The organism is Streptomyces sp. NBC_00158 (assembly GCF_045160885.1).
Taxonomy (GTDB): domain Bacteria; phylum Actinomycetota; class Actinomycetes; order Streptomycetales; family Streptomycetaceae; genus Streptomyces.
On the sequence record NZ_CP108161.1, the window covers coordinates 7191190 to 7638282 of the forward strand.

A 447093-nucleotide genomic window follows, 5' to 3' on the forward strand; every position below is an offset into this window, starting at 1 on the left:
CGCCGGAGCGCAGGTGCAGGCCGCGCAGCACGCCCCGGACCGAACGGGACACGCTGTCCTGGATGAAGACGTCCGGGTCGAGGCCCACCGAGCGGACCACGTCGGCGTCGAAGGTGCGGCAGAAGAAGCCGCGCTCGTCGGCGTACGGCGTCGGCTCGAACAGGTACGCGCCGGCGATCGCCGGGACTTCGGTCGTTTTCATCGGGTCTCCCGCGTGGCGTGTGCGTGGGCGTGGGCGCGGCCCCGGCCCCGGGCGGCGCGGCCGGCCGCCGGGAACAGGGCCGCGGTCAGGGCGGCGAACTGGTCCTTCAGGAGCCGGGACGCGACCAGGTTCCGTTCGGCGAGGGTCTCCCGCAGCTCCTTCGACCGCTCCTCCAGCTGCCGGAACTGCCCGAGCAGCCGGTCGGCGTCGACCTCGCGGGCCGGGTGGCGGAACGCGTCCAGCCCCATCCGGGCCATCAGCGCGTCGCTCTTCGCCGCGTAGCTGAGCGCGAGCGTCGGCGTACCGGCCTTCAGCGCGCAGACCAGGTTGTGGTAGCGGGTCGCCACCACGGCGTCGGCGGCCGCCGCCTCCCTCATCAGGCCGTCCAGCGAGGCCGCCCCGGCGGCGGTGACCAGCGGCGAGTCCACCGCTTCGAGGACCGCCTCGACCACCGGGGCGTCGCACGCGTCGCCGGTGAGCAGCCGGACCGGCCTGCCCTCCTCGGCCAGCGCGCGGACGAACCGGATCGTCCCGTCCAGGTAGCGCCGGTGGATCTCCTCGGCCCGCGCCCGGTCGTCGTTGCCGCCGTGGAAGTCCATGACGCCCACGCACACCACCCCCGGCGCCCCGGAAGGCGTACCCGAGGGCGGCGTCGGCAGGGCGAACGCGAGGTCCGGGTAGACCTCGTCGCGCGAGGTGTCCACGCCCATCGCCCGCATCGCGTCGCGGGACAGGTCGTCGCGGTAGGACCGGTATGCGGCGAGCCGGGCCGACCAGCGCACCAGCGCCCGCGTCGGACGGTCGGCGATCGGGGCCGCGCCCACGCCGACCAGCGCGACCCGGGTGCCGAGCAGCCGCCCGCTCGCGCAGAGCAGCAGCAGCGAGTACGGGAAGCCCCACGGCCGCAGCGGCAGCGTGGCCTCCAGGACGCCCATCCCGGGCACGATCACCACCTCGTGCCGGCGCACCCAGGCGGCGGTGCGGAAGACGTCGACCAGCTTGCCCAGGCCCTTGCCGGCGACCGCGCCCGCACGGGACGCCGTCCGGTACTCCCCGCGGTACCAGTGCAGCCGCGTCGCGGGGATCCCGTACCGGCCCGCGACGACCTCGGGGCCGCCGCACAGGGCGTCCACGGCCGCCTCGGGGTGTGCTTCGCGCAGGTACGCGAGCACCGCCTCCAGCGACCCGTCGTTGCCGAGGTTCCCCGAGCCGAGCAGCCCGAACACCCCGACCCGCACCGGGGCCCCGCCCGTGCGGCTCACGCCCCCCTCTCCTCACGGCCGGCCACGAGCTCGTCCACGGAGACCGCGAGCCGGGCCGGGACCACCGGGGCCCGGTCCTCGACCCGCTCCCCGGCGCCCGGCCGGGCCCGGCTGGCCATCCACACCGCCAGGTGGCGGTAGCAGGCGCGCCGGTCGGCCGCCGACAGCGGCGCCCGCCCGATCGCCCCGAGGAACCCGAGGACGTACTCGGCCAGCAGCCGGGGAGTCGGGTGCAGCGCACCCGCCCGGCGCGGGTCCAGGTTGACGCACCGGGAGCGCTTGCCCGGGTTCGCCCGCTCGGCCCGCGTGGGGTGGTCGCGGCGGAAGTACAGCAGCTCCGGCACCTGGTGGAAGGGGCCGTTCAGGACGATCTCGGCGACGAACGTGCGGTCCGCGTGGTGGTAGCTGTCGTGCGGCTTCACCCGGCGCAGCACGTCGGCCCGCATCACCCCGTAGAAGTCGTCGCCGCCGGGCTCGAACAGGAAGCTGCGGAAGCGCTCCGGCGCGCTCGGCGAGTCGGTGGCGATCCCGTACTCGTACGGGACCTTCACCCGGCCCTCGCCGTCGATGACGGCCTGGCCGCTGTGCGCGAGGATCACGTCCGGCCGCTCGTCCAGCGCCTCCACGCAGCGCTTCAGCAGGTCCCGGGCGTACAGGTCGTCGTGCGAGGCCCACTTGAACAGCTCGCCGCGGCACTCGGTGAACACGTGGTTGTGATTGGGCGCGGCGCCTATGTTGCGCGGCAGCCGCAGGTAGCGGATGCGCGAGTCCCGCGCCGCGTACTTGAGACAGATGTCCCGGGTCCCGTCGGTCGAGGCGTTGTCCGAGATGACCAGCTCGAAGTCCTCGTAGGTCTGGCCGAGGAGGGCTTCGAGCGACTCGGCGAGGTACTCCTCGCCGTTGTAGACGGGCAGGCCGATGCTCAGCCTGGGACGGTCGTTCATGGGGTCCTCACTTCGCGGATCGAATTCGTGCGCTCGCGCAGGGCGGACCGCAGGTGCAGCCACCACACGGCCGAGCCGCAGGCGGTCGCGGCGGCGACGCCCCAGGCCGAGCCGACCGTGCCGGCCAGGGCGGCACCGCCCAGCCCGCCCGCGGCGTAACAGGCGGAGGCGATCAACTGGCTGCGCAGGCTGCGCCGGGCCGCGCCGAGCGCGCGCAGCCCGGCCGCCGCGCCGGTGCCGAGGCCGGCGCCCGCGACGCCGAGCGTGGCCGGCACGATCAGCTGCGAGGCCGCCTCCCAGACGTCACCGAGCACCAGCCCCCCGAGCCGGTCCGGCACCAGCAGCAGGGCCGCGCCCCAGAGCAGCGCGGCGACGGCCTGCACGCCGCCGAGCAGGAAACAGAACGCGCCGAGGCGGTGCGGGGCCCGCCGCAGGACCCGGGCCGCCTCCGCGACCGTGACCAGCGACAGGCCCATCAGCACGGCGAGGAACGGCCCGAGCAGCAGCTCGGCGCCCCGCACCACGCCGACCGCGCCGACCCCGACGATCACGCCGAGCCCGTACGCCCGCAGCTGGCTCGCGCCGCTGACGCAGGTGTTCTCGACCAGGTACCGGTAGCCGAGGTCGCGGTGCTCGCGGACCCACTCGCGGGAACCGGCCAGGCGCGGCCGGATCCCGGACTGGAAGCAGCCGTACGCCGCGGCCACCGCCGCGGACGCGCCCCAGGCGAGCACGAAGGCGGCCACGCTGCCCACGCGGGCGGCGACCACCATGGCCGGGACGAGCGCGACGCCCCACACCACGTCGTTGACGAAGGCCTTGCGCCCGGTCCCGGCGGCGAAGAACGCGTACCGCCAGGCGTCCTGGAGCAGCAGCCCCGGCAGCGCCAGGCCGAGGCAGGCGAACGCGGTCCCCACCTGCCCGCCTAGCACCGTCCCGGCCACCAGGCAGACGGCGCCGATGGCGACGCCGACGCCGAGCGCGGTACCCGACGACCGGGCCACCGCCCCGCGCCAGGACGCCTCCGGCACACCGCTGAAGCGCACCACGAGCGGGTCGGTGGCCAGCCCGCGGGAGACGCTGAGCACCACCCCGTACGTCACCCAGGCCAGGCTGAACACGCCGAACGCGGTCAGCCCCAGCGAGCGCGCCACGTAGATGCCCACCGCGAAGTTGGACACGCTGGAGGCCGCCTGGTCGGCCAGGCCCCAGGACAGCCGGCCGAGGACGGCCCGCTTCGCGGTCCGCGGCGCGGTGTCCGCTTCCGGGGCCGCCGGTGCCTTCGTCGTCTCTTCCCCCTCGGTGGGCACCGCCGTCATTCCTTGATCAGCCCGGCGCCGTGCAGCGCCTCGGCCGCCGCGGCCACGGTGCCGAACGCCAGCCCGGACCGCTCGGCCACGTCCAGCAGGCCGTGCTCCCCGTCGGAGAGGCTGAGCACCCACAGCATGGCCATCTGGGCCTCCTTCGCGTCGCTGCGGCCCCCGAGCGAGTCGTACAGCCCGCGCCGGCCCAGCTGCGGCTCGCCGTACGGGCTGAGGTTCCGGTACCGCCGGTCGCGGTCCAGCACGGAGAACGCCTCCCGGCAGAGGGCGAGCGTGTCCTCCATCGCCTCCGGGGTGACGAAGTCCGGGTTGTCCGCCGAGGTGTGGTACTCGGGGTACCCGGCGTACGGGGTACGGCTGAGCGAGCCCACGCCGAGGTCGAACCCCGGCGAGCAGAACTGCCGCTCGTCATAGCCGTACGGGGTGAACTCCTTGACGCCGTGCGGGCGTCCGGAGGCGGCCAGCACGTGCCGCATCACCCGGTCGATGTCCGCGTCACCGCGCCGGCTCCGCTTGTACGTCAGCTGCCCCCGGTCGCCGGCGCAGGCCAGCACCAGGCCGTGCTTGACCCTGTCGATCCGCTCCGCGTTGCGGGCCAGCCAGGTGATCGCCCCGATGGTGCCGGGGGCGAACAGGAACCGGTAGGTGTAGTAAGGCTTCCGCTCCGCCAGAGCCCGGGCCAGGAAGACCGCCACCGCGATGCCGGCCAGGTTGTCGTTGGCCAGCGACGGGTGGCAGACGTGGCAGGAGACGATCACCTCGTCGGAAACCTGCCCGGGGACCACGTGCTCGGCGTAGGTGAGGTGGCCGTCCGCGAGCGTGGAGTCGACGCGCACCTCGTACTCCCCGTCCGGCAGCGCGTCCAGAGTCTCCTGGGCCAGGCAGAAGCCCCACTCCGGCTTGTAGTAGCTGGTGCGGTACGGCACCCAGGACGGGTGGTCGGGCAGGGTGTGCAGGTGCGGGCGCAGCTCCGACAGCGGCATGGTCGCCGACACCGGCACGCTGTAGCCGAGCACGTGCAGGCTGGACGCGGCGAAGTCGACGACCCGCTTCCCGGACGCGTCGGCGACGTACGCGTCCCGGATGTTCCACTCCTGCGGCACCGTCCAGTCCAGGACCTGCGTCCCGGTCGGCACCTCGTGCACCTCCAGCGGAACGTACTCGCCGACGACGTCCAGGGTCGCGCGCACACCGTCTCCGGTGATGCTCCGGCACAGCGGGTAGAGCCGCTCCACCAGCGCGTGCATCTCCCGGCCGGGCGCGGTCACCGGCGCCACCGCAGGGTGTCGTCGACCGTGCCGGCCTCGGACGCCGCACGCAGCACCGCGAGCCGGGTGAAGCGCTGCTCGAAGGACTCCCGGGTCAGCCCGTGCTCGCGGTACGCGTCGGCGAGTTCGAGCGCGCCCTGCTTCACCGTCCACTCGCACTCGAAGCCGGGCACCGCGGCGCGGAACCGGGAGAAGTCCACCCGGTAGGAGCGCGGATCGGCACCGGTCTCCCCGGTGATCACCACCTTCGAGCCGGCGACCGCGTCGGCGACCTGCCCGGCGATCTCGGCGACGGTGACGTTGTTGCCCTCGCTGCCGATGTTGAACGCCTCGTCGTGCACCGCCTCGCGCGGCGCCTCCAGCGCGGCCGTGAAGGCCCGCGCGATGTCGGCGGCGTGCACCAGCGGCCGCCACGGGGTGCCGTCGGACATCACCAGCACCTCGCCCGACAGCAGGGCGTGGCCCACCAGGTTGTTCACCACGATGTCGGCGCGCAGCCTGGGGGAGTAGCCGAAGGCGGTGGCGTTGCGCATGTACACCGGGCTGAAGTCCCCGTCGGCCAGCTCGTGCAGGTCGTCCTCCACCCGCACCTTGGACTCCGCGTACGGGGTCACCGGGCGCAGCGGGGCGTCCTCGGCCACCAGGGCGCCACCGCCCGCGGCGCCGTAGACCGAGCACGTCGAGGCGTACAGGAAGCGCCGCACCCCGGCGTCCCGGGCCAGCCGGGCCAGGTGCACGGACGCGTGGTGGTTGATGTCGTACGTGAGCTGCGGCGCCAGCGAGCCCAGCGGGTCGTTGGACAGCGCGGCCAGGTGGATCACCGCGTCCACCCCCGCCACGTCCTCGGCCGTGACGTCGCGCAGGTCCACCCGCCGCCCCGGCGGGTCGGCGGGCCGCGGGCCCAGCAGGCAGTCGGCGAACAGGCCGGAGTCCAGGCCGGTGACCTCGTGGCCGGCGGCGGCGAGCACCGGGGCCATCACGGTGCCCAGGTAGCCCTGGTGTCCGGTCAGCAGTACGCGCAAGGTTCAATCCCCCAGGTTCAGAGTGAGTTTGGTGACGGCGAACGCCTCGGCGTAGCGCGCGTGGCATTCGATGCCGCGGATCCGGGCCAGCCCGAGGAAGGCCTCCCGGTCGTACCAGGGGCGGTGCCGCTGCGAGGGGTAGTGCTCCTGCAGCAGCCGCACCTTCCGCTCGGCGGTCTCCGGCGACAGCGGCTGGTACGCCGACGGACGGCCGAGGTCGCCGTCCCACTTGACGATCTCGTAGCCGAGGACGAGGTGGTCGCGGAACGCGGTGGGCACCAGTTGCGCGAGGCCCCGGTGGTCCTGGTGCGCGTCGTCGGTGCGCGGGGCGAGGATCAGGTCGGGATCGGTCCGCCCGCGCAGTTCCTCGACCGCGGCCTTGGCCTCGTCCCAGTGGGTGGGCAGCCGGCCGTCGGGCAGCTTGAGCACGGTCAGCCGCAGGTCGGCACCCGGACAGAACGCGGCGAGCGCGGCCCGCTCCTCCTGCTCCCGGTCGCCGCCGCCCCCGGAGAGCACCAGCACGTCCACGCGGACGCCCGGCCGGGCGTCGCACAGGGTCAGCAGGGTGCCGCCGGCGCCGATGGCGATGTCGTCGCAGTGCGCGCCGACCGCGACGACCCGGTCCACGCGCCCCGCACTGAGCTTGATCACGCGGTCCCCGCCCCCGCGCCGTCGCGCTCCCACACGGCCCACGGGCGGTCGCCGCGGGCGTAGGCCTCGTCGAGCGCGGCCCGCTCCTTCACCGTGTCCGTCGGCTTCCAGAAGCCCCGGTGCTGGTGCGCCACCAGCCGGCCGCTCTTGGCCAGCCCGGCGCACCCGTCGGCGACCAGGTCCCCGCCCTCCGGAATGTGGTCGAAGACCTCCTGGCGGAGCACGAAGTAGCCGCCGTTCTCCCACAGCGGCAGCTCGCTCACCGGGGTGATGCCCCCGACCAGACCGTCCTCGCCCAGCTCCACGCAGTGGAACGAGGACTGGGGCGGCACCACCGTCATCGAGGCGCCGGCGTCGCGCTGCGAGAACCGCTCGATCATCTCCGGCAGCGGGGCGTCGGTGAGCACGTCGGCGTAGTTGGCGAGGAACATCTCGTCCCCGTCCAGGTGGTGGCGGACCCGGCGCAGCCGCTCCCCGATGGGGGACTCGACGCCGGTCTGCGCGAAGGTGATCGTCCAGTCGGATATGTCGGTGGACAGCAGCTCGGTCCGCCCGCCGCGCAGGACGAAGTCGTTGGACGTCGTCTCCTCGTAGTTGAGGAAGAAGTCCTTGATGTGGTGGGCGCCGTAGCCCAGGCACAGGATGAACTCCTTGTGCCCGTAGTGCGCGTAGTAGCGCATGACGTGCCAGATCAGCGGCCGCGGACCGACCATCGCCATCGGCTTGGGCACGTCGTCGGCGGCCCCGCTGCGCATCCGCATCCCGTAACCGCCGCAGAACAGTACGACCTTCACGACTTCACCTCGACGATGCTCAGTTCCGGGATGGGGAAGACCAGGCGGCCGCCCCACTCGTGCACGAAGGACAGCTGCTCGACCAGCTCCGCCCGCAGGTTCCACGGGAGGACGAGGACGTAGTCCGGCCGGTCGGCGGCGATCTGCTCGGGCGCCAGGATCGGGATGCGGGTGCCCGGGGTGAACCTGCCGTGCTTGTAGGGGTTGCGGTCGACCGTGTACGCGAGCAGGTCGGGCCGGACTCCGCAGTGGTTGAGCAGGGTGTTGCCCTTGCCGGGGGCGCCGTAGCCGACCACCGTCTCGCCGCGCTCGGCCGCCTCGATGAGGAACCGCAGCAGGTCCCGGCGCACCTTGGCGACCCGGGCGGAGAACTCGGCGTACCCGGACAGCTCCTGGAGCCCGGCCGCCTTCTCCCGGTCCAGCACCTCGGCCACCCGCCGGGTCGGCTCGCCGGCCGCCTCGGCCGGCCGGGCCCACAGCCGGATGGAACCGCCGTGCGTGGGCAGCAGCTCGACGTCCACCAGCGAGAGTCCACCGCTCGCCAGTGCCCGGGCCGCCGACGCGACGGTGTAGTACTGGAAGTGCTCGTGGTAGATCGTGTCGTACTGGTTCTCCTCGATCAGGGTCAGCAGGTGCTGCACCTCGATCGAGACCCAGCCGTCGTCGGCGACCAGGGAGCGCAGCCCCTGGGTGAAGCCGACCACGTCGGGGATGTGCGCGTACACGTTGTTGGCCACGACCAGGTCCGCCGGCCCGTGCTCGGCGCGGACCCCCGCGCCGGTCGCCGGGTCCAGGAACTCGGTGAGCGTGGGCACGCCGGCCTCGCGGGCCGCGGCGCCGACGTTCACCGACGGCTCGATGCCCAGGCAGCGGATCCCCCGGTCCACCACGTGCCGCAGCAGGTACCCGTCGTTGCTCGCGACCTCGACCACGAAGGAGTCCGGGCCCAGCCCCACCCGGTCCACGGCACCGGCGACGAAGGTCCGCGCGTGCTCCACCCAGGAGGTCGAGAAGGAGGAGAAGTACGCGTACTCCTTGAACGTCTCCTCCGGCGTGATCAGCGGCGGGATCTGCGCCAGCCAGCAGTCCGTGCAGACCCGCAGGTGCAGCGGGTACGCGGGCTCCGGCAGGTCCAGCTGGTCCGCGGCGAGGAAGCTCTCGCACGGCGGGGTCGCCCCCAGGTCGACGACGCTCGCCAGCGCCGCCGAACCGCACAGTCGGCATCGTGTCATCTACTGCCCCCATCCCGCCCGCGGCGGATCGCCCCGCCGCGAGCCAGTCCCTTGTTCCCCAACCGGTGGCGGGACCTCCCCGCCACCGGACCGGCCCGCGATCGCGGCCCGGTACTCGTCCAGCAGGCGCTCCAGCCCGACCCGCGGGCTGAACCCCTGCTCGTAACGGCGCCGGCCCGCCCGCCCCATCTCCTGGTTCCGGGCCGGATCAGCCGTGATCCGTCGTATGCACGACGCGAGCGAGGAGGGATCGCCCGGCCGGTGCAGCAGGCCGGTCACCCCGTCCTCGACGAGTTCCACGAAGGCGCCGTGACCGGCGGCGACGGTCGGGACCCCCGCCGCCATCGCCTCCACGACCACCAGTCCGAACGCCTCCAGCCAGGTCGAGGGGGCCACCACGGCCACCGACCGGGCGATGGCCCCGCGGCACTGCTCCGGGTCGTACAGGCCGGCGTAGCGCACGTCCTCCCGGCCCGCCGCCCAGGCGGTCACCTCCGCCTCCAGCGGCCCGGTGCCGGCGATCACGAGCGGTACGCCCGCACCGCCGGCCGCGGCCAGCTCGTCCCACGCGGCCATCAGCAGCCGGACGCCCTTGGCCTCCGCCAGCCGGCCCAGGTAGAGGACCTGCTCGCCGGCGCCCTCCCGGCGGGCGTCGGGGTCCGGCACGAAGTTGTGCTTCACCGACAGCCGCCCGGCCGGCATGCCGGCCCGCACCAGGACGTCGCGCTGGGCGGCGGAGATGCACAGGAACCGCTCCACCCCCGACCACCAGCGCCGCCGGTTGGCCGACAGGCTGACCGCCAGCGGCACCGTGGCCGCCCGGGACCCCCGGTAGCAGCCGTGCCGGACCGCGGGCAGCGGCGTCCCCCCGACGCACGCGGAGCACGGCCGCCCGTCCCGCTGGAGCGTGCCGGGCGGGCACACCTGGGTGTAGTTGTGCAGCGTGGCGACGGCGGGCACACCGGCGTCGGCGCAGGCGGCCAGCACCGCGGGCGACAGGAGCGGGAAGACGTTGTGGACGTGCACCACGTCCGGCCGGTCGGCACGCAGCCGGGCCGCCAGCTCCTTGCGGACCCCCGGGTTCCACGGCACCAGCAGCGGCAGCGCCGCCTTGGCCGGCAGGGACATGGAGCCGATGTCGTCGCTGCGCCGCTCGAACAGCCCGACCCGGTGGCCGGCCCCGCGCAGCAGCTCCACCTCCTGGTCGACGACGTTGTTCTCCCCGCTCGGCTGCGCCGAGGCGTAGCGGTTGTGCACCACGAGCACGTGCATGGTCAGGTCACCTCCCGGTTCGGGGTCCATCGGGGGACACGTCGTACGGGGCCTTCGGCCGCCGGCGGCGGCGCGGCCCCGGCGGGCGCGGCCAGCAGCGAGGCGGCCACGGCCAGGTGCAGCAGGTACGGGGAGGCGTCCCCCAGCCCCGCCTCGGTGTACGAGGCGATCGCGCAGTAGCTGATCAGGAAGATCGCGCAGGCCCGCTGCAGCGACGGCGGCCGCAGCAGCGCGACGCCGCCCAGCACGACGAAGACCGCCGCCACGACCGCGGTGCCGGTCAGGCCCTGCTCGTTGTAGACGGCCAGCCAGCTGTTGTCGATCGGCAGCCCGCCGAAGGACTTGTCGCCCAGACCCATCCCGAACAGCTCCTCCGAGACCGTCCGGGGGGCCGCCAGCAGGGCGTCCCACACCTTGGCCCGGCCGGTGAGGTTGGAGAAGTTCTCCTGGCTCTGCCCGCGCAGGAACCACGACTGCAGCGCGGAGGCGAACCCCACCGCCGCCACCGCGGCGATCAGCACCGCCCAGGCGAAGAACCGGCGGGCGGCGGAGCTGGTCAGCATCAGCGAGCCGATCGCCAGCGTCAGCCCGGCGAACAAGCCGAGCGTCGCCGTCCGGGTGTGGGTCAGGGCGAGCAGCACCAGGGAGGGCACGATGACCACCGCGGCGCTGCGCCGGTCGGTGCTGCGGCCCAGCAGGAGCAGCACCGTGAGCCCGATGATCACCGCGGCGTACTGTCCGATCTGCGGCGGGGTCAGCGGCCACAGCGCGCCGACCAGCCGCCCGCCGTAGAGGTCGGGCATGGCCGCGCCCGGCGAGACGAGCAGCCCCGCGGCCACCGACCCGAGCACCGCCAGGTACATCCGGACGTGGTGCCGGACGAACGTCAGGCCGCCGTCCCACCAGCGGGTGAGCAGCCACAACGTGCAGACGAAGAGGGCCAGCCGGGTGCAGCGGAACAGCGCGCCGAACCCGGACTCCAGATGTGCGCTGGAGATCACGCTCGGCACCAGCAGCAGGGTGAGCAGGAAGACGTAGGCGCTCGGCCGCACCCGCAGCCGGAGGTTGACGGAGAGCGCCAGCACGAAGGCGGCGACCAGGGCGCCCATGGTGGCCATCTGGATGAGGGACCGGGGGAGGGGGATGATGGTCTGCGCGCCGGCCGAGCCGAGGGTGTTGAGGATCAGGAGTCCCCAGGCGATCCCGACGATCCGCTTCTCGCCCATCTCAACCACCGGCCCGCGGGCCGAAGGTGCTGCCCTGGTCCTGCTGGTACGGCGGCGCCTGCCACTGCCCGGAGTCCAGCACCTTGCTCGGGTCGTGGGCGACGAACTTCCACGGTCCGACGTAGACGTTGTCGTGCCAGCGGTTCTGCTGCTTGAGGGAGATCTGCTCGGCCACGCCCTCGCCCTGGTACGGCGACCAGTCCGGGTAGGTTCCGTAGTTGGCCAGCACCGCCATGCGGTCGCACTTCGCGGTGCAGTCGACCACGGAGGTGTCCAGTACGAAGCGGTTGTCGTGGATGTCCACCCGCTGGGTCTTCCACCGGCAGTCGGCGTACAGCGGCGGGCCGGAGATCCCCGGCGCGGCGCAGCGGTCGGCGCGGTCCACCAGCAGGGTGCAGACACCGGACGAGGTGTTCGCCGGGCTGTTGCAGAACCGGTCGGCGTTCTCCCACAGGGTGATCCCGTTCCAGTTGTTCTCCAGTACGTTCCGGTCGACCTCGATCTTGTCCGTACGGGCGCGGACCCGGGGCTCGCCGCCGGACTCGGACAGGTAGACGGTCGCGAACGGGAAGTCGTCGCCGCGCTCGGCGGACCTGCGGCCCTCGACCCAGTTGTTCTTCCGGATCACGTTGTTCCGGATGACCGCGTTGTAACTGATCTCGTAGATCAGCGCCGCGCCGTCGTTGGCCTCCAGCACGTTGTCCTCGATGCGGAAGTCGTTGTTGTTGGTGTCGGCCCACAACCCGGCGCCGCGGTTGTCGTGCACCCAGTTGCCGCGCACGTCGGCACCGTTGACCGCCCAGAACTTGACGCCCCCGGTACAGCCGCAGCCCGGCTTGCGCCGCTCCCAGTCGTCCTTGTTGTTGCCCGTGATCTCGTTGCCCTCGATCACCAGGCCGCCGATGGGACCGCCGCCCTTGTACGCGTTCATCCCGTACTGGCCGTTGCCGCGCAGGCAGCTCGCCCGGACCTGCTGGCGGGCGCCGGCCATCAGCCCCGCCCCGGAGTTGTCCTGGACGGTCGCGTGCTCGATCACCCACCCGTCGGCCGACTCGTGGTTCACCACGCCCTCGTCCTGCGGCGCGACGAAGTTCTGCACGGTCAGGTAGCGGATGGAGACGTCCGGGGCCGCGCCGCCGAACGCGTACTGGTTGGTCTTCCCGCCGTCCAGCACCGCGCCCGGCGCCCCGAGATAGCTGTTCCCCTCCTTCGGGAGCACCTGGGCGAAGCGGTCCGGATCCAGCCGGTGCGTGCCCGGCAGGAGCCAGAACGTGGTCTTCGGGGGGCTGCTCTTGGTCTTCGCCGCGAGATCGCCCGCCACCGCGGGGTCGACCGTCACCGCACCCGCGGGCGCCTGCGCCGGCCCGGCCGCCGGGGCCGCGCACACCCGGGCGGCCGCGGCAGCGGCGGCCGGCGCCCCCGCCGACGCGGACGGCCCGGCGCCCGGCTTGTCCTCGGGGGCGCCCGGCTCACCGTCACAGCCGGCCGCCGCCAGCACGACCAACGCCCAGTTCCGCCACTTCGCCACCGGAACCACCCCCCTTCCCCCTAGACCTCGAACCCGAGCACGGTGGTGAAGGCCTCGCCGCCGTCGGCGAAGCCCGTGCCGACCAGCGTCGTGGCCGGCTCCTTGCGCCCGAAACCTGCCGAGTACCAGCCCAGCGGCGGGCCCGACTCGCCCCGGTGGGCCCGCCAGGAGAGCCGGCCGGGCAGGTCGAGCACCGCGGAGCGGTCCTCGCCGTCCCGGCTCCACGTCAGCACCGCCCGGTCGCCCTCCAGCTCCGCCGTGACCGCCGGCCCGAGGTGGAACGCCAGCCGCACGGCCCGGCGCGGCCCGCTGACCTCGTCGACCACCCGCAGCCCCCGGCCCGCGGTCAGCAGCTCCACCCGGCGCCGGTGCACGGACGGCCGGTAGCCGTCGTGCTCGGCGCACCAGCGCAGCACCCCCGCGTCGGAGGTGTCCGCGACCAGGACGCGGGTCTGGGCGTGCCGGGTCCACAGGAACGGCCCGCCGGAAACGGACTGGTCACCGCCGTCCAGCTGCAGCGTGTTGTGCCCCAGGGTCGACCGGAAGTACTGCCGCCACTCGGGCTGCCCGTGGTAGCAGAACGTCCCCGGGTCGGCGAGCACGTCGACCCCGTCGTGCCGCACCTCCACGGACAGCGCGTCCGCGTGGGCGTGCGCGGCGATCGACAGGAAGCCGTGCGGACCGCCGTCGCAGCGGACCCACAGCTCGCCGGAACCCCCGGGGGCCCGCAGCACCGTCATCCCGGCGTCCGGGAAGTGGACCGGGCGGCTCGCCGGACGGGCCACCGCCGGCGCGCCGGGCCGGACGAGCGCGGCCAGCAGCGTGGTGCGCACGTCGGTGCCGGTCACCTCGGGCCACCAGTCGAGCCGGCCGAACACGGCCTCCCCGGTGGCCAGCAGCGACCCCCAGCGGTCGGTGCCCGCACCGTCCACGACCAGACCGTGCCCGTCGTCCGAGTCCCCCTGGCGAGGCGGCCGCAGCCGGCCGTCCACGACCGCCGCGAGCGCGTCGGTCATCCGCAGCAGGACCAGCCGCACCGGCGCGGGGACCGGCACGCCGGCCGCGTCCGCCTCGGCCAGCGCGGCCAGGCCCAGCTCCAGCACCAGCCCGTGGTACTCGGAGGCCAGCTCGCGGTTGAGGCCGGAGCCGAAGGTGTTGCCGCGCAGGTGCCGGTCCAGCGACCGCAGCGCGTCGTCGCGCCACCGCTCCGAGGAGGGGAACCAGCCGAACGCGCAGGCCGCGGCGAACTGCCCGGCGGCCTCCGCGATGACGTGGTTGTTCGCCGAGGACCCCCGGCTGGGGAACGCGGCCAGCCAGCGCTGGTGGTGCCAGACCTGGTTCCGCGCCACCGGGTTCTCCTCGAACAGCCCGGCCGCCCCCGGCCAGCCGTCGAGCAGCCGGCGCACCCACACCCAGGACAGCAGCCGGATGCCCAGCTCGATGCCGCTGGTCCAGTGCACCCCGCTCAGCGGCGGATTGGCCGCCCACCACGACCGCAGGTGCGCGGCCACCCGCTCGGCGTACCGCTCGTCCCCGGTGACCGCGTACGCGGCGGCGAGGACGGTCAGGTACTGGTGCCGGGACGGCTCCCAGATCTGCTTGACGTCCCCGGAAGCCTCCTCGTCCCGGTACGGCACGTCGAAGGCGTAGCCCTGCGGGGCCCGCCGCCCCGTCTTCGGGTCGAAGAACCAGTCCGGGTCGACCAGGTCGTCGCGGTCCACCCCGAAGAACGTGGCGTGCCCGGCCAGCAGCCGGTCCGCCTCGGCGACCAGCCGCTTGGCCGCGTCCGGCGCCACCGCGTCGACCGTCCCCGCGGGCAGCACCGCGGTGAACCGGGCGCCGCCCGCCTCCGGGGCGTCCGGCGGCGCCGCCCGCCACCGCCGCCTGCGCACCGTGTCGCCGACCCGGCCGCCGACCTCCTGCGGCCCCATCCGGGACAGCCGCCGCAGGTACCAGCCCGCGCTCATGCTCATCGGCCGTCCGCCAGCGTCACGGGCACACCGCCGGCCAGGCCGGCCTGCACGGCGAGGGTGGCCGCGGTGGTGGCGACCAGCGACTCCAGCGGCACCGGCATCGGCCCGCCCGTCCGCACGGCCCGCACGAACGCGGCCAGTTCCGCGAGCTGGCCCTTGTCCCGGGCCTGGGGCAGCCGGGAGCTGACCCACTTCTTGCGCCCGTACACCGAAGCCCGGACGAAGTCGTCCAGGCGCAGCACCTTGCCGTCCGCCACCAGGTCGAGGGTCTCCTTGGGGAAGCCGGCCGCGCCCGTGGTGACGTAGCTGATGGTGGCGGTGGAGCCGTCCGGGTAGCGCAGCAGGACCTGGAGGTCCTCGTTGCCGGAGGTGGCGGTCGCGTACACCGAGACCGGGTCGGCCCCGAGCAGCCAGCTCGCCGTGTCGATGAAGTGCCCGCCCTCGCCCTCGAACCGGGAGCCCTCGGTGCCCTGCTGGAGGTACCAGCTGCCGTGCTGGAGCCGGCCCGCGTTGACCAGGTAGCGCAGGCTCGCCGGACCGGTCCGGGCGCCGAACCGCTTGCGGGCCTCCTGGAGCAGCGGCGAGAACCGGCGGTTGAATCCCACCTGGAGCCGGTCGTTGCCGGACTCCTCCACCGCCGCGAGGACACCGGCCAGTTCGTCCTCGGTGAGGGCGAGGGGCTTCTCCACGAACACCGTCTTGCCGGCCAGCAGCGCCTGCCGGGTCAGTTTGGCGTGGGAACTGTGCCGGGTGACCACGAACACCGCGTCGATCGACTTGTCGCCCAGCACGGCGTCCAGGTCGGTGGTCGCCTCGGCGAAGCCGAACTTCCGCTGGGCGTTGGCCGCGGACAGGGCCGTCGTGGTGACGACCGTCGCGAGCTCGACGCCCTCGCGCTGCACCAGGTGCGGCAGCAGCATCGACGTGGCGTAGTTCCCCGCCCCGACGAACGCCAGGCGCACCGGCGTCCCGGCGGCCCGGGACGGCGCGGACACCCCCTCGCCGGAACGCCTGACCGCGGGCACGGACAGCACCGGCGGCTCCGCCTCCGGCGTCTGTCCGGGGTAGCGGAACAGCACGGCCACGGCCTTCAGGTCGCCGTCCTTCAGGCTCCGGTACGTCTCGACGGCGTCGTCGAAGTCGGCGACGTGGGAGACCAGCGGCTCCACGTCGACCTTGCCGCGGGCGACGAGGTCGAGGAAGCAGGCCAGGTTGCGGCGCTCGGTCCAGCGGACGTAGCCGATCGGGTAGTCCCGCCCGTCGAGTTCGTACTCCGGGTCGTAGCGCCCGGGGCCGTAACTGCGGGAGAACCGGACGTCGAGCTCCTTCTCGTAGTACGCGTTCCACGGCAGGTCCAGACGGCACTTGCCGATGTCGACGACCCGGCCGCGGTCCCGGCAGAGCCGGGCGGCCAGCTCGACGGGCTGGTTGCTGCCGCCGCCGGCGGCCAGGTACACCTGGTCCACGCCGTGCCCGTCCGTGAGCTCGGCGACGGCGGCCTCAACGGCCGCGGACTCCGGGTCCCCGCAGGCCGCGGCGCCCACGCTCTCGGCGAGTTCGCAGCGCGCCGGGTCCGGGTCGACGCCGACCACGCGGACCCCCGAAGCGGTCAGCAGCTGCACCACCAGCTGCCCGATCAGGCCGAGGCCGATGACCAGCGCCACCTCGCCGAGCTGCGGCTCGCCCTGGCGCACGCCCTGCATCGCGATCGACCCGACCGTGCCGAAGGCCGCGTGCCGCGGCGCGAGACCGTCCGGCACCCGGGCGTACAGGTTCTTCGGCACCCAGTTCAACTCGGCGTGCAGCGCGTGCTCGTTGCCCGCGCAGGCCACCACGTCACCCACCGACACGTCGTCGATGCCGGCGCCGACCTGCTCGACCACCCCGCACAGCGAATAGCCCAGCGGCGTGTAGGAGTCCAGCTTGCCCATCACCTTGCGGTACGTGGCGGGCACCCCGTTCACGGCCACGCTCTGCATGACCTTGGCGACCTGGTCCGGCCGCGAACGGGCCTTGCCCAGCATCGACATGCCGGCCTCGGACACCTTCATCATCTCGGTCCCGGTGGAGATCAGCGAGTACGCGGTACGGACCAGCACACCGCCCGGCTTGCACCCCGGCACCGGCACGTCCAGCACCGCCAGCTCGCCGCTCTTGTAGTTCTGTACGACCTGCTTCACCCGAACTCCTCTGAAATTCCTAAGCCGTGAACCGAGCGCTCTGACCGGACCCAGAGGTCGCGCCGCGATACCAGTACTCGAGGGTCAGCACGTGCCATAGATGCTTGGAGAAATCCCGCTGCCCGGCCGCGTCCTCGGCGGCGAGCCGCGCCAGGGCGTCGCGGCGCAGGAACCCGGAACGGACGAGCTCCCCGTCGTTGATGACCTCGCGGACCAGCGGTGCCAGGTCCCGGCTCATCCAGGCCCGCAGCGGGGCGCTGAACAGGCCCTTGGGCCGGTAGACGATCTCCCGGGGCAGGATGGAGGTCGCCGCCTCCTTGAGGACCGCCTTGCCCTGCCGTCCGACGATCTTGCGGTCCCCGGGGAACGTGAACGCGGCCTTGACCACCTCGACGTCCACGTACGGAACGCGCACCTCGGTCGACGCGGCCATGCTGGAACGGTCCGTGTAGGCCAGGTTCAGGCCCGGCAGGAACATCCGGGAGTCGCCCAGGCACATCCGGTTGACGAAGTCGTCGAGGTCGTTGTCCTCGTACACGTCCGCGTGCTCGGTCAGTACGTCGTCGACCGTCCCCGCCAGGTCCGGATCGATCAGGCCGAGCAGCTCGCCGCGATCGTACATCGTGTAGCTGCGCCGGAACGCGGTCTCCTCGGGAAGGTCGGCGAAGGACAGGAACCGCTTCGCGAAGCGCACCGACCGGTACCCCCGGCGGGCCGAGGCGACCGGCAGCCGGTCCACGGCTCCCGACAGACCGCGCCGCACGGGCCCCGGGACGCGCTGGTAGCGCAGCGCGAGCACGTTCGCCAGGTGCTTGCGGTAGCCGGCGAACAGCTCGTCGGCACCCATCCCCGACAGCATCACCTTGACCCCGGCCTCCCGGGCGGCCGAACAGATCAGGAAGGTGTTGATCGCGGCGGGGTCGCCGATCGGCTCGTCCAGGTGGTACGTCATCCGCGGCAGCAGGTCGAGCACGTCCGGGGCGATCTCGATCTCGTGCAGGTCGACGCCGAACCGCTCGGCCACCGTACGGGCGTAGCGCAGGTCGTCCGGCATCGCCTCGAACTTGGCGTCCTCGGCGCGGAACCCGATCGTGTAGGCGGACATCCCGGGCTGGTGGCGGGCCGCCAGCGCGGTCAGGTAGCTGGAGTCGAGGCCGCCCGACAGGAAGGTCGCCACCGGCACGTCGGACAGCAGGTGCCGCCGGGTCGACTCCTCGACGATCGCGGCCAGGTCGGGCAGCTCGCCGGCGCGGGCCCGTTCCCGGCCCTCGGCGGCGACGTCCCTGAGGTTCCAGTACGTGCCGCGCTCCACACTGCCGTCGGGCCGGCACCGCAGCCAGCTCCCCGGCGGCAGCTTCTCCGCCTCGCGGTACGCGCACCGCGAGTCCGGCACCCAGTAGTACAGCAGCGAGGCCACCAGCGCCGCGTGGTCCACCTCCAGCGAACCCCCGGTCGCCGCGGCTAGCGCCTTCAGCTCCGAGGCGAACACCAGGCCCCCGCCGCGCCGGAGCAGGAACAGCGGCTTGACGCCGAGCTGGTCGCGGGCCAGCACCAGCTCGCCGGTCCGCTCGTCGAAGACCCCGAACGCGAACATGCCGCGCAGTCGGGGCAGGCAGTCCGTGCCCCAGCGCCGCCAGGCCTCCAGCAGCACCTCCGTGTCGGAGGTCCCGCGGAAGCGCACCCCGGCGGCGGCCAGCTCGGCCCGCAGCTCGGGCGCGTTGTACAGCTCGCCGTTGTACGTGAGGACGAGCCCGTCCGACACCATCGGCTGGGCGCCGGTCTCCGAAAGGTCGATGATGGCCAGCCGACGGTGCCCCAGCTGCACCTCGCCGTCACCGACGGGGTGGCCGTATCTGCCCGCCCCGTCCGGACCGCGGTGGGCCAGGGTCTCCGTGAGCCGGTCGGTCACGGCCTTCCCGTCCGGCCACCGGTACGTGCCTGCGATGCCACACATGTCCTACCGTGCCTCCTGGTCGCTGTCCGGAACGCGCGCCGCCCACAGGGGCAGCCGTTCCGTCTGCGGTCCGCCCGTGCCGCCTGGCCTGGCGGGCCGCTCGTTCTGGGCGCGCAGCGCGGCGTGCGGCCCGTCCCACAAGGTGCCGTCGGTCCGGTCGCGCGGATCGGGGTCGATCAGCACCACCCCGAGCACCGTGATCCGCTGCTCGGCGAGCTGCCGCGCCACCGTGTGCAGCCACGCCGCGCTGCCCTGTCCGGCGCGCACGACCAGCACGGTCCGGGTGCCGAGGTGCGGCAGTCCGGTCCACGCCGTGCCGGGCGAGACCGATCCGACGCCGAACCGGCGCTCCCCGGGGGCGGCCTCCGGTGCGCCGTCGCCGACCACCGTCAGGTCCGCGGGCTTGCGGCGGTGGTGGGTGAGCCGCAGGCCCGGCAGTCCGTCGACGACGGACACCGGCCCGTCGGCCGCCAGTTCCCCGGCGAGGTCCAGGGCGATCAGCGCCGCCGGCCGGTCGCAGCCCAGCTCCAGCAGCGACACCGGTTCCGCGGAGCCGCGTACCGCGCGGGCCAGGAACGTGGTGAGCCGCTCGCGCGCGCCCCGGGTGCCCTTCCGCTGCAGCCGCCCGGCCGACCGGCGGGGGAGCTCCGCGATGACGGAGGCCCCCAGGTGCGCCGCGATCTCCCGGCGCAGCACGGGACGGTCGGCGACCACCGCTCCGACGGCCGCCACCGCGAGCCCGAGGACCAGTCCGAGGACCAGCCCGACCGCGGCGTTGGTGGCGGCGGTCTTCGGCAGGGAGTGCCGCACCGCGCGCGGCGCGTCCACGACCTGCGTGCCGGCGACGAGCTGGGGCGTGCCGACGCGCGCCTCCGCGGCACGCTGGCCGAAGTCGGTGATCCGGGCGGTGAGTTCGGCCCGTCGGGCGAAGAGCGACTCGGTGTTCGCCGAAGCCTTCGGACCGCTCTCCGGGGTCCCGTTCCCGATCGCCTTGTTGACCTGGTCGAGTTCCTCCCGCAACCGGTCGCGCTGGTCGAGCAGGGTCTTGGACTCGGCCTCCGCGGCCTCCTGGATCCGCCGCACGTGGTCCGCCACGAACGCGTCGGCCAGCGCCTTGGCACGGGCCACGGCCTGCGCGTCGCTCGCACCCGTCACGTCGATCTGGAGCAGGTTGTTGGTCAGGCCGACACCCGCGTAGTCCTTCATGAAGTCCTCCGGCTTGTCCCGGGACTTCAGGGTCTTCAGCGCCTGCTCGGCGATCCGCGTGGTCTGCAGCAGCGCGACGTCGGTGCGGATCAGCGTTCCGGGGTCGTTCGGCTGGTCCTGCTGGTGAGCGACCAGCACCTTGGCCGTCGCCGTCGGCGGTGGCGGCAGCAGCACCGCCACGGCCGCGCCGATGAACAGCCCCAGCAGCGCCAGCGAGCACCAGAGGCGGCGCCGCCTGCGCACCGACACCACGAGCGTCTGCAGGTCCAGCAGCGGAGCGGCCTGCGACGGCTCCGTAGTCGTACTCATGGTCACCCTGAACTTCCCGTCGCGTCGGCGCCGGCCGCGAGTGCCGGTGCGGCGGCCTTGCGGCGACGGCCGTCGGACCCCGCCGGAGCGGCCTGGACCGTGCCGACGAGGACGACGCCGACGATCTCGTGCCCGGCGTCCGCACACGCCTCGGCGATCCCGGAGAGTTCCCCGGCGGTCCGGCTGCCGGGGCTGAGGACGACGACGGCACCGGATTCGCCGTCGCGGTCGGCGACCATCGGCCGGGACACGGAGACCCCGGCCGTCCGCAGCTCGGGACCGCCCTCGGTGAAGGCGGCGAACCGACCGGCGGCCCGCAGGGCGTTCCCGTCGCCCTCCGGTACGAGCAGCAGCAGCCGCCGCGCGCCGGGCAGCCCGTCCCGCAGCCGGGCGTGCACCCGCCGGTAGCGGATCCGTCCGTCGGCCTCGTCACCGGACGGGCGCGGCTCCGGTGCGTCCCACCGGACGTCGAGGCCGAGCAGCCGGCGGATCCCGGCCTTCGGGCCACGCCCGTCCGGCCGGTCCGCGGGCCGTTCGGCGGGCACGTCGACGGTGCCCAGCACCGCCGACCGCAGCGCCGCGGCGACCTCCTCCTCGGTACGCGGCCTGCGGCTCATCCGCGTGGCGGCGAGGTGGCCGACGACCCCGAGCAGGGAGAACAGCCCGGCTCCGGCGACGATGAGCTGCGTCCGCGTGGGCGGTGCCTCACCGGTGGGCCGGGCCGCCGGGCCCATGACGACCATGTTGGCCTTGATGGCCTTGTTCGCGGCGGGGTCGGCCTGGTCCAGCTTGTCGACGGCCTCCTGGAGGGTGGTGCGCAGCTTCGCCAGTTCGGTACGGGTCTGCACGCTCTCCACGGTCTGCCCCCGGCCCGCCGCGTCGGCCAGCTCGGTGATCCGGCGGCTGGTCTGCGTCACCAGCTGCCGCAGCGCCTCGGGCCGCGCCGTCGCCTCGGGATCGGTGCCGGCGCCCGAGATCCGCGCGGCGAACGCGACGAACTGCTGTGCCACCTGGTCGGAGAGCCGCTGCGCGCGCTCCGGGGTGTCGGCCGTGCCCGAGATCTTGATGATGTTGCCGTCCGCGGCCTGGGCGGTCACCCGTTCCCGCAGCTCGACGCGGCTGACCTTGGTCCAGCCGAGCGCGGAGGCCGCGCGGTCGACCACCACCGAACTGGCCGCGATCTCCGCCTGGGTCAGCAGCTCCCGCTCCTCCCACGCCCCCGGCAGCAGCACCGAGGCCGAGGCCGTGTAGCGCGGCGGAAGCAGCAGGGAGGTGCCGTATCCGACGAGCGCGCCCATCACGGCGAGGACGACCAGCAGTCGCCAGCGCCGGCGGAAGATCCGCCCGATGGTGACCAGGCGTATCGTGTCGTCGCTCAACGGCGCGGCCTCTTCCCCGTACCGTCGATGGAGCCCGCCGACGCCGGACGGCGGTCGCGGCAGGCGGCGGCGTAGGCGGCGAGCAGCGCGGCCTGCGAGTTGCGCCAGGAGAGCGGCCCGCCGATCCGCTCCTGGCCGGTCTTGCCCATCAGGGCCCGCTTCTCCGGATCGTCCAGCAGCTGCGCGATGAGCCGGGCGAACTCGCCCTCGTCGTTGGCGGGGGCGTAGACGGCGGCGTCGCCGGCGGAGACCCGCGCCTCCTTGAGGTCGAACGAGACGATGGGCCGGCCCATCACCATGTACTCCAGGACCTTGTTCATGGTCGACACGTCGTTGAGCGGGTTTCGCGGATCGGGGGAGAGGCACACGTCCGCGGTGGACAGGTACCGCGCCAGGTCGGCGTCCGGAACCCGCCCGGTGAACTGCACCCGGTCGGAGAGCCCGAGCTGCCGGGACAGCTCCACCATCGCGTCGAAGGTGTCGCCGCCGCCGACGAACACCGCGTGCCAGTCGTCGCGCCCGACCTCGTCGCGCAGCTTCGCCAGGGCCCGCAGGGCGTAGTCGACGCCGTCCTGCGGCCCCATCACCCCGAGGTAGCAGAGCAGATGGGGCTTGCCGCGCTTCAGCTCGGGTTCGGCCGGCACGGGGTGGAAGCGGTCGGTGTCCGGCGCGCTGCGCACCACGAAGACGTCCGACGGCCGCCGGCGGCCGCGGCGCACCGCGACGTCCCGGTAGCTCTCGTTCGTGGCGATCACGACGTCCGCGGCCCGGTAGGTGAGCCGTTCCAGCCCGCACACGGCCCGGTAGAGCAGGTCCTTGCCGCGGTCGAAGCGGGACAGGTACAGCTCGGGGACCAGGTCGTGCTGGTCGAAGACGAACCGCGCTCCGTGCCGCTTGAGCCACAGGGCGGGCAGGAACAGCAGGTCGGGCGGGTTGCAGGCGTGGACCACGTGGACCGGCCCGACCTTGCGGGCCAGCCGCATGGTGTGCCACAGCGCCGTTCCGTACTCCTTCAGGTAGCCGGCAGGCCCTCCGGTGGCCGCGCGCAACGGGTAGCGGTGGATCCGCACCCCGTCGATCTCGGCCTCCGGCTCCGTGTCCCGCTTGCTGCCCTGGGGGCAGATGACGTCCACCCGCCAGCCGGCGTCGCGCAGGGTCGTGCACTCCTGCCACACGCGCCGGTCGAACGGCACCGACAGGTTCTCCACCAGGACCAGCGCACGCCGGCCGGTGGTGCGGCCGTCGCCGGCCGCACCACGCGTCGTCTCACCAAGCAAGGCCCACGTACCCCGGTTCGGTCCGGCGCTCGTCGGCGTCGGGAAGGTGGATGAGGTCGATGATCACCGGGCCGTCGCCGTGGGGCAGGGCCGACAGCACGTCGGGGTCCCTGGTCCCGGCCAGGCAGACCTCGGCGTGTTCGAGCACCTCGTCGACGGAGTCCGCCAGCAGGTGCGCGAGGTGCGGCAGCCGGTTCTCGATGTACTCGCGGTTCGCGCCGAGGAGCCGGGAGAGGCTCACGTTGGCGTCGTAGATCTTGAGGTCGTACCCCTTGCCGAAGAGCCGCTCCGCCAGCTCGACGAGCGGGCTCTCGCGCAGGTCGTCGGTGCCGGGCTTGAAGGACAGTCCGAACAGGCCGACCCGGCGCTTTCCGGTGCGTTCCACCAGCTCCACCGCGCGTTGCAGGTGGTCGGAGTTGGAGGGCAGCACGTGGGAGAGGATGGGGACCGACACGTCGGCCCGCTGGGCCGCGTGGACCAGGCTGCGCAGGTCCTTGGGCAGGCAGGACCCGCCGAAGGCGAAGCCGGGCCGAAGGTAGGCCGGGCTGATGTTGAGCTTGCGGTCGGCCAGGAACACGTCGATCACCTGGTGGGAGTCCACCCCGAGTGCCCGGCACACCGCGCCCAGCTCGTTCGCGAAGCCGATCTTGAGGCCGTGGAACGCGTTGTCCGCGTACTTGATGGCCTCGGCCACCGGGACCGGGACCCGGAACACCTCGCCGGGCAGGCCCTCGTACAGTGCGGCCACCACGTCGCCACTGGCCTGGTCCAGCTGGCCGATGACGGTCTTCGGCGGGTCGAAGAAGTCCCGCACGCTCGTGCCCTCGCGCAGGAACTCCGGGTTGACCGCGACCCCGACCTCGACCCCGGCCGTGCCGCCGACGGCCTTCTCCAGGATCGGCAGCAGCAGGTTCAGGCAGGTGCCGGGGAGCATGGTGCTGCGGAACACCACGGTGTGCCGCCCGCCCCGTTCGGCCAGCACCGCGCCGATCTGCTCGGTCACCCGCTCCAAGTAGGTGGTGCACAGGCTGCCGTTGGGCTCCGAGGGCGTACCCACGCAGACCAGCGACACCTCACTTTCCATGATCGCTTCACGGACGTCACCGGTGGCGCGTAAGGCCCCCGTCCGCACGACCCCGGCGATGAGCTCGCCGATGCGCTCCTCGACCACCGGCGCCTTGCCGTCGTTGACCAGGTCCACCTTCACCTGGCTGACGTCCACCCCGATGACCTCGTGGCCCATGCTGGCCAGGCACGCGGCCGAGACGCAGCCCACGTAGCCGAGCCCGAAAACGCTGACCCTCATGACTCGTTCCTCCCCCCACGCAGGCCCCCACGGCCTGCGGTCCGCGCGTCTGCCCGACGACGGTTCCCGCGCATCAATAGGCCCCCTGCCCGTAGACCACCGCACGCAGCGTCTTCCACAAGATCACTGTGTCCAGGGCGAGCGACCAGTCCTCCACGTACCGCAGGTCCAGCCGGACCGCCTCCTCCCACGACAGGTCACTGCGTCCGCTGATCTGCCACAGGCCGGTGAGTCCGGGCTTGACCAGCAGCCGCCGCCGGATGTCCGGACCGTACGCTGCGGACTCCTCCGGCAGCGGGGGCCGCGGTCCGACGAGCGACATCGATCCCGTCAACACGTTGAACAGCTGCGGGAGTTCATCGATCGAATACCGCCGCAGCACCGCTCCCACCCGGGTGACCCGCGGGTCCCGACGGAGCTTGAAGAGCAGGCCGGCGCCCTCGTTGCGGTCGGCCAGCTCGGCACGCACCCGGTCGGCGTCGGCGACCATGGTGCGGAACTTGAGGATGGTGAACTCGCGCCCGTCCTTGCCGACCCTGCGCTGCCGGTACACCGCCCCGCCCCGGCTGTCCGCGAGCACGAGCAGCCCGACGAGCACCATCAGCGGAGCGAACAGCATCAGCAGGACCGCCGCGCCCACCCGGTCGACGACCTCTTTGACCGCCCGGCGGCCGCCGGTGAAGATCGGCATGCTGACCCGCAGCAGCGGGATGCCCAGCACCGCGTCCACGTGCAGCCGCGGTCCGGCCACCTCCATCAGTACGGGGGCCACGACCATCTCGGCGTCGCTGCCCTCCAGGTTCCAGGCCAGCCGCTGGAGCCGGTCCGGCGACCAGTGCGGGTCCGGGGTGACCGCGACGACCCGGTAGCCGTCCCGGCGGACGTGGTTGGCGACGTCGGCCAGCCGGCCGACGACCGGTACGCCGTCGAGCTGGTCACCGTCCCCGCCGAGCCCGGTGCCGTCCGTCGTGCAGACCGCTTCCACCCGCCAGCCGAGGTGCGGGAACTTGCGGGTGCGGGTGATCAGGTCCCGCAGGGTGGCGGGGCTCCCGGCGGCCAGCACCGGCCGCAGGCACTGCCCCTCCTTGCGCTGTTTGTGCAGCCAGAGGCGGAGCAGATAACGCGTCGTCATGGTGACGAGCGCGATCGCGGGTATTGCTACGAAGATCCAGAGTTTGATGTTTCGCGAGGCGAGTGCGATCCCGCCCAGCGCCAGTAGGACGGTCGCCGTGAACAACGAGCGGCCGAGCCGGCGGAATTCCTCGGCACCCTGGCCGAGAACCGCCGGAACCCACGACCGGTTGACGGCCAGTGCGGCCAATACCAGAAGTTCGGTGCCGAATGCGAGAATTCCCCATTTCTCGTGCCAGTTGGCCGCGTCCCGAGCCCCGAAGAAGTTGCCGATGGACGCCACCACGAGAGCGGTGGCCACCGTATCGCTGGTGATCACGGTACGTCGGTACCGCTGCTCCCAGTCACTTGCGGGCCGACTGATCGCCCCGTTCGCCAGACGCCCGCGCGCCGACGGGAACGGGCTGACTAATCCCCCTTGCCGCACAGAACCCCCCAAGGTCCCCAGTGGTACGACGTGTTCGCCAATCACTGTGCTCCGCCGGGAGACCCCCGCCTCCCGACCGCGCCGTTCCTCCCCGGGATCCCCCCCCGGCCGTCTGGAACCGCTCGGACAACCACCCCGGCGGCAGCCAACAGCATGCCCCGCCGGTTTTCGGACGTGCGCGAGAACCCGCCTAAACCCCCGGGTGCTCCCCCGCACCCAAGGGCCCGTCCCCGGGCCCCGCCAATTGATCATCCCCCACGCCTCGTACCGGGGGGACGTGATTGCTCGCTTTCCGTAGCGCCTGGCCTTTAGATCGTCTGTAGATCGTTTACTGGTTGCTCGTGTACGAACAGCTGAAGCACGGTCAATCTAGACCATGGCGAGCCGGTATGAAGAGCAGATGTGTGAAATTCGTGTTCAAGCCTTCGGAAGGGTTCCACGGATCGGTGGGCGCCCGGGACTTCGCCCCCGTGCAGCACGCCCTTTCGCCCCAGGTCAAGGCCGCCGAACCGGCCATCCGGGCCGTGCCGCGCAACCGTGCGCCCCCTGCTTCCGGTTTGGCCGGAGCCCCGCGTTCCGCCCCTCGGCGGGCGCGGAGACGGGTCCGCCGCGCTCCCTCCGCCGGCGTGCGGCGGCCGGGCGGGTGTCGAACGGCTCCCCGGCCCGGCGCACACCCGGTGCGCGGGGGCGGGCACATGCGCCCCGCGTGACCCCGGGCCGGGGGCGGCCCGACCCGGAACGGCCCGCTCCGCCTCCCCGCGCGTGCTCTCAGGGCTCGATCAGGCCGGACCGGATGGCGTAGCGGGTGAGTTCGAGGCGGTCGCGCAGCCCCAGCTTCTGCAGCAGGTTGGCGCGGTGGCGCTCGACGGTCTTGGGACTGATGACGAGCAGGTCGCCGATCTCCTTGGAACTGTGGCCCTCGGCGACGAGTTTGAGGATCTCCTCCTCGCGTTCCGTGATGGGCCGGTCCGGCAGCGGTCCCCCGGAGCGGGCGCGGTCGAGGTACGTGCGGATGAGGGTGGTCTCCGCGCCGGGGTAGATGAACGGTTCGTCCCGCAGCGCCGAGCGGCAGGCTTCCACGAGGTCGCGGTCGGCGACCGATTTGAGGACGTAGCCGGAGGCCCCCGCCCGCAGGGCTTCGAAGAAGTACTGCTCGTTGTCGTACATCGTGAGCATCAGGATCCGCAGGTCCGGCCGGACGCGCGCGAGTTCACGGGCCGCCTGCAGACCGGTCCGGCGGGGCATGGCGATGTCGAGGACGGCGAGGTCGACGTCGAGGCCGCGGGCCAGGGCGACGGCCTCGGCCCCGTCGGCCGCCTCCGCGACCACGGTCAGGTCCGGTTCGGAATCCAGGATGAGGCGTACGCCGCGCCGCACGAGGGTGTGGTCGTCGGCGAGCAGGATCCGGGCCGGCCGGGGGAGGGGCCGGGGCGCCCGGGTCATCGCGGCGCCCCCGCGCCGCCGGTGATGTCGAGGCGGACCCGGGTGCCGCCGTGCGGGCCGTCCCCGACCCGGAGTTCGGCTCCGATGAGCAGCGCGCGTTCGCGCATCCCCCGGATGCCGGCCCCCTCGGGCGCCCCGCCGGGCCCGTGGCCGTCGTCGTCCACCAGCAGGCAGACCCCGCCGCGGGGGAGCGGGCGCAGGTGCACCTCGGCGCGGCCGGCACCGGAGTGGCGGGCGGCGTTCGTCAGGCCTTCCTGGGCCACGCGGTAGAGGACGAGTTCGGCGGCCGGGTCGAGGCCGGGCAGGCCCGGCGTGATGTGGGCGGTGACGCCCAGGCGCGCGGTGGTGAACTCGGAGGCCAGGGAACGCAGCGCGCTGTGCAGGCCGAGCTCCTCCAGCACGCCCGGGCGCAGCCGGCGGGCGATGCGCCGGATCTCGTCGAGACTGGCCCGGGTGGTCTCCTGCGCCTGGTGCAGGTCGGAGCGCACCGGTTCGGGAGCGCGGTCGGCCGCGTGCTTGATCTGCAGGAGGACCGCGGTCAGGGTCTGGCCGATCTCGTCGTGGAGCTCCCGGGCGATGCGCTTGCGCTCGGCCTCCAGCGCGGTGAGGACCCGCCCGCTGCTCGTGGCCCGCTCGGCCTCCAGCCGGTCCAGCATCGCGTTGAAGGTCCGGGTGAGCGCGGCGATCTCCCCGTCCCCGGCCACCGCCGGCCGGGCTCCGGGCTGGAGGAGGTCGGCCGTGGCCATGGCCCGGTTCAGCCGGGCGAGCGGGGCCAGGCCGACCCTGAGCAGGACCGCGTTGACGACCAGCATCGCCGCCAACCCGCCGAGCAGGACCAGCGCCTCGCCGAACAGCACCGGCGTGGAGACCGTCACCGGGCCGAGCAGCAGGGCCACCGCGACGGCCAGGACGCCCGCGTTCAGGAGGAAGATCCGCCAGTACAACGACACGGCCACATACCCTTTCCAGCCGGTCCCCCAGCATCAGTCACAGCCCTGCGGCCGCCTCCCGACCACCCCGCTGACCTGCGGCGAAGCCTACTTCCCCGGCCCCATCCTCAGGGGGCGGCAGGCCGCTGTCCATCCGTGCCGGCACCCATATTGCGGGCGCCCGGAAAGTGGCAGGATGTGCGCGCCGACCGGCCCTCCCCCGCCGGGGACCGAGCCCGCAGCGAGTCGGCACCACGTACGGAACGAACACGAGGGGGGACAGCCGTGCCTGCTCCACGGATGAGCACAACGCCGCTGCCCGGCATCGGGGTCCAGTACGACCTCACCACCCGCGAACGCCGGCACCTGTCGGTGATCGCGCACCGGGACGGAACACGGACGGTGAACCTGTACCGGGCCGACGACCCCGACGCGTGCGCGCACTCGCTGCGCCTGACGGGCCCGGAGACCGCCTCGCTGATCGACGCGCTCATGCCCGCCCACCACAGCCCGAACCTCCTGCACACCACCGACCTCGGTCTGGTCGCCGAACGGATCGAGCTGTCGGCCCACTCCCACTGGAACGGCCGCCTCCTGGGGGAGACCCGGATGCGCACCGAGACCGGCGTGTCCATCGTGGCCGTGCTGCGCCGCGCCGAGGCCCGCCCCGCGCCCGCGCCCGACTTCCGCCTCGCCGGCGGGGACACGCTCATCGTCATCGGCACCCGCGAGGGCGTGGACGCCGCCGCGGCCATACTCGGACGGGAGTGAGCGACCCGTGCACTCCGCCGTCTTCCTGATCGAGTTCGGTGCGATCATCCTGGGCCTCGGCCTGCTGGGCAGACTCGCCGGCCGCTTCAGCTTCTCCCCGATACCCCTCTACCTGCTGGCCGGTCTCGCCTTCGGCACCGGCGGACTCCTGCCCATGGGCGCGAGCGAGGAGTTCGTCGCGATCGGCGCCGAGATCGGAGTGATACTGCTCCTGCTGATGCTGGGCCTGGAGTACACCGCCTCCGACCTGGTCTCCAACCTCAAGACCCAGTACCCGGCCGGACTGGTCGACTTCGCCCTGAACGCCGTACCCGGAGCCGTCGCCGCCCTGCTCATGGGCTGGGGCCCGGTCGCCGCCGTGGTCCTGGCCGGGGTCACCTGGATCTCCTCCTCCGGGGTGATCGCCAAGGTCATGGGAGACCTGGGCCGCGTCGGCAACCGCGAGACCCCGGTCATCCTCAGCATCCTGGTCCTCGAAGACCTCGCGATGGCCGTCTACCTGCCGATCATCACCGCCCTCCTCGCCGGCGTCAGCCTGGCCGCGGGCAGCGCCACGCTGGCCATCGCCCTCGGCGTCGCCGGGGCGGTCCTGTTCGTGGCCGTCCGCTACGGACGCCACATCTCCCGCTTCGTCTCCAGCGACGACCCGGAGAAGCTCCTCCTCGTGGTCCTCGGCCTGACCCTGCTCGTGGCGGGCATCGCCCAGCAGCTCCAGGTCTCCGCGGCCGTCGGCGCGTTCCTCGTCGGCATCGCCCTCTCCGGGGAGGTCGCGGAGGGCACGCACAGCCTGCTGAGCCCGCTGCGCGACCTGTTCGCCGCCGTGTTCTTCGTCTTCTTCGGCCTGCACACCGACCCCGCGAGCATCCCGCCCGTCCTGCTGCCCGCGCTGGCCCTCGCCGTGGTCACGGCAGGCACGAAGATCGCGACCGGGTACTGGGCGGCCCGGCGCGCCGGCGTCGGGGTCAAGGGACGCTGGCGGGCCGGCGGCACGCTCGTGGCGCGCGGCGAGTTCTCCATCGTCATCGCCGGCCTCGCCGTCACCGCGGGCGTCGAACCCGCCCTGGGACCGCTCGCCACCGCCTACGTGCTGATCCTCGTGGTCATCGGCCCGCTCACCGCCCGCTACACCGAACCCGCCGCGGCCTGGATCGCCGGACGCCGCACCCGGCCGCGGGGGCCCCGCCCGGCACAACGCCCGCACTCCGGGGCGCCGGAGGGCGCGCGGGAGCCGGCGCAGGACCCGGTCCGTCTCGTCCGCCCGTCCGAATGACGGAATCCGCTCGCCGCTGACGGGACGCTCCGCCTAGGGTGGCGGGTGCAGCTGGTTCGCCCCCGTCCGCCAGGCGGGATGCGTCGTAAGAGGGAACCCGGTGGGAATCCGGGACTGCCCCGCAGCGGTGAGCGGGAACGACCGCCGTCATACGCACTGGGACCGGACGACGGTCCCGGGAAGCGACGGCCAGTAGGAGCCCGCCGGGAGAACCCGGCAGACGTGCCCGCGAGTCCGAAGACCTGCCCGCTGCCCGTACGCGGACCCAACCGCGTACGGACATCCCGGTGACCTCGTGGGCGGGTCGGCGGCAGCGGGCGCCCCGCGCGACCCGCCGCTCCTTCGCGTCCCCGCGTCCCCTCACCGGGACGTTCCCGGACACGTCTCGCGAAGGAGAGACCAGTGACAGCGAAGCCCACAGCCGCGGCGGCGAGCGCCACCGTGTACGGCTACCCCCGCCAGGGCCAGGACCGTGAACTGAAGAAGGCCGTCGAGGGCTACTGGAAGGGCCGCGTCTGTGCCGCCGCCCTCCGGGAGACCGCGGCCGGCCTGCGCCGGTCGAACTGGCGGCAGCTGGCCGAGGCCGGCGTCCACGAGGTCCCGACCGGCGACTTCTCGTACTACGACCACGTCCTCGACACCAGCGTCATGGTCGGCGCCGTCCCCGCACGCCACCGCGCGGCGGTCGACGAGGACCCCCTCGACGGCTACTTCGCGATGGCCCGCGGCAGCGACACCGCCGCCCCGCTGGAGATGACCAAGTGGTTCGACACCAACTACCACTACCTGGTCCCCGAGCTCGGCCCCGACACCGTCTTCACCGCGGACCCCGCCCGGCAGGTCGCCGAGCTGGAGGAGGCACTGGCCCTCGGGCACACCGCCCGCCCGGTCCTCGTCGGCCCGGTCACCTACCTGCTGCTGGCCAAGCCCGCCCCGGGAGTCCCCGCCGGCTTCGACCCGCTGGCCCTGCTCGACCGGCTGCTCCCCGTCTACGCCGAGGTCCTCGCCCGGCTGCGCTCCGCCGGAGCCGAGTGGGTACAGCTCGACGAGCCGGCCCTCGTGCAGGACCGCACCCCCGCGGAACTGAACGCCGCCGCCCGCGCCTACCGCCACCTCGGCGGCGCCGCCGAACGCCCCCGGCTGCTGGTCGCCTCCTACTTCGGCCGGCTCGGCGAGGCGCTCCCGGTCCTCGCCAAGGCCCCGGTGGACGGCCTCGCCCTCGACTTCACCGGACCGGGCGCCGCCAACCTGGCGGACCTCGCGGCGATCGGCGGACTGCCCGGCAAGCGGCTCGTCGCGGGTGTCGTCGACGGCCGCAACGTCTGGATCAACGACTTCGAGAAGTCCCTCACCACCCTGGGAACCCTCCTCGGCCTCGCCGGGCGGGTGGACGTCTCCGCCTCCTGCTCCCTGCTGCACGTACCGCTGGACGCCGACGCCGAGCGTGACGTCGACCCGCAGGTCCGCCGCTGGCTCGCGTTCGCCCGGCAGAAGACCCGGGAGGTCTCCGTCCTGGCCCGCGGACTCGCCCGGGGCACGGACGTCATCGCGGCCGAACTCGCCGCGAACCGGGCCGGCCTGGCCTCCCGCGCCGGATCCGCCCTCACCCGGGACCCGGCCGTCCGGGCCCGCACCGCGGCCGTCACCGACGCGGACGGACGGCGCTCGCAGCCGTACGCGGTGCGCACCGCCGCCCAGCGGACGCGACTGGACCTGCCGCTGCTGCCCACGACCACGATCGGCTCCTTCCCGCAGACCGGCGAACTGCGGGCCGCCCGCGCCGACCTGAGGGCCGGCCGGATCGACGCGGCCGGCTACGAGGCCCGCATCGAGGCGGAGATCGGCGAGGTCATCGCCTTCCAGGAGAAGACCGGCATCGACGTCCTCGTCCACGGCGAACCCGAACGCAACGACATGGTGCAGTACTTCGCCGAGCAGCTCACCGGCTACCTCGCGACCCAGCACGGCTGGGTCCAGTCCTACGGCACCCGCTACGTCCGCCCGCCGGTGCTCGCCGGGGACGTCTCCCGCCCCGGGCCGATGACCGTCCGCTGGACCTCCTACGCCCAGTCCCTGACCTCGAAGCCCGTCAAGGGCATGCTCACCGGCCCGGTCACCATGCTCGCCTGGTCCTTCGTACGCGACGACCAGCCCCTCGGCGAGACCGCCCGCCAGGTCGCCCTCGCCCTGCGCGACGAGGTCGGCGACCTGGAGGCGGCCGGGACGTCCGTGATCCAGGTCGACGAGCCCGCCCTGCGCGAAACCCTCCCGCTGCGCGCAGCCGACCACGCCGCCTACCTCGCCTGGGCCACCGAGTCCTTCCGGCTCACCACCGGCGGCGTCCGGCCGGACACCCAGATCCACACCCACATGTGCTACGCCGAGTTCGGTGACGTCGTCCAGGCCATCGACGAACTCGACGCCGACGTCATCAGCCTGGAAGCCGCCCGCTCCCACATGCAGGTCGCCCGCGAACTCGCCGCCCACGGCTACCCGCGCGAGGCCGGCCCCGGCGTCTGGGACATCCACTCCCCGCGCGTCCCCGGCACCGGGGAAGCGGCAGGCCTGCTGCGCACCGGCCTGGAGGCCATCCCGGCCGAGCGGCTGTGGGTCAACCCCGACTGCGGGCTGAAGACCCGTGGCTGGCCCGAGACCCGGGCGTCCCTGGAGAACCTGGTGGCCGCCGCCCGCGAGGTCCGCGCCGGCCTCGGCGGCGACGACCGCGACTGACCCGCACGAACAGGGCCCTGCCGCTCCGGAAGTCCGGGGCGGCAGGGCCCTGAAGGCGTGCGCGGGGTGCGCGGCGTGCGGTCAGACGAGGGCCGACGCCGGACGCGCGGCCGACGCCTGCGCACCGGCGGCATCGGTGCGGTGGGCCAACAGCCGCTGGGCGAGGACCCCGAAGACGATCCCGAACACGGCCCACAGCACGAGCTGGACCGCGATGGACGCGACCCGGAACTCCCACAGCAGGGCAGCCGGGAACTCCGCCTTGACGGCGTCGGTGTTGTCCGGGAGGACCAGGAAAGCCAGCCCGGTGGCGACGACGAAGCCCGCCCCCGCCGCCAGCGTCGCGTTCCAGTTGCCCAGGCGCGGCGCCAGGCGCCGTCCCAGGACGATCGCGCCCACGCCCAGCAGGACGCTGAGCAGGATCATCAGGAAGAACAGCGTGGTGCGCTGGCCGATGGTGTCCGGGTTCCCGACGGCCGGCGGGGTCGCCGGGTACTTCAGGAACGGCACCAGGTAGACCAGTGCGAACGCGCCGGCGGCGGTGAGGGCGGCGGTGGCCCGGGGGCTGAACCCGCCCACGCGGCCCAGGGCGAAGGAGAACGCGAGGGAGGCGATGCCGCCCAGCGCGACCCCGTAGACCAGCACGCCGGTGGCGAGACCGACGGTGGACTGCACGGGCCGGCTGACGAGTTCCTCTTCTTCCTCCCCGGCGGCGGCCGGTGCGGCGTCGCCACCGTGGGCGTGGCCGGCGGGGGCGGCTTCCTTGGCCGCCGCGGCCTCCTCGACGGCGATGGACCCCCGCACCGGGGGCTCACCGACCACGTAGGCGACGGCGAAGGCGAAGAGTCCGGCGATCAGGCCCGCGAGCATGCCGCGGACCAGCAGACCTCTGACAGTGGAGGCGTACACGGTGCGCGCGCCTCTCAGTGGCAGGGGAAGCCGAGCAGGTGACGGCCGTCGTGCACCCATTCGTGGACGCCCTCGCCGGAGAACACGGCGGTGGCGCCCTGCTCCGCGCCGACGAAGTACAGGGCCACGAGCATCAGCAGGCCGACGAACAGCGCCCAGGGCAGGACCGCCTTGACGGGCAGCGGAGCCGACGGGGAAAGCGCGGGGGTGGGTATGGCAGCGGAAGCGACGGCCTCGGCCATGATGGAACCTCCTCGGGGAACAACGCGTCCCATGTGGTGGTGCAGGACGACGGTCCTCGGGTCTGACTCGCCGTGGCGGCCCCAGGGGGAGTCACCGCAGCACACAGTGGCGCGACCATGCCGGATTCACACCGGACTTCCGTCTCGCCGTCGTCGCTATGTCTTTATGTCGCGCTGACGCTACAACCCCGCGGGCTTCCCCACCAAGCGGATGAGTCGCTGATCACACAGCGCGTCCGGTGGTGTCCGCCGCGCCCCCGCCGTGCTGCCCGGCCGGGGCGGTGCCGGCCGTGGGGCGCGCACGGGTCGTCCTCGTGCCGCGGAGGGCGCCCCCGTGCGCCCTTGGCCGAAACCGTGCGGGCCGTTACGTTCTCCCCGTTCGCATGACAGCGTGCGGAAGTCCGGTGGAACTCCGGCACGGTCGCGCCACTGTGTACCGGGACGGCACCCCTGCGGGGGCGCGGTCGTCGGTGAGTCAGACCCTGCGCTGTCGCAGCAGCTCCACCGAAGGGGACGCGTGTTCCCCAGGGAGGTCTCCGCCGTGCCACCGCCCACCGCAGCCAGCGCTCCCGGTCCCACGGTGCCGGCGGACGAGGCGGCGTTCACCGAACCGGTGTGAGGAACGGGCCGCCGGTCGTGCCCGTCCCGTTGCCGACGGCCGCCGGCTGTTCCGGTCCCGCTGAATGGCGCCCGGCCCCCGTCAGGGGTGCCGCAGGCATGTCCGCAGAACACGGAAGGAAGCCCGATGGAGCACCGCCATGCCCTCGCACTGGCCGGTTCCGTGGTGGCCGTCGGCGTTTCGGCGTCATCGCCCTGACGGCTCTCACCACGCAACCGCCGCCACGCGCGGCGACCGAGGGACCGCCCGGCCCCAGGATCGGGGCCCCCGCCACCCCCGCTCCCGTTCCGGCTCCCGTTCGTCTTCCCGCCCCGCCCGCCGCCCGCGCGCCGTACACGGGACCCCGCCCGCCGAGGCCCGCCCCGCCACCCGGCCGCACCCCACCGGCCACGAGCGCGACGACGTCCGCGGCAGGCCGAAGGAGGACGGACACGAGCGAGCCCGGAAGGCGCCGCACCGTCCGGCCGCAGACGGCAACGGCGGTGTCGCGGACAGCGGTGTGCGGGGCGAGCGTGACGGTGACTCTGCTCCTGATCGCGGCCTTCGCCGGGGCGGAGCGCGCCGAGGAAGCCGAACGGCAGCGGGTGGAGGACGCCTCCCGGCACGGGGGCCGGCAGCGGCCGGGGCGTTCACCCACCCGCACCTCACGAAGGGGAGGACGATGGATCCGCAGCTGTGGTGGTACGTGGCCCGGGCCAGCGGACTGACCGCCTGGTGGCTCCTCTCCGCGGCGGTGCTGTGGGGGCTGCTGCTCTCCACCCGGGTCATGGGCGGACGGCCCGCGCCCGGCCGGCTGCTGGTCCTGCACCGATGGCTGGCCGGTCTGGCGGTGTCCTTCACCGCCCTCCACCTCGCCGCGCTCGTGCTCGAACCCCGCTACGCCTTCGGCCGGACGGAGCTGCTCGTGCCGTTCGCCCGCGCGGCCAACCCGCTGGCGCAGGGCTGTGGTGTGGTCGCGGTCCACCTCCTGGTGGCCGTGCAGGTCACCTCGCTGCTCAGGGCCCGGCTGCCGGACCGGCTGTGGCGCTACCTGCACCGCACCGCCTGCGCGGTGTTCTGCCTGGCCGGGGTCCACACCTTCACCGCGGGCAGTGACGCCGGCGGTCCCCTCGTACGGGTGAGCGGCGGGCTGCTCGCGGCCGCCTTCGTGTTCCTCCTCGTCTACCGGCTCGTGGCCGGCCGCCGGACCGCCCGGACGGGCCCGGCGCCCGCCGCACCACGGACGGCCGCGGAGCAGCCCGCCGTGCCGCCCGGGCGGGGCGGCCCGTACGCGCTCACCATCGTCGAGGTCCGAAGGGAGACGCCCGACGCCGTCTCCGTGCTCTTCCGGGTCCCCGACGAACTCGTCGAGGCTTTCCGCTTCCGGCCCGGCCGGCACCTCACCCTCCACACCGTCCTCGACGGGTCGGAGGTCCGCCGCCCGTACTCGATCTGCAGCGGCCTCACCGACGGCGAACTGCGCGTGGCCGTCAAGGCGCAGCCGGGCGGACGGATGTCCCACTGGGTCAACACCCGCCTCAGGGCCGGTGACCGGGTCACGGCCGGCGTCCCGAACGGGCGGTTCGCCGTCGACCCGAACCCGCTGCGCGAGCGGCACGTGCTGGGCGTCGCCGCCGGCAGCGGCATCACCCCGATCCTCTCGATCGTCAAGAGCGTGCTGGCGGTCGAGCGGCGCAGCCGGTGCACGCTCGTCTACGGCAACCGCGACGCGGCCGGCTCACCGGGAGCACGTTCCGCCGGCCCGCGACGGCCCGCGGCATCACCGACGGCGTGGAATCGGCCTACCTGTGCGGCCCGGCGGACCTGGTCGACGGGATACGCGGGGCCCTCACCGACCTCGGCCTGCCGCCGGAACGCATCCACGGCGAACGCTTCGCGGCCGCCGCCGGAGCCCCGCCGGCGGACGCGGCCGGCCCGGCCGGCACCGGCCGGGTGCAGGCCCCGGCCGGCACCGCCCGGTCGGTCACCGTGATCGTCCGGGGCAGCGAGAGCACCGTCCCCCTCCGGCCCGCCGAAACCGTGCTCGACGCGGGGCTCCGCGCGGGGCTCGACCTCCCCACTCCTGCCGCGCGGGGTTCTGCGGCACCTGCCGGGCCCGCCGCAGCGGGGGCGGGGTCCGGCTCGACGACTGCGAGCTGACCGGGGAGGAGATCACGGAGGGCTTCGTCCTCGCCTGCCGGGCCCGCCCCCTCGCCGACGGGGTCACCATCGACTTCGACCAGGGCCGACGCCCGAGGAGCCGCGCGCCGTCAGTCCTCCAGCAGGCCCGGGACCGGGCGCGGGCGCCCTTCGGCGTCGACGGCGACGAAGCTCAGGCGGGCGTCGGCGACTTCGGTGGCGGGGGTGTTCGCGTTCCAGCGCTCCGCGGTGACCCGTACGGCGACCGTCATGGAGGTCCGCCCGGCGCGGTCCAGGGTGGCGTGGACGGTGAGGAGGTCGCCGGCGCGGGCGGGGGAGCGGAAGGTCATCCGGTCGACCGAGACCGTGACGGCGGGACCGTCGGCATGGCGGCCCGCTGCCGCGGCGGCCGCGTCGTCGATCAGCTTCATGACGACGCCGCCGTGAATGGTCCCGTAGAGGTTGGTGTCGTGGTCGCTCATGATGTGGGCGAGGGTCACACGGGAATCGGCCGGCGCCTTGTGGGCCCGGGTACCTGCGGTGATGTCCGTGGTCACGGATCTCTCCTTCGCGAGTCGTGTCGGGGCGGTCCCGGCGGACGGGTCGCGGACGCGGAGGAGCGGCGGGTCGCGCGGGGCGCCCGCTGCCGCCGACCCGCCCACGAGGTCACCGGGATGTCCGTACGCGGTTGGGTCCGCGTACGGGCAGCGGGCAGGTCTTCGGACTCGCGGGCACGCGGGCCACATGGGGCCGGCTCCTACTGGCCGTCGCTTCCCGGGACCGTCGTCCGGTCCCAGTGCGTATGACGGCGGTCGTTCCCGCTCACCGCTGCGGGGCAGTCCCGGATTCCCACCGGGTTCCCTCTTACGACGCATCCCGCCTGGCGGACGGGGGCGAACCAGCTGCACCCGCCACCCTAGGCCACGGCCCGGCCCGCTCGGGCGGGGCCCGGCCGTGACCCGCACCTCACCTCGCCGGTACCTTGTTGCACATCTATTGCAAGAGCGATTGTTGTGCGAAAGAGGTTGGCGTGGGCGCTCCGGTGGTGCTGGGCATCGAGTCCTCGTGTGATGAGACCGGGGTCGGGATCGTGTCCGGCGGGCGGCTGCTCGCGCACGTCGTCGCGTCCAGCATGGACGAGCACGCCCGGTTCGGCGGGGTCGTGCCGGAGATCGCCGCCCGGGCGCACCTCCAGGCGTTCAACCCGGTCGTCCGCGAGGCCCTGGACCGGGCGGGGCTGCGGGTGCGCGACCTCGATGCCGTCGCCGTCACCACCGGACCCGGGCTGGCGGGCGCGCTCCAGGTGGGGCTCGCCGGGGCCAAGACCCTCGCCTACGCGGCGGGGGTGCCGCTGTACGGGGTGCACCACCTTGCCGGGCACGTCGCCGCCGACACCCTGGAGCACGGGCCGCTGCCCGACCCCTGCGTGGTGCTGATCGTGTCGGGCGGCCACACCTCGCTGCTGCTCGTACGGGACCTCGTGCGCGACCCGATCCTGCACCTCGGGGACACCGTCGACGACGCGGCCGGCGAGTGCTTCGACAAGGTGGCCCGGGTGTTCGGGCTGCCCTACCCCGGCGGGCCCGCGATCGACCGCGCCGCCCGCGCCGGCGACCCGGGGGCGGTGGCCCTCCCGCGCCCGCTGACCGGGCCGCGCGACGACCCGTACGCCTTCTCCTTCTCCGGCCTGAAGACCGCCGCCGCGCGCTGGGCCGAACGCCACCGGCAGAGCGGCGAGGAGATCCCGCTCGCCGACGGGGCCGCCTCGCTCCAGGAGGCCGTCGCGGACGTCCTGACCCGCAAGGCGCTGGCCGCCTGCCGGGAGTACGGCGTAAACACCCTCGTGGTCGTGGGCGGCGTCGCGGCCAACTCGCGGGTACGGGCCCTCGCCGAGGAGCGCTGCGCGGCGGCCGGGATCGAACTGCGGGTGCCGCCGCTCACGCTGTGCACCGACAACGGGGCGATGATCGCCGCCGTCGGCGACCTGCTGGTGCGGGCCGGTGCCGACCCGGCGGGGCTGGACGTGTCCGTCGACCCGTCCGCCCCCCTGGAGTACGCGGCCCTGCACCCCGCGGACCGCCGGGCACCCGCTACGGCGCCCGCGGGTCGAGCCGCTCCGTGAGCGTGCCGTACAGCTCCGGGCGGCGGGTGCTACCCGGGGCGCGACCCCACCCCGGCCGCGGCGGTGGTCTGCGACAACGCCGCCTCCCTCACCGCGCTCCTCGACCACGTGCACGGCCGCGGCGCCCGTGCGCCCGCCCTCCTCGCTCCCGAGGCCACCTCCGCCCGGGCCCGGGCGCTGCGGACCGCCGCCGCCTCCTGGAGCACGGCCCACGGGATCCCCGTCACCGTCCACACGGTGCCCTTCGCCGACCTCGGCCGGACCGTCGGCCGCGACTTCCAGCTCGCCTCCTGCGTGGACGGCGTCGCCGCCCGCAGCTGCGACCCGCCCGTCACCGCCATCGACCTCCGCCCCACCGCGTACGGCAGGACCTGCGCCGACCTGCTGTGCGACGTCCTCGCCGGGCGGACCCCGCCCGACACCGTCCGGCGGCACGACTGGGCGCTCGAATCCCGGGCCTCCACCCGGCTCGGCACCTGACCCCGGCGGTGCGGGAACCCGGGGGCCGCGGCGTCCGACTGCCTTCCCGGACACCACACACACGGGCTGGAGCACCCCATGAACCGAAGGAACCTCCTCAGGGCGACGACCGCGATCGGCGCCACCGGCGCCGTCACGGGACTCACGGGAACAGCGGCCGGAGCCGCGGCGGCGGCCGCCCCGGCCGGACGGCCCGCCAGAACCGACGGCCCCCTGCGCGTGCACGTCGTCATGTTCGACGGGGTGGAGGAGCTCGACTTCGCCGCCCCCTACGAGGTCTTCTCCGCGGCCCGCTTCTTCACCGGCCGGCCCGTCGAGGTCCGCTACGTCACCGCCTCCCGCCCCGGAACCGTCCAGGCCTCGTACGGCACCCGGATCCGCGTCGACCACGGCTGGGCCCCGGACGAGGCGGACCTCATCGTCGTACCGGGCGGCGGCTACGCGCGCCGCGAGGACCCCGGCGTCTGGTCCGAGATCCGGCGGGGCATCCTCCCGCGCGCGCTGGCGGCCGCGCCCCGCCCCGGACTCACGGTCGGCGCACTGTGCACGGGCGTGATGCTGCTGTCCGCCGCGGGACTGACCCGCGGACGGCCCTGCACCACCCACCACAAGGCCCGGCCGGACCTCGAACAGCAGGGCGGCGTACTGAAGAACGCCCGCGTCGTCGACGACGGGGACCTCGTCACCGCCGGGGGCATCACCTCGGGGCTGGAACTCGCCCTGTGGCTCGTACGCCGTGAACTCGGCCCGGACACCGCGAACGCCGTCGAGGCCATGCTCGAATACGAGGCCCGCGGCACGGTCTGGTCCCGCTAGGCCGCCCGGTCCCGCTAGACCACGGCGCCGCGGCACGCGGACACGGGACAGCGCGGACCGTCGGCTCGGCGGTCCGCGCAGCCCCGCGGACGGTCACCCGTCAGCAGTCGTCGCCGTACCCTCCGCCCCAGTCGTCATCGTCGTCGTACCAGCCGTGGCCGTGGTCGTCGTCGTCCCAACCGCCGCCACCGTGGCTCACGTAGGCGACCGTCTGGGTGGGCACCGCCGCGGTGGCCGTACCCGCCGCTCCGATGGCGGCGCCGCCGGCCATCAGGACTCCGATCGCGGACGCCGCGAAGAGCCGCTTCACTCTCAGTGCACGCATGGTTCAAAACCCTTCTCGTGACTGCGCCGCGCATACGGCGCGAAGTGCCTTCGACCTCCTTCCGTCCACAGCACGGAGATCTGTCTTTGCCCGATAAACGTGTGGAGGGCGCATCCGCCGTCAACGCGGCTGTTCGAGCCGCGGACCCATGGGGGCTGGATCGCGCTTTCTCTGGGCCGTTCGAATCACCGCGGGCGAAAGGCCCGTTCCCGCGATGGCGGCCGTCTCCTGACCATGCTAGTCACCTATGTGTGGGTCGTCACCTCGGGACGTCTCCCGGGGCCGCCGGATTTCCCGCGAAGGGCGAAGGGCGAAGGGGTGTGCTGCCGTGGCCGCTGATGTGGAACGCACGACCTGCTGTGTGGTGGGGGGCGGGCCGGCCGGCATGGTGCTCGGGCTGCTGCTCGCCCGGGCCGGGGTCGAGGTGACGGTGCTGGAGAAGCACGGGGACTTCCTGCGCGACTTCCGCGGCGACACCGTGCACCCCTCGACCCTCTCGCTCCTGGACGACATCGGCCTCGCCGAACGCTTCGCCCTGCTGCCGCAGCGCCGGGTGTCCTCGGTCCAACTGCCCCTCGGGCCGGACCGGTCCCTGGTCACCGTCGGGAACATCGCCGCCCTGCCCGGCAAGTACAACTACATCGCGATGGTGCCCCAGTGGGACCTGCTCGACCTGCTCGCCGACGAAGCCGGCAAGGAACCCTCCTTCCGGCTGCGCATGGACACCGGGGCCACCTCCTTCCTGATGGAACGCGGACGGGTCACGGGCGTCCGCTACCGCACCGCCGACGGCCGCACCGGCGAACTGCGGGCCACCCTGACCGTCGCCTGCGACGGCCGCGGCTCGCTGGCCCGGGCCCTGCCCGAACTCGGCCTGGAGGGCTTCCCCTGCCCCATGGACGCCTGGTGGTTCCGCCTGCCGCGCCACGAGGACGACCCCAGCGGGCTCGTCGGCGCCCTGGGCGACCGGTTCTTCACCGCCCTCATCGACCGCGGCGACTACTGGCAGTGCGCGGCGCTCATCCCCAAGGGCACGGACACCGAACGCCGCGCCGAGGGCCTCGAACGCTTCATGACCCGCTTCACCGACGCCGCGCCGTGGCTGGCCGACAGGGCCGGCGCCGTCACCTCCTGGGACGAGGTCAAGCTGCTCGACGTACGGCTCGACCGGCTGCGCCGCTGGCACCGCCCGGGCCTGCTGTGCATCGGCGACGCCGCCCACGCCATGTCGCCCGTCTTCGGCATCGGCATCAACCTGGCCGTCCAGGACGCCGTGGCCGCGGCCCGCCACCTGGTACGGCCACTGCGCGCGGGGACCGTCGGGCTGCACGACGTCCGCCGCGTACAACTGCGCCGCTGGCCCACCACGGTGATGACCCAGGGCCTCCAGCGCCTCGCCCACGCCCAGGTCATCGAACCCCTGCTGGCGGGCGAGACCGCCTTCGGCGACCCCCGCCGCGCCAAGCGCATGACGGAACTGATCACGGAGTCGCGCTGGCTGAACCGCGTCCCGGCCTACTTCATCGGCTACGGAGCCCTGCGCGAGCGGCCCCCGCGGGAATCCCTGCGCTGACCTCTTCCGTAGGAAGCGGAGCTCGCCCCCGGCGAACTCGATGACAACGGCCGGGCCCTCGGACGCGTACGAACCTCTTCCCGTACCTTCTGCACCGTCAAATAGCCCTCGGAACAAGGGCTTCCACGGTGAACGGGCGAGGCGGCCGTTTGATCACGAGGGCCGGCCGGATCCGGCGATCGGCACTTCCTTCGGACCTTCCCCCGGATGCCGGGGCGCCCCCGCCGTCAGGCGGTGCGCAGGCGGGTGGCGGCCGCCTCGGCCTCCCGCACGACGCGCTGGGTGTCGACGTCGACCAGCCGGCCGCCGAGCTTGAGGGCGCGCCCGTCCACGAACACGGCGTCGACGTTCTCGGGCCGCCCGTTGAAGACGATCTGCCCGACCCAGTCGAAGCGCGGGGCGAAGTTCAGCGCGGCCGGGTCGACGACCACCACGTCGGCGCGTTTGCCGGGGGTCAGGGAGCCCACCCGGTCCGAGACGCCGAGGGCCTCGGCGCCGCCCAGCGTGGCCATCCGCAGCACGTCGGGCACCTGGGGGAAGACCTCGGCCCGCGTCGCGCGGACGCGTTGCAGGCCGACGGCCGCCTTCATCAGCGCGTGGAAGTCCGAGCTGTCGTTGGTCCCGCCGTCCAGGCCGAGCCCGACCTTGACGCCCCTGCCCGCCAGGTCGGAGAGCCGCATGATGCCGGAGGCCAGCCGCATGTTGCTGAGCGGGCAGTGTGCGGCGCGCACGTCGTGCTCGGCGACGGCGGCGATCTCCGCGTCCGTCAGGTGGATCGCGTGGTTGATCAGCAGCCGCGGGCCCATGGCACCGATGTCGGTGAGGACCCCGACGGGGTCGTCGCCGCGCTGCTCGGGCCGCTCCAGGACGTGGGAGTTGAGCATCACCCCCAGCTCCTGGGCGGCCTCCCAGTGGGCGCGGTTGTGGGACTCGACGGCCCGCGCCGCGTGCGTGGCGACGTGGAAGGAGCCGAGCGGCGCCGGGTCGACGAGCTCCCGCTTCACCTTGGTGAGCAGTACCGCGTCCGGGGCCGGCGGGTACATGGCGTACGTGAACCGCAGGCCGGTGCCCGCCAGGGCCCGGACGTAGCTCTCGATCAGGTCGTACGAGAAGATGTCCACCCAGTCCACCAGAGTCGTCACGCCCGACTGGACGGCGTCCAGGGCGGCGAGCCGCACGATGCTGTGGAGGGCCGCCGGCGTCAGGCGGCCGCGCTGGGGGTCGGTACACCTCCGGAACCAGCCGAACAAGTCCCGGTCGGTACAGCCGCCCCGGATCGCCGCCTGCCAGAGGTGGTTGTGGGTGTCGACGAACCCGGGCATCACCAGCTTGCCCGCGGCCTCCACCACCCAGGTGCCGGGGGGTGTCCGCAGGGCCGGGCCGACGGCGGCGATGGCGCCGTCCCGCATCAGCACGTCGGCGTTCCCGACGGCGCCGAGCGGGCCGCTGCCGAGGGAGGGGTCCATGGTGAGGACCAGGGAGGCGCCGCGGAGCAGGACCGTCCGGCCGCCCTGGACGGCGGTCCGCGATGTCTGGTCGCGGGGTGCGGGGCGGGGTGCGGCGCCGAGGAAGAGCGGGGCCGCGGCGGCCAGGCCGAGGCCTGCGAGGAGATCGCGGCGGCTGGGGACGGGGGTGTTCGTGGGGGCCGAGTGCATGGAGTGTTGCCTCCCGAGGTCTCAGAACGGAAGGCCCGCCGGGGCGGGACGCCTGGACGGGGGCGCCGGGCCGGGGCGGGAGATTACCGGCAGCATTCCCACCGCACGGCCATTCGATAGACGCCCGTGGAAAACTTTTTCCACCGCCCGGACCTCAGGCGAGTCCCTCCGGCGAGTCCCCCCGGCCCGGACCCCCGGCCCGGACCCCCGGCCCAGGCCCTCGACCCGACCCCCGGCCCGGCCGCGCCTCAGCCCCCGCGGCGGGCCCGGTCACTAGCCTGACCCCATGACTCCCGCCGCCCGCCCCGCCCCCGACCGGTACACCGTCGTCCTCCGCCCCGGCCCGCCCGGCGCCGCACAGGACGCCAAGGGCCACGGCGCGGTCCTGCGCACCGCCCGGGTCGAGGCCACTGGCGCCACCGGCGTCTCCGGCTACCCCCGCTACGAGGGCGAAGGGGTACAGGCGGAGATCGACCCCGAGAGCCGGGCCGTCGAGGCCGTCACCGTGGACGGCGAGGAACTCCCGTACGGCTGGATCGCCCAACTGGCCGACTGAGCCCCGGGGCGGACCCTTGCGGAACCGCTCCACGGGGTCCGTATACGGCGGCTTGACCGATGGACCTGCGGCAACGTAGCTTCTGCCGGACCGGCTCGTGAGTTGACGGAAGGAGGCGAAGTCGGATGTCGACCCCCTCCGCAGTGCTTCGCCTCGCTCACCAGGTCGCCTGGGCCCCGGGCCGTGTAGCACACGGCTGCTGAACGGCCCCTCCTTCCGGCGTGCCCGATTGCGGCCCCGGCTCCCTTTTCGATTTTCTGTCACCGCCTGAGGCACGCCGTCGCGTGCCCATGTGCGCTCTCCGGGTTCTCCGGCCGCGCCACCGAAAACAGAAGGCTCCTGAAATGGCGACTAGGACAAACAGCTCCACCTCGCACCGGAACGGGGACCGGCCGTGGTAGCGGCACGGATCACCGTCAACGGGAAAGAAACCCCGATCGCGCCCGCCACGCCCCACACCACGGTGCTCGACTTCCTCCGCGAGCGAGGCCTCACCGGCACCAAGGAGGGCTGCGCCGAGGGCGAATGCGGCGCCTGCTCCGTCCTCGTGGCCCGCCCCGGCGTCGACAAGCCCACCGACTGGGTGGCGGTCAACGCCTGCCTGGTCCCGGTCGCTGCGCTCGACGGACAGGAGGTCGTCACCTCCGAAGGCCTCGCCACCTCCGGCGCCCCCGGCACCCCGCCCACGCTGCACCCCGTCCAGGAGGAGATGGCCGTCCGCGGCGGCTCCCAATGCGGCTACTGCACACCGGGGTTCGTCTGCAGCATGGCCGCCGAGTACTACCGGCCCGGCCGCTGCGCGCACCCGGAACCGGCCGCGGGGGCCGAGGCCGCAGCCGACGCCGAGCACGGCCCGAACGGCTTCGACCTGCACTCGCTCAGCGGCAACCTGTGCCGCTGCACCGGCTACCGGCCCATCCGCGACGCCGCGTACGCCGTCGGCGCCCCCGCCGAGGACGACCCGCTGGCCCTGCGCCGCGAACAGTCCCCGCCCGACCCGGCCGTCACCGAATACACCCTGGACGACAGCACGTTCCTGCGCCCCGGCACCCTCGCCGAAACCCTCCGGCTGCTGCGCGACCGGCCCGACGCCGTCGTCGTCGCCGGCAGCACCGACTGGGGCGTCGAGGTCAACATCCGCTCCCGCCGCGCCGATTGCGTCGTCGCCGTCGACCGGCTGCCCGAACTGTGGGAACTGCGCGTCGAACCCGACTCCATCGTGATCGGCGCGGCCCGGACCCTCACCGAGATCGAACGCCGCCTGGACGGCACCGTCCCGCTGCTCGCGGAACTCTTCCCGCAGTTCGCGTCCCGGCTCATCCGCAACAGCGCCACCCTCGGCGGCAACCTGGGCACCGGCTCTCCCATCGGCGACAGCCCGCCGGTGCTGCTCGCGCTGGAGGCGTCGGTGCTCCTCGCCGACGCCGACGGCGAACGCGAGATCCCCCTCGCCGACTACTTCACCGGCTACCGGCAGAGCGTCCGCCGGCCCGGCGAGCTGATCCGCGCGGTCCGCGTCCCGCTGCCCCTGTCACCCGTCACCGCCTTCCACAAGATCGCCAAACGGCGCTTCGACGACATCTCCAGCGTCGCCGTCGCCTTCGCCATCGACATCGAGGACGGCGTGGTCCGCAAGGCCCGGATCGGCCTGGGCGGCGTGGCCGCCACCCCGATCCGGGCCCTCGCCACCGAGGCCGCCCTGGAAGGCCGGCCCTGGTCGGAGGAGACCGCCCGGGCCGCCGCCGGCATCCTGCGGGCCCAGGGCACCCCGATGGACGACCACCGCGCCAGCGCCGAGTACCGCTCCGCGATGCTCGGCCAGAGCCTGCTGAAGCTGTACGCACAGACCACCGAGGCGGTGTCGTCATGAGCCAACTGTCCGAACGCCCCCAGAAGCCCGCGGTCGGCCTCCCGCTGCCGCACGAGAGCGCCAGCCTGCACGTCACCGGCGCCGCCCTCTACACCGACGACCTGGTCCACCGCACCAAGGACGTCCTGCACGCCCACCCCGTCCAGGTCATGAAGGCCCGCGGCCGGATCACCGCCCTGCGCACCGGCGCCGCCCTCTCCGTCCCCGGCGTGGTACGCGTACTGACCGGCGCCGACGTACCCGGCGTCAACGACGCCGGCATGAAGCACGACGAGCCCCTCTTCCCCGACGAGGTCATGTTCCACGGCCACGCCGTGGCCTGGGTCCTCGGCGAAACCCTGGAAGCCGCCCGGCTCGGCGCGGCGGCCGTCGAGGTGGAACTCGACGAACAGCCCTCCGTCGTCACCCTGGAGGAGGCCATCGCGGCCGGCAGCTTCCACGGCGCCCGCCCCGAGATGCTGACCGGCGACGTCGAAGCGGGCTTCGCCGACTCCGCACACGTCTTCACCGGCGAGTTCCGCTTCTCCGACCAGGAACACTTCTACCTGGAGACCCACGCGGCACTCGCCCACATCGACGAGGCCGAGCAGGTGTTCGTCCAGAGCAGCACCCAGCACCCCTCCGAGACGCAGGAGATCGTCGCTCACGTCCTCGGCCTGCACAGCCACGAAGTGACCGTGCAGTGCCTGCGCATGGGCGGAGGCTTCGGCGGCAAGGAGATGCAGCCCCACGGGTTCGCGGCCATCGCCGCGCTCGGCGCCAAGCTGACCGGCCGGCCGGTGCGCCTGCGCCTCACCCGGACCCAGGACCTGACCATGTCCGGCAAGCGCCACGGCTTCCACGCCGAATGGAAGATCGGCTTCGACGCCGAGGGCCGCATCCAGGCCCTGGACGCCACCCTCACCGCCGACGGCGGCTGGAGCCTGGACCTCTCCGAACCGGTCGTGGCCCGCGCCCTGTGCCACATCGACAACACCTACTGGATCCCCAACGCGCACGTCCGCGGCCGCATCGCGAAGACCAACAAGGTCTCCAACACCGCCTTCCGCGGCTTCGGCGGCCCCCAGGGCATGCTCGTGATCGAGGACATCATGGGCCGCTGCGCCCCGCTCCTCGGACTCGACCCCAGGGAACTGCGCGAACGGAACTTCTACCGGCCGGGCCAGGCCACCCCCTACGGGCAGCAGGTCATGCAGCCCGAACGGATCTCCGCCGTCTGGGAGCAGGTCAAGGAGAACGGCCGCCTCGCCGACCGCGAACGCGAGATCGCCGCCTTCAACGCCGCGCACCCGCACACCAAGCGGGCCCTCGCCCTCACCGGCGTCAAGTTCGGCATCTCGTTCAACCTCACCGCTTTCAACCAGGGCGGCGCACTGGTGCTGATCTACAAGGACGGCTCGGTCCTGATCAACCACGGCGGCACCGAGATGGGCCAGGGCCTGCACACCAAGATGCTCCAGGTGGCGGCGACCTCCCTCGGCATCCCGCTGCACAAGGTGCGCCTCGCGCCGACGCGGACCGACAAGGTGCCCAACAGCTCCGCCACGGCGGCCAGCGCCGGGGCCGACCTCAACGGCGCGGCCGTGAAGAACGCCTGCGAGCAGCTGCGCGGACGGCTCCTCCAGGTCGCCGCCACCCAGCTGGGCGCCAACGCCTCCGACGTGCGCATCGTCGACGGGGTCGCGCGCGTGGTCGGCGGTGACCAGGAGTTGGCCTGGGACGACCTGGTGCGCACCGCGTACTTCCAGCGGGTCCAGCTGTCGGCGGCCGGCTTCTACCGGACCGAGGGCCTGCACTGGGACGCGAAGTCGTTCCGGGGATCTCCGTTCAAGTACTTCTCCCACGGCGCCGCCGCGGCCGAGGTCGAGGTCGACGGCTTCACCGGCGCGTACCGGATCCGGCGGGTGGACATCGTGCACGACGTCGGCGACAGCCTGTCCCCGATGATCGACATCGGCCAGGTCGAGGGCGGCTTCGTCCAAGGCGCGGGCTGGCTGACGCTGGAGGACATGCGCTGGGACACCGGTGAAGGCCCGAACCGGGGGCGGCTGCTGACCCAGGCCGCCAGCACCTACAAGCTGCCGAGCTTCTCGGAGATGCCCGAGGAGTTCAACGTCACCCTGCTGGAGAACGCGACCGAGGAAGGCGCGGTCTACGGCTCCAAGGCGGTCGGCGAGCCCCCGCTGATGCTGGCCTTCTGCGTACGGGAGGCCCTGCGGCAGGCCGCCGCGGCGTTCGGGCCCGCGGGAGCGAGCGTGGAACTCGCCTCGCCCGCGACGCCGGAGGCGGTGTACTGGGCGGTCGAGTCCGCCCGCCGCGGGGACGCGCGCGGCGGCAGCGGGGTCCCCGCCGACACGAGCGTCTTGAGCAATGTCTGACATGACCTGGGTGGCCGCGGTCGCGCGGTTGCGGGCCCGCCGGGAACCCGGCGCGCTCGTCACCGTCGCGGCCGTGCGCGGCCACGCACCGCGCCGGGCCGGCGCCAAACTCGTCGTGGGACGGACCGCCACCTGGGGCTCGATCGGCGGCGGCAACATCGAGGCCGTCGCGATCGACCGGGCCCGCGAGGTGATCGGCACCCCGGATCCGGAGCCCGAACTGATGGACTTCGCCCTCAACGACAAGGTGACCGGCCCGCACGGGGTCCAGTGCTGCGGCGGGGCGGTCAGCGTACTGCTCGAACCGCTGCCGGTGGTCCCGGCGGTGGCGGTCTTCGGCGTCGGGCACGTCGGCATGGAACTGGCCCGCATCCTGGCCCGCCACGACCTGGACCTGCACCTGATCGACACCCGCCCGGACCAGCTCACCGACGAACGGCTCGCGGTGCTCTCGGACGCCGTGGCGCAGGTCCACGTGCACCACGTCCCGCTGCTGCCGGAGGAGGTGCTCGGGGAGCTGGCGCCCGGCACGCACGTCCTGATCATGACGCACGACCACGCGGAGGACGCCGCCCTGTGCGACGCCGCCCTGCGCACCCCGGGTCTCGGCTCGATCGGGCTGATCGGCTCGGCCGCCAAGTGGGCGCGGTTCCGCAGCCGCCTGGCGACCGAGGGCGGCCACGACGCGGCCGCCATCGACCGGATCAAGACCCCGATCGGCCTGACCGAGATCACCGGCAAGGAACCCGCCGTCATCGCGGTCGGCGTCGCCGCGGACCTGCTCCGGACCTTCGAACGGGACGGCGGGTGAGGATCACCCCCGCGCGAAGTGGTTCCGCAGCCAGCCGAGCAGGGCCGCGAAGGCGGGGGACATGGCGCCGTCCGACTGTTCGAGCACCGTCGAACGGCTGCCGTCCTCCACCGTGATCGAGTAGCCCTTCGCGTCCCTGGCCCGACCCGTGTCCTGCGGCGGGGGCGCCGCCGCGGCCGCGGCCACCAGCCGTTCCAGCTCGGCGGCGGCGTCCTCGGGCAGGGCGGCAGAGTCCAGCACGTCGGGCGGGCGGCGCAGGCCTGCCGCCGCCAGCCCGCCGTACGACTCAAGGATCACCTTCATGGTCACCTGGAGCCCTTCACCTTGAGGGTGGCCACTTCCTTGGCCAGCCCCGTCACTTTGTCGCCGAGCGTGGCGATCTGCCTGGTCAGGGCCGCCAGGTCGGCATCACGGCCCGCGCCGCCGTGCCCGTTGACCGCGAACGACCGCGGCTGGGCGAGCCCCGGCGGGACCCCGGTGATCTGGACCTCCACCTCGTGCCAGCCCGCCACCACGGCCGCCTGCTCGGGGCTGCCGACGCCGAACAGCCTGCCGGCCTGCTGGAAGGTCATGTCCGCGAAGTCCTGGAACTTGTCCCGGGGGCGGGAGGCCCGCAGCGCCTCGTACCACAGCCTGCCGCTGTGCTCCCAGCCGAAGCCCCCGATCCCCATGGCCGTCGCGTAGAACGCCTTGTTCGGAATGCCGGAGTTGTAGTGCACTCCGCCGTTGTCCCCTCTCGGGGTGTCGGGCAGGTGGACGAACCTGCTCATCCGGTCCGGCTGCGGGTCCTTCCCGACCAGCGGGTTGTCGTACGCCGTTCCCGGGGCCTTCATGGACCGCAGGGCGTCGCCCGCGATACCGGGGGTCCACACGTCGGCGCCGATCAGCCAGTCGGCCTCCTCCACCGTCTGCTTCATCGACCACTGCTTGACCAGCGAGCCGAAGACGTCGGAGAGCGACTCGTTCAGGGCCCCGGACTGGTTGTGGTACTCGAAGTTGGAGGTGTGCTCGGTGACCCCGTGCGTCAGCTCGTGGCCGACCACGTCGAGGGACCCGGTCAGGTTGCTGAACTCGACCCCGTCGCCGTCGCCGAAGAGCATCTCACCGCCGTCCCAGAACGCGTTGTTGATCCTCACACCGAAGTGGACGAATCCGTTCAGGCGCATTCCCTGATCGTCGATCGAATTGCGCTGGTAGATCTCCTTGTAGAAGTCCCGGGTCAGGCCGAGCGCGTCGAACGCCCGGTTCACGGCCTCGTCCGAGGACTCCGGTCCGTCCTCCGACCTGGCCATGACCGCGTCGGAGAGGTCTTCGCTGTGCTCGCAGTCGAAGACGGTGCGCCGGGCGTTGCCGGGCGCGGCGGCAAGGCCGGTGAGACCCCGGCGGACGGACCGCTCGCCCCGCAGGCGAGCGGTGGTCAGCAGGGTGTCCAACGCCGCCTGGCGGACCTCGCCGTCCCCGTTCTCCATGAGCTTTTCGAGGATGTACGGAGGGATGATGCAGTTGATCGGTCGGGTCCTACTCATGGGGTACCTCCTGAGTGAGAGGACCAACGGTTGACGGTTCATCGTCTTCGCCGCAGGATTTGAGGTAACGGTAGCCACAGGGGCCCTTGACAGTTCAACTGACCAGGGGAGGGCGAAGCGTTGGCGCCGGCCAGCCCTGATTCCCGCGGCGGGGCCACGCTGGTACCACCAGTCTCCTGCCGCCCGCAACCGCTGGCAAACGCTCCGGCCCGCCGGCCCTCACCCGAATTCCGGAACGGGACATGCCGGCGGTCCCGGCCACAGGCTGCGGCTACCCGGGTTCCCCGGGCGGAACCCCGGCCGGCGGCGTCACCCGCCGGGGCCGGTGAGGAGCAGGTCCGGGGGGCCCGGGAGGCGCCGGCCGAGCAGGGTGCGCAGCGTCGCGTACGCGGCGGTGTCGCCGGCCAGGACCCCGCCGAGCAGGGTTCCCGCGGTGCCGTCCAGGACGAGCTTCGCGTAGCGGGCCCCGTCCCGGTCGGTGCGGATGAACTCCAGCGCCCCGGCGGTGCGGGCGTGGGCGTCGCCGAAACTGGCGACGTCCACCCCGAGCAGCTTGAGCTTGGCCGACAGGTCGGGGTCGGTGAACTCGGGGCCGGGGTCGCCGGTCAGGTCCCGGGCCACCAGCTCGGCCATGCGGTAGCCGGGCCCGACCAGCCCGTGGCAGCGGCCGTGCACGGCGGCGCAGTCGCCCACGGCCCGGATCCGCGGGTCCGAGGTCCGGCAGCGGCCGTCGACGAGGAAGCCCCCGCGCTCGCCGGTGGCCAGGTCCGCCCCGGCCGCGAGCTCGTCGCGCGGCCGCACCCCGGTGGAGAACACCACGAGGGAGGCGTCGAGGACCTCGCCGTCGGCGAGGGTGACCGAGCGCACGGCGCCGTCCGGTCCCGCGTCGACGGACCGCAGCCCGACCCCGCACCGGGGCCGTACGCCGAGCCCGCCGAGGAGCCGGGCCAGCACCTCTCCGCCGCCCTCGTCCAGTTGCACCGCCATCAGCCACGGAGCGGCCTCCACGACCTGGACCCGCATGCCCAGCGCCGCCAGCGCGCCCGCCGCCTCCAGCCCGAGCAGCCCGCCGCCGACGACCACCGCGGGGCCCCCGGGGCGGGCGGCCGCACGGATGCCGGCCACGTCGTCGAGGGTGCGGTAGACGTGGCAGCCCGCCAGGCCGTGCCCCGGGACCGGCGGCACGAACGGGCGGGCGCCGGTGGCGAGTACGAGGGCGTCGTAGGCGACCCGGGAACCATCGGCGCAGTACACGGCGCCCGCCGCCCGGTCGATCCGCACGGCCGGCTGCGACAGCCTCGCCCCGACGTGCTCGTCCCCGTCGAACGAGGCCCCCTCCAGGGCGAGTTCCCCCGGATCGGCGCCCCGCGCGTACGCGGACAGCGAGATCCGGTCGTACGCGGGCCGGGGCTCCTCCGCGAGGACCACGACCCGCCAGGCGCCGGCCGCGTCGCGTTCGCGGACCTCGCGCACCAGCCGGTGCCCGACCATTCCGTGGCCGACCACCACGAGCACCCGCCTCATCCCGCCTCCTCCTCTCGCGCCCAGGCCTCGCAGCGGGCCCGGAGCTCCTCGCCGCAGCCACCGCAGCCCGTGCCCGCCCGGGTGGCGGACGCCAGCGCCGCGGCCGTACGGGCCCCGGCCCGCCAGGCGGCGGCCAGTGCGTCACCGGTGACGTTGTTGCAGTGGCAGACCAGTGCCGTGCCGGGCGGCGGACCCGCCTCGTAGCAGGGCGGTTCGCCGAGCAGCAGGGCCAGCCGGTCCACCGGCACGGGCTCGCCCCGCTGGTGGAGCCGGACCACCCCGGCGGCCGCCCGGTGGAGCCCGACCAGCACCGCGCCGGTCAGCCTTCCGGAGCGCAGCGACAGGCGGGCGTACCGGCCCGCCGCGGCGTCCCCGAGGACGACGGTCTCGTCGGCGCCGGCCGTCGTGCCGACCCGCAGCAGGTCCAGCTCCGGCGCCTTCAGCCGCAGGACGCCGTGCCCGCCGCGGTGCCGGACCCGGCCGCCCTTGAGCAGCACCGCCAGGGCCTCCGCCTGGTCCCAGGCCGAGCTGAACCCGCCCGAGGGCACCCGCCCGGTGGGCCCCGGCCCGGTACCGGGACCGTGCGCGCCGCCGTCCAGCGGCTCGGCGCAGTCGCCGATCGCGTACACCCGGGCGGCACTGGTGCGCAGCAGGTGGTCGACGAGGACGCCGGTTCGGACCGCGAGCCCGGCGGCGCGGGCCAGCCCGACCCGGGGGCGGGCCCCGATGCACAGCAGCACCTCGCCGGCCTCCACCCGGCTCCCGTCGTCCAGCGTCAGCCCCGCACCGCCGTCGTCGCGGGCGGCGACCGTCCGGCCGAGCCGCAGGTCCACGGCGAGGTTCCGCAGCCGGCCCGCCACGGCCTCGCCCGCCCGCGGGTCCACGTGCCGGTCCAGCGGGTACGGCCCCCGGTGCACCAGTGCCACCGGGCGGCCGCTCCGGCGCAGGGCCAGCGCGGCCTCCACCCCGAGCACCCCGCCGCCCACGACGGCCACCGGGCCGCGCGCCCCCGCGATCCGCTCCCCGTCCGCCAGGGTCCGCAGCGCCCGTACCCCCGGCGCGAGCCGGCCGTCCGGGCCGCGCGTCCACTGCGGCCCGGGCGGCACCGGGGCGGCGCCGGTGGCCAGGACGAGCCTGTCGTACGGGTGGGCGTCCCCGTCGGCGGTGCGCACCAGCCGCCGGCGGGGGTCGAACGAGACGGCCCGCACCCCGAGCCCGAGCACCGTCCCCGGGGGCGGTTCCGGCAGCCGCAGCGCCCCCGCGGACAGGGTGCCGTCCAGAACGGCCGTCAGCAGGGGGCGGTTGTACGCGGGTTCGGGCTCGGCGCCCAGGACGGTGACCCGGCCGTGCGGGCCGTACCGGTACAGTCCCTCGACCAGGCGGTGCGCGGCGGGCCCGTACCCGATGACGACGATCCGCTCCGCCGGCGCGGGACCGGGGGCGCGGCCGGTCGCGCGGCCGGTCACTGGGCCGCCTCGATCCGTACGGCGCACACCTTGAACTCGGGCATCCGGCTGCGCGGGTCGAGCGCCGCACTGGTGAACAGGTTGGCCCGGCCGGAGCCCGGGAAGTGGAACGGGACGAAGACGGTGTCGGTCCGCATCGAGGGGTCGTACCGCACCTCGGCCAGCATGCCGCCCCGCGCCGAGACCACCCGGGCGGACTGACCGTCAGCGAGTCCGGCGCGCGCCGCCGTGTCCGGGTGGACCTGCACGAAGGGCGCGGGGGCGGCCGCCAGCAGCTCGGGGACCCGGCGGGTCTGCGCGCCGGTCTGGTAGTGGGCCAGGATCCGCCCGGTGGTGGCGTACAGCGGGAAGGCCCGCCCGGGCCGTTCGGCGGCGTCCCGGTGTTCGACGGGGGTGAAGCGGGCCCGGCCGTCGGGGTGCGCGAACCGGTCCAGGAACATCCGCGGCGTGCCGTCCCCGCCCTCGGGGCACGGCCAGTGCAGGGCCTCGCCCGCGTCGAGCCGGTCGTAGTCGACGCCGGAGTAGTCGGCGGGCGCGCCCCGGGTCGCGGCGCGCAGCTCCTCGAAGATCTCGCGCGGGCCGTCGGGGTAGCGCTCCGGGGGCTCGCCGAGCCGGACGGCAAGCTCCCGCAGGACGGCCGGATCGGTCCGTACGCCCGGCGGCGGGTCGAGCAGCCGGTGCCGGCGCAGCACCCGGCCCTCCAGGTTCGTCAGGGTGCCCTCCTCCTCCGCCCATTGGGCGACGGGGAGCACGACGTCGGCGGCGAGTGCGGTCTCGGAGGGGACGAAGTCGGCGACGACGAGCAGGTCGAGGGCGGCCAGCCGCTCGGCCGTCCGGGCGGCGTCGGGCGCCGAGACCAGCGGGTTGCAGCCGAACACCAGCAGGGCCTTCGGCCCGCCGGGACTCCCGATGGCGTCGAGCAGTTCGTACGCGCTGATCCCCGCTCCGGGCAGCCGCTCCGGCGGGACCCCCACACGGCGGCGACGTGGGCCCGGGCGACCGGGTCGCCGATCGGGCGGTAGCCGGGCAGCTGGTCGGCCTTCTGGCCGAGTTCGCGGCCGCCCTGGCCGTTGCCCTGCCCGGTGAGGGTGCCGAAGCCGCGCCCCGGGCGGCCCGGCAGGCCCAGGGCGAGCGCCAGGTTGGCGAAGGCGGCGACGGTGTCCGTGCCCTTGCTGTGCTGCTCGGCGCCGCGCCCGGTCAGCACGTAGGCGCTGCGGGCACCGGCCAGCATCCGTACGGCGGTGCGCAGGTCGGCGGCGGACACCCCGGTCACCGTTTCGACGCGCTCGGGCCACCAGGCCGAGGCCCGCGCCCAGGTCTCGTCGAAGCCGGTGGTGCGCCCGTCCACGTACGCCTTGTCGACCAGCCCCTCGGTGACGGCCAGGTGGAGCAGGCCGAGGGCGAGCGCGAGGTCCGTTCCGGGTGCGGGGCGCAGGTGCAGGGCGGCGGCGGCCGCGGTGCGGGTGCGGCGCGGGTCCACGACGACCAGGTCGGCCCCGTCGAGGTGGCGCATGAGGGGCGGCATGGTCTCGGCGGGGTTCGCCCCCGCGAGCAGGATCGTTTCGGCACCGTCGAGGTCGGTCACGGGGAACGGCAGGCCCCGGTCCACCCCGAAGGCGGCGGTCTGGGCGACGGCGGCCGAGGCCATGCAGAAGCGGCCGTTGTAGTCGATGCGGCTGGTGCCGAGGGCGAGCCGGGCGAACTTGCCGAGGAGGTAGGCCTTCTCGTTGGTGAGCGCGCCGCCGCCGAGGACCGCGACGGAGTCCGGTCCGTGGGCCGCGAGCAGGGCGCGCAGCCGGCCGGCGACGAGGTCGAGCGCGGAGTCCCAGCCGGCCGGGGCGAGCGCGCCCGTGGCGTCGCGGACGAGCGGGGTGGTGAGGCGGTCGGCGGCGCCGAGCACGGCGGCGGCGGTCCAGCCCTTGTGGCACAGGCTGCCCCGGTTGGCGGGGAAGGCGGGGTCGGGCCGGGCGACGACCGTGCCGCGCGTCCCGGTGAGCAGGGTCCCGCACTGGAGGGCGCAGTACGGGCAGTGGGTGGCGGTGGCCGGTTCGGGCGAGGGGGGAGGGAGCTCGGGATCGGTCATGGGGGAGGCGCACGTCCGTCCAGGGGTCGCGTAACGGACAAAATATGGACGGAATCGGCATTTCCCCAGGCTGGGTTTGGATACGCCATAGAAAATCCCAAATCGCTGCCAACCGCCTTCCTCAGGCGGGCTGCCAGAGCTCGATCCGGTTGCCCTCGGGGTCGGTGACCCAGCCGAACCGGCCCACGCCGTCCATGTCCTGGGTCTCCTGCGCCACGTCCGCCCCCTTGGCGCGCAACTGGGCGAGCATCGCGTCCAGGTCGCGTACGCGGAAGTTCAGCATGGTCTGCTGGGTGGGGGAGCCGAAGTGGTCGGTCCCGGAATCGAAGGCCGCGAACACGGTCGGCCCCGCCTCCTGGCGCCACAGGCCGTGCTCGTCGGCGTCCAGCCCCAGGCAGTCGCGGTACCACGCGCCGAGCGCCGCCGGATCGCTAGCGCGCAGGAAGTATCCACCGATGCCGAGTGCGCGTTCCATCCGGCCATCCTGCCAGGGCGGCGGCCTGACGGACCGCCACCACGCACGCGGGCCCGGCCCTCCGGATCCGGGAGCCGGCCCTGCCGGGCGGGGCGGGCCCTCGCGCGTGGGCGCCGCCGGCGCTCCGGCGAGCGGGGCGGAGCCGGCCTGAAGCCTGTCTTCCGCCCCGCCCCGCTGCGACGATGGCGCGCATGCAGCTCACGAAGCCCCTCCGCGCCCGCGCGGCCGCAGTCCTGGTGGCCGCCGTCGCGGCCGTGGCCGCCCCCGCGGTCACGGCCCCCAACTTCGCCTCGTGCCCGGCCCCCGCTGCGGCCCCGGCCCCCGACTGGCCCAGCGGCTTCGCGACCTGGCTGCCCGACTGGCCGGGCGGCAGCTCCACGGTCCGGTCGGGCTGGGGGCAGGACTTCCCGGACGCGGTCGGGGGCGACGGCGTGCGGATCTGAGGACCGGTGTGCACCGGCTCGTCCGTACGCCCCGGCATGGAACGGCGGCCTCGGGGCGGGCGCCGGGTGGAGAACGCCCGGGTGTGGCCGGCGACGCCCGGCCTGCGACGTGGCGCCGGTGACGCGGGCCCGGTCGTCACGGTGCGCGTCTTCGCGCTGACCGTGCCGGAGGCCGCCGGCGAGGGCGACGGCGAATGCCCTTGCCGACTGGGCCTGCCGTGACGGCGGCGGGGCCGGTCAGCCCGCCGGTGCGGTGACGTCGGGATGGGGGAGCGTGGCCTCGCCCCCGGCGCGCACGGCCAGCAGCACGGCGTCGTGCAGGGTGCGGCTGGCCTCCTCGCTCGGACAGGGGGCGGGGCTCCCCGCGAGGGTGAGCCACTCCGTCGCGCCGCTGTGCTGGACGGCGACGTGGGCGAGGCCGTCGGCCTCGGTCCAGGTCGTGTGGACGTCGAGCTCGCCGGTCAGGAGGACCGACTCCGCGGTCCTCACCCCGCCGCGTCCTGCGAAGACGCCGCGGGTGGTCCATGATGCCCAGGTCATCGGGCCTCCAGGTGGCCGTCCCGTACCGCTACGGGACCTAGGTGGGTGCGGGCTGGCGTGATACCCGGTCTGAGGGTGATATATGCATGCATATCACCCCATTTTTACTCCGGGGGCTGTTCCGCCGGCCGCTCCACCACCCGGCGGGCCGCCTCGTGCTCGGCGGCGGGCGGGGACAGCTCGTCGAGGGTGTCGAGGTCGGTGTCCCGCTCCAGCTCCGTCTCCCACTCCGCGGCGAGCCGCTCCTGCTCCGCGCGCGGCAGCCCGCCCACGGCCTCCCGGTGGGCCGGGTCGAGAGCGGCCAGGAAGCGTTCCACCACGTCCGAGGACATCCCGTACTCCTTGTCGCTGGGGGGGGAAGGGCCGACTGCACCCCCAGCATGCGCACCCCCGCCCGCCACACCCCGCCGACACGACCCGCCACTGCCCCGAACGGCGCCGAGCCCACCGGCCCGCTACGGCAGACCCACCAGGCCCCAGCCGCGGCGGGCCGCCTCGGCGGTCACGCCGCCCCACTCGCCCAGCAGCGCCGCGGACTCCTCGAAGACCTGCGGACGGCGCGCCCAGCCGACGCACTCGGCGGCGAAGGCCTCCCGCAAGGCCTCCAGCCGCGGCCCGGCCCGCCCCCACGCGGCGGACCGTTCCGCCACCGCGCCGGGCGGGCTGACGAGCAGGACCCCCGAGCGGGCGCCGGCGACCTGCGGGGACACCCCGTCGCCGCCCAGCACAGGGTCCCGCGCCTCGTCCGCACCCCAGAGGAGACCGCCGAGGAAGACGTCCACGTCCTCACGCACGGACGTGTCGACCAGGGGACGCATGTCGCCCCACCCCCGGCCCGCGTCCGAGTGGAAGCTCTCTGCGCCCGTGGTACCGAAGAAGCGGTACTCCGCGTACCACGCCGGCTCCGGACCCGGCGGCCAGTTCCAGCCGTCGACGAGCCGACGCCACTCCGGGTGGTCGTCCTCGGCATCCAGTGGCCACACCGCCTCCCCGAGCGCGTCGGCCTGCTCCCCGACGGGGAAGGCGCCCAGCCGTGCCCAGTCCGCCATGTACAGCGTGAGGTCCAGTCCCATGAGCGGGAGGACAGGCGCGGCAGTGCCCGCGCCCCGCACGGTTCTCCGGTCGCTCAGGCCTCGGCGGCGGCCGGGGTGAGGACCACGAAGTCGGCGTTCCAGGGGTCCAGGCAGACCGCGAGGCGGCCGATGCCGTCCACGTCCTCCGGGCCCGTCTGGATGTTGCCGCCGTGTCCGGTGACCGACGACACCGTCGCGTCGCAGTCGGCGACCGCGAACACGGGGTGCCAGTACGGCCGGCCCCGGGTGAGGCCGAGGTGCTCCGCGTCGAGGCGCAGCAGACCGCCGTGCATGCGCTCCTCCGGGAGGCCCGCCGGGGTGATGAGCGAGTACGTGCCCCCGCCGCCCGGCAGCTCCATGTCGGTGAACCGCCAGCCGAGGACGCCGCCGTAGAACTCCCGCGCGGCCGCGGCGTCGCTCGTGAACAGCTCGGTCCAGCACAGCGAGCCCGGCGCGTCCACCAGCTCGGCGCCCTTGTCCGCACCAGGCTCCCAGACGGCGAACTGGCCGCCCTGGGGGTCGCTGTACTGCGCCATCCGGCCCGCGTCGTCCAGCGTCATCGGGGCCACCCGCACCGTCCCGCCCGCACCCTCCACGGCCCGGGTGGCGGCGTCCGCGTCGGCGACGCTGTAGTAGACCATCCAGGCCGAGCGCGCGCCCTGCTCGGTGAGCCTGCCGAGCCCGGCGACGACCTTCCCGTCCTTGCGGAACATCCCGCCCTCCATGCCGCCCATGGACTCGTACGACCACCCGAACACGGCCCCGTAGAAGGCGGCGGCGGACGGGACGTCGGGGGTGCCGAGGTCGAGCCAGCAGGGGGAGCCGGGGACGTAGTCGGTGGTGATCATGGGGCCGGCCTTTCACGGGTCCGATGGCCCCAGCCTGGCACGGCCGTCAGGCCCCCGCGCGGGCGGCGTACGCGCGGACGTCCGCGTCGGGGTCGGCCGTGGCGGCGGCCAGCGCGGTACGGGCTCCGGGGGCGTCCCGGTGGCGGAGCAGGGACAGCACGGCCGCCTTGCGGACGTCCGCGTTGGCATCGGCCAGGACCTTCGCCAGCGCCGGTACGGCCCGCCCCGGCGCGGCCGCCCGCAAGGCCGTCGCCGCCCCGGCCCGCACCTGCCACGCCGGGTCCCCGAGCCCCGCCCCGGCCAGCGAGGCGTACCCGGGCGGGCAGCCGGTGGCGGCCAGCGCCGCCAGGGCCGCGCCCCGCACCAGCGGGTCGGCGTCGTCGAGCAGCGGGTCCAGCGGGCCCGGCGCGGGGTCGCGGACGGCCGCGAGGCCCCGGGCCACCGCGACCCGGACCTCGCGGGCGGGGTCGGCGGCGGCCGCCGCCAGTTCCACGGCGGCGTCCACCGAGACCAGCGCCCGGACGGCGGTGACGCGGACCTCGATGTCGGACTCCGCGAGGGCGGCCCCGTACGCCGCCGCGTACACCCCGGCGTCGCCCAGCCGCAGCGCCCGCAGCACCTCCAGCGCGGCGGCCCGCACCGCCGGGTCGGCGACCTCCAGCGCCGCCCGCAGCCCGGCCCCGAGCTCCGGCCCGGCGGGCAGCACCTCCACGAGCTCGCGCAGCGCGCCCGCGGCGGCGCTCCGGACCTCCGGGGCGGGGTCCCGCAGGCACCCGGCCAGCGCGGGCCCGGCGCCGTCCGGCACGGTCTCCCCGAGGACGGCCACGGCGGCCGCCCGCACCCCGGGATCGGGATCCGCCAGGAAGGGGCGCAGGACCTCCAGGTCCGGGGACTCCTCGGCCAGGGCGAGCAGCCGCAGCAGCGCGGGGCCGGGCCCGGCCGGAGCCGGAGCCGTCGCCGGAGCCGGCCCTGCGGCCGGGGCCGCCGGACGCGCCGCCGGAGCGGCCTCCCGCGGCCCCGCCGTCGCCACCGGGACCAGCTCGACCTCGCCGAGCCACCGCTCCGGCCCCGCCACCGGCGTGAACTCCGGCACCGCCACCGTGTACGGCTCGACCGGCCGCGCCGTGAACTCCATCGCCCCGGACGCCGACTTGCGCAGGTCCAGGTGGTGCAGCCAGCCCGCGTCGTCCTGCTCCGGGTGGTCCGTCCGCTCGTGGTAGAGGCCCCACCGGGATTCGGTGCGGGCCAGCGAGGCCCGTGCGGCCATCTCCGCGCAGTCCCGGATGAAGGACACCTCGGCGCACCGCATCAGCTCGTGCGCGGTCCGCGCCCCCATCCCGGCGATCTCCCCCGACATCCGGGTGAAGGCCTCCACGGCCAGGGACAGCCTCGCCCCCGACTTCGGCGGTGCCACGTAGTCGTTGACGAACCGCCGCAGCTTGTACTCCACCTGCGGCTGCGGCGGCCCGTCCGGGTTGCGCAGCGGCCGGTAGACCAGCTCGTGGGCGGCGGCGACCTGGTCCCGCGGCAGCTCGCCCCCGTACGCCCGGTACCGCGCCGCGTCCGCGCCGGCCAGGTCCCCGTACACGAACGCGCCGATCATGTAGTTGTGCGGTACGCAGGCCAGGTCGCCTGCCGCGTACAGCCGGGGCACCGTGGTCCGCGCGTGGTCGTCCACCCGTACCCCGGAAGCGGAGTGGCCGCCGCACAGGCCGATCTCCGAGATGTGCATCTCGATGTCGTGCGTGCGGTAGTCGTGGCCGCGGCCCTCGTGGAAGGTGCCGCGGGTGGGCCGCTCCGTGCTGTGCAGGATCGATTCGACGGCGGAGACGGTCTCCTCCGGCAGATGGCTGAGCTTGAGGTACACCGGGCCCCGGTCGGAGGCCAGTTCGGCCGCGAACTCGGACATCATCCGCCCCGACCAGTAGTCCGACTCCACGAACCGCTCGCCGTGCCGGTTGACCTGGTAGCCGCCGAACGGGTTCGCCACGTACGCGCAGGCCGGCCCGTTGTAGTCCTTGATCAGCGGGTTGATCTGGAAGCACTCGATCCCGGTCAGGGCGGCCCCCGCGTGGTACGCCATGGCGTAGCCGTCGCCCGCGTTCGTCGGGTTCTCGTACGTCCCGTACAGGTAGCCGGAGGCCGGCAGGCCGAGCCTGCCGCAGGCCCCGGTGGCGAGGATCACCGCGCCCGCCCGCACGGTGACGAACGCCCCGGTGCGGGTGTCGAACCCGGCCGCCCCGACGGCCCGGCCGTCCTCCGGGTGGGTGAGCACCCGTACCGGCATCACCCGGTTCTCGATCCGGATCCGCTCCCGCATCTCCCGCCGCCGCAGCTGCCGGTAGAGGACCTTCTTGACGTCCTTGCCCTCCGGCATCGGCAGCACGTAGGAGCCGGACCGGTGGACCTGGCGGACCGCGTACTCGCCGTGCTCGTCCTTCTCGAACTTCACCCCGTACGACTCCAGGCGCCTGACCATGTCGAAGCCGCGGGTCGCGGTCTGCCGCACCGTGGACTGGTCGACGATCCCGTCGTTGGCGCGGGTGATCTCGGCGACGTAGTCGTCGGGCTCCGCCCGGCCTGGGATCACCGCGTTGTTGACCCCGTCCATGCCCATGGCGAGGGCGCCGGAGTGCCGTACGTGCGCCTTCTCCAGCAGCAGTACGTCCGCACCGCGTCCGGCGGCGGTCAGCGCCGCCATCGTGCCGGCGGTGCCGCCGCCGATCACGAGGACGTCGCAGGACAGCTCGGTCGCGTCGGCGGGGGCGGGGATGGCCAGGGTGTCCACGGGGGTGCCTTTCAGAGGAATTCGAGGATGCGGCGGCGCAGTTCGGCCGTACCCGGCGCGTGCTGCGCGTCGCGCCGGCGCGGATGCGGGACGTCCAGGACCCGCCCGGAGCCGAGCAGGGCGACCCGGTCGCCGAGGTGCAGCGCCTCGTCCACGTCGTGGGTGACGAAGACGACGGTCGCGCCGGTGCCCGCGAGGATGTCCACCAGGAGGTCCTGCATCCCGGCGCGGGTGCGGGCGTCGAGGGCGCCGAAGGGTTCGTCCATCAGGACCGCGCGGGGCCTCCCGGCCAGCGCGCGGGCCAGCTGGACGCGCTGGCGCTGCCCGCCGGACAACTGGTGCGGCAGCTTGTGGGCGTGCTCGGCCAGCCCGACCCGCTCCAGCCAGTCGGCCGCCGACCGGCGCCGCTCGGCGCGCGGGACCCGCCGGATGGCCAGGGGCAGTTCCACGTTGGCGCGCACGCTGCGCCAGGGCAGCAGCGCGTCGTGCTGGAAGACCAGCGCCCGGTCCGAGGCGGGCCGGGTCACGGGCTCCCCGCCCTGGGTGACCCGCCCGCCGAGCGCGGGCAGCAGCCCGGCGAGGGTGCGCAGCAGCGTGGACTTCCCGCAGCCGGAGGGCCCGACCACGGTCAGCAGCTCGCCCGGGGCGATCCGCAGGCTGACGGTGCCCGGCAGGACCGCGCCGCCGGGATGGCCGAGCCGTACGTCCTCCAGGGCGAGTTCGGTGCCCGCGGGGGCGGGCGGGGCGGCGGGCAGGGTGGTGGTGCTCATGCGGCCGGCTCCTTCCGGGGAACGGCGGTACGGGGTGCCGCCCGGCCGGCGCCGGTGCGTACGGCCGGGCGGGGCAGCCAGGCGGTGGCGCGGCGGCCGAGCAGCTCCACGGCGGTGGAGGTGAGCCAGCCGAGGGCGCCGATGGTGGCCATGCCGACGAACACGCCGGGGTAGTCGACGACCGTGTAGTCCTGCCAGGTGCGGTAGCCCACCCCGTACTCGCCGGAGATCATCTCCGCGGAGATCACACAGATCCACGAGACGCCGATGCCCACCGACAGTCCGCCGAAGATGCCCGGCAGGGCGCCGGGCAGGACCACCGAGAACAGCACCCGAGCCCGTCCGCCGCCCATGGTCAGGACGGCCTCCTCCCAGACGGGGGTGAGGGCGCGGACCGCGTGCCGGGTCGAGACGGCCACCGGGAAGAAGGCGGCGGCGAAGGTGATGAACACGATGCCCTGCTCGTTGGTCGGCAGCAGCAGGATGGCGACCGGCACCAGGGCGATGGCGGGCACCGGCCGCACCACCTCGACCAGCGGGCCCAGCAGGTCGGCCGCCCACCGGGAGCGGGCGACGGCCGTGCCGACCGCCACCCCCAGCACCGCGGCGAGCACGAAGCCCACCCCGATCCGGCGCAGGCTGTGGCCCAGGTCCTGCCAGTACGCTCCGGTGCCGGCCCGCCCGGCGAAGGCGGAGGCCACCTCGCCGACCGTCGGGAACTGCTCGAAGCGCAGCCACAGGTTCACGTCGAGGGAGGTCAGCAGCTGCCACAGCCCGAGGGCCGCGGCCGGCGAGGCGGCCCGCAGCAGCCGGCGGCCCGCGCTCATGAGGCCAGGCCCACGGCGTCCTCGTAGCCGATGACGCGGGCGCCCGGGTGCTGTCCGACGTACCCCTTCGCGCCGGCCGGGGTGACGAAGGCGCGCAGCTCGGCGCCGTCCGCGACCCACACCGCCCTGTCGGCGAACCACAGGGTGCCGGTCACCGCGTCCGGGACGTACGCGGCCCGTACGTCGGCCCCCTTGGCCGCCTTCAGCAGCTCCTTCGGGCTGTCGTAGGACGTGGTGGCGGCCGCGCCCTTCAGCCACAGCTCGGACCTGGCGGCGGCCGCCTTCGGGTACCCCGGCCCCGGTACGGCCCGCTTCAGCGGCGCCGGGTCGACGAAGGCGTCGACGTCGACGTCGCCCACCAGTCCGGCGCCCTTCAGCACCGGCACGTCCTCCTTCAGGGCGGCGATCAGCTCGGGGCGCAGCTCCGGGTCGAAGGTGGCGATGCCGTTCGCACCGTTATAGAGGTAGACCACCTCGGCGGGCAGCCCGGTCTCCTTGCCCACCGCCTCTGCGGACGCCACCGGACGCTCGCGCAGGTGGTCGGTGGCGCGCCGCTGCGCTTTGAGGAAGTCGTCGATCACGCCCGGCCGTTCACCGGCGAACTTCTGCCGGACGGTGACCCCGTGGAAGGTCGGCAGGTTCAGCTCGGCCCCGTCGTACAGGGCCTTCGCCCGGCCCTCGAAGGCCAGCTGGCCGGGCCAGGCCACGAACTGCGAGAGCGCGTCCGCACTGCCGGCCTGGAGGGCCGAAGCGCCCACGCTGGGCTGCTGGTTGAGCTTCTGGATGCCCTTGTCGGGGTCGATTCCGGCGCGCTTGAGGGCCCGGACGAGGGTCCCGTCGGCGGCCGAGCCCACGCTCGTGGACACCTTCTTGCCGCGCAGGTCGGCCAGCGACTCCAGTGTGGAACCGGGCGCGGTCACCACGGTGTTGAGGCCGCCGCGCAGGTTGTAGCCGGTGACGGAGACCAGTGAGGTCGGCTGCTTCAGCTCCTTGCCCCGGGCGGCGTTGAGCAGCAGCGGGAAGTCGCCCATCGAACCGATGTCGATCTTGCCGGCCGTCATCTGCGCGGTGATGGGGGCGCCGGTCGCGTAGTCCTGCCAGTCGACCCGGTACGTCACCCCCTCCGCCCGGCCGCGCGCCGCGAGTTCCTCCTCGAAGTAACCGAGGGAGCGCAGCAGCGTGCCGGCGGTGACCGTGTTGATGGTCTTGGACTGGTAGCCGACGGTCACGGTGACCGTCTTCGACGGGCTGCCGCCCGCCTTGCCGCCGCCCCCGTCGGCGCTGCCGCAGGCGGTGGCCAGGGGGAGGAGCAGGGCGAGCGGGACGGCGGGACTGACGAATCTGCGGCTCATCGGGGCGGGGCCTCTCATCGGAGCAGGTAGGGCATGTTGACGGTCACCGCACCGGTGGGACAGCGCGCGGCGCACGGGCCGCAGTACCAGCACTCGTCCACGTGCATGTACGCCTTGCCGTCGTCCTCGCGGATCGCGAGCGAGTCGAGCGGACACATGTCGACGCAGAGCGTGCAGCCGTCGATGCACTTGGACCCGTCGATGGTCACGGGCACGTCGCCGCGCTGGGGGACGAGGGGCATGGCTTCTCCAAGGAACCGCGAGGGAGCGGGGGAACAGAGGGAGCGGGGGAACAGAGGGAACAGGGGGATACGGGGGACGGGACTCAGAGGGAGCGGCGCAGCACGCCGCTCATGGTGATGCGGTCACCGCGGAAGCGGATGAACTCCAGGTCCACCGGCCGGCCGTCGGGCAGACACGTCAGCCTCTCCAGCATCAGCACGGCGGCCCCGCGCGGGGCCTGGAGCACGGCGGCGGAGTGCGCGTCGGCGTTGACGGCCTCCAGCGTGATCTCCGCGTGGCCCAGCGGGCCGCCGGTGAGCGACTCCAGGAGCCGGAACACGTCCGTGTTCTCCAGGTCGCAGCCGAGCAGTTCACCGCCCACGTCCATGGGCAGGTAGGACAGGTCCAGGGACAGCGGCAGCCCGCCCAGCCGGCGCAGCCGCTCGATGCAGAGCACGTCGGTGTGCTCGGGCAGGCCCAGCCGGTGGGCCACCGGCCCGGGGGCGGTCACGGGCCCGACGGTACGGACCTCGTTGGTGACCCTGCCGTGCTCGTGCAGGGTCTCGGCCAGTCCCTGGAGGCGGTCCAGCCCGTGCGGGTACTTCTCGCACACCACCACCGTGCCGACACCGGGCTGCCGGGCGACGAGCTGCTCGCCGCGCAGCAGGTCCAGGGCCTGCCGGACGGTGTTGCGGCTGGCCCGGTAGTCGGCGGCGATGACGTCCTCCAGGGGCAGCACGCCGGCCGGGAAGCCGCCCGCGAGGATCTGGTGGCGCAGCAGATCGGCGAGCTGCCGGGCCTGGTCCGCACGCAGCCGTCGGCGGCGCGCGGCGGCGACCGGGCGGGCGGCGGGGGCGGGTTCGGCTGGCATGGGGAGGAACGTACCGGGAGAGCCCTCCAGGTGGTGTTGCCGCAGTATTGCGCCACCTGACGCCCCATGCGCAGGGCTCTGACCTGGTGTTTCCTCGGGGCAGTGGCAAGATCCGCCACTACGGCGCCCACCATGTGGACCACACGGCGGCCGCGATGCGAACGGCGGCCCGCCGCCCCTCCCGGCGGGTGCGGGAGGCGGCGGGCGGCGGCTCACCCGCCGGCCGGCACCCGGCCCGCACCGGACTGCGTGAACTCGTGCGCGCACCGCGCGCGTTCCGCGAGCAGCCGGCGGAACCCCGCGGTGGCGTACCGGTCGGCGGTGGCCGACGCGGGGCCGGGCAGGCCCGCGATCCGGGCCATCAGCTCCCGGGGCTGCGCCTGCCAGCCGACGACCAGGACCCGCAGGCCCCGGTCCTCCGCTCGCCGGTGCAGGTCCAGCAGGTGGAGCAGGCCGCACGCGGTCATGAGCGGGACTCCGTGCAGATCGACCATGAGGACCCGCTCGCCGGCCGTGACGTGCTCCAGCGCATGCCGCAGGACCGCACCCGACTCCTCGTCGAGCTCTCCGCCCGCGCTGACGAGGACGGTGGTGCCGCGGTACTGGACGTCCGTGGTGATCAATACGTTCCCCTTTCCATCACCCGCGCGGGCGAGGGGCCCGCGGGGCCCCATCCTGGCGCGGCGCCGGGTGGCGGGGGTAAGAGGCTCGCTGACGTTGCTGCCGCGTTTTGTCAGGTTTCGCTCAGGACGGCCCGGGCGGCGACGCGGCCGCGGACCCGGCCGGTGTCCGCGCGGGGCCTACCGGCCCCCAGGACCGTGGTGCCGGTGCCGGGGCCGCGGACCGAGTCCAGGGCGGAGTCGCGCAGGCGCCTGCTGGCGTACCCGTTCGGGCAGGGGACGGGACTCCCCGCCACCGGCTGCCAGGGTGAGTCGCCGCCCTGGCGTACGGTCACGTACGCCAGGCCGTCGGACCGGTCGGTGCGGACCTCCAGCTCCCCCGTCAGCACACCCGCCTGACCGCGCCGGCGAACGGGGCGTCTGCCGGACCGGTCAGAACCGGTCGCGGTGGGCGGCCAGCCAGGTGGCGAAGTCCTGTAGGGCCGGGTTGATGCGGCGGACGGCGTCCAGGTCCCGGGCGCCGGTGAAGGAGGCCTCGCAGTCCGCGTAGAACTGGAACATGTTGCCCGCCTCGTCGGCGCCGGGGAAGCCGAGCCCCCGGAAGGCGTCCGGGGTCAGGGGCCGGTAGTGGACCGGCCGTCCAAGGGCCCCGGTCATGGCCGCTGCCATGTCGGCGAGCCGCAGGTGTTCGCCGGCGATGCTGATGGTGGCGGCGACGAAGTCCGCACCGCCCTTGAAGACGGCGTGCGCGGTCTTGCCGATGTCGTCGACGGCGATGCCCGAGAGCCTCTTCTCACCCATGGGGAAGATCAGCTCCAGGCCGCCGTCCTCCGCCTCCTGCGGCGCGAAGGCGCCCAGCAGGTTCTCCCAGTAGAAGGTGGTCCGCAGGAAGGTGACGGGCACGCCCGCGTCGAGGAAGTACTGGTCCGCCTCCGCCTTGCCGTCGAAGTGCGGCACCTTGAACCGGCCCTGGAGCGTCGGCATCCGGCCGTCGTCGACCGGAATGCAGTGGCGGGTGTCCTCCAGGGTGGACCAGATCGCGTGCTGCACGCCCGCGTGCCCGGCCGCCCGGGCGAGGGCCGCCGCCTGCCGCTGCTCGTGCGCGGCGTCCATGTCCTCCCAGAAGTTGGTCACCAGGTACGCCCCGTACGCCCCTTCGAGCGCGGGACCCAGGCTGTCCTCGTCGTCCAGGTCGGCCGCCACCACCTCCGCCCCGAGCCGCTCCAGTTCCCGCGCCCGGTCCGAACCGGGGTCGCGCGTCACGGCGCGCACGGCGAACTCGCCGTCCCGGTCCGCCAGGACCGAACGGGCCAGGGAGCCCCCCTGCTGCCCGGTCGCGCCGAACACCGTGATCGTCCGCTTCCCGGTCATCGCCGGTCACCCACTCCCGCACGCGTTCCGCGCCCCCGCGGGGGCGTTTCCGCTGCGAAACCTACGGGTGGCGGGCCGGAGCCGCCGACGCCACACGCCGGGCCCGCCCGTATGGCCGCAGGGGCGGGGTCAGCCGGTGAAGGAGCCGTGCCGGCCCGCCCCGGAGGCGAAGCGCGCCGCCCCGGCGCCGGTCTCGCCCGCCCGCAGCGGCACCATGCCGTGCCGCAGCTCGGCGGCCAGCGCCTCCGGCTCGGCCAGGCCGTGCTGCTCACGTACGGAGAGCCGGTCGTGCCGCAGGCACAGCTGGGGGAACGCGGCGATCTCCCGGGCCAGTTCCTCCGCCGCCTCCCGGGCCCGGCCCGGCGGTACGAGGCGGTTGGCGAGCCCCATCGCGTAAGCCTCGGCGGCGGGCACCGGGCGGCCCGTCAGGATCAGGTCCATCGCCCGGCTCTCGCCGATCAGCCGCGGCAGCCGCACCGTGCCGCCGTCGATCAGCGGCACCCCCCAGCGGCGGCAGAACACCCCGAAGACGGCGTCCTCCTCGGCCACGCGCAGGTCGCACCAGAGCGCCAGCTCCAGCCCGCCGGCCACGGCGTGCCCGGCGACGGCCGCGACGACCGGCTTCGTCAGCCGCAGCCGCGTCGGCCCCATAGGACCGTCCCCGTCGGGCTCCACCCGGTTCCCGCGCTCCGTGCCGACGGCCTTCAGATCGGCGCCCGCGCAGAAGGTGCCGCCCTCGCCCCACAGCACCGCGACGCGGGCCTCCTCATCGGCCTCGAACGCCCGGAACGCGTCGGCCAGCAGGGCCGCGGTCGGCCCGTCGACGGCGTTGCGGGCGGCGGGCCGGGACAGCACCACGGTGGTCACGGGCCCGGCGCGTTCGACGCGGACGGCGGGGGCGGGAGGCGGATTCGTCATGGCGGCATTCTCACGCGCCCGCAGGCGGGCCGACCAGAGCCGATGACGCCAATGAGGACGATGACGCCAATGGTGCTAGTCTCATTGGCACCATGCTGCTGAGACTGAACACCGCCGACGGCCGCCCGCTGCACGAGCAGGTGGCCGGCGCGGTCCGGCGCGCCATCGCCGACGGCGAGTGCGGCCCGGGGGACCGCCTGCCCTCCGCGCGGGAGCTGTCGCTGGCGCTGGGCGTCAACACCAACACGGTCCTGCGCGGCCTGCGCGGCCTGCGCGACGAGGGGGTGCTGGAGTTCCGGCGGGGGCGGGGCGTGACCGTGGCCGCGGGGGCGGACCGGCGGTCGGCGCTGCTCGACCGGGTGCGCGAACTCGTGGGCGACGCGGCGCACCTGGGGTACAGCAGGTCCGATCTCATCGAAATCATCAGGGGGTTGCCGTGAAGGGCGTGCAGAGCGGGAAGGGCGGGAAGGGCGGGAACGGTGTCAACGGGATGAGGGGCCGCCCGCGCTCCGCCGCGATGTGGGTGGCGGGGCCGTCCGCGGTACTCCTCGCAATGCCCTGGGCCGCGAGCGGCCGGCTGCCGGACCGGCTCGCGACCCACTGGAGCCTGGACTCCGCCGCGCCCGACGGCTCGATGCCGCTGTGGGCCGCAGCCGTGTTCCCGGCGCTCGTCTGGGCGGCCCTCGCACTGCTCACCGTCGGCATCGCCCGCTCGCGCGGGGGCGCGGCGCCCTACGCGACCCTGCCGGCCGGGGCCGTCTTCCTCGTCGGCGCGCAGGCCGGCGTCGTCCGGGCGAACCTGGACCTCGCCGACTGGCACCAGGCGCGGTCGGTGAACCTCGCCGTCGCCGTGGCGCTCGCGGTGGCGGCCGCCGCGGGACTCGTCGGCCTGCTGGCGGCCCGGAACGGCTCCGCCCCGGCCCGCCGGCCGGCGGGAGCCGCGCCGGGCATGGAGATACCGGACGGCGAGACCCTCGTATGGCTCTCCCGCACGGCGAACCCCTGGCTGCTCGCCCTCGCGGCCCTGACCGGAGCCGGCGCGGCCGCCGCCGCACTGGCCGCCGCGGCGGGCCTGGTCGCGCCGCCGTGGGCCCTCATCGCACCCCTGGCGATCGCGTCCGTCGCGGTCCTGGCCTGCTCCTCCGTACGGGCCCGCGTCAGCGGGCGCGGCCTCGAAGTGGCCTTCGGCCCGCTGGGCCTGCCGGTGCGCCGCTGGCGCGCCGAGGACATCGAGTCGGCTTACGCGGAGCACCGGACCCCCGCGCAGGTCGGCGGCTGGGGGTACCGGCTCAGCGGCAAGGGGACGACGGTGATGCTCCGGGCCGGCGAATGCCTGGTCGTCCACCCCCGCCGGGGCGCCGACTTCGCCGTCAGCGTCCCGGACGCGGAACGCGGCGCCGCCCTCCTGAACTCCCTGATCGCCCGCACCACCCCGGCCTAGCTCACTGCCCCACCCGCCCGTCCACGCACTCGCGCAGCAGGTCGGCGTGCCCGCAGTGGCGCGCGTACTCCTCGATGCGGTGCACCATCAGCTCCCGGACCGAGATGCCGTCCTTCCCCACGCGCAGCCCCAGGTCCGGGAACGCGGCCAGCGCGGCGTCCATCGCCGTCTGCTCCCGCTCCAGATCGGCGTACGAGGCGTCCACGACGGCCTGATCGGCGACGGCCCCGTGGAAGTCCGCGTCCCGCACGCCGTACAGCTTCGGCAGCGGTTCGCCCTCGACGATCCAGTTCCGCCAGTCCCGCTCCACCTCGGCGAGGTGCCGCACCAGGCCGAGCAGCGACATCGTCGACGGCGGCACCGACCGCCGGGCCAGCTGCCCGGGGTCCAGGCCCTCGCACTTCATCCGCAGGGTCAGGCGGTAGTCCGCCAGGAAGGCCAGCAGCGTGGCGAGTTCCCCGTCCGGGCCGCCCCCTTCCTTGTTCCGGGGGTCGTCGGCCGGGTCCGCCCACATGTCGGGGTAGACGCTCGCCTGGGTCCATCGCGCGGGTCGATCACTCATGTGACCCATGATCACGAACTCCGCCCACCGCCCGCCACCGGGTTACCGGGGCGGGTGAGCCGCGTCTCACCGGAGGGCCCGCACTTGTCTATGCAACGAGTTGCATAAGAGGATCGGGGCATGGCGCTCGACCACGCGATCCTCGTCTCACTCCTGGAGATGCCCGGTTCCGGATACGAACTCGCCCGGCGGTTCGACCGGTCCATCGGGTACTTCTGGACCGCCACCCACCAGCAGATCTACCGCGTACTGGGCCGCATGGAGCGCGACGGGCTGCTCACCGTGCGGGCGGTGGCGCAGCAGGGGCGGCCGGACAAGAAGGAGTACTCCGTCGCCGGTCCCGGCCGGGCGGCGCTCTCGCGGTGGCTGCACGAGCCGATCGAACCCGAGAGCATGCGCCACGACCTCGCCGTCAAGATCCGCGGCGCCGCCTTCGACGACCCGGCCGCGCTGATCCGCGAGGTCGAACGGCACCACCGGGTCCACGGCGAACGCCTCGCGCACTACCTCGCCGGCGAAGCCCGCGACTTCACCGGCCCCGACGCCCCCGCACCGCTCGACGCCGGACAGGAGCTCCAGCACGCCGTGCTGCGCGGCGGCATCGCGTACGAGCGGATGACGATCGCCTGGCTGGACGACGTCCTCGCCACCCTCCACCGCATCGGTGCGACACCGCCACCGACACCGCCACGGGCACAGGCACAGATGCCGGCATCGGAATCGATACCGACCCCGTCCGCGTGAAACACCCACCATCCACTCCCGGAAGGCGACCCCTCATGGCCGACTCCCTGCTCTTCAACCCGCGCACCTACGACCCCGCGCACTTCGACCCCGAGACCCGCCGCCTGCTGCGCGCCACCGTCGACTGGTTCGAGGAGCGCGGCAAGCGCAAGCTGATCGAGGACTACCGCTCCCGCGCCTGGCTCGGGGAGTTCCTCGCCTTCGCCGCCAAGGAGGGCCTGTTCGCCACCTTCCTGACCCCGGCCTCCGCCGCCGGACGGGAGGACCAGCGCTGGGACACCGCCCGGATCGCCGCCCTCAACGAGATCCTCGGCTTCTACGGCCTCGACTACTGGTACGCCTGGCAGGTCACCATCCTCGGCCTCGGCCCCGTCTGGCAGAGCGGGAACGCCGACGCCCGCGCCCGCGCCGCCGAACTCCTCACCCAGGGCGAGGTCTTCGCGTTCGGCCTGTCCGAGCGGACCCACGGCGCCGACATCTACTCCACGGACATGCTGCTGGAGCCCGACGGCGACGGCGGCTTCCGCGCGAGCGGCTCCAAGTACTACATCGGCAACGGCAACGCGGCAGGCCTCGTCTCCGTCTTCGGCCGCCGCACCGACGTCGAGGGCCCCGACGGCTACGTCTTCTTCGCTGCCGACAGCCGGCACCCGGCCTACCACCTGGTGCAGAACGTCGTCGACTCCTCCAAGTACGTCAGCGAGTTCCGCCTGGAGGACTACCCGGTCGCCTCCGAGGACGTCCTGCACACCGGCCGCGCCGCCTTCGACGCCGCCCTCAACACCGTCAACGTCGGCAAGTTCAACCTCTGCACCGCCTCCATCGGCATCTGCGAGCACGCGATGTACGAGGCCGTCACCCACGCGCAGAACCGCATCCTCTACGGCCGCCCCGTCACCGCCTTCCCGCACGTCCGCCGCGAACTGGCCGACGCCTACGTCCGCCTCGTCGGCATGAAGCTCTTCAGCGACCGAGCCGTCGACTACTTCCGCTCCGCCGGCCCCGACGACCGCCGCTACCTCCTCTTCAACCCGATGACGAAGATGAAGGTGACCACCGAGGGCGAGAAGGTCATCGACCTCATGTGGGACGTCATCGCCGCCAAGGGCTTCGAGAAGGACACCTACTTCGCCGAGGCGGCCGTCGAGATCCGCAGCCTGCCCAAGCTGGAGGGCACCGTCCACGTCAACCTCGCGCTGATCCTCAAGTTCATGCGCAACCACCTGCTGGAGCCGGTGGACTACCCGGCCGTGCCCACCCGCCTCGACGCGGCCGACGACGACTTCCTCTTCCGGCAGGGCCCGGCCCGGGGCCTGGGCTCCGTACGCTTCCACGACTGGCGGCCCGCGTTCGACGCGTACGCCGAGGTCGCGAACGTGGCCCGGTTCCGCGAGCAGGCCGACGCCCTGTGCGAGTTCGTCGCCACCATCGCCCCCGACGAGGCGCAGAGCCGCGACCTCGACTTCCTCCTCTCCGTCGGCCAGCTCTTCGCCCTGGTCGTGCACGCCCAGCTGATCCTGGAGCAGGCCCGCCTGACGGACCTGGACCCGGACGTCATCGACGAGCTGTTCTCCGTCCTCGTCCGCGACTTCTCCGGCCACGCCGTCGAACTGCACGGCAAGGACTCCGCCACCGCGGCGCAGCAGGCCTGGGCCCTGGGCGCCGTCCGCCGTCCGGTCGTCGACGAGGACCGCGCGGCCCGGATCTGGCAGCGCGTCGAGGCGCTGTCCGGCGCGTACGAGATGGCGCCGTAGCAGCCGCGCCCCGTACGGGGCCGACCCGCGGCCGGCCGTGCCGGCCGCGGGTCCGGCAGTGGGGAGGCCTGGGGCGGTGGCGGGCCGGGGCGGCGGCCGCGCCCGCCGCCCGCGCGGCCGGTCACACCGTCCAGCGCAGCACCGCCCCCAGCCCGCCCGCCGGACCCGGCATGCCCGCCGGTACGACGAGCACCTCGCAGCCGGCGGCGGCCGCGGAGCGCAGCAGCGCGTCGTCCGCGCGGGCCCTTACGGGCTTCCCGACGCCCATCGCCTGCGCCTGGCCGCGCTGCACCGCGACCTCGTCCACACCGGGACCGATCCACACGTCGCGCCCCGCGTCCGAGCCCTCCGCCCCGAGCAGCAGCGTCGCCACCTGGTGGCTGCGCACGGCGTCCAGCACCGCCGGCATGCCCTCGGCGGCCTGGCCCGGGCCGGTGTCCACGGTGGACTCCCGGTGCTCGCCGGGGCGGCCCCGGCCGGTGCGGAACCGTTCCAGCACGGCTTCCAGCCGCTCCCGGGCGAAGGCCTCGCGCATCCGCGCGACCTCCCGGTCGAGTCCGTCTCCGGAGGCCCCCGGGGAGTGGCCGCCGCCGGCCTCGACGGCGGCCGCCCGGATCCGCTCGGGCAGCCGGCCGAGGACGGCCCGGCGCTCCCGGGCGTCCCCGGCCAGCACCAGCAGGCCGGCGCCGCTGCCGGGCCACTGCCGGGACAGCTCGGCGGCGACGGCATCGGCGACCCCGTTCCAGGCGTTCTCGGTGCGGTTCCGGTAGTGCCACTCCTGCCGGTCGGCCGGTACGCCCCGGTGCCCGTGCTCCGGCTCCCGGCCGCCCCGCACCCGGCCCAGGGACTGGCGGCGGGTGCCGTCGCGCAGCTCCAGATCGGCGCCGCCCCGGTCCACGTACGCCACCAGGCAGGCAGGCTCCTCGCCGCGCAGCCCGGCCAGCGGGGCGATGTGCGGCAGCACCGACCAGGTCGCCTCGGTGGCCGCAGGGGCCTTCGCGAGCGGGACGTCCAGCAGGACCTCGGCGCCCGAGGCGAACAGCGCCCGGCCCGGCGGCGCCCCGCTGACCGGCTCCCCGAGGAGCCGGTTCACCACGGCGCGCACGGTGTAGGCGTCGGCGCCCGCGTCTATCAGCTGTGCGGCGACGGCCCGCTCGCGCAGCGCCCGGATCCGCTGCGCGTCCTCGGTCGCGCGGGTGCCCTCGACGTACACCGAGGCCCAGGGGCCGGGGCGGGAGAAGAGCGGCTTGAGGAAACCCAGTTCCATGACGTCCCCCAAGGGGTTCAGGAAAGCGCGAGGGGTCCTCTTCCAGGATGCGCCGCCCGCCCCTCCCGCGCCCACCGGCCGGCCGGCGGGGTCACGGGAGGGGCGGCCCGGCGTACGGCCCGGCACACGGCCGGGCCGCCGGTCACGCGAGGTCGAACCGGTCGAGGGTCATCACCTTGTCCCACGCCGCCACGAAGTCGCGTACGAACTTCTCGCCCGCGTCCTGCGAGGCGTACACCTCGCACAGGGCCCGCAGCTGGGAGTGCGAGCCGAAGACGAGGTCGACCGCGGTCGCGGTCCACCGGACCTTTCCCGTGGCGCGGTCCCGGCCCTCGAACACGTTCTCGTCCGTGGCCGAAGCCGTCCACTCCGTCCCCATGTCCAGCAGGTTCACGAAGAAGTCGGTGGTCAGCGTCTGCGGCCGGCCGGTGAGGACCCCGTGCGGGGAGCCCTGGAAACCGGCGTCCAGCGCCCGCATGCCGCCCGCCAGCACCGTCATCTCCGGCGCGGTCAGGTTCAGCATGTAGGCCCGGTCCAGCAGGAGGGTCTCCGGCGAGAGCTTCTCGCCCGCCCGGAGGTAGTTGCGGAACCCGTCCGCCCTGGGTTCGAGCACGGAGAACGACTCCACGTCGGTCTGCTCCTGCGAGGCGTCCGTGCGCCCCGGCGCGAACGGGACCGCGACCGGGTGCCCGGCGTCCTTGGCCGCCTTCTCGACGGCCGCGCAGCCGCCCAGGACGATCAGGTCGGCGAGGGACACCTTCTTCCCGCCGGTCTGCGCGGCGTTGAAGTCCTGCCGGATCCGGTCCAGGGCCGCCACCGTCCCCGCCACCTCGGCCCCGGCGTTGACCTCCCAGTCCTTCTGCGGCGCCAGCCGGATCCGGCCGCCGTTGGCACCGCCCCGCATGTCCGTGCCGCGGAAGGACGCGGCCGCGGACCAGGCGGTCGCGGCCAGCTGGGAGACGGACAGCCCCGAGCCGAGGACCCTGGCCTTGAGGTCGGCGATCTCCGCGTCCCCGACCGGCTCGTGACCGGCGGCGGGGACCGGGTCCTGCCACAGCTGCGGCTCGGGGATCCACGGGCCGAGGTAGCGCGAGACCGGCCCCATGTCACGGTGCAGCAGCTTGTACCAGGCGCGGGCGAAGGCGTCCGCGAGCTTGGCCGGGTCCTCGTGGAAGCTCCTCGCGATCGGCCCGTAGACCGGGTCCACCTTCAGCGAGAGGTCCGTCGTCAGCATCATCGGCGCGTGCCGCTTCGACGGGTCGTGGGCGTCGGGCACCGTGCCCTGGGCCGAGGCGTCCGTCGGCGTCCACTGCTGCGCGCCGGCCGGGCTGCGGGTCAGCTCCCAGTCGTACCGGAACAGGTTGTCCAGGTAGCCGTTGTCCCACTTGGTCGGCTCGGTCGTCCAGGCGCCCTCCAGCCCGCTGGTGATCGTGTCGACGCCCACGCCGGTGCCGGACGAGTTCGTCCAGCCGAGGCCCTGCTGCTCGATCGGTCCGGCCTCGGGCTCCGGCCCGACGTACTCGGGGTCGACCGCCCCGTGGCACTTGCCGAAGGTGTGCCCGCCCACGATCAGGGCGACCGTCTCCTCGTCGTTCATCGCCATCCGCCCGAAGGTCTCGCGGATGTCCCTGGCGGCGGCCACGGGGTCCGGGTTCCCGTTCGGCCCCTCCGGATTGACGTAGATGAGCCCCATCTGCACGGCGCCGAACGGGCCGGTCAGCTCCCGGTCGCCGCTGTAGCGCTCGTCCCCGAGCCAGGTGTCCTCGGGACCCCAGAAGATCTCCTCGGGCTCCCAGATGTCCTCCCGGCCGAACCCGAACCCGAACGTCTTGAAGCCCATGGACTCCATCGCGCAGTTCCCGGCGAAGACGAGCAGGTCGGCCCAGGAGACCTTCCGCCCGTACTTCTGCTTGACCGGCCACAGCAGGCGGCGCGCCTTGTCGAGGCTCGCGTTGTCCGGCCAGCTGTTGAGGGGGGCGAAGCGCTGCGCGCCGGAACCGCCGCCGCCGCGGCCGTCGGCGATCCGGTACGTCCCCGCCGCGTGCCAGCTCATCCGGATGAAGAGCGGCCCGTAGTGGCCGTAGTCGGCCGGCCACCAGTCCTGCGAGGCCGTCATGACCTCGAAGACGTCCCGCTTCAGGGCCTCGACGTCCAGGCCCGCGAACTCCTTCGCGTAGTCGAAGTCCTCGCCCATCGGGCTGGACCCGGGCGAGTGCTGGTGGAGAACCTGGAGGTCCAGCTGGTTCGGCCACCAGTCCCGGTTCGTCATCGGGCGGGTCGGCGTGGCGGCCGGGGAGGGGATTGCGGGGTTCTCGCTTTCGCTGCCGGACACGTCCGTCCTTCTTCCTGTCTCGGTGTCTCCACCATGCGGGTGCTTGCTCTCGGCGTCCGTATGGTCGCGCACTGTGACCCGTGTGGCCGACAGAACACGCAGGGCACCTCCCGGAGCCAGGAATACGGGAATCCGGACCCGGACCCGCCAGGGCCGAACGGGTGAGGCCCCGGCCGGGCCGGGCCCGCCCGCCGGTTTGCGGCCGGCCCCACCGGGCAGAAGCTGACCGCCGCCCCGAGGTCTCGAACCCGGGGCGGACCAGCGCCCCGGCCCCGGGCGGAACGGAACCACCGGCGGGGTGCCGGCAGGGCCGCACCTCGTGCATCGGCTCCAGCCACAGCCAGTCGGCGCGCCGGGCCCCTCGGATCCGTGTCCGTGACGGCCATGTCCGCCACCTCCCGGCGGCCTGACGGCGTGCGTGCCCCCCGGCCGGAACCGGCCGGGGGGCACGCCGTAGGGGCGGGGCGGGTCAGGTGCCGTGGCGGCGGCCGCGCAGCGAGTCGCCGACGCCGCGCAGGGTCTGGTCGGCCTTGCCCGCGGCTTCCTCGGCCTTGCCCTTGACCTGGTCCATCTTGCCCTCGGCCTTCATCCGGTCGCTGCCGGACACCTTGCCGATGGCTTCCTTCGCCTTGCCCTTGGCCTGGTCCATCTTGCCCTTGGCCTTCTCAGCCATGGCGCACTCCTTTCGAGAGCCTCGCCCGGCGCCTGCCCAGGTTCCGCCGTCCGAATCCGTCCGGATCCGATCGGGTGGAACCGGGCGGCGACGGGTTGGGAGAAGCCTCCGGCCGGTTAGACGGGAAAGGGGGCGGGTGCGGGGGAGAACCGCGAGGAGAGGCAGGCGCTTCGTCATGGACGGCCAGGAGGCCACGCACTCGCAGGTCACGCTCCACGTCAACGGCGTACGGCACGCACTCGACCTGGACCACCGCACGACCCTGCTCGACGCACTGCGCGAGCGGCTGGACCTCACCGGCGCGAAGAAGGGCTGCGACCACGGCCAGTGCGGGGCCTGCACGGTCCTCGTCGACGGCCGGCGCCTCAACAGCTGCCTGCTGCTCGCCGTCGCCCAGGACGGGACGCGGATCACCACCGTCGAGGGCCTCGCCGGGGAGGACGGGAGCCCGCACCCGCTCCAGGAGGCCTTCGTCGCCCGGGACGCCCTCCAGTGCGGCTTCTGCACGCCCGGCCAGCTCTGCTCCGCCGTCGGGATGCTCGCCGAGCTCGCCGCCGAGGGCGCCGAACCCACCCGGGAGACCGTCGCCGAGCGCCTCAGCGGCAACCTGTGCCGCTGCGGCGCCTACCCGCGGATCGTCGACGCCGTACGGGACGTGATCACGTGAAGCCCTTCCGCTACCTCCGCCCCGCGAGCCTCGCCGAGGCGGCCGAGGCCCACGGCGGCCGGCCAGGCTCCGCCTACCTGGCCGGGGGCACCAACCTCGTCGACCTGATGAAGCTCGGCGTCGAACGGCCCGACACCCTCGTGGACGTCGCCCGCCTGCTCCCCGCCGGCGTCGAGGCCACCGCCGGGGGCGGCGTGCGCGTCGGCGCCGGGGTCCGCGGCACCGACCTCGCCGCCCACCCCCTCGCCGGGGCCCGCTGCCCGGCCCTCGCCCAGGCCCTGCTGTCCGGCGCCTCGGGACAGCTGCGCAACGCCGCGACGACCGGGGGCAACCTGCTCCAGCGCACCCGCTGCGGCTACTTCCAGGACCTGTCCAAGCCCTGCAACAAGCGCGACCCCGGCAGCGGCTGCGCGGCCCTCGAAGGCGCCAACCGCGAACACGCCGTGCTCGGGCACTCCCCGCTCTGCGTGGCCACCCACCCCTCCGACCTCGCGGTGGCGCTGAGCGCGCTGGACGCCGAGGTGGAGATCACCGGCGCCGACGGCGCACGCACCGAGCCCCTCGACGGATTCCTGCGACTGCCCGGGGACCGGCCCGAACGGGACACGACGCTGCGGCACGGCGACCTCGTCACCGCGGTCCTGCTGCCGCCCGGGGCCTTCGCCGCGCCCTCCGCGTACCGCAAGGCCCGCGACCGGGCCTCGTACGCCTTCGCGCTCGCCTCCGTGGCGGCCCTCCTGGAGACCCGCGACGGCCTGGTGTCCCGGATCGCCCTCGCCTTCGGCGGACTGGCGCACCGGCCGTGGCGCGCCCGGACCGCCGAGGAACGCCTGCTGGGCGAGCGCCCCACCCCCGAAGCCGTCCGCGCCGCCGTCGACGCCGAACTCGAAGCGGCCCGCCCGCTGCGCGACAACGCCTTCAAGGTGCTCCTCGCCGGCAACCTGGCCCGCGACGTCCTGGCCGGCCTCGCCCGGCCTGCCGGCCCCGCGCGGGACTGAGCCCCGCCCCCCGGGGCGGGGGAGAAGAGAAAGAGGGAACGCACCATGGAAGGCACCCCCGCGCTCGGCTCGCCCGCCACCCGGAGGGAAGGCCCGCAGAAGGTCACCGGCACCGCCCGCTACGCCGCGGACCACACGCCGCCCGGCTGCCTCTACGCCTGGCCGGTACCCGCCACCGTGGCCGTCGGCCGGGTGGCCGGCGTGGACACCGCCGGGGCCGCGGCGCTGCCCGGCGTCACGGCCGTCATCACCGCCGCCGACGCGCCCCGTCTGGGGCCCACCGAGGACGCCGAGCTGCGGCTGCTCCAGGACGACCTGGTGCCCCACCACGGCTGGTACGTGGCCCTCGCCGTCGCCGACTCCCCCGAGCGCGCCCGCGAGGCCGCCGACGCCGTGTCCGTCACGTACGACACCGGGGGCGCGGCCCCCGACGTCCGGCTGCACGAAGAGCACCCCGGCGGCTACGAGCCCGAGCAGGTCAACGGCGGCTACCCGGCGCGCCGCGAGCGCGGCGACGCCCTCGCCGCGTACGCCGCGGCGCCGGTCCGCCTCGACTGCCGGTACGCGGTGCCCCCGCTGCACAACCACCCCATGGAGCCGCACGCCGCCACCGCCGACTGGGACGCCGCCGCGCAACGGCTGACGGTGTACGACTCCAGTCAGGGCTCCGGGTACGTGCGCACCGTGCTGGCCACCCTGTTCGGGCTGGACGAGGAACGGATCACCGTGCACTCGGAGCACGTGGGCGGCGGCTTCGGCTGCAAGGGCACGCCCCGCCCGCACGTGGTGCTCGCCGTGATGGCGGCCCTGCACACCGGCCGGCCCGTCAAACTCGCCCTGCCCCGCGCCCACCTGCCCGCAGTGGTGGGCCACCGCGCCCCCACCCTGCACCGGGTGCGCCTCGGGGCGCGGCCCGACGGCACCCTCACGGCCCTCGCCCACGAGATCACCACCCACACCTCGCGCATCCGCGAGTTCGTCGAACAGGCGGCCGTCCCCGCGCGGGTCATGTACGCGGCCCCCGGCCTGCTCACCGCACACCGGGTCGTCCCGCTCGACGTCCCCACCCCCTCGTGGATGCGGGCCCCGGGCGAGACACCGGGCATGTACGCGCTGGAGTCCGCGATGGACGAGCTGGCCGACGCCGTGCGCGTGGACCCCGTGGAGCTGCGCGTGCGCAACGAGCCCGCCGCCGAACCGGACAGCGGGCGCCCGTACAGCAGCCGCAACCTGGTCGCCTGCCTGCGCGAGGGCGCGCGGCGCTTCGGCTGGCCGGGAGCCCGCGGACCCCGGATCCGGGACGGCCTGCTGACCGGCGCCGGCGTGGCCGCGTCCACGTACCCGGTGTACCTGGCCCCCTGCCAGGCGCTTGCGCACGCCCTGCCGGACGGCACCTACCGGGTGGAGGTGGCCGCCACCGACATCGGGACCGGGGCGCGGACCGTCCTGGCCCAGGTGGCGGCCGACGCGCTGGGCGTGCCCGCGGACCGGGTGACGACCGTGGTCGGACACTCCGGCCTGCCCCCGGCATCGGTGGCGGGCGGCTCCTCCGGCACCGGCTCCTGGGGCTGGGCGGTGCACGAGGCCTGCCGCGCGCTCGCGCTGAAACTCGCGCGGCGCGACGGACAGGTGCCCGAGGGCGGCCTGTGCGCCTCCGCCGACACCACGGCAGCCGCCAAACAGCGCTCGCCGTACGCCCGGCACGCCTTCGGCGCCCAGTTCGCCGAGGTGTCGGTCGACCCGGTGTCCGGCGAGGTGCGGGTGCTGCGCATGCTGGGCGTCTTCGCGGCCGGCCGGATCCTCAACCCGCTGACGGCCCGCTCCCAGTTCGTCGGCGGCATGGTGATGGGCCTGGGCATGGCGCTCACCGAGCACTCCCCGCTGGACCCGGCGTACGGCGACTTCACCGCCCGGGACCTGGCCTCCTACCACGTGCCGGTGCACGCCGACGTGCCCGACATCGAGGCCCACTGGGTCGAGGAGCACGACAAGCACCTCTCCCCGATCGGCAGCAAGGGGATCGGCGAGATCGGCACGGTGGGCGCGGCCGCCGCCATCGGCAACGCCTTCGCCCGCGCGACCGGCCGCCGGATCCGCGAACTCCCCCTCACCCCCGACCGGGTCCTCACCGCCCTGGCGGCCGCCGGCGGCCCCGGCGGCACCTGACCGGCCGGCGACGGTTGTCCCCGCCCAGCGGGGGTAGCCGCCGGTAAGGAGTCGTCCGGGAGGAAGTCCCATGATCCAGGTTTCGATACCGCTGTTTCCCGCGGACGACGGCGGTCTGCTGATCCCGGCGGACCACGTCACCGCGCTGCTGCGGCAGCTGGCCGAGGACTGGCTGCACGCCACGGAGACGGGCGAGATGCCGGCCGACGAGGAGACGGTGTCCGAACTGGCCGACGTACTGACCGAGCTCGCCGATCAGATCGACGTCGAGTGCATCGGCTGCGCCTCGGAGTAGCCCGTACCCGTACGCACTGGTGCGGGGCGGAGAGGACCAAGGCCTCTCCGCCCCGCACCAGCGCGTACGGGCTCAGGTCTTCAGCAGCCGGTTGAAGAACGACCGGTAGTGCTGGAGCGCCATCCGCAGCTCCTCCGTGGGCACCCGGTCCCCGCGCCGCCACTGGCCCTCCAGGTCCTGCTTGTGCTCGGCGAACGTCCCGGCGAGGTCCTGCATGACCTCGGCCACCAGGCCGTCCGCCGAGGTGACCGCGTCCTTGGGGTCGTCGACGAAGCGGCCCTGGATCTCGGCCCATTGGGTCCGGTACCGCTCGGCGTCCCCGGCGGCGAGCAGCGGCTGTCCGTCGCCGGTGTCCGGCTCCGCGGGCACGGCGGACCCGTCCGGGCCCTCCGCGAGGGCACCGTCCTCCGCACCGACGGGGGTGGTCCCCGCGGCGTCGCCGGACGCCTCGCCCGGGTAGACCGGCGGGCCGAGCCCGCCCGCCCCGCCCGGACGTGCCAGGTCCTCCGTGGTCAGCGGGGTGCGTTCGCCCGCCGTGTTCTCGTCGTGGGTCTCCATGTCACCGGCTCCTCTGGTCCGTGAGCAGTTCGTCGAACAGGGCGCGGTAGTGGACCATCGCGCCGCGCAGTTCCTCCGTCGTCGCCCGGCCGCTCACGCTGCGCGCCTTGACGTCGTGCGCCGCCCGGTAGTGGTCGAGCGTGCGGCCGTGTTCGACCGACAGGTCGCGCACCGCTCCCCGGTACCCCTCGGTGGGGTACCCACGCTCTCGCATCAGCCGCGACACGAGGTCGTCGGCCTCGTCGACGGCGCCCGCGGGGCGGTCGACGAAGTGCTCCTGGACGCCGGTCCACTGCTCCGAGTACTGGCGCCGCCGGTCGGCGGGCAGTTCCTTGATGTCGAGCTTGTCGTGGCGCGCCTCGCGGGCGCGCAGCTCGCGCTCGGCGGCCAGTGCGCCGCCCTTCTCCTCCACGGTGCGTTCGTACTCCGGGCCGAACCGGTCGCGCAGGTGGCGCCGCCGCGCCAGCAGCCACATGATGGCTGCGAGGGCGAGCACGACGACCACGCCTACGGCGATGACGGCGATGAGTGTGCTTGTGGACATCCTGGGCCTCCGTCCTGGGGCCTTTCGCCTGTATGGGCGCGGCTGCCCACCCTCGTGCCCGACAAACCCGGCACGTCATGACACGTGCCGTGGCGAACGGCCGCCGTCGCCCCCGCGTGCGATGCTCGACGTATGGAGGGCGAGTCCGTGCTACCCGGTGCCGGTGACGCCGCGGCCCCCGAGGTGCTGGCTCTGGCCAAGGTCGTGGCCAGACTGCGTGCCGAGGTCGTGGACCTCGAGGGCGTCGCCTCGGTGACGGCCGTCCTCGAACGTGCCAAGGGCATGGTGATGGCCCGGGCCGGAGTCTCGGCGGACGCGGCCTACCAGCTGTTGGTCGACCGCGCCGCAGAGCACCGGCGCAGTGTCCTGGAGGAGTGCTGGATCACCCTGGGCCGCACGGGCCGCAGCCCCGCCCCGGCGCCGTCGGCGCGGCCGGACGGGGCGGGGCCGTCCCCGGTGGCGCCGGGGCATGACGTCGCGGCCTTCCGTACGGGCCGCTTCGTCATCGACGCGGGACGTCCTGCCGGCAACCGGCAGCTCCTCGCCCACCTGGCACGGGAGCTGGCCGGTGTCCGGACCCCGGACGAGATCGCGGAACTGCTCCGCGCGGAGCTCGGCGAGCCGGAGGAGGTGGACGCGGTGATGATCTACACCGTGGCCTCCGCGGGCAGCCTGGAGCTGGTGGGCCACGCGGGTGCCGGAGAGGCGACGGCCGAGCAGTGGAGCCACATCCCGCCGCTCAGCGGGGTCGCCGCGCTGGAGGCCATCGCGGCCGGGGAGGCCGTGTGGCTGGAGGACCCGGAACGGGACGCCCGGCAGTACCTGCTGATCGGGGATCCGCCCGGGCGGTGGCCCTCGCGCGCCTGGCTCCCGGTGCCCTGCACCGGACCTGTGACGACGGTCGTCGGGTTCTTCCGCACCCGGCCGGGCCCCTTCGACGCCCGTACCCGGACCCTGCTGCGGAGGGCCGTCCGGCTCTGTGGGGTGCCCCTGCGCGAGGGCCTGGGTCCGCACGGGCTCGACCCGGCGCCGCACGAGGACGTGGCCTCCGTCCAGGCGGTACTGGACGCCGTCTCCGGACCGGCGGTCCTGCTGACACCGCTGCGGTCCCCGTCGGGGGAGGTCGATGACTACCGGATCGATGCGGCCGCCCCCGGGTCGCTGGACGTGGCGGGACGGCGCGGCAAGGAGTTGGTCGGGCGGCGGATCCTGGAGACCTACCCGACCGTCGCGGCCGGCGCCCTCTGGGAGGGGTACCTGGAAACGCTGGCCACGGGGGCGGTGTACGAGGGCGAGCCCTTCGTCTACGAGGAGGTCACCGCCGGTGTGCCGCAGCAGTCGGTGTACTCCGTCCGGGCGGCCCGCCTGGGGGAGCGGCTGGTGGTGTCGTGGATCCGGCACGACACGAGCGAGCGGGAGACCCGCCGGCTGGCCGACATGCAGCGACTGGGGAACCTGGGCTGGGCGAGCTGGAACCTGGTGACGGACAGCGTCACGTGGTCCGACCAGGTCTACGCGATCTTCGACCGGGATCCGCTGCTGGGCCCGTTGCGGCTGGAGGAGCTTCCCGCGCACCTCCTGGCGGAGGACCTGCCCCGGCTGGCCGCGGCGGTGCGGCGGCTGCTGGGCGACGGCCGGGCGATCGACCAGCCCTTCCGGATCAGCACCGGCCACGGCGTACGGCACCTGCGGATCGTCGCGGAGGGCCAGACGGACGCGGACGGCAACCCGATCGAGGTGCACGGCTTCTTCCAGGACCTGACGGAGCAGCGGGCCACGGAGCAGGCGCTGCTGGACAGCGAACGCGCCAACCTCGTCCAGCGCGGCATGCTGACGGCCGAACGGGCCCTCGCCGCCCGCCTCCAGGACACCCTCCTGCCGATCGCCCAGCAGTCGTTGGAGCTGGCCGGCCTGTGCGTGGACATCGCCTACGTTCCCGCCGACAGCGGGATCAACGTCGGGGGCGACTGGTACTCGGCTATCGAACTCCCCGACAGGAGTGCCCTGTTCGTCGTCGGTGACGTCGCAGGACACGGCCTGGGCGCCGTCGGCACCATGGCCCAGCTGCGGTTCACCACCAAGGGCATGGTGATCACCGGCTCACCCCTCCCGGACGTCCTGCGCCTGCTGAACACCCTTCTGCTGCACACGGCGACGGAGCAGTACGGGCCGACGGCCACGATGGTGATGGGCCGGTACCAGCCCTGGGACCACCGGCTGACCTGGGTGCGCGCCGGCCACCTGCCACCCCTGCTGATCCGGGGCGGCGAGGCCGGCTTCCTGCCACAGCCCGAGGGCAGCCTGCTGGGGGCCGGCTTCGACGCCGCGTACGGTCAGGACACGGTCGACCTGCTGCCGGGGGACCACCTCCTGTTCTACACGGACGGTCTGGTCGAGGACCCCGGCGAGGACATCGAAGAGGGCCTCGGCCGGCTGGCGGAGACGGCACTGCGGCTGCTGAGGGAGGGCCGCGGCGAGACCCTCGCCCGCTCCCTGGCCGAGCTGAGGCCGGGGAACCGCGACGACATCTGCGTCCTCGACATCGGCGTCCCCGACCCGCTCTGACCCGCGCCGCGCGGCCCCGCCGTCGATACCGGGGTGCGGGGCGGCCGAGCGTCCCTCTAGCCTGCACGTCCATGGACACGGAACGCACCGGCCGCCAGCTCCGGCTGATCGCCGAGACGACCGGGATCGCCGCCGCCCTCGGGGTGGAGGTCCGGCTCCGCGGCGGCTGGGCGATGGACTTCCACCTCGGCGGGCCCACGAGGGACCACGAGGACGTCGACTGGTTCGCCTGGAGCGAGGACGCCCCCGCCCTCACCCGTGCGCTGCTCGACTCCGGGTACGAGCCGCTGCCCGGGCCGCCCGCCGGACAGCAGCTCGACTTCGTGAAGGACGGCGAGGAGAGCAGCTTCGCGCTGCTGGCCCGCGGCCCCGGGGGCCGTCCCGTGGTCGCGGGCGGTCCATGGGCCGGGGAACCGTGGCCGCCGGGCATGCTGGACTGCCCGGCGGGCCGCATCGGGGACCTGGTGTGCCCGATCGTCAGCCCCTCGGCCCAGATCGAGATCAAGCGGATGATGCCCGTCTGGGTCCCGGGACGGCCGCGCCGGGAGAAGGACGCGCGGGACATCGCCCGCCTGGAGGAGGCCCTGCGGAGCGGGGGCCCCGGTGATCATGAAATCCGGGTGATGGGGGAGAATTCCGTCCACCGGACATGACCACCGAAGTAGGACAGGAGCACGCCCGTTGAACGAGGAGAGGCGCCAACAGGCCCGGCAGTTCCTCCAGCCGGGAGAGCACCTCATAGCGGCCTGCGCCCACGAACTCGGGCCGGGTGTGCCCACCCCGCCCGAGTCGATGCTGGCGCCCCCGGACCCCTCCGACCTCCAGCGGAGGATCGAGGCGCGGCTGCCCCGCCAGCTGCGCCAGATCGCCAAGTCCCGGGTGCTCGACCCGCGCCGGTCGCGGCCGGCCGCCGTGGCGGACGCGATCGACCGCATGCCCGACGCGCTGGACCAGCTCGGCACGCGCCTGATGCACGGCAAGAACATGGAGGGCGGCTGGCAGAGCGCGGCCGGACACTTCGTCATCGGCCGGGCCAACGTGCGCCGTTCCAACGCCTGCGTACTGGTCCTCACCGACCGGCGCTGGTTCGGGCTCAGCGACGTCTCGCCGCTGTGGCAGTCGACGCCGGTGATGAAGCACTACTGGGAGGTGCCCCGCTCGGCGGTGGCCGCCGTACGCGCCAACCCGTCGGGGGTCCTGCAGAAGGGCCGGATGGACATCGAGTTCACCGACGGCTCCTGGGTCGCCCTCCTCGCCACGGCCCCCCAGCACGCCACCCCCTTCGCCGCCGCCTCCGCCCGCTACCGCTGAACCGGTCCGCCGGGACCCGTCCGGGGCCGGCGCCCCCGCAGGGCCCCGGACGGAAACGGTGGGATAATCCTGTGGGGGGCAGGTGCGGTGCACCCGGTACGCGAAGCTCGGGCGACTCGAAGGAGGCGCGTCGTGGTGAGCACCCCCACCGTTCGCATCGAGGACCTGCTGGAAGGCGTGACCACACCCGCCAACCGGCGGCCCGTACGCAGTCCGACTCCGGCTCCCGCTCCGCAGCCCCGGCCGGATGGTCCAACCGTCAACATCACCGTGGTCTGGGGCGACCTCGTGGAGGTCGCCGCCGATCTGCACGTCACCGGGCACTACCAGTCGGTCGTGCCCTCCGCGGCGGAACTCATGCTGGACCGAGCCATCTCCGACGGCCCCCGCCCGCTGATCACGGAGCACACCCGGCTCGGCTGGATCGACGCCCAGCTCGGCGAGGTCACCTACTTCCCGTGCAAGGAGGGCCCGATCCGGGTGGCCGCCGTCATCGGCATGGGGCCGATGGGCACCCTCAATGAACACCGGGCCGGGCAGATGTACGCCTCCTTGCTGGGCGAAGCCATCGGCATCGGCCACGTGGAGACGATGGCGACCGTCCTCATCGGCGCGGGCGTGGGCAACCTCAGCGTCAACGGAGCGGCCCGCGCCCTCGTCCGCGGCTTCACCACCGCCCTCGCGGCCGTGAGCCCGCTGGCGCCCGTGCCACGGCTCACCGAGGTGCTCGTGGTGGAGGTCGACCGGCTGCGAGCCGAACAGCTCCTGCTGGCGCTGGCCAATGCCGTCGCGAGCCAGTCGCAGCCGCAGCCGCAGTTGCGGATCGGTGCGGAGCTGCGGGAAGAGAGGGGCGGCCGGCTCTTCGCGTCCTCGGCCGCCGTCTACGCGCTGAAGGCCCTGTCCGGACTCGCCCGCCCGGCCCCCGAAGACGGAGCCGACCCCATGGGCGACCCGGAGGCGGCCGCCCGGGAAGAGGCCCTGCGCACGGTGCTGGCCGACTTCGATCCCGGCATTCGCGAGCAGGTCCACGAACAGCTGAGGCACCTCGCCGGGGTGGAACGCACCGACCTGACCCTGAAGTTCAGCGGCCCCGCAGAGTCCCAGGACGACTCCCTTCCCCTGCGTATGTCCGTCCAGTCGCGCGCCGGCGGCGGCCTCAGCTGGGCGGCGCTGACCGGACGGGCGACCGTACCGGAACGGACTGTCCCGGTGGACAGGGACCTGCTGCGCGAGCTCGTGAACCGGCTGATGGAACCCACAGTGGACGACGCACACCGGCTGTCCGGCCTCCTCTCCAGCTTCGTGCCGGGGGAGTTCCAGCGGCTGATCTCCGACGACGCCACGGTGCTGCTGGAACTGGACCGGGACACGGCCTCCGTGCCATGGGAGTTCCTCACCGACGGTCCGTCGGCCGACGACGACCGCAACGATCCCCTGGCGATCCGCACCCAGCTGTCCCGGCAGCTGAGGACCCCGTACTCGCGGGTGATGGCCGAGGTACCCGCCGACGGGCCGCTGCACGCCCTGGTGATCGGCGACCCCGGCGACCCGGAGAAGGGCTTCCACCTGCCGGGCGCCCGCGAGGAGGCCATCGCCGTGGCCACCCAGCTCAAGGAACTGGGGGTCGTCGTCAGCCTCTTCATCGGCGCACCGAACTCCATCCGCCAGCCGGGCGCGGAGCCCGCGCGGCGGCTCGACGTGTGGCGGGCCCTGCTGTGCGGGCGCAACGACATCGTCCACTACTGCGGCCACAGCGCCTACGACCCCTCCGGCACGGGCCGGCGCTCGGGCTGGGTCTTCGCCGACGGCCTGCTGACCGCGCAGGAACTGACCCTGCTGGAGCGGCCCCCGCTGATCGTCGTGGCCAACGCCTGCTACACGGCCCGGCTCGGCGCCGCCGAAGTGCCGGCCGGGGCCGACCAGACCCCCTGGGGGAACCCGCAGGCCGCGCTCGTACCCAGCCTCGCCGACGAGTTCCTGCACATCGGCGTCGGCCACTACATCGGGGCGGCCTGGCGGATCCCCGACGACCACGGGGTCACCTTCGCCAAGGAGCTCTACCGGCACCTGTTCGAGATCGGGTCCGCCGAGGACCCCTCGACGGTGGGGGCAGCCGTCCGCTCCGCGCGCAAGAAGCTCTATGAGGAGGAGCGCGACAAGAACAAGATGCAGGACGGCGGGCAGGACCAACAGCGGTGGAGCTCCTGGGCGGCCTACCAGCACTACGGGAACGCGGCTCAACCCTTCGTCCGTCCCGAGAACCCGTCCGACAGCCCGCCAGACCCCCAAGGGGGCTAGGAGGTCAGCTCATGGCCAAGGAGCCGATGCCCGACGTCGTCGTACTGCTCCCCGGCATCACCGGCAGCGTACTGGCGCGGAACGGGAAGGACGTGTGGGCCCCCTCGGCCTCGGCGGTCGTGGGCGCCCTGATGAGCCTGGGCCGTTCCCTGCAGGAGCTGGAGCTGCGCGACGGCCAGGACGACTGGAAGGCGGACGACCTCGGCGACGGCATCGTCGCCACCCGGCTGGTGCCCGACCTCCACACCCTGCCCGGCCTGTGGAAGATCGACGGCTACACGGCCATCGAGAGGTTCCTGCTGGACCGGTTCGATCTGACACCCGGCGAGAACTACTTCCCCTTCCCGTACGACTGGCGGCGCGACAACCGGGCCGCCGCGCGGCAACTGGCCGAGCGGAGCGGGAACTGGCTGGCCGCCTGGCGCGAGAAGAGCGGCAACTCGGCGGCCCAGCTCGTGCTGGTCGGGCACTCGATGGGCGGCCTCGTGTCCCGCTACTTCGTCGAGGTGCTCGGTGGCTGGAAGGACACCAGGGCCGTCGTGACCTTCGGCACCCCGTACTACGGCTCCCTCAACGCGGTCGATTTCCTCTGCAACGGCTTCCACAAGCGCATCGGCCCCTTCGAACACGACCTCACCAGGCTCCTGCGCTCCTTCACCGGCCTGCACCAGCTCGCCCCCGTCTACCGGTGCGTGTACGGGCCGGACGGGACGGCGGCCATCCCCGCCAAGGCCGGGCTCCCCGGCTGGCAGCCGCAGTGGAGCAGCCACCTCACCGACTTCCACAAGGAGATGGAGGACGCGGCCGACGCCAACCGGAAGGACCCGGCGTGGGAGTCCAGCCAGGTCGTCTACTACCCGATCGTCGGCACCGACCAGCCCACCCGGCAGTCGGCCAGGATCATCGGCGACAAGGTCGAGACGCTGATGCTCCGCGGCGACGCGGACGAAGGCGGCGACGGCACGGTGCCCCAGCTCTCCGCCGCCCTCTCCGGCTCCGAGGACGCCCGCACCTTCGTCCCGCAGAAGCACGGCAGCCTGCAGAACCACGAGGCCATGCTCGACCACGTGAAGGGCATCCTCCAGTCCCTGCACGACACCCGCATCGCCGACCTCCGCTCCCTGGTGACCTGCTGGTTCACCTACCTCGGCGACGACCTCTACCTCGACGGGGAACCGGTGGTCTGTGAGATCGGCGCCGGCAGTTCACAGAGCGAGAGCGCCCTGCCCGAGGTCCCCGCCCGGATCTCGGTGACCAGCCGGACCACCGGCCTCCCGGTCGTCGACCGCGCCGTCACGGTCCCGCGCGAACGGCAGCGGTTCGACCTCGGTCCGCTGCCCCCCGGCACCTACGACCTGCTGATCAGCGCCAGCGCGGACACCTCGCCGCTGTCCGACGTCTTCGTCGTCGCACCCCCGGAGACCACCGTGGCAGAATGACGGAACGTGACCGAACCCCTCACCTCCGTCCTCATCGTCGACGCGGCGAACGTCGTCGGCTCCGTGCCCGACGGATGGTGGCGCGACCGCAAGGGCGCCGCCGAGCGGCTGCGCGACCGGCTCGCGGAGCGGGACGCCGGCGAGGAGGTCATCCTCGTCGTCGAGGGCGCCGCCCGCGGCATCGCCTCCGTCCCCGGAGTCCGGGTCGACTCCGCTCCCGGCAGCGGCGACGACCGCATCGTGGAACTCGCCGCCGCCCACGCCGGCCGCCCCTGCACGGTGGTCACCGCCGACCGCGCCCTGCGCGAACGGGTGAAGGCGTACGGAGCCCACTGCGCGGGCCCCCGCACCGTGCGACCGTCCTGACAGGACACCGCTTCCGGCCACGCCCGGGCCTTCCCCGGGAAATGCCCCGGCGGCGGACTAGGCTGGTGGGTTGTTCTCCGCCGGACCGGAACAACCCGGGCAGACCCGGGCTCCACCGGCACCCCGGACGTGTCCGGGAGCGAGACGCGAGGGCCTATGGCAGCCACACCCGAACGCGGTGAACTCACCCTGACGGCCGACGGGGCCCTGCCCGACGAGCCGGTGCCCGACGAGGGGGAGCCACCCGGCGATCCCGGCAAGTCCGCCCGGTTCTCCGCCGGGCCCGCCGCCCCCGCCCGTACCCTCCTCGACGTCTTCGAGGCCACCGCACGGGCCCACCCCGACGAACCCGCCCTGGACGACGGCACCTCCCGGCTCACCTACCGGGCCCTGGCCGCCCGGGTCGAACGCCGCCGGCGCGCCCTCGCGGCCGCCGGAGTGGGCCGCGGCGACCGGGTCGGCGTACGCGTCCCCTCCGGCACCAACGAGCTGTACGTGGCCGTCCTCGCCGTCCTCGCCGCGGGCGCCGCCTACGTACCGGTCGACGCCGAGGACCCCGACGAGCGGGCCCGGCTGGTCTTCGGCGAAGCGGGCGTACGGGCGGTCCTGGGCCCCGGCCGGCGCATCGACCACACCGGCCCCGCCGCGAGCCCCGCCCCCGTCCCCGCCGCCCGGCCGGGGCCCGGCGACGACGCCTGGATCATCTTCACCTCCGGCTCCACCGGCCGCCCCAAGGGCGTCGCCGTCAGCCACCGCAGTGCCGCCGCCTTCGTCGACGCCGAGGCCGCCCTGTTCCTCCCCGACGAGCCCATCGGCCCCGGCGACCGGGTCATGGCCGGGCTCTCCGTCGCCTTCGACGCCTCCTGCGAGGAGATGTGGCTCGCCTGGCGCCACGGCGCCTGCCTCGTCCCCGTACCCCGCCACCGCGTCCGCAGCGGCGCGGACCTCGGCCCCTGGCTGGTGGAACAGGAGATCACCGTGGTCTCCACCGTGCCCACCCTGGCCGCCCTCTGGGAACCGGCCGCCCTCGACGAGGTCCGGCTGCTGATCTTCGGCGGCGAGGCCTGCCCGCCCGAACTGGCGGCACGCCTGGTCACCGAGGGCCGCGAGGTCTGGAACACGTACGGCCCCACCGAGGCCACCGTCGTGGCATGCGCCTGCCCGCTGACCGGCGCTGAGCCCATCAGGATCGGCCTCCCGCTCGCCGGCTGGGAACTGGCGGTGGTCGACACCGCCGGCGAACCCGTGCCCATGGGCGGCAGCGGCGAACTCGTCATCGGCGGCGTCGGCCTCGCCCGCTACCTCGACCCCGCCAAGGACGCCGAGAAGTACGCGCCGCTGGACAGCCTCGGCTGGCCGCGCGCCTACCGCAGCGGCGACCTGGTCCGCGCCGAACCGGAAGGCCTCGTCTTCCTCGGCCGCGCAGACGAACAGGTCAAACTCGGCGGCCGGCGCATCGAACTCGGCGAGGTCGACGCCGCGCTCCAGGCCCTGCCCGGCGTCGCCGGCGCGGCCGCCGCCGTACGCACCGCCCGCGGCGGGAACCAGCTCCTCGTCGGCTACCTCGTCACCCAGGACGGCTGGGACCGTACCGCCGCCGTCGAACGGCTGCGCGCCGCACTGCCCGCCGCCCTCGTGCCGCTCCTCGCGCAGGTCGACGCACTGCCCACCCGCACCTCCGGCAAGGTCGACCGCGACGCTCTGCCCTGGCCCCTGCCCGGCCTGGAGACCGCCGGCCCCGCCGAGCCGCTCCAGGGCACCGAGGCCTGGCTCGCCGAACAGTGGAGCGAGACCCTGGGCGTGCCCGTGACCGGCGCCGGCGACGACTTCTTCGCCACCGGCGGCAACAGCCTCGCCGCCGCACAGCTCACCACCCGGCTGCGCACCCGCTACCCCGGCGTGGCCGTCCTCGACGTCTACCAGAACCCGACGCTGCGGAAACTGGCCCGGCTGCTGGAGCGCTCCGTGCGCGAGGACGGCGCCGCCCGCACCGTCGCGCCGGTCCCGGCCCGCGCCAAGGCCGCCCAGTGCCTCCTGCTGCTGCCGCTGTTCACCCTCGTGGGCCTGCGCTGGACCGTCGCCCTGCTGGCCCTCGGCAACCTGCTGCACCACCTCGGACCGTACCCGTGGGCGCCCACCGCCTCCTGGTGGTACGTGGCCGCCGGCGCGGCCCTGCTGTTCAGCCCGCCCGGCCGCCTCGCCGTCGCCGCCGGCGGCGCCCGCCTGCTGCTGCGCGGGGTACGGGCCGGCCGCCACCCGCGCGGCGGCGGCGTGCACCTGCGGCTGTGGACGGCCGAGCGGCTCGCCGAGTGCTCCGGCGCCACCTCCCTCACCGGCCCCTGGCTCCAGCGCTACGCCCGCGCCCTCGGCGCCCGCGTGGGCCCCGACGTCGACCTGCACTCGCTGCCCCCCGTCACCGGCATGCTCAGGCTCGGCCGCGGCTGCGCCGTGGAATCGGAGGTGGACCTAAGCGGCCACTGGCTGGACGGCGACCGCCTGGAGATCGGCCCCGTCCGGATCGGCGCGGGCGCCGTCGTCGGCACCCGCAGCATGCTCTTCCCCGGCGCCCGCGTCGGCAAGCGGGCCGAGGTCGCGCCCGGCTCCGCCGTCGCCGGACAGGTCCCCAGCGGCCAGCGCTGGGGCGGCGCCCCCGCCGTCAGGATCGGCCGGGCCAAGCACAACTGGCCCGGGGAACGCCCGCCCCGCGCCCTCCACTGGCGGGCCATGTACGGGGCCACCGGCTTCTGCCTCACCGCCCTGCCCCTGCTCGCAACCCTCCCCGCGCTGCTCGTCGCGGCCCGGTTCGTACCCGCCGGCGCGGGCCCCGCCGGGGCGCTGCGCGGGGCGCTGCTCGCCGTCGTGCCCGGAGCGCTCGCCTTCGCCCTGGCGTACGCGCTGCTCGTGCTGGCCGCCGTACGCCTGCTCAGCCTCGGACTGCGCACCGGGAACCACCCCACCCACAGCCGCGTCGGCTGGCAGGCCTGGGCGGTCGTCCAGCTGATGGACCTGGCCCGCGGGACGCTCTTCCCGCTGTACGCCGGACTGGTCACCCCCGTGTGGCTGCGGCTGCTGGGCATGCGCGTCGGCCGGGGCGCCGAGGTGTCCACCGTGCTCGCCCTGCCCAGCCTGACCACCGTCGGAGACGGCGCCTTCCTCGCCGACGACACCCTCACCGCCCCCTGCGAACGCGGCGGCGGATGGATGCGCATCGGCCGCTCCGAGATCGGCCGCCGGGCCTTCCTCGGCAACTCCGGGATGACCGCGCCCGGCCGCAGCGTGCCGGACGGCGGTCTGGTCGGCGTCCTGTCCGCCACCCCGAAGAAGGCCAAGAAGGGCAGCTCGTACCTGGGCCTGCCACCGGTGCGGCTGCCCCGGTCCGCGGAGGCCGCCGACGGCAGCCGCACCTACGACCCGCCCGCCCGGCTGCTGTGGGCGCGCGGCCTGGTCGAGGCGTGCCGGCTCGTGCCCGTCTTCTGCTCGGCCGCCGTCGCCGTCCTCGTCCTGGCGGCCCTGTGCGCGCTGGCCGGGACGGACGCGCTGGGCGTCCCGGGCGCCGCCGTGCTGTCCGGGGCGGTCCTGCTCACCGCGGGCGCGGCCGCCTGCGCCGTCACCGTGGCGGCCAAATGGCTGCTGGTCGGCCGGCACCGGCGGGCGGAGCACCCGCTGTGGAGCGGCTTCGTCTGGCGCAACGAGCTGGCCGACACCTTCGTGGAGGTCCTGGCCGTGCCCTGGCTCGCCGGGGCCGTCCCCGGCACCCCGCTGCTCTCCCTGTTCCTGCGCGGGCTCGGGGCCCGCATCGGCCGGGGCGTGTGGTGCGAGAGCTACTGGCTGCCCGAGACGGACCTGGTGACCCTCGGCGACGCGGTCAGCGTCAACCGGGGCTGCGTGTTGCAGACGCACCTCTTCCACGACCGGATCTTGCGGACGGATACTGTGGTCCTCCGCGAGGGCGCCACCCTGGGCCCCGGCGGAATCGTCCTGCCCGGGAGCACGGTCGGGGCACGCAGCACCCTGGGTCCCGCCTCACTCGTGATGGCCGGGGAGTCCGTCCCCGCCGACACCCGCTGGCTGGGCAATCCGATCGAGGCGTGGCGGTCCTGAGCGGACCGGAGCGGGGAGCGGAACCGGCGATGACTGGCCAGAGCACGACGGCGGACCCGTACTTCCCGGACAACGGCGACCCCCGCTACCGGGTGCACCGCTACGAACTCGCCCTGGAGTACCGGCCCGGACCCAACCGCCTGGCCGGCACCGCCCGCCTCAGCGCCATCGCCGGGCCGGCCCCGCTGGCCGAGTTCCACCTGAACCTGGCCGCCTTCCGGATCGGCCGGGTCCTGGTGGACGGCCGGGCCCCGCACTACACCCACCGGGCCGGCCGGCTCCGCGTCCGGCCGGCCAAGGCCCTGCGGGCCGGCGCCGCGTTCACCGTCGAGGTCCACTGGGCGGGCAACCCGAAACCCGTGCGCAGCCCCTGGGGCGGCATCGGCTGGGAGGAGCTGACCGACGGGGCGCTCGTGGCCAGCCAGCCCGTCGGGGCGCCCTCCTGGTACCCGTGCAACGACCGGCCGGCCGACAAAGCCGCCTACCACATCTCGCTGAACACCCCGTCGGCCTACACGGTGGCCGCCGTCGGCCGCCTCCTCACCCGGACCACCCGGGCCAGCACCACCACCTGGGTGTACGAGCAGTCCGCCCCCACCGCCAGCTACCTGGTCGGCCTGGCCATCGGCCAGTACCAGACGGTGCTGCTCGGCGACCCGGGCCTCGGCGGGGTGCCGCAGACCGCCCACGTGCCCGCGCACGTGCTGCCGCGGTTCTCCCGGGACTTCGCCAGGCAGCCCGCCATGATGCGGCTGTTCGAGGAGCTCTTCGGCCCCTACCCCTTCGGCGAGTACGCGGTGGTCGTCGCGGACGAGGAGCTCGACGTCCCCGTGGAGGCCCAGGGGCTGTCGCTGTTCGGCACGAACCACGTGGACGGGGCGCGCGGCTCCGAGCGGCTGGTCGCGCACGAGCTGGCCCACCAGTGGTTCGGCAACAGCGTGGGCATCGCCGACTGGCGCCACATCTGGCTGAACGAGGGCTTCGCCAAGTACGCCGAATGGCTCTGGTCGGAGCGCTCGGGCGGGCGCACCGCGCACGAGCACGCGACCGCCGCGCACCGGCTGCTGGCCGGGCTGCCGCAGGACCTGCGACTGGCCGACCCCGGCCGCAGGCTGATGTTCGACGACCGGCTCTACCAGCGCGGCGGCCTGGCCGTGCACGCCGTCCGCTGCGCCCTGGGCGACCGGGCGTTCTTCCGGATGCTCCGCGACTGGGCGGCCCTGCACCGGCACGGGGTGGTCACCACGGCCGCCTTCACCGCCCACGCGGCGCTGTACGCCGCCGGGCCGCTGGACGGCCTGTTCGCGGCCTGGCTGCACGGCCCGACCCTGCCGCCGCTGCCCCCGCCGCCGGGCGCGGAACCGGCCGCCTGACCGGAACCCGCCGCCCGGCCGGCCCGCCCCGCGGGGCGGGCCGGCCGGGCGGGCCGGGTCACAGTCCGGCGCGGCCGCTCGCCAGGGGCCATTCGCGGTGCAGGGCGCCCAGCGGGACGCGCCGCTCGACGACCGGGGTACCGAACACGGACAGCTGGAGCTGGAGCTGCCCGCTCAGGTCGAAGCCGCCGTACAGCGCCCAGGAGCCGTTCGCCGAGGTCTTCCCGTCACTGGACGCGCTCGCCGAGGCGTCGGCCTCGCCGCGCAGGTAGGGCGCGAAGCCGGCGGTGACGCCGACGGCCCCGTACAGGCCGACGGAGGCCTCGGCGCCGAGGGCGCCCTTGACCCGGCCGGCGGCGGTGACGGCCGCCTTCACCGGGGTGCTGTGCACGGCCGAGGTGCTGACCGGGGTCCAGCCCTTGCCCGTCGCGTAGCCGCCGCCGACGCGGAAGTCGCCCTTGACGTCCTGCCGGACGTCGAGGGTGACCTTGCCGTCTGCCTCCACCTGTACGTAGCAGGTCAGTTCGAGGTTGACGACGACGGGGACCGGGCCGACCTGGAGGACGGGGTTGCTGCGCAGCTTGGCGAACGGGATCCGCTTGGGCGCGCCGGTGCTCGCGGCGGCCCGGCCCTTCAGGGCCCACTGGGAGGACCAGTCGCCGCTCATGCCGAGGAACGCCGCGTCCGGGCCGCGGCCCGCGCCGCCCTTGCCGCCGTCGTAGGAGAACTCGACCTGCGGGGCGAGCTGGACGAAGCCGGTCACCGAGGCGCCGGCCGAGGCGGGGGCGTCCTTGGCGGTGTCCACGGCGGCGTCCACGTCGAGCCGCAGGTTGCCCAGGGGCAGCTTGGCGCCCTGGGGGCCGAACGTGACGCCGGAGCCCTTGGCCCAGGAGAAGGTGACGCCCTTCATCAGGGGTTCGACGACCACCGAGGCCGGGTCGACGGGGACCTTGCCGTCGGCCTTGTCGTCGCCGAGCGCGGCGGCCAGGGTGGTGGGCGCGGTCTTCACCTCGGTGCCGCGGTCGGTCTTGCCGACGACCTCGGTGACCTTGGCGAGGAGGCCGTCGGGGGCGCCGGGCGCCGGGGCGCTGGCGATGACGTCGCCCACCGCGACGGGCCCGGCGGCCGCGGCGGAGGAGCCGGCGGACGGGCCGGCTGAGGGTGCGGCGGACCGCTTCGGCGAGGGGCCGCCGCCCTGCGGGGCCGCGGATATGACGGCGCGTCCGCTGGCCTTGTCGTAGGAGGCGACCTTCAGCGGGGCCTTCTCGGGACCCTGGGCGCCGCGCGTGCGGGCGATGGCCGAGGGCGTGCCCGCTCCCTGCGGCGCGGCGTCCACGTCCAGCCGCTGGGTGCCGTCGGAGGCGGAGGGGAGGGCTGCCGGGCTGCCCGGTCCGGCCGTGTTCACGGGGGCCGGGGAGGAGCAGCCGGCGGTGGTGAGCGCGAGGGCGGTCAGTCCGGGCAGCAGGAGGCGTCTGGCGAGCGTACGCACGTGGGTGTGACCTTCGAATTGGGGGGAAGTCCCGTTACTGGTAGGTAACGTGAAGGTTGATCATGCCACGCGCGCAGGGCGCCGGTCATATCGGGCGGCGGTCAACTCTCCTGCGGAGAAGGGTGGTTGAAGCTTCACTCATGAGGCTCCCCGGCCTGCCAGATCCTCCGGTACGCCTCGCGGTAGCCCGGCGGGTCCCAGGAGTCGGCGCCCCGGCTGTTGCCCGCCGTGGCGATGTGGACGGGTGCCACGTAGCCGCTGGCGGGCTGCCCGGCGAAGGCGCGGTTGAACTCGTCGACGATCTGCCAGCCCTGCTGCGACAGCGGCTCGGGGACGGTGGCCGCCTGGAACTGCCCGCTGTTGACGCGCTGGAAGGCGGACGGGTCGCCGTCGCCCGCGCCGATGTTCAGCGGCGGCCCCCCGCCCGGGCGTCCGGCCGCCCGCAGCGCCGGGGCGGCGTCGGCGAAGTACAGGTCGTTGATGGCCACCGAGTGCGTCCAGTCCTTCCCGAAACGGGCGAGCAGCGAGGAGACCGCCTGCGGGGTGCGGCTGCTCGCGTCCGGGATCGGGATGTTCTCGTACGTCAGGAGCCGTACACCGGAACAGGTGGCCAGCTCCCGTTCGATCAGGTCGGCCTTGTTCCGGGCGAAGGGGATCGAGTCGTCGGTGAACAGGACGACCCCGGCGTCACCCCCGGACCGGGCGATGATCCAGTCCGCGCTGATCCGCGCCACGTCCTCCACCCTGGTGGTGACGTTGGTGAACAGTGCCGGGTCCCCGCTGGGGCCGGGGGAGTCCACCGCGTGCCAGCCGACCACCGGGATGCCCGCGGCGCGGGCCGCCGCCATCTGCCGCGAGGCCGGGCGGGGGTCGAAACCGCCGATGACGATGCCCGAGGGCTTCAGGGTGACCGCCTGGCTGAGCGCCGCCTGGATGCCGGCCGGGGTGCCGTCCCCGTCGATCACCCGGACCGTCCAGCCGATGGCCTTCGCCGCTCCCTCCACGCCCCGGGCCACTCCCGCGACGCCCGGGTTGGTCATCGTCTGCGCGACGTACACGATGCTCTTGCCGGGCACGGCCGCCGGACCGGAGGCGGGCCCGTTCCAGGAGGCGTCCGCGGTCTCGGCCCGCCGGACGGCGGCCTCGGCCCGGGGCAGCGCCTCCGGACAGCCGGCCCCCTTCGACGGCCCGTTGCCGGACGGCGGACCGCCGCCGCAGCCGGCCAGGAGGGCGGCGGCCGCCGCGAGCAGGCACGCGGCCGCGACGGGCGTTCTCGGGGGGATGTGCTTCGGGAACACGGTGCTCCTGGCAGGGGGTGTGGGGCTACGGAGGGCCGTCATGGCCCGCCGTGGGCGGCCGGCGGGAGGCGGCGGTGCCGGCGCGCAGGCGGCGGCGGGCCGCGTAGCCGGCCAGGCCGACGGCGATGAGCAGGGTCCCGCCGTTGAACAGCGGCGTGGCCCAGAACTGGGCGCCGAGCTGGCCGATCCCGGCGAGCCCGACGGCGAGGACGGCCACGGCCACGACCGTGCCGAGGGCGTTGGCGCGGCCGGGCCTGATCGTGGTGGACCCGAGCAGGGCGCCCACGAAGGCCGGAAGCAGGTAGTCCAGCCCGGTGCTCGGGTTGCCGGTCTGCTGCTGCGCGGCGAGCAGCACCCCGGCGAAACCGGTGACCAGGCCCGACCCGGCGAACGCGGCCACGCAGTACGCGCGGGTGGGGACGCCGATCAGGGCGGCGGCGCGCGGGTTCGAGCCGATGACGTACAGGTACCGGCCGGCCGGCAGCCGCTCCAGCACCACCCACAGGACGGCCGCCACGGCCAGCACGTAGAACGCCGGCAGCGGCAGCCCGAGGAACCGGGCGTCGTACAGGGCGGTGAAGCCGGCCGGCAGGCCCTCCGGGCCGGGCACGATCCGGGCGCCGCCGGTCACCCAGCCGGTGACCGCGTACATCATGCTGCCGGTGCCCAGGGTGGCGATGAAGGAGTCGATCTGCCCGAACTCGACGACCACCCCGGTCAGCGCCCCCACCAGCAGGCCCCCGCACACCACCACCAGGCAGGCCAGGGGCCAGGGCCAGCCGTCCGTGACGAGCCGCATCACCATCACGTGCGCGAGCCCCAGTCCGTAGCCGATGGACAGGTCGAACCTGCCCGTGGCGATCGGGACCGTCGCCCCCAGCGCGAGGACGGCCGGGACCGCCTGGTTCGACAGGATCGCGGAGACGTTCTCCCGGGTGGGGAAGGTCTGCGGCAGGAGCAGCGAGAAGACCAGGAAGAGCACGGCGGCCAGGACCGGCAGGCCGAGGCTGCCGATGTGGTGCCCGCGCAGCCGCTCCAGCGGGGACGGGGTCGGCGGGGGAGGGGTCATGGGGCCGTCGCGGGTCCGGTGACGGCCGGCACGGCCGAGGCCGTCCGGGTCAGCCCGGTGACGGTCAGCTCCGGGCCCGCGAGTTCGGCGCCCACCGTCCCGCGGACGAAGACCAGCGCCCGGTGGCAGAGGTCCGCGACCTCCTCGAAGTCGGAGGAGACCAGCAGCACCCCCCCGCCGGCCGCGGCGGCCCCGTCCAGCAGCCGGTGCACCACCGCCTTGGCCCCCACGTCCACACTGGCCGTCGGCTCCTCCAGGACGAGCAGCCGCAGCCCGCCCCGCAGCCACCGGCCGACCATCACCTTCTGCTGGTTGCCGCCGGACAGGGTGGCGATGGGCACCTCACCGTCCGGGGGCCGTACGGAGAACCGGCCGATCAGCTCGGCCGCCTCGGCGCGCTCCCGCCGGGGCGGGGTCCAGCGCCAGGCCGGGACCCCGGCGGCGCCCGGGTTCGCCAGGAAGTTCTCCCGTACCGTCAGTTCCGGGGCGCAGCCCTCCGCCTGACGGTCCCCGGCCACGAAGCCGACCCCGGCCCGGACGGCGTCCCGGACCGTACGAGGCCGGTACGGGCGGCCCCCCAGCAGTACCCGCCCGCCGCGCACCGGCAGGACGCCGGCCAGCGCACGGCCCAGCTCCCGGTGCCCGGCGCCGGTCAGGCCGACCATGCCGAGGATCTCCCCGGCCCGCAGCTCCAGGCCGACCGGTCCGGCGTGCCCGGTCCGCACGCCGTCCAGGCGCAGCAGCGGCGGTCCGGCCGCCGGGGCCGGCGGTACGGCGGGGCGGCGGGTGGCCGGCTCGTGGCCGACCACGGCGCGCACCAGCCGGCCGGGGTCGTACCCGGAGAGCGGGCCGTGCTCCACCACGCGGCCGTCGCGCAGGACGGCGAACGCGTCGGCGACCCGGTACACCTCGTCCAGCCGGTGGCTGACGTAGAGGATGCCGTGCCCCCGGTCGCGCAGGGCGTGCAGTACGCCGAACAGCCGGGCGCAGTCGGCGGCGGGCAGGGTGGCGGTCGGCTCGTCCAGGACGATGACCTCGGCCCGCGCGGCCAGGGCGCGGGCGAGGGCGACCAGCGAGCGCTCGGCGGGGGCGAGGTCGGCGATCCGGGCGTCGGCGTCGAGGTGCCCGGCGACTGTCCCGAGGGCCTCCTCGCACTGCCGGCGGGTCCGCCGCCAGGAGATCAGGCCGGCGCGGCGCGGGTAGCCCGTGCCCAGGGCGATGTTCTCGGCCACCGTCATCCACTCGACGAGTCCGAGGTCCTGGTGGATGAAGGACAGGTGCCGGGCGGTGCCGTGGGAGCCGAGCGGCCGGCCGGCCACCGTCACCTCGCCCGCGTCGGCGTGGTGCACCCCGGCGAGCACCTTGATGAGGGTGGACTTGCCGGCGCCGTTGGCGCCGAGCAGGGCCAGGACGCTGCCGCGGTACAGGTCGAGGTCGACCGAGTCCAGCGCGAGGGTGCCGCCGAAGCGCTTGCGCAGACCGCGCACGCGGACGAGGGGTTCTCCACCGGAACGCGGAGGTGGGCTCATTCCTCGACTCTAGATGACCTTGCCGCCGGGACCGGGTCACGCCGCGTCCAGGGCGCATTCCGCCCATATGACCTTTCCGTCGGGCGTGTAGCGGGTGCCCCAGGCCTGGGCGAGCTGCGCCACGAGGAACAGGCCCCGGCCGCCCTCGTCGGTGTTGGCCGCCTGGCGCATCCGGGGGGCGGTGTTGCTGGAGTCGTACACCTCGCAGATCAGGGTGCGGTCGTGGATCAGGCGCACCCGCACGGGCGCGCCGCCGCCGTACCGGATCCCGTTGGTGACCAGCTCGCTGAGCAGCAGCTCCGCGGCGAAGGAGGACTCCTCCAGGCCCCACCGGCCGAGCTGCTCCATGGCCGCGGCACGGACGTCGCAGACGCGGGCCGGGTCGGCGGGCAGCTCCCAGGCGGCGATCCGGTCCGGGGGAGTGGCGCGGGTGCGGGCGACCAGGAGCGCGATGTCGTCGGCGGGGTGCTCGGGGGCCAGGGCGTCCAGGACGGCCTGGCAGGTGTCCTCGGGGGACCGGCCGGGGTCGGTGGCCAGGGTGTGGTGCAGCTGTTCGAGGGCGAGGTCGATGTCGCGGTGGCGGTCCTCGATGAGCCCGTCGGTGTAGAGGATCAGCCGGCTGTTCTCGGGGAGGTGGACCTCGGCGGACTCGAACGGCAGGCCGCCCAGGCCCAGCGGCGGCCCGGCCGGCAGGTCGGGGAAGGTCACGGTGCCGTCGGGCAGCAGCAGGGCGGGCGGCGGATGGCCGGCGCGGGCCATGGTGCACAGCTGGGTGGTCGGGTCGTAGACCGCGTACAGGCAGGTGGCGCCGACGATCGCGGTGCTGCCGAGGGCCGGGTCGTCCCCGCCCTCCTCGCGGTCCAGGCGCACCATGAGGTTGTCCAGGTGGGTGAGCAGTTCGTCGGGGGCCAGTTCCAGTTCGGCGAAGTTCCGGGCGGCGGTGCGCAGCCTGCCCATGGTCGCCGCCGCGTGCAGTCCGTGGCCGACGACGTCGCCGACGAGGAGGGCGACGCGGGTCCCGGACAGCGGGATGACGTCGAACCAGTCGCCGCCCACCCCGGATTCGGCGGGCAGGTAGCGGTGGGCGACCTCGACGGCGCTCTGCTCCGGCATGCCGTGCGGGAGCAGGCTGCGCTGGAGGCTCAGGGCGAGGGTGTGCTCGCGGGTGTAGCGGCGGGCGTTGTCGACGCACAGGGAGGCGCGGGCGGCGAGTTCCTGGGCGAGGGAGCGGTCGTCGTCCCCGTACGGGGCGGGGTTGCGGGAGCGGTAGAAGCAGGCGACGCCGAGGACGACGCCCCGCGCGAGCAGCGGCACGGTGATCAGCGAGTGGACGCTGTGGGCGAGGAGCAGCTCGGCGTGCTCCGGGTCCTGGGCGATCCAGCCGAACGCCGACTTCAGTTCGGGTTCCAGCACCGGCTGCCCGGTGGCCAGGGAGCGCATGTGGGGCGTGGTCGGGCGGAGCACCAGCCGCTCGCCGACCGGGTAGAAGGGGCAGTCGTCGCGGATGCCGTGCACCACCGTGCGCAGCAGTTCCCCGGTCGGGTCGCCGGACTCCTCGCCGCGCAGCACCGACTCCGGCATGTCCACGGTGACGAAGTCCGCCAGCCGGGGCACCGCGGTCTCGGCCAGCTCCCGGGCGGTGCGGCCCACGTCGAGGGTGGTGCCGATGCGGGTGCTGGCCTCGGCCAGCAGCTCCAGGCGACGGCGTGCGGCGACGGCGTACTTGCCCACCTCCGGCTCGCCGACCAGCACCAGCCCCCGGACCGCGCCGGTGCCCGGGGCGGCAGCGGCGGGCGCGCTCCCGGACGGGGGCGGGGCGGCGTGGGAGTGCAGGGGCGCGTGGGCGGGGGCGGGGGCGGGGGCGTGGTGCTCCTCCTCGTCGGGCAGCAGCGCCTCGACGACGATCCCCTCCACCCCGGCCGGGCTGGTCACGGGCCTGCTGACGAGGGTGACCCGCCGGCCGTGGGACAGGGACACCTCCGCGGCGGCCCGGCGCGCGCCCGACAGCAGCTCGGTGGCCTTCTCCTTGAGGGTCGTGTGGTCGCTCTGCTCCAGTTCGCTCAGCAGCAGCTCGGCCAGGCTCACCGGATGCCCGTCGAGGGCGTCCCCGTGGGCCCGGACGAGGTTCCCGGCCTCCAGGTAGGCCTGGAGCAGCCCGCGTTCGCGTGCCGAACTCTGTTCCATCAGCCGCCGTTCGATGGCCTCGGCGGCCCGGCGGACGACCGCGGCCAGTGCCGGGTCCGCGTCCGTGTAGGGGTAGCCCAGGCACAGGACGCCCTCGATGTGCCCGCTGAGCTGGTCGCGGATGGGCGCGGCGGTGCAGGCGCTCGCCTGGGAGCGTTCGGCGAAGTGTTCGGCGCCGTTGACCTGGACGAGCTGCCGCTCCGCGAGGGTAAGGCCGATCCCGTTCGTGCCCGCGACCCGTTCGGAGAACACGAAGCCGGGCTGGGTCTGGATGGCCGGCAGCCGGCCGGGCAGCGACTTGTCGCCGAAGCGGCGTTCGAGCACGGTGCCGTGGCCGTCGGCGAGGCAGATGTTCATCCGGCTGCCCGCGAAGAGCGAGGCCAGCCGGTCGAGCACGGGTGCGGCGGCGCGGACGACGGGGCCTTCCGCGTCGAAGTCCTCGGTGAACGGGAGCTCGGTCTGGTCCGGCGACAGCCCCAGCAGCACGCTGCGCTGCCACGAACTCAGGATCGGACTGCGCACGCTCCGCACGACCGACTCGGCCGAGCCGCCGTGCAGGAACCGGTCACGGGACTGCACGGGGCCGGTGCGGTCGTCGACGACCCCCATGTGCACCACTTCCCTCGTCGGAGCAGTCTCGATGGCCCGGTTTGAGTATATTCCTCAACATTTATCGGGGCGTGGGGGCGGGACGGCCCTGCCGGGACGGGTCACAGCACCGCGACCGGGTTGACGGGCGAGCCCGTCCCGCCCGGCACGTTCAGCGGGGACACCACGAGCATGAACGCGTGGCGGCCGGCCCCGGCGCAGGCGGCGGCGAGCGCCTCCAGGTCGAGGTTGTCCAGCAGGGGCACCCCCATCGCCGTGATGGCGAGGGTGTGGACGGGGGAGTGCAGCCCCTCCACCGGCGAGGGGCGTACGTCGCTGTCCCCGTCGGCACCGAGCAGGACCACGGCCCGCTCCGCCAGCAGCGGTACGGCGTCCACGTGCCAGCCCGCGCTGCCTGTCGCCGGGTCCCAGGGCCCCAGCTCCCGGCGGCGGCGGAACCGTCCGGAACGCAGCAGGACCGCGTCGCCCTCCCCGATCCGCACGCCGAGCGCCTCCTCGGCGGCCAGGACGTCCCGGGCCCGTACCGCGTGCCCCGGCTCCAGCCAGGGCACCCCCAGCACCGCGGGCAGGTCCAGCAGCACGCCCCGCGTCACCAGCGGGCCGAGGGCCGCCACCGAGCCGAACCGGACGCCCCCGGCGCCGGCCTCCTCGCGCGCCGAGCGGCCGTCGTAGAGTCGCCCCCGGTAGCCGATGTGCGACAGCGCGTCGAGGTGGCTGACCGACTTGCCGTGGTAGTCGGCGCCGAGGAAGTCCTTGTACGCGGACGGCTCCGGTTCCTCCACGTCCCCGAGGTCGGTCATGTGGTGCAGGGCCGGCCGCGCGTTGTCCGGCCCCGGGGCCGTGTCCCAGGGGCGCCCCAGGGGCACGGACGTGCCCGAGCGGACCAGCGCGGCGGCCGCGCGCACGTGGTCCGCCGTCACCGCGTTCCACGCGCCGCGCCCGGCCGTCCCCGCCTCCCACCGTCCCCAGGTGCGGACCGCATCGAACAGGGCGTCGAACTCCCGGCGGGAGACTTCGGCTCCCCCGCCGGAGGCATCGGCGGCGCTGGGGCTCGTGGGGCTCATGGGGCACTCCGGGATCCGTACGTCCGTGGCCCGACCTCTATGCCCGCCGGGGCGGGCCGTCTACCAGGCCCGCATCGGCTCGCCCTCCACCAGCTGCGAGACGAAGCCGCGCGGCCCCCGGGCGGGCTCGCCCAGGACCGTCACGCGGTGCATCACCCGGTCGACGTCCAGGTGGGCGAAGTCGGTGGGCGCGAAGTGGCAGGTGCTGCGGTTGTCCCACAGTGCGATGCTGTTCGGCTCCCAGCGGAACCGGACCGTGTACTCGGCGCTGGTGAGGTGCTGGAACAGCAGCTCCAGCAGGTGGCGGCTCTCCAGCTCGGTGAACCCGGTGATCCGGGTGGTCGAGCCGGGGCTGACGAACAGGGCCTTCTCACCGGTCTCGGGGTGGACCCGGACCACCGGGTGGACGGCCACCTGCGGGTCCTCGCAGTAGATCCCCAGGATCTCGCGGTCGCGCTCGTCGGAGTGGCGCAGGTGCACGGCCGTGAAGAAGGCGTGCTCGGCGGTCAGCCCGTCCACGAACTCGCGCAGCGGTGCCGACAGGCCCTCGTACGCGGCGACCGTGTTGGTCCACTGGGTGTCACCGCCGAAGGCCGGGGTCCGCTCGGCCCGCAGGATGGAGAGGCTGGGCGGGTTGACGGCCTGGGTGAGGTCGCTGTGCCAGCCGGCCAGCGGGGAGGTCCACTTGCGGCGGTAGTGCTCCTCGAAGTCGGACCCGTAGCGCTCGGTGTCCGCCTTCGGGTCGACGGTGAGGATCTCCGGGTGGCCCTCGGGGTGCACGCCGTGCTTCTTGCCCGGCCTGCGGGTCAGCGCGCCGAAGCGGCGGCCGAAGGCTATGTGCTGGGCGTGGGTGATGTCCTGGCCGCGGAAGAAGACGACCCGGTGGGCGAGGACGGCCCGGCGGATCTCGCCCACCACCGCCTCGTCGAGCTCCCGGGTCAGGTCGACCCCGGAGATCTCGGCCCCGATGCGGCCGGCCACCTGCTCGACGGAGATCCTGGTGGACTGCGCGGTCTGCGTCACGGTTGTGCCTTTCCGGAAGATGGGTACGGCTCGGGCCGCCTCAGGACGGACGGGCCACCAGCTGGGTCCACAGCGGGAGCAGCAGCAGGGCGACGACCGAGCTCTTGACGACGAGGGAGGCCGACATGTCGACCCCGACGTCGTAGCGCTGGGCGAAGATGAAGAGGTTCTGGGGCGCGGGCATCGCCGCGATCAGGACGAGGTAGCTCAGCCACTCGCCCTCCACCCCGAAGACGAACCGGCACACGGCGTAGGTGATCAGCGGCAGCGCCACGCACTTGAAGCCGGTGATCCAGACCTCCTCCGCGGTGGTGCCGCGGATCTTGATCCCGCTGCCGCCCAGGTGCAGGCCGAGGGCGAACAGCGCGACGGGCGAGGCGCTGTCGCCGACGAAGGTGAAGCTGTCGAGCACGACCCCGGGCACCGTGACGGGCAGCAGGTTGAGGACGATGCCCGCGTTGCAGGCGATGACGACCGGGGTCATCAGCGAGGCGGCGACGGCCGATCCGAGCCGCCGGAACGGACTCCCGACCCGGTCCGGCCGACCCAGTTCCATGATCGAGATGATGATCAGGGACAGCACGCACACCTGGAACAGCAGCACCGGGAAGATCGGCGCCGCGTTCCCGAACAGCATGATGAACACCGGCACGGCGAAGTAGGCCGTGTTCACCTGGACGGCGGCCATGATGCGCAGCGCCACGCCGCGCGGATCGCGTACGCCCAGGAACCAGGCCAGTACGCCGATCAGCGCGGCCGCGGCGCACGCGGCGGCCGCGTAACCGCCGATGGCCCGCCAGTTGAACAGGGCCCCCAGGTCGCTGCGGTAGATGTTCGCGAAGAGGAAGCAGGGCACGGCGAAGAGGAACGCGTAGTCCGCGAACACCTTGGAACTCTCGGCCGGCACCACCTTCCGCCGTGCCAGGACGACCCCGCAACCGAAGGCCAGCACCACCGGTGCGAGTTTTTCCAGAGCATCCACCGCTCCCATGCACGTGCCCTTGCTCCCGAGGCCCCTCGCAAGGGGCCTGTTTCCCTGTGGTGACGGCTTCCTACCGGACCGGGCCGACGGGGACGCGCAGCTGCGCGCGCCCCTGGACCAGCTCCCGGTAGGCCGCCACGACCTTGCGCGTCACCGTGTTCCCGGCGACGTCGTAGTGATGATCATCCAGGCGGCCGACGGGGAGGATCTCACACGCGGTCCCGCACAGGAACGCGCCGTCGGCCTCCCCCGCGAACGCCGGGGCCAGGTCCGTGACCACGCACTCGATCCCGTCCCGCTCGGCGATGGCCAGCACGCACGCCCGGGTGATCCCGTCGATGGTGCAGCGGGTCGTCGGCGTGTACAGCGCCCCGTCCTTGGTGAAGAACAGGTGCGCCCCGGTCGCCTCGACGAAGTTCCCGCGGTCGTCGAGGAGCAGGGCGTCGTCGAAGCCCGCCCGCAGCGCCTCGTTCTTGCTGACCGTGCCGATCATGTAGTTGCCGGCCGCCTTGCTCTTGACCGGCGCGTACTCCGGCGAGGGCCTGCGGTAGCGGCCCGTGACCAGGGAGATCCCCTGGTCCACGGCGTCCTCCGCCGCGTAGTAGCCCGCCGGGAGCTCCCACGCGGCCACCGAGGTGTGCACGGACGTCTTCAGCGCCGCCGTCTGGATGATCTCCGAGCCCCGCCATGCGTTCATCCGTACGTAGCCCTCGGTGATGCCCGCCTCCGCGACCACCGCGCGGGTGGCCCCGTACAGCACCTCCTCGGTGTGCTCCAGCTCGAAGTCCAGGATCCGGGCCGAGGCGCCGAGCCGAGCGATGTGCTCCCGCAGCATGAACGCCTCGCCGCCGTAGACGCGGACGCCCTCGAAGATGCTGGAGGCGTAGTGCAGTCCGTGGCTGAGCACGTGCAGCCGGGCGTCGCCCCAGTCCACGAGGGCGCCGTCGTACCAGATCTTCCCGCTGCGCTGATCGAAGGGGATCACAGTCGTCCCCCCTCAGAGAGCGAGGTCGAAGAGCTGCCGCGGCAGGTCCCCGACGAGGGCGATGAAACGGCGCTGGTGCTCGGTCAGGCTGCGCACCGACACCCCGTGCAGGGCGAGCGGGTTGATCGGGTAGAGCACCAGGGTGTTGCTCCGGTACGGGACGGTCGTGACCTCCTCGACGTACTGCGGGTCGATGTCGAAGCGGTTGTCACCGTACTCGGAGGCACTGGTGTGGAACTTGTGCGCTCCCGGCCGGTACTTGTAGAGCACCAGGTCGCCGCCGGTCGCGTCGTCCTCGGGCAGGCGCATGTAGAACAGCCCGCCGAACAGCTTGTGCGGCTTGTCCACGTGCGGCCCGCGGTAGGCCGAGGGGCGGCCGGTGACCGCCGAGTTGATGACGGCCGTGCAGTCCAGCAGGATGTCGTGCGTATCGAAGCCGTCCCGGTTGCGGCGGCCGACGCGCAGCTCGCGCAGCGGTCCCACCAGCCGCTCGGCCTCCGGGAGGTTGGCGAGCAGGTCCTCCTGGAAGAGGTCGAGGAACTCCTCGTAGAAGGCCGGGGAGGAGTGGTAGGTCACGAAGTCCTTCCACACCCGCGCCATCGTGTCGTCGGCCAGGACCATCTCGGACATGTAGTTGTAGCGCTCGTTCGAGGTGATCGGCTTTCCGATCCGCTCGCCGATGTACTCCGCGGTCGGCATCGACTTCGCCAGGGCGTCGTACAGCTCCTGCGGCAGCGCGTCGCGGATCACGACGTGCGGGAACGGGTCGCGGCGGATGTCGGCCTCGGTGACGCCGGCCAGCAGCGAGGTGATCGCGGGGCGGGACTCGGGCGTGTCGGTCATGTCCTGTCTCGATTCTCGGGGTGGGAGGAGGGGGAGAGGGGCCTAGAGGGGCGCGGGGGCCGGGCCGCGGGCGGAGAGCCAGGTCTCCAGGACCAGGAGGGACCAGAGCAGTTCGGCGGCGTGCGCCCCCGGGCTCTCGGTCTGGGAGCGGAACAGCTCGCGGACGGCGTCCCGGCGGACGTAGTCGCCGCAGCGGGCGCCGGGGCCGAGGAGGAGGTCGCCGACCATGTCGTACAGCGCCTCGCCCGGCCGGATCATCGCGGCCACCGGCAGGGTGAACGGCTGCTTGGGCCGTTCGATGACGCTGCGCGGCACCCACGGCCGGGCCGCCCGCGCCACCGGCGCCTTCACCGTGTCCCCGGCCACCTTCACCGAGGCCGGCAGCGCGTGCGCCAGCCGCACCACCGACGGCTGGAGGAACGGGATCCTCGCCTCCACCGAGTGGGCCATGCTCAGGTGGTCCACGCGGCGCAGGATGTAGTACGGGAACCGCTCCGCCTGGTCGTAGCGCAGCAGCGTCTCCAGCTTCCCGTGCGGCCCCGAGCGCACCCGGCGCGCCAGTTCGTCGCCGCTGAGGTCGCCGAAGTGCCCGCCGGCCGCCCGTACCCGCTCCAGATGGGCCGGCGTGTACAGCCGGCCCAGCGCCGCCGGGCCGGCGACGGCCATGGTGTCCTGGTAGGCCCGGTGCCAGGCGGAGTCGCCGTCCCGGTCCGCCTTGGTGAACCGCGCGTACCCGGCGAACAGCTCGTCCGCCCCGTCACCCGTCAGCGCCACCTTGAACCCGGCCTCGTGCACGGCCTCGAACAGGGCGAAGGTGCTCAGGCTGTGCGGGGCGTTGTTCGGCTGGTCGAGGTGCCGGGTGAAACGCTCCACCAGCTCCGGGAAGCCCGCCGGGTCCAGGAGCACCTGGTGGTGCTCCGTACCGCAGTGGCGGGCCACCTCGGCCGCCCAGTGGCGCTCGTCCGCCGGCCAGTCACCCCGGTAGGCGATGTTGAACGAGGCCACGTCGGACACCAGGTGGGCGGCCAGGGCGGTGGTGTAGCTGGAGTCGAGCCCGCCGCTGGTGATCACGCACACCGGCACGTCCGCGTCGAGCATGCGGCCCATCTCCGTGCGCAGCAGCCCGTCCAGCAGCTCCGCCGCCGCCTCCACGGTCGGCCCGCCGCCGCCCCAGTCGACCTCGGCGGGCTCCAGGGCCGTGCGGGTCAGGGTCTCGCGGCCGTCCGCGAAGCGCAGCACCGAGCCGGGCTCCAGGGTACGGACCCGGGTGTACACGGTCCCCGGCCCCCAGACCGCCTTGCCGCCGAGGTAGCGGTCGACCGCGAGCGGGTCCAGCTCGTCGGGGAAGTCCGGGAACCGGGACAGCGCCCGCAGCTCGGAGGCGAAGCACAGCCGGCGGCCGTCGGCGGACACGTAGTAGTACAGCGACTTCATGCCCGCGTGGTCGGTGAACAGCTTCAGGCAGGGCTCCTCCCGCTCGTCGACCACCGCGATCGCGAACATGCCCTCCAGCCGGCTGGTGAAGGCGTCGCCGTACAGCTCGTACAGCGGCAGCAGCACGTCGCCGTCGCAGTCGCCCTCGAAGGAGTAGCCGTGCGCGGCCAGCTCGGCGCGCAGCTGCCGGTGGTTGTAGATCTCGCCGTTGAACACGCAGCACAGCGCGCCGCGTACGAAGGGCTGGTCGCCGGAGGCGACGCCCTGGATGGCGAGCCGGTTGTTGCCGAGCGCCCAGCCGGCACCGCGCCGGACGGTCTGCGCGTCCGGCCCGCCCTCGAACATCGCCGCCGCGACGGCGTCGAGCACCTCGCGCCCGGCGGGCTCCCCGCCGAAGCAGCCGTGGATGCGGCACATCGCTCACACCTCCGTCCGGCGGCCGGGGGCGGGGACGCTCCCGGCGGCTTCGAGGGCGGGGGCGGCGGAGCCGGCACGGCTCTGCCTGGCCCCGGGGTGGTGCCGGCCGACGAACTCGGTGACCAGCTCGACCTGGCGCAGGATGTCGTCCAGCTGCGCGGGCGACGGGCTGACGCCGTGGCCGTCCAGGGCGCTGTTGCCCGTCTTCAGGTAGACCGGCGCCGCCACCCGGACGATGTCCGGGGCCTCGTAGGTGCGGATGAACCCGCCCGAGCTCCGCGGGTTGTCCACGTGCAGGTCCAGCGGGACCGTCACCGCCTGCCGCAGCGCCGCGATCATCGGCAGCGTCAGGTCCCGCACCGGGTTGAAGCTGTCCGCGCCGAGCATCTCCAGCATCTGCGCCGACGCCGGATTGCCCTGCCCGCAGTGCGCCGACACCTTCAGGTGGATCCCGGCCGGCAGCTCACCGGCGGTGCGCAGCCGCCCCAGCACCCACAGCAGGCCCTCGTCGTAGACGACGAACCCGCGCACGCCCAGACCGATCCCGCGCTTGACGTCCTCGACGGCGCGCACGATCTGCTCCTGGCCGCGCAGCCGGTAGCCGATCCGGGCCCCCTCGGGCGTCTGCGCCCCGGCCCCGATGTCGTTGGTGGCGCGCGGGCCGACCGACATCAGGACCTCGGCGCCGAACTCCTCGCCGAGCGCCACGTACTCGCCGATCTCCCGGGCCGTGTGCCGGTACATCCCGCGGGTCTCGGTGATGCGGTTGACCGTGAAGCCCCGGCGCCGGCTCTCGCGCAGCAGCCGCTCGGCGGCCTCCACCGAGTTCACCGTCGGCACCTCGATGCGGAAGTGCCCGCCGTCGGCGAAGACGGCGTCCGAGTCGGGCGCGAGCTGCGGGTCCCCGTCCGGCAGGCCCAGTCGGGCGAGCTGCCGGCGGGTCTGGTCGAAGAACGCGGTCGTGGTCGTCGTCCTCACCTCGTCACCTCGAAACCGAGCCGCTCGGCCGTGCCGGCGACGACGTCCTCCGCGATGCGTATCGACGTCGCCCGGTCGGGGTGCACCACCTGGACCTCGCCGAAGTTCCCGAGGTTGCCCCGGCAGGGCAGCAGGGTGTCGCCCTCGGGGAAGCGGACCGTGAACGAGTGCAGGGCGTCGCCGTACCGCTCGGCGGCCCAGCCGGAGTCGGGCACCCGCTCCGGGGTGGGCACGGGGTCGGCGGCACCGAACCAGCGGACCGTGGCGTACCCGTCGAACTCCGTCGGACCGCGCTCGACCGTCTCGTCCAGGTGGATCCGGACGAGCAGCTCGAAGATGTCCCCGCCGCCCGCGAGACGGAACAGGTTCGGCAGGCAGGAGCCCATGATGCGGGGGTTGAGCTCGATCAGCCGGGGCGTGCCGTCCGCGCCCAGCATCACCTCCACGTGGAAGACGCCGAGCCGCAGCCCGACCGCGCCGACCACCTCCTCCGCGAACCGCATCACCCGGTCGTGCTCCTCGGCGGAGATGCCCGCCGGGATCGTCGTACCGGTCTCCAGGGCCTCGTGCCGGTGCCAGGTGGAGCGCTCGCTGACCGCCAGCCGCAGGAACCGCCCGCGCGCCAGGCCGATCTCGGCGGAGACGAACCGCCCGCTCAGGTACTCCTCGACGAGGATGCCCGCCGCGTACGCGCCCTCCGGGGCCCCGGCGAGGACACCGGCCAGCTGCTCCTCGTCCGCGACGACGTGGGCGCCCTCGCTCCCGGAGCCCCGGGCCGGTTTGACGACGACGGGGTACCCGCCGGCCGCCGCGAAGGCCGCGGCCTCCTCGAAGCCGCCGACGACCGCGTACCGGGTGCCGTCCACCCCGGCCGCCGCCAGGACCTCCCGGCAGCGGTCCTTCTGCTTGGCGGTCTCGGCCGCGGCGGCGTCGGTGAACGGCACCCCGAGCTCCTCGGCGATCCGCGCGACCGGGACCACCAGCGCGTCGACGGTGGCGACGAAGCCGTCGACCGGGCGCTCCCGGTGGACCTCCCGTACGCACGAGCGCAGCGCCACGGGGTCGGTGGCGTCCTTCAGGACGTGGACCCGGTCGACGAAACGCGCGTACGGGGAGGTGCCGAAGTCGATGTTCTGCGCCTGCTCCATGAGCAGGGAGCGGATGAGCGTCACGTGGTGCCCGAGCCGCTTGGCGGCCTCGAACGCGGGGGCGTTGCCCGCCTTCCAGGTCACGAAGACCACGTGCCGGGCCTCGGGTGCGCAAGGGCGCGGGGGGTGCAGCGGGTGCTGCGGGTGCAGTGGGTCGGTCATCGTGTCTTCCTCGCGAAGCGCTGGCCGATGCGGACGAACCCCGGGACGGCGGTACCGGGGGTGGGGATGAAGGAGATCGAACCGGCGAGGACGTTCTTCTCGGACATCGAGCTGAACCCGCCCGCGCCGGACAGCACCAGGTCGCCCTCGTCGAGGCACAGCCACGCGCCGCCGGGCTGCCGCTCCGAGTACGCGTAGCGCAGGTGCTCCGCGCCGCGCAGCACCTCCAGCCGGTAGCCGTCGGAGGCGTACAGGCCCGCGCAGTCGTCGGGTTCCATCTCGAACGGGCGGCCGGTGCGTATGAGCCCCTCGCCGGTGAGGGACCTCAGCAGGTCCTCGTAGAGGCCGAAGGCCGGGTAGGCGTTGGCGAGCAGCAGCAGGAACGAGCGCTGCCCGGGGAAGATCTGGATGAAGTTGTGGTGGCCGCTGCCGTTGGAGTTGAAGCCGAAGGCGGACGGCCCGAACATCAGCCAGCCCAGGCCCCAGGCGTGCATGAAGTGGTGGCCGGGGACGGGGATCTGGGGCGTGCGCATCTCGCGTGCCAGACCGGCCGAGAGCAGGCGCTCCCCGCCGGGGGCGACGCCGTCGTCGACGGCCAGCATCGCGATCCTCGCCAGTTCGTCCAGGGTGAGGCAGACGGAGAACGAGCCGGCGGCGTCGTCGGCGATGGTCTGCGGCGGCGGGTCGTGGCGCACGTAGCCCTTGACCCGCTCGGTCCACACGTAGCCGGCCGAGACCGTCCCCCCGTAGTGGCCGCCCTCCGTGAGGGTCCCGGGAACCTCCCGTATCCCGAGCGGGGCGAGCAGCAGCTCGTTGACCGCGCGCCGCCACGGGACGCCGAGCAGCTTCTCGATCAGCGCGGCGACGATCGAGGTCCCCACCGCCGAGTACGCGAACACCTCGCCCGGCTCGAACAGCTGGCCGTAGCCGGGCAGGGTGGCGATGTAGGAGTCCAGGTCGGGCAGGCCGGTGTCGTGCCACACCTCGTACGAGTCGTCGACCCCGCTGGTGTGCGACAGGAGGTGCCGCAGCGTCACCTTCACGGTGCCCCCGTCGCGGCGCCGGAACGCCTGCGGCAGCAGCCCGTCCAGCGGCTCGTCCAGCCCCAGCAGGCCCCGGTCCACCAGGCGCAGCGCGACGAAGGCCAGCATCGGCTTGGTGACGCAGGTGACGCGCTGGCGGGTGTCCGGCCCGTACGCGGCACCGGAGACGGTGTCGGTGACGCCGTGGTAGGTCAGCTCCAGCTCCCCGTCCAGGAACACGGCTGCGCCGGCCCCCGGTACGCCGTGGCCGCGCGCGGACTCGCGCAGGGTGTCGGCGACGGCCCGCCGCCGCTGCGCCGGCCGCGCCGCCGCCTGGACGGCGGCCGCCCGCGCGGCTTCCCCGCGGGTGCGGCGCAGCAGGGCGGCCTGCTCGGCGAGGGTCCGGTTCCGGTAGATCTCCGCCACCCGGACGGACCGGCCGGCCGCGTCGGACAGGCGTGCCGCCAGCAGGGTGGCGAGCAGAGAATGGCCGCCCACGGAGAAGAAGTCCACACCGGGGGAGACCCGGGACAAGCCCAGCAGATCCGACCAGACCCCGGCGACCTCGGCCTCGTCGGGGTCGTCGAAGGCCCCGCCGTCGACGGCCCGCTGCCCCCAGTCGACGTCCCGGGCGGCCAGGGCCTTGCGGTCGACCTTGCCGTTGGGCAGCCGCGGCAGCCGCTCTTCGACGACGATCCGCGCGGGCTGCATGTAGTGGGGCAGCTTGGCCCGCAGGTGCGCGCCCATGGCCTCGACGCCGACCTCTCCCCCAGAATCCGTCCGGGGGGACCCCCAGCCCTCCAGGCCGACGTAGCAGACCAGCCGGGTGTCGCCGTCGCCGGCGCGCACCGCCAGGGCGGCGACGTCCTTGAGGCCCACGACCCCGCGCAGCGCCGCCTCCAGCTCGCCGAGCTCGATGCGGAAGCCGCGCACCTTCACCTGGTTGTCGCGCCGGCCCAGGAAGCGGAGCTCGCCCTCCTCCGTCCACCGGGCCAGGTCGCCGGTCCGGTACAGCCGCCCGCCGGGCACCTCGCCGAGGTGCGCGGGCGCGGCGGTGAACGAGGCCGCGGTGCGCTCGGGGTCGTTGATGTAGCCGGCGGCCAGACCGTCGCCGCCCAGGTGGAGTTCGCCGGTGGCGCCGAGAGGCACGGGCCGGCCGAGCGGGTCCAGGAGGTGGGCGGTGGTGTTGTGGACGGGCACGCCGATGGTGGGCGCGCCGTCGGTGGGGCCGGTGAAGCACTTCCAGGTGGAGTAGGTGGTGTCCTCGGAGGGCCCGTACAGGTTGTAGAGCCGTTCGACGCCGGTGGACGCGAAGGCCTCGTTCACCAGTTCCCGGGACAGCGGTTCGCCGGCCACGTTCAGGACGCGGGTGGAGGAGGGGACCGCGCCGCGCTGGAGCAGCACGTTCAGGGCGCTGGGCACGGTGTTGACGAGGCTCGGGCGCAGCCCCTCGTCCTCGGTGAGCGCGAGGACGTTGTCCACGACGACGACGCAGCCGCCCCGGGTGAGCGGGGCCCACAGCTCGTACACGGACAGGTCGAAGTTGAGGGAGGTGGAGAAGAGCACCCGGCGCAGGTCGGCGTCCGCGTACGTGTCCCGCGCCCAGGCGAGGAGGGCGGTCACGTTGCGGTGGCCGATCACCACGCCTTTGGGCAGGCCGGTGGAGCCGGAGGTGTGGATGAGGTGGGTGGTGTCCTGCGGGCCGACGGTGACGGCCGGGGGCCGCTCGTCCTCCGTCTGCGCCTTCTCCCACAGCTCGCGCCACGGCAGTGCCCGTACGGGCCCGTCGCCGAGCCACCCCGGTGCTCCGTCGCCCTCGTGGACGACGGCGGCCAGATCCGCGGTGGAGGCGATGGCGGCCAGCCGGTCCGCGGGGTAGGCGGGGTCGAGCGGTACGTACGCGCAGCCCGCCTTGTGGACGGCGAGGAGGAGGGCGACGGTGTGGTGCGTGCGGCCCAGGGAGAGGCCGATCCGCGAGCCCGGGGCGATCCCGTGGGAGGCCAGGGCACGGGCCAGCCGGTTGGCCTCCCGGTCGAGCGCCCGGTACGTGAGGACCCTGTCCCGCCATTCGACGGCGGGGGCGTCGGGGGTGCGGGCGGCCTGGGCCTCCACGAGGGCGTGCAGCGGGGTGTCGCGGTCGTAGGGGCGGGCGGTGTCGTTGAAGGCGCGCAGCAGGCGGTGCTCCTCGGGGGACAGCAGGGCCAGTTCGGCCGCGGGCGTCCCGGGGCGGGCGGCCGCGTCGGACAGCAGGGTGTCCAGGTTCGCGGCCATCCGGGCGATCAGCGTCGCGGGGAACAGGGCCCGGTCGTGGTGCAGGGTGAACCGCGGGCCGTCCGGTGCGGGCCGGGCCTCCAGCAGCAGCGCGAAGCCCTCCGGCGCCGGGGTGGTGCCGTCCGACTCCAGGAAGCCCACCCGCAGCCCGCCGCCGAGGTCGGCCTCCGCGCCGGGCACGGAGTCCCGTACGGCCTCCCGGTGGGCGGCGGCGAGTGTCCGCGCGAGGGCGGGGAGGGCCGGCTCCGGCCCGAGCGCGGAGCGGACGGCGACCGGCGTACCGTGCGCGCCGCAGGCGCGGGCCAGCACGATGTCCTCCTGGCCGCTGTAGCGGTGCACGAGCACGGCGAACGCGGCGTGCCACAGGTCGGCGGCGGCGGCGCCGTCCGGCACCGGCGCCGGGCCGGTCCAGGAGTGCGTACCGCTGCCGGCGCCGTCCGGGACGCCGTGCCCGGCGTCCCGGACGGGCAGTTGCAGGGCCTGCGGTGAGTCGGCGGAAATGTCGCCCACAGTGATGGTCCCCTCGTTTGCATTTCGTTCATCTGCCGTGCGGCGGGCATGCCGAATACGCGCACGGCGCACATGTACGGACCCCGCGCGATCGAATTGTGTTGTGGCAGGGAATTCACCACACGGAAAAGGTGCGGCGGCGCGGAAAAACACCGGAACGGGAACAGGGAAATGAATGGCGGAGAATTCGGACGGAAAGGAGGTGCGGGGCGGGGCCCGTCACGCCGCGACGGCGTCCGGGGCGGCTTCCCGGCCCCGCCGGGCCCAGTCGGAGATGCGCGGCATGGCGGCTCCGGCCAGCGCGAACCCGAGGGCCATGACCAGCCAGCCGAGGCTGCCGTGGTCGACGGCGAGCCAGGTCAGCAGCGCCGGGGCGATCATCTTGCCCAGGTCCGAACCCATCGCGTACGTGCCCTGGTACTGCCCCTGGGCGTGCTCGGGCGCCAGCGCGAACGACATCCCCCAGCTGCCCGCGGACTGTCGGATCTCGCCCAGGACGTGGGCCAGGGCCCCGAGCAGCAGCAGTGCCCCGGCGACCGTGGCGGAGACCCCGCCGCTGAAGGAGAAGACCACGCAGGCGACCGCCAGGCACAGCGCCCCGGACCGCGAGGCCCTGGCCGCCGCGCCCGGCTCGTCGGTCCCGCGCGCGGCCCTGACCTGGAGCAGGACCACGGCGACCGTGTTGGTCAGCAGGATCGCCGCGATCATCCAGCGCGGTGCGTTCGTCCGGTGCAGCACCCACAGCGGCAGGACGACGTCGAGCAGCAGGTTGTGCATGGACAGCAGGCCGTCCAGCACCGTGAACGTCAGGTAGGGGCGGTCCCGCAGTACCGTCAGGGCCGGTCCCGGCCGGGCCGGCTGCGCCGCCACCGCGGGCAGCAGCAGGGTGAGCAGCCCCGCGGCCAGGTAGGTGGAGGCGTTGAAGACGACGGCCGCCTCGTAGGCCCGTACCGAGTCGGCGGCGAGCAGCAGGCCGGCCAGGGCCGCGCCCACCGAGACGCTGACGTTGCCGGTGGCCCGCAGGTAGGCGCGGACCGGGACCCGGTCCTGCGGCGGCACGAGCCCTGCGACCATGGCCATGCGGGCGCTGCGGCTGGCGCTGTAGGCGACCGCCTGCGCGCTCACCACCAGCAGGTACGAGGTGAAGCCCTGCACCGCGAGCAGGGCCGCGGTGAGCGGGCCGAGGGCGATGAAGGACCAGATCTGCACGGAGCGCGGGCCGACGCGGTCGGCCAGGTGTCCGGTCGGGGTGCTGACCAGGAGCGCGATACCGGCGGCGACGCCGACGCCGATGGCGAACCGGCCGGGCGAGAGCCCGAGCACGGCCGTCGCGAAGATGGCGTTCAGCGCCATCCAGAGGCCCTGCCCCAGGGTGTGCACCAGGGTGATGCCGGTGAGGACGCGTGCCGGTCCGGCGGGCGGGAGCAGTCGGCTCAGCATCGGCCTGCCGCAACGCGGTCCGGGTGGACGCGAACGTGCTCCGTGATTCTTCCTCTTGCGCACGCCAGGGTCACTGACACGCCCCCACTCCTCGTCAAGCGCCGTTGCCGACGACAGGATTCGGGAAATTCCCCGTGGTCGCGGGCCGAGATCGTCGGCCGCGCAGGCCATATCGAAACTTGATCCACATCGGGCTGTCCAGGAAATGCCCCTGTGACCCCGATCACATGGTCGGAATCCATGGTTCGGGTAAAGGGCGGAGAAAAAGAATGTGCAGGAATGGTCGACGGGCTGAACTTACCGGCCGGTAGGGCATAGAGGGCGTCCGGTTTGTTTCCGGGGCCGGCGCCCCCTCCGGGCGGCCCCGGAGGGGCGGCCGGCCGGGGGAGGGTTGGCCGGCCGTCCCCCGGGCAGGCGCCGGGGTGGACGGAGGAGGGTCGTATGCCGCGACAGAGGTCCGAAGGACGCGACGAGAGCGCGGACGAACGGGCGGACCGGCAGTGGCAGGAGCTGATCCAGGAGATCCGGGTCGCACAGACCGGGGTGCAGATCCTCTTCGGATTCCTGCTCACGGTCGCCTTCACCCCGCACTTCCAGGGACTGGCCGAAACCGACAAGGCGATCTACACCGCCACGGTCGTCCTCGGCTCCCTGGCCACCGGCGCCCTCATCGGCCCCGTCTCCTTCCACCGGATCGTCTCCGGGCGCCGGATCAAGCCGGAGGCGGTGCTCTGGGCCTCGCGCCTCACCTTCACCGGCATCCTCCTGCTGCTGGCCACCTGTACCTCGGCGCTCTTCCTCGTCCTGCGGGTCGCGGCCCCCCACACCCTCGTGCCGTGGCTGGTTTCCGCCGTCGTCGCCTGGTACCTGCTCTGCTGGTACGCGCTGCCCCTGTGGGCCCGGATCCGCTACACCTCCGAGGAGGACGAGGACGCCGGGGACGCCGAAGACACCGAGGAGGCCGCGCAGCCCCGCAAGACGAGGAGCACGACATGAGCGAGCACAGGCAGCACCGCTGGTCACGGACCCCGCCCGCTAGGACGGCGGACGAGGACCCGGACCGCGCGGCCCACCGTCCCGGGGACACCACCCCGGACGCCGATGCCGACGGCCACACCGCGAAGCGGCAGCGCCCCGGCATCGGGCGCGAGGAACAGGTCCGCCCGCACGTGCCCCCGTACCGCCCCCGCCCGGAGCGCGAGAGCGACGGCCGCTGAGCGGAACCGCCGATCCACCAGGTGGCGGGCCCCGGGACCCCCTTACGGGTGACACCACTGCCGGGCTTCGGCCCGCGACGCCGGGCGCGGGCCCACGATCGCCAGCGGCCGTACCCGCACCGCCCGCCGGTCGCGGGGCTCCGGACGCCTGGGAGATCACGTGCACGTCCTGCTCGTCGCGAGCGCCTTCAACAGCCTCACCCAACGGGTCCACGCCGAACTGCGGGACCACGGCCACAGCGTGACGTTCGAACTCGCCCTGCCCGGCACGGACCTCGCCGCCACCGTCCGCCGCCACCACCCGGACCTCGTCGTCGCGCCGATGCTGAAGACCGCCGTACCCCGCGAGGTCTGGTCCGCGTACACCTGCCTGATCGTGCACCCCGGACCCGTCGGCGACCGCGGCCCCTCCTCGCTGGACTGGGCCGTCACCGAGGACCGGACCCGGTGGGGCGTCACCGTCCTGCAGGCCGACGAGGAGATGGACGCCGGCGACGTGTGGGCGAGCGCCGAATGCGCGCTCCCGCCCGTCGGCAAGAGCGACGCCTACCGCGGAGAGGTCTCCGACGCGGCCCTCGCCGCCGTCCTCCTCGCCGTCGAGCGCTTCGCCTCCGGCACCCACGTCCCCACCCCGCAGGGCCCCGCCACCGCCCGCCCCTACCTGCGCCAGCCGCACCGCCGGATCGACTGGGACCACGACACCACCGACACCGTCGTACGCGCCCTGCGCGCCGCCGACTCCCGGCCCGGCGTCCTCGACGACCTCCTCGGCGGCCAGTGGTTCCTGCACGGCGGCCACCCCGAGGACACCCTCCGCGGCGCCCCCGGCCGGCTGCTCGCCACCCGGGCCGGAGCCGTCTGCCGCGCCACCCGCGACGGCGCCGTGTGGATCCCCGAACTGCGCGCCAAACGCGCCCCCGGCGAACCCGCCCCCGTCAAGCTGCCCGCCGTCCTCGCCCTCGGGGACCGGCTGCCCGCCCTCCCCGAGGTCCCCGCCCCGCTCGGCGGCCCCCCGGCGGGCACCCGCACCTGGACCGACATCGGCTACCGGGAACGGGGCGGCGCCGGCTTCCTGACCTTCTCCTTCCCCGGCGGCGCCATGAGCACCGGCCACTGCCGCCGCCTGCTCGCCGCCTACCGCGAGGCCTGCTCCCGCCCCACCTCCGTCCTCGTCCTCGGCGGCACCCGCGACTTCTTCTCCAACGGCATCCACCTCGGCGTCATCGAGGCGGCCCCCGACCCCGCCGCCGAGTCCTGGGCCAACATCACCGCCATGGACGACCTGGTGGAGGCGGTCCTGACCACCACCGACCGGCTCGTCGTCGCCGCCGTCGCGGGCAACGCCGCCGCCGGCGGGGCCATGCTCGCCCTCGCCGCCGACGAGGTCTGGTGCAGGTCCGGCGCCGTCCTGAACCCGCACTACCGCCTCATGGGGCTGTACGGATCCGAGTACTGGACCTACACCCTGCCCCGCCGGACCGGCACCGGCGTGGCCGAACGGCTGATGGCCGACGCCCTGCCGCTCAGCGCCGCCGCCGCCCGCCGCCTCGGCCTGACCGACCGTACCCTCACCTGCGGCCCGCGGGAGTTCGCCGAGGAGACCGCCCGCCTCGCGGTCCGCCTCGCGGCCTCGCCCGCCACCCAGGCCGCCATCGCCCGCAAGAAGGCCCGCCGCGACCGGGACGAGGCCGCCACCCCGCTCGCCGCCCACCGGGAGGCCGAGCTGGCCCGGATGCGGGAGACCTTCCAGGACCCGGCGGCGCCCTACCACGCGCTGCGCCGCGCCTTCGTGCGCAAGGAGCCCGCCGACCGGACCCCGCCGCACCTGGCACGCCCCGTACCCGGCCGGCACACCGCGCCCCTGCCCTCGCGCAGGCCCCCCGTCACTGGACCGGCCCCCTCCGACAGGGCGGCGGGACCGCGGCCCTGCTAGCAAGAAGGGTGGGGCACCTCCCCGGGCCCCGAGCCCATCCCTCCCGCATCCCTCCCCAAGGAGCACTCCCATGGATGCAGCAACGCCCAGCGCGGTAGAGGACCCCCCGATCCACATCCTCTGGATCAACGCCGGCCTCAGCTGCGACGGCGACTCGGTGTCCCTGACCGCCGCGATGCAGCCCAGCATCGAGGAGATCGTCACGGGAGTGCTCCCCGGCCTGCCGAAGATCGCCGTGCACTGGCCGCTGATCGACTTCGAGTGCGGGCCGGTCGGCGGCGCCGACACCTTCATCGAATGGTTCTTCAAGGGCGAGCGCGGGGAGATCGACCCCTTCGTCCTGGTCGTCGAAGGATCGATCCCCAACGAGAAGATCAAGCCCGAGGGCTACTGGTGCGGGTTCGGCGACGACCCGGCGACCGGACAGCCCATCACCACCAGCGAGTGGATCGACCGGCTCGCCCCCAAGGCCCTGGCCGTCGTCGCCATCGGCACCTGCGCCACGTACGGCGGCATCCACGCCATGGAGGGCAACCCCACCGGCGCCATGGGCGTCCCCGACTACCTGGGCTGGGACTGGAAGTCCAAGGCCGGCATCCCGATCGTGTGCGTCCCGGGCTGCCCCATCCAGCCGGACAACTTCTCCGAGACCCTCACCTACCTGCTCTACCAGGCGGCCGGATCCGCCCCGATGATCCCGCTGGACGACAAGCTGCGCCCGACGTGGCTGTTCGGCGCGACCGTCCACGAGGGCTGCGACCGGGCCGGCTACTACGAGCAGGGCGACTTCGCCCACACCTACGACTCGCCCAAGTGCCTGGTCAAGCTCGGCTGCTGGGGCCCGGTCGTCAAGTGCAACGTCCCCAAGCGCGGCTGGATGAACGGCATCGGCGGCTGCCCGAACGTCGGCGGCATCTGCATCGCCTGCACCATGCCCGGCTTCCCCGACAAGTTCATGCCGTTCATGGACCAGCCGCCCGGCGCGACCCTCTCCACCAAGGCCAGCGGCGCCTACGGAGCCGTGATCCGCAGGCTCCGGGCGGTCACCACCCACACCGTGGACAAGGAGCCCAAGTGGCGCCAGAAGGGCCGGCAGCTCACCACCGGCTACCGCCCGCCCTGGTGACGGCCGCCCTGGTGACGGCCGCCCCGGTGACGGCCGCCCCACGCCCGCTCCCCTCCGCTCCGCCGCGACGAACACCCCGCTCCCGCTCACACGAAGGGCCACGGCAGACACGATGACACCGAAGACGAAGGCGGCCGGCGACGGCAGCGGGCTGGTCGAGATGGCCTGGGACCCGATCACCCGGATCGTGGGCAGCCTCGGCATCCACACGAAGATCGACTTCAAGCAGAAGCGGGTCGCGGAGTGCTACAGCACCTCGTCGGTCTTCCGCGGGTACAGCGTCTTCATGCGCGGCAAGGACCCCCGCGACGCGCACTTCATCACCAGCCGCATCTGCGGGATCTGCGGTGACAACCACGCCACCTGCTCCGTGTACGCGCAGAACATGGCCTACGGCGTGAAGCCGCCGCACCTCGGCGAGTGGATCATCAACCTCGGCGAATCCGCCGAGTACATGTTCGACCACAACATCTTCCAGGAGAACCTGGTCGGGGTCGACTACTGCGAGAAGATGGTCCGCGAGACCAACCCCGGCGTCCTCGAACTCGCCGAACGCACCGAGTCCCCGCACGCCGCCGAGCACGGCTACCGCACCATCGCCGACATCATGCGCTCCCTCAACCCCATCGAGGGCGAGTTCTACCGCGAGGCCCTCCAGGTCAGCCGCTACACCCGGGAGATGTTCTGCCTGATGGAGGGCCGCCACGTGCACCCCTCCACCCTCTACCCGGGCGGCGTCGGCACCGTCGCCTCGGTCCAGCTCTTCACGGACTACATGAGCCGCCTCATGCGGTACGTCGAGTTCATGAAGAAGGTCGTCCCCCTCCACGACGACCTCTTCGACTTCTTCTACGAGGCCCTGCCCGGCTACGAGGAGGTCGGCCGCCGCCGCGTCCTCCTCGGCTGCTGGGGCGCCCTCAACGACCCCGAGTACTGCGACTTCACCTACGCCAACATGACCGACTGGGGACGGAAGATGTTCGTCACCCCGGGCGTGGTCGTCGACGGCAAGCTGGTCACCAACGACCTCACGCAGATCAACCTCGGCATCCGCATCCTCCTCGGCAGCTCCTACTACGACGACTGGGAGGGCCAGGAGCAGTTCGTCACCCACGACCCCCTCGGCAATCCCGTCGACCCCCGCCACCCCTGGAACCAGCACACCATCCCCGCCCCGCAGAAGCGCGCCTTCGACGACAAGTACAGCTGGGTGATGTCCCCCCGCTGGTTCGACGGCAAGGACCACCTCGCCCTCGACACCGGCGGCGGCCCCATCGCCCGCCTCTGGTCCACCGCCCTGTCCGGACTGGTCGACGTCGGCTACGTCAAGGCCACCGGGCACAGCGTGGTCATCAACCTGCCCCGCACCATGACCAAGCCGGAGACCACCTTCGAGTGGCGGATCCCCAAGTGGAGCAACGCCCTCGAACGCAACCGGGCCCGCACCTACTTCCAGGCGTACGCCGCCGGAATCGCCCTGCACTGCGCCGAGAAGGGCCTGGCCGAGGTCCGCGCAGGACGCAGCCAGACCTGGGAGAAGTTCGAGGTCCCGGACGAGTCCATCGGCTGCGGCTTCACCGAGGCGGTGCGCGGGGTCCTCTCCCACCACATGGTCATCCGCGACGGGAAGATCGCCAACTACCACCCCTACCCGCCGACCCCCTGGAACGCCAGCGTCCGCGACAGCTACGGCACACCCGGCCCCTACGAGGACGCCGTCCAGAACACCCCCATCTTCGAGGAGAACCCCCCGGAGAACTTCAAGGGCATCGACATCATGCGCGCCGTCCGCAGCTTCGACCCCTGTCTGCCCTGCGGCGTCCACATGTACGTCGGCGGCGGCAAGACCGTGAAGTCCATGCACGTCCCCACCGGCCTGAGCGGACTGGGCGGATGAGCGCCGCCGCCGCCGACGGGCTCCGGGCCGGCCGCCGGATCGAAGAGGTGCTCGACCGGCTCGCCGCCACCGGCGACCGGCAGACCCACGAGGCCGCCGAGGAACTGGTCCGCGTACTCATGGACTTCTACGGAGCCGGCCTCGGCCGCATCGTGGAACGGCTCACCGCACTCGCACCCGGCGCCGACCCCCTCGCCGCGCTCCTGGAGGACGAGCACACCGCGAGCCTGCTGACCCTCCACGACCTCCACCCCGAGGACGTCCACACCCGCATCGCCCGCGCCCTGGACTCCCTGCCCGAAGCCGAACTCGCCGGCTACGACCAGGACGACGGCACCCTGCGCCTGCGCACCGCCCCCGATACGGGCTGCGGCTGCGGCAGCGGCGCCGAGGACACCCTGCGGCGCATCGAGGACGTCGTGGCCGCCTTCGCCCCCGAGGTCACCTCCGTGGAACTGGCCCCCGCCGCACCGGCGCCCCCGCTGCTCCAGATCACCACCCGGCCCCACGCCCCGGCGCGCGTCCCGTGAGCCCCGACCCGCGGCGGCCCGCCCCCGCACAGGGGCTGCGCCGCTTCACCCGCCCCCGCGCCCCCCGCCCCGAGACCTGCGAACTGTGCGGCACGGCGGTGGCCCCGGACCACCGCCACCTCGTGGAGACCGACCGGCGCGCCCTCGTCTGCGCCTGCACCCCCTGCTCCCTGCTCTTCGACCGGCCCGGCGCGGGCGCGGGCCGCTTCCGCACCGTCCCCGACCGCTACCTGACCGACCCCGGCCACCGCTGGGACGACGAGGCCTGGGACCTCCTCCAGATCCCCGTCGGCGTCGCCTTCTTCTTCCGCAACGCCGCCCTCGACCGGCTCGTCGCCCTCTACCCCAGCCCGGCCGGAGCCACCGAGAGCGAACTCGACCCCGCCACCTGGCAGCGCGTCCTCGACGCCGGACCGCTCGCCGCCCTCCTCCTGCCCGACGTCGAAGCACTGCTGCTGCGCCGCACCCACGGCCGCACCGCCTGCTATCTCGTCCCCATCGACATCTGCTACGAACTGGTGGGCCGCATGAGACTGCTGTGGCAGGGCTTCGACGGCGGGGCGGAAGCCCGCGCCGCCCTCGACGCCTTCTTCGCCGAGGTCGAACGCCGCGCCGTACCCGCCGGCCGGCAGCCCGCCACCGCACCGGCAGGGGAGCCGCGGCCATGACCGACCTCACCTTCACCTGCACCGGGGTGCGCGCCGACCCGTACGCGGCCGGACCCACCCTCCTGCTGCGGCTGCGCGTCTGCGCCCCCGGCGCCACCCGCGTCCACGCCCTCGCCCTGCGCTGCCAGCTGCGCATCGAACCGGCCCGGCGCGGCTACGGCCCCGGCGAGGCCGCCGCGCTCCAGGACCTGTTCGGCGAACGCTCCCGCTGGGGCACCACCCTCCAGCCCGTCCAGTTCGCCCAGGTCGCCGTCATGGTCCCGAGCTTCACCGGGGAGACCGAGACCGAGGTGCCCGTGCCCTGCACCTACGACATGGACATCGCCGCCACCCGCTACTTCGACGCCCTGGAGGACGGCGACGTACCGCTGCTCATGCTGTTCTCCGGCACGGCCTTCACCGGCTCCGGCGGCTTCCGCGTCGAACCCGTCCCCTGGGACCGGGAGGCCACGTACCGGATGCCCGTCTCCGTGTGGCGGGAGATGATCGAACAGCACTTCCCCGGCTGCGGATGGCTGCGGCTGCCCCGCGACACCATGGACGAGCTCCTCGCCTTCCGCTCGCGGCACGCCCTCGCCTCCTGGGAGTCGACCGTACGCACCCTCCTGGACGCCGCCGCGACCCCGCCGTCCCCCACCGACGGGCCGGAACCCCTCCGGGCCGCCGGACTGCTCGACCGGCTGGCCGGGAGGACCGCCCCGTGACCACCACCTCCCCGCCGGACACCCGCTTCGCGGCCGCCCGGCAGCTGGCCGACGCCGTCCTCTTCGAGGGGTACGTGCTGTACCCCTACCGGGCCTCCGCCGCCAAGAACCGGATGCGCTGGCAGTTCGGCGTCCTCGTGCCGCCCGCCTGGGGCCCCGCGCACGGCGAACACTCCTTCCAGCGCACCGAGCTGGTGATGGAACCCAGGGGCGAGGCCGTCCTCCACCTCGAACTCCGCTTCCTGCGGGCCTGGCGGCGCACCGTCGAACAGGCCCTCGCCGACGGCTCGTTCGCGCCCGTACCCGAACTGCACCTGCCCGACCGGGTCCTCGTCCCCTGGGACGAGGGCACCGAGGAACAGGCCGAGCTGGCCGTGCCCGTCGCCCAGCTGGCGGCCGGCGAGGTGACCCTGCCCCTGGTCCGCCCCGCCCAGGAGGAGACCGAACCCGTCCTCGACGCCGACGGCCGCGAAGCCGGCCGCCTCGTCCGGCGCGCCGAACGGATCGACGCCGAGGTCCGGCTGCGGGCCGAGGAACTCGACGTGCCCTACCGGGCCTTGAGGCTCACCGCCGTGGTCGAGAACACCGGTACGTGGACCCCCGCGCCCGGCGCCGGCCGCGACAGCGCCCTGCCCCGGTCCCTGGTCGCCGCCCACCTCCTGCTGGGGCTCAGCGCCGGCTCCTTCCTCTCCATGACCGACCCGCCCGAATGGGCCCGGCCCGCCGTCCGCGGCTGCGACAACCGCCACACCTGGCCCGTCCTCGCCGGGGAGGAGGGCCGCGCCGACGTGGTCCTGTCCTCCCCGATCATCCTGGAGGACCACGCCGCGATCGCCCCCGAGAGCGCCGGCGCCATGTACGACGCCCTGGAGATCGACGAGATCCTCGCCCTGCGCACCGCCGCCCTCACCGACCAGGAGAAGCGCGAGGCCCGCGGCACCGACCCGCGCGCCGCCGCCGTCGTCGACCTCGCCGACTCCATGCCCCCCGAGGTACTGGAACGCCTGCACGGAGCCGTCCGGGCCCTGCGCGAGATCACCCACCCGGAGCCGGACCGCGCCGGCGTCCCCGAGGACGTGTTCACCCCGGACACCCCCTGGTGGGACCCGGCCCACGGGGCAGCCGCCGAACCCGCACCGGAACGGATCACCGTCGACGGCCGCTCCGTCGGCCCCGGCAGCCGCGTCCTGCTGCGGCCGGGCCTGCGCCGCACCGACGCCCAGGACCTGTTCCTGCGCGGCCGCGCCGCACGCGTCGAAGCCGTCCTGCACGACGTCGACGGCGGAGTGCACCTCGCCGTCACCGTCGACGGGGACCCCGGCGCGGACATCCGCCGCGAACAGGGCCGGTTCCTGTACTTCCAGCCCGACGAGGTCAGCCCGCTGGAGGACGAGTGAACGGCCGGACCCTGGTCGCCGGCATCGGCAACGTCTTCCTCGGCGACGACGGCTTCGGCGTCGAGACCGTCCGCGCCCTGGCCGCGCAGCCGCTGCCCGAGGGGGTGGAGGCCGTCGACTTCGGCGTCCGCGGCGTCCACCTCGCCTACCGGCTCCTCGACGGCTACGACACCCTCGTCCTCGTCGACGCGACCGCCCGGGGCTCCGCACCCGGCACCCTCCACCTCATCGAGGCCGACGGCACCGGCCCCCTCGACCCCGGCGACGCGGTGCTCGACGGCCACGACATGTCCCCCGACACCGTCCTCGCCCTCCTCGACACCCTCTGCGCGGGCACCGGCGCCACCCCGCCCCGGCGCACCCTCGTCGTCGGCTGCGAACCCGCCACCGTCGAGGAGGGCATCGGCCTCAGCCCGCCCGTGGCCGCCGCCGTACCGCACGCCGTACGCATGGTCCAGGAACTGCTCCCGAGGAGAACCCCATGAAGAAGGCCATCGCGTTCACCATGGCCGCCGTACTGGGCGCCGTACTGGTGACCGTCCTCCCCGACCTCAAGCGCTACCTGCGCATCCGGCGCATGTGACCGCCGGGTCCGCGCCGCCCGAACGGCGTACGGGTCCCCGGTGCGTCGGCGCGCCCGTCCGCCGGGCACCCGGCCCGCCGGTCTAATGAGGCGCGGCAGGACGGAGTCCGATGCACGAGATGTCGATCGCCATGGCCGTCGTGGACCAGGTGGCGGAGGCGGCCCAGGCCGGAGCGGCACGCTCCGTGAGCCGCGTGGAGCTGGAGATCGGGGAACTGGCCGGTGTCGTCCCCGACGCGCTGGCCTTCTCCTTCGGCCTCGCCTGCACCGCGACGCCCCTCGAAGGCGCCGAGCTCGTCACCCGCACCGTGACGGCCCGCGCCCGATGCGCGTCCTGCACGGGGGAGTGGGCCGTCGGCATGCCCCCCGACCTGCGCTGCCCCGACTGCGGGAAGGCCACCGCCGTGGAGCTCCTGACGGGGCGCGAACTGCGGATCCTCCGCGTGGTCTGGGAGGACGCCCCCGTACCGATCCCCGAGGAGGCCTGAGCCGTGTGCCGAGTGGTCGACCTGCGACAGGCGGTGCTCGCCAAGAACGACGGGGCCGCCCAGGCCCTGCGTGACGAACTCACCGCCCGCGGAACGGCGGTGGTCAACCTGCTCTCCAGCCCGGGCAGCGGGAAGACGGCCCTGCTGGAACGCGAACTGACCCTCGCCCGGGAGCGGGGCGTGCCGGTGGCCGCGCTGACGGCCGACCTGGCGACGGAGAACGACGCGGTACGGCTGGCCCGTTCGGGCGTGCCGGTCAAGCAGGTCCTCACCGACGGCCTCTGCCACCTGGAGGCCCACATGCTGGGCCGCCACCTCGACGGCTGGCTCCCCGAGGACACCCGGCTGCTCTTCGTCGAGAACGTCGGCAACCTGGTGTGCCCCGCCTCGTACGACCTCGGGGAGTCCCTCCGCGTGGTGCTCGCCTCGGTGACCGAGGGCGAGGACAAGCCGCTGAAGTACCCGACCGCCTTCGGGCTCGCGCAGCTGGTGGTCATCACCAAGACGGACATCGCGGAGGCGGTGGAGTTCGACGAGGCGGCCTTCCGCGCCAACGTCCAGCGGGTCAACCCCGGGGTGGAGGTCCTCCGCACCTCGTCCCGCTCGGCCGAGGGCCTGGGCCTCCTCCTCTCCCATGGCCTCCGCACCGCCGAAGGCACTCCACCCCACACCCCGGTGATGTCCCGCCAACCGCACACCCACGGCGGTCACACCCACACCCACGGCCCGGGGCACGAGCACGGCCCGGCCCACACCCACGCCCCTGGGCAGGCCCACGCTCACGGGCCGGGCCACACCCACCCCGGCCCCGGCCACAGCCCCGCGCACACCCACGGCCCCGGGCACGTCCACGGTCCGGGCGCCGGGTACGTCCACGACCACACGGGGTCCGGGGCAGAGCCCCTGGGGGCACCCCCAGCGGTAGCTGGGGGAGGAACGGTGGAAGGGAGGGTAGGGGACAGCCCCGCAGGGCCCCCCACCCCGGCCACCGCCTCGCCGCACGCGTCCCCGGAACCCCGCTGATGGACGCGGCCGCGGAACGCCGCCGCGTCACCGTGCGCGGCGTCGTACAGGGCGTCGGCTTCCGCCCCTACGTGTACACCCGCGCCACCGGACTCGGCCTGGCCGGCCACGTCACCAACACCCCCGACGGGGTGGTCGCCGAGGTCGAGGGCGCCCCCGCCGCCGTCGCCGCGTTCTGCGAACGCCTCGCCGCCGAGGCCCCTCCGCTCGCCGTCGTGGACACCGTCGACCACCACGCACTGCCCCCGGCCGGGGGAGCCGGCTTCAGCATCATCCCCTCCCGCTCCGGCGGCCCGGCCCGCACCCTCGTCTCCCCGGACGTCGCCACCTGCGCCGACTGCCTCGCCGAACTCGCGGACCCGGCCGACCGCCGCCACCGCCACCCGTTCGTCAACTGCACCCACTGCGGGCCCCGCTTCACCATCGTCACCGGGCTCCCGTACGACCGGGCCCACACCACCATGGCCCGCTTCCCGATGTGCCCCGACTGCGCCCGCGAGTACGCCGACCCCGCCGACCGGCGCTTCCACGCCCAGCCCGTGGCCTGCCCGGCCTGCGGGCCCCGGCTGCGCCTGCTCACCGGCGCGCCGCCCCGCGCGGACGACACCGCCGACCCCGTCGCCGGGGCCCGCCGGCTCCTCGCCGCGGGAGCGGTACTCGCCGTGAAGGGCCTCGGCGGCTACCACCTCGCCTGCGACGCCGCCCGGCCCACGGCCGTCGCCGAACTGCGCCGCCGCAAGGACCGAGGGGACAAGCCCTTCGCCCTGATGGCCCGCTCCCTCGCGGACGTCGAACACCTCGCCGTGATCGGCCCCGCCGAACGGGCCCTGCTCACCGGCCCCGAGCGGCCCATCGTGCTGCTCCGCCGCCGCCCCGCGGCGGCCTCGGCACTCGCCGCCGAAGTCGCCCCGCGCAGCCCCGACCTGGGCGTGATGCTCCCGTACACCCCGATCCACCACCTGCTGCTGGGCCTGCCGGGCGACCCGCCCGGGCCGCGGCTGCTCGTGATGACCAGCGGCAACCTCTCCGGCGAGCCCATCGTCACCGACGACGCCGAGGCCCTGGAGCGCCTCGGCCACCTCGCCGACGCCTGGCTCACCCACGACCGCCCCATCCACGTGCCCTGCGACGACTCGGTGGTGCGCGTCTGCGACGGCGAGCCGCTGACCGTACGCCGCTCCCGGGGCCACGCCCCCCTGCCGGTCGCACTGCCGCTGCCCGTGCCGCCCACGCTCGCCGCCGGGGGAGACCTGAAGAACGCCTTCTGCCTCGGCGAGGGCCGCAGGGCCTGGCTGTCCGCGCACATCGGCGACATGGACGACCTGGCCACCCAGGCGGCCTTCGAACGCGCCGAGCGGCAGCTGGAGTCCATCACCGGAGTGGCACCCGTCCTGTTCGCCGCAGACCGCCACCCCGGCTACCGCTCCACCGCCTGGACGGGCCGCCACGCAGGCGCCCGCCCCCTGGTCCGCGTCCAGCACCACCACGCGCACGTCGCCTCCGCCATGGCCGAACACGGACTGGACGGCGCGCGCCGCGTCATCGGCATCGCCTTCGACGGCACCGGCTACGGGGACGACGGCGCGGTCTGGGGCGGCGAGGTGCTGCTCGCCGACTACACCGGCGCCACCCGCTTCGCGCACCTCGCGTACGTCCCGCTCCCCGGCGGCGACGCCGCCGTGCGGCGCCCCTACCGGATGGCCGTGGCCCACCTGTGGTCCGCCGGCCTCGCCCGCACCCCGGACCTGCCCGCGGTGGCCGCCTGCCCGCCCGCCGAACTGCCCGTACTGGAACGCCAGCTGGAGCGCGGCCTGAACTGCGCGCCGACCTCCAGCATGGGACGCCTGTTCGACGCCGTCTCCTCCCTGGCCGGCGTCTGCCACCTCGCCGGGTACGAGGCGCAGGCCGCCGTCGAGCTGGAGGCGGCCGCCCTCGCCGCCCCCGCCGCGGACCCGCACCCCGGCTACCGGTTCGCCCTGCACCCCCCGCCGCCCGGCACCCCGGGCCCGTACACCGCCGACCCGGCGCCCGTCCTGGCCGCCGTCGTCGCCGACGTACGGGCGGGCACCGCGCCGGGAACGGTCGCGGCCCGCTTCCACGCCTCGGTCGCCGCCCTCGTCGCGGACACCTGCCTCGCCGCCCGCGCGGCGCACGGCCTCGACACCGTCGCCCTGACCGGCGGTGTCATGGCCAACACCCTGCTCTCCGCCGCCTGTTCACGGCGGCTGAGGGAACACGGCTTCACCGTACTGCGCCAGCACCGGGTCCCCCCGAACGACGGGGGACTGGCCCTCGGCCAGCTCATGGTGGCGGCGGCCAGGGCCGGCCGCGCCACGGAACAACCACAGCAAGGAGGGGCCCATGTGCCTGGCGGTACCCGGCAGAGTGATTGACATCGGAGAGCGGGACGGCACCCGCATGGCCACCGTCGACTTCGGCGGCGTCGTCAAGGACGTGTGCCTGGAATACCTGCCGGACCTGAGGGTCGGCGAGTACGCCATCGTCCACGTCGGCTTCGCCCTCCAGCGCCTGGACGAGGAGTCCGCGCTCAAGACCCTGGAGCTCTTCGCCGAACTCGGCATGCTCCAGGAGGAGTTCGGCGACCCCTGGGAGCAGGCCGCAGACTTCGGCGGCGCCCCGGATACGGGCACCCCCGACCACGGAGACGTCCCGCGGGAGGCGGCGCAGCAGTGAAGTACATCGACGAGTTCCAGGACCCGGCCCTCGCCCGCCGGCTGCTCGACGACATCCACGCCACCGTCACCCGCCCCTGGGCGCTGATGGAGGTCTGCGGCGGCCAGACCCACACCATCATCCGGCACGGCATCGACCAGCTCCTCCCCGAACAGGTCGAACTGATCCACGGGCCCGGCTGCCCGGTCTGCGTGACCCCGCTCGACGTCATCGACAAGGCCCTGGAGATCGCCTCCCGCCCCGGCGTGATCTTCTGCTCCTTCGGCGACATGCTCCGCGTCCCCGGGACCGGCCGCGACCTCTTCCAGGTGCGCGGCGAGGGCGGCGACGTACGCGTCGTCTACTCCCCGCTCGACGCCCTGCGCATCGCCCGGGAGAACCCGGACCGCCAGGTGGTCTTCTTCGGCATCGGCTTCGAGACCACCGCACCGCCCAACGCCATGACGGTGTACCAGGCGAAGAAGCACGGCATCAACAACTTCAGCCTGCTCGTCTCCCACGTCCGGGTCCCCCCGGCCATCGAGGCGATCATGGACTCGCCGAGCTGCCGGGTGCAGGCCTTCCTCGCCGCCGGGCACGTGTGCAGCGTCATGGGCACCGCCGAGTACCCGGAGCTGGCCGCCCGCCACCGCGTGCCCATCGTGGTCACCGGATTCGAACCGCTCGACATCCTGGAGGGCGTACGCCGGGCCGTGCGCCAGCTGGAGCGCGGCGAGCACACCGTCGACAACGCCTACGCGCGCGCCGTCCGCCCCGAGGGCAACCCGGCCGCCCTCGCCATGCTGGAGGACGTCTTCGAGGTCACCGACCGGGCCTGGCGCGGCATCGGCACCATCCCCGCCAGCGGCTGGCGGCTGTCGCCCCGCTACCGGGACTTCGACGCCGAACACCGCTTCTCGGTGACCGGGATCGACACCCGGGAGCCGGCCGCCTGCCGCAGCGGCGAGGTCCTCCAGGGCCTGATCAAACCGCACCAGTGCGAGGCCTTCGGCAAGACCTGCACCCCGCGCACCCCGCTCGGCGCCACCATGGTCTCCAGCGAGGGCGCGTGCGCCGCGTACTACCTCTACCGGCGCCTGGAGATCCCGACCGCCAAGACGGCACCGCTGGAGGCGACCCCCGTTGTCTGACACCGCACTGGACGTCTCGGGCTGGACCTGTCCGGCCCCCCTGCGCGACCACCCCCGCGTGGTGATGGGCCACGGCGGCGGCGGAGCGCTCTCCGCCGAACTCGTCCGGCACGTCTTCGCCCCCGCCTACGGCGGCGAGGTCCTCGGACAGCTCGGCGACTCCGCGACCCTGACCCTGGGCGGGGCCCGCCTCGCCTTCTCCACCGACTCCTACGTGGTGCGCCCGCTGTTCTTCCCCGGCGGCAGCATCGGCGACCTCGCCGTCAACGGCACCGTCAACGACCTCGCCATGAGCGGGGCCGTGGCCGCGTACCTGTCCTGCGGGTTCATCCTGGAGGAGGGCGTCGAGACCGCAACCGTGGCCCGCGTCGCCGAAGCCCTCGGCGCGGCCGCCCGCGCGGCGGGCGTGGAAGTGGCCACCGGGGACACCAAGGTCGTCGAAGTGGGCCACGGCGACGGCGTGTACATCAACACCTCCGGCATCGGCCTCGTCCCCGAAGGCGTGGACCTGCGCCCGCAACGGGTCGTGCCGGGCGACGTGGTCATCGTCAGCGGGGACATCGGGCTGCACGGGGTGGCCATCATGAGCGTCCGCGAGGGCCTCGGCTTCGAAGCGGACATCGTCAGCGACTGCGCGGCCCTGGGCGGCCTCGTGCGGTCCATGCTCGCCGTCACCCCCGACCTGCACGTCCTGCGCGACCCCACCCGAGGGGGGCTCGCCGCCGCCCTCAACGAGATCGCGGCCGCCTCCGGCACCGGCGTGGTCCTCCAGGAGGGCCGGGTGCCGGTCCCCGAGGCCGTGCGCAACGCCTGCGCGATCCTCGGGCTCGACCCGTTCTACGTGGCCAACGAGGGCAAGCTCGTCGCGTTCGTCCCCCGCGAGCACGCCGACGCCGTCCTCGACGCCATGCGGGCCCACCCGCTGGGCCGGCGGGCGGCGGTGATCGGCGAGGCGGTCGAGGACCACCCCGGCCTGGTCGTCGCCCGTACCGGCCTCGGCGGCACGCGCGTGGTCGACCTGCCGATCGGGGAGCAGCTGCCGAGGATCTGCTGACCCGGACCGCCCGGGGCGGGCGCGGCGGGGTCAGGGCAGCTCGGGGATGAAGGGCAGGTAGTCCTCCGGGCCGTCCCACGGCACCACCGCGTAACTCGCCTCGGGCAGTTCGTTCCACACGCCGGCGAGGTCTCCGAGCGGCTCGGAGACCACCAGCCGCGTCTCGTCGGACACGGCGCGCAGGTACGGCAGCTCCGGGTACAGCTGGCGCACCGTGTCGGCCCGGCTGCTGTAGTACAGCGAACGGGACCTGCCCTGGCTGGAGTAGCGGAAGGCCCACACCCGCTCGCCCTCGCTGACGGCCACCGTCATCTGGAGCGGGTCGGCGACCCCGTGCTCCTTGCCGAGCCGCTCCACCAGGCCCGCCATCCGGGCGACCGCCCCGGGCGGGTCCTGGTCCAGGCCGAAGGTGACGGCGAGGTAGAACATCACCTCGGAGTCCGTCGAACCCTCGATGCAGGGGAACAGCGCCGGGTCCACGGCCATGCACAGGTCGCGTTGGAGCCGGTGGAAGTCGGTGATCGAACCGTTGTGCATCCACAGCCAGCGGCCGTGCCGGAAGGGATGGCAGTTGGTCTGCTGGATCGCCGAACCCGTGGAGGCGCGGACGTGCGCGAAGAACAGCGGCGACCGGACGTGCGAGGCCAGCTCCCGCAGGTTCCGGTTGTTCCAGGCCGGTCCGATGTCACGGAACACGGCGGGCGTACCGTCACCGTCGGTGCTGTACCAGCCGATGCCGAAGCCGTCGCCGTTGGTGGACTCCACGCCCATCCGCGCGTGCAGGCTCTGGTCGATCAGCGAGTGTTCCGGCTGGTACAGGACGGCGTCGAGGAGCATCGGCGAGCCGGAGTAGGCGAGCCATCGACACATGTGCACCATCCCTCTCGTGCGCCACTCCGTCCGAGCCTAACGCGCCATGCGATCGCACCGCCTGCCGTTGCGCCGCGCGGGTGGCACCGCCCGAGTCGGCCGCCGCACCGCCCGCCGGGGCCGCCGGGTGCCGCCAACCTGTCCCCGTCCCGGGAAGGGAGAGGCGGGTGAGGGGCAGGCTGCTGGAGTTCCTCCTGTGGTGGGCGGCGCTGACCGGCGTCACCCTCCTCGCGGTCACCACCCCGGACCCCGCCGAAGTGCTCGTGGCGGTCGTCGGCGCGGCCGGAGCCGGCTGGGTCGCCGGCCGGCTGCGCCGCGCCGCCGGCGTACGGGTGCACGGCACGGCCGGAGCCGCCCGCGCGGTCCTGGCACTGCCTCGCGCCGCCCTCGGGGGCCTCGGGACCCTCCTGCGGCTCCCCGCCTCCCCGCCCGGGGCCCGGCGCGGCCGGATCCGCACCGTACGGCTGCGCGAGGGGGCCGACCCGGGATGGGCCGGGGTGCTGCTGGGCTGGTCCGCCGACACCTGCGTGGTCGACCTGCCCGAGGGCAGCGCACCCGAAGGGGACCGGCCCGGGGGAGACCGGCCCGAGGGAGACCGGCCCGAGGGAGACCGGCCCGAGGGAGACCGGCCCGGGGGAGACCGGCCCGAGGAGCGGCCGAGCGCCGTCGTGCACACCCTCGCACCCACCCCCGGCGGCCCGGAGCGGGCGCTCGGCCGCCGACGGGGCGCGCGGTGAGCCCCGTACCGGCCGCCGGCTGGTCGGCGGCCGCCCTGGTGCTGCTCGCCGCCGTCTGGCCGGCCTGCCTGTGGGCGGCGGCCCGGGGCAGCGCGGTACGCCGCCTGGCCGGACTGTGCCTGGCGGGCACGGCCACCGGAGCCCTCCTCCTGCTGCTGCCCATGGCCTACGGCCGCCCCTCGTACCAGGACCTCGCCCTCGTCTTCGCCGTGCTCTCCCCGGCCGGGGTGCTCGTCTTCACCCGGATCGCCGGCTCCAGCCCGCCCGACGGGGAGGGCTGACATGACCGGGGCCGGGACCGCGCACCTCGCCGCCCACCTCCTGCTCTGGGCCGGAGTGGGCTGCTTCCTCGTCTCCGCGGCCGCCCTGCCCTTCCTGCCCGGGGGCCTCGCCCGGCTGCACGCCCTGGCCCCCGCGGGAGGCCTCGGCACCCCGCTGATCGCCTGCGCCGTCGCCCTGGAACAGGGCGCCGGCCGGGCCGCCGGCAAAACCCTCCTCATCGGCCTGCTCCTCGCCGCCGGATCCACCGTGACCACCATCGCCGTCGCCAAGGCCACCGCCGACGAGGACCGCCACCAGGACCAGGAGCACCCCCCCGGCATGGATGACGCCCTGACCCTGACCTCCCTCCTCCTCGTGGTCGCCGCCGCCACCCTCGCCGTGCTCTGCCGCGAACCCGTACGCCAGGCCGTCGCCCTCGCCGCCCTGGGCCTCGCGCTGACCCTGCTGTTCCTCGTGCTCCAGGCCCCCGACGTGGCACTGTCACAGCTCGCCGTCGGCACCGCGCTCACCCCGCTGCTGATCCTGCTCACCGCCCGCAAGGTCCGCCGCCCGCCCGCGCGGCCCGGCGAACGGGAGGACCGGCCGTGAAGGCGCGCGCCCGGGGCGCCCTCCTCGGCGCGGCCGGCACCGTGCTCGCCGCGTTCTTCACCGCCGCCTGCCTCGACCTCCCCGCCTTCGGCACCGACCACCACCCCTACGGCGACCGCGCCGTCGCCGCCGCCCTCGCCCACCGCACGGCCAACACCGTCTCCGCCGTCAACTTCGACCTCCGGGCCCTCGACACCCTCGGTGAGCAGTCGATCCTCTTCGTCACCGTCCTCGGCTCCACCCTGCTGCTGCGGCTCGCCCGCGACGAACACCGCGAACCGCCCCGCACCGAACGCGCCCTGCCCACCACCCGGCTCTTCGGCGCCGTCCTGCTGCCCGTCGCCCTCGTCACCGGCGTGTACGTGGTGGCACACGGCCAGCTCACCCCCGGCGGCGGCTTCCAGGGCGGAGTGGTCCTCGCCACCGCCCTCCACCTCGCCTACCTCGCCGCCGACTACCGGGTCCTCGAACGGGTCCGGCCGCTCGCCGCCCTCGACACCGCGGACGCCCTCGCCGCGCTCTCCTTCACCGCGCTCGGCCTGGCCGCCCTCGCGGCGGGCGGGGCCTTCCTGGAGAACGTGCTCCCCCTCGGCACCTTCAACACCATCACCTCCGGCGGGACGGTCCCCCTGCTCAACCTCGCCGTGGGCATCGAGGTCGGCTCCGGGCTGATCGTGCTGCTCGCCCACTTCCTCGACCAGGCCGTCGAGATCACCCGACCGGGCGACGGACGGCCCCGCCGCCCGCCCGCCCGCCCCCGACCCTCAGGAGGAACCGCGCTGATGGGTGCCCTGCCGTTCCTGGCCGCCGGATGGGTGCTCCTGACCGCCCTGTACGGCCTGGTCACCAGCCGCGACCTCATCCACGCCGTCGGCTGCCTCGCCGTCGCCCAGACCTCCACCTACCTGATGCTGCTCGGCGTCGGCTACCGGCGCGGCGCCACCGCTCCCGTCTTCGGGGACCTCCCGCCCGGCAGCCGGCCCGTCGTCGACCCCGTCGTCCAAGCCCTGACCCTCACCGACATCGTCGTCGGCGCGACCGTCACCGCCCTGCTCCTCGCCCTCACCATCCAGCTGCGCAAACGCCACGGCACCGTCGACCCCCAGGCGCTCACCGCCCTCCGGGGCTGACCGGTGCCCTCGCCCCAGACCCTCCTGCCGCTCGCCGTCGCCGTCCCGCTGGCCGGTGCCGCCGTCCTCGCCGTGGCCGGACGCCGGCTGCCCACGCTCGGCTGCGACCTGCTCGCCACCACGACCGCCGCCGCCTGCCTCGGCGTACTCGCCCTGCTCTGGCCGCACACCGGACACCGGCCGGGCGGCCGCGGCGGCGGGGGAGGCCGTCGCCACGGCGTGGACCCCGGCCGGCACCGCGCTCGGCCTGGCCTCCGCGGCCCTCGCCTGCCTGCTCGCCGCCACCGCCGTACGCGGCCCCGGCGGGGCCCCGCGCAGGGCCGCGGCCGCACTGCTGCTGCCGCTGCGCCGACTGCACTCGGGGCTGCTCGGCGACTACCTGGCCTGGCTGGCGGTGGGCATGGCCGCGCTCCTGGTCGCCGTCGCCGCCCAGCTGTGAGAACGGAACACCGGACAAATTCCCGGCCGGACAATTCCTAGAGGCGCTCCTCCATCCGGATGGCCGACTCCAGGTCCTCGTGGGCCCTGCCCTCCTTGCCCTCCCGCTCCTCCAGCAGGGCCGCGGCGATCGCGTCGAGCTTGCGCTGGACGGCGCGCTCGGCGCGCCGCTCGGAGTTCTTCAGCAGGGCCAGCATCAGCAGGGACACCGCGCCGATCGAGTCGCCCGCCAGGTGCTGCCACTCCATGGGCAGACCCAGCACGTGCACGACGACCAGACCGGCCACCAGGGCCGCGCACAGCGCGGAGAAGACGGCGGAACTGGTGAAATTGGAGGCGAGCTCGGCCAGCCGCTCGAAGCGGCCGGCCCGCCCGCCGTCCTCGCCCTTCTCCGCCGGATGACGCAAGACCATGGCGTGCGCCTGCCCGCGACGGCCCGCCGCACACCTCCCCGGGGCCGCCCGCCGCCCTGCTACCGGCCGCCGCCGGAGTCGTCCGGCCAGCCGTACCCGGTGCGCGGCGCCTGCGGTACGGCGCCCAGCGCGGCCAGGTCCTTGTCCGCGGCCCGGCCCAGCTGACCGGCCAGGTCCCGCATCGCCCGGCTCGCCGCCAGCTCGTCACCGATCGCGGGGACCTCCACGTCCTGCGGGTTGCACCGCGCCCGGCCCCGCCCGACCAGTGTGTCCCTGCCGGTCTCCAGCACCGCCCGGGCCTTGGTCGTACCGTCCTCCTCGATGAGGTAGACGCCTACCTTCCATTCCTCGGCATGTGACATGGCGTGCCTCCTGAGCTCCCGGAGCCTCCTGCCTCCAGGATCTCACCAGGACACGTACAGCTCCTCCGGCGACCGGTGGATCAGCGTGGGGCGCATGCGCGGCGGCCGCTGCCCGTCCAGCCGCAGCCCCGGCAGCCGGTGCGCGAACAGGTCGAGCGTCAGCCGCAGTTGCTCGCGGGCCAGCCGGGAGCCCGGGCAGCCGTGCGGCCCGTACCCGAAGGCCAGGTGGGGCCGGGCGGCGGCCCCGCGGCCGATGTCGAACACCCCGGCGCGCTCGTGGCGCCGCTCGTCGCGGTTGGCCGACCCGTACGCCACCAGCACCGTCGCCCCGGCCGGCAGCCTGGTCCCGGCCAGCGTCACCGGACGGGTGGTCCTGCGCCGGAAGGCCTGCACCGCCGCGTCGTGGCGGGCGGCCTCCTCCACCGCCGCCGGGACCAGGGACGGGTCCTCGCGGAGCATCCGCCACTGCCGCCGGTCGGAGAGCAGGTGCATCAGGGCGGTGGCGATGAGCGCGCTGGTCGTGAGGAAGCCCGCGATCAGCAGGTTCTGCAGGTTCGCCACCAGCTCGTGGCGCTGCTCGGCGGTCAGCTCGCCGGTCCCCGGGGCCAGGGCCGAGACCATGGCCGAACAGAGGTCGTCCCGGGGCCGCTCGCGCCGGGCGCGCACGTACCCGTCCAGCAGCCGTTGCAGGGCGACCACGTCCTCGGCGGCCGCGACCTGCTCCTGCGGCGACAGCGGCCGGAACAGCAGCTCCTCCGCCCGGTAGCCGCCGCGCACCGCGGCCGGCACGTCCGCCGGGTCCAGTCCGATCAGCCGCCCGATCACCTGCCCCGGCAGCTGCCGGGCGTAGGCCCCGACCAGCTCGACGGGCCCGTGCGCGGGCAGGCCGTCGACCAGCTCCCGCGCGCAGGCGCGGGCGTGCGGGAGCAGCGCCGCCACCCGGGCGGAGGACAGCCCCCGGTTCAGCGGGGCCCGGTGCCGGCGGTGGGCGGCGCCGTCCGAGGAGACGACGGTGGGCCGGGGCCCGAAACCGCCCGCCAGGACCCCGAGGACGGCGTCCGGCAGCGCCACGTCGGGGGTCAGCGAGTTCACCGAGGAGAAGTCCTCCGCGCGCAGCAGCACCTCCCGCACGTCCCGGTCGCGGGCCACCAGCCAGGCGTCGAACGCGGGCAGGTACGTCAGCCCCTCGGTCCGGCGGGCGCGGGCGTACAGCGGGTACGGGTCGCGGTACAGGTCGTCGCGCCGGGCGTGCCGCGGCGTCCGCTCGGGCGGGGTCACACGGGCCTCCCGTGGGGTGCGTGCGCCAGGCGCGCCGGGGCCGGGCCGTCCGGCCGGACGGTGATGCTGTACGCGGCCCCCGCGGGGACGGATTCGAACGCCGGCGCGTGTCGGGGGAGCAGCAGTTCCAGCAGGGCGGTCGACTCGCGCAGGGCGAACTGCGTGCCGAGGCAGGCCCGGGGGCCCATGCCGAAGGGCAGGTAGGCGCCCTGCCGGGAGGGCCGCCCGCCGGGTGTGGTGAACCGGCCCGGGTCGAAGCGCTCGGGGTCCGGCCACAGCTCCGGATCGCGGTGGGTGAGGTACGGGCAGACCAGCAGGTCCGTTCCGGCCGGGACGGCATGGCCGGCGACGGTGTCGGCGACGGCCGCGTGCCGGGGCAGGATCCACGCCGACGGGTAGAGCCGCAGCGTCTCGCTGACCAGCGCCTGCACCGCCTCCCGGCGCCCCGGTGAGCCCTCGGGGCCGGCGGCGAGGGCCTCCTCGCGGGCCGAGGGATGGCGGTCGAGGAGCAGGTACAGCCAGGTCAGGGTGGTGGCGGTGGTCTCGTGCCCGGCGACCAGCAGCGTGACGAGCTCGTCGCGCAGCAGCCGGTCCGTGTACTGCGGGTAGGTGTCCGAGGCCTCCACCAGCACCTGGAGCAGCCCCGGCCCTTCCGGCCCGGGCTCCCGGTTCCGGGCGGCGGCCACGGCCCGCCGGGCGACGGCGTCGATCCGGGCGAGGTCGGCGGCCACCGAGCCCCGGGCCCCGACCTCGTCGGCGGGCAGGCTCGGCAGCGCCGCCACCACGGACGCCACCGCGGTGAGTTCCCCCGCGGTGGCGTCGTCCAGGGCGTGTCCGGTGAGTGCCCGCCAGATGGTGTCCAGGGCGAAGCGGCGCATCTCCTCGCCCACGTCGAAGACCTCCCCGGTGCGCGCGTACCCGGCCCAGCGCTCCGCCGTGGTACGGGCCGCCGCGGCGATCCGCCGTTCGTAGCGGCGCATGCCCGTACCGGTGAACTGCGACTGGAGCAGCCTCCGTTGCCGCTTCCACGCGTCGCCCGTCGCGGCCAGCAGCCCGTCACCGATCAGCAGCCGGGCCCGGTGGGAGCGCTTGACGTACGCGTCGGGGTTGCGGGCGAGGACGTGCTGCACGGCCTCCGGCCCGGTCACCAGCACGGTGGGATCCGGCCCGATCCGCACGGCGGCGAGACCACCGAGCCGCTCCCGCGCGAGGCCCAGCAGCTCGATCAGCTCTCCCCCTCCGGCCCGCCACCGCTCCACGTCGGCGGCGTCGAGCTCGGGCACCGGCAGGGCGGACCGCCCGGTAACGGCGTGTGTGGCCAAGGCTGTTCTCCTGTCCGGCGGACGTCGGGCAGCACGGACTGTACGCGGGCGCGCGCCTGCGTACGAGGGCGCCTTGAGCCGACCTGGCGTGGCCAACACGCCGTGACCGGAACAGAGTTGACCGCGATGAGCGTTTGAGATCATTTCCGGATGAAATCGAGGCCGTCCATGAGACCGCGTGTCCTGGCGTGCGCCGTCGCCGTGCTGTGCGGTGTGGCCCTGGGGATCCTCCCGCCGCTCCTCGCCACCGGCGGCGGGACGGCCGGGCACGCCGTGCACGTCGTACTGTCGGGCGGCTGGACGTGGGCGGCGTTCGCCTTCGCCGTCGGCGCCGCCCGGGGATCGAGGGCGGAGTCCGTGGTCCTCGCCACGGTGTCGCTCTTCGCGGGCGTGGTGGCCTACTACCTCACCAAGTCGGTGCACAACGAGCTGCGGGCCGTCGACCTGGGCGGGGCGGACCCCCGCCTCCTCCAGGAGTCCGTCAACTCCACGGGCGTGCTGATGTGGGGCCTCGCGGCCGCGCTGCTCGGACCGCTGCTGGGGCTGGCGGGCAGCCTGGCCCGGGAGAACGGACCGCGAGGACTCCCCTTCCGCCTGCTGGTACCGGCGATGGCCTTCGCGGAGACCAGCATGCGGCTGCGGGTCGAGGCCTCGTCGCAGGAGCCCGTGGTCGCGCTGACGTGGAGCGCGGTGCGCTGGGCGGCGGTGGCCGCGGCCGTGGTCCTGGCCGGGCTGGCCGCGACCGCCGGGCGGCGGTCGCGGCGCCGGCTCTCCGGCTGAGGCTATTGGGGCGACCAGCGCTGGGAGGCTTTGCCGTCGCAGGAGTTCGTGACCAGGCCGCTGTTCATGCCCAGGTCGAGGCAGCCGCCGTTCCAGTCGTTGCGCAGGGTGCCGCCCGCGCCCGTGCGCCAGGTCCGGGCGATGTCCTGGCCGCAGTCGCCCACGAAGACGGCCTGGCCGAGCATGTTGCCGTAGAGGCAGCCGCCCGTCTGCTGGTTGACCAGCTTGAAGCCGCCGTCGCCCTGGCTGCGCACCGTCCAGCGGGCCGTGGCGTCCGAGCAGCTCCCGTAGTCGGAGGCGCCGAACACCTGGGTGATGCACTGGCCGTTGTCGCCGTTGCTGTAGCGGTGGGTGCCGGAGGTCGGGGGAGGGATGGGTTTCGGCGGGGTGCCGCCACCGCCGGGCGTGCCCGTGGAACCGCCGCCGGAGCCGTTCGGCGTACCGGCCGTGGGCGCCGTGCCCGTACCGGGGGCCGGGCCCGGGCCCGCACCGGTGTTCGCGGCGGGCGGGGCCGGCTGCGCCCCCGGCCCCTGGCCCGGGACGGGGGACTGGGCCCCCGGAGGCGCGGAGGCCGGACCGGACGGGGATCCGCCCGACGCGGACGGCTGCGGTCCCGACGGCGCCGACGACGGGGCCGGGGCCGGGCCCTGTGCCGCGCCCGGAACCGGGGAGGAGACCGAGGGCTGCGCCCCCGCCCGGGACGGCGCGGTCACGTGCGGCAGGTACTGGACGGCGAGGGTGGTCCCGCCGGCCACCACGACGACCGGCAGCACCGCGAGCAGGACCCGGGTCCGGCGTCTGCGCTCGGGCCGGGCCGCGGCGCCGGTCCCGGCCGGGGCCTGCGCCCCCGGGGCGGGCTCTCCGCCGCCCAGCGGGAGCGTCGGCACGTCGATCTCCTGCACCCGGGCCGCGAACGCCGCCCGCTCGGCCAGCCGCTCGGCGACCGCCCCGGGCCACGGCGGGCCCTCGAACGGCCCGTGCCCCGCAGCCCGTTCGAGCAGCTCGGCGGCGGTCGGCCGGTCCCCGGGGTCCTTGGCGAGGCAAGCGGCGACGAGGTCCGCGAGAGCGGCGTCGAGCTCCCGCAGCGGCTCCAGGTCGGGCTCCTCGTGCACGATGCGGTAGAGCACCCCGTGGCCGGACTCCTCGCCGAACGGCGGCCGGCCGCAGGCCGCGTACGCCAGTACCGAGCCCAGCGCGAACACATCGGTGGCACCGCTCAACGCCCGGGCGCCCGAAGCCTGTTCGGGCGCCATGTACGCGGGGGTTCCGACGACCATCCCGGTCCGGGTCAGCTGGCTCTGCTCGGCGGCCCGGGCGACGCCGAAGTCGATGAGGGTGAGCCCGTCGAGGGTCAGCATGACGTTGGACGGCTTCAGGTCCCGGTGCACCATGTCCAGCGCGTGCACCGCCGCCAGACCCTCCGCGGCCTCCCGCAGCAGCAGCCACAGCGCCCGCGCGGGCAGTGGCCCGCCGTGCAGCGCGAGGGCCTCGCGCAGGGTGAGCCCGGGTATGTAGGCCGTGGCGAACCACGGGGGGTTCGCGGTCCGGTCGCTGTCGAGCAGCGGGGCGGTGGCCTCCTCCGGGAGCCGGGCGAGGTTGTCGAGCTCGTGCCCGAAGCGGCGCCGGAAGTCCTCGTCCTCGCCGACGACCGAGGCGAGGAGCTGCTTGACGGCCACGTACCGCCCGTCCAGGACCCCGAGGTACACCCGCCCCATGCCGCCGGCGCCCAGCCGTCCCGCCAGTGCCGTGCGCCCGATCAGCCGCGGGTCGTCCGCCTCCAGCGGCTCGGCCCCGCTTCCCCTCAGCTCTAACACGTGTGCCCCGTAGCCCCGTTGGAAGATTCGAATGAGTCTGCCGGCAAGCTACCCGAAGCGGCCGCATACTTCAGCGGTGATCCCCGACGACTTCCGGCCCATCGGCCGCGACCATCCGGACTTCCCGCCCCTGCCCGAGCCCGTCGACCTGGCCGCGGCCCACCGGCTCGGACCGGCCGCCGCCGTCGAGGCGAAGTGGGAGTGGATGGCCCGCTCCTGGAAGTGGAAGGCCGAGTACGCCGTACTCTGCAGCCCGAGCAGGGTGTACCCGCGCATCGTCGAGCTCATCGCGGCCGCTCGCGCCGTCCCCGGGCTGCGGCGGCTGTACCCGTACACCAGCCACATGATGCTGAAGTTCAGCTCGACGACCACGATCCCCTACGAGGTGCGGCTGCCGTCGGCCGAGCCGCTGGCCGACGGGCGGTTCCGCGTCCGCCACGGCGAAGTGCTCGGCGAGTTCGACAGCACCGGGGAGGCGCTGGCCCTCGTCCTGGCCCGCGCCCCGGCCGGCCTCGGCCCGGCCGTCCGGGGAGAAGACGGCCAGGGGCGCTGAGCAGGGCGCGAGCCCCGGACCGGCCGGCCCGGGGCTCGCGCCGTCATACCGCTGCGCGCTCTCAGACCAGGTCGAACCGGTCCAGGTCCATGACCTTGCTCCACGCGGCGGCGAAGTCCTGCACGAACTTGTGCTCCGCGTCGTCGCTCGCGTACACCTCGGCCACCGCCCGCAGCTCGGAGTTCGAGCCGAAGACCAGGTCGGCACGGGTGCCGGTCCACTTCAGGGCGCCCGTCGAGGCGTCGCGGCCCTCGAAGGTGTTCCGGTCCTCGGAGGCCGGCTTCCACGTCGTGCCCAGGTCGAGCAGGTTGACGAAGAAGTCGTTGGTCAGCGTGCCGGGGGCGTCGGTGAGCACGCCCAGCTTGGACTGCTGGTGGTTCGCGCCGAGGACGCGCAGGCCGCCGACGAGGACGGTCAGCTCGGGGGCGGACAGGTTCAGCAGGTTCGCCCGGTCGACCAGCAGGTACTCGGCCGGCAGGCGGTTGCCCTTGCCGAGGTAGTTGCGGAAGCCGTCGGCGGCCGGTTCCAGCGCCGCGAAGGACTCGACGTCGGTCTGCTCCTGGGAGGCGTCCACGCGGCCCGGGGTGAAGGCCACCTCGACCTCGTGCCCGGCGTCCTTGGCGGCCTGCTCGACGGCGGCGGTGCCGGCGAGGACCACCAGGTCCGCGAGGGAGACCCGCTTGCCGCCGGTCTGGGCGGAGTTGAAGGACTCCTGGACGCCCTCCAGGACGCGCAGCACGGCGGCGAGCTGGTCGGGCTCGTTGACCTCCCACCCGGCCTGCGGCTGGAGGCGGACGCGGGCGCCGTTGGCGCCGCCGCGCTTGTCGCTGCCGCGGAAGGACGAGGCCGACGCCCAGGCCACGGAGACCAGCTGGGACACCGTCAGGTCCGAGCCGAGGATCCGCTCCTTCAGGGAGGCGATGTCCGCGGCGTCGATCACCTCGTGGTCGAGGGCCGGCAGCGGGTCCTGCCACAGCAGGGTCTCGGACGGGACCTCGGGGCCGAGGTAGCGCACGACGGGGCCCAGGTCGCGGTGGGTCAGCTTGAACCAGGCGCGGGCGAAGGCGTCCGCGAACTGGTCCGGGTTCTCCAGGAACCGGCGCGAGATCTGCTCGTACGCCGGGTCGAAGCGCAGCGAGAGGTCCGTCGTCAGCATCGTCGGCGCGTGGCTCTTGGACGGGTCGTGCGCGTCCGGGATGGTGCCGGCGCCCGCGCCGTCCTTCGCGACCCACTGCTGGGCGCCGGCCGGGCTGGTGGTCAGCTCGTACTCGTAGCCGAAGAGGTTCTCGAAGAAGTTGTTGCTCCACCGCGTCGGCGTCGTGGTCCAGGTGACCTCGAGGCCGCTGGTGATGGTGTCGGCGCCCTTGCCGGAGCCGTACGTGCTCAGCCAGCCGAGGCCCTGGGCCTCCAGCGGGGCGGCCTCGGGGTCGGCGCCCACGTGGTCGGCGGGGCCGGCGCCGTGCGCCTTGCCGAAGGTGTGGCCGCCGGCTATCAGCGCGACCGTCTCCTCGTCGTTCATCGCCATCCGGCGGAACGTCTCGCGGATGTCGCGGGCAGCGGCGAGCGGGTCCGGGTTCCCGTTCGGGCCCTCGGGGTTGACGTAGATCAGGCCCATCTGGACGGCGCCGAGCGGGCTTTCGAGCTCGCGGTCACCGGTGTAGCGCTGGTCGTCGAGCCAGGTGGTCTCGGGACCCCAGTAGACGTCCTCGTCGGGCTCCCACACGTCGGCGCGGCCGCCGGCGAAGCCGAAGGTCTCGAAGCCCATCGACTCCAGGGCGACGTTGCCCGTGAGGACGAGGAGGTCGGCCCAGGACAGGCTCTGCCCGTACTTCTTCTTCACGGGCCACAGCAGCCGGCGGGCCTTGTCGAGGTTGGCGTTGTCCGGCCAGCTGTTGAGCGGCGCGAAGCGCTGCTGGCCGGCGCCGGCGCCGCCGCGGCCGTCGCTGATCCGGTAGGTGCCGGCGCTGTGCCAGGCCATGCGGATCATGAACGGGCCGTAGTGGCCGAAGTCGGCCGGCCACCAGTCCTGCGAGGTGGTCAGCACCTCCTCGATGTCCCGCTTCACGGCCGGGAGGTCGAGGGTCTTGAACGCCTCGGCGTAGTCGAACCCCTCGCCGAGCGGGTTCGCCACGGCGGGGTTCTTGGCGAGGATCTTCAGATTGAGGCGCTCGGGCCACCACTGGCGGTTCCCGCCGCCCTGGGTCGGGTGGGGGGCGCGCTCGTGCGCGACCGGGCAGCCGCCCGCACCCTGTGCCTCAACTGCTGCGTCATGGTTCTCAGACATGCAAATCCTTCCGGACCAGGCGGGTCACGCTGTTCAGGAACGGTCGTTCTCAACCCTTGGCTATCAACGCGTCAGATCCTACGATTGACACAGTCCAAGTCAAGAAGCAGACCAAGCCCGGATTTCATCGGATCCCGCCGGAACCTCCCCGTTCCGGGAGGGCCTTCGGGGCCCGGGCGGCCGGTCGAACCTGAGAGGGTGAGCCGACATGAGCGACCTGCTGGAACGGCTGCGCAGGCGCGGCTGGCGGATGACGTCCCAGAGGCGTGTCGTCGCGGAGGTCCTGGACGGCGACCACGTGCACCTCACCGCCGACGAGGTCCACGCCCGCGCCGTGGACCGGCTCCCCGAGATCTCCCGTGCCACCGTATACAACGCCCTGGGCGAACTGGTCGCGCTCGGGGAGGTCGCGGAGGTCTCCACCGACGGCCGGGCCAAGCGCTACGACCCCAACGCGCACCACCCGCACCACCACCTCGTCTGCTCCGGCTGCGGCCTCATCCGCGACGTCCACCCCGCCGGGAACCCCCTGGCCGACCTCCCGGCGGGCGAGCGGTTCGGCTTCTCGGTGTCCGGGGCCGAGATCACCTACCGGGGGCTGTGCCCGTCCTGCGCCGCCTGATCCGGAAGACGCGGCCCGGCCCTCCGGCGGTCCTCCACCAGCACTCCGGCGGAGGACCGCCGGTTCCCTAGCGGTAGGCGGCGAACGCCTTCGTGAAGGCCAGAGGTTCCTGGAGGACGGAGCTGCAGGTGGCGTCGGCGTGGCCCAGGGCGCCCGCGGCGCACTGGCGGTCGCGCGCCGACGACCACATCGCCAGCCGCCCGATCCCCTTCGCCTGGGCGAAGCGCACGAGTTCCGTCGCGTCCGCCACGCCGAAGACCTCGCTCGCCACGTCGTTGACCCCGATCATCGGGGTGACGGACAGGGCCTTCCAGGCCGCCGTGTCGGAGAGCCCGAGCACCCCCTTGAGCTGGGCCTGCGTCGCGGTCGCCGCCTGGACCGCGTACTGGCCCATGTCCCCGGAGTACGCCGGTCCGTAGTCCATCGCCATGATGTTCACCGCGCCGATCCGCACCCCGTTCTTCGCCGCGTCCGCCAGCAGGGCCACGCCCGGCTGGGTCAGCCCCTCCGGCATCACCGGCAGGGTGAACGCCACGTCGAGGCCCGGGTGGGACTTCTGCAGCCGGGCTATCGCCTGGGCGCGGCGGGTGTTGGCGGCGGTGTCCGGCAGGGCGGCGCCCTCGATGTCGAAGTCGACCTTGGTCAGCCGGTGGGCGTCGACCACCTTCCCGTACGCGGCGGCCAGCTCGTCGACGGTGGCGCAGTTCAGGGCCAGCTCCCGCCCCGCGGCGCCGCCGAACGAGACGCGCACGTCGCCGCCCGCCTTGCGCAGCGCCCCGATCTGCGCCGCGACCTTGTCGTCCGCGAGCTGCGTGACCCCGCCCCACTGCGGCGAGCAGCCGCCGCCGGCGGTGACGAAGGCGAGGTGGAACTCCTTGACCCCGGTCCTGGCCGCGGTGTCGAGGAGGTCGTACGCGGGGTAGAGCGAGGTGTCCACGTACGGGGCGAAGCGCGCCCCGCCGACGGGGGCGCCGGTCGGCGCGGCCGTCGGGGCGGGGGAGGGCGGGACCACCGGGGTCGCGGATGCGGTCGGCCCGGCGGTCGCGGTGGCCGTCGGCGCGGCGGTGGGCGTCGCGGTCGGGGCCGTCGTCGGACGGCCGCTCGGCAGCGGCGTGGCGCCCTGGTCCACCGAGCACTTGACGGCGTTGATCAGGCAGTGGGTGGGGTCGCCCGGCGTCCCGCCGCCCGCGCCGCTCGCCACGAACCCGACGGTCACGGACGCGCCCGGGGCCAGCACCCCGTTCCAGGCAGCGGGCTTCACGGTGACGCGCTGCCCCTCGACCGTGTGCGTCCCGTTCCACAGCGAGCCGATCCGCACGCCGGCCGGCAGGTCGAACTGAAGGGTCCAGCCGCCGAGTTCTCGCCCGGTGCCGTTGGTGATGACGTACTGGGCGGTGTAACCACCGCTCCAGGAGCTGGACTTGGTGTACACGGCCCCGACGGACGTGGCCTGCGCCGTCCCGGTGAACGCGAACGCCGCGCCCCCCAGCACCGCCGCCACCACGACCGCCCCCGCCGCCTTCGCCCTGCCGCTCGCCCTGTGCCGGTGTCCGCCCGTGCTGCTGCCCATGGAGTGCCTGCCTTCGTGTGACCGGGAGTTGGGTACGGGGCAGCACGCTAGCCGCCCCGAAACGGACATTCGTTCGCTTCGGGACGCCCTCGGCGAACCTTAGGTTCCGCTTAAGGTGCCGGAAAGGACGACCTCAGGAAAGCCCCCGGAGAGCCTCTTTGACCTGCGCTTCCCCGGTGCGCTACTCCACTGGTCAACTCGCGGGCCCTGGTCGGGGCCCGGGGGACGTGCCGGCTCTCGGGAGGCCCAGGCCATGACCAGAAGGCGATTGCGCACCAGGCTGCTCACCGCGGCGACCACGACGGCCATACTCCTCACCCTCGCCCCGGCGACCGCCGCCGCGCGGCCCGGCGCCGACGGGCCCGCGGACGCCACCGTGCGCCGCGACCCGGCCACGGGGCACGCCCGGATGGTCTTCAAGTCCGGCGGGTACCTCACGGAACCCGCCGCCACCCCGGCCGAGGAGGTCGCACTCGGCTACGTACGCGAACACCGCGACCTCTTCGGCCTGTCGGACGGACAGGCCGGGCAGCTCGTCATCGCCTCCTCCTACCCGACGAAGCACAACGGCGCCCGCCAGGTCACCATCGGCCAGAGCATCGACGGCATGCGCGTCCACGGCGGCCTGCTCACCGCAACCGTCGACGAGCGCGGCCGCCTGGTGATCATCGGCGGTGCCGCGGCCACCGGCGAACCGGCCGGCAGCGTCGAACTGACCGCGCAGGACGCGCTCGACGCGGCGGCCGACGCCCAGGGCGTACGCGCCCGACGGCTGCTGGGGGGCTCCGACAACCGGGACAAGGGCCGGCAGAAGTTCGCCAACCCCTACGCCCGGAATCTGACGAAGCCGAGCGACGTCACCGCCGAACTGGTCTGGTACCCGAGCGGGCCCGGCCGCGAGCTGCGCCCGGCCTGGCTCACCGACATCGAGGCCTCCGGCACCTCCTGGTACCAGACGCTGGTGGACGCCGAGGACGGCGACATCCTCACCCGGGAGAGCCGCTACCACCACGACGGGCCCGAGGGCCGGGTGTTCACCACCCAGCATCCGGACGTCACGGGGGCCACCCGCACGGTCACCCCCTTCACGGGGCGAGACGGATCCTGGGTGGCCGGCCGGCTGACCCGGGGCAACAACGTCAACGCCTACCGGGACGAGGACGGGGACAACGCCGTGCCCGACACCGGCGACGACGGTCTGCGGCCGCAGTCCCCGCCCAGCGGCGACCCCGCGTACCAGCACTTCGACTACGCGTTCGGCGACGTCTGGCGCACCAACGCCGCCGCCACCCAGGCCAACCTCGACGCCGACGCCAACCCCGTCATCACGCAGCTCTTCTACTACAACAACGTGATGCACGAATACCTCTACGGCCTGGGATTCGACGAGGCCTCCCGCAACTTCCAGGCCTCCAACTCCGGCCGCGGCGGCGCGCAGGGCGACCCCGTGCTCGCCGAGGCGCAGGACGGCTGGGACTTGGGCTGCGAGGACGACGCCACACCGCCGAGCCGGATGCGCTGCCTGAACAACGCCAACTTCGGCACGCCCCCGGACGGCGCCAGCCCGCGCATGCAGATGTTCATGTGGCAGCCCGGCTACCCGTGGCGCGACGGCTCCCTCGACGGCGACGTCATCGCCCACGAGTACGGCCACGGCGTGTCCAACCGCCTGGTCGGCGGCGGCAACCTCGGCGGCGGCCCGCAGACCGGGGCGCTCGGCGAGGGCTGGAGCGACACGATCTCCTTCCTCAAGTGGGGCGACGCGGTCGTCGGCGAGTACGTCACCGGCAACACCCGCACCGGCATCCGCTCACAGCGCTACGACACCTCCACCGAGGGCTGGGGCAGCTTCGACCCGGGGCGCGGCGTGCACCGCAACGGCGAGGTCTGGGCCGCCACCGTCTACGACATCCGCGAGGCCAAGGGCATCGCCCACACCCAGCAGCTCGTCATCGACGGCATGAAGAACACCGTCCACCGGCCGAGCTACCTCGACGCCCGCGACGGCATCCTGGCCGCCGACATGACCAACACCGGCGGCGCCGACCAGTGCCTGCTGTGGCGGGTCTTCGCCGGCCGGGGGATGGGAGCGAACGCCGCCTCCAGCACCGACCAGAAGACCGTCACCGCGGACGGCACCGTCCCGGCCGCCTGCCTGCCCACCGCCGACGCGGGCGGGCCGTACACCACCGACGAGGGCACGGACGTCACGCTCGACGCCGCCGCCTCGACCGGGGGGACCGCCCCCTCGGCCGGCGCCCTGACCGCGTACGCCTGGGACCTCGACAACGACGGGCGGTACGACGACGCCACCGGCGTGCGGGTCCCGTTCGCCGGCGTCGGCCGCGACGGGGTCTTCACCGTCGGCCTGCGGGTCACCGACGCCGCCGGCAACACCGACACCGGCTCCACCACGGTCACCGTCCGCAACGTCGAACCGTCGGTCGTCCTCCAGGCCGTCCCCCCGGCCGCGGAGAACACCGGGATCACCCTGACCGGGAAGATCACCGACCCGGGCCGGCTCGACCCGCTCACCTCCACCGTCGACTGGGGTGACGGCAACGGGCCCCAGCCCCTGGAGGGCACGCTGGAGAACACCCGGCCCGACGCGACGCTGACCCTCTCGGCCCCGCACACGTACGGGGACGACGGCACCTTCGGCATCGAGGTGTGCGGCACCGACGACGACACCCGGAGCTGTGCCGTCACCGACGTGGCGATCGGCAACACCGCCCCGACCGCAGTCATCGCCCCCGACGGCCAGACCACCTACAACGGCCAGAAGGCCTACATCGCCCACGCCGGAGGCCCGGTCGAGGTCACCGGCTCCTCCGCCGACCCCGGCAGCGACGACCTGACCCTGACCTGGGACTGGGGCGACGGCTCCGCTGAGGACCTGGTCTCCCTGGTGAACCCTCCGGCCGCCGACCCGGACCCGAGCCCCTCCGTCCAGCCGCGCGCCCTGACCGCGGAGAAGTCGCACGCGTACGCGGCCGCGTGCCTGTCCACCCTCACCTTCACCGGCCGGGACGACGACGGCGGCAGCGGCTCCGACACCGCCGCCGTCATCACCACCGGCAACACCCGGCAGGCCCACGACCAGGCCTACTGGATGAAGCAGTACGACGGCCGCGCACCCGACGACCTCACCCCCGCCCACCAGCAGTGCCTGCTGGACGTGGCCTCGTTCATGAGCACGGTCCACGGCCCGCTCACCCGCGCCCAGGCCTACGCGGTCCTCGCCAACGGCTCGCCCGAGCCGAGGAAGCTGCTGTCCCAGCAACTGCTGGCGGCCTGGCTGAACTTCGCCAACGGGTCGTACGACCTGACCACACGGGTGGACACCGACGGCGACCGGCTCCCGGACTCGGCCTTCGGGCCCGCCGTCGCCGCGGCCGAGGCGGTCTACAACAACCCGGCTGCCACCCGGCTCCAGCTGCGGAAGCAGGTGGACACCCTGCTGCGGTTCAACGTCCGTGACGGCGGTTGACCGCCGCCTGGCCTGCCTCGCCGCCCTGATCCTTGTGGTCGTCTGAGCGGGCAACGGGACGCGGCACGGCGGATCTTGCGCCGTGCCGCGTCCCGTCCCCCTCGCGGTCAGCCGTGCTCAGCCGATCTGGTCGTAGTCGTACTGGCCCTTGTACTGCGGGGCCCACACCTCCGGCCAGGGGGTCGTGGTGCTGCCGCAGGCACCCAGCACCACGGGGGAGCGCCGGCCGGTGTCCCGGATGCACTGCCCGGTGCTCGCCTCGACGATCTCCCAGCGGTTCGGGTAGGCCTCCGTGCCCCGGTACCTCCAGGTGAAGGTGGAGCATCCCCACCCGGTGGCCAGGACCATCGCCGTGCCGGGCGCGGTGCCGCCGCCCTGCGTGCCCAGGCAGTAGACGCCGAACGCGCCGATGGTGAAGTTGCCGTTGCCCGCGTTCTGGAAGTGGAAGCGCTGGTGCAGCGCCTCCTTGCAGTCGAAGGTCTGCATGATCGTCCCTTCCTGGGGACGCCCGCCGCCGCGTATGTCCAGGCACTTCCAGCTGACGGCGGCGTGCAGCTCGTACGTGGCCGCGTCGCGGAAACTCGTCGTGTACCGGATGCCCGGGTTCTCGTCCGCCCGCGCGGCGGACGCCGGCAGCAGCAGGACCAGCAGGCCCACCAGGGCGGCCACCGCACCGTGCCCGCCCAGCCTGCCCAACTTTCGCACCACTCGCTCTCTCCTGTCGTCAGAACGTCCTTGACGCGGAGAACGTAGCGAGATCCGCCGAACCGCCGGTACCCGCCCATTCGGGGGGGTGCCGGGCCCGGGCTCCCGGTCAGGCGGCGGTCCAGCCGCCGTCCATGGGCACCGAGGTACCGGTGACGTGCCCCGTGTGCGGGCCGCAGAGCCACAGGGCGACCGCCGCCACCTCCTCCGGCTCGATCAGCCGCTTGATCGCGGAGCCCCGCAGCAGGACGTCGGAGACCACCCGGGAGGCGGGGATGCCGTGAGCCTGGGCCTGGGCGGCGATCTGCCGCTCCACCAGCGGGGTGCGCACGTAGCCCGGGCTCACGCAGTTGCTCGTCACCCCGTGCGGGGCGCCCTCCAGGGCGGTGACCTTGCTCAGCCCCTCCAGGGCGTGCTTGGCGGTCACGTACGCGGATTTGAAGGCGCTGGCGCGCAGCCCGTGGACGCTGGAGATGTTGACGACGCGGCCCCAGCCGCGCCCGTACATGTACGGCAGGGTCCGCCGCAGCAGCAGGAACGGGGCGGTGACCATGACCCGCTGGATCAGCTCGAACCGCTCGGGCGGGAAGTCCTCGATGGCCGCCACGTGCTGGAGCCCGGCGCTGTTGACGAGGACGTCGGCCTCGGCGGGCAGCCTTCCGACCGCGTCCGGGTCGGCGAGGTCGGCGGCATGGGCCCGCCCGCCGACGAGCGACGCCACCGCCCCGGCGGCCTCCGCGTCCACGTCCACGACGTGCACGAAGGCACCCGCGCCGGCGAGCGCCACCGCGCAGGCCCGCCCGATGCCGCTGCCGCCGCCGGTCACCAGGGCCACGCGTCCCGCCAGGACGGGTGCCGTTCCACCGGATGAGGTGCTGTTCTCGCTGGTCATGCCCCGAACGTTAGGGACGTGCGCGACCCCGTGCCGATGTGCGCCACCGCCACACTCGGCGGCCGCGCTGTGGCGGCGGGCACCACCCGAGGCCGGCCCGGGGCGCGGATGGCGCGCCCCGGGCCGCCCGTCCTACTGGTGGGGGCGCCAGTTCGGCAGGCCGGCCGAGGAAGGCCGCCAGGCCATCACCTGTGCCAGATGGCGCAGGATCTCCTCCGCCTCCCGCCGGACCTGACCGGGTACGTCGCCGCGCTCGCGTACGAGCTGGGCGTAGATCGGCGCATCACTGCTGGTGCTGCTCACTTAGGATTCACTCCCCTGAAGCCGGCACCGCGGGCCGGGCGGCACAAGTGTAGGCGGCGGCCTGGCGGCAGCCGAACAGAGGTCGGTACGGGCGGAGATGGGCGGTCACGAGCACTGGGTCCCGTCCGCCGGAGCGGTGCCGTCGACGAGGAACGCGTCGACTGCCTTGGTGGCGCAGGAGTTCTTCCCGTAGGTGCCGTGCCCCTCGCCCTTCACGGTGAGGCTGACGCCGACGCCCCGGCCGAGCGAGTCCGCCATGCGCTTGGCGCCCTCCACGGGGGTGGCCGGGTCACCGGTGTTGCCGATCACCACGATCGGGGCCGCGCCCTCGGCGGAGACCTGCGGCTTGTCGCTCGTGCCGCGGACCGGCCACTGCGAGCAGCCGAGCAGACCCTCGACCATCTCCGGCCCGAACACCGGGGAGGCCGCGCGGTAGGCGGCTTCCTGCGCCTTCGTCTCCTCGACGGTGTACCGGCGGCTGGTGTCGACGCAGCTGATCGCCGCCTGCGCGGCGTTCGAGTTGTCGTAGTGCCCGTCCTCGCCGCGCCCGGAGTAGGAGTCCGCGAGCGCCAGCAGGAGGTTCCCCGTGCCCAGCTGGCGCAGCTCGCCGAGGCCCTGGACGAGGTACTCCCAGGTCTCCTTGTCGTAGAGGCTGGCGGCGATGCCGGTGAGCGCGAGGTCGGAGGTCAGCTTGCGGCCGCCCTCCGTGGCGGCGGGCTTCGTCTTCAGCTTCTCCAGCAGTTCGCCGATCCGCTTGTTGCCCTCGGCGTCGCTCGGCCCGGTCGGACAGTTGGCGGTGTACTTGTCACGGCAGTACTTCATGGCGTGCTCCAGCGCCAGCTGGAAGCCCTTGGCCTGGCCGAGACCGGACTGGACCTCGTCGGCCGTGGGGTCGACGACGGCGTCGAACACGGTGCGGCCGACGTTCTTCGGGAACAGGTGGGCGTAGACGCCGCCCAGCTGGGTGCCGTACGAGATGCCGAAGTAGTTCAGCTTCTGGTCGCCGAGGACCTGGCGCATCAGGTCCATGTCGCGGGCCGTGTCCGCCGTGCCGACGTGGGGGAGCACCTTCGCGGACTTCTGCTTGCAGGCGTCGGTGAACCTCTTGACGTCCTCCAGGGTGTTGCCCGAGCCCGGGTCCTCGTCGAGGGTCTTGTCGTCCAGGCAGAGTACCGGGGCGCTGTTGCCCACGCCGCGCGGGTCGAAGCTGACCAGGTCGTAGACCGCGCCCAGCTTCTTGTACTCGGACGCCGCCTGCGGGAGCGTGGCGACGCCGGAGCCGCCGGGGCCGCCGAAGTTGTAGACCAGGGAGCCGATCCGCTTGCCCGCGTCAGTGGCCTTCTTGCGGATCAGGGCCACGTCGATGGTCTCGCCGGCCGGCTTGGCGTAGTCCAGCGGGGCCTTCATGCTCGCGCACTCCCAGGCCGCGCCCGGGGCCTTGCCGCCGCCCTGGGCCGCCGACGGCGCCGGGCAGGTCCGCCACTCGGGCTTCTGGCCGGTCAGGGCGGCGGGCAGCGCGGGCAGCGGGGCGGGCGCCGTGCCGGTGGCCGCCCCCGAGGGCTTCGCCTGCGCCGGAGCCTTCGCATCGCTGCCGCAGGCCGCCAGGGCGGGGACCGCCAGCAGGGAGGCGGCGGCCAGGACCGCCGCCCGGACGGGGCGGCGTATGAGGTGGGGCATGCGTGGGCTCCTGCGCGGTTCGGAGGGCATGGGTAAACGAAGGACAAAGTGTAGGGGCGGATTCCGGCCAGCCTTCCCCGGGGTCCGCCGCTCTACCCGGAGGCCGCCCCGCGGGCCCGGTAGCGGCCCGGGGTGGTGCCGAACTCGCGGCTGAAGGCGTGCGACAGGGCGTACGGCGTGCCGTACCCGACCCGGCGCGCCACGGCGGCCAGCGGATCCTCGGTATCGCGCAGCAGGGCGGCGGCGAGGTTCAGCCGCCACCAGGTGAGGTACGCCATCGGGGGCCGCCCCACCAGGGCCGTGAACCGCCGCGCCAGCGTCGCGCGGGACACGCCCGCCTCGGCGGCCAGCAGCTCGTTGGTCCACGCGGCGGCCGGCTCGGCGTGCAGCGCCCGCAGCGCGGCGGCCGCCACCGGGTCCCCCAGCACGGCGGGCCAGCTCCCGGCCGTCCCCGCGGCCGTCAGCCAGGAGCGGACCATGTAGACGAGGAGCAGGTCCAGCAGGCTGGGCACCGCGACACCGGCACCCGGCCGCTGGCCGCCCAGCTCGCTGCCCAGCAGGTCGATCGCGGAGCGCAGCTCGGGATGGCTGCCCACCCGGTTCGGCAGGTGCACCACCGGCGGCAGCTCCGCCATCAGCGGATGCGCCCGGCTGCGGTCGAGCCGGTACTTGCCGCACAGCATCTCCACCACGCCGCCCGCGGCGCCGCCGTCCCGGGGCCCGGTCCCGCGCCACGCCGCCCCGACGGACTCGAAGGGCACCGCCCGCGCCACGGCCCGGGCGTCGGCCGGGGCGTCCGCGATCACGTGGCCCGTGCCGTGCGGGAGCAGCACCGCGTCACCCGCCCCCAGCGACACGGGCGGGCCGCCGTCGGGCAGCAGCCAGCAGCCGCCCTCCAGGACCACGTGGAAGCCGGCGCCGTCGTACGGGGCGAACCGCACGCACCAGCTGCCGTCCACCCGCATCCGGTCGGACGAAGGCCTGCCGACCCTCACGGCCGAGATCGCGTCGCTCACCACATCCACCGCGCCAGCCTACCGAGCAGCCGCTGGTGAGCCGTTCGCGTATTCCGTAGAGCATTCTGCGCATTGAGCCGCTCAGGCGCCCTCCGTACAGTGACGATCATGGAAAACACGAACACGAACACGAACGCGAACACGAACGCCAGCGGGAACATGCTGCTCGGCGACGTCGAGGTCATCCGGGTGATCGAGTGGCAGGGGCCCTTCGCCCCCGTGACGGACCTGGTCCCCGGGGCGGGGGAGCGGATGTGGAAGGACAACGAGCACTGGCTCGCCCCCGACCACATGCGGGCGGACGACGGCCGCGCCGTGATGGCCATGCAGACCTGGGTCCTGCGCAGCGCCGGCACCACCGTCGTGGTCGACACCGGGGTGGGCAACGGGCGCGAACGCCCCAGCGCCCCCCTGTTCCACCACCGGGAGGGCGACTTCCTCGGGGCCATGGCCCGGGCGGGCGTCGACCCCCGGGACGTCGACTACGTCGTCAACACGCACCTGCACGCCGACCACGTCGGCTGGAACACCGTCGACGCCGACGGGGAGTGGACACCCGCCTTCCCCAACGCCCGCTACCTCATCCCCGCCGCCGACGACCACCACTTCGGTCCGCGCGGCGGCTACGCCAAGGGGGCACGGGAGGACGACCGGCTGATCTACGAGGACAGCGTCGCGCCCGTGCACCGGGCCGGCCAGGCCGTGCTCTGGGAGGGGTCCCACCGCATCGACGAGCACCTCACCCTGGAGGCCGCCCCGGGCCACACCCCCGGCTCCTCGGTGCTGCGGCTGGCTTCCGGCACCGACCGGGCCGTCTTCGTCGGCGACCTCCTGCACAGCCCGGTCCAGATCCTCGCCCCCTCCTGCAACAGCTGCTTCTGCGCGGACCCCCGGCAGGCCGCCGCCACACGCCGGCAGGTCCTCGGCCGGGCCGCGGAGCTGCGGGAGCTGGTGGTGCCCGCCCACTTCGGCGGCGGGGGAGCCGTCGAGGTCCACCGGGAGGGGGAGGGCTTCGGCATCAGCAGGTGGGCGTGATCCGAGCCGGATCGCGCAGCCGGATCACGCAGTCGGATCACGCAGTCGGATCACACAGCCGGATTCCCGGGTCGGATCATCGGACTGTTACGGTCCGGGGCATGCCCGAACTGGTCGCCCCCACTCCCCGCCTGTACTCCTCCTGGCTCTCCGCGCAGGAGGAGTGGGGACCCGACGCCCACATGGACGGCTCCGGGCTCGGCTCCGACGACGACGTCACGACCGAGCGGGGCTTCGCCGACTGGACCGAGAGGCTGCGCCGCCGGGCCGACCGCACGGCACCCGTCGAGCAGGGCCGGGTCCACGCCACCCACTGGTGGATCACCGAGGGCGACACCTACCTCGGCGCCATCGACCTGCGGCACTACCTGAACGCCTTCCTGCTCGACGCGGGCGGCCACATCGGCTACGGCGTCCGCCCCTCGGCGCGCGGACGCGGCCTGGCCGGCCGGGCCCTGGCCGAGGTCCTGCACGAGGCGCGGCTGCTCGGCATGGACCGGGTCCTGCTCACCTGCGACCCCGGCAACGGGGCCTCCGCCCGCACCATCGAGCGGGGCGGCGGCGTCCTGGAAGACGTACGGGAGACCCTGGTCGGCCCCAAGCGCCGCTACTGGATCACCCTCTGACGGGCGGGGCGGCCGGCGATCCCTGCGCCAGCCCGGAGAGGCCGAGCGCGCGCAGCATGGCGGGCAGGTCCCAGCGGCCGCAGGAACAGCCGGCGACCACGTCCTCCAGCGCCCCCGGCGTGAGCTCGCGGCGCACGGCGGCGTCCAGCAGCGCCGCCGCGGTCTCCTCGCGCTCCTCGAACGGGGCGCAGCGGCAGCCGTCCCAGGTCCCGTGGAGCAGCAGGTTCAGGAAGTCCGGGCGCTCCGTGAAACGGCTCATCCCGCAGTCCAGGCCGTCGTCGTCCAGGTCCTGCGGATAGGGTGCGCGCGCCCACGTGCCGTCGGCGGACCAGTAGACGCAGCCGAGCTCCCAGCTGCCGGCCAGGTCGCGCAGGGTCTCGTACGGCAGCCAGTCCGGGCCCCCGGCCAGCATGTCCACGGCCGGCTCGTGCCACTTGACGGCGCTCGACTCGTCCTCGCCGTAGAGCACGTACCGGCCCCCTCCCACCGGGGCGAAGGTCCACCAGGTGCAGCCGCAGTCGTCGAGGTGGAGCCCCTCGTCGTCGATCCAGTGCCCGGTGCGGTGGACGCCGAGCCCCTCCGCCTCGGTACTGGCCTCCAGTACCGCGACCAGGGCCCAGTGGGCCCAGAGCACCTCGGCGGGCGGCAGGTCCCCGGGCAGGCCGGGGCGGTGGATGGTCATGGCGGTGGAAACCCCCTGGACGTGACGGCCGTTCACCGCCCGAGCCTAGGCCATGTCTTTCGGATCGTGCCGGGCCGGCTGATCCGGCCCGACCCGAAAGACACGGCCTGGCGCCGCCGCGGGCCGGAGCCCGCGGCGGCCCGCCCTCATCGGGCGTTGCGCTCCGGCAGGTCCACGTCGGCCGGGGCCGGGGCCGGGGTCGCCGCGAAGCCGCGGGCGTTCGCCGTCACCGGCTTCTTGCCGCAGAAGGCCCCTTCGAGGACGCCGCCCAGGGCGGTGTTCGCCGCGCCCTGGTTCGAGGTGTTGGCCATGGCGCTGAGGGTGCGGGCGCCGTCGCGGGTGCTGAAGGCGTACGTGTAGAAGCCCTGCACGGTGCCCGTGTGCCCGTAGACCGACGTACCGCACGACAGGTCGTAGCGGCGCAGGCCCAGCCCGTAGAAGCGGGTGTTGGTCGCGTCGGTGGGCGTCATCGTCAGCATCTGGTCCAGCAGGGCGGGCTTCACCAGCTTCCCGCTCACCAGCGCGGACATGAACGTGCCGAGGTCCGCCGGGTTGGAGATCATCGCACCGGCCGACTGGGCCCACGACACCGTCTGCTCGGTGGAGTCGACCAGCGGGGCGCCCGCCTCGTCAGGGGTGAGGTAGCCGTGCGTGTGCAGGCCCTTGATCTTCGCGTCGGGGTGCACGTACGAGGTGTTGCGCAGCTTCAGCGGCTTGATGATGCGGCGCTCGTACTCCTTGGCCACCGGACGGCCCGTGGCCTTCTCGATGAGCATGCCGACGACCACGAAGTTGGTGTTCGAGTACTTGTACGCGACGCCCGGCTCCGTCGTGCGCGGCTCGGCCAGGGAGAGCTTCACCAGCTCGTCGTAACCGAACACCTTGTTCCGCACGGCCTCGAAGCCGGGCACGGTCTTGTCGAACATGGCGTTCGTGTAGTCGGCCAGCCCGCTGCGGTGGCTCAGCAGGTGGCGGACGGTGATCCGGTCGTCGGGCAGCAGCCCGGGCAGGTAGTGGTTGACCGGCTGGTCCAGCTCGATCTTCTTCTCGTCCACGAGCTGGAGCAGCACCACGGTCGAGAACGTCTTGGTGACGCTGCCGATCCTGAAGCGGGCCTGGGGGTCCATGGCCTGGCCCGTGACCTTGTCCCGCACCCCGACCTTCTCGACCAGGGTCTTCTTCCCGTCGCCGATGCGGGCCAGCGCGCCGGGGGCCCCGGCGGCGGTGGTGTTGCGCAACGCCTGGGCCACGGCCTCCAGATCGGGATCCGGCAGGGTGGCGGCGGCGGCCGTCCCGGCGGACTGCGGGAAGGCGGCGGGCGCGGCCTGGGCGGCGGTGGCGGGCACCACGGCGGCGACGGTGGCCAGCAGGGCGGCGCTGACGGCCAGACGGCGGTTCAGGGGCAGGGACACGATTTTCCTCTTACTCGTTCGGTGCGGTTCCCGGGACCCGGACGCCGCCCGCCCAGGATTCGGGGGCGGCCGGGGCCGAGTCGATCAAGAGCTTACGCAAGATCACGCAAAGCAGGTCATCGCGGTTCCCGGCCGAGGCGCCGTCACCGTCCGGGGTCCGTCGGCCCGTTGGTGTTCCGTATGATCGCCGGGTGACGGCGACCTACGTGCTCGACGGCCGGCGGATCCTCACCCTGGACGACTTCTGGCGGGAGGTCGGCGAGGCCGTCAACGGCCCCGGCGGCTACTTCGGCAAGAACCTCGACGCCTTCAACGACTGCCTGCGCGGGGGGTTCGGCACGCCCGAGGACGGCCGCTTCACGCTGGAGTGGCACGACCACCGGCAGTCCCGGCGGGCCCTGGGCCACGCGGAGACCGCCCGGGTACTGGAGGACCGGCTCGGCCGCTGCCACCCCACCAACCGGGAGGGGGTCGCCCGGGACCTGGCGGCCGCCCGCGAGGGCCGCGGCCCGACGGTCTTCGACTGGCTGGTGGAGATCATCGAGCACCAGGCCCCCGGCGCCCTCCTGCTCCGCTAGGGGGTGTCCTCCTCCGGGACGGGCCCGCACCGGGCACCCGGCGGAATCCGTCCGGCCGAAATATGATGGCCCTGGATCTTCGCGCGGCGGGAGCAGAGGAGACCATGGACATACCCCGGAGGGGTCCGTGACCCCTCGGCGCCAACCGCACCGGCCCGACAGCGCCGACCTGCTGAGCATGCTGGGACGGCTCAGCGCCCAGGCGCGGGAAGGGGCGCGGTTCCAGCACGCACGCGTGGAGCTGGCCGAAGCCCTCCAGCGCGAGATGCTGCCCTCCTCCCTCCCCGTCCTGCCGGGGCTGCGCACCGCCGCCCGCTACGCGCCCGCCCAGCACGGCCTGGAGATCGGCGGCGACTGGTACGACGGGTTCCGGGTGGCCGGGGACGCCCTCGCCTTCTCCATCGGCGACGTGCAGGGGCACGACGTGGCCGCCGCCGCCTTCATGGGACAGGTCAGGGTCTGCCTGCGCGCCGTGGGAGCCGTGGTCGCCGACCCGGGCGAGGTGCTCGGCCGGGCCAACGACGTACTGCTCTCCCTCGACAGCGAGCTGTTCGCCACGTGCAGCCTGCTCCGCTACGACCCGCGCACCGGAGACCTCGCCAGCGCCCGGGCCGGCCACGTGCCCACCGTCTGGGCCACCGCCGCCGGCCGGTACGGCCTCGCCGAGGACGCGGGCGGTCCGCCCCTGGGCACGGTCCCCGGCGCCCGCTACGCCGTCACCCGGCGCCGGCTGACGGAGCCGGGCTCGATCGTCCTGCTGACCGACGGCGTGGTCGAGGGCCCGGCGTTCCCGATCGAGGTGGGCCTGGAACGGGTGCTGCGGATCGTCAGGGAGGCGGCGGGCGGCGACCCCGACGAGCTGGCGGCCGAGGTGATGAAGGTGGCCGACTCCACCGGGCACGCCGACGACGCCGCGGTGCTGGTCCTCAGCCACGACGCGGCGGCGGGGCCCTGAGCCCCGCCGGGCGTGTCACGCCCCGCCCCGGTGGCGGGCCCCTGAAGCCCGCCGGGCGTGTCACGCCCCGTCGCGGCGGCCGGGCTGTTGTCTGATGCTGTGGTGCGCACCGTGCAATGGCGAGGTCCGTCCGAGGCGCTCCTGCGGATCCTCGGGGTCGCCGCCGCCTACTACCTGAGCGGCCGGCTCGGCCTGCTGCGGCAGGTGGTCGTCGAGGGCTCGGTCGTCACACCCCTGTGGCCGCCCACCGGCATCGCCCTCGCCGCCCTGCTCTGGTTCGGACCGCGGGTCTGGCCGGGCATCGCCCTCGGCACCTACCTGGCCATCGAGGGGATCAGCTCGTTCCGCGCCGTCGACCTCGTCATCGTCGCGGGGAACACCCTGGCCCCGCTGTGCGCGTACGCCCTGCTGCGCGGCGCCGGCTTCCGGCCCGAGCTCGACCGGCTGCGGGACGGGCTCGCGCTGGTCTTCGCGGGCGGCCTGCTGCCGACCCTGGTCAGCGCCACCGGCGGCGCCGGGACGCTGCTGTTCACGGGGGACCTGCCGGCGGCGAAGTTCTGGGGCGTCTGGTCGGCCTGGTGGGCCGGGGACACCATGGGCGTACTGCTGGTGACCCCGCTGCTGCTGGTCCTGCGCCGGGCCCGGCGGCCCCGGGACCCCTACCGGGTGGCCGAGGCCCTCGCGCTGATGGCGGCGGCGGGCGTCGTGACGGCGCTCGCCACACGCAGCAGCCTGTCGCTGCTGTTCCTGGTCTTCCCGCTGCTCATCTGGGCCGCCGTCCGCTTCCAGCTGGCCGGCAGCGCGCCCTGTGCCCTGCTGGTGTCCGTGGTGGCCGTGGGGGCGGCGATCGACCAGGCCGGGCCGTTCGCCCACCACAGCCTGCTGGAGGTCATGGTCAACCTCCAGGCCCTCAACGGTTCGGCGGCGCTCACGGGACTGCTGCTGTCGGCCATGGTGACCGAGCAGAACAACATCCGCCTCAAGATCGAGGAGGTGTGCGAGGACCTGGCCGAGGTGGTGGCCCACCTCGCCCCCGGCCGCCGGGACGGGTGACCGGCGGGACGAGCGGCCGCAGCCACGGGCGGCCGCCGGTGCGGGTGATCAGGGCAGCGGAGCGCCCCGGGCGGTCGTCCACAGCTCGTACCACTCCTCGTGCGTGAGGTCGGGCGGGTTCAGGGCCGCGTCGCGGCAGGCGCGGATCCGGTCGGGGCGCGCCGTGCCGATCACCGGCGCGACGCCCGCCGGGTGCCGCGTCAGCCACCACAGCAGCACCGATTCGGGGGTGGTGCCCTTCTTCCGCGCCAGCTCCCCGAGCAGGGCGGCGGTGGCCCGCTCGGCCGGTGTCCGCTGACGGCCCGTGAACCGGCCCTGGGCGAGCGCACCCCAGGCCTGGAGCCGGATGCCGTGGTCGAGGCAGTGCTCCAGCGTCCCGAAGGCGAAGCCGTGGCCGGCGCCCTCGGGGGTGTTGAGCAGCACCCCGGACTCCACCCAGGCGCGGCTGTGCAGGCTCATCTCCAGCTGGTTGGCGACCAGCGGTACGTCCAGGCGCGCCTGGAGGCGGGCGATCTGCGGGGCGCCCATGTTGGACACCCCGAAGGCGCGCACCAGTCCGCGGCCGTGCAGGGACATCAGGGCGGAGGCGATCTCGCCGGGGTCGGCGAGGGGGTCGGGGCGGTGCAGCAGGAGCACGTCGACGGCGTCGGTCCGCAGCCGCCGGAGGCTCTCCTCGACCCGGCGCACGATGCCCGGGCCGCGCAGGTCGTACATGCCGGGGCCGCCGTCGGCGCCGGGGAGGCGGATCCCGCACTTGGTCTGGAGGGTGATGCGCTCCCGCAGCCCCGGCGTCCGCTCCAGTACCTCGCCGAAGACCGCCTCGGACTTGCCGTGCCGGTAGATGTCGGCGTGGTCGAAGACGGTGATCCCGATGTCCAGGGCGGCGTGCACGGCCTCCTCGGCCGCGTCGACGTCCTGCGGGCCGTAGGGGCCCGGGTCCCAGCTGCCGCCCAGCCCCATGCACCCGTACAGCAGCCGCCCGCCGTCGCCCCCGCCCGTCTCCGCGTTCGTCGTCACGGGCCCAGCCTAGGGGGTGTCCGCGAAGCGGCGCCGTCCGCCCGGAGGGCGGGCCGTGCCGGACCCCGCGGGGCAGGCGCGACTTCGCGGACACCCCCTGGGCGGCGGGGTCAGTGGCGCCGCCGGTGGGTGCGGGCCTGGCAGGTCCACCAGGTGGCGGCGCCGGTCAGCCCGCCCAGCCACCACACCAGTACCGCCGGGGCGGCCGCGTACGAGGGCCACATCAGCCACCCCAGCGCCCAGCCGGTGGCGATGACCGCCAGCGGCGGGGCGACCGTGTACGCCCAGCCGGGGGCGCGGCGCACCAGCCGGACGGCGAGGCGGCCGCAGGCGAACGCGGCCAGCGCGAAGCCGTTCAGCAGGAGCAGGCCCACGAGCCCCATGGTCGGTGCCTCCGGATTCGGGATCGGGAGGACGATACGCCACTTCCCGCCGCGACCCCGGACGAGACGCTCGACCACTCCTTGACTCCTCAAGCTTTTCGGTGGATGCTTGAGGAGTCAAGGAGGTAGCAATGAGTGATGCGCTGGATGTGTCCCTGCGCCTGGTGAAGGCCCAGACGGCCCTGGTGCGACGGTTCGACTCCCGGCTGGGGTCGCTGTACGGAGTCAGCCTGGCCGATTTCATGGTCCTGCTCCACCTCGGGCGGGCGGAGGGCGGCCGGATGCGGCGCGTCGACCTCGCCGGGGCGCTGGGGCTGACGGCCTCCGGCGTGACCCGGGGGCTGGGCCCGCTGGAGCGGATCGGCCTGGTGGTGCGCGAGGCCGACGCCCGCGACGCCCGCGTCGCCTACGCGGCCCTGACCGAGGCCGGCCGCGAGCGGCTGGCGGACTGCCTCAAGGCCGCCGACCAGGTCGCCGCCGAGGTCTTCGCGGCGCCCGAGTGGGCCCCGGCCGAAGTCGGGGCCCTCAGTGCCCTGCTCACGCGCATGGGTGGCACCGGACTGCCCGAGGACCGCGGCGCCGGGGTCTGACCGGCACGGTCGGCGGGCGTCGGCGTACGGGCCGGGGGATGGACCCTCCGGCCCGTACCGGCCCGTACGGCTGCTCCGGCGCCGCTACCAGTAATGCCGTCGTCCGCCGATGGCGTGGCCGACGGATCCCAGGATCCACAGGACGAGGCCGACGAGGACCAGGATGATGCCGATGGTCCAGAGGATGGCTATGCCGGCCACGTAGCCGACGATCAGTAGTATGACGCCCAGAATGATCATGGCTTCTCCGATCTCCGGTGGGCGTCTGCCCACTCAGGGCGCCGCAATGCATCGACGCGCGGTCCAACCGGGACCGGAAGGCCGCCCGGCCCCCCGGAGTGACACCGCGACTACTCTGGGGTGAACACGCGGCGCCGCGGCGCCGCGACGCATTCGATTCAGGGGGAATGGAATGGCACTTCAGCCTGCCGTCGTCGATCTGCTGGAACTCAGCCCGGACTTCGTACGGGACCCGTACCCGGTCTACGCGGCGCTGCGGGAGCGGGGACCCGTGCACCGCGTACGGACCCCCGACGGCGAGGACATGTGGCTGGTCGTCGGCCACGAGGCCTGTCGTACGGCCTTCACCGACCCGCGGCTGAGCCGCGACTGGCACCGTTCGGGGGACGTCGGCCAGATCATCAACCTGCAGCAGGACCACCCCGCGCTCGTCCACATGCTGATGGCCGATCCGCCGGACCACACCCGCCTGCGGCGCCTGGTGGTACGGGCGTTCACCCCGCGCCGGATCGAGGCGCTGGCCCCGCGCGTCCAGCAGATCACCGACGACCTCCTGGACGCCATGGAGGCGAACGAGGCCCGCCGGGCCGACCTGGTGGAGGCCTTCGCCTTCCCGCTGCCGATGACGGTCATCTGCGAACTGCTCGGCGTGCCCACCCTGGACCAGGAGGCGTTCCGGGGCTGGTCCAACGAGGCGGTCGCCCGCACCAGCGCCGAAGCCGAGGCCGCCGCGTACGAGGAGATGACCCGGTACCTGACCGGGCTCATCGACGCCAAGCGCGCCGAACCGGGCGACGACCTGCTCAGCGCGATGATCCACGCCGTCGACGAGGGCGGCGACCGGCTCTCGCCGTCCGAGCTGATCGGCATGTGCGTCCTGCTGCTCATCGCCGGGCACGAGACCACCGTGAACATGATCGGCAACGGGATGCGCGCACTGTTCGCCCACCCCGACCAGTACGCCGACCTGCGCGGGGACCTGGGCCTGCTGGACGGAGCCATCGAGGAGATGCTCCGCTACGACGGGCCGGTGGAGACCTCCACCGAGCGACTCGCCCTGGAGGACGTGGAGATGGGCGGGGTGGTGATCCCCAAGGGCTCCGTCGTCCTGATCGGCATGGCCGACGCGGACCGCGACCCGGCGCGCTTCGAGGACCCGGACCGGTTCGACATCCGCCGTGACGCGCGCGGCCACGTCGCCTTCGGCCACGGGCTCCACTACTGCCTCGGCGCTCCGCTGGCCCGGATGGAGGGCCGCATCGCGCTGCGCTCGCTGCTGGAGCGCTTCCCGGACCTGGAGGGCGACGCCGACGCCTCCGAGTTCTCCTGGGTGCACGGCATGCTGATCCGCGGCGTACGGGAACTCCCCGTCCGTTGGTGACGCGGGCGCCCTACTCCGGGGCGCAGAGGTGCCGTTCGGCCGCCAGGACGGCCTCGTGGGTGGTCGGACGGCCCATCAGGACGCACAGGGTGTAGGCCACGTCGTCCATGGCCCGCAGCGTGCCCGGGTCCGTGGGGGCGGCCGCGAGGCGGGCCTGGCAGCCGCGCAGGCGCGACAGGACCTCCTCGGTCCGCGGACGGCTCGGCAGGATCCCTACGGTCCGGAACGCGCCGGGCGGCAGCGGGGTGCGGGCCGCCTGCACCGCCCTGTGCAGGGCCCGTTCCACCCGCCCGGGCACCGGCAGGCCCAGCGACCCGGCGACCATCGCCTCCGCGGCCTGCGGGGCGGTGATCCGGGCCCGGTCGGCCGCCGCCAGCAGGATCTGCTTCGCCTCGCGCGCCGAACACGGGGTCGCGGCCATCACCAGGCCCAGCGCCCACAGCTCGGTCGGCGCCTGCCCGGGGGGCCGTTCCGCGAGGGCCCGCTCCGTGAGGGGTGGGGCCTGTGCCGCGAGGGCGGCGACGGACGGCGGGTCACCAGGAGACGCCACGTGAGGATCCCTTCGGCGGGTCATGTGCCCTCTCACGCTGACACAGCCCCCCGGGATCCGCACGTCCCGTTCCGCGCCGCGGCCGCCCGTCAGAAAGCCGAGTTGGCGAACCAGCGGTCGAGCAGTTCCCCGTCCCCCGCGCTCTCCACGCCCGGCGCCGTGCGGTCCAGCCGGCCGTAGAGCAGGAGCAGGAGGTCCGCGGCGCCCGCCCGGACCTCCGCCTCGGCGGGAGCCGGGAGCCCGTCCGCGTCGAGGTCCGCGTCGAGGCCGAAACCGTCGGGCCGCAGTCGCACCAGCCAGCTCCCGTCGGTGTCGGTGCAGCGGAACCGGACGGCCTCGCCGGATCCGCGCAGGTGGGCGACGCCCGGCGCGAACAGCACGGCGAAGGGCAGGTTGGCCAGGAACTCGTCCACGCCGTCCCGCGCGAGCCCCGGGTCGACGACCGGTGCCAGCCCGAGGGCCCGCTCGGCGTCGACGCGGTGCACCAGCGTCTCGAACAGCATCCGGCGGACCCAGAACCGGGCGTGCCCGTCCGCGCCCCACACCCACATCGGGGCGTCGAGGTCGGTGCCGGCGAACACCTCGGCCGCCTCGGCGGCGCCGGCCCTCAGCCATTCGGCGTAACCGTCCTCCCGCGCGGGCAGCCGCAGGTCCACCTCGCGGCTCGCCGGGGGCTGCTGGATCCGCTGCCGCAGCAGCACCGAGAACCAGCGGTGCACGCCGCCGGCGTGCCGGACCAGGTCGGCCAGCGTCCAGCCGGGGCAGGTGGGTACGGGGACCGTCAGGTCGGCGTCCGCGAGCAGGGCCGCGAAGCGGGCGGTCTCCGCCGCGACCGCCGCCCCGTGGTCGATCCGGTCGGCAGTGTGCATGGTGGGGGAGTCCTTCCGTCCTGTCGTTCGCGCTCCGCCGGAACTCTTTCACAGGCCCGCGGCGTCGTCGTCACCGGCCGCCGGAAGGCCCCTCCCACAGGCCGCGCAGGTGCGCGTGGAGCACCTCCTCGGCCTCCCGGGGGGAGAGGTGCCCGATCAGGACGTGCGTGGTGAGGCCGTCCGCGAGGGCCAGGACGGCACGGGCCTCCCGCTGCGGGTCGAGTTCCGCCGGGCCGTCCGCCGCCTCGCGGGCCTCCGCGATGAGCTGGGCGAACGCCGCCTGCAGGGCCGCGTAGTTCGCCTTCAGCGTCCCGGCCAGCGGCGCGCTGACGGCGGCCTGCGCGACGAAGGCGAGCCAGACCCGGGCCTCGGCCCGGTGCTCCTCGCGCAGCAGTGCGACCTCGGTGGCCGCGTGGCCCAGGCGGGACGCGGCCGACTGGGCGGGGCTGCGGACCAGCCGGGCCCGTACGCGCTCGCCGATCGCCTCGCCGACGTACCCCAGGGCGAAGAGCAGCATCTCCTCCTTGGTGGCGAAGCACCGCTGCACGGCGCCCATCGACACCTGCGCGCGGGCGGCGACGTCGCGCAGCGTGACGCCCTCCAGCCCGCGCTCGTCGGCGAGGCGGCACACGGCCTCGGCGATGAGACGGCGCCGCCCCTCGTGGTCCACCTGTCTGGGCACGCGCACCCGCCTTCCTGTTCCGGCCCGCCGGGCCGCCCGCCGCACGTTCGTACGCCGCCCAGTTTATTCGATGCGGCCGCATCGGTTCCTCGGCTATTGTTCCGATGCAAGCGCATCACATCGCGTTGCGCCGCAGCGCATCAGGAACGAGCAGGGAGCACCCGGACCATGCGGGAAACAGACGAAGCCCTCTGGCGGCGGCCGGCCGCCGAACAGGCGCGGGCCGTACGCGGCGGCGAGGTGTCGGCGGTGGAGCTCGTCCAGAGCCACCTGGAGCGGATCGCCGAGGTCAACCCGGCGGTGAACGCGGTGACCCGGCTCATGGCGGACCGGGCGCTCGAAGCGGCCGCCGCAACGGACCGCCGCCGGGCCGCCGGCGAACCGCTCGGCCCCCTCGCGGGCGTGCCGTTCACCGTGAAGGAGACCACCCCCGTCGAGGGCGCGGCGACCACCTTCGGCGTCGAACGCTTCCGGCACCTCACGGCGGCCGCCGACGCGCCCCCCGTGGCCCGGCTGCGCGCCGCCGGCGCCGTGCCGATCGGGCACTCCAACATGCCCACCCTGGTCCTCGCCGGAATGCACACGCGCAGCGAGCTCTACGGCGACACCGCCAACCCGTGGGACCCCACCCGCACCCCGGGCGGCACCAGCGGCGGCGACGCGGCCGCCGTCGCCACCGGCATGGCGGCGCTCGGACTCGGCAACGATTCCGGCGGCTCCATCCGGATCCCCGCCCAGTTCTGCGCAGTGGCCGGGCTCAAGCCCACCACCGGGCGCTTCCCCGCCGACCACCGCGTCCTCGGCCCCGACGACCCGGGCCCGGCCTCCCAGGCGCTGGTCACCGACGGCCCCCTCGCCCGCCGCGTGGCCGACCTGCGGCTGGCGTACGAGGCACTGGCAGGCACCGACCCGCGCGACCCCCGGGCCGTACCCGTCCCCGCGTACGGGCCCCCGCTCCCCGGCCCCCTGAAGGTCGCGGTGGTGGCCGACCCCGGCGGGCACGGCGTCCACCCGGCGGTCCGCGCGGCCGTCGCCGACGCGGCCGGAGCCCTCCGCGACGCCGGATACGAGGTGCGCGAGGTCCCGGACGTGCCCCGGCTCGACGAGGCCCTCGACGCGTACGACCGGATCACCATCACCGAATTCGCCCCGAACTGGCCGGTGGTGCGCACGCTCCTCGGCGAAGGCGGGGACCGCTACATCCAGATGGCGATGGACCGGACCCCGCCCGCCACCGCCGCCGAGCTCGTCCGGCTGACGGGCGCCTGGCTGGGCATCCGCCGCTCCTGGGCCGAGTTCCTCGACGAGTACCCGCTGTTGCTCGGCCCCTCCTTCACCGAACCGCCCGTGGAGCCGGGGCTGGAGTCCCGCGACCGCGCCGGCCGGGACCGCGTCGCGAGGGCCATGCGGCTGTGCACCGCCACCAGCTTCGTCGGCGTCCCCGCGGTGGCCGTGCCGACCGGGCTGTACGACGGACTGCCCGGCGGGGTCCAGATCGTCGGACGGGCCTTCCGGGAGGACCTCTGCCTGGACGCCGCCCAGGCGGTCGAGGACCGCCTCGGCGTCCTCACCCCGGTCGACCCCCGCCCGGCGGGCTGAGACCGGCGCACCGGCCCGCAAGATCCACCCCTTAGGGTTTGCCCATGGGTTTGACAGCAGGTCACGAACAGGGGGTCCCGCCCGGTCCGACGGCGCCGGCGCAGGGCTGGCAGGCACCGAGCGCGGTCGAGCGGGGGCTGTACGAGGCGCGGACGCGGGGCGACTGGCCCGCGTACTACGACCTCGTCGCCCGCGCGGACCTGTACATGATGGAGTCGCGGGCGGACGTCGACGCGAACCCGGGGAACACCCGCTTCCACCCGTACTGGAACCCGGGGACCCAGACCATGTGCCTGGCCGTCTACACGGGCGGCATGCTGCCGCCGCCCGCCCCCGACCCCGTCTACAACTGCTACGACCTGGGCTGGTTCGCAAAGGTCTGGAACCCGGACGACCCGCCCTACCTCGTCGTCAACCCCGGCAGCCCCTGCGAGGGCGTGCTGCCCGCCGGACCGGAGGGCCGCGCCCTGTGGCAGCGGCACTCCGCACCGGTCGACCGGCCCGGCCTCGCCCGGGACGCCGTCCACACCCTGGAGGTCGGCGGCCCCCGCAGCGGCCAGGTCGCCTTCGGCCTCGCAGTCGGCGCGCACATCAACGTGCGCAACGGCCGCTACTGGAACTCCATGGCCTACCACGGCTGCGGCTACCTCGACGAGAAGCGCACGCTGGAGCGCTGGTGGGGCGTCACCACCCGGGAGGACTGGGTGGACACCGAGGAGCGCCTGCTGGGCGCCGACATGGTCAGCGGCGTCTGGGAGTTCGTCCTGCAACTGCGCCGCTCCATGGCGCTCGACTTCGCGGGCCCCGTCGACGTGGACCACTGGCGCCAGGCCGCGGGCAACGTCGTGCGCCGCCGCGCCGAGGCCGCCGCCGAACCCCGGCTGACGCCCGACGGCGTCAGCCGGGGCCGCACCGTCACCGAGGCGGAGACCGAGGGCCAGGTCGCCGGCGTCCAGCGGCTGATCGGCCGGATCGCCCGTTACGAGGCGCGGTTCCGCGCCGACGGCCTGCTCCCCGAGGGCGGGTTCGTCCGCTCCGTCGAGGCATGGGACTACGGCCGGGCCTCCGCCATGGCCCGCTGGGGACTCGCCGCCCGTCTGTGCTCCCTGCGGGAGGCGGAGGCGGCGGTCGTCCGCGCGGGCCGGCTCGTCCAGGTCAACTACCGCTCGTGGGAGGAGTTCTCGGCCGCCTACGTGCTCGGCCGCTGCCTCCACTTCGACGAGGAGGAGTTCGGGGAGTGGTACGAGACCGCCCTCGGCACCCACCGCGCCCTGGCCACGGACCCGGCCAGCCCCTGGCGCACCCTCCCCTGGACCTGACGCGGGCCGGCGCACGCGCCCGCGCGGGTCCGCACGCGCCCGCGCGGGGCCCGCGCCATGCGGACCGGGCGGGCTCAGCGGCCGGGTTCGGCGCCGCCCGGGACCTCGTAGACCTTCCCGTCGACGCCCGCCCGGTAGAGCCGGCCCGCCGAGAAGCCCCGGTCGCCGTGCCCGTAGGTGATCTGGGTCGAGAGGCGGAGCCCCGATTCCACGGAGCACAGCCGCCCGTCCTCGACCCGCCAGACCTCTCCCGCCGCGTGCGTGGCGATCAGAGGGCGGCCCCGGCCGTCGAGGGTCAGCCCGTCCGGCAGGGCCAGGGCGTCGAGGGCGCCGGCGGAGACCCACAGCCGGGGGTGCCCGGGATCGCCGACGGGTATCCGGTACAGCCCCGGGGCGACCGTGGTCTGCACGACGTACACCTCGCCCCCGTCCGGGGAGGCCGCGATCCCGTTGGGCTGCGGGACGCGCGCCCAGGCCGGGTCCACCCGCCCGTCGGGGGTGACCCGGCCGATGTTCCGGCCGCCGAGGGTCGTGGTGTACACGGTCCCGTCGGGGGCGAGGGCGACCCCGTCGATCCCGCCCAGGCCGGAGGCGTACGTACTGACCGCGCCCGAGTCCGGGTCCACCCGCAGCAGCCGCGAGGTGGGGAACAGGTCACCGGTCAGCGAGTGCGCGAGGTCGTTGCCGGTGCCGACGAGGAGCTGCCCGTCGGAGCGGACGACGATCCCGCCGTTGGCCCCGACGTCCCCGGTCAGCGCCACCGGGGCGCTGCCCGGCGCGTCGATCCGGTAGACCCGGCCGCTGAAGTAGGCGGTGGCGAACATCCGGCCCCGCCCGTCGACGGCGATCGACTCGACCCAGTCGGGGAGTTGCGCCACCTGCACGGGTGCCGCCGCGGGCGACCCGGTCGCGCACCGCTCCGCGGCGTACGCGGGCCCCGCCGCCGCAGCGGCCGTGGCCGCGGCCAGTACGGCCGCGGCCACCAGCCCCGCGCGGGGTCCCCGCCCCCGTAAGACGGTGCGGAACATCCTGTCGAGCCTCATCGCTTCCCCTCCGTGGTCAGACCGGGCTGCCCGTGAAGTATCGGCGCGGCCCGCGGGGCGCACCACCCCGCGCCCCCGCTCAGGTGGGCTTGACGGAGGAGAAGGCGGTGACCGTCGCCTTGTTGTCGCATTCGGCGAAGACGCCGTCGGTCATCGCGATCTGGTGCGAGCCCGCGCCCGGCACGCCGATCACCATGGTCGGGAAGCTGGCGGGAGTGGCGCCGGACACGCAGTAACCGTCCGCCTCGCCCTGGACGTTGACGAAGGTGAGCTTCGTCCAGGCGCGGGCGCCCGGCGCCAGCGTGACCGCCGAGGCCTTCCCGCTCTGGGTGACGGCCAGGGGAACGTTCTTGCCCGGCGAGCCGTTGCCCGCCCCGGCGACCGTCGGGAACCCGCTGAGGGTGCAGGCGTGCTTCGAGGTGTTGGTGACGGAGACGATGGCGGCCCCCGTGCCCGTACCGGGCGGCCGGACCGCGGCCTGCTCGGCGTCCGAGACCTTGACCCCGTCGTCGGCGCAGGGCTTCGCCCCGCCGCCGCCCGGGGCGGACGCCGAGGGCGTCGGCGCGGTGCCGCCCCCGCCGCCCGTGGCGGAGCCCCCCGTGCCCCCGGTGCCGCCCGTGGGCGTCGGCTTCGCCGGCACCGAAGCGGCGGGCGGCGCCGACGGCGTCCCGGCCGCCCCGTCGTCGGTCGGGCCGCAGCCCGTCATCAGGACGGTTGCCGCGGCGGCCGCCACGAGCGCCGCCGCCGTGCGGCGCGGGCCTGCTGTGTACTGCATGGGGTGCTCCTCGATGTCTCCAGGCCGGCCCCGCACCGGCACGTGCAGGTACACGGCACCCCGCCCCGCCGGAGTTCCCGCGCTGCGCCGTTGTGGCAGTCCTGTCACGCAACCATGACGTTTCCCCGAGGGCGTGTCCACGCACCCCGGGCGCCCGGCACCTTCGGGCCGTGAGTGGCTACCCTGCCGACGTGACGGATACGGGGAGGAGCCCTGGACGGCGGGGGCTGATACGGGCCGGGCTCGGTGCGGTCGGCGCGGCGCTCGCCGGGTGTGCGGCGGACGCCGGGCCGGTGCGGCCGCTGCGGCTCGCGACCGGGCCGCGCGGAGGCCCGTACAACGCCTTCGGCCAGGCACTGGCACGGGCCGCCGCCGAAGCGGGCCCGCTGGAGCTGGTGCCCGTGGACACCGCCGCGAGCGTGGACAACCTGCGGCGGCTGGACGAGGGCTCCGCGGACCTGGCCCTGGCCACGGCCGACGTCGCCGAGGACGCGGTGCTCGGCCGGGAGCCGTTCCCCCGGCCGGTCGCGGTGACGGCGCTGGCCCGCGTCTACGTCAACCACACGCACCTGGTGGTCCCCGCCGCCGGACCCGTGCACGCCGTGGCCGACCTCGCCGGACGCGCCGTCGCCGCGGGCGCCGCCGGGTCCGGGGCCCAGGTGGTCGCCGGACGCGTCCTGCGCGCGGCCGGCCTCACCGGCGCCGCCGCCGCCGGCGCGGGCCCGGCCCCGGCGGACGTGCGCCTGATGGGCCTCGCCGAATCGGTCGCCGCCCTGCGCACGGGCGCCGTCGCCGCCTTCTTCTGGTCCGGCGGCGTCCCCACCCCCGCGCTGACGGAACTGGCCCGGGAGCTGCCGCTGCGCTTCCTCCCGCTCGACGGCCACGTGGGCCCGCTGCGCGAACGCCACGGCCCCGTGTACACGGCCGTCGCCCTCCCCGCCGGGGCGTACGGTCTGACCGCGCCGGTCGGCACCGTCGGCGTCGGCAACTACCTCCTCGCCCGGGACACGGTGCCCGCGGACGCCGCGAGCGCCCTGCTGCGCGTGGTGTTCGACCGGTGGCGCGACCTCCTGCGCGAGGTGACCGCGGGGGCACGGCTGGAGCCCCGGTTCGCCATCTCGACCGGACGGGTCCCCCTCCACCCGGGCGCCGCCGCCCACTACCGCTCCGTGTACGGCTGAGCCGTCACGGCGGCGGCAGCCGCAGCTCCACCGCCAGCCCGCGCGGCAGGTTGCCGCCGACACCGAGCCGGCCGCCGCTGGCCCGGGCGATCTCGTCCGCGATGGCCAGCCCCAGCCCGCTGCCGGGCACGTTCTGGTGCGCGGGCGCGCGGGCGAACCGCCTCGGCAGCAGCTCCAGCTGCTCCTCGGGAACGCCCGGCCCGTCGTCGGCGACCCGCACCACCGCCGAGCCGTCCGCGTCCCGCCGGGCGCACACCTCGACCCGGCCGCCGCGCGGGACGAACTTCACCGCGTTGTCCAGGGCCGCGTCCAGGACCCGGCCCGCCGCGTCCGGCAGGGCGCGGGCCGCCAGCTCCCCGGGCGGGCCGCAGACCACCAGCTCCAGACCGGCCGCCCGGAGCACCGGCAGCCACGCGCCGACCCGCTCCCGTACCGCCGACGCCACGTCCTGCTCGCACAGCCCGGGCGCCGCCGACTCCACCCGGGCCAGTGCCAGCAGCCCGTCGAGCAGCTCCTCCAGCCGCTCCGTCTCCTCCAGCGCGCGGGCGTGCTCGGCCCGGCCGGGACCGGCGGCGACGTGCGGCTCGACGTTCTCCAGCTGGAGCACCAGCGTCGCCAGCGGATTGCGCAGCTGGTGCGAGGCGTCGGCGACGAAGTCCCGCTGCCGGCCGATGGATTCGGCCAGGGCCTGCGCCATGGCGTTGAAGTGCCGCCGCAGCCTGCGCAGTTCCGGCGGGCCCGTGTCGGAGGCCGCCCGCGCGCCGAGGCTCCCGGCGGCCAGCCCCTCCACCGCCCGGTCCAGGTCCAGCAGCGGCCGCATCAGCCAGCGCGTGATCCCCGCCGCCACCAGCGCCGCCGCCGCGAAGGCGGCCGCCGCCCCGGCGGCGATCAGCGACCAGCGGACCGCCACGTCCCGCCGGGCGGCGTCCGTCGGCACCGCCAGCAGCACCGCCCCGCTGACCCGCTCGTCCCGCCCCACCGGCTCGGCGAGCAGCACCCGCGCCGGACCCCAGGGCCGCACCGTCGGCAGCCGGTCGGTGGAACGCCCCGTCAGCGCCCGGTCCCGGGCCTCCGCCGCCGAGGCGGCCCCGGGCCCGGTCAGGGCAGTCCGCGCCGTGGCCGAACCGGCCCGCGCCACCGTCGCCCCCGACGGGTCGACGACCACCACCGCGGCCCCGTACAGCTCGGCGTACCGGCCGATCTCGGCCGACAGCTCCGCCCGGTCGGCCTCCGTACCCGCCCGGTCGGCGAGGTCCGCGAACCGCACGGCCTCCGAACGCCGTTGCAGCAGCAGGTGCTCGGTCCGCCCGCGCGCGTACGCGTCCGCCAGGGGAACGCACAGCAGCAGCGCGGCCGCCCCCATGAGCACCATCAGCACCGCGAGGAGCCTGCGCCTCACGCGCCGGAACCCCGGTCCTCGCACCCGGCGGGGGAGCCGAGCTGGTAGCCGAACCCGCGCACCGTGCGCACCAGCCCGGACCGGCCCGTCTTCGCCCTGATGCCCGCGACGTGCACGTCCAGGGAACGCGAGGCGCCGAGGAAGGCGTCGCCCCAGATCCGGTCCAGGATCTCCTCCCGGGAGTGCACCTCGCCGGGCCGCGCGGCAAGGAAGGCCAGCACGTCGAACTCCCGCCGCGTCAGCCGGACTTCGGCGCCGGCCACGGTGACGGTACGGCCCGCGGGGTCCACCTCGACGTCCCCGCTGCGCACCGGCCCGCCGGAGCGGCGCGCGGGTCCGGCTCCCGCGCGTCCGCCCGACCGGCGGCGTACGCTGTCGATCCGCGCCATCAGCTCGGCCATCCGGAACGGCTTGACCACGTAGTCGTCGGCACCCGCCCGCAGCCCCTGCACGACGTCGCGCTCCTCGCAGCGCGCCGTCACCACGATCAGCGGCGCGTCGCAGACCGTACGCAGCCGGCGCAGCAGCTCCAGCCCGTCGAGATCGGGCAGCCCCAGGTCGAGCAGGACGAACTCGGCCTCGCGGGCGTGCCGCAGGGCGTCCGCCGCCCGCGCCGCCCGGCGGACCGTGTGCCCGCGCTGGGCGAGGGCGGTGCCGAGGGCCCGTGCCATGCGGTCGTCGTCCTCGACGAGCAGTGCGTGCACAACGGGCCTCCGGAGGGTTCGAGGGATCAGCGGGCGGCCCCGGCACCGGCCTTCGCCGACGCGGCTCCGCCCCCGGCCGCGCCCGCCCCGGCCGCCTCGGCCCGGCTCAGCGCCGCGTTCCGGGTGTCCGGCATCAGGACGTAGGTCACCAGCGAGACCAGCGCGCAGCCGGACACGTACCAGAAGAACATCTTCTCGTGGCCGCCGCTCTTGAACCACAGGGCCACGTACTCGGCCGTCCCGCCGAACAGCGCGTTGGCGACCGCGTACGGCAGCGCCACGCCCAGGGCGCGCACCCGGGTCGGGAACAGCTCGGCCTTCACCGCCGCGTTGATCGAGGTGTAGCCGGTGACGATCACCAGGGCCAGCAGGGACAGCCCCAGCGCCGACCAGTACGAGTTCGCCGAACCGAGCGCCGTCATGATCGGGTACGTGCCGACCGTGCAGCCCACCGCGAAGGTGATCAGCAGCGGCCGGCGGCCGATCCGGTCGGACAGCATCCCGGCGAAGGGCTGGAGCACGGCGAAGAGGGCGAGGGCGGTGAAACTCACCAGCGTCGCCGTGGTCTTGGCCATGCCCGCGCTGCCGACCAGGTACTTGGTCAGATAGGTGGTGTACGTGTAGTACGCCACGGTTCCGCCGAGGGTCAGCGCCATCACCAGCCCGGCCTGCCGCCGGTGCTCCCACAGCGCCTTCAGCGAGCCGCGCGCGCTGGCGTCATGGGCGCCCTCCCCGGAGGACTCCTCCTTGAACGCGTCGGTCTCCTGGAGCCGCCGCCGCAGCCAGAAGACCACCACCGCGAACAGGGCCCCGAGGACGAACGGGATCCGCCACCCCCAGCTCGACAGCTCGGCCGGGGTCAGCGTGTGCTGCATCGTGATCAGGATGCCGAGGCCCAGCAGCTGTCCGCAGGTCATCGACACGTACTGGAACGACGAGCCCAGCCCGCGCCGGTCGCGGGCCGATGCCTCGGTGAGGTAGGTGGCGCTGGCCGCGTACTCGCCGCCGATGCTCATCCCCTGGAGCAGGCGCGCCAGCAGCAGCACCAGCGCGCCGAAGTACCCGGCCTGGCCGTAGGTCGGCGCGACGGCGATCATCAGGGCCGCCACCGACATCATGGTGACCGTGAGGGTGAGGGCGCTCTTGCGCCCGTGCCGGTCGGCGGCGCGGCCGAGGATCCACCCGCCGACCGGACGCATCAGGAAGCCGACCGCGAAGATGCCCGCCGTGTTCAGCAGCTGGGTGGTCGGATTGTCGCCGGGGAAGAAGGAGTCGGCGAAGTAGATCGCGAAGCTCGCGTAGACGAACCAGTCGTACCACTCCACGAGGTTGCCGAGGGACCCGCCGATCAGGGCGAGGCGGCGCCTGGCGCGCTCCTCCCGGTGCGGCGACGCGGACGTGACGGCGGACGAGGACATGGCGGCTCCAGACGGAAGTCCCTGATGGGGAAGGGGGAACGCCCCGGACGAGGGGGTGCCCAGAGCATGGATCCGGTGCCGGACCCGGACAAGGCCCGGCACCCAGATCTAACGTTCCGCTAAGAAACCCGCGCGTCCCCCGGCCGGACCGGCCGGACCGGCCGGACTACGGCTGGTGGAACCGCACCTCCGGGTACCGCTCGGACGGTCCGTCGAGCAGCGGCGCCGCGCGGCACCCCAGGTGCGTCTCGACGAACGCGGACACGTAGGCGCGGGTGGCGGCATCGACCCGGTCGCCGTCCAGGGGCTGGAAGGAACGGATCCCGAGCTGCTTGGTCAGCACCGCCAGGTCGGTGAAGGACAGGTGCTGGGTGCCGTCGACGCTCAGCCAGCGCTTCCAGCCCGTCGCCGCCTCCCACGTCTTCTGCCAGCTGGCGTCGGGGCCGCCCGGCACGCGCTCCGGCTGTCCCATCATCAGCAGCGGCCGGTCCAGCGGCCGGTCGGGCAGGACGTGGAAGCCGCCGTCCATGTTGACGCCCGCCTTCACGCGCGGGTCGGACAGCATGGCCGGGACCGTGCTGAAGCCGCCGGCCGAGTGCCCGACCATCGCTATCCGGTCCGTGTCGACGGAGGCGCCGTCCTTCCACGCCGCCTCCTTGCCGTCCTGCCCGGTGAGCCGGTCCAGCACGAAGGACACGTCCCGGGCGCGCACGGCCCCCACCTCGGGCCAGGGTGCCTTGCCGCAGGCGTCACAGGTGGTCGTGTGCCCGTCGGGGAAGGCGGTGGCGGTGGACTCGTGGTTGTGCCCGATCCCGGCGACGAGGTACCCGCGGGCGGCCAGCTCCTCGGCGAGTCCGGTCAGCGTGGCGCGGGGCATGCCGAAGCCGGAGGACAGGACCACCAGCGGCAGCCCGCCGCGCACCCGCAGCGGCTTGGCGTCGACGGTCGAGTGCGTCGTCACCCGGGTGAAGGCGTCGTCCGCCAGGACCACCTTGTTGGCGTCCAGGAAGGCCTTGTTCGCCTTCACGTAGAGGGCGGACTCCTGGCCGGTCATGTACGGCGCGGGCACTCCCGAGGGCCGCACCGCCGGATACCAGAGGGAGACCATCAGCTCCCGGCGCTCCCCGGGCACCCACGGGTCGGCCCGGCTCTCGTCCTCCAGGTGGAGCACCGTCCGCCCGACCGGCCGGTGCCCGCCGGGCGCGGGCAGGGCCATCGCGGTGCCCGGCGGTCCGGGGTCGGCCGCGGGCACGGCGGCCAGTGCCGGACCGGTTCCCGTGATCGTGCCCGCCATCAGCAGGGAGACGACCGCCCCCGCCAGGGTCCTGCGCTTCATCGAACTCTCTCCATCCGTCCGTCCGTTGATCCGACGTCCGAATGCTATGAACCCGGGCCGGCCGGGCCATCGGCCCACGGGACGGACATCCGTCAACGCGTACGCCCACGGGCGTAAGCCCCCGGGCCCCCGGTCAGCCGGCCGGGACCGTCGTCGTCGGGGTGTTCCAGCCGGAGACCCGCAGGGCCGGTGCCGCTCCGCGGAGGTCGGCCGTGCGGTAGGCCGCCGTCAGCGTCGCCGACTCGCCGGGCCAGAGGGTGATCTGGTTGTCGCTCCACCGGACGGGCAGCAGCGGCGCGCCCCCCGCGCCCAGCAGGTGCACGTCGGTGAGCAGGGCCGGGGCGCTGCCCGTACCGGTGTGGCGTACCGTCACCGTCGTCGTCGACACCCCCTGGCCGTCGGCCGTGGTGGTCGCCGTCGCCGCCACGGCCGACCGCGGCATCGAGTTCAGGCCCTTGAGGTCGGCGTACGCGGAGGTCGGCGTGTGGTACCAGGTGCTGCGGGAGTAGTCGAGGACGTCGGCGCGGGTCGAGAGCCAGTAGACGTTGCGGCTGACCTCCCGCCCGTCGGCGTCGGTGAGCAGCAGCCGCGCCAGGTGGGTGGTGGCCAGGCCCGGGACCGACGCGGGCAGGGTCAGCGCGGTGCCGCTCGCGCCGCCGCCCGGCACGCTCAGCCCCGTCACCGTCCGGTCGTACCGCTGCGTGCCGTCGGGGTCGAAGAGGGTCACCCGCGCGGTCAGGCCCGAGGCCGCGGACGCGCGGCTGTTGACGACCGACACGGTGCGGTTGTCGTACCCGTACTGGACGTGCAGCGGCTCGTTCGCCTTCTTCGCCCCGAAGTAGGCCCCGCCCTGGTCGAGGTAGCGGTCCACCAGCTGCCAGTGCAGCGAGGTCCATCCGCTGTTGAACATCCAGTACACGACCCCGGTCGACGGCGCGGAGGCGTCCTTCGCGTTGCGGGCGTACGCCTCGAACTGCGCCCGCACGGCCTCGTACTGGGCGAGCTGCGCCTTGCGCACGTAGTCGTCGAGACCCGTCGGCGCGCCGTAACGCCCCGTCAGGGCGGCGTCGTACAGCCTGAGCGTGGCGAACGTGGACGAGGCCGAGCGGTGGTACTGGGCCGCGGCGGGCTCCTTCCACAGGCTTTCCAGCTCCGCCGGAGACATCATCCGGCGCAGCGTGTCGAGGGTCGGCACGTCCGGCCCGGCGCTGGTCTCGGAGTTGAACCCGGTCGCCCCGCCCTCCCGCTTGGCGTACCAGTAGTTCGGCGGGACCCAGTCGTAGGGGCCGGTCATCTTCATCCCGGAGCGCCCGGTGACCGGCGAGGACCGTGCGGAGGCAGAGGGGACCACCGGGGCCGTCCAGTCGGCGGCCTCCAGCGCGTCGAGGTAGCCCTGCTCGATCGTCCGGTTCGGGGCGAAGTCGCTGCCGATGAGGAAGGACGCCACGCTGGGGTGGTCGCGCAGCCGTGCGGCCTCGGCGGCCATGGAGGCCTTCGCGACCGGGTAGTCGGCGCTCTCCCACCGCTCCCCGGCCTCCGAGCCGTTGACCTCCCCTTCCCACTTGTCGCAGCACTCCCATCCGGGCAGGGTGAGGATCCCGTACCGGTCGGCGAGGTCGAAGAACTCGTCGGGCTCGATGTGCCCTTCCAGGCGCAGCGCGTTCAGGCCCAGGTCGACGGCGTACTTCAGCCGGTCCTCGGCGTACCGGGCGTCCCAGCGCAGGAACTCGTCGGGGGACCAGCCGCCGGCCCGGATCAGCAGCGGGCGCCCGTTCACCACGTACTGGCGCGCCCCGTCGGCGTTCAGCGGCGCCCGGACGTCGCGGATGCCGAAGGACCCGTGCGCGGTGTCGGAGGGCAGGCCGTCCACCGACGCGGTCAGGTCGAGGGAGTACAGGGGCTGCCCGCCCATCGCGGCGGGCCACCACACGCGGGGCGACTCCAGCCGCAGGCCCGGGTGGCCGGCGGGGGAGAAGACCACGGTCCGGGTCTCGTGCGGGGCGAGGGTGACGCTCGCGGTGACCGCGGCCGGACCGACCGTCCCGGACACCGTCGTGGTGAGGGCGGCCGACGAGTCGTTGCGCACCCGGGCCTTGACGGTCAGCTCGGCCGAGGCCATCCCGGGCAGCGCCAGGGAGGTCACCACGTGCGCGTCGCGCAGGGCGACGGGGCCGCCCCGGCGCACGGTGACGTCGCGGACGATCCCCATGTTCTCGTCGGGCGGCGGCTGCAGCCAGTCGAGCCAGCCCATGGTGAGGCGGCGCCGCGGGTCGTTCGGCTGGATCCGGAACGCGACCGTATTGGTGCCCGCCCTGACCAGGTCGGTGACGTCGAGTTCGTGCCGGGTGTAGGAGCCGGTGACGGTGCTCGTGCCCGCGACCTGGCGGCCGTTGACGTAGACGTCGGCAGCGGAGATCACCCCGCTGAAGTCCAGGTACGTACGGGCGCTCGTGTCGGCGACGAGGAAGTCGGACCGGTACCACCAGGGCACGGTGAAGTCCGCGGCGGGGATCCGCTTCTGGTTGACGGAGTAGAACGGGTCGGGGTGGACCCCGGCGGCGAGCAGCGCCGCGAGCACGGTGGACCGGGGCCCGGCGGGGTACCAGCCCGTCGCCGGATAGCCGGGGCTGGACACGGCGGCGGCGGTGTCCGCGACCTTCGCCGTCGACTGGACGGCGTACCCGGCCAGGGCCGTCGTGCTCCCGGGCGCCGCCGCGACGGAGGTCGCCCGCGGCGCGGTGGCGGCCGGGGGCGGGGGTGCGGGCGCGGGCGCCGCGGGGGAGGCCCCGGCGGCCAGGACGAGGACCAGGGACCCGGCGGCGAGGGCGGCGGTCCGGGTGTACGCGGGGGCGGGACGGTGCGGCACGGGGGACCTCCCGTGGGGGAACGGAACGGGGGCTCGGGATTCCGCGCGGAGTCTGCCACGCCCGGCCCCGGACACGCCGCTACGGCCCGCGCCCGGCGCGGCGCGGCCGTCGGCCGGGCGGCGCCCCCGCAGGGCCGGGCGGCGCGGCGCGGCCGCCGGCCCCGGAGCGGATCGGCTGATCCGGCTCGGCCCGGCCCGGCGTGTCCCGGGCCCGGCGGGCGGGGCGCCGGGCGGAGGCTCCTGCGATCTCCGGCGCGTGCTCCCGGCCGTTCGCTCGCCGGCCGGCCCCTTGCGTGTACGAGTACTCCGCCCCGGGTCCGCTCGGCAGGCTCCGCAGGGCCGGCCTGCTCCGGATTCCCCCCGGCATGACCCCCCCCGGTTCACACGGCGCCGGGACGGGAGGTGCCGACGGATCACCGGACGGGCGGGCGGATTCCCCCGGCCGGCTCCGGTCGCCCGGCGGCGGACCGCAGCAGGGAGAGGAAGGCCCCGACCGCCGGGGAGTGGCGTAGGCCGCGTGGAGTGCCCGCGTACACCTTCCGGCAGGGCAGGTCCGCGGGGTCGACCGGTACGAGGACGATGTCCGGCCGCACCGCCCCGGCCGCCAGCTCCGGCAGCACCGTGATGCCGAGCCCGGCGGCGACGAAGCCCTGCTTGGCGGTCCAGTCGTTGACCCGGAACACCACCCGCGGCACGAAGCCCGCCGCCAACGCGGGCGCCAGCAAGGTCCGGTCGGGACGCACGTCCCCCTCGATCCAGTCCTCGTCAGCCAGTTCGGGCAGGTGCAGCACGGCGCGCCCCGCGTACCGGTGGCCGCGCGGCAGTGCCACGTACATCGGCTCGTCCAGCAGGTGGTGCAACTCCGGTCCGGGCAGCGCGATCCCGGCGGGCGTGCTCAGTACGGCCAGGTCGAGACCGCCCTCGGCCAGCAGCGCCGCGTGCTTGGCGGAGGGCCCCTCCGAGTGGACGACGGTCACGCCCGGGTACCGGTCCCCGAAGGCTGCCAGGGCGCGCGGTACCAGGGAGACGTTGGCGGCGGCGAAGGCCCCGATCCGCAGCGTGCCGCCGCCGAGGGAGCGCAGCGAGGCCAGCTCCGCCCGCGCGGCCCGAAGCCGCTCCCGCACGCCCTCGGCGTGCGGGAGCAGGACCCGTCCGGCCTCGGTCAGCCGCACCCCGCGCGGCAGCCGGTCGAACAGGGCGGTTCCCCACTCCTCCTCCAGGGCCTGGACCTGACGGGAGACGGCGGACTGGGTGTACCCGAGGTGCCGGGCGGCGGCGGTGAAGGAACCGTCCCGGGCCACCCGCAGGAACACCTCGTACGAGCCATGTGAATCGGGCATGGCAGCCATGCTAGACATTCGCTTGTCGCATGCCTCGGCGGGTCCTAGCGTCGGGGCCATGCAGAAGATCGCATTCCTCGGCCTCGGCACCATGGGCCTGCCCATGGCCCGTCGCCTGCTCGCCGCCGGCCACCCGCTGACCGTCTGGAACCGCACCCCGTACAAGGCCGGCCCGCTGGTCGCGGAGGGCGCCCGTCTCGCCGACGGCCCGGGGGAGGCGGTCGCCGGGGCCGACGTCGTCATCACGATGCTCGCCGACCCGGCCGCCGCCCGGGCCGTGGCCGGCTCCGTCCTCCCGGCCCTGCGGCCGGGCACCCACTGGATCGACACCTCGACCGTCGGCCCCGACGCGATCGCCGAACTGGCAGCCCGCCTCCCCGAGGGGGTCACGCTGACCGACGCGCCGGTGATGGGCAGCGTGGACCGGGCGGCCGCCGGAGAGCTGTCGATCCTGGCGGGCGGACCGCTCCCCGACCCGGTGCGCGCGGTCCTGGACCGGCTCGGCGAGGTCACCGAATGCGGCGCCCCCGGCTCCGGGGCCGCCCTCAAACTCGTGCTCATCAACGCGGTGATCGGCGGTGTGGCCCTGGTGTCCGACGCCCTCCGCCTCGGTCAGGCCCTCGGTCTCCCCTCCGACCTGGTCCGCGGCCGGCTGGCCGAGGGCCCGCTGGCGGGAGCGGTCGCCCGCACCTTCGCCGCCGGCTCCCACTTCCCGGTGGCGCTGGCGGCCAAGGACGTCGCGCTGGCCCTGGACGGCGCCGGAGCCCGGCTCCCGGTCCTGCACGCCGTCCACGCCGAGCTCACCGCCCGGCCCGAGCTGGCCGGTCAGGACCTGTCCCGGATCCGGCCGCCCGCACTCCTGTGGGACTGACCGGACGCCTGCCTAGGGGGTCAGCAGCCGGGTCCGGAACAGGTCGAGGACGGTGTCCAGCGCCTCCCGCGTGGGCTGTCCCGGCTCGTCGACCAGGTGCTCCGTCAGGACGGAGTGCGGGGGCAGCGCCGCGTCGGGAGCGGCCGCCGAATCCTCCAGCTCGACGGCGACGAACGCGTCACCCAGCTCGCGCCGCAGGTGGGCGAACCGGTCGCCGGGCACCAGCCGGTCTCCCCGGAAGCGCAGGCCGAGCACCTGGAGGCCCTCGCGCTCGCAGCGCCCGCGTACGACCGCCAGCTCCTCCGGGGAGATGTCGATGCGGCCCGCACGGCCGGGGGTGAGGGCCAGCGGCAGTGACGGCTGCGACAGCACGGGGGCGAGCAGGCGCGGGTCGGTGGCCATGGCCAGCGCGAACCCGCCGGTCAGGCACATTCCGACGGCGCCGACCCCGGGGCCGCCGCAGCGCTCGTGCTCGGCGGCGGCCAGTGCGCGCAGCCACGACACCACCCGGGACGAGCGCCCGGTGGCGAGCAGCGTGAACTCCCGGCTCACGCACACCTTCCGCATGGTCGACGCCACGTAACGCCCGGCCTTCGGCCAGCCCGCGGTGCGGGGGTCCGCGTCCCGGCCGGGTTCGCCGAAGAGCACCGGCAGCACGGCGGTGCACCCCGCCTCCGCCACCCGTTCGGCGAACGCCAGGACCTTGGGGGTGATGCCCGGGATCTCCGCCATGACGATCACCGCCGGGCCCGAGCCGCGGCGCAGCAGGCGCCGGGTGGTGCCGTCGTGCGTGAAGGTGCCCTTGGTGAAGCCGGTCAGGTCGTGGTCTGCCACGGGTCTTCCGTTCTCTGCGGTCGAATCCTCCTGGGCGGCCACCAAGTTACCGGGACGTAGGGGCCCGTGGTCAACAGACCCCCCAGGGCCAACCCAAGATCATCAGTGTGCAGAATGACCCCTATGTCGATGACAAACCTGCCGAAGACGGCCACCGTTGACGACGCCCCGTCGATCAGCCGTGCCCTGGCCCGCGCCTTCCACGACGACCCGATGATGAACTGGTTCTTCCCCGCAGGGGACGCGCGCGAGGAGAACCTGACCCGGTACTTCAGCACCATCTACACGCGGCAGTACGTCCGCCACGGCGTGTGCGAGCGCACCGCCGCGGCTGCCGCGTTCTGGGTGTCGCCGGAGGGGCACGAGAAGTCCGTCCCCGACGCGGAGACCATCCGCGAGCTCACCGAGATCCTCGGCGACCGGGCCCACCTGTTCCGCGAGGCCGTCGAGCTGGCCGCGCAGCACGCCCCGCAGGAGCCGCACTGGTACCTGGCGCTGATCGGCGCGGACCCGGCCGGCCAGGGGCAGGGCCACGGCTCGGCACTGCTGCGCTCGGGCCTGGCCAAGGCCGACGCGGGGGGCCTGCCGGTCTACCTGGAGTCCTCCAAGCCGTCCAACCTGCCCGTCTACGAGCACTTCGGCTTCGAGGTCCTGGGCGAGGTGGAGCTCCCGGGCGGCGGCCCGACCCTCTGGGCCATGCGCCGCGCCCCCCGCACCGCGTGACACCCGCGTTCCTCCCCGGCCCGGCGCCGGGCCGGGGAGGGACGGTTCGGCGGATTCGCGGCCGGGCCCCGCTCCCGGCACCCGCCAGCGGGTGCGCGGCGCGGCCGGATGCGGAAAGCTGGGCAGTGCCGCGCCGCCGACGGCGGGACGGACCGGCGAGGAGGGGCTGATGGACGCCATGGAAGCTTCGCGGGAGACCCGGCCCGTACGAGTGCGCCGGTACGGGCCGCGCCGGGCGGCGCTGCTGTGCGCGCTCGCGGCCCTCGCGGCGGCCGCCGTCCCGGCCTCCGCCGCCCACACCCGCGCCGCCCCGGACCCGCTCGTGGTGGTCGACTGCTTCGACAAGCCCCAGGTCCGCCCCGAGGAGTACCTGCTGGCCTGCGGCGACGGCAACAACCGGCTCGTCGGACTGCGCTGGGAGAGCTGGGGGCCGGGCACCGCGACCGCCACCGGGACCGACATGGTCAACGACTGCCGCCCCTACTGCGCGGCGGGCCGCTTCCGCGCCTACCCGGTGACGGTGACCCTGAGCGAGCCGCAGCCCTGGCCCGGGCGCCCCGACGTACGGCGCTTCACCACGATCCGGCTGCTGTACACCGACGGCGCACCGCACCCGGTGCCGAAGGACGTGACCTACAAGCTCGTCTACTGACGGCCCCGGGGACCCCGCCGTGCCCGGCCCCACGCCGAGCGGCTGAAGGGCGCGCGGAACGGGACGGGCCGGTCCCGGCGCCCGCGTGGCGCCGGGACCGGCCCGTCCCGTTCGTGTCGTACCGCCCGCCGGGGGTCAGTCCGTGCCGAACTCCATCGCGGCGCGGTCCAGCATCTCCTCGTCGGCGGAGACCTCACCGCGCGAGGCGATGGCCTCGGCGCCGCCCTCCGGCATCTCCGGCATGGTGCCGATCAGCCCGGTCGCGGCGGCCTGGGCGGCGCCGACGGCGGGGCTGCCGGTCCCGATCAGGCCGAGGACCGCGTACTGCTCCAGCTTGGCGCGGGAGTCGGCGATGTCCAGGTTGCGCATGGTGAGCTGGCCGATCCGGTCCACCGGGCCGAACGCCGAGTCCTCGGTGCGCTCCATGGAGAGCTTGTCCGGGTGGTAGCTGAAGGCCGGGCCACGGGTGTCGAGGATCGAGTAGTCCTCGCCGCGCCGCAGCCGCAGGGTGACCTCGCCGGTGACGGCCGCGCCGACCCAGCGCTGGAGGGACTCCCGGACCATCAGGGCCTGCGGGTCCAGCCACCGGCCCTCGTACATCAGGCGGCCGAGGCGCCGGCCCTCGTTGTGGTACTGGGCGAGGGTGTCCTCGTTGTGGATGGCGTTGACCAGGCGCTCGTACGCGGCGTGCAGCAGCGCCATGCCCGGGGCCTCGTAGATGCCGCGGCTCTTGGCCTCGATGATCCGGTTCTCGATCTGGTCCGACATGCCCATGCCGTGGCGGCCGCCGATGGCGTTGGCCTCCATGACCAGGTCGACGGCGGAGGGGAACTCCTTGCCGTTGATCGTGACGGGGCGGCCCTGGTTGAAGCCGATCGTCACGTCCTCGGTGGCGATCTCGACGGACGGGTCCCAGAACCGGACGCCCATGATCGGGTCGACGGTCTCCACGCCGGTGTCCAGGTGCTCCAGGGTCTTGGCCTCGTGGGTGGCGCCCCAGATGTTGGCGTCGGTGGAGTACGCCTTCTCGGTGCTGTCGCGGTAGGGGAGGTCGTGGGCCAGCAGCCACTCCGACATCTCCTTGCGGCCGCCCAGCTCGGTCACGAAGTCCGCGTCCAGCCAGGGCTTGTAGATGCGCAGGTGCGGGTTGGCGAGCAGACCGTAGCGGTAGAACCGCTCGATGTCGTTGCCCTTGAAGGTGGAGCCGTCGCCCCAGATCTGGACGTTGTCCTCCAGCATGGCCCGCACCAGCAGGGTGCCGGTCACGGCGCGGCCGAGCGGGGTGGTGTTGAAGTAGGCCCGCCCGCCCGAGCGGATGTGGAACGCGCCGCAGGTCAGTGCGGCCAGGCCCTCCTCGACCAGCGCCGCCCGGCAGTCGACCAGGCGCGCGATCTCGGCGCCGTAGGTCTTCGCACGGCCGGGCACCGAGGCGATGTCGGGCTCGTCGTACTGGCCGATGTCGGCGGTGTAGGTGCACGGGACGGCACCCTTGTCGCGCATCCAAGCGACCGCGACGGAGGTGTCGAGGCCGCCCGAGAAGGCGATGCCGACGCGCTCGCCGGCGGGAAGGGAGGTGAGGACCTTAGACATGGGAAGATTATGCATGCCGCCGCATGGTCATGCAATTCCGGATCGGATCGCGGACCGGATCGCGGATCGGATCGCGGACCGGACGCCGGGCCGGATCCCGGATCTGCGGAGTCCCGCGCCCCTCAGTTCCCGCCGCCGAACGCCCAGGACTCGATGTCCCGGTAGTGGATCGGCCCCGGGCCCCGGCCGATGTTGCTGCCGACCAGGTGCAGGCGCTCCGCCTCCCACTCCCGCCCGCTGAACGCGGCGAGCCCGGCGGCGGCCTCCAGTGCGGCGGAGGGATCGCCGCGCCGGGCGCGGGCCAGCGTGAGATGGGGGCGCAGCGGCCGGTCCGCGAAGGTGATGCCGCACTCCTTGACCGCGGCGCGCACCTCGGCGGCCAGTACGTGCAGCTCCTCCAGCTCCCCGCCTATCCCGCTCCACAGCACCCGCTCGTCGAAGTGCCCGCCGCCGCGCAGGGACAGCCGTACGGGCCTGCGTGCCGCCGCCAGCTCCGCGAGCCGGGGCCGCAGCGGCGGGACGGCCGCGACCGGGAGCTCGCCGAGGAACGCCAGGGTGACGTGCCAGTCCTCGATGCGGTTCCACCGCATGCGCGGGTGCGCCTCGTACGCGGGCGCGAGCGCCCGCTCCAGCTCCTCCTTCGCGCCGTCGGGCGGGGCGAGGGCGATGAAGACGCGGACGGTCGCGGAATGGGTGTGTTCCTTCACGTACGCAGTCGTACCGCCTCCCGGCCTCCCCGGTCACCTTCCGCCCCGTCAGGTCCGCCCGGTGCGCCGCCCGGCCTTCTATCTCCAACCTCTGTTGTTCCTAGAATGGCGAGATGGAGGACATCGACGCGATCGCGGTGCTGCAGGACCCCGTGCGCCGCAGGCTGTACGAGTACGTGGTGGCCCAGGGCCGCGAGGTCGGCCGGAACGAGGCCGCCGAGGCGGCCGGCGTGGCCCGCACCCTCGCCGCGCACCATCTGGACAAGCTGGCCGAGGCGGGCCTGCTGGAGAGCGGCAGCCGCCGGCTGACCGGCCGTTCGGGGCCGGGGGCCGGCCGCCCCGCCAAGGTGTACACGCGGGCCCGGACCGAGTGGTCGGTGTCGCTGCCGCCCCGCGACTACCTCACGGCCGCCGAGCTGCTGGCCGAGGCCGCCGAGCGGGCCGGGCTGGACGCGGGCCTGTGCGATGCGGCGCGCCGGCGCGGCGAGGCCCTGCGCGGACCCGCGGCGCCCTGCGGCGGGCTCGAAGAGGCGATGGGGGTGCTGGCCGCCCGCGGCTACGAACCGCACCTGGAGGGGGGCGCGGGGGAGGGGGGTGACGGGGCGCCCGTCGTCCGGATGCGCAACTGCCCCTTCCATGCGGTCGCCGAGCGGTTCCCGCCGCTCGTCTGCGGGATGAACCTCGCCCTGCTGGAGGGGCTGCTCGGCGCGGACGGTCCCGTCCGTGCCCGGATGGACGCCCGGCCGGGAGAGTGCTGCGTCGTGGTCGAGGCCTCTAAAAACAATATTGATTGACATAGAAATCGCCGCCGTGCTGGGATGGGGTCATGACCGCATCCCCGCACGGCCCTGCCGCCGTCCACCTGGCCCAGCTCAACGTCGCGACGTTCCGCTACCCCCTCGACGACCCCCGCGTGGCTCCGTTCGTCGAGGCGCTCGACCCCGTCAACTCCGCGGCCGACGCCGCGCCCGGTTTCGTGTGGCGGCTCAAGGAGGACGGGGCGGACGACGCCACCGCCATGCGGCCCCTGGGCGAGCGCGTCATCGTCAACATGTCGGTGTGGGAGACCAGGGAGGCGCTGTGGGACTTCACCTACCGCAGCGGGCACCTGGAGGTGATGCGCGGGCGCCGTGACTGGTTCGAGCGGCACGTCGAGGCGCACATGGTCCTCTGGTGGGTCCCCGCCGGGCACGCCCCGGGCGTCGAGGAGGCCCTGGATCGGCTCGCGGACATCAGGGCGAACGGCCCGTCCCCGCGCGCGTTCACCTTCGCCTCCTCCTACACCGCCGCCGAGGCCGCCGGGACGAACGCATAACTCGGCCATCGACATATGTCGGCAACCGAGCTATCGTCGTGCTCGTGAACGATCAAGCTCTGCGCGAGCCGACTCTGCTCATCCTCACCGCGATCGCCGATGCCCCCAGGCACGGATACGCGATCGCCCAGGAGGTCGAGAAGATCTCGGAAGGCCGCACGAAGATGCGTACCGGAACGCTGTACGGGGCCCTGGAGCGGCTCCTCGAACAGCAGCTCATCGCCGTCCACGACGAGGAGGTGGTCGACGGCCGCAGGCGGCGCAGCTACGCCCTCGCCCCCCACGGCCGCGAGGTCCTGGCCGCCGAGGCGGCCCGGATCGCCCGCACCGCCCAGGAGGCCACCCGGCGCCTCGGCCTCGGCGCGCGGACCGCGCCCGGCCTGCTCGGCTCCTCCGACGGGACGGTGACCGCGTGACCGCCCTGCTCAGGCTCTACCCGGCCGGATTCCGGCGGGAGTTCGGCGACGAAATAGCCATGGCCTACCACGAGGCCACCCGCGGCGCGGGCCGGGCGGCCCGGACCCGGGAGGCGCTGGACGTCACCGGGCACGCGCTGCGCATGCGCCTCGGACTCGGCTCGGCGGGCCGCCGCGGCCGGCTCGTGGCGGCGGTGGCGCCGTTCACCACCGTCGCGGCGGGCGCGAGCGCGCTCTGGTGGGCCGGGCTGATGGCCCCGGCGGTGAAGGAAACCACCCTGCCCGCGCAGATCGCCGTTCCGTTCATCCTGCTGGCGGTGACCCACCTGGTCATGGTGCTGGGCGCCGCGATCGCCCTGAGCGGTCGCTGGGCGGCAGGCACCTGGACCGTGCTGGCGGCCTGCGCGGCAACCACGGTGGTCGACGTGTTCCGGCTGGGCGGGGGCCTCGACCTCGTGTTCTTCGTGCGGACACCGTTGTTCCTCGCCGCGCTGGCGGCAGTGCTCTGCCCCGCGGACCTGCGCCCGCAACCGCGCGTTCGCACGGCGGCAGGACTGGCCGCCGTCGTGGTGTGGACGGTACTCATGGCCGGCGTGCTCACGTGGGCCCCGCTGCCCGGCGGGTCTTTGGGCGGCCTCCGCTTCGCCGTGCCGGCGGCAGCCGGACTGGCCCTCGCCGGGCGGCCCGCGTTCGCAAAGCTGCGTACGGCACCCGCCGTCCTCCTCGCGGCGCTCCCCCTGTTCGTCCTCGGCGCGCCGTTCTGGACGCGGGACGCCTGCACGGGTCCCCTCGCGCTCGGGCTCCTCGTCGTGGCGGCGGCCACGGTGAGCATCCGCCGGCGCAGCAGCAGGGGCCGGCGCCCGATCGACGGGCTCTGACCCCGGGCTCGCCGCGGACGCCCGGCCCGTACGGTGTACTCCGCACCGCCGCACGACCGGCGGCGGCCGAAGAGGACGACGGGGGAAACGTGTTCGCGGTGATCTACCGGTGGCGGCTGCTGCCGGGCGGGGAAGAACAGTTCCGCGAGGGCTGGCGCCGGGTGACCGAGGCCATCCTGCGGGAGTGCGGCAGCTACGGCTCGCGGCTCCACCGCGGGGACGACGGCACCTGGCTCGCGTACGCCCGCTGGCCGGACGAGGCGAGCCGCGAGCGCTGCGGGGTGCCCGACCCGGAGGGCATCGCGATGATGGCGGGAGCCATCGCGGAGAGGATGCCGGAGACCAGGCTCACCCTCGTCGACGACCTCCTCGCCGAGCCGTACGTTCCGGCGGCGGACGGCAGCTAGGCCGTCTCTTCCGGATCTTGCTCCCCCAGCTACCGCCGGGAGGTGCCCCCAGACCCGCGCCGCCCGGCACCGCGCCTCGCCGCCTTGGCGGGGACCAAGTACGTCGAGTACGGCGGCGCCCCGCCCAGCGGTGGCTGGGGGAGGCTCGGGCCTGACCGGCAAGATCCGAAAGAGACGGCCCAGGCCACGCGCCGGCCGCGCCGGCCCTCCCCGCCCTCCGGTCGCCGGGCGCGGTTCACGCCGCGGCGCCGCCGCCCCCGAGCCCCGACCGCCGGCCGGGCCGTCCGCGGCCCCGCGCATCCGGGGGAGCCGCGGGCCCGCGCATCCAGGCGGACGGCCCGCTTCGCGGATGCGGCCCGGCGGCGGCGTACGGATGCGGAGCGGCCCCGGAGGAGCCCGGCCGGGCTCCTGCGGCACCCGGCCCGCCGACCGGCGGAGCCCCCGGTAGGGTCGGGGCTCCGCCGTCGTGGACGGTGACCGGGGGAACGGAAGGGGCGACGGATGACGGAACGTCACGCGGTGGTGGCCGGGGCCGGGATCGGCGGGCTCACGGCAGCCCTCGCACTCCACCGCAGGGGCTGGCGCGTCACCGTCTGCGAACGCGCCCCCGAGCCCCCCGCCACCGGCGCCGGCATCGGCCTCGCCCCCAACGCCCTGCGTGCACTGGAGGCGATCGGCGTGGAAGCGGCCCACGCCGCGGGCAGCGCCGTACCCGCTCTGATGGGCGTACGCCGCCCCGACGGCCGGTGGCTCACCCGCACCGCGACCGCGGACATGGCGGCCCGCTACGGCGTCCCGCCGATCGCCGTCCCGCGCCCGGTCTTCACCGCCGCCCTCGCCGCCGCCCTCCCTCCGGAAGTCCTCCGCTACGGCACAGCGGTGACCGGCGTCGACCCGGCGAGCCCGGACGGAACCGGCCCGGACGGCACCGGCCCCGCCGGCGGCCGCGCGACCGTCCGCACGGCGGCAGGACCGGACCTCACGGCCGACCTGGTGGTCGCCGCCGACGGCATCAACAGCCCGCTGCGCCGCGCGCACTTCCCCGCCCACCCCGGCCTGCGCTACCTCGGCGAGACCGCCTGGCGCACCATCGTCGACGCCCCCGACCTGGGGATACCGGCCATGAGCGAAACCTGGGGGCGGGGGCAGCGGTTCGGGGTGACCCCGCTGGCAGACGGCCGGTACTACCTCTACGCCACCGCGCGCGTCCCGGCCGGAACCCGCTCGCCCGACCCCCGGGCCGAACTCCGCCGCCGCTTCGGATCCTGGCACGACCCGGTCCCGGCCCTGCTGGACCGCGTCGCCCGCCTCGCCCCCGCCGACGTCCTCCAGAACGACCTGTACGACCTGGCCGCCCCGCTCCCGCGCCTGCACCACGGCCGGACCGTCTGGCTCGGCGACGCCGCCCACGCCATGGCCCCCAACCTCGGCCAGGGCGGCTGCCAGGCCATCGAGGACGCCGTGGTCCTCGCCCACCTGCTCCCCGAGGGGAACGCCGAGCACGGCGAGGGCGGCCGGGACCCCGTCCCGGCCGCCCTCGCCGCCTACACCGCCGCCCGCCGCGCCCGCACCGACGCCGTACGCGTCCGCGCCCGCCGGGTCGGCCGCCTCGGCGCCCTGCGCGGCCCCCTAGCCGCGGCGGCCCGCGACCTCGCGGTCCGCGCCGTCCCCGACCGGCTGGCGCTGCGCGGCATGGACGACCTCTTCAACGGCTTCCGCCTCCCGCAACCCCCGGCCTGACCCACGAGACACGGCCCGGCCCTCAGGCCCGGACGACCTCCGGGCCGCGGCCGGCGATCTCGTCGGCCTGCCCATCGGTCAGGCCGGTGTCCGTGACCAGCACGTCCACCTGCTCCAGGTCGGCGAACCGGGCGAAGTGCCGGGCGCCGTACTTGGAGGAGTCCGCGACCAGCACCACCCGGCGCGCCCCGGCCACCATGGCCCGCTTGACCGCCGCCTCGGCCAGGTCGGGCGTGGTCAGCCCGGCCTCCGCCGAGAACCCGTTGGTCGCGACCACCGCCACGTCCGGCTGCAGTTCGGCGAGGTCCCGCAGCGCCCACGCGTCCACCGCCGCCTGCGTACGGTGCCGCAGCCGGCCGCCGACGATGTGCAGGCGCAGACCCGGGTGCTCGGCGAGCCGGGCGGCCACCGGCAGCGCGTTCGTCACCACGGTGAGGGTGGAGTCGCGGGGGAGCAGTGCGGCCAGCCGGGAGACGGTGGTGCCCGCGTCCAGCAGCAGGCTGCCCTCCTCCGGCAGCAGCGCCAGCGCGGCCCGGGCGATCCGCTCCTTGGCCGCCGCGGCGGTGGAATCGCGCTCGGCGAGCCCCGGCTCCAGCCGGAGCCCGCCGGCGGGCAGCGCGCCGCCGTGCACCCGGCGCAGCAGACCGGCCCGTTCCAGGGCGGTCAGGTCCCGCCTGACCGTCTCCTGGGTGACCCCGAACTCCTCCGCCAGGGCCGGGACCTCGACGCGTCCGAGCTCCTGGGTCAGCTGGACGATCCGGTGCTGACGCTCGGGTGCGTACATGGGGATCGGATCCGTTCCGTATGGGTTGGTCCCTGTCGGTCCTGTCTATGACGGACCCTACTCGCCCTCCCCTCCGGACGGCCTCAGCCCTCCCCGCCCGGGGCGCACGGTGCGAACGGGGCCCAGCCCTTCACCGCGAAGGCCCCCGCGTCCCGCGCGACCTCCAGGGCGCCGTGCGAGCCGAAGTGCGCCGGGACCAGCAGCGCGTTGTGGTCGGCGGCCCAGCCGAGCAGCCGGCGCCGGGTGGCCCGGGACTGCGCGGCGTCCTCGCAGAAGCAGCTGTTCGCGTCCGGCTCCATGACCTGCACCGGGCTGTGCAGCAGATCGCCCACGAACACCGCCCGGTCGCCGCCGGAGGCGAGGGTGAGCACGCTGGACCCGGGGGTGTGCCCGGCGGCGAGGTCCAGCCGCAGATTCGCGTCGATCCGGTGGGAGTCCTCCCACAGCACGACCTGGCCGGCCTCGTGGACCGGCGCCACGCTGTCCTCGAACACGCCGGCGTTGCCGTCGTCGAGGACGGACGGGTGCCCGTTGGCGGGGTTCCAGAACTCGAAGTCGTTCCGGTTGATCAGATAGCGGGCGTTCGGGAAGGTCGGCACCCAGGTGTCCCCGTCCAGCCGGGTGTTCCATCCGACGTGGTCCCCGTGCAGGTGGGTGTTGACGACGAGGTCGACGTCCTCGGGCTTGACCCCGGCCCGGGCCAGCTCGTCCAGGAAGGCCGTCTCCTGGCGGTCCCAGGGAGTGCCCGGCCGTGCCTTGTGGTTGCCGCCGCCGGTGTCGACGAGGACCACCCGGCCCTCGCTGCGCAGCACCCACGTCTGCAGCGCGACCTGGGAGACGGGCGGCTCGCCGTCCGCGAAGTCGGGCCGCAGCCAGCCGGCGTGCGCCGACCAGACGTCCTCGCTGCTCCCGGGGATGAATTCGTGCGGGGTGAGCCCGAGCGGCCCGTAGTACTCGCGGACCCGGGTGACGGCGACGCCGCCCAACTCGATGGTGTCAGTGGTGGTGTTCATGGCCCCAACCCTGCGGCCGGCCCGGCGGGACAGCCACACCCTTCCCTGCCTATCCCCGGCAGGGTGAGGCTGGCCCCCGCGCCGCCCGCGATACTGGGGCGCATGGACGGACAGAGCAGCCTCGGCGCGTTCCTGCAGGCCCGCCGGTCCCGGCTGACGCCGGCGGACATCGGCCTCGACACGTACGGCGAGCGGCGCCGCGTACCGGGCCTGCGCCGCGAGGAACTCGCCCTCCTCGCCGGGGTCAGCGCCTCGTACTACGCACGGCTGGAGCAGGGGCACTCGCACAACGCCTCGCCCGAGGTGCTGGACGCCCTCGCCCGTGCGCTGAACCTGGACGAGGCCGAGCGGCGGCACGTGCACGACCTCGCGGGCCTGGCCGCCCGCCGCCCCGCCGCCCGGCGCCCGCCGGCGGAACGGGTCGACGAGCCGACCCGCCGGCTTCTGGAGTCCATGCCCGAGGTCCCGGCCGTCCTCACCGGCCGCCGGGCCGACATCCTGGCCTGGAACCCCCTGGGGCACGCCCTGTTCGCCGGCCACCTCGACCCCACGGCACCCGACCGGCCCGCGGACCGGCCCAACATGGCCGCGCTGATCTTCCTCGACCCGTACCTGCGCGAGCTCTACGGCACCTGGGAGTCCAAGGCCAGGGCCGCCGTCGCCAACCTGCGGTACGCGGCAGGCCGCCACCCGGACGACGCGCTCCTCGGCGCCCTCGTCGGCGAACTCACCATGAAGAGCGACGAGTTCGCCACCATGTGGGCCGACCACCGGGCCCGCCCCTGCACCGCCGCCGAGCAGCGGATGTGGCATCCGCTGGTGGGGGCCCTCACCGTCACCCAGCAGGCCCTGCGCGTCACCGACGACCAGACGCTGCTGGTGGCCACCGCCCCGGCCGGCTCCGAGGGCCACACGGCCCTCAGGCTCCTCGCCCAGGCCACGGCCGGCTCCCGGGCCTGACCCCGACCCGGATCCGGCCGCCGCCGGTCACGCCCGCGGCTGCGGCGGCCGGACCAGGCGGCGGACGGACTCCACCACCGCCGCGCGGTGCCCGGCCAGCCGCGCCGCCGGCCAGGGCTCGCCCGCGCCGCCCGTCGCCGGGCCTCCCACCGCGCCGGTCCACGCCTGCGCCAGCCCCATGACCAGCGTGAGCACGTCGCCCGGGTCGAGACCCGGATCCACCAGCCCCGCGGCCTGCGCCCGCTCCACCGCCGCGATCTTGCCCCGGTACGACTCCGCCACCGGCCCGGCGGTCTCCGGCCGCTCCAGCTGCTTCCACTGCACCAGGCGCATCAGGTCCGGGTACGCCACGAAGTGGTCGAAGACCGCTCCCGCGTACCCGGGCAGGTCCTCCGCGTCGAACGGCACGGATTCCGAGCCGGTCTCCAGGGCGCGCTGGAGCACGGCGTCGAACAGCTGCTCCTTGTTGCCGTAGTAGACGTAGATGAGCCGCTTGTTCGCCTGGGCGGTGACCGCGATGCGGTCGATCCGGGCGCCGGCGATGCCGTACGCCGCGAACTCGGAGAACGCCGCGTCGAGCAGGCGTGCCTTGGTTGCGCTGGAATCCCTTGCCATGGCGGGCAGCCTAGCAAGTAACTATCCGGTTATTGACATCTGCGGCACCTCGTGTGCAGACTCGAACTATCCAGTTAGTTACTTACCTCTACCCCCACCCCCCTCACCCCCCGGAGGAGACATCATGGAGATCCGCGCACTCGGCGGCCAGGGCCTGGAAGTCGGCGCCGAAGGCCTCGGCCTCATGGGCATGAGCGCCCACTACGGAGCCACCGACGAGACCGAGTCCCTGGCCACCATCGACCGCGCCCTCGCCCTGGGCGTGACCCTCCTCGACACCGCCGAGGGCTACGGCCCCTTCGTCAACGAGCAGCTCCTCGGCAAGGCCCTCCGCGGCCGCCGCGACGCCGCCGTCATCGCCACGAAGACCGGCGTCGAGTTCACCGACGAGGGCGCCTTCCGCGGCCACAACGGCACGCCCGAGTACATCCGCCGCTCCGCCGACCGCTCCCTGCGCCACCTGGGCACCGACCGGATCGACCTCTACTACCTGCACCGCGTCGACCCGGCCGTGCCGATCGAGGAGAGCATCGGCGCCATGTCCGAGCTGGTCGCCGCCGGCAAGGTCGGCCACATCGGGATCTGCGAGGCCGCCGCGAGCACCATCGCCCGCGCCCACGCCGTGCACCCGCTGGCCGCCGTGCAGACCGAGTACAGCCTGTTCGAGCGCGGGATCGAGCACGACGGCGTACGCGAGACCCTGCGCGAGCTCGGCATCGGCCTCGTCGCGTACTCCCCGCTCGGCCGCGGCTTCCTCTCCGGAGCCGTGACCAGCCCGGACGACTTCGCGGCCGACGACTTCCGGCGTACGGACCCCCGCTTCCAGGGCGAGAACTTCGACCGCAACCTCGCCGTCGTCGACCGCGTCCGGGCCCTCGCCGCCGAGAAGGGCGTCACCCCCTCCCAGCTGGCGCTGGCCTGGACCCTGCGCATGGGCGCCGTCCCGATCCCCGGCACCAAGCGCCGCCGCTACCTGGAGGAGAACGTCGCCGCGACCGCGGTCACCCTCACCGACGCCGACCTGGCCTCCATCGACGCCGTCGCACCGCACGGCGTGGTCTCGGGGGACCGGTACGCACCCGAACTCATGGCGTCACTGAACGGCTGAGCCCTCCGCCCCGGTCGGCAGGCCGATGGAGCGGTGCTCCTCCAGCACCGCGAAGCCGGTGCTGTCGTACAGGCCCATCGCGACCTCGTTCCCGCCGAAGACGTTGAACATCATCACCTCGTCACCGCCCTCCCGGGTGGCCCACTCGCCCACGGCCATCGCGGCCCGGCCGTAGCCCCTGCCCCGGTGCTCCTCGTGCACCTCCAGCGAGAACCCGAAGGTGACGCCCGGCAGGAACCCGTGGTTCACCCAGCCGGTGCCGATCACCACACCCTCGGCCTCCATCGCGTAGAAGGCGTGCCCCGGGGTCAGGTACCCCTGCGGGAGGTACCGGGCGAAGTCCTGGTCGGACTTCTCCTGGGCCTGCTCCGGGGTGAGCGCTCCGGCCCGGACGATGTCCGCGATGTACCCGGCCTCCTCGGCGGCGTACCAGGCCGGGTACTCCTCCTCCGTGAGCCGGCGGACCGTCAGCCCCGGCGGCAGCTGCGGCCGTTCGGCCACCGCGCGCATGCGGTTCTGACCCCGCACCGGATAGTCGGCGAAGGCTCCGGGCCCGCCGGTGAGCCGGACCTCCACGCGCTCGGCGCCGCGCTCGGCACACCACCGCTCGGCCCACTCCCGGCCCCGTGCCGCCGTCAGGTCGTGGATCCGGCCCACCACCGCCCCGTTGTCCTCCGTCACCCCGACAGCTATCCAGCCGGTGCCGTCCGTGGCCACCGTCCAGCCGTCGATCCCCTCCACGGCCCGCTCCAGCAGGGCCCGCGCCAGCGGCTCCGAACATCCCGCGGCCCGGTACCCGGCCAGCACCCGCTCCTCGAACCCGCCACGCCACGCGCCCTGTTCGGCGACGATCCCGATCTCGTTCTCGCTCATCCGTCCACCCTAGGGGGCGGCTTGTGGATCAAGCCGGGCTCGGGCGGGCGGGGCCGACCGGATTCGAACCGGCGTCCTCGCGGTTTTGGAGACCGCGCGCGACGACCCCTGCGCTACGGCCCCGCCCGCCCGGCAGCCTACCCGCCGTGGATGATCTGGATCAGGTTGCCGCAGGTGTCGTCCAGGACCGCGGTGGTCACCGGGCCGGTCTCCCTCGGCTCCTGGGTGAACCGCACCCCGAGCCCGCGCAGCCGGGCGAACTCCGCCGCCACGTCGTCCACGGCGAAGGAGGCGGCCGGGATGCCGTCCTTGACCAGCGCCTCCTTGTACGGCCGCACCGCCGGGTGTCCGTCGGGCTCCAGCAGCAGTTCGGTCCCGTCGGGGTCCTCGGGCGAGACCACGGTCAGCCACTTGTCCGCGCCGAGCGGCACCTCGTGCTTCTTCACGAAGCCCAGTACGTCCGTGTAGAAGCGCAGGGCCTTGTCCTGGTCGTCGACGAAGACGTTGGACAGGTGGATCCTCATCGGGTGCTCTCCCTCGTATCGGGCTGCTGCTCGACGACGCTGGTGCCGCTGCCCTCCTGGGACTCCCACGTCCACGTCTCCTCCAGCCGGAGCCGTCCGTCGGGCAGTTCCGTGACGAGGGAGACGCAGTGCCCGGAGGCGGTCGAGCCGTCGTGGCGGAGCTGGACGTAGCGGAAGTCGACGGTGTCGTCCGCCCGGGTGCCGACCAGGTGTCCCCTGGCCACGTCCCCGCCACGGTACTCGGCCCAGACGCGGCCGTCCTGTTCGTGATACTCGAACCGGGTCTGCCGGCCGACCTGGCCCGGCGCCTGGTCGGCGACGGGGACGAAGAAGAGGCCGTCGAGCGAACGCGCCACGGATGCTCCTGAGGGGAAGGGCGGCCGGAGGCACGGGCCCCGGCCGGGCGGATGTCCGGGTCACCCTAGACGCCCTCCCCGAACGGCTTCCCCGAACGGCTCCCCTGAACGGCTCCGCCGCGGCGGCTGATGGGAGCAGTGGGAGCTGCGGATCCGGCGGGAGCGTGGTGGCATCGGTCCCATGAAGGATCCCTTCGGATGTGACGAGCCGGCTGTGCCCGCCCGGGCGGGCACCGTGGACCGGGCCGCCGCCCGCCTCGCGGTCGCCTCGCGTGCCATCGGGGCGGAGGACCTGAAGGCCCTGCTGGACATGATCGGCCTGCGGCCCGAGGACGATCCGCCGCAGGAGCGGCAGCGCGGCCGGCCGGCCGCCGGCTGAGGGAGGGCCGGCCGTACCGCCGTGCTCAGGAACCCTCGTCGCCCCGGCGTTCGCGCTCGTCGCGCCGCCGCCCCTTCTCCTCGGCACGCCTGCTGCGGGCCGGAGTGACGGGTTCGGGGTGGACGGGGTCCTGGCTGGGCGGCTGCGGGCGCCCGCGTTCCTCGCGGGGTTCGCCGGGCTCCTGGCGCTTGTCCTTCGTACCGCCCATGACGGGTGACTCCTCGGTGCCGGGGGTTCGGATGCCTCGTGTTCACCCTGACACGCATCACCGCGGGCCGCGCCCCGTCGGGCGGGGGAGCATGGCGTGGGGGTGATGTGTCCTTTCGGTGCGGATGTGCCGTACGAGGTGTGAGCGTTCCGCGCACGCCGAGGCGCGCACACCCGCTCCGACTTGCGGGGCGGCTCCGGATGCGAACGCGCCACGCCGCCGGAGGGTGTCCGAATCACTCACTTGGCCGCTGTAGGGTGACGTGCGCCCGTCAAGGCGGGCCCTCCTGCTCACTGATTTCAACGGGGTTAGAACGTGAAGCTTCGCCATGTCCGCGCGGTCGCAGTATTCGGTCTCGCCGTCGTCGCACTGACCGGAGCCCGTGGCTCGCACGGTGCCAGCTGTGGCGGTGGCAGCAGCCACAGCTCCAGCTCCAGCTCCAGCTCGGGCGGCTCCAGCAGCACCGGCGGCAGCCACGACGGCAGCAGCACCACCGGCAGTACCGGCACGGGCACCAGCAGCGGTACGAACTCCAGCACCACCACCGGTTCCGTCACGGGCGGTTCGCGGGACAAGGCCGAACGCGACATCCGGATCGACGGGTGCAAGCTGGACAGCAGCGGCAAGAACCTGGTCGCCAAGCTCACCGTCACCAACAACAGCTCGCTGGACTACACGTACAACATCACGATGAAGTTCCGCGGCGACGCGACCTCGACGGCGGTCCCCGCCACGGCCTACGTGAGCAGCCTGAAGGTCAAGGCGGGCGCGTCCCAGCCGGCCGAGGCCACGACCCCGTACTTCGGCAAGACCAACGGCACCGAGTACAAGGAGTGCGTCGTCAGCAGCGCGTCGAAGAACTCCTTCTGACGCGGGACGCGGCTGATCTGCGCGGAGCCCCGCACACCGTCGGGCGGACGGTGTGCGGGGCTCCGCGGTTTCGTGACATGGGACACAGCGGCCCCGGTGGTCCGCCGGGTCCCGCAGGGGTGAACAGCGGGCGTGTATTTCGCGATTTGTCCCCGTTTGGTGTTGACATGCCGCACTCCGCCAGAACCGGAATTGGGGACTCTCATTTCACCTCTCCCAACGTTCCTGATGAGAGGTGGTTCTAGCGGCGCGTCAGTTGTGCCGGGGCGGGTCCGGACGGGGGCATGCACGATCTTCCCGACCTTTCAAGCCGGAGCCCGGAGCACTCGGCCCGCCGGCCCGCGCCGGCTTGCCATGCCCCTGCGGCCCTTCTAAGAATGGCGACTCCTCCGGCGCCCCCAGCGATCCGGCGCCGGGAGCTTCGCGATCACCGAGTGAGGTCCCGCATGAAGAAGCACCGTAAGAAGACCCACCACCGGAAGATAGCCGTCGCCGTCGGGGCGCTGGCCGCCGTGGCAGTCCCCACCGCCGCCATGGCCTGCCTGGACACCCAGGACACCGGCCGCGCCCGTCCCGCCGCGGCGCAGTTGGACGTCCCCTTCGACGCGTCCGGGGCCCCGCTCCCGGAGCAGGCCCCGGTCCCGGCCGCGGCGCCCGCGCGGCCCGAGGCGCCGGCCCCCGTGCGGCCCGCCGCAGAAGAGCCCGCCCAGGAGCCGGCGCAGCAGTCCGCCGAGCCGCCCGTCGAGGCCGCGCCGCCCGCGCGCCCGCAGCCGCAGCAGCCCCGGCCGGAGCGGGCGGAGGCCTCCGCCGCCCCCGCCGCGCCGCAGGCCTCCGGGGCGCTGCCCGCCGCGCAGGCCAAGGTCCTCGAACTCGTCAACCAGGCGCGCGCCGCGGCCGGCTGCCCCGCGCTCACCGTGAACGCGAAGCTCACGAAGGCCGCGCAGGACCACAGCGCCGACATGGCCGCGCACCGCAACATGTCCCACACCGGGTCCGACGGGTCCGACGCCGGCCAGCGCATCACCCGTGCGGGGTACCAGTGGCGGACGTACGGCGAGAACGTCGCCTACGGGTACAGCAGCCCCGAGCAGGTCATGGAGGGCTGGATGAACAGCCCCGGCCACAAGCGGAACATCCTCGACTGCTCGTACAAGGAGATCGGCATCGGCCTCGCCCAGCCGGGCCAGTACTGGACGCAGGACTTCGGCGCGACGCGCTGACCCCGGCCGGCCGCCGCCGGCCCGGGGCGCCCGTCAGCCCGTCAGGGTGACGCGGGGCCCTGGCCCGGCGTCCAGGCGGAGGGCTGGGCGGCGGTGATCAGGGCCGGCGCGAGGCCCTCGTTGCGCATCCGCTGGTCGACGTAGAGCAGGGAGACCACCAGCTGCGGGTATCCGAGCTGGAAGAGCGCGCTGACCACGGTGCCGGCCAGCAGGCAGACCACGTACACGATGATCCCGATGATCATCGTGGCGGGCACCGCGTCGCCGGGGCCCGCGTCCAGCATGGCGGGGAAGAGCGCGAGGATGCCCACGAAGCCGAACGGCATCTGGATGGCGTAACCGCCCGCCAGCCCCACGGCGTACGCGAGCACGCTGACGCCGAAGACGCGCCACCAGCTGCCCTTGACCAGGGCGGCCGACCGCCGCAGCGCGGCCACGGGACGGAGCTCCTCGAACACCGCCACGGCGGGCGCGAGGCTGAACCGGACGGCCAGCCAGGCCGCCACGGGCATCCAGGCCAGCACCGCCAGGATCAGCAGGAACAGGCCGGCCGGCGCCGCGGAGCCGTCCCAGGCCATGATCATCAGCGGGAAGCCGATCGCGTAGATCAGGACGGCCGGCCCGCCCGCGATCAGACCGGTCAGCGAAACGGCGCCGAGCACCGAAGGCAGCCGGGACCGGCTCCGGCGCCACATGTCGCGGAAGGTCGCGGAGCGGCCGAGTACGGCCTCCTGCACCACCGCGGGGCACAGGGCGCCGATCGCCGCGGTGCCCACCAGCATCACGAGCAGCAGGATCAGGCCACCCGGCAGCAGGGCCAGGAACACGGTCGCCACGTCCCCGCTGTCGGCGGGCGAATCCGAGTCGATGGCGAAGACCTCGGAGAAGCTGCTGCTCGCCGCCGCGACACCGATCACGATCGCCGCGGTGACCAGCAGGAACCCGACGCCCTGTACCGCGAGCATCACGCCGACCAGCGGCTTCCAGTACTGGCGGAAGGCCTTGAAGGCGCCGCCGATCATCTCGCCGACGCCCAGCGGCCGCAGGGGTATGACCCCCGGCTGCGGGGGCGGCTGGATCCAGCCGCCTCCCCACTGCGGCCCGTACTGCTGCTGCGGGTGCTGTTCCCATCCCGCGTTGTGCGACATCACTGTTCCCCCTCTTGACCTGGAGGAACACGGTATCCCCCCGCACTCCTGAGCGGAGTGCGAGGGGTCCCGGGGATCAGGTGTTGATGCAGGTGTTGCCGGCGGCCGGGTTGAGTGCGCCGATGACGTTGATGCTGTTGCCGCACAGGTTGATCGGGATGTGGACCGGCACCTGGACGACGTTGCCGGAGAGCACGCCCGGGGAGCCGATGGCGACGCCTTCGGCGTTGGCGTCGGCGACGGCGGCACCGCCGGCACCGAGGATGCCGGCCGCGGCCAGGACGGTGGCGGCGATCGCAGTTCGAATACGCATGTCACTCCAGAGTCGATGACGGAACGTCGAGACGTCGAGACGTCGAAGCAGGATCACACCGCCTCCGGGTGCTCCCCGCCCGGCATTCACCTGACCAACGGCGTGTTCCGGCGCCCGGGGTGACCGGGACCGCCCGAACGGGTGCCGTGGCGGAGGGGGACGGGCACCTGGGACCAAGGCCGTTGTGTCACGTGTCACGTGTGGCGCCTTTGGGTTTCGCACCCGGCCCGCGTCCACGATGGGCCCATGGAGATAGGCATCGCACTGCCCCAGTACGGCACTCACGCGCAGGCCGGCCGCATCGCCGGCTTCGCGCGCGACGCGGAGCGCGCCGGGTTCGACTCCCTCTGGGTGGGGGACCGCTCCCTGACCCCGGTCGAGCCCAGCGACATCTACCCGGGCCACACGCCCGAGAACCCGTACCCGCCCGAGTACCGGACCTTCCTCGACCCGCTCACCGTCCTGACCGTCGCCGCCACCGCCACCCACCGCGTCCGCCTCGGCACGAGCACCCTCAACGCGCCCTGGTACCCGCCCCTGTTGCTCGCGCGCAGCCTCACCTCGCTGGACCAGGTGAGCGGGGGCAGGCTGGACGCGGGGTTCGGGATCGGCTGGCTCCGCGACGAATACACCGCCGTCAACGCCGACTTCGGCCGGCGCGGCGAACGGCTCGACGAGGTCCTCGACGTCCTCCAGGGCATCTGGACCGAGGAGGAGTTCGCGCACGAGGGCCCGCACTGGCGCATCCCGCGCGCCCACGTCGGCCTGCGCCCCGTGCAGCGTCCGCACCCGCCCGTCTACTTGGGCGGCTTCTCGCCCGCCGCGATGCGCCGCGTGGGCCGCCGCGCCGACGGCTGGGTCGGCGCCGTCCTGCCGCCCCCGGTGCTCGCCGGGCTCTGGGACACCGCCCGGCGGGCCGCGGAGGAAGCGGGCCGCGACCCCGGCGCCCTGCGCCGCAACATCCGCTTCAACGCCAAGCCGGGCACCCCGTACGAGGAGATCGCGGCGGTCCTCGCCGGCGTCCGGGACACGGGCGCCGACAGCTGCTTCGTCGACCTCCAGCAGTCCGTCCGCGAACCGGACGAGGCGCTGGAGCTCGGCATCAAGGTCCTGGACCTCGTGCGCGCGGGCTAGGTACGGCCGCGCGGCCGGGCGGTGCGGACCGCCCGGCCGCGTGCCGTATAGTTGATCTCGCACCCGCCGCCGCGGAACACGGCGAACGGGACGATGCGTTGGTGGTCCAAGGAAAGACACCCCACTTCCCGTGGGGGAATGCAGGTGCAAGGCCTGCCCAGCGCTCTGACAAGGCCCCGGCCTCCTCACGGAGACCGGGGCCTTCGTGCATCCGTGCCCGCGGCCCGTGGTCCTCCGCGGCCACGGTCAGACCTCTCCCCGCCAGGCGGGCCTCCCCGTCCACCGTCGTGCACGCGACGCGCCGGTCCGGGAGCTGCTCGGTGATCCGCGCGTCGAACTCGCGCTGCACCCCGTTGACGTTCGTCACCCAGTGGGTGAGGGTGTCCGACCGCTGCTCGACGTGCGACATGTGCACCCCTTCCGTGTCCCCGGCGGCCCCGCACCCCTCGGTGCCGGTCGCTCCGTCAGGACGTCCACGGGCCCGGATACCCGGCTTCGCGGTCCCCATGCGCCGCCCCGCGGCCGGCGGGAGGGTGTCGGTGCTCCTCGTCGGGGCAGGGGCGTGGAGGCCAGGACCGCCGCCGGTCCGCCCGTCCGTCCACACCGCAGAGGAGACGAATTGAACGCCGCCGTCCGCCCGCTGACCGTCCTGGGGGCCGCCGTACTGCTGACCTGCCTGGCCGGCTGGGCCGTCGACCTGCTGCTGCGCCGGGCCGACGCGCGTCACCCCGAGACACCCCTGTGGAACTCGCTGCGCCGCTGCCGGCCGGCCCTCCAGATCGTGCTCCTGGCCGCGCTGCTCCGAGGGGCCCACCGGCAGACCGCGTGGCGCCCGCTCCAGGAGTACGAGGCCGCCGTCGGCCGGGCCCTCTCGCTCGCCCTGATCGGGGCCGGCGCCTGGCTCGTCGTGGGCGTGACCTCGGCCGTCGTCGAGTCCGGGTACGCCCGCTACGCGACCGGCCCCCGCGACCCGGCCCGGGTCCGCCGGGTCCGCACCCAGGTGTCCCTGATCATGCGGGTCGTGACCGCAGTGGTCGCCGTCGTCGCGGCCGCCGCGATGCTCCTCACCTTCCCGAGCTTCCGCGCCCTGGGCACCTCCGTGCTCGCATCCGCCGGGATCATCGGGATCGTCGCGGGCGTCGCCGCGCAGTCGACGCTGGGGAACCTGTTCGCCGGGTTCCAGATCGCCTTCGGGGACATGGTGCGGATCGGGGACACCGTCGTGGTCGCGGGTGAGTGGGGCGTGGTGGAGGACATCACGCTGACGTTCCTCGCCGTCCGGACCTGGGACGAGCGCCGGATCACCATGCCCGTCTCGTACTTCACCACCCGCCCCTTCGAGAACTGGTCCCGGGGCGGCGTCCAGATGACCGGAACCGTCCTCCTCCACTGCGACCACGGCGCCCCCGTCGACCTCATACGGGGCAAGGTGCGCGAGATCCTGGACCGGTGCCCGGAGTGGGACGGGCGCGGCTGGGACGTCGCCGTCACGGAGACGACGCCCTCGGCCATGGTCGTGCGGGCGATCGTCACGGCCAAGGACGCCGACGACCTGTGGACGGTCCGCTGCGCGGTACGGGAGCAGCTGATCGCCTGGCTCTCGGAGGAGCACCCGGAGGCCCTGCCCCGACTGGTCCTCGCACCACCGCCCGGGGCCCCCGGGGCCTGAGCGCGCCCGGACTCAGGCCGGGAAGCCGATCGAGCCCAGCGGCGGGCCGGGGACGAGTGCGTGTCCGACGCCGGGGCGTTCGGTGAAGGCACGGGCCTCGACGGAGCGCCGGCGCCTGGTGTCCCGGTCGTCGGCGTACCGGGCGTCGCGCCGGGCGCCGGCGTAGTCCCAGGTGTCGTCGATGAGACTGAGGGCGTTGTTGCCGGAGGCACGCTGGAACTCCGCCTTCACGGCGGTCCGTTGCAGTGCGGTCTGGGCGGCGGCGAGGTCGATGCGGGTGATCAGGACGCCGGCGGTGTCCGGTTCCCGGGTCGGCAGGGGGGTCTGGGGGAGCAGCGACACCCCGCCGTCGAGGCGGTCGATGTCGTCGACCGTGGCGTCCTGGGCGTCCCTCACCGCCGCCTGCATCTCCCGGTGCAGCCAGTAGAACTCGTCGAGGTCGCCCTCGGTGACGCGTATCCGCTGGTACAGGGCCCGGAAGCGGGGATCGTGGTGCAGCGGGAGCACGGGCCCGGAATGGAGGGCCACGCAGTCGTTGAACCCGGCCGTCACCGCGGCGTCGAGGTGGAAGAGGACCGGCTCCGCCTGCCCGCGGGCGAGGGCCATGCCGGCGAGGCTCGCGTGGCCCGCGGCCACGAGCCAGGCTCCGGCGGGGCCGAGCGCGGTGGCCCGCGCGATGACGTCATGGAGCCCCGCGGCCACGTCGACGCGCTGCGGGGCGCCGAACAGGCTGCCCAGCGAGGACAGGAAGTCCGGCTGCGGCGCCGCCGCGGCTGCGCCGCCGGTCAGGTGCGCCACCAGCAGCTCGTGTACGCGGGCGGCCAGTGAGTTGACGGTGTCGGCCATGGATCTCCTCGGACGTCGGTGGTGAAGATCGGCGCTGTGCGGCTACAGCATTGCCGACGACCCCCGCCGACGGCGACCGGTCCCGGACCCTCCGGTTTCCCGCGCCCTGCCACCTCCCGCACGTCCAGAGTCTGCTGACGGATCGTCATCCAATTCGGCTCAAGGGGCGGCCAGTACCCGGGCGCGCGCTGCGGCCAGCGCCACGGCCACCGCCCGGTCCGCGGTCGCCGCGTCGACCGGCTCGCCGGTGAACACGAGGCGGAAGTAGACCGGCGCGACGAGGGTCTTGAGGAGCTCGGCGGGGTCGGTCTCCGCGGGCAGCTCGCCGCGCCCGACGGCTCTGGTGACCACGGGCTCGGCCCGGCGGAAGCGGTCCTCGAAGAGGGCCCGCTTGATCTCGGCGAGCCGGGGCGTCCGCGCCGCGTCCGAGAGGGCGGTCGTCAGCAGGGCCCGGCCCGCGTCCGTGTTCATGGTCGCGACCAGGGAGCGGGCCAGGGCGCGCAGGTCGCCCTCCACCGTGCCGGTGTCCGGGATCGGGACGTCGGTGGCGAAGTGGTGGGTGAGCGCGTCCGCGACCAGGTCGTCGGGGGTCTTCCAGTTCCGGTAGATCGTCGTCTTGTGCACGCCGGCCCGCTGGGCGACGGCGTCGACGGTCAGCGCTGCGTACCCCGTCTCCGTGAGCTCGCCGATTGCCGCCTCCAGGACGGCGGCGCGCATCCGGCTGCCGCGTCCGACGGCGGGGCCGCGCTTCGGGGCCGGCTCGGGAGAGGTCATTGCAACTCCTAGTTGCGTTATTGGCGATCCATGCGACAGCATCAGCATATTGCAACTCGTGGTTGCGATAGAGCCGCCTCCGCTCCCATGGATCGAGGTTTCCCATGACCCCCATGACCCCCATGACCCCCCGTGCCCCCCGTGTCTGCGCCCCGGGCTCTCCGAGAGACCGGTGGACCCCGGACTCCGTCCCCGGCCAGTCCGGGAAGCTGGCCGTGGTCACCGGCGCCAACAGCGGCATCGGCTACGTCACCGCCCGCGAGCTCGCCCGACGCGGCGCCCACGTCGTCCTGGCCTGCCGCAGCCGCGAACGCGGGGGCGGGGCGATGGAGCGCCTGCGGGCCGAAGTCCCCGGAGCCCGCGCCGAACTGCGCCTGCTCGACCTCGGCGACCTGAAGTCCGTCCGCCGTTTCGCCGAGGACTGGAACCACGACCGCCTCGACCTCCTGGTCAACAACGCCGGCATCGCCATGGTGCCGTTCGCCCGCACCGCCGACGGCTTCGAGTCCCAGTTCGGCGTCAACCACCTCGGCACGTTCGCGCTCACCGGCCTCCTCCTGCCCCACCTGCTGGCCGCCCCGGCCCCGAGGGTGGTCACGGTCAGCAGCGAGGGCCAGCGGTTCGCCCGCTTCGACCTGCGCAACCTCGACGCCGAGCGCGGCTACCGGGCGATGTTCGCGTACCTCCAGTCCAAGCGGGCCAACCTGTACTTCGCCACGGAACTGCAGCGCCGGGCCGACGCCGCCGGGCTGGGACTCCGCAGCATGGCCGTCGCCCCCGGACTCACCCGCTCCAACGTGCTCACCGGAGGCGCCAACAGCACCCGGGGCCGCGCCTACGGCACCCTGATGCGCCTGCTCCTGCGCAGCGCCTTCCGCCCCACCCCGGAGGGCGCCAAGACCTCCCTGTACGCCGCGACCGTCCCGGGCCTGCCGGGCGGGAGCTACGTCGTCCCCGACGGGCCATTCCAACTGCGCGGCGAACCCGTCCTCCGCGGCCGCGAGCGCGCCATCCGGGACACCGCCACCGCCCGCCGGCTGTGGACCCTCTCGGAAGACCTGACCGGCGTCGATTACCTCCCGTGCTCCTGAGGCGGGACGAGCGACGCCCGGGACAGTCAGTCGGGCGACTGGCTCGCCCGCACGGGTGAACGGGCGGCGCGGGGCGGCCCCCGCGCGGCGAGGATCGGGGCATGGGCTTCCTCCTGCCGGTCCTCTTCGCGCTGTTCGCGGCGTTCAGCAACGCCCTCGCGACCGTCCTCCAGCGGAGGGCCTCGCTGACCGTGCCGCAGAGCGACGGCTTCCGGTTCGGGCTCGTCCTCGACCTGCTGCGGCGGCCGCTGTGGATCGGCGGGATCCTCGCGGTGATCGCGGCCGGCGTCGGCCAGGCCCTCGCGCTGGCCACGGGCGCGCTGGCCCTCGTACAGCCCCTCTTCGTGCTGGAGCTGCCGCTCGCCCTGCTGATCGCCTCCCTCCTGGCCCGCAGTCCGCTGCCCGGCACGCTCTGGCTCGCCGTGGCCGGGGTCGTCGCCGGCCTCGGGATCGTGCTGGTGGCCGCCGCGCCCGCCGGGAACCGGACCCACGTCCCGTTCGACCGCTGGGCCCTGGCCCTCGCGGCCTGCGCGGCGGCGGTGGCCGCACTGGCCGCGGCCGGGCTGCGGCGCCCGCCCGGCCGGACGCGGGCCGGCTGCCTCGGCGCGGCCACCGCCGTCTGCTGCGCGCTCACGGCCGCCCTGATGAAATCCGCCGTGCACACCTTCCAGGGCGGCGGCATCGGCGCGTTCCTGACGGCCTGGGAGACGTACGCCTTCGGCGCGAGCGGCATCTGCGCCCTGCTGCTCCTCGAACACGCCATGCAGGGCGGCCCGTTGGTCGCATCACAGCCCGCGCTGACCCTGGGCGACGCCGGCGTCGGCATCGCCCTCGGGGTCCTGCTGTACGAGGAGCACCTGCGCACCCACTGGTGGCTGCTCCCGCAACTCCTGGGGCTGGCGCTGATCTGCGCCGGGGTACTGGCCCTGGCCAGGACCGAGGCCCCGGCGGAGCCCTCCGCGCCCCGGTGAGCCCCCGACCGGGCCCCTCAGTCAACAGTTCAAGATCCGTTAGGGTGCTCGACGTTCGCGGCGGGGCGTGCCCGCCGCGCGAAGCACGCGCAGCACCCGGGGGACGAGAAGTGAGCACGACCAGGCCGCAGACGCAGCGCGAGGAGCCCATAGGCCCCTTCGCCGTGTTGAACGAGTTCTTCCGGGAATGCATGGGCGACCACGCCCCCGGACTGGACGAACGGCCGGACGACCGGCTCATCGGCGCCCTCCAGGTCATCCGCACGCTCCTCGGCATGATCGCCGCCGTGTGGATCGTCCTGGCCTACCCGCTGAGTTCCGGCCGGCAGGACTTCGTCCTCGGCAAGCTCGCCGAACTCGGCCTCGCCTGCGCCGTCCTGCTGGTGGGAAGCATCGTCGGCATCACCGCCTTCCTCATCGCCGGCACCCCGGACCGCCGCCGCGCCTTCGCCCGGCGCCTCATCGGGCCGGTCGTCTACATGCTGGCGCTCGCCCTGGGGCCCGCGGTGATCTGGCTGTCCCTCACCGCCGTCAAGGGCGACCTCGCGAGCGAGTCCGACGTGGTGGACTTCTTCTCCGGCCTCTTCGGCCGGGGCATCTTCTGCTCCCTGGTCAGCTTCATCGTCGCTGCCATCGGCTGGCTGCTCGCCCTGGCCCTGCTGATCGCCTCGATCCCCTACACGGTCCTCGCCGCCTACATCTGCGTGGCCTCCTGCTTCCGGGCGTCCGACGTCCACCAGCTGCTCCCGGCCCTGCTCTCGCCGCTGCTCGTGTGGTCGCTGTTCGCCTTCCAGCTCTTCAACGGCCCCGACGTCGCGGCGCCCCCGGAGGTGCTCTACACCTTCCTCCTCGGCGGCCCGCTCTCGGTGACGGCGCTCTCCGTCTGGGAGGTGTGGCGCCTGCGCAGCCGCTACGGGATCACCCTGCGCGGCGCGCTCGGCCGCTGACCCCGCCGGCCGTCGGACCCCACCGGCCGTCGAGCCGTCCGCCACGCAGCGTCACTCCTCCGCCCGGCCGGGGACAACCGCCCGTTACGGGGCAGACGCCCGGCAGGGAGCGCACCCGCGCTCCGGGACCGGAGAGGTGGCCATGCGGTCGACTACTGAGGAGACCCGGGTCCGGGACGGCGCGCCGCGCACCGGGATCGTGGTCGCGGCCCGGGCGGGACTGGCCACCCGCGGGGTCATGTACGTCCTGGTCGGCGCGATCGCCCTGCGCATCGCCTTCGGGGAGGACCCCGGGCGGGAGGCCGACCGGCAGGGAGCGCTCGCCGGGCTGGCGGGCGGCCCCCTGGGCCGGGTACTGATCTGGGCCGTCGGCATCGGCCTGGTCGGGATGACCCTGTGGCGGCTGTCGGAGGCGGTCTTCGGCGGGGCCGGACCCGACGGGCACAAGGCCCGCAAACGGCTGGCGGGAGCCTTCCGGGCGGTGTTCTACGCCGCCGTCGCCGCGTCCGTCATCGCCTTCGCGGCAGGCCAGGGCGGCGGCAAGTCCGGCGACGAGCAGTCGCGCGACGCCACCGCGAGCATCCTGGAGTGGCCCGGCGGCCGCTGGCTGGTGGCCCTGGCGGGGCTGGGCGTGGCGGTGGGCGGAGTGGTGATCGCGGTGTCGGCGCTGCGGCGCAAGTTCCGCGACAAACTGGCCCTGCCCTCCCGGCCGGGCTGGCTGAGCGGTGCCGTCGACGTGCTCGGCGTGGCCGGCGGCCTGGCCCGGGGCGCCCTGTTCGCGGCGGCGGGCGGCTGCGCGCTCTACGCGGCGCTGGAGTACGACCCGGCCAAGGCCAAGGGCGTCGACGACACCCTGCGCGCCTTCGCCGACACCCCGGCCGGGCCGTGGCTGCTGGTGGCGGTGGCGGCGGGCCTGGTCCTGTTCGGCCTGTTCTCGTGGGCGGCGGCCGCCTGGCAGCGGGTCTGACACCACCGCGGCGGTGTCGCCCGTACGCCGCCGATCGGCTGCCCGGGCCGTGTCGCCGCGCCCGTCACCGGTCACGGCGTGCAACCGTCTCCCCATGACCGAAGGCCTGACACCTCACCTCTCCCCGGCGCGCATCACCGTCCTGGGCGTCCAGCCCGGAACCCCGCCCTTCCGGATCATCGAGCTCGACGGGGAGTTCGTCGGCCGGGCCCAGTCGATGACGGACGTGCTGCTGGTCGCCGCCGAGGCCGGGATCACCATCCACGACCTCGACGACCTGGACGAGGTCCGCTGGGTGGGCGGCGGCAAGTTCACCTGGACCGTGCACTGACTACGGGCCGGCGGCCGTACGGCGGTCAGGCCCCTTCGCCGAGGACGGCACGGATCAGCTTCCGCTGGTCCTCGGACAGGCACGGGTCCTCCACGTCCAGGACCTCGCCGTCGACGGTGATGCGGTAGTGGTAGCCGTCCGCCACGGACGAGACGGCCCGCCGGGCCAGGTCTTCGAGCCGGGCCGCGTCCTGCCGGCCCGTGGTGTCGAGCTCGCGGAGCTTCTCGGCTCCGGTGAAGCCGCCGGTGCGGGTGACCGTGATCAGCATGACGGTGCCTCCGGTTCCTGTGTGCCGGCGCGGGGTCCGCGCGGGGCGGCGCGTCGCCGCCGTGGGCGCGCGTGCCCCCGATCCCGGCCCGTTCCCCCGCAGCGGCGGGGAACGGCCGGAAAGCGTCGCCGCGGGGTCAGACGCGCGGCGTCGGGCGGCGGCCCCAGGCCGTGAGCATGCCGGGGCCGAGCTCGGCCAGGCCGGGGGAGTCCAGGTAGGCGAGGGCCTCGTCGAAGACGACCGGTTCGAGCCGGCCCGGCGCGAGCAGGTCGGTCCGCATCCGCTGCCAGGTCTCGCGCCAGAAGGCGGCGAGCGGGGTGCCCGGAGTCAGCGGCGGGCAGACCAGCTCCGCGGCGACCTCGGCGAGACCGGCCGCGCGCAGGGCGTGCGGGTAGTCGAGCACGGCTGCGATGTCCGTGCCGATGGTCTCCGCGAGCGCGCGCCACATGGCGTCCAGGGTGCGCCGGTACGCGGAGCGCGTGTCGGCGGGGTCGGGCACGTCCGCGGCGTCGCTGAGGACCAGGTACCCGCCGGGCCGCAGCCGCTTGGCGAGACGGTCGACGAGGGCCCGGCGCTCGCGCAGGTGCATCAGCACGAACCGGGCGTGGACCAGGTCGAAGGAGCCCAGCTCCGCCTCGTCGTCCAGCCGGGTCAGGTCTTCGGTGAGCACCCGCATCCGGGGTCCGGCGAGCGGGGTCAGCCGGCTGGTGTCGCGGTCCAGGGCGACCACCTCGTCCACCCCGGCCTCCTCCGTGAGCCAGCGGGCGACCGTGCCCGTACCGGCACCCACCTCCAGACAGCGCCAGCCGGGGCCGACGCCGAGCGCGAGCAGCCGCTGCCGGGTGAGGGGGTCGTAGACGAGGGCGGCGTGGTCGATGCGCTCGCCCTCACCGGGCGCCTCGGGCCGGAACAGAGCCTCGCCGTACCGTCCCGCGTCTCCGGTGCCTCGTGCGCCTCCCGTGTCACCCGTGATACCCGTGGCTCCCGCGTGTCCCGCGTGCACCGGGTGCTCCTCGGGGGATGCTGCTGCCACCGTGACTCCTTCCGCCGGACGGCCCCGTACCGTCCGGCCTGAAGGATCGCCCGCCGGCCGCCGGGACACCGGCATTGGGCCGGTCGGCGGCGCGCCCCGCCGTCACCCGGCCGCCACCCCGCTCAGGCGGTGCCGCGACGCGCGGTGAGCAGCAGGTACTCCCACTCCATGACACCGTCCCGCAGGGCGCCGCCCGCCAGGTCGGCGAGGGTACCGTCCAGGGCGGCGGTCCGCTCCGGATCGTCGGCGATGTTCCGGTACACCGCGATCGTCGGCCCGTAGGCGGCCTTGAAGAACTCCCGGAACTCCTCGGGCTCCCGGAACGCGTCCACGCGGAGCGCCCGCCTGCGCGCCTCGACGCCGCTGACGCGGTCGCCGAGCAGCGTCCGCACGTGCTCTTCCCGCCCCCACAGCGGCGGCGGTTGCGCTCCCGGCGGGGGCGGCGGCGCGTACGGCTTCATGACGGCGAACATCTGCCCGATGAACCCCTCCGGGGTCCAGCTGAGCAGCCCGATCGTGCCGCCGGGCCGGCAGACCCGCACCAGTTCGTCGGCGGTGGCCTGGTGGTGCGGGGCGAACATGACCCCGACGCAGGACATCACGGTGTCGAAGGTCCCGTCCTCGAACGGCAGGGCCTCCGCGTCCGCCTCCTGCCAGCTCAGCACGGCACCGCGCGCCTCGGCCTCCTTGCGCCCCACGGCCAGCAGCTCGGGCGTCAGGTCGGAGGCCACCACGTCGCCGCCGGCCAGCGCGGCCGGGATCGAGGCGTTGCCGGACCCGGCGGCGACGTCCAGCACCCGGTCCCCGTCCTTCACCCCGCAGGCCTCCACCAGCGCGGGCCCGAGCCCCGCCACGACCTGCGTGGCGACCGCCGGGTAATCGCCGAGCGCCCACATCGTCCGGTGCTTCGCCTTGAGCGCACGGTCGGCCTCGCGCGCGTCCGCCGTCTCCGTCATGCCACCCGCCTCCCTCGTCCGTACGGTGCCGATGGCCGTCCTCCTTCGAGCATAGGAACCCGGCGGACGCCCGGCCCGGCGGGAGCGCCGCGGCTCCGTTCGGGTGGAATCCGGGTGGAGGTCCGGCGCGCCGCGGGGGCCTCCGCATCCGCAGAAACGATCGGGCCTTGGTACGACGGGCGCGTTCCCGTACGACCGAGAGGTGCCCGCCCATGCTCCCCACCCGCAACGCGCCGGAACCGGCGGCGTCCAGGCCGCCCCGGCCCCGCTCCCGCCCCCGCCTCGGCCGCCTCGCGGCGCTGCTCTCCGGCGCCCTGCTGGCCGCCGTCCTGCCCCTGGCCACCGGCGCGCCCCAGGTCCAGGCGGCCGTGAACCTCGTCGAATACCCCCTCACCAACCCGAGCACCCCGGTCGGCATCACCGCCGGCCCGGACGGCAACCTGTGGTTCACCAAGGCGGCCGCCGACAGGATCGGCCGGATGAGCCCGACGGGCACCCTCATCGCCGAGTACTCCGTGCCCCCGTTCAGCACCGTGCACGACATCACCACGGGACCCGACGGGAACGTCTGGTTCACCATGCAGACCTTCGACTCCAGGGTCGGAAAGGTCGCCATGGACGGCACGGTCACCATCTATCCCCTGCCCGAGCAGTTCGTCGAGCCCACCGGCATCACCGCGGGCCCGGACGGCGCCCTGTGGTTCACCGAGCAGAACGCCCACCGGATCGCCCGGATCACCACGACCGGCACCGTCACGGAGTTCCCCCTGCCCGCAGGCTCCGGCCAGCCCTCCTACATCACCACCGGTCCGGACGGGAACCTCTGGTTCACCGAGATCGGCGACAACCTGATCGGCCGCATGACCCCGTCGGGCGTCGTCACCGAGTTCCCGGTCCCCGGAGGCGGCGGCCCCACCGACATCACCACCGGCCCGGACGGGAACCTCTGGTTCACCGTGTTCGGCGGCAACCGGATCGGCCGGATCACCCCCGCCGGCGTCATCACCCAGTTCGACGTCCCGTCGGACGGCGGCTCGCCCCAGCCGCAGGACATCGTCGCCGGCCCGGACGACAGCCTCTGGTTCACCGAACGCAACAGCGGCCGGATCGGGCGGATCAGCACCGCGGGCGTCATCGCCGAGTTCCCCCTGCCCTCCTCGGAGCGCGGCCCCTGGGGCATCACCAAGGGTCCGGACGACACCATCTGGTTCGCCGAGACAGCCGGCTTCATCGGCCGCATCGCCCTGACCGACGCCGACCTCGCCGTCACCAAGTCCGACACGGGCTCCGACCCGGTGGTGGAGGGCCAGAACGTGACGTACACCCTCACCGCGTCCAACGACGGCCCGCAGACGGCCGAGGGCGTCGTCCTCAAGGACACCCTGCCCGCCGGACTCCAGTTCGTCTCCGCCTCCGCGGGCTGCACCGCGGCCGGATCCACGCCGGACGTCGTCACCTGCGCCATCGGCACGCTCACCGCCGGCGCGAGCGCCGCGCGGACCATCACGGCACTGGCCACGACGGAGGACGTCCTCACCGACACGGCGGCCGTGGCCGGCGCGGTCTCCGACCCCGCCCCGGCCAACGACGTCGCGCAGGAGACCACCACCGTCGACGCGACCACCTGCTTCGGCGAGCAGCCGACCATCACCGGCACCCCCGGCAACGACCTGCTCAACGGCACTCCCGGACGCGACGTCATCCTCGCCCGCGGCGGCAACGACACCGTCAACGCCATCGCCGGCGACGACCTCGTCTGCGCGGGCCCCGGGGACGACCGCGTCACCGGCGGCCCCGGCGCGGACCGCATCGCCGGCGGCACGGGCAGCGACATCCTGCACGGCAACCCGGGCAACGACACCCTGACCGGTGGAGACGGCGACGACTTCCTCTTCGGCGACGTCGGCAACGACGACCTCGACGGCGGACCGGGCACCAACACCAACGACGGCGGCCCCGGCACCGACGTCTGCGCCAACCCCGCGACCGGCACCGGCTGCCCCTGAGCCCCCACGGGGTGCCGGACGCTCACGGCGGCGCCGGCACCCCGTACGCCCTCACCCCTGGAGCAGCCGCCACGCCGCCAGCGCCAGCCCGGCCCGGTACAGCCCCGGCGCCCCGGTCAGGTCGAGGTCCAGGACCCGGCCGATCTGCTCGATCCTGCGGGCCACGCTGCTGTGGTGCAGGTGGAGCAGGTCGGCCGCCCGGCGCAGCGAGCCCGTGGCGCAGTACGCGTCCAGCGTCTCCAGGTCCTCGGGGCTGCCGGCCAGCCGGGCCAGCGCCGCGACATCGGCGTTGCCGCGCAGGACCTCCTGCGGCACCTCCGCCAGCAGCGCCAGCGCGCCCAACGCGCGGTAGTCGACGACGGGTTCGCGCGCGGTGGCGAACCGCAGGGCGGTACGGGCCTGACGCCACGCCACGTCGGGCCGCTCGGCGGCGCCGATGCCCGCGTACACGCCCTCGGGGAACCGGTCCGGCTCCAGGGCCGCGGCCAGCACCACCCCGACCCCGGCGACCACAGCCCCCTTCACCGGACGTCCCGGACAGACCAGCCCGCCCACCCGGTCCAGCGCCAGCCGCTCCGACCGCACGGCGGCCACCCGGACCGGCACACCGGCGGCGAAACCCAGCAGCCGCAGCGCCCGGGCCCTGGCCGCCTCGTCCGTACCGGAACCGATCACCAGCTCTACCAGGGCGGGATCCGCCATCGTGGTCCGGGCCGGCCCGTACCGTTCGACGGCGGCCGCGACGGCGATGGCGAGCCGCTCCAGCAGCACCTCGTCCAGCGGCCCGGCCGGACCCGGCCGCTCCAGCCACACCGAGCCGATCTCCTCGTCGTCGAGGACCACCGCCACCGAGCCGGACACCGAGCCGGACGCGGACACCGAGCCGGACGCGCACCCGGGCGACGCCCCCTCCGGAGCCTCGCCGCCGGCGGGCGAGACCCGGATCGTCCGCCCCGTCCCGTACAGCCGGATCCCGCAGACGCACTCGGCCAGCCCCGCCGAGGCCCGGGCGAGCGCCGGGAGGTCCACCCGACGCCGCATCAGGGTGTCGTAGAACGCGACGATGCGCAGCGCCCCGTCCACGTACGGATCGAGTCCCGACAGCCGTACGGCGAGTGCCTCCATGGCGCAAGCATAGGAGCACCGGCCGGACGGCGACGGGCGCCGAACGGCGCGCGATCGGGCCGGTATGCCCGACGGACGGCGGACGACCCGGGACCGCCCGCCCCGTGAGGATGTCCGTCATGGACCCCGAACTCGAAGCATTCGTACCGTTCTTCCCCCGGACCGACCTCGACGACCCGGTCGCCGCCCGCAAGAGCTTCGCCGGGCTCGCCTCCGCCGTACCGGCACCGGACGCCGCGGACATGGAGGTCGAGGACCACACCGTCGCCGCCCGCCCCGACGTGCCCGTACGCGTCTACCGCCCGCACGGGGCCGAGGGCGCCGTCGTGTGGATGCACGGCGGCGGATTCACCATGGGCGACCTCGACACCGAACACCCCTGGGCCAGTCGCATCGCCGCGGGCTCCGGCGCGGTGGTGATCTCGGTGGCCTACCGCCTCGCCCCCGAACACCCCTTCCCCGCCGCCTTCGACGACGCCTACGCCGTCCTCGGCTGGACGGCCGACAACGCCTGCGCCCTCGGCATCGACCCGGCCCGCATCGCGGTCGGCGGCCACAGCGCCGGCGCCAACCTCGCGGCCGCGGTCGCCCTGCGCGCCCGCGACCAGGACGGGCCGGCGATCCGCTTCCAGCTGCTCAACCAGCCGGGCCTCGACGACCGCCAGGACAGCTGGTCGGCCCGGAACTTCACCGACACGCCCTGGTTCTACCGCGACAAGGCCACCGCGGGCTGGCGGCACTACCTGGGCGGCGGCCCGGCGAACCCCTACGCCGCCCCGTCCCGGGCGACCGACCTGTCCGGACTGCCCCCGGCCTACATCTCCACCGCCGAGTTCGACCCGAACCGCGACGAGGGCCTCGACTACGGGCTGCGCCTGCTCCGGGCGGGCGTACCGGTCGAGATACACCAGTGGCCCGGCACCTTCCACGGTTCGCAGGCCCTCCTGTCCGCCGAGGTCTCCCAGCGCCAGAACGCCGAACTCGGCGCCGTCCTGCGCCGCGCCCTCGCCGGCTGAACCGCCCACCACCCCCTGGAAGGAGCACGACCATGCCGATCCGACCGAAGCTCCGCCTCGCCCTCTGCGCGGGCGCGGCCGTACTCACCACCGCCACCACCGCCAACGCCGTACCCGCGGCGGCCGCCCCCGCCCCGTCCGCGACCACGCCCGCCGAGCTGCGGGCGGCCATGGACGCCGTCCACCGGGCGGGCGTACCCGGCGTCTACGGCGAGGTGCGCGCCGACGGCCGGACCTGGCGCGGCGCCTCCGGGGTCGCCGACACCGCGACCGGACGCCCCGTCAGCCCGGACCTGCGCCACCGCGTCGGCAGCATCACCAAGACCTTCACCGCCGTCGCCGTCATGCAGCAGGTCGAGCGGGGCCGCATCCGGCTCGACGCGCCGATCGGCGACCACCTCCCGGACCTGGTCCCGGGGGAGCGCGGCAGGAAGATCACCGTGCGGATGCTCCTCAACCACACCAGCGGCCTCCCCGACTACATCGAGTACGCCTTCCCGTCCCTCCGTTCCGGCTCGCCCGCGAGCCTCGACGACAACCGCTTCCGGCGCTTCCGACCGGCCGAACTGATCGAACTGGGCCTCGCGGCACCGCCCGCGGGCGAGCCCGGCGGTCCGACGGGCGTGTACTCCAACACCAACTACCTGCTCCTCGGCGAGCTCCTGGAGCGGGTCACCGGCACCCCGGCGCAGGAGTACATCACCCGCAACGTCATCCGCCGCGCCGGCCTGCGGCACACCGCCTTCCCGTCCGGCCCCGCCATCGAGGGTCCCCACTCGCGCATGTACGAGGCCGCCTTCGGCCTGCTCGACCCGCCGCGCGACTACAGCGTCTACGACATGTCCTTCGCCGGGACCGGCGCCGCCCTGGTGTCCACCATGGCCGACCTCAACCGCTTCTACGGCCGGCTCCTCGACGGCGGGATCGTCAGCCGCGCCTCCCTCGAACAGATGCAGCGCACGGTCCCCGTCCGCCACCTGGACGGCAAGACCATCCGGTACGGCCTCGGCCTGCACGAGGTCACCGTCCCGGGCTGCGGCACCTTCTGGGGCCACGACGGCTCGGCCTGGGGCGCCGGAACCATCTCCCTGACCCGCGCCGACGGAAGGCGCCAGATGTCCGTGGCCGTCAACCTCCAGCGCTGGACCGCACCGGACCCCACCGGCAGCCGGCCGCCGCACGCCATCGACACCGCCCTGAAGGCGCTGTACGACGAGGCGATGTGCGACGGCACGAACACCGAGCCCACGAACACCGAGCCCACGAACACCGAGCCCACGAACACCGAGGCCACGAACACCGACGGGCACCGCACCCCCTAGCCGGGACACCCGCCCGCGCGGTCAGACGGCCGGTGCCGTCCGGCCGCGCGGGCGGCCGCCCAGCACGGCGTGCCCCAGCTGGAGCACGCTCAGGCCGAACATCAGCACCCCCAACGGGACGTGCACGGACGCCACGTGCGCGATGCCCAGGACGACCTGCGCCGACGCCAGCACCAGCATGCCGACCGCGTACAGGACCGGTCTGACCGACCCGCCGCCCGGCCGCCACCCCAGGACCGCGGCGAGTACGTACAGCATCGACGCGGCGTACATGCCCCGCGCCCCCGCACCGTGCAGTGCCTCCCCGTACTCCGTCGACAGCAGCAACCCCGCGGTGACCGCCTGGAAGAAGACGCCCACGACCTGCAAGGCCGCCGTGATCCGCATGAACTTCCCCAGTGCCGTCTGCTCGGGCATGGTGAGCCCCTCTCGTCTCGTCCGCCGACGGTGTACCGGGAACGCCCCGCCGTCTCGTCATGACGACGACGCAGCCCCCGAAGATGTGAGGTGACCCACCAACCGGCCCTCCACCAGGCCGTTTCGCCGAGGATGGCCCCCATGACCACAGACCTGACCCCGAGCCCGATCACGGGGGAGCGCACCCGGCTGACCAACCTCGCCTACCGGTTCCTCGGCTCCCTGTCCGAGGCCGAGGACGCCGTACAGGAGGCCTACACCCGCTGGTACGCCATGCCCCGGCAGAAGCGGGAGGCCGTGGAGTCGCCCGGCGCCTGGCTGACGACCGTGGCGAGCCGCGTCTGCCTCGACGTGCTCGGCTCCGCCCGCGCCCGGCGCGAGAGCTACGTCGGCCAGTGGGTTCCGGAGCCGCTGCCCGACCGCACCGAGTGGACGGGCAGCGGCTCCGGCGCCGACCCGGCCGACCGGGTCACCCTCGACGAGTCGGTCGACATGGCCTTCCTCGTCGTACTGGAGACGATGACCCCCGCCGAAAGGGTCGCGTTCATCCTCCACGACGTCTTCCGCTACCCCTTCGCCGAAGTCGCCGCCGTCGTCGGCCGCACCCCGGCGGCCTGCCGCCAGCTGGCGTCGTCGGCGCGCCGCCGCGTCGGCACGGCGAGCCCCGACCCGGGCCCGGCCGCCGGACGGGCCGCCGTCATCAGGGACTTCAAGCGGGCCTGGGAGGCCAAGGACGTCGCTGCCCTCGTCGGCCTCCTCGACCCCGGGGCCACGATGATCGCCGACGGCGGGGGCCTGGTGAGCGCCGCGCTGCACCCGCTGGTGGGCGCGGAGCGGATCGCCCGCCACATCACCGACAACGGCGGGAGGTCGACGCCCGGCATGACCCTCCTGGAACGGTCCGTGAACGGCCGCCCCGGCCTGGTGGCCCGGTTCGGCGACACCACGATCACGGTGGCCGCGTTCGGCGTCACGGGCGACCGGATCACCCACATCTGGGCGGTCCGCAACCCGGAGAAGCTGCGCACCTGGAACTGACGCCCACCCGCCCCGCCCGGTCCGCGCACGGATCCGGGCGGGTGCCGCCACCGGCGACCACGGGTTCGAGCCAGACGGTCCCACCCCACCGGAGCGCCTAGTTCCGCAAGGTCCGCGCTTCCGAGATGATGTGCGCCCGTCACCCCGGCCGAAAGGATCGGAGCATGGCCAGCCTGTGGTCAGGGCAGGGCGTACTGCGCCGCAAGCCGATCGAGCACATCGAAGACCCCGAAGGCGCCCCCAGCGAACAGCTCACCCGCACACTCGGCCTCTGGCAGCTCACCGCCATCGGCGTCGGCGGCATCATCGGCGCCGGCATCTTCACCCTCGCCGGCACCGTCGCCAACGGCGTCGCCGGGCCCGCGGTGCTGCTCTCCTTCCTCATCGCCGGCGTGGCCAGCGCCGCGGCGGCGTTCTCCTACGCCGAGTTCGCCGGCCTGATCCCGAAGGCCGGCTCCGCCTACACCTACGGGTACGCCGTCCTCGGCGAGCTGGCCGGCTGGCTCATCGGCTGGGACCTGCTGCTGGAGTACACGGCCATCGTGGCGGTCGTCGCCATCGGCATCTCCGGCTACTTCAACTTCCTCCTGGAGGAGACCGGCGCCTCCCTCCCCACCTGGATGCTCGGCGCCCCGGGCACCGGCGACGGACACCGCTTCGACCTCATCGCGGCGGTCCTTTGCCTGTTCACGGCCTACCTGCTCACCCTCGGCATCAAGAACGCCGCCCGCTTCGAGACGGTCGTGGTCGTCCTCAAGGTGCTGGTCGTCCTCCTGGTGGTCGTCGTCGGCTTCTTCCACATCAAGTCCGACAACTACACGCCGTTCTTCCCGTTCGGCGTGGGCGGGGCCTTCACCGGAGCCGCCACCGTCTTCTTCGCCGTCTTCGGCTACGACGCCATGAGCACGGCGGCGGAGGAGTCCAAGGACGCGCAGCGGCACATGCCCCGCGCGATCCTCTACTCCCTGGCCATCGCCATGGTGCTGTACGTCCTCGCCTGCCTGGTCCTGACGGGCATGCAGAAGTACACCGAGATCGACCCGGAGAGCGGGTTCTCCAGCGCCTTCAAGGCGGCCGGGCTGCCCGTCGTCGCCGACATCATCGCGGTCGGCGCGATCATCGGCATCCTCACCGTCATGTTCACCTTCATGCTCGGCGTGACCCGCGTGTGGTTCTCCATGAGCCGTGACGGACTGCTGCCCCACTGGTTCGCCAAGACCCACCCCACCCGGCACGTCCCCACCCGCGTCACCTGGATCGTCGGCGTGGCCTCGGCGGCCATCGCGGGCTTCGTACCGATCGGCGAGGCGGCGGAGCTCACCAACATCGGCATCCTGCTCGCCTTCGCCGTCGTGTGCACCTCGGTCATCGTGCTCCGCTACAAGCGCCCCGACCTGCCCCGCACCTTCCGCACCCCGCTGATGCCCTTCACCCCCGCCATCGGGGTCATCGCCTCGATCTGGCTCATCACCTACCTCCGCGTGGAGACCTGGCTCCGCTTCGTGGTCTGGTTCCTCATCGGCCTGGCCGTCTACTTCGGCTACTCCTACCGCAACTCCAAGCTCGCGGGACGCACGGCCACCGGCCGGTGAGCGCGCGGCATCGGACGGGCCGTCGCGCTGCGGCTGGCCGCCGAGGGAGCCCGGTACGTGTCCGGGTACGCGACCCTCGGCGAGGGCGGCACCGACGGCGCCGAACGGGACTTCGAAGCGGCCGCCGCCCTGGCCCGGGGCAGCGGCAGCCCCGCCGCCCTCGGCCCCTCCGTACCGGACGCCCTGCGGCTGCTGGGCCTGCCGGAGGAGCTGATCACGGCGGTGGCCGCGCGCTGAGGCGCCCCCGGGACGTGCGCGTCAGCGCAGGCGCCGCCAGAAGGGCGGGACCTCGCCCTCCCGCCGGTTGGGGTGCGGGGTGACCTCACGGGGGGTGAGGGACCAGGCGCTGTCGTAGCTGACGATCAGCAGCCGGGCCCCGCGCGTCAGCGCCACCGTGCTCCGCCCCGGCCACCTGTCACCGCTGTGCAGCGTCCGGCGCGAAGCGCTGCGCCGGAGGGACTCCAGCTCGAACCAGGCGTCGTCCTTGCTGTTTCGGTACCTGACGGCGAGGTCGACGGCGGGACCCGAGTACGCCAGGACGTCGGAGCCGACGCCCTCGACGCGCTCGGAGGCGTCGCGCAGCACCGAGACCGGGCTGACGGTGATCTTCCACTCGCCCCGTGCCTTCACGCGCAGCCGCAGCGGCCCGTTCCCGTCGGGGTCCACGATCCCGCGCCCGGTGAAGTCCTCGTTCCAGCCGCGCAGGGCCGCGGGGGTCTTCTCGCGGTTGCGGTGGTTCAGCGCGTTGACCTCCACGTGGCCGTCCCCCAGGCGGACCAGGTCGACGACCGCGAAGCCGGCCGCCGTGGCCGGCTCCACCCGGACGATGTCCTCCCCCCTGCCCTCCTGCGTGAAGACGGGGAAGTCCGGACCGAAGTCGGTCGGGAGGCTGTTGATCCGCCGGGTGATGGTGCCCAGCAGAGGAGCACCGGACTTGGAGACGGGAATGCCCGCGGGTACGGCGGGGGCCGCGGCCGCCCCGCCGTCGGACGGCACGGAAGCCTCCGGAGCCGGAGCCGGAGCCGGAGCCCGGACCGCCTCCGTCTGCGCAGGGGCCGCCGTCGCCGGGAGCGGCGGGGCGGGCGGCGGAGCCTCGGGCAGTGCCGGTGCGGGCGGCGGACCGGCGTCCGGCTCCTCCGCCGCGGCCTCCGCCTCCGCCTCGTCCTCCACCGAGAACCCGTAGTCCTCGGCCAGCCCCGGCAGCCCGGAGTCGTAGCCCTGCCCGACCGCGCGGAACTTCCAGCCCCCGTCGCGGCGGTAGAACTCGCCCAGCACGTAGGCGGTTTCGGTCGCCGCGTCGTCGTCGTCGACCGAGTACACCACCATCCGCTCGCCCGTGGCGGTGCTGACCGCCTCCAGGTACAGCCCCGGTATCTCGCCGAAGGTCGCGCCCTCGGAGGAGGCCGCGATGACGATGCGTTCCACCTCCGGCTCGACCCGGGCCGGGTCGATCTCCAGCCAGTCGGCCATCCGGCCGTCCTCGCTGCGGGCGTTGCCCAGCAGTTCCACGGCGCTGGTGGCGTGCGACCGCTGGTTGTAGAAGATCAGGTCGCTGCGGCCCCTCACCTTTCCGCTGTCGTCGAGCAGCAGTGCCGCCGGGTCGATCTCGGGCACACCGGGCCCGGCCGCCCGACGGACCACGGCGACCCGCATGGGCTCGCCGGACATGGGCAGATTGCCCCCCTTGATGATCTGCGTCATGACAGCATCGTCGCAGGCCAGTCGGGTGCAAGTCGAGCTCTTGTTCCCCGGTGTGACGATCCGTCGGACAGTTCCTAGCACACTCGGCCCGGCCGGGGGCGGACCTCGGACATGCCCGCCCCCGGAGCCCGGTGCCCTGGCTAACGTGCTCTGGACGGCCGGGCCGGGCGGCGGCGGCCGGGGAGGAGCGGGCGGATGGGCACCACGGTGGTGGGGTTCCGGCTCGGCTGGGACAGGAAGGGCCGGCAGGCCACGGTGGTGCTCACGCAGGCGGGCGTCCTCCACCACAGCAGCGGCCTCCTCGGACTGGCGCCGCGCCCCGCCCGGCCGCAGGCCCCGGCGGGCCCGGACCCGCATCCGGTGCCGCGGCAGGCCGCCACCCTGCGCCGGGTGTACGCGGGGCTGGTCCACCAGGGCTACGGCCGGGAGCTGATCCCACCCTCCTGCGTCCGGCTCGACACCGACGAACGCCCCCTCCACCCCCGCCCGTGGGGCGAACACGCGCCCCGGGCGCATCCGGAGCTGATCGCCGAGTTCACCGGAGCCGCCCCCTCCGGCCCCGGCACGCTCGACGAGGCCCTGACCGCCTTCTACGCCGAGATCGGCCTCCTCCCGCGAGCCCGCACCGCCGCGCTCCCGCCCGCCCCGCCAGGCGCCGTCCCGCCGGCGGTCCGCCGGGCGCTGGGCGCGCTCGCCGAAGGCCGGACCCTCGCCTCCCGTCCGGGGCGCGCCGCCGGATGGAGCGTCACGGGCACGGGTGTACGCCTGCACGCCGGCCCGGCCGGCGAGCAGCTCAGCCACCGCGAAGTGGCCGAGCTCCAGGCGGCCCTGACGGCCTGGCTGCGCCACCACCGGGGCCCGGGTACGGGGGCCGGCGCGCGCTGACCCGTATCGGACGCCCGGCCGCCCCGTCACCCGGAACGCGCAGTCCTCCCGGGCCATCGGTGCGGGAAGGCCCGGCCGTGTGGTTTCCTGGGCCCGCTCCGTACCGTGGCGGAGCGACTACCTGGAGTGAAGGGGATGCTGTCGTGAGCGTTCTGGACATCAAGCTGGACCGGTCGTTCGACGTCTTCGACTCGGACCGCGACGGGCGGCTCGACAAGGCGGACGTCATCGGCCTCTCGGACCGGCTCGCCGAGTCGCTCGGCCTCACCCCGGACGACGTGGCCGGGCTCCGGGACTCGCTGGCGGAGCTCTGGGACACCGTCTTCCAGCGGATGGACCGCAACGACGACGGGGGAGTCGACCGGCAGGAGTTCCGGGCGGCCTTCCGGGCGCGGATCGTCACCGACCAGAACCGGATCTGGGAGCGCATCCGGAACATGAGCAACGCCTGGACCGAGCTCGGCGACCGCGACGGCGACGGCATGCTGAGCCGTGACGAGTACACCTCGCTGCTCCACGGCATGTTCCGGCTGCCCCGGCAGACCTTCGACGAGGCCTTCGACCGGCTGGACGTCGACGGCGACGGGCAGCTCAGCCGCGAGGAGATCAGCTCCGCGATGAAGGAGTACTACACCAGCGAGAACCACGCGGCCCGCGGGAACCAGTTCTTCGGCCGGCTCTGAGGAGCCGCTCCGAGATCCGCCGGGGCGGTGGCGGGCGTCCGCGCCCCCGCTGCCGCCCCGCCGCCCGCACGGCCTCCTCCGCAGCCGGTTCGTATCGCCTCCCCGCTCGTTGACCCGGGCGGAAGCCGATCTTTCGATACTTTTTGGAGGCCCCCGATGGCGGATGCCGCACTGCCGGTGATCGTCCTGTCCGACTCCGATCCGCTGAGCCGGCACGAGACTGCGGAGCTGGTGCAGAGCTGGTACCGGACGTCGTTCCGCGTGCTCCAGGTCGGCGGACCCGCGGAGGTGGTCCGGGCACTGGACTCGCTGGCCGACCGGAAGGTCCCCGTCGCCGCCGTGCTCGCCGACGAGGCCCCCGAGCCCGGAGCCGCTCACCCCGGCGTGCGCTGGGTGCCACTGGCCCGGCGCTCCGACGACCTGCCCGGAGCCGGCGGGGCGGGCGCGGACGGCGCGGCGGGCGGGGCCGGCGGGGCCGGCGGGGAACACCCCGCCGAGCACCTCAGGCTCGCGCTGGACGACTCCCTCTGCACCTGGAACGCCGACTGCCGGGGCGACTTGCCGACCGCCGAAGTGCGCGGCAGCCGCTTCTCGCCCGCCGCCTACGCCGTACGGGACTTCCTCGGCCGCAGCGGCGTGATCTTCCGCTGGCTGCCCGAGGAGGACGGCCGGGACGCCCCGGTGACCGTCCGGCTCGGCGACGGCACCGAACTGGCGGACCCCTCGATCAGCGAACTGGCCGAACGCCTCGGCCTGATCCGCCCGGCCGGGCAGGACCACTACGACGTCGCCGTCATCGGCGGCGGGCCCGGAGGCCTCTCCGCGGCGGTGTACGCGGCGGCCGAGGGCATGAGCGTGGTCGTGATCGAGGACGACGCCCCGGGCGGGCAGGCCGGATCGACCTCGCGGATCGAGAACTACCTCGGCTTCCCCGTCGGCCTGACCGGCGGCGACCTCGCCCAGCGCGCCCTGCAGCAGGCCCGCCGGGCCCGCGTCGAGTGGCAGCCCACCCGGGTGGCCAGCCGGGTGACCCCCACGGGCACGGGCGACCACAGGGTCGAGTTCGTCAAGGCGGGCACCGAGGAGGCGGCCTCGGTGACCGCCGCGGCCGTTGTGGTCGCCACCGGAGTGGACTGGAACCGCCTGACGGCCCCCGGCGTCGACCGGCTCCTCCACTCCGGCGTGTACTACGGCTCCTGCCTCTCCGACGCCCCCTCGACCGCCGGCGAGGACGTGTACATGGTGGGCGCGGGCAACTCCGCCGGTCAGGCCGCCCTCTACTTCGCCCGCTACGCCCGCTCCGTCACCCTGCTGGTGCGCGGCACCGACCTCGGCGCCTCCATGTCGAGCTACCTGGTCCAGCGCATCGAGCGGACCCCGGGCCTGCGGGTGCTGCTGGGCACCGAGGTCGCCGAGTGCCTCGGCGGGGACACCCTCACCGGGCTCAGGCTGCGCGAGCGCGACGGCGGCGAGCGGACCGTCGGCGCGCACTGCCTGTACGTCCTGATCGGCGGCCGCCCGTCGACCGAATGGCTCGGCGGCGCGCTGAAGCTCGACGGGCGCGGGTACGTGCTCACCGGCGGCGCCGGAGCGGGCCCCGACGCGCTCCAGATGGAGACCAGCGTGCCCGGCGTGTTCGCCGTGGGCGACGTCCGGTCCGGATCCGTCAAGCGGGTCGGCGCCGCCGTGGGCGAGGGCGCCGCGGTCGCGCAGTCGCTGGTCGAGTACCGGCGGCGGCACCCCGACCGCTTCCGGGACGCGCGGGCGGCCTGCGGCTTCTGACCCGCACCGGTACCGGCCCCCGCCGCCCGGGCGGCGGGGGCCGGGCGCCGGGTGTCAGGGCCCGGCGTTCAGCTCCGCGACGATCGAGGCGGGAGTGTGCCCGCCGCTGTCGGACAGCCGGTGGAAGTCGACGGATACGAAGTTCGGCGCGCGCCCCCCGGCCGCCGTCCGGCACTGCCCGGAGACGCGGTTCCTGAGCTTGGCCCCGTTGTCCAGGGCCGCGGTGAGGACGGTCGGCACGTTGCGGTGGTGGCTCATGGTGAACAGCCGCCGGAAACCGGGCTCCCGGCGGTCCAGGGGTACGTCGGGCCAGCGGGTGACGCACGAGAGGTCGTCGCCCATGTCGCCCAGGCTCCAGTAGTTGGCGACCGTCCACGACCGGTCGTACATGACGCCCAGCTGCTCCCGGTCGGAGCGGTCGGAGAAGACGAGCAGCCGCTTGCCGGCGGTGACGAGGTCGGCCACCTTCGGCCAGCCGTTCTGCCGCACGCCCCACTGGTCGGGCCGGAACAGGAGCTGGTCGAGCCCCCGGACCCGGCCCAGGGACTGCCGCAGCTGCTCGGCGCTGACGTAGTCCTCCAGGAAGACGGTCACGAACTCCTGGGGATGGGCGGCGAGGAAGTCCACCACGGTCTGCATCGTGCCGTGGAAGGACTGCCGGGGCAGGGCGTACGTGGCCCCGGCGAAGGTCTTGCAGTCGCCGTGGCACAGGTAGACGTCACTGGGGTAGCAGTCGCTGCCGAAGCTGATGACGCACAGCCAGGTGCTGTGCTCGTACCAGTGCGTGTCCAGGCTGAGGCCGCGCACCCCGTTGTCGAGCTGGGCGCGCACCGACTCCGACTGGTTCACCGAACTCCAGCGGGAATCATCGTAGTTGGTGAAGGAGTTGTGGGTGGTGAGGAAGGCGGCCTCGTCGAGCCGGCGGTCGCCCCAGCGGGCCGCGGCGGCTGCCGACGCGGCTGTGGTGGGGGCGGTGTGCGGCGCAGGGGCGGCCGCGGCGCCCGGTGCGCCGAGGAGGGCCGCCAGGAGCAGGCACAGGAGCAGGCGGAGCCCGGTTCTTCGGGCGGGTCGGGCGGCGCGGAGTCCCGCCCGGGGGGCCCTGTAGGGCGTGTCCATGTCAATCATGGGCCGGAGGGTAGCGCTCCGCCCGGCGATGCGCCCGTACGCGGACGGGTTCGGCCGGTTCCCGCCGGCCCGGGGAATACGACGGCCGCACCTGCCGTTCCGGGGTATGGTTGAATCGTAAACAATTGTGGGAAGGGGAGCCATGCAGTTCGGGATCTTCACCGTCGGTGACATCACGCCCGATCCGACGACCGGACGCGCGCCCGGCGAGCACGAGCGGATCAAGGCGATGCTCGCGATCGCGCAGAAGGCCGAGGAGGTCGGCCTCGACGTCTTCGCCACCGGCGAGCACCACAACCCGCCGTTCGTCCCCTCCTCGCCGACGACGATGCTCGGCTACATCGCGGCGCGCACCGAGAACCTGATCCTCTCCACGTCGACGACCCTGATCACCACGAACGACCCGGTGAAGATCGCCGAGGACTTCGCGATGCTCCAGCACGTCGCCGACGGCCGCGTGGACCTCATGATGGGGCGCGGGAACACCGGCCCGGTCTACCCCTGGTTCGGCAAGGACATCCGCGACGGCATCGACCTCGCCATCGAGAACTACGCGCTGCTCCGCCGCCTGTGGGACGAGGACGTGGTCACCTGGAAGGGCAAGTTCCGCACGCCGCTCCAGTCCTTCACCTCCACCCCGCGACCCCTGGACGGCGTCGCGCCCTTCGTGTGGCACGGCTCCATCCGCTCACCCGAGATCGCCGAACAGGCCGCCTACTACGGCGACGGCTTCTTCCACAACAACATCTTCTGGCCGGCCTCCCACACCAGGCAGATGGTGAACCTGTACCGCGAGCGCTACGCCCACTACGGGCACGGCACCCCCGAGCAGGCCGTCGTCGGGCTCGGCGGCCAGGTGTTCATGCGCCGGAACTCGCAGGACGCGGTGCGCGAGTTCCGCCCCTACTTCGACAAGGCCCCGGTGTACGGCCACGGCCCGTCCCTGGAGGAGTTCACCTCCCAGACGCCGCTGACCGTGGGCTCGCCGCAGCAGGTCATCGAGCGGACCCTCTCCTTCCGGGACTACGCGGGCGACTACCAGCGCCAGCTGTTCCTGGTGGACCACGCCGGCCTGCCCCTCAAGACCGTCCTGGAACAGCTCGACCTGCTCGGCGAGGAGGTCGTGCCGGTGCTGCGCAAGGAGTTCGCGAACCTGCGCCCGGCCGGCGTGCCGGACGCGCCGACCCACCGGGCCCGGGTGGCCGCGGCCGCCACGAGCCGGGAGGAGGAGCGGGCATGAACCTCGTCGTCGTATCGGCCGGCCTGAGCTCGCCCTCCTCCACCCGGCTGCTCGCCGACCGCCTCGCGGCCGCGACGCCGGCCCCCGCGGACACCCGGACGGAGGTGATCGAGCTGCGCGACCTGGCGACGGAGATCGCCCAGCACCTCGTCACCGGGTTCCCGCCCGCCCGGCTGGCCGCCGCCCTCGACGCGGTGGCCGCCGCGGACGGACTGATCGCCGTCACGCCGGTGTTCGCGGCCTCCTACAGCGGCCTGTTCAAGTCGTTCTTCGACCTCATCGACAAGGACGCCCTGACCGGGAAGCCGGTGCTCCTCGGGGCGACCGGCGGTACCGCCCGGCACTCCCTGGTCACCGAGCACGCCCTGCGCCCGCTCTTCACCCACCTGCGCGCCCTCGCCCTGCCGACCGCCGTGTACGCGGCCTCGGAGGACTGGGGTGGGGAGGGGCTGGAGCGGCGGATCGCCCGGGCCGGCGCGGAGCTGGCGCGCTTCATGGCGCCCGCCTCCGGGGCGGCGGCCCCGGACGTCGACACCGCCGCCGCGATCGCGCCCCGCTCGCTGACGGGGGCGATCACCTCGGTGGACCCGGCGGACGGCTTCACGGTGGTCCCCTTCGAACAGCGCCTGGCCGCGCTACGGGCCGGCTAGGGGGTGTCCTCGCCCCTGGCGGTCTGTTCGGCGGCGTGGGCGATGTTGCGGGCCATGCCGCCGAACACCGCAGCGTGGAAGGGGCTCACGGCCCACCAGTACAGGTGGCCCAGCAGGCCGCGCGGGTGGAAGAGGGCGCGCTGCCGGTAGCGGGACCGGCCCTCGTGCGCGGGGTCGGGTTCTGCGTACATCTCCAGCCACGCCAGACCCGGCACCCGCATCTCGGCGCGCAGCCGCAGCAGCCGCCCCGGCTCGATCTCCTCGACCCGCCAGAAGTCGAGCGCGTCGCCCACCCGCAGCCGCCCGGCGTCGCGGCGGCCGCGGCGCAGGCCCACGCCGCCCGCCAGCCGGTCCAGCCAGCCCCGGACGGCCCACGCCAGCGGGAAGGAGTACCAGCCGTGCTCGCCGCCGACGCCCTCCACCACGCGCCACAACGCCGCCGGAGGGGCCGCCACCCCCGTGCTGCGGTGGTCGGTGTACAGGCTGCCGCCGGCCCAGTCGGGATCGGTGGGCAGCGGGTCGCTGGGGGCGCCGGGCAGGGAGGCGGAGGACCACCGGGTGCTCACCTGGGCCTCGCGCACCCGCTGCAGGGCGAAGGCCAGGGCCCGGTCGAAGGCCAGCGGCGCGCCGGGCGGGTCGGGCACCCAGCGGGCGATGTCGTGCTCCGCGCACACCACCTCGTGGCGCAGGGACTCGGCGAGTGGCCGGGCCAGCGCCCGGGGGACCGGGGTGACCAGGCCGATCCAGAGGCTGGAGAGCCCGGGGCTGAGCATGGGCACGCGCAGGATGCGCCGCTGCGGAAGCTCGGCGACCGTCGCGTAGCGGTGCATCATCTCCTCGTACGTGAGCACGTCCGGCCCGCCGATGTCGAAGGCGCGGCTCACCTCGGGCGGCATGGCCGCGCTGCCGACGAGGTACCGCAGCACGTCGCGGACGGCGATGGGCTGCACGCGGGTGCCCACCCAGCTCGGCGTGATCATGACGGGGAGCCGTTCCGTCAGGTAGCGCAGCATCTCGAAGGACGCGGAGCCGGAGCCGATGACCACCGCCGCCCGCAGCACGGTGCAGGGGACCCCCGAGGCCAGCAGGATCTCGCCCACTTCGGCCCGGGAGCGCAGGTGCGGCGAGAGCCGTTCGGGGGGCAGGTCCGCCGGGGTCAGCCCGCCCAGGTAGACGATGCGCGGTACGCCGGCCAGCCGCGCCCGCTCGGCGAAGAGCCGGGCCGCGGCCCGGTCGCGCTCCTCGAAGCCGGGACCCGCGCCGAGGCCGTGCACCAGGTAGTAGGCCACGTCGACCCCGCGCAGGGCCGCGTCCAGCGAGTCCGCGTCGGTGACGTCCCCGCGCACCACCTGGGACCGGGGAGCCCAGGGGTGGTCGCGCAGCCGCTCGGGGGAGCGGGCCATCGCCCGGACCCGGTAGCCGGCGTCGAGCAGCTCGGGCACCAGACGGCCGCCGATGTAGCCGGTGGCGCCGGTGACCAGGCAGAGGTCCCCCGGCCCGGCTCGTCCCCGCTCGTGACCGGCCATGGCTCGCTCCTTTCGGGCGCGACGGGAGCCCCGCACCCTCCGAGCCTGGACCGGCTGGCGGCGCGGGCGCAAAACGCAGCGCTTGCGCATCGCTCCGCCGCCCGGGGGCGACCCTACGCGCCCTCGTCGTCCGGGCGGAGCGCGGCGCGGACACCGGTGATGACCACGGCCAGCAGGCACAGGGCGATGACGGTCTCGGCCCACAGGAAGGCGAACCAGTCCAGCACGCAGCCGATGGGCGGAGTGCCGGGTGCGGTGTTGCGGAACGCGGAGAGGGCGAACAGGGTGGCGGCCATCCAGGCGAGGGCGGGCCACACCAGGCCCTCGCCGCGGGTGGTCAGGTACCAGGCCCCGATCAGCACGGAGGCCGCCAGCGCCCACATCACCCCCATCATGAAGACCGCGAAGACGAGCAGGCTGCCGGACCGTTCCAGCCCCAGGAGCAGGGCGGCCTCCTGCGGGGTGGACGCGGGCGTCGCGTCCACCGCGAAGAGGCTGTCGCTGTTGGAGAACAGCAACCGCACCGGCACCTGCCTGCCGCCCAGCTGGGCCCAGAACTCCACGTCGGTCTCGTACGAGTCGAACGGGTAGTCACTGATCGACCCGCCCGTCAGGGCGACCTGCACGTCCCTGGTGGGGATCCGCTCGTGCGCCTTGAACGCCAGGTCCCCGAGCGTCGCCGCGGAGGTCTGGAGGCTCAGGTCCGCCACCGGAGCGGTGCCGTCCTCCTCGCCGAGGGTTCCGAGCGGGGTGACCCGGACCCGCAGGACCAGCTCCCGGGCCGCGGCGTCGACGCGCTGCACGGTGGCCCGCACGTCCACCCGGTCGGCGGCCTGCGAGCCGACCGCGTGCACCTTGTCGAGCGCCTGCCGCTCGGAGAACTGCAGCCACGACCCCAATCCCACCGCCACCACGATCAGGACCGCGATGGGGAGCAGGACCGGCAGCAGCGACGCTCCGGTCGGACGGGGGTGGCGTGGGTCCCAGGGGGTGGCCATGGTGACTCCGGCGGGAGGGGGAGGGGCGGTGGACCGCGGTGCGATCCTCGTCCACCGGCCCGGCGATCCGCCGCATCCGCCCGGGGCGTGTCGCCGCCCGACCCACGTCGGCCGCCTGCGCCGCCCGACCCACGTCGGCCGCCTGCGCCGCCCGACCCACGTCGGCCGCCTGCGCCGCCCGACCCACGTCGGCCGCCTGCGCCGCCCGCCTCCGTCGACCGTCCCGGCCGACCGCCTCCGCCGGGCGCGCCCGGGCGCGGGTCAGGCCCCCGGCGGCCGGACCGGCAGGCACAGGCCCACGACCGCTCCGCCGCCCTCGGCCGTGCGGGCGAACACGGAACCCCCGTCGGCCGCGACCAGCTCGTGGACGATCGCCAGTCCCAGCCCGGACCCCGGCGTGCCCTGGGTGCCGGGCCCCCGGTGGAAGCGGTCGAACACGGCCCGGTCCTGCCCCGGCGGGATGCCCGGCCCCCGGTCGTGGACGCTGACCCGCGGCCCCTCCACCCGGACCAGGACCGGACTGCCGGGCGGGCTGAACTTCACGGCGTTGCTCAGCAGGTTGTCCAGACAGCGCTGCACCGCGCGCGGCCGGGCGTACACGGTCCCGCCCGGCGCCGCCTCGACGGTGACCTCGCGCCCGCTGCGCCGTCGGCAGCGGTGGGCGGCGTCCCCGGCCGCCTCCGCCAGGTCGACCGCCTCGGGCCGCTCCCCGGTGTGGCGGTCGGTGGCCAGCTCGACGACCTCGCGGACCAGGTCGTCCAGGGCGACGGTCTCGCGGACCAGGGTCGCGAGGATCTGCTCCTCGTCCTCGGGCGAGAGCCGCCCCCGGGCGCGCTGGAGCAGTTCGGCGCTGCCGCGCACCGAGGTCAGCGGGGTGCGCAGCTCGTGTCCGGCGTCCTCGACGAGCTGGCGCTGCTGGGCGCGGGAACGGCGCAGCGCGTCCAGCATGGCCTCGAAGCTGCGGGTGAGCCGGCCGATCTCGTCGCGCCCGGCGGGCGGCAGGTCGGCGGCCAGGTCCTGGGTGGTGCTGATCCGGTGCGCGGCGCCGACCAGGCGGTTCACTGGCCGCAGGATCCGGCCCAGGACCCACCAGCTGAGCAGCGCGGCGACCGCCGTGGCCGCGGCGGTGGTCCAGGTGATCCGCCACATGAACCCCCGGTCGAGGGCTGCGGCGCCGCGGTAGCTCTGCGCCACCGTGACCGCCCCGCCGGCCGGCAGCGGCAGGGTGAGGACGCCGTACTCGGTGCCGTCCACGACCACGTCCTCCCGGCTGCTGCCCGAGCCCGTACGGGCCACCCGCGCGGCTCCCTCCGACACCGGCAGACGGACGGCGGGGCCCGGCCCGGCGGGCGCGGCGCCGGCCGGCGGGCCGCCGGGGAGGACGCTGCCGTCGGCGAGCAGCACCTGCTCGGTCCAACCGGGCCGGGCGGGCGGGGTGCGTCCGGCGTCGAGCAGCGCGACCACGGCCCCGGCCCGGTCCTCCAGGCCGCGTTCGAGCTCGTCCCCGACGAGGAGGCCGATGCCCCGGTAGGAGGTGAACGCGGCGAACAGCATCGCGAGACCCGCGGCCGCGACGACCACGAGGGTGATCTTCGTACGGAGCATCAGGCGGGCCGCACCGTGTACCCGACGTTGCGCACGGTGTGCACGACGCGCGCCGCCCCGCCCTCCTCGGTCTTGCGGCGCAGGTAGCCGATGTAGACGTCGAGGGAGCGCGAGGTGGTGTCGAAGTCGAAGCCCCAGATCCGCTCGTAGATCTGACTGCGGGTCAGTACGGTTCCCTGGTGCGTCAGGAGCAGCTCCAGGACGTCGAACTCCGTCTTCGTCAGGTCCAGCGGCCGCCCCGCCCGCTCGGCGCCCCGGGAGGCCGGGTCCAGCACCAGGTCCCCGGCCGTGAGCAGTCCCGAGCGGGCCGCCTCCGGTTCGGTGCGCCGCAGCAACGCGCGTATCCGGGCGAGGAGTTCCTCGGTGGCGAAGGGCTTGGCGAGGTAGTCGTCGGCGCCCGCGTCCAGGCCGGCCACCCGGTCCCCGACCTGGTCGCGGGCGGTCAGTACCAGGACCGGCAGCCGGTCGCCGCGCCGGCGCAGCGTCCGGCACAGCGACAGCCCGTCCAGCCCGGGCATGACCACGTCCACCAGCGCCAGGTCCGGTTCCTCCCGGTCCAGCGCCGCCAGGCCCTGGACCCCGTCGGCCGCCTGCACCACCCGGTACCCCTCGAAGCGCAGCAGCTGGTCCAGGGTGCTGCGTACGCCCGGGTCGTCCTCGACGACCAGCACCGTGCGGCGGTGCGCCGTGATCGCGTCAGTCATGTGATCATCATCGCGGTCGGCGGGAGCGGTCACGTCGGCGGCCCTTCAGCGCCCGACCGGAGTGACGGAGATCGGCTCGACGCGGCTCGCGCAACCGGTGTCCCCGGTGCGGCCGGTGCGGATGAACCGGGTGGACAGGCCCACCACGCAGCCGCTCTGCTCCATCTCCGGCACGTGCCCGGTGTTGCGGACGGACAGGAACCGGCTGTCGCGGAACTGCCGGGCGGCCAGGCGGCCGTTGGCGTCGGGGGTGTTGTTGTCGAGGTCGCCGGAGAGCACCAGGACGGGCACGTCCGGCATCCGGGGGTGCGTGGGCTGCGGCAGGGCGGTGTTCTCGCGAGGCCAGCCGATGCAGACGTCACCGCCGTCGGTCGGGCCCTCCAGATAGCCGGCGGCACTGAACGCGCCGAACGCGCCCGGACGCTGGGCGGCCGCGCCGAGGGCGGAGCGGTACTGGCGCCACCGCTCCGGCAGTGCGGAGCCGGCGTTCCAGGACTTGCGGTAGTCGTTGCAGACGACGGCGATGTACGGGGCCTGGTCCTCGGCGGAACCGGTGGAGCCCTCCGCGCGCACCAGGTCCAGCAGCGGCCCGCCGTCCCCGGCCGTGAAGCGGTCCAGGGCGTGCGGCAGGCCGCCGAGCAGCGAGGGCGCGCCCGGATCCGCGCCGACCTCCCGGCTCGCCCCCTCGTAGACGAGGTTGGCGAGCTTGCCCTCCGTCAGGCGCATCCGGAACGGCGCGGCGCCCTCCAGCGGGATGTCCACCTCGACCGGCCGCTGGCGCAGGGCGGCGGCGGTGGCGGCCAGGTCCCGGACCGCCTTGTCGCCGTCGCAGGCGGGCCCGCCCCGGGCCTCCGGACGGGCCGCGCTGCGCTCGCAGACCCGGCGCAGGGTCAGTGACACGGCCTCCGCCGCGGGCCGGTTCAGCGGGTCGAAGGCGAGCGGGTACGCCCCGGACAGTACGACGGCGCGGACGTGCCCGGGGTGGCGGGAGGCGTAGACCGGCATCAGGTAGGTGCCGTACGACAGGCCGTAGAGGGTGAGCTCGTCGACGCCGATCCGTGCGCGGATCGCGTCGAGGTCGTCGGCGGTGGCTGCCGTGGTGTAGCCCTGGGCGCGCGGCCCGAGGTTCGCGGCGCAGCGGGTGACGGCGTCACGCTGCTGTTCACGGGTGCCGAACCGGTACTCGGCGTCGGTGACCCCGCAGGGCATCCGCTGGGACCTGCCGGTGCCCCGCGGGTCGACGAGCAGCAGGTCGTGGTCGCCGAGCAGGTCCTTCAGCACCTCGCCGAAGACCGGCGCGCGCTCGATGGCCACCTCGCCGGGACCGCCGGGGTTGACGGCGACCGTCCCCTTGGCGGGACCGGGGGAGCGGTGGCGGACCACCGCGTAGCTCACGTCGACCGTGCCCAGACCGGGGCGGCCGGTGACCAGGGGACGCGTCATCGAGCCGCAGTCCACGCGGTGCCCCTCGACGGTGGGGCACCAGTCCGGCCGGGCCGGGCCGGCCGCCGCCGTGGCCGTCACCGCCGGGAGCACGGAGAGCAGCAGCGCCGCAGCCCCCGCCGCCGGCCCCACCCGTCGCAGCACACCCGTCGCCGTCATGCCCACTTCCACTCCCGCTGTCGTCCGAGGTGGCGGGGCGCCGTACTGCGCCCCGCCGTGGACACGACTGTGCCGGGCGCGTTTCAGGGCCACGGCAGAGCGAAGGCAAAGACGTGTAAGAACGGGTAGCCTGACGGGGCCTGGCCGGGGGACCGGGCTGCTTCGGCGTCCCCGGAACGACCACACACGGGGACCTGACACACACATGCGCGCTGCTTTCTTCCGGCGTTCGGCGTGGGCGGCGGCGGCCGTCCTGACGCTCACCACGCTCTCCGCCTGCTCCGGTGAGTCCACCTGCAAGATGCCCAAGGGCGTCAGAACCTGCCTGACGGTGGAACAGGTCAAGGACATGGACGCCGTGCGCGCCGGCGGCCGGGCCCTGCTGGAGTCACCGGGCCTGGAGTCCGAGGTGCTGCTCACCCCGCCGAAGAACCTCCTCGGCGGCTCCCCGAGCCCGATACCCGGCACCGGCCGGTACCGGGGGGACGCGGCGGAGGCCGCCGTGGGCGGGTCGCTGCACATGGAGTTCACGGAGGACGGGCACACCGACGCCGCCCGGTACACGGGCGGGCACATGTACGTCCGGTACTGGAAGGCGGTCGACGACCGGACGGGCAAGCCGGCCTGGGTGGCCAGGTCGCAGGGGCAGCTCGACAGGAGGGGCGACGAGTGGAACGTCGTGGCCGAGCGGACGCGCGCGGCGAACCCCCTGATGACCGCACGGCTGCTGGCGGCCTTCGTCCCCGAACCGGGCTCGAACGGCCTGACCCGCTCCGGGCCCGACGGGCGCCAACTGCACGTCGAGATGAGCCACCTGTTCATGCCCAAAGCCAGCTACGAAATCCTGGAAGGCGCCTTCCCGGACCACCGTCCGCAGGAGGTCGAGGTGGACCTGCGTCTGGACGAGCAGAAGCGGATCACCTGGTACGAGGCGACCATGAGGCTCACGCACATCAGCGGCACCGACGTCCAAGTGCGGGTCATGCACACCTTCAAGCCCGCCGCCGGCCCCGTCACCCTGGGTCCCCCGGAAGGCGTCCTCAACCCCGTGACGCCCTCCCCGACGGGGAGCTGAACCCGCTCCCGGGCCCGATCTCGTGGAATCGCCGCGCCGCCGCGCGTGTGACCCGGGTGCGCCGCCCGCGAGGGTGTTTGCTGTGCGCAGGCCCGCCGGCCAAGGGCGCGGCCCCGCACCACGGAGGAGCCGGAACCATGAAGTTCGCGCAGATCATCGACTTCGAGACGGAACGCATCGACGAGGTGCGCGAGCTGCTGCGCTCCTACGAGGAGCAGGCCCGCTCGCAGGGGCGCGGCGGCACCCCGGTCGCCCGCACCCTGCTCAAGGACCGCGCCAACCCCAACCGCTACCTCGCCGTGGTGCAGTTCGACTCCCACGACGAGGCCATGGCGAACAGCGCCGCGCCCGAGACGAACGAGCTGGCCCAGGCGCTCTCCGCGCTGATGACCAGGCCGACCGCCTACACCGACTGCGACATCGTGGACCACCAGAGCACCCGCTGACGCCCCCGGCTGGACACGCACCCCCCTGTCGTAACAGAATCGGTTACGACAGGGGGGTGCGCCGCATCCGGGTGGCGGGAGGTCCCATGAGCGCGAGCAGCCGGATGACCGTGGCCACGCACACGCTGACCTGGATGGCGCGGGTCTGCCCCGGGCGGCCCGGCGGCATCGTGACGTCCGAGCAGATCGCCGCCAGCGTCAACACCAACCCCGTCGTCATCCGCCGCACCCTGGGGAGCCTGCGTGACGCCGGGCTGGTGGAGTCGCGGCGCGGACAGGGCGCGGGCTGGCGGCTGGCCCGCGCTCCGGAATCGATCACGCTGAGGGACGTACACCTCGCGGTCGAACCCGAGCCGCTGATCCCCCTGCACGCCTCGCCGCCCAACCGGGAATGCCCCGTCGCGCGGGGCATCCCCGCCGTACTGCGCGAGGTCTACGACCGCGCCGAGGAGGCGATGAGGGCCGAACTGGCGGCCGTCACCGTCGCCGACGTGGCCAGAGCGGCGGTTCCCGGAACCTGAGCGGCCCGAGCTCCGCGCAGGCCGGCCCCACCGGGGCCGGCCTCCCTTTCGGCCGCTGTCGTAACCATTTCAGTTACATCCCGTCGAGACGAAGGACCGTACGCAAGTGATCACCACAGAACGCCTCCGACTGCGCCCGCTCACCGAAGCCGACACCGACTGGTGGGTCGGCCTGCACGCGGACGAGGAGGTCAGCCGGTTCGTCGGCGGCTACACCCCGGACCGGGCCGCCGCCCGGCTGCGCGCCATCCAGGACCAGTGGGACCGGCGCGGCCACGGCCTGTGCGCCGTCGAACTGCGCGAGACCGGCGAGCCGATAGGGCGCAGCGGCCTCAACTGGTGGGAACAGTTCGACGAGACCGAGATCGGCTGGACCTTCGCCCGTGCCCACTGGGGCCGCGGCTACGCCACCGAGGCGGCCGGGGCGGTGCTCGCGTGGGGGTTCGGGACGCTGGAGCTCCCGCGGATCACCGCCATGATCCACCACGGCAACACCGCCTCCACCGCGGTGGCCTCGCGCCTCGGCTTCACGCGCCTGCGCGAGGACACCGTCCTGGACCGCCCCTGCACCGTCTACGCCCTGGACCGGGACGGTTTCCCGCCCCGCTGACCGGCCTACTGGTTCGGGTCGAAGGCGATGCCCGCCGGCTTGGCCTTGGCGAGGTGGGAGGCGAAGGAGCCGTCCTTCAGGCCGAAGTGCGCGCTGCCGAAGTCCGCCTGGACGAGCTTGTCCCGGAGCGTCGCCGGGTAGCCCGACCAGCCGACGAGCGCCGGGAACTGCCAGGTGCCCCGGTGGTTCTCCGGCGGATCGTCATTGGTGTTGGCCGGACGGAAGCAGTGCGTGCCGACACCGTCCTTGTGATAGACGATCTTGGGATGGGTGCCGTCCCAGCGGATCTGGTCGCGGGGGTACGTGTTGAAATCGCCGTGGGCGGAGGTCGAGACGTACTTCGCCTCGTTGTTCTGGATCCACACCACCACGTGCTCCCAGTCGTGGCGGTGGCCGCCGAGGCTGATGCCCGGGATGGCCTGGTCCTTCTCGAAGTAGAGCGCGTACGCCACGGCGCACCAGCCGTTGTTGCAGGTGGCACGGGAATAGCCGTTGGTGTTGGCGAGGTCCGAGGCGTCGCGGCAGTTCCCGTTCAGCGCGCCGGTCGGGTTCAGGCCGCCGTTCAGGACGCCGGTGGGGCCGATGGCGGGCGTCGGGTAGCAGCCGTCGGTGTCGTAGTCGTACGCGGGCTGGAACGCGAGCTCGACGGCGTCGGCGTTCACCGGCAGGGCCGGGGGCGGCGCCGCGAAGGCCACCTGGGGCACGGCGACGACCAGCGCGAGGGCCGCGCCGACGGTGACCGATGTCCGGCGTGAGTTCCGGATGTGACGACTCGTCCGCAAAGCAGCCTCCGGCTGGTCGGGGTTCGGCGTGACGCGGATCCCGGCCGGTCCGGCGGGCGCGCCGGAAGCATCATTCGCGAACCCCGACGGCACGACAAGAGCCGCGGCACCGCCTCTTGGCGGACACCGGCCGGAGCGCGCGCCCGGGAAGTCCCGGGCGCGCGTCCGCCGCGGCTCAGGTCCGGTAGCGGTACAGGATGCGGCCGCGGGTCAGGTCGTACGTGCTGACCTCGACGAGCACCCGGTCGAACGGGAGGATGCGGATGTAGTTCTTGCGGATCTTCCCGCTGATGTGCGCGAGCACGTGGTGCCCGTTCTGGAGCTCCACCTTGAAGGTGGCGTTGCGCAGGCACTCGACGACGGTGCCCTCGACCTCCAGGCCCTTCGATGTCCTTGCCAATGTCCCTCGTCTTTCGGATGGGTGTAAGGGTGTGGGTACGGGTGTGGGGAGGCGGGTCCGGTGCGCCGTCAGCGGCGGACCAGCTCCACGTTGCCGCCGGTCCGGCGGGCCCCGAGGCGCTCGAACAGCGTGATCGCCGCGGTGTTGGACTCGTCGGCCTCGGCCCAGGCAGAGCCGGTTCCGGAGCGGTGCAGCGAGTCCAGCGCGTGCGCCAGCAGCGCCCGCCCGATGCCCCTGCGCCGCTCGCCGGTCCGTACGGCCACCAGCCCGATCCGGGCCCGGCGGGGGACCGGCGCCACGCGCACCAGCCCCACGTACGCGCCGTCCCGGACCGCCACCGTGAACCTCGACGGGTCCAGCGGCAGCGGCCCGTCCGGGCGGGGCAGGACCTCGGCCGGCATGGTGCGCCATCCGGCGGCGGCCTCCACCTCCTCGCGGATCGTCCGGTGCAGGGCGCGCAGCAGACCTTCGTCCGCCTCCGCGCCCGGCAGGATCCGCACACCGGAGGGGGAGCACGACGGGTCCAGTCCGGTCTCGCGCGGGTCGGTGGGCAGGACGTACTCCCGCTCGCGGCGTCCGGGGGTGAATCCGGCGCGCTCCCAGCGGGACCTGAGGCCGGGATCGGCCTCCCCGACCAGGGTGTGCAGGGGGCCCGGAAGGTCCGCCAGCATGGCCGCGGCGAGCCGGTCGAAGGCCGCGTCCCGCCACACGTCGATGCTGACGAAGAGCCGTCCGTCGGGCCGTTGCGAGACATCGCCGTGGCCGACGGTCCGGCCTTCGGCCGTCGCCTGCCAGCGGGTCTCCTCGACCCGGTCGATCGTCACTGTTTCCATGGTTGTCGCCTTTCAGGAGTGCCTGGTTGGGCAGGCGCTCCCGACGACACCTAGGTCAGTCGCACACCGTGACGGAAGTTGGGGAGCACCCACCTCGATACAGCCTTCATGGGTCTCACCTCCTCGCGTCCTGTCACGGTGCTGCGCACACTAGCAACCGGCGGCCGCACGTCTCATCCGATTTATTTCCGGACGGGCATGTCCGGCAGGCTCCCGCCGCGGTCCGGGTCTAGCCTTCGGCCCTGTGCGCTGCGGAGGGAGCGGCTGATGGACAGCACGACCGGATTCGACCTCGGACCGCAGGCGGCCGTCGTGGCCCGCCTGGTCGCCGGTGTCCCCGACGCCCGGCTCGCCGCGCCGACCCCCTGCCCGGCCTATCCGGTCGGCGCGCTGCTGGGGCATCTGGCGGGCCTGGCCGAGGCCTTCCGCGACGCGGCCCGCAAGGACCTCGGCCCCACGACCGACACGGCCCCGGGCACGGCCGGGCCCCCGCTCCCCGAGGACTGGCGCGAGCGGCTTCCGGAGCTCCTCGGCGAACTGGCGCGGGCCTGGCGGGACCCGGCCGCCTGGACCGGCATGACCCGCGCGGGCGGCGTGGACCTGCCCGGAGCCGTCGCCGCCGCGGTGGCCGCCGACGAACTGGTCGTCCACGGCTGGGACCTGGCCCGGGCCACCGGGCAGGAGTACGTACCCGACGGGGCCGCGCTGAGGTCCTCGTACGAGTTCCTGCTCGCGGCCGCCCAGGCGGACGACCGCGGCGGGGGCATCTTCGGCCCCGTCGTGCCGGTGCCGGAGGGCGCCCCGCTGCTGGACCGGACGGTCGGACTGAGCGGCCGGGACCCGGGCTGGACCGCGCCGGCGTCCCCCTGACGCGATCCGCGAGGAGTCACGGCAAGGGCGGGAACGGTTCAGCCGTTGGTCATGACCCGTTCGTATGCGATGTGAAATATCACATGGCATACGGAAGGCCCCGCGCAACACGGGCCCGCCCCATGACCACGAGGAGAAATCCGATGAACCGCTTGGCCCTCCTGGCCGTCGGCGCCGCCGGCCTGACCGCCCTCACCTGCGCCCCCGCCTTCGCCGCCGCCCCCGCGGCCGCCACCGAGACCGTCACCTCCTGCGGCGACGCGGGACTTCAGGCGGGTCTGACCACCCGGGTGTGCGCCGACGTCACCGGCACCACCGTCGAGATCCGCGGCCGGATCGGACTCGCCGGCCCGCCCTCCCCGGGCAGCCCGGCGCCCGGGCCGCGGGAGCTGTTCACGACGCTGACCGTCGAGGTGCTCGGCGGGGCCGCGCCCGTCACCCAGGCGAGGCCCGTCGTCTTCAACTCGTCAACCCTCGAAGTGGGCGGCCCGGCCGGCCCCGTCCCGTGCGGGTCGACCGTCCGCGCCACCTTCGGCGTGGCCTCGTTCCCCTGGACCGCCAGGCCCGTCGTCCACGAGGTCACCGTCAGCTGCTGACCCTCACCTGTCGGCCGTCACCCGCTGAACCTCACCCGTCGGCCGTCACCCGCGCCCCCGCCAGGGCCCGGACGCCGGCGGCGCAACCCTCCCGCAGCGCCGCGAGTTCGGCCGGGGGCAGCCGCAGCGAGGCTCCCCGCCGCCCGGCGTCCAGCCGGGCGGCTCCCGCGTCGAGCCACTCGGGCAGGGGCTCCACACCGATGAAGCCGGCCAGCCTCGCGAGCTCCTCGCGGGGCCGGTCGAGGAGGTCCTCGTAGGAGAGCGTGGTGCGCATCGGCGCGGGAACCGCCCCGAGGTGCGCCACGCCCCGGACGACGATCTCCGACCACAGCGCCGCGAAGCCCCCCACGGGCAGCTCGCGGTCCAGCACCAGCGCGGGATCGAAACGGTCCGCCAGCAGCCGCGACAGCTCCGGCGGCAGCGACCGGAGCTGTTCCCCGGTCAGGTCCTCCACGCGCTCGGCACCCGTCCGGGCGAGGATCTCCCGCATCAGGAAGATCAGCCGGTAGCCCGTGTGCCTGCTCATGGACAGCGCACAGTCCGGCCCGTCCCTGAACAGGTGCACGAAGCGCGCCCGCGGGAACGTCCGGCGCAGCAGCGGCACCCGGTCCGAGGAGTAGCCCGACCGCTCCACGACCGCCGTGGACCCGAACCGCGCGCACAACAGGCCGAACAGCGCCTCGTAGTGCGCGGCGGCGGTGCGGACCGGCCAGCCGCGCACCTGCTTCTCCAACTCGTCGAACAGGCCGTCCGGATCGTCGGTGAGGTGCGGGAGCACCATCAGGGACAGGGCGGGGATGCCGGTGGTGGCGGTCGAGAACCGCCCGGGACGGCGGGTGTAGACGAACTCGGGCATCGGCGCCCCGCTGCGGATCATCCGCTCGAACAGCTGGTTGGGATCCGCCAGCAGCCGCCAGAACCCCTCACCCGTGACCGGGCCCTCGGGGAAGCCGCGGCTCTGCACCGAGGACAGCAGCTCGTTCAGACTGAGCACGTCCGGATGCGCGTTGACGATGCCCGACAGCGCGGTCGACCCGCTGCGGCCCGTACCCACGACGAACGTCAGAGTGCGCATCCCGTCCAACTCCTCCGGCGACGACCCGTACCGATCCCGACCAGCCTTCCCCCGGCGCGGCCTCCCGACGCGGACGGCGGGGCGACCGGACGCTTTTACCACGCAGGGGGCTGGAAGTAAGGTCTCCGTTTATTCGGACTGGCTGGATATGATCGGCATCCTCACCCCGCAGGGCCGTGTCGGCAGTTACCCCATGCCCTCGTCCAGGCCCGTCCCGTCTCCGCCGCTCCCGAGGACCGATGTCTGCGATGGCCCCCGAAGGACAGCCAAGCCCGCCGCCCCCCGCCCGGCGCCGCCGCACCGTACGCCTGCGCACGCTGCTGGTCTGCCTGGCCGTCGTCCCGACCGTGGCGATGGGGGCCCAGGTCACCGTGACCGCGCAGCGGTTGCTGGCCCAGTCGGAGCACCTGCGCGCGGACGTGGAGGCCGGCGAACGGATCGGCGTACCGCTGGTCAGGCTGATGGCGGAGCTGCAGGCCGAGCGCGCGGTGACGGCGGCGCGCTGGGCGGGATCCTCCGTGGCCGACGAGGCCCTGCGCGAGCGGCGGGCCGCGACGGACCGCGCCGCGGCGGAGTTCCGGCGGATCGCGGGCAGCGGCCGCGGCGACGACGCGGGCCACCCCGGGCAGGGCGAGGGACGCCTCGGCGCCGTGAGCGGCCGGCTCGACCTGCTCGCCTCGTACCGCAAGCGCGTGGACGCCCACAACGGCAGCGCCGAACAGGCCGTCGGCTACTACACCGGCGTGATCGACGACATCATCCGCGCCTACCAGGACGAATTCAGCCACGCGGAGGACGCCGAACTCGCCCAGGAGAGCCGGCCCGCCGTGGCCCTGTTCTCCGCCGCCGAGATGGTCGCCCGCGAGGACACCGCCCTCACGCTCGCCGGGCCCTCCCGCGAGCTGGCCGCCACCGGCTTCTCCCAGTTCCTCGACGCCGTCGGCACCCACCGGTACCTGTACGACACCTGGATCGTGCCGTACCTGCCGCCCGCCGAACTGGCCGCGTACGACAAGCTCACCGGCACGGACGCCTGGCAGACCAAGCTCCGCGTCGAGAACGCGGTCATCGCCAACCACAAGGACACCGCGACCGGCGTGAAACTGCCCGCCGACGTCGACGACTGGCCCGCCGCCCACCACACCTTCGCGCCGCGACTGGCCGAACTCAACACCGCCCGGGCAAAGAACGTGCTCGCGCACGCCGACGAGAAGGCCGCGGCGCTCCAGACCGAGGTCTACTGGCTCGTCGGCGCGAGCGGCGGCACCCTGCTGCTGGTCACCGCGGTCGTCGTCCTCACCACGCGGTCGGTCCTGCGCCGCCTCAGCCGCCTGCACACCCGTACGGTCGCCATCGCCGAGGAGACGCTGCCCGAGGTGGTGGCCCGGCTCCAGCGCGGGGAGCCCGTCGACACGCAGGCCCTGCCGGCCGTGCACGGACGCGAGGACGAGGTCGGGCAGATAGCCGACGCCTTCGCCCGGGTGGTCGCCGTGTCCGTCGACGGCCACCGCCAACTCGCCGCGGAACGCCACGGCTTCGGCCTGTTCGCCTCCGGCATCGCCTCGCGCACCGGGAACCTCGTCAGCCGGCAGCTCAGCCTGACCGAGGACCTCCAGGACACCTTCGGCAACGACGAGGCGCTCCTGGCCCAGCTGATGCGGTCCGACCAGCTGACGGTGGGCATGCGGCGCCAGATCGAGAACCTCCTCATCCTCGCCGGCGGCGAGATCCCGGACCCGCACACCGAGCCCATGCGCGTCGCCGACCTGCTGCGCGAGGCCGCGGCCGAGGTCGAGGACTTCCGGCGCATCGAACGGCAGGCCCTCGACGAGGCGAGCGTGCGGCCGCACGTCATCAGCCAGATCAGCCACCTGCTGGCGGAGCTGCTGGACAACGCGACCCGGTTCTCGCCGCCGCGCTCGAAGGTGGTCGTCCGCGCCGAACTCGTCGCGGACGGCCTCTCGGTCGAGATCGAGGACCGCGGGCCGCGGGTCTCGGCCGCCGGCTACGAGGCCATGAACGAGCGCCTGCACTCGGCGCCGCCGTTCTCCGTCCTGGCCGAGAACGCGCACCGGCTCGGCCTCTTCGTCGTCGGCCACCTGGCCGACCAGCTCGCCGCCCGCGTCACCCTGCGCCGCTCGGTGTACGGGGGCACCGCCGCCGTCGTCATCCTGCCGGGCGCGCTGCTGCTGCCCGTCGGGGCGAAGCCCGCGCCGCCGCGGCCGGCGGAGCCGAGGCCGCTGCCCGAGCGCGCCCCGCGACCGGCTCCCGTGCCCGACCCCGTACGCACCCCCGTACGCCGGCCCGAGCCCGAGCCCGCGCGGGAGCCCGCGTGCGAGGCGGCCGCCGAAGCGGAAGAGGCCCCGCCGGCCCCCGCCCTCGCGCCCGCACCGCCGCCGCCCGCCGCCGCGGCGGCCACCGACGCGCGGCCGGCCCTGCCCGAGCGCGTCCCGCAGACCCACCTCACCAGGCAACTCCGGAGCCCCCGCGCCCCGGAACCGACTGCCGACCGGGACCCGGAGACACCCGAAGAGGTGGCCGACGCCTGGGCCGACTACGAAGAGGGGACCAAGAAAGTGGAAGCAGAACTCGGAGCTGACCAGCCATGACCACCACAGCCAGCGACATGATCTACGGCATCCTGGACAACAACCTGAGCAGGATCGCCGGCATCCAGGGAGCCGTCCTCCTGTCCAACGACGGGATCAAGCTCAGCGCCTACCTGCTGGAGCGGGACCAGTCGGAACGCATCGCCGCCGCGTCCTCCGGCATCGCCGCCACCATGAAGGCGATATCCCGGGAGATCGACGGCGGGCGGGTCATCCGCCAGCTCGTGGAGATGGACGACCGCTACCTCTGCGTCGTCGGCTGCGGCGAGGGCAGCACGCTCATCGTCGTGACCTCCCGCAAGGCGCGGCTCGGCGAGCTGGGCGGCGAAGCCGTACGCACCGCCCAGGCGCTCGGCGAATGGCTGGGAACCCCCGAGCGCACCACCCCGCCGACGCCGTAATGCCCGACCAGCCGCCGCGCCGAAGCCCCCGCCGGACCCGGCTGTACGCGCTGACCGACGGCCGTACGGCCGCCGCCCCGCAGACCGTCCTCACCATGGACACCACCATCGAGGCGGCGGCCGTCGCCGACGACGCCCACACCGGACTGGCCACCGAATGGCGGGCCGTCCTCACCATGTGCGCGCGGCCGGGCGGACTGGCCGTCGCCGAGATCGCCGCCCGCATGCACATGCGCCTCACCCCGATGACGCTCCTGCTGGGCGAACTCGCCGACCGCGGGCTGATCCACCACCGGCCGCCCCTGGAGGGCGCCGAGACGACCAACGTCCACCTGCTCATGAAAATCAGGGACAACCTTGCCCGGATATGACACCTCCGACGAACCCACCGCCCGGGCGGCGTCCCCCGTCAAGATTCTCATCGCCGGCGGGTTCGGAGTCGGCAAGACGACCCTGGTCGAGGCGGTCTCCGAGATCGAGCCGCTGCGTACGGAGGAACGCCTCACCAGCGCGGGAGTCGGCGTCGACGACCTCGACGGCATCGAGTCCAAGACCCTGACCACCGTCGCCATGGACTTCGGCCGGATCACCCTCGCCGACGCCGGAGTCGTCCTCTACCTGTTCGGCACGCCCGGCCAGGAGCGGTTCTGGTTCATGTGGGACGACCTGCTGAACGGAGCCCTGGGGGCACTCGTGCTCGTCGACACGCGGCGCCTGGACCGCGGCTTCCCGGCGATCGACTTCTTCGAGAGCCGCGGGCTGCCGTTCGTCGTCGGCGCGAACTGCTTCCACGGCGAACAGGCCTACACCGCCGCGGAGATCGCCGCCGCCCTGCACCTGCGCGACCCGGCCACCCCCGTCCTCATGCTCGACGCCCGCTCCCGCACGGACGCCCGGAACTCCCTGCTGGCCCTGCTCGACGTGGTCATCGCCCGGGCCGGGGCACCCGCCGGCGTCTGACGGGGTGCCGGGCCGGGGGGCGGTCCCCGACGGGCCGGACGACGGCGCTAGCGTGATCACCATGTACACGATCAATGGCGTGACCGCCACGCCGGGCGGGCGGATGTCCGTCCAGTTCCATGACCACGGCTACGCCGCCAAGCAGGAGGGGAGCGACGAATCCCTCGCAGAGAAGCTGTTCGGCGAGGGAGCCGGCTGCGTCACCCTGCTGGTGATGCTCGCGTCGATAGGCCTCTACAGCCTGCTCAAGAAGAACGGGGCACCGGAGGCCGCCGTCACGGCCTGCCTGATGGTGGCGATCGCCTCGGTCTGCTACGGGGCGATCATCGCGCTGCTGCACTGGACCAGCGGGGTGCTCGGGAGCATCTTCCTCTTCCTGTTCGTCGTCGTGAGCTTTCCCCTGCTGCTGTTTCCCGGCTACCGGCGGGTCCTGCGCCGTCGTTGGGGGAGCGGCGGCGGCGACGACAGCGAAGGGGGCTGGGTACCCGCCACCGCCCTCGCGGGGGTCTGGCACCAGCCCGACCCCCGCGGCGGCAGCGTGATCACCGTCCAGCTCACCGACGGAACGGTCACCGCGTACGCGGCCGCGCCCGACGCGGCCCACGACCTGTACGCGCGCTTCGACGCCCTGCTGCGCGGCGCCCGCCCGGCCCAGGCCCCGTACCAGCAGCCGGGCCAGCACCAGCAGCCGCCGCAGTACCAGCAGCCCGGCCAATATCAGCAGCCGGGCCAGTACCAGCACCCCGGGCAGTACCAGCAGCCGCCGCAGTACCAGCAGCCCTGGCAGCAGCAGCCGCCGCGCCGCTGAGCGGCACCCGTCAGGCCCGCACCAGCCGTTCGAGCGCGGCGGCCACGGGGGCGACGCCGTCCTCCGCCGCCAGCCGGCCGGCGAGGTACCGGGCCCGCTCCCGGTAGGACGGGTCGCCCACGGCCTCCCGGAGCGCCGAGGCGAGGGCGGCGGCACCGAGCCGGCGCAGCGGCAGCACACGGGGCGCGGTGCCCGACTCCACCAGGCGGGCCGCCCAGAAGTGGGCGTCGAACTGCACGGGCACCGGTACGCAGGGAACGCCCGCGCGCAGGGCCGCGCCGGTGGTGCCCGCCCCGGCGTGGTGGACCACGGCGGCCATGCGGGGGAACAGCAGGGAGTGCGGGACGTCGCCGATGGTGATCACGTCGTCCTGCGCGGCGGACAGCCCGGCCCACCCCCGCTGGACCACCCCCCGCAGGCCGGCGGCGCGCAGCGCGGCCACGACCTGGGCGCTGACCCGGCCGGGGTCGGGCGTGGTGGCGCTGCCGAGACCCACGTAGACCGGGGCGGGGCCGGCGGCGAGGAAGTCCTCCAGCTCCCGCGGGAGCCGGGCGGCGCCGTCGTGGGGCCACCAGTATCCGGAGACCTCCAGCCCCGGGCGCCAGTCGCGGGGGCGGGGGACCACCAGCTCGCTGAAGCCGTGCCACACGGGCCAGCCCTGCCGCTCTCGGGCGCGGCGGGCGGCGGACAGACGGCTCCGGGGCAGGCCGTGCTCGGCGGCCAGGGCCCGTGCGGCCCGGGTGAAGACGTGGTCGACGGCCGTGACCACGGCCTGCCCGCCGAGCCGGTTGCCCAGGCCGCCCGCGGACCGGGTGCCGAGCATCGGCGGCGGGAACTCCCGCGTGCCGTGCAGGGGTTGCAGGAAGAGGCCCATGCTGGGCCGGTCGAGGCCCTCGGCGATGGCGTACGCCAGCGGAGCGACCGTTCCCCCGGCCAGTACGACGTCCGCGTCGCGCGCGGCCTCCACCAGCGGCTGCGTCATTCCGGGGGCGATGCGCCGCGCCAGCGCGACGGCGCGCAGCAGCTTCACCGCACCGCTCCGGCTCCGGTGCAGCCCGCGCCCGCGCGCCGAGTGCAACTCGGCCCTGGGATCACCGGGAAGGGCGGCGAAGCGCACCCCAGATCCGGCCGACAGCGGCTCGAACACGTCATGCGTCACCAGGGTGACCTCGTGTCCGGCCCGGACCAGCCCGGCCCCCAGCCCCGTGTACGGCGCGACGTCCCCGCGCGACCCCGCTGTCATGACGGCGATCCTCATGCCCGCCAGTGTGGCGGCCGCACCCCGCCCGTGTCGCACGTCCTCGCGGGGCGGCGCGGTACATCTGCGGGCACCCGGTTGACGGGCCGGCCGCGCCGTACGTGGCAGCATGGGGGCGCCCGTACGGTTCACGTCCTCCAGACCCCGGGGTTGTCCCATGGCGGTGGCTGCCGGCGCGGCCCGCAAGCGCCGCGTGCTCGCGGCGATGGGGTGCGCCGGGGGCATGGTGATGCTCGACCAGACCGTCGTGGCGGTCGCCCTCGACCCCATGGCGCGCAGCCTGGGACTGACCGCCTTCGTGATGCACGGCGTGGTGCTCGTCTACGTCCTCGCACTGTCCGCGTTCGCGCCCGTCGGCGGGATGGCGGCCCGCCGCTTCGGCCTGATGAACACCTTCCGGTTGGGCGTCGTGCTCTTCACCGCCGCGTCCGGCGCCTGCGGACTCGCCCCGGCGACGGCCCTCGCGGGGCCGCTCCTGCTGCTGATGAGGGCCCTCCAGGGGGTGGGTGCCGGGCTGATGCTCCCGGTGGCCACGACCGTGATCACCGATGTGTACGGGGAACGCGAGCGCGGCAGGGCCCTGGCGGCGTACGCGGGTCTGGCGCAGGTGTTCTTCGCCCTCGGCCCCGTGGTGGGGGCGGTGCTGACCCAGTACCTGGGATGGCGTTCGGTCTTTCCCGTCAACCTGCCGGTCGCCGCGGCCGCGCTGTGGCTGGCCGCCCGCGCGCGGGTGGCGGAGCACCCGGACGGGACACCCCTGACCGCGGCGCAGCCGCTCGTCGTCATCCCGTCCGTGGCCCTGTTCGTACTCGGGCTCTACCAGTGCGGCGTGGGGAGTCCCACGGACCCGAGGACCTTCGCCGTGCCGGCGGCCGGTGTGCTGGCGCTGGCCCTGGCGGTACGGCTGGTGCTGCGCTCGCCCCGGCCCCTCGTCGACCTGCGGCTGCTGCGCATCGGCCCGTACGCCGTGGCCACGGCGCTCACCTTCCTGGTGCAGGCACCCCAGCTGATCGTGATGGTGCACGGCACGCTGTTCCTGCGCCAGGCCATGCAACTGCCGGCCCTGGCCACCGGCCTCGCCCTGCTGCCCCTGGTCGGCTCGCTGACCGCGGGCACGTACCTGTCCGGGCACCTGGTGGACCGCTTCCGGTCGGCCAGGGTGCCCGTCCTGTTCGGGCTGGCGACGGCCACGGTCGGCGCGGTGTTCTGGACGGCGGCGCTGCCGTCGCGCGAGTACCTCTGGCAGGTCCCCGGGATGGCGCTGGCGGGGATCGGGATGGGCATGCCGGTCCCGGCGCTGAGCGCCGAACTGATGCGCGCGGTGCCCGAGGGGAAGCGGGTCGACGCGTCCGTACTGCGCCAGACGCTCCGCCAGCTGGGCGGCGCGGTGGGCCTGGCAGTGGCGGGGGCGCTGGTCCTGGCCGCGAACGACGACTCCGCCGACGGGGCGGGCGTCATCACCGCCACGGCCGCCCCGGTGGCCTTCGTCGCGGCGAGCGGCTTCCTGTGCGCGGCGCTGCTGCTGGCGGCCTTCGAGCTGCGGGTCCGGGTGCATGGCCGGTTCGAGGCGGTGAATTCCGGCCATTCCGGGCCCGGTTGAGGAATGTGGTTAGGTGAGCCTTGCCTAATGTCGCGTATGGTGTGGACATGACCAAGATCATCCGCATGCTCGCCGCGGCCACCGCGGCCGGGCTCCTGCTGGCCGGCGCCCCCTCGGCCGCCACCGCCGCACCCGCCGCGGCGGGCGACCGGGCCGAAGCCCCCGCGGGTGCCGCCCGCCTGGAACTGCCGCGCCCCACCGGCGCCTTCGCCGTCGGCCGCGACACCCTCCACCTCGTCGACACCGGCCGCAAGGACCCCTGGGTCCCGTCCGCCGACCGCGAACTCCTGGTGTCCCTCTACTACCCCGCCGTCCGGAACACCGGGCGCCCGGCCCCGTACCTGACCGTGGACGAGGCGCGCGCCCTGCTCGCGGACCGCGGGGAACTCGGCCGCCACGCCACCGCCGAACAGGTCGCCGCCGTCCGCACCCACGCCCGCGAGGGCGCGCTGCCGCGCGCCGGCGGCGGCCGGTACCCGCTGGTCGTCCTGTCGCCCGGATTCACCCTGCCCCGCGCCTCGCTCACCGTGCTCGCGGAGGACCTGACCTCGCGCGGCTACGTCGTCGCCGCCGTCGACCACGCCTACGAATCCGACGGCACCACCTTCCCCGGCGGCAGGGTGCTCGGCTGCAAGGCCTGCGAGCAGGTCTTCCCCGACCGGTCGCTGCACCGCGTGTCCGACGCGCGGGCGCGCGACGTGACGTTCCTGCTGGACCGCCTCACCGGAGACCGCCCCGCCTGGCGTCACTCCCGGCTGGTCGACACCCGCCGCATCGGCATGGCCGGACACTCGATCGGCGGTGCCTCCGCCGCCGCGGCCATGGCCGCCGATCCGCGGGTGGCGGCCGGAGTGAACATGGACGGCACCTTCTTCGCCCCGCTGCCCGAGAGCGGCCTCGGTGGCCGGCCGTTCCTGCTGCTCGGCGGCGACCCGGCACTGATCCCGCCCGACATCGAGGACACCAGCTGGGCCGACGCCTGGCCGCGCATGGACGGCTGGAAGCGCTGGCTGACCGTCACCGGCATGGGCCACCCCGGCTTCACCGACTGGCCCGTCCTCGCCGACGCCGCGGGCGCCCCGCACCCGGAGACACCCCTCGCGGGGGGCCGCTCGCAGCAGATCACCCGGGCCTACACCGGCGACTTCTTCGACCGGCACCTCAAGGGCCTGCCCGCGCCGCGCCTGGACGGGCCCACGGCGGCCGACCCCGAGGTGGTCTTCCAGCGCAGCTGACGGGTATGCGCGGATCGTCCCGTGGAGGGTGGGATGTGACTCCTCCCACCCTCCCTTGACCCGGGAGGGAAGGCATACCTAAGTTCGGCCCCATGTCCCCGCACCACTCCACACCCCCCGTCGGCCCGGACGAAGCCCCCGCCGACCTGGTCGACTTCTCCGTCGACCTCACCTCCCAGGAGATGCTCCGGCGCGCGCAGGTGATGGCCGCGCTCGGCCCCGACTGGGATCCGGTCGAGGTGCTGCGGGGCGAGGAGGAGGCGTACGACCTCCTCTACTCCGGCCTCGACGCCGAGCAGCAGCGCGTGTACGACGACCTCGTGGCGGCCGGGGTGCTGCCCGAGCGCGGGGGCGGCCGTGCTGCCGCTTGACCCGCAGGCCGAGATCGGCCGCCGGGCGTGGGTGCCGTGCCCGGGATGCGGGGACACCCGGGACTGCGAGCCGTGCGGCGAGCGCCGGGCCTGCTCCCGGCACTGGCGCTACCTGCTCTCCAACAAGGGCAGCCTGCTCCACCTCCAGTGCCCCGGCTGCACCCACGTCTGGACCCACGAGAGCGGCTTCGGTGCCACCCGCTCCCTGTGGAGCCGCGTGACCAGCGGCCTGCCGCGCCTCTCGTCGTAGGGGTACGGGCGGCCGCTTTCCTTCGATTCGGGGGCCGGGTGTGGCCGGGGTCACCCACCCCAGCGGGTCTGGCCGGCTACCGGGGGTGACATTCGGGGGTCTGGGCGGTGAGGCGGCCCACAGGACCCAGGTCACATCCGGTCCGTCTTAGTAGACGGCCGGGCCGGTCCGGGTACGGCTTCCGGCGCGGGACGTCGGTCCCGGCCTGCGAGGGGGGCTAGTAGACGGGGGGCGTTGCCAGGGCGGCGGGGGGCTGGCTAACTGGTGTTGTCGCCGAGGCGGCCGGGGCGCTCAGCCCCCCGCCGGCAGATCCCCTCCCACCCGTGTGAGTGGCTCACGCATGTCTTCGGCATGTGGCGACCGTCCTTGTTCCCGTCGGAAGGTTCATCCGTGTCCAACGCCGTCATCCGCCGCATCGCCGCTTCGAAGAAGACCCTCGCCGGTACCGTCCTCGCTCTGGGTGTCGCGGGTTCCATGCTCGCCGCCGTGCCCGCGCAGGCCGCTCCGACGGGTGCGAAGGCGATCGCCCAGCAGATGATCAAGGACCCGGCCCAGTTCGCCGCCTTCGACAAGATCGTCACGCACGAGAGCGGCTGGGACTACACCGCCACGAACTCCTCCTCCGGCGCGTACGGCCTGGTCCAGGCCCTGCCGGCGTCGAAGATGTCCTCGGCGGGCTCGGACTGGAAGACCAACCCGGCCACCCAGATCAAGTGGGGCCTGGACTACATGAACGAGCGCTACGGCAGCCCGGTCGAGGCCTGGAACTTCTGGCAGGCCAACCACTGGTACTAAACCACCGGCGGACAACAGCAGACATGCGGAGAGCGCCCGGCCGAGACCCCTCGGCCGGGCGCTCTCGCGCGTCTGCCGACCGAACGCGTCAGGCCTTCAGGATCCGCCCCGACACCGCCAGCGTGAGGCGGCGCGGCGTCAGGGCGGAGGCGACCGCCGAGACGCGGTTGGCGAGGCCCGCCACGATGCTGGGCGGGGTCTTCGCGCGTTCCAGCGCGCGCCGCGTCGCGGTCACCACCTGCTCGGGCGTGGCCATCCGGCCGACGGCCGCGTCCCGGCTGCCGACGACGTCGAAGAACTCGGTGCTGACCGGCCCCGGCGACACGGCGAGCACCCGCAGCGGCGAGTGCCGGGTCTCGTAGCCGACGGCCTCGGTGAAGCTCAGTACGAAGGCCTTGCTGGCGCCGTAGACCGCCATCGCGGGAGTCGGCTGGTACGCCGCCGCGCTCGCGACGGTGACCAGCGCACCCCGGCCGTCGGCCACGAGGTCGGGCAGGAACGCCCGGGTGAGCTCGGTGACGGCCGTGACGTTCAGCTGGATCATCTCGTTGATCTGCGCCATGTCCTGGCGGACGAACGGGCCGTGGCTGCCGAAGCCGGCGTTGTTGACGAGCGAGTGCACCGTGATCCCGCGGGCGTCCAGCTCCGCGCGCAGCGCGGCCGCGGCTCCCGGTCGGGCGAGGTCCGCGGCGATCACGTGGGCGGTGACGCCGTAGCGCTTCTCCAGGTCCACCGCGAGCTCTTCGAGCCGGTCGAGCCGGCGGGCGACCAGGACGAGGTCCGCCCCGCGCTCGGCCCACTGGCGGGCGAACTCGACGCCGAGCCCGGCGCTCGCCCCGGTGATCAGGGTCACGGTCCCCTGGTATGTCATAGGCATCGTCGTCTGCTCCGTTTCCACGCGTTGGACGGTGACGAATGTAGGCGGCGTCATCATTGTAGTCAATGACAACATCAGGAAAGGGGAGCCCGCCTTGACCGAGGGGCCCTACCACCACGGCAACCTCAGGACCGCCCTGCTGGAACGCGCGGAGACCGTCCTCACCGAGTCGGGCGTGGACGGCCTGTCCCTGCGCGCCCTGGCACGCGACCTCGGGGTCAGCCACGCCGCGCCGTCCCGCCACTTCCGCGACCGGCAGGCCCTGCTGGACGCCCTCGCCGTCAGCGGATTCACCCGGCTCAACGCCCGGCTGCGCACCGCCGCCGAAGCACCCGGCCCGGTGCCGGGCCGCCTGGCCCGGCTGGGACGCGCGTACGTCGACTTCGCCGTCACCCACGCACCCCTGCTGAACCTGATGTTCAGCGCCAAGCACGCCGACGACTCCAGCGCGGAACTCAGGGAGCTGGGTCACCGCAGCCTCGACACCACCGCCGGGCTCATCGCGCAGGCCCAGGCCGAGGGACTGGTACGCGACGGGGACCCGGCCCGCCTCGCCCAGGTCGCCTTCTCCACCGTCCACGGCCTGGCGGCCCTGGCCCTCGGCTCCCTCCTCGACGACACCCCGCTGCCCGAGGCGACCGACCTGGCCATCGACGTACTGCTGACCGGCCTGGCACGCCCCGGCCGGTGAGGGGCCGGACGCGCCGCAGCTCAGCCGCTCACCGGCCGGCGCGGGCCGGACCCAGGGCGGCGAGCAGGGCGTCGAGGGGCGCGGGGACGAGGCGGAGGTCGAGGGCCTGGGCGAGGAGGTGGCCGTAGCGGATCTTGCGGCCCTTCTTGGTGCCGAGGAAGCGCCGCATCCGGTGGTGCGGTTCACGGCCCCGTTGCGCGGGCTGGCGGACGAAGGTCTGCCACGGGACCAGGTCCCCCTCGGCCTCGATGATCCCTTCCACTCCCGCCACGCCCAGCGCGCGGATGAGCTCCTCCTCCAGGTCCTCCACGCAGACGAAGACCTCGTGGCCGGGCGCACCGGCCCGCTCGAAGGCGCGGTCGTAGTAGGGCCGCTCCCGTTCGTCGCACAGCCCGGTCAGGCGCAGCCCCAGACCGGACGGACCCAGGAGCCCGGCGTAGCGGCCGACGTTCATCGCCCCGCCCATGGACAGGACGCACACGCCCTCGGCGGACAGGTCCCGGTCCAGGCGTGCCGCCAGGGTCTCGACGGCGGCCAGGTCACTGGGCCCCTCGACGAGCACCACCGCCGTGACGCCCAGCTCCGCGGCCAGCTCCCCGGCCGGCCCGCCGGGGCCGCCCGCCGCCCATTCGGCCACCGCGATCCGGAACACTCCCATGTCTGCCATACGGCGATTCTGCTCCACCCCGGGGCAGCGCCCGCACCCATTTTCCGCTGCTCCCGGGGGCGTTCACGCCGGCACGGGCGGGGAACACCACACCGCATGACCCACAACCAGCCGCCACCGCAGCTGATCGTCCTGCGCGGGAACTCCGGCTCCGGCAAGTCCTCCGTCGCCGCCGAACTGCGCCGCCGCGTCGGCCGGGGGCTCGCCATCGTCGCCCAGGACAACGTCCGCCGCGTCGTCCTGAAGGAGAAGGACGTCGCGGGCGCGGCGAACATCGGACTCATCGACGCCATCGCCCGCTACTCCCTCGCCCACGGCTTCCACACCGTCGTGGAGGGCATCCTGAACGCCTCCCGGTACGGGGACATGCTCGCCCGGCTCCACCGCGACCACCACGGCCGGTCCCACTTCTTCTACCTCGACGTCCCCTTCGAGGAGACCGTCGCCCGGCACGCCACACGCCCCCAGGCCGCGGACTTCGGCCCCGAGGCCATGGCGCGGTGGTACCGCGGCGGGGACCTGCTCGCGGCGGTATCCGAGCAGGTCGTCGGTCCCGACTCCACCCTCGACGACACGGTGCTCCGCGTCCTCGCCGCCGGCGGGATCCCCACCCCGTCCGGGGACTGCGCCCCCTCTTGATCGACTGGCCGCGGCGCGGGCGCCGGAGCAGGCTCGAAGGAGGGAAGAAGGTGGTCGTGTGAACCGGACGGCGTCCTCGCGCACCGCCGCCGGCGCCATGATCCTGGCCGCGGTCGCCGGGGCCGGGACCCCGCAGGCGTACGGCGGCGACGACGACCGCGCGCAGCGCAGTGCCCAGGTCCTTCGGGAACTGGTGCCTTCCCCCGACGGCCCCGGCTGCGCGGCCGCCGTCGGCGAACGCGGCGTGGTCGTCTGGGAGGCGGGGCGGGGGAAGGCCGACCTGGCGACCGGGCGGCCCATCACCCCGGCGACGGTGTTCGACATGGCGTCCAATTCCAAGCAGTTCACCGCGGACGCGGTCCTCCTGCTCGCCGGAAGGCACCGGCTGGCGCTCGGCGACCCGCTGTCCGACCACCTCGACGATCCGCCCGCCTGGACGCGGGACGTCACGCTGGGCGACCTGATGCGCCACACCAGCGGCATCCCCGACTACCAGGACCTGCTGGAGGCGAAGGGCGTCAAGGTGACCGACCCGGCCGGCCAGCAGGACGCACTCGCCGCCATCCTCGCCTCCCGACCGCAGGAGCGGCCCGGCAAGGTCTTCTCCTACTCCAACTCCAACTACGTCCTCCTCGCCCACGTCGTCGAGAGGGTCACCGGCACGCCCTTCCCGGCCTTCCTCCAGCAGGAGTTCTTCACCCCGCTGCACCTGCGCATGACCCTCTCCCCGGCGGTCGACGTCCCCGGCAAGGCGAAGTCGTACGACGAGAAGGACGGCTCCTACACCCCAGACTCCTCGCCCTGGAAGCAGTACGGAGACGGATCCGTACAGACCACCGCCGGAGAACTCGTCCGCTGGGCCGACAACTACCGCACCGGCCGCGTCGGCGGGAAGGAACTCCTCGCCGCGGTCACCGACGGGGCGGTGAGCGTGGGCGACGTCCTGCGCCCCCGCGGCGTCGAGGAGGGCCGCTACGGGGCCGGAATGCTCGTGCTCCCCGACAAGAGCCTGCTGCACCGGGGCGACTGGGAGCAGTTCCACAGCACCTTCAAGGTGAGCCCGGACCGCGGTACCGCCGTCACCGTGGTGTGCAACGCGGATCCGCCCGACAGCTTCCGGGCCGCGAACCGTCTCATGGACATCTGGACGGACCGGCCGGTCAGCCGCTGAAGCCGCCGTCGCTCTTGAGCAACTGCCCGTTGATCCACCGACCCTGCGGTGAGCAGAGGAACCCGACCAGGTCGGCGGTGTCCCGAGGAGTGCCCAGGCGGCCCAGCGGCGTACGGCCGAGCAGGTGCTCCCGGACGCCGTCGGACATCCACCCGGTGTCCACCGGCCCGGGGTTGACCACGTTGGCGGTGATCCCGAGACGGGCGAGCTCGTGGGCGGCGGCCAGCACGATGCGGTCCAGCGCCCCCTTGCTCGCCCCGTAGGGCAGGTTGCCGACGGTGTGGTCGCTGGTCAGGCCGATCACGCGGCCGGTCCCCGCGGCCCCCCGGAACCGGCGGCCGTACTCTCGGATCAGCAGCCAGGTGGCGCGGGCGTTCACCGCGAAGTGCCGGTCGAAGCTTTCGACGGTGGTGTCCAGCAAGCCGGAGTCGACCGACTCGCAGTGGGCCATCACCAGGGCGGTGACACCGCCGAGCCGCCGCTCGACCTCGTCGAAGACGCGTCCGGGAGCGCCGGGATCGGCGAGGTCCGCCTCCACCGCCACCGCCTCGGCGCCCCGCTCCGCCAGGACGCCGGCGATGGCGTCCGCCGCGCCCGCCTCGACGCCCCAGCTCATGCGCGCGTCGTACGGCGTCCAGTAGGTGAAGCCGATGTCCCAGCCGGCCCCGGCCAGCCCGCGGGCGATGCCGGCGCCGATCCCGACGGTACGGCCGACGCCGGTCACCAGGGCGACCGGCCTGCCGCCGGTACCGGACGCGGTCTCCTGTGCAGTCGTCACGGCCGCCATCATTCGCCCTCCGGGGACGCCACGCCAAACCGGGCCGCCGTACGCGGACTTCGGCCCCACGGGTCCCTCAGAGGCCCATCCACGGGACGCGGCAGACGTGGGGGGCCGTGCCCGCCGGGCACATGGCCGCGATCACCGTCTTGCGGACCGCCCGCCACGTGCGCAGGGAGCACTCCAGGTGGACGCGGAGCTCGACGAGCCGCCGTGCGCCGCTGCTCCGGCCGGGATGCTCGATCGCCCACTGCTCCGCCAGCAGGTCGTACATGTCGTCGGTCGTGACCGTGCTGTGGGGGAGGGTGTCCGTCGAGAGGGTCTCACCGGTGATCCGGACCCGGCGGCCGCCCACCGCCTCCGCGACTAGTTCCCGCACCCAGGCCAGTCCCGCTTCGTCCGCGTACAGGCCGAACCTCAGGTCACGCGTCCTCATCGCCCCGGCCCTCCGCCGCCGCACCGCCACCGCTCCCGGCGAACGCCGCGGTGAACCAGGGACGGACCGGCGCGAGGGCCGGCGACGCGGGCCGGCCGTTGACCGCGGCCAGCAGCCGCCAGTAGCGCTCGGCACGGGGATCCGCGGTGGACCGCAGACGGGCGAGGAGCCAGCGCCGCAGACCGCCCTCGTCAGCCCGCCGGAACGCGTCCGCGTAAAGTCCGCCGAGCGGCTCCCCGCCGGCGGAGGCGGGCAGGAGGCCGGCGGCCGCGGCTTCGCCGACGCGTTCGCGCAGCGCCCGGTCGAGGACCTCCTGCAGGGCGACGGCGTCCTCCCCGGCGGGCTCCTGCGCCTGCTCCTGCGCGAGGCGGCGGATCGCGGCACGGAACTCCGCGTCCTGGCAGAGTCCGGCGAGCTCCACCCACGCCTCGACCTGCTCGGGCGTGGGATCGTCCGGGAGTTCGGGCATCGCGGACCGCATCAGGGCCACGAACTCGGGGTTGGCGTCGAGGCCCTCGAAGGCCTCGTCGATGAAGCCGGACACCATCCGGTGCCGTTCGGCCCGGGAGAGTGTGGCGAGTCGGTGCATCAGGTCCATCTCCATGGTGGTGGGTCCGCGTCTGGCGACTGCGCGGAGCACTGCCCGGCGCAGGCGGAGGGTCCGGATCTGCACGTCCAGTGCCCTGGCGTGTGCTTCTGTGACCTCCGGTACGGAAGCCTCCCGGTCCAGCACCCGGCGCACGGTCGCCAGGTCCAGCCCGAGGTCGCGCAGCGTGCGGGCGAGGTCCAGACGGGCGAGCGCTTCGGGGCCGTAGAGCCGGTACCCCGCCGGGCTCCGGTCGGTCGGCGGGACGATGCCCCGGTCGGAGTAGAACCGGATGGTCTTCACCGTCAGGCCGGTCCGGCGGGATAGTTCTCCGATGGAGAAGAGCTCGTCGCTGTCCATGCCCCCAGCCTGACGTCTCCCCCGGGGGGAGACTCAAACGGGCCCGATCGGCCGGGGCGGCGGCAGCGGGCGCGCTCAGCCGGTGACGTGGAACTCGTTGCCGCCGGCGTCCAGGAACTCGCCGGGCTCCCCGCCAGGTCGGGCGGTCTCCAGCCGCAGCCGGTTCCGCCCCGCCTTCGGCGCCGCGGGCGGCCCCATCACCAACGAGACCGGGCCGGTCGGAGTCGGGCGCAGCCGGAAGCCCCAGGGCGCGGACTCCACCGCGCTCCAGCCGGTCCGGGACGGCCAGAAGGCCTCCTGGGCGTGCCGGTCCTCCTCGGAGATGTCGAGGCAGACCGCGACGAGCCCGGAGTCGGCGAGCACGCCGGGATGGCCGGGCCGCAGCACGCAGAACTCGTTGCCCTCGGGATCGGCCAGCACGTCCCACGGAACGTCCCCCTGACCGATGTCGACGCGCGTCGCCCCCAGCGCGAGCAGGCGCGCCACCTCCGCCTCCCACTGCGGACCCCCGGCCAGATCGAGGTGGAGCCGGTTCTTGCCCGCCTTCGGGACGGCCGTCGGCACGAACCGCAGCCGCAGACCGCCGGTCCGGCCGCGCGTCGCCTCCTGCCAGAAGAGCTCCAGCCGTACGACGTCCAGCGCGTCGAACACGATCCCGGTCAGCATCCGTTCCCCCAAGCCGTCGAAACAAGATCAGCAGGCACCCGGGACACCCTGCCCACCGAGCCCGCCGAGCACAAGGGGGCCCGGCCCGGCGGGCGTTGGTCTCACACCGTCAGGCCGGTCAGCCCCGGCGCGGCCGGCCGCGCGTGAAGCCGGATGAAGTACTCGGTGCCCATGACGCGGTCCCGCGGCCCGGCCGGGAGCCGCGCCAGGATCCCGGACAGCGCCCGCTCCCGCGCGACCTCGCTGCGGGGCGCGAGGCCGGCGGCGGCGGAGTGCGGGTGGGTGGCCGCGGACAGCGCCTCGGGCTGCCAGGGGGCACCCGCCTCCGGGTAGAGGTGTTCCAGCCCTGTGGGGCTCCGTCGCCGACCCCACCCGCCTCGGCCTCGGCCGCGACCTCCACGTCTTCCAGGCCCCCGAGTCCGTACCCTGGCGTCATGCGTACGCGCCCCACCCTGAGCTGGACCCCGGCCGAGGAGCCGCCGCCCGGCAGCACCGACCTCGGCCCGGTCGCCGACGTGCTCGCCGCGGGCGGTGTGCTGGTGCTCACCGGAGCGGGCATCTCCACCGAGTCGGGCATCCCCGCCTACCGCGGCGAGGGCGGGAGCCTGACCCGGCACACCCCGATGACCTACCAGGACTTCACCGCCGGCGCCCCGGCCCGCCGCCGGTACTGGGCGCGCAGCCACCTCGGCTGGCGCACCTTCGGCCGGGCCCGGCCCAACGCCGGTCACCGGGCCGTCGCGGCGTTCGGGCGGCACGGCCTGCTCGCCGGGGTCATCACCCAGAACGTCGACGGCCTGCACCAGGCCGCCGGCAGCGACCCGGTGGTGGAGCTCCACGGCAGCCTCGCCCGCGTCGTCTGCCTCTCCTGCGGTGCCTCCGGGCCGCGCGGCGAACTCGCCCGCAGACTGGAGGAGGCAAACCCGGGGTTCGAGCCGGTGGCCGCCGCGATGAACCCCGACGGCGACGCCGACCTCACGGACGAGCAGGTCGCGGACTTCCGCGTGGTGCCCTGCACGCGATGCGGCGGCGTCCTCAAACCCGACGTGGTGTTCTTCGGCGAATCCGTCCCGCCGCAGCGGGTCGAGCACTGCCGCGCACTCGTCGAGGAGGCGGCCTCACTCCTGGTCCTGGGCTCCTCGCTGACCGTGATGTCCGGGCTCCGCTTCGTCCGCGAGGCGGACCGGGCCGGGAAACCGGTACTGATCGTAAACCAGGACCCCACCCGCGGCGACCGCCACGCCGCCACCCGCGTCGCCCTCCCCCTGGGCGCGGCCCTCACCACCGTGGCCACCCGCCTCGGCATCCCGGTACCCGCCGCCGACACCCCGTCCTAGGAGCAGGGCCCGGGCCCGGGGCCCGGCGTACGGTGGCGGGGTGCACACCGCCCCGGCCCAGGTGCAGGCCGTCCTGGAGGCCCTGCCGCGCGCCGCCATCGTCCAGAGCGGGGACGAGCAGGTGATCGCCGTGAACCGCCGCTTCACCGACATGTTCGGCCTCGACGCCGCGGGCGTCGCCCACACCCCCGGCGCCCCCCTCGGCCCCGTGGTCGCGGCCGTCTGCGCGACCTTCGCCGAACGCCCCGCCTGGGTGGTCGACACCGCGCACGCGATCGCCGCCCGCCGGGTCCACCGCACCGCCGAGATCCTCCTGACGGACGGCCGGACCATCCGCCGCGACGTGGAGCCCCTCTACGACGCCGACCGCAACCTGCTCGGCTCCCTGTGGACCGCCGAGGACGTCACCGAGGAGAAGCGCCGTGCGCACGCCCTCGAACGCGACAACCGCACCCTCGCCGAACTCGCCAGCCAGCGCAACGAGTTCGTCGCCCTCGCCTCGCACAGCCTGCGCACCCCGCTCGCCTCGGTCATCAGCTTCTGCGAACTCCTGGCCGACCCGGTCTCCGGCCCGCTCACCGCCGAGCAGCGGGAGTTCCTCGACGCCGTCCACCGCAACGCCCGCCGCATGGAACGCGTGATCACCACCCTGATGGAGACCACCGTGATGCGCGCCCCCCAGCTGAACCTGGAGTTCGGCGCGGTCGACGTCCCGCGGATGCTCACCCACGCGGTCCTGGACCGGATCGCGACCACCGAGGCCGCCGGGGTGTTCGTCGTCCTCGACGCCTCCCCGGGCCCGCCGCTCCACGGCGACGAGCTCCGCCTCGAACACGTCCTCGCCAACCTGCTGGAGAACGCGGCCAAGTTCACCCCGCCCGGCGGCACCGTCACCGTCACCGCGGCTCCCGACGGCGACCACTGGACCGTGGACGTGGCCGACACCGGCATCGGCGTACCCGAGGACTACCGCGAGGAGATCTTCTCCGGCTTCGTCCGCGCCCCCAACGCCGAGAACGGCGGATTCGCCGGTACCGGCCTCGGCCTGGCGCTGAGCCGCGACATCGTACGGCGCCACGGCGGCGACCTGACCGTCGCCGACGCTCCGGACGGCGAGGGCGGCGCCGTGTTCACCGTACGGCTGCCCGTCACCGGCCCCCACCCCGCACCCGCCCCCTCCCCGGGGGCCGCTGCCCCGTGACCCGCATCCTCCTCGTCGAGGACGACCCCGACCTCGCCACCGCCCTGCGCGCCCTCCTCGGCCGCGCCGGGTACGAGGTCCGGCACGCCCCCGACGGCAGGGAGGCCCTGCGCCGCCTGTTCGCGGACCGGCCGGACCTGATGGTCCTCGACATCGGCCTGCCGGAGCTCGACGGCTGGCAGGTCCTGGAGCGCACCCGGGACCTCACCGACCTCCCGGTCCTGCTGCTCACCGCCCGGGGCGCGGAGGCGGACCGGGTGCGGGGGCTGCGCGCCGGCGCCGACGACTACCTGCCCAAACCCTTCGGGCAGGAGGAGCTGCTCGCCCGGATCGAGGCCCTCCTGCGCCGCGCCGGACGCCCGGACTGGGCCGGGGACCGGCAGGACTCCGCACTGCACCTGGTCCCCGAACGCCGCGCCGTCCTGTGGCACGGCGCAGAGATCCGCCTCAGCGACATCGAGTACCGGCTGCTGCAGACGCTCGTGCGCAACCGCGGCCGGGTCGTCACCACGGACCAGCTGCTCGTCCAGGTGTGGGACGACCCGGCCGGCGTCGGCCGCGACCGGGTCAAGTTCGCCGTACTGCGGGTCCGGCGCAAGATCCAGCAGACGGCCGGCCGCCACGCCGAGGACCCCATCGAGGCGGTCCGCGGACTCGGCTACCGCTACCAGGGCGACGAGCGCGACGAGCCGTAGGACTCCCGCGGCCCGCCGGGACGTAGGGCCCGCCCCCGGCGGGGACCCAGGGCCCCCGGCGGCCAGGGCCGAAGGTCCCGAACCGCCCCCCGTTCATGATCGCAACCGTCCGGCAACCGGTACGGCGGCGTACGACAACCCCCGGCCCCCACGCTCCGGATGTCCCGCCCCGTCCGGCCGCAAGGAGCCTCCGCATGACCGGCCTGCCCCCGCGCAGCATCGCCGTCGTCCTCGGGACCCGTCCCGAACTGGTGAAGCTGACCGAGCTGACCCGGCTGCTCGGCCCCGCCGCCCGGCTGGTGCACACGGGGCAGCACTACGACGAGGACATGTCCGGCCGCTTCCTCGGCGAACTGGGCCTCCCCGAGCCGACGTACCTGACCGGCATCGGCGGCCGGCCGCGCGCCGTGCAGATCTCGGCCGGCCTCGCCCAGCTCGACGCGCTCTTCACCCGGCACCGGCCCCGCGCGGTCGTCGTCCAGGGCGACACCAACGCCGCCCTGGCCGGCGCCCTCGCGGCCAACGCCCGCGACCTCCCCCTCGTCCACGTGGAGGCGGGGCTGCGCAGCCACGACCGCGCCATGCCGGAGGAACACAACCGGGTGCTGATCGACCGGCTCGCCGACGTGCTGTGCGCGGCGACCCCCGAGAACCGGGAGAACCTCCTGGCCGAGGGGCTGCCCGCCGACCGGATCGAGCTCACCGGCAACACGGTCGTCGAGGCCGTCCGCGCCCACCTGCCCGGTGCGCGGGACCGCGACGCCCTCCTCGCCCCGCTCGGCGTGCACCCCGACGGGTACGTCCTCGCCACCGTGCACCGGCCCGAGAACACCGACGACCCGGCCGCGCTGCGCGCCGTGCTCGGCGAACTGGCCGGCCTGGCCCGCACCCTCCCCGTCGTCCTCCCGCTCCACCCCCGCACCCGGGCCCGGATCGAAGCCGCGGGTCTCACCGGGGCCCTGGACGCCCTGCGGGTCACCGCGCCGCTGGGCTACGCGGAGTTCCTGGGGCTGGCCCGGCACGCCGCCCTGCTGGTCTCCGACTCCGGCGGGGTGCAGGAGGAGGCGACCGTACTGGGCCGCCCGCTGGTCGTGGTCCGCAACTCCACCGAGCGCCCCGAAGCCATGGCCGACTTCGCGACCCTCGTACGCCCGGGCCCGGAGCTGGGCGCCGCCGCCCGCGAGCGGATCGACCAGGGCGTGGCCCTGCGCGAGCGGCTCGCCGCGCTGCCGAGCCCGTTCGGCGACGGCCTGGCCTCCCGGCGGATCGCCGGCCTGCTGGTCCGTACGGCCGCCCCCGCTCCCGCCGCCCGGCCCGTCGCCGCCTGAGGACCCCCGTGCCGAACACCGACCACCTCCTCCTGTTCCTGTTCCCCTTCGTCCTCCTCGCCGGGTTCCTCGTCCACGCCGCCGGATCCCGGCACGCCTACCGCCACCGCCCGGAGACCGGACCGGGCGACCCGGCCGCCTTCGACTGGCACTTCTTCGTCCCCTGCCGCGACGAGGAGGCCGTGGTCGCCGCCACCGTCGCCCGGCTCCGCGCCGACTTCCCGTACGCCCGCGTGTGGGTGGTCGACGACGCCAGCGACGACCGCACCGGAGCGATCGTCACCGCCCTCGCCGAGGACGACGCACGGCTGCACCTGGTGAGCCGGGTCCGGCCCGAGGCGCGTACCGGGAAGGGGGCCGCACTCAACGCCGCGTACCGCGAACTCGGCGCCCTGCTGGGCCCCGACGCCGACCGGGAGCGCGTGGTCGTCTGCGTCGTCGACGCCGACGGCCGGCTCGACCCCGCCGCGCTGTCGCTGGTCAGCGGCCCCCAGGGGTTCGGCGACCCGGACACCGGGGGAGTGCAGGTCAGCGTGCGGATGCGGAACGTGGACGACCCGCGGCCGCTGCCGGACCGCGGCCGTACCGCGAACGCCCTCGCCCGCCTGCTGGTCCGCGTCCAGGACATGGAGTTCGCCGTCTCCAACGCCGGCATGCAACTGCTGCGCGCCCGCACCGGATCGGTCGGGCTCGGCGGCAACGGCCAGTTCACCCGGCTGTCCGCACTGGACCGGATCGCCGAGGCCGAGCGCCGCCCCTGGCGCGAGGCCGCCCTCCTGGAGGACTACGAACTCGGCCTCCACATGATCCTCGGCGGCGACCGGATCAGCCACGTGGCCGACACCTGGGTCTCGCAGGAAGGCCTGCCGCACGCCCGGCGCCTGCTCGCCCAGCGCACCCGATGGGCGCAGGGCAACCTCCAGTGCGTCCGCTACGCCCCGCGCATCCTCTCCTCGCGGCACTACACCGGCGGCGGGGTCCTGGAGACCCTGTACACCTTCGGCCAGCCGCTGGCCCACCTGTTCTCCCTGGTGCTCTCCGGGATCCTGCTGGTGGTCCTCGCCCTGAACGGCTTCACGGGCGCCCTCGCCTGGTGGCCCCTGGCGCTCTGCCTGGCCGTGCTCTCGGTGGTGCCGTTCCTGCTGTGGGGCCCGGTCTACCGGCGGGACTTCGCCCCCGACGCCTCCCGGGCCGAGGCGCTCCTGTGGGGCCTGGCCCTGTGGCTGTACGCCTACCACCTCTTCCCCGTCTCCGCCCGCGCCTTCGTCCGCATCCTCCGCGGCCGCACCGGCTGGTCGAAGACCCGCCGCAATGCCGACCCGGTATCCGCCGGTCCGGCCGCCGTGGAGTACTAGGCCGTCTCCCTCGGGTCACGGGCGCGCGTAGCGGGCGGCGAGCGCGGCGGCGCGCTCGTGCAGGGAGGCGCGCAAGGGCTGCGGGGACAGGGCCTCCGCGTCCGCGCCGAGCTGCCACAGCGCCCATTCGGCGTGCCGCGAGTCCTGGAAGGTCACCTCCAGCCGCACCCAGCCGTCGTCCCCGTCGGGCTCCTCGGCGCGGACGGCCAGCGCGGTGTCCAGCAGTTCCTCCCGCCGTGCCGGGTCCACCCGTACCAGCACGGTGAGGTGGTCGCCGCCGGAGAGGAACCGCGCGGAGCGCTCCCGCCAGATCCGGTCCAGGTCGACCCGGTTCGGCCGCTCCGCCGCCTCGGGGAGCGCCTCGGCCGCCAGCACCCGCGACAGCCGGTAGGTGCGGTCCGCGCCGGCCCTCGTGGCCAGCAGGTACCCCCGGTCGCGTACGGTGACCAGGCCGATCGGGTCGACCGTGCGCCACTGTGCCGCCTCGCCCGTGGCCGCGTAGTGGATCCGCAGCTTGTGGCCCGTCAGCACCGCCCGCCGGACCTCCGTCACCGCGGTCGCCGACATCTCCTCGGCGGACAGCCGGCGCGAGAGCAGATCGCTCTCGGGATCGACCAGGAACCGCTGGGCCGCGTCGCTCGCGACGGCCCGGTGCCCCTCGGGCAGCGCGTCGACGACCTTGCGCATGGCCGAGGCGAGGGCCGAGCCGAGACCGAACACCAGCTCGCCGCGCCCCGATCCGGCGGTCAGCAGGGCGAGGGCCTCGTCGTGGTTCAGCCCGGTGAGCTCGGTCCGGAAGCCGGGCAGCAGGGAGAAGCCGCCGTGCCGGCCGCGTTCGGCGTAGACGGGGACACCGGCCGAGGAGAGCGCCTCGATGTCGCGGAGCACGGTGCGGGTGGACACGTCCAGCTCGCGGGCCAGGGCGTCCGCGGTCAGCCGGCCGCGCTGCCGCAGCAGGAGCACCAGCGAAACCAGCCGATCGGCGCGCATGCCGGAACCCTAACGGAATACATGACCGAGGATGTCGTGATTCATTGCGAGGCTCTTCCCGTACGCACCCACCCCATCCCGATGGATCGAACGGAGCTGACGTGGCAATGGAACGAACGGCGGTCAACCCGGTGCAGTGGTCGACGGAATTCGGATTCAACCAGGGCGAGTTGGTCGCCGGACACACCCGGACCCTGTACATCTCGGGGCAGACGGCGATGAGCGCCGACGGCAAGCCGCAGCACGAGGACGACATGGGGGCGCAGCTGGCGCTCAGCGTCGACAACCTGGAGGCCGTGCTCGCCGAGGCCGGCATGTCCCTGGCCAACCTCGTCCGGCTCAACGTCTACACGACCGACGTCGAACTCCTCTACCGGCACTACGGAGTGCTGGCGGCGCGGCTGGGCGCCGCCAGCGTGGCGCCGGCCAGCACGATGCTCGGGGTGACACGGCTGGCGATCCCCGGCCTGATGGTGGAACTGGAGGGGACCGCCGTCGCGTGACGCACCGGGACCCGGGGGCCCTCAGGCCGTCGGGTCCCAGTCGCGGAGCTTGTCGAACAGCTCGGCGTCCCCGTCGATCCGCACGTCGTCCGCCGTGATCCGGTCGTAGATGAAGAGGATCAGCTCGCTGGCCGTGCCCAGGACGCTGACCCCGGCCGGTTCCGCGTCCGGTGCCGGCACCGTGATCCGTGCGCCGGAACCGTCGACCGTGAGGCGGTGGACGGTGCCCTCGACGGCGCGGAAGTCGAGGGTGGCGGGCTTGTGCGGCCAGGGGCTGGCGGTCGCGACGCAGGTGGTCAGGAACTCCGCCATGCCGTCGGCCGCCACCTCGTCCGGCAGCGGCTGCGGGGCGCCCAGGGCGAGTTGGGCGTCGTAGGTGTGGACCGCGCTCTCCTGGACCCGGTGCCGGGCGACGGTCCCGGCGGTCAGCGGGGACTGCACGTCCTCCCACCACGCCCAGCAGCCGGCGTCCGGGCCGGCCGCCCGCAGCGCGTCGAGCAGCTGCCGCGTCGACTCCTCCAGCCACGCCGCGAGGGCCTCGCGCTCCCGCGGCGGGTCCAGGGCGGCGCGGGCCTCGGCGGCCCCGGCCGGGGGACCCTCGGCGGGGCCCGCGGCGACGATGGCGGCCCAGAAGCGGTCGCCGCCGCCGAGGTGCCGGAGGAGGTCGAACAGCGTCCACTCGGGACAGCTGGGCACGCGTACGTCGAGATCGGGCGCGGAGGTGACCACGGCACGGAAGGCGGTCGACTGTTCGTCTATGAGCCGCAGGAGGTCGGTGAACTCAGGAGTGTTTTGCACGCAGCCTGTCTACCAGCATGATCAGTTGATCGGACACTGATTATTCACGGGGGCGGAGTGCAACAGCAGAGTGGACCGGGGACGGGTCCCGGGCCGAGGGACGCCGCCGCGCTCCTGCTGGACAAGATCCAGCAGGGCAACGAGTACGCCCGGGGCAAGAAGAAGCGGTTCGGGCGGAGCGCTTCCGCAACCAAGGTCGCGACGCTGGTGCTGTCCGCGGCGTCCACCGTCATCCTGGGCCTGCAGAACCTCGACCCGTGGGCCGGCCTGGCCCTGGCGTGCGTGGCGCTGGTGACGCTGCTCGGGGCGGTCGAACCGTTCTTCAACTGGCGTTCCCGGTCGGTCCTGATGGAGGAGGCGCAGTACCGCTTCCGGCGGCTCGCCGACGACCTCGAATACCTCCTGGCCACGACCCCCGCCGACGAGCTAACCTTCGACCGGCTCGACGAGGTCTTCGGCCGGTACCAGACGATCTGGGACGACCTCGGCCGCACCTGGCTGGAGCACCGCCGGGAACCCGGGACGGCGGTCGGCGGCTGACGGGCACGGCCCCTTCCGATGCGGCCGTCCGCCGCGGCCCGGGCCGCTACCGTGGGGGTACGACCCGCCTGGAGGAGCCCGTGAGCGCACAGCCCGAGCACGCACCCGCCGCGCCCGGGGCCCCCGCGCCGGCGGCCGGTGCTCCGGCCGAGCTCCTCGCGGCGCTGCGCGCCGACCGCCGGGCCGACCGCTGGGTGCCGGCTTTCGAGGCGGAGTGGGCGGTGGCGTTGGAGGAGTCCCGCCGCACGTTCTCCCTGGCCTGCCCGTACGAGGTCGTCAACGCCTGGCGGGCCCGGCTCGCCTCCGCCCCGCGGGTCGACGGGTTCCTCGCCGCCGGCCGCGACGACACCGCGTTCGCCGGCCCCGAGGAGCTCCGGGGCCGGCGCCGCCGACCCGCGCCCGGCGCATCCTCTGGGTAGCGCGACCCGTTGGGTCTGAGTAGGACGACTCAGGCGGGCCGGGCGCGCGTTGACGACCCTGGGAGCAGTCGCCGCAGTCGTCGTCTCCGTCACGAACGGGAAAGAACGCCATGCTCAGCCGCCTCGCCCAGCTCCTCGTCCCCACCTTCGGGCACGTCCGCGTCACCACCGAGCCCGACGCCCACGTGCCGCCCGGCAGCGTCATCGTCGCCAACCACACCTCCCTCGCCGACCCCGCCGTGGTCCTCGCCGCCCTGCGCCGCTGCGGGGTCGAACCCGTCGTCATGGCGGCCGCCGGCCTGTGGCGCGCCCCGGTCCTGGGCCGCCTGCTCGTCCGCGAGGGCCACATCCCCGTCCACCGGGGCGACCGGCGGGCCGCCGAGGCACTCGACCACGCCGCGTCCGCCCTCGCCGCGGGACGCTCGGTGCTCATGTACGCCGAAGGCGGCATCCCCTCCCGCCGTGACGCCGCCGAGGAAGCACCCCTCGCCTTCCGCAGCGGCCTCGCCCGGCTCGTCACGCGCACCGGGGCGCCCGTCGTACCCGTGGGCCAGGCCGGGGCCAGGCGCATCACCTCCGGAGGCACCGCCAAGCAGGTCGCCGGCCTCGTCACCGCCCCGCTGCGACGGCCCCGGCTGCACGTCCACGTCGGACGCCCGCTGGAGCTGACCGGCGACACCGCCGCCCGCACCCTCCAGGCGCACGCCGCCGTCACCGACGCCTGGCGCACGGCCGCGGCACGTCTGCGCGAGCCCGCCGCGCACGCCGGGTGACAGGGGCGGAATCCGGCCAATTCCGTTGATCCCGCCAGCCGGAGCCGCGCGATCGGTAGCGTCCCGGTACGGAAGATCCGTGCCGCTCCCGGCACACGACACCAGCGGAGGACAGCCATGGCGAACGTGGAAGTGTCACTGAAGGAAGCGATGACCTCGATCGAAGGGGCCCTGGGGGTGGCGCTGGTCGACTACGCCAGCGGAATGGCCCTGGGCACGCTCGGCGGGGGCAAGGACCTGGACCTGACGGTGGCCGCCGCCGGGAACACCGACGTCATCCGGGCCAAGATGCGCACGATGGACATGCTCGGCATGCAGGACGACATCGAGGACATGCTGATCACCCTCGGCGGTCAGTACCACCTGATCCGGATCCGCCGCAGCCGCTCGGGCGGCGGTCTGTTCCTCTACCTGGTCCTGGACCGGGGCAGGTCGAACCTGGCGATGGCCCGCCACCAGCTGAGCCGCATCGAGGCGGAGCTGGAGGTCTAGCAGCGGCGTCCGTCGGGCCCACGCATGCCCATGAGTTGAAGAACTCTTCAACTCGGAACATGTGAAACCGGTCATCATCGGTTCCGCGTGGGCCGACAGGACGCGACGATGGGCGGAGGTGGTCGTCCCCGCCCGAGCCGGAGTCCGTTCGAAGAGGAACAGGAGCGTCGTGGGAATGCAGGTCCCGCTGTACCAGGCCAAGGCAGAGTTCTTCCGGATGCTCGGTCACCCGGTGCGCATCCGCGTCCTGGAGCTCCTCCAGGACGGCCCCATGCCCGTACGGGACCTGCTGGCCGAGATCGACGTCGAGGCGTCCAACCTGTCGCAGCAGCTGGCCGTCCTGCGCCGCTCGGGCATCGTCGTCTCCACCCGCGAGGGCTCGACCGTCACGTACGCCCTCGCCGGCGGCGACGTAGCCGAACTCCTGCGCGCCGCGCGCCGGATCCTCACGGAGATGCTGGCCGGCCGCAACGCCCTGATCGCCGAGCTGAACGACTCCGACCCCGCCCCCGCCCGCATGTAGCGGACGCCACCGGCCGAGCGCCCGTCTAGGGTGGGGCCGTTGACGAACGGGACAGGGGTGGGAAGAGTGAGCGCCGAGAACGGGATCGTGGTCGCCCAGACCGTGCTGGACGACGAATCGCTGGCCTACGACATCGCGCAGGGCGCGGTGGAGGCCCGGCTCGCGGCCGGTGCGCACGTGGACGCGCGGATGACCACCTTCACCCGGTGGAAGGAGACGGTGCGTCACGAGCGCCAGTACCGGGTCTCCTTCCAGACCACGCCGGAACGCGTGGCCGAGCTGAGGGAATGGGTGCACGCCCGCCACACCGGCGAGGCGCCCCAGTGGTTCCTCGTCCCGGTGACCGGGCCCACGGAGACCTACCTGGACTGGACGCGGACGAGCACCGTCCGCTAGGCCCGGGCGGGCACGTTTTGTGCGTGCCGCCTCACGTTGGGTAGCTTTCCCGGGTGTTCCTCTTCCTGACCGGGCTGGCGGCCTCCGCGGCCGCGACGGTCCTGCTGTCGCTGCCGCACCCCGGGCCGGCCCTCGGCGGGGTGCCCGCGGCGTGCGTGCCCTCCGGCCACGACTCGCGCGGGCGGTCCTCCGTGGACCACGGGGTGATCGCCTGGGAGGACGACACCGTCTTCGACGACGCCCGCGCCTACGCCGTCGGCCAGTGGACCGGCGGCGGTCTGCGGAAGGTCCGCTTCCGTCCGGACACCGTCTCCGAGGTCGCCGACCTTGAGTGGAACGACACCCGTTCGAGCGGCGGCGACTGGAAGAACGTCCTCGCCCGCTGGACCGGCCTCCCGGGCACGGACAGCATCACGATGAACCGCCACTACCTCGACGACGGGGGCTCGCGCGGCACCACCGCGCACCGGCGCCGCGTCGCCACGCACGAACTGGGCCACGCGCTCGGGTTCTGCCACAAGAGCACGAAGTCGGGCTCCGTCATGTGGGCCGACAACGCGGAAGCCGCCCGCTCCGGCATCGACCGGGTCACCGCCGACGACCGCGCCCACTACCACCGGCTCTGGGGATGACCGTGAACAAGCTCCTCCTCGCGGCCGCCGTCCCGGCCGCCGCCACCGCGGTGCTGGCCGGCGGGGCCTGGATCGGCTGGGAGCGGTACCGCGAAGCGCACTCCGCCGGCGAGGTCGTCCACGCCTTCGACACCACCGACCCGGTCCTCGTCGCCCCGGAGGCCACCGCGGTCTTCGCCGGCACCGTCGTCGAGGACCTCGGCCGCCGCACCGTCGAGGGGCTGCCGTCCGATGCCTACCGGGTCCGCGTGGAGCGCGTCCTCAAGGGCAGCGCCACGGGGGAGATGCTGGTCAGCCAGAGCGACGAGTCCGCCCGGAAGTACCTGGTGGGGGAGACGTACGTCTGGGCCACCAACCCCGCCACCCGCCCCGAGGAAGGCGTGGCCCAGCTCTACGACGCCGAACCCCGCCCGGCCACCCCCGCGGACCTCGCCCTCTGGACGGCGGCCGTGGAACGGACGCGGTAGGGCCCGGGGGGCCTCCTCACGGGCGGCGGACCGCGAGGCCGTCCAGGGTGAGGTCGAGCAGGCGTTCCGCCCGCCGGCGGTCTCCGGCCCCCGCCGAGGTGAGGGCGATGCCTTCGAGGGCGGCGCCGATGTCGGCGGCGCTGATGTCGGTACGGATCGTCCCGGCGGCCGCGCACGCGTCCATCAGCGCGGCGATGGCGGCCCGGATCATCTCCCGGCTGTGGCCGTAGGGGTCGCCCCCCGTCGCCGCGATGGCGCGCAGGGCGTCGATCATGCCGTACTTGGCGGTGACGTAGTCCAGGAAGAGGCGGCTCCAGGCGCGCAGGGCCTCGTCGGGCGGCTTCCGCGCGAGCAGGGCGGGGGCCGCGTCGCAGAGCCGGGCCACCTCGTTGCGGTAGACGGCCTCGACCAGGGCCTCCCGGGTGGGGAAGTTGCGGTACAGCGTCGCGCTGCCCACGCCCGCCTCCTTGGCGATGTGCTCCATCCGGGCGGCCAGCCCCTGCGCCGTGAACACGCGCACCGCCGCGGCGAGGATGCTCTCCCTGTTGCGCCGCGCGTCGGCCCGCAGCGGTCGTCCTGCTCCGTCGGCCATCACCGTTCGCCGTCCCTTCCCGAGCCCCTCGCGGCCCTTCGACGTTGTGAAACGGGGAACCCCCCACTTAGTCTGAACCCAAGTGGGGAACTCCCCACTTGGGCCGCGGGGCCACCCTACCGGCCCGCGCGGCGGCAACCCGCCTACGGAAGGCCGCAGATGTCGGGGATTCGGAACAAGGTCGTCGCGATCACGGGCGCCAGCAGCGGTATCGGCGAGGCGACCGCGGTCCACCTCGCCGAAAGGGGCGCCCGGCTCGTGCTCGGCGCCCGCCGGGAGGACCGGCTGGGGGCGGTCGTCGACCGCATCACGGCCACGGGCGGTACCGCCGTCGGCGTCGCCGTCGACGTCACGCGCCGCGAGGACCTCCGGCGTCTGACGGACACGGCGGTCGAGGGGTTCGGCCGGCTCGACGTCCTCGTCTCCAACGCGGGCACCATGGCCGTCTCCCCGTTCGACGACCTGCGCCAGGACGACTGGGACGCCATGGTCGCCACCCACGTCACCGGCCTGCTCAACGGCATCGGGGCGGCCCTGCCCGTGTTCCGCCGGCAGCGCTCCGGCCAGTTCGTCAACGTCGGCTCCACCGCCGCGTACGCCGTCAAGTCCCCGCAGGCCGTCTACGCGGCCACCAAGACGGCGGTGAAGGTCCTCACCGAGGGGCTGCGCCAGGAAGCCGGCCCCGATCTGCGCGTCACCCTCGTCTCGCCCGGCTTCACCGACACCGAGGGCATCGGCAAGGGGGCCGGCCCCGAGATCGCGGCCGCCATGATCGAGCAGCGTGACCGGATCGCCATGCCGCCGTCCGCCATCGCCTCGGCCATCGGCTACGCCATCGAACAGCCCGACGGCGTCGACGTCGGCGAGATCGTCGTACGGCCCACCGCCCAGGCCTGACCGCGGCCGGGGGGCCCGGGGGGTGCTCCCCGGGTCACTGGTCGCAGCCGTCCACCGGCTCCCGGCAGGCGGCCGTGACGGCCGACATCCAGGCGAGGGCGGCCTCCCGCTGCCCCGGGTCCAGCCCCTCCTCGAGCGCGGCCTCCCGGCGCGCGACGGCCGGGAGCGCCTCTTCGTAGCGGGCGGCCCCGAGGCCGGTCACGTGCAGCTGGTGCGTCCTGCGGTCGGTGGGGTGCGGGGAACGGGTGATCAGGCCGTCGCGCTCCAGGGCCGCGAGCATCTCGTTCGCCGCCTGGCGGGTGCTCCCCACCGAGCGGGCGAGCTGCGCCACGGACATCCCCGGGGACGACCTGACGATCATCAGAGTCGCGAACTGCGGCACGGTCAGACCGAATTCCGCCAGTTCGGCCCCTATCGACGCCCGCATGCCGAGCCAGGTCTGACGGACCAGGAAGCTCAGCACCCGGCCCTGTGTCTGCTCGCCCATCGGCGGCCTCCAAGGATTCGTGATTGACAGGTACTTGACGGCTTGTCACGATGAACCAGCCGTCAGGTACTTGACGATAATACGACGCGGCCGTGCCGAACCCGCCCCGATCCGAAGGCAGTCACGCATGTCATCCGCCACACCCCCGACACCGACACCGGCACCGACACCGGCATTGACACCGACACCGAGGCCGGTCTCCGCTCCCGCAGCGGCCCGGACCCCCCTCCCGCAGGCCCGGCGCCGCCTCATCCTCGGCGTCCTCGTCTTCTCCCAGCTCCTCATCTGGCTCGACGGAACCATCCTGTCCACGGCCTTCGAGACCCTGTCCGACCCCGTCCGGGGACTGGGCGCCACTCCCGGCCAGCTCCAGTGGGCCACCGGCGCCTACACGCTGGCCTTCGCCTGCCTGATGTTCACCGGCGGCGCCCTCGGTGACCGCTTCGGCCACCGCAGCACCCTGCTGGCAGGCATGGCCCTGTTCGGCGCCGCCTCCGTCCTCGCCGCCTACGCCGCCACCCCCGCCCAGCTCATCGCCGGCCGCGCCGTGATGGGAGTCGGCGCCGCGCTGCTCGTCCCGGCCACCATGGCGGTGGTCGGCTGGACCTTCGAGCCCGCCGAACGCCCGGCCGCCTTCGGCACGCTGTCGTCCTTCGCCGGCGTCGGCCTCGCCGCCGGCCCGATCCTGGCCGGAGCGCTGCTGGCGGTGTTCTGGTGGGGGTCGGTGTTCCTGGTCAACGTACCGGTGGTCCTCGTCGGGCTCTGGTTCGTCGCGCGGTACGTGCCCAACTTCCGCAGCCCGCAGGTCCGGCCCCTCGACCCGGCCGGGCTGGTCCTGTCCACGGGCGGCCTCGGCCTCCTCGCCTACGGCCTGATCCGGGCCGGCCAGGACGCCTCCTTCGCCCACCCGGGAGTCTGGGGCTGCACCACGGCCGGCATCGCCCTGATCGGGGCGTTCGTGGCCGCGGAGCTGCGGATCGCCCACCCGGGCTTCGACCCCCGGCTGCTGGCGCAGCGCCGGTTCGCCGCCGGGAACCTCACCCTGATGCTGGTCTTCCTGGCCCTGACGTCCGGATCCTTCTACCTCGCCTTCTACCTGCAAGGCGCCCGCCACTACTCGGCGTTCGAGGCCGCGCTCCTCGGACTCCCGGCCGCCCTCGGGGTGGTCGTCGGCTCGCCGGTCGCCGTCCGGCTGGCCCGGCGTACGTCGGTACGGCTCGTCTCGTCCGTCTCCCTCGCCGTCGCGGCGCTGGCGATGGGGGCCGTGGCCCTCTTCGGGGCGACCACGCCGATCGCCTGGTACTCGGTGGTCATGGTGGTCCAGGGCACCGCGATCGGCATGGTCATCGCACCCGTCACCGGCGCGGTACTGGGCTCCCTGCCGCTGGAACGGTCCGGCGCGGGCAGCGCGGTCAACAGCACCCTGCGCCAGACCGGCAGCGTCCTGGGCATCGCGGCTGGCGGCACGATCACCTCGATCGTCTACCGGCGCGCGGTCGACGGCTCCCTCACCGGCCTCCCTGACGAGGTACGGGTCCAGGCCCGGGTCTCCGCGGAGCTCGCCCGGCACGTGGCGGCCGCCACGCACGACGCCGGGCTCGCCCGGGCGGCCGACGCAGCGTTCTTCCACGCCATGCACGTCGGGGCGCTCTGGACGGCCGGGTTCGCCCTCGCCGGAGCGGTGGTCCTGGCCGTCGGGTTCCGGCCGGACCGCCGCCGCCCCGCGCCGGCCGCGGACTGAGCGGCGGGCGCCGGCGGGAGGGCGCCCGGACAACGGGCGCGCTCCCGCCTCGCCGTGTGGTCCCGCTGCTCCGGACGGCCCACCCCTGCGGCACGGCCCCCGCCGATCGAGCCCGCCCTGTGCTCGGGTGTCTGCGCCACGTGTCCCACGGCTCCGGACGGTCACCCGCGGCCGGCGGCCCTCCCATCGGCAGGAGAACGCGATGAACCCCCTACGCTCACGCTGCGCGGCGGCCCTCGGCACGCTGCTCGCCTCGGTGGCCCTCGGCTCCCTCGCCCCCTCGTCCGCCGCGTCGCAGCCGCGCGAACTCGTGGTGCCCTCGGCGGCGTACCCGACGGTCCAGTCCGCCGTGGACGCCGCGCACCCCGGGGACCGCATCGCGCTGCGCCCCGGTGTCTACCGGGAGCAGGTGACGATCCACAAGAACCTCACCCTCACCGGCGCGGGCGCCGGCAAGACCACCATCCTCGCCCCCGAACAGCTGGCGGCCGGCTCCGACGGGCTCAACTCGATCCTCTCCCTCGACAACGCGGCGTCCGTGAAGATCTCCCGCCTCACGGTGAGCGGGCCCGGATCCGGCACCTGCGCGCAGGGCGCGCTCGGAGCCGGCATCCGCGTCCTGGGCGGGGCGCACCTGGACCTCAGCCACGCGGCGGTGACCCACATCAAGGACACCCCGATGGCCCCCTGCTTCCGCAGCGCCAACTCCATCCTCATCGGGGACTTCCCCACCGGAGCGGGATCGGCGGACATCCGGGACTCCAAGATCACGGACTACCAGGGCTCCGGCATCGTCGTCCTCAGCTCGGACTCGAAGGCCAACCTGCTGCGCAACGTCGTCACCGGCCAGAAGACCATTTCCACCGACGGCATCGAGTTCGTCGAGGCGACCGGCCGGGCCGAGCGGAACACCGTGAGCGACAACGCCTGCCGCGAACCGGACCCGGGCTGCGGCCCCGACTTCTTCTCCGACATCCAGCACGCGGGGATCCTCGCCAACACGGGCGTCGCGGTGACCGAGAACCGCCTCGTCGGCAACCAGCTGGGCCTCTACGCCTTCGGCTCCCTGGAGACCAGCCGGAACACCTTCATCGACAACGAGTACTTCGCGATGGCCTTCCAGGACGGCACGTTCACCGCGGTCAAGGACACCGTCCGGGGCGGCGGGGGAGGGGTCGCGGCCATCGCCGCGTTCACCGACACCACCGTACGGCTGGACCAGGTGAAGATCACGAAGGTCACGGGGGACCGCATCCGCACCTTCGAACAGAACGGCTTCACCGCCACGGTCACCGGCGGGCACCGCTAGCCCGTCCCCCTCGCTCCGCCCCCCTCCCGGCCCGGACGCCCGCTGATCGAGACTGATCGAGACGCGGGCGTCTTGGCATGTTCACCTCTGAGAAGATGACCGCTCGGAACGCAGAGGTGCGGGTCGCGGCGGAGTGCCGCCGGATCCGGGGAAAGGCGAGATGAGAATGCGTACGTGGACGCGCGCCGCGTCGGCAGCGGCCGGTGCCCTGACGGCGGCCGCCGTACTGACCGGATGCAACGGCCTGCCGCAGGCGAAGGGCGGCGGCGCGGCTTCGCCGAATGCCGGTGCGAACGCCAAGAAGACGGTGTTCCGGCTGGGCGAGGAGGGACCGCTCAAGGAGAGCCAGAAGCTGGACTCGCAGGACGCGAAGTTCACGGTGACCCCGCTGGACGTGCGCGTCGGCACCGAGACGGACATGGAGAACTCCGGCCTCAAGAAGGACGAGAAGGACGAGAAGGACGGCCCGCAGATCCCCGTCTTCGTCCGGTCGGCCCTCAACCACAAGAGCGGCACGCCCATGAAGCTCGGCGACATGGACGGCGACCTGATGATCAGGACGGAGTCGGGCATGCGGACCCGCGCCCTGATCGTCATGATGGGCCGGGCGAAGTGGCCCGACTGCCCCGAGACGGAGGGCGAGAAGAAGCTGGGCCCGGGCCAGTCGGAGAAGATCTGCACCGCGTTCCTGATCCCGGCGGGCCAGAAGCCGGCCGCGGTCGAGCTCTTCCGCGGCTTCAACGCCACTCCGGCGCAGTGGCCCCTGGGCACCTGATCCGGGCGGTTGGTGACAGTCCGTCGGAATCGGGTCCGTTCCGGGGCGCGTAGCATGATGCGCCAACCAGCCCCCGACTGACCGGAGTCGACCGGATGAGCACCGTCGTGACGATCGGCTCCAGGGCGAGCAGGCTCGCCAGGACCCAGGTATCCGAGTGGCTGGAGCCCCTGGCGGTGCGGTTCCCCGGAGTGCGGTTCCGCAGGGAGACCATCCTGGAGGGCGGCGACCAGGACCGCGTCACGCCGACGCTCGCCGAGGTGGCGAAGACCGCCGGTGGGTCCGCGTTCTCCACCAACCAGGAGCAGGCCCTAGTTCGGGGCGCGGTCGACGTCGTCGTCCACTCCCTCAAGGACCTCCCCACCGCGGTGCACGAGGACACCGTCCTGCTGACCACGCCCGGCCCGCGCGAGGACGTACGGGACGTGCTGTGCGGCGCGACGCTCGACGGGCTGCCCCGCGGGGCGCGGGTCGGTACGGGAGCCCCGCGGCGGGTCGCGCAGCTCCTGGCGCTGCGGCCGGACCTGGAGGTGGTGCCGATCCGGGGCAACGTCCCGGGTCGTCTGGCCCGCCTCCGGGGCCGGGACCGGCTGGACGCGGTGGTGCTCGCGGCGGCTGGGCTCAACCGGCTCGGAGCGGTGCCCGAACTCCACGAGGTGCTCGACCCCGAGGTCTTCCCGCCGTCGCCCGGCCAGGGCGCGCTCGGCGTCCAGGTCCGTACCGGCTCAGCGGCGGCCGCTCTCCTCGCCGGAACCGGAGACCCCGGAGTGGACGCCTGCGTACGGGCCGAACGGGCGCTGCTGGCCGAACTGCACGGCGGCTGTTCCGTCCCGGTGGGGGCGTGGGGAAGGATCCAGGAGGACGGCCGGCTGCTCCTCTCGGCGGCCGTCACCTCGCTGGACGGCACGCGGCAGGTGACCGCGGCCGGCGCGGGCCCCGCCGACTCCCCGGAGAAGCTCGGCGCGTGCCTGGCGGCCGAACTCCTGGAGCGGGGCGCGGCAGCCGTCCTGGCCGGGATCAGGGGACGCTGACCGCCCGGAAGGTGAAGGCCGCCCCCGGGGCGGCGTCCGCCGGAACGAACGGGTGCGTACGGGCCGATCGCCCGTGCCATGTCCTCGACGACGTGGCCGACGTGGCGGATGCGGGCGGTGTCGTGTCCCGTGGGCGCCACCGCAGGCATCGTCCGATCACCGGTCGACGCGCCGCGGGAGCACCGGTCTCACAGCCCGAGTGCCTCGAAGGCGGCGTCGAGGAAGCCCTCCGGCAGGCCCTTCCCCGTCCAGGTCCAGCCGAGCGGACTCACCGCCTCGGCGGCCTCCTCGACCGCGTCTCCCGACTCCGAGGGGTGTTCCGCGGGCAGACCCAGCGCGACCACCGCCCAGGACGCCAGCTCTGCGACGCCCAGGTACTGCCACCATTCGGCGTTGTCCCATCCCAGGCGCTCGGTGGCCTGGTCGGTCCAGGCCGTGCGGTACAGCGAGGAGAGCGCGGCGCGCGGATCGCCGGAGGAGGCCTCGACGGCGCACCGCACGGCCCTCAGGCCGGCCAGCTGCGCTGCCCAGGGATGCCGTGCGAAGGACTCCAGGTTCTGGCGGAGGGGGGGGCCGGAACGCCCGCCCCCTGCCGTGGAACCCGTGCCCGGCCGGCTCCCACAGGCCACCCGGGCCCGCGCCCAGTCCCGCGGCCCGCGCGTCCGCCGCGACGTCGCCGAGCACCGCGTCGCGCCAGCCGAGACGGTAGGCCTCCCGCGCGGCGACGATCGCGTGGACCTGCTCGTCCGTGGCCGGCGCGTCGAGCAGCGCGTCGTCGCAGCCGTCCCACAGCAGGGTGACGGCCGCGGTCACCGCCTCCAGGGAGCGGGCGTGCAGATCGCCCGCGGGTACGCGGGTCCAGGGCAGCAGGGCCAGGTGGGTCCTGTCCCACAGCGCCCGCACGGTCGTGTTCGTCGGCATGATCCCGTCAAGGTATCGAACGGTCCCCGTACGGATGCGTGACACCCCCTTCCTGCTTAGTTTTGCTTTGCGTAACGAAACATCCCGTACGCCCGTTCTGTCCCTGCCAGGAAGGTCTCCCATGAAGCGGATCCCCGTGATCGGCGTGCTCTGCGTCAGCGCGGTGTTCGGACTTGCCGCCTGCTCCGACAACAACGACGACAATTCGGCCGCCGAGCAGGCCACCAAGGCCGCTGCCGACCTCTGCACGGACCTGAACGCCCTGAAGTCGGACAACGCGAAGCTGAAGGCCCTCAGCCCTTCGTCCGCGACCAAGGACCAGGTCAAGGAGGCCTACGACGCCGTCCAGAAGGACTGGGGCAACGTCAAGGACAACCTCGCCAAGCTCAAGCAGGCGGAGCAGGACGCGGTCAAGGAAGCCGCCGAGGGCCTGAAGAAGGGCTACGAGGACCTGCCGGGCGACACCACCGGCAAGGACGCCCTCACCAAGCTCCAGCCGCAGATCCAGAAGCTGGACGAGGCCTCGGCGGCCGCCTCCACCGGACTCAAGTGCTGACGGCGCGCTGACCCCCGACGCGGCCGACGCGGCCCGGTCCGGCACACGAGGTGCCGGACCGGGCCGCGTCCGGCGTTCGCACGTCCCGGCTCCGGTTTCGGCTCCGGTTTCGGCTCCGCGCGCCGGGGCGGCCCCGGCTCGCGCGGTGGCTAGGGAGCCGGCTCCGCCGTCTCCCACGCCGCCATCTGCTCCCGGAACTTCGGACACCTGACGATGTCCTCCTCACCGCACCGCAGGGCGTGCGTCAGCAGCTGGTGGGCGTGGTCGAGGTCGACCATCCGCTGCTCGATCTCGCTGATCTTCGCGCGGATCATCGCCTCCCGGTGCGGCTGCTCCCGCTGGAACTCGCCGATCTCCACCAGGGTCAGCCCGGCCCGCTGGCACTTGCGCAGCACCGTGATCCGCTCGGCGGCCTCCGGCGGGTAGCGCCGCTGCCCGCCCACCCGCTCCGGTTCCGGCAGCAGGCCGTGGCGCTCCCAGTACCGGATGGCCGAAGCCGGGACCCCGGTCACCTCCGCCAGCCGGCCGATCGTCATGCGCACGTGGTGCTCCTCCTCGGGCTGCGGCCCGCCCGCCGTCCCCGGCATTTGACTTGAACCTTAGTTCAAGTTGAAGAGTGGTCCGCACGTGGACAGCGGCGAACGAGCGCCCGCTGGCAGCACACTTGGAGATGCCCCATGAGCGACACGCACGTACGCGACGAACGCGCCGGACAGCTGGCGCGGGCAGCCGAGCAACTCTTCGCGGCCGGGGTGATGTCCCACTCCGGACACGCCAACCTCAGCGCCCGGCTCGACGGCGAACGCCTCCTGCTGACGCCGGGGTTCGTCCGCGGCCTGCGCCCCGAGCAGCTGGCCACCGTCGGCTTCGACGGACAGGTCCTCGACGGCGAGCTCCAGTCCGTCAGCGCCGAGATCATCGCCATGCACAGCGCCGTGTACCGGGCCCGCCCCCACGTCGGCGCCGTCATCCACACCCACTCGCCCTCCGCGACCGCCTTCGCCGTGGCCCACCGGCCGCTGCCCTGCCGCACCGAGCCCATGCTGCGCTTCGGACAGGCCGAGGAGATCCCCGTGGTCCCCTGGGGACCCCGCGGATCGGACGTGTCCGTCCGCGGCATCGCCGAGGCGCTGGAACACCGCCCGACCACGGCCGCCGTCCTGCTGGCCAACCACGGCCTCCTGGTGTTCGGCCCGGATGCGGCGGCCACCGCCCACCTCGTGGTGGCCATCGAGGAGAGCGCCGAGGCGGAGATCGCCGCCGCCGCCATCGGAGGGGCCGTGGACTTCCCCCCGGGCGCCCAGGAAGCCGTCCGGGCCGCGATCGCCCGGGCCGCCTCGTGACACCGGACGACCGGGCCTCGCGTACCGAGGCCGTACGCGACCGCTACCGCTCCACCCTCGCAGCCGTGCCCGCCGGCGTCCAGGACCGGCTGCGCCTCGCCGAGGAGTTCGGCCGGCTGCCCACCGAGGAGGCCCTCGCGGCCCTGCGCCACATCGTGCTGACGGACAGTCCGCTCGGCGCACGGGTGCAGCAGCTCGTCCACTTCGGCCAGCTGCTGGCCCTCGGCCGGGCCCACCCCGCCCGCATCCACGCCGAGGGCGCACTCCACGCCGGAGCCGCCATGGCCGACCTCGTCGGCGTCGCCGAGACCGCGCTCATCACGGCGGGCGTCCCGGCGTACGCCCTCGGCACCGAGATCATCGCCGGACTCCGGGCGCGCGAGGACCACCCGGACGTCCCGGACACCCCGGTCCGCCCCTGAGGTGCGGGGCCGGCACGCCCGGGCCCGCACCGCCGAGGTCACCGCTCCCGCCCGGGGAGCACGGCGCTCTGCCGTCCCCGGGCGGTCGCGGGCCGGTCCGCCGTAGCCGCGACTAGCCGGTCACCTGGACTGCGTGGACAGGCTGACGCCGCTGAAGTCCTGCGCGGCGGCGAGGCTGAAGTACACCCAGCCGGAGGGCGGGTTGTCGATCGTCAGGGTCTCCCCGTTGCCGGCGTTGGTGGACTTCGCCTGGTAGCTGCCGGTGGTGGCCCAGTTGCCGCCGCCGTAGTACAGGTCGGCGTTGCCGGTACCGCCGCTGCTGGTGATGGTCAGCTGCTTGACGCCGGCCGGCAGGTACACGAAGTGGTAGCTGTAGTTGCCGGCCGCCGCCGCGAGGCCGTCCCGGCGGCAGTTCCCGTCGAACTGGCGGGGGTCGCCGATGGTGCACGGCGGGATCGCCGGCACCGCGTCGGGCAGCGGGCCGCAGCCGTCGGTGGCGCAGGCCGTCGTCAGCCAGGTGGCGAAGCCGGCGTCGTAGCCGGTGCCGATGGTCTGCTTCAGGAAGGCGCGGGCACCGTTCCAGTCGCCGGCCCGGTACTTGCCGAGGACGGTCCGGACGTCGGCGGGGTGGGCCTGGAGCATGTAGCGGACCGCGAGGAAGCCCCAGCGGTAGACCCGGTTCGAGTTGACCTGGGGGTCCTCGTCCTGGCCGTAGACGGTGTCGAACAGCTCGCTGAGCTTGTACGTCTTCTTGCCGGCCTCGGCTACCGCGTCGGCGTTGCGCTCGCCCCGGTAGCCGAACGAGATGTTCTCGGCGATGCCCTCGACCCACCAGATGGTCGGCGTGGTCATGCCGGCGTCGAAGTCGCCGGCCATGTTGAAGCGGCCGTCGAGGTAGTGGGTGTACTCGTGGTTGAGGTTCCAGATCTGGAACTCCGGACGCAGCCAGTGGGCCTCGTGGGCGATGAAGCGGGCCTGGTTGCCGGCGGCCGCCGGGTTGCCCTCCTCGTACATGCCGCCGTTGTCGACGTCGATGTTGTAGATGGCCCAGGCGTACAGCGAGTAGTTGGTGTAGTCGTCGAAGACGACGACCTCCAGGTTGGTGTTCAGGTCACCGGGGACCGGGCCCTTGTCGCCGATGATCCGGTGGAAGTAGGCGTCCTGGTTGACCAGGCTGGTGCAGGTGCCGGCCAGCTGGCCGGGGGACATGTCCTGGGCGCGGATCTTCAGGCCCGGGGTGCAGGTGTGCTGGGTCGGCAGGACCGCAGGCAGGACGCGCTCGCCCAGGTCGCAGATGGCGTAGGCCGCGCAGTTGCCCCTGTCGTACTGGCGGGTGTACCAGCCCAGGTTCATGGTGATCGGTGCGGTGGGGCCGACGTTGGGGTAGCGGTTGATCAGGTCCTTCAGCAGCGGCCGGAGCCGTTCCCTGAGCTCCGGGACGTCGAGGGCGTTGCCGAGGTGGCGGCCGACGTTGCTGACGACGTCCAGGCGGTTCAGCTGCGCGCCGTTGCGCGTGATGAAGCCGGCCCAGGTGTCGAGGATGGCGGGGTCGGCCTTGAGGGCGGCCCGCCAGCCGCGGCCGTCGTTCTTGGCCTTGAAGCCGTTCTCGACGACCCACTCCACGTGCTGCATGGCGAGGTCCATCTGGCCGGGCCAGGTGGCGTCGTAGCCGCCGAGCATCCACTTGACGACGCCCGCGTACCGGCCGGCCGTGTGGGTGCTGTCGATCAGCGTGACGACCTCGTTGAGGATCTCGCCGTTGGCGTCGGTGACGTCCTTGCTGCGCGGGGAGGCGAAGAAGGCGTCCAGTGCGCCGCGGGCGGCGCCGTCCAGCGCCGTGCCGTACTCGCCGACGACGTCGGCGTGGTTGTCCTGCACGTAGTAGCCGGCGCGCAGGAACAGCACCAACTGTCCGACGGCGGCGCGGTTGTCGCCCGTGTAGCCGGCGGAGGCGTCGCGCAGTGCGTTCGCGACCGTCACCATCTGGGCCTCGCGGAAGGCCTTGCGCGCGTCCTCCCCGGTGAGGCCGAACAGCGGGTAGGTACAGGTGATCTGGGGCAGGGCCTTGAGCTGCTGGACCAGCGCGGAGCCCGTGGCGTTGATCACCCCGGAGAGGTCGCCGCACTCGTTCCCCGCGGCGGACGGGGACTGCCGCTCGCCCTTCGCGGGCTTGGCGGGCCTGACGGCGGGGGCGGGGGCCGGGGCGGACTCCTCGGGGCTGTCCTGGGAGGAGATCCGGAGGCGGGAGCCGTTGGTCATGGCGTCCGGCGACTTGGGGACCGGGATCGACCGGGGCGCCGGGGCCGCGGCGGCGCCCGAGTGCGCGGCGGCCGGGGTGGTGGCGCGGAGGGGCGCGGCGTGGCCCTGCGGGGTGAGCAGGCCGAGCGCGATGAAGGCGGCTGCACCGAGCGCGGGAAGTCTGCGCCCTGCCTTCGATATCCGGAAGGGATGCATCTGTGGGGGCCTCCGGGGCCGTTGGGGCCGTGTGCTGGGGACACCGGCGATTGACATGTGACATGTAAAATTGCACAGGTCGGGCCGCTGCGGAAGACTTCCGGCGCGATTCCCTGCCGGTGGGGTCGAAGTGCGGGCGGGGGTGTCGGTGTTGGCCGGATGTGGGCGCCCGACTTGGGCTTGTGGATCTTCGGTCGCTAACCTCCCACTAGTTGCTCCAGTCAACCAATGGAGATGGAGATGGAGATGGGGACGGACATGGACGCCACCACCGGACACTTCCGCAGCCACGTGGAAGAGATCCTCGACGCCCTCGGCGAGGAACCCGGCCGGGAGGCCTTAGTGCACGGGGACCGGCGCCTGACCGCGGGTGAACTGCGCGGCCTCGTGCACCGCATGGCCCGCGCGCTCCGGGCCCGTGGGGTGGAACGCGGCGAAACGGTCACCCTGCTCGCCGGAAACCTCCCCGAGACGCTCGCGGTCCGCTACGCCGCCGGCCTCCTCGGCTGCGCCGTCAACCACCTCTACGCGGGGCTTTCGGCCGATGTGCACGCCGACATCCTCCGCGACGTCGAGACCCGGACCCTGGTGGCGGACCCCGCCCACCGCGACCGCGCCGCCGGGCTGGCCCGGCGGGTGCCGCTCGAACGCGTACTCGTCCTCGGCGCCGCAGCCGCCGCCGGCACTGCCGACGGCGGCACCCACCCGGACCGGGCCCCGGGCCGGACCCCGGACCTCGTGGAACTCGCCGCCCGCGAGTCCGACGAAGCGCTGCCGGGCTCGGCGCGCCCGCAGGACATCTGCGCCATCCGCCACACCGGCGGGACCACGGGCCATCCCAAAGCCATATGCACGACCTTCGAGCAGTGGGTCTCGGCCGGACCCCTCTGGTCCGACGAGGAGCCGGTCAGGACCCTGGTGTGCACCACCCTCGCGCACGCGGCGGGCCTCATGGCCGACGCGACGCTGCACCACGGCGGCACCGTCGTCCTGCTCGACGGGTTCGAAGCCGGATCCGTACTCGCCGCCGTCGAGCGCGAGCGCATCACCCACACCTTCCTGCTGCCGCCGCTCCTCTACCAGCTGATGGACCACCCCGACGTCGACCGCACCGACACCTCCAGCCTGCGCCTGCTCACCTACGGCGGCTGCGCCTCCTCCCCGGCCCGCCTCGCGGCGGCGGTCCGCCGCTTCGGCCCCGTGCTGAACCAGTTCTACGGCCAGAACGAGGCGGGCGGAATCAGCATGCTCTCCCCGCAGGACCACGATCCGGCCCGCCCGGAACTGCTGCGCACCGCCGGGAAGATCCTGGACGGCGTAGAGGTCGCCGTACGCGCCGCCGACGGACGGGACCTGCCCGCCGGGGAGCACGGCGAGATCTGCGTACGCTCCCCGCAGGTGATGCGGGGCTACTGGAAGCAGCCCGAACTCACCGCCCGGGTACTGCGGGACGGCTGGCTGCACACCGGCGACATCGGCTTCGTGGACGCGGACGGCTACATCACCATCGTCGACCGGCTGAAGGACATGATCGTGGTGGTGGGCGGACACGTGTACACGGTGGAACTGGAGGACGTCCTGAACTCCCATCCGCAGGTACGGGAGAGCGCCGTGCTAGGGGTCCCCGACGCCAACCTCATGGAGCGGGTCCACGCGGTCGTCGTCCGGTCGCCGGGCGCCGACGTCGGCGAAGCGGAGCTGCGCGCCCTGGTGCGGGAGCGGAAGGGAGCCATGTACGAGCCCGCCCGCGTCGTCTTCGTGGACGCGCTGCCCCTGACCGACGTGGGCAAGCCGGACAAGAAGCTGCTCCGCGGCCGCGCCGTCGCGTCGGCCGGGACCTCCTGAACGGTGCCGGCGGGCCGGCGGCGGGGGAGCGGTTGATACCTTGATCACCATGGATCAGGGACGGGTACTGGAAGCCTTCCGCCTCGAAGCCGAGGAACTCTCGCGGGCGGTCACAGGGCTGTCGGAGGCGGAGTGGGACCTTCCGACACGATGTGAACCCTGGTCCGTACGCGAGCTGTTGAGCCACGTACGCGTGGTGATCGCCTGGCTGCCGGCCATGCTGGACGCGCCGCGGCCCGACAGGGCCGAGGTGTCCGCGGTGCGGTACTACCGGCCCGACGAGCGCTTCGCCCCGACGACCAACACCGCCCGCATCGCCCTGGCCCGGGACCACGCGAACGGGCACGTCGACGGGACCGCGCTCGCCGAGGACTTCGCCGCGACCTGGCGCGGGGCCGACCTGCTGTGCCGGGCCGAGCCCGCGGACCGCGTCGTGCGCACCCGTCACGGGGACGCGATGCTCCTGTCGGAGTTCCTGGTCACCCGGGTGGTCGAGGTCGCCGTCCACGGCCTGGACCTGGCCGAAGGGCTGGGCCGCGAGCCGTGGCTGACCCCGGGGGCCGCGGACGTGGTGCTGGAACTGCTGCTCGGCCCCGACCGCTCGGCCGCGGTCCGCGCGCTCGGCTGGGACCGGCTCACCTTCCTGCGCAAGGCCACCGGCCGCGAGCCGCTCGACGCGGCGGAGACCGAACGGGTCGAACGGCTCGGCATCCGGTGGCTCACCCTCGGCTGACGCCGCGGCAGGGCCCCTCAGCCGCACAGCGCCGCCGCCTGGGTCTTCGGCAGCCCCGTACCCAGGGGGAAGGGGACCCGGTCCTTCCGCACGTCCGCGCCGATGTCGTAGACGTTGACGGCGAAGACCAGCTGCCGTTCGCCGTCGACGGTGGTGAGCGCCATGCTCATGAATCCCGGTCCGGTGCCGTCCGTCGTCCAGACGGGGACCCGCTCGGCGTCCGGCCCCGTCCCGCACTCCACCTCCCCGCGCTGCACGCCGAGTCCGTACGCCGGCGCGCCCTCGACCTCCACCGTGGTCAGGAGTTCCCGCTGCTGCGCGGGACGCAGCAGCCCGCCGGCGAACAGGGCGCGGTGGAAGCGGGCCAGGTCGTCGACGGTGGAGATCATGGCGCCGGCGGTCCAGTCGTAGGAGGGGCTGAACCGGGTGACGTCGCGCCCCGCGAGGTCGTAGCCGTGCAGATGGGGCCCGTGGACGGCCGGGTCGGTCACCGGGAAGGAGGTGTCCTTCAGGCCGAGCGGGGCGAGGACGCGCCGCTGGATCTCGGAGGGCGCGCTGTGGCGGGTGACCGCCTCGATCACCAGGCCGGCGAGCAGGTAGTTGGTGTTGGAGTACTTCCACTTCTCGGTGTCGGTGCCGGGGGTGAAGTCGGGCTCGTGCGCCACCGCCCGCGCGATCACCTCCCGGGGGGTGTAGACGTGGTCCCGGTCGTTGCGCTCCAGGTAGGGGGCGAAGAACTCCGGTTCCCTGGTGGGGTCGTAGACGCCCGAGGTGTGGTTGAGCAGCTGCCGGACGGTGATGGCCCGGCCGTCGTTGCGGTTCCCGCGGACCATGCCGGGCAGCCACTTGTCCACGCTGTCGTCGAGCGAGAGCCTTCCTTCGCCCTCCAGTTGCAGGAGCACCGTCGACACGAACGCCTTGGTGTTGCTGGCGATCCGGAACCGCTGGTCCGGCCGGGCCCGTTCACCGCTCGCCGTGTTCGCGACCCCGGCCGCCATCCGGGACTCCCGCGCGCCGTTCCTGGCGTATGCGACGACCCCCGGGAACCCGTCCGCGACCGTCTGCGCGAGGGCCTCCCGCAGGCCCGCCGGCTCCGCGCCCGGCGCCCGCCCCGCGGCGGCCGCCGGAACCACGCCCGTCACCGCCACCGCGCACATCCCCGCCAGCAGCGCCGCGGCCCGCACACGTGCCTTCACCCGTCACACTCCAGCTCAACTCGCCGATCCCGTACCCGCCCACCCTCCCGTCCCGCCGCACCGCAGGCCCATCCGGCTGCCACCCGATCCGGTACGGGGGCTGTCCCCCCTGCCTCCTGCCCCTTCACCGCAGCCGCTCGGCGAACGCGCGGGCGGCGGCCAGGTCCCCGGCGTCCGGGCGCTGCCTGTTGATGCCGCCGACGAGCCCGAAGGGCCCCCAGGTGTCCAACGCCCGGCAGGTGAAGCTCCCGTCGACCCGGAACCCCTTGCCCGCGAGGCGCCGGACCAGAGCCCGGGTGGCGGGCGCCGCGGACAGCCCGGGGAGCCCGCTGGTGGCGAACACGAAGGCCCGGCCGCGCGCTCGGGGCAGTGCCCGGACCAGGGCGGCCAGGCCGGGGTGGAGCCTGCCGTAGAAGACGCCCGAGCCGAACCCCACGAGGTCGGCGGCGGCCAGCTCCGCGAGGTCGGCCTCACCGGGGGAGAGGACCTGGGCACCCAGGACCCGGGCCATGGCGTCGGCGACCCGACGCGTATTGCCGTGAGACACCGACGCACAGACGATGAAGGACTTCATGAGGGACGGCCCCTTCTCTCGTTTCGCTCGATCCACTCGCTTCCGTAGAGGGGACAGTCCAGCGACCCCGGATGTGACACCGGCCCGCAAGGGGTGCCCGGCTGCGCAGCCGGCACGCTCGTGGACGGCTGCCGAGCCCCGGTGCAACCCTTTCGGGTATGACGACGCGACGACGGAGCCAGGCCGAACGGGACGCGCTCACGGTGGAGATCGGCTACGCGCTGCTGAGCGCGTGCTTCCTCGGCGCCGTCGTCTTCGCGGTGATCGCAGGGCCCGCCGCTGTCTGGCAGTTGCCTCCCGCGGCCGAGAGGACCCTCGCGGTCGCCGGGGCGGCGATCGCCGGAGTGCTGGCGGTGGCGCGCGTGATCCACGTCCTCTGGCGGTTCGGGCGCCACCGCCGGCGCCACCGCTAGCGCCACGGTCCAGCCGGCGGGCGGCCGTCGCCGAGTCAGCGGAAGGCGTCGGCGTGTTCGCGGGCCCAGTCGTCGTAGGTGCGCGGGGGGCGGCCGGTGACGTCCTGTACGGACGGCCGCTGGTCGTGCGTCCACTGGAGGAGCTCGGCGTACCGGGCGCCGTACTCCGCCAGGGCGTACAGCGTGACCTCGATGGCGCCGTCGGGCCAGCCGAGGCCCTGCCAGACCGTCCGGCTCTCCTCGGGGGCGAGTTCGGTCGCGGTGATGTCGCGGCCGAGGGCGGCCGCGAGGCTCCGTACGCGGGAACGCGTGCTCAGCGGCGGGCCCACCGCCTCGATGACCTTCCCGGTGTGGCCGTCGCCCGTCAGGGCCGCGACCGCCACGGCGGCGAGGTCCTCCTCGTGGACGAAGGGATAGTGGCCCTGCGAGAGGAAGGCCTCCCGTACGACCCCCTCGGCGCGGACGGTGTCGGGCCAGTCCGCCCCCGTCGCCGGATAGGTGCCCTCGATGACCGAACCCATCACCGCCGACGGCCGGATGTGCGTCCAGGCGATGCCGGATCCCTCCACCGCCTTCTCGATCGCCAGCCAGAACCACGTCTCCGGGGGATTCGCCGCCTCGTACTCCGGCCCGTGGGAGGACAGTACGACGACCCGGCCGGCACCGGCGTCCCGCAGCAGCGCCAGTGCGTCCCGCACCGTGGAGGGAAGGGCGCCGGCGAGGAACGCGGCCCCGACGCCGGCGAAGGCGTGGGCGCACTCCAGCGGGCGGGTGACGGAACCCTCCACCACCTCGACCGCGTCGGGCCAGCCGCCGAGCCGGTCCGGCTCCGCGAGTACTCGCACCCGCCGCCCCGCGGCGAGGAGTTGCCGGGCCAGACACCTGCCGACGATCCCGGTCGGGCTGTTGCCCTCGTCCTTGCGCGGGCTGACGGCGGTCAGCAGGCAGACGTCCCCGTAAGAAGGTTCCACGACAAGACCTTTCCACGTGTGAGCGGAGATCTTGCACCTGCCCCGGAGAGGGGAACGAGGCTGCGGATCGAGAGCCGACAGGCTATCAGCGCACCCGCCCGCGCCGCGGGATCAGGCGCGGAACCGCAGCGGATGGTCGGCCGGAACCTCCACGACGGCGATCCGCACGCCGTCGGGGTCGGCGAGCCACATCTCGACGAGCCCCCACGGCTCCCGCTGCGGCGGCCGCAGCACCTCGGCGCGCCGGCCGCGCAGCTCCTCGTACGCGGCCCGGACGTCCGCGACCTGGAGCCACAGGCGCAGCCCGGGCGCCGGCGGTTCCTCGGCGCGCCCCGACACCTCCAGGAACCCGCCGCCGAGGAAGTACACCGTGCCGCGGTCCGGACCCGTGCCGAATTCGCGGTAGACGGCCAGACCCAGCGTGTCTCCGTAGAAGACGCGCGAACGCTCCGGGTCCGTGGGGCGCAGCAGGACCCTGCTGCCCAGTACGTGAACCATGCTCCCCGCTCTCCCCCGGCCGCCGCCCGCACCGACGGCCGACGGCTGCGACCCTACGCCCCCGGAGCGGTCCGGGCCCGCAGGCCCGCGGGAGGTCAGGCCGGGCGCGGGACGTACGCCAGCCCGTGGGCGCCGGCTTCGCCGAGCTTGGCGATGTCCAGCCGGCCGAGCGTCTCCAGGGTATCCAGGTCGACGATCTCGACGGTGGAGGAGATCACGCAGGACACGTACGCGAGCCGGCCGTCGGGGGAGGAGGTGATGGTCAGCGGGAAGAGCCCGACCTCGGCCTCGCCCACCCGCTCGCGGGTGCCTGCGTCGAACACCGTGAGCCGGCCCGGGGCGTGGCGGCCCAGCTGCGACCCCGGATCGGCCGCCATCCGCAGCTCGCCCGCGAGCAGCCGGCCCGTGGAGGTGAGGTGCACCGGGAGGACCACGTTCTCGGTGGGCAGGGTGTCCACGACGGACGCCGTACGCGCGTCGATGACCCGCAGACCGGTGGGCGGCCGCTCACCGGCACCGCCGGTGAAGCTGCCGTACGGCGCGGCGACGTAGACGTACGCGCCGTCGGGGGAGACGGCCAGCCCCTCGCTGCCCGGCACCTCGACCTTCGCGGTGAGCACGCCCCGCTCCAGGTCGACGACCGACACGAACGGCGCCTCCTTGTTGGTGGCGTAACCCGTCCGCCCGGCCGGGTCGATGGCGAACCAGTGCGGGCCGGGCGCGTCCGTGTCGATCCTGCCGATCGGCCGCCGGGTGGCCGTGTCGATCACCACGACACCGCCGGGCCGGTCGTCGCCGCTCTCCACGCTGACGTACAGCCGCCCGAGCCCCGCGTCCAGGGCCAGCCCGTGCGGCCCGTGCTCGGGAGCGACGTCGACGATCTCGACGATGCGGCGGGTGTCGGGGTCGATGACGGCCAGCTCCGTGCGCCGGCCGGCGTTCGCGTGGTAGTAGCCCGAGTGGTACGTCAGCGTGCACCACAGCAGGCGCCGCGTCGCGTCGAAGCACAGCTCGTGGGGCTCGGCGGGGACGTGCACGTCGCCGAGGTGCCGGTCGGAGGCGGCGTCGAAGAACGAGACCGTCGGTCCGCTCTGGCTGACGACGGCCAGCACGTCGCCTTCTCGACCGGCACGGGGGGACTGCAGCACAGCGGCTCCTTCAACGGGGTGGAAACGGGAACGCCACGCGTTTCGCGGGGCACCCCCACCCTCCGCGCCGAAGGGGTCCGGCAGCAATGCAAAGATTGACACCCAATCATTGCCCCATATGCAAAACCGCAGTTCAAGAAAGGGACGGCGATGGACCTGAACCTGCTGCGCGTCCTGGACGCCCTGCTCCAGGAGAACAGCGTGACCCGGGCCGCCGAGCGCCTCGGCACCTCACCCGCGGCCGTCAGCCGCACCCTGGCCCGGCTCCGCCGCACCGTCGGAGACCCGCTCCTCGTCCGGGCCGGCCAGGGGCTGGTCCCCACCCCGCGCGCCGCGGAACTCCGGGAGGAGGTCGGCGCGCTGCTGCGCGGCTGCGAGAACGTACTGCGGCCCGGCGCCGGCTTCGACGCCGTGCACCTCCAGCGCAGCTTCACCGTGCAGGCCACCGACCTGCTGCTCGTGGGCCTGGCCGGCAGCCTGACCGAGCGGATCCACGCGGAGGCCCCGCAGGTGGACGTGGTCTTCCTGCCGGAGGCGGTGGAGGGAGGCCCCGGCCTGCGACAGGGCTGGGTGGACGTCGAACTGGGCGTCCTGGGACACCTGGACCCGGAGATCCGGACCCGGCCGCTCACCCGGATGCCGCTGGTCGGCATCGCCCGCGGCGGCCACCCCCTCTTCGACGGGCCGATCGACGCCCGCCGCTTCGCCGCGGCCGACCACATCGGCATCTCCCGCCTCGGCAAACGCCTCGGGCCCATCGACAGCGCGCTCGCGGAGCTCGGCCTGCGGCGCCGGACCGCGGTCGTCGTGCCCAGCCACACCAGCGCGATGATGCTCGCCCGCGACACCGACCTCGTCGCCCTCAGCCTCGCCGGCTGGCTCCCCGACACCATCGAGGCCATGGGACTGCGCACGTTCCCCGTCCCCCTCGACCTGGAACCCCTGGACCTCGGCATGGCCTGGCACCCCCGCAACTCGGCCGACCCGGGCCACCGCTGGTTCCGCGAACACCTGGCGGCCGCCGTCCTGGCCCCGGCGCACCGGCAAATCCAGGGGCGTTCCGACGGCGTCTGCGAAACAATCACGGAATGATCGGCCGAAGGACCACCCATCGCACCGCGGACGGCGTCCGCATACCCGGCACCTGGCGGCACGCCTTCATCCGCAACGGCGGCTACCACCTGACCGAGCTCTTCATCTACGCCGACGGGCTCATCGACTGCTGGGGCCTGGTCACCATCGAGGAGTTCGAGGAGAAGCTCCGGTCCGGATGGGTCGCCACGACCCTGCCGGAGGGCGGCGAGGCAACCGCCTTCGACATGATGGCGGGCTGGAAGTTCGGCGAGCCCCGGACCCGGCTCACCCCCGAACTGCTGGTCGCCGAGATCCGCGACACCATTGACCAGCTCAACAGGCGCCCCGACTCCACCGGCCGCTGCCTGGCCGCCGTCGACGCCTTCCTCGCCGAGCGGACGGAGGAGAAGCGGGAGGCGGCACGCGCCGCGTTCCTCGCGATCCCCAGCTCGCGACGCCGGTACGCGCTGGGCGACATGGACCGCAAGGACGGGCCGCTGCGGGTGCTGGTGGCCGGGCCCGGCGGCCGGACCTACCTCCCCACCGAACCGCCGGTCACGCAGGAGTCCTACGACAGGGCACTCGCGTACTTCGAGGAACGGGAACGCTGGAACGCCCGGCACGAGACCCGCGTCAAGGCCGACGGGCCCACGACCCCGCGCGCCCCCGCGGTCCACATCCACCAGTGGTTCCCGAAGGGGCCCGTGGAAGACCCCGGCCTCCTCGGCCTGCGCCACGACTACCCCGCCCCCATCACGGTGGGGGAGGCCGAGTACCCCTCGGCCGCCCACGCCTACTGGGCGCTGTCGGTCGCCCGGCCCGAGGACCGCGCCCGGATCGTGGCCGCGGAGACCGGAACCGAGGCGCGCGGCATCGCGGGAGGGGCACCGGGGCGCGAGGGCTGGGAGCACACCCGCACCGCCGTCATGACCCGCCTGCTGCGCGCCAAGTACGACCAGCACCCCGGTCTCGCCGAGATCCTGCTGGCGACGGACGACGCCACGCTGGTCTACGAAGACGTGGACTCGGCCTTCTGGGGCGACAGCGCCGGCCGCGGCCGCAACTGGAGCGGCCGCCTCCTTGAACTCGTCCGCTCGGAGGCCCACATGCGGCGGTCGCCGATCGCCGGACTGTAGCCGGGCGTACGGGGAGGGGGCGCCCAACGGCTGCCCCCTCCTTCGGTCCTTCGGTCTGCCGGAGCGGAGTCGCCTAGCGGCCGGCCCCGAAGGTCCACACGGCACGGTCGCCCGGGCCGACCACGAGGGTCGAACGGCCGATCCGTTCCTCGTGGCGGGTGAACACCGGGTGGTTGAGGGACATCTCGACCTGACGCAGACCCGCCTGCTCGCGCGTCACCGTGTCCAGACGGATGGTGGTGCCGCCGCCCAGGGCCAGGACGCTGCCGCCGGGGAGCTCCCGTACGGTGAAGCCGCCCGCCCGGAGCAGGGGCACCGTGTTGGCCAGGTCGCCCGCCGTGACGCCGAGGCGGATCGAGGTCACGTCCTTCATGAGGCGGTCGCGGTAGCCGTCGGACAGGTACCGCTCGCGGCCGACGTCACCCGGGTAGGAGGCCGGCTCGGTGTTGCCGCGGGGGTCGGCGAAGTACTCCGGCAGGTACTCCATGCCCCAGGCGCCGAAGGCGTCGTACGTGCCGCTGGTGAAGACCGCGTCGAACCAGGGCACCGGCACCCCGTCGCCGAAGTCGCGGGTCTGGCGGAAGGACACCGGGTTCGGTACGCCCTGCTCGCGCAGGCGCGCGGTGACCGTGGCGAGGTCCCCGGCCCGTTCCGCGGACAGTCCAAGCCCGCCGGCGCCGAGCGTCCCGTCCGGGCCGGGGACGTCCCCCACGCCGAACAGTTCGAGGTAGGTCTCGCGGCCCATCAGGTACCGGCCGGTCCAGGTCTCGCCGCCGGAGCCGGTCGTGGTGCGGACCTGGAAGTTGGCGAAGTCCCGCAGGTAGGCGGAGTGCTCGATGGCATCGGCGGTTTCCCGGTCGAGCACCCCGTAGGCGTGGTTGTAGAACAGCAACTGGCGTCCTGCCGGAGGCGCTTCCTCCTGCGCGGATGCGATTCCCGTGGCGCCGGTGACCCATCCGGTCAGTGCCACGACGAGGACCATTAAGACGTTCAGTACACGACGATGCGACATGCGGGCGATCGTAGGCGGCGGCGTCCGCATCCGCCGCCCATTAACCGGCGGCCGCTTTCCTTCGGTGCGGGGGCCGGGTGTGGCCGGGGTCACCCATCCCAGCGGGTCTGGCCGGCTACCGGGGGTGACATTCGGGGGTCTGGGCGGTGAGGCGGCCCACAGGACCCAGGTCACATCCGGCCCGCCTTAGTAGACGGCCGGGCCGGTCCTCGCACGGCTTCCGGCGCGGGACGTCGGTCCCGGCCTGCGAGGGGGGCTAGTAGACGGGGGGCGTTGCCAGGGCGGCGGGGGGCTGGCTAACTGGTGTTGTCGCCGAGGCGGCCGGGGCGCTCAGCCCCCCGCCGGCAGATCCCCTCCCACCTGTGTGAGTGGCTCACGCATGTCTTCGGCATGTGGCGACCGTCCTTGTTCCCGTCGGAAGGTTCATCCGTGTCCAACGCCGTCATCCGCCGCATCGCCGCTTCGAAGAAGACCCTCGCCGGTACCGTCCTCGCTCTGGGTGTCGCGGGTTCCATGCTCGCCGCCGTGCCCGCGCAGGCCGCTCCGACGGGTGCGAAGGCGATCGCCCAGCAGATGATCAAGGACCCGGCCCAGTTCGCCGCCTTCGACAAGATCGTCACGCACGAGAGCGGCTGGGACTACACCGCCACGAACTCCTCCTCCGGCGCGTACGGCCTGGTCCAGGCCCTGCCGGCGTCGAAGATGTCCTCGGCGGGCTCGGACTGGAAGACCAACCCGGCCACCCAGATCAAGTGGGGCCTGGACTACATGAACGAGCGCTACGGCAGCCCGGTCGACGCCTGGAACTTCTGGCAGGCCAACCACTGGTACTAAACCACCGGCGGACAACAGCAGACATTCCGGAGAGCGCCCGGCCGAGACCCCTCGGCCGGGCGCTCTTCCGGCATGCGCCCCGTGCCCGCCGTACCCGCCCGCACCCCGGTGGGGGCGCACCCGCGCCCGCCCCTAGAGTGTGCGCGTGACCGAGCAGAACTCCGACCTCATCGCCGGGCGCTACCAGCTGCTCGAACGCATCGGCCAGGGCGGCATGGGCCGCGTCTGGCGCGGCGTCGACCGGCAGCTCTTCGGGCGCGAGGTCGCCGTCAAGGAGATCCTCTTCCCGCCCGGACTGGAGGACGGCGACCGCGCCGGCCTGCTGGCCCGGTTCACCGCCGAGGCCCGCGCGGCGGTCACGATCAGCCACCCCGGGATCATCACGGTCCACGACGTCGTGGAACACCGGGGCGCGCCCGTCATCGTCATGGAGTTCATCCGGGGCGAGTCCCTCGCCGCGGCCATCCGCCGCCAGGGCCGGCTGCCGGTGGAACGGGTGGCGGAGATCGGCTCCGCCCTCCTCGACGCACTCGCCGAAGCGCACGGGGCCCGGATCGTCCACCGGGACATCAAGCCCGACAACGTCCTCCTGACCAAGGACCGCGTAGTCCTCACCGACTTCGGCATCGCCCACCTCGCGGACGCCACCACCAAGCTGAGCCACAGCGGGATCGTCATCGGCACCCCGCAGTACATGGCGCCCGAGCAGCTGGAGGGCAGGCGCCCGACCGCCGCGAACGACCTGTGGGCGCTCGGCGCCACCCTCTACCACGCGGTCGAGGGACGGCCCCCGTTCGAAGCCGACGGGCTGCACGCCCTCGCCGTCGCCGTCTTCACCCGGCCCCACCGGCAGCCCGTCCACGCGGGCCCGCTGGCCCCCGTACTGGACGCCCTCCTCACCAAGGACCCGGGGCAGCGCGCCGGCCTCGCCGAGGCGTCAGGGCTCCTCGCCTCGGTGGTGCGGGCCGCCCGGCCCGCGGCGGGCACGGACGGACCGGACGCGCCGACCCCCGCCCCGACCCCGACGAAGCGCGAGGAGCCGCCGCCCACACCCCCGGCCGAGGACCTGGTCACCCTCGGCCGGACGGAGCGCGGCGGGCCCGGCGGTCAGGCGCCGGCCCGCCGGCGCGTCCTCACCCGGCGCGGCGCCGTCTGGGGCCTGGCCCTGGCCACCCTCGCCGCGGGCTCCGTCCTCACCTGGACGCTCGACCGCGACGACCCGTCCGGCCCCGGCGGGACCGGCGGGACCGGAGCGACCGGCGGCGGTTCCGCCACCGCCCCCGTCACCGTGGTGATCGGAGTGGAGGCACCGCTCAGCGGCGAACTGTCCTCCTTCGGCGCCGGCATCAGGAACTCCGCCGACCTCGCGGCCCGGACCGCCAACCGGACCCGTCACGTCCCCGGTGTGAACTTCGAGATCAAGGCGCTGGACGACGAGGGCCTGCCCGCCAAGGGCGCCCCGAACGCCGCCCGGTTCACCGCCGACGAGAAGGTCCTCGGCGTGGTCGGCCCGTTCACCTCGGCCGCCGCCCGGACCTTCGTGGCACCCCTCGCCGGGGCGAACCTGGTCAACGTGTCCCCGTCGAACACCGACCCGGCCCTCACCCTGGGCCCCCACTGGGCCGACGGCGCCCCGTCCCGCCCGTACGACACCTACTTCCGCACCGTCGCCACGGACGTCGACCAGGGGCCGTTCGCCGCCCGCCACCTCCACGACGAGGCAGGGAAGAGCAGGCTCTACGTCATCGACGACGCCGGTGAGTACGGCGCCGGCCTCGCCGCCGGAGTGGCGGCCGAGTTCCGCAAGCTCGGCGGCAGCCTCGTCGGCACCGACCACGTCGATCCCGCGCAGGGCGGTTTCTCCGAACTCGCCTCGAAGGTCCGGGCCTCCGGCGCCGACGCCGTGTACTTCGGCGGCTACCACACCACCGCCGCGCCGCTGTCCCGGCAGCTGAAGGAAGCGGGCGTGACCGCGCCGCTGATGGGCGGCGACGGCATCTTCGACCAGCAGTTCCTCACGGCCAACACCAGGGCCGAAGGCGACCTCGCCACCAACCCCGGCGAACCCGCGGAGCGACTCGCACGCGGAGCGGGCTTCCTCGCCGAGTACCGCGCGGCGGGCTACCCGGAAGCGGCGGGCGCCTACGGCCCCTACGCGTACGACGCCGCCTGGGCCCTCGTCGAGGCGGTGAAGGCCGTGGTCGCGGCCAACGGCGGCACCCTCCCGGCGGACGCCCGGGCGAGGATGGCGCGGGCGGTGGCGGGCCTCGGGTTCGACGGGGTCACCGGCCGGGTGGCCTTCGACGAGTACGGCGACACGCGCAACCGCCGGCTGACGGTGTACCGGGTCACGGGCGGTACGTGGACGACCGTGACGAGCGGCTCCCGCAGCCGCTGACCCCGCCGGCCGACCGCGACCCGCCCTCACCGCAGTACGGCCGCCAGCAGGTCGGTCCCCAGCGCCGTCAGCTCCGACAGGTCGAGGCTGTAGCGCACGTACCGCCCCTCCCGCCGGGCCGTGAGGAGCCCCGCCCGCCGCAGCAGGGCCACGTGCCGGGACACCTCCGGGGGCGTCAGGTCCCAGGCGTGGGCCAGCTCGCCGTTGGTGTGCGGGCCCCTGGCCAGGGTACGGAGCAGCCGCAGCCGCGCCGGATGGGCGAGGGCCTCCAGGCGCAGGCCGACCGTCTCCAGGGAGACCGGATCCGACGGCCCCGGCCCGTCCACCGGGTACTGGACCACCGGCTGCCAGCCGGGCGCGTGGACCATCGCCAGGTGCGGCCGGCCGAAGACGCTCGGGATGAAGGTGACGCCGCTGCCCCGGGCGGTCGTCGCCTTGTCCAGCAGCTTGTCCACGAGGATGGCGTCGCCGTCCGGAGCCAGCGTCACCGCACCCGAGACCGAGGCCAGGGCCGCACCCAGGCCCTGGCGCCGCAGCAGGTCGTTCTTCAGCCGCAGGTCCGTCGCCAGCCGGACGGCGGCATCGGCCCAGGCCGCGTCGAAGAAGGCCTCGGCGCACGCCTCCAGGGTGTCGCGGACGCGTGCCCGTACCCCCGCGGGGTCCGCGAGCAGCCGCTCCGCGAACGCCTCCTGGCGGGTACCCCGGGCCTGGGCCAGGTCGAGGGCCAGGTCGCGCGCGGCGGCATCGGTGAGCGGCGACGGGGAGGTGAAGTGGACCCGGTTCCCGCAGGTGGTGACCAGCGCTGCCGACACGTACCGCTCGTCGTCGATCCGGTCGACGTCGTCCAGTTCCTCCCCGAGGGTGGCCCGGGGCCGGGCCGGGAACATGAAGTCGGCCTGGGACGTGCGCCAGAGGAACTCCGCCTCCCGCAGCCGCTCGGCCAGCCCCGGCCGCAGCCCGGCCCACACCTCGGCGGCCCACGCGCCGAACTCCGGATGGTGCTCCGGTTCGGCCAGCACGTGCAGCATCGCGGTGAGCTCCGCCAGGGGGGAGGCGGCGAACCTCAGCCCCTCGGACGGCATGCCGGCGATGTCGATCCTCAACGTCATCCGCACATCATCCCCGCCCCGCCGGACGGCGCCGCCGACTGTTGACGATCTCCGTCAACCGACGTGCCCGGCCGGGCCGGTGAACCCACCGTTCACCCCATGACAGCCACCAGCACCCCCGCCCCCACCAGCACCCCCGCCCCCACCTCCGCCCCCGCCCCCACCTCCGCACCGACCCGCAAGGTGCGGCCCCGCGCCCTCCTGCGCGCCTGCGGCGGCCCCCGCTACGCCGTCGCCCTGGCCGTCGACGCCCTGGGCACCGGCCTGCTGAGACCCTTCCTCCTCCTCTACGGGGTGACGGTGCTCGGCCTGTCCGCGTCGGCCACCGGCCTCGCCATGACGGCCGGCATCGTCACCGGCCTGCTGTCCACGCCCGCCGTCGGGAGATGGCTGGACCGGGGCGCCCGCAGCACCGTCGTCGCCGCGTCGATGCTGGTACGCGTACTGGGCGTGGCCGTACTCGTGGCGACCCCCGCCGGACACGTCTGGCCGTTCGCGGCCGCCGCCCTCCTCCTCGGCATCGGCAACCAGGCCTGGCCGGCCGCCCACGCCGCGCTCGTCGCCACCCTCTCCCACGGGCGGGAACGCGACACCGCCCTCGCGGCCGGCCGCGCCCTGCGCAACGCCGGGCTGGGGGTGGGGGCGCTCCTCGCCATGGCCTGCCTGGCGGGCGGCACCTCCGCCCTGCGGGCACTGGCGGCCGCCACCGGCATCGCGTACCTGGCGGCCGCCGCCCTGGCGTGGTCGGTCCGCGTACGCGCCCACCGCGACCGCGACGGCGACCGCGATCCGGCACGGTCCGGCACACCGGCCGGGCACGAGGCCGCCCCGCCCCGCATGCGCGCCCTGCTGGCCGCCAACGTCGTCTACGTCTTCTGCCTCAACGTCCCCGAGATCGCCCTCCCGCTGGTCCTGCTCACACAGCTGGACGCCCCACCGGTGTGGTCGGCGGCGATCTTCGTGGCCAACACGGTGCTGGTGGTCACCCTCCAGGTCCCGGTCACCGTCCTGATGTCCCGCTACGCCCGGCGCACCGCCCTGGCCGCCGCCGGCGCGGTCCTCGCGGCCTCGTACGCCGGCTTCCTCGCGGTGACCTCCCTGGGAGCCGGCGAGGGCGGCGGTTGGGCCGCCCCCGCCGTCGCCGCCGTCTCCGTCGTCTGCACCCTCGGCGAGATCGTCTACGCCGGCAGCGCCACCGCCCTCGTGACGGCCCTCGCCCCGTCCGGAGCCCTGGGACGCACCCTCGCCCGCTTCGAGCTCTCCACCGGCTTCGGCCTCGCCGTCTCCCCGGCCGCCATCACCGCCCTCGCCCCCCACGGACCGGCCGCCCTGTGGGGGACGCTCGCCGGAGCCACCCTGCTGTCCGCCGCGGCCGTCGCCACCGAGCGGGACTCCGAAAAGCAGCCTCAGGGAGTCCAGTAGTGCGAGAGGGCCCCCTCCCGGTAGGGGGCGGGGCTCACGCTGAGGTCACCGGCGAACGGGCGGTCCAGGACGAACACCAGCAGCAGGCTGAAGCCGACGAGCCCGGCCACCGAGGCGACGAACAGGATCTGCACCCGCAGCTTGCGCAGCCCGTAGAGGAACGTCAGCGGGATCAGGACCACAGCACCGCCGAACGCCAGGGCCTGGAGCAGCGGGGGCAGCTCCCGGCGCGCCATGGTGATGCGGGCGCGGCGCTGGGCGGCCACCTCGTCGAGGTGGCCGACGGCCTGCTCGTAGAAGACCTGCTCCGACTGGCCCTGCGGGTCGTACGTCTGGAGAACCCGGAACGCGTCCTGCAGATGGGCCTCCGTCGCCCCGTAGCTGGGGTTCCCCGCGCGCATCCGGGGCCACTGGTCCTCGACGACGGAGTGCACGTAGCCGCTCATGGCCGCGTCGAGACGGGTCCGTACCGGCTCCGGGAAAGCGGCGGCGTCCCGGCTGATGAGGGCCGCGCTGGTCGCCTCGGAAGCCACGATGGTCTGGGTGTCCTCCAGCTGCGTCCACAGGGTGACGATCACGAACGCGAGGATGATCCCGTAGATGGCGCCGAACATCCCCAGCGTCACACCGACCATGTCGTTGTGCTCCCCGCGGGCCAGCGACGGGTGTCTGCGGCGCAGCAGCACACTCCCGGCGACGGCCAGGAGGACGGTCCCGCCGACGGAGACGACGGCCAGTGTGAAGGTGCTGAAGTGGTTGAGGAGCCATAGCGACATGTGCGGGGAGTCTAGGCCGGACGCGCGACGCCCGGACCGCTCGTCCAAGGGCCCCGGCGGGTCGGCGCGGGGACGTTCACGCGACCGGGTGAAGCCGCGGCCGGACCGGCCGCGGCCCTCCCGCTCCTCGGCTACGACTGCGCCCCGTCCCTCCCCGTCGCCGCCAGCACCGTTCCCGTCCGGTACAGCTCGACCAGCAGGGGCCGCAGGGCGAGGCCGGACGCGGTCAGCCCGTAGCGGGTCCGGACGGGGAAGCCGGCCAGCCGCTCACGGACCGCCAGACCCTGTTCCTCCAGCGTGCGCAGGCGTTCGGTGAGCACCTTCGGGCTGATGCCGGGCAGCCGGGCCGACAGCGCCCCGAACGACAGGGGGCCGCCCATCAGTTCGCGCAGGACCAGGGTGGTCCAGCGCCCGGCCACCGCCGCGAGCGCCAGTTCCACGGGGCAGTGCGGCTCCGGCCGCAGGGTCCGCCCGCCGTCGTCGGGGACCAGCTCGGCGTCCCAATGGGGCGCGTGGCTTTCCGTTTGGTGACCCATTCCGGACTCGGCTTGGCTGTCGCCATGGACATCGAACGCGATCATGAGCCCACTGTCGCCCTGACCACCGACCCCCGGCAACACCCGGCCGTCTTCGCCGCGGCCTTCAACACCGGCGACCCGGCGGAGGTGGCCCGGGTGTACGAGCCGGACGCCGTCTTCGTCCCCAGCCCCGGGACCCCGCTGACGGGCACGGCACGCGCCTCCGCGACGGCGGAGTTCCTCTCACTGGGGCTGCCGATCGACGTGCGCCCCCGCCACACGTACGCGACGGGCGGCCTCGCGCTGCTGATCGTCGACTGGACCATCGAGGGCACCGGCCCGGGCGGCGAGCCCGTCAGCCTGGCCGGCACCGCCACGGACGTCGCCCGCCGCGGCCCCGACGGGCTGTGGCGCTACGCCGTCGACAACCCCTTCGGGACCGCGCCCGCAGGGCCGCCGCGACCGCCGGTGTGATCCGTTCCGTGCCGCGCGTGCGAGGATCCGCTCCATGGGGAGCGGAAACACGTGGTGGGCGGGGCCTTCCGGCAAGACCGAGGGGCGCGAGGCCCTGCTGCGCATGATGAGACGGGGCGGTGAGCACGCCGAGCCCGCGCTCGTCGTATGCCGGTGGTGCGGCGCGGACGAGTTCGAGGTGGTGGCGCGCGAGTGCTTCTGCGTCGGCTGCTGCCTGCCGCTGGGCGTACCGAACGGCTGGGAGGACGGCTTCCCCGGACAGTTCCCCTGGAGGCTCGAACCCACGGCCGCCCCGCTCCCGCCCGCCACCCCGGGCCCGCGGATCCGGCGGGAGGAGGTCTGCTGGTGCCCGGGGGGCCACGGTGTGTTCGAGACGGCCGTCGCGTACGCCCTCGAAGACGGCCGCGTCCGCGGCCTCACGGTGGGTTTGCGGTGCCCCGAGGACGGGACGATGCACCTGTACATCGACGACGCGCGCGTGGTGCCGGTCCCGAGCTGACGGATCCGGCACCCGGGCACGCTGCCCGTCGGTCAGCGGTATTCGCAGAGGTAGGCGGTCTCGACCGCCACCTTGAGCTGGAACCTGCTGTCGCCCGGCACCTTGAAGTGGCTGCCGGAGGAGAAGGTCTCCCACTCGGCGGCGCCGGGGAGCCTGACGGTCAGGGCGCCGCTGACGACGTGCATGACCTCCGGGGCGGCCGTGCCGAACTCGTACTCGCCGGGAGCCATGACGCCGATGGTCGCCGGGCCCTGCTCCTGGTTGAAGGCGATCGACTTGACCGTGCCGTCGAAGTATTCGTTGACCTTGAACATGTGCGTGGTGTCCTTCGGGGGAACGAGCGGAATCGGATGGCCGGCTCGTCGCGCCCCGCTGACCGGCGAGGGGAAGGTTACCGGTAGCGGACCGGGACCAGGGCACCGGACGCCACCCGTTCACGTTGGCCCGACGCGGCCGCGGCTACCGGAAGAGCCGGTCCCCGGGGGCGGCCATGCGGTGCGTGCCGCCGTGGCGGTTCACCCAGTCACGGACGAGGCCGACGGAGTTGGCGCACTGCCAGCCGTCGTCGTACTCGCGCACCCCGGTGAAGGCGCCGTAGCCGGCGATGATGCCGTCCACCCGCCCCTCGCCCAGCAGCTTGTCCACGTACCACGGGTCGTTGTACGTCGTCGTCCAGGACAGGGTGGCCGCCAGCCGCCCGGCGTCCCGGTCCCCGGCGCCCTTCTCGAGCTCCGCGCACGTGTAGTAGGTCGCTTCGGTGCAGTTGCCGAACCCCTTGGTGATGTCGCTGTCGCCGTAGTCCATCACCCGGCGCCCGGACGGGAATCCGTTGCCGGACCGGTCGAACGCGCCCTGGACCCGGTCGCGCGAACCGGTCGTCGTGATGCCCTCCAGCGGGCCGAGCCTGCCCTCCAGGCTCTTCCAGCCCCTGCCGCCGACGTCCGGGGTGCTGCCGCCGTGGTACTCGTAGAACCCGTAGAGCACCTGGATCCCGGCGGCGGTCAGCCGCTGCGCCTTGTCGCGCAGTCCGGCGACGCTGCACCCGCGGTTCTCCCGCTCCCCGCAGTAGTCGGAGTCCTTGATGTCCAGCCAGACCAGCGACAGCCGGCGCCCGGCACCGGCGTTGGAGAGGATGCGGTCGATCATGCTGTCGAAGCCGGGGCCCAGCCGGTTGTCACCGGCGGAGGAACAGTCGTGGTAGGCACGCCATTCGTTCGGGTTCCACCACGCGCAGACGTCGATCTCGATGCCGTTGGCGCCGTGCTTGAGCGCGGCGTCCACACCGTCCAGGGTGTCGACGCGGTGCGCGATGGCGTAGACCGGGCGGCGCTGGTCGGCCGCCGCCGCGGGGGCCGCGCCGAGCGCGGTGACGCCGACGACCGCGCAGAGGGCCGTGAGCAGCGCCGGTAATGACCGTCGGCCCGCACCGGGCCGGAAGTGGGCGGTCAAGAACGTACTCCTTCGAAGTCGGAGGTACTCCGGCGAGCGATCTCGCCGCCCACATGCTGGCACGCGGTACGTGCATGATGAATCGGATTCGGACGCTAGGACAGCACCTTCCGCAGGGCGGCCAGCGCGGTCTCCAGCTCCCCCTCCGTGATGGTCAGCGGCGGGGCGAGCCGGATCGTGGAGCCGTGGGTGTCCTTGACCAGTACGCCCTCGGCGAGCAGCCGTTCGCTGATCTCCCGCCCCGTGCCGAGCGCGGGATCGACGTCCACGCCCGCCCACAACCCCCGGGCCCGGTAGCCCGTCAGGGCGCCGCCCGCGCCGGCGATCCCGGCGAGGCCGCGGTCGAGCACGGCTCCCAGTTCGGCGGCCCGACGCTGGTACTCACCGGTGGCCAGCAGGTCCAGGACCGCCGAACCGACGGCCGCCGACAGGGGGTTGCCGCCGAACGTCGACCCGTGCTCGCCCGGCCGCAGCACGCCGAGCACCTCGCGGCGGGCGACGACCGCGGAGACCGGGACGATGCCGCCGCCCAGGGCCTTGCCCAGCAGCAGGACGTCCGGCACGACCGACTCGTGGTCGACGGCCAGGGTGCGGCCCGTGCGCCCCAGACCCGACTGGATCTCGTCGGCGATGAACAGGCACCCGGCCCGCCGGGTCAGTTCCCGGACCCCGGTGAGGTATCCGTCGTCGGGGACGAGGACACCGGCCTCGCCCTGGATCGGCTCGATCAGCACGGCCGCCGTCGTCTCGTCCACGGCCGCCTCCAGCGCGGCCAGGTCGTTGTAGGGCACGACGCGGAAGCCGGGGGTGAAGGGGCCGAAGCCGGAGCGGGCCGTCGCGTCGGTCGAGAAGCTCACGATCGTCGTCGTACGTCCGTGGAAGTTGCCGTCCGCCACGACGATCGTCGCCCGGTCCGGCGCGACGCCCTTGACCTCGTACGCCCATTTGCGGGCCACCTTGACGGCGCTCTCCACGGCCTCGGCGCCCGTGTTCATCGGCAGCACCATGTCGAGGCCGGTCAGCTCGGCGAGGCGCTCGGCGAAGTCGGCCAGCCGGTCGCTGTGGAAGGCGCGGGAGGTGAGCGTGACCCGGTCGAGCTGGCGGTGCGCGGCCTCGACGAGCGCGGGGTGGCGGTGCCCGAAGTTCAGGGCCGAGTAGCCGGCCAGCATGTCGAGGTAGCGGCGGCCCTCGACGTCCTCCACCCAGCTGCCCTCGGCACGCGCCACGACCACGGGCAGCGGGTGGTAGTTGTGCGCGAGCACGGGTGCCTCGGCGCGGATCAGCTGCGCCGACGAGCGCGTCGCGCGGGGGGAGGCGGGGACGGCGGAGGAGGTGGTGGCGGTGGTGGCGGTGGTGGTGCCGGTCATGAGCGGATCTCCAGGGTGCAGCACTTGATTCCCCCGCCGGCCTTGCGGAACTCCGAAAGGTCGACGGGGACGGGGACGTATCCACGGTCGGCGAGCCGGCCGACCAGAGCGTGGGCCTGCGGAGCGACGAAGACGTTGCGGCCGTCCGACACGGAGTTGAGGCCGAAGGCGAGGGCGTCCTCCTCGGTGGCGATCACCGCCCGCGGATAGAGCCACCGGAGCACTTCGCGGCTGCCGGGGGAGAACGCCTCCGGGTAGTAGGCGACGTTCCCCCCACCGGTCCCGTCGTCCTCGGGGCCCTCCTCGCCGAGGAAGAAGAGCGCGGTGTCCAGGTGGTAGAAGCGGGGGTCGACCAGTTCGAGGGCGACCACCGGCCGGCCGAGGAACTCCTGCACCTCGCGGTGCGCGGCCCGCTGGGTACGGAAGCCCGTGCCGGCCAGTACGAACCGGCCCGCGGGAACGAGGTCCCCCTCGCCCTCGCAGACCGCCTCCGAGCGGTGGACCTCGTACCCGGCCGCCTTGAACCACGCCTCGTACTCGGCGGATTCCGGCCGGCGCTCGGCCGCGTGGAAGGACGACCCGAAGACCCGGCCGCCCGACACCAGGGCGGCGTTCGCCGCGAACACCATGTCGGGCAGGCCCTCCACGGGCGCGACCGTCTCCACCGCGTGGCCGTGGCCCCGGTACGCGTCGACCAGGGCCCGCCACTGCTCACCGGCCAGCTCCCGGTCGACCGGTGTGCGGACGTCCATCCACGGGTTGATGGCGTAGCGCACGTCGAAGTAACGGGGCTCGCACATCACGTAGCGCCTCGGGCGCCGGGTTCCTGCGGGTGCTGCGGGTCCTGCGGGCACAGAGGTTCCTCCGCTTCCTGCGTGACGACTGGGGGAGTGGCCCAACCGTAGGAAGCGGCAGGTCAGCGGGACAAGAACGAACCGCTGCGCGTCCACGCAGGAATCCTGCGCAGTCAGACCCTTCAGAGCAGGATTGCTGCGCCGTCCGCCGCGCGGGCGGCGGCCTCGGCCGGCGCGGAAGCGCTCGCCCCCGCCTCCGGGCTCTCCGGCAGCAGGTGCGACAGCACCATGTAACTGATCGTCTTGCGGATGAACGGCTCGCTGCGGATCCGCTCCAGCACCTCCTCGAAGTGCTCCACGTCGGCCGCCCTCACGTGCAGCAGCGCGTCGGCGGCGCCGGTCACCGTCATCGCCGCCGCGATCTCCGGGTACTTGCGCGCGACCTCCGCGAGGCGCCGGGGCGGCGCCGCACTGTCGCAGTACACCTCGATGTACGCCTCGGTACGCCAGCCCAGTGCGGACGGCCGGACCGTGGCCCTGAACCCGGTGATCACATCGGCCCTGCGCAGCCGGTCCACCCGCCGCTTCACGGCGGTGGCCGACAGGCCGACGGCCGCCCCGATCTCCGCGAAACTCGCCCGGGCGTTGTCCATCAGGGTGGCGACGATCCGCCGGTCGAGTTCGTCGAAGGGGGTGGACTGGCTGCTCATGCGGGTGACCTTCTCCTCGTGCCGCCCCGGACGGGGGACTTCCGCGCCCACTCTGCCGCAGCCGCGGCCCCGACGCGCGACGGCCCTGGCGAGCCGCCGGTGTTCAGTGCCCGGCGGAGGCCTTCACCAGGGCCACGGCCAGCCCGATCGCGGCGTCCAGGGCCCCGGCCAGGAGCGCGGCGACCACGCCCCCGCCCATGCGCACGCCGCCGTAGCAGCCCCAGACGAACAGGCCGGTGACGCTGACGACCGCCGCTGCGAGCAGCGCCGTGCCGACGCTCATCACGCCCAGCGCGGCCGCGCCGACCAGCACCAGCGGGCCGACGGCGGACAGCAGCAGCGGGCTGCTCACCGCCAGGATCCCGCGCAGCTCGCGGCCGCCCGCGAGCCGGCCGTGCACCACCCGGTGGGCCTGCTGGTCGGCCACGATCGCCGCCAGCCACAGCCCTACCGCGGTGGTGGCCAGCGCCGAGGCCGCACCCGCCGGGCCCACGTGCGCGGCGGACCGCAGTCCGATGACCACCGAGATGATCGTGATCGTCGCGTAGATGCGCTCCTTGAGACGCGCGGCCGCGAACTGCGGGTCCCCCGCCGTCCCCGGCCCACCGGTACGTCCCTCGTCCGCTCCGGCAGAGCCCTCGTGGTCCATGGGGGCACCCTAGACGAGGGCCCGTCAGGGGGTCGGGATCCCGGCGGGGCGGCGCGGTGGCGGACCGAACCGGACCGGGACCCCGGGCGACCAGAGCACGCTGGCCGGCGGTCCGGTCGGAGCGGGCAGGCCGGCGGCGGCCACCAGGCCCTCGTCGCAGCGCAGGAGTTCGGCACGGTGCAGCGGCCAGCGCGGGTGGCTGTTCGGGAGGTACAGGGACCGCCCGAAGAACGCGGTGTGCATGCCCCAGCGGGCGGTGAGGAAGTGCTCCAGGGCGGTCGGCTCGGTGACCTGCCCGCCGACCCGCACGGTGATCCGGCTGCAGGCACCGCGCGCGCCGGGCCGGCGCCGGCGGCTGGTGTACGTGACGGTGCCGCCGCTGCCGTGGCGGACCGTCATGCGCGACCAGACGTACGGGAGGCGGAACGCGGCCCGGCCGACGGCCACCGGGATCAGCCGGGAGGCGTCCAGGGAGCGGAACACCACACCGCGGCGGCCGTGCGAGTCGACCGAGTAGAGGCGGACGTTGGTCTCCGGGAAGGAGCCGAGGTAGGGGACTCCGGGCAGCCGGAACCAGCCGACCCGGTGCATCCGGAACGCCACCAGGCCGACGTACGTGACCCCGTCGAGGGTGTCCGGCACGGTGCCGGCCGGCAGCAGCGGGGCGACGTCGGCGGGATCTACGGCCCAGTGCAGGAAGGCGAGGTCCAGCCACGACTGGGTGAGGAGGGGGCGTTCGGGGGTGTGCGGAGGGTCGGCGGTTATCGGCTCCGGGACGGCGGCGACTGGCGGCGACTGCGACATCGCGCCAGTATCCCCGACCGGGCCCGGTCGGGCCGGGCACGGTCGGACCGTTCGGCTCGGGCGGCGGTCGCGCCGGCTCAGGGCAGCGGGGTGCGGTGCAGGCTGATCAGCAGCCGCCAGACCCGCCCGGTGATCTCGGCGGGCGTCGCCTCGATCGCACCGTGCAGCCAGTCGGCGAGCACTCCGCTGAAGGTCGCGGCCACGGCCGAGGCGACCAGGTCCGGTTCCGGGGCCCCGGCCAGCGCGCGCTCGCTGCGGCTGCGCGCGCGCAGGTCCCGGTGGAGGACCTGGCCGAGCGGCCCGCCGCCGCCCGGCCGGAGCAACTCGCGGTACAGGGGGCCGTGCCGGGGGAGCCGTTCGAAGAACTCCAGCAGGGCGGACGGGGGGTTCGCCGGGTCGGGGACACCGCGCCAGGCGTGCAGGGCGTCCACCGCCTCGCGGACGATCTCGGCGCAGGCGTCCACGGCGAGCGCCTCCAGTCCGGCGTAGTGGAGGTAGAACGTGGCCCGGCCCACCCCGGCCCGGCGCGCCAGGGCGGCGACACCCACCTTCTCCAGAGGGCCGCTGGCGCACTCCTCCAGCAGGGCCTCGCGCAGCCTGGCCCGGGTCCGCTCGGTACGGGGGTCTTCCGGCACGGACGTCACCCGGCCAGCAGGACGGCGCCGAGGGCCAGCGCTCCGGGCAGGGCCTGGGCGATCAGGATGCGCCGGTTGGCTGTGAGGCCGCCGTAGATCCCGGCGATCACCACGCAGGCGAGGAAGAAGACCCGGACGCGGAAGCCCGTCGGGTCCCCGGCGAACAGGCTCCACACCAGACCGGCCGCCAGGAAGCCGTTGTACAGGCCCTGGTTCGCGGCGAGCGGAGCGGTGGCGCGGGCGAGGTCCGCGTCGAAGCCGGAGAGCCCCCGCCCGGGCGCCCGCTCCCACAGGAACATCTCCAGCACCAGGATGTACACGTGCAGCGCGGCCACCAGCGCCACCAGCACCATCGCGGTCGATTCCATCGGCTTGCCCACTCTCTCCGGCATTTCCTGGTCAGGTGTCCAGAATATCTGTACACCTGACCAGGAAGTCAACCGGCCGCCTCGGCAGGGAGGGCCCTGAGCCGACTCGGGTAGCCTCGGGTTCTCCCCACACCTCCCGTCCGAACGGCACATCACCTGTGAGCACACCCGCCAGCACCGAAGACCCGACGGAACGGGCAAAGGGGCCCGGGGAGGCGGGACGGCAGCCGGGCGGCGCCCGCCCGAGCCGCCGAATACCCCCACAGGGGGTCGTCGACCTCAGGGGCCGGACCGACGTGGACATCAGGCTGTCCTATCCCTCCAACGCGGCCGTCGTCGTCGCCGGACTCCCCGGCAGCGGCAAGAGCACCCTGCTGAGCGCGTGGTCCCCCGCCGCCGAGGTCGTCGATCCCCGCGCCACCCGCACGGCCTACGAATCGCGGCTGCCCGACTGGCTGCCCTACGCCGCGTACCGGCCGTGGGCGCGACTGGCCCACATGCGGTGGACGCGCGCCCGGATGGGTCTCGGCCACCCGCTCCTCATACACGACTGCGGCTCCAGGACGTGGATGCGCCGCTGGCTCGCGTACACGGCCGGGCGCGGCGGACGCCCCCTGCACATGGTCGTGCTCGACGTGGGCCCCCGCGAAGCACTGTCCGGACAGCACGCCCGGCGCCGGCTCGCCTCACCCAGGGTCTTCGGGATCCACCAGCGGGGACTCGCGCGGCTGCTGGCGCGCATCGCACGCGACGGCCTGCCCGCCGGCCAGGGCATCGCCTCCATGGTCCTGATCGACCGCCACCAACGCGACCGCGGCGCCGCCTCGGTGGACTTCGACGACCGCCCCGGACGCGCCCGGCCGGCACCGTCGTCCGACGGGACCTCCCCGTGAAGTCCACCCGGATCCTCGCGGAGCTGGAAGCGCGGATGGCGGAGCTCTCCACGCCGAACCGGGTGTACGTGGCCGTCGGGCGGTTCACCGAGCCGGACCCCGACCTGCCGGAGCTGGCGGACAGGATCCGCGTGCTGCTGGCCGGAGCCACGGCCGACGAGGCCTGGCAGCGCTGCGTCCCCGGGTACGCCCCGCCGCCCGTCCCGCGGCTCTGCGCGGCCCTGGAACCGCTGGAGCCGCACGAGGCGGCCGCCTTCCTGGCCCGGCTCGCCGGTGTGGACCTGCTGTGGCCCTCCCACCGGCACCTGCCCGCGGACACCGCGGAGCGCGCGGCGGCCCGGGCGGTGTCCCTGCTCGGACCGGACGGCAGCTGGTGGACCAACCACGACGCGGCGGGAGGCGCCGTGAACGGCCTCACCCCGCTGTTCGACAGCCTCCTCGCCGGGACGGACGGGGAGCACTACGCACTGGCCCTGCAGCTCACCGACGACTGAACACCCTCGCCGGCCCGCTGCGCCGAAACGTTCTCGGGGTGAAAGGCGGCAGCCGGACGGGTGAGCCTCCGGACCGAGGACCGGGCCGGCACGGTGAGCGCCGCTACAAACGGGCTGTGAACACGCAGACGCTCCGCTTCCTCCCCGCCGTCCTGTCGGCCCTGGCAGCCTGCGCCGCACCGGCCGCGGCCGCCCCCGCCCCCGCCCCGCCCGACCCGGTGGTCTTCGTACACGGCTGGAACAGCGACGGCACGGCCTGGAACACCATGGCCGCCCGGTTCCGTTCGGACGGCTGGCCGGCCGACCGCCTGCACCAGTGGACCTACCCCACCGCACAGTCCAACGCCACGACGGCCGAGCAGCTCGCCGCCGTCGTCGACCGCGTCCTGGCCTCCAGCGGAGCCTCCAGGGTGGACCTGGTCACCCACTCCATGGGCTCGCTGTCCTCCCGCCACTACCTCAAGAATCTCGGCGGCGACGCGAAGGTGGACGCCTGGGTGTCCCTCGCGGGCCCCAACCACGGCACCGGCACCGCTCGTTGGTGCGGCGGCACCTCCTGCGTCGAGATGCGTCCGGGCTCCGCGTTCCTGGGCGCGCTGAACGCGGGCGACGAGACGCCGGGACCCGTCCGCTACGCCACCTGGTGGTCCTCCTGCGACATGATCAACCAGCCGGCCGGCACCGTGGCCCTCGACGGCGCCGTGAACACGCGGGCCCCGTGCCTGCAGCACACCGCCTTCACCGACGACGCCGGCGTCTACCGGGAGGTGCGGGACCACATCGGCGGCGCCGCGCCACGGGCGGGTTCCTGAGCGGCGGCGCGCCGCCGCTCATGCCTTCCCGGTACGGGCCCGCTTGCGGTAGCCGTCCAGGACGTCCTGGCGGAGCAGGAAGCCGAAGCCGGCCGATTCGAGCCGCAGCCCCAACTGGTGCGCGTCGATGCCGAGACCGGCCGCCGTGTCCGGCAGGTGCCAGTCGTGGGCGGCGAGCCTGTCCAGCAGGTGACCGCGCCGCACCTGGCTCTCCGAGAGCCGGAACGTCTTGAGGTAGGCGGTCCGGCCGCCCTCGTCGGTGATGGCCTCACCGATGTGGTTCTCCTCCTTGGGCCGGAACCGCGGCCGGAAGCGCGCGAGCGTGAAGCGCCCCATCCGGTGGACGGACTGCCAGGTGTACGCGTCCTCGTGCCCCGGCAGTCCGGCGGCCATGGTCGTGTCGTGGAACCGGGTCCAGGCCTCCTCCTGCCCGGCGGCCGCCGTGCGCAGGTCCTCCAGGGAGCCGATCCGCGCGTCGGTGATCCGGGCACGGAAGTCCGCCACCGGGAGCATCAGCGTGGCGTAGTGGTGGATCAGTTCGCCGTACAGGTCCTGCAGGAGCGTCGGGTGCAGTACGCGGTAGTCGTCGGGATGCGGGACCACGAACGCGGCGGCGAGCGCATCGGCGACGTACACCATCACACCGCACTGGCCGGGGTGGATCTCGAAGACGCGCAGCGCGTCGGCGAGCCCGCGTACCTCGGAACCGACGTAGGCCTCCTCGACCCGGGGGGTGAGCCCCTGGGCGACCGCGCGCTGCGACCACTCCTGCCAGGCGATCGTGGGACCGCCGGAATGCAGGGCCAGGTAGCCCTCCAGCGACAGGTGCAGGGGGAGGAACCGCAGCCGGTCCTTGGCCTGGCGGCGGGCCATCCGACGGTGGAAGCGCAGGCCCATCGTGGCGGCGGGGGCCGGGGCGCCGCCGTCGGAGAGCTGGGTGCCGTAGGCGGCGGCCGGTGTGCCGTCACCGGTCCACGTGGCGACGAACCCGTGCGGCACGTAGGACAGGTAGGCCCGGCGCGGGCCGACCTCGACCAGGCCGGCCGCGTCCCCGTACAGCTCCGGGTGCAGACGCAGGTCCTCGACGGGCTCGTCGCGCACGAGCGGGACCAGGCGGACGGCGCCCCAGACCTGGGAGGGGCGGGCGGTGAGACCGGTCAGGTCCGGAGCGGTGGTCGTCATCGTTCCCGTTCCCGGTCGTGTCCGGCCGTCATACGGGCCGCACGGGTGTCCATGTACGCGGTGAGTTCGGCCAGTCCGGTCCGGCCCTCCGCGAACTGGGCGAGCTCCACCAGGGCCGGGAGGTCCTCGGCGTCACGGATGCCCGCCGTGGGCACCGAGGGGGACAGCCGGCGGACGTCGAAACCGGCCGCGTCGTACACGGGGTTGAGGTGCACGACGGCGGTGCGACGCCCCGGGTCGAGCCGGGTGCGCCAGACGCGCAGCACCTCGCCGGCCAGGCCGGGGGGCGCGTTGTCCCATCCGTCGGAGACGATCACCAGCCGTGCCGGGGCGGTCTCCAGCGCGTCGAGGATCCGCCGGCCCAGGGGCGTCGGCCCGTACGGACGCGCCAGCAGCGCGTCCGTACGCCCGGACGTCCACAGCGCGGTGTACTCGCCGGCGAGGGCCGCGAGCAGGTGGTGGCAGGCCAGCGCCACCGCCAGCGGGCGGCGGCGCTTGTGGACCGACCCGAAGGAGGAGAAGCTGTCGTCCAGGACGGCGGTGACCGCGCCCCAGCTTCCCCGGTGGGGGCCGGCCACCCGGCCGGCGGCGGACTCCAGGGCGCCGGTCAGCTCGGCACGCCGGCGCAGGCGGTCCTCGGCCGGCAGGGACAGCACGTAGGCCGCCAGGCGGGTCAGCGGCATCCCGGCCAGGTCGGCCCGTACGCCCGTGGCCCCGCGCGCGTGCGCGGACGCCTGCAGCCGCAGGGTCTCCAGGCGGGTCATGCGCGGGGCCATGCGCTCCAGGAAGACCGCCCGGGCGATGCCGTGCTTGGCGGCGAAGCCCTCGGCGGCCGTGTACGGCAGCTCGTACAGCGCCGCCTGCTCGTAGTGCGCCCGGCGCCACGACTCCAGCAGGGGCGTCGCGTAGCGCGCGCGGGTGTGCGGGGCGAACAGGAACGTGCCCAGTTCCTCCGGTGCGTTGGCCGGCGTGAGGTGCGTGTGGCGCAGGACGCGCTTGAGGCCGCTGCGGTACTTCACGGCGTCGAAGGCCAGGTCCTTGCGGGAGGCCAGCCAGTCGCGCACGATCGCCCGGGTGCGGCGGTTGTTCACCCCGGCCCGGCGCAGGGCGTCGAAGAGCCCGTACACGCGCTGCGGCGGCAGCGCCGTCAGCCGCGAGGCGATCAGGGCGCCCTCGCTGCGGCGCTGCTCGGCCGTGGCCTCCCCGGCGGTCTCCAGGAGCCGCCGGATCACGAGGACCGCGTTGTGGTCGTTGATGTCGAGGGCGAGCACCCCGGCATACAGGTCGCGGTAGTTGCCCAGCATGTACGCGTGGAGGAAATCCAGGGACAGGCGCTGCCCGTCCGCGTCGTCGTGGAACTCCCGCTGGCCGGTGGAGGTGATCGCCGCGTTGACGAAGAGCAGTACGTCCTCGGCCGCGACGAGGTCCCCGTACGAATCCATATCCGTTCTTCCCCCGAGGTGGATGCCGGCCGGGGCGTGGGGGCACGAGCTGCGAATCATTGCTTCAGAGGCAGGTTCCGGAAGTCGCGCCGGAGTCCCGCGGCCGGCGACAGGACCGTAACAGAGCGGGCCGTGAGCGTTCCACCGACTTCCCGGACGGCCCGGCCCAGGGCGTACGCGAGCGTGTGTGCCCGCCTCCGCGCGCCCGGCGCGTACCACCGCCGGAGGCTTCCGGGGCCGCTTCCGCCGCGTCAGTACGGGCCGGACCGGTTAAGCCTGATTGTCACTCTATTCCCGCTAAGGGATGGCTGGCGTAGGTTGGTTGAAGTTCGCATGCTTATGCTTCACCCGCTATGACGGACAGCCCACATCGCGCTTTACGCGCCTCAGCCGACGTGATCGTCCTCGGTGCAGGACCCGCCGGCCTCGTCCTCGGAAACCTCCTGCTCGCCGCCGGGATCGACTGCGTCATCCTGGAACGCGCCTCCTCCTCCCGCGTCCGCACCCGCGCCCGCGCCGGGTTCCTCGCCCCGGACACGGTGCGGATCCTGGACGGCCACGGCCTCGCCGACGGCCTGCACCAGTACGGCCGCCCTCACGGCACCTGCGAATTCCGCACGGGGGAAGGGCGGTTCCGCCTCGACTACGGGGCACTCGGACGCGGCGGACGGCACCACGTCTACCCGCAGCAGAACCTCGTCACGGACCTCCTGCGGCACTACCTCGCCCGCGGCGGACGGATCCGCTTCCGGACCGAGGCGCTCGCGGTCCACGACATCGACGGCACCCGCCCCTCCGTGACGGCGCGCGACCCCGACGGCCGTTCCGTCCGCTGGACGGCGCGCTACGTCGCCGGCTGCGACGGGCGGCACGGCGCGGCCCGCCGCTGCCTGCCACCCGACGCCGTCCACCCCCACGACCACGGCGTCACCTGGCTCGGCCTGCTCGCGCTGGCCCCGCCGAGCCTGGACGCCGTCGGCTACGCGATCCACGACCGGGGCTTCGCCGGACACATGGCCCGCACCCCGGACGTGACCCGCTACTACCTCCAGTGGCGGCGCGGCGTCGCCGCCGACGCCTGGTCCGAGCAGCGGATCTGGGACGAACTCGACGCCCGGATGCGCGCACCGCAATACGGCCCGCTCCACCGCGGCACCCTCATGGAACGCGGGCTCTTCGACCTCACCTGCGACGTCGTCGAACCGCTGCGCCACGGCCCGCTGTTCCTGGCCGGCGACGCGGCGAGCGCCTTCGCCCCCGCCGCCGCGAAGGGCGCCAACCTCGCCGTCCTGGAGGCCGAGATCCTCGCCGAGGCCCTCGTCGACGCCCTCACCCGCGGCGACACCAGGGGGCTCGACGCCTACTCGGACCGCTGCCTGGCGCACATCTGGAGGGCGCAGGAGTTCACCGGCTGGATGACCCGGCTGCTGCACGCCGCACCCGAAGGCGACCCGGATGCCGGATCGTTCTTCCAGGCCGCCCGGCGACGCTCCCGCATCGACTCGCTGCGCACCTCGCGCATCCACCAGGAATGGTTCGCCGAGAGCTACGTCGGCATCTGACGCCGCCGCGCCCCGGCCCTTCCTCCCCCCAGGCTCCCCCCCCGCTCCGCAGCGCCCTGCCCGGTTCAGCCCTGCCCTGCCCTGCCCCGCCCTCATCACTACCGGCCCGAGGACATTCCACGATGACGACGACGCTCGCCGACGAAACGATGCTGCCCGGCGAAACGCCGATCCTTGACGAAACGATGCTCCCGGACGACACGGCCCGCCTCCGCGCGGCCGCCGCGTTCGTCCGCGAGCACGACAGCACAACCCTGCTGCCGCTCCTCCTGCCCGGCCTCGACGGCCCCGACCTGCGGACACTGGCCGGACGCTGCCGCTTCGCCCACGCGGGGATGCTGCTCTTCCCGCCCGACGCGCAGACCCTGCGGGCCCAGTTCGCCGCGTGCGGGCTGGCGGCGGACACCCCGTCCCACCCCAGCGTCGTGGTCCGCGAGCGCCTCGCCCGCCGCCACCGGCGCGAGCCGGCCGAGCTCGACGTCCGCATCCTGCGCCCCCGGGTGACCGGCACCCGCGGAGAACCCCGCGCGGTCGAGGTGTTCGCCCTGACCGTGCCCCCGCACTCCGCCCTGGAGCACGTCGCGGCCTACGAACGGACCCGCCGGCACGAGGCGCACCTCGCCTTCGAGATCGAGCACCCCGACCCGCTGGTCCTGCGCGGCCTGTGCGCGACCCTCGCCCGGCACGGAGCACGCCCCGACGGAGGCGGGTACAACCCGCACGAGGACGGGACGGTCCTGTACTTCACCACCCCCGCCGACGCCGCCTGCGGCTACCGGCGGCTGGAGCTCTACGCCCACGGCGACCACCGGGGCGTCCTCGCCGACCACCTCGGTCACCGCGGCGAAAGGCAGCCGGCCGAAACGCTCCTCCACCTGCTGACGGGAGCGTGGACCACGCAGGCCCTCGCCTCCTTCGCCCGGCTGGGCCTGCCCGACGCCATGGACACGCGCACCGCGTGCCGGACAGAGGACCTCGCCCGCCTGACCCGCACCCACCCCCGCGGCCTCGGCACCCTGCTGCGGTACCTCGCGATGCTCGGCGCCGTCACCCACGAGGCGGTTCCGGGCCAGCAGGAAGGATTCCGCCTCACCGAGCTCGGCGCCCTGCTCCGCACCGACGAGCCCGCCTCGATGCGCCCCCTGGCCCTGATGTACGGCGGCCCGTTCTACCGCTCCTTCGGCGGCCTCGACCACGCCGTACGGACCGGACTGCCAGCCTTCGACCACCTCTTCGGCGAGAACCACTTCGACCACTTCGCCCGCGACCCCGAACTCGCCGACCTCTTCGACCGCTCCATGGCCGCGAGCGCGCGCATGTTCCGCCCGCTCCCCGCCCACCCGGTCATCGCCGCCGCGGCCGGGGCGCCCGCGTCCGCCACCGTCGTCGACGTCGCGGGCGGCAACGGAGAGCTCCTCGGCCAGATCCTCACCGCGCACCCGGGCCTGCGCGGCGTCCTCCTCGAACGACCCCACGCCGTCGAGGCGGCCCGCCGCCACCTCGACGCCGCGGGCTGCGGCACGCGCTGCGCCTACCGGGCGGGCGACTTCGCCGACGTACCGGCCGGAGGGGACGTCTACCTCCTCTCCCGCGTCCTGCACGACTGGGACGACGACCGCTGCCGGGAGATCCTGCGCCACTGCGCCCGCGCGATGCCCGCCGACGCCGACCTGCTCATCGTCGAACGGCTCCTGCCCGCGGACGGTTCCCCCTCCCTGGCCACCCCCTGGGACCTGCACATGCTCTGCAACGTCGGGGGCCGCGAACGCGAAGCAGCCCACTACGCCCGCCTCCTGTCGGACGCCGGCCTCCACCTCCAGGGCCAGGCCCCCCTGCCCCTGGACGCGTACGTCCTGCACGCCCGCAAGACCCCGCCGCGCCCCTGACCCGCCGCCCCGGCTAGCGCGCGGCGACGACCCGGTCCGCGTACGCCGCCAGCTGGGCCCGCAGCCGCTCGCGCGGCACGCCCTCGTGGCCGGCCAGCCGCTCGACGAGGTCGGCCCGGACGGCGGCGAGCAGGGCGTGCGCCGTGAAGTCCGGGTCGGCCAGGCCGGGGACCTGCTCCAGCACGGACCGGAGCAGGCCGTGCCACCCCTCGTAGTGCCCGGCCCGGTACGGGCTGCTGCTCCCGGTCTCCTCCAGGGCCAGTGCCAGCGGGCGGTTGTCGAGCTTGAAGCACAGGATCGCGTCGAGCAGGGCGGGCACGCGCTCCTGCGGGGGAGTGGCCGGCCCGAGCGGCGCGGGTCCCGACTCCACGGCCGCGCGGACCGGTTCGAGCCGTGCCTCGTACAGCGCCCGGAGGAGTCCGGCCCGGTCGCCGAAGGCCCGGAAGAGGGTGCCCTTGCCGACGCCGGCCGCCGCCGCGATGTCGGCCATCGTGAGTTCCTCGGGGCTCCCGGAGCCGGCGAAGAGGGCGTCGGCGGCCTCCAGCACGGCCTGCCGGTTGCGGGCGGCGTCCTTGCGGGTCCGGCGTTCGGGCTCGGGCGGCGGGGTCACCGGTACCTCCGATTGAAAAGCGGACCACGGGTCCGTATTGTTGAAGCGGACCAATGGTCCGCATTTTCTTGAGTGGAGGATACCCATGTCCCTGCCCGTACCGCCTTCTCCGGCGGCCCTGTACCGCCACGGCCTGAGGCTCCTGCTCGACAAGGACACCGACGGCTGGGTCCGCCTGTGGGCCGAGGACGGGGTGATGGAGTTCCCCTTCGCGCCCCCGGGCCGGCCCCGGCGGCTGGACGGCCGGCGGGCGATCGCCGACTACATGCGCCCCTACCCCGACCACATCGACCTGCACGACTTCCCCGAAGCCGACCTGCGGATCCACGAGACGACCGATCCGCGGACCGCCGTCATCGAGATGCGCGGCGTCGGCAGGTGGGTGGCGGACGACCGCCCGTTCGACATGGCGTACATAGCGGTCGTCACCGTCGATGACGGCCGGTTCACCTCCTACCGCGACTACTGGAACCCCCTCGCCGTCCCCGCCGGGAGCGCCCGATGACCACCGCGAACGCCACCCCGAACGCCGCCACGCTCGTCATCGGCGCCACCGGGACCACCGGCAGCCGCACCTGCGCCCAACTGGTCGCCGCCGGTCACGCGGTCAGGGCGGCCGGCCGCAGGGCCACCCCGGTCCCGGGCGCCGAGGCGGTCGCCTTCGACTGGTACGACCCCGCCACCCACCCCGCCGCCCTCTCCGGCGTCGACCGCGTCTACGTGGTCCCGCCCGTGGGTGACCCGGACCCGGCCGCCGCGGTCCTGCCCTTCCTCCGCCGGGCCCGCGCCGCCGGAGTGCGGCGCGCCGTCCTGCTCAGCGCCTCCTCCATCCCCGAGGGCGGCCCGGCGGCCGGCCGGGTGCACGCGGCCCTGCCGGGCATCTTCGACGAGTGGGCGGTGCTGCGGCCGTCCTGGTTCATGCAGAACTTCACCGGCGGCCACGTGCACGCGCGGAGCATCCGAGAGGAAGGCGTCATCCGCACCGCCACCGGCACCGGCCGGGTCGGCTTCGTCGACGCCGAGGACATCGCCGCCGTGGCCGCCCGCGCCCTGACCGGCGTACGGGCCCCCAACACCGACCTCGTGCTCACCGGCCCCGAGGCGCTCGGCTACGACGACGTCGCCGCGATCGTCGCCGAGGTCACCGGGAACCCCGTGACCCACCGGCCGCTGTCCCACGCGGAACTGCGCGACCGGCTCGCCGTACTGATGCCGGAGGAGTTCGCCACGATGCTCGCCGACATGGACCGCACCGTCGCGGCCGGCGCCGAAGACCGCGTCACCGACTCCGTCCACCGCCTCACCGGCCGCCCGGCCACCGGGTTCCGCTCCGTCGTGCGACGGGAGCTGGCGCGCTGAGCGGGGTGCGGGGTGCGGGTTCAGGCGGGCAGGGCGTCGGCCAGGCCCGCGCCGAGGAGGTGGAAGGCCCGGTCGGCGGCGGCCACCGCCTCGGGGTAGACCTCGTCGGCAGGGCGGCCCGCCTGCACCTGGGCGCTGTTGCGGACGGCGAGCGTACGCAGGACGGTGACGACCTGCACCGCCGCCAGCCGCGCGGTGAGCTCGTCGGCCCCGGCCTCCTCCAGCGCCTCGGCGAGGGCCGCGACGCTGCGGGCCGCGTACCGTACGAGCCGCTCGCCCAGGCTCGCCGTCGTGCTCAGCAGCCGGGCGAAGGCGATGGCGTCGGGATCGGCGGCGAGCCCGGTGTTCGGATCCCGCCGGGCCAGGGCGTCGAGCTCGTGCGCGTGCAGGGCGGCCAGCGGGCTCGTGCCGGCCGGGCGGGCGCGCACCACGCGGGCCGACTCGTCCTCGTGGTCGGCGAAGACGTGCAGGACCAGGTCTTCCTTGGTCGGGAAGTAGGTGAACAGCGTGCGCTTGGAGACCTCGGCGGCCTCGGCGATCTCCGCGATCGAGACCTCGTCGAAGCCGCGGCTCAGGAACAGCCGCAGCGCCTCCTCGAAGATCGTCTGCCGCGTGCGCAGCTTCTTGCGTTCCCGGAGTCCAAGTTGCTCAGCCATGAGCCCACGATAGCAATGGGGTACCCAGGCGAAAGTTGCACCTGGTATAGTTGTCGACCAGGTGAAGGAATCTTCCTGGGAGGCTCCATGAACACGCAGGTCACTGACGTCATCGTGGTGGGCGCGGGCGGCGCCGGACTCACGCTCGCCACCGAGCTCGCACTCGCCGGCGTACCCGCCGTCGTGCTGGACCGGCTGCCCGGCCGCAACCTCCAGTCCCGCGCCGGGGCGATCCAGCCCCGGACCGCCGAGATGCTCGCGCTGCGCGGTCTGCTCGACGGCGCTCTGGAGCGGTCGATCGACTACCGGCTCGCCGGCGGCCACTTCGCCGGCCTGCCCGTCCCGCTGGACTACACGGCGTGGGACACCCGCTACCCGCACCCCGTCCTGCTCCCGCAGGACCAGCTCGAAGCGGTGCTGGAGGACCGGCTCACCGAGCTCGGCGGCCGGGTGCTCCGGGAGCACCGGCTGACCGGCCTCCACCAGGACGCCGACGGGGTCACGATCACCATGGCCGCACCCGACGGAGACGGCTCGCTCCGGGGCCGCTACCTCGTCGCCTGCGACGGCGCCCACAGCAGCGTGCGCAAGATCATCGGAGCCTCCTTCCCCGGCCGGGCGGCCACCGTCCGCATGGCCACCGCCGACCTGGTGCTCACCGGCGATGTGGACCACAGCACCGCCGGGCACATCAGCTCGCGGATACACACCTCACCCGAGGGCCACTTCGCCATGATCACGCCCCTGGCGAACGGGCTCCACAAGCTCATCTTCAGCGGCCCGCGGACCCTGCTGGCCGAGCGCGACGCCCCCGTGACGCCCGATGAGGTCCGCGAGGTCCTGCACGCCACCCACGGCGGGAAGCTCGACGTCGCCGAGATCCGCTACGCCTCCCGCTTCAGCGACGCCAGCAGGCAGCTGGACCACTACCGACACGGCCGGGTGTTCTTCGCCGGAGACTCCGCCCACATCCATTCCCCGGCCGGGGGCCAGGGGCTCAACCTGGGCGTCCAGGACGCGTTCAACCTCGGCTGGAAGCTCACCGCCGTCCTGCGCGGCGAGGTGGGCGAGGAACTCCTCGACACTTACCAGACCGAGCGCCACCCCGTCGCCGCGCGGGTGCTCGCCCTCACCCGGGCCCAGGGAGCGGTCATGGGGCCGCAGCAGGACGGCGGCCTGGCCGAGCTGCGCGACGTGCTCACCGACCTGCTCCGCCTGCCCGACGCCAACCGGTACATGGCGGGCGTGATGGCCGGGCTCGACCTCTGCCTCCCGTCCCCCGACGCCGCCGCCCACCCGCTGCTGGGCCTGCGCATGCCCGACGTGGAACTCGACCTCGGCGACGGCGGGCGGGTCCGGTTCAGCGACCTGACACGGACCGGGCGCGGCATCCTGCTCGACCTCGCCGACGCGCCCCTCGCCGCGGCGGCTCCCTGGAGCGACCGGATCACCCACGTGCGCGCCCGGGCGGAATCCGGCGCGGCCGAAGCCGAGGCCATACTCGTCCGCCCGGACGGATACGTCTGCTGGGCCGGAGGCGCAGGCCTCACCGAGACCCTCACCCGCTGGTTCGGCCCGGCCGGCCTCGCGGGCGACGGCACGCCGGGCTGAGTCCCCTACGGTTCGCCGCGGGAGCCGACCCGGCGGCCGCCCCCCGGGGACATGCCCACCGGGGGCGTTCCCACGGGAAAGGTGCCCACGGGGGAGGTGCTCAGGACTCCTCGGCCGCAGCGGCCCCGGAAGGCACGGCCGCGGCCCTCCTCCTGCGGTACACCACCACCGCGCACACCGCGGCGACGAGGACGGCGACGGCGGACACCCCGAGGGCCGTCTGCCTGGCGAAGAGCCTTCCCAGCAATTCGAGGACGCCGAGCCCCGCGGTCGCGTAGATCAGGGCCCAGGCCGCTCCCCCCAGGAACAGCGCGGGGAGATAGCGCGGCAACGGCATGCGCATGCTGCCCGCGAGGAAGTTGGCGGCGGTCTGGAAGCCGACGGTCAGGAAGGAGACGGCCACCACGGGCGCGCCCCACCGCTGGATCGCCCGCTCGGCACGCTGGAACCGCGCCGAGGAGACCCGCCCGGCGAACCGGCTGCGCCGGGCGCCGGCACCGGCGAGCCACCCGACGGCGAACGTCCCTCCGGCGCGGAGCAGGACGATGGCGTACAGGGCTCCGGCCGTGACCAGGACCTTATCCACGACGCCCGCTCCCTGCCTCTGCCCGTTCCGTTCCATGCCCCTTCACCTGCACGCTCGCAGGTCAGGGAAGGCAAGCCTAACCGCACATGGGTGTGGGGCATAGGGGTGGTCCGGCGGTCGGGCCGGGCCCGGGCGGCCTGTCCGGCGTGGCGTGAATCGTGATTTATGCTTCAAGGCGGCCGCGGGGCGGTGGCTCTTCTGTGCGGCAAACCACACAACTCTCGAACGGGCTCAGAGCCCTGTGGCGTTGATCATGAAGTTCGTGGGGCATCGGGTGACCACCTACGTGCGTCTACAGGGGTATGGGGTGCCGGCCACTCCTCCCACCCGCGAACGGAAACCCCCAGGGAGAAGTGAGGTATGTCGGTGATCTGCGTCGGAGGCATGATCGGAATCGGCAAGACGAGCGTGGCCGAACTGATCGCCAAGGAGCTGGGGAGCGAGGTCTTCTACGAGAGCGTGGAGGACAACCCGATCCTCCCGCTCTTCTACACGGCGAGCCCGGAGGAGATCCAGGCGAAGCGCTACCCCTTCCTCCTCCAGCTCTACTTCCTGCAGACCCGGTTCGCCGCCATCAAGGCCGCGTACAAGGAGGGCGACAACGTCCTCGACCGGTCCATCTACGAGGACTGGTACTTCGCCAAGGTCAACCACGACCTGGGCCGGATCAGCTCCCTCGAGATGCAGGTGTACGAGGGGCTGCTCGACGAGATGATGCGCGAGATCGACGGCCTGCCGTACCGCAAGGCGCCCGACCTCATGGTCTACCTCAAGGCGGACTTCGAGACGGTGCTGTACCGCATCGGGCTGCGCGGCCGCGACTTCGAACAGGACGACAGCCTCGTCGAGTACTACCGGACCCTGTGGTCCGGCTACGACGACTGGGTCTACAAGCACTACTCGGCCAGCGAGGTGCTCGTCATCGACATGAACAACACGGACGTGGTGAACAACCCCGACGACGCGGCCCGCGTGGCGCGGACCGTCAGGGAAGCCGTGGCCGAGGCCAGGGCCAAGGCCGGAGCAGCCGCCCGCGGCTGACCGGCGCAGACCCGGGCCGCGCCGGCCGCCGCCGCGGAAGGGGCTCACCACCCCCTCCGCGGCGTGATCGTCAACGGCAGTCGCGGGCCGGGTCGTCCTGGGTCATCGCGCACGCCATGAGCTGCCCGCGGGCGGTTCCGTAACGGGCGATGAGGGAGCTGCGGAAGCCGTCCCACTGGGAGCGGGTGTCGGCGATGGCCGTCTGGACGGCGGCGTTGAAGTTGCCGGCGACCAGCCCCCTGGAGGTGGTCGGCGAGGTCGCCTTCCCCGTGACCGGGTCGATCATCCCGTTGTCCTTGTTCAGGACGCCGTGGGTGATGCGCTTGCCGCAGCCCCACGGCATGAGGCTGAAGCAGCCCGTCGTGAGGTCGGCGGGGATGTCCGACGCCGAGGGCGCCGCGGCGGCCAGCCGGAGGAAGGGCGCCGGACCGGTACGGTTCAGGCCCGGCGGATTGCCGACGCCGATGGCGGACCGGCTGTCCGCCTGATCGGCCCAGTTGCTGTGCGAGTAGAAGTCCTCGGTGCCGTGCAGCGCCCGGCCGAAGCCCTCGATGGCGTTGCACTTGCCGCGCCCGGCGACACCCAGCACGAAGGTGCAGTCGGAGGAGAGGTCGGTGTCGGAGGCGCTGACGGCGCCCGCGGCGTTCACGAGCACGTCCGCCTTCGCCACCCCGCGGTCGAACTCGCCCTTGAGGTGCGCGACGCAGGACAGCAGCGCCGACGTGGCCTGCGCCCGGGACCGGGGGTAGCCGGCCGCGTTCAGGTAGTCGGCGCCGTCGCAGTGCGCGGCTTCGGTGAACACCTGGTCCGCGTCCGGCGCGCCGATGGCCCCCATCGTTCCGTTCGCGCCCGCCAGCTGCCGGATGGAGGCCGGCTGGAAGCAGGCACCGGCCGCACCCGGAGTGGCGCCGGGCGCGCAGGCCAGGGCCGCACGGGTGATCCGTTCGTGCTCGGTGTTCTGACCGAAGCCGTCGATGGTGCCGAAGTTCTGGATCGGCGGTACCTCGCGCAGGGGCTTCACCGCCGCCGGTCCGCCCTTCCCCGGGTCCGGGAGCGGAGCCGCCTCGGCCGAAGCGGCGAACCCCAGGAAGAGGGCGGTGGTGACGATCCCCGCCGAAAGCGTCGCGAGCACTGGCCTGCCGCGACGGTATGTCATCGTCATCGAGACGTTCCCCCATGGTTGTGGCCCGTGCACCCCTCTCGGGCGCGCGGGCCGGTCAAGACATAACTACCACTGGGTAGTTACGGGGAACTACGGCGGGTCGGTCAGATGGCGAACGGCGACTGGGAGGCGAACTCCTGGGTGCGCCTGCCCGTCTGCAGCATGTTGGGCGTCTGGTAGAAGGGCATGCTCTCGACGACCTGGCGGTGGAGCGCCGTGTAGCTTCCCCGGAACGCCCCGTTCTTCCAGGTCTTGAGGAGGACTTCGGTGAACAGGCCGTTGGGCCCCACGCCGTCGCTGGAGGTCTGGTTGTCCTGGCAGCCGGAGAGCAGCAGGACGTCGGCCTGGATGTCCTGGAGGTCCAGCGCGGGCACGGAACGCTGGATCCCGTCGTACAGCTCCTGGTCACGCTGGTAGTTGCGGAACTGGGCGTCCTGCGGCAGGGCGCGGATGCGGGCGCGGACCTCGGACGGGTCGCTGGTGTCGAAGGCGCGCACCAGCTCCGCGTCGTCGAGGAAGTGCGAGACGTCGCGCGAGACGGTGCCGCTGTGGCAGCTGTCGGAGAGCAGCAGGATGCGCACGCCGGGGGCGAAGGCGGCGAAGTGGGCGTACAGCTCGTCGTCGATGAACTGCCGGTCGTAGAGCACCCAGGTCTCGTCGCGGCGGTCGGGCTCGTCCCCGTTCTTGTCGGGGACCTGGGACCCGTGGCCGGCGTAGGTGAGCAGCAGCAGGTCGCCGGCGGTGAGCCGGGCGGCGGCCGTCTCAAGGACGGAGGTGACCTTCTCGCTGGTGGCGTCCTTGGTGAGCAGGGTCGCGAGGGTGTCGAACCCGTTGGCCCCGGCGAGGTCCCGCATCGTCAGGGCGTCGTTCTCGGGGTTCTTCAGCTCGCCCTTGGTCCCGTAGCGGGCCTCGTCGATCTCGTTGATGCCGATGTGGATGGACAGTCCTTGGGGCATGGCCGTTCCTTGGTCGTCGAGTCCGTGGGGGCGATACCCGAGCCCCGTTCGACGTTACGGAAAGTGACGGACCGTTGCCACGGCGACGCGCAGGTGCCACACGAAGGGGCGATCCGCGGGCCGCAGGCTGACGCGGGTGTCCGGCCGTCAGGGGCGGTGGCCGGCCACCGACCGGCGTGCGACGGGGAAGTCGAAGTAGGTGTCGGGGAACAGCTCGGGCTTGTGCGTGAAGTGCCACCACTCCTCGGGCAGGTTGACGAACCCCTCCGCGGCCAGCGCCGTCTTCAGCAGCCGGCGGTTCTCGCGCTGAGCGCCCTGGACGCGCGGGTCGTCGGTGTGCGACAGGGTGTCGAAGCAGTCGAAGCCGGTGCCCATGTCCACGGAGTTGTCCGAATACCGTTCCGCTTGCGGCGCGTAACAGGGAACGGACTCCTGCCCCGGCCGCGGCGGGGGAGCGGGGACGGCGGGGAGCGGGACGATCGTGAGGTCCATGGTGCTGCCGCGGCTGTGACCGGACTTCTCGGCGATGTAGCCGTCCTCGAACAGGCGCGACTTGTCGACCCTCGGGTAGAACTCCGCCTTGCGCCGTTCGTCGGAGAGGTCCTTGGCCCACCGTACGAAGTGGTCCACGGCCCGCTGCGGGCGGTAGCAGTCGTACACCTTGAGCGAGTAGCCCTGCCGCAGGAGGCGCTTCTGTGCCCGGTGCAGGGCCTCGGCCGCAGGACGCGTCAGGATGCAGACCGGCTGCCGGTAGCCGTCGATGCGCTCGCCGATGAAGTTGTGGGCCGAAACGTAGCGCATCTCCTGGACGATCGTGGGGTCGACGGAGTTCAGCGCGACGAACTCCCGCGGCGCATTGGGCTCCGGGGGCCGGGCGGCGGCGCTCAGGGTCGAGGTCGCCGTGAACAGGGTCGTGAAACCCACGGTCACGGCGAGACGGGCCATCGTCGACATGGTCATCGCTTTCTCCCTGCGCCTGAGCCGGTGAGCCGGTGAAACGGGGCCGGCCGGCGAACCGGTCTGCCCGCGGACGGTGGGTCCCCCCCCCGTGTACTGGCCCGCTCCCGCGCCAGGTATGCCCCGGCTCTCCGGTCTGTCCAGCGGAACGCCCGGAATGGCGGATACCGCTACCACCGCACGGCATCGCACCGTGAGCCCGCGTACACAACAATTCGCCTGGGGCCGAAGCGATGAGGCACCCTGGAGTCATGGACCACCACGACGTACCCGCTCCCGGCCCGGCGGATTCCCCCGCTCCTGCCGCCCGGCTCGCCTCCCTCGCCGCCGCCCTGGCCGACGAGACCCGCGCCGCCATCTGCATGACCCTGCTGGAGGGGCGCGCCTGGACCGCGGGCGAACTGGCCCGTACCACCGGGGTCGCCCCGTCCACCGTCAGCGGGCACCTGAACCGGCTCCTCGAAGCGGGGATCTGCGTGACGGAGAAGCAGGGCCGGCACAGCTACGTGCGCATCGCCGACGCCGCGACCGCCCGCCTGGTGGACGCCCTGGCCTCCTACGCCGTCCCGGGCCGGGACGCGGCGCACACCGTTCCGGTGGTCGCCGCGCCCGATCCGCTGGCCCGGGCCCGCACCTGCTACGACCACTTCGCGGGCCGGCTCGGCATGGCCGTGACCGACGCCATGCGGGACCGGGGCCTGCTGGCCACCGACGCGGTGTTCGCGCTGACCGGGGCGGGCCTCGACTGGTGCGCGGGGGCGGGCGTCGACGTGGCGGGCGCGGGGCGCAGGCCGCTGGTGAGCTCATGCCTGGACTGGACCGAGCGCCGCCGCCACCTCGGCGGCCTGGTCGGCGCCAGGCTGTGCAAGCGCGCCCTGGCCGAGGGCTGGGTGGTCCGCCCGGAGGACGGTGGACGGGGCCTGCTGGTGACGGGGGCGGGGGAGGAGGCCCTCGGTGAACTGCTGGGCCTCACTCCGGCGGCGTGGAGCTGAACATCCGGCAGCCCAGTAAAAATACTTCGGTACTCACCGAAATGTTGAGTGTAGGGTGGGGAAGCATGAAGACCCCTCCCCGTGCCCCTGCGCCCCCTCTCCTCACCCTCGGTGCCGTCTGCTTCACGGTGTTCGCCTGGGCGTCCGCCTTCGTCTCCGTCCGCAGCGCCGGAGCCGCCTACTCGCCGGGGGCGCTGGCCCTCGGCAGGCTCCTCGCCGCCTCGCTGGTCCTCGTGGCGCTGCTCCTCCTGCGCCGCGAGGGCCTGCCCCCGCGCGGTGCCCGGCGCGGCATCCTGCTGTCCGGCCTCGTCTGGTTCGCCGGCTACACGCTCGCGCTGAACTGGGGCGAGCGCCTCGTCGACGCGGGCACCGCCTCCCTCCTCGTGAACACCGGGCCGATCCTGATGGCGCTCCTGGCCGCGCGCCTCCTCGGCGAGGCCCTGCCGCCGCGGCTCGTGACCGGGATGGCGGTCTCCTTCGCCGGAGCCGTGGTCGTCGGCCTGTCTATGTCGTCCGGCGGCGACGGCTCGACCTCGGTCCTCGGAGTGGTGCTGTGCCTGCTCGCGGCGGTGGCGTACGCGACCGGCGTCGTCGCCCAGAAGCCGGCGCTCTCGTACGGGACGCCGCTGCAGATCACCACGTACAGCTGCCTCACCGGAACCGCGGCCTGCCTGCCCTTCGCCGGACAGCTGCTGGCCGAGGTCCCGCGGGCCCCGCTCTCCGCGACCCTGAACATGGTCTACCTCGGCGTGGTCCCGACCGCCCTCGCCTTCACCACCTGGACCTACGCCCTCGCCCGGATGCCGGCCGGCAAGCTCGGCGCGACGACGTACGCCGTGCCGGCCATCGTCGTCCTCCTGAGCTGGATCCTCCTCGGCGAGGTGCCCGCCTGGCTCACCCTCCTCGGCGGACTGCTCTGCCTGGCCGGAGTGGCCGTCTCCCGCTACCGCCCGCGCCCCGACGCGCATGCCCGCCCCCGTGCCGGGTACGAGCCCTCCGGTACGCCGAGTCGAGAGGGAGTCTGAAGTGATCCGGAAGCTACAGGCGATCGCACTGGACTGCGCCGACCCGGCAGGGCTCGCGCGGTTCTACGCGGACCTGCTCGGCGGCCGCGTCGTAGCGGACCCCGACGACCCCGACTGGGTCGAGGTGCACGGCTTCGAGGGGACACCGCTCGCCTGTCAGCGTGTGGACGGCTACCAGCCGCCGCAGTGGCCCGGTCGGCGGCGTCCCCAACAGCTCCACCTGGACTTCGACGTGGACGACCTCGAAGGGGAGGAGGAGCGGGCGCTGGCGCTCGGCGCGACCGTACTGGAGCGGACCGACCGGCTCCGCCCGGACGCCAACTGGCGCGTCTACGCGGACCCGGCCGGCCACCCCTTCTGCCTCTGCCTCCACTGAGCCCGGCGCCTCAGGAGCCGCCGGCCAGCTGGAGCACCGCGATCCCCGCCAGGACGGCGGCGCTGGCGGCGATCCGCCGGCTGCCGAGCCGCTCGCGGAACACCACCGCACCGATCAGGGCCCCGAAGACGATGCTGGTCTCCCGCAGCGCGGCGATGGTGGACAGGTCGCCCCGCGACTGCGCCCACACCACGAGGCCGTACGCCAGGAGCGAGAGCAGCCCGCCCGCCAGGCCCCGGCCCCACAGCGGGCGCAGTGCCGTGAACAGGGCGCGGCCCCGGCGGGCACCGGCCAGCAGCGGGAGGACCAGCCCCTGGCAGAGGAACAGCCAGGCGACGTAACCGAGGACGCTGCCGGAGACGCGGACACCACTGCCGTCGACCAGGGTGTACGAGGCGATCATCACCCCGGTGCCGACCGCGGCGGCCAGCGCCGGCAGCTGTGCGCGGCCGGGGATCCCGTCGGCGAGGGCGAGCCCGGCCAGTCCGCAGGCGATCACCGCGATGCCGAGGGCCTGCCCGGCGGCCAGGGAGTGGCCGAGGAGGGTGGTGGACACCAGGGCCACCACCACGGGCGAGGTGCCCCGGGCGGTCGGGTACATCTGGCCGAAGTCCCCGAGCTGATAGGCGCGCAGCAGTAGGAGCTGGTACGCGGCCTGCAGCGCGGCCGAGGCCGCGATGTACGGCCAGGCCGTCGGCGCGGGGGCCGGGGCGAGGCAGGCGAGCACGGCTCCGCAGCCCGCGGAGACGAGGCCGATCAGGGTGAACCCGGCGAGCTTGTCCCGCAGGCCGTGGGTGAGGCCGTTCCAGACGGCGTGCAGCACGGCCGAGGCGAGGACGACGGCGGGCACGGCGGCGGCACCCGTCACGGACGGCAGGCTGGCGGACACGGGGCCCTCCCCACGATCAGGCTATGGAACAGAATTCCCTGCTAGCGTAAACGCATGGAAATCCATTCCACGTCCCCGGGCGGGCTCGCCGCCCACATCCGGGCCCGCCTCCCCGAGCTGCGCGACACCGAGGCACGGGTGGCGCGGGTCGTCCTGGACAAGGGCGCCGAGCTGGTCCGGCTCAGCGTCAGCGACGTCGCGGCCCTGGCCGGCACCGCGCCGTCCTCCGTCGTACGGGCCTGCCAGCGGCTGGGGTTCCGCGGATACCAGGAGCTGAAGATCGTCGCTGCCGGGCAGGCACCCGCCCCGGAGCCCTCCCGGGAGACCGACCCCGCCGCCCGCGCCCTGGCCGACACGATCCGCGCCGGCCGGGAGGCCCTGGACGGGGTCGCGGCGACCGTGACCCCCCAGGACCTGCGGGCGGCGGCCGCACTGATCGACGCGGCCCCCCGCACCGTGGTCGTCGGCGCGGGCCTGTCCGGCGCGGTCGCACTGGACACCGCCTACCGGCTGCGCGCCCTGGGCTGCGCGGTCGACGCCCCGGCCGACCCGCTGACCGCGCAGCTGGCCGCCTCGCAGCTGACGCCCGCCGGCGTCTGCCTGGCCATCAGCCACACCGGCGCCACCCGCAGCACCGTGGACGCCGCCCGGCGCGCCCGTCAGGCCGGGGCCCGGGTCGTCGCCGTCACCAGCTACGCCCGCTCGCCGCTCAGCGAGACCGCCGACCGCACCCTCGTCGCCGGCGGCCAGGACCTGGTGTTCGGCCTCGAAACCGTCGCCAGCCGCCTGGCCCACCTCACGGTGATCGACGCCCTGGCCCTCACCCTCCTGGGCCTGCGCGGAGCACCGGCCGAAGCAGCCCTGCGCCTCTCCGCCGACGTCACCGTCGACCACTCCTACTGACCCCGTACCGACCCCCGTGCTCCCCGTGTCAGGGACGGTGTAGAAAGAGACCTCGAACGACCGGCGACCACAGCCCGGTCGGACTCACTTCCGGGGGGATCCCACCATGCGCACCCGCGCGCTCCGCAGAACCTTCGTGTCCCTGCTCGTCCTCGCAGCCTCGGCGACCCTGGTCCCGGCCACCGCCGGTCCCGCCGCGGCCGCGCCGGCCCAGTGCAGCGGACCCAAGAGCGGCGTCCTCGCGACGCTCTACCCGGGCCAGCGCCTGGAGCCGGGGGCCCGCCTGGCGGACACGGTGAGCACCACCGAGCTCGTCATGCAGCCCGACGGCAATCTGGTGCTCTACGCACTCGGCACCCCGGGCGGCTACAAGCTTCCCCTGTGGGCCAGCGGCACCCACGGCAACACCGGCGCGTACGCCACGATGCAGGAGGACGGCAACTTCGTCGTCTACAAGAAGGACGGCGGCCCCGCCACCGGCGGAGCCCTGTGGCACACGGCGACGTACGGCAGCGGGGGCACGGGCAGCGTCAAGGCATCGCTCCTCGGCGGCGAGTTCCTCGTCGAGGGCCGCAGCACCACCAGGTGGTCCACCCGCAGCTCGGAGCGGCAGGCCTGGTTCTGCTCCGAGTTCGCCACGGCCGCCGAGGGCTGGTGGACGGGCAACTGGGCCCAGTCCGCGACCGTCTGGCTGGTGCTCCAGCAGGACAACAACCTCGTCATGTACCGCAAGCGGGACGGCCAGGCCATCTGGAACAGCGGCACCTACGGCGGCAGCCGCCGGGTGACCCTGCAGATGGCGCCCAAGGACAACGGGGACCTGACGCTCGTCGAGGAAGGCCGCACCACGCCCCGCTGGCGGACCGGCACGGGCAACAACCCCGGCGCGTACGCCCTGCTCCAGGACGACGGCAACCTCGTCGTCTACAAGAAGGACGGCGGCCCCGGCAAGGGCGGTGCCCTCTGGTACACCGCGACCTACAACAAGGTCTGACCGGGCCGCGAGGCGCTGATCTCGGGGGCGGGGGCCGCACGCGACCCCCGCCCCCGTACGCTGGCGGCCGTCCACGGGGGAGGCCGAATGCTCGAAGACCGTCCGTACGCGTCACTGTCCGCCGTCGAGATCGCCGGCCTGGTCAACCGCGGGCGGGTGACCGCCCGGGACGTCGTCGACACCGCCCTCGCGCTGACCGCCGAACGCGACGGTGACCTGCGCGCCTTCACGGCCGTCTGGGCGGACGCCGCCCGCGCCGCGGCGGCGGCCGTCGACGCCGCGGTGGCCGGTGGGGCCCGTCTGCCGCTGGCCGGGGTGCCGATCGGGGTCAAGGCGAGCGAGGGCCCGGGCTCGTTCCAGAACGAGAGGCTGGCCGCCGCCGGGTGCGTACCGATCGGGGCGACCTCCGTCCCCGGCGCCGGTACCGGCTGGCAGACCTACGGTTCCACCGACCGCGGACCCACCCTCAACCCCCTCGACCCCTCCTGGTCGCCGGGCGGCTCGTCGGCCGGTTCCGCCGCCGCGGTCGCCGCCGGCCTCGTACCGCTCGCCACCGGATCCGACGGCGCCGGATCGGTCCGCATCCCCGCCGCCTGGTGCGGCGTCATCGGCCTCAAGCCGACCAACGGGCTCCTGCCCTCCCGGGACCGCGCCGGACTCAACACCCCCGGCGTGCTGACCCGCACCGCGCACGACGCCGCCGCCTACCTCCGCGCCGTCGCCACCACGACCACACCCCCGCTTCCCACGAGGCCGAAGGTGGCCTGGACAGCCACCCTCGGGTTCGCCGCGACCGACCCGGACGTCGCCCACACCGCCCGGCGCGCCCTGGACCGGATCGCCCGCGCCGGCCTGTGCGAACTCCTCGCCCTCCCGGTGGAGCTCCAGGACCCCGCCCCCGCATGGACCGCTCTGCGCGCCGACGCCCGCGACCCCGGAGCCGAAGCGCTGGTCTCGGCGAACAACGCGCGCCTGCGACGGACCTTCGACGCGTGCGACGTCATCGCCACCCCCACCACACCACACCCCCCGCACGGCCACGACGGCCCCGGAACCCGCATGAGCGTGGCCCTCACCTGGGCCTTCAACATCTCCGGACACCCGGCGCTCACCCTGCCCGCCGGAACCACACCCGGCGGCGAGCCCGTGGGACTCCAACTGGTCGCCCGCCACGGCGCCGACACCCTGCTCCTCCACACGGCCGTCACCGCCGGTTTCGGAATCCCGAACCCCGTGGACGGTGTCCCGGCACCGCCGTGGCAGCACGGCTGAGGGACGCCCTCACCCCTCCCGGTCGCGGTGCGGGGCGTCCCGCAGCCGGGCCGCCCGGGTCACCAGCCGCGAGCGCCCGGCCCGGGCCGCGACGGCGTCGAGCCCGGCGGGCGGCTCGGCCGCCGCGGTGCGTCGGGTCACGCCCACCGGCCGCCCGGCCCCGCCGACCGGGCCCCTTCCTCAGAGGCGCTGCCAGAGCGCCGGGACGTTCGGCGGCTCCCAGCCGACGACCGCGGTGTGCGCCTGCAGGCAGCGGTACGAGGATCCCGCGTACGTGACCCCGTCGCCCGCCCGGTACGCCCGGCCCGGAGTCCAGGTGCCCGTGGGCGGAGTCGTCGGCGGGGGAGTGGTCGGCGGGGTGGTCGGGTCCTGGGGCACGTCCAGGACGAAGTCGAAGGTGCCCTCCTGCCCGGGCCCCGCCTGGCGCAGGTTCATCAGCAGGCGGCTGTCGAAGAGGCTGTCGGTGCTGTTGCGCGGCTCGCCGGGGAAGTACAGCTGGGTGGTGACCACGCGGCGTCCGGGCGCCTGGAGCTTGACGTGGAGGTGGCGGGTGCGTCCCGGGTAGAGCCCGGGAACGACGGTGGTCAGGCTGAACGAGCCCCGGGCCGTGCTGAACTGGTGCCCGCGGAAGCGGTAGCCGCTGTTGTCGTACGCGCCGTTGTGGTCCGCCTGCCAGAAATCGAGCAGCACGCCGGGGATCGGGCGGCAGCCCCGTCCGAAGACGTAACCGGTGACGGTGAGCCGGGTGCCGGGCGTACCGCTCGTGATCAGGGAGTCCCGCAGCGGGGAGTTGGGCTTGAAGTACGGGCCTTCCATCTGCTCCACGGTCGGCTCGTCGCCGTCGTGGCAGTCCGGGGTCGGGGCGAGGGTGGCGGCGCCGGTGGCCGTCTGCTCGCGGGCGAGCGCGACCCGCCCGCCGATCAGCAGCGGGGCGGCGCCGAGCGCGGCGGCCGCGCGCAGGACGGTCTTGCGGCTGACCCTGCTGCCGCCTCCCGCGGGTTCGGGTATTGCGGTGGGTTCCTCCGGTACGGGCATCGAGGCCTCCTCGCGTGGACGGGGGTGGGGGGTGGGGGCGCGAAGGGGGAGGGGCGGATCCTGGCGGGGATCAGCCCCGGACGGTACCGGTCCGTTCGCGACCAGCAGTCAACCTACGGGCCGTCCGGGTGCGCGGCGATGGACTCGATCCGGGGATCGTGGTGATTTCGACCGGCCCAGTTCCGGAACTCGCCCGGCGACATTCCCGTCTCCCTCCTGAAGAACCGGCAGAAGTACGCCGGGTCCGAGAATCCGCCCAGGTGCGCTATCTGGCGGACGGTCATGTCCGTCCCGGACAGCAGCCTCTTCGCCTCCAGCGTCTGCTGCTGCCGGATCAGGCTGCCGGGCGAACGTCCCGTGGCCCGCCTCACCAGCGTCTGGAAGTGCCCGGCGGACACGCCGAGCTCCCGGGCGTACCAGCCGACCGGCCGCTGCGCCCCGCCGGGCTCGCAGAGCAGCCGCCCGAAGGCTGAGGCCAGCTCCCCGGCCCGGTCGCGCGCCGGAGCCGACGCGTCCGCGGCGTCCGATGCGGCGCCGTCGCGGCCGAGGGTCCGTGAGGCCCGGGCGATGAGGATGTGCAGGCAGGCGCGCAGTACGTTCTGGTACCCGGACCGCAGGCCCCGGTACTCGCGGCCCATGTCGGCCAGCAGGGCGGCGATCGCCGCGGCCTGGTCGCCGGCCGGGTGCCCGGGCCGGCCGGCCAGCATCCGCAGGGCGGAGGCGTCGTCCGCGTGGGGCAGCAGGAAGTCCTCGTTGAAGAGCACCACGTGCCCGGTGAGTCCGTCCGCCTCGGCCCAGTGGTGGACCTGCCCGGGGGTGATCACGCACAACTGCGGGGGCTCCACCGGCCGCCGGACCAGGTCCAGCACGTGTGCGCCGCTCCCGCCGGTCACGTAGACGATCTCGTAGAAGGTGTGCCGGTGGGGGAAGGCGGCGCGCGACAGCGGGCCGATGGTGTCGAAGGTCCCGATCGCGAAGGGCAGCAGGTGGGGGAGTGGCACCTCCAGGCGGTGCAGGGGCAGATCGGGGAGGCGGGTGTTCGAAAGCCGGTCCATCCCCGAAGTTTCCGGCCAACCCCCCAGTAGGTACAGACCAATCACGGCCGTCAGGAGTCGCGGGAGGCCCCGATCGGGCGAGCGGCGTGAGCGCCCCCGCGACCGGGGAAGGCCGTAACGTGAGTCGCGCAGGCGGGGAACCCGACGGCGAGAGGGATCGGCATGCGGACCGGCATCGTCATGGCTGCGCGCCCGGGTCTGGAGCACCTGGCCGCCCGCGCGGAAGAGCTCGGCTTCAGCAGCTTCTGGGTCTACGACACGCCGATGGTCCACGGTGATCCGTTCGTCAGCCTCGCGCTCTGCGCCAAGGCGACCACCCGGATCGGACTCGGCATCGGGGTCACCTCGCCGGCGCTGCGTTCCGCACCCGCCGCGGCGGCGGCCCTCGCCAGCCTCAACGCCCTCGCCCCCGGCCGCATCATCTGCGGCGTCGGCACCGGCAACACCGCGCGCCGAACCCTGGGCATGCGGCCCGCGAAGACGGCGGAGCTGGAGTCGTTCACGGCCGCCCTGCGGGATCTCACCGCCGGCCGCGAGACGGGCTACCGCGAGGGAACCGGGACCAGCAGGGTCCGCTTCCTGCACGCCGACGGCCACGTCAACACCGAGGACCCGGTGGAGTTCGTCGTGGCCGCGTTCGGCCCGAAGGCCGCCGCCGTGGCGGGCCGACTGGACACAGGACTCATCTCCTTCGCGCTGCACGCCCCCGAGGCCTGGTCCGCGCTGGGCCGGGCCCGCCGGGCGGCGGCACGGGCCGTCGGCAACAACGGGAAGACGCACTCGTACCTGATCTCCTCCCTCCACGTCCTCGCCGACGGCGAAGACCGGTACGGCGACGCCGTCAAGGACGCGATCGGGCACATCGCCGTGAGCGCACTCGTCCTCGCGGTGGAGAACCCGGCCTTCCGGGAGGCCCTGCCCCAGGAGGAGGCCGCCGCCGTCGACCGACTGCTCCGGCTGCGCGGCACCACCGCCACCGCCCCCGACCGCCACCACGCGCTCTACCGGAACTACCTCGGCCGGCTGTCCCCCGAGGAGCGCGACCTCGTCGTGCCGTCCCTGGTGGACACGTTCGGTCTCGTCGGTACCGGGGACGAGATCAGACGGCAGATCGGCGCACTGGAGCGGTCAGGGGTCGACGAACTCGTCATCCAGCCCGTGGCGCACCCCGAAGCGGAAATGGACCGACTGGCCCGGCTCCTCCCCTGACCGCGCGGTCGCGGACGCCCAACTGCCGCTGCGACGGCGGGGTTCGTTAGGCTCACCGGGATGGAAGCCCGCACCCCGCCCGTACTCCTCCTGTCCGCACCCCGCAGCTCGACCGCCGAACTCATCGCGAAGGCGGCGGCGTGGCGCGGCTACGACACGACCGACCGGGCGGCGCTCGCCGTGGGCCGCCGGGCGCACTGGTACGGCGGCCCCCTCGCGGCAGCACGCCTGGCGGGCCCCCTGGGCCTCGGGCTCCTCGAACCGGCCGACGACTGGCTGACCCGCCTGCCGCACGCCCTCCTGCGGCGCTCCGTCCGACTCACCGACCTCGCCGAGGCCCGCGCGCTGCGGGAGCGGGCCTTCGTCAAACCGCCCTCGGCCAAGATCGACCTGCTGCCCGCCGCCGTGCACGAGGACGGGACGACCCTGCCGGGCGGGCTCGACGGATCCACGCCGGTCCTGGTGAGCGGGGTGGTGGAGTTCACCGCCGAATACCGGCTGTTCGTCCTCGACGGCGAAGCCGTCACCGGAAGCCGGTACGCCGTCCACGGCCACCTCGACCCGGCGCCACTGGACGCGGGCAGCCGTGCCTTCGCCCGCGCCGTCCTCGACGCCACGGCCGCCGGCCTGCCCAGCGCCGTGTGCCTGGACATCGGCCGCCTCGCCGACGGGAGCTGGGCGGTCGTCGAGGCCAACATGGCCTGGTTCGCGCACTGCTACGCCGCCGAACCGGACCGCGTCCTCGACGTGGTCCTCCGCGCCGCCGGCCCGATGGACGCGGTCGCCGCGCGCGACCGACCGCACCTGAGCGGCGTTGTCGGTCCCCGGTGTTAGCGTCACCGACATGGCGAACCGTTCATACCTCTACTCCGCGGACTCGATGCCGAACGAGGCAGAGATCCCCAAGCCGATCCGGTGCATATCCGAGCACAACTGGGACATCCCGCTCGCGCACAAGCTCATGGTGGGGCGCGGGACGACCGTCGTCCCGTCCATGATCTGGAACCCTCCGATCGGCATCGCCGCGGACTATGCGGGCGGGGCGGCCCTGCTCCGCGACCTCCTGAGTGCGGTCGGCAAGGGCCTGGAGGACGACGCCGAGTTCGCCGAATGCGTCGCCAGGACCACGGCTCACCTGCAGAAGCAGCAGGCCGAGTACTTCCTCCTCGAGACCGGCGAGATCGTCTCGATGTCGGGCGACGATCCGGCAGAGAGCGTCCGGCGCCTGGTGTCCGAGGACGTCCCCGCCGCCGTCGCACGGGCCGAGGCGGCGATCGCCGGCCAGGACGACGACTGGCTGGCATCGGTCCGGGCCGACTGGCAGACGCACTTCGCGTCCTTCTACGCCGACGCGCTCTACTTCTCCTTCCCCGACTGACGGTCAACACCCCCGGCCCGCCCCTTTGACCTGCCCGAACACCTCGTCGAGGACCGGAACACGCCGAACCCCCGGGCGAGTGGAGACCGCCGCCTTCACCGCCGCCGAAGGCCCCGGCTCGGGGACGAGAGCCTGGTCGCCGGCCGCAGACCACCCGCGGGAGCCCGCCCGAGTGACGCGGCGGCGTCCCCTCAGCTCGCCTCGATGGCGGTCAGCGCCTCCCGCACGGCCCGGAGCAGCTCCTCGTCCCCCGGGATGCTGCTCCCGTAGCGGCGGGGCGACGCGGCGACCTCGTGCAGTACGGGCAGGGCCGCCGCCGCCGGACCGCCGATCGCACCGAGAACCCGTACGGTCCGCACCACCAGCGGCGTCACCGCGTGCCGGGCCAACGGTGCCAGCTCCGGCAGCAGGGCCGCAACGGCCGGTTCCGCGTCGCCCGTGATCCGCCACCACGCCTCGGCCGCGCCCACCCGGCTCCACTCTCCGGGGCACGTCAGCAACGGCCGTACCGCATCGGCATACCGGGCCGCCAGCGGACCCAGGTCGGCAAGATGGCGCAGCACCGGCTGCCCGAGGCCGGCCCGGGCCGCCGCCCCGCACACCCGCAGGGCGGGTTCCGGGTCTCCCGTGACGCGCCAGTACGCCCACGCGGCGGTCTGGGCACCGCCGTGCCACGGATGCCTGCCCGGTCCGGGAGCGGCGGCAACGAGTGCGGCGAGCGGGCGGGCCGCCTTCCCGGCCGCGGCGGCCGTGCCGATCGAGCCCAACGCCTCGGCCGCCGTACGGGCGAGGGGGGAGTCCAACAGCCCGACCAGCTCGGGCACCGCCGGCGCGGCCACCGGACCCCAGTCGCCGAGCGTACGCAGGATCCTGGGGACGGCGTGGCCCCCGATGCCGTCGGTGCCGTCGCCGGCGAGCCGTCGGCGGAAGACCGGCAGCAGTCGCGGGGCCCAGCGGGCGGGCAGCGGGGCGACATCCAGCCAGTGGCTCCCGAGACGTGCGGCGTACCAGTCGGCGGCCCTGTCGTCACCCATGCCGACCAGGGCCCGCACCGCCGGATCGGCGTTCGCCGCGCAGCCGACGCCACCGGAGTGCTCGACATGACGGACCAGCGGGTCCGCGCACGGGGCCGCCGCCGTGCCGCCCGCGGCGAGGACCTCGACCGACGCGGAGGCCACGTCGGGCTCGTCGTCGAGTCCGGCCGCGACCGCCGCCCAGAGTTCCGGCGCCGGGCCGCGCCAGTACCGCAGCCGCGCACCGGCGGTGACCACGGCCGCGCGGCGGAGATCCCCGTGCCGGTGGCCGGCCAACGCTTCGAACAGGGCCGCGGACTCGTACGGGTAAGGCGCCGACAGCTCCGCGAAGCGCCGGACCGGCTCGTAGCCGAGGGGCCACCACGGTACTTCGGCGAGGCGCTCCCCTCCGGCGGCCGCCAGCCCACGGGCGACGGCACGGCCCGCGGCACCGTCCGCGGCGTCCCCGTCGCCCGATGCCAGCACGCCCCGCGCGGCGGCCAGGGCGACCATCGGATTCCCGTGGTCCAGCCAGGGGAGCAACCACTCCTTCTCCTGCGACGGCTGCCCGACCGCCATCAGCTGGGCAACGAGCGCCGTCGGATCGTCCTCCACGGCGGCAGCCCGCCGCAGCGCGTCGAGCGCGGCCGGCTCCGCGCAGCGGATCGAGCGCAGGACCCAGGCCGCGCCGGTCCTCACGCCCGCCGCCCGATGCGGCACCAGGGGCAGCACGTGGGGCCAGGCGTTCGTGAACAGCTCGTACGCCCTGCGGTGCACGCCGACGGAGCTGTCGCAGGCGCCGTGGCCGCGCCGGGCCAGGAAGTCGAGCACCTGCACCAGCCGACGCTCGTCGAGCTGCGGGAGCAGGGCGAGGAGGTGCTCGACGGCGTGCGCGAAGAGCGGGGTGTCCCTCTGCCAGCCGAGCCTGTCCGCCAACCGGAGCCACGACTTCTGGCGTTGCCCGAAAGTCACCAGCCCGCGCAGCAGACCCGGCACCTCCTCCCGGCCCGCCGGCACCCCTTCCAGCACGTGCCAGGCCACCGGCCCGGCCCCCCGTTCGTCCATGCCGCGGATCCTAGACCGTGGTGTCCCGATGCCCTCGCCGGGGTCCCGCCGCGCGAGTCCGATCAGACGCAGGTCCGATGCCGCGGCCCTGAACACCCTGGTCGGGTCGGACCGTGGTCCGATGCCAGGAGCGGACCGTGCTCCGATGCCCGGGGAACCCGTCGGGCGGGATCCTTCTCGGCATGACGACGACAGCGAGCACGCAGCCCGTACACGACACCCCCACCCCGGCGCGGGCCCGGCCGCTGCCGGTGGAGTGGTCCGGCGACGCACCCTTCCCCGGCCGCTGGGTGGGCGGGGTCTCGCTCGTGGCCGCCCCACTGCTGCTGGGCACGGGGGTCCTCCTCCGACTGCCCTTCCACTTCTTCTTCCCCGACCAGCTCGCCGCCCGGGTCGCCCACCCCGGTCTGATCGCGGCGGCCTACGGGGCCTTCGCCGCCGGAACCCTCCTGCTGTGGCCCGCCGTTGCCACGCTCGCGGCCCGGATCGGCCGACGGCGACCGGGACCGGCCCTGTGGGGCGGGGTGTTCGCCGTACTCGGGCTCTTCGCCCGCACCTTCCACGCCGGGGTGGACCACCTCGCCTTCCAACTCGCCGACCGGCAGGGCGCCGAGGAGGCGACACGGTTCGTCGCCCAGACGTACGGCGCCTTCCACGTCTTCAGCGCCCTCAACATCGCGATCACGGGCGGCTGGCTGCTCCTCGCGGCCGGCGCCTGGCGGGCCCGCGTACTCGGCCCGGTCCGGGCCCTCGCGCTCGCGGCGACCGCCGCGCTGCCGCTCGGTGTCCTCAAGGGCACCAGCCCGGCATCGGTGGTGGCCGTCGCCGGACTCTGCCTCGCCCTCGTCCCGCTGGGCGTCACGGTCCTGCGCGACGGTCGGGCCCCCCGCCGCGCCTCCGTGCTGCGCTGGAGCGCCGTGATCATCGGCACCGGCGTGCTCATGACCCTGATCGGGCGGGCCGGTTGACGATGTACGGTCGGATCATGCGCTTCCCCCGGCGACCGCACGACAGCCACCTCCTCGCGCTGGACCTGGCCGCCGCGCTCCTGGTGACCGCCGCCTACGCGGGCTTCGCCGGCATGCCCGGCAGCGGCACCCAGCCCGCCTACACCGGACCGGTGTGGGCGGGCGTCCTCGTCGCCGCGGTGGCCGGCCTCCCGGTCGCGGTGCGCCGGCGGTGGCCCGTACCGGCGGCGGGGGCCGCCCTCGCCGGAGCCGTCGCCGCCACCCTGCTGGACATCACGCGCGAGCCGTGGACCGCGGTCGGCCTCACCCTCTACACGGTCGCCCTCACCACGCCCGCGCGGCGGGCGGTACCGGTTCTCGCCGCCGCGCTCGCCACCGCCGCGGCCGCGGTCCTGACCGGGGAAGCCGTGCTCACTCCGGCCGAGACCTGGAGCGGGGCGGCCGGCGTGACCGCCATCGTCTGGCTGGTCCTCGGCGGCGGCTGGGCGGCGGGCGTCGCCGTACGCGGCCGCCGGAACCGGGAAGCAGACCGGGAGCGGCGCCGCACGGACGCGGCCATCACCGAGGAACGTCTGCGCATCGCAAGGGAGTTGCACGACATCGTCTCGCACGGCCTCAGCCTGATCGCGGTGAAGGCCGGCGTCGCCGGACACGTCGCCGAGCGCCGCCCGCAGGAGGCGGTCGAGGCGCTGCGCGTCATCGAGGACACCAGCCGCGCGGCCATGACCGAGATGCGCCGCGCCCTGGGCGTCCTGCGCACCGGCACGGCCGCCGCCCCGCTGGATCCGGCGCCGGGACTCGCCGCACTGGACCTGCTGGCCGAGCGGGCGCGACAGGGCGGCGTGGACGTCGAGCTGACGGTCCGGGTCCCGGACGCGGGCCTGCCGGCCGGAATCGCCCTCGCCGTGCACCGGATCGTCCAGGAATCCCTCACCAACACGGTCAAGCACGCGGCCCCCGCACGGTGCCGGGTGACGGTCGAGGCCGACCCCCGCGAGGTGCGCGTCGACGTCACGGACGACGGCGCACGGGACACCGGCCGCGAACGGCCGGGCGGGCACGGCCTGCTCGGCATGCGGGAGCGGGCGACGGCGTTCGGCGGCACGTTCAGCGCGGGCCCGCGCCCCGAAGGGGGCTTCGCGGTCTCGGCCCGCCTGCCGCAGGACGGAACGGGGCGCACCGCATGACCGGCGACATCCGCGTCCTCGTCGTCGACGACCAGGCGCTGCTGCGGGGCTCGTTCCGGATCCTCGTCGACAACGAGCCCGGCATGGTCGCCGTCGGAGAGGCGGGGGACGGAGCCGAAGCCGTCGAACTCACCCGGACGCACCGGCCGGACGTGGTCCTGATGGACATCCGCATGCCCGGCACGGACGGCATCGAGGCGACCTCGCAGATCTGCGGGGCCCCGGAGACCGCTGGGGCGAGGGTGCTGATCCTGACCACCTTCGACCTCGACGAGTACGTCTACGCCGCCCTCCGCGCCGGCGCGGCGGGCTTCCTCCTCAAGGACGCCCCGCCCGCGGAGCTCCTGGCCGCGATCCGCGTCGTCGCCGCGGGCGACTCCCTGCTGGCCCCGTCGGTGACCCGCCGCCTCATCCAGGACTTCACCAGCCGCCCCGCCCCCGCCCCGCACCGGGCCCCGGCCACGCTGACGGGGGTCACGCAGCGGGAGCTGGAGGTGCTGCGACTGATCGCACGAGGCCTGTCGAACGACGAGATCACCGCCCGCCTGCACCTGAGCATGGGCACGGTGAAGACCCACATCGGCCGTCTGCTGGCCAAACTGGCGGCCCGCGACCGCGCCCAACTGGTGATCGCGGCCTACGAAGCCGGAGTCGTCTCGACGGGCAGCGCCGGCGACGCCCCGCCCAGCTGACCCTGCCTGATGGGCGGAGGCAAGGAGCCGTCCCCGACGGCAGTCACCCGTTCGGCCCGCGCGGACGGGGCCGCGGGCGGCGGTGATGGGAGGCTGGGCGGGTGAGGAGGCGCGTGCGGTGGCATTCATGGACTCCCTGGTGCTGTTCGCCCCGTTCTTCGTGCCCGTGGTCAGCGGCCTGGTGGGCGGGGTCAGCCTCCTCGTCCGGGACCGGCGCGAGGCGCGGAGCGCCGACCACCACTACCGTCGGCAGCTGGAGAAGGCGCAGCTGGAGATCCAGTTCATCACCGGCTGGATCCAGGCCAGGGAGCAGGCGGGCAGCAGTGGCCCGGACGCGGCCCCGGACCAGGACCGGGACCCGGACTCGGATCCGGGCCGCTGGCTGGACGACTGCTACGCATCCGTCCGCCGCGCCAAATCGGATACGGGCACCCGCCACCGGACGGGGCCGGTAACGCTGCGGCGTCTGCTCCTGCTGGGGGAGCTGAGCGGCCCCGCGAAGGGCATGCGGGTCGTGTACTGGATCTCCCTGGCCCTCTTCAACGTGGCGCTCGCGTGGTGGGTGAACGCACTCGTCTCCGGCGTACCGGGCTTCATGCACGAGGAGGGCGTCGACGAGTCCGAGGAGATCGGTTCGTACCTGCTCGCGGCGTGCGTCCTCTTCGTGGCGTCGGCCGTCATGTGGGTCTGGACGGTCCACCTGGGTGCGGCGGAACCGGAGCAGGTCTACCGCAAGCGCATCGACTCGGACGCCTGGGCGGAGCAGGAGCGCGGGAGGCGCGAAGCGGCCCTGGCGAAGGCGGAGCGTCCCGGGGCCCCTGGCTGACCGGCACGAGCCGGCGGCCGCGCACGATCATCCAGTGCCGGCGCGACCAGGGCAGCCGGTCCAGCCGCGCCGGGACCTTCGTGGTCACGGTCTTCGCGTCCCGCTCGGCCATGCCCGCGCTGCGGCCCCGCGTCCGTACGGCCCAAACTCCGCATCAGCCGTACGGACGAAGGGGATCCGGCTCAGCGCTTGAGCGTGAAGGCGAAGTCGCCCGACAGCCGGCCGCCCAGCCGGACCGCGGAGACGATCCGCCCGTCGGCGGCCAGCCGCTCCGCCTCCGCTCGCGAGAGGCCGCAGCCCTCGGCGATCAGCCGAAGGGGCCGGACGGGGATCCGCGTCGTGAAGCGGACCTGGACGTCGATGGCTTCGGCGTCAGGGGGCACGGGCGCTCCGGTGTCGAGGCGCCAGGCGTCGCCCCAGTCGAGGGCGATGCGGTTGCGGCGCAGCAGGACCGGATCGCGCAGCAGCTCGGCCGCCAGGCCGGGGTCGTTGCCGTGCAGCCGGTCCAGCAGCCCGGGCCGGACGGAACGTACGTTCGTCCGCTCCAGGAACGTGGTTCGTGGGCACGCTACCGGCGGGCGACGGCCCCGTTCCACGGTCTTTGGCCCGCGCGCCCCGGACGCACGGCCGTCGAGCCGGGGCGGGGCCGACCGGGCGGTGGGAGTGCCCCATGCGGGGGACCGGCCGGTGTCCCGCGGCGCCCCATAGAAGCGATATGCATATTTTGCGAACCATGCTCAAGGTCAAGCTCACCGCCCTCGCGGGCGCTGCGGGGGCCCTGGCGGCGCTCGTCGCCCTGCCCACCCCCGCCCAGGCTCACATCCCGCTGCCCGTCCCCTGTAGCGCGACAGCCCTGCGCACCGCCATCAACCAGGCCAACACCTTCCCCGGCCCGGACACCCTCTTCCTCGCCCTCGGCTGCACCTACAACCTCACGGCCGCCGACCACCCCGGCAACGGCCTCCCCGCGATCACCAGCGACATCAACGTCATCGGCAACGGCAGCACGATCCGCCGCCAGTCCGCCGCCGCCTTCCGCATCCTCCAAGTCACCGGGCCCGGCGGCCGGCTCACCCTGAACAACCTCACCGTCAGCGAGGGCCTCGCATTCAACGCCGGTGGCGGCGGCATCGCAGCGAACAGCGGCACCACCCTCACCCTCAACTCCACCACCGTCACCAAGAACAGGGGCGGTAGCGGAACCGACGGCGGAGGCATCGTCAGCGGAGGCACACTCATCGTCCGCAACAGCACCGTGACCTACAACTACTCCTCGGAAAACGGCGGCGGCATCCAGTCGTACGGCACAGCCACCATCTCCGGCTCCACCATCGCAGGCAACACCGCCCGATCGGACGGCGGAGGCATCGACGGCAGCAACGCAACCCTGACCGTGACCAACAGCAACATCACAGACAACGCCGCCCAGTTCGACGCCGGCGGCATCAACGCCTACAACCTCACCGGAACCGTCACCGACACCCTCATCCGAGGCAACGTGTCAGCCGACGGCGCCGGCGGCGGCGTCACGACCCGCGGCAGCAGCAACCTCACCCTGCTGCGCACCACCGTCTTCGCCAACCGCTCCTTCGGCGACGGAGGCGGCGGTCTCGCCAACCGCGGCGCCACCCTGACCGTCCGCGACAGTCCGGTGACCCGCAACTCCGCCCCCGTCAACACCCCCGGCGGCATCTTCAACGAAAGCGGGACCGTCAACCTCACCGGCACCACCACCGTCACCGACAACATCTTCACCAACTGCGCCCCGACGCCCATCGGCACCTGCACGGACTGACACCTCGTACCACCGCTGCCGCAAGGGTGCTGAACAGCCGGGCGGGGTCAGGGGCGGCGCAGGCGGGGGGCGAGGGCTGCCATGGCAGCCATCAGCGCGGGCAGCACCAGCATCGCCCACCGCAGGGTCGTCGCCTCCGCCAGCGCGCCGATGACCGGGGGGCCCGCCAGGAAGCCGACGTAGCCCACCGCCGAGACGGCGGCGATGGAGGAGCCGGCGCGTTCGGGCCGCAGGGCGGCCGCGTGGGCGAAGACGAGGGGGATGACCGCGGCCAGACCCAGGCCCAGCAGGGCGTAGCCGACGAAGCCGGCCGTCGTCGTCGCGTCGACGATCGGGACGAGGGCTCCGGCGCCGGCCGCCACCGCGCACAGGAGCGTGAAGCGGGCCGTGCCGAGGCGGGCGCGCAGCCGGTCGGCGGTGAGGCGGCCGACGACCATGCCGGCGGAGAAGACGGCGTAGCCCAGGCCCGCGGCGCCGGGTGAAGCCCCGGTCTCCTCCTTCAGGTACACCGCGCCCCAGTCGTTGACCACGCCCTCGCCCATCAGGGCGCAGAACGCCACGAGCCCGGGGACCCACAGGCCCGGGCCGGGCAGGGCCAGCAGGGGCCCCGCCCGGGAGGGGCCCTCGGCCGGCGGTGGTTCGGGGGCCAGGGCCGTGGCCGCCACCCCCGCCACCACCAGCAGGACGAGCGCCGTCACCGTGAAGTGCGCCCGGATGCCGATTCCGGCGGAGGCCGCCAGGCCCCCCGCCGTGGCACCGGTGATGCCGCCGAGGCTGAACATGGCGTGGAAGCCGCCGAGGACCGGACGGCCGTAGGCGCGTTCGACGAGGACGCCCTGGGTGTTCATCGCGACGTCGACGGCCGTGTTGCCGCACGCGAACACGGCCAGGGCCCCCGTCAGCACGGTCAGGTTCGGGACGTGGGGCAGGCTCGCGAGGGCGCCCAGGTAGGCGGCCATGCCGGTGCGCAGGACCGTACGGCTGCCGTACCTGGCCACCAGGCCGCCCACGAGCGGCAGCCCGAGGAAGGCGCCGCCGCTCAGGCCGACGAGCGCCACGGCCAGTTCCCCGGCGGACAGGTCCAGCCGGCTCTGGACGGCGGGTACCCGGGCCGCCCAGGTGGCGAAGGCGGCTCCGGTGACGAAGAAGACCGCGCAGACGGCCAGCCGCATCGTCCGCGGACTCCGGCTCCGGCGCGGACTCCGGCTCCGGTGACGGACGGACTGCGAAGCCGCTCGTCCGCCCCCGGCCACGGCCCCGGCCCCCGCATCGGTTCCGGGATCGGGCTCGTCGCGCATCTACGTCCGTCCCCTTGTCACTGGCGCCCTGCCGAGGCGGCCGTCCGCCGGGTCAGGGCGATCAGCCCCTCCCGTTCCTCGACAAGGACCTTGTACAGGACTTCGGCGTAGCGGTGCATCGTCCGCACGTCGTTGGGCGGGCCGAAAGAGCTGAAGCTCTGCCCCAGCACCAGGCGGCGGAGGCAGACCTCCTCGCTCACCGGGTACTGCGCCGGATCGTAGTGGTGTCCGGGACGGGCGTGCCCGCAGCTCCAGGGGCACCCCCGGCCGTAGCCGCGCAGCTCCTGGAACAGGGTCTGACCGGGTACCGGCTGCGGCTGCCAGCGCATGATGTTCAGGCCTTCGGCGTTCACCGCCCGGGCGAGCGCGTCGCGGAAGGCGGCGACGGGCAGGCCGTCGAGGCCGAGTTCCTCGGGCATGACGAGCAGCGGATAGAAGAAGTAGACGTGCGTGCGGTCCTCGGGCACGACCGGCGTGCGGATGCCCGGTACCTCGGCGAGGGCCCGGGTGAGCGTCGCGCCGTTGGCCTGCCGGACCAGGGACATCTCCGACAGGCGGGTGAGCTGGGAGCGGGCGAACGCGGCGGCCAGGACGTCGATGCGGTAGTTCCAGCCCATGATGCGGGCGTTGTAGTCCCGGCTCTGGTCCGGCAGTTCCTCGCCGAACATCAGCACGCGCCGCGCCAGCCGGTGCTGCTCCTCGTCGCGGGCCGCGAACAGGCCGCCCTCGCCGAGGGCGGACAGGGTCTTGGACCCGTTGAGGCTGGCTCCGCTCAGTGGGGCGAGGGAGCCGACCGGACGGCCCCGGTAGGTGGCGCCGTGGGCCTGGGAGGCGTCCTCGATGAGGACGAGGCCGTGCCGGTCGGTGATCGCCCGCAGTGCGTCGTAGTCTGCGGGCAGGCCGTTGAGGTCGACGGAGACGACGGCCCGGGTGCGGTCGGTGATCCGTTCCTCGATCCGGGCCGGGTCGAGGTTGAACGTCGCGAGGTCGGTGTCCACGAACACCGGAATCGCGTTGGCCTGGAGCACGCAGGAGGCCGAGGCGAGGAAGGTGTCGGCCGGTACGAGCACCTCGTCGCCGGGCTCCACGCCGGCGGCCGCGATCGCCATGTGCAGGGCGGCCGTACCGGAGTTGGCGGCCAGCACGTGGGGCATGCCGGTGAACCCGGCCCAGGCGTCCTCCAGGTCGCGCACCGTACGCATGGGCCAGTGCCAGGGGGTCGCCCCTTCCATCGCGTCGAGCACGGCCTTGCGGTCGGCGTCGACGATGTGCGGCCAGGGCGCCACCTCGTCCTCGGCGAGCAGCGGGGAACCTCCGTCGACGGCTAGCACGTCCGGGCCTCCTCACCGGCCCCGACGGAGGCCGTCAGCGTCAGGCTCCGGCGGGCCGGCGGCTCGCGGCGGAACAACGCCTTGGCGGAGGGGAGTTCGGGGAAGGGGCCGAGCAGGCCGGCCAGGCGCGCCAGGCCCTCGGTCAGGGTGACCCGGGGGGTGAACCCCAGCCCTTCCAGACGGGTGACGTCGGCGAGGAGGGTGAAGCTGTCCGCCAGGCTGGAGGTGTCGGCGTCCAGCAGCGCCGGGCGCCCGGTCGCGGCCCCCACCGCCCCGGCCAGCTCGCGCATCGAGACGGCGGTGCCGGTGCCCAGGTTGTAGGTCCCGCCGTCGGCGCCGCCGCCGGCCAGGGCCATCAGGGCCCGGCACAGGTCCTCGACGTGGATGAAGTCGCGGCGCTTGCGGTCGATGTCGCCGACCACCGGGATGGGCTGCTCGTTGAGGTGCCAGCGCAGGAACTGCGAGACCTCGCCGCCTGCCCTGCGCGGGTCCTCGCCCGGGCCGTAGACGACGAAGGACCGGCCGATGACGACGGGCAGTCCGGCCGTCGCGTGCAGGCTGCGCAGGGTCAGTTCGCCGGAGAGCTTCGAGGCGCCGTACGGCAGGAAGGGCTGCGTGGGATGGTCCTCACGGATCGGGCTGCGGCGCGGGGTGCCGTACACGATGGCGGAGGAGAGGTAGACGAGCCGGCGCGCGCCCAGTTCCAGGCAGGCGTTGCCGACGTTGCAGGTCCCGAGGGCGTTGAGGTGGAAGTCGTGCCGGGGATTGACCACGGACTCGGTGCCGCTGGCGTTCCCGGCGAGGTGGAACACGACGTCGGCGCTCTGCAGCGCCAATAAGGTCTCACCGTAGTCGCGCAGGTCGGCGCGGACGTAGGAGACGCCGGGCAGGGCCGCGAGGTCCGGGGGGAGGGGGGCCTGGTCGACGACGGTGACCGTCTGGGACAACAGGCTGAGGGCGGTCACGAGATGCCGGCCGACGAAGCCGGCTCCGCCGGTGACGGCCACTCGCTCAAAGTGTGTTTCGGGCATGTCGGAGCCGTGGTGCACGATCACTCCATCCAGGACGCAAGGCGGGGAAAGGCAGGCGGGGGCGGACACTGACCGGTGGTGGCCCGGGGCGCACACGCCTGCCGCCGCGCACTCGGCGCTGCGCTCGAAACGCGGTGCTCTTCAACCCTGGCCCGGACGCGCCGCAGTACCGCTCACGCATCTGATCGGTTACGGCTCAACCAGTTCACCACGGGGCCTCCCCGCCGGCGCAAGGGGTGTCGGGGAGAGTGGCCGAGACCGCGTCCCGCCCGGCGGCGCGGCGGGCAGCGGAGCGGAGCTGGTCCGATTCCGCGCTGATCGAGGCGGACGCGGCCGCCGCGCCCAACCGGAAGCCGAAAGGGCGCCCCTCCGCGACGGCGCAGGGATGGCCGGTTAGGCGGACTTGACTTCCCGCCCTCGGAGGGACGCTCGAAGGGCCTGACCCCTCAGGGGCGGCCCGAGTGGAGGGCCGCCAGGCCGCGGGCGTGGTCGAACGCCGCCGCGGCGTCCCGTGCGTCGGTCCAGGGGGCGGCTCCGCACCAGCCGCCGATGAGCCGGAACTGCGCCATGGCCTCCGAGTACCGCCCCGTCTTCACGAGTACGGCCGCGTACAGGTGCCGTACCGCGGGGAGCCGGCGGTCCCCCGGAGCGGCCTGCGCCAGGTCGGCCTGGACGCGGGCGAGCACGGGCTTGGTGACCCAGGTGCGGTAGGCCGCGTCTCCGTCCTGGAGGGTGGCTTCGTACACGGCGTGCAGGTAGACGGCGGAGAGCAGGCTCCCGGCCGGAGCGGACACCGCGGCCTGCTTGGCGAACTCGAACATCAGCCGGTGGGAGCCGTGCCACTTCGCGCACCAGTACTGCAGGGCGTGCCAGTGCGCGTCGTAGTGATGCGGCGCACGGCTCGTGACCTCGCTCCACAGACCGCGGAACTCCTCGTGGGGCAGCCCGAGTCCCCGCGCGGCGGCGACCATCGTGACCCACGGGGACGGATCGGCCGGTGCCAGCCTGGCCGCCTCCTGGGCCGCGTACACGGCCGTCGGCAGCAGCTCCCTGAACAGCGCCACCTGCTCGGCGGAGGTCTGGTCGATGGTCTCCTCGCCGCGCGCCGCCCAGGCGCGGAGCAGCAGGGCGTGGGCGTGGACCACGACGGGGTCCGCGTCCTGCGGCCGCTTGGCGCGCCAGATCCGCAGCCAGCGCTCGTCCTCCACGGCCAGGTCCGCGAACGCCTCGACGAGCCGCCAGCGCTCCGCCCAGTCCCGGCGTTCCGCGGTGTCCGCGAGGAGCCCGGCCGCGGGCTCCCACTCGCCGTGAAGGGCGGCCTCGACGGCGCCGCGCAGCGCGGGCTCGTCGCTGGGCGGGCCGGAGCGACGGCTGTCGAGCCGATCGCGCGGGACGAGGCCGTAGGCGGCGGCGTCGAAGCCCCGGGCTTTCCGGTTGCGAACGGCTATGCGGGTGGTGTGGACGATCGCCCAGAGGAGGACGACCAGACCGACGGCAGTGATGATGTTCGTGAGCACGAGGAGTCATCATCCCTGGTCGGGATCACGGTGGGCGAACGCTGAGGCAAAGTACCGGACTCGTTTCGGTCTCGGTTCGCGCAGCCCCGGGCCCGTGCCTCCCGGCACCGGACCGTATGCGGGGTTGCCCTTGCGGTTCACCGCATACCGGTGTCACCCGCCGAGGACGCTGTCGCTCCACTGGCCGGCGGCACCCTGCATCAGGGCCTCGTCGCTCAGGATCTGGGTGCCCGTCAGGGACGCCGCGCCCAGGTCGCCGGCCGGCGCCGTGCCGTTGTGGGAGCCGACCGTGTTGTCGCGGCCGGCGTTGAACACGTCGTCCCCCGCGATCTGGGACAGGTCGCCGAAGACGATCGAGTACGTGTTGTCGATCGGGGCGTAGACGAAGAAGCCGTCATCGGCCGAGGCGGCGGACGCGCCCGCCAGGAGGATGCCGCCGACGGCGAGAGCGGTCAGGGCGCAGCGCGGCGATCGCACGGGTTCTGCCTTTCGTGGAGGGCGGGGGCAGTGCGAACGTAGGCGGCTACGCGCGCCAGGACCCGGCACCGTGCCCCGTACGGCACGATTCCATCCGTACGGCGCAGCCTGCGCCGCCCCTGCGCCGACGCCCGGGACGGTCAGGACGCGGGCGGATGGCCGAGGGCGGTGTCGAGTGCGTCGAAGAGCCGGTCGACGTCGTGGGCGGTGGTGTGGAGGTGGGGGCTGATCCGCAGGGCGTTGCCGCGGGCTCCGACGAACACGCCGGATCGTTCCAGGGCGCGGGCGGTGGCCTGCTGGAGGCGGGCGGGGAGGGTGATGCCGAGCATGTGCGGGCCGTGCGGGCCCGGGACGTGCAGACCGCGCCGCCGGGCGTGCTGCGCGATGAGGGCGGTGGTGGTCTCCAGGGTGGCCGCGATGCGGGGGACGGTCCAGGCGGTGAGCTGCCGCAGAGCGGCGATCGCCATGGGAGTCAGCTCGAAAGCGGTGCGCGCCCCGACGTCGAAGCGGCGTGCGCCGGGCTGGTACGCGGTGCGGTAGTCGACGAGGGCGGCGAAGTCCTGGGAGTCCTGCCGCAGGATCCAGTTCTCCTCCAGCGGCCGCCCGTCCTGGTGCGCGGGAGCGGCGTAGAGGTAGCCGAGACCGAAGGGCCCCAGCAGCCACTTGTACCCGACGCTGACCAGGAAGTCGGGCCGTAGCACCCCGACGTCCAGCGGGACGGCGCCGGCGGACTGGCTCGCGTCGACGACCAGCGCCGCCCCCGTGCCGCGGGCGGCCTCGGCGATGCGTTCCAGCTCCAGCCACGTCCCGTCGGTCCAGTGCACCTGGGGAACCGACACGACGGCCACCGAATCGTCGAGGGCCGCCAGCACCGCCTCGGTCCAGCTCTGGCCGGCCTCGCGCCGTACGGTCAGCATGCGAGCGCCGGTGCGCTCGGTGAAGCGCCACCACGTGTAGATCCCTGACGGGTACTCGTCGGCGAGGACCAGCACCCGGCTGCCCGGCGCCGCGTCCAGGTTCGCCGCGGCCACCGCCATCCCGTAACTGGTCGCCGGCACCAGCGCGATGTCGTCCGCACCCGCCCCGATCAGCGCGGCGAACAGCCCCCGCCGCTCCTCGGCCGCACCGAACCAGTCACCGGCCCCGATCCGCCACGGCTGCGCCCGCCACCGGAGTGCAGCGGTGCCGGCGTCCAGCCCGGCACGCAGGGTCGGAGCCAGGCTGGCGGTGTTGAAATAGGCGACGTCCTCGGGAACGTCGAACAGTTCCCGGGCCGGAGCGAGCGGTTCCGGGCGGTGGTGGGGTGCGGACATCAGGAAGCCTCCCGCGAAGGGCCGTACCACTCCGGGCCCGGCCAGGACCGTGCGGCGCACAGGGCGCCCATGCTGCCAGCATGAGCCCGTTCCGGGCGGCCGCGAGCGATCGGCACACCCCGATCGGTGCGAGGCTGTGCGGGTGAACGAAGCCCTTTCCGCTGCCCGGCAGCGTGCGTCCGCCCACCAGCGCCGGTTCGAAGCCCGCTTCGCGGCCTACTTCGACTCCCTGACCGACCCCGAGGGCGGTGCGTTCGAGCTGCCGCGGCACGGCGCCTTCCCCGCCCGCGCCCTCGACCTGGTGCGCGACATGTCGCTGCGCGGCGGCAAACGGCTGCGCGTCATCCTCCTGCACGAGGCCGCCGCGCTGGTGACCGACCAGGACGTACCGGGACTGGACGAAGCGGCGATCAGCATCGAACTGCTGCAGACCCACGGCCTGATCCACGACGACATCATCGACGACGCCCCCGTACGCCGCGGCGGCCCCTCCACCTACTACGCCTACCGCCAGGAGTTTCCCGACGGGCCCGAAACCGCCCTCGCCCTCGCCCTGCTCGCCGGCGACCTCGCGGCCTTCCTCTCCACGCGCGCCCTGCTCACCAGCCCCCTGCCCGCCGACCGTGTCCTCGCGATGGCCGCCGTCCACGCCGACACCGCGGCCGCCACGATCACGGGGCAGATGATCGACCTGGAACGCGACTTCCGCACCGCCCCCGACACCGAGTTCCTGCACGAGGTCACCGAGTACAAGTCCACCCGCTACTCCGTCCTCGCCCCGCTGCGCCTCGGCCTGCTGGCCGCCGGCGGCGACCTCGCCCCGTACGACGGCGAACTGCGCACCTACGCCACCGCGCTGGGGATCGCCAACCAGATCCACGACGACTGGCTCGACCTGTTCGGAGACCCGGAATCCCTCGGCAAGCCGGTCGGCTCCGACATCCGTTCCGGCCGCCGCAGCTACGCCGTCCGCGCCCTCCTCACCGTCTGCGACGAGACCGAGCGCAAGCTGCTGAACGCGGCCCTGGGCGACCCGGGCTGCGACGACGACACCCTCTACCGCATACGCGGCATCGCGCGAGCCCACGGCATCGACCGACAGCTGCGCGCCGACGCCGCCGACCACGCACACCGGGCCGCGGCCCGGGCCGCCACCTGGCGGGACCGCTGGCGTCCCGACGCCGTGGCGTTCTTCGAGCACATGCCGCCCTGGAGCATCGCCCGCGACCGGTAGCAGCCGTCCACCGAGGTGCCCGCCGCCCGCCGTCAGGCGGGCAGCCAGGTCTGCCAGGTGGCCCGGTTCTCCTTCACCCAGCGGGCCGCCGCCTCCTGCGGGGGCAGCTTCTCCTCCGCGATCATCAGGGCGACGTCGTTCTGCATCTCCTTCGTCCAGCGGAACCTCTTCAGGAAGGCGGCCGCGTCACCGCCGTCCTTCGCGAACCGGGCGTTGAAGAACTTCTGCAGCGGCGTGTGCGGATACGCGCAGGCCACCTTCTCCGGATCGGCGTCGCAGCCCTTCTCGTACGCGGGCAGCTCCACCTCCGTCATGGGCACCTTCTCGAACAGCCACTGCGGCTCGTACCAGTAGGTCAGGAAGGGTTTCCCCTCCTTGGCGAACTGCTTGATCTGCGTGATCTGCGCCGCCTCGGAGCCCGCGAAGACCACCTGGAGGTCCAGGCCCAGGTTCTTCACGAGCGCCTTGTCGTTGGTGACGTACGACGGGGAGCCGTCGAGGAGCTGCCCCTTGCCGCCGCTCTCCGCGGTGCGCAGCTCGGCGGCGTACTTGTCCAGGTTCCTCCAGTCGGTGACGTCCGGGTGCCGCTCGGCGAAGTACGTCGGCACGAACCAGCCGATGTGCCCGGTGACCCCCAGGTCGCCGCCGCGGACGATGGTGCCCTTGCCGTCGACGTACCGCTCCTCCTGCTCCGGGTGCCCCCAGTCCTCCAGGATGGCGTCCACCCGGCCCTGGCTGAGCGCGTCCCAGGCGGGTACCTCGTCGATCTGCACGGTGTCCACGCGGTAGCCGAGTTCGTGTTCCAGCAGGTACTGGGCGACGGCGACGTCGGCCTGCGCGCCCACCCAGGACTGCACGGACAGCGTCACCGTCCGAGCCCCCTCGGTGTCCGCGAACGGGGAGGACTGGCGGGTCATGTCGGCGGCGCCGCAGCCGGTGAGGCCGGCCCCGACGGCCAGGGCCGCGACGGCGGCCACGGCGGCGGTGATGCGGGTGCGAGCCATCTCAGGCCCCCTTTCCGGTGTGGGTGCGGCGTTCCGTGGGCTGGGTGACGCGGTCGAGCACCAGGCCCAGGCAGACGATCGCGGCACCGGCGACGAGTCCGGTCGCCAGGTCGCCCTGGGCGAGACCGAACACGGCGTCGTAGCCGAGCGCCCCGCCGCCCACCAGGCCTCCGATCACCACCACGGCCAGGACCAGGACCACGCCCTGGTTGACGGCCAGCAGCAGCGCCGGCCGGGCCAGCGGCAGCCTGACCTGGAGCAGCTGCTGGCGCCCCGTCGCCCCGAGGGACCGCGCGGACTCCACCGCGCCCGGGTCGACGGCCCGCAGGCCCTGCGCGGTGATGCGCACCACCGCGGGCAGCGCGTACACCACGGCCGCTGCCACGGCGGGGGCGCGGCCGACGCCGAACAGCGCGACCACCGGGATCAGGTACACGAACTGGGGCATCGTCTGGAACACGTCGAGGACGGGCCGCAGCAGACGCTCAGGGCGGCCGCCGCGCGCGGCGGCCGCGCCGAGTACGAAGCCGAGCAGCAGGGTCACGGCGACCGCGGCCAGCACCTGGGAGAGGGTGTCGAGGGCGGGCCGCCACACTCCGAGGACACCGATCGCGGCCATCGCCAGGACCGCGGTGGCGGCGGTCCGCCAGGTGCCGATGAGCAGGGCGAGCGCGCCGACCGCCAGCAGGACCGACCACCAGGGAAGCCACTGCAGGCCGGAGCGGAGCGGGTTGAGGACCCCGGTGGTGAAGTGGGAGGCCCAGTCGGCGGTGCCGCCGACGACGGGCACCCCGGAGTACAGGTGCGCGGTCATCCAGTCCACGGCCCGGTTGACGGGCCCGGCGGTGTCCACCGTCCAGGCCCGCGGCCAGCCGAGCCGGCCGGTGAGGTGACCGGCCGCCGCTATCCCGGCGATCGCCGCGGCCAGGGCGGCCGGGGCCAGGGCCGCGGTGCGGCCGGGCCCGGCCGGGCCCGGGGCCGGCGCGGACCCGAGCCGGGCGCCCGCGGCGGCGGTGACCCGGTCCAGGACCACGGCGAGCAGCACGATCGGCACGCCCGCGGCGAGCGCCGCACCGACGTCCACGGACGCCAGCGCTTGGTAGACCCGGTCGCCGAGACCGCCCGCGCCGATCACCGAGGCGATCACGGCCATGCCGAGCGCCATCATGATCGACTGGTTCAGGCCGAGCAGCAGTTCCTTCCGGGCCAGCGGCAGCCGGGCCGTCAGCAGCCGCTGCCGGCCGGTCGCCCCGAGGGAGGCGGCGGCTTCCATGACCCCGGCGTCCGCGCCGCGCAGCCCGAGCGCGGTGAGGCGGGCCATCGGCGGGGCGGCGTACACCACGGTCGCCAGGACCGCGGCCGGCACGCCGATGCCGAACACCAGCACCACCGGCAGCAGATAGGCGAAGGCGGGCAGCACCTGCATGGTGTCGAGCACCGGGCGCAGCACGCGGTCCATCCGCCCGGACAGGCCCGCGGCCAGCCCGAGGAGCGCACCGAGCACCACGGACGCGAGGACCGCCACCACCATCAGGGCGAGGGTCTGCAGGGTGGGGACCCACATGCCGAGCAGCCCGCACGCGGCGAACGCGGCGACGGAGACCAGCGCGAGGCGCACCCCCGCGAGCCGCCAGGCCACCAGCCCGGCCGCCGCGGTCACCCCGGCCCAGCCGAGGCCGAGCAGCAGCAGGTACACCCCGCGGACGCAGACGACGACGGCGTTGCTGACGTGCCCGAGGAAGTAGAGGAAGAGCGGATGGCCGTCGCGGTTGTCGATGATCCAGTCGCCGGCGCGGTCCAGCGGCGCCGAGACGTCCACCGTCAGCCCGCCCGGCCAGCTGCCGCCGCCGAGCAGGACGGCGCCCAGGCCGAGCAGGAGCGCCGCGCCGGCACCGATCAGCCGGCCGCGGCGGCGCCGCAGCAGGGCCCTCGCGCCACCGGAACCGGCGCTCGCACCGGACCCGGCCCGCGGAGGGCCGCCGCCGGAACCACGGCGCCCGGCCGTGGCGGCAGGGGCGTACATCAGGCCACCGCCTTCCGCTCCGCGGCGGTGACCCCCGCGACCACACCCAGCAGCGCCGACTGGTCCACCACCCCCAGGCACCGCCCGTTCTCGACGACCCGCGCGTTCTCCCCGGTGCGGGCGACCGCCTCGATGGCCTCGTGGACGGTCGCGGTCGGCGCCAGCGCCGGTCCGGCCCCGGTCTCCTCGGCCCGCGCCGGGCGCATCGCCGAGCGGACCGTCAGCACCTGCTCGCGCGGCACGTCCCGTACGAAGTCGCGGACGTAGTCGTCGGCGGGGGAGCCGACGATCTCCTCGGGCGTGCCCAGCTGCACGATGCGGCCGTCCCGCATCAGCGCGATCCGGTCGCCGAGCCGCAGGGCCTCGCCGAGGTCGTGGGTGATGAAGACCATGGTGCGTCCCTCCTCGCGGTGCAGCCGGACGACCTCCTCCTGCATGTCGCGGCGGATCAGCGGGTCGAGCGCGCTGAACGGCTCGTCGAAGAGCAGCACCTCGGGGTCCACCGCGAGTGCGCGGGCCAGCCCCACCCGCTGCTGCTGACCGCCGGAGAGCTGCCCGGGCCGACGCCCCTCCAGGCCCTCCAGACCGACCTTCGCCACGAACGCCGCCGCGCGCTCGCGCCGTTCGCCGCGGCCGACCCCCTGGACCTCCAGGCCGTAGGCAACGTTGTCGAGCACGGTGCGGTGCGGCAGCAGACCGAAGTGCTGGAAGACCATCGAGGCCCGGTGCCGGCGCAGATCGCGCAGCCGGGCCGGGTCCATGGCGAGGACGTCCTCACCGTCGAAGCGCAGGCTGCCCGAGGTCGGCTCGATGAGCCGGGTCAGGCAGCGGACCAGCGTCGACTTTCCGGAACCCGACAGGCCCATCACCACGAACACCTCGCCCTCGCGCACGTCGAAGGAGACGTCGCGGACGGCGGCCGTGCAGCCGGTCAGCTCGCGCAGCGCGGCGGCGTCCAGCGACGCCAGTTCCGGGTCGGCCGGGACCCGTCCGGCCTTCGGCCCGAAGACCTTCCACAGGTTCCGCACGGCGAAGACGGACCCGGACCGGGACCCGGCCCCGGACCCTGAGCCGGGCCCGGACCCCGCCGGTCCGCCCGGCCCCTCGCGGCGAGTCCCCGTACCGTTCGCATTCGGGCTCATCGGGCTCATCGGGCGGTACCTCCCAGCAGTTCGGCGCATTTCTCCCCGACCATCAGCACCCCGATCATCGGGTTCACGGCGGTCATGGTCGGGAAGACGGACGCGTCGGCGACCCGGATGCCGGACAGCCCCCGGATCCTCAGGTCGGGCGTCACCACGGCGAGCGGATCGTCCTCGGCGCCCATCCGGCAGGTTCCGGCCGGGTGGTACACGGTGTGCGCGACCTGCCGGGCGTACGCGCCGAGCTCCTCGTCGGAGGTGACCTCCGGGCCCGGGCAGACCTCGCGCTTCAGCCAGCTGGCCAGCGGCTCGGCGGCCGCGATCCGCCGGGCGATCCGGATGCCGTCGACCAGGGTCCGGCCGTCGTAGTCGTCCTCGTCGGTGAAGTACCGGAAGTCCAGGGCCGGCTTTACCCCGGGGTCGGCGCTGGTCAGGTAGAGCCGGCCGCGGCTGCGCGGCTTGGGGATGTTCGGGGTCAACGACACGCCGTGGGCGGGGCGTTCGTAGCCCAGCCGCTCCGGGTTGTCGGTGAACGGCACCTGGTAGAAGTGGAACATCAGGTCCGGTCCTTCGGCCGCCGGATCCCGGCGGACGAACAGCCCGGCGTCCGAGTCCATCGCCGAGTTCTCCGGTATCGGACCGTTCGTCTCCCACACGATGACCGACTCCGGGTGGTCGAGCAGGTTCTCGCCGACTCCCGGCAGGTCGTGCACGACCGGGATGCCCAGTTCCTCCAGGTCCGCCCGCGGTCCGATCCCCGAGTGCAGCAGCAGCCGCGGCGAGTCCACGGCGCCGGCGCACACCAGCACCTCCCGCCGGGCCCGCACCACGCGCTCGGCGCCGTCGGCGGTGCGCACGTGCACCCCGGTGGCCCGGGTCCCCTCCAGCTCCAGCCGGAACGCCCACGTCTCCAGGGCGATGTGGAGGTTCGGCCGGTCCAGGAAGGGGTGCAGGTAGGCGACCGAGGCCGAGGACCGCTTGTTGTCCTCCGGGTGGTACGCCAGGTCGAAGAAGCCGGCCCCCTCGTGGAAGGGGCCCTCGTTGAACCCGTCGACCCGCGGAACGCCGAGAGCCTCCTGCGCCGCCTCCACGAAGTCCCGGGCGATGGCGTTCCGGTCGTCCTCGTGGACGGGGACGATGTTGTTGCGGAGCCGGTCGAAGTACGGGTCCATGGAGGCCGCGTCCCAGCCCTCGGCCCCGGCCCCGGCCCACTCGTCCCAGTCGGAGGGGAGCGGCTTGAACGAGATGAGCGTGTTGTGCGAGGAACAGCCGCCCAGCACCCGCGCCCGGCTGTGCCGGATGTGGGAGTTGCCGCGGGGCTGCCGGGTGGTGGGGTAGTCGTAGTCCAGTTCGCCGCCGAGCAGCCCCATCCACCGGCGCAGGGTGAGGACGTCCTCGCGGCCGACGTCGCTGGGTCCGCCCTCGATGACGGCCACGCTGACCGAGGGGTCCTCGGTCAGCCTCGACGCGATCACGGAACCGGCGGTCCCGCCGCCGACGACGACGTAGTCGTACACCTGCTGCTCGTGCTGCTCGTGCTGGTGGCTCATGCCCGGTCCTCCTGGTGCCCGCCGCGTACGCCGTCGTCCTGTCCGCCGGCGAACCACCGGACGGGGCGCGGAGAGAGGTTCCGGTAGACGTGCTTGGCCTCGCGGTACTCGGCGAGGCCGGTGGGGCCCAGTTCGCGGCCGATGCCGGACTTGCCGAAGCCGCCCCATTCGGCCTGCGGCAGGTAGGGGTGGAAGTCGTTGATCCACACCGTGCCGTGGCGCAGCAGCCCGGCCACCCGCCCGGCCCGCTCCTCGTCGGCGGTCCACACGGCTCCGGCCAGGCCGTACTCGGTGTCGTTGCCGAGGGCGACGGCCTCCTCCTCGGTGTGGAAGGTCTCCACGGTGAGGACCGGTCCGAAGACCTCCTCGCGCACCACGCGCATCCCGCGGTGGCACCGGTCGAGGACGGTCGGCCGGTAGAAGAAGCCCGGCCCCTCCGGCCGCACCCCGCCGGCCCGCAGCACCGCGCCCTCGGCCAGGGCGCAGGCCACGTACTCCTCGGACCGCTCCCGCTGCGCCGCCGACACCAGCGGCCCGCACTCGACGCCGGGGTCGGTGCCGCGGCCCAGCCGGATCAGGTCGGCCCGCCGGGCCAGTTCGGCGACGAACCGGTCCCGCAGCGACTCCTCGACGATGAGCCGGGAGCCCGCCGAGCAGACCTGGCCGCTGTGCATGAACGCGGCGTTCAGGGCCTGGTCCACGGCGGTGTCGAAGCCCTCGGGGGTGGCACAGGCGTCCGCGAAGACGATGTTCGGGTTCTTGCCGCCCAGTTCGAGCGCGACCTTCTTGACGCTGTCGGCCGCCGCCCGCGCGACCTCGGTCCCGCTGACGAGCCCGCCGGTGAACGAGACCAGGTCGACGCCGGGGTGCTCGGCGAGCCGCGCGCCCACGGTGTGCCCGGGACCGGTGACGATGTTGGCGGCGCCGAGCGGGAGCCCGGCCTCCAGCAGCAGTTCCACCAGGGCGACCGTGCTCAGCGGGGTGATCTCGCTGGGCTTGATCACGAAGGTGTTTCCCGCGGCGAGGGCCGGCGCGATCTTCCAGCTGGCCTGGAGGAGCGGATAGTTCCACGGGGTGATCAGCGCACAGACGCCCACCGGCTCGTGGACGACCACGCTGCGCACGTCCGGCGAACCGGCGTCGACGACCCGCTCCGCGCTCTCCTTCTCCACCAGGTCGGCGAAGTAGCGGAAGGCGTCGCGCACGCAGTCGACGTCGGTGCGGCCCTCCTCCAGCGTCTTGCCCGCGTCCCGGCTCTCCAGGGCGCCGATCCGCTCCCGGTCCCGTTCCAGCCGGTCGGCGACCCGGCGCAGCAGGGCGGCACGCTCGGCGACCGGCGTACGGGGCCACGAGCCCGCGTCGAACGCGGCGCGGGCGGCGGCCACCGCGTCGTCGGCGTCCCGGAACCCGCCCTCCGCGACGACCGCGAAGGCGGTGGCGTCGACGGGGTCGATGATCTGGCGGGTCTCTCCGGAGAGTGACGCCCGCCACTCGCCGCCCACGTGGATGGTCTGTTGTGCTGCGCTCACGTCGGGTACTGCCTTTCGTTCCTTCAGGCCCCCCGCTGGTCGTCCGGAGAGCCGGGGCGGCCTGCGGGCCGCCCGGGAGGGCGGGTGCCCCCGACTCCCGGAAGCATGTGAAAGACGCGGCGGAGAGTGATCCGCTTCACGAGACGCATCCGACCAAAAAGTGACAATAAGGACTAATAGGTGCAGTGGCGGCCCCACGCGTCGAGCCCGCCGTAGACGTGGGCTTCAAGGCATCGTGGAGCTCCAAGGCCCACGGCCTCGCCCCGGTACACCGCGATGAGCGAGTCCTCGCCCCGCCACCAGGTGTCAGTGACGCCTTGCACTTCGGGTACCGGCTCATGCCCGTCGAGGTCCAGGGTGTCGACGGCTTCGCCCGTGATCCGTGTGACGGTCGTGGCCCAGCGCCGGGCATGGGCGGCGAGCGCCAACGACTCCACCCATCCGTCCGTACTGGCATGCAGGGGCGTCCAGCGGTCGGCGTCGATCCCGAACGCCCCGTCCGGGCCGATCGCGAATCCGTAGGCCATGGACACCCGGCATTCCCCGGCGTCGAACGACCAGCCCTCCGCGGCCGACCCCTGGGGGCACGCGGCCTCCAGGACGCGCGGGCCGCCTTCGTGGAACGGCGCCGGCGGAAGTGCGAGACCTCCCCAGCGGTCCTGGAACGCCGCAGCCCGGTCGGCCTCCGCGGCGGGAATCCCGTGCGCGATCCACACCTCGCGGTGCCGCCGGAGGTCCTGCCGCTCGACGCGGATGCCGTCCGCCTCGACGAAGCTCCGGGCCCTGCGACTCAGACCGGCGGGGCAGACCGGGGCGGTCTGTATCGGGCTGCCGACCGTCACGGCCGTTCGCCGCCGGCGTGGAGCACGGCCGCCGCGATCTCCCGTACGCGGTCCAGTGTGATTCCGGTGCGCTGTTCGACGGCGAGGGGGTGGTCGGTGGGCTCGAGCTCGACGAAGGGGCGCTCTCCGACCGGGCGGGTGTGGACGTACGTCTTCAGGTTGAGGGTGGTGGACGGGTAGATCTTCAGGTCGGTGGTGAGCCAGCCGAAGGAGGGCGGCTCTGGTCATGGTGTCGGAGCCTAGCTACGGCGAACGGTGCCGAGGGAGCGGGTGCGCGTTCCGGCCCCGCCCCCGCCAGGTCCCGCGCGGGGACAAGAGCGGCAACGGTTCGCCGGGGTTCGCCGGGCGGCCTTCGGACAGCCAGAAGAGGTAGTGGCGGAGGTCCTGCGCGAGACCTCCGTCGATGTACGCGACGTACTCCCGGGCCCCGCCGGCCGCCTCGCGTTCGTCCTCCCGGTACGAGACCGACCACTTGCGGTCCAGGGCCGCAGCCCAGTCCCGTACCCGGCCCCGCTCCTCCCACCAGTCGCGGACGAGCTGCGGGGTCCAGTGGTCGTCACCGTCGCAGGCGTACCCGGCCATCGGGTCCTGGGCGACCGCGCCCAGCAGCGCGAGCGCCTGAGCCCGGCCACGGGGCTGGCGGTAGACGAACTCGCCGCCCCACTCGTCTTCGTAGAGCACGTTCGCGGGGGCGATCAGCCGGCCCATCCAGCAACTGTCCGTCCCGGCCGCGTAGAACGGCCCCGGCACGTTGCGCCAGTCGCGCTCCGCCCAGCGTTCGGGGCGGGTGTTCCACCAGTCGCCGCGGTACTCCCGGGCAGGCAGCCACGTGCCGCCGTCCGGCGCGGTCAGGGGCCCGCTCTCCGCGGCCCGGACCGCTGGCAGTGGGTCCCAGTAGCTCATGATCGACATCTTGTCAGAGGCCGTGCGCCGGCGAGGTGCGGTGCGCGGGTGGGTGCGCGGGTGGCCCAGCCGCGCGGCGCCTGAGGCGGAGATCCGGCGCTCGGCCGTACCTGCGCGCACGGCCGGCGTGTAGGTTCGTGATCATGAAACCGTCAAACGGCAGCATCGCCGACCAGGCGCCGGCCGATCCGACCGCCACGGACGACGTGTTGGCCAGTCAGCCCATCGGCTACTGGGCCGGTCTCGTCCACGAGGCCGTGACGCGGCGTCTGCGCGACGCCATGGCCAGGATCGACGCCACCCAGCCGCAGTACTGGGTACTCAACCGAGTATCCGGCGGGCCCACGGCACCCAGCCGCGAAGAGGTGGTCACCCAGCTGACCCCCCTTGCGGCCGGACAGCACGAAATCCCGCGCGTGATCGATCAGTTGCTCCACCGCGGCTGGCTGCGTACCGACGCCGGACAGGCCCTGCACCTCACCGATGCCGGCGAGTCCGCCAGGCTCCGGCTGCGGAGCCTGGCCACGGAACTACGGGCAGAGGTCCACCAGGGCATCGGGGACGAGGAGTACGCGGCCGCGCTCAAGGTGTTGCGCACGATGATCGCCAACATCGAGGGCCAGGCCCTTCCCAGCCGCTGAGGAAGTGTCAGGCGCAGGCCCCGCATCCGACGACCCTGGCGGCGACGGGGCACCGGCGGGCGCGGGGCGGCCCGACGGTCAGCCCTTGACGATGCAGAACGGATGTCCGGCCGGATCGGTGAGCACCCGCCACCTGTCCTCGTGCGGCTGGTGGCCCGACTTGCCCGCGCCCAGCTCCAGCAGCCGGGCCTCCGCCCCGTCCAGGTCCATGACGTCGAAGCAGAGGTGGAGCTGCTGCGGCACCGCCTGGTCGGGCCAGCTGGGTGCGCGGTAGTCGTCGACCCGTTGAAATCCGATGAGGAGCCCGTCCTCACGGTTGAGAGCGGCGAACTCGGTGTCCGACTTCGGGTGGGGTTCAAGTCCGGTGGCCTGCTGGTAGAACGCAGCCAGCGCCAGTGGGTCAGGGCAGTCGAGCGTTATCGCGCTCAACTTCATCGGCGGGGTCATGGCACCTCCGGGGCGATCGACGGGCTTTCCGGTGCACACACTAGGAGCTGCTGCCCAGGCCGGCTGACGCCTTCGTCAGCGGATGTCATGGTCCGGGTGGGCCCGGTCGTACGCGTGCCGTGCTTCGGCGATGGCGGTGCGGTGGGTGAGTGACCAGTCGGCGAGTGCCTTGACCAGGTGGGTCAGACCGGCTCCCGTCCGGGTCAGGCGGTAGTCGACCTGGGCCGGGACGGTCGGGTACACGGTGCGCAGGACGAGGCCGTCGCGTTCGAGCCTGCGCACGGTGAGGGTGAGCATGCGCTGGGAGATGCCGTCGATGGCGCGCTGCAGTTCGCGGAACCGGCGGGGCCCGCCCGCGAGCTCGACGATCACGAGCACCGACCACTTGTCGCCGATGCGGTCCAGGACGTCGCGGATGCCGCAGTCGGGGTGGTCTTCGCGACCGCAGGGGTCGAGGGCGGCGGGGGTGGTTACCCCGGTGTGCGTGAGTGACATGGAACTGCCTCCTTGTGGCCGGTGGGCGCGCGGTCAAGGATCAAGGGTAGTTACTGATGAGAACCACGATGGAAGACTGTGATTGACATGATCTTGGTGACGGGCGCGAACGGGAACCTCGGTTCGGCCACCCTCGCGGCGCTGCGCGCCGGCGGCGCCGCTGCGACGGGCGGCAGCCGCACGCCGGGGGAGGGGATCCGGCACCTCGACTTCGACGACCGCGGGAGCCTCGATCTCACCGGCGTCTCCACGCTGGTGCTGATCTCCGCCGGTTACGGCGAGGACGACCAGGTCGTCGGGCGGCACGCGGCGGTCCTGGACGCCGCCCGGCGCGACGGCGTCGGCCACGTCGTCTACACGAGCCTGACCACGGCGGGCGACCATCTCGGCTTCGCGCTGGCCCACCGTGCCACCGAGCGCCTCGTGCGGGCGAGCGGACTGCCGTGGACGATCCTGCGCAACGGCCTGTACGCCGAACTCTTCGGCGGCCTGCTGATGTGGTCCGACAGCGGTGTGGAGTCCGCGTTCGGGGACGGCGCCCTGGCGGCGGTCGCTCGGGAGGACCTCGCCGAAGCGGCGGCGACCGTCGCGGCGGATCCGCTCCGACACCGGGGACGGGTGTACGACCTGGTCGGCACGCCGATCACGGCGGGCCAGGTGGCCGACCGGCTCGGAGCGCCGCACCGCACCGTCGGGCTGGGTGAGTACCGGCGCAGGCTCCTCGACGAGACCCCGGGCCTCCTGCCGTTCCAGCCGCCCATGCTCGTTTCGATCGCCGCGGGCATCCGGCACGGCTTCCTGAACGGCACCGCTTCCGACCTGACGGATCTCCTCGGCCGCCCGGCCCGTGACCCTCTGGCCACGGCTGTTGCGGCCGCGTCCGCCACACGGCCGCAAGCGCGCCCTTGACGTCGGTTCCCGTCGGTCGGTGAGGACTACGCGGGGGATGCGGCGGGGTGGTCGTCGGGTCGGAGCGTGCGGCCTTCGTGGAAGGCCGTGGTGTGGGCCTCCTCGCCCAGGGCTTCGAGGGCGAGGGCCGTGATGCGGTCGACGTCGCCGCGTTCCGGTCCGGGGAGCGGGGCGCCGGCCGATGCGCGCAGGGTGTCGGCGGTGCCGAGGAGACGGGCGGCGGCAGCGTGACGGCCCGCGCACGCCTCCGCGCCGGCCAGGCCTTCCAGGGCGAGCGCGACGGCCCGCGGGTCGCCGGTGCGCTCGGCCGCGGCCAGACCCTGCCGGTGGAGTTCGCGCGCCTGGGCGGTATGGCCGCGCTGCTCGGCGATGAAGCCGAGTTCGGCGAGGATCAGGGCCGCTCCGGAGTCCACCCCGAGTCTGCGGTTCCAGTCCAGCCACGGGCGCAGGTACTCCTCGGCGGCGTCGAGGCGGCCCTGCCGGCGGGCGGTGAGGGCGAGGCCGGTCGTGGCGAACTGCTCGGCGGGACCGTGGGACTGGCCGGCGGCGAGCTGCCGGGCGCGCCGGTGGAGCTCGTCGGCGGCCCTGTGGTCCCCGGTGAGCAGGGCGATCCGGCCCAGTCGGGAGAGGCGGAAGGAGAGGTCCGTCCAGAGCTGGAGCTCTTCGGCGATGGCGGCGCCTTCGCGGTGCAGGCGGCCGGCTTCTTCGTAGTCGCCCGCGATCTCGGCCAGTACGCCGAGTTGTTCGGCTGCCTGGAGCCTGCCCCACCCGTCGCCGACGTCGGCGAAGCGGGCCGCGCTGTCGGTGGCGTACCGCCGCAGGTCGCCGAGGCCGCCGCGGTAGACGGCCTGGGTGGCGAGGGTGCTCATGGTCGCGGCGATGCCCCAGCGGTCGTCGCGGGCGCGGAACTCGGACAGGAGGGTGTCGGCGCGGTCCGGGCCGGGCGGGTCGCCGAAGCCGGACCGGGTGAAGGTGAGGAACCAGCGGGCTCTGACGTCGGCACCCTCGAACAGCTCGTCCGGAGCCTCCGGGCCGCCCTGTTGCGTGCGTTCCCCGGTGAGGAGGGCGAATCCCGCCCGGCGGGCGCGGGCGGAGGCGTCGCCGGGGTGGGGGCCGGTGGCGGACAGGGCCGTGTCGAGGGAGCGGCGCGCCTCGGTGAGGCGCCCGCGCAGGAACCAGTACCAGGAGAGGGCGTTGACCTGGCGCAGCGCCAGGTCCGGCGCGGCGTCGCCGGCCGCCTCACCGGTCCCGGCGGCATCGGCCAGCGCGCGGCGGAGGTTGGCGCCGTCGGCGTCCAGCAGCCGCAGCCGGCGGCGTTGGTCCGGTCCGTGCAGGCAGGGCTCGGCCCGTTCGGCGAGTTCGGTGTAGTGGAGGCGGTGGAGACGGCGGGTGGTCCTGGTCGCGCCCGCCTCGTGGAGGCGTTCGAGGGCGTAGGCGGCCACCGATTCCAGCAGGCGGTAGCGCGGCCCGTCCTGGCCGTCCACGACGGTGACGAGGGAGCGGTCGACCAGGCGGGTGATCACGTCGAGCACGGTGTCGCCGGGGGCCTCGGGCGCGGCGCAGACCTCTTCGGCGGCGGCGAGGGTGCAGCCGTCGGCGAACACGGCCAGGCGGCTCAGTACGGCGCGCTCCGGGTTGGTCAGCAGTCCCCAGCTCCAGTCGATCACGGCGCGGAGGGTCTGCTGGCGGGCGGGTGCGTCCCGGCGGCCCGCGGTCAGCAGGCGGAACCGGTCCCCGAGGCGCTCCGCGAGCCCGTGGACGCCGAGGGCCCGGACCCGGGCGGCGGCGAGTTCGAGCGCCAGCGGGATCCCGTCGAGGCGCGCGCAGATCCGTGCCACGGCGTCGGCGTTGGCGGGGCCGAGGGCGAACCCCGGGGCGGCCGCCGCCGCGCGGGCCGTGAAGAGGCGTACGGCGTCGGACTCGGGCAGCGGGCCGACCGCGTGCAGCGTCTCGCCGGACAGGGCCAGGGGTTCCCGGCTGGTGGCGAGGACGGACAGGCCGGGACAGAGGCGCAGGAGGTGCTCGACGAGTTCGGCGACCGGCTGGACGAGGTGCTCGCAGTTGTCCAGGACGAGCAGGACACGGCGGTCGCCGAGAGCCCGGACGATCCGGTCGGCGGTGTGGCGCGGGGAGGGCTCCTCGGCATCGGCGGCCGTGTTGGCGCCGACGGGGTGCTCGCGCAGCCCGAGGGCCTCGGCCACGGCTTCCGCCGTACGGGCGCTCGCGCCGGGCCCCGTCGTGGCGGTGGTGCCGGCGGTCGCGGGTGCGGCATCGGGCCGCTCGGCGGCCAGTTCGACGAGCCGGACCCCGTCCGGGAACGACTCCGCCGCCGTCGCGGCGGTTTCCAGGGCGATCCTGGTCTTGCCCACGCCGCCGGGCCCGGTGAGGGTGACCAGGCGGCCGGAAGCGATCAGGCCGCGCACCCGGCCGACGTCCTGTTGCCGGCCGATCAGCGGAGTCAGCGCACCCGGCAGGTCGGTGCGCGGCACGTCCGTGTGCGGCGCCGGGGGAGCGGCAGGCGCAGAGGCGGCACGGGCGGGAGCGGGAAGGGCAGGAGCGGGAAGCGCCGGGGTCGGGGCGGCGGCCAGCACCGGATCCTGGCGCAGGATCGCCCGATGGAGTTCGACCAGTTCGGGACCCGGGTCGAGCCCCAGCTCACCGGCCAGGTGTTCCGTCAGTTCGCGGTAGCTCTCCAGCGCGTCCGCCTGTCGGCCCGAGCGGTAGAGGGCGCGCATGTACACGCCCCGGAGGGCTTCGCGCAGCGGATGCCGTCGCACCGCCTCACCCAACTCCGCTGCGAGCAGGCGGTGTTCCCCGAGCGCCAGACGTATCCCCGAAAGCTCCTCCAGGGTGGACAGGCGCTGCTCGTCCAGGCGGGCGGCGGCCGCCCGGGCGAAGTCCTCGTCGCGGAACTCGGCGAAGGCCGGGCCGCGCCACAGCGCCAGGGCGTCCGTCAGCAGCGCCGCCCGGTCCCGCGGGCCCCCCGTCCGCCGGGCATGCTCCGTCATTGCCGTGAAGCGGGCGGAGTCGACGGCGTCTTCAGGAACGTGCAGCAGATAGCCGGCCGGGCGGCGCACGACCAGTCCGCGGCCGCCGGGCTCCGCCAGCTCCAGCGCCCGGCGCAGCTGCGAGACCTTGGTCTGGAGCGTGTTGGCCGCGTTCCCCGGTACCGCCTCGCCCCACAGGTCGTCCACCAGCCGGTCCGGCGAGACCGGCTGCCCGTGGTGGACCAGAAGGTCGGCCAACAGGGCGCGGACCTTCGGTTCGCGGACGGTCACCGCAGACCCGTCGTCCGTACGGACCTGGAGCGGGCCGAGCACTTCGAAACGCATGATCACACGTTAACTCCCGCCGGCTTCCCGGCCGGCGGGTACCCACGTGCCGGTCCGTGCGGGTCAGTGCGCGGATCGTCAGAGAACCGTGCGCGGCCCTCGGCAGAGTCGTCCCCGTAGCCGAGAACACCACCGGAACGGGAAAGAGGAAGTCCACGATGAACGACACCACACCCACCACACCCACCACACCCACCATCGGCACCTCCGGGCTGGTCTCCGCCGAGGTCCGGCTCGCCTCCCGGCCGCTCGGCGAGCCCACCGCGGAGAACTTCCAGCTGGTCCGCACTCCGGTGCCGGAGCCCGCCGAAGGGCAGATCGTCGTCCGGAACACCTGGATGTCGGTGGACCCCTACATGCGGGGCCGGATGGACGACGTACCGTCCTACATCCCGCCGTTCCCGCTCGGCGCCGCCCTTGAGGGCAGCGCGGTCGGCGTGGTGGTGGCGTCCCGTTCGGAGGCCGTGCCCGTCGGTGCGACGGTGTCGCACTTCCTGGGGTGGCGCGAGTACGCCGTACTGGACGCCGGCGCGGCGACCGCCGTCGACACGGACGCCGCCCCGCCGGAGGCGTACCTGGGGGTGCTGGGCACCACGGGCCTGACGGCGTACGCGGCGCTGACGCGGACCGCACCGGTGCGCGAGGGCGACGTGGTGTTCGTCTCGGCCGCGGCCGGCGCGGTGGGCAGCGTCGCCGGCCAGCTGGCCCGCAGGCTGGGGGCGGCCAGGGTGATCGGCTCGGCCGGCGGTCCGCGGAAGGCGGAGCGGCTGGTGACGGACTTCGGGTACGACGCCGCCATCGACTACCGCGCCGGCTCGCTCGACGCGCAGCTGGCCGAAGCGGCCCCGCAGGGAGTGGACGTGTACCTCGACAGCGTGGGCGGCGACCACCTGCGGGCGGCGATCGGCGCGATGCGCACGGGCGGACGGATCGCGCTGGTCGGCGCGATCAGCGGCTACAACGCCGCCGAGGGGGCCGCCGGGCCCGGCAACCTGTTCCAGGCGGCGGCCAGGGAGGTGACCCTGCGCGGCATGCTGGTCAGCAGCCACTTCGACCTGTTCCCCGAGTGGACCGGGCGGGCCGCGGGCTGGCTCGCCGACGGGTCGCTGCGCACGGAGCACACGGTGGCCGAGGGCATCGAGAAGGCCCCGGAGGCCTTCCTCGGCATGATGCGCGGTGCCAACACCGGCAAGATGCTCGTCCGGCTGGGCGGGTGACGGCCGTGGCGGCGCACGCCCTGCTGGTCCTCGCCCACCCGCGCACGGACTCCCTCACGGCGGAGATCGCCCGGCGGGCCCGGGAACGCCTGGCGGCCGACGGGTACGCCGTCGACGTGCTCGACCTGTACGCCGAGGGCTTCGACCCCCGGACCGGGCCCGAGGACGAGCCGGACTGGACCGACCGCGACAAGACGTACTCGCCGGAAGTACGGGCACACATGGCACGGATCGCGCGGGCCGACAGCATCGTCGTGGTCTTCCCCGTCTGGTGGTTCGGGCTGCCGGCGATCCTCAAGGGCTGGATCGACCGGGTGTGGAACTACGGATTCGCCTACGGCCGCAGCAGGCCCCGGCTGGCGGGCCCGGCGGATGCTCTGGCTCGGGCTGTCCAGCTACCCGAGGGAAAAGTTCGCCGAGCTGGGCTGGGACTCCGTGATGGACCGCCAACTCCGCGTAGGAATCTCCGAGTTCTGCGGCATCACGGACGCCCGCGTGGAGTTCGTGCACGACAGCCTCGCCCCCGCCGCACCGGGCCGCGCGGCCGCGGACGCCGCGCTGGCCCGATTCCTGACCGGCCCCGCCGACACCCAGGCCCGGCCGGTCCCGGAAACGACAGACGCAGCACACCAACCCACGAGAAGGGGCAGCAACTCCTCATGAGCGACCACCGCACCCTCGTCAACCCGAGCGGACTCCACGACCCGTCCCCGTTCGGCTACGGACACGCCGCTTCCGCGCCCGGAGAGCCGGTGTTCATCGCCGGGCAGTACGCCTCCGACGGCACCGGCGAGGTCGTGCCGGGCGACTTCGCCGCCCAGGTGGCGACGGCCTTCGCCAACCTGCGGGCCGCCCTCGCCGGCGTGGGCCTCGGCTTCGAGCACGTCGTACGGCTCGGCACGTACGTCGTCGACCACGACCCGGAGAAGCTGGCCGTACTCGGCAAGGCCCTGCACGACGGCTGGCCCGACGGACGGCTGCCCGCCCAGACCCTGAGCGGGGTCGCCTCGCTGGCACTGCCCGGGATGCTCTTCGAAGTGGACGCCGTGGCCGTCCGCCCCCCGGGCCCGCCCAACTGAGCCACCGCCCGTCCGCGCGCCCCGCGCCAGGCCGCAGAGGCCGGGCGGACGCTTGCAGCCCGCAGGGGATCAGAATCGGTGGACCGGGGCGGTGGCGTCCGTCCAGTGCCAGTCGACCGGTGCGTGCTGCCGCTTCAGCGCGTTGCGCCCGGGGCCGTAGCCCTTCAGGGCGGCCCGCACCGCGTCCTCCAGGTCGCCGAGGTCCTCCGGCACCGGTACCCGGAGCAGCAGGTTCTGCTTCTGGTGCACGAGGAGCAGCTCGCCCGCGGGGGAGCAGCCCATCAGGAGGAAGTGGGTGAGCGCCGTGAACGGGGCGTCCGAGGTGGGGATCCGGGAGAGCATCCGCCCCTCGGCGTCCCATGCGTACAGGCCGTAGCGGTTGAGGTGGAAGGCCCGCGCCCGGTACGGATCGCCGACGACCGTCCAGTGGGCGCCGGTGAACGGACTGTCCTCGTACCGGTGCATTCCCTCCAGCTTCCCGCGCTCCGTGCCCTGCCCGTCGATCAGCAGGAACGAGAACACCTGTCCGCGGCTGCCCGACCGGTAGGTCTTCCCGAAGACGGGGACGACGAACAGGTCGTCTCCCATCGCCGCGGGGCGGGCCATCCGGCAGCCCGTGTAGTCGTAGCGGGTCCGGTCGTCCGTGGACACCATCTCGGTGAGCGAAGGGGACGGCCGGTTCGTGCCGGCGACGGGGGCGCCGCCGTACACGACGTGCGGGTACCGGTCGGCCTCCGTCTGCCGGTCGGATCGCGCGTCGTGCGTCGCGATGGCCCGCAGGGTGGCCTTCGCGCCGGGGCCGAGCGTGCTGCCCGGCTCGGAGAGCGCGACGAGGTTGGGTACCTTTCCGGCCCAGTTGCTCACCCCGTACTCGGCCACCGCGCACAGCAGCCGCCCGGACGGCGTGACGTCGATCGACATGGCGTACGGATCGCCCGTCCGTTCCTTCTCCTCCTGCCATCCCCAGGGCGACTGCCAGGACTCCACGAGCCGGCTCAGATCGGCGGAGAACAGGTGGGTGTTCCCCGGCTTGGAACTGACCGCCACCGTCCCGTCCGGGAGGACGGCCAGGTTGAACTCCGATCCCTTGGCGAGCCCGGTCGCGACGTTGCCCCGCGTGCCCCCGCCGTACAGGGCCGTTGCGGTGGGTGTCCCGTCCTGGTCGTACCGGGTGATCACGTGGTACGTGAAGTTCTGCTGGAACGGGTCGCAGGACGCGTCGTCCCGCGCCCGGTAGCGAACCGCCCCGGACAGCGCGTACGTCTCTCCGGCCGCGTTCGCGGCGACGTCGTACGTCGTGAACGCCCACCCCTCGGAGTGCTTGGCGGTCAGGTCGACACGGTGCTCGCCCACGACGACGGAGGGCAGGATCAGGGGAAGGAGCGCAGACATGACCACCATCCTCCCCCGGGCCACTGACAACGGTGGGGAGGGGTGTGACGTCCAGCCCGGCCGCGCGGCGAGCGGCCCGCGCTCGCCGGCCGGTCGCGGTCGGCCGGCCGGCGCCGGGACGGCCGGCCGCGGACCGGCCTCCGGGCCCCGTCCCGGCCCTCCGTCACTTCCCGGGCGACAGGTGCGCGTTGGGCGCCCGGCCCGCCTCCGCGTACTCGGGCACCTCCACCACCGTGATGCCCCCCGCCCGGAGCCGCTCGGTGCCGTCCGCGCCCGGCACGAAGGTGTCGGGCTCCCGCCAGGCCGTGACCACGCGCCGGATCCCGGCCCCGGCGATCAGCTCCGCGCAGGGGTGCGGGTACGAGGCGCGGTGGCCGCAGGGCTCCAGACTGCTGTAGACGGTGGCTCCGGCCAGAGCGGGGTTCCCGCGCACCTTGGCGAGCGCGGCCTGCTCCGCGTGCACGCGCGCGTCGCCCCCTTCGCGGGAGTGGCCCCGCGCGAGCTCGCGGCCGTCGGCGCCGACGACGATCGCCCCGACGGAGAAGGCCGTGGTGGAGGGCGGGCAGGCCGCCGCGAGCGCGCAGGCCTCCCCGAGCCAGGCCGCGTCGGCCGCGGTGGCCCGCCCCTCCGCTCCCGGACGGCGGTGGGTGGCGTAGCGCAGCAGGGTCACGTCACCGATCCTCCGGGTAGCGGCGAGCGCCAGCCGGTGCTCGGGGCCGCCCGGATAGTTCCCGGGCCCGAACATCCGGGGTGCGTCCGGCCGGCCCACGACGACCGGGGCGATGACGAGCTGGAGCTCGTCCGCCAGTTCCTGCCGCAGGAACTGGGTGTGGATCCGGCCACCGCCCTCGACCATCAGCCGGCGCACGCCGAGGCCGTGCAGGTGGTCGAGGACCTGCGGCCACACGTCCTCCTCCGCCACCTGGTGGACGGTCGCCAGCCCGCCGAGGGCCGCCACGGCCCTGTCCCGGGCGGCGCGGCCCACCGCGTACACGACCTTGGCGCCTCCGTGGTGCCAGAACCGCAGCTCCGGGTCGAGGTCGCCAGTGCGCGTGACGGTGGCCTTCGCGGGGTGCGGGGGGAGCCCGGCGTCGACGCGGGCAGCGCGCCGGGCGGCGGAGCCCACCCGGACGCGGGGATCGTCGGCGCGCAGCGTGCCGGCTCCGAGCAGGATCGCGTCGCAGGAGGCGCGCACGGAGTCGACGCGGTCGAAGTCCTCCTCGTTGGAGAGCAGCAGCCGCGGCTCCCCGGGAGGGGTGTCGAGGCAGCCGTCCAGGGAGACGGCGGCCGAGAGCAGGACGTAAGGACGGGGCATGGGGAGGCTCCTCGGAGCTGGTGCGAGGGGTACGGATAAAGGGCGGATCGGGGCGAACTCGTGTCCCGAAGAACAGGGTTGGCCAGACGCCGGGCGATTGGTACAGTCCAATGTGCGCCGTCGATCTTGGAGCCAACCGGTCTCGACGGCCGTTGCGAACTGCGTGTCCGCCCGCTGCGGAACCTTCCACCGGACACGATCCGGTGCACCGTCGGACCAACCTACAGCTGGAACTGACAGTCATTCACGGAGGAGTCGCCTTGTCCCGGTCGAGAAGGAAGAAGATCGAACGCTTAGCCCCGTCGCTGCCCGCGCCGAGGCTCCGATGACCGACATCCTGGTTCCCACCTGGCCGTTGTGCCCGTACGCCGCCCCGCCGCCCCCTCCCGACTGGCGGCCCACCCGCCGGCTCACCCTCCTGATGCCGTTCCACCGCGAGACCGGGGCGACGCTCGCCCGCTCGGCGCGTGCCGTGGCCGCGCTGGACTACCCCCCGGAGCTGCTCCAGGTGCTGTGGCTCGTCGCCGACGGCCCTGAGCACGCACGGGAGGCCGAGCAGGCCGAGGACGCCCGGGCCGCCGCCGGCCGGCCCGAACTGGACTGGCGGATCCTGCGCCTGCCGAGCATGCGGCCCAAGGGAGCCGCCCTGAACCACGCCTTCCCCCATGCCGAGGGCGAGATCGTCGCCGTGGTCGACGCCGATGTCGTGCCCGATCCCGGCCAGCCGGCCGAAGCGGTGTGGGCCCTGGAACACGGCTACGCGCTCGTCCAGGCAGAGGAGATCGGCGAGCCGGGCCCGCGGCTCACCTCGCGCGTGAAGACCGCCGAGGACACGGTCTGGCACGCCTCGGTGCGGGGCCTGGCCCGCGCCGCCGGGGTGCACGTCGTCGCGGGGAGCTCGGTCTACGCCTGGAGCGCGACCTGGGACGGAGTGCGCCCGATCCGCTCGGACGACGTGGAGGAGTCCTACCACTGGTCCCTGCGGCTCATGGGCGAGGGCGCCACCACCGGCTTCCTGCGCAGTCCGTCGCGGGTCAGCTCGACCGACCGTACGGGAGCGGCCCTGCGCCAGCGCGCCCGCTGGGCCCGGGGGCAGCTGCGGGCCGTGGCCGTCACCTGGCCCGAACTCCCCCCGCGCGGACGCCTGCTGGGGGCGGTCACGGTGGGCAGCATGGCGGCCAGGGCCGCGATGCCGGCCCTCCTCGCGGCCGCGGTCGTCTCTCCCCGGGCGCGCAAGGCGGCGGCCGTGGTGGTGGCGGCGGACGTGGCCTGCGTCCTGGGCGCCCGGCGCAGTCCCGAGTACCGCGACCGGGTCGACGGCCTGGCCTGGGCCCTGGTCGTGCCCTGGCACCTGGTCGGCGCCGTGGCCGTCTACCGCGCCGTGTGGGAGTGGGCACGGGGTGACCGCGGCTGGCACAGCGTCCGCGACACGGCCGACGCCGCCCCCGGAACCGGGCAGGGGGCGTCCCGTTGAGCGCCGGGACCGGCACCGGCACCCCGCCCGTGATCAGCGCCGCGGTCATGGCCCATCCCCGCCGCCTCGACGAAGCCGGCCGGCTCGCGGACGCCCTGCGGCCCTGGCAGGCGGAGATCGCCGTCGACCCGGATCCGAACGGGCCGCCCACCACCTTGCGCACCGCCCGCGCGGCCTGGTCCCGGATCGGCGCCGGAGCCACCCACCACCTCGTGCTCCAGGACGACGTCGAGCCGTGCCGGGACTTCGTCCGGCGCGTGGAGGCGGCCGTCGCGGAGCATCCGGACGCGCCGCTCGCCTTCTACGCCAACTGGAACTCGTGGAACGGGGCCGCCACCCGGGCCGCCGCCCTCCAGGGCGCCTCCTGGGTGCCCGCCGTACCGGGGGAGTGGATCCCCACCCTGGCGCTGCTGCTGCCACGGAACGACGTGACGGCGCTGCTGTCGGCGGTGCCCGAGGAGGACGCCCAGCCGGAACCCGACGACGTGGTCGTGGCCCGCGAGCTGGCCGCGCGCGGCCGCAGGGTGCTGATCTCGGTCCCGCACCTGGTGGAGCACGTCGGATCGACCAGCATCATGGGCAACGACCGCTTCGGGCCCCGGCATTCGGCCTGTTTCGCGGACGACGTCCAGGACGCGGCGGCCGGGCGGCCGGGCGCCGCCGGCACCCTGCCGGAAACCCCGCGGGTACTCGTCCACCGCCCGCACGGACACGCCCACGTGGTACTCGCCGCGCCGGACGGCGGCGACGGCGAGCCGCTGTTCCTGTCCCGCGAGGCCTACCTGCGCGGCACTCCCGTCGCCGAGCGCGCGCGAGAGCGGTGGACGCGGGCCCGCGCCGGGCTGTCGGGACTGCGCGTACCCGACGAACTGCTGTGGCTGTGCGAGGAGATCTGGCACGGCGGCCACCTGCTGGGCCTGCACACCCCGCCCACCGACCTCCCCCCGTCCCCCGCCCTGGTCCGAGTCGCCCTGCGCAGCTGGATCCTCGGCGGCACCGCCGGCAGCCCCGAGCACCGGCTGTGGATCGAACAACGGGTGGCCCGCCTCACCGGCCTCGCCGAGCAGGCCTTCGCGGCCGGACGGGACGACCGCCGCGTCCACGGACCGCTGCCCGCCCTCCCCAAGGAGCGGCTGGCCGAGCTGCCCGCGGGCCGGCACATCTGGCGACACCCCGAACTCGCCCTCTCCACCTGAGCCGACCGCACCGACCCCGAACCCCGTCCTCCGGTCCCCGGCCCCGCCAGCACGCCTGCGGCGCGGCCCGGTCGAGCATGCCCCCACGGAACCACACGGCACGAACCGTAAGAAGGGTGTTGAATACTGATGGCCACGGCCTCTTCCGTAGACGAGAACCCCGAGAACGACATCCCCCGCTGCGAGATCCGCGCGGAGGTCCCCGTACCGATCGAGGCGGGCGGACGTACCGTCACGGCCCGCATGGTCACGTTCTCCGGCCTGATCGACGGCCGCGAACACCTCGCGCTCGTCTTCGGCGAGGAGATCGCCCCCGTACCCCTGGTACGCCTGCACTCGGAGTGCCTCACCGGCGACGTGTTCGGTTCGGCCCGCTGTGACTGCGGACCCCAACTCCAGGAAGCCACCGACCGGTTGGCCGAAGGTGGCGTCCTGCTGTACCTACGGCAGGAAGGCCGCGGCATCGGCCTCTACAACAAGCTGGACGCGTACGTGCTCCAGGACCAGGGTCTCGACACCTTCGAGGCGAACCGCAGGCTGAGCTTCGCCGACGACGAGCGCGACTACCGGGTGGCCGCGCAGATGCTCCGCGCCCTCGGCGTCGACGGCATCCGCCTCCTCACCAACAACCCCGACAAGGCAGCCCAGTTGGCGACCTCCGGCATCAAGGTGCACGACTCGGTGAGCACCGGGGTGTTCCTCGGCGCCGGCAACCGGCGGTACATCGAGGCCAAGGTCCTGCACGCCGGCCACCGGATCGCCCTGACGGAGGTGGCACCGGCGTGAGCGGGCCCACGCCGGCGGCTCCGGCGGCACCGGCGCGGTGGCGCCGCGCCCTGGGGGTTCCCGACCTGTCGGGTCAGGGCAGGATCGTGGCCGCCACCGCGCTGGACACCTTCGGCGCGGGCATGTTCACCCCGCTGTCCTTCCTCTTCTTCCTGATGACCACCGACCTGACGGTCGCACAGGTCGGGCTCGGGACGAGCGTGGCGACGCTGCTGTCCATCCCGCTGACCCCGATCGCGGGCATGGCCGTCGACCGGTGGGGCCCCAGGGCGTCGCTGATCTCCAACAACCTGCTCGCCGCCGCCGGGTTCCTCTGCTACCTCCTCGTCGACTCGCTCCCCACCCTGGTGGCGAGCATGCTCGTGGTCCTCTGCGCGGACCGCATGTACTGGGCGGCCTGGCCCGCCTTCGTCGCCGACCTCGCCGAGGGAGCCGAGCTCGACCGCTGGTACGCGTTCACGGCGGCGGGCAAGAACGCCAGCGTGGCCGTCGGAGGGGTCGCCGGCGGGCTGCTGCTGGCCAGCGGCTGGTCCGGCGCCGCCATGCTCATCGTCGTCGTCAACGCCTCCACCAGCGTGCTGACCGCCGTGCTGTTCTGGAAGCCGGTCCGGAAGACGACGCCGACGCGGTCCCCGGCGCCGGACGGCGAGGCAGCGGCGCAACCGGAACCGGAACCAGAACCGGAACCTGGAACGGGAGCGGACCGGGCGAAGGCGCCCGATCCGCAGCCGGCAACGGGCCGGTCCGGATGGCGGGCCGTCTTCGCCGACCGGATCCTGCTCTGCGTCCTCGCCTCCCAGACCGCGCTGACCTTCGGCTGGCTGATCCCCACCCTCATCCTCCCGGTCTACCTCGTGGAGGTGCAGGACCTGCCGGCCTGGCTGCCGTCGACCGCGCTCACCGTGAACGCGCTCCTCATCGTCGCCGCGCAGTCCACCCTCACCGCCCGGCTCGGCACCTTCGCCCGCAGCCGCGTGATCTCCTGGGCGGCGGTGCTGATCCTCGCCGCCGTGGGCCTGCTCGCCCTCGTCCCGCTCACCGGCGGAGGGGTCCCGATCGCCCTCGTACTGGGCGCCGTACTCCTCTTCACCACCGGGCAGATGACCGCCACTCCGGCCATCGTCGCCCTCTCCGCGACCCTCGCCCCGGCAGGGGCCCGGGGCCGGTTCCTGTCCCTGTTCAACCTCACCTGGACGGTGTCCGCGACGACCGGGCCCGCACTCGTCGGCGCGCTCATCGAGCGGCAGGCCGCGCTCCTGTGGGTGCTGCTCGCCGCTCTCGTGGCCCTCGGCGGCCTCGGCTACCGGTTCACCGGCGGCCTGGCACCCCACCGGCTCGGCAGCCCGAGCCCGCAGCCCGCCGAGGCCTGACACACCGGCGCCCGCAGGGCCCCGACAGCGCCCCGCCCACGTACGCATCCAGCCACCCCCACCTCCACCACCCCGCACCGCACACCGAGGGAGACACTCACGTGATCCGCCACTACGGCCCCATCAGCGGCGTCGCCGCCCACGGCACCCGGTACGTCGCCACCGCCGGCTACGACAACCAGCTGATCCTCTGGGACGCCGCCGACAAGCAGGCCGTCGCCCGCGCCACCCACGACCACCTGAGCAACCAGACGGCGTTCAGCCCCGACGGCCGCCACCTCGTCAGCTCCTCCAGCGACTACTCGGCCCGCCTCTGGTCGGTCCCCGACCTCCGGCTGGTCGCCGTACTCGCCGACCACAAGGACGACGTCGAGATGTCCGTCTTCCACCCCACCGAGCAGCTGATCGCCACCGCCTCACGCGACCACCACGTACGGGTCTTCGACTTCACCGGCGCGCTCCGGGCCACCTTCACCGGACACACGGCGGACGTCATCTCCGTCGAGTGGGTGGGCGGGAGCGACGAGCTGGTCTCCTCCAGCGACGACGGCACCATCAAGCGGTGGTCCCTGGAGACGGGCGGCATGCTCGCCGAGATCGACCTCGACGGCGTGGAGACCGACACGGTCGCCATCACCCGCTCCGGCGCCATCTACGCGGGCAACGACGAGGGCGAGATCATCGCCATCGCCGACGGCGCCACGACCACCCACCCGGCACACGAGGCGGGCATCAAGCGGCTCGTCTACAACGCCGACCGGGAACTGCTGGTCAGCCTCAGCTACGACCGCACCCTGCGCGTGTGGGACACCTCCGGCCCGCTCACCCCGGTGGCCACGTCCTCGCTCCCGCCCGAGGTCTGGCCGCGCTCCTGCGCCTTCCTCGACAGCGACACCCTGGCCTTCGCCACCTTCGGGTCCTCGTACGCCACCTACCGCATCGCGGCCCAGGAGTGGAACCTCGACGGCATCGAAGGCACCCCCTGCGTGAACGCGGTGCTCGTGGACGCGGACCGCACCCTGACCATCGGCGACGCCGGAGTGCTCTGGGCCGACGGCACCCCGCACGCCGAGACCGGCAGCCTGTGCAACTTCCTCACCCCCGTCGGCGGACGCGTCGTCACCGGCGGCCAGATGGGCAAGGTCTTCGACGCCCTGACCGGCGAAGTGCTCCACCAGCACCGCTCGCCCCTCAACTGCGGCGCCGCCTTCGAACGCGACGGCCTCCCGCACGTGATCGTCGGGGCCTACACGGGCGAGGGCATCGTCTTCTCCGTGGCCGCGGACGGCACCTTCCGGCACGAGACGACCCTCCAGCTCCACGGCAACGCCGTCAAGGGCCTCGCCGTGTCGGGCGACCGGATCTTCTCCGTCTGCGCCGACGGCAGCGCCACCTGGTTCTCCGTGGAGACCCTCACCGAACTCCACCACCTCGACGAGGCCCACGACCGCATCGCCAACGGCTGCGCGGCCCTCCCCGACGGCGACTTCGCCAGCGTCAGCCGCGACTACAAGCTGCGGCTGTGGCGCGGCTTCGAACCCACCGTCGTCACCACCCCGCACGACCACTCGATCAAGTCCGTCGCCGCGACCCCCGACGGGCGGTTCGTCGCCACCGGCTCCTACCACGGGCTGGTCGCCGTCCACGACGTGACCCTCGGCACCTGGACCACGACCCGGGTGACGACCGCCGGCATCTCCTCCCTCACCTACGACACAGGGACGGGCCGCTTCCTCGCCGGCTCGTACGACGGCCGTGTGTACCCCGTCTCCCACTGACGCCCCACCCCACCGCCACGGAGGACGCGTGTCCACGACCACCGGCACCTACGGCTACGGCCCCGACTTCTACGACGACGAACAGGTCTTCCCCCGCTACCAGGAAGCCCGGGCGGCCACCGACGAAGGGAACGCCACCCTGGAGGAGCCCTACGTCACGGACTTCGCCGGCGACCTGCGCGGCAGGTCCGTGCTGGACCTCGGCTGCGGCGACGGACGGTTCGGCGCGTCCGCGCTCGCCGCCGGGGCCCGCCGCTACCACGGCGTCGACGGCAGCGCCCGGATGCTCGCCCTGGCCGCCACCCGCCTGGACCCGGGCACGCTGGAGAAGGCCGACCTCACCACCTGGAAGACCGCTGAACCCGGCGTCTGGGACGTCGTCACCGCCCGCATGGTCGTGCACTACCTCGACGACCTGCCCGCGCTGCTCGACGAGGTCCACCGCTGCCTCACCCCCGGCGGAACCCTGGTCGTCTCGGTCGAACACCCCGTGGTCACCTGCGCCTACGACGGCGACTGGCACGACGGGGTGCCGTCCGAGATGCGGGTGCGCGGCTACTTCGACGAGGGCCCGCGCGACTGCGAATGGCTCGGAGCCTCCGTACGCAAGGTCCACCGCACCGTCGAGACGTACGTCGGAGCCCTCGCCGGGGCCGGGCTGCCGCTGACCGCCCTGTCCGAAGGCCGGCCCCGGCCCGAGAACTTCCGCGACCGGCGGACCGGGACGGCCCGCCGGGCCGTCCCGACCTACCTCGTGCTCCAAGCCCGCAAACCGACCGCCTGAACCCAAGAGAGGAACGACGTGCCACGACGTCTGCGACATGCCGCGGCCCTCCTCGCCTGCCTCCTCCTGCTGAGCCCGGCGACCGCCGCCCACGCCGCCGGCCGCGGATCCGCCCCGGCGGCCCGGGAACTCACCGTCTGGCTGATGTGGGGATCCGTCCCCCAGCCGGAACTGGAACGGCTCACCGGGGAGTTCGAGCAGGCCCACCCCGGCGTCACCGTGAACGTGCGGATGCAGGGATGGCCGGGGATCGACCAACGGCTGGAAGCGGCCCTGAACTCCGACGAGGCACCGGACGTCGTGGAGACCGGGACCACCACGACGCCGTACTTCGCCGCCGAGGGCCTGCTGAAGGACCTCTCCGACCAGTCCGACCGGCTCGGCGCGGGGGAGTGGATCCCCTCCCTGCGCGAATCGGGGAACTGGCGGGGGCGCCAGTACGGCATCCCGCTGTACGCCGCCTCCCGCGTGGTGATCTACCGCAAGGACCTCTTCGAACAGGCCGGACTCACGCAGCCGCGGGACCAGGAGGAATGGCTGCACACCACCCGGCGCCTGGCGCGGGCCCACCGTGCGGAGCCCGGATTCCAGGCGATCCACCTCCCGGGCCAGAACTGGTACGTGCTGTCCGGACTCCTCCACGACCGCGGCGGGCGGATCGCCGAGTACGACGGCACGCGGTGGCGGGGCGGCCTGAGCACACGGCCCGCCGCCGAGGCCCTGAGGTACTACCGAGCGCTCCAGTCGTTCTCCCAGGCCCCCAAGGACCAGGACGAGGCCCACCCCTTCCAGTACGAGGTGCTGGCGAAGGGACAGACCGGCCAGATGATCGGCCTGCCCTGGGAACTCGCCGACGCCGAACGCATCAACCCCGAACTGCGCGGCAAGCTCGGCATGTTCCCCGTCCCGGGAACCACCCCCGACCGCCCCGGCAGCGTCTTCCTCGGCGGATCGCACGTGGCCGTCGCGCAGCGCGGCCGACAGCCCGAGCTCGCGGCGGACTGGGTCGCCCGGCTGACCGGACCCGCCTACCAGGAGCGCCTCGCGATCGCGAACGGGGTGCTCCCCAACCGGCTCGCCCTCGCCCAGAAGATCGACCACCCGGGGGTCCGGGTACAGGCGCAGGCCGCGGCCAACGGCCACACCACCCCGGTCGACCCCCGCTGGCCCACCGTCGAGGCCGCGCCCAACCCCGTCAAGACCCTGCTCACCGACGTACTGACCGGCCAGTCACCCCGTACGGCCGGCCGCCGGGCCGACACCGTCCTGGAACAGCGCCTCAACGCCGGCGCCGGGGACCCGCGCCCGTAGGGCGATCGGCACGGCCGAACCGCGGGCGGTGCGGGCCCGGCCACCCGGGCCCGCACCGCCCGCGCCCACCACCCACCCGACCGACCACCTCCCCCTCTCTCCACAAGGACCCCCATGCCGGACCAGCGCCACCCCGAACTCACCCGCCTCGCCAACTCCGTGCTCCAGCCGGGCTTCGTGGGCACCTCCGCACCCGACTGGGTGCTCCGCAGGATCGCCGACGGCCTGACCTCCGTCGTCCTGTTCGGACGCAACATCCACAGCCTGGAACAAGTCGCCGCGCTCACCGCCCAGTTGCGCGCCGAGAACCCGGACCTCATCGTCGCCGTCGACGAGGAGGCCGGCGACGTCACCCGCCTGGAGCGGCACACCGGATCCTCCCGGCCCGGCAACCTGGCCCTGGGCACCGTCGACGACCCCGACCTGACCTTCCAGGTGGCCCACGGCCTCGGACGCGAACTGCGCTCGGCCGGCGTCTCCCTGAACTACGCGCCGAGCGCCGACGTGAACTCCAACCCGCTGAACCCGGTCATCGGTGTCCGCTCCTTCGGCGCGGACACCGAGACCGTGGCCCGCCACACCGCCGCCTGGATCCGGGGCCTGCAGTCCGCCGGCGTCGCCGCGTGCGCCAAACACTTCCCCGGCCACGGCGACACCACCGTCGACTCCCACCACGGCCTGCCGCGGCTGGACGCCGACGCCGAGACGATCGCCCGCGTCGCCCTGCCGCCGTTCCGGGCGGCCATCGAGGCGGGCGTGCGCACCGTGATGACCGCCCACATGCTCATCCCGGCGTACGACGAAGAGCTGCCGGCCACGCTCAGCCCCAGGATCGTGGGCGACCTCCTGCGCGGCGAACTCGGGTTCACCGGCCTGGTCATCACCGACGGCATCGAGATGGGCGCCGTGTCCGGCCCCTACGGAATCGCCGGCGCGACGGTCAAGGCCGTCGCCGCGGGCGCGGACGCGGTGTGCGTCGGAGGCGAGAGCGCCGACGAGGCCACCACCGCCGCACTCGCGGACGCCCTGGCGCACGCGGTCCGGTCGGGGGCCCTGCCGGAGGAACGGCTCATCGAGGCCTCCGCCCGCGTCACCGACTTCGCCGGCTGGTCACGACGGCTCCCGCAGGCCGCGCACGAACCGGACGGCGGCCGCGACACCGGCCTGACGGCGGCCCGGCGCGCGGTCCGGGTCCACCGGAAGCCGGGCGCCCGCACCACCCTGCCGCTGGTCGGCGCCCCCCACGTCGTCGAGCTGTCACCCGCGACCCACCTCGCCATCGACGGCGGCACCCCCTGGGGTGTCGCCGACCCGCTGCGCGCACTGCGCCCGGACACCACCTCCGTACGCCTCGGCGAATCGGACCTGGCGCACCACGAGGCCCTCGACCGGGCGGCGCTGGCCCCCGCCGAGGGCCGCGCCCTGGTCGTCGTGGTGCGCGACGCGGCCCGGCACGCCTGGATGGAGCGGGCCCTGGACGGCCTGGTGCGCAGCCGTCCCGACGCGGTGGTCGTCGAGATGGGCGTCCCGTCGGACGCCGCACCCGCCGCCGTGCACCTGAACACGCACGGAGCGACGCGCGTCTGCGGAATCGCCGCGGCCGAGGTGCTGCTCGGCGCCGTCTGACCCGAACCCGAGAGAAGCGACCGACGAAACGGCACGGAACACCGGGGTGAGCCGCACCTGCGCCCACCCCGGACCGTGCGGAGCCTGGAGCGTGGCATGTCGACCCTCGACGCCCTCGAACACCCCGTCCGACCCGAACGTCCCGACCACCTGTACCGCGCGGCCTCGGACCTCCCCTACTTCAGCGCGGACGGCGAGAGCTACCTCTCGCCGGTCCGGTTACGGGACCTGCGCAAGACCCTCCCCTTACGCGTGCTGTCCGAGCAGGACTTCGCCGCCTGGCAGACGGACGGCTACGTGATCGTCAGGAACGCCATATCCCCCGACGCGGCGCGGCGCCTCCTGGACTTCGCGTGGGAGTTCCAGGGCCTGGACCCCGGCCGGCCGCAGGAGTGGTACCCGGAGCGGGAGTTCCGCTCAGAACTGGACCAGCACCTCTACATCTACGGATTCGTCGAGGCCTACCACCACCAGCTCATCTGGGACAGCCGGCAGACACAGCGCGTCTACGACGCGTTCGTCGACGTCTGGGACTGCGAGGAGCTGTGGGTGACCCTCGACCGGCTCAACCTCAACCCGCCCAACGTCGGGAACCGCGACCGGGCCCTCATCGAACCGACCGACCGGGGCTTCGACATCGACCTCCACTGGGACGTGGACAGCACCCTCGGCGTACCGCCCCAGCGGGTCCAGGGAATCATCGCCCTCGACGACACGCACCCGGAGACCGGCGGATTCCAGTGCGCGCCGGAGCTGTTCAGGCGGTTCGACCAGTGGAAGGCCGGCCAGCCGGCCGACCGCGACCCGATCAGGCCCGCGATCGACCGTGCCGAGTACCCGGTGATCCGGCCCGAACTCGCCGCCGGCGACCTGCTCATCTTCAACGGACACCTGGCACACGGCGTCGCACCCAACACCTCCGCGCACCGCGTCAGAGCCGTCCAGTACCTCTCCATGATGCCCGCGCTGGAGGAACACTCCCGGCTGCGGCGCTCCCGCACCGATTCCTGGCGCCGGCTCGCCACCCCCGACTGGAACGCGACCCTGGTCGGCGACGCCACCCGGCACGAATCCCTCCGCTACGGCAGGGCCGCCCTGAACGACCTCGGCAGCAGGCTGCTGGGGCTCCGGTCCTGGGACGCCGAGCGGACCCCGGCGCGGTGAACAGGAGGAACGACGTGCACAAGATCTGCCTGACCCTTCCCACCAACCGGGCCTGCGCCGACACGATCGAAGCGATCGGCCGCGAGGCCGCGTACGCCGCACACCACTTCGGTGTCGAGGTGCACCTGCTGGTCCTCGACTCCGCCGACCGGCCCGCGTACGCACGGCACGCACGGGCCGTCCGCGAGGCCGGGCTCGCACCGGGCGTCGTCGCGCACCACCTGGACGAGGCGGAACAAGAGGTCTTCCTGCGCGCGGCGATCGAGCGGGCCGGCCTCGCCGATCCCGGCCGCGTGCTCGACCTCATGCTGCCGTCCGCGGTCTCGTACGGAGCCTGCACCAACCGCGCCTTCCTCATCGCCGCCGCCCTCGGCTGCCGTTCGGTGCACCGCCGGGACTCCGACAGCCGCTACCAGGAGCACGACGGCGAGCCCGTCTTCCCCGTCCGCCACGAACTGGCCTTCCTGGGGAAGAGCGCGCGCGAAGCGGCCGCCGCCGTCACCGAGGACGCGCTCGCCGCGGAGCACGCGCGGCACGCCGAGCACGCCGAGCACGCGGACTACGCCGACCGGCCGGTGGTCATGGTCGGTGGCTCCTTCGTGGGCGTACCGTCCGTCGACCTGGACGACCTCCGGCGACGCGCCCCCGACGTCCACCGCGAGGTCGTCGGCCTGTGGGCCCCCTCCGCCTGGTCCGACCAGGAGCGGGCGGCCATGGTCGAGGAGTCCTTCAAGGGCGCCGGCACCGAACCGTTCACCCGGGACCACACGGTGCTCGCCCTCGTCGACCCCATGCGGGTCGACATGTGCAACATCGCCTTCGACCGGGAGGTCCACGAGCGGGTCCCGCTGCCCCCGGCGACCGACACCATCGGGAGCGACTACTTCCTCTTCCACCTGGTGCACAACGCCGGCCTGCCCGGCGTCCTGCACAACCGGCACATCGTGAACTTCCACACCGACGAACGCAAGACCGCCGAGGGCTTCACGGCCTACCAGACCCGCTACGCGAAGTTCCTGCTGTCCATGCTCCACTTCCGGTTCCTCCACGACCGCATGGCGCAGGAGGGCGCCTCACTCCTCGACGGACACCACCGGGTCCGGGCCGGCCGGGTGGCCGGACTCGTCCGGGAGAGCGTCGGGCTCGACGACGCGGAGAACGTCCGGCGCCTGGACACCCTCACCCGCTCCTACCGCACCCTGGGCGGCGCCTACGCCGAATTCGCCGAACTCCTGCTCATGAAGGGCCCGGACCTCCGCGACCGGGCGCGCGCGGACATGGAGGACTTCGCGCACCTCGTCGACGCGTGGGCGGCCCTGGTACGGGCGTGCCGGGCCACACCGCTCCGCCCGCCGCACCACGGGGAGGCGTAGCCCATGGCAGCCGAGACACGGATGCGCGGCATCTCCGCGGCCGACTGGGACGCCGTCGCGGAGCTGGAGGCCGCGGTGTACGGCCCCCTGGGGCTCTCCGAGGGGCGGACCGCCCTGGAATCGAGGGGCAGGCCCTCGCCGGGCACCTGCTTCACCCTCCACCACGAAGGGCGAGTGGCCGGATACGTACTCGCCTTCCCCTACCCGGCGAGCCGCTGCCCGGACCTCCTGCGACCGGAACGCACCGTCCACCGCTCGCGCAACCTGCACCTGCACGACATCGTCGTCGCCGAGGACCTCCGCGGCAGGGGATACGGCAGGAACCTCCTGCACCACCTCTCCGCCACGGCGCGGACGGCGGGATACCAGCGGATCTCCCTCGTCGCCGTCTACGGCATGGAGACCTTCTGGGCCGCCCACGGCTACCGCCCCCAGGACGAGGTCACCCCACCACCGCACTACGGCGGGAACGCCGTCTACATGTCCAAGCCGATCCGGGAAGCCGCCCCCGCCACATGACAGCCACACCCACGCCCACGCCCGCCCTGATCCCCTTCCACCGCGCACAGCTCGCCATCGCGTCGGTGTTCTGCCTCCTCGGATTCCAGTACGCCACCTGGGCGTCCAGGCTCCCCGCCCTCACCGCGCGGCTCGACCTCTCCGAGGCACGGCTCGGCATCCTCCTCATGGCCTGCGGCGCGAGCGCGGCAGCCTCCTTCCCGCTCGTCACCGCCCTGATGCGACGACTCGGCTCCCGGCGCCTCGTACTCCTGTCGGCCCCGGTCCTGGCGCTGCTCCTGCCCGTCCTCGCGCTGGCCCCGAACTACCCGACCGCCCTGGTGGTCATGTGCTGCGACGGCCTCGCGGTGGGCTGTCTGAACGTCGCCATGAACGCGCAGGGAGCCGCCCTGGAGGCCGCCCACGGCCGCACCGCCATGGCGCGTCTGCACGCGGCGTTCAGCGGCGGAGCCCTGGGCGCGGCCCTCCTCGCCTCCGGCGTCACCGCCCTGACGCCGAACCTGACGGCGCACTTCGGCCTGGCCGGCGCCCTCCTCCTGCTGTCACTGGCCTGGGCCCGGCCCCGGCTGCTGCCGGACGAATCCCACCGCGGTGCGGAGAAGACCCCCCGGTCCCGGACCGTGCTGTCCGCGGCGGCCCTGTGGATGGGCGCCGCGATGGCCTTCGCGACCGTGACCGAGGGCGCCATGAACGACTGGTCGGCGCTCTACCTGGACACGGTGGCCGGAGCCTCCGAGCAGATCGCCCCGCTGGGCATCGCCGTAGTCTCCGTGACGATGGTGATCGCACGGCTCTTCGCCGACGGCCTGCGCAGCCGCTGGGGCGACGCACGCGTCGTCCGGGCCGGAAGCGCCCTCGCCGGCACGGGGCTGGCGCTCGGTCTGCTGGCGGGCGGAACGGCGCCGGCCCTGATCGGATTCGCCTGCGTCGGCCTCGGAGCCGCCGCCGTGACCCCGTGCGTGTACGTGGCCGCCGCGCGCAGCGGCCCGGACGCGCTCGCCCTGGTCGCCACCATGGGAACCACCGGCCTGCTGGCCGGCCCGGCGCTGATCGGCTTCATCGCGAGCGCCGCCGGCCTGGCCTGGGGCATGGCGGCGGTGGCCGCGTCGGCCCTCCTCGTGACCCTGTGCGCCACCCGCATCACCTGGCAGCGCCCCACCGCCACAGGTCCGGCCTAGGCGGCGTCCTTCGGTTCACGGCGGGCGGGCCGACTCGGGGGCCCGCCCCCGTACCACCGGGGCGGTCCCGTTCCTCAGACGACCAGGACCCGGCGCCCCCGGGTGTGCCCGGCGCGGCTGTCGGTGTGCGCGGCCGCCGCGTCGGTGAGCGGGTACGCCTTCTCGACCGGGATGTGGAGCATGCCCCGGGTGATGAGGCCGACGGCCTCGGCGAGTGCGTCCGGTACGCTCCCGGCCACGCCGGAGAACCGGACGCCCAGCCGTGGCGCACCGAGGTCGGCGATCGAGACGACCTTGCCCGGGTCCCCGGTCAGGCCCACGAGTTCGCGGATCACGCCCGTGCCGGCCAGGTCGAGGGCCGCGTCGACACGGCCCAGTCGCCGCACCCGTTCGACCCAGCCCTCGTGATAGGTCGTGGCGAGGGCGCCCAGGCCGCGCAGATAGTCCTGGTTCGCGGCCCCGGCCGTGCCGATCACCGTGATGCCCCGCGCGCGGGCGATCTGCAGGACCGCCGACCCGACGCCGCCCGACGCGCCGCTGACCAGCAGGCTCTGCCCGGGCCGTACGCCGACCTCGCGGATGATGCGCAGGGCGGTCTCCACCACCGACGGGTACCCGGCCGCCTCCTCGAAGGACAGCCCCCCGGGCATCCGCGCCCAGGCGGACAGCACGGCGAACTCGGCGTACGTGTCGGAGCCTTCGCCGAACACGCGGTCCCCGACCTCGACCCCCTCGACGCCCTCGCCGACCTCGTCCACCACCCCCGCCGCGTCCAGTCCGACCCCGGCGGGCAGTTCGACGGGATGGGCGCCCAGGACCTGGCCCTCCCGGATCCTCCAGTCGACCGGGTTGACCCCCGCCGCCCGTACGGCGATGCGTATCCGGCCGGGACCCGCGTGGGGCTCCTCGGCTTCCACCAGTTGCAGGACCTCGGGGCCGCCGAACTCGGCGAAGCTGATTTTCCTCATGCGGTCGAAGCTAACCCTAACCGTTAGTGTTTAACAACGGTTACGTATTCATACCTGGTAGTGTCAGGTCATGACCGAGCCGCCCGGACGCCGCGAACGCAAGAAGGCCGCGACCCGTCAGAAGATCGCCGACACCGCGCTGCGCCTCTTCCTCGAACGTGGGTACGACGCAGTGGGCATCCGTGAGGTGGCGGCCGAGGCCGACGTGGCCGTCACCACCGTCTTCGCCCACTTCGCCTCGAAGGAGGCCCTGGTCTTCGAACGGGACCAGGACTTCCAGCAGCGCCTCACGCGGGCCGTGACCGACCGGGCTCCGCACGAGCCGCTCATCGCGGCCCTGCACCGCGAGGTCCGGGCCCTGGTACGGCACTGCACGGCGGAGGGCGGCGCCCCCGTACGACGCATGATCGACGGATCGCCCGCCCTGCGGGAGTACGAGGAGTCGATGAGCCTGCGTCACGGACAGGCACTGGCCGAGGCGCTGGCCGCCGACCCCCGCCTCTCCCGGAGCACGACGGCCTGCCGGGCGACCGCGCGGTTCACCATCGACGCCTACTCGCTGGCCCGCCGGGCGGACGATCCCGGGGCCACGGTGGACGAGGTCTTCCGGATGATCGACGCGGCCTGGGAAGCCACCGCACCCTGAGCCCGGTCAGGCGGGAAGCTTCATCACGAGGAGGGGCGCGGTGGTGGGCCGGGGGGAGCCGCCCGCTGGTTCGAGGGTGAGTCCGACGGCGCCGGCGTCGGCGGGACTCCCGGAGAGGATGACCGTGCCGTCGTGGTCGATGAGTCCGGCAGGGCGCATGGCGCCGTCGTGTTCGAGCCACAGCTGGTAGGTCCTGCCCGCTCCGGCCGGCGGCAGGTTGGCGGCGGTGAAGACGGCCCTGTTCTGCCGGCCGGAGGAAACCACCGTGGTCAGCGCGCCGTTCGCAGCCCTCCCGTGGACGGTACGCGCGTCCGGGGCGGCCAGGACGGCGCCCACCGCGTCGAGTTGCTGCTGGGCCCGGCGGGCCTGGGCCCTGAGGTCCTGTTCGTTCTGCGTCTGCCACACGGCGACCCCGCCGAGTACGGCGGCCGCGACGCCGGCCGCCAGCGCCATGGGCACGGCCCGGCGGTGCAGGAAGCCGCCGAACGCGGGCGCCGTCGACGTGGGGGCGGGTACGCGCGGCGGCAGCTGGCGCACCCCGTCGATGGCGGCCATGACCTGCGCCTTGGCGGCGGCGGGCGGCGGCTGGGCAACGGCTGCCGCCAGGCGGGCGGCGGTCGCCCCGAACTCGGCGGCTTCCTGCCGGCAGGCCTCACATGCCCGCAGGTGTCCTTCGAAGGCTTGCCGTTCGCCGTCCTCCAGGGCGCCGAGGGCATAGGCGGCGGCAAGGGCGTGGGCGTCGTTGGCGTGGTGTTTCATGTGGTCACCCCCATGCAGTCGCGGAGCCGGATGAGCCCGTCGCGCATGCGTGTCTTGATGGTGGGAAGAGGAGTGCGCAGGGCTTCGGCGACTTCACGGTAGGTCAGCCCCTGGTAGTAGGCCAGGGTCACCGCCTGGCGCTGGAGCTCGGTGAGACCCCGCATGCAGCGGCGGATCTGCTCGGACTCCAGGCGGATCTCGACCTGTTCGGCGACCTCGTCGAACGCGGTCGTGTGCTCGCGGGCGGCCCGGGCGTGCTCACGGTCGGTCGCGGCCTGGGCGGAGCGGACCCGGTCCACGGCCCGCCGGTGCGCGATCGTCGCCGCCCACGTCGTGACGGCTCCGGCCTCGGGCCGGTAGCGCGCGGCCTGCCGCCACAGGTCGATCATGACCTCTTGCGCGACTTCCTCGGACTGCGCCCGGTCACGTACGACCTTGACCACGATTCCGAACACCATGGGTGCGAGGGCGTCGTAGAGGACGGAGAAGGCCTGTTTGTCGCCGTGGGCGACCTTGTGCATGACATCGGAGAGTTCCTGGCGGGCAGGGTCGCCGGGGCGGCCGGCGCTGAGGGGGATCGGTCGGTTCACCTGAGGGGCTCCGGCCTTGGTGAGGAGGCGAAGGGGCGGCCTGGGGCGGCCATCGGGGGGAGGGGCGTCCATCGCATGCCGGTCCTCGTGTCGTCGCTGGTGCGGGACCGGACCGCCCCCGGGGACGCTCCGGTCTTGGGAAACCTGTGTGTTCTGCCTGTCCTTCGTAGCCGAAGGCCCTGCGGATGGGAGGCCGCTTCGTCCGGCGGGCGCGACCGTGTCGTCCGCCGCGCGGCAGCGAGCCGTTCACTCGATCGGGGGTAGGACCAATCCGCCGGGCGGCGGCTGCCGAACCCCGGGTGTGAGCAGCTTCCGCAGCATCCCCTCCCGCGCCGCACGCGGCGCACTGGCCGGAGTCCTGGCCGCGTTCACGGCTCTGTCCGCGGCCGACCTCGTCGCCGGACTCGTGCGGCCCGCGGCCGGGCCCTTGACGGTCGTCGGGGGAGCGGTGGTCGACCGGACGCCCGCCGCGGTGAAGGACTTCGCGATCCGTACCTTCGGCGAGAACGACAAGACCGTCCTGCGATTCGGAATCCTCGCGGTCCTCGCCGTCCTCGCCGTGGGCCTGGGCGTCCTCGCCCTCTCCCACCGGAGGGCCGCAGCCGCGGGCGTGCTGCTGCTCGGGACGGCGGGCGCCGCCGCGGCCCTGGACCGCCCGGACTCCACCGGCATCGGCGACGCACTGCCCTCGATCGTCGGGGCCCTCGCCGGAGCCGTCGCCCTGTACCTCCTGGCGTCGAAAGCCGTCCCCGCACCCGTACCCGTACCGGCCCCCGCTGGTGCGCAGGGCCGGGGGGACACCGGGGGATGGAGCAGGCGCGGTTTCCTCGCCACGGCCGGCCTCACAGCCGTGGCGGCCGCCTCGGCCGGCGCCCTGGGCCGGCTCTTCACCGGCCGACAGGGCCGGGGCGCCGTCGCCTCCCGCGACGGCCTGGTCCTGCCCGCTCCCGCCTCACCGGCACCCCCGGTCCCGGCCGGCGTCCAGCTGAAGGCGGCCGGGGTCAGCCCCTTCACCACCCCCAACTCCGACTTCTACCGCGTCGACACCGCCCTGACCGTTCCCAGGGTCGACGCGGGCACCTGGCGGCTGCGCATCCACGGCAAAGGCGTCACCCGGCCCCGTACCTACACCCTCGACCAGCTCCTGGCGCGGCCCCTCATCGAACGTGACATCACCCTGACCTGCGTCTCCAACGAGGTCGGCGGCCCCTACACCGGTACCGCCCGCTGGCTCGGAGTCCCCCTCGGTGAACTCCTCACCGAGGCCGGTGTCCGCCCGCCGTCCCAGGGCGGGAAGGCCGATCAGCTGGTGGCCCGCTCGGTGGACGGGATGACGCTCGGCTCCCCGGTCGAGGACGTGACGGACGGCCGGGACGCGATGCTCGCCGTCGGCATGAACGGCGAACCGCTGCCCTTCGACCACGGCTTCCCCGTACGGATGCTCGTCCCCGGCCTGTACGGGTACGTGTCGGCCTGCAAGTGGATCACCGACATCGAGCTCACCACCTTCGACGCCTACGACCCCTACTGGGTCAAACGGAAGTGGGCCCGGAAGGCGCCGGTCAAGACGCAGGCCCGCATCGACACCCCCAAGCCCTTCGCCCGCCCCGCCGCCGGCACCGTCACCATCGCAGGCGTCGCCTGGGCCCAGCACCGCGGCATCACCCGCGTCGAGGTACGGGTCGACGACGGCCCCTGGCAGGACGCGGACCTCGCCGCCCAGGCCTCCGCGGACACCTGGCGCCAGTGGTCCCTTCCCTGGAAGGCGACGCCCGGCGGTCACACGGTCACCGTCCGCGCCACCGACGGAACCGGTCAGACCCAGACCGAACAGCGTGCCCGCACCATCCCCGACGGAGCGAGCGGCTGGCACAGCGTCTTCGTCACCGTCCCCTAGACCACCCGGCCAACTCAACACCCCGTGTAAACGCCCCCGAGGAGCGATCGATCATGAACAGTCCCAAGATCCGCCGTACCGCCGTCGCCGTCGCGGCAGCCGCGCTGCTGCCCTTCTCCCTGGCCGCGTGCTCCGACTCCGGCAGCGGCACCGAGGCGGCTCCCACCGCGACCGCGGGTGACCGGGCCAGGACCGGCGAGAGCGCCCCGGCGGGCGACCCGATGACCGGCGACCAGCCCTTCGGCCCGGCCTGCGCGGGCGTGCCCGAGGAAGGCGCGGGTTCGTTCGCCGGCATGGCCAAGGACCCCGTGGCCACCGCCGCGTCCAACAACCCGGCCCTGTCCACCCTGGTCGCCGCGGTCAAGAAGGCCGGGCTCGTGGACACCCTCAACAACGCGCAGGGCATCACGGTCTTCGCCCCGACCAACGACGCCTTCGCGAAGATCCCGAAGGCCGACCTCGACAAGGTCCTCGCGGACAAGGCGACCCTGACGAAGATCCTCACCTACCACGTCGTCGGCCAGGAGCTCACCCCCGGGCAGCTGGAGAACGGCTCCTTCGAGACCCTCCAGAAGGGCAGGGTGACCACCATGGGCTCCGGCGAGTCCTACAAGGTCAACGGCACCTCCAACGTGGTCTGCGGCAACGTCAGGACCGCCAACGCCAACGTGTACATCGTCGACACCGTCCTGATGCCCAGGTAGCCGGCGGAGGCCTTCGTGCGTCCCTGCCCCTGTTCCACAGCCCCACGGCGAAGACGGCCCCCGAGGCGGCGAACAGGCAGGCGGTGATCAGCAGCCATCGCCCCAGGAACACGTCTGCCGGCAGGCCCGTGCTGGTCGTGTAGTGGCCGACCCGCCCGAGTACCAGCGGCCAGTACACGAGCAGCAGGACGCCGGAGACGAAGGCGGGCACCCGGACGTGGTTGACGCCGGCCCGCGGCGTGCGCGCCGCGTCCGCCGCACCGTGCCCGAGGAGCCGCTGGACGGCCAGGTCGGTGACCGCGTACAGGGGCAGGAGGACGAGGTCGTGCAGGACCGCGGCGCCGACGAACCACAGGGCCACGCCGAAGGCGTCCCCGTCCAGCAGGCGCAGGCCCGCGTAGCAGGCCAGGGCGAAGGAGGCGAGGACGAGGAGCAGATGGAGCGGGGAGGCGCCGTAGCGGCGCCGGAAGGCGGTCGCGACGCGGTCGGCGGCGTCGGCGGGGGGCGGCTTCACGAGGGTCCTCCGAAGGTGAGGCGGGTGACCCATTTGGTGTTGTGGACGCCCGGGGCCCCGGGGACGATCACCCGGGCCGGGTAGCCGTGGTCGGGGGAGAGGGCGGCCCCGTTGACCCGTACGGCCAGCAGCGAGCGCCGGTCCCGGACCTGGCCGTGGCCGAGGACGACCGAGCCGAACGAACCGCCCCGCTGGACGGACTCGACCAGGACCTGCGGGGGGTTGGTGCCCAGGCCCACGAGTGCGGCCAGGTCGGCGAGGCGGACACCGCTCCAGTGCTGGTCGGAGGTCGACCAGCCCTCCACGCAGGCGATGGGCAGCAGCGCTTCGTTCTGCGGCAGGCCGAGCAGCTGGGCGTGGGTGAGGTCGATCTGGCGGCCCGCGCCGCGCACGGTCAGCCGCCAGGCCGGACCGATGTCACTCGGGCGGATGCCGACGGAGGCGGCGGTCTTGTTGATCTGGAAGCCGTTGGGGCCGGAACCCGGTTCCTGGCCGTGCGGGGCCAGCAGCGCCGTCCCGCGGAACCGGCCGCCCACGCTCTGCCCCGCGGTCACGACGAGCAGTGCGAGGGAGCCCAGGCCCACCATGCCCAGCGCGCCCCGCCGGGAGATGGTGGGAGCGGCCGGGTTCGGCGAGACCAGACCGGCCGCCTCCTCGCTGTCCGGGGCCGGCTGCCGAGGCCCGGCGCGCAGGGCCCGTACGGCCCGCTTCAGCCGGAGGGCCACATGGACGGCGAAGGCGCCGATGAACACCCAGGCCCCGTAGAAGTGGAGCGTGTAGAAGGAGCCCGGGAAGACGTAGTGGAGCTGCGTGTTCAGGATGCCGGTGGCGAACTCGAACCCGGCGCCCCCCACCAGCAGGAGCAGGGAGAGCCGCTCGACGGCCTGGGCGGCCGACCGGACCGGGGGCCGGGCGAAGAGCTTCGGGATCACCGACCACAGCTTGGCCAGGAGCACGGGCACGAGCACGACGCCGAGCGTGACGTGCACGCCCTGGGTGACCCGGTAGAGCCAGTACGGAGAGGTCGGCCAGGGGAAGAGGTAGAAGCCGAGCCACCCCTTGTCCGGGGTCTGGTCGTTGACCGGCGAGAGGTCCGGTTCGTACGCGGCGTACGACAGCAGGCCCGTGACGAAGAGGACCGTGGTGCCGAGGAGCAGGACGATCCCGAACACGGCGGTCAGCCAAGGGCCGCGCAGCGGGCTGCGCCAGAACTCCGGGCGGCTGTTCTTCGCGGTCATGGGGTTCCTCCTCGGGTTGCGCGTGCGTGGGTTCACCGGAGCCCTCCCGGTCGGGGTGACGGCTCCGGCACGGGGGTCGCCCGCTCGGGTGCCGCCGGTCGCCCGCGTGCCGCCCAGCCGCAGAGGACGGCCAGCGCGGCGGCGGCGTACACGGCCGTTCCGGCATCCGGGACGAGACGTCCCGTCAGGTAGGCGGCAGCGCCCGCGACCGCGACACCGAGCCATTCCCAGCGGCCGTCGAGCGCCACCAGGGCGATCAGGAGGAGGGCGTACCAGGAGTAGCCGGGAGTGGTCAGGAGGAACGCGGTCCCGGTGACCAGGAGGGCGCCGCTCCACGGCCGTTCGCGGTCGCCCCGCCGGATCACGTGGAGGCTGACGGCGAGCATGCCCGCGACGACGGCGGGCACGGCCCAGGAGTCGGGGAGCAGCAGGCGCAGGAGGGCGTAGCGGTTGCCGGCCGAGGCGTCCTGGTAGCCCTCCTCGTCGGCGTAGCCGCCGAGGTAGCCGAGGACGGAGGAGCGGGAGAGCAGGACGTACGGCAGGTAGAGGGCGGTGAGGACGGCGGCGGCGGGGAGCAGGGTGGCGGCGGCGTCGCGGCCACGGCGTACGCCCGACAGGGCGCCGGGCAGAAGGACTGCGGGCAGGAGTTTGGCCGCGGTGGCCAGGCCCAGCAGTGCGCCTCCCCAGGCCCGGTGGCGGACCGTCAGCCCCAGGGCCGCCACGGACAGCAGGACGGCGAGGACGTCGGCGTGGGCGTTGTTGACGGCTTCGACGGCGACGGCGGGGCACCAGGCCCAGTACGCCGCGGTGCGCGGGTCACCGCGCCGGCGGAGGACGCGCAGCAGTGCCAGGGTGGTGGTGACGGCGAGTACGGCGCCCCCGGCCTGGAAGGCCTTGTGGCGGGCTCCGTCGGGTGAGACGGCGTGGACGAGGAGGAAGTAGAGCTCGCCGGCCGGCGGGTAGACGGTGTGGACGCGGGGGCGGTTGATGCGGGTGCAGACGCCTTCGGACACCGCGGCGAGGTCCGGCCGTCCGCACGCCTCGCCGGTGGGGAACAGCCATGCGTCGCGGTACGGCAGGAGGGCGGCGTCGGCCGGGGCGTGGTCGTAGGGCGAGACGCCCGCCGCCTGCACGCGGCCGTCCCAGGCGTAGCGGTAGGAGTCGGTGCTGGTGCGGGGCGGGGCGACCAGGCCGGTCAGGGCGACGGCGACACCGCCGGCGAGGACGAGGGCGGCGGCGTGCCGGGCGGGTACCCGCCGCAGGGACCACACGGCCGCAGCGAACAGGGCCCAGCAGGCGCCGTACAGCCAGGACAGGCCGGCCGGGTCCGCGAAGTAGCCGTCCTTGCGCACGCTGAGGACGAGCGCCGCGACCAGGGCGGTCACGAGGGCGGCGGTGGCGGCGGTGGCCCGCGGGCCGGCGGTGCGCGGCCGGGTCACGACGCTGCTCCGCCGGGGCCGGGGACCGCCGTGCCGCGGGGCGGTCCGGGCACGAGTTCGGCGAAGTGCCGGCCGTCCACCGTCCAGCCGCCGACGGTGCGCCAGCCGGTGGCCCCGGCGTGCCGCAGCAGGGCCCGGCGGCCGGCCCGGGCCCACGGGAAGGGGGTGCCGAGCGTGCCGCGGCCGTCGTCGAGGCGCACCTCGCACCGCTCGTCCACCTCGACGGGCGCGGCCTCGGCGACCAGGCGTCCTCCGGGGGCGAGCAGCTGCGCGGTGCGCTCCAGGAGCGCGGCGGGATCTCCGCCGATGCCGATGTTCCCGTCGACCAGCAGGGCGGTGTCCCAGCGGCCTTCGCCGGGCAGGGGCTCGAAGACCGAGCGGCACAGGGCCGTGCCGCCCCGGTGCACGGTCCGTGTCACGGCGGCCGGGGTCACGTCGATGCCGAGGGCGCGGTGGCCCCGTACGGCCAGCGCCGCGACGAGCCGGCCGGGGCCGCAGCCGATGTCGAGGACGCTTCCGCGGCAGCGCGAGAGCACGCTCTCGTCGGCGGCGTCGGTCCCGGCGCACCAGCGTTCGACCTCCAGCGGCAGCAGCCAGCCGTCCGTCCTGCGCAGGAAGAGCGGGCCCCGCCCGGTGCGCAGGGCCAGGGCGTACGGGTCGGCCCGCCAGGCCGGGCCGGGGGCGGTGGCGGGCGGCGCGGAGGCGGTGCGGGCGTTCACCGTGCCACCGGTGTCCGGGTGCTGAACCGCCGGTGGAGCGCGGCGAACCGGCCGCCCGGTGCCAGGGCGGCCACCTCGGCGGCGTCGGCGGCGGTGTCCACGTCGCGCAGCCGCGGCAGCAGGCCGGTGCGCAGCCCGGCCCCGCGGAGCCGCTCGTACTGCACCGCCCCGGTCTCGGGGACGGACATGGGCACGCCGAGCAGCAGCGCCGGGTCCGCCGCCGCCAGGCCCAGGGCCCAGAACCCGCCGTCGGCGGCCGGCCCGAACCAGGCGTCGTACGCGTCGAAGTCCAGGGCGGGCGCCAGCAGTTCCGGGGTGACCTGCGGGGTGTCCATGCCGATCAGCAGTGCCGGGCCGGTACGGGCGGCGAAGGCGGCGGCGAGCCGTTCGTCGAGGCCCCCGCCGCACTGCGGCACGACCTCGAAGCCGGGCGGCAGCCACGGCCCCGGGGCGCCGTCCAGGACCAGTACGTGCCGGTCGGCCGGGGTGGCCATGACGGCGGCCAGGGTGTCGGCGAGCGCGGCCTCGGCCAGGCCCGCCGCCTGCTCGGGAGTGAACGGCGGGGTGAGACGGGTCTTGGCCCGGCCGGGCACGGGCTCCTTGGCGATCACGAGCAGGCTGGTCACCGCGCACCCCCGGAACGCTCGACCCGGCCGTCGGCAGCGGGGACGTACGGGGGCTCGGCGAGCACCGCCCGCATGTCGCGGACCGCGTGCCACGTGCCCCGCCAGGTGCCGGTGACCTTGGACCTGCCGCTGCGCGGCAGGTAGGGCACGTCCTCCTCGCGCACCCGCCAGCCCGCGTCGGCCGCCCGGACGACCATCTGCAGCGGGTAGCCGGAGCGCCGGTCGGTCAGCCCCAGGCCCACGAGGCCCTCCCTGCGCATCGCCCGCAGCGGGCCGAGGTCGTGCAGGCGCAGGCCGGTGCGGCGGCGCAGCATCCGGGAGAGCACGAGGTTCCCCGCCCGGGCGTGCGCCGGCCACGCGCCCCGGCCCTGCGGACGGCGGCGGCCGAGCACGAGGTCGGCCTCGCCCGTGGCCACGGCGCGGACGAATCCGCTCAGCAGGCCGGGGTCGAGGGAGGCGTCGCAGTCGCAGAAGCAGACGTACTCGGCCTCGGCGGCCATGAGCCCGGCGTGGCAGGCGGCACCGAAGCCGCGCCGGGACTCCGGTACGACGGTGGCGCCCAGGGAGCGGGCGATGTCGGCGGATCCGTCGGTGGACCCGTTGTCCACGACCAGGGCCCGCCAGCCCGCGGGGATGCGGGCGAGCACCCAGGGCAGGGCCTCGGCCTCGTTCAGACAGGGCAGGACGACGTCCACGGAGTTTTCGGTCACGACTGCCACCGTAGGAACTCCCCGGGGACATAGCGGACATCGACTCCTTACGAAACGCGGACGTCGGCCGCCCGGGGGCGGCCCGCCGGAGACGGCGGGGGCCCGCCGGTGGGAGGCTTGCCGTCATGAGCACGGCCACGAACACGCACCCGCCCGCCCCGCCCGCCCGGGTCCTCGTCGTCGACGACGACCCCACGGTCGCCGAGGTCGTCACCGGCTACCTCCGCCTGGCCGGCCACCACGTCGAGCAGGCGGCCGACGGCCCCGCCGCCCTGGACTCGGCCGCCCGCCACGACCCGGACCTGGTCGTCCTCGACCTCATGCTGCCCGGCATCGACGGGCTGGAGGTGTGCCGGCGGCTGCGTGCCGAGCGTCCCGTCCCGGTGATCATGCTGACGGCCCGGGGCGACGAGGACGACCGGATCGCCGGCCTGGAGCTCGGCGCGGACGACTACGTCACCAAGCCCTTCAGCCCGCGCGAGCTGGTCCTGCGCGTCGAGTCCGTCCTGCGCCGCAGCCGGGCCGCGGCGCCGCGGGCCGCCGGACGGGGGCTGCTGACCGGCGCCGGGATCCGCCTCGATCCGGCGACCCGCCGGGCCACCAGGAACGGACGGGAGCTGATGCTCACCCTGCGGGAGTTCGACCTCCTCGCCCACTTCCTCGGCCATCCGGGCCGGGCCCACGGGCGCGAGGAGCTGATGCGGGACGTGTGGGGCTGGGACTTCGGCGACCTGTCCACCGTCACCGTCCACGTACGCCGCCTGCGCGCCAAGATCGAGGACGACCCGGCCGCACCCCGGCTCATCCAGACCGTCTGGGGCGTCGGGTACCGCTTCGAGACGCGCGGAGAGGAGAGCACCCGGTGAAGGACGTCCTGCTGATCGCGGCGTTCGCGTTCGGCGGCGCGGCCTGCGCCGGCCTGCTCGGCGCGGTCGCGCTCCGCCTGCTGCGGCACCGGTCCGTCGCCGTATCCCTGATCGTCGTCGCCGCGGTCGCCGTCACGGCCATGCTCGCCGGCACCCTCGCCGTCGCCCGCGCCATGTTCCTCTCCCCCACGACCTCAGCGTCGTCACCCTGGTCGCCGCCATGGCCGCCGTCGTATCCCTGGCCACCGCGCTGCTGCTCGGGCGATGGGTCGTGGCCCGCGGCCGCGAACTCGCCCTCGCAGCACGGGACTTCGGCGAGGGCGGCAGCTTCGCCGCACCCACGGCCCGCGCCACGGCGGAACTCGCTGCCGTCACCCGTGAACTGGCCGCCACCAGCGCCAGACTCACCGCCTCCCGAGAGCGTGAGCGAGCCCTGGAAGCCTCCCGCCGCGAGCTCGTCGCCTGGATCTCCCACGACCTGCGCACCCCGCTCGCCGGGCTGCGGGCCATGGCCGAGGCACTGGAGGACGGAGTGGCCGCCGACCCCGCCCGCTACCACCGGCAGATCCGTACGGAAGTCGAACGTCTCGACACCATGGTCGGCGACCTCTTCGAACTCTCCCGCATCCACGCCGGCGCCCTCGAACTCACCACCGGCCGCGTCTCCCTCCAGGACCTGGCGGCCGACGCCCTCCTGGGCGCCGACCCGCTCGCCCGCGAGCGCGGAGTACGGCTGTGCGACGACGGCATCGCCCACGTCCCGGTCGAGGTGGACGGCGGGGAGATGACCCGGGTCCTGGCCAACCTCCTCGTCAACGCCATCCGCCACACCCCGGCCGACGGCACCGTGGCCGTACGCGTCGACCGGCAGGGGGGCAGCGCCGTGCTGTCCGTCACCGACGGCTGCGGCGGCATCCCCGAGGAGGACCTGCCGAAGGTCTTCGACACCGGCTGGCGCGGCAACCCCGCCCGCACGCCCCCCGCCGGCGCCGGCCTCGGGCTGGCGATCGTACGGGGCATCGTCGAGGCCCACTCGGGACGGGCACGGGTGGACAACGTGCCCGGCGGCTGCCGCTTCGAGATCACCCTGCCGCTCGCCGGCGCGAACCCCTGACCGGGCGCCCGCCCCGCCGGCGCGGGCCCCGGCCGGCTACCCGACCCGGGCCGAGGCCCGCTGTCCGGCCCGCGCGAACTCGGCCATGCCCTCGGCGAACCCCACCTCGGGCCGCCAGCCCAGCTCACGGCGCAGCCGCGACGAGTCCGCCGTGATGTGCCGGACGTCGCCCAGCCGGAACTCCCCGGTCACCACGGGCGCCGGGCCGCCGTGCCCGGCCGCGAGCGCGGCGGCCATTTCCCCCACGGTGCGCGGATCGCCGCTGCCCACGTTGTACGCCGTGTGGCCGCCGCCCGGCAGCTGCTCCAGGCCGGCCAGGGCCGTCGCGTTCGCCCGCGCCACGTCCCGTACGTGGACGAAGTCCCGCCGCTGCGCACCGTCCTCGAAGACCCGCGGTGCCTCCCCGCGGGCCAGCGCGGACCGGAAGAAGGACGCGACACCCGCGTAGGGGGTGTCCCGGGGCATGCCCGGCCCGTACACGTTGTGGTACCGCAGCGACACGGCCGTACCGCCGGCCGAGCGCGCCCAGGCGGCGGCCAGGTGCTCCTGCGCGAGCTTCGTCGTCGCGTACACGTTCCGCGGATCCGTCGGCGCGTCCTCGTCCACCAGACCGGGGACGAGCCCTGCCCCGCAGCGCGGGCAGCGCGGCTCGAACAGACCCGCCTCCAGATCCGCGACCGCCCGCGGCCCCGGCCGCACCACCCCGTGTTCGCGGCACTCGTACCTACCCTCGCCGTACACCACCATCGACCCCGCCTGCACGAACCGCCGCACCCCGGCCTCCGCCATCCCGGCCAGCAGCACCGCCGTACCCAGGTCGTTGCAGGCGACGTACTCCGGCGCGTCCGCGAAGTCCTTCCCCAGGCCCACCATCGCGGCCTGATGACACACGGCGTCCACCCCGCGCAGCACCCGCCTCACCGTCTCCGCGTCCCGGACGTCGCCCCGGACGAACTCGGCATCCGGCACCCCGGGGGCGGCCTGCGGATGAGCGGCCGGCAGCAGCGCGTCCAGCACCACCGGCGCATGTCCCTCGGCGGCCAGCACGGCCACCACCTGTGAGCCGATGAACCCGGCTCCTCCTGTCACGAGAACTCGCATGCCCGGCACGCTACGGAACCCCACCCTCCGACGCCGCCTCCCACGCGGGCCCGTAAGACTTCCGTCATGGCCTCGACCGGCCGGGGTCGAACGGGCGAGCCGACCGCCGTGGTCAGCCCGCGGTCCGGGACGTCAGCCGCTCGCGCAGGGCCCGCTTCGCGTCGGGCCACTCCGGCCGTGTGAGGGCGAAGACGACCGTGTCGCGGACGTGGCCGTCGCGCATCACCATGTGGTGGCGCAAGACGCCCTCCTCGGTCGCGCCGAGCCGGGCGATCGCGGCCCGCGAAGCGGTGTTGCGCACGTCGGTGAGCAGCTCGACCCGGTTCATCCCGAGGTCTTCGAAGGCGTGGGTGAGCATCAGCAGCTTCGCTTCGGCGTTGACTCCCGTGCGCTGCCAGGTCCGGCCGAGGAAGGTCCAGCCGATCTCCAGCCGCCGGTGCACCGTGTTGATCATCATCAGGCGGGTCGAGCCGGCTACCTGGCCCGTGGCGATGTCCACCGTCGCGTACGCGAGCTCCCGGCCGGCCTCGCGCGCCGTGACGGCGTCCGCGATGAATCCGCGTACGTCCTTCGGGTGCGGTACCAGGGTCACGGCGAGCTCCCACAGGTTCCCGTCGCGCACCGCTTCGCACAGCCCGTCGTGGTGCCGCTGCTCCAGGGGCTCCAGCCGCACCCGCCCGCCCACCAGCTCCATGTCCGACCTGCCCGCTCCCCAAGATCCACTATTGCCGGTCGGACTCTACGCGCCCCCCTGCGCGCCGTGCACCGGAGTCTCACGAACCGGACCCGGCCGCCGACGGACCACCCCGGCGACCGGCTCAGGGCCAGTCGACGGCGAAGGCCCGCCGCGTATCCGGCGGCGTCGGGCAGCCCGACGGGCTCGCAGCCCATCCGCCGGGCGGTGGCGTCGCCGTACACGTACGGGGGCAGGTTCCACATCCTGGCCACGTCGATCGCCGCCGTGACCTCGGCCCGTGCCCGCTCCAGCTCCCGGCCGGACAGCCTCGTCACCCAAGGCCCCAACTTCAGCGGGGCATGGCCGCGATGGCGGCGCGTGCGATCCTCTGGGCCTCCGGCTTGCAGGCCGAGGCCGGATGTCCTTCCCCGCCCAGAGCCACGCGGACCACGAGATTGGCGTCGCGGGCGTACAGGCTGCAGTGTTCCTCGGGATCGGGATGGGTCTCGTACGGCGCGCTCCAGAACGCCTCGTCGCCGAAGCCGAGGTCTGTCGCCCGGGTTTCCTTCGCCGCCTTCTCCCGGAATCCCGTGCGCTGCCGCTCGGCTTCGTCGGTGTCGCGCTTCAGCTCCCAGCTGACGAACGCGTGGACGCCGTCGACCAGGCCGGCGAGCCTGACCTTCGTGGTGTCGCCGGACGACTTCCCCCAAGCGCAGCCGGTCGAGGCGCCTTGGTACCCCTCGTCGTAGCGGTCGAGCTCCTCTGCCCTTGCAGGCAGCGGCAGTTGCGGTGCCGCCTCGGAGCAGACCGGCGCCTTCGCGTAACGCAGCGGGACCGGTTCGCCCCGGTCCCTCAGTACGTACGCCCCGGTTCCGACGCCGACGCAGACGGCGGCGAGCACACAGCCCGCGACCAGAGCGGTGGTCTTCCCCTTGCGCCGACGGGGCCGGGGCAGGAGCGCCGTGGGAACGAGCGTCCGTCCCGGTGTGACCGTTCCCGCGTCCGGCGAGGCGGAGGCCGGGAGCGCACGCGGCACGAGTGTGCGGTCCGTGTCGCCGAGCAGCCGGTCGATGTCGGCCCGCTGGGCGGCGATCGTCCGGTGCACGGCGGGCGGCCACGGCCGGTCGGCGGGCGCGACCGGCCCCAGGAGGGTGAGGAGCCGCTCCGGAGCGGGACGGGCCGTCGGGTCCTTGGCCAGGCAGGGCCCGATGACGGTGCGCAGCCGCGGCGTCAGGGCGGACAGGTCGGGTTCGAGGTGCACGACGTTGTAGAGGGTTCCCGCCATCGACGTACCCGCGAAGGGACTGTCGCCCGTGGCGGCCATCACCAGGACCGTGCCGAGCGAGAACACGTCGCTGGCCGGCGTCAGTTCGCGGCCTTCGGCCTGTTCCGGTGACATGAACGCGGGGGAGCCGAGCACCCACCCGGTCTGCGTCAGCTCAGTCCCTTCCAGGCCTTCCGTCAGGCGCGCGATGCCGAAGTCGATGACCCGTACGCCGTCCTCGGCGAGCAGGACGTTGTCGGGCTTGAGGTCGCGGTGGATCAGCCCCGTCCGGTGCATTTCGGTCAGCGCGGTGGCGAGTCCGGCGGCGAGGCGGCGTACGGACGCCTCGGAAAGGGGGCCCGTCTTCTCCACGGCCGCGCCGAGCGAGGGGCCGTTGACGAAGACCGAAGCGAGCCACGGTGTGGGGGCGTCCGCGTCGGCGTCCATCACGGCCGCCGTGTAGGCGCCGGACACCCGTTGCGAGGCGGTGACCTCGCGCCGGAAGCGGGCCCGGAAGCCGGCGTCAGCGGCGAACCGTGCGTGGACCTGCTTGACGGCGACGAGCCTTCCGTCCGGCGCCGAGCCGAGCAGCACCCGCCCCATCCCGCCCCTGCCCAGCTCGGCCAGGAGGCGGTAGGACCCGGCGGTGGCCGGATCGGCCGTTCCCAGCGGCCTCATCGGGCGGACTCCGCCAGCTTCAGGGCCGACGCCCCTGCGGCCTTCGCGATGTTCCTGGCCTCCTCCTCGGAGTAGCGGGTGCTGTCCACGACGACGTTGAGCCTCATGTTGACGTCCCGGGCGTACAGGTTGGCCGTGCTCCGTTGCCAGTGCGCCTCTTCGCCGACGCCGACGTCAACGCGTTCGTACGACTGACGGGCGGAGGCGTAGCCGGTCTCGTACCTCTCCTTCGCCAGCTCCGCTCCTGTCTTGCCGCCGCCTTCCGAGAGGTGACGGTCCCACGAGACGAAGATCCTGCCTCCGTACCGGTCGCTCCAGAAGCACTGGTTCGACTCCTGTGGTGTCTCACCGACGGCCTCGAGGTTGCCGCTCGGATCCCCGTACCCCGCCGGCACGTCCACCTTCCCCTTGGCCTCCTTGCACGACGGCACCCGCTGCGCGTACTTGTCGGGGACCTTCGACAGCGGCGTCGTGCCGGGGGTCGGGACGGCTTCACTTCCGCTCGCTGCCTCGGCGTCCGCCTTTCGCGCCGTCCGGCCGCCGCCCTCTCCACCGTTGCCGTCCGGCAGGAAGCTCAGGGCCGTCACCGCGGCCGCCACCACCACTGCGGCGACCCCGGCCGACCACCAGGCGCGGTTGCGACGGGCTGCGGCGACAGGCGGTACGGACGGTGCGGGCGCGGCCGGAGTCCGGGCGGGCGCGGCGATGCCGGAAGCATCGGCGACTGCCGGGCCGGCGGCCGCGAGGTCGACGTCCGCTCGCTGCTCGGCCGTGAGCCGGTGTACCGCCTCGGGCCACGGGCGGGACGCCGGCGTCACCGTGCCGATCGCCGCCAGGAGTTCCAGCGGCGACGGACGCTCCGCCGGGTCCTTGGCCAGGCACGACTCGATGAACGGACGCAGCGCCGGCGGTACCGCGCTCAGGTCCGGCTCCGAGTGCGCGACGTTGTAGAGCACGCCCGGCACCGACGCACCGGCGAACGGCGGCCTGCCGGTGCAGGCCATGACGAGGGTCGAGCCGAGCGAGAACACGTCGGCGGCGCCGGTCAGCGGGAGGCCCCGTACCTGTTCGGGCGACATGAAGGGCGGCGATCCCACCATGGCCCCGGTGTGGGTGAGCTTCGTGTGCCCCTCGGCGGCCCGCGCGATGCCGAAGTCGATGACCCGTACGCCGTCCTCGGCGAGCAGCACGTTGGACGGCTTGAGGTCGCGATGCACCAGGCCCGCCCGGTGCACGTCGATCAGCGCCTGCGCGAGGCCCGCAGCGAGGAGCCTCACCGCCTCCTCGGGTAACGGGCCCGCGGTGTCGAGGGCCCGGCTCAGCGTGGGACCAGGTACGAAAACGGAGGCCAGCCAGGGCTCCTGGGCCTCCGTATCGGCGTCGATCACGGCCGCCGTGTAGGCGCCCGACACCCTTCGCGAGGCGCTGACCTCGCGCCGGAACCGGGCCCGGAACCCGGCGTCCTCCGCCAGTTCGGGGTGTACCTGCTTGACCGCGACGAGACGGCCGTCGGGGGCGACGGCGAGCACGACGCGTCCCATGCCGCCCTTCCCGAGCTCTGCCACCACCCGGAACGGACCTATGTGCGAAGGCCCGGACAGCCCTGTTGCATCCATGACGCCCTGCCCCTCCCGTCGGAGGACCTCCCGGTCCTGAAGCGAAAGGATCATACAGACATTCGCTTCGCCTCCGAGGGGAACCCTGACCGGTCATGATTCTGGGCCGCGATCACCGGTCCGACGCCGCGGCCGGTCGAGGCAGCAGCCGCCGGACGGAACTCAGGGGGTCACCGGTTCGAGCCGTAGCGTCAGGCTCGGCCACGGCGGTGGCTGCGCCGCGCCGAACCAGACCCTGACGTCCAGCCCGGTGCGGACCGGCAGGCGCGGGTAGTCGTTCTCGGCGCGCTCCGTGCGGTGCAGGGCGTGGCCCGGGCTCAGGTGCCTGGCGGCGTACCTGTCGAAGGCGGTCGTCCCGGACGGATGACATACGGTCGCGAGCACCTCACGAGCACCGGGCGCGGGCGTGAAGCCGGGCCCGCGCAGCAGCAGGACGTCGTCGCTGTCGATCATGGTGGCGTTGGCTGCCTCCCTGTGTTCCCGCCAGACCGGGCCGGTGTAGAAGGACTCCAATGAGCGCCGACGGCGCGCCATGTCGGGGAACGAGCGCAGCCAGACGAAGCGGTTCGGGTCGTCCAGGTCACGGAACCGCCCGCCGACGGTGATGCCGACCGCCTGCTGGCCGGTCACGAACTCGTGCTCGAACAGCTCGATCAGCGTTTCCCGTGCTCCGGGACGCAGGGTGTACTGCCGGAGTTCGACGATGCGGCGGTTGTCCGGCCAGGAGCCGTGCGGGAAGTCGAAGTCGTTCATGCGTCGCAGGTTAGGGACGGTCCCCTGACATCTCCTGTCAGTGGATGTGGATACTGGGCGGCATGCGCGCGAGCCGGCTCGTCACCCTCCTCCTCCTGCTCCAGAACCGGGGCCGGATGACCGCCCGGGAACTGGCCGAGGAGCTGGAGGTCTCCGTCCGTACGGTCTACCGGGACGTCGAGGCGCTCGGCGCCGCCGGCATCCCGCTGTACGGCTCCGCCGGACATGCGGGCGGCTACCGGCTGGTCGGCGGTTACCGGACCCGGCTCACCGGACTCACGGCGGACGAGGCGCAGGCCGCGTTCCTCGCCGCGCTCCCCGCCGCCGCCGCCGACCTGGGGCTGGGGGAGGCGCTCGCCACCGCTCAACTCAAGTTGCGCGCCGCCCTGCCGCCGGAGCTGCGCGAGCAAGCCGAACACATCCGCGAACGCTTCCTGCTGGACGCCCTCGGGTGGTACAGCGACGCCGACCACACGCCCCATCTGGCCCCGGCCGCCGCCGCGGTGTGGGAGCGTCGGGCAGCGGTGCTGCGGTACCGGCGCTGGCGGGCGCCGGAGGAGATCGAGCGCCGGGTGGAGCCGTACGGGCTCGTACTGAAGGCGGGGCGCTGGTACCTGGTCGCCGGCGGACAGTCCGGTATGCGCACCTACCGGGTCGATCAGATCCTCGGCATCCGACCGCTGGAGGAATTCACCGCTCCGGAGGGGTTCGACCTGGCCGCCTACTGGGACGGCTACCTGGCCGACTTCCGGGCCCGGCTGCACAAGGGGAAGGCGCTGGTGCGGCTCACTCCCCGGGGCGCCCGCCGTCTCGCCGTGCGGCCCGTGGGTGACGGCTGGACGGAAGCCTGGGTGCCGATCGAGTCGATCGACCACGCCTACGAGGAGTTCCTGCGGCTGGGCACGGACATCGAGGTGGTGGCGCCGGCCGAACTCCGCGACCGTATCGCCGCGACCGTGCGCGCCCTGGCAGCCCGATACGAACCGTGACCCCGGGCAGACGGGGGAGGCCATGACGGCTTCCCCGGCGGACCCACGTCCCCCACGGTTCCCCAGGCCGTGCGTTCGACAGGAGGCTCAGCAGGCTCAGGATGCCGGTCACTCCGCAGTGGTGAACACGTGCTCGGCCGGCGGCCCGACCAGCAGTCCCGGACCTGCCGCGAGCGCCTCGGTCAGGTGCGGGCTCGACAGGTGAGCCTCGAACGCCGCACGGTCCTCCCACTCCTCGAACACCAGCCACGCACTGGGGTCTTCGGGGTGGACGTACGCCTGGTAGCTGATGTTGCCCGGCTCGGCCCGCGACGGCGCGACCAAGGACAGGGCCTGCTCACGGACCTTGCCCTCGGCGCCAGGGGCGGCCTTGAGCAGGGCGATCGCGGTGACCTTGGGCATGGTTGCGCTCCGTTCGACGCGTACTTCCGGGACGCGCGAGTCTATGTCCGCGCACCGCACGCCACAACGCGCCGCCGTCCGTACCCGCGCCGCCGGCCCAGCCGCCACAGCGAGCCCGCGCCCGGAGGTGCGCTGCAGGGCGTGACTTTCCGGATGGGGAATCGTTCCTCCTGGTGTCGCACGGCATGCATACCGCTCCCCCGCGGTAGCGCGACGCCGGCCCGGGAAGCCGTCCCCCGACTTCCCGGGCCCAGCGCGGGGTGTGCCCGCCTTACCTCGTGCAGTCGGAAAACGCCTACGCGAGGCCGGTGAAGAGGTCGTCCAGCTCCTTGCGTCCCACGGCGCTGCGCCACGCTCACCGGCTCGGTGCGCGAGGCCGGGGCATACTGCTGCTGCCCGCTACTCGGTCGTTCGCCTGAGAGGCAGTGCGGGCTGTCGGCAAGGTTTTGCCGACATCAAGTCGGACTGCCAGAAGAAGCCTCCCGCCGGAGCAGCCGCTCCCGACCCGAACTGGGAGAAGGGTTACACGGCAGGTGCTGCGGCCGCGACCGCCCGGTTCTGCTGAGCACGCGGAACCCAGCCCGCGCCCGGGAGCGTACCGGCGGTCGGCGCTTCCCCGCCGGGGCGACTCTGCGGGGCGCCGGGCCGCGGCGCCGGGCCGAATCGGGGAGGCCCGTCTGGGTCGGCGTCCATGTCGGCGCGGGGTGACAGCACCAATCCCGGCCCGCGTGACGCACGGGCGCGGGCAACAGGCTGGCGGGGAAGGCGGTTGAGGGCCAGTCTGGTGGCAACCGGGAGGGGGGTGGTCCGTGGTGGAGGTCGGCGCGGTGTCGGTCGGAGCCGCGTGGTTCCTGTTGCTGGTCGCTGCCGTGCTTCGCCTTCGCCCCCGCGTGGGGCCGGTGCCCGATCCGCTCGGCCGACGGCTGACTCCCGTCGAGACGGGCCTGCTGCGCGGCGGCAGCCGGGGGGCGGCGCAGACGGGGCTGGTCGAACTGTATCTGGCCGGCTCGGTGGAGGCCGGGTGGCGGCGGACCGTCCGGCCCGGTGGGGCCGGTCTGCCGCGCGGCTGTTCGGCGGTCGCCCGCGCCATGTACTACGCGCTGTTCGGTTCCCTCCACCCACGCCGTCTGTACGGCCTGGACCGGGTACGGGACGCCGTCCGGGACGTGGCCCCCGAACTGGAGCAGGCGCGGCTGGTGGTGTCGGGGCGACGGGTACGGGTCGTACGGGGCCTGCTGCTCCCGGTCTTCGCCGCCGCGCCCCTCGGGGCCACCGCGGGCGGGCAGACGGCGGGGTGGCTGCTGTTCGGTCTCCTCGCCGACGCCGGGGCGGTGGCCCTGTGGGTCTGGCCCCGCCGGACCCTGCGCGGTGCGGCTCACCTCGCCCGGCTGCGCCGGTGTCACGCGGAGGTCCGCCGCGCGACGGAACGCCGCCCGGACGCCCTGCTGCTGAGCGTCGCACTGTTCGGCGCCCCGGCGCTCCGCGCCCAGCTCCCCCGGTTCACCGAGGAGAGCGGGCTGCTGACCCGCCCGCCGAGGGTGCCCATGGACCGGGGCGGCGGCTCCGGCGAGGCGTTCGCGAGCTGCGGGGGCTGACGGGCTCCGGGGGCCGCCGCAGTGGAGGGCTCCGCCTCCGCTGAGATCGTTCATTGACCTCACGTCGCTGCGGATCGCTCGCCGGTGGGGAAAATGCGGTGCGTGCCGGCACCACACTGGTCAGACTCGCTGACATGACTGAGAAGATCACCCGCATCAACCCCGAGCAACTGCATGAGACACCCGGCTACCACCACATCACCGTGGTGGAGGCAGGCCGTACCGCCTATCTGGCGGGGCAGTGCCCGCTTGATCGGAATGGCGGCCTCGTCGGTTCCGGTTCCCTCGAAACACAGGTCGACCAGGTGGTCGCGAACGCGCTCACTGCCCTGGCAGCGGTGAGTGCCCAGCCTGAACATGTGGTGCGGTCAGTGATCTACGTACGGAGCGATGAGAGGGACGTTCTCGCAGCCGCATGGCGTCGGCTCACCGAGTCTGCCCTGGGCCAGGCGTTCACCACCGCCAGCACGCTCCTGGGCGTCACCCAGCTGGGTTTTCCGGGACAACTCGTCGAGGTGGATCTCACCGTGGCACTGCCCGACTGACTTCGAACGGCATATCGAACCGGGTAGCCCGGCTGGGCGTTCGAGGGACGCTGGGACGGCGCGTTCAGACGCGCCGTGTTCGCCGGAGCGGCTGTTCTGCCACGTCTATGGCCGGGCCAAGACGGCTTCGGAGCCTTCGGCTGAGGGCGGCGCGCGGCCGTTCGGGTCTGTGCCGGGGCTGCGCGGGACCCGGGGCGATGGCGGCGAGATCACTGGGGAACGTGGGGGACGGGATCCACTGCCGCAGCCGGCTCCCGATCGCTGCCGCCCCGCGCGGTGAGCAGCCGTCCCAGAAGCCGGGTTCCCGGCCCGATCCGTCCGCCCGGACCGGGCAGTTGCGTCGTATCGGCCAACGTGAGCGGCTCCCGGCAAGAGTCGCAGGCCACGACCGGCGTGGCCAGATGCCCACAGGCGTTGTGGCGTATCAGGGCGGGCGGTCCAGCGGGCTCGCCGTACCACTTGTCGCCCCAGGCCATCAGCGCCAGCAGGACGGGATAGAGCTCGCGGCCCTTCTCCGTGGCCACGTACTCCTCGCGGGGCGGGGACGCCTGGTAGCGCTCCCGCGCCAGAACACCCTCTTCGACCAGCCGGGCCAGTCGCGCGGCGAGGGTCTTGCGGGACAGGCCGAGGTCCTCCGCCAGGTCATCGAAGCGGCGGATTCCGACGAGGACGTCGCGCATGATCAGGGCCGTCCAGGCGTCGCCGAACAGATCGGTCGCGCGGGCGATCGAGCAGGCGACGCCGGAGAGCGGAGTGCGGGCCACGCGACCACCCTATCGCCGTCGGGTTCCCTGAAGAAACTCCCCAATGCTAGGTTCACTCAGGGAACTTGACCCGACGAGTCGAGGGAGCCTGCCATGGCCACCGCCCCGCACATCGCACTCGACACGGCCGGACCCGCGGCCGTCGACGGCCGCCACATCCGGGCCCTGACCTTCCAGTCCGTACGACTCGAATACCTGCGGCTCGTGCTCTCGCAGACGGGCCTCGCGGCGGCCGGCAGCCGGGCGCTCGTCGTCGGCAGCGGTCGCGGCTTGCTGGCGCGCGGTCTCGCCAGACTCGGTTTCGAGGTCGTCGCCACCGACGCGTCCCCCGCCGCGACGGCCCTCGCACAGGCGGCCGACGACGGGCAGGGCGTCACCTACCTGACGACACCCGCGGAGCAACTGGACCTGCCGGACGGCTCCTTCGACCTCCTGTACTGCGCCGACACCCTTGAGACCACCGAACGGCCGGACGCGGTCCTCGCGGAGGCGGCGCGCGTGCTGCGTCCCCGCGGGGCCTTCGTCTACGACACGGTCAACCGCACCCCGGTGTCCCGCCTGATCTACCTCGGCGCCTTCCAGGCCTTCCCGGGCACACGGATCATGCCCCGCGGCCGCTACGCCGCACACCGGCTGCGCCGCCCGGCGGAGATTGCCGAGGCCCTGGACCGGGTGGGGCTGTCCGCGCGGGACGTATCGGCGTTCAAGCCGCGCGACGTCCGCAGCCTGGTGCGGGCGACCCGCGGGCGCAGGCGTGGAACGCTGACCGACGAGCAGCTGCCGGAGCTGGTCGACATGGCGCTCGAACCGGCGGGCAGCCCGGTGGTGACGTACCTGGGGTACGCCGTCCACCAGACCTGAACAGGAGGGGGTCAGTCCGAGGCGATGCCGGTCAGGACGGCGAGGACGGCGAGACGGATGCGGTTGTCCCGGCCCGTCTTCGCCATCAGGCTGGCCACGTGCGTCTTCACCGTGGTGACCCCCAGGTGCAGCCGGTCGGCGATCTCCTTGTTGGACAGGCCCACGCCCAGCAGTCCGAGGACCTCCCGCTCGCGCGGTGTGATGCCCGCGACCGGAGCGTCCCCGGGGACTTCCGGCGCGGAACGGGAGTGCAGGGCCTGGGCGACGAGGCGGTCGAGGACGTCCCGGCTGAAGGGGGTCTCTCCGCCGGCGGCCCGGCGCACGGCCTCCAGGAGTTCGGCGGGCGGGGTGTCCTTCACCAGGAACCCGCAGGCCCCGGCGGCCAGCGCCGGATACAGGTGGTCGTCGTCGTCGAACGTGGTGAGGGCGACGACCCGGGTGGCGGGGCGCGCGGCCAGGATGCGGCGGGTGGCCGTGATGCCGTCCGTCCCGGGCATCCGCAGGTCCATCAGGACGACGTCGGGCGCCAGGCGTTCGGCCAGCCGCACCGCCTCCGCGCCGTTGTCCGCCTCGCCCTGGATCTCGATGTCCGGAGTCTGCTCGAAGAGCATGCGCAGCCCCATGCGGACGAGGTGCTGGTCGTCGACGACGAGGATGCGGATCACGGGCGGGACTCCATATCGGGTGCGGAGAAGGGCAGTTCGGCCGCGAGCCGCCAGCCCTCGGCCGAGGGGCCCGCGTCCAGCCGGCCGCCGAGCAGGTCCACCCGCTCGCGCATGCCGATCAAGCCGTGTCCCGAAGGGTACGTCCGCGTCCGGGCCCTGCCGGCCCCGTCGTCCTGGATCGTCACGTGCACGGCGTCCTCGGCCACCCGCACGGTCAGCTCGGCGTGTGCGCCGGGCCCACCGTGCCTGGCCGCGTTGGCCAGGCCCTCCTGGGCCAGGCGGAGGACGGCCAGTCCGCGTACCGCGTCGAGCCCCGCGACACGGGGGTCCACGGAGGGCGTCACGGTCAGGCCGGTCTGGCGTACGTGTTCCACCACCGACTCCAGCGCCGCGGGCAGTGCCCCGGGCGTGACCAGGGAGCCGGTCTCCGTACCGCTCCGGCCGGGGGCCCGCAGTACGGCCACCAGGCGCCGCAGATCGGCCAGTGCCGCTCCGGCACTGGCGTGCAGGTCGTCGAGGACGTCGGTGATCCGCGGGTCGGTGGTGCCGGTCGCGGCGGTCACGTGCCGGGCGACACCGACCCGCAGCACCATGGAGGAGACGTGATGGGCGACCAGGTCGTGCAGCTCCCGCGCGATGGCGGTGCGCTCCGCCGTACGGCCGGCCAGGAGCTGCTGCTCCGCCCGGAGCTCCTGCTGCCGCGCGTACTCCCGCGCCTGCAGGGCGGCTTCGCGGGTCACGCGTACGTAGGAGCCCAGGAGCAGCGGCACCCCGGCGACCATCGCCATCTTGTACAGCACCGGCAGGGCACCGCCGGGCAGCTCGCCGAAGCGGTGCACGGCGACGGTGAGCGCCAGTGCCCCCGCCCCGGCGGCGAGGGGGCGTCCGGAGCGCTGGACCGCCAGCTCGAAGAGGGTGACGGCGGCCAGCACCTTCAACGACGAAGCCGTGCCCGCGCCCAGCGCGTGCGCGGCCATGAGCAGGACCGACTGCGCCAGCAGTGCGCCGAACACCCACTTCCCCGCGACCAGGCACAGCACGAACCCGGCCGCGGCGAAGCCCCAGTCCCTCGCCCCGGACGGCCGCTGCAGCAGCAGGAAGTACCCGACGAGTACGCCGGCGAGCGCCAGGATCCGTATGCCGGCGAACCTCCGGTCGAACGCGAGCTCGATCCAAGACCGGTTCATGGCGCCCACGATAGGGCGGGCGCCCCCGCGCGGGGGTCCTCCCGTGGGAGGAGGCGCCTCCTCCCACCGGCCGCGATGTCCGGCCGGTGGACGGAACCGGCGGTCCGGGGCGGGCGGCGAGGATGATCGTCATGGACACCAAGGCGAACAACACGGACACGAAGGCCGACGCGGGATCCGCTGCCGTGGGGCGGCGTTCCCTCCTCGGCGGAGCGGCCGCCCTGGGACTGGGGAGCGTGGCCTTCGGAGCCACCGCACAGGCGGCCGGCGCCCCGTCGGGGGCCCGCCCCGAGGGCGGCCGCTTCCAGGGCAAGTCGGTACTCGTCACCGGTGGCACGTCCGGTATCGGCAGGGCGGCCGCGAAGGCGTTCGCCCGCGAGGGGGCACACGTCGGATTCTGCGGCAGGCGGGCCGAACTGGGGCGCCAGGTGGAACGGGAGATCCGGGACGCGGGCGGCGAAGCCGCGTACCTGCAGGCCGACGTACGCGTGGACGCGCAGGTACGAGCCTTCGTGGACCGGGTCGCGAGCCGCTACGGCGGCATCGACGTGGCCTTCAACAACGCCGGCATCGGCGGCGGCAAACTGCCCCACGAGATGAGCGTCGAGGAGTGGGACGACGTCCAGGCCACCAACGCCCGCGGAGTGTTCCTCTCGGTCAAGTACGAGATTCCGTACATGCTCAGGGCGCAGCGCGGAGTCATCATCTGCACCTCGTCGTCGGCGGCCGAACAGGCCCGGCCGAACGGGGCCGCGTACACCGCGAGCAAGCGGGCGGTCCAGGGCCTGGTGAAGTCCGCGGCGCTCGCCTACGGCCCCAAGGGGATCCGGATCAACGCCCTGCTGCCCGGCACCACCGACACCGCCTTCGTCCGCCCGCCGGGAATCCCGGACGCGGACTGGGCTCGGTACAAGCAGGCGTGGGGGCCGCTCAACGTCGACGGTCTCGAACGGATGGCCGACGCCGAGGAGATCGCGCGCGCCGTGCTCGGACTCGCCTCCGACGACTTCCCGTACATGACCGGTGCGTCCATCACCGTGGACGGCGGGAGCACCGCCGGCCGCAAGATGGTCCAGCCGAACACCACCTGAAACGCGCCGCCACCCCGGCGCTCCGCCCCCCTGCCCCGAGGTACCCCACATGCACATGCACAAGCACATGCGCGTCCGACTCGTCACGGGTCTCGCCCTGCTGTCCACCGGCGCCCTCGCGGGCGCGTTCGGCTACGGCGCGGCCAACCTCGTCCCCACGTTCGACGCGGTGCCGCTCCAGATGCGGCTGTCCTTCCACGCCCGGCTGATGGAGATGAACGGGATCACCGTGCAGGGCGCGATGGCGCTGTCCGCGCTCAGCTCCGCGACGCTGACCGTCATGACCCGCGGCACCCCGCGGCGACTGGCCGGCGGAGCCGGGCTGCTGGTACTGGCGTCCTTCCTGATAACCCGCCTCGGCAACGTTCCCATCAACGCCCGGATCAAGCAGTGGGCCGTCACCTCGGCGCCCCTCGACCACGCGGAGGTCCTGGACCGCTGGGAGGCGTTCAACCACGCCCGCACGGCCACCGCGTTCGCCGCCTTCACCCTGCTGATCCTGCTGGCCCTGCGCCGTCAGGGGGCAGGCGGCGCGCTGGATGCGGATGCCGGCGGCGGTGGGCGGCCGGTACCGGCCTGATGCGGGATTCCCGGATGTCCGCCCCGATCAGGCCGCGCCCCGCTGCTTCAGTCGAAGATGTCCAGGACGTCGAGCCAGGAGCCGTCGTTGGCGTCGGCGGTGCGGCGGGGTCGCGTCGGGTGCGGCTCCGGGTAGGTCTCCGCCGCGGCCCTCGCGCGGACGATGTCCGGCCCGCCGCACGCCTCGACCGCGAACGCGCCGAGCACCTTGGCGAACGCGGCCGGGTCGCGGAACTCCACGCCGAACGCCCGGCCGTCCCACAGCGGCACCCACACCAACCGCTCGGACCGGGCCCATTCCGCCACCGGCTCGCCGCCGTCCGCGGTCGACCGCCCCTCCAGCCACAGCCGTGCCACGTGCAGCAGGTTCACCTTCTCCATCGGCAGCCGCTTGCGCCGTACCCGCAGCTCACGTGTCGTGAGCACGACCTTCTGGTCCTTCTTCGGGTACCAGACGACACCGATCCCGAACGGCACCCACAGCAGGATTCCGATCATCGGCCAGACCAGGGCGTCGCCCCACGACCGGAGCAGCCCGCCGTCCAGCAGGGCCAGGGCCCCGAAGAACAGGGCCCACTTCGCCGTCATCCGCCAGAACCCGCTGCCCTGCCGGTACAGGACCCGCCGCTTTTCCGTCATCGCCATGCCCGCACGCTATCCGCCGCCCCGCAGCTCATCTCGGGCGCCCCTTCGGTGAGCTGCGGGGGTGCCCAGCGTGCCGCCGGGCGGGCGGGCCGGTCAGAAGTGCGGGTTGAGCAGCGAGCCGATCGTGTGGGTGCCCTTGTCCAGTCCGAATTCGGACGGGTCGACGAGGTAGGCGGTCTCTGAACCGGGCTTGTACAGGAGGGAGTACTGCTTGTAGTGGCCCTCCTCGGGGCGGAGGCAGTCCTTCCACGTGTACGTGCCCATGGCCAGGTAGAGGTCGCGGGTCGGCCAGCGGTACCCGTCGAGGATCTGCGTCCACGTGTGGTTGCCGGAGGCCAGGTACATGCTCCGGGTGGTGCACGCCTCGTCCTGACCCTGCCTCGGGGCTCCGTCGACCCAGACGCTCCGCGTGTTGAGGGCTATGTCCCCCGCGCTCGCGGGCGTCCCCGCCAGCGTCACGACCGCCGTCGCCGCGGCCGCCACGGCCGCGAACCTGCCCAACTTTCCAGACTTTCCACGCATGAGGTGCCTCCCCCTTGATGACGTTGTCGTCGATGGCCGTTCGGGCAGTGAGGAGTCACAGGACCCCGTTCGGGCTGGAGTCCGGCGGCCGTCACCCGGAGGTGAATCTAGGCGTGGGTGCCGCGTGGTGGTGTTCGTGGCGTGCCTGGTTCCTGTGCTCTGCGCGCCGTGCGACGTCCAGGGAGAACGGCCTCCGGAGCGGGCATGGAGTGCGGATGCGTACGGCAGGCTTGCGGCGCCGCCACCCGGAAGCCCTGGTGCCCCGACCACGGGACCGCCACGTCGAGGGCACGCCGTTGCGGGTGCCCGCGCGGGAGGCGGCAGGCTGCGGAGCTCACCACGCGCGTGAGCAGCGGCTCGGCGCGGCGTACGGACACCTGCCCGAAGCCTGGGCAGGGGCCGACTCCATCACCGGCTCCGGGCCGACCAGCTCGCCACCGGCAGCCGCCCGTGCCGATATGGCGTGCCCGGGTGAGGCCTGGTGTCCAGCGTCCAGTGCGTTTCTGGGGGCAGTACCACCAGGCGGCCCTGCACCCGCAACACCCGCTCCAGCGCCGCGCGTACGACGTCCCCGGTCGTCAACACCTGCGCAGCGCTCCGCTCCCGTTCGGCGAGTGCCTCGGGCGGTGCCCCGGAACGCTCGGCGGCGGGGCCGGCGCCCCAACGGTCGCTCCAGGCATGGAGGGCTTGTAGGCGGGGTTGGTCGGTCCAGTAGAGCCCGCGGACGAGCGGCGCTCACAGCGCCTCGGGCACCGCGGTCACCGCCGAGGAATTCGAGGAGACCCGCCTTCACGAGCCGGCCGACCGCCGGAGCTTGCGGCCGACACCGCGGAAGGGGCACCCCGAGCGCCTCGGTCAGCCGGTCCGCCGCCCACCTCGCCGTCGGCTTCGGCCTCGGGCAGCAGTTCGGCGGCCGCTTCGGCATCAAGGTCGCGCGCTGACGCGGCCCGCGTTCCGGCCCGCCCGCCCGCCGGTCGGCCTGTCGGTCGGCCGGAACGGTTCTTCGTGGGGTGTGGCCACTCACGCGGGTGAACTTCGGCTCGGGGCCCGGCGGGTCGTGCGGTGGGGGAGGACCGTGGGGTGCACCGCCACCCGACAGGAGCCTCGCCGTGGAGCCTCTCTTCCGCCTCTCCCTGCTGCGGCCCGCGGTCGCCCAGGACGCCGACCACCCGAGCATCGAGTTGGCCCAGCAGACGTCCTTCCAGCAGGAGTTGGCCGCCGCGCTGGGGGTGACCGACCCACGTGCCGCGCTGCGGCGGGTGGTGGGCGCGTACGTCGCCGGCCCGCTGTTCGTCGCCCGGCCCGAGCAGGCTCCGCTGGCCGCGCAGACGGCGAGGTTCGTGGCGGCGCTGGAGCGGATGCCGGCCCTCGCCTCCGCCCGGGCGGCGGAGGACGCCGACGGGGCGCGGGCCGACGGGGCGGCGCCCTTCCCGCCCACGCTGCGGGACACGGTGATTTCCGCCGTGCGGGAGGCGTACGGGGCGGCGCCGGCCGAACTCGTGCAGGGGGCACCGTACAAGGACGCCGTGGCGCGCCTGCGGGACAGCGTGCTGGCGATCAAGTACCTGCCCAGCGAGCACACCCGGCCGCTGGAGGACCTCGTGCGCGCGCTGCGCCACCTGGAGATCGTCGCCCGCCTGGTCTCGCAGCCCGCGTTCCCCGCGACCGCGCGGGACCTGCGGGAGGCTCGTCGGCGTCCACTGCGGCTGCCGGGCGTGACGGGCCTCGAACCGGTGACGTCCACCATCGAGGCCGAGCGCGAGCAGCGGCGCAAGCAGGCCGAGGCGGCCCGGTTGCGGCGCGAGCGCGCGGAGCAACTGCTGGCGGAGTTCAAGAAGCTGGGCACGGCCATCGCCGAGCTCACCGAGCTCAGCGGCGAGCACTTCAACATCACCCGGCAGAACTCGTCCGACCAGGAGCTGCCGCCGGCCGAGCACACCCCGCCCGCCGAACTGACCCGGCAGATCAACTTCCACAGCCGCCTGTCGGAGGCGAACCTGGCCGCCCTGTCCGGACGCACCGGACCCCCTCCGCCCGGCGCCGCCGCGGATCCCGAGCCCACTCCCCAGAACCCCACCATCGTCTCCGGCGCCGCGCAGCTCGCCGGGCAGGTCTTCGGCTCCAGGCCGGACCTCCTCGCGGGCAGCCCCGGGTTCACCCCGGCCAAGCTGCAGGACCTCAGCTTCCGGCTCGATCCGACGGCGGTGCGGAACCTGTCGGAGATCACCCGGGCGGTGCTCACCGCCCGCGGCATCGAGGTGGCGGCCCAGCCGCTGGACCGCGTCGTCACCCTCCTGCAGAACGAGGCCGACCGTACGGCCGGGCAGTTGGAGCAGCTGTACGGCACGCCGGTCGCGCGCAGCGTGCGGCGGATCGGCGGCACGCTGGTGACCACGTCCACCCCCCTGCCGTCCGTGTGGAACGCGATCACCATCGGCGACCTGGACCCCATCGACGACATCCCGCTGGAGGCGGGCCGCATCCCTGCCACCCGGGGCAGCGTGAAGCCGTCCGGCGTCGCCGACCTCCTCGTGGTGCGCCAGCAGCTGATCGGCTACGAGGGCGCCGACGTCGCGCACATCGAGAACGTCCTCAAGGGCGAGACCAAGCACCGCGAGCACACCCGGCGGGAGGAGACCGAGCGGATCACGCTGACGGAGACGGAGACGATCACCACCGAGGAACGGGAGCTGGAGTCGACCGACCGCTTCGAGATGAGCAGGGAGACCAGCGCCGTCATCAAGGAGGACGCGGCGCTCAAGGCCGGGCTGACGGTCACCGGCAAGTACGGCCCGACGGTGGAGTTCTCCGCGTCCGTCGAGGGTTCGGTCTCCCGGTCGAAGGAGGAGGCGACGAAGTCGGCGTCCACCTTCTCCCAGGACGTCACCCAGCGCAGCGCGAGCAAGGTCTCCGAACGGGTGCTGTCCCGTACCAGTCTGCGGATCACCACCGAGGTCACCGACAAGAACACCCACACGCTGGACAACAGCCCCGGCATCGGGCACATCTCCGGCATCTACCAGTGGGTGAACAAGGTCTACCGGGCGCAGATGTTCAACTACGGGCTGCGGACCATGTTCGACTTCATGATCCCGGAGCCCGCCGCGTTCCTCATCCACACCCTTCAGTCGGCGCACGGCAGCGCCGTCCACGTGGACAAGCCGCCCGCCTTCACCCTCAAGGCCCACAAGATCACCGAGACGAACTACCACTACTGGGTGCAGCAGTACAAGGCGACGGACGTGGTACCGCCGCCCGAGCGCTACCTGACCAAGTCCTTCGACTTCAAGGCGGGTGGCGGGGACAGCAGGACCAACTACAACCACTCCGGTCAGATCACCATCGACGAGGGCTACGAGGCGTTCCAGGGCTCGGTCGCCTACATCTGCAACATCTGGGAGGGCAAGCACTTCCTGGACGTCGCCGTGGGCCGCCGGACCCACCGGTTCGCCCCGGCCGACAACTGGGTGTGGATCACCATGCTGGACGGGGAGACGAGTTCGATCCCGGTCGCCGTCGACACCTTCCGCCTCTCCCAGGTTGCGGTCGCCGTCGAGGTCAAGTGCCGTCGTACCGAGCGCGCGATGGAGAAGTGGCGGGCGGAGACCCACGGCAAGCTGATGACGGCGTACAGCGCGCGCCTGGCGGAGTACGAGGAGAAGGTCGCCGCGCTGACCCTGGAGGCCGGTGTCGCCATCGAGGGCCGCAACCCGGCGGCCAACCAGGAGCTGATCGCGCACGAGCTGCGCAAGAACTGCGTCAGCATCCTGACCAAGCAGCACTTCGACCTCTTCGATGCCACGTACGCCCCGCCCGGACAGATCCCGCAGATCGACGTGGACGAGGCCGAGGCGGAGGGCGCCTACGTCCGCTTCTTCGAGCAGGCCTTCGAGTGGGAGCACCTGACGTGGGTGGCGTATCCGTACTTCTGGGGCCGCAAGGACCAGTGGGACGAGCGTCTGGCGTACGACGACCCCGACCCGCTGTTCAACCAGTTCCTCAAGGCGGGGTTCTGCCGGGTCACGGTCCCGGCCCGCCTCGGTTTCGAAGGCGCCATCGACCACTTCATGAACTTCGGCGAACTGTGGAAGGGCGGGCCCCTGCCCACCGTGTCCAGCCCGCTCTACCTGCCGATCGCCGACGAGATCGCCGAACGGCTGGACCGACCCGGTGACGAGATCCCCCAGGGCGATCCGTGGACCGTGCGCATCCCCACCAACCTGGTCCGGCTGCGCGCGGACGACCGGTTGCCGCGCTGGGTGCAGAACGCCGACGGCGAGTGGGTCGAGGCACCGGGTCTGTGAAGCACTTCATCCTGGTGGCCGGCTACCCGCAGCCGCCCAAGAGCCTGCCGTTCCGGGCGTACTGCGAGAACCGCGTCCGGCAACACCTCGCGGCCAACAGGGCCAAGGAGGACCTGGTCTTCCAGATCCTCGACGTGGGGAACGGGGAGAACGTCGTCCGCACCTTCACCTACCCGGGCGGCAACCGGACCGAGACCCGCGCTGCGCTGCGCACGCATGTGCGGGTCACCCGTGCCCACTACGACGGCAATGCCTTCAAGGACGGTCAGGTCGGCGTGATGTCGGCGTTGGACGTCTACGCGGCGGTACGGGAGATCGGGATCCGGAAGCCCGGAACCCTCATGGAGCTGAGCTTCTTCTCCCACGGCCACGCCGGAGGACCGGTCCTGGTGAACAGCTGGGACGACAGCCAGTACGAGGTCCCCAACGCCCCTCCCGCGACCCGCACCCGCTTCCTGGGCGCCGATCTGCGCGACCCCGACGACATGGACCCCCGGCCGAAGGACTTCAGGGCGGCGAACATGGAGCCGGAGGCACTCGCCGCCTTCCGGGCGGCCTACCACCCCGACGCCGTCAACTGGAGTTGGGGGTGCGCGTCCGCCCCCGACGTCAACGAGGTCCTCCACAGCCTGGAGCACCACCCCGACTACCGGTCCTCGGGCCTCCCCGACGACAAGGTCCTGGTCTTCCGCACCCTCAGCCCGGCCAACGTCGCCGACCTGGAGCTGATGCTGCGGCTGAAGTTCACCGACCACCGGAAGGTGGAGCTGCCCTTCGGCGCGCTGAAGCAGTACGTCCGCAGGCACCTGCTGGGCTCCTACGCCCACGCCCTCGCGGTCGCCTCCGGCCGGACCACGTTCGGCGCGCTGATCGGCACGTTCGCGGAACCCGACCCGGCCGGCGCCCGCCCGCTGATGCGCGTCAACCCCCGATTCACCCGGCACTTCACCTTCTACCGGAACTACTTCGGCTTCACCTTCGACCCCGAGCGGCGGTGGTACGGGGCCTTCCGCCCGACCTTCACCTGAACGGTGCAGTGGGCAGCACCGGCCCGGGCCGCAGGCGCTCACCCGCCCCGTCCCGATATCCGCCGGCGTCCGGATGCGCTACCTCGTAAGCCAGAACCAGGGCTCCACCAGGGCCGTGACCGCCCTGCTCGGTATCGCGCAGCGCACGGTCGAGCAGTAAGTGAAGGCCCGGATCCGCCGCCCGGAGCCGGACCTGTGATCGAGCCCCGTGCCCGGTTCGGATTCACCGCGGCGCCGGGGACGACGGACGAAGGCCGGAGGCGGCGTATCGCCCAGCACCTGCCGCCGCAGTTCGACGGCCGGCTGCTGGCGGAGTTCACCGACATCGACTACCTCGACGTGACCCCCGAACCGCACCTGGCACCGGCGGCATCGGGCGGTTGGCGCTCCACAGGTCCAGGCCCTGCCCGGTGCTTGGGGGAGGGCCGGTGGCGATCCCGGCCTCCCGCTCAACGTCCTCGGCGAGCCGGGTGAGGACCTTGTCGACGGGGGCACGGTGGTTTGGGGCCTGCTTCCGCGGACGCGCTGCCCTGGGGCGGTGGCGGAACCGCCGTGCCTGCGGCCGCGCCGCCGCGGTCGGCCGCCCGTCCCGTCTACGGGCTCGTCCTAGGGCCCGCCGACGCGGACGACGGCGGGCCGCGCCGGGTCGAGTGGGCGTTCGGGGCTTGGCGGCAGCACGGACATCCGGATCAGCCTCCGTACAGCGCCCGACGCTGCTCGCGGCAAGGCTCGCAGAAGGGGTTGGCCGGGGCTCTATATCGCACACCCGTTCGGTGGCGACGGGCGCGGGGGTGGTCACGTATGACTGAGCACCAGAGGTGGCGGATGAGGACTTGATCTGGCGGGCTGGGCACGCTGGTGCGCCAGCCCTGAGGCCAGCCAGGTCGATCCGAAGTCGTCATGGGGGCCGTGCGGCGAAAGAGTTTGTCACGAGGTGGGACGTCGACAATGATCACTTCATGACAACCAGAAAGGGCCATGCCGTTTAGGCGCCCCGCTCCCCTCTCTACCGCGCGCGCCGCCGCCCGCCGCTCACCGCAGTGCCCGATGGCCGTGACCGCCCACGCAGGAGAGCCCGCCCGTGCAGACGACCGCCCTCACTCCCTACGCTCACCTCCCCCGAGCTCACCACGACCGCCACGTCCTGACCAGCACCGTCGACGTATTCGGTGTCGCCCACTGGCTGCTCGCCGAACATGCCCCGCAGCCCGGCGGCGATGCCCGGGTCTTCGATGCCCTGGTCGTGTCCGTCTATCCGGACGGCGCCGTAGAACTTACCGAGCTGAGCGCGGTGCGGGCCCGCTGGCCGCATCTGGACCGCCTGCCCGACGGCGGATTCGTCGTCGCTGCGTCTCGCGCCCGTCGGTACGAGGACGGGAACCAGGTCCAGCTCTTCGACGGACTCGGCCAGGAGACCTCGTCCTTCTCCGTCGGAGACGCCATCGAGCACCTGCTCGTGGATGAGGCCGGCCTCATCTGGGTCGGGCACTTCGACGAGAACCCGTCCGGAATCCGCCGCTGGAGCACCACAGGCCACCCCATGTGGGCGTCGGACAGTGCCGACATCCCCGGTCTCTTCGACTGCTACGCCCTGAACGTGTCGGGCACCACCGCCTGGGCCTGCACCTACACGGACTTCCCGCTCGCTGAGATACGCCCCAACCAACGCGAACAGCCCGTGAGGGTCTGGACGAACCAGATACGGGGCGCCAAGGCAGTGGCTGTCCACGGAGATCAGGTGGTCTTCTACGGCGGCTACGGCGAGGAGCAGGACCGACTCGCTCACGGCAAGCTCACCGAATCATCGATCGAGCCAACGGACGTCGGCCGGCTCACCCTCCCTGATGGCACCGCCCCCGGCCGCCGACGGGTCGTCGGCCGGGGAAGCAGGATCTACGTCCAGGCCGAGCCGTTCACCGCGTGGGGCATGCTCGACCTCAGCAGCTGATACCCGACGCTGGCGGGGCCCATCAGCGAGGGGCAGGAGGCCTTCGACCGGTTGATCGAAATCTCCGATGCGCAGGCGCCAGGCGCTCCTGTGCTGCGCTGGGTCCCCGACGCAGTAGCGGGGCCGCGGCCGAGGCACCGTTCTGCTGGTCGACACGAGCAGGCGGGCCAGCCTGCGCTCGGCATCACCGTCGGGCCGATTCTGCCGGGCTCCAGTAAACGGGGCAGATCTGGCCTTGTTCGCGGGCGGCCCGTTCGACATCCGGGCTGTGGTGGCGGCCATCGAGCCGGGGGCGGTCGACGGAGCCGTGGTCGACGACGCTTCCTGGGGGAACTTCCCTGACGGGGAGAGGGTTCGGGAGGCTGTTCGCCTGCTGCTCTTGGGAGACGGTTGCGCACGTAACGCGATGCGTGTGCTGCTTGGCATGTGCGCCGACGACAGCCGGGCCGCTGTCGCTCTTGCCGTGCCGTTCCTGATCCGGATCGCCGCCGACCCCCACCATCCGCACCGCGCCGCCGTTCTCGGCGGTCTCGCCGCCCCGGCTCGCGCCCGTTACTTCGGTGTCGCCTCTCGTGACGAACTCCTCCTCCACCGCTCAGGCCCGCAGCACGAGGTCCTCGACGGCTACGACGAATACGGCGTCGAGGTGACCGGCTACCCGGCGGGCTGGTCGGTGGCCGCCGCCCGGGCTGCGATCACCGCCGGAGCCCCCTTGCTCCTGCCTCTCCTCGACGACTCCGACCCCGCCGTCCGCATCGACGCCTCCTACGCTCTCGCCACGGCGGCCGACCCCGGCCACACGCTCCGAGCCGCGTTCGCTACCCGGTTCGCCAAAGAGCAGGGCCCCATGGCCCTGGCCGCCTTGGTCCTCGCCACCGCAGAGTCCACACGTGCCCACCCGCACCGACCGGCCACCGCGTGGATCCGCGACCTCTGGCAGGACTGGGCACAGGTCCCCGAAGTCCGCCTTGCAGCCGCGATCGGATGGCTCTGCCTCACCGACGAACCCGCCCCCGACACCCTGCACACCACCGTCGACGCCCAGGCCACCGAACAACGCGCCCGCGCCATGGAGCCCCTGCCCTGGATGGCCGCCGTCGGTGGCAACGAGCCGGGGCTCCTGCGCTGCGTCCGCTGCATGCTCCACCCGGAAGAGCCCGAACCGTACAGCGAAGACCCGTGGGCTTCAGGGTCCTGAGTAACGAGTGGCCGGCCCTCGACCACGTCGCCCACACACCTGCATGAGTTTCGTGCATCGCAGTTGTCCGTCGAGGCCACCTATCGCGCTCAGTCACATGATCGGAGTGCGATTCATGGCGCGTTCGGTGCTGGAGCAGGACGACGAGAGCCAGGCTGCGGGCCGTCTGCTGTGACTGAGCATCAGAGATGGCGGATGAGCACTCGATCTGGCGGGCTGTGCATTCGGGATGGCGAGCTTCCACCCAGGGTGTCGTGGTCGAACCATGGCGGGCGACCGGGCCTGTCAGAGGCGGCTCCTAGGCTTGGTTCATGATCGGCGGGTGGCGTGCCCGCGTTGAGGGGGGCTGAAGTGGGCTGGTGGCGCAGGAAGCCGGAGGACCGTCCGCGCTGGGTGCTGGATCCGTTGGTGGGGGTGGGTCCGCTGCGGTTCGGGATGGACTCCGACGCGGTGAAGGCGGCCCTGGGCGGACCGCTCGCCGGCAACGGGCAGGTCGCAGCCGACGGGACGTACTGGCAGGACTACCAGAAGACGGGCCTGACCTGTCTCTACGACCGGGGAAGGACGCTGGTCGCCGTGGTGGTCGATGCCCAGGAAGGCCCCCTGCTCAGGGTCGGGGAGGTCGAACTGATCGGCCGGGTTCCCTCCGAGCTCCACGCCGAGATCCACGAGTCCGCCCGCTCGGAGGGAGTTACGGTGCGGGTGAACTGGAGCGGGGACCCGGAAGTCGCGGCGTGGGGGGGGGCCTGGGCGCCCGGCAGGAACTGGGACTGGCCGTCGGGGGCTGGCTGGAACAGAAGGACACGATGGTCACCTCCGCCCTGCTCGTCGGGCCCGAGCTGGCCCACGACCCCTACGCGACCGGCCCCGTCCTGCACTGGTGCGACGTCCGCGAGCAGGCCCGGAACGCCGGGGTTTGGCCGGTGGTGCCCGACCATGAGCGCCCGCTCTGGGAGTGGGTGCCGCTGGAGCGGGTCGGGCCGCTCCGGTTCGGGATGAGCCCGCCCGAGGTGGCGGCCGCCCTCGACGGCGAGACGCCGGCGGGCCGGATCGGCCAGTTTCCGTTCTGGTCGTTCGCTAAGGCTGGGCCGTGGAATCTCAGCGAGGACTGGTTCGAGAAGGCCGGGGTGAGCGCGCACTACTGGCGGCATCCGGACGGCGTTCCCCGCCTCGGCGCCGTGACCTCCTACGGCCGCACCGGCCCGCAGGTCATCCACGCCGGCATCCCGCTCGTCGGCGTGACCCCCTCCGCACTCGACGCGGCCATCATCCAGCACGTAGAGGACCACGAACTCGGCCTACTCTTCTGCCCCAACGCGGCCGCCGTCTGGGCTGGACTCCAGCTGGTCCTCGACACGACGCGGGCTGGGGACGCCGCCATCAGCGAACCCATGTTCTGCACGGAAGAATGGGAGATGTAGGGGCCTACGCCACCAGGCGCGCCAGGCACGGAACGTGCACCATTGAGCATCGAAGTTGTCGAGGCCCGCCATCTGCCGTGCTCGGTCACAGCGGACGTGCCGCAGATTACATCGGGGCCGGTTTCGAGGCTTGGGGTCCTGTGGTGTAGCGCGTGCGCGAATCCTGCTCGCACAGGCTCTGACCTGCTGCTTTCGTAGATTTGTGGGGCGAACCCTTCGGTGCCCCAGAGTGCGGAGTGATCTGTCATGAGCATGCCGTAAATGGGCGGCGAGTCGACCGGCGAGGAATCGGGCCGGGAGTCGGCCGGGCGCTCCGGGGAGCCGGCCCGCCCCGTCGGCGGCCGGCCGCCCGCCGGTGGGCTGGGTGGCGGAGGGGTTCGCGGTTGAGGCGCTGCGGGCGGCGGCCTCAGCCGCCGGGGGAGGGCCCCTGTTCACCCGTCCGGGTGATGTGAGTGCCTCGCGTACGCGTACGCGGCTTGTGCGGCGCGCCCCCAAGCCGCCCTGAAATCAGGGCTATTAACGGTACATGGGATTGTCTGTCATGTTTCGGGCGCGGCCCGGCGGTCGGGCCGCGTCGTTGTGGGACTGGGGTGTGGTTCGTGATGGCTGTGGTGCGGCGTGAGGTCTACGAGGAGGGGCAGGCGGCGGGCTGGCTGCGGGTGCCGGTGGCTGCATGGCGGTGGGCGGCCGGTACCGGGCTGGTTCCGGCGGCGGACGTGGGACCGGGCCGGTGGTCGCGGGCGCCGACGCGGAGGCGGTCCGTGCGGCGCTGCGGGGCCGGTGGTTGCGGGGTGGGCGGCGGAGCGGCTGCCCGAAGCACTCGGGGTCCCGCTTCCCCGTTGCCGGCCGCGGGTGACCGCCTCGTCGGTTGGCTCCCTCGTCAAGGCCGGTCTGCTGGTCTACCTGGGTGGGGAGGTGGAGTTCCCCGACGTGCACCCCGATCAGGTCGCCGCGCTGGGCCGGCGTCGGGACCGGCCTGTGCTCGTGGACCGGCACGTCCGGCTGGGCCCGGACCAGGCCGCCCGCCGGCTCGGCGTCCGCCGCGTCGACTTCGACGCCGCCGTACGCGCAGGCCTGCTCCGGCCGGTCGGGGTGGTCGACGTCGACTACAAGAAGCAGGGCGGGGTGACCGCGGTGCCCCTCTTCGATGCCGAAGAAGTCGCCCTGCTCCCGAGGACGCGCCCGGAGGCCGACTGGCGGGCGGTCCGCCGCACCGCCCCCGGCCGCCGCTCCCTGCTCTCCGGGTTGCCGCTGGTCGTGCCGGGTGCGGACGAGGTGTCGTTGGCGGGGGCCGCCCGGACACCGGGGTGCGCCGTGCGACGGTGGCGGGCTGGCGCCGGTCCCTGCCCGGGTTCCCGGCCCCGGCACAAGGCTCCGGTGTGGGGGCGGTGTTCGACCGGGCCCACGTGGTGGCATGGCTGCGCGTAGTCGGGAAGCTGGCCGTCCCCACCGGCCTGCCGGCGGGGGCGCTGGTGCTGCGCGGGGGTGGGCCGCGGTCGTGGACGGTCCGGTTCGAGGATCCGGCGCTGGTCCTGGCCGAGGACGCCGTCGGGGAAGACAGCTTCTCCGGCTGGCCCCCCGAGGAAGCCGACGAGCTCGCCGGGCTGCTCGACGGGAACACGACGGTGGGGGTGGGGCGGCTGACGGTGCCCAGAGCGCGGCCGTTGGCGGTCCTGGGCTCCCTGCGGATCGCCGCCCGGGAGCGGCCGGGAGCGGCCGGGAGCGGCTGGGAGCGGGTCGGCCTGCTGATGGAGCTGGTCTGGCCCGCCGTCCTGCGGGGGACGTCGGCCCGCTTCGGGGGAGTGGCCCACCACTCCGTGCCGTACTCCGGCGTCGGCGCGGGGCGCGGGTGCGTATGGCACGACCGTGGCGACGTCACCCCGCAGGCCTTGGTGCCCCGACCACGGCACGTCCGGTGGCTGTCCTACCTGATGTTCGCGGCGAGACCGTATTCCGGCAGTGCGATGTCCCTGGCCTTGGCGAACTGTGCGGCGAGCAGGTTCCGCATCGGCCGGCGGGTCATCTGCCGCATGGACAGGTCCCGCAGGCGGATGCCGAGTCGGCTCGACGGTGCGTACCCGGCGGCTCCGCCGGGCGGCAGCTCCTGCGCCCGGCTCACGTACGGGCGCATCACCGAGTCGTAGCGGCCGAAGGCGACACCGTGGTGGCCCTCGGCGGCTGCGAGTTCACCGGCCAGGACGTACGCGCCGACCAGGGCAAGACTGGTCCCGAGGCCGGTCAGCGGGGTCGCGCAGTAGCCGGCGTCGCCCAGCAGCGCCACGCGGCCGCGCGACCAGCTGTCGAGGCGGACCTGGCCCATGGAGTCGAGGAAGAAGTCCGGGGCGGTGCGCATCGCCCGCAGCAGGCGCGGGGTCTCCCAGCCGACGTGGGCGAAGCGCCGGGCCACGAGCTCCTGTTGGGCGGCTACATCGCGGCGGTCGTAGGCGAGCGGTGGCGAGCGGAAGCTGAAACCGGCCTTGATTTCGCCGGGGAGGCGGCCGGGCCGGGCCGAGACGACCAGGCCGCCGGGCGCGTTGTGCATCAGGAACCAGCCGTCGAGGTCCAGTTCGTCGAGGGCGGTGAACCAGGCCGTGTAGAGGTCGATCGGGCGGACGAAGTCCCGTTCCGGGCCGAAGGCCAGCGAGCGCACGACCGAGTGCGGCCCGTCCGCACCGATGACGAGCGCGAACCGGCGCGGCGCGGCCTTCTCGAAGGTGACGCTGACCCCGTCCGGGTCCTGATCGATCCCGGTGATGGTGTCGTCGAAGAAGTACTCCGTGTCCGGCAGTGTGGCCTCGTAGAGCAGTCGGGCGAGGTCGCCGCGGAGGATCTCGATCTCGGAGACGATCCCCTCGCCGCCGAAGCTGTCGGCGGACAGCCGGGCGGTGATCCGGCCGGCGCTGTCGACCAGGGCGAGGCCGTGCTGGTCCACGCTCTCCGCCCTGGCCCGGTCCATCAGGCCCATCCGTTCGATCACAGTGCGGCCGGCGCCGCGCAGATCCACGGTCTGTCCGCCCGGCCGGGGTTCCGGCGCGCGCTCCACGACCGTGACCGCGAAGCCCCCCTTGCGTAGCCAGTACGCCAGCGCGGGCCCTGCGATACCGGCACCGCAGACGAGTATCTCGTTGTTCGGCATGATGCGAACGTACGCCGTACGCAAGGTAGTGCGCAAGTGTGAAATCGCTTCTCAGCATGAGGTGTTGGGCGGTGCTGCACTAGTGCGGAGAGGTGCGGAATTTGCTCGTACGCGGGGATCGCACAGCCTTGGCGGCTAGGATGGCGCCCATCCAGGTGCACTAGTGCGGAAGGGGTGTAGATGGGCGGACAAGAGGTACCGCGCTACAGCCAGATCGTCGCCGAACTGCGGCAGCGGATCGAGACGGGCGAACTGGCGCAGGGCGATCGCGTGCCCTCAACCCGCGAAATCACCCGGCAGTGGGGCGTCGCCATGGCAACCGCGACCAAGGTGCTCACCGAACTGCGCCGCGAGGGCACGGTCCGCACCATCCCGGGCGTCGGGACTGTCGTGGCGGCCCCGAGCCGACCGGTCCGGGCGTCCCGACCCTCTGCCGCCGCACGAGCGGGCGGGCCGTCCGAAGCTTCCTCGGTCCAGGGGGCGCTCACGCTCGGACGGATCGTCGGGGCCGCCGTCACGGTCGCCGACACGGAGGGGCTGGCTGCGGTCTCGATGCGCCGGGTGGCCGCCGAGCTCGGGGTGGCGACCATGTCGCTGTACAGGCACGTGGCCGACAAGGACGACCTGCTGACGCAGATGATGGACGGCGTCATGGCCGAGCACCCGCTGCCTGCCGAACCTCCGGAGGGCTGGCGGAAGGCGATCGAACTGGCGGCCCGGCAACTCTGGGACCTTTTCCGCCGCCACCCGTGGCTCGCGCCGGCCCTGTCGGTGACCCGCCCTCAGATGATCACCTCGGCACTGCCGTACAGCGAATGGATGCTCGCCACCCTGCACACGCACGGACTCGACCTGCGGTCCGCCTTCACCGCGCACCTCACCCTGCTCAACTACGCCCGTGGTATCGCCGTCAATCTGGAGGCGGAACGGGAGGCCGAGGCGCACAGCGGCCTCGACAGCGAGGAGTGGATGGACACCCAGGAGCCCGCGCTCCTGGCGATTTTGGGCACCGGCCGGTTCCCCGTGCTCTCCCGCCTCGCCACGGCCGGTTACGACCTTGACCTCGATGCCCTCTTCGAGTTCGGCCTCCAGCGCCTCCTCGACGGTCTCGCCGCACTCCTGAACGAGAACTCCGCCGACTGAACGGAGAGCTCGAAAGGCCTCGACCACCGAGACCAAACGATCGCGCAGCTGCTGGACGGGACGGTGGGGGTGGAGCGGGCGACCGTTCCTGGGGCGCGGCCGTAGCCGCCCTCGGGGCTCTGCGGATCGCTGCCCAGGAGCGGGCGGGCGCGGGCGGGCCGTGGCTGGAGTTGGAGCCGGCCTGGCCCGCCGCCCTGCGGGGAACGGCGGCCCGCTACGGGGCAGCGGTCCACCACTCCGTGCTGTACTACGGCGTCGGCGTCACCGCGAGGCCCTGGTGCCCCGACCGCGGCACGGCCGCGGGCCGGGCGGCGGAGGACCACATCGAGGGCGGGATCCTACGGCGCCGGGGTCCCGCCTGGTACGGAGGAAGCTGTCTGCCGTGGGTTCGCGGATGCCTACGGCCTTCCGGACGTCTTCCGGACGTCTTCCGGGAGGCGATCGAGCTGGGCGCGTACCTGGTGGAGGTCCCCGACCCGACGGCGGCAGCAGAGCGTCAGTGCGAGGAGCGGCAGACCTGGTACAGGCACTGGCTGGCGACGGGCGAGGTGGAGTGAGCGGACTGCGGAACCACCGTCCGCTGCCAGAACCTGGAGACGCTGCCTGCCCACCACCGCACCCAGCGGCAGAGAGCCCGCCGCTTGTCCTCGGGGCGCGCGACCTGGAGACGCCGGCTCCTGGCCTGCTCCCGCCAGCGGCCTCTGCTCACTGCCCGCATGGACCGGATCCGTGACCAGGGAGGCCCCGGCTTCCTTGCCGCGCAACTGGCCCGTCTGGGCGTGAGCACCACCTGGAAGGGCGGCCGGGCCTTCGTTCCGGCCGGTCGACTCGTGGGCGCGATGCTGCACTGCGCGACGAGACCGCGCTCCACCCCGGCTGCCCCGGTGCTCCGTGTCCGGGTCTTTCCGGCGGTGGGCGGCGGGGCACAACGCCAACACCGGCGATCCGTTCGCCGAAGCCGCGCCGCAGGGCCCGCCAGCCGTCGGTTTCAACTGGCCACCCTCGCCGCGTACGCCGACGGCCCGGCCTGCTGACACACCTTGGCCCCGGACGCCCGTGTCGGCCAGGCCGTCGCCGCCCTCCTGGCCCGGCAGGGTGCTGCCGTACCGGGATGCGTTTCTGCCCCGACGGCCGGGGTTGCCGCTGCGCCGCCGCGGGCTGAGCGCCACCGGGCTCGTGGCCGTGTTCCGGAAGATGACGTTCTGAGCCCCGTGCGTTGCCGCAGCGCTAGTCTCTGCTGTCACGTCGTCAGCTGGCGGCTGGGTGGAGGTGTCATGGACGTCGAAGTGCTTCGCGTACGCGACTTGGTTCGGGACGTGGTGACCGAGGTTGCCCCGGAGGAACTGCCGCTGCTGGCAGGTCTCGCCGGGTTCGACGACGCCACGGCCGTGCAGCGGCTGGGCGGTGGGGTCCGGCGGCGGGAGCCCCTGGGCTTCGGGCTTGGTGAGGTCGCCGCGCTGGTGACCCCGGTGGTGTGGCTGGCGGTGGATCAGGCGACCCAGCAGATCGTGGGGACCTGGGTGGAGAAGCGGATCGCCTGGACCGGCACCGTCTTGCGCAGGATCTTCCGCAGGTCGGCCACCGAGCCGGTCGTCATCCTGCCGCTGACGCGTGAGCAGCTCGCGCTTGTACGGCGGTCGGTGCTGACGATGGCTGCGCAGCGCGGGCTGGAACCGGCGCGCGCGGCGGTCATCGCCGACGCGGTGGTGACCCGGCTCGTACTGGACGAGCCCGAGCCGGATCCGGAGCCCGAGCCCGGGGCGCTGGCCCCAGCAGAGGCCGAGCCCGACGGCCCACCCGAACTACCGGCCCCGCACACACCGGCCCGCCCGAACGGGCCCGCGCTGCCGGACGCACCGGTACGACCGGACGAATCCGCAGGGCGGGACGGCGGACCGGAGGGGCCGGAACGGCCGGACGAACACACCGGGCCGGTCGGGGCCTGATGGTCGCCTTATCCGCCGGCGCCCCCGACGCAGCCTCCGGCTTAGGGGCCGCCGAGCAGCCCGCCGGCGCCGCCACGCCCGATGAGCGGGTCCTGGTGGCCGGCACCACCTTACGTTTCGCACTGCTCCTGGCCCTGCTGGCTGCGGCTGGCGCAACCATGATCCCGCGGACCGTCTGGCATCTTCTCGCCTCACCGGCGAAGGCCGATCTGGAGGCGGCCTGTTTTCTGGCGGCGGGGATCGACCCGAGCGTGTCGGCGAACGCGAGCTTCGTCCAGTCCAGGCGTCAGCCCGCCGCGCTGGCGGAGTGCATGGCGCGTTTCACGCAGGACTTCACCACCGTGTCCGTGGGTGTCGGGCTTGTGGCGCTCGCCGCGGCATTCGCCGTCTACCGGCTGCTGCCGCTGTGGCGGACCCGGCGCACCAGGGTGGTTCCCCTGGACATCGTGGACGTGCACGGCCGCCTCCGGCCGCTGTTGGACGAGATGGTGACCGTTGCCGGACTCGACCGCAAGCCCCGCTTCGTCGTCGATCCGGCTTCGAGGGCGACCGGTGCCGTCGCGTTCGGCCGCTCGCGCCGGCCCGTGATCCGCCTGGACGGCGGCCTGGTGGTCACCGCCGACAGCGAACAGGAGCGGTTCCGTGCCGTGGTGCTGCACGAGCTGGCACACCTGCACCACAAGGACATCGGCATCACCTACGCCACCGTAGCCCTGTGGCGGGTGTTCCTCGTGTTGGTGCTGCTGCCGTGGACGGCCGTCGGCCTGGACGTCCTCCTCCTGCGCGGCTCGGCGGAGGTCCGGGGCGTGTACGCCCCGTTCAACACGCACGCCCAAGTACTCGGCGGCCTGCTGGCCCTGGCGGTCTACCTCTCCCGGCTGGAGATCCTGCGCCACCGCGAGATCTACGCCGACCTCATGGCCGTCCGCTGGGGTGCGAGCGCGCAGCCGTGGCAGGACAGCGCCGTCCGCCGGCACGCCGGGAACGGGTGGCGGAAACCGTTCGGCCGGATTGCGGCCCTCTGGGACACGCACCCGTCGCCGGCCCTGCGCAGCGCCTCCCTGGCCGACCCGAGGGCGCTGTTCGCGCTGCGGGCGCTGCCTCTTCTCCTCACGGGGCTGGCGGCCGACATCCTGGTCTGGCACCTGGGCGCGCTGCTGCGCGAGGTCCTGTGGCTCGGTGCCGTGCTCGTTGCGGGTCTGGTCGTCGGCATCGGGGGCGTCGCGCTGTGGCGTGCCGTGCTGTACGCGCTGCGAGCGGGGCGCACGGTCCCCTCGGGGTGGTCCGCCGGCCTGTGGCTGGGGCTCGGCGTGGTGGTGGGAGAGCTGAGCGGGCCGCGCGCCGCGATGAACCGATGGCTGCCCGCCCACCCCGAGGCGCTGCTGATTCTGGTGGCCGCGCTGGTCCTGCTGATGACGTGGACCGCGCAGAACGCCGAGTGGTGGCTGCGGGCCCGGAGGGAACGTGCGCCGGCGCCGGCCATGCTCGCGGGCCTGGCGGTGCCCGCGCTCGCGTACGCCTCGGTCCTGTACTGGTGGTGGTCGGTGGGCGAGGTCCTCACGGAGGGCTGGCCGTTCACGACGGCCGGGGTGCTGGCCTCGTACGGACTGCCCGGGCTGCCGCCCCCGCCCTCGGACCTCGGGCCGCTGTGGGACGTCGTCGCGGTGCTGGGCCTGCTGCCCGGCGCGCTCAGGGGTGCCGGGAGTCTGTGGTGGGGGCAGGTGCTGCTCTGGGCGCTGCCCGTGCTCGCGTTGGTCAGCGCCTCCCGCCCTGGCGGTGGACGGGTCGGCGGACGGGGAGGGTCACCAGGCGTCTGGCTGGCTGGCGGACTGACAGGCGCAATCGTCTGTTCGGCCGGGCTGGCCGTCGCGCTGGCCCGGTTGCGGGACGCGGAGCTCGGAGCCCCGGGGGCGGGCGGGCCGCTCCGCCTGGCGCAGATGATGGTGCCCGTCCTGGTCATCTCCGCCGCGATGGCCCTGACCGCCGCCGTCGTCGCCGCGCTCACCGACTCGGGGTGGCTGACAGCCGCACTGGTGGCGGCGGGGATCACCGCGCTGCTGGGCGTGGCGGCCGCGCACGTCCTGGTCCGGGCGGACGCGGGCAGCGGGCCGGCGGCTGTGGCCTGGTCGCTCTCGCGGAGGGTCCACCTCCCTTACGCCGTGGCCCTGGGCACGCCGGTGGCAGGCCTGGCCGCCTTCGCGGGCCGCGGCGCCGGGCTCTCGGGTCGGGGCGCCGCGCTGCTCGTGCGTCGGGTGACCACCGGGCGCAGGGCCGGGCCGCACCCGCACGTGCGGCCTGCGCCGGTCGCGGAGCGGCCGCTCCGTCCGCAGTGGCGGCGTCCTGTCCGTGTGGCGGCGGTCGGAGCCGTCGTGGTCTGGGTCGGAGCGACAGCACTCGCCGTGGACGTGTCCGCGGCGCCCGGACGGGCCTCCACGCCGGCCCCGGTGCCGGACCGGGCGGCGCCCCCGCCCTCCGCCGCGGTATCCCGCCTCCAGCACCAGGCGTGGGCGGCGGCGGGCGGCCTGGAACGCATGGAGGCCCTGCGGGCCGCGGGGCTCGGGTACGGCGCCGCTTCCACGGCCGTGGGCGAGGCCACCGATGACGCCGGTTTCCGCCGGGCGATGGACCGCGTCACGAACGCCTGTGCGGTGATGGGCCGGGCGACGCGGCGGGCGGGTTCCTACCTCGACGTGCCCTCCACGACGGGACAGCGGATGTGGACGCTGGTGCTGACTCGGCACCGGGAGATGACCGATGCCTGTCTGGCCCTGGCCACGCGGCCGGACCTCACGACGGCCGAGGCGGCGGACACCGCGCGCCGCAACGCGATCGACTCGGTCGACGCGATGTCCTACTGGCTCGCCGAAAAGGGGGCGATCCGCCCGAAGTGAATCCGCAGGTACCGGAGTCGACCCTGACGGCCCGACACCTGGGTCCATCGACCCACTCCACCTCACAGACCCCACCGGAGGGCGCACACATGACGATCACTCCCACCACGTCGCGGCGGCGGCGCATCGCGGTCCTGCTGCTGAGCGGCGCACTCGCACTGACCGCGTGCGGCGGAGGCGGCGACAAGGGCGCGGACAAGGGCACCAGCGCCCCGGACAAGAAACCGGGCGAACACCACACCGTCGTCCTGGAGGTCACCTCCGACTACGGGCGGCCGGTCGCGATCAACTACTTCGGGCACTTCGCCGGCCCCGACGGCCCGCAGCTGTTAGGGCAGAAGGAGGGGAAACTGTCGGCCCGGTCGCCGTGGAAGACCACGCTCACGGTGGACGGCAAGGACCTGTGGGTCAGTCTGATGGCCAACGGAACCGGATGTCTCGGCCGCGCGACCGGCGGCGACTCCTGCGAGACCGGGGCCATCCCGAACCGCGAGGACTTCGAAGGAACCGGCACGACCACCTGCCGCATCACCATCGACGGCAAGACCGTCGCGGAGAGGTCGTACACCTGGCCCACCATCATCCCGGTCACCTGTCTCACTCCGCTCAACGGCAAGGAAGGTGACGGACAGTGACCGAGACGGTTTCCTCCCCCACGCCCGGTCCGGCGCCGGACCCAGACGCGCGCCGCCGCTCGCGGCGGCGGACCTTGCTGCTCGCACTGCTTCTCCTCCTCCTCGCCGTCACCGGCCTGCTCCTGTGGATCTTCATCGGCCCGGACGGCGACGACGGGGCGGACGACGCCCGCGGCTCGTCACCACGCGCCGAGCTGAGGCGTGCCGCCGCCCTCCTGCGTGACCTCCCGGCGCTGCACTACACGGGCACCATGGGCATCAAAGGAGTTGCGGGCGGCGAGGGCACGAAGCTGGACCTGATCGTCAGCAACCCCGCCGACGCGCTGGGCACGTTGGCGGTGCCCGGCAGTCCGGCCCTCGACTACACGGGCATCGGCGGCAAGTCGTTCCTGCACGGAGAGGCCGAGGCATGGCGGGGGCTCGGCATGGCCGAGAAGTCGGAGGTGCTCGCCAAGCAGCCCTCGATGGTACAGCCGGGGATGTTCTTCTCCCAGGACCTCGCCACCACCCTGGCGCCCCCGGCGCTGGCGAAGACCGTACGCGCGGAGGACGTCCCGGACGAGAAGATCACCGTCGGCAAGCCCATCACCGTGGGCGACCACACCTGCACCCCGTACCACGTCGGCGACACCACCGTCTGCTTGAGCAGCCGGCAGGCGGACGGCGCCCGGTTCGTCGACCGGATCAGCTTCGGTGACACGGTCGTGCTCGACGTCGAAGTGCCGTCCCGGCCTCAGGTGGAGCGGTTCTCCGCCGACTTCCGCGCGAAACTGCCCAAGATCCGCGAATCGGTGGATCCCCGGATCGACGTGGCCACCCAGATCCTGCGCGACTACAAGGGCCAGTGCGCACCCACGGCCTGCGTCTTCACCGCCCGGGTGACCGTCACCTACCTGGGATCCGCCTCGGAACCAGACGCCTCCAAGGCCGTCCCGGTGACCTACTCGTGGGTCGTCGACCGGGATGGGACGCCGGTGAAGCTGGACCCGGAGTGCTCGGGCGCCTTCACGATCAAGCCGGGCGAGTCGAAGGACCTGTCGTGCACCGCGACCGGCCCCTCCGTCGGAGAGGCGACCCGGGGGCAGTACCACGGTGAGATCCACACCTCCGACCTGGCCCTCACCGAGGAGGAGTACCAGCGCCTGGTACGCCTGGCCGCGGACAACAGCGTGAAGATCGCCGCGCTCCCCGATCCGCCGACGCCCCGCTGAGGAGCGGCCGGACGTCGCAAGTACCGGCCCGACCGCCCTGGCCGACGGTTCGGCCGGAGCAGTGGGGTCGGGCCGCGGGGTTGTCAGGGCCTTCACGTGAAGCGATCTTGTCGGGTTCCAACCGGTGAGGCCGAGGAGGCCAGAGGCCGACGGTGGTCGCGGGCCGCATGGTCGGCCAGATCCTGCGCGCCGTGGGGAAGCTGACTGTTCCCGCCGGGCTGCCGTCGGGGGTGTTGGTGCTGCGCGGGAGTGGGTCGCGGTCGCGGACGGTCCGGTTCGAGGATGTGGAGTTGGTCCTGGCCGAGGATGCAGCCGGGGAAGACCGCCTCTCCGGCCGGGAGCGGCCGGGGCGGGCGGGCTGTTGGCGGAGCTGGTCTGGCCCGCCGGCCTGAGGGGCACGGAGGACCGCAACGGGGGAGTGGGCCGGCGCTCCGTGCTGTACTCCGGCGCGGGCACGGGGTGTGGGTGTGTCGGCACGCCTGCGGCGGTGTCACCCCGAGGCATAGGCCCTGGTGCCCCGACCAGGGCACGGCCATCGGCCGCACGACGCAGGATCACATCGTGTGCGGCTCTGTTGCATGCAGCGCGTCGCTGGGTGCAGGACGGCGCCCGTCTGCGGGTGAGCGGCGGGTGCACCGTGGGGAGGGAATGTCCGGGGCCGCTACCGGGTCCGGGGTCGGGGCGTTGTGCCGGGTATGGGACGGATGAACCCGGGGCGTACGCGCCGGGCGAGGCTGGAGTGCCGGCGCTGCGGTACGTGACTACGCGGACGAGATCGACGGGGTACGCGTCATTTACCTCATCGGCCGCTGCGGATCTCGTCGATGCGCTTCGCCAGAGCCTGTGTTTCCGCGACCATCCGCCCGTGCGCCTTCTTCTGCTCCTCGGCACCCTGGGCGCTGAACGCCCCGCTGAAGTGGGGTTGGAGCTGGGTCCACCAGCCGTAGTCCAGCATTGCCCACGCCTGTGGGCAGAGGGGGGCGCGGGTTTTCGGGAGATAGCCGCTGTCGACCAGGGACCGCTGGTACTTCTTCGGGTCGCTGCCCTCCAGGTTGCACAGGAAGTTGAAGGCCCGCTGCTGGGTGACGGGGTGGTTGCTCGACATGCCCTCCAGGGTCGGCGTGCCTTCCTTGCGTGCGATCTCGTCGAAGAGGATCGCGGCGGCCAGCGACGGGCCCGGCCCGACCTCGTTGAGGGTGTAGAAGGACGCGAAGCCGTCCGCCGCGTCCTCTTCGAGACCGAGGTTGGCCAGGAGGAGCTGGCGCTGCAGGGCATGGCCCATCTCGTGGCCGAAGATGAATTCGGTCGACAGCACGGTCAGGTCGTCGGTGTTGTACTCGGACGCGGGGAACGGGGCGGGCCGTTCGATGGTCTTCACGACGTCGGCGAGGGCCTTCTCGATCTCGGTCAGGAACGGTGGCGGGACGAAGATCGTCCTGCCGTCGGGCTGGGTGACGGCGTCGGTGACGCCGGGCGGGACGGCGGCGGTGACCTTCACGACCATGTCGTGCGGGAGGGTGAGTGATCTGTTCACCCAGTCGGCCGTGCGCTCCAGCACGTGGGAGTTCCGGATCAGTGCCACGGTCTCCCGGTCCTCCGGTTTGACCGTTTGGGCCTCGTAGACGACGGTGACCCTGCCGGAGCGCGCCGCCTGGGGGCGGGGCCCTGCTCCAGGCCCCTGCCTGGCGTCGCGGGTCTCGCCGCCACACCCGGTCGAGACGACCCCGGCGAGGACCAGCACACCCGACAGGACGATGCGCGCTCTCTTCGAACGACCGGCGGTGTTCGGCATCCTTGATCGGCTCCCGTCGCGTGTCCCCGCACTGATCCTCCGGCCGTCCGCAGGCGCGTGCCCGTCGAGCCGCCCGTACGGGGGACCGTGTAGCCCTCGCCCGCGCCGCCGGGCGTCTCTGACTGGCACTTCAGGCCGCCATCCCTCGGGACGGCGGCCTTCTTCGTGTGCCTGCGGCGCCCGGCGTCCGGTGGTGGCCCGGGCGCTGCCGATATGCCCCGCAGGGGTGAACTTCCGCCTCGCGCATGCGTAGGCGGCTTGTGCCGCGCGCCCCCAACTCGCCTCAGAATAAGGGCTAATATCAACAAGTGGGATCTTTCGACATGCTTTCGGCGCGGCCCGGTGGTCGGGCCGCCGATGTGTGATCGGAGTGCGATTCGTGGCGCGTTCGGTGCTGGAGCAGTACGACGAGGGGCAGGCGGCGGGCCGGTTGCGGGTGCCGGTGGGCGACGAGTACCGGGCTGGTTCCGGCAGCGGACGCGGAGCCGGGCCGGTGGTCGCGGGTGGTGGTGGTGGAGGAGGCCGCCGACCCCGAGGCTGTGTGCCCTGCGCTGCGGGGCCCGATCGGCGCCGGGGTGGCGGCGGACCGGCTGACGGCAGCCCCTGGGGGTGCAGCTCCCGATCTTCCGGCCGAGGGTGACCGCGGCGGCGGTCGGCCACCTCGTCCGCGCCGGCTTACTGGTCTACCTCGGCGGCGAGGCGCAGTTCCCTGACGTCCACCCGGACCAGACGGCAGCCCTCGCCCGCCGCCGGGACCTACCCGCCCTCCTCGACCGGCGCGTACCACTGGGCCCGGACCAGGCCGCCCGCCGGCTCGGGGTGCGCCGCACCGATATCGACCAGGTGGTGCGCCTGGGGTGGCTGTCCCCGGTCGGCTCCGTGGACGTCGACTACGAGCGGCAGGGCGGGGTGACGACGGTTCCGCCGTACTCCGCCGAGGACGTCGCGCTCCTGGAGGTGGTCCGTCCTTCGGTGGACCGGAGGGCGGTCCGCCGCACCGCCCCGGGCGGGCTCTCCCTCCTCGCCGCCCTCCTCCCCCCCCCCCGGCGGTCCCCGGTGCGGACACGGTCTCGTTGGCGGAGGCCGCCCGGATCGCCGGGGTGAGCCGTGCGACGGTGGAGGGCTGGCGCCAACCCCTGCCCGGGTTGCCGGCCCCGGCGCAGGGTACCGGCGCGGGTGCGGTGGTTCGACTGGGGCGCGGTGGTGGCATGGCTGCGCGCCGTCGGGAAGCTGACTGTCCCCGCCGGTCTGCGGTCGCTGGTCCTGGCCGACGCCTCGCAGACGGGGCCTGCGTTCAGCGGCCCAGGGCGGAGCGAAGGGTGATTCCGTACCGGCTTCGCAGGCGCCGTACCTCCCACACGGACAGGGCCGTCACGGACACGGGTCCGCCGAGGAGGAAGGCGGTGAGGACGACCGCAGGGGCGGCGACGTCGGCGTCGTCGAAGAACTGGAGCACGGCGAGCGACCACACGAGCAGGGGCGAGATGAACGCGGGCAGCAGCTCGTGCACATCGGCGGTGCGGAAGCACGAGTTGAGGCCGGTGACAAGGGCGAACAGCGTGAAGCACAGCGCCGCGACGAGACCGACGGCACACGCGACGCCACCCACGATGAGGATCAGGGCGAAGACGAGGCCGCTGATGATCGTGCCGCCGATCTTCCCGAACAGGCCGAACGTGATGTCATGCCCGCCCAGCCACTGCCCCACCGGAATGTCCCCGCGCAGGAAGGCCAGCATCAGCCAGGCTGTCCCCGCCCCCAGGAAGATCACGCCCAACGCGCGCAGCGGCCATATGAGTCGGGACGCGTACAGGCGACCCAAGGGGGCACGGGCACCGAGGATGAAGGCGGCAACCCCCACGACCCCGGCCACCAGCACGATCGCGCACCCGAGCAAGAGGTCTTCCAGCTTGCCGAGGACGAAGTCCTCGCGCCCCGTCTTCAGGGGATAGGCGAACACCAGCCACAACGTGGCCCCCAGACCGAGCGCCGTGCGCAGGATCCGCATAAGGCCGATGACCGGGTCCTCAACCATGCCCGGTCGTCCTTGGCCCGTGAGCGCGAGCGCGAGTGTGACTGGCGCGGAGACGGCGGAACGCACTGATCGTGGGTCTTGCTGAGTGGTCAAGTTTCATTCCCCGGGAGCAGTTCGATTGCGCCAGCCACCCTAACCGGATACATCGTCACGCGCGTGATCAGGATGCCCTGAACCAGCGTGAGTACGGCATGACCCCGCTCCACGGTGAGCATCGTGCCGGAGCAGGTCCGGCGGCCGGGCGAGCTG

The 447093-nt window shown here is 74.0% G+C and carries 425 protein-coding genes, 1 tRNA gene, 9 pseudogenes and 3 riboswitches (1 of these 438 only partly in view); of the genes and pseudogenes, 217 read left to right on the forward strand and 218 right to left on the reverse strand.

Annotated elements, in window-relative coordinates; all coding sequences use genetic code 11:
• The 22 genes from OG553_RS32940 to OG553_RS33045 form a co-directional block, all read right to left on the reverse strand.
• A protein-coding gene (locus OG553_RS32940) for a dTDP-4-dehydrorhamnose 3,5-epimerase family protein (RefSeq protein WP_405982500.1) crosses the window boundary here: on the reverse strand, positions 1 to 202 show its beginning. 350 nt of this gene lie to the left of the window's left edge; only the first 202 of its 552 coding nucleotides appear in the window; the start codon lies at positions 200 to 202; its stop codon lies off the left edge, out of view.
• A complete protein-coding gene (locus OG553_RS32945) occupies positions 199 to 1464 on the reverse strand; it encodes a polysaccharide pyruvyl transferase family protein (protein WP_405982501.1) in 1266 nt (421 codons plus the stop codon). The genes OG553_RS32940 and OG553_RS32945 overlap by 4 nt, the downstream gene beginning before the upstream one ends.
• On the reverse strand, positions 1461 to 2408 hold the full coding sequence (locus OG553_RS32950) for a glycosyltransferase family 2 protein (protein WP_405982502.1): 948 nt from the start codon (positions 2406 to 2408) through the stop codon (positions 1461 to 1463). The genes OG553_RS32945 and OG553_RS32950 overlap by 4 nt, the downstream gene beginning before the upstream one ends.
• Positions 2405 to 3727, reverse strand: a complete 1323-nt coding sequence (locus OG553_RS32955; protein ID WP_405982503.1) for a hypothetical protein — start codon at positions 3725 to 3727, stop codon at positions 2405 to 2407. The genes OG553_RS32950 and OG553_RS32955 overlap by 4 nt, the downstream gene beginning before the upstream one ends.
• A complete protein-coding gene (locus tag OG553_RS32960; RefSeq protein WP_405982504.1) occupies positions 3724 to 5007 on the reverse strand; it encodes a DUF4910 domain-containing protein in 1284 nt (427 codons plus the stop codon). The genes OG553_RS32955 and OG553_RS32960 overlap by 4 nt, the downstream gene beginning before the upstream one ends.
• Positions 4995 to 6020, reverse strand: a complete 1026-nt coding sequence (locus OG553_RS32965) for an NAD-dependent epimerase/dehydratase family protein (protein WP_405982505.1) — start codon at positions 6018 to 6020, stop codon at positions 4995 to 4997. The genes OG553_RS32960 and OG553_RS32965 overlap by 13 nt, the downstream gene beginning before the upstream one ends.
• Before the next feature lie 3 nt (positions 6021 to 6023).
• On the reverse strand, positions 6024 to 6671 hold the full coding sequence (locus OG553_RS32970) for a PIG-L deacetylase family protein (protein WP_405982506.1): 648 nt from the start codon (positions 6669 to 6671) through the stop codon (positions 6024 to 6026).
• Complete coding sequence (locus OG553_RS32975) at positions 6668 to 7465, reverse strand: glucose-1-phosphate cytidylyltransferase (protein WP_405982507.1); 798 nt, start codon at positions 7463 to 7465, stop codon at positions 6668 to 6670. The genes OG553_RS32970 and OG553_RS32975 overlap by 4 nt, the downstream gene beginning before the upstream one ends.
• A complete protein-coding gene (locus OG553_RS32980) occupies positions 7462 to 8697 on the reverse strand; it encodes a class I SAM-dependent methyltransferase (protein WP_405982508.1) in 1236 nt (411 codons plus the stop codon). The genes OG553_RS32975 and OG553_RS32980 overlap by 4 nt, the downstream gene beginning before the upstream one ends.
• Positions 8698 to 9969 carry a glycosyltransferase gene (locus tag OG553_RS32985; RefSeq protein WP_405982509.1) on the reverse strand — a complete coding sequence of 424 codons (1272 nt, stop codon included), beginning with the start codon at positions 9967 to 9969 and terminating at the stop codon, positions 8698 to 8700.
• A 2-nt stretch (positions 9970 to 9971) separates the two neighbouring features.
• Positions 9972 to 11195 (reverse strand): O-antigen ligase domain-containing protein, encoded by a 1224-nt coding sequence (locus OG553_RS32990; RefSeq protein WP_405982510.1) that lies wholly within the window; start codon positions 11193 to 11195, stop codon positions 9972 to 9974.
• Between the two features lies 1 nt (position 11196).
• Positions 11197 to 12723, reverse strand: a complete 1527-nt coding sequence (locus OG553_RS32995) for a right-handed parallel beta-helix repeat-containing protein (RefSeq protein ID WP_405982511.1) — start codon at positions 12721 to 12723, stop codon at positions 11197 to 11199.
• A 20-nt stretch (positions 12724 to 12743) separates the two neighbouring features.
• Positions 12744 to 14696 carry an alginate lyase family protein gene (locus tag OG553_RS33000; RefSeq protein ID WP_405982512.1) on the reverse strand — a complete coding sequence of 651 codons (1953 nt, stop codon included), beginning with the start codon at positions 14694 to 14696 and terminating at the stop codon, positions 12744 to 12746.
• The gene (locus OG553_RS33005; protein WP_405982513.1) at positions 14693 to 16876 is read right to left on the reverse strand and encodes a bi-domain-containing oxidoreductase; all 2184 of its coding nucleotides are present in this window, start codon (positions 16874 to 16876) and stop codon (positions 14693 to 14695) included. Before OG553_RS33005 ends, OG553_RS33000 begins: the two co-directional genes overlap by 4 nt.
• Positions 16877 to 16895: 19 nt before the next feature.
• Entirely contained in the window at positions 16896 to 18830 is a 1935-nt protein-coding gene (gene asnB / locus OG553_RS33010) for an asparagine synthase (glutamine-hydrolyzing) (RefSeq protein WP_405982514.1), read from the reverse strand.
• A 3-nt stretch (positions 18831 to 18833) separates the two neighbouring features.
• On the reverse strand, positions 18834 to 20351 hold the full coding sequence (locus tag OG553_RS33015) for a Wzz/FepE/Etk N-terminal domain-containing protein (protein WP_405982515.1): 1518 nt from the start codon (positions 20349 to 20351) through the stop codon (positions 18834 to 18836).
• Entirely contained in the window at positions 20348 to 21724 is a 1377-nt protein-coding gene (locus OG553_RS33020; RefSeq protein WP_405982516.1) for a Wzz/FepE/Etk N-terminal domain-containing protein, read from the reverse strand. Before OG553_RS33020 ends, OG553_RS33015 begins: the two co-directional genes overlap by 4 nt.
• Entirely contained in the window at positions 21721 to 23001 is a 1281-nt protein-coding gene (locus OG553_RS33025) for a glycosyltransferase family 4 protein (RefSeq protein ID WP_405982517.1), read from the reverse strand. Before OG553_RS33025 ends, OG553_RS33020 begins: the two co-directional genes overlap by 4 nt.
• Positions 22991 to 24307 (reverse strand): nucleotide sugar dehydrogenase, encoded by a 1317-nt coding sequence (locus tag OG553_RS33030; protein ID WP_405982518.1) that lies wholly within the window; start codon positions 24305 to 24307, stop codon positions 22991 to 22993. The genes OG553_RS33025 and OG553_RS33030 overlap by 11 nt, the downstream gene beginning before the upstream one ends.
• A gap of 73 nt (positions 24308 to 24380) precedes the next feature.
• Complete coding sequence (locus OG553_RS33035) at positions 24381 to 25865, reverse strand: sugar transferase (RefSeq protein WP_405982519.1); 1485 nt, start codon at positions 25863 to 25865, stop codon at positions 24381 to 24383.
• Between the two features lie 768 nt (positions 25866 to 26633).
• Positions 26634 to 27308 carry a response regulator gene (locus tag OG553_RS33040; RefSeq protein WP_405982520.1) on the reverse strand — a complete coding sequence of 225 codons (675 nt, stop codon included), beginning with the start codon at positions 27306 to 27308 and terminating at the stop codon, positions 26634 to 26636.
• A complete protein-coding gene (locus tag OG553_RS33045) occupies positions 27305 to 28258 on the reverse strand; it encodes a sensor histidine kinase (RefSeq protein WP_405982521.1) in 954 nt (317 codons plus the stop codon). The genes OG553_RS33040 and OG553_RS33045 overlap by 4 nt, the downstream gene beginning before the upstream one ends.
• 279 nt (positions 28259 to 28537) lie before the next feature.
• On the opposite strand from OG553_RS33045, the gene OG553_RS33050 reads away from it, so the two are divergent.
• The 3 genes from OG553_RS33050 (at position 28538) to metE (ending at position 33008) form a co-directional block, all read left to right on the forward strand.
• A complete protein-coding gene (locus OG553_RS33050; RefSeq protein WP_405982522.1) occupies positions 28538 to 29008 on the forward strand; it encodes a cation:proton antiporter regulatory subunit in 471 nt (156 codons plus the stop codon).
• 7 nt (positions 29009 to 29015) lie between these two features.
• Positions 29016 to 30278 (forward strand): cation:proton antiporter, encoded by a 1263-nt coding sequence (locus OG553_RS33055; RefSeq protein WP_405982523.1) that lies wholly within the window; start codon positions 29016 to 29018, stop codon positions 30276 to 30278.
• Positions 30279 to 30313: 35 nt separating this feature from the next.
• A riboswitch (cobalamin riboswitch) is annotated at positions 30314 to 30543 on the forward strand.
• A gap of 137 nt (positions 30544 to 30680) precedes the next feature.
• Positions 30681 to 33008 (forward strand): 5-methyltetrahydropteroyltriglutamate--homocysteine S-methyltransferase, encoded by a 2328-nt coding sequence (gene metE / locus OG553_RS33060; protein WP_405982524.1) that lies wholly within the window; start codon positions 30681 to 30683, stop codon positions 33006 to 33008.
• Between the two features lie 81 nt (positions 33009 to 33089).
• Here the strand turns inward: metE and OG553_RS33065 are convergent, their stop codons facing one another.
• Together OG553_RS33065 and OG553_RS33070 are read right to left on the reverse strand one after the other, a co-directional pair.
• Positions 33090 to 33917: a CbtA family protein gene (locus OG553_RS33065; RefSeq protein ID WP_405982525.1), complete on the reverse strand. Its 828-nt coding sequence runs from the start codon at positions 33915 to 33917 to the stop codon at positions 33090 to 33092.
• 14 nt (positions 33918 to 33931) lie between these two features.
• A complete protein-coding gene (locus OG553_RS33070) occupies positions 33932 to 34159 on the reverse strand; it encodes a CbtB-domain containing protein (protein ID WP_401197331.1) in 228 nt (75 codons plus the stop codon).
• Between the two features lie 395 nt (positions 34160 to 34554).
• Positions 34555 to 34640: riboswitch (cobalamin riboswitch) on the forward strand.
• A gap of 799 nt (positions 34641 to 35439) precedes the next feature.
• On the opposite strand from OG553_RS33070, the gene OG553_RS33075 reads away from it, so the two are divergent.
• Positions 35440 to 36750 (forward strand): FAD-binding oxidoreductase, encoded by a 1311-nt coding sequence (locus OG553_RS33075; RefSeq protein ID WP_405982526.1) that lies wholly within the window; start codon positions 35440 to 35442, stop codon positions 36748 to 36750.
• Between the two features lie 85 nt (positions 36751 to 36835).
• Positions 36836 to 36955: pseudogene (locus OG553_RS33080) on the forward strand (2Fe-2S iron-sulfur cluster-binding protein); the annotation flags it as partial.
• 72 nt (positions 36956 to 37027) lie between these two features.
• Here the strand turns inward: OG553_RS33080 and OG553_RS33085 are convergent.
• Positions 37028 to 37453, reverse strand: coding sequence for an acyl-CoA thioesterase (locus tag OG553_RS33085; RefSeq protein ID WP_405982527.1), 426 nt, complete (start codon positions 37451 to 37453; stop codon positions 37028 to 37030).
• Positions 37454 to 37609: 156 nt separating this feature from the next.
• Positions 37610 to 37763: riboswitch (cobalamin riboswitch) on the reverse strand.
• 175 nt (positions 37764 to 37938) lie between these two features.
• On the opposite strand from OG553_RS33085, the gene tsaD reads away from it, so the two are divergent.
• The 3 genes from tsaD to OG553_RS33100 all read left to right on the forward strand — a co-directional run bounded on the left by tsaD (position 37939) and on the right by OG553_RS33100 (position 40314).
• Entirely contained in the window at positions 37939 to 39018 is a 1080-nt protein-coding gene (gene tsaD / locus OG553_RS33090; RefSeq protein ID WP_405983203.1) for a tRNA (adenosine(37)-N6)-threonylcarbamoyltransferase complex transferase subunit TsaD, read from the forward strand.
• A 63-nt stretch (positions 39019 to 39081) separates the two neighbouring features.
• Positions 39082 to 39498, forward strand: a complete 417-nt coding sequence (locus OG553_RS33095) for a substrate-binding domain-containing protein (RefSeq protein ID WP_405982528.1) — start codon at positions 39082 to 39084, stop codon at positions 39496 to 39498.
• 78 nt (positions 39499 to 39576) lie between these two features.
• Positions 39577 to 40314, forward strand: coding sequence for a DJ-1/PfpI family protein (locus OG553_RS33100; protein WP_405982529.1), 738 nt, complete (start codon positions 39577 to 39579; stop codon positions 40312 to 40314).
• 100 nt (positions 40315 to 40414) lie between these two features.
• Here OG553_RS33100 and OG553_RS33105 read toward each other — a convergent pair whose 3' ends face one another.
• The gene (locus tag OG553_RS33105) at positions 40415 to 40639 is read right to left on the reverse strand and encodes a hypothetical protein (protein ID WP_405982530.1); all 225 of its coding nucleotides are present in this window, start codon (positions 40637 to 40639) and stop codon (positions 40415 to 40417) included.
• A gap of 340 nt (positions 40640 to 40979) precedes the next feature.
• On the opposite strand from OG553_RS33105, the gene OG553_RS33110 reads away from it, so the two are divergent.
• The gene (locus tag OG553_RS33110) at positions 40980 to 42212 is read left to right on the forward strand and encodes an FAD-dependent oxidoreductase (RefSeq protein WP_405983204.1); all 1233 of its coding nucleotides are present in this window, start codon (positions 40980 to 40982) and stop codon (positions 42210 to 42212) included.
• Between the two features lie 227 nt (positions 42213 to 42439).
• Here the strand turns inward: OG553_RS33110 and OG553_RS33115 are convergent, their stop codons facing one another.
• Positions 42440 to 43867 carry an amidohydrolase family protein gene (locus OG553_RS33115; protein WP_405982531.1) on the reverse strand — a complete coding sequence of 476 codons (1428 nt, stop codon included), beginning with the start codon at positions 43865 to 43867 and terminating at the stop codon, positions 42440 to 42442.
• A gap of 286 nt (positions 43868 to 44153) precedes the next feature.
• On the opposite strand from OG553_RS33115, the gene OG553_RS33120 reads away from it, so the two are divergent.
• From OG553_RS33120 to xdhC, 4 genes are all read left to right on the forward strand, one after another.
• Positions 44154 to 44423, forward strand: a complete 270-nt coding sequence (locus OG553_RS33120) for a hypothetical protein (protein ID WP_405982532.1) — start codon at positions 44154 to 44156, stop codon at positions 44421 to 44423.
• 394 nt (positions 44424 to 44817) lie between these two features.
• Positions 44818 to 46293 (forward strand): xanthine dehydrogenase small subunit, encoded by a 1476-nt coding sequence (locus tag OG553_RS33125; RefSeq protein ID WP_405982533.1) that lies wholly within the window; start codon positions 44818 to 44820, stop codon positions 46291 to 46293.
• Positions 46290 to 48671 carry a xanthine dehydrogenase molybdopterin binding subunit gene (gene xdhB / locus OG553_RS33130; RefSeq protein ID WP_405982534.1) on the forward strand — a complete coding sequence of 794 codons (2382 nt, stop codon included), beginning with the start codon at positions 46290 to 46292 and terminating at the stop codon, positions 48669 to 48671. Before OG553_RS33125 ends, xdhB begins: the two co-directional genes overlap by 4 nt.
• A gap of 1 nt (position 48672) precedes the next feature.
• Positions 48673 to 49482 (forward strand): xanthine dehydrogenase accessory protein XdhC, encoded by an 810-nt coding sequence (xdhC, locus tag OG553_RS33135; protein ID WP_405983205.1) that lies wholly within the window; start codon positions 48673 to 48675, stop codon positions 49480 to 49482.
• 3 nt (positions 49483 to 49485) lie between these two features.
• Here xdhC and OG553_RS33140 read toward each other — a convergent pair whose 3' ends face one another.
• From OG553_RS33140 to OG553_RS33165, 6 genes and pseudogenes are all read right to left on the reverse strand, one after another.
• Entirely contained in the window at positions 49486 to 49785 is a 300-nt protein-coding gene (locus OG553_RS33140) for a protealysin inhibitor emfourin (protein WP_405983206.1), read from the reverse strand.
• A 2-nt stretch (positions 49786 to 49787) separates the two neighbouring features.
• Positions 49788 to 51008, reverse strand: a complete 1221-nt coding sequence (locus OG553_RS33145) for a M4 family metallopeptidase (RefSeq protein ID WP_405982535.1) — start codon at positions 51006 to 51008, stop codon at positions 49788 to 49790.
• A gap of 309 nt (positions 51009 to 51317) precedes the next feature.
• Complete coding sequence (locus OG553_RS33150; protein WP_405982536.1) at positions 51318 to 52532, reverse strand: NAD(P)/FAD-dependent oxidoreductase; 1215 nt, start codon at positions 52530 to 52532, stop codon at positions 51318 to 51320.
• Complete coding sequence (locus tag OG553_RS33155) at positions 52529 to 53998, reverse strand: NAD(P)/FAD-dependent oxidoreductase (protein ID WP_405982537.1); 1470 nt, start codon at positions 53996 to 53998, stop codon at positions 52529 to 52531. Before OG553_RS33155 ends, OG553_RS33150 begins: the two co-directional genes overlap by 4 nt.
• Positions 53995 to 56081, reverse strand: a pseudogene (locus tag OG553_RS33160) (molybdopterin oxidoreductase family protein). The gene OG553_RS33155 and the pseudogene OG553_RS33160 overlap by 4 nt, the downstream one beginning before the upstream one ends.
• Before the next feature lie 121 nt (positions 56082 to 56202).
• A complete protein-coding gene (locus OG553_RS33165; RefSeq protein WP_405982538.1) occupies positions 56203 to 56556 on the reverse strand; it encodes a VOC family protein in 354 nt (117 codons plus the stop codon).
• 191 nt (positions 56557 to 56747) lie between these two features.
• Between OG553_RS33165 and OG553_RS33170 the strand changes: the two genes are divergently transcribed.
• Positions 56748 to 56999 carry a hypothetical protein gene (locus tag OG553_RS33170; RefSeq protein ID WP_405982539.1) on the forward strand — a complete coding sequence of 84 codons (252 nt, stop codon included), beginning with the start codon at positions 56748 to 56750 and terminating at the stop codon, positions 56997 to 56999.
• A gap of 66 nt (positions 57000 to 57065) precedes the next feature.
• The gene (locus OG553_RS33175) at positions 57066 to 57221 is read left to right on the forward strand and encodes a hypothetical protein (protein ID WP_405982540.1); all 156 of its coding nucleotides are present in this window, start codon (positions 57066 to 57068) and stop codon (positions 57219 to 57221) included.
• Between the two features lie 15 nt (positions 57222 to 57236).
• On the opposite strand, the gene OG553_RS33180 is transcribed toward OG553_RS33175, so the two are convergent.
• From OG553_RS33180 to OG553_RS33245, 14 genes are all read right to left on the reverse strand, one after another.
• Positions 57237 to 57539, reverse strand: coding sequence for a hypothetical protein (locus tag OG553_RS33180; protein ID WP_405982541.1), 303 nt, complete (start codon positions 57537 to 57539; stop codon positions 57237 to 57239).
• A gap of 104 nt (positions 57540 to 57643) precedes the next feature.
• Complete coding sequence (locus tag OG553_RS33185) at positions 57644 to 57871, reverse strand: hypothetical protein (RefSeq protein ID WP_405982542.1); 228 nt, start codon at positions 57869 to 57871, stop codon at positions 57644 to 57646.
• A gap of 123 nt (positions 57872 to 57994) precedes the next feature.
• On the reverse strand, positions 57995 to 58612 hold the full coding sequence (locus tag OG553_RS33190; protein ID WP_405982543.1) for a hypothetical protein: 618 nt from the start codon (positions 58610 to 58612) through the stop codon (positions 57995 to 57997).
• Between the two features lie 53 nt (positions 58613 to 58665).
• Entirely contained in the window at positions 58666 to 59460 is a 795-nt protein-coding gene (locus OG553_RS33195) for a VOC family protein (RefSeq protein ID WP_405982544.1), read from the reverse strand.
• A gap of 46 nt (positions 59461 to 59506) precedes the next feature.
• Complete coding sequence (locus tag OG553_RS33200) at positions 59507 to 62239, reverse strand: fumarate reductase/succinate dehydrogenase flavoprotein subunit (RefSeq protein WP_405983207.1); 2733 nt, start codon at positions 62237 to 62239, stop codon at positions 59507 to 59509.
• A 20-nt stretch (positions 62240 to 62259) separates the two neighbouring features.
• A complete protein-coding gene (locus tag OG553_RS33205; RefSeq protein ID WP_405982545.1) occupies positions 62260 to 63018 on the reverse strand; it encodes an ABC transporter ATP-binding protein in 759 nt (252 codons plus the stop codon).
• The gene (locus OG553_RS33210) at positions 63015 to 63845 is read right to left on the reverse strand and encodes an ABC transporter permease (RefSeq protein WP_405982546.1); all 831 of its coding nucleotides are present in this window, start codon (positions 63843 to 63845) and stop codon (positions 63015 to 63017) included. Before OG553_RS33210 ends, OG553_RS33205 begins: the two co-directional genes overlap by 4 nt.
• Positions 63842 to 65215: an ABC transporter substrate-binding protein gene (locus tag OG553_RS33215; RefSeq protein ID WP_405982547.1), complete on the reverse strand. Its 1374-nt coding sequence runs from the start codon at positions 65213 to 65215 to the stop codon at positions 63842 to 63844. The genes OG553_RS33210 and OG553_RS33215 overlap by 4 nt, the downstream gene beginning before the upstream one ends.
• Entirely contained in the window at positions 65212 to 65439 is a 228-nt protein-coding gene (locus OG553_RS33220) for a ferredoxin family protein (RefSeq protein ID WP_405982548.1), read from the reverse strand. The genes OG553_RS33215 and OG553_RS33220 overlap by 4 nt, the downstream gene beginning before the upstream one ends.
• Before the next feature lie 83 nt (positions 65440 to 65522).
• On the reverse strand, positions 65523 to 66290 hold the full coding sequence (locus OG553_RS33225; protein ID WP_405982549.1) for a GntR family transcriptional regulator: 768 nt from the start codon (positions 66288 to 66290) through the stop codon (positions 65523 to 65525).
• 212 nt (positions 66291 to 66502) lie between these two features.
• On the reverse strand, positions 66503 to 66913 hold the full coding sequence (locus tag OG553_RS33230; protein WP_405982550.1) for an STAS domain-containing protein: 411 nt from the start codon (positions 66911 to 66913) through the stop codon (positions 66503 to 66505).
• A gap of 110 nt (positions 66914 to 67023) precedes the next feature.
• Positions 67024 to 67299: a hypothetical protein gene (locus OG553_RS33235; protein WP_405982551.1), complete on the reverse strand. Its 276-nt coding sequence runs from the start codon at positions 67297 to 67299 to the stop codon at positions 67024 to 67026.
• 43 nt (positions 67300 to 67342) lie between these two features.
• On the reverse strand, positions 67343 to 68281 hold the full coding sequence (locus OG553_RS33240) for an NmrA/HSCARG family protein (RefSeq protein ID WP_405982552.1): 939 nt from the start codon (positions 68279 to 68281) through the stop codon (positions 67343 to 67345).
• Between the two features lie 129 nt (positions 68282 to 68410).
• Positions 68411 to 69199, reverse strand: a complete 789-nt coding sequence (locus OG553_RS33245; protein WP_405982553.1) for a crotonase/enoyl-CoA hydratase family protein — start codon at positions 69197 to 69199, stop codon at positions 68411 to 68413.
• A 92-nt stretch (positions 69200 to 69291) separates the two neighbouring features.
• Between OG553_RS33245 and OG553_RS33250 the strand changes: the two genes are divergently transcribed.
• Positions 69292 to 69639 carry a GntR family transcriptional regulator gene (locus OG553_RS33250; protein WP_405982554.1) on the forward strand — a complete coding sequence of 116 codons (348 nt, stop codon included), beginning with the start codon at positions 69292 to 69294 and terminating at the stop codon, positions 69637 to 69639.
• Between the two features lie 50 nt (positions 69640 to 69689).
• Positions 69690 to 70640 carry a DUF1648 domain-containing protein gene (locus OG553_RS33255; protein ID WP_405983208.1) on the forward strand — a complete coding sequence of 317 codons (951 nt, stop codon included), beginning with the start codon at positions 69690 to 69692 and terminating at the stop codon, positions 70638 to 70640.
• A gap of 1 nt (position 70641) precedes the next feature.
• Here the strand turns inward: OG553_RS33255 and OG553_RS33260 are convergent, their stop codons facing one another.
• A complete protein-coding gene (locus OG553_RS33260; protein ID WP_405982555.1) occupies positions 70642 to 71211 on the reverse strand; it encodes a DinB family protein in 570 nt (189 codons plus the stop codon).
• Between the two features lie 111 nt (positions 71212 to 71322).
• On the opposite strand from OG553_RS33260, the gene OG553_RS33265 reads away from it, so the two are divergent.
• A complete protein-coding gene (locus OG553_RS33265) occupies positions 71323 to 71946 on the forward strand; it encodes a PadR family transcriptional regulator (RefSeq protein WP_405982556.1) in 624 nt (207 codons plus the stop codon).
• Between the two features lie 35 nt (positions 71947 to 71981).
• Entirely contained in the window at positions 71982 to 73700 is a 1719-nt protein-coding gene (locus OG553_RS33270) for an acyl-CoA dehydrogenase family protein (protein WP_405982557.1), read from the forward strand.
• 121 nt (positions 73701 to 73821) lie between these two features.
• Here the strand turns inward: OG553_RS33270 and OG553_RS33275 are convergent, their stop codons facing one another.
• The 3 genes from OG553_RS33275 to OG553_RS33285 all read right to left on the reverse strand — a co-directional run bounded on the left by OG553_RS33275 (position 73822) and on the right by OG553_RS33285 (position 77972).
• Positions 73822 to 74967, reverse strand: coding sequence for a hypothetical protein (locus OG553_RS33275; protein ID WP_405982558.1), 1146 nt, complete (start codon positions 74965 to 74967; stop codon positions 73822 to 73824).
• Between the two features lie 142 nt (positions 74968 to 75109).
• Entirely contained in the window at positions 75110 to 77299 is a 2190-nt protein-coding gene (gene katG / locus OG553_RS33280; RefSeq protein ID WP_405982559.1) for a catalase/peroxidase HPI, read from the reverse strand.
• A gap of 469 nt (positions 77300 to 77768) precedes the next feature.
• The gene (locus tag OG553_RS33285; protein ID WP_405982560.1) at positions 77769 to 77972 is read right to left on the reverse strand and encodes a CsbD family protein; all 204 of its coding nucleotides are present in this window, start codon (positions 77970 to 77972) and stop codon (positions 77769 to 77771) included.
• Between the two features lie 175 nt (positions 77973 to 78147).
• Here OG553_RS33285 and OG553_RS33290 point away from each other — a divergent pair, with 175 nt between their 5' ends.
• The 4 genes from OG553_RS33290 (at position 78148) to OG553_RS33305 (ending at position 82098) form a co-directional block, all read left to right on the forward strand.
• Positions 78148 to 78639: a (2Fe-2S)-binding protein gene (locus OG553_RS33290; RefSeq protein WP_405982561.1), complete on the forward strand. Its 492-nt coding sequence runs from the start codon at positions 78148 to 78150 to the stop codon at positions 78637 to 78639.
• Positions 78636 to 79637 (forward strand): FAD binding domain-containing protein, encoded by a 1002-nt coding sequence (locus tag OG553_RS33295; protein WP_405982562.1) that lies wholly within the window; start codon positions 78636 to 78638, stop codon positions 79635 to 79637. Before OG553_RS33290 ends, OG553_RS33295 begins: the two co-directional genes overlap by 4 nt.
• A gap of 45 nt (positions 79638 to 79682) precedes the next feature.
• Positions 79683 to 81803 (forward strand): xanthine dehydrogenase family protein molybdopterin-binding subunit, encoded by a 2121-nt coding sequence (locus OG553_RS33300; RefSeq protein ID WP_405982563.1) that lies wholly within the window; start codon positions 79683 to 79685, stop codon positions 81801 to 81803.
• A 70-nt stretch (positions 81804 to 81873) separates the two neighbouring features.
• Positions 81874 to 82098, forward strand: coding sequence for a DUF6213 family protein (locus OG553_RS33305; protein WP_007262097.1), 225 nt, complete (start codon positions 81874 to 81876; stop codon positions 82096 to 82098).
• A gap of 72 nt (positions 82099 to 82170) precedes the next feature.
• Here the strand turns inward: OG553_RS33305 and OG553_RS33310 are convergent, their stop codons facing one another.
• Positions 82171 to 82656 carry a hypothetical protein gene (locus tag OG553_RS33310; RefSeq protein WP_405982564.1) on the reverse strand — a complete coding sequence of 162 codons (486 nt, stop codon included), beginning with the start codon at positions 82654 to 82656 and terminating at the stop codon, positions 82171 to 82173.
• Between the two features lies 1 nt (position 82657).
• Positions 82658 to 83200, reverse strand: coding sequence for a hypothetical protein (locus tag OG553_RS33315; RefSeq protein WP_405982565.1), 543 nt, complete (start codon positions 83198 to 83200; stop codon positions 82658 to 82660).
• Positions 83201 to 83332: 132 nt separating this feature from the next.
• Between OG553_RS33315 and OG553_RS33320 the strand changes: the two genes are divergently transcribed.
• The 8 genes from OG553_RS33320 to OG553_RS33355 all read left to right on the forward strand — a co-directional run bounded on the left by OG553_RS33320 (position 83333) and on the right by OG553_RS33355 (position 96653).
• Positions 83333 to 85765 (forward strand): SpoIIE family protein phosphatase, encoded by a 2433-nt coding sequence (locus tag OG553_RS33320; protein WP_405982566.1) that lies wholly within the window; start codon positions 83333 to 83335, stop codon positions 85763 to 85765.
• A gap of 71 nt (positions 85766 to 85836) precedes the next feature.
• Positions 85837 to 86418, forward strand: a complete 582-nt coding sequence (locus OG553_RS33325) for a nucleotidyltransferase domain-containing protein (RefSeq protein WP_405982567.1) — start codon at positions 85837 to 85839, stop codon at positions 86416 to 86418.
• Between the two features lie 28 nt (positions 86419 to 86446).
• Complete coding sequence (locus tag OG553_RS33330; RefSeq protein WP_405982568.1) at positions 86447 to 87076, forward strand: hypothetical protein; 630 nt, start codon at positions 86447 to 86449, stop codon at positions 87074 to 87076.
• A gap of 135 nt (positions 87077 to 87211) precedes the next feature.
• On the forward strand, positions 87212 to 89374 hold the full coding sequence (locus tag OG553_RS33335; protein ID WP_405982569.1) for a CHAT domain-containing protein: 2163 nt from the start codon (positions 87212 to 87214) through the stop codon (positions 89372 to 89374).
• Between the two features lie 11 nt (positions 89375 to 89385).
• Positions 89386 to 90813: a lipase/acyltransferase domain-containing protein gene (locus OG553_RS33340; protein WP_405982570.1), complete on the forward strand. Its 1428-nt coding sequence runs from the start codon at positions 89386 to 89388 to the stop codon at positions 90811 to 90813.
• Between the two features lie 6 nt (positions 90814 to 90819).
• The gene (locus OG553_RS33345) at positions 90820 to 91179 is read left to right on the forward strand and encodes an NTP pyrophosphohydrolase (protein WP_405982571.1); all 360 of its coding nucleotides are present in this window, start codon (positions 90820 to 90822) and stop codon (positions 91177 to 91179) included.
• A gap of 156 nt (positions 91180 to 91335) precedes the next feature.
• Positions 91336 to 95280 carry a Pls/PosA family non-ribosomal peptide synthetase gene (locus tag OG553_RS33350; RefSeq protein WP_405982572.1) on the forward strand — a complete coding sequence of 1315 codons (3945 nt, stop codon included), beginning with the start codon at positions 91336 to 91338 and terminating at the stop codon, positions 95278 to 95280.
• A 29-nt stretch (positions 95281 to 95309) separates the two neighbouring features.
• On the forward strand, positions 95310 to 96653 hold the full coding sequence (locus tag OG553_RS33355) for a M1 family metallopeptidase (protein ID WP_405982573.1): 1344 nt from the start codon (positions 95310 to 95312) through the stop codon (positions 96651 to 96653).
• Positions 96654 to 96711: 58 nt separating this feature from the next.
• On the opposite strand, the gene OG553_RS33360 is transcribed toward OG553_RS33355, so the two are convergent.
• The 15 genes from OG553_RS33360 to OG553_RS33430 all read right to left on the reverse strand — a co-directional run bounded on the left by OG553_RS33360 (position 96712) and on the right by OG553_RS33430 (position 119110).
• Positions 96712 to 98142 (reverse strand): hypothetical protein, encoded by a 1431-nt coding sequence (locus tag OG553_RS33360; RefSeq protein WP_405982574.1) that lies wholly within the window; start codon positions 98140 to 98142, stop codon positions 96712 to 96714.
• A 134-nt stretch (positions 98143 to 98276) separates the two neighbouring features.
• Positions 98277 to 99425 (reverse strand): substrate-binding domain-containing protein, encoded by a 1149-nt coding sequence (locus OG553_RS33365; protein WP_405983209.1) that lies wholly within the window; start codon positions 99423 to 99425, stop codon positions 98277 to 98279.
• Between the two features lie 40 nt (positions 99426 to 99465).
• Positions 99466 to 100509, reverse strand: coding sequence for an ABC transporter permease (locus tag OG553_RS33370; protein ID WP_405982575.1), 1044 nt, complete (start codon positions 100507 to 100509; stop codon positions 99466 to 99468).
• Positions 100506 to 102038, reverse strand: coding sequence for a sugar ABC transporter ATP-binding protein (locus tag OG553_RS33375; RefSeq protein ID WP_405982576.1), 1533 nt, complete (start codon positions 102036 to 102038; stop codon positions 100506 to 100508). Before OG553_RS33375 ends, OG553_RS33370 begins: the two co-directional genes overlap by 4 nt.
• A 36-nt stretch (positions 102039 to 102074) precedes the next feature.
• Entirely contained in the window at positions 102075 to 104831 is a 2757-nt protein-coding gene (locus OG553_RS33380) for a SpoIIE family protein phosphatase (protein ID WP_405982577.1), read from the reverse strand.
• Between the two features lie 101 nt (positions 104832 to 104932).
• Complete coding sequence (locus OG553_RS33385) at positions 104933 to 105895, reverse strand: cyclase family protein (protein ID WP_405982578.1); 963 nt, start codon at positions 105893 to 105895, stop codon at positions 104933 to 104935.
• A gap of 60 nt (positions 105896 to 105955) precedes the next feature.
• Positions 105956 to 106918, reverse strand: coding sequence for a TauD/TfdA dioxygenase family protein (locus OG553_RS33390; protein WP_405982579.1), 963 nt, complete (start codon positions 106916 to 106918; stop codon positions 105956 to 105958).
• Positions 106919 to 106958: 40 nt separating this feature from the next.
• The gene (locus OG553_RS33395) at positions 106959 to 107909 is read right to left on the reverse strand and encodes an AEC family transporter (RefSeq protein WP_405982580.1); all 951 of its coding nucleotides are present in this window, start codon (positions 107907 to 107909) and stop codon (positions 106959 to 106961) included.
• 61 nt (positions 107910 to 107970) lie between these two features.
• Positions 107971 to 108885, reverse strand: a complete 915-nt coding sequence (locus OG553_RS33400; protein ID WP_405982581.1) for an aminotransferase class IV — start codon at positions 108883 to 108885, stop codon at positions 107971 to 107973.
• Positions 108886 to 108897: 12 nt separating this feature from the next.
• A complete protein-coding gene (locus OG553_RS33405) occupies positions 108898 to 109728 on the reverse strand; it encodes a hypothetical protein (RefSeq protein WP_405982582.1) in 831 nt (276 codons plus the stop codon).
• 42 nt (positions 109729 to 109770) lie between these two features.
• Positions 109771 to 111579, reverse strand: coding sequence for an asparagine synthase (glutamine-hydrolyzing) (gene asnB / locus OG553_RS33410; protein ID WP_405982583.1), 1809 nt, complete (start codon positions 111577 to 111579; stop codon positions 109771 to 109773).
• A 3-nt stretch (positions 111580 to 111582) separates the two neighbouring features.
• Entirely contained in the window at positions 111583 to 112557 is a 975-nt protein-coding gene (locus OG553_RS33415) for a peptidase (protein ID WP_405982584.1), read from the reverse strand.
• On the reverse strand, positions 112554 to 113867 hold the full coding sequence (locus OG553_RS33420) for an ATP-grasp domain-containing protein (RefSeq protein ID WP_405982585.1): 1314 nt from the start codon (positions 113865 to 113867) through the stop codon (positions 112554 to 112556). The genes OG553_RS33415 and OG553_RS33420 overlap by 4 nt, the downstream gene beginning before the upstream one ends.
• On the reverse strand, positions 113864 to 117670 hold the full coding sequence (locus OG553_RS33425) for a non-ribosomal peptide synthetase (RefSeq protein ID WP_405982586.1): 3807 nt from the start codon (positions 117668 to 117670) through the stop codon (positions 113864 to 113866). The genes OG553_RS33420 and OG553_RS33425 overlap by 4 nt, the downstream gene beginning before the upstream one ends.
• 219 nt (positions 117671 to 117889) lie before the next feature.
• Positions 117890 to 119110, reverse strand: coding sequence for an MFS transporter (locus OG553_RS33430; RefSeq protein ID WP_405982587.1), 1221 nt, complete (start codon positions 119108 to 119110; stop codon positions 117890 to 117892).
• 441 nt (positions 119111 to 119551) lie between these two features.
• Here OG553_RS33430 and OG553_RS33435 point away from each other — a divergent pair, with 441 nt between their 5' ends.
• The 17 genes and pseudogenes from OG553_RS33435 (at position 119552) to hypE (ending at position 135554) form a co-directional block, all read left to right on the forward strand.
• On the forward strand, positions 119552 to 120106 hold the full coding sequence (locus tag OG553_RS33435) for a DUF6328 family protein (RefSeq protein WP_405982588.1): 555 nt from the start codon (positions 119552 to 119554) through the stop codon (positions 120104 to 120106).
• Positions 120103 to 120327, forward strand: coding sequence for a hypothetical protein (locus OG553_RS33440; protein ID WP_405982589.1), 225 nt, complete (start codon positions 120103 to 120105; stop codon positions 120325 to 120327). The genes OG553_RS33435 and OG553_RS33440 overlap by 4 nt, the downstream gene beginning before the upstream one ends.
• Positions 120328 to 120487: 160 nt before the next feature.
• Positions 120488 to 122260 (forward strand): enoyl-CoA hydratase-related protein, encoded by a 1773-nt coding sequence (locus OG553_RS33445; RefSeq protein ID WP_405982590.1) that lies wholly within the window; start codon positions 120488 to 120490, stop codon positions 122258 to 122260.
• A 70-nt stretch (positions 122261 to 122330) separates the two neighbouring features.
• A complete protein-coding gene (locus OG553_RS33450) occupies positions 122331 to 123386 on the forward strand; it encodes a hydrogenase expression protein HypE (protein WP_405982591.1) in 1056 nt (351 codons plus the stop codon).
• Between the two features lie 112 nt (positions 123387 to 123498).
• On the forward strand, positions 123499 to 125283 hold the full coding sequence (locus OG553_RS33455) for a nickel-dependent hydrogenase large subunit (protein ID WP_405982592.1): 1785 nt from the start codon (positions 123499 to 123501) through the stop codon (positions 125281 to 125283).
• On the forward strand, positions 125280 to 125813 hold the full coding sequence (locus OG553_RS33460; protein ID WP_405982593.1) for a hypothetical protein: 534 nt from the start codon (positions 125280 to 125282) through the stop codon (positions 125811 to 125813). Before OG553_RS33455 ends, OG553_RS33460 begins: the two co-directional genes overlap by 4 nt.
• Positions 125810 to 126481 (forward strand): DUF5947 family protein, encoded by a 672-nt coding sequence (locus tag OG553_RS33465; RefSeq protein WP_405982594.1) that lies wholly within the window; start codon positions 125810 to 125812, stop codon positions 126479 to 126481. Before OG553_RS33460 ends, OG553_RS33465 begins: the two co-directional genes overlap by 4 nt.
• Positions 126478 to 127185 carry a DUF6084 family protein gene (locus OG553_RS33470; protein ID WP_405982595.1) on the forward strand — a complete coding sequence of 236 codons (708 nt, stop codon included), beginning with the start codon at positions 126478 to 126480 and terminating at the stop codon, positions 127183 to 127185. Before OG553_RS33465 ends, OG553_RS33470 begins: the two co-directional genes overlap by 4 nt.
• Complete coding sequence (locus OG553_RS33475; protein ID WP_405982596.1) at positions 127182 to 128582, forward strand: hypothetical protein; 1401 nt, start codon at positions 127182 to 127184, stop codon at positions 128580 to 128582. Before OG553_RS33470 ends, OG553_RS33475 begins: the two co-directional genes overlap by 4 nt.
• Positions 128579 to 129067, forward strand: coding sequence for a hydrogenase maturation protease (locus OG553_RS33480; RefSeq protein WP_405982597.1), 489 nt, complete (start codon positions 128579 to 128581; stop codon positions 129065 to 129067). The genes OG553_RS33475 and OG553_RS33480 overlap by 4 nt, the downstream gene beginning before the upstream one ends.
• The gene (locus tag OG553_RS33485) at positions 129064 to 129165 is read left to right on the forward strand and encodes a DUF6893 family small protein (protein WP_405982598.1); all 102 of its coding nucleotides are present in this window, start codon (positions 129064 to 129066) and stop codon (positions 129163 to 129165) included. The genes OG553_RS33480 and OG553_RS33485 overlap by 4 nt, the downstream gene beginning before the upstream one ends.
• Positions 129166 to 129275: 110 nt before the next feature.
• Complete coding sequence (locus OG553_RS33490) at positions 129276 to 129653, forward strand: hydrogenase maturation nickel metallochaperone HypA (protein ID WP_405982599.1); 378 nt, start codon at positions 129276 to 129278, stop codon at positions 129651 to 129653.
• A 3-nt stretch (positions 129654 to 129656) separates the two neighbouring features.
• Positions 129657 to 130487 (forward strand): annotated as a pseudogene (hypB, locus tag OG553_RS33495) (hydrogenase nickel incorporation protein HypB); the annotation flags it as partial.
• A 188-nt stretch (positions 130488 to 130675) separates the two neighbouring features.
• Positions 130676 to 133069, forward strand: coding sequence for a carbamoyltransferase HypF (gene hypF / locus OG553_RS33500; protein WP_405982600.1), 2394 nt, complete (start codon positions 130676 to 130678; stop codon positions 133067 to 133069).
• Entirely contained in the window at positions 133038 to 133370 is a 333-nt protein-coding gene (locus OG553_RS33505) for a HypC/HybG/HupF family hydrogenase formation chaperone (RefSeq protein ID WP_405982601.1), read from the forward strand. Before hypF ends, OG553_RS33505 begins: the two co-directional genes overlap by 32 nt.
• Positions 133367 to 134500: a hydrogenase formation protein HypD gene (hypD, locus tag OG553_RS33510; RefSeq protein WP_405982602.1), complete on the forward strand. Its 1134-nt coding sequence runs from the start codon at positions 133367 to 133369 to the stop codon at positions 134498 to 134500. Before OG553_RS33505 ends, hypD begins: the two co-directional genes overlap by 4 nt.
• The gene (hypE, locus tag OG553_RS33515; RefSeq protein ID WP_405982603.1) at positions 134493 to 135554 is read left to right on the forward strand and encodes a hydrogenase expression/formation protein HypE; all 1062 of its coding nucleotides are present in this window, start codon (positions 134493 to 134495) and stop codon (positions 135552 to 135554) included. Before hypD ends, hypE begins: the two co-directional genes overlap by 8 nt.
• Before the next feature lie 30 nt (positions 135555 to 135584).
• Here the strand turns inward: hypE and OG553_RS33520 are convergent, their stop codons facing one another.
• Entirely contained in the window at positions 135585 to 136424 is an 840-nt protein-coding gene (locus OG553_RS33520) for a class II glutamine amidotransferase (RefSeq protein ID WP_405982604.1), read from the reverse strand.
• A 167-nt stretch (positions 136425 to 136591) separates the two neighbouring features.
• On the opposite strand from OG553_RS33520, the gene OG553_RS33525 reads away from it, so the two are divergent.
• The 6 genes and pseudogenes from OG553_RS33525 (at position 136592) to OG553_RS33550 (ending at position 139600) form a co-directional block, all read left to right on the forward strand.
• A complete protein-coding gene (locus OG553_RS33525) occupies positions 136592 to 137161 on the forward strand; it encodes a hypothetical protein (protein WP_405982605.1) in 570 nt (189 codons plus the stop codon).
• Complete coding sequence (locus OG553_RS33530) at positions 137158 to 137442, forward strand: monovalent cation/H+ antiporter complex subunit F (RefSeq protein WP_405982606.1); 285 nt, start codon at positions 137158 to 137160, stop codon at positions 137440 to 137442. The genes OG553_RS33525 and OG553_RS33530 overlap by 4 nt, the downstream gene beginning before the upstream one ends.
• Position 137443: 1 nt before the next feature.
• Positions 137444 to 138031 (forward strand): hydrogenase subunit MbhD domain-containing protein, encoded by a 588-nt coding sequence (locus OG553_RS33535; protein ID WP_405982607.1) that lies wholly within the window; start codon positions 137444 to 137446, stop codon positions 138029 to 138031.
• Between the two features lie 41 nt (positions 138032 to 138072).
• Positions 138073 to 138693, forward strand: a pseudogene (locus OG553_RS33540) (MnhB domain-containing protein); the annotation flags it as partial.
• Between the two features lie 120 nt (positions 138694 to 138813).
• Positions 138814 to 139161 carry a sodium:proton antiporter gene (locus OG553_RS33545; protein WP_405983210.1) on the forward strand — a complete coding sequence of 116 codons (348 nt, stop codon included), beginning with the start codon at positions 138814 to 138816 and terminating at the stop codon, positions 139159 to 139161.
• A gap of 55 nt (positions 139162 to 139216) precedes the next feature.
• Positions 139217 to 139600: a hypothetical protein gene (locus OG553_RS33550; RefSeq protein ID WP_405982608.1), complete on the forward strand. Its 384-nt coding sequence runs from the start codon at positions 139217 to 139219 to the stop codon at positions 139598 to 139600.
• A gap of 37 nt (positions 139601 to 139637) precedes the next feature.
• Here the strand turns inward: OG553_RS33550 and OG553_RS33555 are convergent, their stop codons facing one another.
• The 4 genes from OG553_RS33555 to OG553_RS33570 are packed head-to-tail and all read right to left on the reverse strand — an operon-like array spanning position 139638 to position 142974.
• Entirely contained in the window at positions 139638 to 140012 is a 375-nt protein-coding gene (locus tag OG553_RS33555; RefSeq protein ID WP_405982609.1) for a low affinity iron permease family protein, read from the reverse strand.
• Positions 140013 to 140071: 59 nt separating this feature from the next.
• On the reverse strand, positions 140072 to 140374 hold the full coding sequence (locus OG553_RS33560; protein WP_405982610.1) for a DUF1876 domain-containing protein: 303 nt from the start codon (positions 140372 to 140374) through the stop codon (positions 140072 to 140074).
• A 42-nt stretch (positions 140375 to 140416) separates the two neighbouring features.
• Positions 140417 to 141652 (reverse strand): cytochrome P450, encoded by a 1236-nt coding sequence (locus OG553_RS33565; protein ID WP_405982611.1) that lies wholly within the window; start codon positions 141650 to 141652, stop codon positions 140417 to 140419.
• Positions 141649 to 142974: a cytochrome P450 gene (locus tag OG553_RS33570; protein WP_405982612.1), complete on the reverse strand. Its 1326-nt coding sequence runs from the start codon at positions 142972 to 142974 to the stop codon at positions 141649 to 141651. Before OG553_RS33570 ends, OG553_RS33565 begins: the two co-directional genes overlap by 4 nt.
• A gap of 168 nt (positions 142975 to 143142) precedes the next feature.
• Between OG553_RS33570 and OG553_RS33575 the strand changes: the two genes are divergently transcribed.
• Complete coding sequence (locus OG553_RS33575; protein WP_405982613.1) at positions 143143 to 143754, forward strand: DUF6518 family protein; 612 nt, start codon at positions 143143 to 143145, stop codon at positions 143752 to 143754.
• A gap of 2 nt (positions 143755 to 143756) precedes the next feature.
• On the opposite strand, the gene OG553_RS33580 is transcribed toward OG553_RS33575, so the two are convergent.
• Positions 143757 to 145568: a protein kinase domain-containing protein gene (locus OG553_RS33580; RefSeq protein ID WP_405982614.1), complete on the reverse strand. Its 1812-nt coding sequence runs from the start codon at positions 145566 to 145568 to the stop codon at positions 143757 to 143759.
• Between the two features lie 76 nt (positions 145569 to 145644).
• Here OG553_RS33580 and OG553_RS33585 point away from each other — a divergent pair, with 76 nt between their 5' ends.
• Positions 145645 to 146121, forward strand: a complete 477-nt coding sequence (locus tag OG553_RS33585; RefSeq protein ID WP_405982615.1) for a DUF6193 family natural product biosynthesis protein — start codon at positions 145645 to 145647, stop codon at positions 146119 to 146121.
• A gap of 61 nt (positions 146122 to 146182) precedes the next feature.
• Here OG553_RS33585 and katG (OG553_RS33590) read toward each other — a convergent pair whose 3' ends face one another.
• Positions 146183 to 148405 (reverse strand): catalase/peroxidase HPI, encoded by a 2223-nt coding sequence (gene katG / locus OG553_RS33590; protein ID WP_405982616.1) that lies wholly within the window; start codon positions 148403 to 148405, stop codon positions 146183 to 146185.
• Between the two features lie 208 nt (positions 148406 to 148613).
• Between katG (OG553_RS33590) and OG553_RS33595 the strand changes: the two genes are divergently transcribed.
• Positions 148614 to 149027, forward strand: a complete 414-nt coding sequence (locus OG553_RS33595; protein ID WP_405982617.1) for a Fur family transcriptional regulator — start codon at positions 148614 to 148616, stop codon at positions 149025 to 149027.
• A 67-nt stretch (positions 149028 to 149094) separates the two neighbouring features.
• On the opposite strand, the gene OG553_RS33600 is transcribed toward OG553_RS33595, so the two are convergent.
• The gene (locus tag OG553_RS33600) at positions 149095 to 150597 is read right to left on the reverse strand and encodes a cellulose binding domain-containing protein (RefSeq protein ID WP_405982618.1); all 1503 of its coding nucleotides are present in this window, start codon (positions 150595 to 150597) and stop codon (positions 149095 to 149097) included.
• Between the two features lie 253 nt (positions 150598 to 150850).
• On the opposite strand from OG553_RS33600, the gene OG553_RS33605 reads away from it, so the two are divergent.
• On the forward strand, positions 150851 to 154087 hold the full coding sequence (locus OG553_RS33605; RefSeq protein WP_405982619.1) for a M36 family metallopeptidase: 3237 nt from the start codon (positions 150851 to 150853) through the stop codon (positions 154085 to 154087).
• 117 nt (positions 154088 to 154204) lie between these two features.
• Here the strand turns inward: OG553_RS33605 and OG553_RS33610 are convergent, their stop codons facing one another.
• The 5 genes from OG553_RS33610 to OG553_RS33630 all read right to left on the reverse strand — a co-directional run bounded on the left by OG553_RS33610 (position 154205) and on the right by OG553_RS33630 (position 158689).
• Positions 154205 to 154795: an RICIN domain-containing protein gene (locus OG553_RS33610; protein WP_405982620.1), complete on the reverse strand. Its 591-nt coding sequence runs from the start codon at positions 154793 to 154795 to the stop codon at positions 154205 to 154207.
• A gap of 106 nt (positions 154796 to 154901) precedes the next feature.
• Entirely contained in the window at positions 154902 to 155684 is a 783-nt protein-coding gene (locus tag OG553_RS33615) for a 3-hydroxybutyrate dehydrogenase (RefSeq protein WP_405982621.1), read from the reverse strand.
• Positions 155685 to 155816: 132 nt separating this feature from the next.
• Positions 155817 to 155987: a hypothetical protein gene (locus OG553_RS33620; protein ID WP_007262051.1), complete on the reverse strand. Its 171-nt coding sequence runs from the start codon at positions 155985 to 155987 to the stop codon at positions 155817 to 155819.
• Positions 155988 to 156092: 105 nt separating this feature from the next.
• Positions 156093 to 157664 (reverse strand): alpha/beta hydrolase, encoded by a 1572-nt coding sequence (locus OG553_RS33625; RefSeq protein ID WP_405982622.1) that lies wholly within the window; start codon positions 157662 to 157664, stop codon positions 156093 to 156095.
• A gap of 92 nt (positions 157665 to 157756) precedes the next feature.
• Positions 157757 to 158689 (reverse strand): AraC family transcriptional regulator, encoded by a 933-nt coding sequence (locus tag OG553_RS33630; RefSeq protein ID WP_405982623.1) that lies wholly within the window; start codon positions 158687 to 158689, stop codon positions 157757 to 157759.
• A gap of 99 nt (positions 158690 to 158788) precedes the next feature.
• Here OG553_RS33630 and OG553_RS33635 point away from each other — a divergent pair, with 99 nt between their 5' ends.
• Together OG553_RS33635 and OG553_RS33640 are read left to right on the forward strand one after the other, a co-directional pair.
• On the forward strand, positions 158789 to 159715 hold the full coding sequence (locus OG553_RS33635; RefSeq protein WP_405982624.1) for an MBL fold metallo-hydrolase: 927 nt from the start codon (positions 158789 to 158791) through the stop codon (positions 159713 to 159715).
• A gap of 101 nt (positions 159716 to 159816) precedes the next feature.
• On the forward strand, positions 159817 to 160341 hold the full coding sequence (locus OG553_RS33640) for a GNAT family N-acetyltransferase (protein WP_405982625.1): 525 nt from the start codon (positions 159817 to 159819) through the stop codon (positions 160339 to 160341).
• On the opposite strand, the gene OG553_RS33645 is transcribed toward OG553_RS33640, so the two are convergent.
• Positions 160331 to 161059, reverse strand: coding sequence for a hypothetical protein (locus tag OG553_RS33645; RefSeq protein ID WP_405982626.1), 729 nt, complete (start codon positions 161057 to 161059; stop codon positions 160331 to 160333). The two genes, OG553_RS33640 and OG553_RS33645, sit on opposite strands and share 11 nt — an antisense overlap.
• A 110-nt stretch (positions 161060 to 161169) precedes the next feature.
• A complete protein-coding gene (locus OG553_RS33650; protein ID WP_405982627.1) occupies positions 161170 to 162435 on the reverse strand; it encodes a serine hydrolase domain-containing protein in 1266 nt (421 codons plus the stop codon).
• A 191-nt stretch (positions 162436 to 162626) separates the two neighbouring features.
• Between OG553_RS33650 and OG553_RS33655 the strand changes: the two genes are divergently transcribed.
• The 3 genes from OG553_RS33655 to OG553_RS33665 all read left to right on the forward strand — a co-directional run bounded on the left by OG553_RS33655 (position 162627) and on the right by OG553_RS33665 (position 165021).
• Complete coding sequence (locus OG553_RS33655) at positions 162627 to 163013, forward strand: barstar family protein (RefSeq protein WP_405982628.1); 387 nt, start codon at positions 162627 to 162629, stop codon at positions 163011 to 163013.
• Between the two features lie 127 nt (positions 163014 to 163140).
• A complete protein-coding gene (locus tag OG553_RS33660; RefSeq protein ID WP_405982629.1) occupies positions 163141 to 163968 on the forward strand; it encodes a PP2C family protein-serine/threonine phosphatase in 828 nt (275 codons plus the stop codon).
• 99 nt (positions 163969 to 164067) lie between these two features.
• Positions 164068 to 165021, forward strand: a complete 954-nt coding sequence (locus OG553_RS33665) for an MASE1 domain-containing protein (protein WP_405982630.1) — start codon at positions 164068 to 164070, stop codon at positions 165019 to 165021.
• Positions 165022 to 165069: 48 nt separating this feature from the next.
• Here OG553_RS33665 and OG553_RS33670 read toward each other — a convergent pair whose 3' ends face one another.
• Together OG553_RS33670 and OG553_RS33675 are read right to left on the reverse strand one after the other, a co-directional pair.
• Complete coding sequence (locus OG553_RS33670) at positions 165070 to 166038, reverse strand: aldo/keto reductase family oxidoreductase (RefSeq protein ID WP_405982631.1); 969 nt, start codon at positions 166036 to 166038, stop codon at positions 165070 to 165072.
• A gap of 110 nt (positions 166039 to 166148) precedes the next feature.
• Positions 166149 to 166421, reverse strand: coding sequence for a hypothetical protein (locus tag OG553_RS33675; RefSeq protein WP_405982632.1), 273 nt, complete (start codon positions 166419 to 166421; stop codon positions 166149 to 166151).
• A 131-nt stretch (positions 166422 to 166552) separates the two neighbouring features.
• Between OG553_RS33675 and OG553_RS33680 the strand changes: the two genes are divergently transcribed.
• Positions 166553 to 167011, forward strand: coding sequence for a MarR family winged helix-turn-helix transcriptional regulator (locus OG553_RS33680; RefSeq protein WP_405982633.1), 459 nt, complete (start codon positions 166553 to 166555; stop codon positions 167009 to 167011).
• Positions 167012 to 167095: 84 nt separating this feature from the next.
• On the opposite strand, the gene OG553_RS33685 is transcribed toward OG553_RS33680, so the two are convergent.
• Entirely contained in the window at positions 167096 to 167251 is a 156-nt protein-coding gene (locus OG553_RS33685) for a DUF6131 family protein (RefSeq protein ID WP_401242781.1), read from the reverse strand.
• 172 nt (positions 167252 to 167423) lie between these two features.
• On the opposite strand from OG553_RS33685, the gene OG553_RS33690 reads away from it, so the two are divergent.
• Entirely contained in the window at positions 167424 to 168632 is a 1209-nt protein-coding gene (locus tag OG553_RS33690) for a cytochrome P450 (RefSeq protein ID WP_405982634.1), read from the forward strand.
• A gap of 10 nt (positions 168633 to 168642) precedes the next feature.
• On the opposite strand, the gene OG553_RS33695 is transcribed toward OG553_RS33690, so the two are convergent.
• From OG553_RS33695 to OG553_RS33705, 3 genes are all read right to left on the reverse strand, one after another.
• The gene (locus OG553_RS33695; RefSeq protein WP_405982635.1) at positions 168643 to 169182 is read right to left on the reverse strand and encodes a DUF5133 domain-containing protein; all 540 of its coding nucleotides are present in this window, start codon (positions 169180 to 169182) and stop codon (positions 168643 to 168645) included.
• 89 nt (positions 169183 to 169271) lie between these two features.
• Positions 169272 to 170051 (reverse strand): maleylpyruvate isomerase family mycothiol-dependent enzyme, encoded by a 780-nt coding sequence (locus tag OG553_RS33700; RefSeq protein ID WP_405982636.1) that lies wholly within the window; start codon positions 170049 to 170051, stop codon positions 169272 to 169274.
• A gap of 70 nt (positions 170052 to 170121) precedes the next feature.
• Complete coding sequence (locus OG553_RS33705; protein WP_405982637.1) at positions 170122 to 170733, reverse strand: TetR/AcrR family transcriptional regulator; 612 nt, start codon at positions 170731 to 170733, stop codon at positions 170122 to 170124.
• Positions 170734 to 170901: 168 nt separating this feature from the next.
• Here OG553_RS33705 and OG553_RS33710 point away from each other — a divergent pair, with 168 nt between their 5' ends.
• Together OG553_RS33710 and OG553_RS33715 are read left to right on the forward strand one after the other, a co-directional pair.
• Entirely contained in the window at positions 170902 to 172332 is a 1431-nt protein-coding gene (locus tag OG553_RS33710; RefSeq protein ID WP_405982638.1) for an amidase, read from the forward strand.
• A 44-nt stretch (positions 172333 to 172376) separates the two neighbouring features.
• Positions 172377 to 173651 (forward strand): DUF1266 domain-containing protein, encoded by a 1275-nt coding sequence (locus tag OG553_RS33715; RefSeq protein WP_405982639.1) that lies wholly within the window; start codon positions 172377 to 172379, stop codon positions 173649 to 173651.
• Positions 173652 to 173725: 74 nt separating this feature from the next.
• Here OG553_RS33715 and OG553_RS33720 read toward each other — a convergent pair whose 3' ends face one another.
• Both OG553_RS33720 and OG553_RS33725 read right to left on the reverse strand, forming a co-directional pair.
• Complete coding sequence (locus tag OG553_RS33720) at positions 173726 to 174694, reverse strand: SMP-30/gluconolactonase/LRE family protein (RefSeq protein WP_405982640.1); 969 nt, start codon at positions 174692 to 174694, stop codon at positions 173726 to 173728.
• Positions 174695 to 174773: 79 nt separating this feature from the next.
• Positions 174774 to 175469, reverse strand: a complete 696-nt coding sequence (locus tag OG553_RS33725; RefSeq protein WP_405982641.1) for a DUF4232 domain-containing protein — start codon at positions 175467 to 175469, stop codon at positions 174774 to 174776.
• A gap of 191 nt (positions 175470 to 175660) precedes the next feature.
• Here OG553_RS33725 and OG553_RS33730 point away from each other — a divergent pair, with 191 nt between their 5' ends.
• The gene (locus OG553_RS33730; protein ID WP_405982642.1) at positions 175661 to 176650 is read left to right on the forward strand and encodes a TAXI family TRAP transporter solute-binding subunit; all 990 of its coding nucleotides are present in this window, start codon (positions 175661 to 175663) and stop codon (positions 176648 to 176650) included.
• Between the two features lie 4 nt (positions 176651 to 176654).
• Here OG553_RS33730 and OG553_RS33735 read toward each other — a convergent pair whose 3' ends face one another.
• The 6 genes from OG553_RS33735 to OG553_RS33760 form a co-directional block, all read right to left on the reverse strand.
• On the reverse strand, positions 176655 to 178049 hold the full coding sequence (locus OG553_RS33735) for an ATP-binding protein (protein WP_405982643.1): 1395 nt from the start codon (positions 178047 to 178049) through the stop codon (positions 176655 to 176657).
• Positions 178046 to 178753, reverse strand: a complete 708-nt coding sequence (locus OG553_RS33740) for a response regulator transcription factor (RefSeq protein WP_405982644.1) — start codon at positions 178751 to 178753, stop codon at positions 178046 to 178048. Before OG553_RS33740 ends, OG553_RS33735 begins: the two co-directional genes overlap by 4 nt.
• Before the next feature lie 26 nt (positions 178754 to 178779).
• The gene (locus tag OG553_RS33745; protein ID WP_405982645.1) at positions 178780 to 180171 is read right to left on the reverse strand and encodes an MFS transporter; all 1392 of its coding nucleotides are present in this window, start codon (positions 180169 to 180171) and stop codon (positions 178780 to 178782) included.
• Between the two features lie 166 nt (positions 180172 to 180337).
• Positions 180338 to 181507, reverse strand: coding sequence for an alpha/beta hydrolase family protein (locus OG553_RS33750; protein ID WP_405982646.1), 1170 nt, complete (start codon positions 181505 to 181507; stop codon positions 180338 to 180340).
• A 133-nt stretch (positions 181508 to 181640) separates the two neighbouring features.
• On the reverse strand, positions 181641 to 184373 hold the full coding sequence (locus OG553_RS33755; RefSeq protein ID WP_405982647.1) for a glycosyl hydrolase 2 galactose-binding domain-containing protein: 2733 nt from the start codon (positions 184371 to 184373) through the stop codon (positions 181641 to 181643).
• Positions 184374 to 184786: 413 nt separating this feature from the next.
• Positions 184787 to 185713, reverse strand: a complete 927-nt coding sequence (locus tag OG553_RS33760) for a LysR family transcriptional regulator (protein ID WP_405982648.1) — start codon at positions 185711 to 185713, stop codon at positions 184787 to 184789.
• Positions 185714 to 185771: 58 nt separating this feature from the next.
• Here OG553_RS33760 and OG553_RS33765 point away from each other — a divergent pair, with 58 nt between their 5' ends.
• Positions 185772 to 186584: an NAD(P)-dependent oxidoreductase gene (locus OG553_RS33765; RefSeq protein ID WP_405982649.1), complete on the forward strand. Its 813-nt coding sequence runs from the start codon at positions 185772 to 185774 to the stop codon at positions 186582 to 186584.
• A 12-nt stretch (positions 186585 to 186596) separates the two neighbouring features.
• Here the strand turns inward: OG553_RS33765 and OG553_RS33770 are convergent, their stop codons facing one another.
• Positions 186597 to 187418: a dienelactone hydrolase family protein gene (locus OG553_RS33770; RefSeq protein WP_405982650.1), complete on the reverse strand. Its 822-nt coding sequence runs from the start codon at positions 187416 to 187418 to the stop codon at positions 186597 to 186599.
• A gap of 114 nt (positions 187419 to 187532) precedes the next feature.
• On the opposite strand from OG553_RS33770, the gene OG553_RS33775 reads away from it, so the two are divergent.
• Both OG553_RS33775 and OG553_RS33780 read left to right on the forward strand, forming a co-directional pair.
• Complete coding sequence (locus OG553_RS33775) at positions 187533 to 188141, forward strand: GNAT family N-acetyltransferase (RefSeq protein WP_405982651.1); 609 nt, start codon at positions 187533 to 187535, stop codon at positions 188139 to 188141.
• A gap of 178 nt (positions 188142 to 188319) precedes the next feature.
• The gene (locus OG553_RS33780) at positions 188320 to 188793 is read left to right on the forward strand and encodes a hypothetical protein (RefSeq protein ID WP_405983211.1); all 474 of its coding nucleotides are present in this window, start codon (positions 188320 to 188322) and stop codon (positions 188791 to 188793) included.
• A gap of 135 nt (positions 188794 to 188928) precedes the next feature.
• On the opposite strand, the gene argG is transcribed toward OG553_RS33780, so the two are convergent.
• Together argG and thpR are read right to left on the reverse strand one after the other, a co-directional pair.
• Positions 188929 to 190383: an argininosuccinate synthase gene (argG, locus tag OG553_RS33785; protein ID WP_405982652.1), complete on the reverse strand. Its 1455-nt coding sequence runs from the start codon at positions 190381 to 190383 to the stop codon at positions 188929 to 188931.
• Positions 190384 to 190505: 122 nt separating this feature from the next.
• Positions 190506 to 191090 carry an RNA 2',3'-cyclic phosphodiesterase gene (thpR, locus tag OG553_RS33790; RefSeq protein WP_405982653.1) on the reverse strand — a complete coding sequence of 195 codons (585 nt, stop codon included), beginning with the start codon at positions 191088 to 191090 and terminating at the stop codon, positions 190506 to 190508.
• Positions 191091 to 191203: 113 nt separating this feature from the next.
• On the opposite strand from thpR, the gene OG553_RS33795 reads away from it, so the two are divergent.
• From OG553_RS33795 to OG553_RS33820, 6 genes are all read left to right on the forward strand, one after another.
• A complete protein-coding gene (locus OG553_RS33795) occupies positions 191204 to 191884 on the forward strand; it encodes a helix-turn-helix transcriptional regulator (protein WP_405982654.1) in 681 nt (226 codons plus the stop codon).
• A gap of 32 nt (positions 191885 to 191916) precedes the next feature.
• On the forward strand, positions 191917 to 192405 hold the full coding sequence (locus tag OG553_RS33800) for a DUF3291 domain-containing protein (RefSeq protein WP_405982655.1): 489 nt from the start codon (positions 191917 to 191919) through the stop codon (positions 192403 to 192405).
• A 44-nt stretch (positions 192406 to 192449) separates the two neighbouring features.
• Positions 192450 to 192821 carry a PadR family transcriptional regulator gene (locus OG553_RS33805; protein ID WP_405982656.1) on the forward strand — a complete coding sequence of 124 codons (372 nt, stop codon included), beginning with the start codon at positions 192450 to 192452 and terminating at the stop codon, positions 192819 to 192821.
• Complete coding sequence (locus OG553_RS33810; protein WP_405982657.1) at positions 192818 to 193699, forward strand: hypothetical protein; 882 nt, start codon at positions 192818 to 192820, stop codon at positions 193697 to 193699. Before OG553_RS33805 ends, OG553_RS33810 begins: the two co-directional genes overlap by 4 nt.
• Before the next feature lie 89 nt (positions 193700 to 193788).
• Positions 193789 to 194106 carry an antibiotic biosynthesis monooxygenase family protein gene (locus OG553_RS33815; RefSeq protein WP_405982658.1) on the forward strand — a complete coding sequence of 106 codons (318 nt, stop codon included), beginning with the start codon at positions 193789 to 193791 and terminating at the stop codon, positions 194104 to 194106.
• Positions 194107 to 194607: 501 nt separating this feature from the next.
• A complete protein-coding gene (locus tag OG553_RS33820; RefSeq protein ID WP_405982659.1) occupies positions 194608 to 195846 on the forward strand; it encodes an FAD-dependent oxidoreductase in 1239 nt (412 codons plus the stop codon).
• A 22-nt stretch (positions 195847 to 195868) separates the two neighbouring features.
• Here the strand turns inward: OG553_RS33820 and OG553_RS33825 are convergent, their stop codons facing one another.
• Together OG553_RS33825 and OG553_RS33830 are read right to left on the reverse strand one after the other, a co-directional pair.
• Entirely contained in the window at positions 195869 to 196630 is a 762-nt protein-coding gene (locus OG553_RS33825) for a DeoR/GlpR family DNA-binding transcription regulator (protein WP_405982660.1), read from the reverse strand.
• A gap of 83 nt (positions 196631 to 196713) precedes the next feature.
• A complete protein-coding gene (locus OG553_RS33830; protein ID WP_405982661.1) occupies positions 196714 to 197643 on the reverse strand; it encodes an MBL fold metallo-hydrolase in 930 nt (309 codons plus the stop codon).
• A gap of 102 nt (positions 197644 to 197745) precedes the next feature.
• Here OG553_RS33830 and OG553_RS33835 point away from each other — a divergent pair, with 102 nt between their 5' ends.
• Positions 197746 to 198603: a helix-turn-helix domain-containing protein gene (locus OG553_RS33835; protein ID WP_405982662.1), complete on the forward strand. Its 858-nt coding sequence runs from the start codon at positions 197746 to 197748 to the stop codon at positions 198601 to 198603.
• A 27-nt stretch (positions 198604 to 198630) separates the two neighbouring features.
• On the opposite strand, the gene OG553_RS33840 is transcribed toward OG553_RS33835, so the two are convergent.
• Complete coding sequence (locus OG553_RS33840) at positions 198631 to 199218, reverse strand: TetR family transcriptional regulator (protein WP_405982663.1); 588 nt, start codon at positions 199216 to 199218, stop codon at positions 198631 to 198633.
• Between the two features lie 124 nt (positions 199219 to 199342).
• Between OG553_RS33840 and OG553_RS33845 the strand changes: the two genes are divergently transcribed.
• The gene (locus tag OG553_RS33845) at positions 199343 to 200326 is read left to right on the forward strand and encodes an aldo/keto reductase (protein ID WP_405982664.1); all 984 of its coding nucleotides are present in this window, start codon (positions 199343 to 199345) and stop codon (positions 200324 to 200326) included.
• Here the strand turns inward: OG553_RS33845 and OG553_RS33850 are convergent.
• From OG553_RS33850 to OG553_RS33865, 4 genes are all read right to left on the reverse strand, one after another.
• The gene (locus OG553_RS33850) at positions 200312 to 201199 is read right to left on the reverse strand and encodes a GNAT family N-acetyltransferase (protein WP_405982665.1); all 888 of its coding nucleotides are present in this window, start codon (positions 201197 to 201199) and stop codon (positions 200312 to 200314) included. The two genes, OG553_RS33845 and OG553_RS33850, sit on opposite strands and share 15 nt — an antisense overlap.
• Positions 201200 to 201247: 48 nt before the next feature.
• A tRNA-Trp gene (locus OG553_RS33855) sits at positions 201248 to 201322 on the reverse strand.
• A 14-nt stretch (positions 201323 to 201336) separates the two neighbouring features.
• Complete coding sequence (locus OG553_RS33860; RefSeq protein WP_405982666.1) at positions 201337 to 201723, reverse strand: VOC family protein; 387 nt, start codon at positions 201721 to 201723, stop codon at positions 201337 to 201339.
• Positions 201720 to 202079 carry a hypothetical protein gene (locus OG553_RS33865; RefSeq protein WP_405982667.1) on the reverse strand — a complete coding sequence of 120 codons (360 nt, stop codon included), beginning with the start codon at positions 202077 to 202079 and terminating at the stop codon, positions 201720 to 201722. Before OG553_RS33865 ends, OG553_RS33860 begins: the two co-directional genes overlap by 4 nt.
• 181 nt (positions 202080 to 202260) lie before the next feature.
• Between OG553_RS33865 and OG553_RS33870 the strand changes: the two genes are divergently transcribed.
• Complete coding sequence (locus tag OG553_RS33870) at positions 202261 to 202458, forward strand: hypothetical protein (RefSeq protein ID WP_405982668.1); 198 nt, start codon at positions 202261 to 202263, stop codon at positions 202456 to 202458.
• 25 nt (positions 202459 to 202483) lie between these two features.
• Here the strand turns inward: OG553_RS33870 and OG553_RS33875 are convergent, their stop codons facing one another.
• On the reverse strand, positions 202484 to 202666 hold the full coding sequence (locus OG553_RS33875; protein ID WP_405982669.1) for a hypothetical protein: 183 nt from the start codon (positions 202664 to 202666) through the stop codon (positions 202484 to 202486).
• 315 nt (positions 202667 to 202981) lie between these two features.
• Here OG553_RS33875 and OG553_RS33880 point away from each other — a divergent pair, with 315 nt between their 5' ends.
• Entirely contained in the window at positions 202982 to 203536 is a 555-nt protein-coding gene (locus tag OG553_RS33880; protein WP_405982670.1) for a hypothetical protein, read from the forward strand.
• A 446-nt stretch (positions 203537 to 203982) separates the two neighbouring features.
• Positions 203983 to 204756, forward strand: coding sequence for a CAP domain-containing protein (locus OG553_RS33885; protein WP_405982671.1), 774 nt, complete (start codon positions 203983 to 203985; stop codon positions 204754 to 204756).
• Positions 204757 to 204797: 41 nt separating this feature from the next.
• Here OG553_RS33885 and OG553_RS33890 read toward each other — a convergent pair whose 3' ends face one another.
• Together OG553_RS33890 and OG553_RS33895 are read right to left on the reverse strand one after the other, a co-directional pair.
• Positions 204798 to 205904: a hypothetical protein gene (locus OG553_RS33890; protein WP_405982672.1), complete on the reverse strand. Its 1107-nt coding sequence runs from the start codon at positions 205902 to 205904 to the stop codon at positions 204798 to 204800.
• 76 nt (positions 205905 to 205980) lie between these two features.
• Positions 205981 to 206217: a chaplin gene (locus OG553_RS33895; protein WP_405982673.1), complete on the reverse strand. Its 237-nt coding sequence runs from the start codon at positions 206215 to 206217 to the stop codon at positions 205981 to 205983.
• Positions 206218 to 206463: 246 nt separating this feature from the next.
• On the opposite strand from OG553_RS33895, the gene OG553_RS33900 reads away from it, so the two are divergent.
• Entirely contained in the window at positions 206464 to 207351 is an 888-nt protein-coding gene (locus OG553_RS33900) for a TIGR03619 family F420-dependent LLM class oxidoreductase (protein ID WP_405982674.1), read from the forward strand.
• Positions 207352 to 207607: 256 nt separating this feature from the next.
• On the opposite strand, the pseudogene OG553_RS33905 reads toward OG553_RS33900, so the two are convergent.
• A pseudogene (locus OG553_RS33905) lies at positions 207608 to 207760 on the reverse strand (cyclase); the annotation flags it as partial.
• A gap of 210 nt (positions 207761 to 207970) precedes the next feature.
• On the opposite strand from OG553_RS33905, the gene OG553_RS33910 reads away from it, so the two are divergent.
• Positions 207971 to 209020, forward strand: a complete 1050-nt coding sequence (locus OG553_RS33910; RefSeq protein WP_405982675.1) for a mechanosensitive ion channel family protein — start codon at positions 207971 to 207973, stop codon at positions 209018 to 209020.
• 12 nt (positions 209021 to 209032) lie between these two features.
• On the opposite strand, the gene OG553_RS33915 is transcribed toward OG553_RS33910, so the two are convergent.
• Entirely contained in the window at positions 209033 to 209866 is an 834-nt protein-coding gene (locus tag OG553_RS33915) for a hypothetical protein (protein ID WP_405982676.1), read from the reverse strand.
• 159 nt (positions 209867 to 210025) lie between these two features.
• Positions 210026 to 210640: a TetR/AcrR family transcriptional regulator C-terminal ligand-binding domain-containing protein gene (locus tag OG553_RS33920; protein WP_405982677.1), complete on the reverse strand. Its 615-nt coding sequence runs from the start codon at positions 210638 to 210640 to the stop codon at positions 210026 to 210028.
• Between the two features lie 113 nt (positions 210641 to 210753).
• Here OG553_RS33920 and OG553_RS33925 point away from each other — a divergent pair, with 113 nt between their 5' ends.
• The 5 genes from OG553_RS33925 to OG553_RS33945 all read left to right on the forward strand — a co-directional run bounded on the left by OG553_RS33925 (position 210754) and on the right by OG553_RS33945 (position 214947).
• Positions 210754 to 211731: an oxidoreductase gene (locus OG553_RS33925; protein ID WP_405982678.1), complete on the forward strand. Its 978-nt coding sequence runs from the start codon at positions 210754 to 210756 to the stop codon at positions 211729 to 211731.
• A 101-nt stretch (positions 211732 to 211832) separates the two neighbouring features.
• Positions 211833 to 212702: a DMT family transporter gene (locus tag OG553_RS33930; protein WP_405982679.1), complete on the forward strand. Its 870-nt coding sequence runs from the start codon at positions 211833 to 211835 to the stop codon at positions 212700 to 212702.
• Between the two features lie 110 nt (positions 212703 to 212812).
• On the forward strand, positions 212813 to 213649 hold the full coding sequence (locus OG553_RS33935; RefSeq protein ID WP_405982680.1) for a hypothetical protein: 837 nt from the start codon (positions 212813 to 212815) through the stop codon (positions 213647 to 213649).
• A gap of 142 nt (positions 213650 to 213791) precedes the next feature.
• The gene (locus OG553_RS33940; RefSeq protein ID WP_405982681.1) at positions 213792 to 214616 is read left to right on the forward strand and encodes a DUF1206 domain-containing protein; all 825 of its coding nucleotides are present in this window, start codon (positions 213792 to 213794) and stop codon (positions 214614 to 214616) included.
• A 94-nt stretch (positions 214617 to 214710) separates the two neighbouring features.
• Entirely contained in the window at positions 214711 to 214947 is a 237-nt protein-coding gene (locus OG553_RS33945) for a hypothetical protein (RefSeq protein ID WP_405982682.1), read from the forward strand.
• A 25-nt stretch (positions 214948 to 214972) separates the two neighbouring features.
• On the opposite strand, the gene OG553_RS33950 is transcribed toward OG553_RS33945, so the two are convergent.
• The 3 genes from OG553_RS33950 to OG553_RS33960 form a co-directional block, all read right to left on the reverse strand.
• The gene (locus OG553_RS33950) at positions 214973 to 215215 is read right to left on the reverse strand and encodes a protealysin inhibitor emfourin (RefSeq protein WP_405982683.1); all 243 of its coding nucleotides are present in this window, start codon (positions 215213 to 215215) and stop codon (positions 214973 to 214975) included.
• A 136-nt stretch (positions 215216 to 215351) separates the two neighbouring features.
• Positions 215352 to 216248: a class I SAM-dependent methyltransferase gene (locus OG553_RS33955; RefSeq protein WP_405982684.1), complete on the reverse strand. Its 897-nt coding sequence runs from the start codon at positions 216246 to 216248 to the stop codon at positions 215352 to 215354.
• A gap of 122 nt (positions 216249 to 216370) precedes the next feature.
• A complete protein-coding gene (locus OG553_RS33960; protein WP_405982685.1) occupies positions 216371 to 217204 on the reverse strand; it encodes a class I SAM-dependent methyltransferase in 834 nt (277 codons plus the stop codon).
• Positions 217205 to 217416: 212 nt separating this feature from the next.
• On the opposite strand from OG553_RS33960, the gene OG553_RS33965 reads away from it, so the two are divergent.
• Positions 217417 to 219210, forward strand: a complete 1794-nt coding sequence (locus OG553_RS33965; RefSeq protein ID WP_405982686.1) for a hypothetical protein — start codon at positions 217417 to 217419, stop codon at positions 219208 to 219210.
• Positions 219211 to 219261: 51 nt separating this feature from the next.
• Here OG553_RS33965 and OG553_RS33970 read toward each other — a convergent pair whose 3' ends face one another.
• On the reverse strand, positions 219262 to 220335 hold the full coding sequence (locus OG553_RS33970) for a helix-turn-helix domain-containing protein (RefSeq protein ID WP_405982687.1): 1074 nt from the start codon (positions 220333 to 220335) through the stop codon (positions 219262 to 219264).
• A gap of 119 nt (positions 220336 to 220454) precedes the next feature.
• On the opposite strand from OG553_RS33970, the gene OG553_RS33975 reads away from it, so the two are divergent.
• Together OG553_RS33975 and OG553_RS33980 are read left to right on the forward strand one after the other, a co-directional pair.
• Positions 220455 to 221351 (forward strand): alpha/beta hydrolase, encoded by an 897-nt coding sequence (locus tag OG553_RS33975; protein ID WP_405982688.1) that lies wholly within the window; start codon positions 220455 to 220457, stop codon positions 221349 to 221351.
• A gap of 32 nt (positions 221352 to 221383) precedes the next feature.
• On the forward strand, positions 221384 to 222673 hold the full coding sequence (locus tag OG553_RS33980; protein WP_405982689.1) for a serine hydrolase domain-containing protein: 1290 nt from the start codon (positions 221384 to 221386) through the stop codon (positions 222671 to 222673).
• A gap of 21 nt (positions 222674 to 222694) precedes the next feature.
• Here the strand turns inward: OG553_RS33980 and OG553_RS33985 are convergent, their stop codons facing one another.
• Positions 222695 to 223090: a hypothetical protein gene (locus OG553_RS33985; protein WP_405982690.1), complete on the reverse strand. Its 396-nt coding sequence runs from the start codon at positions 223088 to 223090 to the stop codon at positions 222695 to 222697.
• 141 nt (positions 223091 to 223231) lie between these two features.
• Here OG553_RS33985 and sigJ point away from each other — a divergent pair, with 141 nt between their 5' ends.
• The 3 genes from sigJ (at position 223232) to OG553_RS34000 (ending at position 225957) form a co-directional block, all read left to right on the forward strand.
• Entirely contained in the window at positions 223232 to 224128 is an 897-nt protein-coding gene (gene sigJ, locus OG553_RS33990) for an RNA polymerase sigma factor SigJ (RefSeq protein ID WP_405982691.1), read from the forward strand.
• 164 nt (positions 224129 to 224292) lie between these two features.
• On the forward strand, positions 224293 to 225720 hold the full coding sequence (locus tag OG553_RS33995) for an amino acid permease (RefSeq protein ID WP_405982692.1): 1428 nt from the start codon (positions 224293 to 224295) through the stop codon (positions 225718 to 225720).
• 57 nt (positions 225721 to 225777) lie between these two features.
• Positions 225778 to 225957 (forward strand): hypothetical protein, encoded by a 180-nt coding sequence (locus OG553_RS34000; RefSeq protein ID WP_405982693.1) that lies wholly within the window; start codon positions 225778 to 225780, stop codon positions 225955 to 225957.
• Between the two features lie 21 nt (positions 225958 to 225978).
• Here the strand turns inward: OG553_RS34000 and OG553_RS34005 are convergent, their stop codons facing one another.
• Positions 225979 to 227421 (reverse strand): TerD family protein, encoded by a 1443-nt coding sequence (locus OG553_RS34005; RefSeq protein WP_405982694.1) that lies wholly within the window; start codon positions 227419 to 227421, stop codon positions 225979 to 225981.
• 195 nt (positions 227422 to 227616) lie between these two features.
• Between OG553_RS34005 and OG553_RS34010 the strand changes: the two genes are divergently transcribed.
• The 3 genes from OG553_RS34010 to OG553_RS34020 all read left to right on the forward strand — a co-directional run bounded on the left by OG553_RS34010 (position 227617) and on the right by OG553_RS34020 (position 230771).
• Complete coding sequence (locus OG553_RS34010) at positions 227617 to 228306, forward strand: hypothetical protein (protein WP_405982695.1); 690 nt, start codon at positions 227617 to 227619, stop codon at positions 228304 to 228306.
• Between the two features lie 143 nt (positions 228307 to 228449).
• Complete coding sequence (locus OG553_RS34015) at positions 228450 to 228989, forward strand: EF-hand domain-containing protein (protein ID WP_405982696.1); 540 nt, start codon at positions 228450 to 228452, stop codon at positions 228987 to 228989.
• A 156-nt stretch (positions 228990 to 229145) separates the two neighbouring features.
• Positions 229146 to 230771 (forward strand): NAD(P)/FAD-dependent oxidoreductase, encoded by a 1626-nt coding sequence (locus OG553_RS34020; RefSeq protein ID WP_405982697.1) that lies wholly within the window; start codon positions 229146 to 229148, stop codon positions 230769 to 230771.
• A gap of 54 nt (positions 230772 to 230825) precedes the next feature.
• Here the strand turns inward: OG553_RS34020 and OG553_RS34025 are convergent, their stop codons facing one another.
• Positions 230826 to 231896 (reverse strand): PI-PLC domain-containing protein, encoded by a 1071-nt coding sequence (locus OG553_RS34025; RefSeq protein WP_405982698.1) that lies wholly within the window; start codon positions 231894 to 231896, stop codon positions 230826 to 230828.
• Between the two features lie 142 nt (positions 231897 to 232038).
• Between OG553_RS34025 and OG553_RS34030 the strand changes: the two genes are divergently transcribed.
• Together OG553_RS34030 and OG553_RS34035 are read left to right on the forward strand one after the other, a co-directional pair.
• A complete protein-coding gene (locus tag OG553_RS34030) occupies positions 232039 to 233136 on the forward strand; it encodes an LLM class flavin-dependent oxidoreductase (protein ID WP_405982699.1) in 1098 nt (365 codons plus the stop codon).
• On the forward strand, positions 233133 to 233786 hold the full coding sequence (locus tag OG553_RS34035) for a CE1759 family FMN reductase (RefSeq protein ID WP_405982700.1): 654 nt from the start codon (positions 233133 to 233135) through the stop codon (positions 233784 to 233786). Before OG553_RS34030 ends, OG553_RS34035 begins: the two co-directional genes overlap by 4 nt.
• Here OG553_RS34035 and OG553_RS34040 read toward each other — a convergent pair.
• From OG553_RS34040 to OG553_RS34060, 5 genes are all read right to left on the reverse strand, one after another.
• Positions 233783 to 235312, reverse strand: coding sequence for an SDR family oxidoreductase (locus tag OG553_RS34040; RefSeq protein ID WP_405982701.1), 1530 nt, complete (start codon positions 235310 to 235312; stop codon positions 233783 to 233785). The genes OG553_RS34035 and OG553_RS34040 overlap by 4 nt on opposite strands.
• Positions 235313 to 235425: 113 nt before the next feature.
• The gene (locus OG553_RS34045) at positions 235426 to 236310 is read right to left on the reverse strand and encodes a DUF4436 family protein (protein WP_405982702.1); all 885 of its coding nucleotides are present in this window, start codon (positions 236308 to 236310) and stop codon (positions 235426 to 235428) included.
• A 261-nt stretch (positions 236311 to 236571) separates the two neighbouring features.
• Positions 236572 to 237915, reverse strand: a complete 1344-nt coding sequence (locus OG553_RS34050) for an ATP-binding protein (RefSeq protein ID WP_405982703.1) — start codon at positions 237913 to 237915, stop codon at positions 236572 to 236574.
• Positions 237915 to 238619, reverse strand: coding sequence for a response regulator transcription factor (locus tag OG553_RS34055; RefSeq protein WP_405982704.1), 705 nt, complete (start codon positions 238617 to 238619; stop codon positions 237915 to 237917). Before OG553_RS34055 ends, OG553_RS34050 begins: the two co-directional genes overlap by 1 nt.
• Before the next feature lie 45 nt (positions 238620 to 238664).
• Positions 238665 to 240221, reverse strand: a complete 1557-nt coding sequence (locus tag OG553_RS34060) for an alpha/beta fold hydrolase (protein WP_405982705.1) — start codon at positions 240219 to 240221, stop codon at positions 238665 to 238667.
• Positions 240222 to 240426: 205 nt separating this feature from the next.
• On the opposite strand from OG553_RS34060, the gene OG553_RS34065 reads away from it, so the two are divergent.
• The 4 genes from OG553_RS34065 to OG553_RS34080 all read left to right on the forward strand — a co-directional run bounded on the left by OG553_RS34065 (position 240427) and on the right by OG553_RS34080 (position 242873).
• Entirely contained in the window at positions 240427 to 241296 is an 870-nt protein-coding gene (locus OG553_RS34065) for a hypothetical protein (RefSeq protein ID WP_405982706.1), read from the forward strand.
• A 137-nt stretch (positions 241297 to 241433) separates the two neighbouring features.
• Entirely contained in the window at positions 241434 to 241742 is a 309-nt protein-coding gene (locus OG553_RS34070) for a hypothetical protein (protein WP_405982707.1), read from the forward strand.
• Positions 241743 to 241828: 86 nt separating this feature from the next.
• Entirely contained in the window at positions 241829 to 242263 is a 435-nt protein-coding gene (locus OG553_RS34075; protein ID WP_405982708.1) for an Rrf2 family transcriptional regulator, read from the forward strand.
• A gap of 106 nt (positions 242264 to 242369) precedes the next feature.
• Positions 242370 to 242873: a GNAT family N-acetyltransferase gene (locus OG553_RS34080; protein WP_405982709.1), complete on the forward strand. Its 504-nt coding sequence runs from the start codon at positions 242370 to 242372 to the stop codon at positions 242871 to 242873.
• 5 nt (positions 242874 to 242878) lie between these two features.
• Here the strand turns inward: OG553_RS34080 and OG553_RS34085 are convergent, their stop codons facing one another.
• From OG553_RS34085 to OG553_RS34095, 3 genes are all read right to left on the reverse strand, one after another.
• The gene (locus OG553_RS34085) at positions 242879 to 243655 is read right to left on the reverse strand and encodes an NPP1 family protein (protein WP_405982710.1); all 777 of its coding nucleotides are present in this window, start codon (positions 243653 to 243655) and stop codon (positions 242879 to 242881) included.
• A gap of 175 nt (positions 243656 to 243830) precedes the next feature.
• Positions 243831 to 244055 carry a translation initiation factor IF-1 gene (gene infA / locus OG553_RS34090; RefSeq protein WP_405982711.1) on the reverse strand — a complete coding sequence of 75 codons (225 nt, stop codon included), beginning with the start codon at positions 244053 to 244055 and terminating at the stop codon, positions 243831 to 243833.
• Between the two features lie 68 nt (positions 244056 to 244123).
• Positions 244124 to 244888 (reverse strand): GNAT family N-acetyltransferase, encoded by a 765-nt coding sequence (locus OG553_RS34095; protein WP_405982712.1) that lies wholly within the window; start codon positions 244886 to 244888, stop codon positions 244124 to 244126.
• A gap of 267 nt (positions 244889 to 245155) precedes the next feature.
• Here OG553_RS34095 and OG553_RS34100 point away from each other — a divergent pair, with 267 nt between their 5' ends.
• Both OG553_RS34100 and OG553_RS34105 read left to right on the forward strand, forming a co-directional pair.
• Positions 245156 to 245758 carry a TIGR03086 family metal-binding protein gene (locus OG553_RS34100; protein WP_405982713.1) on the forward strand — a complete coding sequence of 201 codons (603 nt, stop codon included), beginning with the start codon at positions 245156 to 245158 and terminating at the stop codon, positions 245756 to 245758.
• A gap of 143 nt (positions 245759 to 245901) precedes the next feature.
• The gene (locus OG553_RS34105) at positions 245902 to 246354 is read left to right on the forward strand and encodes a hypothetical protein (protein ID WP_405982714.1); all 453 of its coding nucleotides are present in this window, start codon (positions 245902 to 245904) and stop codon (positions 246352 to 246354) included.
• A gap of 31 nt (positions 246355 to 246385) precedes the next feature.
• Here OG553_RS34105 and OG553_RS34110 read toward each other — a convergent pair whose 3' ends face one another.
• On the reverse strand, positions 246386 to 247429 hold the full coding sequence (locus tag OG553_RS34110) for a sulfotransferase (RefSeq protein ID WP_405982715.1): 1044 nt from the start codon (positions 247427 to 247429) through the stop codon (positions 246386 to 246388).
• A gap of 248 nt (positions 247430 to 247677) precedes the next feature.
• On the opposite strand from OG553_RS34110, the gene OG553_RS34115 reads away from it, so the two are divergent.
• The 5 genes from OG553_RS34115 to OG553_RS34135 all read left to right on the forward strand — a co-directional run bounded on the left by OG553_RS34115 (position 247678) and on the right by OG553_RS34135 (position 252207).
• A complete protein-coding gene (locus OG553_RS34115; RefSeq protein ID WP_405982716.1) occupies positions 247678 to 250038 on the forward strand; it encodes a nitrate- and nitrite sensing domain-containing protein in 2361 nt (786 codons plus the stop codon).
• Complete coding sequence (locus tag OG553_RS34120; RefSeq protein WP_405982717.1) at positions 250035 to 250439, forward strand: roadblock/LC7 domain-containing protein; 405 nt, start codon at positions 250035 to 250037, stop codon at positions 250437 to 250439. Before OG553_RS34115 ends, OG553_RS34120 begins: the two co-directional genes overlap by 4 nt.
• On the forward strand, positions 250439 to 250810 hold the full coding sequence (locus OG553_RS34125) for a DUF742 domain-containing protein (protein WP_405982718.1): 372 nt from the start codon (positions 250439 to 250441) through the stop codon (positions 250808 to 250810). The genes OG553_RS34120 and OG553_RS34125 overlap by 1 nt, the downstream gene beginning before the upstream one ends.
• Complete coding sequence (locus OG553_RS34130; protein ID WP_405982719.1) at positions 250797 to 251399, forward strand: GTP-binding protein; 603 nt, start codon at positions 250797 to 250799, stop codon at positions 251397 to 251399. The genes OG553_RS34125 and OG553_RS34130 overlap by 14 nt, the downstream gene beginning before the upstream one ends.
• A 61-nt stretch (positions 251400 to 251460) precedes the next feature.
• Positions 251461 to 252207, forward strand: a complete 747-nt coding sequence (locus tag OG553_RS34135; protein ID WP_405982720.1) for a hypothetical protein — start codon at positions 251461 to 251463, stop codon at positions 252205 to 252207.
• A gap of 10 nt (positions 252208 to 252217) precedes the next feature.
• Here OG553_RS34135 and OG553_RS34140 read toward each other — a convergent pair whose 3' ends face one another.
• Positions 252218 to 253465, reverse strand: coding sequence for a glycosyltransferase (locus OG553_RS34140; RefSeq protein ID WP_405982721.1), 1248 nt, complete (start codon positions 253463 to 253465; stop codon positions 252218 to 252220).
• Positions 253466 to 253622: 157 nt separating this feature from the next.
• On the opposite strand from OG553_RS34140, the gene OG553_RS34145 reads away from it, so the two are divergent.
• The 5 genes from OG553_RS34145 (at position 253623) to OG553_RS34165 (ending at position 257716) form a co-directional block, all read left to right on the forward strand.
• Entirely contained in the window at positions 253623 to 255065 is a 1443-nt protein-coding gene (locus OG553_RS34145) for an MFS transporter (RefSeq protein WP_405982722.1), read from the forward strand.
• Positions 255066 to 255112: 47 nt separating this feature from the next.
• Positions 255113 to 256300, forward strand: coding sequence for an alpha/beta hydrolase family protein (locus OG553_RS34150; RefSeq protein ID WP_405982723.1), 1188 nt, complete (start codon positions 255113 to 255115; stop codon positions 256298 to 256300).
• Positions 256301 to 256392: 92 nt separating this feature from the next.
• Positions 256393 to 256671, forward strand: coding sequence for a DUF6400 family protein (locus OG553_RS34155; RefSeq protein ID WP_405982724.1), 279 nt, complete (start codon positions 256393 to 256395; stop codon positions 256669 to 256671).
• Positions 256658 to 256921: a hypothetical protein gene (locus OG553_RS34160; RefSeq protein ID WP_405982725.1), complete on the forward strand. Its 264-nt coding sequence runs from the start codon at positions 256658 to 256660 to the stop codon at positions 256919 to 256921. Before OG553_RS34155 ends, OG553_RS34160 begins: the two co-directional genes overlap by 14 nt.
• Positions 256922 to 257272: 351 nt before the next feature.
• Complete coding sequence (locus OG553_RS34165; protein WP_405982726.1) at positions 257273 to 257716, forward strand: transglycosylase SLT domain-containing protein; 444 nt, start codon at positions 257273 to 257275, stop codon at positions 257714 to 257716.
• Positions 257717 to 257804: 88 nt separating this feature from the next.
• On the opposite strand, the gene OG553_RS34170 is transcribed toward OG553_RS34165, so the two are convergent.
• A complete protein-coding gene (locus OG553_RS34170) occupies positions 257805 to 258593 on the reverse strand; it encodes an SDR family NAD(P)-dependent oxidoreductase (RefSeq protein ID WP_405982727.1) in 789 nt (262 codons plus the stop codon).
• A 94-nt stretch (positions 258594 to 258687) separates the two neighbouring features.
• Between OG553_RS34170 and OG553_RS34175 the strand changes: the two genes are divergently transcribed.
• Positions 258688 to 259284 carry a TetR/AcrR family transcriptional regulator gene (locus OG553_RS34175; protein WP_405982728.1) on the forward strand — a complete coding sequence of 199 codons (597 nt, stop codon included), beginning with the start codon at positions 258688 to 258690 and terminating at the stop codon, positions 259282 to 259284.
• A 28-nt stretch (positions 259285 to 259312) separates the two neighbouring features.
• Here the strand turns inward: OG553_RS34175 and OG553_RS34180 are convergent, their stop codons facing one another.
• The gene (locus OG553_RS34180) at positions 259313 to 259951 is read right to left on the reverse strand and encodes a TOPRIM nucleotidyl transferase/hydrolase domain-containing protein (RefSeq protein ID WP_405982729.1); all 639 of its coding nucleotides are present in this window, start codon (positions 259949 to 259951) and stop codon (positions 259313 to 259315) included.
• 96 nt (positions 259952 to 260047) lie between these two features.
• Between OG553_RS34180 and OG553_RS34185 the strand changes: the two genes are divergently transcribed.
• A complete protein-coding gene (locus tag OG553_RS34185) occupies positions 260048 to 260590 on the forward strand; it encodes a kinase (protein ID WP_405982730.1) in 543 nt (180 codons plus the stop codon).
• Positions 260591 to 260648: 58 nt separating this feature from the next.
• Positions 260649 to 261761 carry a serine hydrolase domain-containing protein gene (locus OG553_RS34190; protein WP_405982731.1) on the forward strand — a complete coding sequence of 371 codons (1113 nt, stop codon included), beginning with the start codon at positions 260649 to 260651 and terminating at the stop codon, positions 261759 to 261761.
• Here the strand turns inward: OG553_RS34190 and OG553_RS34195 are convergent.
• The 4 genes from OG553_RS34195 to OG553_RS34210 form a co-directional block, all read right to left on the reverse strand.
• Positions 261751 to 262539: an SDR family oxidoreductase gene (locus OG553_RS34195; RefSeq protein WP_405982732.1), complete on the reverse strand. Its 789-nt coding sequence runs from the start codon at positions 262537 to 262539 to the stop codon at positions 261751 to 261753. The genes OG553_RS34190 and OG553_RS34195 overlap by 11 nt on opposite strands.
• A gap of 76 nt (positions 262540 to 262615) precedes the next feature.
• Positions 262616 to 262975, reverse strand: coding sequence for a hypothetical protein (locus OG553_RS34200; RefSeq protein ID WP_405982733.1), 360 nt, complete (start codon positions 262973 to 262975; stop codon positions 262616 to 262618).
• On the reverse strand, positions 262962 to 263921 hold the full coding sequence (locus OG553_RS34205) for a MerR family transcriptional regulator (RefSeq protein WP_405982734.1): 960 nt from the start codon (positions 263919 to 263921) through the stop codon (positions 262962 to 262964). The genes OG553_RS34200 and OG553_RS34205 overlap by 14 nt, the downstream gene beginning before the upstream one ends.
• A 75-nt stretch (positions 263922 to 263996) precedes the next feature.
• Positions 263997 to 264587, reverse strand: coding sequence for a VOC family protein (locus OG553_RS34210; protein ID WP_405982735.1), 591 nt, complete (start codon positions 264585 to 264587; stop codon positions 263997 to 263999).
• Between the two features lie 434 nt (positions 264588 to 265021).
• Here OG553_RS34210 and OG553_RS34215 point away from each other — a divergent pair, with 434 nt between their 5' ends.
• The 5 genes from OG553_RS34215 to OG553_RS34235 all read left to right on the forward strand — a co-directional run bounded on the left by OG553_RS34215 (position 265022) and on the right by OG553_RS34235 (position 270503).
• Positions 265022 to 265924 (forward strand): NAD-dependent protein deacetylase, encoded by a 903-nt coding sequence (locus OG553_RS34215; protein WP_405982736.1) that lies wholly within the window; start codon positions 265022 to 265024, stop codon positions 265922 to 265924.
• Between the two features lie 40 nt (positions 265925 to 265964).
• Entirely contained in the window at positions 265965 to 267125 is a 1161-nt protein-coding gene (locus OG553_RS34220) for an ATP-binding protein (RefSeq protein WP_405982737.1), read from the forward strand.
• A complete protein-coding gene (locus OG553_RS34225; RefSeq protein ID WP_405982738.1) occupies positions 267122 to 267820 on the forward strand; it encodes a response regulator transcription factor in 699 nt (232 codons plus the stop codon). The genes OG553_RS34220 and OG553_RS34225 overlap by 4 nt, the downstream gene beginning before the upstream one ends.
• A gap of 194 nt (positions 267821 to 268014) precedes the next feature.
• Positions 268015 to 269148, forward strand: a complete 1134-nt coding sequence (gene wecB, locus OG553_RS34230; protein WP_405982739.1) for a non-hydrolyzing UDP-N-acetylglucosamine 2-epimerase — start codon at positions 268015 to 268017, stop codon at positions 269146 to 269148.
• Positions 269149 to 269156: 8 nt separating this feature from the next.
• Positions 269157 to 270503, forward strand: a complete 1347-nt coding sequence (locus OG553_RS34235) for a glycosyltransferase (protein WP_405982740.1) — start codon at positions 269157 to 269159, stop codon at positions 270501 to 270503.
• Between the two features lie 15 nt (positions 270504 to 270518).
• On the opposite strand, the gene OG553_RS34240 is transcribed toward OG553_RS34235, so the two are convergent.
• Complete coding sequence (locus tag OG553_RS34240; RefSeq protein ID WP_405982741.1) at positions 270519 to 271493, reverse strand: helix-turn-helix transcriptional regulator; 975 nt, start codon at positions 271491 to 271493, stop codon at positions 270519 to 270521.
• 107 nt (positions 271494 to 271600) lie between these two features.
• Between OG553_RS34240 and OG553_RS34245 the strand changes: the two genes are divergently transcribed.
• On the forward strand, positions 271601 to 271996 hold the full coding sequence (locus tag OG553_RS34245; RefSeq protein WP_405983212.1) for a RidA family protein: 396 nt from the start codon (positions 271601 to 271603) through the stop codon (positions 271994 to 271996).
• Positions 271997 to 272017: 21 nt separating this feature from the next.
• On the opposite strand, the gene OG553_RS34250 is transcribed toward OG553_RS34245, so the two are convergent.
• Positions 272018 to 272794 (reverse strand): maleylpyruvate isomerase family mycothiol-dependent enzyme, encoded by a 777-nt coding sequence (locus tag OG553_RS34250; RefSeq protein ID WP_405982742.1) that lies wholly within the window; start codon positions 272792 to 272794, stop codon positions 272018 to 272020.
• A gap of 57 nt (positions 272795 to 272851) precedes the next feature.
• On the opposite strand from OG553_RS34250, the gene OG553_RS34255 reads away from it, so the two are divergent.
• The 8 genes from OG553_RS34255 to OG553_RS34290 all read left to right on the forward strand — a co-directional run bounded on the left by OG553_RS34255 (position 272852) and on the right by OG553_RS34290 (position 277036).
• A complete protein-coding gene (locus OG553_RS34255; RefSeq protein WP_405982743.1) occupies positions 272852 to 273334 on the forward strand; it encodes an SLATT domain-containing protein in 483 nt (160 codons plus the stop codon).
• 80 nt (positions 273335 to 273414) lie between these two features.
• Positions 273415 to 273753: a DUF6247 family protein gene (locus OG553_RS34260; RefSeq protein WP_405982744.1), complete on the forward strand. Its 339-nt coding sequence runs from the start codon at positions 273415 to 273417 to the stop codon at positions 273751 to 273753.
• 110 nt (positions 273754 to 273863) lie between these two features.
• Complete coding sequence (locus tag OG553_RS34265) at positions 273864 to 274526, forward strand: lysophospholipid acyltransferase family protein (protein ID WP_405982745.1); 663 nt, start codon at positions 273864 to 273866, stop codon at positions 274524 to 274526.
• 117 nt (positions 274527 to 274643) lie between these two features.
• Complete coding sequence (locus OG553_RS34270; protein ID WP_405982746.1) at positions 274644 to 275018, forward strand: hypothetical protein; 375 nt, start codon at positions 274644 to 274646, stop codon at positions 275016 to 275018.
• Between the two features lie 175 nt (positions 275019 to 275193).
• Positions 275194 to 275541: a helix-turn-helix transcriptional regulator gene (locus OG553_RS34275; RefSeq protein WP_007261942.1), complete on the forward strand. Its 348-nt coding sequence runs from the start codon at positions 275194 to 275196 to the stop codon at positions 275539 to 275541.
• 66 nt (positions 275542 to 275607) lie between these two features.
• Positions 275608 to 275937: a divalent cation tolerance protein CutA gene (gene cutA / locus OG553_RS34280; protein WP_405982747.1), complete on the forward strand. Its 330-nt coding sequence runs from the start codon at positions 275608 to 275610 to the stop codon at positions 275935 to 275937.
• Between the two features lie 53 nt (positions 275938 to 275990).
• On the forward strand, positions 275991 to 276569 hold the full coding sequence (locus tag OG553_RS34285; protein WP_405982748.1) for a matrixin family metalloprotease: 579 nt from the start codon (positions 275991 to 275993) through the stop codon (positions 276567 to 276569).
• Positions 276566 to 277036: a hypothetical protein gene (locus OG553_RS34290; protein ID WP_405982749.1), complete on the forward strand. Its 471-nt coding sequence runs from the start codon at positions 276566 to 276568 to the stop codon at positions 277034 to 277036. Before OG553_RS34285 ends, OG553_RS34290 begins: the two co-directional genes overlap by 4 nt.
• Before the next feature lie 16 nt (positions 277037 to 277052).
• On the opposite strand, the gene OG553_RS34295 is transcribed toward OG553_RS34290, so the two are convergent.
• On the reverse strand, positions 277053 to 277628 hold the full coding sequence (locus OG553_RS34295) for a TetR/AcrR family transcriptional regulator (RefSeq protein ID WP_405982750.1): 576 nt from the start codon (positions 277626 to 277628) through the stop codon (positions 277053 to 277055).
• A gap of 159 nt (positions 277629 to 277787) precedes the next feature.
• Between OG553_RS34295 and OG553_RS34300 the strand changes: the two genes are divergently transcribed.
• Positions 277788 to 278525 carry an SDR family oxidoreductase gene (locus OG553_RS34300; RefSeq protein ID WP_405982751.1) on the forward strand — a complete coding sequence of 246 codons (738 nt, stop codon included), beginning with the start codon at positions 277788 to 277790 and terminating at the stop codon, positions 278523 to 278525.
• 34 nt (positions 278526 to 278559) lie between these two features.
• On the opposite strand, the gene OG553_RS34305 is transcribed toward OG553_RS34300, so the two are convergent.
• Positions 278560 to 279012: a MarR family winged helix-turn-helix transcriptional regulator gene (locus tag OG553_RS34305; RefSeq protein ID WP_405982752.1), complete on the reverse strand. Its 453-nt coding sequence runs from the start codon at positions 279010 to 279012 to the stop codon at positions 278560 to 278562.
• Between the two features lie 175 nt (positions 279013 to 279187).
• Between OG553_RS34305 and OG553_RS34310 the strand changes: the two genes are divergently transcribed.
• The 4 genes from OG553_RS34310 (at position 279188) to hemC (ending at position 283868) form a co-directional block, all read left to right on the forward strand.
• Positions 279188 to 280753, forward strand: coding sequence for an MFS transporter (locus OG553_RS34310; protein ID WP_405982753.1), 1566 nt, complete (start codon positions 279188 to 279190; stop codon positions 280751 to 280753).
• A 202-nt stretch (positions 280754 to 280955) separates the two neighbouring features.
• Positions 280956 to 282062, forward strand: a complete 1107-nt coding sequence (locus tag OG553_RS34315) for a right-handed parallel beta-helix repeat-containing protein (RefSeq protein ID WP_405982754.1) — start codon at positions 280956 to 280958, stop codon at positions 282060 to 282062.
• Between the two features lie 166 nt (positions 282063 to 282228).
• Positions 282229 to 282837 (forward strand): hypothetical protein, encoded by a 609-nt coding sequence (locus OG553_RS34320; RefSeq protein ID WP_405982755.1) that lies wholly within the window; start codon positions 282229 to 282231, stop codon positions 282835 to 282837.
• 95 nt (positions 282838 to 282932) lie between these two features.
• Positions 282933 to 283868, forward strand: a complete 936-nt coding sequence (gene hemC, locus OG553_RS34325; protein WP_405982756.1) for a hydroxymethylbilane synthase — start codon at positions 282933 to 282935, stop codon at positions 283866 to 283868.
• Between the two features lie 188 nt (positions 283869 to 284056).
• On the opposite strand, the gene OG553_RS34330 is transcribed toward hemC, so the two are convergent.
• Entirely contained in the window at positions 284057 to 284368 is a 312-nt protein-coding gene (locus tag OG553_RS34330) for a hypothetical protein (RefSeq protein ID WP_405982757.1), read from the reverse strand.
• A gap of 542 nt (positions 284369 to 284910) precedes the next feature.
• Here OG553_RS34330 and OG553_RS34335 point away from each other — a divergent pair.
• Positions 284911 to 285345: a hypothetical protein gene (locus tag OG553_RS34335; protein WP_405982758.1), complete on the forward strand. Its 435-nt coding sequence runs from the start codon at positions 284911 to 284913 to the stop codon at positions 285343 to 285345.
• A 149-nt stretch (positions 285346 to 285494) separates the two neighbouring features.
• On the opposite strand, the gene OG553_RS34340 is transcribed toward OG553_RS34335, so the two are convergent.
• Positions 285495 to 285932 (reverse strand): MerR family transcriptional regulator, encoded by a 438-nt coding sequence (locus OG553_RS34340; protein ID WP_405982759.1) that lies wholly within the window; start codon positions 285930 to 285932, stop codon positions 285495 to 285497.
• Between the two features lie 90 nt (positions 285933 to 286022).
• Here OG553_RS34340 and OG553_RS34345 point away from each other — a divergent pair, with 90 nt between their 5' ends.
• Positions 286023 to 286688 (forward strand): class II aldolase/adducin family protein, encoded by a 666-nt coding sequence (locus tag OG553_RS34345; protein WP_405982760.1) that lies wholly within the window; start codon positions 286023 to 286025, stop codon positions 286686 to 286688.
• On the forward strand, positions 286685 to 287110 hold the full coding sequence (locus OG553_RS34350) for a carboxymuconolactone decarboxylase family protein (protein WP_405982761.1): 426 nt from the start codon (positions 286685 to 286687) through the stop codon (positions 287108 to 287110). Before OG553_RS34345 ends, OG553_RS34350 begins: the two co-directional genes overlap by 4 nt.
• Positions 287111 to 287230: 120 nt before the next feature.
• On the opposite strand, the gene OG553_RS34355 is transcribed toward OG553_RS34350, so the two are convergent.
• Positions 287231 to 289564: a collagenase gene (locus OG553_RS34355; RefSeq protein WP_405982762.1), complete on the reverse strand. Its 2334-nt coding sequence runs from the start codon at positions 289562 to 289564 to the stop codon at positions 287231 to 287233.
• Between the two features lie 240 nt (positions 289565 to 289804).
• Here OG553_RS34355 and OG553_RS34360 point away from each other — a divergent pair, with 240 nt between their 5' ends.
• Both OG553_RS34360 and OG553_RS34365 read left to right on the forward strand, forming a co-directional pair.
• A complete protein-coding gene (locus OG553_RS34360; protein ID WP_405982763.1) occupies positions 289805 to 291409 on the forward strand; it encodes an AMP-binding protein in 1605 nt (534 codons plus the stop codon).
• A 49-nt stretch (positions 291410 to 291458) separates the two neighbouring features.
• Positions 291459 to 292142: a maleylpyruvate isomerase N-terminal domain-containing protein gene (locus OG553_RS34365; protein ID WP_405982764.1), complete on the forward strand. Its 684-nt coding sequence runs from the start codon at positions 291459 to 291461 to the stop codon at positions 292140 to 292142.
• 17 nt (positions 292143 to 292159) lie between these two features.
• On the opposite strand, the gene OG553_RS34370 is transcribed toward OG553_RS34365, so the two are convergent.
• The gene (locus OG553_RS34370) at positions 292160 to 293338 is read right to left on the reverse strand and encodes a serine hydrolase domain-containing protein (RefSeq protein WP_405982765.1); all 1179 of its coding nucleotides are present in this window, start codon (positions 293336 to 293338) and stop codon (positions 292160 to 292162) included.
• A gap of 124 nt (positions 293339 to 293462) precedes the next feature.
• Complete coding sequence (locus OG553_RS34375; protein WP_405982766.1) at positions 293463 to 293912, reverse strand: flavodoxin family protein; 450 nt, start codon at positions 293910 to 293912, stop codon at positions 293463 to 293465.
• Between the two features lie 158 nt (positions 293913 to 294070).
• Between OG553_RS34375 and OG553_RS34380 the strand changes: the two genes are divergently transcribed.
• A complete protein-coding gene (locus OG553_RS34380) occupies positions 294071 to 294325 on the forward strand; it encodes a DUF6332 family protein (RefSeq protein ID WP_405982767.1) in 255 nt (84 codons plus the stop codon).
• A gap of 35 nt (positions 294326 to 294360) precedes the next feature.
• Here OG553_RS34380 and OG553_RS34385 read toward each other — a convergent pair whose 3' ends face one another.
• The 3 genes from OG553_RS34385 to OG553_RS34395 all read right to left on the reverse strand — a co-directional run bounded on the left by OG553_RS34385 (position 294361) and on the right by OG553_RS34395 (position 296942).
• A complete protein-coding gene (locus OG553_RS34385) occupies positions 294361 to 295296 on the reverse strand; it encodes an NAD(P)H-binding protein (protein ID WP_405982768.1) in 936 nt (311 codons plus the stop codon).
• A gap of 111 nt (positions 295297 to 295407) precedes the next feature.
• Complete coding sequence (locus tag OG553_RS34390) at positions 295408 to 295794, reverse strand: VOC family protein (protein ID WP_405982769.1); 387 nt, start codon at positions 295792 to 295794, stop codon at positions 295408 to 295410.
• A gap of 95 nt (positions 295795 to 295889) precedes the next feature.
• On the reverse strand, positions 295890 to 296942 hold the full coding sequence (locus tag OG553_RS34395) for a YncE family protein (RefSeq protein ID WP_405982770.1): 1053 nt from the start codon (positions 296940 to 296942) through the stop codon (positions 295890 to 295892).
• Between the two features lie 150 nt (positions 296943 to 297092).
• Here OG553_RS34395 and OG553_RS34400 point away from each other — a divergent pair, with 150 nt between their 5' ends.
• Positions 297093 to 298034 carry a LysR family transcriptional regulator gene (locus tag OG553_RS34400; protein ID WP_405982771.1) on the forward strand — a complete coding sequence of 314 codons (942 nt, stop codon included), beginning with the start codon at positions 297093 to 297095 and terminating at the stop codon, positions 298032 to 298034.
• Positions 298031 to 299152, forward strand: a complete 1122-nt coding sequence (locus OG553_RS34405; protein WP_405982772.1) for an NADAR family protein — start codon at positions 298031 to 298033, stop codon at positions 299150 to 299152. Before OG553_RS34400 ends, OG553_RS34405 begins: the two co-directional genes overlap by 4 nt.
• Positions 299153 to 299225: 73 nt before the next feature.
• Here the strand turns inward: OG553_RS34405 and OG553_RS34410 are convergent, their stop codons facing one another.
• Positions 299226 to 300134, reverse strand: a complete 909-nt coding sequence (locus OG553_RS34410; RefSeq protein ID WP_405982773.1) for a DUF5829 family protein — start codon at positions 300132 to 300134, stop codon at positions 299226 to 299228.
• Between the two features lie 420 nt (positions 300135 to 300554).
• On the opposite strand from OG553_RS34410, the gene OG553_RS34415 reads away from it, so the two are divergent.
• Together OG553_RS34415 and OG553_RS34420 are read left to right on the forward strand one after the other, a co-directional pair.
• Positions 300555 to 300998, forward strand: coding sequence for a transglycosylase SLT domain-containing protein (locus OG553_RS34415; RefSeq protein ID WP_405982774.1), 444 nt, complete (start codon positions 300555 to 300557; stop codon positions 300996 to 300998).
• 145 nt (positions 300999 to 301143) lie between these two features.
• The gene (locus OG553_RS34420; protein ID WP_405982775.1) at positions 301144 to 303396 is read left to right on the forward strand and encodes a bifunctional serine/threonine-protein kinase/ABC transporter substrate-binding protein; all 2253 of its coding nucleotides are present in this window, start codon (positions 301144 to 301146) and stop codon (positions 303394 to 303396) included.
• Positions 303397 to 303422: 26 nt separating this feature from the next.
• Here the strand turns inward: OG553_RS34420 and OG553_RS34425 are convergent, their stop codons facing one another.
• On the reverse strand, positions 303423 to 304505 hold the full coding sequence (locus OG553_RS34425) for a DUF5937 family protein (protein WP_405982776.1): 1083 nt from the start codon (positions 304503 to 304505) through the stop codon (positions 303423 to 303425).
• 99 nt (positions 304506 to 304604) lie between these two features.
• On the opposite strand from OG553_RS34425, the gene OG553_RS34430 reads away from it, so the two are divergent.
• Positions 304605 to 305927 (forward strand): MFS transporter, encoded by a 1323-nt coding sequence (locus OG553_RS34430; protein WP_405982777.1) that lies wholly within the window; start codon positions 304605 to 304607, stop codon positions 305925 to 305927.
• On the opposite strand, the gene OG553_RS34435 is transcribed toward OG553_RS34430, so the two are convergent.
• A complete protein-coding gene (locus OG553_RS34435; RefSeq protein WP_405982778.1) occupies positions 305912 to 306703 on the reverse strand; it encodes a DUF4239 domain-containing protein in 792 nt (263 codons plus the stop codon). The genes OG553_RS34430 and OG553_RS34435 overlap by 16 nt on opposite strands.
• 131 nt (positions 306704 to 306834) lie before the next feature.
• Complete coding sequence (locus tag OG553_RS34440) at positions 306835 to 307239, reverse strand: winged helix-turn-helix transcriptional regulator (RefSeq protein WP_405982779.1); 405 nt, start codon at positions 307237 to 307239, stop codon at positions 306835 to 306837.
• A gap of 24 nt (positions 307240 to 307263) precedes the next feature.
• Between OG553_RS34440 and OG553_RS34445 the strand changes: the two genes are divergently transcribed.
• Positions 307264 to 307695, forward strand: a complete 432-nt coding sequence (locus OG553_RS34445) for a YybH family protein (protein ID WP_405982780.1) — start codon at positions 307264 to 307266, stop codon at positions 307693 to 307695.
• Positions 307696 to 307729: 34 nt separating this feature from the next.
• Entirely contained in the window at positions 307730 to 308194 is a 465-nt protein-coding gene (locus tag OG553_RS34450; protein ID WP_405982781.1) for a hypothetical protein, read from the forward strand.
• A gap of 32 nt (positions 308195 to 308226) precedes the next feature.
• Here the strand turns inward: OG553_RS34450 and OG553_RS34455 are convergent, their stop codons facing one another.
• The 9 genes from OG553_RS34455 to OG553_RS34495 form a co-directional block, all read right to left on the reverse strand.
• A complete protein-coding gene (locus OG553_RS34455; protein WP_405982782.1) occupies positions 308227 to 308508 on the reverse strand; it encodes a pyrimidine/purine nucleoside phosphorylase in 282 nt (93 codons plus the stop codon).
• Between the two features lie 145 nt (positions 308509 to 308653).
• Positions 308654 to 309643, reverse strand: a complete 990-nt coding sequence (locus OG553_RS34460) for a phospholipase (protein ID WP_405982783.1) — start codon at positions 309641 to 309643, stop codon at positions 308654 to 308656.
• 95 nt (positions 309644 to 309738) lie between these two features.
• Positions 309739 to 311010, reverse strand: coding sequence for an ornithine--oxo-acid transaminase (gene rocD / locus OG553_RS34465; protein ID WP_405982784.1), 1272 nt, complete (start codon positions 311008 to 311010; stop codon positions 309739 to 309741).
• The gene (gene ddaH / locus OG553_RS34470; protein ID WP_405982785.1) at positions 311007 to 311810 is read right to left on the reverse strand and encodes a dimethylargininase; all 804 of its coding nucleotides are present in this window, start codon (positions 311808 to 311810) and stop codon (positions 311007 to 311009) included. The genes rocD and ddaH overlap by 4 nt, the downstream gene beginning before the upstream one ends.
• Before the next feature lie 176 nt (positions 311811 to 311986).
• Positions 311987 to 312514, reverse strand: a complete 528-nt coding sequence (locus OG553_RS34475) for an Lrp/AsnC family transcriptional regulator (RefSeq protein ID WP_405982786.1) — start codon at positions 312512 to 312514, stop codon at positions 311987 to 311989.
• Positions 312515 to 312617: 103 nt separating this feature from the next.
• Positions 312618 to 313163: a hypothetical protein gene (locus tag OG553_RS34480; protein ID WP_405982787.1), complete on the reverse strand. Its 546-nt coding sequence runs from the start codon at positions 313161 to 313163 to the stop codon at positions 312618 to 312620.
• Positions 313164 to 313187: 24 nt separating this feature from the next.
• The gene (locus tag OG553_RS34485; RefSeq protein ID WP_405982788.1) at positions 313188 to 313967 is read right to left on the reverse strand and encodes a YqjF family protein; all 780 of its coding nucleotides are present in this window, start codon (positions 313965 to 313967) and stop codon (positions 313188 to 313190) included.
• Between the two features lie 77 nt (positions 313968 to 314044).
• The gene (locus OG553_RS34490; protein ID WP_405982789.1) at positions 314045 to 314602 is read right to left on the reverse strand and encodes a TetR/AcrR family transcriptional regulator; all 558 of its coding nucleotides are present in this window, start codon (positions 314600 to 314602) and stop codon (positions 314045 to 314047) included.
• A 5-nt stretch (positions 314603 to 314607) separates the two neighbouring features.
• Complete coding sequence (locus OG553_RS34495; RefSeq protein ID WP_405982790.1) at positions 314608 to 314970, reverse strand: DUF1304 domain-containing protein; 363 nt, start codon at positions 314968 to 314970, stop codon at positions 314608 to 314610.
• 296 nt (positions 314971 to 315266) lie between these two features.
• On the opposite strand from OG553_RS34495, the gene OG553_RS34500 reads away from it, so the two are divergent.
• The 3 genes from OG553_RS34500 to OG553_RS34510 all read left to right on the forward strand — a co-directional run bounded on the left by OG553_RS34500 (position 315267) and on the right by OG553_RS34510 (position 317169).
• Positions 315267 to 315863: an AAA family ATPase gene (locus OG553_RS34500; RefSeq protein ID WP_405982791.1), complete on the forward strand. Its 597-nt coding sequence runs from the start codon at positions 315267 to 315269 to the stop codon at positions 315861 to 315863.
• A complete protein-coding gene (locus OG553_RS34505; protein WP_405982792.1) occupies positions 315860 to 316357 on the forward strand; it encodes a hypothetical protein in 498 nt (165 codons plus the stop codon). The genes OG553_RS34500 and OG553_RS34505 overlap by 4 nt, the downstream gene beginning before the upstream one ends.
• A 116-nt stretch (positions 316358 to 316473) precedes the next feature.
• Positions 316474 to 317169, forward strand: coding sequence for an esterase/lipase family protein (locus tag OG553_RS34510; protein WP_405982793.1), 696 nt, complete (start codon positions 316474 to 316476; stop codon positions 317167 to 317169).
• Between the two features lie 18 nt (positions 317170 to 317187).
• On the opposite strand, the gene OG553_RS34515 is transcribed toward OG553_RS34510, so the two are convergent.
• Both OG553_RS34515 and OG553_RS34520 read right to left on the reverse strand, forming a co-directional pair.
• Positions 317188 to 318351 (reverse strand): ARPP-2 domain-containing protein, encoded by a 1164-nt coding sequence (locus tag OG553_RS34515; RefSeq protein ID WP_405982794.1) that lies wholly within the window; start codon positions 318349 to 318351, stop codon positions 317188 to 317190.
• The gene (locus OG553_RS34520; RefSeq protein WP_405982795.1) at positions 318348 to 319793 is read right to left on the reverse strand and encodes a hypothetical protein; all 1446 of its coding nucleotides are present in this window, start codon (positions 319791 to 319793) and stop codon (positions 318348 to 318350) included. Before OG553_RS34520 ends, OG553_RS34515 begins: the two co-directional genes overlap by 4 nt.
• 395 nt (positions 319794 to 320188) lie before the next feature.
• Between OG553_RS34520 and OG553_RS34525 the strand changes: the two genes are divergently transcribed.
• Both OG553_RS34525 and OG553_RS34530 read left to right on the forward strand, forming a co-directional pair.
• The gene (locus OG553_RS34525; protein ID WP_405982796.1) at positions 320189 to 321355 is read left to right on the forward strand and encodes a 4-hydroxybenzoate 3-monooxygenase; all 1167 of its coding nucleotides are present in this window, start codon (positions 320189 to 320191) and stop codon (positions 321353 to 321355) included.
• Positions 321356 to 321477: 122 nt separating this feature from the next.
• The gene (locus OG553_RS34530) at positions 321478 to 323241 is read left to right on the forward strand and encodes a methyltransferase (protein WP_405982797.1); all 1764 of its coding nucleotides are present in this window, start codon (positions 321478 to 321480) and stop codon (positions 323239 to 323241) included.
• A gap of 13 nt (positions 323242 to 323254) precedes the next feature.
• Here OG553_RS34530 and OG553_RS34535 read toward each other — a convergent pair whose 3' ends face one another.
• Positions 323255 to 323851, reverse strand: a complete 597-nt coding sequence (locus OG553_RS34535; RefSeq protein ID WP_405982798.1) for a TetR/AcrR family transcriptional regulator — start codon at positions 323849 to 323851, stop codon at positions 323255 to 323257.
• 91 nt (positions 323852 to 323942) lie between these two features.
• Between OG553_RS34535 and OG553_RS34540 the strand changes: the two genes are divergently transcribed.
• Together OG553_RS34540 and OG553_RS34545 are read left to right on the forward strand one after the other, a co-directional pair.
• Positions 323943 to 324356, forward strand: coding sequence for a nuclear transport factor 2 family protein (locus OG553_RS34540; protein ID WP_405983213.1), 414 nt, complete (start codon positions 323943 to 323945; stop codon positions 324354 to 324356).
• Complete coding sequence (locus tag OG553_RS34545; RefSeq protein ID WP_405982799.1) at positions 324353 to 325210, forward strand: NAD(P)H-binding protein; 858 nt, start codon at positions 324353 to 324355, stop codon at positions 325208 to 325210. The genes OG553_RS34540 and OG553_RS34545 overlap by 4 nt, the downstream gene beginning before the upstream one ends.
• Before the next feature lie 20 nt (positions 325211 to 325230).
• On the opposite strand, the gene OG553_RS34550 is transcribed toward OG553_RS34545, so the two are convergent.
• Positions 325231 to 325866: a TetR/AcrR family transcriptional regulator gene (locus tag OG553_RS34550; protein WP_405982800.1), complete on the reverse strand. Its 636-nt coding sequence runs from the start codon at positions 325864 to 325866 to the stop codon at positions 325231 to 325233.
• A gap of 87 nt (positions 325867 to 325953) precedes the next feature.
• On the opposite strand from OG553_RS34550, the gene OG553_RS34555 reads away from it, so the two are divergent.
• Positions 325954 to 327477: an FAD-dependent monooxygenase gene (locus OG553_RS34555; protein WP_405982801.1), complete on the forward strand. Its 1524-nt coding sequence runs from the start codon at positions 325954 to 325956 to the stop codon at positions 327475 to 327477.
• Positions 327478 to 327577: 100 nt separating this feature from the next.
• On the opposite strand, the gene OG553_RS34560 is transcribed toward OG553_RS34555, so the two are convergent.
• Positions 327578 to 328063, reverse strand: coding sequence for a DedA family protein (locus OG553_RS34560; RefSeq protein ID WP_405982802.1), 486 nt, complete (start codon positions 328061 to 328063; stop codon positions 327578 to 327580).
• A gap of 360 nt (positions 328064 to 328423) precedes the next feature.
• Between OG553_RS34560 and OG553_RS34565 the strand changes: the two genes are divergently transcribed.
• A complete protein-coding gene (locus OG553_RS34565; RefSeq protein ID WP_405982803.1) occupies positions 328424 to 329104 on the forward strand; it encodes a deoxynucleoside kinase in 681 nt (226 codons plus the stop codon).
• A gap of 70 nt (positions 329105 to 329174) precedes the next feature.
• On the opposite strand, the gene OG553_RS34570 is transcribed toward OG553_RS34565, so the two are convergent.
• From OG553_RS34570 to OG553_RS34580, 3 genes are all read right to left on the reverse strand, one after another.
• Complete coding sequence (locus OG553_RS34570) at positions 329175 to 330266, reverse strand: CinY protein (protein ID WP_405982804.1); 1092 nt, start codon at positions 330264 to 330266, stop codon at positions 329175 to 329177.
• A 104-nt stretch (positions 330267 to 330370) separates the two neighbouring features.
• On the reverse strand, positions 330371 to 331222 hold the full coding sequence (locus OG553_RS34575; protein WP_405982805.1) for a caspase family protein: 852 nt from the start codon (positions 331220 to 331222) through the stop codon (positions 330371 to 330373).
• Between the two features lie 147 nt (positions 331223 to 331369).
• The gene (locus OG553_RS34580; protein ID WP_405982806.1) at positions 331370 to 332182 is read right to left on the reverse strand and encodes a M15 family metallopeptidase; all 813 of its coding nucleotides are present in this window, start codon (positions 332180 to 332182) and stop codon (positions 331370 to 331372) included.
• A gap of 248 nt (positions 332183 to 332430) precedes the next feature.
• Between OG553_RS34580 and OG553_RS34585 the strand changes: the two genes are divergently transcribed.
• The 3 genes from OG553_RS34585 (at position 332431) to OG553_RS34595 (ending at position 334572) form a co-directional block, all read left to right on the forward strand.
• Positions 332431 to 333171: an ArsR/SmtB family transcription factor gene (locus tag OG553_RS34585; RefSeq protein WP_405982807.1), complete on the forward strand. Its 741-nt coding sequence runs from the start codon at positions 332431 to 332433 to the stop codon at positions 333169 to 333171.
• Between the two features lie 65 nt (positions 333172 to 333236).
• Positions 333237 to 334196 (forward strand): DMT family transporter, encoded by a 960-nt coding sequence (locus OG553_RS34590; RefSeq protein WP_405982808.1) that lies wholly within the window; start codon positions 333237 to 333239, stop codon positions 334194 to 334196.
• Between the two features lies 1 nt (position 334197).
• Positions 334198 to 334572, forward strand: a complete 375-nt coding sequence (locus OG553_RS34595) for a VOC family protein (protein WP_405982809.1) — start codon at positions 334198 to 334200, stop codon at positions 334570 to 334572.
• Positions 334573 to 334582: 10 nt separating this feature from the next.
• Here the strand turns inward: OG553_RS34595 and OG553_RS34600 are convergent, their stop codons facing one another.
• A complete protein-coding gene (locus OG553_RS34600; RefSeq protein ID WP_405982810.1) occupies positions 334583 to 335461 on the reverse strand; it encodes an EamA family transporter in 879 nt (292 codons plus the stop codon).
• 54 nt (positions 335462 to 335515) lie between these two features.
• On the opposite strand from OG553_RS34600, the gene OG553_RS34605 reads away from it, so the two are divergent.
• From OG553_RS34605 to OG553_RS34615, 3 genes are all read left to right on the forward strand, one after another.
• Complete coding sequence (locus tag OG553_RS34605) at positions 335516 to 336364, forward strand: MurR/RpiR family transcriptional regulator (protein WP_405982811.1); 849 nt, start codon at positions 335516 to 335518, stop codon at positions 336362 to 336364.
• Between the two features lie 106 nt (positions 336365 to 336470).
• On the forward strand, positions 336471 to 337358 hold the full coding sequence (locus OG553_RS34610; RefSeq protein ID WP_405982812.1) for a hypothetical protein: 888 nt from the start codon (positions 336471 to 336473) through the stop codon (positions 337356 to 337358).
• Between the two features lie 87 nt (positions 337359 to 337445).
• Positions 337446 to 338630 carry an amidase family protein gene (locus OG553_RS34615; RefSeq protein ID WP_405982813.1) on the forward strand — a complete coding sequence of 395 codons (1185 nt, stop codon included), beginning with the start codon at positions 337446 to 337448 and terminating at the stop codon, positions 338628 to 338630.
• A 9-nt stretch (positions 338631 to 338639) separates the two neighbouring features.
• Here the strand turns inward: OG553_RS34615 and OG553_RS34620 are convergent, their stop codons facing one another.
• The 3 genes from OG553_RS34620 to OG553_RS34630 all read right to left on the reverse strand — a co-directional run bounded on the left by OG553_RS34620 (position 338640) and on the right by OG553_RS34630 (position 340720).
• On the reverse strand, positions 338640 to 338771 hold the full coding sequence (locus OG553_RS34620) for a hypothetical protein (protein WP_405982814.1): 132 nt from the start codon (positions 338769 to 338771) through the stop codon (positions 338640 to 338642).
• Positions 338772 to 338810: 39 nt separating this feature from the next.
• Positions 338811 to 339665: a carbohydrate-binding protein gene (locus tag OG553_RS34625; RefSeq protein ID WP_405982815.1), complete on the reverse strand. Its 855-nt coding sequence runs from the start codon at positions 339663 to 339665 to the stop codon at positions 338811 to 338813.
• A 113-nt stretch (positions 339666 to 339778) separates the two neighbouring features.
• On the reverse strand, positions 339779 to 340720 hold the full coding sequence (locus tag OG553_RS34630; RefSeq protein WP_405982816.1) for an AraC family transcriptional regulator: 942 nt from the start codon (positions 340718 to 340720) through the stop codon (positions 339779 to 339781).
• A 162-nt stretch (positions 340721 to 340882) separates the two neighbouring features.
• Here OG553_RS34630 and OG553_RS34635 point away from each other — a divergent pair, with 162 nt between their 5' ends.
• From OG553_RS34635 to OG553_RS34645, 3 genes are read left to right on the forward strand one after another with little or no spacing between them, the layout of a single operon-like run.
• Entirely contained in the window at positions 340883 to 341929 is a 1047-nt protein-coding gene (locus OG553_RS34635; RefSeq protein ID WP_405982817.1) for an LLM class flavin-dependent oxidoreductase, read from the forward strand.
• A 60-nt stretch (positions 341930 to 341989) separates the two neighbouring features.
• The gene (locus tag OG553_RS34640) at positions 341990 to 342763 is read left to right on the forward strand and encodes an ATP-grasp domain-containing protein (protein ID WP_405982818.1); all 774 of its coding nucleotides are present in this window, start codon (positions 341990 to 341992) and stop codon (positions 342761 to 342763) included.
• Positions 342764 to 342773: 10 nt separating this feature from the next.
• Positions 342774 to 343307, forward strand: a complete 534-nt coding sequence (locus tag OG553_RS34645) for a hypothetical protein (protein ID WP_405982819.1) — start codon at positions 342774 to 342776, stop codon at positions 343305 to 343307.
• Between the two features lie 191 nt (positions 343308 to 343498).
• Here the strand turns inward: OG553_RS34645 and OG553_RS34650 are convergent, their stop codons facing one another.
• A complete protein-coding gene (locus OG553_RS34650; RefSeq protein ID WP_405982820.1) occupies positions 343499 to 345385 on the reverse strand; it encodes a hypothetical protein in 1887 nt (628 codons plus the stop codon).
• A gap of 182 nt (positions 345386 to 345567) precedes the next feature.
• Here OG553_RS34650 and OG553_RS34655 point away from each other — a divergent pair, with 182 nt between their 5' ends.
• From OG553_RS34655 to OG553_RS34670, 4 genes are all read left to right on the forward strand, one after another.
• Positions 345568 to 346353, forward strand: coding sequence for a hypothetical protein (locus OG553_RS34655; protein ID WP_405982821.1), 786 nt, complete (start codon positions 345568 to 345570; stop codon positions 346351 to 346353).
• Between the two features lie 17 nt (positions 346354 to 346370).
• Positions 346371 to 347540, forward strand: a complete 1170-nt coding sequence (locus OG553_RS34660; protein WP_405982822.1) for a sensor histidine kinase — start codon at positions 346371 to 346373, stop codon at positions 347538 to 347540.
• Positions 347537 to 348232, forward strand: a complete 696-nt coding sequence (locus OG553_RS34665; RefSeq protein WP_405982823.1) for a response regulator — start codon at positions 347537 to 347539, stop codon at positions 348230 to 348232. The genes OG553_RS34660 and OG553_RS34665 overlap by 4 nt, the downstream gene beginning before the upstream one ends.
• Positions 348233 to 348350: 118 nt before the next feature.
• Entirely contained in the window at positions 348351 to 349058 is a 708-nt protein-coding gene (locus OG553_RS34670; RefSeq protein ID WP_405982824.1) for a hypothetical protein, read from the forward strand.
• Between the two features lie 182 nt (positions 349059 to 349240).
• Here OG553_RS34670 and OG553_RS34675 read toward each other — a convergent pair whose 3' ends face one another.
• Positions 349241 to 349654: a DUF1062 domain-containing protein gene (locus OG553_RS34675; RefSeq protein ID WP_405982825.1), complete on the reverse strand. Its 414-nt coding sequence runs from the start codon at positions 349652 to 349654 to the stop codon at positions 349241 to 349243.
• Between the two features lie 137 nt (positions 349655 to 349791).
• Between OG553_RS34675 and OG553_RS34680 the strand changes: the two genes are divergently transcribed.
• Positions 349792 to 350853, forward strand: coding sequence for a hypothetical protein (locus OG553_RS34680; RefSeq protein ID WP_405982826.1), 1062 nt, complete (start codon positions 349792 to 349794; stop codon positions 350851 to 350853).
• A gap of 47 nt (positions 350854 to 350900) precedes the next feature.
• On the opposite strand, the gene OG553_RS34685 is transcribed toward OG553_RS34680, so the two are convergent.
• From OG553_RS34685 to OG553_RS34710, 6 genes are all read right to left on the reverse strand, one after another.
• Complete coding sequence (locus tag OG553_RS34685; RefSeq protein ID WP_405982827.1) at positions 350901 to 352025, reverse strand: MFS transporter; 1125 nt, start codon at positions 352023 to 352025, stop codon at positions 350901 to 350903.
• A 143-nt stretch (positions 352026 to 352168) separates the two neighbouring features.
• The gene (locus OG553_RS34690) at positions 352169 to 353482 is read right to left on the reverse strand and encodes a DegT/DnrJ/EryC1/StrS family aminotransferase (protein ID WP_405982828.1); all 1314 of its coding nucleotides are present in this window, start codon (positions 353480 to 353482) and stop codon (positions 352169 to 352171) included.
• The gene (locus OG553_RS34695; RefSeq protein WP_405982829.1) at positions 353476 to 354489 is read right to left on the reverse strand and encodes an NAD-dependent epimerase/dehydratase family protein; all 1014 of its coding nucleotides are present in this window, start codon (positions 354487 to 354489) and stop codon (positions 353476 to 353478) included. The genes OG553_RS34690 and OG553_RS34695 overlap by 7 nt, the downstream gene beginning before the upstream one ends.
• A 470-nt stretch (positions 354490 to 354959) precedes the next feature.
• The gene (locus tag OG553_RS34700) at positions 354960 to 356030 is read right to left on the reverse strand and encodes a hypothetical protein (RefSeq protein ID WP_405982830.1); all 1071 of its coding nucleotides are present in this window, start codon (positions 356028 to 356030) and stop codon (positions 354960 to 354962) included.
• 153 nt (positions 356031 to 356183) lie between these two features.
• Complete coding sequence (locus OG553_RS34705; protein WP_405982831.1) at positions 356184 to 356507, reverse strand: hypothetical protein; 324 nt, start codon at positions 356505 to 356507, stop codon at positions 356184 to 356186.
• Positions 356508 to 356647: 140 nt separating this feature from the next.
• Positions 356648 to 357820 (reverse strand): aminotransferase class V-fold PLP-dependent enzyme, encoded by a 1173-nt coding sequence (locus OG553_RS34710; protein ID WP_405982832.1) that lies wholly within the window; start codon positions 357818 to 357820, stop codon positions 356648 to 356650.
• 142 nt (positions 357821 to 357962) lie between these two features.
• On the opposite strand from OG553_RS34710, the gene OG553_RS34715 reads away from it, so the two are divergent.
• Entirely contained in the window at positions 357963 to 359054 is a 1092-nt protein-coding gene (locus OG553_RS34715) for a polyprenyl synthetase family protein (protein WP_405982833.1), read from the forward strand.
• Positions 359055 to 359086: 32 nt separating this feature from the next.
• On the opposite strand, the gene OG553_RS34720 is transcribed toward OG553_RS34715, so the two are convergent.
• The 8 genes and pseudogenes from OG553_RS34720 to OG553_RS34755 form a co-directional block, all read right to left on the reverse strand.
• A complete protein-coding gene (locus OG553_RS34720) occupies positions 359087 to 360058 on the reverse strand; it encodes an ABC transporter substrate-binding protein (protein WP_405982834.1) in 972 nt (323 codons plus the stop codon).
• 1 nt (position 360059) lies between these two features.
• Complete coding sequence (locus OG553_RS34725) at positions 360060 to 362081, reverse strand: ABC transporter permease subunit (RefSeq protein ID WP_405982835.1); 2022 nt, start codon at positions 362079 to 362081, stop codon at positions 360060 to 360062.
• Complete coding sequence (locus tag OG553_RS34730; protein ID WP_405982836.1) at positions 362081 to 363262, reverse strand: glycine betaine/L-proline ABC transporter ATP-binding protein; 1182 nt, start codon at positions 363260 to 363262, stop codon at positions 362081 to 362083. Before OG553_RS34730 ends, OG553_RS34725 begins: the two co-directional genes overlap by 1 nt.
• Positions 363229 to 364773 carry a GMC family oxidoreductase gene (locus OG553_RS34735; RefSeq protein WP_405982837.1) on the reverse strand — a complete coding sequence of 515 codons (1545 nt, stop codon included), beginning with the start codon at positions 364771 to 364773 and terminating at the stop codon, positions 363229 to 363231. The genes OG553_RS34730 and OG553_RS34735 overlap by 34 nt, the downstream gene beginning before the upstream one ends.
• On the reverse strand, positions 364770 to 366302 hold the full coding sequence (locus tag OG553_RS34740; protein ID WP_405982838.1) for an aldehyde dehydrogenase family protein: 1533 nt from the start codon (positions 366300 to 366302) through the stop codon (positions 364770 to 364772). Before OG553_RS34740 ends, OG553_RS34735 begins: the two co-directional genes overlap by 4 nt.
• Positions 366303 to 366475: 173 nt before the next feature.
• Positions 366476 to 367144 carry a hypothetical protein gene (locus tag OG553_RS34745; protein WP_405982839.1) on the reverse strand — a complete coding sequence of 223 codons (669 nt, stop codon included), beginning with the start codon at positions 367142 to 367144 and terminating at the stop codon, positions 366476 to 366478.
• Positions 367141 to 367365: pseudogene (locus tag OG553_RS34750) on the reverse strand (DUF2199 domain-containing protein); the annotation flags it as partial. The gene OG553_RS34745 and the pseudogene OG553_RS34750, both read right to left, overlap by 4 nt.
• Positions 367366 to 367387: 22 nt before the next feature.
• A complete protein-coding gene (locus OG553_RS34755; RefSeq protein ID WP_405982840.1) occupies positions 367388 to 368167 on the reverse strand; it encodes a hypothetical protein in 780 nt (259 codons plus the stop codon).
• Between the two features lie 23 nt (positions 368168 to 368190).
• Between OG553_RS34755 and OG553_RS34760 the strand changes: the two genes are divergently transcribed.
• Positions 368191 to 368688 (forward strand): MarR family winged helix-turn-helix transcriptional regulator, encoded by a 498-nt coding sequence (locus OG553_RS34760; protein WP_405982841.1) that lies wholly within the window; start codon positions 368191 to 368193, stop codon positions 368686 to 368688.
• A gap of 78 nt (positions 368689 to 368766) precedes the next feature.
• On the opposite strand, the gene OG553_RS34765 is transcribed toward OG553_RS34760, so the two are convergent.
• Together OG553_RS34765 and OG553_RS34770 are read right to left on the reverse strand one after the other, a co-directional pair.
• Entirely contained in the window at positions 368767 to 369135 is a 369-nt protein-coding gene (locus tag OG553_RS34765) for a VOC family protein (RefSeq protein WP_405982842.1), read from the reverse strand.
• A gap of 75 nt (positions 369136 to 369210) precedes the next feature.
• A complete protein-coding gene (locus OG553_RS34770) occupies positions 369211 to 369630 on the reverse strand; it encodes a winged helix-turn-helix transcriptional regulator (protein WP_405982843.1) in 420 nt (139 codons plus the stop codon).
• Between the two features lie 87 nt (positions 369631 to 369717).
• Between OG553_RS34770 and OG553_RS34775 the strand changes: the two genes are divergently transcribed.
• Positions 369718 to 370539 carry an NAD(P)H-binding protein gene (locus OG553_RS34775; protein ID WP_405982844.1) on the forward strand — a complete coding sequence of 274 codons (822 nt, stop codon included), beginning with the start codon at positions 369718 to 369720 and terminating at the stop codon, positions 370537 to 370539.
• Between the two features lie 26 nt (positions 370540 to 370565).
• Here OG553_RS34775 and OG553_RS34780 read toward each other — a convergent pair whose 3' ends face one another.
• Complete coding sequence (locus tag OG553_RS34780) at positions 370566 to 373871, reverse strand: AfsR/SARP family transcriptional regulator (protein WP_405982845.1); 3306 nt, start codon at positions 373869 to 373871, stop codon at positions 370566 to 370568.
• A 158-nt stretch (positions 373872 to 374029) separates the two neighbouring features.
• On the opposite strand from OG553_RS34780, the gene OG553_RS34785 reads away from it, so the two are divergent.
• The 4 genes and pseudogenes from OG553_RS34785 to OG553_RS34800 all read left to right on the forward strand — a co-directional run bounded on the left by OG553_RS34785 (position 374030) and on the right by OG553_RS34800 (position 376167).
• On the forward strand, positions 374030 to 375088 hold the full coding sequence (locus OG553_RS34785; RefSeq protein WP_405982846.1) for an NADP-dependent oxidoreductase: 1059 nt from the start codon (positions 374030 to 374032) through the stop codon (positions 375086 to 375088).
• A gap of 5 nt (positions 375089 to 375093) precedes the next feature.
• Positions 375094 to 375369, forward strand: a pseudogene (locus tag OG553_RS34790) (NAD(P)H-dependent oxidoreductase); the annotation flags it as partial.
• A gap of 91 nt (positions 375370 to 375460) precedes the next feature.
• Positions 375461 to 375751 (forward strand): hypothetical protein, encoded by a 291-nt coding sequence (locus tag OG553_RS34795; RefSeq protein WP_405983219.1) that lies wholly within the window; start codon positions 375461 to 375463, stop codon positions 375749 to 375751.
• A complete protein-coding gene (locus tag OG553_RS34800; RefSeq protein WP_405983214.1) occupies positions 375748 to 376167 on the forward strand; it encodes a RidA family protein in 420 nt (139 codons plus the stop codon). The genes OG553_RS34795 and OG553_RS34800 overlap by 4 nt, the downstream gene beginning before the upstream one ends.
• A 69-nt stretch (positions 376168 to 376236) precedes the next feature.
• Here OG553_RS34800 and OG553_RS34805 read toward each other — a convergent pair whose 3' ends face one another.
• The gene (locus tag OG553_RS34805) at positions 376237 to 377559 is read right to left on the reverse strand and encodes a hypothetical protein (protein ID WP_405982847.1); all 1323 of its coding nucleotides are present in this window, start codon (positions 377557 to 377559) and stop codon (positions 376237 to 376239) included.
• A 163-nt stretch (positions 377560 to 377722) separates the two neighbouring features.
• On the reverse strand, positions 377723 to 378874 hold the full coding sequence (locus OG553_RS34810) for a dihydrofolate reductase family protein (protein ID WP_405982848.1): 1152 nt from the start codon (positions 378872 to 378874) through the stop codon (positions 377723 to 377725).
• A gap of 325 nt (positions 378875 to 379199) precedes the next feature.
• On the opposite strand from OG553_RS34810, the gene OG553_RS34815 reads away from it, so the two are divergent.
• The 12 genes from OG553_RS34815 (at position 379200) to OG553_RS34870 (ending at position 393433) form a co-directional block, all read left to right on the forward strand.
• Positions 379200 to 380348, forward strand: a complete 1149-nt coding sequence (locus tag OG553_RS34815; protein WP_405982849.1) for a glycosyltransferase family 2 protein — start codon at positions 379200 to 379202, stop codon at positions 380346 to 380348.
• Positions 380345 to 381544, forward strand: coding sequence for a hypothetical protein (locus OG553_RS34820; RefSeq protein WP_405982850.1), 1200 nt, complete (start codon positions 380345 to 380347; stop codon positions 381542 to 381544). The genes OG553_RS34815 and OG553_RS34820 overlap by 4 nt, the downstream gene beginning before the upstream one ends.
• 129 nt (positions 381545 to 381673) lie before the next feature.
• Positions 381674 to 382330 (forward strand): GTP cyclohydrolase II, encoded by a 657-nt coding sequence (gene ribA, locus OG553_RS34825; protein ID WP_405982851.1) that lies wholly within the window; start codon positions 381674 to 381676, stop codon positions 382328 to 382330.
• Positions 382327 to 383700 (forward strand): MFS transporter, encoded by a 1374-nt coding sequence (locus tag OG553_RS34830; RefSeq protein ID WP_405982852.1) that lies wholly within the window; start codon positions 382327 to 382329, stop codon positions 383698 to 383700. Before ribA ends, OG553_RS34830 begins: the two co-directional genes overlap by 4 nt.
• 101 nt (positions 383701 to 383801) lie before the next feature.
• Positions 383802 to 385478, forward strand: coding sequence for a WD40 repeat domain-containing protein (locus tag OG553_RS34835; RefSeq protein ID WP_405982853.1), 1677 nt, complete (start codon positions 383802 to 383804; stop codon positions 385476 to 385478).
• 28 nt (positions 385479 to 385506) lie between these two features.
• Complete coding sequence (locus tag OG553_RS34840; protein WP_405982854.1) at positions 385507 to 386262, forward strand: class I SAM-dependent methyltransferase; 756 nt, start codon at positions 385507 to 385509, stop codon at positions 386260 to 386262.
• Positions 386263 to 386280: 18 nt separating this feature from the next.
• Positions 386281 to 387573 (forward strand): extracellular solute-binding protein, encoded by a 1293-nt coding sequence (locus tag OG553_RS34845; RefSeq protein ID WP_405982855.1) that lies wholly within the window; start codon positions 386281 to 386283, stop codon positions 387571 to 387573.
• Positions 387574 to 387687: 114 nt separating this feature from the next.
• On the forward strand, positions 387688 to 389199 hold the full coding sequence (locus OG553_RS34850) for a glycoside hydrolase family 3 protein (protein WP_405982856.1): 1512 nt from the start codon (positions 387688 to 387690) through the stop codon (positions 389197 to 389199).
• 96 nt (positions 389200 to 389295) lie between these two features.
• Complete coding sequence (locus OG553_RS34855; RefSeq protein WP_405982857.1) at positions 389296 to 390363, forward strand: phytanoyl-CoA dioxygenase family protein; 1068 nt, start codon at positions 389296 to 389298, stop codon at positions 390361 to 390363.
• A gap of 14 nt (positions 390364 to 390377) precedes the next feature.
• Positions 390378 to 391736 carry a DUF6271 family protein gene (locus tag OG553_RS34860; RefSeq protein WP_405982858.1) on the forward strand — a complete coding sequence of 453 codons (1359 nt, stop codon included), beginning with the start codon at positions 390378 to 390380 and terminating at the stop codon, positions 391734 to 391736.
• A gap of 3 nt (positions 391737 to 391739) precedes the next feature.
• Positions 391740 to 392255, forward strand: a complete 516-nt coding sequence (locus tag OG553_RS34865) for a GNAT family N-acetyltransferase (RefSeq protein ID WP_405982859.1) — start codon at positions 391740 to 391742, stop codon at positions 392253 to 392255.
• A complete protein-coding gene (locus OG553_RS34870; RefSeq protein WP_405982860.1) occupies positions 392252 to 393433 on the forward strand; it encodes an MFS transporter in 1182 nt (393 codons plus the stop codon). Before OG553_RS34865 ends, OG553_RS34870 begins: the two co-directional genes overlap by 4 nt.
• A 74-nt stretch (positions 393434 to 393507) precedes the next feature.
• On the opposite strand, the gene OG553_RS34875 is transcribed toward OG553_RS34870, so the two are convergent.
• The gene (locus OG553_RS34875; protein ID WP_405982861.1) at positions 393508 to 394401 is read right to left on the reverse strand and encodes an NADP-dependent oxidoreductase; all 894 of its coding nucleotides are present in this window, start codon (positions 394399 to 394401) and stop codon (positions 393508 to 393510) included.
• Positions 394402 to 394471: 70 nt separating this feature from the next.
• Here OG553_RS34875 and OG553_RS34880 point away from each other — a divergent pair, with 70 nt between their 5' ends.
• Positions 394472 to 395047 (forward strand): TetR/AcrR family transcriptional regulator, encoded by a 576-nt coding sequence (locus OG553_RS34880; RefSeq protein WP_405982862.1) that lies wholly within the window; start codon positions 394472 to 394474, stop codon positions 395045 to 395047.
• A 6-nt stretch (positions 395048 to 395053) separates the two neighbouring features.
• Here the strand turns inward: OG553_RS34880 and OG553_RS34885 are convergent, their stop codons facing one another.
• Both OG553_RS34885 and sigK read right to left on the reverse strand, forming a co-directional pair.
• Positions 395054 to 395806, reverse strand: coding sequence for an anti-sigma factor (locus tag OG553_RS34885; RefSeq protein WP_405982863.1), 753 nt, complete (start codon positions 395804 to 395806; stop codon positions 395054 to 395056).
• The gene (gene sigK / locus OG553_RS34890; protein WP_405982864.1) at positions 395803 to 396396 is read right to left on the reverse strand and encodes an ECF RNA polymerase sigma factor SigK; all 594 of its coding nucleotides are present in this window, start codon (positions 396394 to 396396) and stop codon (positions 395803 to 395805) included. Before sigK ends, OG553_RS34885 begins: the two co-directional genes overlap by 4 nt.
• A gap of 301 nt (positions 396397 to 396697) precedes the next feature.
• Between sigK and OG553_RS34895 the strand changes: the two genes are divergently transcribed.
• Positions 396698 to 398293 (forward strand): molybdopterin-dependent oxidoreductase, encoded by a 1596-nt coding sequence (locus OG553_RS34895; RefSeq protein WP_405982865.1) that lies wholly within the window; start codon positions 396698 to 396700, stop codon positions 398291 to 398293.
• A gap of 53 nt (positions 398294 to 398346) precedes the next feature.
• Positions 398347 to 398997 carry a fasciclin domain-containing protein gene (locus tag OG553_RS34900; RefSeq protein ID WP_405982866.1) on the forward strand — a complete coding sequence of 217 codons (651 nt, stop codon included), beginning with the start codon at positions 398347 to 398349 and terminating at the stop codon, positions 398995 to 398997.
• On the opposite strand, the gene OG553_RS34905 is transcribed toward OG553_RS34900, so the two are convergent.
• From OG553_RS34905 to OG553_RS34930, 6 genes are read right to left on the reverse strand one after another with little or no spacing between them, the layout of a single operon-like run.
• The gene (locus tag OG553_RS34905; RefSeq protein WP_405982867.1) at positions 398942 to 399544 is read right to left on the reverse strand and encodes a hypothetical protein; all 603 of its coding nucleotides are present in this window, start codon (positions 399542 to 399544) and stop codon (positions 398942 to 398944) included. The genes OG553_RS34900 and OG553_RS34905 overlap by 56 nt on opposite strands.
• Positions 399508 to 400749 carry a molybdopterin-dependent oxidoreductase gene (locus OG553_RS34910; protein WP_405982868.1) on the reverse strand — a complete coding sequence of 414 codons (1242 nt, stop codon included), beginning with the start codon at positions 400747 to 400749 and terminating at the stop codon, positions 399508 to 399510. The genes OG553_RS34905 and OG553_RS34910 overlap by 37 nt, the downstream gene beginning before the upstream one ends.
• 32 nt (positions 400750 to 400781) lie before the next feature.
• Positions 400782 to 402188, reverse strand: a complete 1407-nt coding sequence (locus OG553_RS34915) for a glycosyltransferase 87 family protein (RefSeq protein WP_405982869.1) — start codon at positions 402186 to 402188, stop codon at positions 400782 to 400784.
• A complete protein-coding gene (locus tag OG553_RS34920) occupies positions 402185 to 402907 on the reverse strand; it encodes a class I SAM-dependent methyltransferase (protein ID WP_405982870.1) in 723 nt (240 codons plus the stop codon). Before OG553_RS34920 ends, OG553_RS34915 begins: the two co-directional genes overlap by 4 nt.
• Complete coding sequence (locus OG553_RS34925; RefSeq protein WP_405982871.1) at positions 402904 to 403533, reverse strand: DUF2064 domain-containing protein; 630 nt, start codon at positions 403531 to 403533, stop codon at positions 402904 to 402906. The genes OG553_RS34920 and OG553_RS34925 overlap by 4 nt, the downstream gene beginning before the upstream one ends.
• Complete coding sequence (locus OG553_RS34930) at positions 403530 to 404243, reverse strand: glycosyltransferase family 2 protein (protein WP_405982872.1); 714 nt, start codon at positions 404241 to 404243, stop codon at positions 403530 to 403532. The genes OG553_RS34925 and OG553_RS34930 overlap by 4 nt, the downstream gene beginning before the upstream one ends.
• 125 nt (positions 404244 to 404368) lie before the next feature.
• Here OG553_RS34930 and OG553_RS34935 point away from each other — a divergent pair, with 125 nt between their 5' ends.
• Positions 404369 to 405109: a response regulator transcription factor gene (locus OG553_RS34935; RefSeq protein ID WP_405982873.1), complete on the forward strand. Its 741-nt coding sequence runs from the start codon at positions 404369 to 404371 to the stop codon at positions 405107 to 405109.
• Positions 405106 to 406223: pseudogene (locus tag OG553_RS34940) on the forward strand (sensor histidine kinase). The gene OG553_RS34935 and the pseudogene OG553_RS34940 overlap by 4 nt, the downstream one beginning before the upstream one ends.
• 36 nt (positions 406224 to 406259) lie before the next feature.
• On the opposite strand, the gene OG553_RS34945 reads toward OG553_RS34940, so the two are convergent.
• The 6 genes and pseudogenes from OG553_RS34945 to OG553_RS34970 all read right to left on the reverse strand — a co-directional run bounded on the left by OG553_RS34945 (position 406260) and on the right by OG553_RS34970 (position 412311).
• A complete protein-coding gene (locus OG553_RS34945; RefSeq protein ID WP_405982874.1) occupies positions 406260 to 407324 on the reverse strand; it encodes an NAD-dependent epimerase/dehydratase family protein in 1065 nt (354 codons plus the stop codon).
• Between the two features lie 112 nt (positions 407325 to 407436).
• Positions 407437 to 408018 carry a GNAT family N-acetyltransferase gene (locus OG553_RS34950; RefSeq protein WP_405982875.1) on the reverse strand — a complete coding sequence of 194 codons (582 nt, stop codon included), beginning with the start codon at positions 408016 to 408018 and terminating at the stop codon, positions 407437 to 407439.
• Between the two features lie 140 nt (positions 408019 to 408158).
• Positions 408159 to 408347 (reverse strand): annotated as a pseudogene (locus tag OG553_RS34955) (DUF2268 domain-containing putative Zn-dependent protease); the annotation flags it as partial.
• Positions 408348 to 408349: 2 nt separating this feature from the next.
• On the reverse strand, positions 408350 to 409942 hold the full coding sequence (locus OG553_RS34960; RefSeq protein ID WP_405982876.1) for a serine/threonine-protein kinase: 1593 nt from the start codon (positions 409940 to 409942) through the stop codon (positions 408350 to 408352).
• On the reverse strand, positions 409939 to 411507 hold the full coding sequence (locus OG553_RS34965; protein ID WP_405982877.1) for a serine/threonine-protein kinase: 1569 nt from the start codon (positions 411505 to 411507) through the stop codon (positions 409939 to 409941). Before OG553_RS34965 ends, OG553_RS34960 begins: the two co-directional genes overlap by 4 nt.
• A gap of 213 nt (positions 411508 to 411720) precedes the next feature.
• Positions 411721 to 412311 (reverse strand): NIPSNAP family protein, encoded by a 591-nt coding sequence (locus OG553_RS34970; RefSeq protein WP_405982878.1) that lies wholly within the window; start codon positions 412309 to 412311, stop codon positions 411721 to 411723.
• 62 nt (positions 412312 to 412373) lie between these two features.
• Between OG553_RS34970 and OG553_RS34975 the strand changes: the two genes are divergently transcribed.
• Complete coding sequence (locus tag OG553_RS34975) at positions 412374 to 413300, forward strand: helix-turn-helix transcriptional regulator (protein WP_405982879.1); 927 nt, start codon at positions 412374 to 412376, stop codon at positions 413298 to 413300.
• Between the two features lie 108 nt (positions 413301 to 413408).
• Here OG553_RS34975 and OG553_RS34980 read toward each other — a convergent pair whose 3' ends face one another.
• The gene (locus OG553_RS34980) at positions 413409 to 413702 is read right to left on the reverse strand and encodes a putative quinol monooxygenase (RefSeq protein WP_359509706.1); all 294 of its coding nucleotides are present in this window, start codon (positions 413700 to 413702) and stop codon (positions 413409 to 413411) included.
• 827 nt (positions 413703 to 414529) lie between these two features.
• Here OG553_RS34980 and OG553_RS34985 point away from each other — a divergent pair.
• A complete protein-coding gene (locus tag OG553_RS34985; protein ID WP_405983215.1) occupies positions 414530 to 415297 on the forward strand; it encodes a TIGR04222 domain-containing membrane protein in 768 nt (255 codons plus the stop codon).
• Positions 415298 to 415431: 134 nt separating this feature from the next.
• Positions 415432 to 415842: a RidA family protein gene (locus OG553_RS34990; RefSeq protein WP_405982880.1), complete on the forward strand. Its 411-nt coding sequence runs from the start codon at positions 415432 to 415434 to the stop codon at positions 415840 to 415842.
• A 209-nt stretch (positions 415843 to 416051) separates the two neighbouring features.
• Here OG553_RS34990 and OG553_RS34995 read toward each other — a convergent pair whose 3' ends face one another.
• Positions 416052 to 416606 carry a winged helix-turn-helix transcriptional regulator gene (locus OG553_RS34995; protein ID WP_405982881.1) on the reverse strand — a complete coding sequence of 185 codons (555 nt, stop codon included), beginning with the start codon at positions 416604 to 416606 and terminating at the stop codon, positions 416052 to 416054.
• Between the two features lie 93 nt (positions 416607 to 416699).
• Here OG553_RS34995 and OG553_RS35000 point away from each other — a divergent pair, with 93 nt between their 5' ends.
• On the forward strand, positions 416700 to 417467 hold the full coding sequence (locus tag OG553_RS35000; RefSeq protein WP_405982882.1) for a class I SAM-dependent methyltransferase: 768 nt from the start codon (positions 416700 to 416702) through the stop codon (positions 417465 to 417467).
• Between the two features lie 11 nt (positions 417468 to 417478).
• Here OG553_RS35000 and OG553_RS35005 read toward each other — a convergent pair whose 3' ends face one another.
• On the reverse strand, positions 417479 to 418132 hold the full coding sequence (locus OG553_RS35005; protein WP_405982883.1) for a response regulator: 654 nt from the start codon (positions 418130 to 418132) through the stop codon (positions 417479 to 417481).
• Positions 418129 to 419319 carry a sensor histidine kinase gene (locus tag OG553_RS35010; RefSeq protein ID WP_405982884.1) on the reverse strand — a complete coding sequence of 397 codons (1191 nt, stop codon included), beginning with the start codon at positions 419317 to 419319 and terminating at the stop codon, positions 418129 to 418131. Before OG553_RS35010 ends, OG553_RS35005 begins: the two co-directional genes overlap by 4 nt.
• A 131-nt stretch (positions 419320 to 419450) precedes the next feature.
• Between OG553_RS35010 and OG553_RS35015 the strand changes: the two genes are divergently transcribed.
• Entirely contained in the window at positions 419451 to 420410 is a 960-nt protein-coding gene (locus OG553_RS35015) for an SDR family NAD(P)-dependent oxidoreductase (RefSeq protein WP_405982885.1), read from the forward strand.
• 49 nt (positions 420411 to 420459) lie between these two features.
• Entirely contained in the window at positions 420460 to 420990 is a 531-nt protein-coding gene (locus OG553_RS35020; protein WP_405982886.1) for an anthrone oxygenase family protein, read from the forward strand.
• A 47-nt stretch (positions 420991 to 421037) separates the two neighbouring features.
• Here OG553_RS35020 and OG553_RS35025 read toward each other — a convergent pair whose 3' ends face one another.
• Positions 421038 to 421634, reverse strand: coding sequence for a hypothetical protein (locus OG553_RS35025; protein WP_405982887.1), 597 nt, complete (start codon positions 421632 to 421634; stop codon positions 421038 to 421040).
• A 93-nt stretch (positions 421635 to 421727) separates the two neighbouring features.
• Positions 421728 to 422135 (reverse strand): hypothetical protein, encoded by a 408-nt coding sequence (locus OG553_RS35030; protein WP_405982888.1) that lies wholly within the window; start codon positions 422133 to 422135, stop codon positions 421728 to 421730.
• A gap of 1130 nt (positions 422136 to 423265) precedes the next feature.
• On the opposite strand from OG553_RS35030, the gene OG553_RS35035 reads away from it, so the two are divergent.
• The 6 genes from OG553_RS35035 (at position 423266) to OG553_RS35060 (ending at position 433483) form a co-directional block, all read left to right on the forward strand.
• Positions 423266 to 426460, forward strand: coding sequence for a hypothetical protein (locus OG553_RS35035; protein ID WP_405982889.1), 3195 nt, complete (start codon positions 423266 to 423268; stop codon positions 426458 to 426460).
• Positions 426457 to 427488: a hypothetical protein gene (locus OG553_RS35040; protein ID WP_405982890.1), complete on the forward strand. Its 1032-nt coding sequence runs from the start codon at positions 426457 to 426459 to the stop codon at positions 427486 to 427488. Before OG553_RS35035 ends, OG553_RS35040 begins: the two co-directional genes overlap by 4 nt.
• Positions 427489 to 428569: 1081 nt before the next feature.
• A complete protein-coding gene (locus OG553_RS35045) occupies positions 428570 to 429436 on the forward strand; it encodes a hypothetical protein (RefSeq protein WP_405982891.1) in 867 nt (288 codons plus the stop codon).
• A 406-nt stretch (positions 429437 to 429842) separates the two neighbouring features.
• Positions 429843 to 430634, forward strand: coding sequence for a hypothetical protein (locus OG553_RS35050; RefSeq protein ID WP_405982892.1), 792 nt, complete (start codon positions 429843 to 429845; stop codon positions 430632 to 430634).
• Between the two features lie 734 nt (positions 430635 to 431368).
• Complete coding sequence (locus OG553_RS35055) at positions 431369 to 432055, forward strand: hypothetical protein (RefSeq protein ID WP_405982893.1); 687 nt, start codon at positions 431369 to 431371, stop codon at positions 432053 to 432055.
• An 852-nt stretch (positions 432056 to 432907) separates the two neighbouring features.
• Positions 432908 to 433483: a hypothetical protein gene (locus OG553_RS35060; protein ID WP_405982894.1), complete on the forward strand. Its 576-nt coding sequence runs from the start codon at positions 432908 to 432910 to the stop codon at positions 433481 to 433483.
• A gap of 496 nt (positions 433484 to 433979) precedes the next feature.
• Here the strand turns inward: OG553_RS35060 and OG553_RS35065 are convergent, their stop codons facing one another.
• Complete coding sequence (locus OG553_RS35065; protein ID WP_405982895.1) at positions 433980 to 435191, reverse strand: FAD-dependent monooxygenase; 1212 nt, start codon at positions 435189 to 435191, stop codon at positions 433980 to 433982.
• A gap of 180 nt (positions 435192 to 435371) precedes the next feature.
• Between OG553_RS35065 and OG553_RS35070 the strand changes: the two genes are divergently transcribed.
• The 6 genes from OG553_RS35070 to OG553_RS35095 all read left to right on the forward strand — a co-directional run bounded on the left by OG553_RS35070 (position 435372) and on the right by OG553_RS35095 (position 443017).
• A complete protein-coding gene (locus tag OG553_RS35070; protein WP_405982896.1) occupies positions 435372 to 436334 on the forward strand; it encodes a TetR/AcrR family transcriptional regulator C-terminal domain-containing protein in 963 nt (320 codons plus the stop codon).
• 170 nt (positions 436335 to 436504) lie between these two features.
• Positions 436505 to 436891 carry a hypothetical protein gene (locus tag OG553_RS35075; RefSeq protein ID WP_405982897.1) on the forward strand — a complete coding sequence of 129 codons (387 nt, stop codon included), beginning with the start codon at positions 436505 to 436507 and terminating at the stop codon, positions 436889 to 436891.
• A 717-nt stretch (positions 436892 to 437608) separates the two neighbouring features.
• On the forward strand, positions 437609 to 438280 hold the full coding sequence (locus OG553_RS35080; protein WP_405982898.1) for a hypothetical protein: 672 nt from the start codon (positions 437609 to 437611) through the stop codon (positions 438278 to 438280).
• Entirely contained in the window at positions 438280 to 441171 is a 2892-nt protein-coding gene (locus tag OG553_RS35085) for a M48 family metalloprotease (protein ID WP_405982899.1), read from the forward strand. Before OG553_RS35080 ends, OG553_RS35085 begins: the two co-directional genes overlap by 1 nt.
• An 89-nt stretch (positions 441172 to 441260) precedes the next feature.
• Positions 441261 to 441806 (forward strand): hypothetical protein, encoded by a 546-nt coding sequence (locus OG553_RS35090; protein WP_405982900.1) that lies wholly within the window; start codon positions 441261 to 441263, stop codon positions 441804 to 441806.
• Positions 441803 to 443017, forward strand: a complete 1215-nt coding sequence (locus OG553_RS35095) for a hypothetical protein (RefSeq protein ID WP_405982901.1) — start codon at positions 441803 to 441805, stop codon at positions 443015 to 443017. Before OG553_RS35090 ends, OG553_RS35095 begins: the two co-directional genes overlap by 4 nt.
• 799 nt (positions 443018 to 443816) lie before the next feature.
• Here the strand turns inward: OG553_RS35095 and OG553_RS35100 are convergent.
• The gene (locus OG553_RS35100) at positions 443817 to 444809 is read right to left on the reverse strand and encodes a DUF4344 domain-containing metallopeptidase (protein WP_405982902.1); all 993 of its coding nucleotides are present in this window, start codon (positions 444807 to 444809) and stop codon (positions 443817 to 443819) included.
• 609 nt (positions 444810 to 445418) lie between these two features.
• On the opposite strand from OG553_RS35100, the gene OG553_RS35105 reads away from it, so the two are divergent.
• Complete coding sequence (locus tag OG553_RS35105; protein WP_405982903.1) at positions 445419 to 445913, forward strand: hypothetical protein; 495 nt, start codon at positions 445419 to 445421, stop codon at positions 445911 to 445913.
• Positions 445914 to 446103: 190 nt separating this feature from the next.
• Here OG553_RS35105 and OG553_RS35110 read toward each other — a convergent pair whose 3' ends face one another.
• Entirely contained in the window at positions 446104 to 446844 is a 741-nt protein-coding gene (locus tag OG553_RS35110; RefSeq protein WP_405982904.1) for a hypothetical protein, read from the reverse strand.
• Positions 446845 to 447093 lie beyond the last annotated feature (249 nt).

What these genes read in the sequence shown, in the direction of transcription:
- OG553_RS33845 (WP_405982664.1), top strand. Translation starts at nt 199,343, where the DNA reads ATGGAGATCCGCGCACTCGGCGGCCAGGGCCTGGAAGTCGGCGCCGAA.
- OG553_RS33780 (WP_405983211.1), top strand. Translation starts at nt 188,320, where the DNA reads ATGGAAGCTTCGCGGGAGACCCGGCCCGTACGAGTGCGCCGGTACGGG.
- OG553_RS33355 (WP_405982573.1), top strand. Translation starts at nt 95,310, where the DNA reads ATGACTGGCCAGAGCACGACGGCGGACCCGTACTTCCCGGACAACGGC.
- OG553_RS34685 (WP_405982827.1), bottom strand. Translation starts at nt 352,025, where the DNA reads ATGCGGCTGGCCGTCTGCGCGGTCTTCTTCGTCACCGGAGCCGCCTTC.
- OG553_RS35100 (WP_405982902.1), bottom strand. Translation starts at nt 444,809, where the DNA reads ATGCCGAACACCGCCGGTCGTTCGAAGAGAGCGCGCATCGTCCTGTCG.
- OG553_RS34885 (WP_405982863.1), bottom strand. Translation starts at nt 395,806, where the DNA reads ATGAAACACCACGCCAACGACGCCCACGCCCTTGCCGCCGCCTATGCC.
- OG553_RS34145 (WP_405982722.1), top strand. Translation starts at nt 253,623, where the DNA reads ATGGCGGTGGCTGCCGGCGCGGCCCGCAAGCGCCGCGTGCTCGCGGCG.
- OG553_RS34590 (WP_405982808.1), top strand. Translation starts at nt 333,237, where the DNA reads ATGAAGACCCCTCCCCGTGCCCCTGCGCCCCCTCTCCTCACCCTCGGT.
- OG553_RS33680 (WP_405982633.1), top strand. Translation starts at nt 166,553, where the DNA reads ATGAGTGATGCGCTGGATGTGTCCCTGCGCCTGGTGAAGGCCCAGACG.
- OG553_RS34040 (WP_405982701.1), bottom strand. Translation starts at nt 235,312, where the DNA reads ATGGCCGGTCACGAGCGGGGACGAGCCGGGCCGGGGGACCTCTGCCTG.
- OG553_RS34945 (WP_405982874.1), bottom strand. Translation starts at nt 407,324, where the DNA reads ATGCGAGTTCTCGTGACAGGAGGAGCCGGGTTCATCGGCTCACAGGTG.
- OG553_RS34210 (WP_405982735.1), bottom strand. Translation starts at nt 264,587, where the DNA reads ATGCTGACCGGGATCGTGTTCGACGCGCTGGACGTCGTACGGCTGGAG.
- OG553_RS33170 (WP_405982539.1), top strand. Translation starts at nt 56,748, where the DNA reads ATGCAGCTCACGAAGCCCCTCCGCGCCCGCGCGGCCGCAGTCCTGGTG.
- OG553_RS34800 (WP_405983214.1), top strand. Translation starts at nt 375,748, where the DNA reads ATGAGCGACCACCGCACCCTCGTCAACCCGAGCGGACTCCACGACCCG.
- OG553_RS34555 (WP_405982801.1), top strand. Translation starts at nt 325,954, where the DNA reads ATGAACACGCAGGTCACTGACGTCATCGTGGTGGGCGCGGGCGGCGCC.
- OG553_RS34050 (WP_405982703.1), bottom strand. Translation starts at nt 237,915, where the DNA reads ATGCTCCGTACGAAGATCACCCTCGTGGTCGTCGCGGCCGCGGGTCTC.
- OG553_RS34735 (WP_405982837.1), bottom strand. Translation starts at nt 364,773, where the DNA reads ATGAGCCACCAGCACGAGCAGCACGAGCAGCAGGTGTACGACTACGTC.
- OG553_RS33685 (WP_401242781.1), bottom strand. Translation starts at nt 167,251, where the DNA reads ATGATCATTCTGGGCGTCATACTACTGATCGTCGGCTACGTGGCCGGC.
- OG553_RS35000 (WP_405982882.1), top strand. Translation starts at nt 416,700, where the DNA reads ATGGCCACCGCCCCGCACATCGCACTCGACACGGCCGGACCCGCGGCC.
- OG553_RS34900 (WP_405982866.1), top strand. Translation starts at nt 398,347, where the DNA reads ATGAACAGTCCCAAGATCCGCCGTACCGCCGTCGCCGTCGCGGCAGCC.
- OG553_RS33950 (WP_405982683.1), bottom strand. Translation starts at nt 215,215, where the DNA reads ATGCTGATCACGGTCACCCGCACCGGCGGCTTCACCGGAGCCGAGAAG.
- OG553_RS33050 (WP_405982522.1), top strand. Translation starts at nt 28,538, where the DNA reads ATGAGCACAACGCCGCTGCCCGGCATCGGGGTCCAGTACGACCTCACC.
- OG553_RS34480 (WP_405982787.1), bottom strand. Translation starts at nt 313,163, where the DNA reads ATGGACCACGAGGGCTCTGCCGGAGCGGACGAGGGACGTACCGGTGGG.
- OG553_RS34625 (WP_405982815.1), bottom strand. Translation starts at nt 339,665, where the DNA reads ATGCCCGTACCGGAGGAACCCACCGCAATACCCGAACCCGCGGGAGGC.
- OG553_RS33485 (WP_405982598.1), top strand. Translation starts at nt 129,064, where the DNA reads ATGAAGAAGGCCATCGCGTTCACCATGGCCGCCGTACTGGGCGCCGTA.
- OG553_RS33745 (WP_405982645.1), bottom strand. Translation starts at nt 180,171, where the DNA reads ATGTCCTCGTCCGCCGTCACGTCCGCGTCGCCGCACCGGGAGGAGCGC.
- OG553_RS34355 (WP_405982762.1), bottom strand. Translation starts at nt 289,564, where the DNA reads ATGCATCCCTTCCGGATATCGAAGGCAGGGCGCAGACTTCCCGCGCTC.
- OG553_RS33440 (WP_405982589.1), top strand. Translation starts at nt 120,103, where the DNA reads ATGAGCGAGCACAGGCAGCACCGCTGGTCACGGACCCCGCCCGCTAGG.
- OG553_RS33715 (WP_405982639.1), top strand. Translation starts at nt 172,377, where the DNA reads ATGGGTTTGACAGCAGGTCACGAACAGGGGGTCCCGCCCGGTCCGACG.
- OG553_RS33835 (WP_405982662.1), top strand. Translation starts at nt 197,746, where the DNA reads ATGGACGGACAGAGCAGCCTCGGCGCGTTCCTGCAGGCCCGCCGGTCC.
- OG553_RS34115 (WP_405982716.1), top strand. Translation starts at nt 247,678, where the DNA reads ATGGCCCCCGAAGGACAGCCAAGCCCGCCGCCCCCCGCCCGGCGCCGC.
- OG553_RS34105 (WP_405982714.1), top strand. Translation starts at nt 245,902, where the DNA reads ATGAACCGCTTGGCCCTCCTGGCCGTCGGCGCCGCCGGCCTGACCGCC.
- OG553_RS34875 (WP_405982861.1), bottom strand. Translation starts at nt 394,401, where the DNA reads ATGAGGAAAATCAGCTTCGCCGAGTTCGGCGGCCCCGAGGTCCTGCAA.
- OG553_RS34240 (WP_405982741.1), bottom strand. Translation starts at nt 271,493, where the DNA reads ATGCGCGCCGATCGGCTGGTTTCGCTGGTGCTCCTGCTGCGGCAGCGC.
- OG553_RS33945 (WP_405982682.1), top strand. Translation starts at nt 214,711, where the DNA reads ATGACCGAAGGCCTGACACCTCACCTCTCCCCGGCGCGCATCACCGTC.
- OG553_RS34215 (WP_405982736.1), top strand. Translation starts at nt 265,022, where the DNA reads ATGCGTACGCGCCCCACCCTGAGCTGGACCCCGGCCGAGGAGCCGCCG.
- OG553_RS34550 (WP_405982800.1), bottom strand. Translation starts at nt 325,866, where the DNA reads ATGGCTGAGCAACTTGGACTCCGGGAACGCAAGAAGCTGCGCACGCGG.
- OG553_RS34360 (WP_405982763.1), top strand. Translation starts at nt 289,805, where the DNA reads ATGGAGATGGGGACGGACATGGACGCCACCACCGGACACTTCCGCAGC.
- OG553_RS34035 (WP_405982700.1), top strand. Translation starts at nt 233,133, where the DNA reads ATGAACCTCGTCGTCGTATCGGCCGGCCTGAGCTCGCCCTCCTCCACC.
- OG553_RS34365 (WP_405982764.1), top strand. Translation starts at nt 291,459, where the DNA reads ATGGATCAGGGACGGGTACTGGAAGCCTTCCGCCTCGAAGCCGAGGAA.
- OG553_RS35065 (WP_405982895.1), bottom strand. Translation starts at nt 435,191, where the DNA reads ATGCCGAACAACGAGATACTCGTCTGCGGTGCCGGTATCGCAGGGCCC.
- OG553_RS33775 (WP_405982651.1), top strand. Translation starts at nt 187,533, where the DNA reads ATGACCCCTATGTCGATGACAAACCTGCCGAAGACGGCCACCGTTGAC.
- ddaH (WP_405982785.1), bottom strand. Translation starts at nt 311,810, where the DNA reads ATGTGCGAGCCCCGTTACTTCGACGTGCGCTACGCCATCAACCCGTGG.
- OG553_RS33830 (WP_405982661.1), bottom strand. Translation starts at nt 197,643, where the DNA reads ATGAACACCACCACTGACACCATCGAGTTGGGCGGCGTCGCCGTCACC.
- OG553_RS35015 (WP_405982885.1), top strand. Translation starts at nt 419,451, where the DNA reads ATGGACACCAAGGCGAACAACACGGACACGAAGGCCGACGCGGGATCC.
- OG553_RS33435 (WP_405982588.1), top strand. Translation starts at nt 119,552, where the DNA reads ATGCCGCGACAGAGGTCCGAAGGACGCGACGAGAGCGCGGACGAACGG.
- OG553_RS35090 (WP_405982900.1), top strand. Translation starts at nt 441,261, where the DNA reads ATGACGATCACTCCCACCACGTCGCGGCGGCGGCGCATCGCGGTCCTG.
- OG553_RS34305 (WP_405982752.1), bottom strand. Translation starts at nt 279,012, where the DNA reads ATGGGCGAGCAGACACAGGGCCGGGTGCTGAGCTTCCTGGTCCGTCAG.
- OG553_RS33505 (WP_405982601.1), top strand. Translation starts at nt 133,038, where the DNA reads ATGTGCCTGGCGGTACCCGGCAGAGTGATTGACATCGGAGAGCGGGAC.
- OG553_RS34815 (WP_405982849.1), top strand. Translation starts at nt 379,200, where the DNA reads ATGACCGACATCCTGGTTCCCACCTGGCCGTTGTGCCCGTACGCCGCC.
- OG553_RS32955 (WP_405982503.1), bottom strand. Translation starts at nt 3,727, where the DNA reads ATGACGGCGGTGCCCACCGAGGGGGAAGAGACGACGAAGGCACCGGCG.
- OG553_RS34180 (WP_405982729.1), bottom strand. Translation starts at nt 259,951, where the DNA reads ATGGCAGACATGGGAGTGTTCCGGATCGCGGTGGCCGAATGGGCGGCG.
- OG553_RS33800 (WP_405982655.1), top strand. Translation starts at nt 191,917, where the DNA reads ATGACCGCATCCCCGCACGGCCCTGCCGCCGTCCACCTGGCCCAGCTC.
- OG553_RS34275 (WP_007261942.1), top strand. Translation starts at nt 275,194, where the DNA reads ATGCAGGTCCCGCTGTACCAGGCCAAGGCAGAGTTCTTCCGGATGCTC.
- OG553_RS34805 (WP_405982847.1), bottom strand. Translation starts at nt 377,559, where the DNA reads ATGTCTGCGCTCCTTCCCCTGATCCTGCCCTCCGTCGTCGTGGGCGAG.
- OG553_RS33000 (WP_405982512.1), bottom strand. Translation starts at nt 14,696, where the DNA reads ATGAGCATGAGCGCGGGCTGGTACCTGCGGCGGCTGTCCCGGATGGGG.
- OG553_RS33520 (WP_405982604.1), bottom strand. Translation starts at nt 136,424, where the DNA reads ATGTGTCGATGGCTCGCCTACTCCGGCTCGCCGATGCTCCTCGACGCC.
- OG553_RS33750 (WP_405982646.1), bottom strand. Translation starts at nt 181,507, where the DNA reads ATGAAGCGCAGGACCCTGGCGGGGGCGGTCGTCTCCCTGCTGATGGCG.
- OG553_RS33720 (WP_405982640.1), bottom strand. Translation starts at nt 174,694, where the DNA reads ATGAGGCTCGACAGGATGTTCCGCACCGTCTTACGGGGGCGGGGACCC.
- OG553_RS34390 (WP_405982769.1), bottom strand. Translation starts at nt 295,794, where the DNA reads ATGGTTCACGTACTGGGCAGCAGGGTCCTGCTGCGCCCCACGGACCCG.
- OG553_RS35070 (WP_405982896.1), top strand. Translation starts at nt 435,372, where the DNA reads ATGGGCGGACAAGAGGTACCGCGCTACAGCCAGATCGTCGCCGAACTG.
- OG553_RS33860 (WP_405982666.1), bottom strand. Translation starts at nt 201,723, where the DNA reads ATGAGGATCCACCTGTCCAACGTCTTCGTCGACGACCAGGACAAGGCC.
- OG553_RS33625 (WP_405982622.1), bottom strand. Translation starts at nt 157,664, where the DNA reads ATGCCCCACCTCATACGCCGCCCCGTCCGGGCGGCGGTCCTGGCCGCC.
- OG553_RS34905 (WP_405982867.1), bottom strand. Translation starts at nt 399,544, where the DNA reads ATGGGTCACCCGCCTCACCTTCGGAGGACCCTCGTGAAGCCGCCCCCC.
- OG553_RS34935 (WP_405982873.1), top strand. Translation starts at nt 404,369, where the DNA reads ATGAGCACGGCCACGAACACGCACCCGCCCGCCCCGCCCGCCCGGGTC.
- OG553_RS34795 (WP_405983219.1), top strand. Translation starts at nt 375,461, where the DNA reads ATGCTCTGGCTCGGGCTGTCCAGCTACCCGAGGGAAAAGTTCGCCGAG.
- OG553_RS33040 (WP_405982520.1), bottom strand. Translation starts at nt 27,308, where the DNA reads ATGACCCGGGCGCCCCGGCCCCTCCCCCGGCCGGCCCGGATCCTGCTC.
- OG553_RS33385 (WP_405982578.1), bottom strand. Translation starts at nt 105,895, where the DNA reads ATGAGCCCCACGAGCCCCAGCGCCGCCGATGCCTCCGGCGGGGGAGCC.
- OG553_RS33635 (WP_405982624.1), top strand. Translation starts at nt 158,789, where the DNA reads ATGGAAAACACGAACACGAACACGAACGCGAACACGAACGCCAGCGGG.
- OG553_RS34530 (WP_405982797.1), top strand. Translation starts at nt 321,478, where the DNA reads ATGACGACGACGCTCGCCGACGAAACGATGCTGCCCGGCGAAACGCCG.
- OG553_RS33490 (WP_405982599.1), top strand. Translation starts at nt 129,276, where the DNA reads ATGCACGAGATGTCGATCGCCATGGCCGTCGTGGACCAGGTGGCGGAG.
- OG553_RS33395 (WP_405982580.1), bottom strand. Translation starts at nt 107,909, where the DNA reads ATGGGAGCGGTGGATGCTCTGGAAAAACTCGCACCGGTGGTGCTGGCC.
- OG553_RS34300 (WP_405982751.1), top strand. Translation starts at nt 277,788, where the DNA reads ATGTCGGGGATTCGGAACAAGGTCGTCGCGATCACGGGCGCCAGCAGC.
- OG553_RS34775 (WP_405982844.1), top strand. Translation starts at nt 369,718, where the DNA reads ATGATCTTGGTGACGGGCGCGAACGGGAACCTCGGTTCGGCCACCCTC.
- OG553_RS33215 (WP_405982547.1), bottom strand. Translation starts at nt 65,215, where the DNA reads ATGAGAGGCCCCGCCCCGATGAGCCGCAGATTCGTCAGTCCCGCCGTC.
- rocD (WP_405982784.1), bottom strand. Translation starts at nt 311,010, where the DNA reads ATGACCGGCACCACCACCGCCACCACCGCCACCACCTCCTCCGCCGTC.
- OG553_RS34760 (WP_405982841.1), top strand. Translation starts at nt 368,191, where the DNA reads ATGAAACCGTCAAACGGCAGCATCGCCGACCAGGCGCCGGCCGATCCG.
- OG553_RS34155 (WP_405982724.1), top strand. Translation starts at nt 256,393, where the DNA reads ATGTCCCCGCACCACTCCACACCCCCCGTCGGCCCGGACGAAGCCCCC.
- OG553_RS34445 (WP_405982780.1), top strand. Translation starts at nt 307,264, where the DNA reads ATGGACATCGAACGCGATCATGAGCCCACTGTCGCCCTGACCACCGAC.
- hemC (WP_405982756.1), top strand. Translation starts at nt 282,933, where the DNA reads ATGAGCACCGTCGTGACGATCGGCTCCAGGGCGAGCAGGCTCGCCAGG.
- OG553_RS33940 (WP_405982681.1), top strand. Translation starts at nt 213,792, where the DNA reads ATGCGGTCGACTACTGAGGAGACCCGGGTCCGGGACGGCGCGCCGCGC.
- OG553_RS33460 (WP_405982593.1), top strand. Translation starts at nt 125,280, where the DNA reads ATGAGCGCCGCCGCCGCCGACGGGCTCCGGGCCGGCCGCCGGATCGAA.
- OG553_RS33340 (WP_405982570.1), top strand. Translation starts at nt 89,386, where the DNA reads ATGGCCAAGGAGCCGATGCCCGACGTCGTCGTACTGCTCCCCGGCATC.
- OG553_RS35080 (WP_405982898.1), top strand. Translation starts at nt 437,609, where the DNA reads ATGGACGTCGAAGTGCTTCGCGTACGCGACTTGGTTCGGGACGTGGTG.
- OG553_RS33255 (WP_405983208.1), top strand. Translation starts at nt 69,690, where the DNA reads ATGAGGGGCCGCCCGCGCTCCGCCGCGATGTGGGTGGCGGGGCCGTCC.
- OG553_RS34150 (WP_405982723.1), top strand. Translation starts at nt 255,113, where the DNA reads ATGACCAAGATCATCCGCATGCTCGCCGCGGCCACCGCGGCCGGGCTC.
- OG553_RS34680 (WP_405982826.1), top strand. Translation starts at nt 349,792, where the DNA reads ATGCTCAAGGTCAAGCTCACCGCCCTCGCGGGCGCTGCGGGGGCCCTG.
- OG553_RS33960 (WP_405982685.1), bottom strand. Translation starts at nt 217,204, where the DNA reads ATGACGGAGACGGCGGACGCGCGCGAGGCCGACCGTGCGCTCAAGGCG.
- OG553_RS33275 (WP_405982558.1), bottom strand. Translation starts at nt 74,967, where the DNA reads ATGGAACTGGGTTTCCTCAAGCCGCTCTTCTCCCGCCCCGGCCCCTGG.
- OG553_RS34615 (WP_405982813.1), top strand. Translation starts at nt 337,446, where the DNA reads ATGCTCGAAGACCGTCCGTACGCGTCACTGTCCGCCGTCGAGATCGCC.
- OG553_RS34975 (WP_405982879.1), top strand. Translation starts at nt 412,374, where the DNA reads ATGCGCGCGAGCCGGCTCGTCACCCTCCTCCTCCTGCTCCAGAACCGG.
- OG553_RS33145 (WP_405982535.1), bottom strand. Translation starts at nt 51,008, where the DNA reads ATGAGTAGGACCCGACCGATCAACTGCATCATCCCTCCGTACATCCTC.
- OG553_RS33285 (WP_405982560.1), bottom strand. Translation starts at nt 77,972, where the DNA reads ATGGCTGAGAAGGCCAAGGGCAAGATGGACCAGGCCAAGGGCAAGGCG.
- OG553_RS33555 (WP_405982609.1), bottom strand. Translation starts at nt 140,012, where the DNA reads ATGGTCTTGCGTCATCCGGCGGAGAAGGGCGAGGACGGCGGGCGGGCC.
- OG553_RS33075 (WP_405982526.1), top strand. Translation starts at nt 35,440, where the DNA reads ATGGATCCGCAGCTGTGGTGGTACGTGGCCCGGGCCAGCGGACTGACC.
- OG553_RS34655 (WP_405982821.1), top strand. Translation starts at nt 345,568, where the DNA reads ATGACGACGACAGCGAGCACGCAGCCCGTACACGACACCCCCACCCCG.
- OG553_RS34320 (WP_405982755.1), top strand. Translation starts at nt 282,229, where the DNA reads ATGCGTACGTGGACGCGCGCCGCGTCGGCAGCGGCCGGTGCCCTGACG.
- OG553_RS33310 (WP_405982564.1), bottom strand. Translation starts at nt 82,656, where the DNA reads ATGGAGACCCACGACGAGAACACGGCGGGCGAACGCACCCCGCTGACC.
- OG553_RS33320 (WP_405982566.1), top strand. Translation starts at nt 83,333, where the DNA reads ATGGAGGGCGAGTCCGTGCTACCCGGTGCCGGTGACGCCGCGGCCCCC.
- OG553_RS33970 (WP_405982687.1), bottom strand. Translation starts at nt 220,335, where the DNA reads ATGGAGGCACTCGCCGTACGGCTGTCGGGACTCGATCCGTACGTGGAC.
- OG553_RS34110 (WP_405982715.1), bottom strand. Translation starts at nt 247,429, where the DNA reads ATGCGCACTCTGACGTTCGTCGTGGGTACGGGCCGCAGCGGGTCGACC.
- OG553_RS34005 (WP_405982694.1), bottom strand. Translation starts at nt 227,421, where the DNA reads ATGACGCAGATCATCAAGGGGGGCAATCTGCCCATGTCCGGCGAGCCC.
- OG553_RS33350 (WP_405982572.1), top strand. Translation starts at nt 91,336, where the DNA reads ATGGCAGCCACACCCGAACGCGGTGAACTCACCCTGACGGCCGACGGG.
- OG553_RS33895 (WP_405982673.1), bottom strand. Translation starts at nt 206,217, where the DNA reads ATGCGTATTCGAACTGCGATCGCCGCCACCGTCCTGGCCGCGGCCGGC.
- OG553_RS34850 (WP_405982856.1), top strand. Translation starts at nt 387,688, where the DNA reads ATGCCGGACCAGCGCCACCCCGAACTCACCCGCCTCGCCAACTCCGTG.
- OG553_RS33980 (WP_405982689.1), top strand. Translation starts at nt 221,384, where the DNA reads ATGCCGATCCGACCGAAGCTCCGCCTCGCCCTCTGCGCGGGCGCGGCC.
- OG553_RS34785 (WP_405982846.1), top strand. Translation starts at nt 374,030, where the DNA reads ATGAACGACACCACACCCACCACACCCACCACACCCACCATCGGCACC.
- OG553_RS34980 (WP_359509706.1), bottom strand. Translation starts at nt 413,702, where the DNA reads ATGCCCAAGGTCACCGCGATCGCCCTGCTCAAGGCCGCCCCTGGCGCC.
- OG553_RS34380 (WP_405982767.1), top strand. Translation starts at nt 294,071, where the DNA reads ATGACGACGCGACGACGGAGCCAGGCCGAACGGGACGCGCTCACGGTG.
- OG553_RS34610 (WP_405982812.1), top strand. Translation starts at nt 336,471, where the DNA reads ATGCGCACCCGCGCGCTCCGCAGAACCTTCGTGTCCCTGCTCGTCCTC.
- OG553_RS34375 (WP_405982766.1), bottom strand. Translation starts at nt 293,912, where the DNA reads ATGAAGTCCTTCATCGTCTGTGCGTCGGTGTCTCACGGCAATACGCGT.
- OG553_RS33375 (WP_405982576.1), bottom strand. Translation starts at nt 102,038, where the DNA reads ATGAGCCCACCTCCGCGTTCCGGTGGAGAACCCCTCGTCCGCGTGCGC.
- OG553_RS33455 (WP_405982592.1), top strand. Translation starts at nt 123,499, where the DNA reads ATGACACCGAAGACGAAGGCGGCCGGCGACGGCAGCGGGCTGGTCGAG.
- OG553_RS34030 (WP_405982699.1), top strand. Translation starts at nt 232,039, where the DNA reads ATGCAGTTCGGGATCTTCACCGTCGGTGACATCACGCCCGATCCGACG.
- OG553_RS33405 (WP_405982582.1), bottom strand. Translation starts at nt 109,728, where the DNA reads ATGACCGACACGCCCGAGTCCCGCCCCGCGATCACCTCGCTGCTGGCC.
- OG553_RS32985 (WP_405982509.1), bottom strand. Translation starts at nt 9,969, where the DNA reads ATGCACGTGCTCGTGGTGCACAACCGCTACGCCTCGGCGCAGCCGAGC.
- OG553_RS34455 (WP_405982782.1), bottom strand. Translation starts at nt 308,508, where the DNA reads ATGTTCAAGGTCAACGAATACTTCGACGGCACGGTCAAGTCGATCGCC.
- OG553_RS34265 (WP_405982745.1), top strand. Translation starts at nt 273,864, where the DNA reads ATGCTCAGCCGCCTCGCCCAGCTCCTCGTCCCCACCTTCGGGCACGTC.
- OG553_RS34245 (WP_405983212.1), top strand. Translation starts at nt 271,601, where the DNA reads ATGGAACGAACGGCGGTCAACCCGGTGCAGTGGTCGACGGAATTCGGA.
- OG553_RS33850 (WP_405982665.1), bottom strand. Translation starts at nt 201,199, where the DNA reads ATGAGCGAGAACGAGATCGGGATCGTCGCCGAACAGGGCGCGTGGCGT.
- OG553_RS34100 (WP_405982713.1), top strand. Translation starts at nt 245,156, where the DNA reads ATGGACAGCACGACCGGATTCGACCTCGGACCGCAGGCGGCCGTCGTG.
- xdhB (WP_405982534.1), top strand. Translation starts at nt 46,290, where the DNA reads ATGAGCCAACTGTCCGAACGCCCCCAGAAGCCCGCGGTCGGCCTCCCG.
- OG553_RS34205 (WP_405982734.1), bottom strand. Translation starts at nt 263,921, where the DNA reads ATGGACAGCGACGAGCTCTTCTCCATCGGAGAACTATCCCGCCGGACC.
- OG553_RS34200 (WP_405982733.1), bottom strand. Translation starts at nt 262,975, where the DNA reads ATGAGGACGCGTGACCTGAGGTTCGGCCTGTACGCGGACGAAGCGGGA.
- OG553_RS34765 (WP_405982842.1), bottom strand. Translation starts at nt 369,135, where the DNA reads ATGACCCCGCCGATGAAGTTGAGCGCGATAACGCTCGACTGCCCTGAC.
- OG553_RS33875 (WP_405982669.1), bottom strand. Translation starts at nt 202,666, where the DNA reads ATGGGCGGTACGAAGGACAAGCGCCAGGAGCCCGGCGAACCCCGCGAG.
- OG553_RS33430 (WP_405982587.1), bottom strand. Translation starts at nt 119,110, where the DNA reads ATGCTGAGCCGACTGCTCCCGCCCGCCGGACCGGCACGCGTCCTCACC.
- OG553_RS33870 (WP_405982668.1), top strand. Translation starts at nt 202,261, where the DNA reads ATGAAGGATCCCTTCGGATGTGACGAGCCGGCTGTGCCCGCCCGGGCG.
- OG553_RS33100 (WP_405982529.1), top strand. Translation starts at nt 39,577, where the DNA reads ATGAACCGAAGGAACCTCCTCAGGGCGACGACCGCGATCGGCGCCACC.
- sigJ (WP_405982691.1), top strand. Translation starts at nt 223,232, where the DNA reads ATGACCACAGACCTGACCCCGAGCCCGATCACGGGGGAGCGCACCCGG.
- OG553_RS33965 (WP_405982686.1), top strand. Translation starts at nt 217,417, where the DNA reads ATGCTCCCCACCCGCAACGCGCCGGAACCGGCGGCGTCCAGGCCGCCC.
- OG553_RS33985 (WP_405982690.1), bottom strand. Translation starts at nt 223,090, where the DNA reads ATGCCCGAGCAGACGGCACTGGGGAAGTTCATGCGGATCACGGCGGCC.
- OG553_RS34910 (WP_405982868.1), bottom strand. Translation starts at nt 400,749, where the DNA reads ATGACCGCGAAGAACAGCCGCCCGGAGTTCTGGCGCAGCCCGCTGCGC.
- OG553_RS34575 (WP_405982805.1), bottom strand. Translation starts at nt 331,222, where the DNA reads ATGCCCCAAGGACTGTCCATCCACATCGGCATCAACGAGATCGACGAG.
- OG553_RS33140 (WP_405983206.1), bottom strand. Translation starts at nt 49,785, where the DNA reads ATGAAGGTGATCCTTGAGTCGTACGGCGGGCTGGCGGCGGCAGGCCTG.
- OG553_RS33710 (WP_405982638.1), top strand. Translation starts at nt 170,902, where the DNA reads ATGCGGGAAACAGACGAAGCCCTCTGGCGGCGGCCGGCCGCCGAACAG.
- OG553_RS33210 (WP_405982546.1), bottom strand. Translation starts at nt 63,845, where the DNA reads ATGAGCGCGGGCCGCCGGCTGCTGCGGGCCGCCTCGCCGGCCGCGGCC.
- OG553_RS34045 (WP_405982702.1), bottom strand. Translation starts at nt 236,310, where the DNA reads ATGGCCACCCCCTGGGACCCACGCCACCCCCGTCCGACCGGAGCGTCG.
- OG553_RS34570 (WP_405982804.1), bottom strand. Translation starts at nt 330,266, where the DNA reads ATGACGATGACATACCGTCGCGGCAGGCCAGTGCTCGCGACGCTTTCG.
- OG553_RS34495 (WP_405982790.1), bottom strand. Translation starts at nt 314,970, where the DNA reads ATGGAATCGACCGCGATGGTGCTGGTGGCGCTGGTGGCCGCGCTGCAC.
- OG553_RS34730 (WP_405982836.1), bottom strand. Translation starts at nt 363,262, where the DNA reads ATGCGCCGAACTGCTGGGAGGTACCGCCCGATGAGCCCGATGAGCCCG.
- ribA (WP_405982851.1), top strand. Translation starts at nt 381,674, where the DNA reads ATGGCCACGGCCTCTTCCGTAGACGAGAACCCCGAGAACGACATCCCC.
- OG553_RS33900 (WP_405982674.1), top strand. Translation starts at nt 206,464, where the DNA reads ATGGAGATAGGCATCGCACTGCCCCAGTACGGCACTCACGCGCAGGCC.
- OG553_RS34340 (WP_405982759.1), bottom strand. Translation starts at nt 285,932, where the DNA reads ATGCCGGGGACGGCGGGCGGGCCGCAGCCCGAGGAGGAGCACCACGTG.
- OG553_RS33245 (WP_405982553.1), bottom strand. Translation starts at nt 69,199, where the DNA reads ATGACGAATCCGCCTCCCGCCCCCGCCGTCCGCGTCGAACGCGCCGGG.
- OG553_RS34545 (WP_405982799.1), top strand. Translation starts at nt 324,353, where the DNA reads ATGACCACCGCGAACGCCACCCCGAACGCCGCCACGCTCGTCATCGGC.
- OG553_RS34780 (WP_405982845.1), bottom strand. Translation starts at nt 373,871, where the DNA reads ATGCGTTTCGAAGTGCTCGGCCCGCTCCAGGTCCGTACGGACGACGGG.
- OG553_RS34070 (WP_405982707.1), top strand. Translation starts at nt 241,434, where the DNA reads ATGAAGTTCGCGCAGATCATCGACTTCGAGACGGAACGCATCGACGAG.
- OG553_RS33315 (WP_405982565.1), bottom strand. Translation starts at nt 83,200, where the DNA reads ATGTCCACAAGCACACTCATCGCCGTCATCGCCGTAGGCGTGGTCGTC.
- OG553_RS35010 (WP_405982884.1), bottom strand. Translation starts at nt 419,319, where the DNA reads ATGAACCGGTCTTGGATCGAGCTCGCGTTCGACCGGAGGTTCGCCGGC.
- OG553_RS32990 (WP_405982510.1), bottom strand. Translation starts at nt 11,195, where the DNA reads ATGGGCGAGAAGCGGATCGTCGGGATCGCCTGGGGACTCCTGATCCTC.
- OG553_RS33190 (WP_405982543.1), bottom strand. Translation starts at nt 58,612, where the DNA reads ATGGGACTGGACCTCACGCTGTACATGGCGGACTGGGCACGGCTGGGC.
- OG553_RS34010 (WP_405982695.1), top strand. Translation starts at nt 227,617, where the DNA reads ATGGGCACCACGGTGGTGGGGTTCCGGCTCGGCTGGGACAGGAAGGGC.
- OG553_RS33270 (WP_405982557.1), top strand. Translation starts at nt 71,982, where the DNA reads ATGGCCGACTCCCTGCTCTTCAACCCGCGCACCTACGACCCCGCGCAC.
- OG553_RS35025 (WP_405982887.1), bottom strand. Translation starts at nt 421,634, where the DNA reads ATGGCGATGACGGAAAAGCGGCGGGTCCTGTACCGGCAGGGCAGCGGG.
- OG553_RS34025 (WP_405982698.1), bottom strand. Translation starts at nt 231,896, where the DNA reads ATGATTGACATGGACACGCCCTACAGGGCCCCCCGGGCGGGACTCCGC.
- asnB (WP_405982583.1), bottom strand. Translation starts at nt 111,579, where the DNA reads ATGTGCCGCATCCACGGCTGCTTCGGCGGGGAGCCCGCCGGGCGCGAG.
- OG553_RS34405 (WP_405982772.1), top strand. Translation starts at nt 298,031, where the DNA reads ATGATCGGCCGAAGGACCACCCATCGCACCGCGGACGGCGTCCGCATA.
- wecB (WP_405982739.1), top strand. Translation starts at nt 268,015, where the DNA reads ATGACCGGCCTGCCCCCGCGCAGCATCGCCGTCGTCCTCGGGACCCGT.
- OG553_RS34720 (WP_405982834.1), bottom strand. Translation starts at nt 360,058, where the DNA reads ATGGCTCGCACCCGCATCACCGCCGCCGTGGCCGCCGTCGCGGCCCTG.
- OG553_RS35085 (WP_405982899.1), top strand. Translation starts at nt 438,280, where the DNA reads ATGGTCGCCTTATCCGCCGGCGCCCCCGACGCAGCCTCCGGCTTAGGG.
- OG553_RS34270 (WP_405982746.1), top strand. Translation starts at nt 274,644, where the DNA reads ATGGCGAACGTGGAAGTGTCACTGAAGGAAGCGATGACCTCGATCGAA.
- OG553_RS33760 (WP_405982648.1), bottom strand. Translation starts at nt 185,713, where the DNA reads ATGCCCGATTCACATGGCTCGTACGAGGTGTTCCTGCGGGTGGCCCGG.
- OG553_RS33150 (WP_405982536.1), bottom strand. Translation starts at nt 52,532, where the DNA reads ATGAGGCGGGTGCTCGTGGTGGTCGGCCACGGAATGGTCGGGCACCGG.
- OG553_RS33120 (WP_405982532.1), top strand. Translation starts at nt 44,154, where the DNA reads ATGACTCCCGCCGCCCGCCCCGCCCCCGACCGGTACACCGTCGTCCTC.
- OG553_RS33600 (WP_405982618.1), bottom strand. Translation starts at nt 150,597, where the DNA reads ATGGGCAGCAGCACGGGCGGACACCGGCACAGGGCGAGCGGCAGGGCG.
- OG553_RS33820 (WP_405982659.1), top strand. Translation starts at nt 194,608, where the DNA reads ATGACGGAACGTCACGCGGTGGTGGCCGGGGCCGGGATCGGCGGGCTC.
- OG553_RS34140 (WP_405982721.1), bottom strand. Translation starts at nt 253,465, where the DNA reads ATGAGGATCGCCGTCATGACAGCGGGGTCGCGCGGGGACGTCGCGCCG.
- OG553_RS33605 (WP_405982619.1), top strand. Translation starts at nt 150,851, where the DNA reads ATGACCAGAAGGCGATTGCGCACCAGGCTGCTCACCGCGGCGACCACG.
- OG553_RS33690 (WP_405982634.1), top strand. Translation starts at nt 167,424, where the DNA reads ATGGCACTTCAGCCTGCCGTCGTCGATCTGCTGGAACTCAGCCCGGAC.
- OG553_RS34870 (WP_405982860.1), top strand. Translation starts at nt 392,252, where the DNA reads ATGACAGCCACACCCACGCCCACGCCCGCCCTGATCCCCTTCCACCGC.
- OG553_RS34425 (WP_405982776.1), bottom strand. Translation starts at nt 304,505, where the DNA reads ATGACGTTGAGGATCGACATCGCCGGCATGCCGTCCGAGGGGCTGAGG.
- OG553_RS34855 (WP_405982857.1), top strand. Translation starts at nt 389,296, where the DNA reads ATGTCGACCCTCGACGCCCTCGAACACCCCGTCCGACCCGAACGTCCC.
- OG553_RS33070 (WP_401197331.1), bottom strand. Translation starts at nt 34,159, where the DNA reads ATGGCCGAGGCCGTCGCTTCCGCTGCCATACCCACCCCCGCGCTTTCC.
- OG553_RS34990 (WP_405982880.1), top strand. Translation starts at nt 415,432, where the DNA reads ATGACTGAGAAGATCACCCGCATCAACCCCGAGCAACTGCATGAGACA.
- OG553_RS33890 (WP_405982672.1), bottom strand. Translation starts at nt 205,904, where the DNA reads ATGTCGCACAACGCGGGATGGGAACAGCACCCGCAGCAGCAGTACGGG.
- OG553_RS34960 (WP_405982876.1), bottom strand. Translation starts at nt 409,942, where the DNA reads ATGAGGCCGCTGGGAACGGCCGATCCGGCCACCGCCGGGTCCTACCGC.
- OG553_RS33885 (WP_405982671.1), top strand. Translation starts at nt 203,983, where the DNA reads ATGAAGAAGCACCGTAAGAAGACCCACCACCGGAAGATAGCCGTCGCC.
- OG553_RS34650 (WP_405982820.1), bottom strand. Translation starts at nt 345,385, where the DNA reads ATGGACGAACGGGGGGCCGGGCCGGTGGCCTGGCACGTGCTGGAAGGG.
- OG553_RS33450 (WP_405982591.1), top strand. Translation starts at nt 122,331, where the DNA reads ATGGATGCAGCAACGCCCAGCGCGGTAGAGGACCCCCCGATCCACATC.
- OG553_RS33795 (WP_405982654.1), top strand. Translation starts at nt 191,204, where the DNA reads ATGGAGGACATCGACGCGATCGCGGTGCTGCAGGACCCCGTGCGCCGC.
- OG553_RS34295 (WP_405982750.1), bottom strand. Translation starts at nt 277,628, where the DNA reads ATGGCCGACGGAGCAGGACGACCGCTGCGGGCCGACGCGCGGCGCAAC.
- OG553_RS33675 (WP_405982632.1), bottom strand. Translation starts at nt 166,421, where the DNA reads ATGGGGCTCGTGGGCCTGCTCCTGCTGAACGGCTTCGCGCTGGCCGCG.
- OG553_RS33105 (WP_405982530.1), bottom strand. Translation starts at nt 40,639, where the DNA reads ATGCGTGCACTGAGAGTGAAGCGGCTCTTCGCGGCGTCCGCGATCGGA.
- OG553_RS33765 (WP_405982649.1), top strand. Translation starts at nt 185,772, where the DNA reads ATGCAGAAGATCGCATTCCTCGGCCTCGGCACCATGGGCCTGCCCATG.
- OG553_RS34605 (WP_405982811.1), top strand. Translation starts at nt 335,516, where the DNA reads ATGGAAATCCATTCCACGTCCCCGGGCGGGCTCGCCGCCCACATCCGG.
- xdhC (WP_405983205.1), top strand. Translation starts at nt 48,673, where the DNA reads ATGACCTGGGTGGCCGCGGTCGCGCGGTTGCGGGCCCGCCGGGAACCC.
- OG553_RS34075 (WP_405982708.1), top strand. Translation starts at nt 241,829, where the DNA reads ATGAGCGCGAGCAGCCGGATGACCGTGGCCACGCACACGCTGACCTGG.
- OG553_RS34640 (WP_405982818.1), top strand. Translation starts at nt 341,990, where the DNA reads ATGGAAGCCCGCACCCCGCCCGTACTCCTCCTGTCCGCACCCCGCAGC.
- OG553_RS33115 (WP_405982531.1), bottom strand. Translation starts at nt 43,867, where the DNA reads ATGCACTCGGCCCCCACGAACACCCCCGTCCCCAGCCGCCGCGATCTC.
- OG553_RS34810 (WP_405982848.1), bottom strand. Translation starts at nt 378,874, where the DNA reads ATGCCCCGTCCTTACGTCCTGCTCTCGGCCGCCGTCTCCCTGGACGGC.
- OG553_RS34165 (WP_405982726.1), top strand. Translation starts at nt 257,273, where the DNA reads ATGTGGCGACCGTCCTTGTTCCCGTCGGAAGGTTCATCCGTGTCCAAC.
- OG553_RS33470 (WP_405982595.1), top strand. Translation starts at nt 126,478, where the DNA reads ATGACCGACCTCACCTTCACCTGCACCGGGGTGCGCGCCGACCCGTAC.
- OG553_RS33165 (WP_405982538.1), bottom strand. Translation starts at nt 56,556, where the DNA reads ATGGAACGCGCACTCGGCATCGGTGGATACTTCCTGCGCGCTAGCGAT.
- OG553_RS34125 (WP_405982718.1), top strand. Translation starts at nt 250,439, where the DNA reads ATGCCCGACCAGCCGCCGCGCCGAAGCCCCCGCCGGACCCGGCTGTAC.
- OG553_RS33225 (WP_405982549.1), bottom strand. Translation starts at nt 66,290, where the DNA reads ATGCCAGCCGAACCCGCCCCCGCCGCCCGCCCGGTCGCCGCCGCGCGC.
- OG553_RS34475 (WP_405982786.1), bottom strand. Translation starts at nt 312,514, where the DNA reads ATGAGCAGCCAGTCCACCCCCTTCGACGAACTCGACCGGCGGATCGTC.
- OG553_RS34315 (WP_405982754.1), top strand. Translation starts at nt 280,956, where the DNA reads ATGAACCCCCTACGCTCACGCTGCGCGGCGGCCCTCGGCACGCTGCTC.
- OG553_RS32950 (WP_405982502.1), bottom strand. Translation starts at nt 2,408, where the DNA reads ATGAACGACCGTCCCAGGCTGAGCATCGGCCTGCCCGTCTACAACGGC.
- OG553_RS33420 (WP_405982585.1), bottom strand. Translation starts at nt 113,867, where the DNA reads ATGACCGACCCACTGCACCCGCAGCACCCGCTGCACCCCCCGCGCCCT.
- OG553_RS34520 (WP_405982795.1), bottom strand. Translation starts at nt 319,793, where the DNA reads ATGGATTCGTACGGGGACCTCGTCGCGGCCGAGGACGTACTGCTCTTC.
- OG553_RS33380 (WP_405982577.1), bottom strand. Translation starts at nt 104,831, where the DNA reads ATGGGGGTCGTCGACGACCGCACCGGCCCCGTGCAGTCCCGTGACCGG.
- OG553_RS33560 (WP_405982610.1), bottom strand. Translation starts at nt 140,374, where the DNA reads ATGTCACATGCCGAGGAATGGAAGGTAGGCGTCTACCTCATCGAGGAG.
- OG553_RS33370 (WP_405982575.1), bottom strand. Translation starts at nt 100,509, where the DNA reads ATGACCCCTCCCCCGCCGACCCCGTCCCCGCTGGAGCGGCTGCGCGGG.
- OG553_RS33260 (WP_405982555.1), bottom strand. Translation starts at nt 71,211, where the DNA reads ATGGGTCACATGAGTGATCGACCCGCGCGATGGACCCAGGCGAGCGTC.
- argG (WP_405982652.1), bottom strand. Translation starts at nt 190,383, where the DNA reads ATGTCTAAGGTCCTCACCTCCCTTCCCGCCGGCGAGCGCGTCGGCATC.
- OG553_RS35050 (WP_405982892.1), top strand. Translation starts at nt 429,843, where the DNA reads ATGCGTGTGCTGCTTGGCATGTGCGCCGACGACAGCCGGGCCGCTGTC.
- OG553_RS33240 (WP_405982552.1), bottom strand. Translation starts at nt 68,281, where the DNA reads ATGACCGGGAAGCGGACGATCACGGTGTTCGGCGCGACCGGGCAGCAG.
- OG553_RS34450 (WP_405982781.1), top strand. Translation starts at nt 307,730, where the DNA reads ATGGGGAGCGGAAACACGTGGTGGGCGGGGCCTTCCGGCAAGACCGAG.
- OG553_RS35110 (WP_405982904.1), bottom strand. Translation starts at nt 446,844, where the DNA reads ATGGTTGAGGACCCGGTCATCGGCCTTATGCGGATCCTGCGCACGGCG.
- OG553_RS34970 (WP_405982878.1), bottom strand. Translation starts at nt 412,311, where the DNA reads ATGAACGACTTCGACTTCCCGCACGGCTCCTGGCCGGACAACCGCCGC.
- OG553_RS34290 (WP_405982749.1), top strand. Translation starts at nt 276,566, where the DNA reads ATGACCGTGAACAAGCTCCTCCTCGCGGCCGCCGTCCCGGCCGCCGCC.
- OG553_RS34095 (WP_405982712.1), bottom strand. Translation starts at nt 244,888, where the DNA reads ATGGAAACAGTGACGATCGACCGGGTCGAGGAGACCCGCTGGCAGGCG.
- OG553_RS33575 (WP_405982613.1), top strand. Translation starts at nt 143,143, where the DNA reads ATGAGACCGCGTGTCCTGGCGTGCGCCGTCGCCGTGCTGTGCGGTGTG.
- OG553_RS34630 (WP_405982816.1), bottom strand. Translation starts at nt 340,720, where the DNA reads ATGGACCGGCTTTCGAACACCCGCCTCCCCGATCTGCCCCTGCACCGC.
- OG553_RS34580 (WP_405982806.1), bottom strand. Translation starts at nt 332,182, where the DNA reads ATGACCATGTCGACGATGGCCCGTCTCGCCGTGACCGTGGGTTTCACG.
- OG553_RS33195 (WP_405982544.1), bottom strand. Translation starts at nt 59,460, where the DNA reads ATGATCACCACCGACTACGTCCCCGGCTCCCCCTGCTGGCTCGACCTC.
- OG553_RS34485 (WP_405982788.1), bottom strand. Translation starts at nt 313,967, where the DNA reads ATGTCGCAGTCGCCGCCAGTCGCCGCCGTCCCGGAGCCGATAACCGCC.
- OG553_RS34880 (WP_405982862.1), top strand. Translation starts at nt 394,472, where the DNA reads ATGACCGAGCCGCCCGGACGCCGCGAACGCAAGAAGGCCGCGACCCGT.
- katG (WP_405982616.1), bottom strand. Translation starts at nt 148,405, where the DNA reads ATGTCTGAGAACCATGACGCAGCAGTTGAGGCACAGGGTGCGGGCGGC.
- OG553_RS33220 (WP_405982548.1), bottom strand. Translation starts at nt 65,439, where the DNA reads ATGCCCCTCGTCCCCCAGCGCGGCGACGTGCCCGTGACCATCGACGGG.
- hypF (WP_405982600.1), top strand. Translation starts at nt 130,676, where the DNA reads ATGGACGCGGCCGCGGAACGCCGCCGCGTCACCGTGCGCGGCGTCGTA.
- OG553_RS33930 (WP_405982679.1), top strand. Translation starts at nt 211,833, where the DNA reads ATGGGCTTCCTCCTGCCGGTCCTCTTCGCGCTGTTCGCGGCGTTCAGC.
- OG553_RS33545 (WP_405983210.1), top strand. Translation starts at nt 138,814, where the DNA reads ATGGGTGCCCTGCCGTTCCTGGCCGCCGGATGGGTGCTCCTGACCGCC.
- OG553_RS33725 (WP_405982641.1), bottom strand. Translation starts at nt 175,469, where the DNA reads ATGCAGTACACAGCAGGCCCGCGCCGCACGGCGGCGGCGCTCGTGGCG.
- OG553_RS34055 (WP_405982704.1), bottom strand. Translation starts at nt 238,619, where the DNA reads ATGACTGACGCGATCACGGCGCACCGCCGCACGGTGCTGGTCGTCGAG.
- OG553_RS34585 (WP_405982807.1), top strand. Translation starts at nt 332,431, where the DNA reads ATGGACCACCACGACGTACCCGCTCCCGGCCCGGCGGATTCCCCCGCT.
- OG553_RS33700 (WP_405982636.1), bottom strand. Translation starts at nt 170,051, where the DNA reads ATGCACACTGCCGACCGGATCGACCACGGGGCGGCGGTCGCGGCGGAG.
- OG553_RS33615 (WP_405982621.1), bottom strand. Translation starts at nt 155,684, where the DNA reads ATGACCAGCGAGAACAGCACCTCATCCGGTGGAACGGCACCCGTCCTG.
- OG553_RS34335 (WP_405982758.1), top strand. Translation starts at nt 284,911, where the DNA reads ATGAAGCGGATCCCCGTGATCGGCGTGCTCTGCGTCAGCGCGGTGTTC.
- OG553_RS34435 (WP_405982778.1), bottom strand. Translation starts at nt 306,703, where the DNA reads ATGTCGCTATGGCTCCTCAACCACTTCAGCACCTTCACACTGGCCGTC.
- OG553_RS33325 (WP_405982567.1), top strand. Translation starts at nt 85,837, where the DNA reads ATGGACACGGAACGCACCGGCCGCCAGCTCCGGCTGATCGCCGAGACG.
- OG553_RS33030 (WP_405982518.1), bottom strand. Translation starts at nt 24,307, where the DNA reads ATGAGGGTCAGCGTTTTCGGGCTCGGCTACGTGGGCTGCGTCTCGGCC.
- OG553_RS34645 (WP_405982819.1), top strand. Translation starts at nt 342,774, where the DNA reads ATGGCGAACCGTTCATACCTCTACTCCGCGGACTCGATGCCGAACGAG.
- OG553_RS34950 (WP_405982875.1), bottom strand. Translation starts at nt 408,018, where the DNA reads ATGGAGCTGGTGGGCGGGCGGGTGCGGCTGGAGCCCCTGGAGCAGCGG.
- OG553_RS34170 (WP_405982727.1), bottom strand. Translation starts at nt 258,593, where the DNA reads ATGCCTATGACATACCAGGGGACCGTGACCCTGATCACCGGGGCGAGC.
- OG553_RS34440 (WP_405982779.1), bottom strand. Translation starts at nt 307,239, where the DNA reads ATGGGTCACCAAACGGAAAGCCACGCGCCCCATTGGGACGCCGAGCTG.
- OG553_RS33995 (WP_405982692.1), top strand. Translation starts at nt 224,293, where the DNA reads ATGGCCAGCCTGTGGTCAGGGCAGGGCGTACTGCGCCGCAAGCCGATC.
- OG553_RS33300 (WP_405982563.1), top strand. Translation starts at nt 79,683, where the DNA reads ATGGAAGGCACCCCCGCGCTCGGCTCGCCCGCCACCCGGAGGGAAGGC.
- OG553_RS34770 (WP_405982843.1), bottom strand. Translation starts at nt 369,630, where the DNA reads ATGTCACTCACGCACACCGGGGTAACCACCCCCGCCGCCCTCGACCCC.
- OG553_RS33840 (WP_405982663.1), bottom strand. Translation starts at nt 199,218, where the DNA reads ATGGCAAGGGATTCCAGCGCAACCAAGGCACGCCTGCTCGACGCGGCG.
- OG553_RS34185 (WP_405982730.1), top strand. Translation starts at nt 260,048, where the DNA reads ATGACCCACAACCAGCCGCCACCGCAGCTGATCGTCCTGCGCGGGAAC.
- OG553_RS33180 (WP_405982541.1), bottom strand. Translation starts at nt 57,539, where the DNA reads ATGACCTGGGCATCATGGACCACCCGCGGCGTCTTCGCAGGACGCGGC.
- OG553_RS34660 (WP_405982822.1), top strand. Translation starts at nt 346,371, where the DNA reads ATGCGCTTCCCCCGGCGACCGCACGACAGCCACCTCCTCGCGCTGGAC.
- OG553_RS33535 (WP_405982607.1), top strand. Translation starts at nt 137,444, where the DNA reads ATGACCGGGGCCGGGACCGCGCACCTCGCCGCCCACCTCCTGCTCTGG.
- OG553_RS33250 (WP_405982554.1), top strand. Translation starts at nt 69,292, where the DNA reads ATGCTGCTGAGACTGAACACCGCCGACGGCCGCCCGCTGCACGAGCAG.
- OG553_RS34345 (WP_405982760.1), top strand. Translation starts at nt 286,023, where the DNA reads ATGAGCGACACGCACGTACGCGACGAACGCGCCGGACAGCTGGCGCGG.
- OG553_RS34635 (WP_405982817.1), top strand. Translation starts at nt 340,883, where the DNA reads ATGCGGACCGGCATCGTCATGGCTGCGCGCCCGGGTCTGGAGCACCTG.
- OG553_RS34665 (WP_405982823.1), top strand. Translation starts at nt 347,537, where the DNA reads ATGACCGGCGACATCCGCGTCCTCGTCGTCGACGACCAGGCGCTGCTG.
- OG553_RS33205 (WP_405982545.1), bottom strand. Translation starts at nt 63,018, where the DNA reads ATGAGCACCACCACCCTGCCCGCCGCCCCGCCCGCCCCCGCGGGCACC.
- OG553_RS33915 (WP_405982676.1), bottom strand. Translation starts at nt 209,866, where the DNA reads ATGGCCGACACCGTCAACTCACTGGCCGCCCGCGTACACGAGCTGCTG.
- OG553_RS34725 (WP_405982835.1), bottom strand. Translation starts at nt 362,081, where the DNA reads ATGTACGCCCCTGCCGCCACGGCCGGGCGCCGTGGTTCCGGCGGCGGC.
- OG553_RS33920 (WP_405982677.1), bottom strand. Translation starts at nt 210,640, where the DNA reads ATGACCTCTCCCGAGCCGGCCCCGAAGCGCGGCCCCGCCGTCGGACGC.
- OG553_RS35020 (WP_405982886.1), top strand. Translation starts at nt 420,460, where the DNA reads ATGCACATGCACAAGCACATGCGCGTCCGACTCGTCACGGGTCTCGCC.
- OG553_RS33290 (WP_405982561.1), top strand. Translation starts at nt 78,148, where the DNA reads ATGGACGGCCAGGAGGCCACGCACTCGCAGGTCACGCTCCACGTCAAC.
- OG553_RS34565 (WP_405982803.1), top strand. Translation starts at nt 328,424, where the DNA reads ATGTCGGTGATCTGCGTCGGAGGCATGATCGGAATCGGCAAGACGAGC.
- OG553_RS34060 (WP_405982705.1), bottom strand. Translation starts at nt 240,221, where the DNA reads ATGACGGCGACGGGTGTGCTGCGACGGGTGGGGCCGGCGGCGGGGGCT.
- OG553_RS34065 (WP_405982706.1), top strand. Translation starts at nt 240,427, where the DNA reads ATGCGCGCTGCTTTCTTCCGGCGTTCGGCGTGGGCGGCGGCGGCCGTC.
- OG553_RS34020 (WP_405982697.1), top strand. Translation starts at nt 229,146, where the DNA reads ATGGCGGATGCCGCACTGCCGGTGATCGTCCTGTCCGACTCCGATCCG.
- OG553_RS34515 (WP_405982794.1), bottom strand. Translation starts at nt 318,351, where the DNA reads ATGACGACCACCGCTCCGGACCTGACCGGTCTCACCGCCCGCCCCTCC.
- OG553_RS33640 (WP_405982625.1), top strand. Translation starts at nt 159,817, where the DNA reads ATGCCCGAACTGGTCGCCCCCACTCCCCGCCTGTACTCCTCCTGGCTC.
- OG553_RS33975 (WP_405982688.1), top strand. Translation starts at nt 220,455, where the DNA reads ATGGACCCCGAACTCGAAGCATTCGTACCGTTCTTCCCCCGGACCGAC.
- OG553_RS32980 (WP_405982508.1), bottom strand. Translation starts at nt 8,697, where the DNA reads ATGACACGATGCCGACTGTGCGGTTCGGCGGCGCTGGCGAGCGTCGTC.
- OG553_RS34710 (WP_405982832.1), bottom strand. Translation starts at nt 357,820, where the DNA reads ATGTCCGCACCCCACCACCGCCCGGAACCGCTCGCTCCGGCCCGGGAA.
- OG553_RS34415 (WP_405982774.1), top strand. Translation starts at nt 300,555, where the DNA reads ATGTGGCGACCGTCCTTGTTCCCGTCGGAAGGTTCATCCGTGTCCAAC.
- OG553_RS34120 (WP_405982717.1), top strand. Translation starts at nt 250,035, where the DNA reads ATGACCACCACAGCCAGCGACATGATCTACGGCATCCTGGACAACAAC.
- OG553_RS34430 (WP_405982777.1), top strand. Translation starts at nt 304,605, where the DNA reads ATGACAGCCACCAGCACCCCCGCCCCCACCAGCACCCCCGCCCCCACC.
- asnB (WP_405982514.1), bottom strand. Translation starts at nt 18,830, where the DNA reads ATGTGTGGCATCGCAGGCACGTACCGGTGGCCGGACGGGAAGGCCGTG.
- OG553_RS33595 (WP_405982617.1), top strand. Translation starts at nt 148,614, where the DNA reads ATGAGCGACCTGCTGGAACGGCTGCGCAGGCGCGGCTGGCGGATGACG.
- OG553_RS33265 (WP_405982556.1), top strand. Translation starts at nt 71,323, where the DNA reads ATGGCGCTCGACCACGCGATCCTCGTCTCACTCCTGGAGATGCCCGGT.
- OG553_RS33185 (WP_405982542.1), bottom strand. Translation starts at nt 57,871, where the DNA reads ATGTCCTCGGACGTGGTGGAACGCTTCCTGGCCGCTCTCGACCCGGCC.
- OG553_RS33305 (WP_007262097.1), top strand. Translation starts at nt 81,874, where the DNA reads ATGATCCAGGTTTCGATACCGCTGTTTCCCGCGGACGACGGCGGTCTG.
- OG553_RS33825 (WP_405982660.1), bottom strand. Translation starts at nt 196,630, where the DNA reads ATGTACGCACCCGAGCGTCAGCACCGGATCGTCCAGCTGACCCAGGAG.
- OG553_RS33925 (WP_405982678.1), top strand. Translation starts at nt 210,754, where the DNA reads ATGACCCCCATGACCCCCCGTGCCCCCCGTGTCTGCGCCCCGGGCTCT.
- OG553_RS34865 (WP_405982859.1), top strand. Translation starts at nt 391,740, where the DNA reads ATGGCAGCCGAGACACGGATGCGCGGCATCTCCGCGGCCGACTGGGAC.
- OG553_RS34410 (WP_405982773.1), bottom strand. Translation starts at nt 300,134, where the DNA reads ATGGTCCTCGTCGTGGCACTGACCGGATGGGTCACCGGCGCCACGGGA.
- OG553_RS34400 (WP_405982771.1), top strand. Translation starts at nt 297,093, where the DNA reads ATGGACCTGAACCTGCTGCGCGTCCTGGACGCCCTGCTCCAGGAGAAC.
- OG553_RS34135 (WP_405982720.1), top strand. Translation starts at nt 251,461, where the DNA reads ATGTACACGATCAATGGCGTGACCGCCACGCCGGGCGGGCGGATGTCC.